This window comes from Streptomyces sp. NPDC048584, from assembly GCF_043199595.1.
GTDB classification, from domain to species: Bacteria; Actinomycetota; Actinomycetes; order Streptomycetales; family Streptomycetaceae; genus Streptomyces; species Streptomyces edwardsiae.
Window position 1 is genome coordinate 56,167 of record NZ_JBICWF010000003.1, and the last position, 361,248, is coordinate 417,414.

A 361,248-nucleotide genomic window follows, 5' to 3' on the forward strand; every position below is an offset into this window, starting at 1 on the left:
CCTCGGTCCGGACGACGTCCCCGCCCAGCTGCTGTCCGACGTACGGCGCTTCCAGTGGGACTTCGCCACCTTCAAGGTCGACTGGGCGCTGGACGGCCCGGTGCCCTGGCGGTGCGAGCAGGCCGCGGGCGCCGGAACCGTCCATCTCTCGGACGGCCTCGACGAACTCACCCGCTTCGCCGCCCAGCTCGCCACCGGCAGCGTCCCGGACCGCCCGTTCTGCCTCTTCGGCCAGATGACCACCGCCGACCCGTCCCGCTCCCCCCGCGGCACCGAGTCCGCGTGGGCCTACACCCATGTGCCCCACGACGTCACCGGCGACGCCGGCGGCGAGTCCCTCACCGGCGGCTGGGACGCCAGGGAGCGGGAACTGATGGCCGACCGTGTGGAGCGCCAGGTGGAACGCTTCGCGCCCGGCTTCCGGGCACGGGTGCGGGCCCGGCGCGTCCTCGCGCCGCCCACCCTCCAGGCCCTCGACCGCAATCTGCACGGCGGCGCCATCAACGGCGGCACGGCGGCCATGCACCAGCAACTGCTCTTCCGCCCGCTCCCCGGTACCGGGCGCCCCGAGACCCATGTCAAGGGCCTCTACCTGGCGTCCGCCGGCGCCCACCCCGGCGGTGGTGTGCACGGCGCACCGGGCGCCAACGCCGCACGGGCCGCGCTGCGCCGGCCGTTCGCGCCGGTCCTGGCGGGCACCCAGCGGCTGCTGGCCCGCCGCGACCGCACCGGCCGCAGACGACCCGGCACGTACGACGGCGGCAGCACATGACCGATGTCCGACGACCCCCTCGATCCCCGGCGGAGGCGAGACGATGACCCCACCCGACGACGGCCCCGACCTCGCCCACCGGCGCCCCGAGGGCGTCGGCGACACGACGGTCGCGGCGCTCGGCTCCCTGTCGAAGGCACTGGAGACGACCGAGCGCGCCCGCGGCCACCTCTACGGCTTCCACCAGCTCACCGGCACCGCCGACCTCGAACTCGACCGCGCCGTCGAACTGCTGACGGAGGCCGGCCATCCGGACTGGGCGGAGACGGTACGCACCCAGGTCCTGGGCCGCAACGTCATCCCCGGACGCTGGACGTTCCAGATCGTCGAGGACTACGACGCCACCTACTACGAGCCGTTCAAGGAGATCGAACGGGCCGCAGTCGAGGAACTCGCCGAAGGCCGGGAGCATCTCCACGAGGCCGAGATGAAGGAGGCCCGCCGGACCGTCGGCCACCCCGACCACACCGCCCGGCCCGGGCCCGGCGAGGGGAGCCGGGGATGAGCGGCGGCCCGCTGCGTGACCGTACCGTCGTGATCACGGGCGCCGCCCGCGGTATCGGCGCGGCCCTGGCCCGCGACCTCGCCCGGCGCGGTGCCAGGATCGCGCTGCTCGGCCACGAGGGACCCCTGCTGGCCGCGGTGGCGGACGGTCTGCCCACCCCGGCCCGGGTGTGCGAACTCGACATCACCGACGAGGCCGCGCTGGAGCGGGCAGCCGTGGAGATCGGCGCACACCTCGGTACCCCCTCCGCCGTGGTGGCCAACGCCGGCGTCGCGGAGGGCGGTCCCTTCGTCACCTCGGACCCCGCCGTGTGGCGACGCGTGATCGACGTCAACCTGACGGGCAGCGCGGCCACCGCCCGCGCCTTCCTGCCGGACCTGATGGCGACGCAGGGCTACTACCTCCAGGTCGCCTCGCTGGCCTCGATCGGCGCCGCCCCGATGATGAGCGCCTACTGCGCCTCCAAGGCGGGCGTGGAGGCCTTCGCCCACTCCTTGCGCGCCGAAGTGGCACACCACGGCGTCGCCGTCGGGATCGGCTATGTGAACTGGACCGACACCGACATGATCCGGGACGCCGACCGCCATCCGGTCCTGCGCGAGCTGCGCGGGCACATGCCACCGCCGGCCCGGCGCCTGTACCCGGCGGACCGCGTCGCAGCCCGGCTCGGCGCCGGGGTGGAGCACCGCAGCACGGCCGTCTACGTGCCCCGCTGGCTGCGTCTGGCCCAGGCGGCGCGCGCCGCGCTGCCCCCGGTCGTCCTGCGCGTGTCCCGCCGGGAGCTGGCCCGCCTGGAGGCCGAGGACCCCCTGCGGCACACCGGGCTCCTCGGCGCCGGCGGCGCCGCCGACCTGGCGGGGCGCCCCACGCGCCCCTGACACCGGCCGGTCAGCCCGGGAAACGCCCCGTGGACCGCAGCGACCAACGGCGCTCCGCATAGGCCAGGTCGTCGCGCCACAGCCGCCCCGCCACGGCCCGTACGAGCGGACGCAGCAGCGGCGCGGCCCCCCGCGCCAGGGCGAACCCCGGACGGCCGGACGCCGCCACCACCGCCTCGACGACCGCCGTACGGGGCCGTCCGCGGTCGTCGGACCCCAGCGGAGTGGCGTGCGACTCGACGACCGACCCCGCACCCTCCCCCTCGGTGATGTGCATGACGACGGTGCGCGGCTCGGGAGCGGTGAACACCGCGCGGACCGGCACCACCAGCCGGCCCGCCACCTTGAACGACACGTCCACGGTGAAGCCGTCCTCCGAGCCGTCCCCGCTGGCCACGCCGTCCGGAGTGCCCGTCACCGTGAGATCGACGAACGAGTACGGGTGCAGCCAGGCCCCGTGCCAGGGGTCCAGCCGGTTGGCCACCACGTCCTCGGGCTCGCACACCCCCACCGTCGTGTGGACGGCCGTCAGGGCACGCCCCCGGGCCGGCCGCAGCGGCACCACCGGCGCGTCCAGCGGCGGTTCGCCGCCCGCCGCGTCCAGCCGCACCCACAACAGCACGCCGTCGTCGTACGCCGGGAACGGCTCCCAGCCGGCGAAGGACCCGCCGTCCAGGGCGAGTCCGTGCCAGCGGCACACCAGGGTGCCGCAGCGCACGCGGCCGTCCCCCAGGGGCGCTCCCAGATGCGGGCAGATCCCGGGCCCGGCGACCGGGCGGCCCGCCGCGTCCCGCCACAGCACCACCTCCCGTCCCGCCACGGTCCGCGCCAGCGGACGGTCGTCGCGTACGGCGCGGGAGGCGCCGACGACGTACCAGTTCCCGGACGGACGCGCCCGGGCCCGTTCCAGTGCCCCGGCGATCAGGGCCGGCCGGGCCTCGCGCCAGGTGGGGGACTGCCGTTCCCACGGCACCGCGTGTCCGCGCACGGACAGCGGCAGGCGCCGCCGCCCGGTGCTCACACGACCACCTCGGGAACCGGCGGGCACGGGCGGGACGGCAGGACGTCCGGACGCCGGCCGCCGCCGTGGGCCCGCACCCGCGCGGCGGCCACCCGCGCGAGGCCGTCCGCGGCCACCACGGCACGGTGCCGGCGCGGCACCACCGCCCGCCGGTGGAGCACCGACCAGCCGTCGCGCGCCACCGCGTCCAGGATCGAGCCGTACAGCACGAACGCCGCGCGGATGCACGGCCGGGACACCGGGTCGAGCATCGCCAGCCCCGGTGCCGCCTCCCGGTACACACCGCGCGTGAGTGCCCCGAACTCCTTCAGCGCGGAGGTGACGCGCCGGTCGCGGCGGCCCGTGTCCCGGCACCAGCGCAGCAGTGCCCGGTGGGCGCCGTGCGCGGCGAGCAGGTCCGCGGGCAGGTACACCCGGCCCCGGTCGAGGTCCTCGCCCACGTCCCGCAGGAAGTTGGTCAGCTGGAAGGCGACCCCGAGGGCGGCGGCGTGCGGGGCGGCCGTCTGGCGCGGGACGACCGTGCCGAGGACGGGCAGCATCTGCAGTCCGATGACCGCCGCCGAGCCGTGCATGTAGCGGCGCAGACCGGCGTAGTCGGCGTAGTCGGTGACCACCAGGTCGGAGCGCATGGCCGTCATGAAGTCGGTGAAGTGCCCGTGGTCGATGCCGTACCGGTGTGCCGTGTCGGCGACCGCGCGCACCACGGGCTCGTCGCTGTCGCCGTCCCGCAGACCCCGGTCCAGTTCCCGCCGGAGCGCCGACAGTTCGGTGTCCCGGCGCGCGGTGCCCGCCCCCGTGCCGAGCGCGTCGACGATGTCGTCGGCCCAGCGGGCGAAGCCGTACAGGGCGTGCACGGCGGGCCGCCGTTCGACCGGCAGCAGCCGGGTGGCGAGGAAGTACGTCCTGCCGTGCCGGGCGTTGAGCGCGCGGCAGTGGCGGTAGGCCTCGCGCAGCGCCGGATCGGTGACGCCGGCCGCGTCGAGTTCACGGTCGGTCATACGGCGGCCTCCTGCGTGGGGGTGAGTGGGCGGCGCGGCGGTCGCGGGCCGCCGGTGATCCGTGCCGCGGCCAGCTTCCCGGACAGCAGCACGGTCGGCACGCCGACACCGGGGGTGGTGCCACAGCCGGCGAGTACGGCGTTCTCGGTGCCGCGGACCAGATTGCGGGGCCGGAACGGTCCCGTCTGGGTGAAGGTGTGGGCCGTGGCGAACGGCGTACCGGCCGCGTGCCCCTGCGCGTGCCAGTCGGCGGGGGTCACCACGCACTCCGCCTCGACGGCGGCCCCGAGCCCGGCGAGGCCGCGCCGCTCCAGCTCCCGCAGCAGCGCGTCCCGGTAGCCCGGCGCCAGGTCCGTCCAGGCGGCCGGGCCCGGACCGATGTCGGTGTTGGGGCAGGGCGCGAGGACGTAGTGCAGATGACGCCCCGGCGGGGCGAGGGAGGGGTCGGTGGCGGTGGGCCGGGTGATGAGCAGCGACGGGTCGCTCATCAGCCGTCCGGTACGGGTGAGCTCGTCGAAGGTGCCGTGCCAGGCGGCGCCGAAGGAGAGGGTGTGGTGCGCCAGCTGCGGCCAGGTCCGGTCGGTGCCCAGGTGCAGCACGACCGCGGAGGGGGAGTGCCGCAGCCGTACCGGGCGGCGGGGCCGGCGGCCGAGGAGCGCGTAGGCGACGGGCAGGTCCGGGGTGAGCACGAGCGCGTCGCAGGGGACGCGGCCCCGGTCGGTGACGACGGCGGTGATCCGGTCGCCGGAGCGTTCCAGGCGGGTCACCTCGTGGCCGAACCGGAGATCGGCGCCCGCGCCGGCGGCGGCGTCCGCCATGGCCCGGGGCAGCGCGTGCATCCCGCCGCGCGGGAAGTACACACCGGCGACCGTGTCCATGTAGGCGATGACGGCGTACGCGGCCAGCGCGCGGGCCGGCGGGACACCGGCGTACAGGGCCTGGAAGGTGAAGACCCTGCGCAGCCGCTCGTCGCGCAGGAACCGCCCCACGCGCGCGTCCAGCCGCCCGAAACCGCCGAGCGCCGCCAGCCGTACGAGGTCGGCGCCGAGCAGACCGAGGGGCGAGTCGAAGTTGGCGTCGATGAAACGGCGCGTCTGGGCGCGGTGCAGCCGTTCCAGCCAGTCGCGCAGCCGCACATAGCCCGCCGCCTCACGGGCACCGGCGAACCGCTCCACCTCCGCGGCCATCGCCTCGGCCCCGGTGTGCACGTCGAGGCTGCTGCCGTCGGCGAAGCCGGCCCGATACGCGGGGTGCAGCGGGATCAGTTCCACCCGCTCGCGGAGACTGTCGCCGACCGCGGCGAACGGCTCGTCGGCCAGGTCGGGCATGGTCAGCACGGTGGGGCCGGTGTCGATCCGGTACCCGTCGAGCAGCATGCGCCCGGCACGCCCGCCGGGCGCGGCGTCCCGCTCGACGACGGTCACCCGCCGGCCGGCGCCCAGCAGATGCAGCGCCGCCGACAGCCCGGCCAGCCCGGCCCCGACGACCACGACATGATCCGTCCGCCCCGGGACCCGGCGGCTCACCGACCGTCCCCCTCGCCGGGCACGGAACCCGCACCACGACAACCACCGGCCCCTCCCGCCGCCGCCCCGCCCGACCCGGCGACCCGGCTCCCGACCGGATTCGCCCCGGCCGACGGCCCGTCGTACAAGGCGGTCACGGAATGCCGCCCGGTCCTGGCCGGCGAGGGCGCGGGGAGGGTGACGCGACGAGGCCGTGCGCCGGTCGCCGCGGGAGTGCGGCTCCCGGCGCCGGAGGGACCTCCCCCTGCCCCCTCCGTCGTGCCCGCCCCGGCGGACGGCCCGTCGGGTGCGGGCGCCCCTCCGGCGACCCCCGGACGCGCTCCGCGCTTCACGCGGTCGGACCGCACCCGGACGGAGGGACCCGGCGGGCCCGCCGGGCGCGGCGCGCACGGTGGAACCGCCGGGTCGTGGACCTTGGCCTCGGTGGGGCGCATCGCGGTTGCTGTCCTCTCGTCGGCACGGCACATCGCTCCGGCAGGCCGGACGACCGGCGCATGCCTTCCCCTCCACGCCCGTCGTCTCACACCCGAGTGACCCGGATCCGACCGGGCACACGGACGGACACACCGGCCGGACACGCGCAGGACGAACCACAGGAGGGAGGCGCCGTCGTGCTGGAGGCGGACGTCGCCATCGTCGGAGCCGGAGCGGCCGGACTGTCCCTGGCCCACCGCCTGGCCGACGCCGCGCCCCGCGGACCGTCCGTCGTCCTGCTGGACGCGCCGCCCGGCCCGCTGCGGCCGCCCCGGCGCACCTGGTGCTTCTGGGAGCCCGGCCGCGGCCGCTTCGACGCGGCGGTCACCGCGTCGTGGCAGCACCTCAGGGTGCGCCACCCCGCCGGCGCCGCGGTCGACGGCGACATCGCGCCGCTGCGCTACAAGATGCTCCGCTCCGACGACTTCGAACACCTCGTCGCACGCCACCTGGCCGCCCGCCGGACCGTGCGACGGCTGGAGGCCACCGTCGACACCGTGGAGGACGTCCCCGGCGGAGCCCTGGTCCGGTTCCGGGACGGCGACGGAAGCCCCCGGACCGTGCGGGCCCGCTGGGTCTTCGACTCCCGCCCCCCGGGCAGCCTGCCCGCCGCCCGCACCACGCTGCTCCAGCACTTCCACGGCTGGTTCGTCCGTACCGACCGGCCCGCCTTCGACCCCCGCACCGCGGAGCTGATGGACTTCCGCACCCCGCAGCCCGGCCGCGGACTGTCCTTCGGCTACGTCCTGCCGGTCGGCCGGCACGAGGCCCTCGTGGAGTACACCGAGTTCTCCCCCCGCCCCCTCACACCGGCCGGCTACGAGACGGCCGTACGCCAGTACGCCGAGGAGGTGCTCCGGCTGGGCGAACTCCAGGTGCTGTCCACCGAGACGGGCGTCATCCCGATGACCGACGCCCCGATGCCCCGGCGGACCGGCGAGTCCGTCTTCCGCATCGGCGCGGCCGGCGGCGCCACCCGCCCCTCCACCGGGTACACCTTCGCCGGACTCCAGCGCCAGACACACGCCGTCGCCGCCGCCCTCCGCCAGGGCCGCCGGCCCGTGCCGCCCCCCGCCCACTCGGCCCGCTCCCGCGCCATGGACGCCGTACTGCTGCGCGCCCTGGACAGCGGCCGGGCCGACGGGCCCGCGCTGCTGTGCCGGCTCTTCGCCCGGGTGCCGATGCGGCGGCTGCTGCTCTTCCTCGACGGCCGCACCCGGCTGCACCAGGACCTCGCGATCGGTCTGCGCACGCCCGTCGGACCGATGCTCCGGTCGGCGCTGGAACTGCCCGGCCTGCCCCGCCGCCCCTTCGACGGCCCCTGACCCGCCCACCCGGCACCCCGCCCCGGAGGTCCCATGACCCTGCTGCGCGACGAGCGGCTCGCCGCCGCCTTCGACCAGGCCGCCCGCCGTTACGACACCCTGGTCGCCGCCAACCCCGGCTACCACGCCCACCTGCGCCGCTCCGCCCGACGTCTCGGGCTGCCCCACGGGGGCCGGGGACTGCGCGTGCTCGACCTCGGCTGCGGCACCGGCGCCTCCACCGCCGCGCTCGCCGCCGTACTGCCGGACGCGCGGATCACCGCGGTGGACGCCTCCGCCGGCATGCTGGAACGGGCCGCCGCCAAACCCTGGCCGCCCGGTGTCACCTTCACCCGCGCCCGCGCCGAAGGGCTCGCCGAGGCCGGCGTGGACGGGCCGTTCGACGCGGTCTTCGCCGCCTACCTGTTCCGCAACGTCACCGACACCGACGCCGTGCTCACCACCGTGCGCGGACTGCTCGCACCCGGCGGACGGCTCGGCGCCCACGAGTACGCCCTCGGCGGGCGCCGCGTGGACCGGGCCGTGTGGAACCTGGTGTGCCGGGGCATCGTGCAGCCCGCGGCCACCGTGCTCGGCGACGGCGAGCTGTACCGCCATCTGCGGCGCAGCGTCGTCGAGTTCGACACCGCGGACCGCTTCGCCGGCCGGCTGCGCGCGGCCGGTTTCGAGGCGGTGCGCGTCCTGCCCCTGCCGGGATGGCAGACGGGCATCGCCCACACCGTCGTCGGCCGGCGGCCCCGCACGGAGAGCGGGGCCGAGGAATGACCCGCCCCCGCCGCCCGGACGCCACCCGGCACGGCCGGGACCGCCGCGCCCGGATGCTCGCGCCCCCGCCCGGGGTCCGGAGGATCGAGGGCACCCGCCCCACGACCGCCGTCGTCGGCGGCGGCATCGCCGGACTGGCCGCGGCGACCGCGCTCGCCGAGCGCGGCGTCGCCGTGACGCTCTACGAACGCGAACCCTTCCTCGGCGGACGGGCCGGAGGCTGGCCCACCCGCCTGGCGGACGGTACGCCGGCGACCATGAGCCGGGGCTTCCACGCCTTCTTCCGTCAGTACTACAACCTGCGCGGCCTGTTGCGTCGTACCGACCCCCGCCTGGAGCGGCTCACCGGGCTGCCGGACTACCCGCTGTGGCACAGCGACGGACTGCGGGACGGCTTCCGCCACGTCCCGCGCACCCCGCCGTGGAGTGCGCTCGGCTTCGCCGCCCTCAGCCCCTCCTTCCGCCTGCGCGACCTGCGCCGTTTGCGCCTGCCGGCCGCCCTGCCGCTGTTCGACGTGCGCGTACCCGACGTGTACGCACGCCTGGACGGCGTCAGCGCCCACGACTTCCTCGACGCGGTCGGCTTCCCGCCCGGCGCCCGCCATCTGGCCTTCGAGGTGTTCTCCCGCAGCTTCTTCGCCGACCCCCGGCGGCTGTCGGCCGCCGAGATGGTCCTGATGTTCCACATCTACTTCCTCGGCTCCGCCGAGGGACTGCTGTTCGACGTGCCCGGCGCGCCCTTCCCCGCCGCCCTGTGGGATCCCCTGGCCGGCTATCTGCGCCGGCACGGCGCCCGGATCCGCACCGGCACGGCCGTCGAGCACATCGCCCCCACCGGGGACGGCGGCCACGAGGTCGCCACCACCGCGGAGGAGAGCCGTCACGACACCGTCGTCCTCGCCCTCGACGCCCCGGGACTGCGCCGCCTGGTGGCCGGCTCCGGCCGGCTGGGCGACGGCCCGTGGCGGGAACGGGTCGCGGCGCTGCGCGACGCCCCGCCGTTCCTGGTCAGCCGCCTGTGGCTGGACCGGCCCGTGGCACCCGACCGGCCCGCGTTCCTGGGCACCGGCGGCTACGCCGGCCTCGACAACATCAGCGTGCTGGAGCGCTACGAGGACGAGGCGGCGCGCTGGGCCGCCCGCACCGGCGGCTCCGTGGTCGAACTCCACGCGTACGCGCGGCATCCCCGGGACTCGCGCGAGACCGAACAGAAGGCGCTGATCGGCGAGCTGCACCGCGTGTACCCGGAGACGGCCGGTGCCGGGATCGTCGACGCCCGCCACCTGTGGCGGTCCGACTGCCCGCTGTTCCCCGTCGGGGGGTACGCCGGCCGGCCCACGGTGCGCACACCGGACCCCGCGCTGGTGGTGGCCGGCGATCTGGTGCGCACGGGACTGCCCGTGGCGCTCATGGAACGTGCCGCGACCTCCGGGTTCCTCGCCGCCAACGCGCTGCTGGAGCGCTGGGGAGTGCGCGGGCAGACCCTGTGGACGGTGCCCGGCCGGGGGCGTGGCGTCCTGCTGCGGTCCCTGGCCCGGCCGGCCGCCGGGGTCAGGCGCGGGTGAGGTGGTCGAACACGTCGGTCCGGCGCGGGCGGCGCTCTGGGAAGGGCGGCGGGCCGTCCGGGCGCAGGGCGGCGTCGGCGGCGGCGCAGCGCCGGCGGACCATGAGCGGCGCGGCGGGGCCGGACCCGGGCGCAAGATGTCCGCCGGACCGCCGGAGCCCGGCCGCACCCCGGACGGGGCGGCAGGCCCGGTCAGGTGCGCCACCACGCGGGCGCCGTCGAGTTCACCGGTCACCCGCACGGTCGGCGTCGCGGTGTCCGGGACCGGGCGCGACGCGTACACCGGCGGTGTGCGGCGCGGTCATACGGCGGTGCCGTGGACGACCGACCCGGAGGGGCGGCCGCGCAGACCGGCCGCGCCCTCGCGGACGAAACCCAGGGCCCGCGGGAAGTCGTGCAGCTGCTCGGCGAGGATGTCCAGCCCCGTCACCAGGGACCCCACCGGAACACTGCGGGCGTCCAGCACGTCGGCGGTCCATTCCAGGAATCCGGTGAACACCCCCGCGTCGTCCAGGTACAGGGCGGTGGCCAGGAAGTCGAGGATGTGCACCACGTCCTCCGCGGTCCGCTCCCGCCTCGCGGCGTCGTAGCCGCGCATGGCCGCGAACTGGCTCTCCAGCTCCGTCAGCACCTGTTTGACCAGGCGGCTGCGGGACTGGACCACCATCGTGTACTCCTGGTCCGCCAGATGCGGCAGGTCGTCGACCACCTGCCGGACCGCGGTGGGGCGCCGCAGCCCCGCCTCCAGCGCGGCGGCCGCCCCGCGGGCGTCCGCCGCCCACCCGTCGGCGCCCAGGGCGCGCGCGAACCGGCCGTCCTCGCCGAACGCCCTGCCCCCGGCGAGCACGGGCACCCCGACGGCCTGACAGGCGGTGATGGCCGCGTGCGCGGCCGGAAGGTGGGTGGGGATCGAACCGGAGAGCAGGACGGCGTCGGAGTTGGTGTGGTGCTGGTGGGCGACGAGGTGGGGTGTGGGGGTCTGGGCGCCCAGGTAGTCCACCTGCCAGCCCCGCAGCCGCAGGACCTCCGCGACGAGCCGGGCGGGGAAGGCGTGCCATTCGCCGTCGACGCAGGTGACCGTGACCCGCCCCCGGGGCGGGGGAGCGGGCCTGGCCGCCGCCGGACGGTGCACGAGGGCGGCGATCACCCGCTCGTTGATGGCCGTGGCGGCGTGTTCCTGGGCGACGGTGATGCGGTCGGCGGCCCATTCGGTGCCGATCCGCTCCTGCACCGCCGCGACGACGTCGAGCAGCAGGACCTCCTCCCCGCATCCGGCGTCGAGACCGGCCCGTACCGTGTCGACGGCGTCGTACTCACTGCCCTCGAGCACCGCCCGCCAGAGCCGGTCGCGCAGCACGGCGGCCGACGGAGGAGTCCCGCTCACGCGTCTCTCCCGGCGCGCGGCGCGCTGATGGCGAGCGTGGCCATGTCGTCGTGGCTGCCGCCGCCCAGCCACTGGGCGGCCAGCATCTGCACCCGCTCCACGATCGCCTCTCCCGGCATTCCCGCGCACTCCGCCAGTGCCTGCCGCAGCCGGTCCTCCCCGAACAGTTCGTCGCCCAGCGGTCCGCCGCGGGCCTCGGTGATGCCGTCGGTGTAGAGCAGACAGGTCTCCCCGGGCGCCAGCGTCTCCTCGGCCGTCCGCACCGTGACCGAGGGAAGCGCGCCGACGAGGGTGCCGTGCGTGGCCGCCTCCTCCACACGGCCGTCGGCGCGCACGATGAGCGGCGGCATGTGCCCGGCGCTGGTCAGCCGGAGACGCACCCGGCCGTCCTCGCGCCGGACGGAGGCCAGCACCATGGTGGCGAAGCGGGTGTGGTGCGAGCCGAGCAGGGCGCCGTTGAGCAGGGTGAGGACCTGCTGGTGGTCGGCGGCCAGGGGCAGCAGCGCCTGAAGTGTGTTGCGGATCTTCCCGGTCAGGACCGCCGCGTCCAGGCCTTTGCCGGCCACGTCGCCCAGCACGACGAACGTCTCGCGCGAGGCGTCGGCCCCGGGGTGGACGTCGTAGAAGTCACCGCCGATCCGTTCGTGGTCGCTGGCCGTGCGGTAGTGGCCCGCGTAGTCCACGCCGTGCAGGCTCTCCAGGGCCGGCGGCAGAAGTTCCCGCATGAGTGTGGTGGTGACCGCGCTCTGCTCGCTGTAGAGACGCGCGGCCGAGAGCGCGGCGCCCGCGCGTGCCGCGAAGAGCCGGGCGAACGCCTCCTCGTCGGGGGTGAAGGCCCGCTCCGTGCTGGAGCGGAGCAGGATCAGCGCACCGGCGGACACACCGTGCCCCGGAAGCGGGGTGACGATGACCGAGCCGACCGGCCCGCCGAAGCCGTCCGGGACGACCCAGCCGGGAAGGGCACCGGGGTCGATCCAGCGCGCGGGCACCGGCGGGAACCCCTGGAGGGCCTCGGCCAGCCCCGGCACGCCCCGGGGGTCGAACTGCAGCGAGCTGTGTTCCGCCGGCCGCCCGCGCAGGGCGTGGGTGACGGGATGGCGGCGGCCGACGGGCGGCAGGACGAGCAGCGCGGCGTCGGCGAGGTGCTCCGCCGCCAGTTGCGCCGCGACCTCCGCGCAGCGCGGCACGTTCAGCGACGCCAGCAGGGTGGTGGAGACCATGGCCCGGATCTCCGCCTGCTTCCTGGCGGCGCGCAGGGCCGCCTCGGCCCGGTGGTGGCCGGTGCCGTCCACCAGCCACCACGCCACACCGCCGTCCGCGACGGGGCCGGGACGTGCTTCGAAGAACCGGTCACCGATCTCCCCGGCGGCCATGGGACCCGCCGGCACGATGGCCGTTCCCCCGGTGAGGCTCCGGTGCGCCTCCGCCAGCCAGGGCGGCACCGCGCTCCGCGCGGTGCCCGTGTCCGTCAGTAACAGCCGGGCGGCCGGGTTCTGGTCCACGACCGCTCCCTGCGCGTCGAGGACCACCACCGGCCAGGGGGCTTCCTTCCACGTCGGACCGACGCGGACGTCCGTCTCGCGTGGGTGGGCGGGAGAACCGGGGGAAGGAATCACAAGCGTAGGCACGCGACGTGCGCACCCCACCACCTCTCTGCCGGGGAAACCGGATTCGGTTGCCACCGTCCCCCATCCCTGTCCGTGAAATCAACCTGCCCGGGCGCCCACGCGCCCGCCGGACGGCTGCGTACCCCGGGGAGGAGGCCCTACTCCTTCTTTCGCCCGCGACCGAACGGGCACCCGCCGGACCGCGCGGAGGGCACCGGAAGGGGTCAGCGCCGGCCGCCCCGGAGCCTGCCCAGCAGCCGCTGCGCCTGCGCCCGGCGCCGGGGATCGGCCGCCGCCCGCCGCACCTGCTCGGCCGTGCGCCGCCCCTGAGGGCTCCTGGCGAACTGTTTGATGCGCTCCATCATGCTGGGCATGGGTGCTCCCCTTCCACGGGTCCGCTGTGTCCTTGCTCTCCTGCGCCTACCCCCCGCGGGCGCCCTCAGCCCCGCCGGCGGCCCCGGACGGGCTCACGTCTCCTTCAGCGGCTCGTACACCTCCGCCCCCAGGCCGAACGTCCACGCCACACCCTCCCGGGCCGTCCGGGTCGCCGGCGGCACCCGGAGCCAGTACGTGCGGTGGGTGCCGTCCGGTTCGGGTGTGGAGTTGAGGACCTCGACCATGACGACCGGCTCGTCGTCGTCCAGTTCGATCCGCCAGAGCGTGCCCGTGTCGTCCCGGTGCAGCGGCTTCGCCCCGGAGTCGGCCAGATAGCGGTCGTAGCCGTAGTACTCGAGCATCACCCGCCGCAGTTCGGCGTTCTCCTCCTCGCGGATCCGCTCCGCGGTGAGGGTGCGCAGCTCCTCCAGGAAGGCGCGGGTCACCGGCATGCCGCGCCAGGCGCACAGCGCGAATCTGTCGGGGAACTCCAGCGCGGGCCCGTCCCCGTGGTCGAGCCGCCCCGCCTCGTCCCGGTGCAGCGCGACGGGCCGCTCGCACACCACCGCCACCTTCTCGAACGGCCACCACCAGCCGGCGCTGCGGCACACCCGCGCCGGCCCTTCGAGCGAGGCCCCCTCGGTGTGCAGGGCGGCCAGCCACGGCGCGTCGTGCTGCCCGAGCAGCGCGTCCAGCAGGACCAGCCGTATCTCCGTGCGCGCGGCCGGATCGCCGGGGGCGAGCTCGTCGAGCACTCCGGCGCGGATCCGGTCGACCAGCGCCTGCGTGGTGTCCCACAGGGCGCCGCCGGTCTCCGACCAGCGCCGGGACCAGCCCGCCGCACCCAACTCCTCGTACATCCGCCCGCGTTCGGCCGCCCACGGCGCGTTGCGCACCGCCTCGCGCACGCTCGCCCCGAAGTCCGTCCCCTGCCGGACCAGCGTCACGCCCTCGCGCGGCGACCCGGCCCAGATCACACGCTCCGGTTCGGGCAGCCCCGCGTCGCGGTAGGCAAGCCGGACGCCCTCATCCGCCGCCGCGCGGTCGGCCGGGCCGGTGTCCGCGGCCCACGCGCGCCAGCGCGCCGTCTCCTGCGAGAGGCTTCCGGTCACGGCGGCCGCCCCGCTCTCCTGCGTGATCGTCATCGTCGACGTCCCCTGTTCCATGGTCGGGTGTGAAGTTCCGTACGCTCGCCCGGGCCGGTCAGTCGGCCACCAGCCGCACCGAGCCGGGGACGTACTCCCGCTGCCGGATCACCCGGAACCAGCCCTTCGGCAGCGCGATCGCCGCATGCTCCTCGTGGACCACCCGGCCGCCCTCGGGCAGATGCAGCAGGAACGGCCCGTACGGGCCCGGCTCACGCACGAGTTCGCCCCGCCCGACCACGGCGTGCGCGTGTCCGGTGACCTCGCCCAGCGCCAGCACCAGCCGGCCCCTGACGTCCCGCGGCTCCCTGGGCGCGTCCGGAACATGGGACGGCACCGCCTCGTCCGCGACGGGCACGATCAGCACGTCTCCCTGCCGGTACATGACTCTCCCCTCCACTCCGGCGCACCCTGCTCCGGAGCCCATGCCGCAGACAGTACGAGCCGCCACTGACAACGGACCGTCACCAGCCCCGCCGCCGGGCGTTGTCAGTCGCTGTTGGTAGAACTGCTGCACGCACCGCCGGACGGCCCGCACCCCGTGCGCCGACCCGGCCCCGCCTTCCCTCACCCACCGCACGACAGGAGAGCCCGGATGACCATCGGAGGCCACCTCGAGGAGCTGTACGGGCTCCCCGTGTTCCCCTTCACCGAGGGCACGGGCCCGGCGACGCCGCCCGAGCCCGGCTCCGTGGCCTGGCGGTTGGCCGGCGGGACGTACGACGACGACACGGGATGGGCGGAGGGGTTCGCCCGCTTCTGCGCCGAGGTCGACACCACACGGGTGCGCGCCCTGGTCGTCGGCATGTGGGACGACGCCTACGACTCCGGCCCGACCGACGTCATCGAGGCGCTGCTGGCCGCGCGTGACCGGCTGCCCGCGCTGCGGTCGCTGTTCCTCGGCGACATCGTGTTCGAGGAGTGCGAGATCTCCTGGATCCACCAGACCGACGTCACCGGGCTGCTCGCCGGTTTCCCCGCGCTGGAGGAGTTCGGTGTGCGCGGCGGCCAGGGCCTGGTGTTCCCCGCCCTGCGCCACGACAGACTGCGGAAGCTGGTCGTGGAGACCGGAGGACTCCCCGTGGAGGTGGTGCGCGGGATCGCGGCCAGTGAACTGCCCGCGCTGGAACACCTCGACCTGTGGCTGGGCACCTCGTGGTACGGCGCCGACAGCGAGGTCACCGACCTGGAACCGATCCTCTCCGGCGCCCGGCTGCCCCGGCTGCGGCACCTGGCCCTGCGCAACAGCGAGATCCAGGACGAGGTCGCCGCCGCCGTCGCGTCCGCGCCGGTCGTCGCCCGCCTCGAGGTGCTCGACCTGTCCATGGGCACCCTCGGCGACGAAGGCGCCACCGCCCTCCTCGGCGGCCAGCCGCTCACCCACCTCAAGCGGCTGGACCTGCACCACAACTACCTGAGCGAGCCCCTCCGGCAGCGCATACGGGACACGCTGGAACCGGCGGGCGTCGAGGTGGACCTCGACGAGGACGACGCCGACCGCGACGAGGACGAGGACGGCACCGTCCACCGCTTCGTCTCCGTGGGGGAGTGAGCGCGTCCTCATGGGCTACTACCCCTCCCATCTGAAGCACTTCCACGGCCTGCCCGTACACGACTTCACCGGCCCCGAGGGTGATCCGGGCCCCGGTCTGCCCCCTCCCGCCTCCGTCGCCTGGCGGCTCGCCGCCGAATGGGAGGTCCCGTTCGAGGACCGGTGGCGCTCCTTCCTGGACCGGGTCCGCACCGACGAGGCCGTGGCCCTCGTCATCGGCGCCTGGTGGCAGGAGTGGGACGAGGACGGCATCGGCCCCGTCCTCGACCTGATCACCGCCGACGCACACCGGCTGCCCCGGCTGCGGGCCGTCTTCCTCGCGGACGTCGAATCCGAGGAGACGGAGATCTCCTGGATCAAACAGGGCGGCATCGGGCGCGTCCTGCACGCCTGGCCGGGCCTGTACGAACTCGGTCTGCGCGGCGGCGAGGGCCTGGTGATCGAGCCGCTGCGCCACGCCGGGCTGCGCAGACTGCGCGTCGAGTCCGGCGGCCTGCCGCCCGAGCCGGTGCGCGGCCTCGCCGCCTGCGACCTCCCCGCCCTGCACCATCTGGAACTGTGGCTGGGCACCGCCTGGTACGGCGGCGACTGCACCGCCGACGACGTCCGGGCACTCCTGGACACACTCGGCCGCGGCAGCGGACTGCGCCATCTCGGTCTGTGCAACAGCGACATCCAGGACCACATCGCCACCGCCGTGGCCGCCGCGCCCGTCGTCGCCGGTCTGGACTCCCTCGACCTGGGCATGGGCACCCTCGGCGACGACGGGGGAGCCGCCCTGCTCGCCGGGCAGCCGCTGACCCATCTGCGCGCCCTCGACCTCGGACACCACTTCATGGGCGAGGAGATGACCCGCCGGGTCCGCGACACACTGGGACCGTACATCCCGGACCTCGGCCTCACCCCCGCCCACCGTCGCACCCACCGCCCGGAGGACCGCTATGTCGCGGTCGGGGAATGAACCGGGACCGGCGGGCGCGCCCGTGCGCCTCGCCGTCGTGGGCAACCCCGAGAACCGCAGGACGACCCTGTTCACCGACGCCGTCCGCGCGGCCGGACTGCCCGCACCGCGTGTCGTGCCCTGGGAGCGGGTCCTGCGCGACGGCGGGGCCGGCTTCGCCGCCGACGAGACCGTCCGGCTCGACTCACCCGGAGAGCATCCCGGGGTCGACCGGCTGCTGAGGGACGTACCGGACCCCACCCGCGTGGAGGGCTCGGCACGCTGGTACGCGCGGTTCACCGAAGCGGTCCGCGGCCTGCGCGGCGGCGTCCGGCTCGACGACCCCGGCGAACTGGCCGTCCTGTTCGACAAACGGCGCTGCCACGCCGTCCTCGACGCGGCGGACATCCCCGTGCCCCGGTCACCCACCTCGGGCCCGGACGCCGTACCCGTCACCGGCTGGGACGACGTACGGACCGTCATGCGCGAACATCGCATGCCCAGACTCTTCGTCAAGCTCGCCCATGGCTCCTCGGCCTCCGGCGTGCTCGCCGTCGAGGCGTCCGGCAGCGGCCGGATCAGGGCCACCACCTCCGTCGAACTGACCCCGGACAAAAGCCTGTTCAACTCCCTGAAGGTGCGCCGCTACGAGCGGGAGCGGGACATCGCCGCGATCGTGGACGCCCTCGCTCCGGACGGGCTGCACCTGGAACACTGGCTGCCCAAGGCGTCCCAGCGGGGCCGCGCCGCCGATCTGCGGGTCGTGGTGGTGGCCGGCCGCGCCACCCACGCCGTCGTGCGCACCAGCACCGCGCCGATGACCAACCTCCACCTCGGCGGCGCCCGAGGCGACCTCGACGCCGTACGCGACGCCGTCGGGGCGGCCGGCGGGAGCTGGGCGGACGTCCTCGCCGTGTGCGAGCGCGCGGCGGCCTGCTTCCCGCGCACCCTCTGCGTCGGCGTCGACCTGCTCCCGGCCGTCGGCTGGCGCCGGTTCGCGGTCGGCGAGGTCAACGCCTTCGGCGACCTGCTGCCCCGCCTCACCGGACTCCCCGGCAGCGGGGCGGAGGGCCTCGACACCTACGCGGCCCAGGTCGCGGCCGTCCTGCGCCGCGCCCCGGACCGGCCACACCCGTACCACCAGCACAGAACGGGAACCACCCATGTCAGCGCCTGAACCGGCACCCGCGCCCGCCGCACCGGACCATCCGGACATGAACGAGATCGTCGGCAGCCACGACATCCTCCTCGTCACCCTCGACACCCTCCGGTACGACGTCGCCGCCGAACTCGCCGCCGAGGGACGCATTCCGAACCTGGCCCGCCGTCTGCCCGGCGGCCGCTGGGAGCGGCGGCACGCCCCCGGCAGCTTCACCTACGCCTCCCACCAGGCGATCTTCGCCGGATTCCTGCCCACGCCGGCCGCCCCCGGCCCGCACGCGCGCCTGTTCGCGGCCCGCTTCGCCGGCAGCGAGACCACGGCCGGGCGCACCTTCGTGTACGACACCCCGGACCTGGTGTCCGGCCTCGCGAAGGAGGGCTACCGCACGGTGTGCGTCGGCGGCGTCGGCTTCTTCAACCGCCAGGGCCCGCTGGGCTCGGTGCTGCCCGGACTGTTCCAGGAGTCCCACTGGACACCGGAGTTCGGCGTCACCTCCGCCACGTCGTTCGAGTCCCAGGTGACCCGCGCGGAACAGGTGGTCCGCGAACTGCCCCACGAACAGCGCCTGTTCCTCTTCGTCAACGTCGCCGCCCTGCACCAGCCCAACTGGTTCCACACGCCCGGCGCCACCCGCGAGGACGGCGACACCCGCGCCACCCACGCCGCCGCCCTCGAGTACGTGGACCGGCACATCGGCCGGCTGTTCGCCGCCGCGAGCAGCAGACGCCGCTGCCTCGCCATCGTCTGCTCCGACCACGGCACCGCCTACGGCGACGACGGCTACACCGGCCACCGCATCGGCCACGAGTCCGTGTGGACCGTGCCCTACGCCCACTTCTTCCTGGACCCCACCCCCGCCGAGGCCGCCCGATGACCAGCATGACGCGGACGACCCCGTACCAGAGCTACGTCTACGCCTACCCGCACAAGACCGCCTACCGGAAACTCGCCGACCGTCCCCGCCTCGACGCCCTGTGGGCCGGCGAACCCAAGGACGCCCTCTCCCTCTATCTGCACATCCCGTTCTGCGAGGTCCGCTGCGGCTTCTGCAACCTGTTCACCCGCATCGGCGCCCCCGACGGCCTCACCGGCGCCTACCTGGACGCCCTCGAACGGCAGGCGACCGCCGTACGGGAGGCGCTGGGGGAGCGTGAACCCGTACGGTTCGCCACCGCGGCCTTCGGCGGCGGCACCCCCACCTTCCTCACCGCCGTCGAACTCGAGCGGCTGTGCGACATCGCCGAGCACCGCATGGGCGCCGGCCTGCGTGCCGTCCCGCTGTCCGTGGAGGCCTCGCCCGCCACGGCCACCGCCGACCGGCTGGAAGTCCTGGCCGCCCGTGGCACCACCCGGCTCAGCCTGGGCGTACAGAGCTTCGACGACACCGAGGCCCGCGCCGCCGTACGCCCCCAGCGCCGCGCCGACGTCGAAGCCGCCCTCGGCCGCGTCCGCGACGCCCGCATCCCCGTCCTCAACATCGACCTCATCTACGGCATCGACGGCCAGACCGAACACACGTGGCTGCACTCCCTCGATGCCGCCCTCGCCTGGCATCCCGAGGAGCTCTACCTCTACCCCCTCTACATACGCCCCCTCACCGGACTGGGACGCCGCGCCGGCGACCCCGACCCGGCCTGGGACGCACAGCGGCTGCGCCTGTACCGCCTGGGCCGCGACCACCTCCTCGCCCGCGGCTACACCCAGCAGTCCATGCGCATGTTCCGCCGCGCCGACGCCCCGCCGCAGGGCGCGGACGACTACGCCTGCCAGACCGACGGCATGATCGGGCTCGGCTGCGGCGCCCGCTCCTACACGGCCGGGCTGCACTACTCCTTCGACTACGCCGTCGGCATGCACGAGATCCGCGGCATCATCGACGACTACGTCTCCCGCCCGGCCGCCGACTTCGCCCACGCCGAGTACGGCCGCCGCGTCGACGCCGGCGAGGCGCGCCGCCGGCATCTGCTGCAGTCCCTGCTCCAGGCGGACGGCCTCGACGTCGCCGACTACCGCACCCGGTTCGGCGGCCGTACCCCGGCGGACGACTTCCCGGCCGAACTGACCCGCTTCGCCGACCGCGGCTGGCTGACCGAGGACACCGCCGTCGGGCTGCTGCGCCTGACCCCTGAGGGGCTGGCCCACTCCGACGCCGTCGGCCCGGAGCTGTTCTCCCCGGCCGTGCGGGCCGCCATGGCCGCCTACGAGCGGAAGTGAGACCCGCCCGATGGACCTGACCCTCCTCTATCGGGGCCCGCTGGCCTCCTGCGACTACGACTGCCCCTACTGCCCGTTCGCCAAGCGCCGCGACAGCCGCGAGCAACTCCGCACCGACCGTGCCTGCCTGGCGAGGTTCGCCGACTGGGCCGAGGCGCGGACCACCGACCGGCTCTCCCTTCTGTTCACCCCCTGGGGCGAGGGCCTGGTCCGCTCCTGGTACCGCGACACCCTGACCCGGCTGTCCCACCGGCCGCACATCCGCCGCGTTGCCATCCAGACCAACCTCAGCTGCCGCACCGACTGGCTCGCGGGCGCCGACCTCGACACCCTGGCCCTGTGGTGCACGTACCACCCGGGGCAGACCCCCTACGACCGCTTCCTCGCCAAGTGCCGTGAACTGGACCGGCTCGGCGCCCGGTTCAGCGTCGGCATCGTCGGACTGCCCGACCACCTGGACGCCGCCCGGCGGCTGCGCGCCGACCTGCCCGAGCGGGTGTACCTGTGGGTCAACGCCGCCGAGGGCCACACCTACGACGACGCCGAGGCCGGCGTCTGGACCGCGCTCGACCCCCTGTTCCCGTACAGCCGCCGCCCCCACACCAGCGCGGGCCTGCCCTGCCGCACGGGGGAGTCCGTCATCTCCGTCGACGGCGAGGGCACCGTCCGCCGCTGCCACTTCGTCCGCGCCGAACTCGGCAACCTCTACGACGGCAGCTACCGGCAGGCACTGCGCCCCCGCCCGTGCCCCCTCACCACCTGCGACTGCCACATCGGCTACGTCCACCTCGAAACACTGCCGCTGTACGACGTGTTCGCCGGCGGCGTGCTGGAACGGATACCGGCCCCGGCCGGACAGCGGTCCCGCGCGGACGGACATGTTTGACGGGAGAGCCGGCGGCAAGTCGGTCTCCATGAGTGAACAGAACAGGAATACGAACCGGAAGACCACCTCCACCCGGTCCGCCGCGACCAAGGCCCGGGAGACCACGGCCAAGGCCACCGCGCCCGCCGGGAAGGCGGCCGACGAGGCAGCCGGCAAGGCGGGTGACGCCGCGTCAGCCGCCGCCTCGGGCGCCGAACGCGCGGCACAGGCGGCGAGCGGCGCCGCGCAGAGTGCCGCCAAGGGTGTCGAGGCGGGCCGCCGCGTGGTCGTCGCCACCTCGGGACAGGTAGCCGCCGGCGCCAAGACCGCCTGGACCGTCATCGCCCACCGCAGGCTCGCCGCCGCCGGTGCCGCCGCCGGCCTCACCGCGCTCACCGCCGCCTCCTACGCGGTGGGCCGGCGCGCCGGACGCCACACCCACGGCCCCCTGACCCGGATGACCGGCGGCCGGATCTGACACCGGGGCGGCAGGACGGGGCGGGGAGCAGCCGGGCCCCACTCGCGCGGTGCGGCCCCGACGAGGAAAGATGTCTCCGCAAGCGAGGAACCGACCCAGGCGGAGGAGTGGGCACATGCAGCACGAGCGAGCGGGCGGTCCGGCCGGCCCCGAGGATCTCGTCGACGTCGCTCGGCTGGTCACGGCGTACTACGCGCTGCACCCCGACCCCGAGGACCCGGCACAGCGCGTCGCCTTCGGCACCTCGGGGCACCGCGGCTCGTCCCTGGCGGCCGCGTTCAACGAGGACCACATCGCCGCGACCAGCCAGGCCATCTGCGAGTACCGCGCCGGGCAGGGCACCGACGGCCCCCTCTTCCTCGGCGCCGACACCCATGCCCTGTCCGAGCCGGCCCGCGTCACCGCCCTGGAGGTTTTCGCCGCGGGCGGGGTCACGGTGCTCGTCGACAGCGCCGACGGCTACACGCCGACCCCGGCGGTCTCGCACGCCATCCTCACCCACAACCGGGGCCGTACCACGGGCCTCGCGGACGGCGTCGTCGTCACCCCGTCGCACAACCCGCCCGCCGACGGCGGGTTCAAGTACAACCCGCCCAGCGGCGGCCCCGCGGGCTCGGACGCCACCGGCTGGATCCAGGACCGGGCCAACGACATCATCCGCGGCGGCCTGAAGGACGTCCGCCGCATCCCGTACGCCCGCGCCCTCGCCGCACCCGGGACCGGCCGGTACGACTTCCTCGGCACCTATGTCGCCGACCTGCCGAACGTGCTGGACCTGGACGCGATCCGCGCGGCGGGCGTACGGATCGGCGCCGACCCGCTGGGCGGGGCGTCCGTGGCGTACTGGGGCCGGATCGCCGAGGAGCACCGGCTCGACCTCACGGTGGTCAACCCGCTCACCGACCCCACCTGGCGGTTCATGACGCTGGACTGGGACGGGAAGATCCGGATGGACTGCTCGTCACCGCACGCGATGGCGTCCCTCATCCGGCAGCGCGACCGTTTCGACATCGCCACCGGCAACGACGCCGACGCCGACCGGCACGGCATCGTCACCCCGGACGCCGGGCTGATGAACCCCAACCACTACCTCGCCACGGCGATCGGCTACCTCTACGCGCACCGGGAGCGGTGGCCGGCCACGGCCGGTGTCGGAAAGACCCTGGTGTCCTCCGCGATGATCGACCGGGTCGCCGCCGACCTGAAGCGCGAACTCGTCGAGGTGCCCGTCGGGTTCAAGTGGTTCGTGGACGGACTCGTCGACGGCGGCCTCGGCTTCGGCGGCGAGGAGTCGGCCGGGGCCTCCTTCCTGCGCCGCGACGGCTCGGTGTGGACCACCGACAAGGACGGCATCATCCTGGCGCTGCTCGCCTCCGAGATCACGGCCGTCACCGGCAGGACGCCCTCCGCGCACTACGCCGGCCTCGCCTCCCGGTTCGGCGAGCCCGCCTACGAGCGGATCGACGCGCCGGCGACCCGTGAGGAGAAGGCCCGCCTCGCCAGACTGTCGCCCGCCCAGGTCACCGCCGACACCCTGGCAGGGGAGGCGGTCACCTCGGTGCTCACCGAGGCGCCGGGCAACGGCGCGTCCATCGGGGGCATCAAGGTCACCACGGACAGCGCCTGGTTCGCCGCCCGGCCCTCCGGCACCGAGGACGTCTACAAGATCTACGCGGAGTCGTTCCAGGGCCCGGACCATCTGCGCCGGGTGCAGGAGGAGGCCAAGGCCGTGGTCCTCGCGGCACTGGGCGACTGAACCACACCCAGCGCGGCGCGCCCCGCTCGCCGGGGCGCGTCAGCCCGCCCGGACGCCGGGCACGGACGGGGACGGGGAGGCGAGTTCGGGCGGCACCGACGTCGCCGCCGTGGGCAGCTCCACGGGCGCCTCCTCCGACTGCTGCAGCACGGTGTCGCCGCCGGGCCCCTCCGCCGGCGTCCCCGCACCGGTGGACAGCTGGGACCACGCGCCCAGTGCCAGGGCGATCGCGGCGGCGGTCCCCACCACGCGGCAGACCCGGCGCAGCCGGGCGCGCCCGTCCATCTGCCGCCAGGCCGGGCCCTCCCACGGATCGTCCGGATGCCACAGATCACCGACCGCCTCGACACCGCCGGCGTCCCCGCGCGGCGCACCGCCGCCGGCACGCGGCCGCGTCCGCTGGAGGGCGGACGGCTCCCTCGGGGCGGTGGCCCGGATCGCACGCTCGTTGTCGGTGAGGAACCGCTGCCAGACGTCCTCGGGCAGGGACGGGCCGGCGTCCCGCTCCTCCGGCGTTCCGCCGTCGTCCGGTCTCCGCGCGGTCACGTCCGTTCATTCCTTTCGACGAACCCGCCAGGATCATTGCACAGCGCAAAATCGGGAGAACAGCGGGTCGGACGACCGAACATATCGCTGACAGGCGTCCGCCGGGCGCGTGGACTCGATCGGACAAAGGCCGGTCGCGGGGACACGGCCCGGCCGACCTTTGCATGGTCTCAAGATGAGGGAGGGGCGTCTGCGGAGGAGACGGGCGGCTCTCGAGCGCCCTCGAGACCGCCGGAGCAGGCCATGACCGAGGAGAGACCGCCGTCGGGCCGCTGGACGTATCTGTCCTGGACGCCCTTCGCGGTGATCGCGGTCGCCGACGTCGTGGCCGGTCCGGGAGTCGGACCGCTGCCGCTGGTGTCGCTCGGGCCCGCCTGCGCCGGCCTGGTCGGCGGCTGACGCCGTACGCCGGTGATCGGCGTCCTGTCGTTGCTGCTCTGCGTCGGACTGGGTGGCGTTCGCCCCCGGCGAGCAGCTGCGGAGCATGAGCCGCCCAAATCCGCATGCTAGATTCGCATTTGGAAGAGGCTCCGCACATCCGGGACGGTGACACCCCATGACGACGTCAGCAGACGGCGACGACGTGCCCCTGCCGAAGGCCCTGTGCGACACGGCCGCACTCGCCGCCCTGGACGACGCGTCCGCCGGCGCCCTGTGGCGGCTCGCCGAACCGGGCCGGCAGCTCGACGCCAACGTCGTACGCGTCCCGCCGGGGCAGCGGGTCGGCACCCACCGCGAGCCCGACCTCGACGTCCTGCTCCTGGTCCTCGCCGGCCACGGCACACTCACCGCCCCCGACGGCCCGCAGACACTCCGTCAGGGCACCCTGACCTGGCTCCCGCACGGCTCCACCCGGAGCCTCGACGCAGGACCCGAGGGACTGACCTACCTCACCGTCCACCGCCGCCGCCCCGGTATGCGGATCCGGCCCATGCCCCCGGAAGTCCAACAGCAGTGATCATCGCGGCCACGAAGTGATAACAGCGGACAACTCCTGAACGTGTTTTACGGTCTGGACCGCTATGAAGATCTCTTTCCTGATCCACAACGCCTATGGGATCGGAGGCACGATCGCCACCACGTTCAACCTGGCGGCCGCCCTGGCCGAACGGCACGACGTGGAGATCGTCTCGGTGTTACGGCACCGCGAACACCCCCATCTCACCGCGCACCCCGGAGTGCGGCTGCGGGCGCTGGTGGATCTGCGGCGGGAGAAGGACCACCCGCTGCACGGCAGACCGGCCAGGGTGTTCCCCGCCGCGGAGTACCGCCACCATCAGTACAGCGAGCTGACCGACGAGCGGATCGCCGCCTGTCTGGCGGACATCGACGCCGACGTCGTCGTCGGCACCCGGCCGGGGCTCAACGTGCACCTCGCCCTCCAGGCCCCGGAGCATGTCGCACGCGTCGGCCAGGAGCACCTCACCCTGGACCATCATCCGCCCGCCCTGCGCACCGCCCTGCGCCGCGCCTACCGCGGGCTCGACGTGCTGACCACCGTCACGGAGGCCGACGCCGCCTCCTACCGGCGCAAGACGCGCCTGCCCGGCGTACGGGTCGAGGCACTGCCGAACAGCGTCCCCACCCCGGTACTCCCCGCCGCCGACGGCACCGGCAAGGTCGTGGTCGCGGCCGGCCGGCTGGTCCCGGTGAAACGCTACGACCTGATCATCGAGGCGTTCGCCCGGGTCGCCGCCGAGTTCCCCGACTGGCAGCTGCGCATCTACGGCAGGGGCGAGGAACGCGGCCGGCTGCGCGCCCTGATCGAGACGCTCGGCCTGTGGAACAACGTCTTCCTCATGGGCGCCGTGACCCCCATGGAGGCCGAGTGGGTGAAGGGCTCGATCGGCGCCGCCGCGTCCGACTACGAGCCCTTCGGCATGACCCTCGTCGAGGCGATGCGCTGCGGACTGCCCGTCGTCAGCACCGACTGCCCCTACGGACCCGGCGAGATCATCAGGGACGGCGAGGACGGCTGTCTGGTGCCGGTCGGGGACACCGCCGCCTTCGGCACCGCCCTCCTCGGCCTGGTCCGCGACGACGAGCGCCGCCGCCGCATGGGCCGGGCGGCCCTCACCAACGCCGAACGGTTCGCCCCCGGCCCGGTCGTCGCCCAGGCCGAACGCCTGCTCCAGGAGGCGGTCGACGTCCGCAACGGCGCACGGCGCGGCACACCGGAACGCACCGGAGCGCACCACACCCTCGTCAGCCGGGGCCACGCCACCCGCGACCTCGCCCATGTCGCCGCGTCGCGTGCGCTGCGCACCCTACGGAAGGCACGCCGATGAGCACGGCTGCGCGCACCCACTGCTCCGTCGACGCCGACGGCCGGATCACCTTCCGTCTGCGCCCCCCGACGGCCGCGCCGTCCCGGCTGCTGCTGGTGCTGCGCCCCAAGAAGGGCCGGCCCGAGGAGTCCACCCACACCCTCGACCTCGAACCCCACGGCGACGAGGGCGAGTTCCGCGCCGTACTGGAACCGCTGCCCCGGCTCGCGGAAGGCCGCTGGGACGCCTATCTGCTGTCCGGCCCGGACGACGCGCGCGAGCGCCTGCTCCCCGGCCTGCGGGACCTGCGGACGCTCGTCGGCGGAGGCACGCGTGAGCGGCCGTCACCGGTCACGGTCCGGGTGCCGTACGCCACCCTGGACGGCTTCCTCGCGATACGGACCTGGCTGCGCCCCGCGCTCGCGGAGGCGGGCCCCGTCGGCGTCGACGGCGCGACGATGACGGTCCGCGTCCGCCTGCACGGCGCGGAACCCGGCGCGGGGGCCGAGGCGGTGCTGCGGTTGCGAGGCGACAAGGACACCGTCCGCGGCTACCCGGCGCGGACCGCTGAGGACGGCGGCCTCTCCTTCACCGTCGCCTGCGCGGACCTCACGGCCGCCGTCGGCCGTGTCTGGAACGTCTTCGTCCGGCCCGCCGCCGGCGCCCGGCCGGTCAGGGTCGCCAGGCTCCTCGACGACCTGGCCGACCGCAAAGGCGTGTTCGTCCTACCGCGGGTCACGGTGGACGGTCGCGTGGTACGCCCCTACTACACGATCGACAACGACCTCGCCGTCGAGGTGACCGCCGCCGACTGAGCCGCCCCGGCCGCCGTGACGGGACGCACACGCGCGGGCGTCCCGCACATGTCACATTCCGGTGCCCTGCCCGGTCGTCATGGTGACGGACGAGGAACAGAGGACACCATGCGAGAGATCCTGATCGTCGGTGGCGGCTACGCGGGCTTCTACACCGCGTGGGGCCTGGAGAAGACACTGCGCAGGGGCGAGGCGCGGGTCACGGTCGTCGACCCCCGTCCCTACATGACGTACCAGCCGTTCCTGCCGGAGGTCACGGCCGGTTCCGTCGAGGCGCGGCACGCGGCGGTGTCCCTGCGCCGGCATCTGCGCCGCACCCGCCTCGTCGCCGGTTCGGTGACCGGCATCCGCCACGCCGACCGCACCGTGACCGTCCGGTCGGCGCGCGGGGACGAGTACGAACTGGGCTACGACGTCCTGGTGGTGACCGCGGGCGCGGTCACCCGGACGTTCCCCGTGCCGGGACTGGACCGGCAGGCCATCGGCCTCAAGCACGTGGAGGAGGCGGTCGCCGTACGGGACCGGCTGCTGACCGCGTTCGACCAGGCGGCCTCCCTGCCCGCCGGCGCCCCCGGCCGGCGCAAGCTGCTCACCGTCACCTTCGTCGGCGGCGGCTTCTCCGGGGTAGAGGGCTTCGGCGAACTGCTCTCCCTGGCCACCGCGATGCTCGACCGCTACCCCGAACTGGGCTTGGACGACCTCTCGTTCCACCTGGTCGAGGCACGCGAGCGGATCCTGCCCGAGGTCACGGACCGGCCCGGCGCGTGGGTCGTGCGGGAACTGGAGCGGCGCGGTGCGCGGGTGCATCTGAACACCCGGCTCCTCTCGGCGGTGGACGGGCACGTGGTGCTGTCCAGCGGAGAGGAGTACGACTCGGAGCTGATCGTGTGGACCGCCGGCAACGCCTCCAACCCCGTGGTGCACAACCACTCCGATCTGCCCGTCGACGAGCGGGGGCTGCTGGTGGTGCGGCCCGATCTGCGGGCCGGCACGGACGAGGCGCCGGTGCCGGACGTGTGGGCGGCCGGTGACGACGCGGCGGTGCCCGACCTGGCGTCGGACGTGCCGGGTGCGCGGACGGTGCCGAACGCCCAGCACGCGGTGCGGCAGGGCAAGCGGCTGGCGAAGAACCTCGTGGCCGATCTGCGGGGACACCGGCCGCGGCCGTACCGGCACGGCAGTCTCGGTGTGGTGGCCACGCTGGGACTGGGCCGGGGCGTCTTCGAGTTCCGGGGCATCGTCGTCAAGGGCTTTCCGGCGTGGCTGATGCACCGGGGCTACCACGTGCTGGCGGTCCCCACCTGGGAGCGGAAGATCCGCGTCCTCGCGGTCTGGCTGACCGCCGCCCTCTTCGGCCGCGACCTCGTCTCCCTGGCCTCCGTCCAGCACCCGCGCGACGCCTTCCTGGCGGGGGCGGCTCCGCGGGGCGGGCAGGCCGACCGCGCCGCCTGACCGCCCCCTCGGGTGCCCGTCCGAACCATGGTGCCGTCCCGGCCGATCGTTATGATGCCCCGCATCGTTCAAACGAACATCCGGGTACGGGGGAGGGCCTCATGCGGGAGCCGGTCGGCCCGAGGAGACAGCGGATCCTGGCGGCCGTCGAGTCCCGGGGTTCGGCGCGGGTGAGCGACCTCGCGGCCGAACTCCAGGTGTCGGTGGTGACGGTGCGCCGGGACGTGGAGGAACTGGCCCGCGAGGGCCGGCTGCGGCGCGGCCACGGTGTCGTGCGCTCCGCCCTCGCCGCCCAGGGCCTGCCGGCGGCCCCGGCACCGGACGGCGGGGCGGTCGCCGTCGTCGTACCGGAGCGGCACGCCTATCTGTACGAGTCGCTGCACGGCGCCCGTTCGGTGCTCGAGGCGGCCGGCAGGCGCGTCGCGCTGCACATCGCGCCCCGGGCGTCCGGCGCCGAGCGGCCACTGGTGGAACGGGCCCTCGCGGACGGCGCCGCGGGCCTGCTGCTGGCCCCGCGCTGGCGTACCCGGGCCGATGAGGAGGGCGACTACGGCCACCTCGCCGCGCTGGACGTGCCCGCGGTGCTGATGGAGCGGCGGCCCCCGCCGGGCAGCGCGCTGCACGCGATGGACTCCGTCCGCTCCGACCACGCCCACGGTGTCCACCTCGCCGTACAGCACCTGACCGGCCTCGGACACCGGCGGATCGTCTTCGCCACCCGCGACGACAGCCCCACCGCGCGCACCCTGCGGGCCGCCTGCGCCCGGATCGCCGACGCGCATCCGCTGATCGAGAAGTGGGCGTGGACGCTGTGCGCCCCGGAGGCCGGTCACGACGGGCCCTACCCGGCCGAGGAGACGGCGGAGCTGTCCGCGCTGCTGCACGGGACGGGGGCCACGGCGGCCGTACTCCACGGGGACGTGGACGCGCTGATGCTCGTACAGCGGCTGGCGGACAACGGCGTACGGGTGCCGGAGGACTGCTCGGTCGTCGCGTACGACGACGTGGTGGCCGCACTCGGCACCACTCCGCTCACGGCCGTGGCCCCGCCCAAGGCCGAGGTCGGCCGGGTCGCGGCGGAACTGCTCCTGCGACGTCTCGACGAGTCGCCGGGCGCGTGGGGGCCGGTGCGCCGGATCGAACTGCTGCCGTCCCTGAGCGTGCGCGGATCGACCAGGGCGCGGACCGCGGCCCCGATATGAGCGTGTGAACGTTTCATCCCTCCACCGAACGATCTATTGACCGTTTGCCGGTGAAGCGTCGAGGATTCCCGTGTCAGCCGTGTCGGCCGTGTCGCCCTGACGCACACGCCCCGGGAGGCGCCATGCCCGGCCCACGCCCGCGCGCCGCGCTGGCCATGTCCCCGGACGTCGCCTCCGCCGTACTCGACGAGGAGTCGCTCACCGCGCTCGCCGCGCTGTGCGACCTCGCACCGCTCCCGGTCCTGGACGACCTGGGCACGTCCCGCGCCCGCGGTGTGCTCGCCGGCGTCGACCTGCTGGTCACCGGCTGGGGCTGCCCGCCCCTGGACGCGGAGGTGCTGCGGGCGGCGCCCCGGCTGCGGGCCGTCGTGCACACCGCGGGCAGCGTACGCGGCCATGTCACCGACGCCTGCTGGGAACGCGGCATCGAGGTGTCCTCCGCCGCCGCGGCCAACGCCGTCCCGGTCGCCGAGTACACCCTCGCGATGATCCTGCTCACCGGCAAGCGGGTCCTGGAGAGCGCGCGCGACTACCGGGCCGCCCGCACCCGCCCGGACTGGCTGGGCACCTCCCGCGCGGTCGGCAACCACCGCCGCACGATCGGTATCCTGTCCGCCTCTCTCGTCGGCCGCCGCGTCATCGGGCTGCTGCGCCCGCACGACGTCGACGTGCTGCTGTACGACCCGTTCGTCGACGAGGCAGGGGCGAGGGAACTCGGCGTGGAGCGCGTGGGCTTGACGGAGCTCTTCCGGCGCGGCGACACCGTGAGCGTGCACACCCCGCTGCTGCCCGAGACCCGTGGACTGGTCAGCGGCGAACTGATCGGCCGCATGCGCCCCGACGCCGTGCTGATCAACACCGCGCGGGGCGCCGTCGTCGACCAGGACGCGATCACCGAAGCCGCCGTGGCCGGCCGGATCCGCGCCGTGCTCGATGTGACCGACCCCGAAGTCCTGCCACCGGAACACCCGTTGTGGCGGTGCGACAACGTGCTCCTCACCCCCCACCTCGCCGGCTCCCAGGGCAACGAGTGGCGCCGGCTCGCCGATCTCGCCCTCTCGGAGATCGCGCGCTGGACATCCGGAGAGGGCTTCCTCCATCCCGTACGACGCGAGAGGCTGGCCTTCCTGGCATGAGTGTCCCCTTCGAACTGCCCGCCGAGGACCGCCGGTCGAGCCCCCGTACCGGATACACCCGCGCCCACTGGGAGGCCGTGGCCGACGGACTGCTCACCTCGGCGTGGCGCTGGAGCACCCCCGGCTGCGCGCTGCTGGACCTGCCGGGACGCCCCTCCCGCTCGGGGGTGCGCTCCGACGGACTCGAGGGCTACGCCAGGACGTTCCTCGCCGCCGCCCTCCGGATCGCGGGCTCCGGCGGCGAGGATCCCCACGGGCTCCTCGAGCGGTACGCGAGCGGACTCGCCGCCGGTACCCGCACACCCGGCCGTGACGACACCGAGTCCTGGCCGCTGATCCTCGGCCACGAAGCCCAGGGCCAGCCCATGGTCGAGTCGGCGTCGGTCGCGCTCGGACTGCGGCTCACCGCCCCCTGGTTGTGGCGGCGGCTCGACCCCGGTGTGCAGGACCGCGCGGAGGAGTGGCTGCGGGGCTCGCTGCGGCACACCCCGGCGCCCAACAACTGGTACCTCTTCCCGTACACGGTCGCCGGATTCCTGGAGTCCGTCGGACGCGGCGACGCCGGGACGGCCGCCGCCCGGCAGCGGGCGTCGGAACTGCTGGAGAGCTGGTACCGGGGCCAGGGCTGGTACGCCGACGGCGACGGGCGCGCCTTCGACCACTACAACGGCTGGGCGCTGCACCTGTACCCGGTTCTCGACGCCCATCTCGCGGGCGACGCCGAGGCGCTGGCGCATCACGGCGCACGCCTGCGCACCCATCTGGCGGGCCTCGCCCTGATGTTCGGCGGGGACGGGGCGCCGCTGCACTTCGGCCGCTCACTGACGTACCGCTTCGCCGCCTCGGCGGCCGTCTCGCTCGGCGCGGTCACCGGCCACACCCCGCTGACACCGGGCGCCTCGCGCCGTATCGCCAGCGGCAGTCTGCGCCACTTCCTCGACCGGGGCGCGCTGACCGCCGACGGCCTGCTGAGCCTCGGCTGGTACGGCCCCCACGAGGCGAGCCTGCAGTGCTACTCGGGCCCGGCGTCGCCGTACTGGGCCTCGAAGGCCTTCACCGCTCTGCTCGCGCCCGCGGACCACGCCTTCTGGACGGCCACCGAGGATCCGGCGCCGGTGGAGGAGTCCGACCACGTGCTGGCCCTGCCCGCGCCGGGACTGCTCGTCCAGGCGACCCGGAGCGACGGCGTCGTACGGCTGCACAACCACGGCAGCGATCATGTGCGCCCGCACGAGGGCGAGTCGGCGGCCGACGACGACCCGCACTACGGGCGCCAGGCGTACTCCACGCGCACCGGCCCCACCGCACCCGGCAACGTGGCCGACAACCATCTGTCGGTGGAGACCGGTGGCCGGCGCAGTGTGCGCCGCCGCATCCACCCGCTGGGCGCGGGACACGGCGACGGCTGGGGCTGGGCGGCGTCCTGGCACCGGCCGGTGTTCGCCGGTGGCCCGCCCATGGTGCCGGGCCTGCGGGTGGAGAGCGTCACGGTGGTACGCGGCCGCCACGAACTGCGGGCGCACCGGGTGGTGGGGGCGCCGCAGGGCTCCCGTGTCACCCACACCGGCTGGGCCACCGGCCCGGAGGAGTCGCTGGCCTCCGTCCTGCACGGCCTCCACGGCTGGGACGGTCCCGCGGCCGACCTGGTCCGCGCCCCCCAGGGCACGGCCTGGACCCGCTGGGCACAGGTTCCGCGCCTCACCGGCGCGTGCGGGGGCACCTCCGTGCACGTCGCCCTGGCGTGCCTCACGGCGGACGCGGACACCGCGCCCCTGCCGGAGGCGGTCGACGAGATCAGGGTGGCCGGCGCGGCGGTCGAGGCCGTCTGGGCCGACGGGGCCCGTACGAGGATCACCTTCGAGCCGGTGGAGGTGCGTCACACGGAGCGGTGAGCGGACGGCATCGCGTCAGGACCGCGCCGCCTCCTCGGCCTTCGGGGCCTGCCCTGCGCTGTCGGGCGCGGTGTAGAACACCGACGAACCCTGCTTGGAACGCTGGGCCCGGTTGCGGGCGACGAGGCCCTCAAGGGTGCTGCGCACGACCGTGGTCTTCACGGTACGCCCGGGGAGTGCCTGCTCCAGCGCACCGGCGATCTCCGCCGCCGAGCGCGGCTCGGTCTGCTCACCCAGGTGCCGGCTGACGAGTTCGACGAGCTTGGGCCCGTCCGGCTTCGGCTGTTCCGTCCTGGGCCGCTGCGCCTTCGCGGCGGACGGCTTGTGCGCGGAACCGTCCGACGTGGCCGGCCTCCCGGCGGCCGCCTTGCCGGACGTGGAGCGCGCCGACACCTTCCGCGTGCGCTTCGGCCTCCGCGCAGCCGGCTCGGTCCCGCTCTTCCCGCGCGGTGCCGGCACGGTCGTACCGCCCGGCACGGTGCCGGCCGCGGGCGCCTCCACGGCCTCCGGCCGCGGATCCGGTCCGGGATCCGTCACGGCCTCCGCGGCCACCGAGGTGAGCCCCAGCGCCTGCCGCATGTTCACCAGCACGGTGTGATCGTGCTGAAGCACGGTCAACCGCTCCTGCAGCGCCGCGATCTCGGCGGTGATCCGCTCCTGCTCCTTGACGTTGCTCTCCAGGTCGCCCGCCACCTGAGCGGAGTACTGCGACGTGAGATCGGTGGCTGCGGTCGGGTTCTCGGACATGGCGGTGCCTCTTTCCGTCTGTTGGTTCCCCCGGTGGCCAGCCATGGTACGGCCGCACGCGGTTGACCGTTTCTGCTGCGAGGCCACCGGTTGACGTCCGCGCGCGTCGCGAGCCACGCCTCTGTTTCCCAGGGACGTTGTGTCCATGCCATTGACAAGCAGGACGCGAGCCGGAAACTTCAATGCAGAACGCGCAAGAAATCAACTGCACATCGCAAAAGTCGAACCAGGCCATGGCAGTTCATGGCAGAAGCATCGACTGCCCGGTTCGCCGTCCGCCCCGACCCCCGCCGTGGAACGAGGACTTGATGAGACGGAAGCGTTTCGGCCTACGGACGATCACCGGCCTGCTCCTGGCCGGTCTGATCGCCGTCGGGCTCCCATCCGGAACGGCCGGCGCCGCGGCCCCAGCGGCCCGCGGCCCCAATCTGGCGCTCGGCAAGAGCGTCACGGCCGGCGGCTCCCACGCCGGCTACCCCGCCGCCCACGTGACCGACGGCAGCCAACTGAGTTACTGGGAAGGGCCGACGGGCGCCTTCCCGCAGTGGATCCGCGTCGACCTCGGCGACACCGTCGAGGCCGAGGAGGTCGTCCTCGAACTGCCCGCCACCTGGGAGGCCCGCGTCCAGACCCTCACGGTCGAGGGCAGCACCGACGGCTCCGCCTTCACCAGCCTGTCCGGTTCCGCGGCCCACCGCTTCGATCCCGAGTCCGGCAACACGGTCACCGTCGGCTTCCCCGCCCGCGGCATACGCCACATCCGTGTCCAGGTGAGCGCCAACACCGGCTGGAACGCCGCCCAGTTGTCCGAGATCGAGGTCTACGGCGGTGACGACGGCGGTGATCCCGGGGAACCGCCGGTCGACGGCACCAACCTGTCGCTCGGCAAACCGATCGAAGCGTCCTCCACAATTCACTCGTTCGTGGCGACCAACGCCAACGACGGGCAGCTGAACACCTACTGGGAGTCCAACGGCCACCCCGCCGCGCTCACCGTCCGGCTGGGCGCCAACGCCGACCTCAGCGCCGTCGTCGTCAAGCTCAACCCCGACGCCGCCTGGGCGAAACGCACCCAGAGCATCGCAGTCCTGGGCAGGGAACAGTCCTCGGGCGACTTCACCGCACTCAAGGCCCGCACCGACTACACCTTCGACCCCGGCTCCGGCGGCAACACCGTCACCATCCCGGTCACCGGCCGCTACGCCGACGTGCGGCTGGACTTCACCCGCAACTCCGCCGGATACGGCGCCCAGGTGGCCGAGTTGCAGGTCATGGGCGCCGCCGCGCCCAACCCCGACCTGATCGTCTCCGACCTCGGCTGGACACCGGCGTCCCCGACCGAGACGGACGCCGTCACCGTGCGCGCGACCGTGCGCAACGCCGGGTCGGCCGCCTCCGCCGCCGCCACCCTCGACGTCAGCCTGGAAGGCACCGTCGCGGGCAGCGCCCCCGTCGGCGCGCTCGCCGCGGGCGCCTCCACGACCGTGTCCGTGGACGTGGGCAGGCGCGCGCAGGGCAGCTACACCGTGTCCGCCGTGGTCGACCCCACGGACACCGTCCCCGAACAGGACGACACCAACAACAGCCGCACCGCGACGGGCAAGCTCACCGTCGCGCAGAGCCCGGGCCCCGATCTGGAGGTCCGCAGCATCGGGACCGACCCGGCGAGCCCCGCCACGGGCGCGTCGGTGTCCTTCACCGTCTCCGTGCACAACCGGGGCACCTCGGCGGCCGCCGGCTCCGTGACCCGGCTCGCCGTCGGCGGCAGAACGTTCAACGGCACCACCGGGACCGTCGCCGCCGGCGCCACCGCCGAGGTCGCCATCGGCGGCACCTGGACCGCCACCGGCGGCGCGAGCATCCTCACCGCCACCGCGGACGCCACGGACACCGTCGACGAGACCAACGAGAACAACAACATCCTCACCCGCTCGATCGTCGTCGGACGCGGCGCCGCCGTGCCGTACACCGAGTACGAGGCGGAGGACGGCGGCTACCGGGGCACCCTCCTCACCGCCGACGCCGAACGCACCTTCGGCCACACCAACTTCGCCACCGAGTCCTCCGGACGCGAGTCGGTCCGCCTCGACTCCACCGGCCAGTACGTCCAGTTCAGTTCCACGAACCCGGCCAACTCCATCGTCGTACGCAACTCCGTCCCCGACGCCCCCGGAGGCGGCGGCGCCGAGACCACCCTCAGCCTCTACGCCGACGGCGCGTTCGTGCAGAAGATCGGCCTCAGCTCCAAGCACAGCTGGCTCTACGGCACCACCGACGACCCCGAGGGACTCAGCAACACCCCGGGGAGCGACGCCCGTCGGCTGTTCGACGAGTCCCACGCGCTGCTCGGCGCGACCTACCCGGCGGGCACCGTCTTCCGCCTCCAGCGCGACGCCGACGACAACGCCGCCTTCCACATCGTCGACCTGGTGGACCTGGAACAGGTCGCACCGGCCGCCGGCAAGCCGGCCGGCTGTGTCTCCATCACCGAGTACGGCGCCGTGCCCAACGACGGGATCGACGACACCGACGCCCTCCAGCGCGCCGTGACCGCCGACCAGAACGGGCAGATCGACTGTGTGTGGATCCCGCCGGGCCAGTGGCGCCAGGAGCAGAAGATCCTCACCGACGACCCCCAGAACCGCGGCCAGTACAACCAGGTCGGCATCCGTGACGTCACCGTCCGGGGCGCCGGCATGTGGCACTCCCAGCTCTACACGCTGACACCGCCGCACCAGGCGGGCGGTATCAACCACCCCCACGAGGGCAACTTCGGCTTCGACATCGACGACAACACCAGGATCTCGGACATCGCCATCTTCGGCTCGGGCACCATCCGCGGCGGCGACGGGGGAGCCGAGGGCGGGGTCGGCCTCAACGGCCGGTTCGGCAAGAACACCGCAATCAGCAACGTGTGGATCGAGCACGCCAACGTAGGCGTCTGGGTGGGCCGCGACTACAGCAACATCCCCGAGCTGTGGAACCCGGCCGACGGACTGGAGTTCACCGGTATGCGGATCCGCGACACCTACGCCGACGGCGTCAACTTCGCCAACGGTACCCGCAATTCCTCGGTGGAGAACTCGTCACTGCGCAACACCGGCGACGACGCGCTGGCGGTGTGGGCGAGCAAGTACGTCAAGAACACCTCGACCGACATCGGCCACGACAACCACTTCCGCAACAACACCGTCCAACTGCCCTGGCGTGCCAACGGAATCGCCGTCTACGGCGGCTACGGCAACACCATCGAGAACAACCTGATCCACGACACGATGAACTACCCCGGCATCATGCTGGCGACCGACCACGACCCACTGCCCTTCTCCGGACAGACCCTCATCGCCAACAACGGCCTGTACCGCACCGGCGGCGCCTTCTGGAACGAGGACCAGGAGTTCGGCGCCATCACCCTGTTCGCGCAGGGGCCGGACATCCCCGGCGTGGTCATCCGGGACACCGACATCCACGACTCCACCTACGACGGCATCCAGTTCAAGACCGGCGGGGGAGTGGTGCCGGACGTCCGGATCAGCGACGTCACCATCGAAAAGTCCAACAACGGGTCCGGCGTCCTCGCCATGAGCGGCGCCCGTGGCAGCGCCACCCTGACGGACGTCACCATCACCGGTTCGGCCCAAGGGGACGTACTGATCGAACCCGGCTCGCAGTTCGTGATCAACCGCTAGAGCGGGCTCCGTCCGGCGGGCCCGTACTCCATCCGGGGTGCGGGCCCGTCGCCCCTACGGACCCCGTCCCGCGCGTGTCGGGAGCGGCGCAGATGGGGGACTTCGGCGGACTCGCGCGGAGAGCTGACGCGTTTGCGGGAAGTCGAAGTCACGCTGAGGACATGGCTTCATCGATCGACTGCCCGCCCCGCCCGCGCCACCCCGCTCCGTACCGTGCCGTCGTCCTCGTCCTCGTCCTGCTGGCGGCGCTCAGCGGATGCGCGGCGGGCACCGGCACCACCACGACGGGGGGCGCCCCGACGGCCGGGGCGCCGGGCACCGCGCCGGGCACCGCGGGCACCGCGCCCGGCACCGGCAACACCGCGCAGGGCCGGGCCGGCACCGGAACGCCGGCATCGCCCGCCCGGATTCCCGGCCTCGGCCCCCGCACCCGCGCGTGGATTCCGGCGAACGCCCGCCAGGTGGTCGTCGTCACCGGCGTCGGCGAGGACGCCAACCGTTCCCGGGTCGTGCTGTACCGGCACACCGGGACCGGGTGGGAGAGCGGTCCAAAGTGGCCCGCGCACAACGCCCTCAGGGGCTGGACCGACGACCACTGGGCTGGCGACCTGCGTTCACCCGTCGGCGTGTTCACCCTCACCGACGCCGGGGGGCTGCTGCCCGATCCCGGCAGCCGGCTGCCGTACGACAGGTCCGACGGGTTCGCCGTCGGCGGCACCGGTTTCGAGGGCGAACCGCTGGAAGGCTCCTTCGACTACGTCGTCGCCATCGACTACAACCGTGAGCCGGGCACCTCCCCGCTGGATCTGACCCGTCCGCTCGGCGCCGACCGGGGTGGCGGCATCTGGCTGCACGTCGACCACGGAGGGCCCACCCAGGGCTGCGTCAGCCTCTCGGAGACCCATATGAGGGAGCTCCTGCGCACCCTCGACCCCGGCCGGCATCCCGTGATCGTCATGGGCGACGCCGCCTCCCTGCGCGAGTGACACGGCCTCAGGGAGCGATGCCGACCCCGTCGACACGGCTCCAGGCCTTCTCCTGCGCGGCCGTCATCGCCGGCCACGTGCTGCCGCCCGGGCGCGGTTCGACACGCGAGGCGTAGGAGGACGGCCGGAAGTCCGGTTCGTAGAAGCAGCCGGTGCCGTACGTGCGGTCGAAGGCCGCGCAGGACGCCGCGACCGACCGCGGGGTCGGCTTGTCGCCGCCGCGCACCCAACGGTCCAGCGCCGTGATCGAGTTGGCGTACTCGGACGTGCTCAGCCCGCTGTGCTCGTGCTCGTCGGTGAACGTCTGCACCAGATGCCGGTCCCGGTGCGCGCCGGCGAGGGTGTCCCGGTAGGCCGCCTCGTGCTCGACGAACGCGGTCGGGTCGTCGATGGCGTGCAGCGTGAGCACCGGGATCCTCACCTTGCCGGTGAGGTCACTGTCGTACGACAGATCGCGCTCGGCCGTCGGATCGGCGGTGAAGCGTTCCACGCCCGCGTTCAGCGCCTTGTCGTCGTGCGAACCGGAGTACCGCACACCGACGTTGGTGAACGGGTTACGGTCGTCCAGCCGCTTGTGCACGATGTCCCGGAACGTGAAGACGGAGAAGCGCAGATGCGACTCCAGCGTCCGCTCGGGCACCTTGGTGACGGCGAGGATGTCGTCCAGGTTGCGCTGCTGCAGCGCCGTGCGCTCCACGGGCGGGAGATCGTAGCCGGTGCACTCCCGCAGCCGGGCGCGCATCCCGGTCGTCGTCAGCGTCGACGTGGGACGCAGCCCCTGCCACAGCGGGTACTGCGGCTCGCTCGGGCGCGGCAGGTTCTGACAGTAGTACTGGTAGACGACGCGCAGATCGACCCGGTAGTCGTAGCCGCGGGAGCCGCCGCCGAGGACGCCGTTGGTGAGCAGCGCGCCGTCGTAGGGGCCGTGCGCGCCGCCGTACATCTCGATGGTCTTGGCGGCCACGTCGCCACCCCACGACTGGCCGTGGAGGTACGTCCGCCGCGGACTTCCGAACTCCTCGGTGAACAGACGGCGGAGGTTCTCGGTGTCGGTCGCGGCCATCCGGGTGCCGTAGCCGCCACGGCGGTACGACGAACCGGCCCAGGCGTAGCCCTGGTCCACCATGACCTGCCAGCGCTCCAGATCCCCGACGCTGCGCTCGGGGTCGGACTCGTCGCCGAGGTCGGGGCCGCCGTGGGAGTGGACGACGAGCTTGTGGTTCCAGCGGTGGGGGATCGCTATCGCGTAGTAGGCGCCGTTGTCGTCCTGGCCGGTGTAGCAGGCCGCCTTCTCGGCGAGGGGGGTGGGGCAGGTGACGGGGGCGGGCGCCGTGTCCGCGGCGTGGGCGGCGGGTGCCTGGGTGAGGGCGAGGAGGGCGGCGCCGGCGAGCCCGAGACTCACCGTGTGACGTGATCGGTTCATGACCGGCGATGCTAGAAACCCGACTCCGTCGGGGCTATGGCCTCACGTTTTACGTTCATAGTGTTCGCCCCCCCCGGGGGCCTCAAACGCCGGAGGGGCTGGCTTCCAGCCCCTCCGGCGTTTGAGGAGCGGGGTCCGGGGCGGAGCCCCGGTGTCGGGACGGGAAGGGGCGGCGGGGACGAGGAAAAGAATCAGTCACCCTCCCGCGGCGGCGGGGGAGGCGGGCGGCCCCCCGCCTCCCCCGCCGTCAAGTGCTCCAGCACCTCCACCAGCTCCTGACACGCCCGCTCCACCGACCGCCGGGTATTCCGCTGCTCCGTGATCACCGCCGACAACAGCAACGCCGTCAACGCCAACGCCCCGTTGAACACCTGCAGATTGCTCAGCACCTGCACCTCGCTGAGATCCTGGAACGGCCCCTCCCGGTCCGTCGCCGCGACCGTCGCCATGACGGACGCGAACAGCGCGCACACCATGCTCCCCGCCAGCTGGAACCGCAGCGCCGCCCAGATCAGCAGCGGGTAGATGACGAACAGCAGACTGCCCCGGCTGTGCGTCGCCAGCGGTACGAGCCCCGCCGCGATCGCCGCCAGCACCACCACCTCCGCCCACCGCGACCAGGGCACCGGCGCCCGCGCCCGGTACAGCACGAGCAGCATCGGGGTGACGAGCAGCACCCCCATCGCGTCACCCACCCACCACGCGAGCCACACCAGCCAGAAGTCCCCCGCCGGGAGGTCGCCCGTGGCGAGGAGCATCACGGCGCCCGCGGTCGAGCTGATCAGCATGGCCGCGAACCCGCCGAGGAACACCAGGGAGAGACAGTCGCGTAATCGGGTGAGATCCATGCGGAGACCCACCCTGCGCAGCAGCAGGTACCCGACCACCGGCGCGGCGGTGTTGCCGACGAGGACGCCGAGCGAGGACAGCCGCAGCGTGGTGAGGTGGAGCAGGACCAGCAGGGCACCGAGGGCGATACCGGCCCAGCAGCGCAGCCCGAGGACGAGGAGGCAGGCGACGGCCACTCCCGTCGGCGGCCAGACGGGTGAGACGACCGAGCCGCCGACCCGGAGTTCGCGCAGCAGCCCCAGCCGTCCGCCCGCGTAATAGCAGCCGGCGACGGCCAGTGTCTCCAGCACGAAGACGGCCGGTGTACGAAGATCCTCGCGGCCCACCACACTCGCCATCAGACACCGGGGCCGCCGCGTCGGCGAGGTGAGAGGCGCGGGCCTGCGGCCCTATGGCTGAAAGGCCGGTCCGTCGTGCCCGATCACCAGGACGGCCGCGTCGTCCTCGTGCCCCCCCCGCTCCGCCTGCTTGATCACGGCGGCGGCGAGCGCGTCCATGTCGAGGCGGGCGACCGCCGCGACGCCCGCGAGCCGCGCCACCTGCTCGAGTCCCTCGTCGAGATGCAGGGAGGGCCCCTCCACGACCCCGTCGGTGAGCAGCACGAACACCCCGCCCTGGTCGAGCCGGTAGCGGGTGACGGGGTAGTCGGTCCCGGGCTGGATCCCCAGCGGAGGGCCGCCCTCGTCGTCGCTCACGCCCGAGCGGCCGTCCGCCGTGGCCCAGACGCACGGCAGATGCCCGGCCCGCGCGCTCTCCAGCACCCGGGTGGCCGGATCGAGCCGCATGAAGGTGCAGGTGGCGAAGAGGTCCGAGCTCAGGGACAGCAGCAGTTCATTGGTCCGGGCGAGCAGCTCGCCCGGATCGCTGTCGACGGAGGCGAGCGCCCGCAGCCCGACCCGGACCTGCCCCATGAAGGCGGCCGCCTCGATGTTGTGCCCCTGGACGTCGCCGATCGACAGTCCGATACGGCCGTCGGCCATGGTGAACGCGTCGTACCAGTCCCCGCCGACATTGAGCCCCTGGTACGCGGGGGCGTACCGCACGGCCAGCCGCACGCCCTCGGCGACCGGCAGTCCGCGCGGCAGCATCCCGCGCTGGAGGGCGATGGCCAGTTCGACCCGGGAGCGCTGCACCTCCGCCTGTGCGCGCGCCTGCGCGGTCAGCGTCCCGAGCCTGATCAGCAGCTCGTCGCCGTCGTCCGTGGCGCCGGTGCGGGACATGGATCACTCACTCGGGACAGAGCTCGCATTTACATATGAAAAGGATGATAGTCGGAACCGGTTCGGGCGGGCCAGTCCATGTCTAGGCTGTGGTCATGGAGCAGCGGGAGATCATGCAGCGGAGCGTCGGCATCCTCACCGAGGCCCTGGAGATGCGGCGGCGACTGCGGGCGGACCCGGACGCCGACGTGGGGCGCAGCGGAGCCGTCGCGCAGCTGCTGGAGGAGATGCTGCCCAGGATCCAGCTGCCGGCCGACGCGAGCGCGCGCGAGGTGGCGGACATCGTCACCGAGAAGCTGGGCCCCGCCATCGTGCAGATCGCCTCCGCCCTCACCTTCGCCTTCGTCCAGCTCGCCGAGATCCACGACGAGGGCCGCACCGACGTCTCCTCCGCCGACGTGCTCCGCTCCATCTCGCTGCACTACGAGAAGGGCGGCGAGCGGTAGCCCCGCGGCCGGGCGAAGCGAACCGTCGGTGCGCGTGCTCTTGACTCCGTACGCGTGAGTAGCCATCCTCTGGCCATATCTTGCGCCGGTCATGACAAGCTCCGTCGACGGAGGGACGTGCGTCCATGCCCACGTATCGCGGACGGCGCCACACCGCCGTCGTCACGCTGCTCCTCCTCGTGCTGGCCGCGGCCCTCGGCCCCACGCCCAGCTCCGCCGCCGGCGGCGACTGGTGGGACCCCGTCGCCCGCCCCGCGCCGGACTCCGGGGTCGATGTCACCGGGGAGCCGTTCAAGGGCACGAACGCCGGCGGCGAGGTACGCGGGTTCGTCGACGCGCACAACCACATCATGGCCAACGAGGCGTTCGGCGGGCGGCTGATCTGCGGCAAGGCGTTCTCCACGAAGGGGATCGCCGACGCGCTCAGGGACTGCCCCGAGCACTACCCCGACGGCTCCCTCGCCCTCTTCGACTTCATCACCAACGGCGGCGACGGCAGGCACGACCCGGTCGGCTGGCCCACCTTCGAGGACTGGCCCGCGCACGACTCCCTGACCCACCAGCAGAACTACTACGCCTGGATCGAGCGCGCCTGGCGCGGCGGCCAGCGGGTGCTCGTCAACGACCTCGTGACCAACGGCGTGATCTGCTCCGTGTACTTCTTCAAGGACCGCGGCTGCGACGAGATGACGTCCATCCGGCTGCAGGCGAAACTGACGTACGACATGCAGGCGTACATCGACGGCATGTACGGCGGACCGGGAAAGGGCTGGTTCCGGATCGTCACCGACAGTGCCCAGGCCCGTGATGTCATCGCCCAGGGCAAGCTCGCGGTCGTCCTCGGCGTCGAGACCTCCGAACCCTTCGGGTGCAAGCAGGTCCTGGACATCGCCCAGTGCGACAGGGGCGACATCGACGCGGGGCTGGACGAGCTGTACGCCCTCGGCGTGCGCAGCATGTTCCTGTGTCACAAGTTCGACAACGCGCTGTGCGGCGTGCGCTTCGACGAGGGCGCCCTCGGCACCGCCATCAACGTCGGCCAGTTCCTGTCCACCGGCACCTTCTGGCAGACCGAGAAGTGCGCCGGGCCGCAGGCCGACAACCCCATCGGCCTCGCCGCCGCGCCAGGCGCCGAGAAGGAACTCCCGGCGGGCGTCGAGGTGCCCTCGTACGACGAGGACGCGCGGTGCAATGTCCGCGGGCTCACCGAGCTCGGCGAGTACGCCGTACGCGGCATGATGGAACGCAACATGATGCTCGAGATCGACCACATGAGCGTCAAGGCCACCGGCCGTGTGCTCGACATCTTCGAGTCCGCGTCGTATCCCGGAGTGCTCTCGTCGCACAGCTGGATGGACCTCGACTGGACCGAGCGGGTCTACGGCCTCGGCGGGTTCGTAGCCCAGTACATGCACGGCTCGGAGGACTTCGTCGACGAGGCCGACCGCACCGGGGCGCTGCGCGACGAGTACGGCGTGGGCTACGGCTACGGCACCGACATGAACGGCGTCGGCGGCTGGCCCGCCCCGCGCGGCGCGGACGCCCCGAACGCCGTAACGTACCCCTTCCGCAGTGTCGACGGCGGCTCCGTCCTCGACCGGCAGACCGCCGGCGAACGCGCCTGGGACCTGAACACCGACGGGGCGGCGCACTACGGACTCGTCCCCGACTGGATCGAGGACATCCGGCGCGTCGGCGGACAGCACGTGGTGGACGACCTCTTCAAGGGCGCCGAGTCCTACCTCGACACCTGGGGCGCCTCCGAACAGCACCGGGCCGGGGCGAACCTCGCCGACGGCGCGACGGCGACGGCGAGTTCGGCGGAGTGGAACCCGTTCACCAGCTACGCGCCCGGCCGGGCCGTGGACGGCGACCGGGGCACCCGCTGGGCCAGCGACTGGAGCGACGACCAGTGGCTGCGCCTCGACCTCGGCGCCACCCACCAGGTCGGACGGGTCACGCTGGACTGGGAGCGCGCGTACGGCACGGCGTACCGCGTCGAGCTCTCCACCGACGGCGTCGACTGGCGTACGGTCTGGTCCACCACCTCCGGCGACGGCGGCCTGGACACGGCCACGTTCACGCCCTCACCGGCCCGCCATCTGCGCGTGCGGTTCACGGACCGGGGCACCGAGTGGGGCTACTCGCTCCGGGAGGTGGGCGTTCAGGGCCGGTGACCGGACCCGTGGGCCTCGACCGCCGTGCGGACCGTCGCCAGGGCCGTCTCCCGGTCGGCGGGGACGAGCCCGATCCGGGTACGGCGGTCGAGGACGTCCTCCTCGTCGAGCGCGCCCTCGTGCCGCAGGGCCCACACCAGCTCGGCGGCGGTGACCGGGTATCCGGGCAGCACCGGCTCGCCCAGCCGCGGGTCCCGCACGCCGAGCGCGTGCACCGCCGGTGCCTCGGTGCCGTAACGCACGACGAGCCGGCGGGGCGCGGGCAGGTCGGCCAGGACGTGCGGCGGCGCGGCGCCCACCAGCGGCAGCGAAGCGGTGACGGACGGCCCGGCCGGCAGGCCCCGCAGGCGTACGGCGGTGTCGACCGCGTCCTCGGCCATCCGCCGGTACGTGGTGAGTTTGCCGCCGACGACCGTGACGACGCCCTCGCCGGAGGTGAGGACCGCGTGCCGTCGTGACAGGTCGGCGGTCCTCGGTGCCGTACCCGGACGCGTGGTGTCCAGCAGGGGCCGCAGTCCGGCGAACGCGCCGACGACGTCGGCGCGTCGGACCGGCGCGTGCAGAACGGAGTTGAGCACGTCGAGGAGGAAGCCGATGTCCGTCTCGGGCGCCCGGGGGACGTCGGGGACGTCCCCGTCCACGGGTTCGTCGGTGAGGCCGACGTAGACCCGGCCGTCGTCCTGGGGCAGCACCAGGACGAAACGGTTGCTCTCCCCGGGGACCGGGATGTGCAGGCCCGCGGCCGGCGGGCCGGGGCTCTCGGGGCGCAGGACGAGGTGGGTGCCGCGCGAGGGCCGTATCCGGACCCCGTCGACGAGGCCTCCCGACCACACACCGCACGCGTTGATCACCGCGCGGGCGCTGATCCCGCCCTCCTCACCGGTGAGTTCGTCGCGGACCCGGGCTCCCGTCGGGCCCAGCTCCAGGGCCCGCACCCTGGTCAGGACGCGCGCGCCGCGCCCCGCCGCCGTACGGGCGAGGGCGGTGACCAGGCGGGCGTCGTCGGTGAGCCGGCCGTCCCAGGACAGCAGTCCGCCGCGCAGTCCGTCGCGCCGCAGGGCGGGGGCGAGATGCCGGGTCTCCACCGCGGACAGCCGACGCGGCGGGGGCAGGGTGGCCCGCGCCGTACGGGCGGCCAGGCGCAGGGTGTCCCCGGCCCGGAACCCGGTCCGCGCCAGGGCGGCCCGACCGCGCGACACCAGCGGGGTGAGCGGCAGTACGAACGGCTGGGCCGCCACGAGATGGGGCGCGGTGCGCTCCATCAGCACCCCGCGCTCCACCGCGCTCTCGTGGGCGACGTCGAGCCGGCCCGAGGCGAGATAGCGCAGCCCGCCGTGGATGAGCTTGCTGCTGAACCTCGAGGTGCCGAACGCCAGGTCGTGGGCGTCGACGGCGACCACGCTCAGCCCGCGCGCGGCGGCGTCCAGCGCCACCCCCGCGCCCGTGGCGCCGAGGCCGACGACCAGCACGTCCACCGTGGGGCCGCCCACGGAATCGGCCAGTTCCCGCGCCCGGCGGGCGGCGGACAGGGACGAGGCGGAGGCCGGGCCGGCGAGGGGGTTCATGGGGTGAGGGTCCTCTCCAGGATGTGGCGCAGCTCGCCGAGGAACGCCTCGGCCGTGAGTTCGGGGTCGTCCTCGTCGGTCATGGTCCGCAGGGACAGCGTGAAGGACTGCGCGATCAACAGCACCGCCCGCGCCTGCCGTTCGGGAGGAGCGGCGCGCACCGAGCCGTCGGCGTGACCCTCGCGCAGGGAGTCGGCGAGCCGCTCCAGCAGGGCCTCCTGGCTCGCTCCGCGGCGGTCGAGCACATAGGGCAGGAGCAGTTCGGGGTCCACGTCGAGGATCTTCCGGAAGAGCGGGTGGGCGCCGAACGCGCGGACCGCCGCCACCAGCCCCTCGGTGATCACACCGCGCATCGGCATCCCGGGACCGCGCTCGGGGATGGCGCCGGTGGCCACGGCGATCCACTCGCGGGTCATCAGATCGCCGACCAGCGACCGTACATCGGGCCACCGCCGGTACAGGGTCATCCGGGAGACCCCGGCGCGCCGGGCGATGTCGGTGAGCGTGGTGCGCCGGACCCCGACGGCCAGGACACAGTCCCGTACCGCGTCGAGCACCGCGTCGTTGTCCGAACCGTTGTGACGAATGGGCGTCATGTGTCACAGTGTAACGCCCGTCGGGGTGGCCGGTCGAGACCGGCGGCCCCGTCATTCCGACCGACCGGTGAGGACGGCACGCATGGACATGCTGTGGAACGGCTGGGGCGACCCGGACCGGGCGACGCCGCTGCCCGGCACGGTGACCGGGCTGCTGCGCGATCTGCTCGGCGTCGAACCCCGCGAGACCGAACCCCTCGCCCTCGAGGACCTGAGCGTCCCGGAGAGCCCGTTGGGCCGGTCCGCGCACCGCGCCCTGGCCGCTGCCCTGGGCGGTGACGCCCATGTGCGCACCGACGCCGAGACCCGCGTCCGGCACACGCGCGGAAAGTCCACCCCCGACCTGCTGCGCATACGCGAGGGCGACCTCACCGCCGTCCCCGCCGCCGTACTCCTGCCCGGCGGCCACGACGAGGTGCTCGCCGTGCTGCGGGTCTGCGCCGGACACGGACTGCCGCTGGTGCCGTTCGGCGGCGGCACCTCCGTCGTCGGCGGTCTCGCGCCCGGACGGCGCGGCCCCTTCGTCGCCCTCGACCTGCGGCGCATGGACGGCCTGCTCGGCCTCGACCCCGTCTCCCGCACCGCCACCCTGCAACCCGGCCTGCGCGGCCCGCGGGCGGAGGCGCTGCTCGCCGAACACGGCTTCACCCTCGGCCACTTCCCCCAGTCCTACGAGTGGGCCACGGTCGGAGGCTTCGCCGCCACCCGCTCCAGCGGCCAGGCGTCCGCCGGATACGGCCGCTTCGACGAGATGGTCCTGTCCCTCACCCTCGCCACCCCGCAGGGCACCCTCGACACCGGCCGCGCCCCGCGCTCGGCCGCCGGACCCGACCTGCGCCAGCTGATCCTCGGCTCGGAGGGCGCCTTCGGTGTCATCACCTCGGTGACCGTCCGCGTCCGCCCCGTCCCGGAGACCCGCCACTACGAGGGCTGGCACTTCCCCACCTTCGAGGAGGGGGCCACCGCACTGCGCCGGCTCGCCCAGGACGGGCCCCGGCCGACCGTGCTGCGGCTGTCCGACGAGACCGAGACCCTGATAGGCCTCGCCGACCCGGACGCCATCGGCGCCGGCGCGCGGCAGTCCGCCGGCTGCACGGCCGTCGCCGGATACGAGGGCACGGCACAGGACACCGCCCACCGCAGGGAACACGCCGCCGCCGTGCTGCGCGCTTGCGGCGGAACGCCTCTCGGGGACGAGCCGGGGCGGCGCTGGGCACACGGCCGCTACTCGGCCCCCTATCTGCGCGACGCGCTCCTCGACGCCGGGGCCTTCGCCGAGACACTGGAGACGGCCACGTTCTGGTCCCGGATCCCCGCGCTGTACGCCGCCGTCCGCGACGCGCTCACCACCACCCTCACCGGGGCCGGCACCCCGCCCCTGGTCATGTGCCACATCTCGCACGTCTACGAGAACGGCGCCTCGCTCTACTTCACCGTGGTCAGCGCCCGGGGCGAGGACCCCGTGGAGCACTGGACCCGCGCCAAGCACGCCGCGGGCGAGGCGATCCTCGCCGCCGGCGGCACGATCAGCCACCACCACGGCGTCGGCACCGACCACCGGGACTGGTACGTCCGTGAGGCGGGCCCGTTGGGCATCGACGCCCTGCGCGCGGTGAAACGGCGGCTGGACCCGGCGGGGCTGCTCAGCCCCGGTGTCCTGCTGCCCGCCGACTGACCGAGACCCCCCGACCGCCCGCCCCGGAGGCACCCCGATGCGCCAGTTCACCGCCGTCGTCAACCCCACCGCGGGCGCGGCCGCCACAGCGGCCGCCGCACTGCTCGCCCTGGCCCGGCTGCTCCGCGAGGAGGGTGCGGACCTGCGCACCGAGTACAGCCGCAGCCTCGCCCACGCCCGTCAACTGGCCCGCGAGGCCGGGCAGGAGGGCCGTATCGTGCTCGCGGTCGGCGGGGACGGCATCGCGGGCGGCGTCGGCGGGGCGCTCAGCGGGACCGACGCGGTCCTCGGCCTGGTCCCCGCGGGCCGCGGCAACGACTTCGCCCGCGCCCTGGGACTGCCCCGGGACCCGGCGGCCCTGGCCCGCGTCCTGCTGCACGCCGCACCCCGGCCGGTCGACACCCTCGAGGTCAGCTCCGCCGTCCACGACCGCACCGTCGTCCTCGGCAGCGTCTACGCCGGGGTGGACGCGCTGGCCAACCGCCACGCCAACCGGTCCCGGCTGCGCGGCTCCGCCTCCTACTACGCGGGCGGCCTGCGCGCCGTCGCCACCTGGCGGGCGGCCCGCTACCGGGTCACCGTCGACGGCGACGAACTCACCCACACCGGGTACACGGTGGTCGCCGCCAACTCCGGCTACTACGGCTCCGGCCGCCTTGTCGCCCCGGACGCCCGCGTGGACGACGGCCTGCTGGACGTCGTCCTGATCCGCGAGGCGCCCCGGCGGCTGTTCTTCGCCCTGATGAACGAGCTCGGGACCGGTGCCCACGTCCACCGGCCACAGGTACGGATCCTGCGCGGCCGGGAGATCCGGATAGCGGCCGACCGGGAGGTCCCCTACGGGGCCGACGGGGAGGTCGACGCCGTCCTCCCCGTCACGGTCGGGATCCTGCCCGGAGCCCTGCGCGTCCTGTACTGACCGGCCGTCACCGGCCGTCGTCCGGAGCGGGCGTGCCGTGGTAGCGCCGGGCCAGCCTGGCGAGCGCCACCGCCGCGAGCAGCAGCCCGAAGTCGCGCAGGGCGACGTCGTAGTAGTCGGGAATCGTCAGCAGATCGACGATGATCCCCGCGAGCCAGCCGGCCACCAGCCAGCCCCCGAAGCGCGGCGCGAGGCCCACGACGACACCGGCCACGATCTCGATCACCCCCACCGCGTACATCGCGGACTGGGCACTGCCCGGGACGACGTCGTCGATCCACGGCGCGAGATAGCCGGGCCAGTCGGTGAGGAGATTCGCGAACTTGTCCAGTCCGAACAGGACCGGCGCCACGGTGAACGCCGTACGCAGGATGACGAACGCCTGATAGCCGGGGTCGGCGAGCGCGGCCCGCCGGGGCGCGACCGAGGGGCCGCCCGTGGTTGTGGAGGTCATGACCTGCACCCTTCTTCTATCGACAACTTTCATTAACGATAGAAGCCCGGTTTCTTTCTTTAGTCAATGGCTGTTGCTTTTACACTGGTGTTCGTGGACGACACGGAAGAAGTACGCGACAAGGACGTCTCCGCCATCGCCGCTCTGGACGAGCCCACCCGCCGGAGGCTGTACGACTACGTGGTGCGCCGGCGGCACCCGGTCGGCCGGGACGAGGCGGCCGAGGCCCTCGGCCTCGCGCGGCAGACCGCGGCGTTCCACCTGGACCGGCTGGCCGCCGAGCACCTCCTCGACGTGCTCCATGTACGGCGCAGCGGACGCAGCGGACCGGGCGCGGGCCGCCCGGCGAAGCTCTACCGCCGCTCCGGGGAGCAGATCAGCGTCAGCCTCCCCGACCGCCGGTACGAACTCGCCGGCCGGCTGCTCGCCCAGGCCGTGGAGGAATCCGGCGCCACCGGGGAACCCGTACGCGAGGTGCTGCACCGCAGGGCGCGCGAGACGGGCGTCCGGCTGGGGGAGGACGGCGAGGGACAGGAGGTCGTACGGGTGCTGGAACGGTACGGATTCGAGCCCCGCCGCGAGGACGCGTCCGTCGTCCTCGGCAACTGCCCCTTCCACGCCCTCGCCCGGGCCCACACGCAGACGGTCTGCGGCATGAACCTGCAACTGATGTGCGGTGTGCTCGAAGGACTAGGCGGCGACACGGGGTACGAGGCCCGCCTGGCCCCCGAACCCGGCCGGTGCTGCGTCCGCCTGGAGCCCGCCGCCTGAACCCGCCGCCCCGGAGGTGCGCCATGACCCCGCGCGAGCTGTCCACCTTCGGCCACGGCACCGCGGGCCGGGAGGCCCTCGCCCGGCTGCTGCACGACGCCGGGATCACCGCCGTCGTGGACGTCCGCATCGGCCCCGGCAGCCGCCGAGACCCGGACCTCGGGCGCGACCGGCTCGCCGTATGGCTGCCCGAGGAGGGCATCTCCTACCGCTGGGAGCGGGATCTCGGCGGCTTCCGCAAACCGCCGTCCGACTCGCCCGACACCGTCTGGCGCAACGACTCCTTCCGCGGCTACGCCGCCCACACCCGCACACCCGGATTCCTCGCCGCGATGGACACCCTGCTCGAGCAGGCCGCCCGCGAGCCCACCGCGGTCATGTGCGGCGAGTCCGTGTGGTGGCGGTGCCATCGGCGGCTCATCGCCGACTTCGCCGTCCTCGCCCGCGACATGCCGGCCCGTCACCTGATGCACGACGGACGCCACACCCCGCACACCCCCACCCCGGGCGCCCGCCTGCGCGCCGACGGCCTGCTCGTCTACGACGACACCGACGCCGCGTCACGCTAGGCGGCCGGACGCAACTCGGGAGTCACCCGCCGTTACCGGACGCGCCCCAAGACTGGACCCGTTCGTTCTCTGGAATTAATCGTGTCTGGGGTTGTAGGTTCGCCCCATGACCGCATCCCGGCCGCCGACCACCGCCGAGGAGCTCCGCGCCGCGGGCCTGCGCGCGACGGCCGCCCGCGTCGCCCTCCTGGAGACCGTCCGCCAGGGCGGCCACCTCGGCGCCGAGGACCTCGCCTCCGAGGTGCGCCGGCGTATCGGGCACGTCTCCCTGCAGGCGGTGTACGAGGCGCTCCACGCCCTCACCGGGGCAGGACTGGTGCGCCGTATCGCACCGGCCGGCGGCCCCGCCCGGTACGGCGGGCGCGTCGGGGACAACCACCACCATCTGGTGTGCCGGTCCTGCGGCGCGGTCGCCGACGTCGACTGCGCGGTCGGCGAGGCCCCCTGTCTGACCCCCTCCGACAGCCACGGCTTCGTGATCGACGAGGCCGAGGTCGTCTACTGGGGCCGGTGCCCCGGCTGTTCCACCTCCCGCAGTAGCTGAACTGCGCGAACCGTTTCGCCCGGAAGGACTCCCATGACCGAGAACCACGACGCGATCGTCACCGAACCCAAGGCGGAGGAGACAGGTGGCTGCCCGGTCGCGCACGGGCGCGCCCCGCACCCCACCCAGGGCGGCGGAAACCACCGGTGGTGGCCCGAGCGCCTCAACCTGAAGATCCTCGCCAAGAACCCGGCCGTGGCGAACCCGCTGGGTGAGGACTTCGACTACGCCGAGGCGTTCCAGGCCCTCGACCTGCCCGCGGTGAAGCGGGACATCGCCGAGGTGCTGACCACCTCGCAGGACTGGTGGCCCGCCGACTTCGGCCACTACGGACCCCTCATCGTCCGGATGGCCTGGCACAGCGCCGGCACCTACCGCATCAGCGACGGCCGCGGCGGCGCCGGCGCCGGCCAGCAGCGCTTTGCCCCGCTCAACAGCTGGCCGGACAACGCCAACCTCGACAAGGCGCGCCGGCTGCTGTGGCCCGTCAAGAAGAAGTACGGCAAGAGCCTGTCCTGGGCCGACCTGCTGATCCTCTCCGGCAATGTCGCCCTGGAGTCCATGGGCTTCACCCCCTTCGGCTTCGCCGGCGGCCGCGCCGACGTCTGGGAGCCCGAGGAGGACGTGTACTGGGGCCCCGAGTCCACCTGGCTCGGCGACGAGCGCTACACCGGCGACCGGGAGCTGGAGAACCCGCTCGGCGCCGTCCAGATGGGCCTCATCTACGTCAACCCGGAAGGCCCGGGCGGCAATCCGGACCCGATCGCCTCGGCCCGCGACATCCGCGAGACGTTCCGCCGGATGGCGATGAACGACGAGGAGACCGTCGCCCTCATCGCGGGCGGCCACACCTTCGGCAAGACCCACGGAGCCGGCCCCGCCGACCATGTGGGCGACGACCCGGAGGCCGCCGGCCTGGCGGAGCAGGGCCTGGGCTGGAAGAGCACCTTCGGCACCGGCAAGGGCGGTGACACGATCACCAGCGGTCTCGAGGTGACGTGGACCAACACGCCGACGACCTGGGACAACAGCTTCTTCGAGATCCTCTTCGGCTACGAGTGGGAGCTGTTCGAGAGCCCCGCGGGCGCCAACCAGTGGCGGCCGAAGGACGGTGCGGGCGCCGGCACCGTGCCCGACGCCCACGACGCGTCGAAGAGCCACCAGCCGACGATGCTCACGACGGACCTCGCGCTCCGCTTCGACCCGGTCTACGGCCCGATCTCCCGGCGCTTCCTGGAGAACCCGGAGGAGTTCGCGGACGCCTTCGCCCGCGCCTGGTACAAGCTGACCCACCGCGACATGGGCCCGAAGTCGCTGTACCTCGGCCCCGAGGTGCCGGCCGAGACCCTGCTGTGGCAGGACCCGCTGCCGGAGCGCACTCACGACCTGATCGACGCCGCGGACGTCGCCGCCCTCAAGGAGCGGATCCTCGCCTCCGGGCTGTCGGTGGCCGACCTGGTGTCGACGGCGTGGGCCTCGGCCTCCTCCTTCCGCGGCAGCGACAAGCGCGGCGGCGCCGACGGCGCGCGTGTCCGCCTGGAACCGCAGCGCGGCTGGGAGGCCAACGACCCCGACCGCCTGGCCGCGGTGCTGCGCACCCTGGAGGGCGTCCAGGAGTCCTTCAACACCGCGCAGACCGGAGGCAAGCAGGTCTCGCTGGCCGACCTGATCGTGCTGGCCGGCGCCGTGGGCGTCGAGAAGGCCGCCCGGGACGGAGGCGTCGAGATCGAGGTGCCGTTCACACCCGGCCGTGTGGACGCCGCGCAGGAGCAGACCGACGCGGAGTCCTTCGCCCCGCTCGAGCCGGCCGCCGACGGCTTCCGCAACTACCTGGGCAAGGGCAACCGGCTGCCGGCCGAGTTCCTGCTCCTCGACAAGGCCAATCTGCTGACCCTGAGCGCCCCCGAGATGACCGTCCTCGTCGGCGGGCTGCGGGTGCTGGGCGCGACCTATCAGCAGTCGTCGCTCGGTGTGCTCACCACGGCCCCCGGGACCCTGACCAACGACTTCTTCGTCAACCTGCTCGACCTGGGCACCACGTGGCAGTCGACGTCCGGGGACCAGACCACGTTCGAGGGCCGTGACGCGGCCACCGGCGAGGTCAGGTGGACGGGCACCCGTGCCGACCTCGTGTTCGGCTCGAACTCCGAGCTGCGCGCGCTCGCCGAGGTCTACGCGAGCGACGACGCCAAGGAGACGTTCGTGCGGGACTTCGTCAAGGCGTGGGACAAGGTCATGAACCTCGACCGGTTCGACCTCGTCTGATCCGCACATCCCGGGCCGGCCCGCGGCAACGGCCGGCCCGGGATGCGCGCGGGCCGCCCTGCCACCAGGCTTGAAGTGAGCCGACCGCCACCTTGAGGAGGTGCCCAGGATGGGCAAGGGCAAGGGCAAGGGCGACAGCGACCGCGGGAAGGACCTCCACGAGGGCGACGAGGTCGCCTGGAGCAGCCACGGCAGCGAGACCGGGGGCAAGGTCGAGAAGAAGATCACCGGGCGCACCGAGGCCGCCGGACGCACGGTCGCCGCCTCCGAGGAGGAACCGCAGTACGAGGTGCGCAGCGAGAAGTCGGGCAGGCCGGCGGTCCACAAGCCGTCCGCGCTCAGGAAGAGGAAGTGAGCGCCGTGACCGCGGACCGGGACGACGAGACCTGGGACGAGTTCCGCGAGCTGGTCACCATGAAGCCGGCCGAACTGGAGAAGTGGCTCGGCACGGAGGAGTCCCGTGACGCGGGACAGCACAAGGACGGCGGCGAGTCCACCGGCCACGCCTCCGGCCGCCGCATCGTCACCCTCCTGCGCACCGCCCGCAAGGACCTCTCCGCCGACGACTACGCCCATATGCGCAAGGTCGTCGGCTACATCCGCCGCCATCTCGCCCAACGCCCGTCCGGTGATGTACGAGACACCCGCTGGCGCCGCTCACTGATGAACTGGGGCCATGACCCGCTGGTGAACTCGCCCCGGTGACAACCGCGTTGGTACGGCGACTTACGGCCTTCCTCACCGGGAACCGGGCGCGTCGCCTGCGCGTTGTCGGTGTGAGGTAGCACAATGATCGGAAAAGGAGATCAACTCCGGCGCCGCGCTGGGTAGACGGTCTCGTGTCCCGGCTCCGGAAAGGTTCTGCAGATGCTCGCCACCGTCGACCGTCCGAACACCCTCATCGCCCTGCCGACCCAGCGGCGCCGGCCGGTGACGACCGAACTCCCGGCCGCTCCCTCCCGGAAGCACAACCTGGCCGGCACCGACCGTGCCGACGTGCTGCGCATCATCTCCGACCCCCGCACCCCCACGTACGTGACCGAGTACGCCAACGGCCGCCGCAGGTACAGCTACTGGCGCCCGGTCGACCCCACCGGCACGGGCGGCTGCTACGCGTCCCTGCCGACCGCCGAGTGCGACGCGCTGCACGTGGCCGGCCGGATCACCCTGGGCGAGCCCGTGGTGGACCCCAACCGCACCACCTACCGCGTCCGCCCCGCAGCCCGTCCGCAGCCCGCCACCCGCCCCGAACCGGCCCCCCGAACCGGACTCGAGCCGATACGCGCACCCCGCGAACGCGCCCGCGTGGCCTGACCTGGAAGGGGCGGTGGGCCGCCTCGGACGTGCCGCGTCGAGAGCGGGAATCCCGATGGCGCCGTGCCGGCTCCCGAAACCGGTACCGCCCGGCTGCCGTATGCGGCTGCCGGGCGGCCCGAAGCCCCCGTGTCAGGCGATGGACGCCGAGATGACGGCCGAGACCGCGAGGTTGCAGGAAGCCGTCACCCAGACCGCCGGGTGGGGTTCGGGCTCGACCAGCGTGGCGCCCAGGCGCCCCGGGGTGATGAGGTCCACCACCAGGAACGCCACGGCCATCATCACCAGCCCCAGCACACCGAACGTCGCCGTCGACGCCAGCCCCTTGCCGAAGTCCTCGTACGTCGTCCAGATCGACGTGAACACGATCCCGCCGATGCCGAGCAGCGCGGAGCTCAGCACCAGCGCGGCGTTGCGGTTGCGCTCCTGCCAGATCTGCCGGCCGAGCTTTCCGGGCGTCAGCACGTCGACCAGGACGATGCCGAGGACCAGCAGGACCAGTCCGAGTGCGCCGTAGGCTGTGGCCCGGCCGAGTCCGTTGACGATGTCGCTCATGGGGGTGCCGGCTCCGTAGGGTGAATGATCGCGGTCAAGGGCGTGCAAAATGTAGCGCACCCGTTCGACGCCCCGGCCCGCTGCCCCGTCATCCCCCGGCCCCGATGTCGTCGGCACGGGCGACGAAGCGCGCGGCGCCGTCGCTGATCCGGTACAGGAAGGAGCCGCCGTCCCGGTCGGCCTCGTAGAACCGGCGGGTGATTCCCTGCCAGGAGGTGCGCAGCAGTTCGGAGCGGAGGGCGGAGGGGCCGTCGGCGCCGGCGCCGACGAGGCCGTGGGCGGCGAACCATACGGCGTCGTGGGCCTCGGCCGCCCAGGCGGCGGGGGAGTGGCCGTGGCGCTCGCGGTGGGCGGCGGCGAAGGCCCGGGTGCGCGGGTCCGCCTCGGCTTCGGCGTACGCGGTGCCCACCAGCCAGCCCTCCGCCTCGGCGAGGAACCGGCCGCCGAGCACCCGCTCATCCGCGCCCCGCGGCGGCCCGCCTCCCGCAGCGCGCGGGCGATGGCGGGGGCGCGCTCCGGACGCACACCGGCGAACATCACCGCGTCCCGGGGATGTTCGGCGACGCGCCCGGCGACGGCGGCGAAGCCCTCGTCCGCCGCGACCTCGTCCTCCAGTGCCTCGGCCAACGCGGCGGCCAGCGCATGCAGTTGCCCCTCGGGCCGGACACCGTGGCGGGCGATCGCCTCGGCGAGCGAGGGCCCGGTACATCACCAGGAGCCGTGCGGGGAACGCGCGAGGAAGACGACCCCCATGCCGCCCGCGCCGAGCCGGCCCCGTCGTCCGTCCCGCCGGTGCATCCCACCAGCGGCAGCGCCGCGGCCATCACGGCCACGACCGATCTGTGCGCGAACCATGTCCCGCCCCCGCTCCCCAACGGTCGGTCCTGCCGAAGGCAGTGTGGCGCATGGTGGGGTGACGGGTGAGCAACTCAACGGCATACAAAGGGACTTGATGCAGGTCGCCGTTCAGGAGTCATGCCCGCGCACATCCGGGGCATCAGAAGTCCATGGGACGCACCGTGAAGGAGCACCAGCCATGAGCAGCGGCAGCCGCACTCTCACCGCCATGTACGCCGCCGCCGCCCTCTGGCTCTCCTTCTGCACCGTCCGCACCTGGGGCACCGTCCCCCTGTGGACCACCTTCGCGATGGCCCTCGCCTCCCTCGCCCCCGTGATCGGGGTCGTGCGGGAGAGCGTCATCGCCGACGAGCGGCGTGCCGTCGCCGTCCTGCGGGAACGGGAGGGGCGCCGGGCGGCATGGCGCGACGAGGCGGCCGCCGCGCTCGCACAGGCCGAGGTGGAGGCCGCCTGCTGCGAACGCTGGTGGACGTCGTGCGCGACCGAGCACGATCCCGCCTGCGCACACCGGACTTCGCGGGGCACCACGGCCTGACCCGCCGGCCGTCGCATCCTGGTCTGGACCAGACTCTTGACGCCGCCTTACCTCACTCCTTAAATCAAGTGGTTGTACCTCCACCCCCACAACCACGTTCGGCGTACCCGGACTTCCGGGCCGCCGTACGGAAAGGGAGGGCCATGTCCTCTCCGCGCAGACTTCGCAGATGGCTGATCGCCGCGGTGTCCGCCGCGCTGGTCGCCTCCGGTGCGGCAGGCACCGCGACGGCGGAACCGGCCGGTCCCGCCGCGGCGGCCGCCGTGACGTTCTCGGACACCTTCGACGGGCCCGCCGGCGCCGCGGTCGACTCCTCGAAGTGGCAGATCGAGACCGGCGACAACGTCAACAACCACGAGCGGCAGTACTACACCTCCGGCAACAGGAACGCCGCCCTGGACGGCCAGGGCCATCTGGTCATCACGGCCCGCAAGGAGAACCCGGCCAACTACCAGTGCTGGTACGGCACCTGCCAGTACACCTCGGCCCGGCTCAACACCTCCGGCAGGTTCACCGCCCAGTACGGGCACGTCGAGGCACGGATGAAGGTGCCGCGCGGACAGGGCATGTGGCCCGCTTTCTGGATGCTGGGCACACCGGTCAACTGGCCGGACTCGGGCGAGATCGACATCATGGAGAACGTCGGCTTCGAACCCTCCACCGTGCACGGCACGATCCACGGTCCGGGCTACTCCGGCTCCGGCGGCATCGGCGCCGGCTACACCCTGCCGGGCGGCCAGGCCTTCGCGGACGCCTTCCACACCTTCGCCGTGGACTGGGCGCCCGACTCGATCACCTGGTCCGTCGACGGCAACGTCTACCAGCGGCGCACCCCCGCCGACCTCGGCGGGAGGCAGTGGGTGTTCAACAAGCCGTACTTCCTCATCCTCAACCTCGCGGTGGGCGGCTACTGGCCGGGCGACCCGGACGGCGGCACCGTCTTCCCGCAGCAACTCGTCGTGGACCACGTGTCGGTGACGACCGGTGACTCCCCGGCCGGCGGCGCGATCCGCGGCCTGGCCGGCAAGTGCGTGGACGTGGCCGGTGCGGGCACCGCCAACGGTACGGCCGTGCAGCTCTACGACTGCAACGGGACCGCCGCGCAGAACTGGACGGTGGGCTCCGACGGTACGGTCCGCGCGCTCGGCAAGTGCCTGGACGTCGCATCCGGGGGAACGGCCGAAGGTACGCCGGTCCAGCTGTGGGACTGCAACGGCAGCGCCGCCCAGAAATGGGTGGTCACCGGGGCCCGCGACATCGTCAACCCGCAGGCCGACAAGTGCCTGGACGTGACCGGCAACAGCTCCGCCAACGCCACCCGCCTGCAGATCTGGACCTGCACCGGCGCCGCCAACCAGAAGTGGACGGTCGGCTGACCGCTGCCCTCGGTGACCGCACACACGGCGGCCCCGGACCGGACGGTCCGGGGCCGCCGCACGTTCCGGCCGTACACCGTCACGTCCTGGCGCCCGTGGCGAGGCCCCCGGAGGGACTTTGCATTTCTTTTGCCGTCCGGGAACATGCGCGTGACCGCGTCCGTTTGACCGGACGACCGAGACAGCGACAGACGAGGTGGCACCCAGTGGCGATGTTCGACCGGCTCAAGGAACAGGCCAAGGCTCTCCAGCAGTCCCAGGGCGGACGGACGGGGAGCGGCGCACACCAGCAGGGACACGGCTCCTCTTCGCGCGGCGGCTCCAAGGCCCAGCTGATGGGGCTGTTCAAGACCCAGCTCGCGTCGGCCAAGGCGGAACTCAAGAGCGGCGCCTACCGCGACGCCAGCATGGCGATGTGCGCCCTGGTCGCCGCGGCGGACGGGCGTGTCGACCCGTCCGAGCGGCAGCGCGTGGAGGAACTCATCGTCTCCAACGAGGTGCTGCAGAACTTCCCCCCGGACCAGCTCCGCAAGCGGTTCAACGAGCACGTGGACCGGCTCACGGCCAACTTCGAACTCGGCAAGGCCCGGGCGCTGGAGGACATCGCCAAGGCGGCGAAGAAGCCCGTCGAGGCCCGCGCCGTCGTCCAGACCGGCATGGTCGTCGCCGGAGCCGACGGCAGCTTCGAGGCGTCCGAGCAGTACGCCATCCGTGACGCCTGCGCCGCCCTCAACCTCTCCCCGGCGGAGTTCGGCGTCTGACGGCGGCCCGGCAGGACCCGCGCCCGCTCCCGTTGTCAGTGGCGGGGCCTACGGTTCGATCAGTGGAACCGGCGGATCGGCCGTGGGTTCCGTCCGGGGAGGGTTTTGCCATGTCTGCGGGTTCCGCGGTGTCGACGACGTATCTGGAGCTGTCGCAGGAGGACGGCGCCGCGCACAAGTTCTACGAGGTCACGGTCGACGGCACGACCGTGACGGTGCGCTACGGCCGGATCGGCGCCGCGGGTCAGACGCAGATCACGACGTTCCCCACGGAGGCCAAGGCGCAGGCCGCCGCCGCCAAGAAGGTGGGGGAGAAGGTCCGCAAGGGGTACGAGCCGGCGGTGCGGGGGCAGCGGGCCCCGCGCGCGGTGACCCGCCGTCAGGTGACCTCCGCCCCGTCCACCGCGCGTGCCGTCGCCCCCGTGCTGTGGCGGTTCGGCACCGGCTCCTCGGCGTTCGGCATCCACGTCGACGACGAGCACTGCTGGGTCGGCAATCAGTCCGGCGATGTCTTCACCCTGGACCACGAGGGCAACACACTGGCCCGGTTCAGCCTGCCCGACGGGGTGAAGTGCCTGGTCGCCGACGACTTCTGGATCTACGCGGGCTGCGACGACGGCCGGGTCTACGACCTCTCCTCGAAACTGCCGTTCGCCGCCTACGACATCTCCGCGGACGTCGACATCTTCTGGCTGGACATCCACGAGGGCGTGCTGAACGTGTCGGACCGCTCCGGCGGCCTCACCGTCATCGACCACGAGGACGAGCACCAGTGGTCCCGCCGCAGCCAGGGCGCCCACGCCTGGATGGTCCGGGCCGACGACCGGGCCGTCTACCACGGCCACTTCGAGGGCGTCACCGCCTACGCGCCCGACGGCGGCGGCGAACTGTGGCACACCCCCACCCGCGGCGGAGTGCTGTTCGGCTGGCAGGAGGACGACACCGTCTACGCCGGCACGGCCCACCGTGTGGTGCAGCGGCTGTCGAAGGCGACCGGCACCATCGAGGCCACCTACGCCTGCGACAGCGCCGTCTACTCCTGCGCCGCCTCCCCCGGCGGGCGGTACGTGTTCGCCGGGGACTCCTCGTCGTCCGTCTACTGCTTCGACCGGGACGGCACCCGGCTGTGGAAGCTCGGCACGGGAGGCGGCTCGGCCCTGTCCATGCAGTACCGCGACGAGCGGCTGTACCTGGTGACCACCGACGGTTCCCTGGTGTGCGTGGACGCGAGCGAGACCGCCGTCGCCGCGGCACAGCAGGGCACGGTGCCGGTCGCGCGGGACGTCAAGCTCGCCGCGGCCCTGCCGACCTACGCGCCGGCCACGACCGCCACCGCGGTGACGACCGTCGCCCAGGCCCCCTCCGGCTCCGTCGTCGTCGAATGCGTCCAGCAGAACGGGCGGCTGCGCGTCCACGTCCTCTCCGACGGCTACGACGACTCCTGGAACGTGCAGTTCCCGCGCGCGATACGCGTGCCCGGCGCACGCTACGTCGTGGACGCGCTGCACCCGGCGGCGGGCGGCTTCTACCGGGTGCGCGGGGAGATCCGCCGGCTCCAGTGACCGCGGGCGCGCGCACCCGGCGAAACCGTGAGCCCTGGATGCGCCCCCGCGCGGGTAGGGACAATGCAGTGCCCGTGATCATCGGCTGCGTGAAGTGCCGTGCTCCCCGCTCCTGTTCAGGAAAGCAGGTCGTCCGTCGTGCTGCTGCGTCTGCCCACCACACTGTCCGAAGCCCAGCGGTATCTGGCCGACGGAGCGGTGCCCGTCGGCGGAGCCACCCTCGTGTGGGCCCTGTGGCAACGCGACGGCTTTCCCGAGCAGGCCATGTCCCTGCGCAGGCTCCCCGAGGCCAACGTCATAGCACGCGAGGCGCTGGGCGCCGCCGTGCTGCTGCACCAGGTGGACGACCGGGTGCCGGACGTCCTGCGCCGGGCCGCCTCCACCGTGGGCACCGGCGCCGTACGCCGGACGGCGACCGTCGGCGGGAACATCGTGGGCAGCACCCTGCGCTGTCTGCTGCCCGCCGCGCTGGTCCTGGACGCACGGGCGACCGTACTGGACCCGGACGGCGCCTACGAGACCGATCTGCCCGAGGCGGTGGCCAAGCGCCCGCTGCTGCTCGGCATCCGCTGGCGCGACCCCGTGGCCAGCGGCTACTACAAGGCGGCGGGTGAGGTGGGCGGCCCGCCGCCCTTCGTCGTCGCCACCGCCGTACACACCGGCGACGACGGCGGCCACCGCCTCTTCATAGCCGTCCGGGACGGCTACGAGGTGATCAGCGAGACCGCGCCCCGCGGCACCGGAACCGACGAGGTGCTCGCGGCCCTGGAGGGCACGGACCTCGGATCGCTGCCCGCCGAGGCCCGGGAGGAGGTACGTCGCGAGGTGACGGCGATCCTGGACCGCACCGCCGCCCGCTGACACCGGCGCGGACGCCACCGGAGTCCCGGTCCGGGCATCCGCCCGGATCAGTCGACGGGCCAGGTGTGGACCGGGGCGTTGAGGTGCATGTAGTCGATGTACTGCCGTGTCATGAGCCGCAGCGCCTCGTGACGGCCGCAGCGCGCGGACGCCTCGATGTGATGGAACATCTCCTTCTGCCACACCGCCCCGTTGCGGCCGGTGACGCAGCGCTGCTCGATGACACCGAGCAGCGGCTCCCGCCAGGCGTCGTCCATACCGGACCGCTCCAGTCCCCGGTGGGCGAGCGGCAGCAGCCGCCGCAGTACCAGTTCGGACGCCGGCACCTCGCCCATTCCCGGCCAGTACAGCCGAGCGTCGATGCCGTACCGGGCCGCCGTCCGCAGATTGTCCTCGGCGGCCGAGAACGACATCCGCGACCACACCGGACGGTCCTCCTCCACCAGGGCGCGGGTGAGCCCGTAGTAGAAGGCGCCGTTGGCGAGCGTGTCGGCGACGGTCGGCCCGGCGGGCAGCACCCGGTTCTCCACCCGCACATGCGGTCTGTCCTGGGCTACGGCGTAGACCGGGCGGTTCCAGCGGTAGATCGTGCCGTTGTGCAGGGTCAGCTCCCCGAGTTCGGGGATGTCGCCGCGCTCCAGGGTTTCCGCGGGGTCCTGCTCGTCGCACAGGGGGAGCAGGGCCGGGAAGTAGCGCAGGTTCTCCTCGAAGAGGTCGAAGACGCTGGTGATCCAGCGCTCCCCGAACCACACCCGGGGTCGTACGCCCTGCACCTTGATCTCCTCCGGGCGGGTGTCGGTGGCCTGCTCGAACAGCGGGATCCGCGTCTCGTGCCACAGCTCCTTGCCGAACAGGAAGGGGGAGTTGGCGGCGAGCGCGACCTGGACCCCGGCGATCGCCTGCGCCGCGTTCCAGTAGCCGGCGAACTGCTCAGGTGACACCTGGAGGTGGAACTGCGTGCTGGTGCAGGCGGCCTCCGGGGTGATCGAGTCCGCGTAGGTCCGCAGCCGGTCGATGCCGGTGACCTCGATGCGCAGATCCTCCCCGCGGGCGGCGAAGATCTGGTCGTTGAGCAGCCGGTAGCGCGGGTTCTCCGACAGCGCCCCCGAGCCCACGTCCTCCTGCCGCAGGGTGGGCAGGATGCCCGTCATGATCAGCCGGGCGCCGATCGACCGGGCGCGTTCCTCCGCGTGGTTCAGCGCCGCGCGGATCTCGGACTCCCAGGAGTCGGGACCGCCCGCGGTGAGCCGGCGCGCCGGGATGTTGATCTCGAGGTTGAACCGGCCCAGCTCGGTGTCCCAGGCCGGGTCCGCGATCGCCTCCAGCACATCGGTGTTGCGCATCGCGGGCTCGGCCCGGTCGTCCACCAGGTTCAGTTCGATCTCCAGCCCCACCTGGGGCCGCTCGGCCTCGAACCGTGACTCGCGCAGCATCTGCGCGAACGTGTCGAGGCATTCCTGCATCTTGATCCGGTAGCGGCGGCGGTCCTCGCGGGTGAAGGTGAGCGCCGGGACGTCACGTCCCATCGGTCTCCCTCCAGGGCTCTGATCCTTGGAACCTCTCCGTCCCAGCGTCGCACCGGCGGCCGACTCCGACCACGCGAGCCCGGTCAGGCGCCGGCGCCCTCGGCGAGGAAGGCGGTCAGGCTGTCGAGGAGCATGGTGCTGCCCTGCTCGGCCATGTCCCGCTCCTCCACCGTGTCGCATGTCTGGTGGAGCGCGATGCGCGTCCGCGGGCCGTCCTCGTCGAGTTCCACGGTCATCGCCGTCTGCGCGTCCTTGCCGGGCACGTCCATGCCCACCACCAGCCGGCGGTTCTCCTCGACCTCGAGGTAGGACCCGGTCAGCGGGAACCGCCCGCCGTCCGGCGTGACCATGGTGGCCTTCCAGGCGCCGCCCGGCCGTACGTCCAGCTCGACGGAGCCGGGGGCGGCGTAGGACCAGCGGGCGTACCGGTCGGGGGTGGTCCACGCCTGCCACACGCTGCTCACGGGGGCGTCCAGCGTGCGGGTCAGGTGGTAGGAGAAGGCGGTCTCGGTGCTCATGGTGTCGTCCCTCTGTCCGGGTGGGTGAGTCCGTCGCACAGGTAGACGTGCCGCCGTGGGCGAAGTCATCGGTCATCCAGAGACAATTTTCCGTTGACAATGAAATGTTCACTCTGGGAACCTCGGTGCATGACTCCGACCACTCCCGCCCAGCCCGACGACCCCTTCACCCCGCCGAGTTCCGACGCGGCGCGCGTGCAGCGGGTGCACACCTCGCTGTTCCGCATCGCCGAGCGGCACGCGGCCACGGACGCACAGCGCCGCCGGCAGATCCACCCCGGCGTGCTCGGCCCGCACGAGGCGGTCCGGCTCGTGGCGTTCCTGCTCAGCGGTGCCGCGCTGTCCGAGGACGGCGAGCCCGAGGTGGACCGCGCGGACATCACCGCCGCGCTGACCCTCGTACCGCGTGCCCGCGCGGAGATGGACGAACTGGAGCTGGGCCTCCTGCAGATGGCGCGCGGACGCGGCATGACCTGGCCGGAGATCGCCTTCGGTCTCGGACTGCGCAGCCCGCAGGCCGCCCGTCAGCGCTACGAACGCCTGGCCGACCGCACCGACGACCAGTAGCGCCCGGTCAGCCGCCCCGGACCGGCTCGCCCGCGGCCCGGGCGGCCCGCCGCCAGGCGGCGTCCACCATGCGGTGCGCCGTCTCCGTGCCGCTCTCCGTACCGGGCGGAAGGCGCACGGGGCTGCCGATGTGCACATGGAGGCGGGGCCGGCGCAGCGGGGCGGTGAGCACACCGGCCACCTGCTTCGCGGCCGTACCGGAGGCCAGCCGCCGCGCCCCGGCCTGCCCCACGGGCACGACGGCCGCGCCGGTGGCCGCCGAGAGCCGGGCCAGCCCGGTGCGGAACGGCAGGGGCGCGGCACACCCCGCGTCCCGGCGCGACGGCAGCCCCCCTTCCGCGTAGATGAGCACATGCCGCCCCGACCGCACCGCCCGCGCCGCCGCCTCCAGCGCGTCCGAGGCACGGGCCGACCCCCGGTGCACCGGCACATGCCCGCCCCGCGCCAGGGCACGCCCCAGCACGGGTACGCGCCACAGCCCCGCCGTCGCCAGCACGGCCGGTGTCACGCCCACCCGGCGCAGTGCGGCCAGCACGAGCGCCGGATCGGCCATCGAGTCATGGTTGGCGACGAAGACACTGCCCGCGGGGAACGGCCCGTCGGTCTCACGGGTCACGGTGAGCCGCCCGAACAGCGGCAGCAGGACGGCGGCGGTACGGCTGAGCAAGGGACGTCCTTCCGGCAGACGGATCTCCTGCCGGTCAGCCTCGTACGCCCCCGCCCGGCCGCGCCTGAGTACGCGTACTCGGTACGGCCGTACCGCCTACTCGATCCGGCCGCATCACCCCGGCCCGCGCCGGGTACCCGTAGCCGCCACACCCCGCCGGCCGTGGCGAGCCCGTCTCGGTGGCGGACAGCGACGGCGCGCACGACACTCGCGTAAGGAAGCCGGCGCACACCCGAACGAGGTGCACCGGGCGGTCCTCGGCAACCCGCCCGTACCGCCGGGCACCCGAACCCACGGACGGTACCGCGATGACCGAGTACGAGCGTTCCCACACGATGCCCGCCGACCCCGAGCACGTCTTCGACCAGGCGGCGAACGTCGACCAGATGGGCGACTGGCTGCCCGAAGCCCTGCATGTGCACGCGGAGAAGCTCCCCGCCGTCACCGTGCACGAGGACCGCTCCGACGAGGACACCTCCGCCCTGCTCCGCGCCCGGCCGGACCAGATGCGGCTCGAATGGGGCACGCGTGAGCAGGGCGGCTACACCGGCTGGCTCCAGGTCGCCGGCATCGACAGCGGGGCCAGCCAGGTCACCGTGCATCTCTCCTTCTTCGACGCCGGCCACGACCCGGGCGAGAAGGCCGTCACCGACGCCCTGGACAGCAGCCTCCGGCGCCTGGAGGAACAGATCCGGCTGCGCGTCGACAACGCCGCCGGCTGACACCCCTTCAGAAAGGTGATCCCCGTGCACCGCTCGGAAACGACCCTCACGGTCAACGGCAAGCCGCACACCCTCCTCCTCGACCACCGGCGGGTCCTGCTGGACCTCCTGCGGGAGGACCTCGGCCTCACCGGCGCCAAGAAGGGCTGCGACCACGGCCAGTGCGGGGCCTGCACCGCCCTCGTCGACGGCCGCCGCGTCAACACCTGTCTGCTCCTCGCCGTCACCCTCGACGGCCGCGAGGTCATCACGGTCGAGGGCCTCACCGACGGCGGCGAGACCCCGCACCCCCTGCAGCGGGCCTTCCTCGACCGGGACGCCTTCCAGTGCGGCTACTGCACACCGGGCCAGATCTGTTCCGCCGTCGGCGTCCTCGCCGAGGCCGCGGCAGGACACCCGTCCCACGTGACCGACCCCGCCGTCCCCTCGGGACGGCCCGTCCCGCTGGACGCCGCCGAGATCCGCGAGCGGCTCAGCGGCAACCTCTGCCGCTGCGGCGCCTACCCGCACATCGTCGAGGCCGTCGAGGACGTGAGCTGAGTGCACCCCTTCGCATACGTGCGGGCCGGCACCGTCGAGGAGGCCACCGGGGCGCTCGCCGCGCATCCGGGCGCCCGCTGCCTCGGCGGCGGCACCAACCTCGTCGACCTGATGAAACTCGGCGTGGAACGCCCCGACGTCCTCGTCGACGTCACCCGGCTGCCCCTGGACACCGTGGAGGAACTGCCCGACGGCTCGCTGCGCGTCGGCGCCACCGTCCGCAACAGCGACCTCGCGGCCCACCCCCTGGTCCGCGACCGCTACCCCGCCCTGTCCCAGGCCCTCCTCGCGGGTGCCTCCGGACAGCTGCGCAACGCCGCCACCACCGGCGGCAACCTGCTCCAGCGCACCCGCTGCCCCTACTTCCAGGACCTGTCCAAACCCTGCAACAAACGGGAGCCCGGCAGCGGCTGCGGCGCCCGCGAGGGCACCCACCGCGACCACGCGGTGCTCGGCCACTCCGCACACTGCGTCGCCACCCACCCCTCGGACATGTCCGTCGCCCTCGCCGCCCTGGACGCCCGCGTGGAACTCCTCGGCGACGACGGCGCCCGGGAGATCCCGGCGGACCGCTTCCACCGGCTCCCCGGCGACCACCCGGAGCGGGACACCGAGATGCGCCCAGGTGAACTGGTCACCGGCGTGCTGCTCCCCGCCGCCACCGCGTCACTGCCCTCCGCCTACCGCAAGGCCCGCGACCGCGCCTCGTACGCGTTCGCCCTGGCCTCGGTCGCCGCGGTCCTCGGCACGGCGGACGACGGCACCGTCACCCACGTCGGCCTCGCCTTCGGCGCGCTCGCCCACAAGCCGTGGCGGGCCGAGCGCGCCGAGGCCGCCCTGCGCGGTGCCCCGGCCACCGCCGACGCCTTCGACCACGCCGTCGGCCTGGAACTCGAGACCGCCCGGCCGCTGCGGGACAACGGCTACAAGGTCCCCCTCGCCCGCAATCTCGCCGTCGACGTCCTGACCCGGCTCGCGCGGACCACCCGTACCCAGGAGGACCGATGACCGGCACCGCACTCGGCGCCGCCGCCGAACGCCGCGAAGGGCACCTGAAGGTCACCGGCCAAGCCCGCTACGCCGCCGAACACCCCCTCCCCGGCCGCGCCCACGCCTGGCCCGTACCGGCCACCGTCGCCCGCGGCCGGGTCACGGCCGTCGACACCACGGCCGCCCTGGACCTGCCCGGCGTCCTCACCGTCCTCACCCACGAGAACGCCCCCCGGCTCACCGAACCCGGCGACCCCACCCTCGCCGTGCTCCAGGACCCGAGGGTGCCGCACCGGGGCTGGTTCGTCGCCCTCGTCGTCGCCCGGACCCCGGAGGAGGCCCGCGCCGCCGCCGGGGCCGTACGGGTCGAGTACGCCGTGGAGGACCACGACGTGACCCTCACCGCCGATCACCCCGAGGCGTACGAACCGGAGACCGCCAACGCCGGTCACCCCGCCCGCCGCGAGTACGGCGACCCCGACGGGGCCATCGACTCCGCTCCCGTCCGCGTCGACGTCTCCTACCGGGTGCCGCCGCTGCACAACCACCCCATGGAGCCCCACACGAGCACGGCGCACTGGGAGGGGGACCGTCTCGTCGTGCACACCTCCAGCCAGGGCGGCAACGCCGTACGCGCCACACTCGCCGCGCTGTTCGAACTGCCCGAGGACCGGATCACCGTCGACACCCGCCATGTGGGCGGCGGCTTCGGCTCCAAGGGCACCCCGCGACCCGACGTCGTCCTCGCCGCCATGGCCGCCCGCGAGACCGGCCGCCCCGTGACCGTGGCCCTGCCCCGCCGGCAGCTGGCCGCCGTCGTCGGCCACCGGGCCCCCACCCTGCACCGGCTCCGCCTCGGCGCCGGCCCCGACGGCCGGCTGACCGCTCTGACCCACGACATCGTCACCCACAGCTCCCGCATCAAGGAGTTCGTGGAACAGGCCGCGGTCCCCGCACGTGTCATGTACGCCACCCCGAGCAGCCGTACGCTCCACCGCGTGGTCCGGCTCGACGTACCGAGCCCCTCCTGGATGCGCGCCCCCGGCGAAAGCCCCGGCATGTACGCCCTGGAGTCCGCGATGGACGAACTCGCCACCGCCCTCGGCATGGACCCCGTAGAACTGCGTCTGCGCAACGAACCCGACCGGGAACCGGACAGCGGGAAACCCTTCAGCAGCAGGCACCTCACCGCATGCCTGCGCGAGGGCGCCCGCCGCTTCGGCTGGGACCGCAGGGACCCCCGGCCCGGTGCGCGGACGGAGGGCCCGCTGCTCGTCGGCACCGGCGTCGCCGCGGCCACCTACCCCGTCCTCGTCCAGCCGTCCACCGCCGAGGCACGCGCACTGCCGGACGGCACCTTCACCGTACGGATCAACGCCACCGACATCGGCACGGGAGCCCGAACCGTCCTCGCCCAGGTGGCGGCCGACACCCTCGGCGTGCCCCTGGAGCGGGTACGGACCGACATCGGGGACAGCGACCTGCCGTCGGCGTCCCTCGCCGGAGGATCCTCCGGCACCGCCTCCTGGGGCTGGGCCGTGCACGACGCCTGCACCAGGCTCGGCGGGCTGCTCGGCGGACTCACCGGCGGGCTGCCCGCCGAAGGCGTCACCGCCCGCGCCGACACCGACGGCCGGGCGAACGCCGAGAGCCCCTACGCCCGGCACGCCTTCGGGGCGCACTTCGCCGAGGTCACCGTCGACACCGTCACCGGCGAGGTACGGGTGCGCCGGATGCTCGGGGTCTTCGCCGCCGGACGCGTCCTCAACGCCCGCACCGCGCGCTCCCAGTTCATCGGCGGCATGGTGATGGGGCTGGGCATGGCGCTGACCGAGGGCAGCACCATGGACGCCGCGTTCGGTGACTTCACCGAGTCCGACCTCGCGTCGTACCACGTGCCCGCCCACGCCGACGTACCCGCCGTGGAGGCGCACTGGATCGACGAGGACGACGCCCACCTCAACCCGATGGGCAGCAAGGGGATCGGCGAGATCGGCAACGTGGGCAGCGCGGCCGCCATCGGCAACGCCGTCCACCACGCCACGGGCGTCCGCTACCGCGAACTTCCGCTCACCCCGGACAGGGTGCTCGCCGGACTCACCAGTGCGCGGGGCGGCTGAGCCCGGCGGGCAGCACGGTGGCCGCGTCGCCCCGGGCCGCGTTCAGCTGCGCCTGGGTGAGGAACAGGGCCCCGGTCAGGTCGGCGCCCCGCACGTCCGCGTCGCGCAGGTCGGCGCCGATCAGGTCGGCCTCGCGCAGATCCGCCCCGCCGAGGTCGGCGGCCACGAGCAGGGCGCCGCGCAGGCTCGCGCCCCTGAGATCGGCGCCGGACAGCCTCGCGCCCATCAGATCGGCCCCGCGATGATTCCTGCGGCGGCCCGGGACCCGCGCCCGGGTGAGTTCGCTCGCCCGCAGCAGCAGCGGGTTGACCTCACCGCGCAGCGCGTTCACGTCCAGCCCGGTGACCGACTCGGCGCTGCCCCGGGTCAGACCGTCGATCCGGGTCCGTGCCCGCCGCAGCTCCTTGTGGACGGGCCGGGCCGCCGCGAGACCGAGCGCCTCGGTGACGTAGTACAGCAGCTCGTGCAGCTGCCGCATCACCGGGAAGACCTCGAACATGGCCCGTGCCGAGCCCGGCGCCCGGCGCCAGTCGGTGCCGCCGAAGGTCACCTGCGACACCTTCTGCCCGGCGCCGAAGCAGTCGAAGACGGTACAGCCGGAGTAGCCCTCGTCGCGCAGCCGCTCATGGATGCCGCAGCCGAAGTCCGTCCGGAGGTTGCCGCAGGCCCGCCCGGCGGCCTTGTCGGCGGCGAAGTCCGCGGAGCGGGCGAACGGCAGGGCCACACAGCACAGCCCGAAGCAGTCGGCGCAGTCGGCCCTCAGTTCCTCGCGGGACCCGGCGGGGGCGGGGGTTGCATGCTGTGGCGACACCGTGCGTGCTCCAGTCGTACGACGAGCGATCGGCCCATTCTCGCAGACGCGGCCCCGCGTGCCGCCGGTGTCTCCCGGCCGCCGGCGCGCGATCCTGGGACACCGGTCCTATGATCGACCATGAAGTTGAATTCCGAACTTTGCAGGGTGGCGGAGGGGCAGGTCATGAGCAACACGGAGACGCACCCGGTGGAGAAGGTCTGCGGCGCGGACGTCGACGGGCCGCCCCCGCCGGGCGTCGAGATCCTCACCCCCAGGGACGTACCCCTCGGCGGGCCCCGGGCCATGCGGGTACGGCGGACCCTGCCCCAGCGGGCACGGAGCCTGATCGGCGCCTGGTGCTTCGCCGACCACTACGGCCCCGACGACGTCACCGACTCCGGCGGCATGGTCGTACCACCGCATCCGCACACCGGACTGCAGACGGTGAGCTGGCTGTTCAGCGGCGAGATCGAACACCGTGACAGCCTCGGCAGCCATGCCTTCGTCCGCCCGGGCGAACTCAACCTCATGACGGGCGGACACGGCATCAGCCACTCCGAGGTCTCCACCCGGAACACCACGGTCCTGCACGGCGCGCAGCTGTGGGTGGCACTGCCCGGCGAACACCGCGACGCCCCCAGGGACTTCCAGCACCACGTCCCCGCCCCGGTCCCGCTGGACGGCGGCGAGGCACGCGTCTTCCTGGGCACCCTGGCCGGTGACACCTCACCGGTGCCCACCTTCACCCCGCTGCTCGGCGCCGAGATCACCCTGGACCCGGGCGCCGCCGTGACCCTGGCCGTGGACCCCGCCTTCGAACACGGAGTCCTGGTCGACACCGGCGACATCCTCCTCGCCGGCACACCCCTGCGACCGGCGGAACTCGGCTGCACACCCCCCGGCCGCACCACCCTCACCCTGGCCAACCGTGCGACGGACCCGTCCCGCCTGCTCCTCCTGGGCGGCCCGCCGTTCCCGGAGGAGATCGTCATGTGGTGGAACTTCATCGGCCGCACCCACGACGACATCGTCCAGGCCCGCGAGGACTGGATGAACGGAACCCGCTTCGGTGAGGTCCACGGCTACGACGGTGCCCCGCTGCCCGCGCCCGAGCTGCCGAACGTTCCACTGAAGCCGCGGAGAAGGATGCGCTGACCCGAGGAAACACGCTTCGTGAACGAAGACGCGGGGAGTAGGACCACGAGTCGGGTGCCGCTTTACCTCGCCGCCTCCGAAGGCGGCTATGGGTGATATCTGCCGTAAACTCTCTCTTGGTTCCCCGGTGCTACCCAATGCGCTGAAATGCAACCGCCAGTTGATCTCCCGCGCCATGACGAGGGACACTACCCGGCGGATGCGTGCTAACGCCGACCGGCACTCGCTTCGATATCCTCCTGTGCAGGTCATCGGAGGCCATTTACCCAAGGATTACTGGGCAGTTGACCTCATGGTTTCGTGATAGCGTCCTCGCTCGGAGGGATAGTGCAACCTGAGAGGGAAATCGTGAACAAGGAGAAGATCGCCGCTCGCCGCCTTTCGCTGGAGGAGGTGACGAAGCTCGGCGTGAAAGACAGGATATTCGTTTCCGCCGACACGGCAGAACTCAAGCTTCCCGACTGCTATGTCCCTGCTTTTCTGACCGCGTCCGGCGGGGATTTCGAAGGCGGCTCGATCACGGCGAGGACCGTATTCCAGGAAGAGGTGTCCTGCCTTCCCGACGACGAGAATGATGCAGGAATCTACTTGGCCGACGAGAACGGCTCGGTGACCATCGAGGTTCTCCAGTCCGCCGGTGTCGTGCTGGACCTGGCACTCTTCGTCCCCGGTGGGGACAAGGGGGCCCTCACGGCCCTGTACGCCGCGGCCCGGCAGGCGTTCGGCGCCGACGTCGTGCAGATCTGGCGCCAGGGCCTCAAGGAGGTTCCCGACGTGAAGGTCGACATCTTCGAGGAGCAGATTCCCCGGGGGCGCAAGGGGGGCGACAGCCCCAAGCGTGACCGGCGCGCGATCGACACCTACCCCACCCGTGCGGACTTCATCGAATTCTCCGCGGGGTGGAAGCCGGTCGTCGAGGTTCACAGGCCGGTTGTCGACGACACCCCGACCATCTGAGACGGCGTCACCTCTCGTCTCGGCCCGAGAGAACGCCGGGAATACATGCGCCGGACCCGGCCGACCCCTGAGCGGGTCAAGGAACCGTAGGGCAGTAACTCGCGAACGCCGAAGCGCCGTTCCACTCGATGACCTCCCGAGTCGGCCCGCCCGGCCGAGATGAGATCCTGAGGTTGTTCCGCGCCAGTCCTACGACGGCCGGAGGCGATGTCCTCGCGCCGTTCACGGCCGGCCGCAGGGACTCCGGTGCTGGAAGGGGCCGGGACGCATGCGGCGTCCCGGCCCACTGCCTTCTTCGGTCAGGAGCCGGACAGTTCGCCTCGGACGGCGCGCGCGGCGGCGACCAGCTTCTCCAGGGAGGCTCGGGTCTCCGGCCAGGCGCGGGTCTTCAGACCGCAGTCGGGGTTGACCCAGAGCCGCTCGGCGGGGATCGCCTCGAGGCCGGTCCGCAGGAGGCCCGCGGTCTCGTCGGCGCTGGGGACGCGTGGGGAGTGGATGTCGTACACACCCGGTCCGGCCTCACGCGGGTAGCCGTGGGCGGCGAGTTCGCGGGCGACCTGCATGTGCGAGCGGGCGGCCTCCAGGCTGATGACGTCGGCGTCGAGGTCGTCGATGGCCCGGACGATGTCGCCGAACTCGGCGTAGCACATGTGGGTGTGGATCTGTGTGTCCGGGCGGACGCCGGCGGTGGTGAGCCGGAACGCCTCGGTCGCCCACACCAGGTATCCCGCCCGGTCGGCGGCACGCAGCGGCAGGGCCTCCCGGAGGGCGGGTTCGTCCACCTGGATGACCGAAGTGCCCGCGGCCTCCAGGTCGTGCACCTCGTCACGCAGGGCGAGCGCGACCTGCCGGGCGGTGTCGCCGAGCGGTTGGTCGTCGCGTACGAAGGACCAGGCGAGCATGGTGACCGGCCCGGTGAGCATGCCCTTGACCGGGCGGCCGGTGAGGGACTGCGCGTACGTGGTCCAGCGCACGGTCATCGGCTCGGGGCGGGAGATGTCGCCGGCCAGGATCGGCGGGCGCACGTAGCGGGTGCCGTAGGACTGGACCCAGCCGTGCTGCGTGGCGAGACAACCGGTGAGCTGCTCGGCGAAGTACTGGACCATGTCGTTGCGTTCGGGCTCGCCGTGCACCAGGACGTCGATTCCGGTCTTCTCCTGGAAGGAGATGACCTCCTGGATCTCCGCCCTGATGCGCTCCTCGTAGCCGGCGGTGTCGATACGGCCGGCGCGCAGGTCGGCGCGGGCGGCGCGCAGTTCGCCGGTCTGCGGGAAGGAGCCGATGGTCGTGGTCGGCAGCAGGGGCAGCCGGAGGCGGGCCCGTTGGGCCGCGGAGCGTTCGTCGTACGGCTGGGAGCGGCGAGTGTCCGCGTCCGTCACGGCTTCGGTGCGGGCGCGTACGGCGCGGTCACGCGTGATCGGTGATCCAGCCCTGGACACCAGGTCGGCGCGGTTGGCGGCGAGTTCACCGGAGACACTGTGGGTTCCCCGGGCGAGGCCCTTGGCGAGGGTGACGATCTCGGCGGTCTTCTGCTTCGAGAAGGCCAGCCAGCGCAGGATCTGCGGGTCGATGTCCCGCTCGGCGTTCGTGTCCAGCGGGACGTGCAGGAGAGAGCAGGAGGCGGCCACGTCGACACGGTCGGCGAGCCCGAGGAGGATGCCGAGCGTCGACAGCGACTTCCGCAGGTCGTTGATCCAGATGTTGCGGCCGTTGACGACCCCGGCGACCAGGCGCTTGCCGGGCAGTCCGCCGGCGGCCGCCAGCGCGTCCAGGTTGGCCGCGGCGGTCTCGGTGAAGTCGAGCGCGAGGCCCTCGACCGGGGCCTTGGCCAGCACCGGCAGGGCGTCGCCCAGCCGGTCGAAGTAGGAGGCGATCAGGACCTTCGGCCGGTCGGTGAGGGTGCCGAGGGCACGGTAGGCGCGCTCGGCGGCGTTGAGTTCGGCCGGGGTACGGTCCTGCACCAGCGCGGGCTCGTCGAGCTGGACCCACTCGGCGCCGGCCGCGCGCAGGTCGGCGAGCACCTCGGCGTACACCGGCAGAAGCCGGTCCAGCAGAGTCAGCGGTTCGAAGTCCGCGGCCACGCCCGGGGCGGGCTTGGCGAGCAGGAGGTACGTGACGGGCCCGACCAGTACGGGCCGTGCGGTGAGCCTCTGCGCGAGGGCTTCCTTCAGCTCGGCGACCTGTTTGCCGGAGTCGGCCGTGAAGACGGTGCCGGGACCGAGCTCGGGCACGAGGTAGTGGTAGTTGGTGTCGAACCACTTGGTCATCTCCAGCGGAGCGACCTCCTGGGTACCACGGGCCATGGCGAAGTAGCCGTCGAGAGGGTCGGCGGTGACGGTGGCGCGGTGGCGCTCGGGAATCGCGCCGACCATGACGGTGGTGTCGAGGACATGGTCGTAGTACGAGAAGTCGCCGGTCGGCACCTCGTGGATGCCGGCGTCGCCGAGCTGTCGCCAGTTGCCCCGCCGCAGTTCGGCGGCGGTCGCCCGGAGGGCGTCGGCCGTGACGCGGCCCTTCCAGTAGCCCTCGATCGCCTTCTTCAGTTCCCGGTTCCGACCCTGGCGGGGGTAGCCGTACACGGTGGCCCGTGCTGCCGCGGCTGTGGACTTCGGTGTCACGGAGATCTCCTTCGCGAGATGAATCCCTGAGATCCCGGGATGGGACGAGAACGCGAAGGGCGTGACGAACCAGACGGCCACGGCCCGTGCGGCACAGGCACGGTCGTTCCGTCCGGTGTGTACGCCGACCCGCCCTCGAGGTCACCGGGATGTCCGCGCGCGGAACGGTCCGCGCGCGGGCAGTTGGCAGGTTTTCGGACTCGTGGGCACGTTCTCCTTGCCGGAGGACACCTACTGGCCGTCGCTTCCCGGGCCCGGTACGTCGGACCCAGTGCTCATGACGGCGGTCGTTCCCGCTCACCGCTGCGGGGCAGTCCCGGATTCCCACCGGGTTCCCTCTTGCGACTCCCCGCCTGGCGGACGGGGTGAACCAGCTGCTGCGGTCAGCTTACGGGGCGGCACCGCGAAAGGAAGAGCACGATCCGGCATCCGGAAGCCGGGTGAGCGTGTTGTGCGCAGTACGGCGAGCGGGGGCCGGGCGACACCGTGCTGGGACCAGCGCCTGATCAATGATCACCGCTACTGCTGCTAGCGTGCAACTGCACATCAGTTGCAATAACGTCGGAGGATGTTGGACATGGCGGTGTACACGCTCCCGGAGCTTCCGTACGACTACTCGGAGCTCGAGCCGGTCATCAACCCGCAGATCATCGAGCTGCACCACGACAAGCACCACGCGGCGTACGTCAAGGGCGCCAACGACACGCTGGAGCAGCTCGCCGAGGCACGGGACAAGGAGCAGTGGGCCTCGGTCAACGGCCTGGAGAAGAACCTGGCCTTTCACCTCTCCGGCCACATCCTGCACTCGATCTACTGGCACAACATGACCGGTGACGGCGGTGGCGAGCCCCTGGCCGCCGACGGTGTGGGCGACCTCGCCGACGCGATCGCCGAGTCGTTCGGTTCCTTCGCCGGATTCAAGGCTCAGCTGACCAAGGCCGCCGCCACCACACAGGGTTCGGGCTGGGGCGTCCTCGCCCACGAGCCGCTGAGCGGCCGGCTGATCGTCGAGCAGGTCTACGACCACCAGGGCAACGTCGGTCAGGGTTCGGTGCCGATCCTGGTCTTCGACGCCTGGGAGCACGCCTTCTACCTGCAGTACAAGAACCAGAAGGTCGACTTCATCGACGCCATGTGGGCGGTCGTCAACTGGCAGGACGTGGCGAAACGCTACGAGGCCGCAAAGGCCCGCGCCGACGTGCTGCTGCTGAACCCCTGACCGCGGGGTCCGTATGACGTCCTGCTCGTGATCGTCTTCTCAACCTTCACCGGCAGGCGGCACAAGGGAGGGCCTTCGGCCGGGACGACTCGGCCGAAGGCCCTTCCGCCGTGTCCGGGGCCCGTCACAGACGCACCTCCTGGGGAGGCAGTCGAGTGCAACTCTCCCGCAGTTCCCGGGGATTGGCGTGACATGAATCACCGGGAGCGGAGTGAGTCATGGGTCCGGGAACTTCTCGTACTCGCTCAGGACGGTGCGCCGGAAATGCAAGGATGAGCCGCAATGGGCGCTGGGTGGTGTCTCCGCACGACACGGGCCGCGGTGTTCGCGGCCGTCTGCGTGCTGCTCGCCGCCCTGGGGCACGTCATGATGTCGGACGCCTCCGTCCCCTGGTGGGCCCTCGCCGTCGCAGCGGTGGCGTGTGGCGGGACGGCATGGTGCCTGGCCGGCCGGGAACGCGGGCTCCTTCTCGTCTCCTCCGTCGTGGTGGCCGCCCAGTCGGCCCTGCACGAGTGGTTCTCCTACGCGCAGGCACTGTCGATGTCCGTGAGCGGCACGGCGCGTGGCACACCTTCCACGCATCACATGGCGTCCACGGCCCACACCGGTCATGCCATGCACTCCATGACCCATGACGGATTCGCCACGCACGCGTCGGGTGCCCTGGACCAGGCGACGGGAATCGGTCACGTCATGGGTGGCGAGATGTCCTCCCCGGGCATGCTCGCCGCCCACGTGCTGGCCGCGCTGCTGAGCGGACTGTGGCTCGCGCACGGCGAACGCGCGGCCTTCCGCATCCTGCGGGCCGTCGCCGGACGGCTGGCCGCCCCCTTGCGGCTGCTCCTCGCCCTCCCCGCACCTCCGCGCCGCCCGCGCACCGTCCTGCGCCGTGGCCGCACGGCCCGCGGTCCGCGCCGGCTGCTCCTGGTGCACGCGATCATCACTCGGGGTCCACCCGCGGGAACCGCTGTCCTCTGAGACAGCCGGATTCCCGACGCCGTCCCGGGCCTCGCAGGCCCGGGACGGCTCCGGGCACCGGGAGTGCGCCGCAGTACAGGCGTACTCCCGCCACCCCCTGCCCCCACCGGATCCGCCGTGTGCCTCGAGCCGCCCGGTCCGGTCTCCGGATGCCCGCGTGCCGGGCCTTCCGGACCCCGAGAAGGACACCAGGTGATCAGTCCCGCTCTTCCTGCCGCGTGCGACGGAACTCCGCACTCCACGAGAACACCCGAGGAACGCGACTGTGCCGACGAGTTGATAACGGCCTGGGCGCTCACCGCCCGCGGTGGTGACCCGGAAGCCGTCGAGAAGTTCGTTCGTGCCCTTGAAAGAGACGTCCGGCGCTTCGTCGGGTATCTCGGCGCCGACCCCGACACCGCCGACGACCTGGCGCAGGACACCTTCCTGCGGGCCCTGGGCAGCCTGCACCGTTTCGAGGGCCGCTCCTCCGCCCGTGTCTGGCTGCTGTCCATCGCCCGCCGTGCGGTGATCGACAGTTACCGGTACGCGTCCGCCCGGCCGCGTCTCGCCGACACCGACGACTGGCAGGCCGCCGCCGAACGGGTCCAGGAGCGCGGTCTGCCCGGCTTCGAGGACGGCATCGCTCTCGCCGAACTGCTCGACGCGCTGCCCGCCGAACGCCGCGAGGCGTTCGTCCTCACCCAACTCGTCGGCCTTCCCTACGCGGAGGCGGCCGAGCTCAGCGGCTGCCCGATCGGTACGGTCCGCTCCCGGGTCGCCCGGGCCCGTGCAGCGCTGACGCGGTCACTACGCGACGCGGAACGAGCCGACCTGGTGGGGCGCCGGACTGACCGATGACTCGGGCCGGCCGCCGGGAGCCCCGGGACCGGGCCGCGCGGGACTCGTTCCCGGCCCCGGTCCCGGCCCCGGTCCGGTGCGGGCATCCCCGGCCCCGGTCCGGTGGAGAGCCGACGGACGGCGCAGACCCTGCCCGGCTTCGCGCTGCCGCGATGAGTTCGGTGGCCTCTGACAGTCTGTGTGTCGTGGGGTCCGGTGACCTCACGACAACCCGCACCCGGTGCTTTGAGAGAGAAGCTGATGACCGACACCACCTGCCACATGTCGATCTCGCTCGACGGCTTCGTCGCCGGACCCGAGCAGAGCCGGGACGATCCGCTGGGCAAGCGCGGACAGGAGTTGCACGGCTGGCATATCGGCGACCCGCGCGCGACCGAGGCCGACAGGACGGCCGGCAGCTGGCTGATGCGCCCGCGTGGCGCCTACGTCATGGGCCGGAACATGTTCGGGCCCGTCCGAGGCGAGTGGAACGAGGTGTGGGACGGATGGTGGGGCCCCGAGCCCCCCTACCACGCCCCGGTCTTCGTACTCACTCGCTACGCCCACGAACCGATCCGGATGGAAGGGGGGACCACCTTCCACTTCGTCACCGAAGGCTTCGACGCCGCTTACGCGCAGGCTCTCGAAGCCGCCGACGGTTCAGGTGTGGACATCGCCGGTGGCGCCTCGACGGTTCGACAGGCACTCAACGCCGGCGTGATCGACGAACTCGTCCTTGACATCGCGCCCGTCCTGCTCGGCGGTGGTGAGCGCCTGTTCGAAGGCGTCGAGACCTTCGATTTCGATCCCGTCGAGGTGCTCCACTCACCGCTGACCACTCATATCCGCTACCGCAAACGCGACGCCGGCTGAGCCGCAGCCGGGTGTGCCGGTCCAGGGGGCGGCCGAGGCCTGCTTGACGAGGTGGTCGACCCGCTCCCGGTTGAGGGCCGCGTAGTCGGCGAGCGCCTTGAGTCCGTCGGTGACCAGCAGGTTCACGGCGACGGCGGGGCCGGACGGCCTGTCACCGGCTGTCGCTGCCGTCGGTGCCGGGCAGTGCCGCCCGGCCCGCCTCCAGGCGGGCCACCGGGACGCGGAACGGGGAGCAGGAGACGTAGTCCAGGCCGGCGGCGTGGAAGAAGTGCACCGAGTCGGGGTCGCCGCCGTGCTCACCGCAGACGCCGATCTTCAGTCCCGGCCGTGCGGCCCGGCCCTCGGCGACCGCGATCTCGACCAGGCGCCCCACGCCGTCCCGGTCGATCGTCTCGAACGGGGACACCTTGAAGATGCCCTTGTCGAGATAGGCGGAGAAGAACGCCGCCTCCACGTCGTCCCGCGAGAAGCCCCAGGTGGTCTGGGTCAGGTCGTTGGTGCCGAAGGAGAAGAACCGCGCCTCCCGGGCGATGCTGTCCGCGGTGAGGGCCGCCCTGGGCAGCTCGATCATCGTGCCGACCGGGCAGGTCACGGAGACGCCGGACTCCGCGGAGACGCCGGCGAGGACCTGCTCCACCTCCTCGCGCACCAGCCGCAGTTCCTCCACGGTGTCGATCAGCGGCACCATGATCTCCGCCCGCGGGTCCCCGCCTGTCCGCGTGCGCTCCACGACGGCCTCGGCGATCGCCCTTACCTGCATGGCGACCAGTCCCGGCGCCACCAGGCCCAGGCGTACTCCGCGCAGGCCCAGCATCGGGTTCTCCTCGTGCATCCGGTTGACGGCGTCGAGGAGTTCGGCGTCGTGCGGGGTCGGCGGGGTGCCCCGGGCCTCGGCTGCGGCGAGCCGTACGGCGAGTTCGGTGCGGTCGGGCAGGAACTCGTGCAGTGGCGGGTCGAGGAGGCGGATGGTGACCGGGAGGCCGTCCATCGCCTCCAGGATCCCGGCGAAGTCCCGCCGCTGCAGCGGCAGCAGCGCGTCCAGGGCGCGTTCGCGTTCGGCGTCGGTTCCGGCCAGGATCATCGCCTCGACCAGCTGCCGGCGGTCGCCGAGGAACATGTGCTCCGTACGGCACAGACCGATCCCCTCGGCCCCGAAACGGCGGGCGCGGGCGGCGTCCTCGGGCGTGTCCGCGTTCGCGCGCACCCCCAGTCGGCGTGCCCCGTCGGCGTGTTCCATGGCGCGGGCCACGGCGTCCACCAGCCCGTCCGCGTGCTCGCCGGTCTCGAAGTACCGCATCACGGCGGAGTCGACCAGGGGAGCCGCACCGGCGTGGACGGTGCCCTCGGAACCGTCCACCGAGAGGACCGTGCCCTCCTCGACGACCGTGTCCCCCACGGTGAAACGCCGTCCGCGTACGTCGACGGTGATCGTCTCGGCGCCGCACACGCACACCTTGCCCATCCCGCGGGCGACGACGGCCGCGTGGCTGGTCTTGCCGCCGCGGCCGGTGAGCACGGCCTGCGCCGCGATCATGCCGGGCAGGTCGTCGGGCGTGGTCTCCTCGCGCACCAGGACGACCTTCTCCCCGGCGGCGGCCCGCCGTACGGCCTCCGCCGAGCCGAACACCGCGGCGCCGACTGCGGCTCCGGGCGAGGCTGGGATGCCGTGCGCGAGCGGGGCGCCCATCGCGGAGGTGTCGAAGCGGGGGAACATCAGCCGGGCCAGCCCGTCCCCGCTCACCCGCGCCAGCCCCTCGTCGGCGCTGATGAGCCCCTCGCCGGCCAGTTCGGCGGCAAGGGTGAACGCGGCCTCGGCGGTGCGTTTGCCCACCCGGGTCTGCAGCATCCACAACCTGCCCCGCTCGACGGTGAACTCGATGTCGCACAGGTCCCGGTAGTGGCTCTCCAGCCTGGCCATGTGCGCGCACAGTTCGTCGAACGCCTCCGGGTGCAGCCGGCCCAGTTCCTCCAGCGGCACGGTGTCGCGGATGCCCGCGACGACGTCCTCGCCCTGCGCGTCGGGCAGATAGTCGCCGTACAGGCCGCTGCGGCCGGTGGAGGGGTCGCGGGTGAAGGCGACGCCGCTGCCGGAGCCGGGGCCGAGATTGCCGAAGACCATCGTCTGCACGTTGACCGCGGTGCCGAGGTCGTCGGGGATGTGCTCACGGCGGCGGTAGACGCGGGCCCGCTCCATGTTCCAGGACCGGAAGACGGCCAGCACCGCCCGCCGCAGCTGCTCGGCCGGGGACTGCGGGAACGACTCGCCCGTCTCCCGGCGGATCAGCTCCTTGTACGCTTCGACGAGCCCGGCCAGATCCGCCGCGCCCAGCCCCAGATCGTCGGCCGCGCCGCGGTCCCGCTTCAGGCCCGTCATGGTCTCCTCGAACAGTGCGCCGTCGACCCCCATGACCGTGCTGCCGAACATCTGCACGAGCCGGCGGTAGGAGTCCCAGGCGAAGCGCTCGTTCCCCGACGACTTCGCCAGCCCCAGTACCGAGTCGTCGTGGAGCCCGACGTCGAGGATCGTCTCCATCATGCCGGGCATGGAGAAACGGGCCCCGGAGCGGACCGACAGCAGCAGCGGGTCGTCCGGCTGCCCGAGCCGCCGCCCGGAGGCGCGCTCCAGCCGTTTCAGGTGATCGGAGATCTCGCGCGCGAGGCCGGCCGGCTCACCGCCGGTGGCCAGGAACGCGCGGCACGCCTCGGTGGTGACGGTGAACCCGGGCGGCACCGGCAGGCCCAGACGGGTCATCTCGGCGAGGTTGGCGCCCTTGCCGCCGAGGAGTCCGGCCATGTCCCGGCCGCCCTCGGTGAACGCGTACACATAACGGGTCATGACGGAACCCTTCTCCGGCTGTGTTCGGGTCGGCTGAGACGGGGCAACCTCCCGCAGACGGCGCGGGCCTCGATCCCCCCGTCCAGGATCCCGGCGACGGACCGCCCGACGCTCTCCGGCGGGCAGGTCCCGTAGACCACCCGGGTACGTCCGGCGGCGTGCGGCAGGGTCGCCCCCGCCTTCCGGGGCATCGACGGTGCCGGCACTCGCGTGACCCGGCGCGAACGGCGGGGCGGGCCGGACCCGTCGGTCGCTGTGTGCGGCGTGAATGCCGTTGTGGCACGGCCCGAACACCTGCCCGGCCCGGTCCGGGTTCCGGGTCCGGTCGGTCCCCGGTCACCAGTGGTCCGGCGGACGGCCGGACGAGCGCGGCCTTCATGGGATGCCCCCTGCCTGCCGTCGATGCCCTGCGGTACCAGCGTCCGTCCCGCGCCGGCGCGGCGGCAGGTGCCGGCCGGCCCCTCGGGGGAGGCCCAAGGGCCCATCATCATGGACGGGCCTGGCGGTCCCCCGCGCGCGAGTCCGTCGACCATCCGCTGATGACCGGTGAGCTTGCCCGCCTGCACTAGGAGCGTGCGGCCGAGGAACTTGAGACGGCGCTGCGGGACGTCCCGTCGGACCTGCGGGTGTACCGGCGCACCGCCGAGGGGTACGCCCGCCGGGTCCTCCTGGGCGCCTCGCACCGGACCGACCTGCTTGTCGTCGGGGCACGACGCCGGGACGGACACCTCTCGCTTCAGCTCGGCCACGTCGCCCACGGACAGCCGCACCACTCCGCCTGCCCCGTCGTCGTGGTGCCGCACCACGACGGCGACGCCTGACCGGCGGCACCCGCGATGAGGCCCCGGGCCCTGGTACGGGCCGGCCCGGCCGCGCGGTACGGACGCGATCGGACCACGGCCCGGATTGTGGTGTCGTACCACTGCCGCCACGATGAAGACATGGCTGTCAAGCGCTCCACCGGCCGTTTCGACGCTTTCCGCGCCCTTTCGGAGCGGCGCGGGAGAGCCGGTGAACGGCTGGTCGAGCGTTTGGCCCACGCCAGGGAGGAAACGGCGGCCGGCCCGGGGAACTGGGCTCCGGGCGTCGCCGCCGGTCTGGGTCTCCCCTCGGCCGCCGCACTCGGACCCGCCGCCTACTACGCGGACCTCGTCTCCCCCCACGGCCGCCGCCATGTGCGGATCTGCTCGGCGACGGCGTGCTTCGCCGCGCAGGCAGGACGGCACGTCACCCGGGTGGAGCGGGAACTGGGTGTCACTGCCGGCACCGCCTCATCGGACGGGGAGACCTCGCTGCAGGCCGTCCGCTGCCTGGGATACTGCTACGCCGGCCCCGCCGCGCTCGACGGGGCCACACCCTGCACGGGGCCCGCGCTCGCCGAGCAGTTGGCGGGGCGCGAGCCACCGTCCGCTCCACGGATCCCGGCGGCCGACGACACCGGCGACCCCGCCCTGCTGGCAGGTGTGGTCGCCGGTGAACCGGCGTGGCAGGTGTGGCCGGAGATCGTGACGGCGGGCGACCCCGACCGGGTCCGGCGGGAGGTGGCCGCCTCCGGGCTGCGCGGACGCGGGGGAGCGGGTTTCCGGGTGGCGGCGAAGTGGGGGGCGGCCGGCCGGGCGCCCGGCACCGTGGTGGTGGCCAACGGCGACGAGGGGGACCCTGGATCGTACGCCGACCGGCTGCTGATGGAGGCCGACCCGCGGCGGGTGCTGGAGGGCCTGGCGCTGGCCTGCTTCGCCTGCGGCGCCCGCCGGGCGGTGGTACTGGTCCGCTCGGAGTATCCGCAGGCGCTGGCACGCATGCGGGAAGCGGCCGCGGAAGCCCGTGCGGAGGGGCACTTCGGCCCCTCCGTGCACGGCACGGACACCGCCCTGCACATCGAGGTGGCCGAGGGCGCCGGATCGTACGTGGCCGGCGAGGAGACCGCGCTGATCGCCAGTCTGGAAGGGGACCGGGGCTGCGCCCGGCCGCGCCCGCCGTACCCGACCGCGCGAGGACTGTGGGACGCGCCGACCGTGGTGAACAACGTGGAGACCCTCGCGGCCGTCCCCTGGATCGTGGCCCGGGGCGGCGACGCCTACGCCCGGCGCGGAACGCCGGAGGAGACCGGCACGAAACTGGTCTGCCTCTCCGAGCGGTTCGCCCGGCCGGGAGCACACGAGGTCGAGCTGGGCACCTCGCTGCGGCGCGTCGTCACCGAACTCGGCGGTGGCCTGAAGGACGGCAGCGAGCTGACCGCCCTCCAGGTGGGCGGCCCCTTGGGCGGTTTCCTCGCCCCCGGGGCACTCGACGCGCCGCTCAGCACGGCCGGCCTGGCGGCCCGAGGTGCCGCACTCGGCCATGCCGGACTGGTCGCCTTCGACCAGTACGTGACGCCGCGGGATGTGCTCCGGCACGTGTGGGAGTTCGCCGAGGCGGAGAGCTGCGGCGCGTGCTCCCCCTGCCGGGTGGGCTGGCGCCGCGGCCTGGAACTGGCCGACGCCGGCACCGGACCCGGTGACGAGTGGAAGCGGCTCGCGCATGTCCTGGCCGAGGCGAGCCTGTGCGCCTTCGGGCGGCGCATTCCACCCGCCGTGCACAGCCTCGCCCGCGTCTACGGCGACCGACTGGCGGGATGGGAACCATGACCGGAGTCGAGATCCGCGTCGACGGCGCGGGCGTCACCGTGCCCGAGGGGGCGTCCCTGCTCGCGGCGGTGCGGGCGGCCGGGACCGATCTGCCGTCGCTGTGCTCCGACGACCGGATCTCCCCGGCAGGGTCCTGCCGTACCTGCCTCGTGAGCGCCGACGGACGGACCGTGGCGGCCTGTGTGACCCCGGTCGGCCCCGGTGTACACATCGAGACCGGCACCGATGAGCTCCGGCGGCTGCGCCGGGAGGCGGTGGAGGTCATCGTCTCGGCCCTGCCGCCCCGTGCCCTCGCCGACGGCAACCCCGGCGAACTTGCCGAACTCTGCCGGTCATCGGGCATCGGCGCCGACACGGCGCAGGGCGCCGGAGGCCGGGGCGGGGACGACTCCCACCCCTACGTCCACCTGGACCGGGACCTGTGCATCGCCTGCGGGCGGTGTGTGCGCATGTGCGCCGAGGTGCAGGGGACCTTCGCCCTGACCCTGGCCGGCCGGGGCGCCGACACCGTGGTCGCACCCGGCACCGGCGGGCCCTGGGCCGAGTCCGACTGCGTGGCGTGCGGAGGCTGCGTCGACACCTGCCCCACCGGCGCGCTCGCCCAACCCGGCCCCGCGCGCGGGCTCACCTCCGCCCACCGGCCGACCGCGACCCGCACGACCTGCGGATACTGCGGTGTCGGCTGCACCCTGGACGTCGTCACCACGGGCGGCGAGGTCACGGCCGTACTGCCGGCCCGCGACGGCCCGGTCAACCAGGGCCACGCCTGCGTCAAGGGCCGCTTCGCCCATGGCTACCTGACCTCCCCCGAACGCCTCACCCGGCCCCTGCTGAGGCGCGCCGGCCGCTTGGAGCCCGTCGGCTGGGACGAGGCCCTCGGCCACATGGCACGCGGCCTGCGCGCGGCCGTCGCCGACGGCGGTCCGGACGCCGTGGGGGTGATCTCCTCGGCCCGTGCCACCAACGAGGAGAACTATCTGATCCAGAAGTTCCTGCGGACCGTCATCGGCACCAACAACGTCGACAACTGCTCCCGCCTGTGCCACTCCCCGTCCGCGGCCGGCCTGACCGCCTCCTTCGGCCTGTCCGGCGGCACCGACGCCTTCGACGACGTCGAACGGTCCGACTGCCTGCTGGTAGTGGGGGCCAACCCCGTCGAGGCCCATCCGGTGGTCGGGGCACGGCTGCTGCGAAGCGTGCTGCGAGGGGCCCGGCTGGTGGTCGCCGATCCGCGCGCCGTGGGCCTCGCCGCGCACGCCGACGTGCACCTGCGGCCCCGCCCCGGCACCAACGTGGCCCTCTCCCACGGACTTGCCCATGTCCTGCTCGCCGAAGGGCTCACCGACGAGGCGTTCCTGCGCGAGCGGGCCACCGGACTGGACCGGCTCACCGAGCTGCTGGCCGACTACCCGCCGGACCGGGTCGCGGACATCACCGGGGTGCCCGCCACCGACCTGATCGCCGCAGCCCGGCTGTACGGCGAGGCTCACCGCCCCGCGATCGTCTACGGCCTGGGGGTCACCGAGCATCTGCACGGCACCGACGGGGTGCGGTCCCTGGCCAACCTGGCTATTCTGCGCGGCGCCGTCGGCACCGACCGCGGGTACGGGGTCAACCCCCTGCGCGGTCAGAACAACGTCCAGGGCGCCTCCGACATGGGCGCGCTCCCCGACCTCCTGCCCGGCTACGGCAGGGTGCTCGATCCGGCGGCGCGGGCCGGCGCCGAGGCGGTGTGGGGGGTCCCGGTGCCCGAGCGGCCCGGTCTGCGCATCCCGGACATGTTCGCCGCCGCGCGGGCGGGGGAGCTGCGGGCGCTGTGGGTCATCGGGGAGGACGTGTGCGCAACCGACCCGGACGCCAATCGGGTGACCGCGGCCCTGGAAGCGTGCCACCTCGTGGTGTGCAGCGAACTGTTCCTGTCCGAGACCGCCCGCCGTGCCGACGTGGTGCTGCCCGTCGCGTCCTGGCTGGAGAAGGACGGCACCTTCGTCAACTTCGACCGCCGCTTCCAGCGGGTCCGCCCCGCCGTGTCCCCGCCGGGAGAGGCGCGCAGCGACTTCGACGTCGTGCACGCCGTCGCGTCGGCCCTGGGCGCCGACCTCGGCTGCCCCACACCGGCCGCCGCCCTGGCCGAGTGCGGCCGCCTCGCCCCCGTCTTCGCCGGAATGTCCCACGACCGGCTGGACCGGGAAGGCGCCGTCCCGTGGCCCTGCCGGGATCCCGGCCGCCCCGGCGAGGCGAAGCTCTACGAGGACCGGTTCGCCACCGCCGACGGCCGCGCCCACCTCGCCGCGCCGCCCTACCTCCCGCCGGGTGAACACCCCGACGACGACTACCCGCTCGTCCTGGTCACCGGACGACGCTGGGCGCACTACAACTCCGGCAGCATGACCCGGCGCGGCGCGAACCTCGCCCTCGACCCCGTCGACTTCCTCGACCTCCACCCCGGCGACGCCCACCGGTACGCCGTACACGACGGCGAGCCGGTCACGCTGGAGAGCCGGCACGGCACGGCACGGCTCATCGCCCGTGTCGGCGGACAGACCCCGCCCGGCCAGGTCTTCTGTTCCTTCCACTTCCCGGCGAGCGGGGTCAACCGCCTCACCTCCGGCCATGCGGACACCCTCACCTCCTGCCCCGAGTACAAGGTCACGGCGGTCCGCGTGATCACCTCGTGACGGGGAAGGACGGCGGGCGTGCCGGGGCTCCCGTGGGGACACCGGTGGGTGACGACCGCGAACCGGCATCCCCCGGTAGCGGCGTCCGGGACCGGCCGAGGGAGTGCTCGTGGCGCTCGCCACCACGCCCCGGAGGCCGGCCTCCGGGGACGCGGCCGCGCTGCGGGCACGCGTGGGTCCGAACCAACTGCCGTCCGCACATCGCACACGGCCGTGGCGGCAACTGGCCGGCCAGTTCACCGACCTGTTCGTGGCCATCCTCTGCGTCGTGCTGCTGAACGCCGCCATCGGCTTCGCCCAGGAGTACTCCGCCGAACGGACGGCGGAGTCGCTGCTGGCGATGGTCAGACACACCTGTTCTCAAGTATGCCGGGGCCCATGCCTCCACCGAGCAGGAGATCCACGCGGCCTTCCAGTAGACGGGACCCGCCGGTCACGGCCCGATGTCGAGGATGTCCGGCACAGGGCGCCGCGGGGTGCTCGGACCCGCGGGTCCGTATCCGAGGCGCAGCACGATCTGCGCGTGTCCGATACCGGAGACCGGGTCCCGGAGCGGCCAGCGCAGGTCACTCCACTCGAGGGCCTGGCCGGCGAACGAGGTCGACAGGCCTTCCAGGGTCGCGAGCAGCAGCACGCGTTCCATGGCCTGGCCGGCGCGCAGCCAGTCCTCCGGGCGGTCGTGCGCGGTGCTGAGGACCGCCAGTTGCGGGGTCCGTTCGAACCGGGCGGCGGCGCGACCGGCCACCGGTCTGTTCCCGGCGAAGTCCCGCATGGGGGCCTTGCCGCCCAGTTTTCTGGGCCCGAAGGCGTACCCGGGCACTCCGTCGGGTGCGGTGCCGGGGGACGAGGTGTCGTCGAGGTGGGTCCATTCCGCCAGGTCCTGGCTGCTGCCGGGGTCCGTGAGGTTGCGTGCTTCGGCCTCCTCCAGCAGGTCGAGCACTTCCTCCAGGTGCCAGGGGGACGGGAAGGTGAGCATGGCCTCCTCGCGGTCGGCGGCGTCGGACAGGGCCGTGCGGATCCGCTCGGGGATCCGCGTGTCGTCGAAGGGGTGGCGGCTGCTGTGCCGGCGGTCGATCGCCGGATACAGCGCCGCGAGCCCGCTGCCGGCGGTGCCGAGCGCGGTCGGCCGTACGGTGGCGAGCAGGCCGGCATCGGCCGGGTCGGGCCGTAGCCTGGTCTCCGGATACCAATCCTCGTGGACCAGCGCGACGCGCAGATTCAGCAGGGCGGCGCCGCAGCCGAGATGGAGGGCGCGCTGCCGCGGGTCGGAGTGCGGCAGGACGCGGCCGGGTGCGGCGCGCATCTCGAAGACGCGGCTTCCACGCGAGTAGCGGAACCGCCACGGCTGGGTGTTGTGCATGGACGGGGCGGCGGCCGCGTCGCGCACGAGGTGCGTCACATGGCCGTCGGACAGAGTTCGCTGGTTCACAGGAGGGCCTCCCGCTCACTCTCCGGCCGGGGTGATGCGGCGTCCTGTGAGTCGTGCGGGCCGGATCGACACCCACATCTCGCGTTCGCCTCCGGCCCACGGGGTGGTGTGGGCGTGTTCGGTCAGACGTCGTACGTCGTCGGGTGCGGTGACCGCCTGCGCGGGGCCGACGGCGAGCACGCTCCACCCCTGGCCCATGGCCTCGTCCAGATGGTCGACCTCGAAGGCGACCTCCGCCCCCACGGCGGCCGCGGGCACGGAACCGGGAGCGGTCCGGAAGGCGATCGCGTCGTCCACGACCTCGTAGTTGACCGGTACGACCGCGGGGCCTTCGGGTGTCGCGACCGCGATGCGTCCGACACCGTGCGTGGAGAGCAGGGACCGGCAGTCCTCCGGCCCGAGGTCCCGGAGCTGAGGGCGCAGCAGCGCCATGCCCCGGCCGGGCGGCAGGTCGGCGCCACCACCACGCAGTGCCGTGACGCTGGTGTTCAGCGCCGCGGCCAGCCGGACCAGGGTGGCGAGGCTGGGGTCGCCGGGGCGTTCTTCGAGGTAGGCGAGATAGTCCGGCGCCATCCGGGCCCGGCGGGCCGTCTCCTCCCGGGTCAGGCCCTGCCGTTCGCGTTCGGCGGCGACCCGCCGGCCGATGTCGCCGGGGTCCGGCCGGTCGGCGGGCGGAGGCGCGCCGACATCGGTCCCGTGTCCGAGGTGGTTGATGTGGGCGTCGGGACCGGGGAAGACGAGCGTCACGTCGAGCGTGTCCGACCAGCGCACGTCGTAGGGAGGTGTGCCGTCTTCGTGGTGCAGTCCGACGATCTCGCCGTCGCGCCTCGTGCCGCCGGTCGCCGGGCTCCCGACGACGAGTTGATCGCCCAGGTGAGCTCGCATGATCGCTGCCCCTTCCTCGCGTACCGATGTGCGTGCGCCCCCCTGACATGCCCCTCAGCCGGTGATCTCGATGCGGTGCGGCTCGGCCCTTCCGGCCTTGGGGACGCGCACGGTGAGGACTCCGTCGGCCAACTCCGCGGTGATGCTCCCGGTGCCGACGTTCGGAGGCAGACTCGTGCGGTGGTCGAACTCCCCTACACGCCGGGCCTGCCCGCGGAGCACAGCCGTACGCTCCTTCTCCTTGATCTCGCCGTGGATGCCGTGCTCGCCGTCCCTGACCTCCACCGTGATCCGGTCCTTGTCGACGCCGGGAACCTCGAGCTCCATCAGGTAGGCGTCCTCGGTGTCCTCGACATCGGCCAACGGCGCCCACCCCCCGTCTCGGCCTCGAGCGCCCGGAACGGGTCCCATCCGGAGACCGAACCCCTGTTGCGGTGGACGGGAAGTGTCATCGGTCGTTCCTCCTTGTTCCTGATGCGCGGAGCCCCGGTCGCGCGGACGCCTCCGCCGCTCACCGGACCGGGTACCCGGGCGGGCCTCGGATCCGGAAGTGTCCCGGACGAGGCGCCGACCGTGGTCACATCGGCCACCCGACGCCCGGGCGGGGGCCCGGTCGTGTCGTGCCCGTACCTCGAACATCGCGTTCGGCGATGTCCAGCAACTGCCGGCCGAGATCCTGTACGGCCCTGGCCGCGGCCAGCTCGTCGCCGATCTCCGGCACGTCCGCGTCGACCGGGTTCCGGCGTGCGGTGCCGTGACCGGTGAGCACCGTGGTCCCGGTGTCGATGACCGCTCGCGCCTTCGTGGTCCCCTCCTCCTCGAAGAGGTAGACGCGGGCCTTCCACTCCAGGGTGTGCGACATCGCTGTCCTCCTCAGCTCGGGACGGACCTGTTGGACCCCGTACCGGGGCGACCGGACACCGACCGCCGCGCGGCCGATGACCCCATCCGTCCGGTGATACGGCGCCGGACCCGTTCGGTGAGTGCGCCGAGCCGCTCGGAGGTCGTCGCACGAGGGGGGACGGGGGCTCGGATCCGCCGGGCAACCGACGGCAGGGCGGCCAGGTCGCCGGCGAACCGCTCCCGGCACTCCCGAAGCGTCGGCCCGCTTCCGGTGCGCTGCCCGTTCCGCATGACCGTTTCCAGCAGCGGTTCACCGTCGCGCGGTGGCCGCTCGTCGGCGAGACCGATCACGTCGGCACCACCGGGCGGACGAAACACCTGCTTGCGCCCGGGCGCCGTCACCTTCGCCGACGAGAGTTTCATGACCGGTCGCCCTTCGTACTCCACCATTTTGTACGCGGAGTCCAGGTACGGCGCGTCGGCCGAGACGCCGACGCGGGTGCCGACCGCGTAGACGTCGACCGGCACCCCGGAGCGGACCAGGTCGTCCACGGCGTACTCGTCGAGCCCACCGCTGACGGTGATCCGCACATCGGTCAGGCCCGCTTCGTCGAGCAGGGACCGGCTCCGCACCGCCAGGGCTCCCAGATCACCGCTGTCCAGCCGTACGGCACAGCCCGGTCTCAGGTCCAGGTCCCGCAGCACCCGGGCCGCGACGCGCACGCCCTCCTCGGTGTCGTAGGTGTCCACCAGGAAGGTCACGGGGCCGGGGTGGGTCCGGGCGAACGCGCGGAACGCCTCCTCCTCGTCCTCGAACGCCTCCACGTACGAATGGGCCATCGTGCCGACGGCGGGCAGGCCGAGTGCGGTGGCCGCGGCCACGTTGCTGGTGCCCGCGAAACCGGTCAGCGCACCGAGCCGGGCGGCCTGGAAGCCGGCCTGCGGGCCGTGGGTCCGCCGCAGGGAGAAGTCCACGACCGGGTGTCCGGCCGCGGCGAGCACACAGCGCGCGGTCTTCGACGCGATCATCGTCTGGTGGCTCACCTGGTTGAGCACGTAGGTCTCGGCCAGCTGCGCCTGCGGCAGCGGAGCGGTCACCTCCAGCAGGGGCTCGCCCGCGAGGACGATCCGCCCCTCCGGCACCGCCCGCACGCTGCCGGTGAACCGCAGTCCGAGCAGGGACTCCAGATCACGTGCCGGCCGGTGGAGTGCGGCGGCGAAGGCGCTGACGTCCTCCGGGCCGACACGCAGACCGGACAGATAGTCCAGAGCCGATTCCAGCCCCGCCGCGACCAGGAAACCCCGCTCCTCAGGCAGATCGCGGACGAAAAGGCTGAACGTCGCCCGACCGGTCATCCCCTCCCGTACATAGGACAAGGCCATCGTCACTTCGTACAGATCGGTGGTCGTCGCCTCGGACATCGGTGCCACCTCCTTCCTTCCGCTCCGCCTGCCCGGTGTCACCGGCGGAACCGGCCGGCCCATGTGGGCTCCACCAGCTCCCACTCGGCGTCCCACCGCGCGTACCTCCCGCGGTCCAGCAGGAGGCGTGCTCCCGCCCGGGTCAGGAAGACACCGGCCGTCACACCGACGACCGTGAACCCTCCGGCGAACCAGCCGTTCCCCAAGGCCTGGCGCTTGGTCAGCGGGGCAGCGGTGACGGTCCCGTCCCGGTCCACCCAGACGCGCACCGTGGCGCCCTCGGTCATGCCCGGCTTCAGGAGGGCGCTGGACGTCCGTACGGCGCCGCTGTCGTCGGTCCAGCGGACCTGTGCCCGTTCCTTCGCCGCCTGGCCGACGTTCTCGGCGATCGACACCACCCGTGCGCCGACCTGCTGCCGTTCCGCCGACTGGGTCTGCGCCGTCCGTATCGACGACTCGTACGTCGTCCTGCCGACGACGAGTCCCGCCACCGGCAGGCCGACGATCAGGACGGCCATCAGCACGCGACGCAGCCAGAACTCGACCCGGTCCGACGTACGGATCAGGGGATTGTGCCTCTCGGGCGTCTCGCGTCCGCGTGGTGGCAGCGGACCGGACGCATACGGCGAACTCCGGGTACTCATCGTCGGGCCTCCAGCACATTGCGCTGGTCGCTTCCCTTACCACCATGGAACGGCGGCGGGCTCCGGTCACTGGGCCGAAGGTCCCTGATGCTGGTCCTTCAGCCTTCGCCACCGGCCCTTCGGCGCGGTTCGTCGGCAGCGCGCCGCTCACTTCTGCGGCCCGGCCACCAGCGCGAAGGCTTCGCGCTGGTGGCCGATCAAGGCCGACACCACGTCGTCGCCGGGCGGCCCGGTCCACCGCCTCCAGGCTCGGTTCCGACCCGTCGACCCCTCACCAAGGGCATCGTCGCAGCCACCTGTGATCCCTCTGCTCGGCCTCACCCTTCGGATCACGGCCGCCGTCCGGTCCGCGTGCGCCGTCGAAGGGTTTGCGGTAACTCTCGAATGAGTGGTGGCAGGCACCTGTGCTGTATCGCGCTTCCGACAGGCCTGCCCGGTCGCCACCGTTCCAGCTTCTTACGAGACGGAGGCAGGTGCCATGGAGCCAGTGATCACCGTCGGTCTCGACGGCTCACCCGAGAGTCTTTCCGCCGCCCGATGGGCCGCGGACGAGGCCGGGCGCCGCGGGTGCGTGCTGCGCCTGCTGCACGCGTGGCCCACGCTCGTGCCGGAACCGGTCGAGGTCCCCTCCGGGGCCGACCAGAACTACTGGGCGAGGCGCATGGTGGACAGCGCGCGGTCGGAGCTGCGGGGGCTGCATCCGGATCTCGCCGTCACCGGCGACCTGGTGGCGGACGACGCTCAGGAGGCGCTGCTGCGCGCGGCGTCGGAGTCCGCCATGACCGTGCTCGGCTCGCGAGGGCTGGAACTCGTCGAGAGCTACTTCCTCGGCGACATCAGCATGGCGGTCGCGGCACATGCCAAAGGGCCGGTCGTGCTGGTCCGTGCGGAGGGCCCGCGCAGCGAACTCGTGGACACCGGCGACGTGGTGGTCGCGCTGAAACTGCGCGGTCCCTGCGACGACCTGCTCGCTTTCGCCTTCGCCACGGCGGCGGCACGGGACGTGCCCCTGCGGGCCGTGCACGGACAGGGCCTACCGATGCACGCCTACGTCCCCTGGGGGGTGGACCACGAGGTCGCCGACGACATCAACCGGGACGTGCGTGAGCGACTGGACCAGGTGCTGCGCCCCTGGCGTGAGAAGTACCCCCGGGTGGAGGTGGCCGACGGCATCGGGCTGCAGAGCCCCGCCCGGGCGGTCCTGCGGTCCGCCGCCGGCGCGGGGCTGCTGGTCGTCGGGCGGCGCGGGCACCACCGCGTTCCGGCACCCCGGCTGGGACCCGTCACCCAGGCCGCCATCCATCACGCGCGCTGCCCCGTCGCGGTCGTACCGCATGACTGAGCCGGACGGCCCGAGGCGAGCGACGGCAACCTCGCACCGGACCGACGCGTCCGTGCTCCGTTCGGGCTCCGACCCCGACGGTGTCACGTACCCGCGCGCGAGGCTGCACGAGACGCACACCGCGATCGTGCTCCTCTTCGGCGATCACGCCTACAAGATCAAGAAGCCGGTCGATCTGAAGTTCCTGGACTACAGCGAGGTGGCGGCCCGCCGGGCCGCCTGCGAACAGGAGGTCGCCCTCAACCGCCGCTTCGCCGCAGACGTCTACCTGGGTCTGGGAGAGATCCGTCTGCCCCACACGGACGAGGCCGAACCGCTCGTCGTGATGCGCCGCATGCCGGCGGACCGCCGCCTGTCCCGGCTGGTACGGGAAGGGGCCGACGTCGACGACATCCTGCGGTCCGTGGCCCGGCAGCTCGCGGCACGCCACGCGGACGCCCCCCGGGGCCCGGACGTGGACGCGCAGGGAACCTGTGACGCGCTGTCGTCGAGGTGGGAAGCGAGCTTCGCGCAGGTCCGCGCCCTGGCCGACGAGATCCCGCTGCCCGACGGTGTCGAGGAGGCCGAGCGGCTGGTGCGCCGGTACCTCGGCGGCCGTGAGCGGCTGTTCGACACGCGGATCCGGGAGGGTCGGGTTGTCGACGGCCATGGTGACCTGCTGGCCGAGGACGTGTTCTGCCTCGACGACGGCCCCCGCATCCTGGACTGTCTGGAGTTCGACGACCGCCTTCGCCACGTCGACGGTCTCGACGACGCCGCCTTCCTCGCCATGGACCTGGAGCAGCTCGGCGCCCCGGAATCGGCCGCGTACTTTCTCGCCCGGTACAGCGAGTACTCCGGCGACCCCGCGCCCCCCTCGCTGTGGCACCACTACGTGGCCTACCGGGCGTTCGTCCGCGCCAAGGTCTCCCTGATCCAGTCGCGCCAGGGCGCGCCCGGTGCGGCGGCCGCGGCCCGACGGCTCGTCACGGCGACGCTGCGGCACCTGCGCGCCTGCGCTGTCGGTCTGACCCTGGTGGGCGGGCTGCCGGGCAGCGGGAAGTCCACCCTCGCCGGAGCGCTGGCCGACCGCCTGGGGGTGACCCTGCTCAGCAGTGACCGCCTCCGCAAGGAGCTGGCCGACATCCCGGCGGAGCAGTCCGCGGCGGCAGGCTACGGCGAGGGTCTGTACACCGCGGAGTGGACCGCGAGGACGTACACCGAACTGCTCGACCGCGCGGCCGCCCTGCTGTCCTCGGGGGAATCCGTCGTCCTGGACGCCACCTGGTCCGACTCGGGGCAGCGCGAGGCGGCCCTGCGCACGGCCGAGCGCACCGGTGCGGATCTGGTGGCCCTGCACTGCCAGGTACCCGGGGAGGTGGCGGAGGCCCGTCTCGACTCCCGGACCGCGCACGCATCGACGTCCGACGCGGACACCGTCGTGGCCGCCGCCATGGCGGCCAAGGAGCCCCCGTGGCCCGAGGCCGTGGCGGTCGACACCGGCGGCCCTCTGGAAGCAGCGGTCGTCCAGGCGCTGGCGGCCGTGCACCCGTGGGGAACGGGCCCGGCGCCGGTCTTCCGCCGCCCCTCCATGCCGCCGGACTGACGGACGGGGAGCAGCGCGGGCACCCCCGTGTTGCCCGGGAGACTCTGCAGGGTGACGGTGGAGAGGAGACGGCCAGCGAGGGAGAGGCCATGCGCGGACTCGTCTACCACGGCCCCGGGCGGACCTCGTGGGACACGGTTCCCGATCCCGTGATCGAGGAGGACACGGACGCCATCGTCCGCGTCGACGCGACCACGGTCTGCGGGAGCGATCTGCACATCCGGCGGGGCGACCTCCCCGAGGTGAAGCCGGGCACGGTCCTCGGCCACGAGGCCGTCGGCGAGATGGTGGAAGTCGGCCGGGGGGTGCGCACCCGGCGCCCCGGACACCAGGTGATCGTCTCCTCCGTCTCCGCCTGCGGGCACTGCCCTCCCTGCCGCGACGCCATGTACGGACAGTGCCGGGGCGGCGGCGGATGGATCCTGGGCCAGGAGGTCAACGGGACGCAGGCCGAGTTCGTCCGCGTCCCCTTCGCCGACTCCTCCACACACCGCCGGCCCCCGTACCTCCCCCTCGACGAGGCGGTTCTGCTCGCCGAACTCCTCCCGACCGCCTACGAGGTCGGGGTGCGCAACGGACATGTGGGCCCGGGTGACACCGTCGTGGTGGTGGGCGCCGGTCCTGTGGGTCTGGCCGCGGTGGTTCTCTCCCGCCTGTACTCACCCCGGCGGGTTGTCGCGGTGGACCTGTCGCCGTCCCGGCTGGCATCCGCCACCCGCATGGGGGCCCACGCCGCCGAACTGCCCGGGCGAATGGTCTCCGAGCTGTCCGAGGGGCCCGGCGCCGACGTCGTCATCGAGGCCGCGGGCGATCCGGACGGTTTCGTCCTGGCGACCCGCGTGGTGCGGGCCGGCGGGCACATCGCCAACATCGGCATGCACGGCGGACCCGCCACCCTCCATCTCGAGGGGCTGTGGCGCAAGAACGTCACGATCAGCACCGGACAGGTCGACACCTCCTCCACGCCCTGGCTGCTCGACCTGCTGTCCTACGGACGACTGACGGTTTTCCCGCTCGTCACCCATCGGTTCCCCCTCGCGCGCACGGAGGACGCCTACGAGGTCTTCGCACACGGACCGGAGACCGGCGCCCTCAAGGTCGTGCTCCACCGCGAGCTGCCGGAACCGTCCCCGTAGCCGGTCACCCGGCCCGCGGCCGGGCGACGGGATCACCTCTTATGGCACATGGCGACGAGGAAGCCGCAGTCGGGAACAGAGGGAACCGAGGGCCCTCCGCTTCTTGCGGATCCTCATCGCACGGTGCGCGGTCTCACTCCGCTTCTCCGTGCCGCTCGACCCTCGGTGCCGACAGACACTTCGGCGGAGGGCCGCCGGTGCGCGCCATGACGGATACGGCTCCGACGGCTCTTGGGGCGGACCCGACGCGTCATGGGGGCGTCGGATCGTGCACGCGTGTGCGGTGTTCCGGACCATACGGCCCCCTGCCGGGGCGCCCTTCCATATCGGCGACTCGGGAATCCGGGCCTGGAACATGCCGTCCGCTTGTCCGCCGAAGCCGCACGCGCGCGGCCGGGGTTCACTCCGGGCCGTCCCGGACGACCGCGACGGGACACTGCGCGTTGCGCAGGACGGCTTGACTCACCGACCCCAGGAGCAGACCCGTGACCCCGCCCCTGCCTCTGGCACCGACCACGAGAAGCCCCGCCTTCGCGCTCGCCCCGATGAGGGTGTGGCGTACCCGGCCGATGACGGGGCGGTGCCGCACCATGACGTCCGGGTGGTTCCGTTCCTCCCCGGCCAGTGCCGCCCCGAGCACGCGTTCCGCGTGGTCACGCAGATGGCCTCTGTCGTATGTCACGAAAGGCGGGTCCGCCGGGCCGTCGTAGACGTCCGCGCTGCTGGGCCGGCACACGTGCACCGCGGTGAGACCCACATTGCGAAGACGTGCCTCGGTGAAGGCGAAGCGGACCGCCGGCGCCGACGAGGGCGCGTCGTCGACCGCCAGCAGCACCGGACCGCCCGGGTGCCGCCGTCCCCGCACGACCAGCACCGGGCATCCGCCGTGGGCCGCGAGATGCCCGGCCGTCGAACCGAGCAGCAGGCCGGCGACGGCGCCCCGGCCGTGGCTGCCGACCACGGCCAGCGCGGCCGTGCGTGATTCGATCGTGAGTACGGTCGCGGGCTCGCCCAGGACGACGTCCCGGCCGATCTCGACTCCCGAACCCGGGTCGCGGGCCCGCCGCTCGGCTTCCGCCAGGGTGCCGTCGACCAGTTCGCGCAGCCCTGCCTCGGCCGGGCTCCACGGCGGGCCCGGGTGCGGAACGTGCGCGGACGGGCGTCCGAAGGCGTGCACCAGCCGCAGCCCCGTGCCCCGGAGCGCGGCCTCACGGGCAGCGGTCTCCACCGCGTCCAGGCTCGACGGCGCCCCGTCCACGCCCACCACCACCGGCTGATCCATGGCACCACTCCCCGCCGGACCCCGCTACCGCTCCCGCTCACGCGGCACCATGAAGACCGGGCAGCGCGCATGGTGGAGGGAACCCTGACTCACGGACCCGAGCAGCATGCCGCGGAAGCCGCCACGCCCCCGCGTACCCACCACAAGGCCGAGCGCGTGGGCGGAAGCCGTCGTCAGCTCCCGCACCGGGTGTCCCTTCGCGACCTCGTGATGCAGATCCACTCCGGGATGCGCGGCGCCCCGCCCGGCCACCGTTTCCGACAGCAGCCGACGGCACTCCTGCACCGCCGCGTCCTCGTCGAGCACCCCGAGCAACGGTGGGTGCCAGACGTACAGCGCCCGCAGGGAAGCACCCCGCAGTGAGGCCTCTTCGAACGCGAGGTCGACGGCGGCGGCCGAGTGCGGGCTGCCGTCGACACCGACGACGAAGTACGGCGGCTGCTGGGCGGTGTGCTCCGCCTCCCGTACCACGACCACCGGACAGGCCGCGTGGGCGGTCAGCGGCAGCGCGACGGCGGCGGAGCCGAACAGTTCCCGTGCGGTCCCGAGATGCCAGGAGCCGACCACGACCTGTGCGGCGTCGCGCGAGTGCTCGGCCAGAACCCACGCCGGGGGCCCTTCGGTCAGCACGGCCGAGATGTCCACGCCGGGACGGCGCGACTCGACGAACGAGACCACGCGGCGGAGTACGTCGTCGCCCCCCGTGTGCAGGTCGTCCCGCCATTTCTCCCACGAAGGAGGGCTGCCCTCCAGGCGGAAGCCGGGAACCGGCCCGCCCTGCGTGTATACGAGCGTCAGGGGGAGACGGCGCCGGTCCGCCTCGTCGGAGGCCCAGGCGACAGCCGCCAGTCTGTCCGGGTCGGGATCGACACCGACCACGATCGGTTTGCGTCCGGCTACGGGCATGGTGAACACCTCCAGCGGATCGGTACCGCTCACCCTTGTCCGCGGGTGTCTCCGCCAGAGTGGGCCATGAACGGGATTTCAAACGAGGGCCGCTCGTCTCCGTCCACTCCGACCGTTCCGCGGCGACATCGGTCACCGCATGCTCGTCCCGCCGCGTCCCCCGCGGCATGGCGGCGGCCATCACCCCGTACGAAGCTGGAAGTGACGGCAGGCGGGGAGGGGCCCGGAACAGGGCACGAGAGGAGGCGCGGGCGGTGACCATTCCGCTGGTGGTCGGGATCGACGGTTCCGAGGCGAGCCTGGAAGCGGTGGACTGGGCGGCGCAAGAGGCGACCCTGCGCACGGTGCCGCTCCATCTGCTGTATGCGGCGGGACAGGACCAGGAGGCGACCGACGTCCTCGGCGCCGCCACGGGGCGTGCCAGGGAAACCGCTCCCGGCGTGCCGCTGTCCACCGAGGTGCGGCACGAGGACGCAGCCCTCGCCCTGGTCGACATCGGGCGCAACGCCCTCGCGCTGGTGGTGGGTTCCCGAGGGCTCGGGGGTCTGTCCGGGATGCTTCTGGGCTCGGTCGGGCTGGCGGTGGCGGCACGGGCGGATTGTCCGGTGGTCGTGGTGCGCGGCACGGCGGAACACCGGGACGGCCGATTCGGGAGCGTCGTCGTCGGTGTCGAGGAGGGGGAGGAGAGCGGCACAGCGCTCCGGTTCGCGCTCCGTGAGGCCCGGGCCAGGCGTTGCCGGCTGGTGGCCGTACATGCCTGGAGCACCTCGGCCGGTGCTCCCGCCGCGCCCCGCACCCCGGGGTGGTACGCCCCGGAACTCCACCGGCGTCCGCCGGTACAGGTACTCGACGACGCCTTGCGCGGCCCTGCTGAGACGTATCGATACGCATCCGTCAGCCGGCGGGTGGTCGAGGTACCGGCACGCCAGGCACTGCTGGAGGCGGCGTCGGAGGCGGACCTCCTGGTGGTCGGCGCGCGCCGGCGAAAGGGCCACATGGGTCTGCAACTGGGGCTGACCAATCACGCGATGCTGCACCACGCGCCCTGCCCGGTCGCCGTCGTCCCCCAGATATGAACCGGCGTCGGCCCCGGCCCGGAAGGGTCTGCGGGGCCGAGCCGTGCGGAGGTCGCGGCGGGCGGCGGGCAGTGCGACGGTGGTGTGCAGAGGGTCGCGCGAGCGGCAGGACAAGAAGGCGGGTGGCGGTCATGGAACTTCCGCTGGTGGTGGGGGTCGACGGCTCGGATCCCAGCCTCGCGGCGCTGGACTGGGCGGTGGACGAGGCAGCGCGGCACGAGCTGCCCCTGCGGCTGGTCCATTCCTCGCTGTGGGAACGGTACGAAGGCAGGGCTCCGTCCTTCGCACGGGAGCGCCCCGCCGGCACTGTCCTCGCCCAGCACATCGTCGCCTCCGCGGTGGAGCGGGCCCGGCTGCGCCGGCCGCAGGCCAAGGTGACGGGCGACCTGATCCCCGAGGACCCGGTGTCGGCTCTGCTGTCGGCCGGGCAGGAAGCACGGTCGCTGGTCGTGGGTTCCCGGGGCCGGGGCGAACTGACGGCGCTGACACTGGGGTCGGTCGGGCTCGCGGTGGCCGCCCGGGCGGTCTGTCCGGTCGTGGTGGTCCGTGGCGGGGAACGGAACCGGGAGGGAGCCTACGGACGCGTGGTGGTGGGGGTCGGAGATCTGCCCCACTGCCTGGGGACCGTCCGGTTCGCCTTCCACGAGGCCGGCGTACGCGGCGCGGCCCTGCACGCCGTGCGCGCCTGGCGTCGCCCGGCTTCCGAAGACGCGGCCACCCGATCCCCGGACGACAGCACGTCCGCGCATCAGGAACGCGCGTCGGCCAACCTCGACGAGGCGCTGCTCCAGGCGGTGCGGGAACGGCCGGACGCCGACGTGATCCGCACACCGGTCGAAGGTCCTCCTCATCAGGTCCTCCTGGAGGCGTCGGCCGACGCCGACCTGGTCGTCGTAGGAGCCCTGCGGCGGCACGGCCACCCCGGCCTCCAGCTCGGCAGAGTGGCGCACACGCTGCTGCACCACGCCCCGTGCCCGGTCGCCGTCGTGCCGCAACGGGTCTGAACCCCCAGACCCTCGTACGGTTCGGTGGGGAGAAGGACAGGGGTGGCCGATGCCGGAGTGGACGTGGGAGTACGAAGGGTACGACCCCGCCGTCGAGCGGCTGCGGGAATCGCTGTGCACGCTCGGCAACGGCTGCTTCGCCACCCGCGGCGCGTTCCCCGAATGCCGGGCCGGCCTGGTGCACTGCCCGGGAACCTACCGGGCCGGCTGCTACAACCGCCTCGAGTCGACCGTCGCCGGGCGCCGGGTCGTCAACGAGGACATGGTCAACCTTCCGAACTGGCTGCCGCTGCGCTTCCGCGTACGGTCGCGGGGCGGAACATGGGGTCCGTGGCTCACCCCGGACTCCGCCGCCCTGCTCGACCACCGGCAGGTCCTGGACCTGCGCCGGGGCCTGCTCGTCCGGACCTCGCGCTACCGGGACCGCACCGCGGGAGTGCTCGGGGTCGAACAGATCCGCCTGGTGCACATGGCGGACCCGCATCTGGCGGCGCTGCGGACGGTGCTCACCGCCGAGAACTGGTCGGGGGACGTCGAGGTCGAGTCCGCCCTGGACGGCGATGTGACGAATATCAACGTGCACCGCTACCGGGCCCTCGACCGGCACCACCTGGCAGGCGTACGCACCGGTGCGCGGGAGCCGGGGACGACCTGGCTGAGCTGCCGGACCAGTACGTCCGGCATTGGGATCGCCCTGGCCGCGCGGACCGTCGTCACGGGACCCCCGCCCTCCTCGTCACAGCTGCGTCCCGGCCGTCGCCACGCGGCCCACCGCCTGGTGATCCCGGTGGTCGCCGGCCGGCCCCTTGAGGTGGAGAAGACGGTGGCGCTGCACACCTCCCGCGACGCCGCGATCGGCGACCCGCTCGGCGCGGCCGTCGACCGGGTGACCGAGGCCCCGGACTTCGCCACCCTGCTGGACTCGCACACCGCTGCCTGGCGGCGGATGTGGCGGCGCGCGGACATCAGCATCCCGGGCCGGGCGGGCCGCATCCTGCGGCTGCATCTCTTCCACGTCCTGCAGACCCTGTCCCCGCACACAGCGGACCTCGACGTGGGTGTGCCGGCCCGGGGACTGCACGGCGAGGCGTACCGGGGGCATGTGTTCTGGGACGAGCTCTTCGTCCTGCCGTATCTGAACCTGCACTTCCCCGACGTGTCACGGGCTCTGCTGACCTACCGCCACCGGCGCCTGGACCGGGCCTGCCGGTCCGCCGCCGCCATCGGACGGGCCGGGGCGATGTACCCGTGGCAGAGCGGCAGCGACGGTCGTGAGGAGACCCAGGAACTGCATCTCAATCCGCGCTCGGGTCGCTGGTTGCCGGACAACTCCCGGCTCCAGCACCATGTCGGCTCGGCGGTCGCCTACAACGTGTGGCAGTACGGCGAGGCCACCGGCGATACCGGGTTCCTGTACACCAGGGGTGCGGAGATGCTGGTGCAGATCGCCCGCTTCTGGATGGCCAGCGCGGTCTTCGACCCGGCGAGGGGCCGCTACCGGATCCGCGGGGTCGTCGGCCCCGACGAGTACCACGACGCCTACCCCGGCGCCGGCCGGCCGGGACTGGACGACAACGCGTACACCAATGTCACCGCCGCATGGGTCATCGCCCGCGCCCTGGACCTGCTGCGCCGCCTTCCCGCCCGGCACCGGCAGGAACTGTTCGAGCGCGTACGTCTGGACGGCGAGGAACTCCCGAAGTGGGAGGAGGTCTCCCGGCGGATGTACGTGCCGTTCCATCAGGGCGTCGTCAGTCAGTTCGAGGGGTACGGCGATCTGGCCGAGCTGGACTGGGACGCCTACCGGGCGCGCTACGACAGCATCCGGCGGCTGGACCGGATCCTGGAGGCCGAGGGCGACACGGTCAACCGGTACAAGGCGTCCAAGCAGGCGGATGTCCTGATGCTCGGCTACCTGTTCCCGCCGACGGAGCTGCGGAGTCTTTTCCGCCGCCTCGGACACCATCTGGACGACGAGATGTGGAACAGGACCGTCGACTACTACCTGCGCCGCACCAGCCACGGCTCCACCCTCAGCGGAGTGGTGCACGGCTGGGTCCTAGCCCGGGTGAGGCGGGCCGAGGCTTGGCAGTACGTTCATGAAGCCCTGGAGGCGGACATCGCCGACATCCAGGGCGGTACGACAGGCGAGGGCATCCATCTCGGGGCCATGGCCGGCACGCTCGATCTGGTCCAGCGAGGCCTGACGGGGCTGGCACCCCGTGGGGACGCCCTGTCGCTGGATCCGGTGCCGCTTCCCGCCCTGTCGGAGTACGGGTTCACCCTGAGCCACCGCGGCCACTGGGGGATCGGTCTGCGCCTCCACACCGGGCGACTGGAACTCGCGGTACCGGATTCGGAGGAGTCACCGCTCCGCGTGGTCCTGGCCGACCGGGCGGTCACCGTCACTCCCGGAGAGACCTGCGTGCTCCAGCTCCCTGCGAACTGACGGCACGCCGCGACAAGGGCGGGACTCGCGCGGCTTCGGCCGGATCGAGGCATGGGCCGCGGGGACCGCCCGTGGGTCGGCGGACAAGTGACGGCGCGATCAGGGAGCGAGGGAGAAGTAGTTCTCCTCCTCCTGAGTGAAATGCAGCCGCAGCACGGTGTGCAAACCATAAAGGCAGGCCCGCAGGTCCTCGAGCTGCCCGGGTTCGAGTGCGCCCCGCGGCTCGGCGAGCGCCAGATGGGTGGCCACCCGCCCGGCGAGCCGTTCGATCTCGGCGTGGGCGCGGCTCATGGTCGCCGTCGCCTCGGGTCCGCCGAGAGTCGGCTCGAGCGCCGGATAGAGCTCGTGTTCCTCCGCGTACTCGTGCGGCAGCAGCCGCTCGGTGAGCAGCCGGTCGACCTCGCGCACCGAGTCCAGGGCCTGCCCGTCCGGGCCCGGAGCCGAGAGCCGGGCCGCGGCGTCCCGCACGGCCTGCAGTACGTCCTGCAGGTCCTCGTGCTCGGCCGCGAAGCGGTGGATCAGGGCCTCGGTGGCGGGTTCGAGGGCGGGCCGGGCACCCTGGTCCATCCGCAGGGCGCGCAGCGCGTTGAGGATGACCACCACGTCAATGCCCTCCTGCAGCAGCGCGCCGACGGCCGGGGGCAGCAGCCCCACGGCGGCCGCGCCCATGGCCACCAGCGACAGGAGCATGCCCCCGAGGGCGCTCTGTACGGCGATACGGCGCGCCCGTACGGCGATCGAGGTGGCGTCGGCCAGCCGGTCCACGCGGTCCGTGGTGAGGACGATGCCGGCCGCCTCGGAAGAGGCGGTGGACCCACGTGCCCCCATCGCCACGCCGACGTCCGCGGCGGCGAGCGCGGGCGCGTCGTTCACGCCGTCGCCGACCATGACGGTGACGGCGCGCTCGCGCTCCGTGCGGACCGCGGCCACCTTGTCGGCCGGAGTCAGTTCGGCCCGTACGCCGTCGAGCCCGAGGACGGAGGCGATCTCGCGGGCGGGTTCGGGCCGGTCGCCGGTCAGCATCACGATCCGGTCGATTCCGGCCGTACGCAGCCGCCGCACGGCGCGGGGCGCGTCCTGACGCAGCGGATCACGCAGCATGACCGCCCCTACGGGAACACCGTCGACGGTGAGCCAGGCGACGGCGGAGCCGTCCAGCAGCGCCCGGTTCTCCGCGGCCCGCGCCCAGTCCGGGAGCACCGTCGAGGGTTCCAGTCGGCCCACGGTCGTCCTGCGGCCCTCGACCACGCCGTACGCGCCCCGGCCGGCCTCCTCCGACACCTCCGTCGCCATCGACGGCTCGAGACCGCGCTCACGGGCCGCGTCGACGATCGCGTGGGCCAGGACGTGCGGCGAGTACTGATCCACCGTGGCCGCCAGCCGTAGCACCTCGGCGGGCTGCCGGCCGGGGGCGGCGGTCACGTCGACCACGCGCGGGCGGCCGCCGGTGAGGGTGCCGGTCTTGTCGAGCAGCAGCGTGCGGGCCCGCCCCAGGCGCTCCAGCGCGCCGCCGTCCCGGACCACCACACCCAGCCGGGAGGCCCGGGACAGGCCGGAGACGACCGCCACCGGGGCGGCGAGCAGCAGCGGGCAGGGGGTGGCGACCACCAGCACCGCCACGGCCCGCACCGAGGAGCCGCTCAGCAGCCAGGCCAGCCCCGCGACCGCCACCGACAGGGGCAGGAACCAGGCCGCGTAGCGGTCGGCCAGGCGGACGACGGGGGCCGCCTCCGCGCCCGCCTGCCGGGCCAGCCGGACGATCCCGGCGTAGGTGCTGTCCTGCTCGGTCGCCGTGGCCCGCAGGTCGAAGGCCCCGCCCGCGTTCACGACTCCGCTGCGCACCGTCTGCCCGGGCTCCCGTTCCACCGGCGCCGACTCGCCCGTGAGCGCCGACTCGTCGAGGACGGCCGCCTGGCCCGCGACCTGCCCGTCGACGGGGACGACCTCGCCCGCGCCGACGACGAGAAGGTCCCCCACGGCGACCTCGGGGACGGGAATCCGGCGGACCTCGGTGCCGGTGCGCCGACGGGCGGTCCGGGGCGCGTGCGCGAGCAGCGCACGCAGGTCGTGGGAGGCGCGCCGCTGCGCGGCGGTCTCGAGCGCGCGCCCGGTGGCCAGCATCAGACCGATCAGAGCCCCGGCAAGATACTCGCCGACGGCCAGGGTGCCGCCGAGGGCCAGGACCGCGATGAGGTCCACACCGGCGCGACCGCGCCGCAGCGCGGCAACCACCCAGCCGATCGCGGGCACGACAGCGAAGGCCGTGCCCAGCGCCCAGCACAGGTCGGCGCCGTCGCCCCGGCCCAGCAGCCACAGGACACCTCCTGCCGTGAGCGACGAGCCCGTGACGGCCAGGAGGACGGGTTCGAGCCGGGACGGACCCGCCGGTGCCGCGGCAGCGCCCGGCACCGGCTTGCGTGAGCGGGCCCGGCGGGTGTCGCCGGGCCGCTTGATGTGGGTCATGGAACTCCTCACCGGTCAGCGGTTAGCGACGGGGCAGCCAGGGGGCACCCGGCCGGCATCGGGGCCCGACAAGTCGTCGACGGATCCGTCCGGGGTGGCCGCCTTCACTGTCGCGCGCCCGCTCCGCGCACCACGGCGACCGGGCAGTGCGCGTGATGCAGCAGGGCCTGGCTGACCGACCCCAGCAGCAGGCCGGTGAAGCCGCCGCGTCCCCGTGCCCCGACCACCATCAGCCCGGCGGACCGGCTCGCCTCGATCAGAATTTCGCGGGTGGGGCCGCGTACCACCTGGTGCTCCACGTCCACATCCGGATGCCGCTCCAGATGCCCGGCCAGCGCTGCCGACAGCAGACGTTCCTCCTCCTCGCCGAGCGCTTCGGCCGGGTTCGCGTAGGGCTCCGACGGATCCTGGGGGGCGGGCAGCGGTGCGTTCCACGTGGTCCAGGCGTGCAACGCGACAAGGGTGGTCCCGTGCAGCTCGGCGTGCCGGAAGGCGAATTCCACCGCCTTGTCCCCGGCGGGGGAGCCGTCGACGCCCACCACGACCGGACCGTCGCGGTGGGCGTCCTCGCGCACGACCAGCACAGGGCAGCGCGCGTGCGCCGCCAGATGCACCGCCGTCGAGCCCACCATCAGCCCGACGAACCCTCCCATGCCACGGGATCCGACAACCACCAGTTCGGCCGCACGTGACTGCGCCTCCAGCACCGTCAACGGCTCCCCCGTCACCACCGCGTGCGACACCTCCACCTCCGGCGCCGCGGCCCTGGCGTGCTCGACCGCTTCCGCCACCAGACGCTCGACCATGTTCTGCATCCCGCCATCGGGCGGCCCCATGGGCGACGGGCCCAGGGGAGCGTGCAGGGCGGGCCAGAGGAAGGCGTGCACCACTCTCAGCGCGGCCGTCCGCAGCCGGGCCTCCCGTGCGGCCGCCTCCACGGCGGCGAGACCCGACGTCGACCCGTCCACGCCGACGATCACCAGACCACCCACTGTCCCTCCTGAGTCCGGAGCGTTCCGGTTCTTCTCAGACTCGCCCCGTCGAGGTCCTGGCGCCATGCGACTTACGTCCCGCCCAAAGGGCCGACCAGGGCCCTTGGGCGTTCCGCCGCACGCCATTCGGCGCCCGCGCCCCGTCCGCGGGGAGAGGACGGCCCTCGAGCGTGACGCCGGTGTCGCGGACGCCCGGTCGGGCGGTCGACGTGGCTGCGGGACGGCGTACTACGCCCTCGAGCGGGTCCGCCCGCAGGCCGCGCGGATGTCTGCGGGGATGCCGGTGCGGACTCGGACCAGAGGGGTGGGCGACGCTCCCGGCCGTCGTAGCCGATCGCGACCGTGGCATCCGGGTCCCCGGAAAGCGGACGGACTTCCTCCGGCATGCTCTCGGCCGTGCCGGCGAGTGCGTCGGTGACCGGACGAGGCCGTGACACCACGGATCACGCGTCCCCGCCCCCCGGGTACGCAGGTTGGGGAAGAGTGTGTCGGACGGGGTCCGGGCCGCCGCGCACGCGCGGCTGAAGCGACCGCGGGGAGTCGTCACCGGGTGGGGGGGGCGGAAGAGCCGAACTCCGTCGGGCCCGCCCTCGCGGGCGAGAAGCCGCCGTCACCCTGCGGGCGAGCTCCTGGGCAGGGTTCACCGACCGACGGGACGGCGGGACCTGCTGGGCCCGGACCACACCGACATCCAGAGCAGGAATACCCCCTGGGGTATCGCTGTTAGGGTAGGTACCGAATACCCCCCGGGGTACGTCGTTCCAGTGGAGGAGTCGCAGTCGTGTTCTTCGTCGACACCCTTGAGTTCGAGGGTCTGGGCAACCGCAGCTACCTGGCCGGCGGGGCCGCTGCCGCGGTGGTCATCGATCCGCCGCGCGACATCGACCAGGTGATCGCCGCCGCCGCCGGGCGCGGGGTGCGCATCGCGTACGTGGCGGAGACCCACGTGCACAACGACTACGTCACCGGTGGCCTGGAACTGGCCCGCGTCACCGGCGCTTCCTATCTGGTGCCGGCCGCGGCGCATGTGTCCTTCGCCCGCACCCCGGTCGCCGACGGCGACACCGTGCACGTGGACGCGGGTCTGGTCCTGCGTGCGATCGCCACTCCCGGGCACACCCCGCACCACACCTCCTACGTCCTGGAGCGGGACGGGCGCGGCGTGGCGGCGTTCACCGGCGGATCGCTGCTGATCGGCACGGTGGGCCGCCCCGACCTGGTGGAGCCTCGGCTGACCGAGCAACTGGCCCGGGCCCAGCACGCTTCCGCCCACCGCCTGGCCGACGAGCTGGACGACGAGGTGCCGGTGCTGCCCACCCACGGGTTCGGCAGCTTCTGTTCCTCTGCCCAGGCCGAGGGGGACGCGACCACGATCGGCAGGGAACGCACCAGCAACGACGCGCTCACCCTGGACGTGGACACCTTCGTCCAGCGGATGCTCGCCGGGCTGGAGGACGTGCCCGCCTACTACGCGCAGATGGGCCCGGCCAACGCCGCCGGCCCCGCCCCCGTCGACCTCACCCCGCCGAGGCGTGCGGACGCGGACGAGATCTCCTCCCGGCTGGCCGCGGGCGAGTGGGTGGTGGACCTGCGCAGCCGCAGGGCCTTCGCCGAGGGGCACGTGTCCGGCTCGTTCAACTTCGAGGGCGAGGGCAAGCTCGCCACCTACCTGGCCTGGCTGATCCCGTGGGGCAAGCCCGTCACCCTGCTCGCCGACACCCCGGAGCAGATCGGCGCCGCGCAGCGGGAGCTGGCGCGGGTGGGCATCGACCGCCCGGCCGCCGCCGCCACCGGCGAACCGACCGGCTGGGTCCGTGAGGGCGAGCCGCTTGCTTCCTTCCCGCGTGCCCGCTTCGCCGACCTCGCCCAGGTGCGCGAGCGCGGAGACGAGGTGCTCGTCCTGGACGTGCGCCGGGACTCGGAGCGCGTAGGCGGCTACATCGACGGCTCGCTCCACATCCCGATCCACGAGCTGCACGGCCGTATCGGCGAGGTACCGGACGGGACGGTGTGGGTGCACTGCGCGGGCGGGATGCGCGCCGCGATCGCCGCCTCCCTGCTCGACGCCGCCGGCCGCGACGTGGTCGCCGTCGACGACGGCTTCGACGCCGCGACGGATGCCGGGCTGCCCCTGGCCTCCGGCTGATCCCGGCCGTTGTCCCCGCAAGGAAGGAAGCGTGTGATGTTCCTCTTTCGCCGAAACGGGCCCCGTGTCACGGTCGACGAGGCACGCAGCCGTACCAGCGGCGAGTGGCCTGACGCGGTCCTGCTGGACGTCCGGGAGAAGCTCGAGTGGAATACGGGCCACGCCCCGGGCGCCGTCCACGTACCGCTGAGCAAACTGATCGCCGGCGCCATCCTGCCCGCCGAGGCGCAGGGCCGTCCGCTGGTGGTGATCTGCCGCAGTGGACACCGCTCCCAGCAGGCGGCGAAACTCCTCGCCGAGCGCGGAGCGCAGGCGGTGGACGTCGAGGGCGGCATGAACGCGTGGGCCGCCGCCGGGCATCCGATCGTCGACGAACGCGGGAACAGCGGCCGGACAACGTGACCGTACTTGTTCTCGCCCTCCTCGCCGGGGCCCTCGTCGGTCTCGCCCTCGGCGCCCTCGGCGGCGGTGGCAGCGTCCTTGCCGTACCGGCACTGATCTACCTGCTCGGCTTCACTCCGGCAGCCGCCACCACCGCCAGCCTGATCATCGTCACTGCCACCTCCGCGACCGCCCTGTACGCTCACACCCGCGACGGGAACGTGGCATGGAAGACAGGGGCGCTGTTCGCAGCGGCGGGCATCGTCCCCGCCTTCCTCGCCGGCGCTGTCGCCGGGCGCCTGCCCGAAGCGGTACTGACGGCGGCGTTCGCGGTCATCGCCGCGCTGGCGGCCCTGCGCATGCTGCGTCCGTCCGCGTCCGAGCCGCCGGACCGGATCCGTCCCGCCAAGGCGGCCGGGGCCGGTGCCGGACTCGGCGCCGTAACCGGCTTTCTGGGGGTCGGCGGGGGATTCCTCGCCGTGCCCGCCCAGGTGAGCGTCCTGGGACTGGCCATGCGCCGGGCGGTCGGCACCAGCCTGCTCGTCATCACAGTGAACTCACTCGCCGCGCTCGCCGCTCGCACCGGCAGCACCGAACGGCTCCACTGGGAGATCATCGGCCCCTTCACCGGAGCCGCGATCCTCGGCGCCTGGGACGGCAAACGCCTCGCGACGAAGATCTCCGGCACCACCCTTCAGAAGATCTTCGCCGGTGTCCTGCTGGCAGTGGCTGCCGTCATGCTCGTCGACGTCTTCGTCTGAACACGAGGGCCGCCACCGGCTCGGACGAGGGACCGGGAGGGTCCCTCCAGCCGGCGCGCATCTCAGGACCGCCTTCAGCCTGGCTTCCCGTCAGATCAAGCTCCACCACACTCCGACACACAAGGACGGCATCTGCCATGACCACACCCACGGCCCTCGCCACCGACGAGGCGCTCACCCGCCTGCACGAACTGACCATCATCGACGTGCGTACCCCGGGCGAATACGCCGGCGGTCACCTCCCCGGCGCGCTCAACATCCCCCTCGACCGGATCCAGCGCGCGCTGCCCGACATCCGGCACGCCGCCGAACGCGGCGACCTCCTGTTCGTCTGCGCCTCGGGCGCCCGCTCCGAGAACGCCGGCAGGATCCTCGCGGAGAACGGCGTCACCGCCGCCACCCTGTCAGGAGGAACCGGCGCCTGGGCGGCCGACGGCCACGAGCTCCACCGCCCCCAGGGCGCCTCCCGTGCCACCTGGGGAATGGAGCGTCAGGTGAGGCTCACCGCGGGAGTGATCGTGCTGCTCGGCCTGCTGCTCGGGTACGTCGTCCACCCCGCCTTCCAGCTCCTCTCCGCCGGCATCGCGGGCGGTCTGGTCTTCTCCGCCCTGACCAACACCTGCGGCATGGCCGCCGTGCTCGCCAAGCTGCCCCACAACCGTCCCCGTGCCGCCGACCTCGACAACACGCTCGCAGCACTGCGCAACCGCTGAGCCAAAGCGGAAATGGGGGGATGCGTCCCCGCCACGTCCTCTCCCGGCTCTTCGCCCGGTTCGTGATGGCGATGGGCACCTTCGTCCTGATCCAGCAGGCCCCCGCCCAGGTGGCGGTCCCGATCCCGGCGGTCATCGAACCCCCGCTGCCCCGGCGCGCCGAAGCGTGCGCCGGGGCAGCGGGGGTTCGTGCGGTCCGGGGAATGGACCGCCCCGTTCCGATGTTGTTTACCCCTGGGGGTATCAGAGTCACTGATCCGCAGAAATGGAAGGACCGCCCATGAGCACCGTGGCACTCACCGCCGCCGACTTCGAGACCACCGTCACCGGCAACGACATCGTCCTTGTCGACTTCTGGGCCTCCTGGTGCGGACCGTGCCGGATGTTCGCCCCCGTCTACGAGAAGGCCTCCGAGACCCACTCCGACATCGTCTTCGGCAAGGTCGACACCGAGGCCGAGCAGGCCCTGGCCGCCGCAGCGGACATCACGTCGATCCCCACCCTGATGGTTTTCCGCGAAGGCATCCTGGTCTTCTCCCGGCCCGGCGCACTGCCGCCGCAGGCGCTGGACCAGTTGATCACCACTGTCCGCGGGCTCGACATGGCGGAGGTCCGCTCCTCCCTCGCAGCCCAGAGCCCCGGCCGGTGACCGCGCCCGGTCCCGGCCCGGCCCCCGTGAAAGGAAGTACCCATGGTCCAGCTCCCCGCCGACCGGGTGCGGTCGGCCGCCAACCGGCTCAAGCGCGCACAGGGCCAGCTCGCCGGCGTCGTACGCATGCTGGAGGAAGGGCGTGACTGCGAGGAGGTCGTGACCCAGCTCGCCGCGGTCAACCGCGCGCTGGACCGGGCCGGCTTCGCCATCGTCGCCAGCGGTCTCAAGGAGTGTCTGAGCCAGGAGGGAGGCGCCGACAGCCTCGACACCCGGAAGATGGAGAAACTCTTCCTCTCCCTCTCCTGAGCCTGCGGTCGCGGTGGGTCAGGCGGTGGACAGGGCGGCGAGGGCGGCGTCGAGGCGGGCGGTGGCCTCCTCGGCGACGGGCCCGAGGGTGTCGAGGTCCGTGAGGGTGAGCATGGTGCCCGGGTCCAGGGCCTGGACCAGTGTGTGGTCACCGTCGCGGCGCACGACGACGTTGCACGGCAGGAGCAGGCCGATGGAGCGGTCGGCCTCCAGGGCCCGGCGGGCGAGGGGCGGATTGCAGGCGCCGAGGATCAGGTAGTCCTCCATGTCGTGGTCGAGCTTGGCCTTCAGAGTGGCCGTTACGTCGATTTCGGTGAGGACGCCGAATCCCTGGTCGGCCAGGGCCCGGCGGACGGCGGTGACGGCGGCGTCGAAGTCGGTGGTGGCCAGGCGGACGGTGCGGTCGTAGGACACGGTGTGCTGCTCCTTCGGTGCGAATGCCTGGTGCCTTGATACCCCGGCGGGCACCCGTCGGGGCGGACGCGATGCCGGACGGGTCTTCTGGGACGGGACGGGCGCGGGGTCGCCGCGTTCGCCGGTCCTGCCGGCCGTGGCCGCCATCATGCTCGTCGGCGCGTCGAGGTGAGCCGGTGCTCAGGCCAGCGACAGGAACAGCTTCTCCAGACGGGCGCGCATCCGGTCCCGGTCACCGGCCATCTGTCCCTCCTCGGCCATGCAGTGCTGCAGCCCCGTCGCGATGATCGCGAAGCCGGCCCGGTCCAGCGCCCGGGAGACCGCCGCGAGCTGGGTGATCACGTCCTCGCAGTCCCGCCCCTCCTCGATCATCCTGATGATCCCCGCGATCTGGCCCTGCGCCCGTCGCAGCCGGTTGAGCACGCTCTTCAGCTCGTCGGCCGCCATGTCCAGTTCCACGCTTCCTCCTTCATTGATACCCCTTGGGGTATTCTAATCCGTTCGGTGTTCCTCCCGGACGAGATCCCGCCCGGGCCGGCGACTGCTCGAGAACCCACGCCGCGAGCGCGCGATGACCGCCGCGTGCCGCCCGTGCCCCGGCGCTCCCTCGCCGTGGTCCGGCCTGAACAGCGTGCCGGCGCCGACGTGAGCCCGAACGGCTCTGCGGAGAGGGGACGTTCGGACCGCGGAACGGGCCCGCCGGCCCCTCCGGACGGCGCCCCCGGACGCGGGACATTGACAGCGCAACGACAACCGCGAAGACCCCAGGAGCAGCACCCTCGAAGGGGATGACCATCATGGCAGTGCACGACCACCCGCACCGTTACCCGGGACTCCGCTCGCCCTTCCGGCACAGGTCCGGGGCGGCGGCGCCGGCGGCCGGCACCGAGGCCGCGACCGCGACGAGCGCGTACGTCTTCGCCGGGCTGCGGCTGCTCACCGGGTTCGTCTTCCTGTGGGCGTTCCTGGACAAGACCTTCGGTCTCGGCTACGCCACCGGGTCGGGCAAGGGCTGGATCGACGGCGGCTCGCCCACCGAGGGGTTCCTCGGCGGCGTGGCGGTCGGGCCGATGGAGTCGGCGTTCCACGCGTGGGCCGGGGCGGCCTGGGCGGACTGGCTGTTCATGCTGGGGCTGCTCGGCATCGGCGTCGCGCTGATCGCGGGTGTGGCACTGCGGCTCGCCGCGGTCGCCGGCACGGTGATGATGGCGCTCATGTGGATCGCGGAATGGCCGCCCGCCCAACATCTGTCCGACGGCTCGCCCAGCATGTCGACGAACCCGTTCGCCGACTACCACCTCGTCTACGCCGTCGTGCTCATCGCCCTCGCGGCCGCCGGCGCCGGAGCCACCTGGGGACTCGGGAAGGTGTGGGCTCGCCTGCCCTTCGTCGGCCGCAACCCCTGGCTCCGCTGACCCCGCGACACCGCCACCGCCCCGGGTGCCACCGTGACGACACGGTGGCACCCGGGGCGCTGTCGGCCAGGATCAGGACCAGGACGAGGTCGAGGTCGAGCCGCGGCCGGACTCCTCGTCCTCGCCGGCCCACCGGGGCTCCGGCGACCAGGACGGGGAGGTGACCGGCGGAGCACGGCGTCACCTCCGCCTCGTCCGCGGCGACGACGTGGGACCCGGCGAGATCGGCCTGGTCGGCGATCCGGAGCGGGCCGAGGAGCGGCTGCGGTTCCTCGCCGCCGTGCTCCAGATGTGGCGCACCCAGTACTCGGACGTCGATGTCCTCGAGACGGTGGTGGAGGGAAGGCCCTCCGGCGCCCCGCTGAAAGCGGCGTCCGGCGCGGAACTGCTGGTCGTCGGACACCGGCTGACCGCCCCAGGATCGTGCGTGCCGGCCCGGTGACCCATGCCGTGCTCCGGCGCGGCGTGCCCCGTGGCCGTCGTACCCCACTGCTGACAGGGCAGCGGGACGGCCGGCTAACGGCGGGCGCGCCGGTGGGCGACGAGCAGGCCGAGGGCCAGGCCGACGAGGAGCGTGACCGTGAGGACGCTCCACAGAGGAAGCGTGACGTCCGACACCCACAGCCTGATGGTGACCGACTTCGTGTTCGCGGCAATGAACCAGATGGCCAGGCCGGCGAGCAGCAGGAAGCCGAGGGTGCGCACTCTGACGTTCCGCCCCTTGACGGTCACGGTCGCCGGACCGTACGCGTCGTGTGCGGTGTTCCGGCTCATACAGCCCATTGTCGGGCCGCCGGCCCGAGTCGGCGACCCGGGAATCCGCGCCCCTGCGCCCGGCGCCCGTCCGCCCGCGGAGCACCGACCCGCGGACGGAAGCGCCGGATCCCGCGCGGGTCGTGGCACCGGCCCCGAAGAGCCCCGGAGCCGAGCGGCGTGCCGCACGGTCCGGTACGGCTCCGGCAACACCACGGGGCACCGCGCCGGCTACCCCGCGGTTCTCGGTTCCGCCCAGACCGTCCGCCCCGTCCGCCCCGGTGTGCGGGTCACCGCCCAGTCGTCGCCGAGGGTGTCGACCAGGAGGAGGCCGCGGCCGCTCTGGTCGTCGGGGCCGGGGCGGCGGAGCATGGGGAGGCCCGGGCCTCGGGCCTCGTCCTCGACCTCGATGCGGACGCGGTCGGCCGACAGCCGCAGCCGGCAGACGATCCGGTCGCCCGCCGCGTGGGTGAGGGCGTTGGTGACGAGTTCCGACGTCACGATGACAGCGTTGTCACACACGTCGTCGGCGACGCCCCGCGCGATGAGCAGCTCACGCACAGCGGCACGGGCGGCACGGACCGAGGCGGGGGTCGCCGGGAGGTCGAACGTACGGAGCCCGGAGGCGAGACGGCCGGGGGCCGCCGGCTCACCTCCGGGCGGTCTGGGGGAGGAGGGCCCGGGTCCGGCATGACGCAACGGCCTGGGTAAGGGTGGCCTCGCCATCTCCGTGGGCCTTTCGTCACGCTGTACACCGGGGGGTCCGTCACGCACCGGCCGGGGGTCGACCGGCCGCTCCCGCGCGGCCCATCGGCGGGCCGGGGACGGTGCGCACACTCTGGCACCCGCCAACGGCCGCTCGCAACAGGCGAGTTGAAAATTTCAGCTCGCTCCGTGCATGCTGCTGCCGTCCACCGGGACAGTGCGCCTCGAACATCCGATGTGAGGAGGCGGGGCATGACCGCGGAGAACGACTGGGGCGGTGCCCCCTCCGTCCTGCGCATGATCCTCGGCCGGCAGCTCGAGGAGTTACGGACCCGGGCCGGCCTCACCTACGAGGAGGCCGGAACGGCCATCGGGGTCAGCCACTCCACGATCCGCCGGATGGAGGCCGCCAAGGTCGCCCGGCTCCGGCTCGCCGACACCGAGAAGCTGCTCCACGTCTACGGCGTGACGGACCGTCAGGAGATCGACACCTTCCTGAAGTCGGCCCGCGAGGCCAACAAGCGCGGCTGGTGGCACACATACCGGGATGTGATGCCGGACTGGTTCGCCGCCTATCTGAGCCTGGAACAGGCGGCCTGGCAGATCCGCGCCTACGAGAGCCAGTTCGTGCACGGACTGCTGCAGACCGAGGCCTACGCCCGCGCCCTGCTGGCCGCCGGCAACCCGCACGCCGGCCCCGAGGCCACCGAGCGACGGATCGCCCTGCGGTCGCGCAGACAGGAACTGCTCGGGCGGGAGACTCCGCCGACGGTGTGGGTGGTGATGGACGAGACCGTGCTGCGCCGACCGGTCGGCGGCCCGGACGTGATGCGCGCCCAGATCGGCCACCTCATCGAACTCCAGCGCCTGCCACAGGTGACGCTGCAGATCATGCCGTTCGCGAGCGGCCCCCACCCGGCCCTGCGCGCCGGTTCGTTCCAGCTCTTCCGCTTCCGGGCGCGTGAACTGCCCGATGTCGTCCACCTCGACGCACTGCTGGGCGCCGTCTATCTCGACAAGGCCGGCGACGTCGTCGTATACCGCGAGGCCCTGGACCGGGCCGGTGCCCAGGCGCCGCCCACGACCGCGACCGAGGCCGTTCTCGAACGGATTCGGGGGGACCTCTGACCGCCCCGTCCCCACCCACCGCCCACGACCTGTGAAGGAGACCCGAGGTGCCCGAGAACGGATGGCCGGCCGACCGGATCGACACCGAGAACGCGCACTCCGCGCGGATCTACGACTACATCCTCGGCGGCAAGGACTACTACCCGGCGGACCGGGAGGCCGGCGACGCCATGGCCCGGGAGTGGCCCGCCCTGCCCGTCCATATGCGCGCCAACCGGGACTGGATGAACCGGGCGGTGCGGTGGCTCGTCGAGGAGGCCGGGATGCGCCAGTTCCTCGACGTCGGCACCGGCATACCCACCTCCCCGAACCTGCACGAGATCGCCCAGTCGGTGGCGCCCGAGTCACGCGTGGTCTACGTCGACAACGACCCCATCGTCCTCACCCTCTCCCAGGGGCTGCTGGCCAGCACACCGGAGGGCAGGACGGCGTACATCGAGGCGGACTTCCGCGACCCGGCGACCATCCTGGCCGCCCCCGAACTGCGGGAGACCCTCGATCCTGACCGGCCGGTGGCGCTGACGGTCATCGCCATCGTCCACTTCGTCCTCGACGAGGACGACGCCGTCGGCATCGTCCGGCGCCTGCTGGAGCCCCTGCCCTCCGGCAGCCACCTCGCCATGACCATCGGCACCGCGGAGTTCGCGCCCGAGGAGGTGGGGCGGGTGGCCCGCGAGTACGCGGCCCGCGACATGCCGATGCGGCTGCGCACCATCGACGAGGCGCACGAGTTCTTCGAGGGCCTCGAACTCACCGCTCCGGGCATCGTCCAGGTCCACAAGTGGCATCCGGACGGCACCGGCGAACAGGGCATCCGCGACGAGGACATCGCGATGTACGGAGCGATCGCCCGCAAACCGTAGCGGCCCGCGTCCGCACCGGGCGTCGTAGGGCGAACACGGCCGTACGACGTCCGGTCCGCCGAGGCCGGCGGGAATCTCGCGCGCATACGTCATCATGCTGCTCATGAGCGACCCCGAACACCCCGCGCCCGCCGACGCCGCCGGCGGCAGGCTGGCGCACAGCAGAACGCCGATGGCCGGCCGCGACCCGGAGGAACCGGGCAGGACCGCCACCCCCCTCGAGCTGCTGTTCGACCTGACGTTCGTGGTGGCGGTGGGCACCGCGGCCTCCCACTTCGCCGAGATGTTCGCCGAGGACCACGCGCTCGAAGCCGTCGGCGCCTTCGTCCTGGCGATGTTCGCCATCAGCGTCGCCTGGATCAGCTTCAGCTGGTTCTCCTCCGCGTTCGCCACCGACGACTGGCACTACCGGGCCCTGACCATGGTGCAGATGGTCGGCGTGGTCGTCTTCTCCCTCGGCCTGCCCGCCATGTTCCACTCCATCGAGGAGGGCGAGCACCTGGAACTGCGCGCCATGGTGCTCGGGTACGTCGTGATCCGGATCGCCCTGGTGCTGCAGTGGTGGCGCGCGGCCCGTGAGTCGCCGCCCTTCCACGACGTGGGGATGCGGAACATCCGCTGGGTCGTCCTGGTCCAGCTCGGCTGGATCGCGATCGCGTTCACCCCTCTCACACTCGCGGTGGCGTTCGTCGCCTTCGCCGTACTGGGGGCCGTGGAGCTGCTGCTGCCGCTGCTCGCACAGGGCCGCTCCGGCGGCACGCCCTGGCATCCGCACCATGTCGCGGAACGGTACAGCCTGTTCGCGATCATCACGCTCGGCGAGGGAGTGGTCGGCACCGTGGCCTCGTCCGGTGACCTGCTCGGCGGTGAGACCGGAACGGACTGGAGCGCGAACGCGATCGCCGTCGTCGTCGCCGGCGTGGGGCTGACGTTCGGCATGTGGTGGGTGTACTTCACCACGCCGTTCGGCCCGATCCTGGCCCGCCGGCGCGGCCGGGGCTATCTCTTCGGCTACGGCCACATCCCGCTGTTCATGGGCATCGCGGGCGCCGGCGCGGGACTGCATGTGGCCGGCCTGTATCTGGAGCACCACGCGAGGATCGGCGGTGTGGCCGTGGTGCTGTCACTGGCCGTCCCGGTCGGGGTGTTCCTGCTGATGGTCTATCTGCTGCACACCCTGCTGCTGTCGGCGGGGGACCGGTTCCATCTGCTGCTGATCTCCCTCACCCTCGCGGTGCTGGTCGCGGCGGCGCTCCTCGCGGCAGCCGGGGTGGCGACGGCGGTGTGTCTGCTGGTGGTGATGCTCGCCCCGTTCGTCACCGTGGTCGGCTACGAGACGGTCGGCCACCGTCACCAGCGGAGGATGCTGCGCGACCTCGGTGCCGGGTGAGGCGGCGGTTCACAGCCAGCCGCGCCGGGCCGCCTGCCAGGCGAGCTGCATCCGGGTCGTCGCTCCGGCCAGTTCCATCATGCGCTGGATGCGCCGCTGCACGGTGCGCCGGCTGAGCCCCATCTGACTGGCGACCGCCTTGTCCGTCACCCCTGCCACCAGCAGGGCCAGCAGACGCCGGTCGGTGGCGGTGAGGGAGTCGGCCGGGCCGGCGCCGTCGGTGCCCGCCACCGAGCCGGTGTCGTCCACGACCAGCGGCACGGCGTCCTCCCAGTACCGCTCGAAGAGCGCGATCAGGGCCGCCAGCAGATTGCTGTCGCGCACCAGCGCGGACGTGGGCTCGTCCGGGCTGCCGTGCGGACCGCCCGGCACCAGCGGGCAGACGGCGATCGCCCGGTCCGCCACCGCGAGCCGCAGCGGCAGATGCGGCACGGCTCGCGCCAGCTCCCCGGCCCGCACGCCCTCGACAACGTTATCGACGGCGCCCTCGTCGTCGAAGAAGGCCTTCTCGTACAGCACCCGGTAGCGCACGCCCCGTTCCAGTGCCTCGTACTCGGCCCGGTTGCTGCCGGACGGCATCGCCACGTACTGCGCCTTGCAGAACCACAGCATCTCGTCGCGCGCGCCGTCCTGGATCTGCCGCAGATGCTGGCGCAGCGCCTCGGCGCCCGTGATGACCTCGATGAGCTGGCCCGCGTCGCCCCGGCGCATCGTCTCGCGGTAGCTCTCCACCAGTCCGGCCGCTTCCGCCCTCGCCAGGTCGAGGGCGTCGGCACGGCGCTTGAGCCGGGGCAGCAGCGCCACGTCGGGAGGGGTGGCGCGGTAGTGGCGGGGCAGCCCGTCGTTCTGGCTGATCATGCCCTTCGCGGCCAGGGCGTCCAGCAGTCGCTGCGCATGGCCGCCCGGCAGCCCGGCCCGGTCGGCCACCTCCCGTACCGTCGCCCGGCCCATGGTCACCAGCAGCCGGTAGACGGTCTCCTCGGGCCCGGTGACCCCGGCGGCCTCCAGCGTCATGGCGCCCTCCCGGTATACAACGACATGCAGCGCTTCAACCGTCGAATACCGTATAGCACCGTGTGAACGGCGGTGGGAACGGACGTCGCCGCCCGCTCCCACCGCCGTCCTGCCCGGCTCGTCAGCCGCGGTGCAGATACGCCCGCGTCACGGTCTGCCGGACCGAGTTGCCGGCCGAGTCCGCGGCGGTGACCCGGAGGGTCACGGGAGTGTCACCCCGCACGGCCGCCGGCCTTCTGACCTCGGCCGAGAAGGTGTTCGGGCCCTTGGCCCGGACCGGGACCCGGGTGAAGTGCCGGCCGTCGTCGTAGGACACCTCCACCACCGTGCGCACCCCGCGCGGCGCGCCGAGCCCGTCCTGATTGCGGACCTTCAGCCCCAGCGTGTACGCGCGGCCGGGCCCGACGGCGTTGTGCGCGTCGGCCGGCACGTCGTAGTCGACCTGGAGCAGTGGCAGCCGGGCCTCCTCCCCGGACGGGCCCGAGCGGAACGTCCAGGAGGTGTCGGTGGCCGTGGCGTAGTCCCACTCGGCGGACTCGCGGGAGGTCGTCAGGCGCAGCCGGTAGTCCGCCGCACCGGACGGCACCTCGACGTCCCGCCAGGCGTCCGCCAGGCCGTTGATCTTCTCGCCGTCACGGAAGAGTTCGGCGTTCGCCGTGTCCGCCGACGGCGCCCGTACGCCGATGCCTGTGCCGTCGCCGAGCAGCCGGGACCAGTGGCCGGCCGTGGAGTCGGTGAACTCCGGTATACGCAGCCGCAGTACGTCCCCGTCCCGCGTCGTGGCCGGCACCCCCGCGCGCGGAATGGAGGGCCGGACCAGCGCGCCCTGCCAGGTCTCGCGCACCCGCTCGCCGGCCCGGTAGGTGCGGGGCGTGTCCGCCAGTCCGCTGTTCAGCGGGCTGTCCACATCGCCGACGGTCTGGTGGAGCACCACGTGATCCCACTCGGTGGTACCCGAGCTGACGTACTCGGTGCGTGTGAACGCGGTCGGCACATGGCGGGTGTACTGCAGCCAGGCGAAGTCCTGGTACGGCCGGCGGGCGAACCGCTGCTCCGCCGCCCACTCCACCCCGCCGTTGTCCGCGTACACGGACCGTACGACGGCGCTGTTGCGCTCGGACACCGTGTGGACCACACGGTCCGGGATGCGCTGCTCGGACACCTGCATGACGTCGTACAGATAAGGGCTGCGGGCGGTGCCGCCGAAGGCGACGGTGGTGGCCCGCCGCTCGATCCGCTTCAGCAGGTCGGCGCCGGTGCGGGCACCGACCCGGACGACGGGCACCTGCCAGCGTTCGCCGTCGGGCGTCCAGCGGGTCCAGCCGTTGTCGTTGAAGTGGACGACCAGCACCGCGCGGGCGCCGGCCGCGGCGGCCCGCTCGGCCAGGTCCGGCCCGGCCACGCCCGCCTCGTCGGTCACCACGGCGAGCCTGCCGCGGGCGCGGCGGAAGTCCGGTGCGTCCGTGGTGCCGGCGGCTACGGCGCGCAGCCGTTCGCCCCGCTGGTCCAACAGCGGTGAGCGGGGCATGTAGTAGGCGCCGAGGTCCTCGGTGCCGTCGACCACGCCCGCTTCGAGCAGGGGCGCGACGAGCTGCCAGCGCGAGGCGAACTCGAAGGTCCCGTCCGTGACCTCGGCGGTGGGACTGATGTACAGGGCCTCGGCGAGGTCGAAGTACATCGTGCCGTCGATCCAGCCGTGGCCGTCGATCTGCCGGTACGTCTGATAGCTGAGAATGCCGCTCTGTTCGGCGGGCCGGGGCGTACGGATCTCGACCTTGACCGTCTTGCGCGGGTCGACGACGACGGTGGTGTCCTTGGTGACCTTGATCTCGGGCAGGACGACCTGGCGCAGCACCTCCTTGCCGTCGACGCGCTCGACGCCTCCTGAGGTCAGCTGGTAGGTGCCCTCCTCGACCTCGGCGACGGCGTTGTCGCGGTCCGTGTACTCCACGAAGCCGTTCGCGCCCCACACCATCGGCAGGGCGTGGATCCGCCGGCCGTCGTTGTCGTACGAGACGACCTTGAGCTGGTGCACGGGGCCGTTGACGATCAGGCTCAGCGTGGTGTGGACGGTGACCGAGCCGTCGGCGGAGGCGGCCGTCAGATGACCGTAGTAGTCACCGCGCTGCGCTCGGGCGGGATTCACGGTGAGCGGCACCTCGGCCGTGCCGCCGGCCGGGACGGTGACGTCCGTCCGGTCCGGGGCCGCCGCGCCGTCGGCGATCTGCCGTCCGCCGCTGGTGGCCAGCGCAGCCCGCAGCTCCAGGGTCACGTCCTCGGCGGAGGTGTTGGTGTAGCGCACGGTCCGCGTGACGGTGCCGGTGTCGTCGGCGCCGTACGTGCCGAGGGCGAGCGTGGCGGTGGCGACGACCGGCGTCCGGACGGCCGCCGCCACGTCCACGCGGCCGCCGCCCTGCTCGGTCACGAGCTGTCCGCCGACGGTGCGGGCGGTGCTGGTCAGCGCGTCCTTGAGGCGGCCCGCGGTCCAGTCCGGGTGCCGCTGGGCGAGCAGCGCCGCGGCACCCGCCACATGCGGTGTCGCCATCGACGTACCGGAGGCGGCGACATAGTGGGCGTCGACCACCTCGCCCATGGTGGTGCCCGCGGCGCGTGCGGCCACGATGCCCACACCGGGCGCCGTCACATCGGGCTTGACGGCCGCGTCACCGGGCCGGGGGCCACGGCTCGAGAAGTCGGCGAGGGAGTCGTCCCGGTCCACCGCGCCGACCGTGAGGGCGGCGTCCGCGGCGGCGGGGGAACCGATCGTGCCCCGGCCCGGGCCCGCGTTCCCGGAGGCGACCACGAACAGCGCGCCGGATTTTGCGGAGAGTTCGTTCAGGCTGACGCTCATCGGGTCGGTGCCGTCGCTCGGCGCGTCGGAGCCCAGCGACATGTTGACGACCTCGGCGCCCCGGGCGACGGCCCATTCCATGCCGTCGATCACCTGCGAGGCGGTGCCGAAGCCGTCGTCGCCGAGGACCTTGCCGATCAGCAGGTCCGCGCCGGGGGCCACGCCCTTGCGGCTGCCGCCGGAGGCCGCGCCCGAGCCGCCCACGATGGACGCGACGTGGGTGCCGTGCCCGAATACGTCGCCGGTGCCGGAGCTGCCGGAGAAGTCCTCCGCCTCGCTGACACGTCCGGCCAGATCGGGGTGGCCCGGGTCGGCGCCGGTGTCCAGGACGGCGACCTTCACGTCGTCGCCCTCGAAGCCGGCCTTCCAGACCTCGGGGGCACCGATCTGCGCGGTGCTGCGGTCCAGGGAGGCGCGCACCCGGCCGTCCAGCCACACCCGGGGGACGGTGGCCGCGCGGGAGGTGTCCCCGGCGGCCGGTGCGAGGCGCTTCCAGAACGCGCCGAGGTCCTTCGCCGGGACGCGTACTGCGTCGGCGTCGATCGTCTCCAGCCGGCGGGCCGCTGTGCCGTCGGCGGCGAGCGCGGTGAGCCGGCGGAGCGTGGCGTCGGGGACGGACGGACCGTCCCCGACGATCAGCGGCAGCGCGTCCGTGTGGGCCTCGTCGTACCGCTGCTCGAGCAGCCCGGTCACGTCGAACAGGCCCCGGTCCAGGCGCCCGGCGGTGACGAGTCCGGCGGCGTCGGACGGGAGGACCGTCAGCCGCCCGTCCTCCTCGATGGTGCGGAAGAGGATGTGCCTGCGGCCCTCTCCCGGCACCACCGAGGCGGTGCGGCGGCCGTCCGCGCCGGTGTGGACCGTGACCCGGTCGCCGGTGATCAGGCGCACGGTGGCGCCGGCCGGAGCGGGGGCCGGGCTCGTGGCGGGTCCGGGGGTCCCGCCCGGGTCCGCCGCGACAGGCGGCACGGCGCCGGCGGACAGGGCGAGCCCCGCCGCCACGGCCGCCGCGATGCGCATCCGTCTCATCAGTTTCTGTGCCTTCCGTCGTTCCCCGGCGCGCCGGTCCGTGTTCACGTGCCGTCCACGCGGCCGCGAAGTGCCGTTGGTGCAGCACAGATTCCGCCGCCGGAGCGGGCGCTGTCACCGGTTTCGCCGTGGCAGAGATGGGACATGTCGCAACGGCGACACCGGCTCTCCGGTACGGGGTGTGTGGGTCTCGTGAGGGTCCCCAAGTGACTACCGGGGCAGGCGGGTTAAAGCCACCGAACTGATAAGATCATCGAACTTTCAGTAGGCTGGCGGCGCGTCATGAACGCGTACGGGGGACAGTCTCTAAGGCCCCATCGCTGAGGAGTTGAGGCTTGGTCGGCCGTAGGCCCGTGCCGTTCGACGGCACGGACCCGTCCCATGTGTGCGCGGCCCGGTCCGGCTCCCGGCGCGATGCGACTTGAAGAGAGTCTCATGACGTCATTGATCAGGGATCCACTGCTGTGGATCCTGCTTGTGGTGCTCGTTGCTGCGGTGTTCGCCGTGCAGCGGGCACGGAGAACCAACCTGGCGCTCCGAAGAGCGAAGAACGACCTGGAGACCGGACTGGGCCACGCCCAGAGCCGGATCGACCAGCTCCAGGGACACATCTCCTCCCTGGACACCCAGCACCGCGGTGACCTCGCGAACGTGAGGGCGGACGCGGAGTCCTCGACCAAAGCCGTACTGAAGTCGGCGATGGGTACGCTCCAGTCGCTCTCCGAGGAGCAGCAACTGCTCCTCGACGGGCTGCTGAAGAAGTACGGCGACGACACCGAGGTGCTCGCCGACCTGATGTCGGTGGACCACACCGGAAGCCAGTTCGGCCGCCGGGCCAAGGGCATCTCGGTGCTGTGCGGCGGCTGGCTGGGCCGGCGCGAGGGAGTGGCGACCGTCTACGACGTGGCCCGCAGTGCGCAGGGCCGCATCAAGGACTTCAACCGGGTCAGTATCCACGCCCAGGCCAGTGTCGCCGTCACCAGCAAGGCCGTGGAACCGGTCGCGGTGGTGCTGGCGGAACTGCTGGACAACGCGACCACGTACAGCGCCCCGGGCACTCCGGTCGAGGTCAACATCCAGGCGGTGCCGACGGGTGTGTGCTTCATCGTCGACGACGCCGGTCTGGGCATGGACCAGGAGACCAAGGACCGGGCGGCGGCCCTGCTGTCCGCCGAGGGCGCGGTCGACATCACCGGCCTCGGTGACCCGCCCCGGTTCGGATTCGCGGTCTGCGGCATGCTCGCCACTCGGTACGGCTTCGCCGTCTCCGTGGGTTCCGTGTCCCCCTACGGCGGAGTGCGCGCAGTGATCCGAGTACCGGAAAGCCTCCTGGCGGCCGAGGCCGTCACTCCCGCCGAACCCGTCCAGGAGGAGCAGGGCCCGCAGAGCGCCCCGCAGCGGCTGGCGCCGGTCCCGGTCGGCCCCTCCCACGTGGTGGGCACGACGAACGGCGGGCTGCCCAAGCGCCGCAGGCGCCAGGGACCCATCTCGGTGGTGCCGGCCCCGGAGCCCGCCATGGACGAGCAGATGTCCGAGTCGGCCGGCGAGGTGACCGCGTCGCGCCTCGGGGCGTTCGCGCGCGGCACCCAGCTCGGACGGAACACGAACACCACGGAAGGACCTGACCACCAGTGAACACCGACCTGTCGTGGGTGCTGAACGACGTGCTCGAGGTGCGTGGAGCCCGCCACGCGGTCCTCGTCTCGGGTGACGGCCTGCTGCTGCAGCGTTCGGACGACATCTCACGCGACGACGCCGAGACCAACGCGGCCGCGATGAGCTCGATGCAGTCCCTCAGCCGGGCGGTCGCCGGCTTCGTGGGGGCCGGGCACGGCATCTGGAAGCAGACCCTGCTGGAGTACGACGGCGGCTGGATCTTCCTCATCGCCGCGGGGCAGGGCGCCTACCTCGCGGTGTCGGCGGCGCTGGACGTCGACATGGAGGCCGTGTCGTTCCGTATGCAGAAGACGGTGACGGCGCTGAGCAAGGCGATGAGCGTGGCGCCGCGCGACCACGGCGGCGGCGCATGACGACCCCCGGCGAGGAAGCACCCGTCACCAGTGACTTCGTCCGCTCCTACGTCATCACCGGCGGACGCAGCCTGCCGTCCTCGGAGGAACTGGCGCTGCACACCCTGGTCACCCTGGCTCCCGAGCGGACACCTCCGCTGGGGGCCGGCCCCGAGGTCCGGGCGATCTGGGAACTGTGCGCGGGCGGCTACCTTTCGGTCGCCGAGGTGGCGGGCCACCTCGGCCTGCCCGTCGGAGTGGCCCGGCTGCTGCTCACGGATTTAGCAGAGCAGGGGCACCTGCTGCGCAGGGCCGAACCGCCCCGGGCCCAGAACGTTGACAGAGCGACCCTCGAGAAGGTTCTGAATGGACTCCAATCCCTCATCGGCTGAGACGGCGCAGAAGTCCATCTACGTCTCCAGCGAGGTCACCAACGCCGCCAAGATCCTCGTCGTCGGGCATTTCGCCGTGGGCAAGACGACCTTCATCGGCTCGCTGTCGGAGATCACTCCGCTGCGCACCGAGGAGAAGATGACCCAGGCGTCCGTCCACATCGACGATCTGCGGGGGGTGGCCGACAAGACCACCACCACGGTCGCCCTGGACTTCGGCCGGCTCACCCTCAGCGACGACCTGGTGCTGTACCTGTTCGGCACCCCGGGCCAGCAGCGCTTCATGCAGCTGTGGGAGGACATGGCGCGCGGCGCCCTCGGGGCGCTGCTCCTGGTCGACCCGGCGCGGCTCGAGGAGACCTTCCCGGTCATCGACCTCATCGAGCGGTACGGCCTGGAGTACGCCATCGCCGTCAACTCCTTCGGCTCCTCCTCCACCTACGGCGAGGCGGAGGTGCGCGAGGCACTCGACCTGCTCCCGGACACCCCTGTCGTCTACTGCGACGCCCGCGACCAGCAGTCGTCGGCCAAGGCGCTGATCGCGCTGGTGAGACACCTGCTGGAGCGCGCGGCCTGACCGCCCCGCGCCCGCCCGGACCGGGAACCGCGGTTCCCGGATCACTAAGGAAGACTTCATGGATCCCCAGACCCCGTCCGCCGCCCCCGTCGGCAGATGCCCCATGCACGACGAAGCGTTCGCCGCCGACCCCCAGCAGGTCTACGACCGGCTGCGTGCCCACGCGCCGGCCGGTCCCGTCGAACTCGCCCCCGGTACCGACGCGACCCTGGTCGTCGGGCACGAGCTGGCGCTGCGCGTGCTGCAGAACACCGAACTGTTCGTCCGTGACGCCCGCCGCTGGAAGGCGCTGGGCGAGGGACAGATCGGCATGGACAACCCGGTGCTGCCGATGATGGCGTACCGGCCCAACTGCCTGTTCACCGACGGCGCGGTGCATCTGCGGCTGCGCAAGGCCGTGGTGGACAGCCTGTCCCGGCTCAGCACCGCGCGCATCCGGCGCGACGTCGAGCCGATCGCGGACTATCTCATCGACCAGTTCAGCGAGCGCGGCCGCGCGGATCTGCTGGGCGACTACGCCAAGCTGCTGCCGCTGCTGCTGTTCAACCGGCTGTTCGGCTGCCCCGCGGACATCGGCGACACCATCACCACCGCGCTGTCGGCGATCTTCGACGGCAAGGACGCGCTGCGCGCCAACGAGGAACTCACCGGCGCCCTCATGGAGTTGATCGCCCGCAAGCGGCGACAGCCGGGCGACGACGTCACCTCCTGGCTGATCCAGCACCCGGCGGGGCTGACCGACGAGGAACTCAAGGACCAGCTCGCGCTGTTGATGGGCGCCGGCATCGAACCCGAACGCAGCCTCATCGGCAGCGCCCTGGTGCTGCTGCTGTCCGGGGCGGGCGGCCGGCAGAGTGGCATGCGGATCGAGGAGGCCCTCGACGACGTGCTGTGGAACCAGACGCCGATCGCCAACTACGCCGCCCACTACCCGGTCCAGGACGTCGACCTGGGCGGCCATGTGGCGGAGGCCAACACCCCGGTCGTGATCTCCTTCGCGGGCGCCAACAGCGACCCCGCGCTCGCCGAGGCCCGCCGCGCCCACAGCAGGGGTGCCCACCTCGCCTGGGGGGCCGGGCCGCACGCCTGCCCCGCCAAGGATCCGGCCCAGGTCATCGCCACCACGGCGATCGAGCGGCTCCTCAACGCGCTGCCCGATCTCGCCCTGGCCGTGCCGGAGAAGGACCTCCAGTGGCGGCCCGGTCCCTTCCACCGGGCCCTGGTCTCCCTGCCGGCGACGTTCAGCCCCACACCGGCCACCCGGATGGCGGCCGCGCTCCAGGAGCGGGCCACGGCGCCGGGCGCGCAGCAGCAGCCGCTGCCGTCGTCAGCGTCCGCCCCCGCGCGGCAGGAATCGGCGCGGCGGAAGGGATTCTGGAGCAATTTCCTGGACATCTTCCGTGTCTGATGCACCGCATGTGACAGGAGCAACACACAGAGGCGCATGACGCGGGTAGGTGGAAGGGTAGGTTCCGGCGGTAGTGATCACAGTGCCCAGTAAAAGGAGCCCTGCGTGACCGCCGTTGGCGACATACGCGGTACCACCAACCACCGCCGAGCCGTCATCTCCCTTCTGCGTCAACTGCGTTCGCCCGAGGGGCAGGTCAACCCCCTGCCCGTGTGGGAGAAGTTGCGCGCCCTGGGGGACGTGGTGCCCTCCCCCTGGGGCGGCTACTTCGTCACGAGTTTCGAGGCATGCAGCCAGGTCCTGCGCAGCAGGGACTGGCTCGTGCCGGACTTCGCGTGGCAGGAGCGGCAGCCCGACCCGAGCCGCTGGCAGGAGCTCGCCACCCAGGAGTTGACCGGGACCCTGTCGCGGATCAACCCCCCGTCGCACACCTGTCAGAGACGGGCCCTGGGCAATCCCTTCGACCGTGCCACCCTGGAGGGCCTGCGGCCCCGGATCGCCACGCTGGCCTCGAGCCTGCTGGACGACCTGGAGGACCGGCTGCGCGCCGACGGGGAGGCCGACTTCGTCCGTACCGTCGCCGAACTGCTCCCGGTCCGCACGGTCTGTGAGTGGCTCTCCATCCCCGAGGAGCACTTCCCGCGCATCCTGCACTTCACCCACCGGCAGGCGTACGCCCAGGAGTTGTTCCCCAGCAAGGACGAGCTGGCGGAGGCGGGCCGGGCCACCCTGGAGATGCGGGAGTACTTCACCGAGCTGATCCGCGACCGGCGGGCCCGTCCTGGCAACGATGTCCTCACCGGCTGGATCCACCACTGGGACGCCCAGTACCCGGACGACCGGGCCGCCGCGGACCGGGTGATCTACCACCTCACGATGTTCATCACCATCGCCTCCCTGGAGACCAGCGCGGTCCTGCTGACCAACGCCGTACGGTTCGCCACGGAGGACCCCGCCCGGGCGCAATGGCTGCGCGCGAACCCGGAGCACATCGAGGACCTGGTCGAGGAAGCCATACGGTACGACCCCCCGGTATGGCTCAACTCCCATGTCGCCGCCGACGACATCGTCCTCGCCGGCACCCCCATGCCCAAGGACACCACCGTCCACATCCTCTACGGTTCAGCGGCCCACGACCCCCGGCGCAACCCCGATCCGCACGTCTTCGACGTCCTGCGCGGCGGCGGCCACATCACGTTCGGCAGCGGCGCCCACTACTGCCTCGGCGCGGCCCTCGCACGGACCGAGGCCCGGGAGCTCATCGCCCAGGTACTGGAACGCTTCCCCACCCTGCGGCCCACCGGACCCCCCTCCTACGACGTCTCCCGGCTCGTCTTCCGCCGCATCACCTCTCTGAAAGTAGCGACATGAGTGCCCCGTCCCTCGTCGGTCTCCCCGCCGACCGGATACTGAAGACCCTGCGCACCTACCGGCAGGGTCCTCTCCTCACCGTCGAGCTGAACGTCCCCGAAGAGGGGAACGCCGTCACCGACGCCATGCTGGACGACCTCCTCACCGTCCTCGACGACCACGACCCCGCGGTACGGGTCCTGGTGCTGGCCGCCGCCGGGGACGCGTTCTGCCTCGGCGGCGACCGCAGCGAGTTCCCCCGGCACCTCGCCGACGACCCGGCCGGCGGCGGCATCCGTGCCAACGGCACCAAGGCCCTGCGCGTGTGCGAGGCCCTCACCGCCCATCCCGCCGTCACCATCGCCCGGGTCCAGGGCCGGGCCGTCGGCGCCGGTGTCGGCCTCGCGCTCGCCTGCGATCTGCGCGTGGGCGCCGACACCGCCACCTTCCGGCTGCCGGAGCTCGCCCTCGGCGTGCCCCCCGCCTGGGGCGGGCTGCTCCCCCGGCTGATCAGCGAGGTGGGGGTCGCCCGGGTACGCGAACTGATCCTCACCGCACGGGTCTTCGACGCCCAGGAGGCCCACGGACTCGCGGTCCTCCAGCGGGTCGTGCCGCAGGAGGAACTCGACGACGCCGTCATGGCCTGGGCCAAGCCCGTTCTGCGCCGGTCTGCCGCCGCCCTGCGGGTCACCAAGGCCATGCTCAACTCGCTCACCGCCGCCACCCGGCTCGCCGACACCTCGGTGTTCGACCCCGAACTTTTGGCGGCGATCCTCACCCAGCAGCGGGCCGGCTGACCGCGGCAACCCGTTCGACGGGCGGACGGCTCAGGTCGACGTCCGCCCGCCGGGCGTCTCACGCGGGATGCCGGCGCGCTCCGTGTGCTGTGCGGTCTCCCGTGTGAGTGGCCGAGCCGTACGTCTGGCAGGGCGAGACGCTCGGCAAAGCCACGCTTCCCCGATGGTGTCATCTGACACCGTGCTCGAGACAGTGTGATGCTTGTCATCGAATGTTCAACAAGAAGTTTTGATACGCTGATCACAACGTTCCTGGCACCGTGTTGCACGATCCCCCGTGCACGGTGCCCGGAACGGGGCCGGCTCCGGGCCCGCCCTGATCCCCGTTCAGGCGGGCCCGGAGCCGCGGGAAGAGGATCAGGAACGCTTGGCGCGGTACAGGCCACGCCCGCTGCGCCGGATACGGGACGTTCCGACGAGCCGGTCGAGGGTGCTGCGGACCGCGTTGATGGTTCCGCTGTCGGTGTCCCGGCCGAGGGCCGCGGCCACGTCTCGGGCCCGTACGTCCGTGTCCCCCACGGTGGCGAAGTAGTCGAGGATCTGCTCGGTGAGCCGGCCGTACTTCTTCTGCCCTTCGGCGTCCGCGTCCGCGGCGGTGGAGGTGCGGCGGACCTGGGCCGGAGTCCTCGCCGTGACCTCCGGGGGCGCGTCCGCCCGGGGCGCAGGCGTCTGCCGCGGCTCCGGTGCCGGAGCGGCGTCCGCCGGACCGGCCGACGGGTCGCGCATCAGGACCTGGAGGGCGCTGAGCGCCCGCTGGACGGAGCCCAAGTGGGCCACGACGGCGGCGAGTTCCCTCTCCAGGGCCTGCTTCTGCGCCTCCAGGCGGTCGAGGTCCTCCTGAAGGCTTTCAGCGGTGACCTCGATGTTGTGCACCGCGCGGGTTCCGGAAACCATGTGTTCCTCTCATCCTCAACCTTCCCACCACATCATATCGCCCACGGCATCGGCACTGTTCCGAGCGCCGGGGACCGCGTCAGCTCCGGCCCTGACGGGCGGCCATCCAGTCGGCGTAACGGGTGGGGGCGAGGCGGGCGCCCTCCCCGGCGACGAGGACGTCGCCGGGGACGACACCGAACATTCCCGCGTCGTCGTCCCTGACGACCGTGTGACCCCCGCCGCGGGCCGCCACAGTGATCCGGCCCAGTTCGTCGAGCGGGAGGACCTCGGGTCCGGCGATGTCGCGGATGCCCCCCAGCGGGGCACCCGCGGCGACCTCGGCGACCGCGTCCGCCACGTCCTCGGCGGCGATGACCTGCACCGGCGTACCGGGCAGGCGAACGGTGTCACCTTCGGTGGTCCAGGACAGGATGGCGTCCACGAACTCCATGAACTGCGTGGCACGCACGATGGAGTACGGCACCGGTCCGGCGGCCAGGAGTTCCTCCTGGAGGGCCTTCGCCCGGTAGTAGTCCAGCGGCACCCGGTCCACCCCGACGATGGAGAGGATGACGAAGTGCCCCGCTCCGGCCTTCTCGGCGGCGGCCAGCAGCTTCTCCATGGACGTACGGAAGAAGGCGGGCGAGGCCTCGTCGAAGGTGGGGGAGTTCGTCAGGTTGACGATCACGTCGGCCCCGGCGGCGGCCTCCTCCAGCCCTTCACCGGTCAGCACGTTCACCCCGGTGGACTGCGAGTGCGGCACCGCCTCGTGCCCGGCGGCGTTGAGCTTCCCGACGACCTTCGACCCGATCAGGCCGGTACCGCCGAAGACTGCGATCTTCATGACGTGCCCTTCCGCGAAGGTGCGGCATAGTGTGCACAGCTCTCAGGGCAACATGTTAGTACCACTGTTCCGGACGGCAAGACGGCAAGACGGCAAGACGGCAAGACGGCAGGACGGACGGTGAACGCGAACGCGACGACAGGCGGCCCGCCTGTCGTCGCGTTCGCGTTCACCGTGTTACTTGCTGAGCCAGAGGTCGGGGCCGAACACCTCGTAGTGGATGTCCTTCGGGCCGACCCCCTGGGCGAGCAGATCACCGCGGACGCCCTGCATGAAGGGCAGCGGGCCGCACAGGAACGCGCTGACGCCCTCGTGCAGCGTCAGCCGGGTCACGTCGGCCCAGCCCTCGTACACATGGGGCATCACGGGCTCCTCGGGCGTCTCGTACCACACGTGCAGCGCGGCGTTCGGCAGGCGGCCGACGAGTTCCTCCATCTCCAGGCGGTGGGCGTGGTGTGCGGGGGAGCGGTCGGCGTGCAGGACGGTGACGTGCCGCCCGGCCTCGGTCTCGACCAGGTGGTCGAGCATCGACAGCATGGGGGTGACGCCGATACCCGCGGAGGCGAGCAGCAGCGGGCTGTCGCCCTCGGGGAGCACCAGGTCACCGAAGGGCAGGGAGACCTTGACGAGGTCGCCCGGGCGGGCGTTCGCGTGCAGCCAGGTCGACACCTCGCCCTCGGGTGCCCGGCCGTCGGCGGAGCGCTCCCGCTTCACGGTGATGCGCCAGGTCTTGCGGCCGGGAGCGGAGGAGAGGCTGTACTGGCGTATCTGCTTCGCCCCGTCGGGCAACTCGACCCGGACACTGACGTACTGGCCGGGCGTGAACGGCTCGGTGGGGTCGCCGTCGGGCCGGCGCAGTTCGAAGGAGGCCGCGTCGACCGACTCCTCGATCCGGTCGGCTATCTCCATGTCCCGCCAGACGGCCCCGTTCTCGACCCCCGCCCCGGCGTACAGCCGGGCCTCCATGGCGATCAGCGCGTTGGCCATGAGCCAGTACACCTCGTCCCAGGCGGCTGCCACCCGGGGCGTCACCGCGTCCCCGAGCACCTCGCCGACGGCGCCCAGCAGATGCCGGCCGACGAGCGTGTACTGGTCGGAGGTGATGCCCAGCGAGGCGTGCTTGTGGGCGATGCGCCCGAGGACGGCGTCGGGCCGCTCCCCGGGCCGCTCCACCAGCGTGGTGGCGAAGGCCGCGACCGCCCCGGCGAGGGCCTCGCGCTGGGCGCCGCTGGCCTGGTTCGCGCGGTTGAAGAGGGTACGCAGCAGGTCCGGGCGCTCCTCGAACATCCGGCGGTAGAACAGCTCGGTGATGCTGCCGAGGGAGGCCCCCACGGCGGGCAGCGTGGCTTCGACGACCGGGACCGACTGGGCGGAGAGCATCTTCTGGCTCCTTCATGGGCACTGGTGTGCTTCGTGGATCTGCGCGCAACAGCATGCTAGTTAATTGGCATTCCAGATACCTATTTAAGAGGGTGTGATCTACGCGACTCTGCCGCGGGACCGTCATGAGGCGCCGGGCGGCCGCGTCACAGATCCGTGCCGTGGTCGGTCATCACGGAGAGACAGTCAGGGGGCCGCGACAGTGTGACCGCCTCCTGGAACGGCAGACCTACGGAAGGTGCGACACAGTGTCGGACAACCACGCAGGACATGTGCACGGAGCCGACGGGCACGGCGAGCAGGCGAGCTGGATGAAGGCGGCCCGGATGATCCAGGACGCCTCGCCGATCACCGTCCCCGAGGGCGCCTCGGCGATGACCATCGAGGTCGAGTGGGAGCCCGGCGACCCCGGCACCCCCGCGCACCGCCACTCGGGCCCGGCCTTCGGCTACGTCGTCGAGGGCGCCGTCCGCTTCGAACTCGAGGGTGAGCCCGAGCGCGTCGTCGAAGCCGGCGGCACCTTCTGGGAGCCCGGCGGCGACGTCATCCACTACCAGGACGGCAACGCGCTCACCGACGCGCGCACCCGGTTCGTGGTCACGATGATGTGCGCGCCGGGCAAGCCCATGCTCGAACTCGTCGACGAGGACGAACTGGCACAGCGGGCCCATCTGCGCGCCCCGCGCCCCACCGCCTGAACCCGGGCCCGCTCAAAAACCGTCCGGCCCCGTCCCCTCCCCCCGCCAGGGGGAGGGGACGGGGCCGGACGGCCCGAGGCAGGACGGCCCGAGGCAGGACCGGGCGTGTGCCGTGGACCGGCCCGGCGTCAACCAGGACCGGACGGGCCCTTCGCCCGTGACACCCCCCCTCGCCCCGCGCTCACTCCACGAAGTACGAGTCGTGCCTGTCGAAGAACCGGGCGCGTTCCTCCTCGGAGGCGTCCGCCAGCTGTGACACCTGCTCGAAGTACTCCTCGCGCGGCGCGCCCGGAGTGAACAGCAGCAGCATGTCGGCCGGTGCGTCCGAGTCGTTGCGGAACGCGTGCAGCCCGCCCTGCGGAACGTGCAGGAAGTCGCCCTTCTCCGCGTCGACCCAGCGCTCGCCGTCGAACAGCCGGACCGTGCCCTCGAGGATGTAGAAGGACTCCGAGATCGTCTTGTGGAAGTGGGTTCTGGGACCGCCCGCCTTCGGGCGCATCTCGACCCGGTACAGGCCGAACTCGCCCCGTGTGGTGGCCGTGGTCGCCAGATAGTGCAGGGCGTCCTTGCCGGTACCGCTCTCACCGATGTCGGGCGGCGTGCCGACCGGGCGGTATACAGCGCTGACCTCGCCGCTGTCTCCCCAGTACACCTGCTCCGGGTAGTACGACATGTGCGTCCTTCCTCTCGTGTGCCAGGGGGCGTGTGCTCTTCGATGGTCGCGCGAGGGCACGGCCACGGCGCACGGATGCCGGCGTTCCGCCCCCGCGGCGGAACGCCGGCATCCGTGTGTCACGCCCGGGGCGGCGGGTACGTGGACGCCGCCCCGGCCGTGGTCTGCGGGGTGCCTCAGCCGAACTGGCCGGGCTGGTAGTCGCCGGCGGGCTGCTGGTTGATGACGTTGACGCGGTTGTAGGCGTTGATGATCGCGATCAGCGAGATCAGTGCGGCGAGCTGGTCCTCGTCGTAGTGCTTCGCGGCGTTCGCCCAGGCCTCGTCCGTGACACCACCGGCGGCGTCCGCGATGCGCGTGCCCTGCTCGGCCAGCTCCAGGGCGGCGCGCTCGGCGTCGGTGAAGACCTTGGCCTCGCGCCAGACGGCCACCAGGTTGAGGCGCTGCTGGGTCTCGCCCTCGGCAGTGGCGTCCTTGGTGTGCATGTCGGTGCAGAAGCCGCAGCCGTTGATCTGGCTGGCACGGATCTTCACCAGTTCCTGGGTCGCGACCGGCAGCGTCGAGTCGTGCACCGCCTTGTTCGCGGAGTTGATGTGCTTGAGCACCTTGCCGGCGAGCGCGTTGCCGAAGAAGTTGATGCGAGCGTCCATGGTGGGATCCGTCCTCCGTAGTGCGGTTACACCCTGATGACCGGGAGGGGCCTCTCATCCGTGACAGACGCGTGATGTGACCTGCGTCACGTTACACGTGGGGTGCGGATCGGTCGACACGGTGGCAAAGAGTGTGTGGCCCGGGGAGGCCGCGCCGCGACGGCCGTGAGCCGCCGGTCCCTTTCGGGCCTTGACGCCCCGGAGGTGCTGAAAATATCTTTCAGCATCGAACAGCACATCGGAAAGAAAATTTCGACGACGGGAGGGCATGAACCCCGTGCCTGCCGCAGGACGCCCGCGGACACCTGCGCAGAGCCCTCGAAGCCGCAGCTGCCTGACGCACCAGACGCACTCTCACAGCAAGGCATGACCGCACCATGAGCGAAGAGAACAAGCACCACGCCACCGCAGCCGCCATCCTGCCCCTGGTCGGGGGCGCGCAGAACGTGACGTCGGTGGCCCACTGCATGACCCGGCTCCGGCTGGGACTGCGCGACCGGTCCCTCGTACAGGACGAGCCGCTCAAGGCACTTCCCGCGGTCATGGGGGTCGTCGAGGACGACACCTACCAGATCGTGCTGGGCCCGGGGACGGTCGCCCGGGTGACTCCCGAGTTCGAGGCCCTGGTCGAGGCGGGGCGGGCCGGGGCCGCCCCCGACCGCGGGGACGACCCCGTGACGGCCGAGGCGCTCGCCGCGCAGGGAGCGGCGCTGAGGGCCGAACGCAAGGCGAGGAACGCCACCCCGTTCAAGCTGTTCCTGCGCCGGATCGCGAACATCTTCGTGCCGCTGATCCCCGCGCTCATCGGCTGCGGCATCATCGCCGGACTGAACGGCCTGCTGATCAACCTGCACTGGCTGCCGGGCATCACCCCCGCCCTGGCCGCCGTGGCCTCCGGGTTCATGGCGCTGATCGCCGTCTTCGTCGGCTACAACACCGCCAAGGAGTTCGGCGGTACGCCCATCCTGGGCGGCGCCGTCGCGTCGATCGTCGTCTACGCCGGGGTGGCCAAGGTGGAGGCGTTCGGGCAGCAGCTCTCCCCGGGCCAGGGCGGTGTACTCGGCGCCCTGGCCGCCGCCTGGCTCGCCGTGTACGTGGAGAAGTGGTGCCGGCGCCGGGTGCCCGAGGCCCTCGACGTCCTGGTGACCCCCACCGTGACCGTGCTCGTGGCCGGACTGGCGACCCTGTTCGGGCTGATGTTCCTCGCCGGTGAGGTGTCGGCCTGGATCGGTGACGCCGCCGACTGGCTGCTGTCCCACGGCGGCGCGGGCGCGGGCTTCCTCCTCGGCGGCCTCTTCCTGCCGCTGGTCATGCTGGGTCTGCACCAGGCCCTGATCCCCATCCACACCACGCTCATCGAAGGCGCCGGCTTCACCGTCCTGCTGCCCATCCTCGCGATGGCGGGCGCGGGCCAGGTCGGCGCGGCGATCGCGATCTACCTCCGGCTGCCGCGCAACACCTCGATCCGGACCACCATCAAGTCCGCTCTCTGGCCCGGATTCCTCGGCGTCGGCGAGCCCCTCATCTACGGTGTGTCCCTGCCCCTGGGACGTCCGTTCATCACCGCCTGCGCGGGCGGTGCCTTCGGCGGCGCGTTCGTCGGACTCTTCAACCAGCTGGGCACGGACGTCGGTTCGACCGCGATCGGCCCCTCCGGCTGGGCGCTCTTCCCGCTCCTCGACGGCAACCACGGTCCGGGGCGGACGATCGCCGTCTACGCCGCCGGACTGCTCGTCGGCTACGCGGCGGGCTTCCTCGCCACCTACTGGTTCGGCTTCACCAAGGCCATGCTCACGGAACTCGACGCGGCGCCCGAGGCACCGGCCGAGGACCGGCCGGCTCCCGAGGAGCGGGTCGCCGAGAAGGTCTGATCCGGCCACGTACGACGGCTCTGCCCGCCCCTCGCACGGCGAGCGGCGGGCAGACTCACGCGGCCGCGAGGCGGGGGCGCGAACCGAGGAACGACGCGATCTTGCCCGGGGCGAACAGCCACAGCACCCGGTGAACGCCCTCGCGTGAAGCCGCGATCGTCATGAACGTCGACGGCAGCCCGTCCCGGTACAGCAACACCCCGCCGCGCCCGTTCGCCTCGACGAACCGGACCTCCGTCCCGGGCCAGAACCGCCGGGCCGCGGTCGACAGGTTCGCCACCCGCGCCCGGCCCAGCACGGGGACGCGGGCCGCGCCCCGGATGCCGTTGCCGTCCGACAGGCTCACCACGTCCGGGGCGAGCAAGGACTCCAGCGAGGTGATGTTTCCGGTCTGCGCGGCCGAGACGAAGGCTTCCAGCAGCCGCCGGTGCTCCACCGCGTCGACCGTCCCGTGCTGCTCCGCCGTCAGATGCCTGCGTGCCCGGCTCACGATCTTGCGGACGTTGACGACCGTGAGTCCCAGCATCTCCGCGATGCCGGCGTAGGTGTAGTCGAACGCCTCCCGGAGCACATACGCGGCCCGCTCCGTCGGGTTGAGCCTCTGCAGCACCAGCAGCAGGGCCAGTTCCAGGGCCTCGGCGCGCTGGGCGCCCAGCGCCGGGTCGGCGCTCGTGTCGACGGGCTCGGGCAGCCACGGGCCGATGTACGTCTCCCGGCGCACCCGGGCGGACTGGGCGACGTTGATGGCCAGCCGGGTGGTGGTGCTCGACAGGAAGGCGACGGGGCTGATCACCACCGAGCGGTCGGTCCGCTGCCACCGCAGCCAGACCTCCTGCACCACGTCCTCGGCCTCGACCGCGCTGCCCAGCACGCGGTACGCGATGCCGAAGAGGCGTGGACGGAGCTCCACGAAGACGGAAACGGCCTCGTCCAGGGTGCTGTCCGTGGGGGGCGTCTCGGGATGCATGATCCAGCTCTCTCCGTTCTCCGGTCGGCTGTTCGCCTCCTTGACCGGGACGGACCCCGTTCTGTGACAGGGTTTGCACCGCGAATACGCACAGTGTGTCAGTGACGTCCGGGATTCCAGGACCGCAGCTTGTCGGGGTTGAGGATGACCCAGACCCGCACGACGTGGTGATCGGCGATGTCGAGGCTGATCACCGCGGCCACCTGTCGGTCGTAGCGGACCACGAGGCCCGTCCGTCCGTTGACCGAGTGGGTGTCCAGCGTGGTGTGCGGGCGCCCGGCCAGCAGCCGCATCATGCTGCGGGCCACCCGCACATGCCCGTGCACCGGTTCGACCAGGGCCCGCACCTTGCCGCCCCCGTCGAAGAAGGCCGTGACATCGGGTGCCAGCAGCGACGCGAGGTGCTCCGTGTCCTCCGCCGTACAGGCCTGGCGCACCGCGTGGGCCACCGCGTCGTGCTGCCGCACGGTCGCCGGCCGCGCACGGCGGGCGCGCAGATCGTCGCGGACCTGGTCGGCCGGGCCGACGCACTCGGGCCCGGTCTGCCCGACGATGTCGGCGACCGCTCCCGGTGCCGTCCCGAAGACGTCGTCGAGCACGAACGCGGCGCGCTCGGCGGGGGACAGGGAGTCCAGCGCGTCCAGCAGTACGCCGCTGAGCTCCTCCTCCAGCATGCCGTGCGGTCCCGGGCGGGCCGGGCGGCGCTCCGGCGGCGCCAGCCGGGCCAGGCAGATGCCGCCGACGACCCGTGCCAGCCAGGCCCGCGGCTCACCGATCCCGTCCCGCTCGTCCCCGGACAGCCCGTACCAGCGCCGGTACGCCTCGTCCACGACGCCGTCGGCGTCGCGTGCGCCGCCCAGCATCCAGGACGCGACGTCCAGCAGATGCCTCCGCTCGTCGAGCAGCTCCGCGATCGGCACGCCGTCCTCGGCACGGTCCATACGGACAACCTCCCTCTCCCCACGACATCACACCACCCGGCCACCGGAAGTCCACACCGGTCCAGGGACCGAGCCGGCGGGCGTCGCTTGAGGAGTGAGACCGGACGGACGTAGATCTTGTGACAGGACCGCCACCGGGAACGGTGGGCAGTGTCACAGTGTCACACCTTTCCGGGCGTCCCGGTCATATGGGAGAAGACGGTTGCTCTGCCAGGAATGAGTTGAGACATGGGAAACGCGAGCCCGTCGGCCGGACCACCGGGGGACGGCCGAGGAGAGAGGGTCACCGGCTGGTTCCGCGGCCGGCTCGGGAACGGACGCGGCAGCCCCGGCCGCGGCCTGATGCGCAGGGCCTTCCCCGACCACTGGTCCTTCCTGCTGGGGGAGATCTGCCTCTACAGCTTCGTCGTCATCGTCGTCACGGGCGTCTATCTGAGCTTCTGGTTCCATCCCTCGTCGGCACCGGTCGAGTACACCGGCGGCTACGGCCCCCTCAAGGGCCAGCTGGTGTCGGAGGCGTTCGACTCGACCATGCGCATCTCCTTCGACGTGCGCGGCGGCCTGCTGATCAGACAGGCCCACCACTGGGCGGCCCTGATCTTCGTCGCCTCCCTGCTCGTCCATATGATGCGGGTCTTCTTCACCGGCGCGTTCCGCAAGCCGCGCGAACTCAACTGGGTGGTCGGCTTCCTGCTGCTGGTCCTCGCGATGTTCGGCGGACTGACCGGATACGACCTGCCGGACGACCTGCTGTCCGGCACCGGACTGATGGTCGTGAACGGGACCCTGCTCTCCGTGCCGATCGTCGGCACCTATCTGTCGATGTTCCTCTTCGGGGGCGAGTTCCCCGGGGACGATCTCATAGCGCGCTTCAACACCCTTCACGTGCTGGTGATCCCGGCCGTGATGATCGTCCTGATCGCCGTCCACGTGGCCCTGAACATACGGCACCGGCACACGCAGTATCCCGGCCCCGGACGGACCGAGAAGAACGTCGTCGGTGTGCCGCTGCGGGTGTACGCCGTGAAGTCGGCGGGCTTCTTCGTGCTGGTGGCCGGGTTCATCTTCGTCCTCGGGGCGCTCGCGCAGATCAACCCGATCTGGCAGTACGGCCCCTACCGCGCCGACCAGGTCTCGGCGGGTTCCCAGCCCGACTGGTACATGGGTGTGGCCGACGGTCTGCTGCGGGTCATGCCCGGCTGGGAGATCAGCGCCTGGGGTCACACGCTCGCCCTCGGCAGTCTCGTACCGCTGCTCGTGGGCGCCGGGCTCTTCCTGGCCCTCGCCGCCTACCCCTTCCTCGAGGCGTGGGTGACCGGGGACGACCGGGACCACCACCTCCTCGACCGGCCGCGCAACCGGCCGGTGCGCACGGGACTCGGTGCCGCGTGGCTGAGCTTCTACCTCGTGGCGCTGATCGGAGCGGCCAACGACCTGATCGCCATCCGGCTGCATGTGTCGGTGAACTCGGTGACCTGGGCGGTCCGTATCGGTCTGTTCGTCGTCCCGGTGGCCGTCTTCCTCGTGACCAAGCGTGTGGCTCTCGGTCTGCAGCGGCGCGACCGTGACAAGGTGCTGCACGGACGGGAGACGGGAATGATCAAACGCCTGCCCCACGGCGAGTACGTCGAGGTGCACGCACCGCTCACCCCGGAGCAGCGGCACCGGCTCACCGCGCACGAGCAGTACGAACCCCTCACCGCGAACGGCGACGGGACCGACCGGGTCCGGCGGCTGCGGGCCAGGCTCAGCCGAGGCTTCTACGGGGAGGGCAGCCAGGTTCCGAAGCCCACGGTGGAGGACCGCGAGGAGGTCACCGGCGGGCACCGGCACTGAACGACCGGAGAAGGGGCGGGGCGGCGCGAGTGCCGCCCCGCCCCTTCTCCATGGAATCCTCCGTGCCGGCGCGACGAGGACCGCCCCGCCGGCAGAGGGCCGGCGGGGCGGTCGGGCAAGCGGGGCGGTGCGGGGTTCGCGGCGTCAGGCGGCGGCAACCGCGGACAGCCGTACGGCCGAGATGTCGAGGAGCAGCTTCACCTTGTCGCTGACGAGGACGCCCCCCGTTTCCAGCGCCGTGTTCCAGGTGAGCCCCCAGTCGGAGCGCCGCAGGGTCGCCGAGCCCTCGAAGCCGACCCGGTGCTGCCCGTAGGTGTCCACGCTCGCCCCACCGAACTCGAGGTCGATGGTGAGGGGCAGTTCGATGTCCTTGATGCGCAGATTCCCGGCCAGCCGGAACGCGTCGTCGCCGGCGTCGGCGATTCCGGTGGAGTGGAACGTCATCAGGGGGAATGTCGAGGAATCGAAGAAATCGGGTCCCCTCAGATGGACGTCCCGCTCCCGGATTCCCGTGTACACGCTCCGCGTCTGGACGCTCATATAGGCCTCGGACCGGGTGGGACGGGAACCGTCGAGTTTGAGCAGACCCTCGAAGGAATCGAATCTCCCCCGCACGTTCGAGATCATGGCGTGGCGGACGGAGAAACCGATGGTGCTGTGGACAGGGTCGATGGTGTAGGCGCCGGTCAGTTCCTGACGACGGCCGGCGTTCGCGACAGGGGTCGTACGGTTTGCGAGCATGACAGAACGCTTTCCTTCGTGCATGGGAGGGGAAACGGTGGGCCGACATGCCGGAAGGCGGCCCCTGACCGTCAGAGGCCGCCTTCCGGGACGCTCACTTCTGCTGTGCGACCCAGTCGGAGAAGGTGGTTTCGGCGAGTTGCGCGCCGGGGCCGGGGAGGAGCGTGGTCTCCTCCACCGGGGCGCCCGAGTACGGGGCCTCGGGGTCCGTGACGACGGTACGCGGGTCGTTCTTGGCGGCGAGGGCGTCGCGGATGAACTCGTCCAGCCGGAACGCCTCGGGGCCGGCCACCTCCACCACACCGTTGACGGGCGCGCCCACGGCCGTACGGCCCACGGCGGCGGCCACGTCGTCGGAGTACATGGGCTGGAACCTCACCGGGGCGAGACGGACGGTGTCACCCTCGGTCGACAGGTCCGCGATGCCCTTCATGAACTCGAAGAACTGCGTGGCGTGCACGATCGAGTACGGAATCCCGGACTCCTTGATCAGTTCCTCCTGCACCTGCTTGGCACGGAAGTAGCCGCTCTTCTGCAGCCGATCGGTGCCGACCACGGAGAGGGCGACGTGGTGCGTCACACCGGCCTCCGACTCCGCCTTGAGGAGATTGCCGGTCGAGGTGCGGAAGAACTCCATGACGGCGTCGTCCGCGAACGACGGCGAGTTCGACACGTCGACCACGACGACGGCGCCCTGCAGCACCTCCGCGAGGCCCTCGCCGGTCAGCGTGTTGACGCCTGTATTGGGTGCGGCCGGTACCGCCTCGTGACCATGGGCCTTGAGCTTTTCGACCAGCTTCGAGCCGATGAGCCCGGTACCGCCGATGACTACGACCTTCATGATGGAGATCCTCTCGGAATAGATCACTCATGCCTTCACCCGGAAAGACCGGGCGGGTGCTCTTTCTGTGACGGGAATTCCGGGGGAACGAAGAAATTTCCCCTTCCCGTGTCACTCGGCGAGTTTGCCGTCGGTCGATACCTCCTCCATCAGGGCGGCGATCTCCTGCGGGACGGGGGCAATGTTCTCGCGGGTGATCCCCGTCGTCGGCGACCACACGAGGTTGACCTGGAGCGCCGGGTCCATGTCCGGATGGTCGCTGCGGTTGTGGCAGCCCCGGGTCTCCCGGCGCTCGAGCGCCGCCTCGAGGGTGGCCCGCGCGGAGAGTGCGGCGGACTTGAGGTCGAACGCGTGTGCCAGGTCCTGGAAGCCGGCGATGTCGGGGTGGACGCCGACGCTCTCCATCCGCTTCTCGATCGCCGTCAGCTCCGCGAGACCGGCCCGCAGGCCCTCCTCGTCACGCACCACGCCCGCGTGCTCGGTCATGGTGTTGCGGATGGCGCGCTGCAACGCCCGGACGTTCTCCGGACCGTCGGCGGCGAGCAGACCGTCGATCTCCCCGCGGGCCTCGGCCACCGCCGCCGCGGAGCGCGGCTGCGACGTCAGCGACTCGGAGTAGGCCGCGGCCGCCTGCCCGGTGATACGGCCGTACACCAGCAGCTCGATAAGACTGTTGCCGCCGAGCCGGTTGGCGCCGTGCAGTCCGCTCGACGCCTCGCCGATGGCGAAAAGACCCCGTACGTCGGTGCTGTGGTCCTCCGGCCGGACCCACACCCCGCCCATCGAGTAGTGCGCCGTCGGCGCGACCTCGATCGGGTCACGGGTGATGTCCAGCATCTGCAGGTCCAGGAGCGTCTGGTAGACCCGCGGCAGCCGGCTCATGATCGTCTGCCGGGGCAGATGGGAGACGTCGAGCCACACGCCGCCCTTCTCCGTGCCGCGGCCCTCCTTGATCTCCGTGTAGGAGGCCAGGGCGACCCGGTCGCGGGTGGACAGTTCCATGCGCGCGGGGTCGTAGCGGTTCATGTACCGCTCGCCGAGCGCGTTGCGCAGGATGCCGCCCTCACCGCGCGCGGCCTCGCTGACGAGCGTGCCGGCCGCGTTCTCCGGCTCGATGATCCCGGAGGGGTGGAACTGGACCAGTTCCGGGTCGCGCAGCCGGGCCCCGGCCTCCACGGCGAGCCGGAACGAGTCGCCGGTGTTCTCGTCGCGCCGCGACGACGTACGCCGCCAGATCCGGGTGTGCCCGCCCGCGGCGAGGATCACGGCGTCGGCGTGGATGAGGTAGCGGGTGCCGTCCGTGAGATCGAAGCCGTACGCCCCGAACACGGTGCCCTCGTGGGTCAGGATCCGGGTGATGTACACGCCGTCGAGCACCGGGATGTCCAGCTGCTCCGCCCGCCTGATGAGCGTGCGCTGGATCTCGAGGCCGGTGTAGTCGCCGGCGAAGGCGGTGCGCCGGAACTTGTGCGCGCCGAAGAAGCGCTGGGAGATACGGCCGTCCTCCTCCCGGGCGAAGGCCATGCCGTAGCGCTCCAGGTCGTCGATGCCCAGGGCCGCGCCCTGCGTGACGATCTCGGCGGTGCGGGGATCGCCCAGCAGATAGCTCTCCTTGAGCGTGTCCGCCGCGTGCTGTTGCCAGCTGTCCTCGGGGTCCATCGTGGCCAGGGCCGCGTTGATCCCGCCGGCGGCGAGCGAGGTGTGGGCGTCCTCCTTCGGGCGCTTGCCGACCGCGAGGACGTCGACGCCGGCCTCCGCCAGCTCGATCGACGCCCGCAGGCCGGCTCCGCCGGTACCGATCACCAGCACCATGGTGGAGAGACGTTGTTCGGTGGCAGCCACGATTGCTCCGATCGTTGGGGTGTTCACCGACTACGACCGGATGACCGAGGTGGTTGTGACACCCGGCGCCACGGAGCTCCGCCTCCCAGGATGCGCCCGGCGGAACCCGCCTGCGACCCGGGGTCAGGGCAACAGGCTCCCGAGCGGTACGTCGGGGTCGGCGAGGGCGGCGTCGTCGAACTCGGCCCCGGACTCCACGAGCGCGCGGACGCTGTCGACGACGTCCCACACATTGACGTTCATGCCCGCCAGGACGCGGCCGCCGGACATCCAGAACGCGAGGAACCGCCGTCCCTCGACATCGCCGCGGAAGACGACACGGTCGTAGGCTCCCGGCTCCACGTACCCCGTGTACTCCATTCCCAGGTCGTACTGGTCGGTGTAGAAGTACGGCAGCCGGTCGTAGACGGCCTCCTTGCCGAGCATGCCCAGCGCCGCCGTATGCGGCTGGTGCAGGGCGTTCGCCCAGTGCTCCACGCGCAGATGCCGGCCGAACCGCGGATGGAGGGCGTTCGCGACATCGCCCGCGGCGAAGACGCCGGGCGCCGAGGTACGCAGCCCCTCGTCGGTGACGATGCCGTTGCGCACCTCCAGCCCCGCCTCCCGCGCGAGCCGGACGTTGGGCGTGATGCCGACGCCCACCACGACGGCGTCCGCGGCCAGCCGGGTGCCGTCCGCGAGCAGCACCCCGTCCGCCCGGCCGCCGCTGCCGGTGATGCGCTCGACCTCGGCACGGGGGCGCAGCCTCACACCGTGCTCCTCGTGCAGCCGGGCGAAGACGCGGGCCGCCTCCCGCCCGAGGACCTTCTGCAGCGGCAGCTCCGCGTGCTCCAGCACCGTCACGTCCGCCCCGGCCGTGCGGGCGGCCGCCGCCGTCTCCAGACCGATCCATCCGCCGCCGATCACGACGACCCTGGCGCCCTCGGTGAACGCGGCCCTGAGCCGCTCGCTGTCTCCCACCCGCCGCAGATACAGGACGTTGTCGAGGTCCGCGCCGGGCACGGCGAGCGGGCGCGGGGACGAGCCGGTGGCCAGGAGCAGCCTGGCGTAGGGAACGCGCCATCCGCTGTCGAGCTCGATCTCCCCGGTATGCGGGTCGACCGACCGCACATGCTTGCCCAGGAGCAGCTCGACGTCGTGTTCGGCGTACCACTGCGCGGGGTGCACGAAGACCGACTCGCGGTTCTCCTTGCCCAGCAGATAGCCCTTGGACAGCGGCGGCCGGACGTACGGCCGCTCCCGCTCGTCGCCGATGACGAGGAGCGGGCCGTCGTGGCCGTTCTCCCGCAATGCCTCGGCGGCCCTGGCCGCGGCCAGACCACCTCCGACGATGACGAAGTTGTTCCCAGGAGACACGATGTTCCTCATCTCGCTTGTCGCATGCTGTGCGTGCCATGGTGTGATTTATCCATCAGACCGTGTGTCCGTGCCTCCTGTGACAGGGCGTCTGTCACAAGGCCGCCGGTTGCCCGGTCTTTACGACTGGCCGACGGCGAAGGAGAAGAGGATGACGTACGTCATTGCGCAGCCCTGCGTCGACGTCAAGGACAGGGCCTGCGTCGACGAATGCCCGGTGGACTGCATCCACGAGGGGGAGCGGACGCTGTACATCGACCCCGACGCGTGTGTCGACTGCCACGCGTGCGAGCCCGTGTGCCCGGTGGAGGCGGTCTTCCATGAGGACGACCTCCCGCGGCAGTGGGCGCACTACCGGTCGGTGAACGCCGAGTTCTTCGAGCTCGCGTCGCCCGGGGACGGGCGCGGTGACCATCGCGTCGTCGCCGCGCTGCCCCCGCAGAGTTCACAGAAGCGGGACATCGCCGTGTTCCCCATCGGCCGGGAGGACACCGACGACGTCGACGTGTGGTTCCCGACCTCGACGTCCTGACGCGGTCAGTTCGGCAGCGGGGTCCCTGTCCGCGGCGTGACGACCGTGGGCACGGTGACCACCGAGACGTCCCCGGTGATCAGACGCTGCACAGGGCAGCGGCCGGCCACCGCCAGCAGCCGCCGGATCTGGTCGGGTTCCAGATCGCCGGTGAGCCGGATGTTCTTGACGATCTCGCCCCGCGGACCGAACCGCAGGTCCACGACGACGTGGTCCAGCTGCCAGCCGTGCCGGCCCGCGTACGCGCGGACGGCCATGGAGGTGCACGAGCCGAGCGCGGCCAGCAGCAGCTCGCCCGGTGTGGGGCCCGTGTCCGAGCTCAGCGGCTCGGGCTCGTCAGCGGTCAGGAGGTGCGGCCCGACCGTGAGGGGACGGGCAAGACGCCGGCCCTCACGGACCGACACGGTACGTCCAGTCATGATGCTGCCTTTCGGAGTGCCTCACTGGTTCACCTACTAGACAGTGGGGCCCGCGTCCGTGTGACAGCGCGCTACGACGCCAGGGTGATGGTGGTGGGGGTGCCCCGGGCGGTCATCCTGGCGTAGGGGCAGAGCGAGTCCGCCCGTTCCAGCAGGGGTTCGGCGATCTCCGGGTCGATGCCCGGCCAGCCGACCACCAGGTCGACCCGGAGCAGATAGCCGCCGTCCGCCGGATCCCGCCCGAACGCCACGGTCGCCGCCACGGAGATGCCGGACGGATCGAGTTCCTCCTGCCGCGCCACCAGGCTCAGCGCCCCGTGGAAGCAGGCCGCGAACCCGGCGGCGAACAACTGCTCGGGATTGGTTCCGTGACCGTCTCCGCCGAGTTCCGCGGGCATACGGAGACTCAGGTCCAGCACTCCGTCGTCCGACCGTGCCCGGCCCGAGGCCCTCCCGTGCGCGGACGCCCCGCCGCCGACGGTCACGGTCGTCGTGTAGAGGGCGGAGAAGGACGCCCCGGCGTAGTCCTTGTCGGTGGACAGTGGGGGCGACGGGAACTGCTCGGTCACAGTATGACTCCGGCGTGGGAAACAGTGGGACGTGCCTGTCCGGGCCTTTTCCCCGGGCCGGTGGGGCGAAACGCGGTCGTCATGTGTCCGCCCTTCGGGATCGCGGGTGCCCGGGGGTGTCCGGACACCCGTCCGGACACTCCTGTGGTCGGCACCGGGTCTCAGCCGCTCAGCGACGCCACGTACGGAGACAGCTTGGCCGGGTTCATCACCCACATGATCCGGTCGATGCCGTCCGCCGACACATCGATGGACAGCAGGGCCATGGGGTCCCCGTCGACCGAGACGAGGACCGCCGGCCTGCCGTTGGCCTCGACCCACCGGGTCCGTGCCTGCGGCCAGAACCGGGGGGCGAAGGCGGCGAGGTACTTGGAGACGTGGTCGATTCCCACGACGGGGATCCGCGAGGCGCCCCGGATGCCTCCGCCGTCCGCGTAGCTGACGACGTCGGCCGCGAGCACGTTCTCCAGCACCGCCATGTCGCCCCGCTGCGCGGCGGCGAGGAACACCTCCAGCAGGCGCTTGTGCTCGGCGGGGCTGACCGGCTCCTTGCGCTCGGCGGCGAGGTGCTTGCGCGCCCGGCTCACCAGCTGACGGGTGTTGGCCTCACTCGTCTCCAGGATCTCCGCGACCTGCTTGTACGGGTAGTCGAAGGCTTCCCGCAGCACATAGGCGCCCCGCTCCAGCGGGTTCAGCTTCTCGAGCAGGAGGAGGACCGCCATCTCCAGCGCCTCGGCCCGTTCGGCGCCCATCTGCGGGTCCTGGCTGGTGTCGACGGGTTCGGGGAGCCACGGACCGACGTAGGCCTCCCGCCGCACCCGCGCGGACTGGGCGACGTTGATGGCCAGCCGCGTGGTGATCGTGGTCAGGAACGCCGTGGGCTCGTGGACGCCGCCGCGGTCGGTGTTCTGCCAGCGCAGCCACGCCTCCTGGAGGACGTCCTCGGCCTCCGCGGAACTGCCGAGCACCCGGTACGCGATACCGAACAGCTGTGGACGGGCCGCGATGAAATCCCGCGTCGCCCGGTCGAGGGAATCGGTGTCATCCCCAGTGTGCATGGTTGTCCCTTCCGACTCCTGCCCAACCATGCTACAAGCCGGTCCGACGGTATGCGCCCGGGGGACGCGGGAGCCCGCACAACGTCGGCGACCGGTCATGGCACACCGTGTCACTGCCAGGAGATCAGCCCTGCCACCTGTAGTGCTCCCGGGCCCGTGCCACCGTCTTCGGGGAGACGGCGCCGGTCCGGGCCAGCCGGTCCAGCGCCGCCACGGTGATCGACTCGGCGTCCACGCGGAAGTAGCGGCGCACCGCGTCCCGGGTGTCGGACAGACCGAAACCGTCCGTGCCCAGTGACGCGTAGTCCTGCTCCACCCACTGGCTGATCTGGTCCGGCACCTGCCGCATCCAGTCGCTCACGGCCAGCACCGGTCCCGGTGCGCCCGCCAGCGCCCGCGTCACGTACGGCACACGCTCCTCACCGCGCAGCCGCGCCCGGTCGGCGCACAGCCCGTCACGGCGCAGTTCCGTCCAGGACGTCACCGACCACACGTCGGCCGACACACCCCAGTCCGCGGCGAGCAGCTCCTGCGCCTTCAGGGCCCAGTGGATCGCCGTACCGGACGACAGCAGCTGGATGGCCGGACCGGCGCCGGGGGAGGGCGCCTGCCGGTACCGGTAGATGCCCCGCAGGATCCCCTCCTCCACCGACGGACCGGCCGGCATGGGGGGCTGCCGCTTCGGCTCGTTGTAGACCGTCAGGTAGTAGAAGACGTCCTCGGGCCGTTCGCCGTACATACGGCGCAGCCCCTCCCGGACGATCACCGCGATCTCGTAGGCGTAGGCCGGGTCGTAGCTCACCGCCGCCGGATTGGTGGAGGCCAGCAGATGCGAGTGTCCGTCGGCGTGCTGCAGCCCTTCCCCGGTCATCGTCGTACGGCCCGCCGTCGCGCCGACGACGAAGCCGCGCCCCAACTGGTCGGCGAGCGCCCAGAACTGGTCGCCGGTGCGCTGGAAGCCGAACATGGCGTAGAAGATGTAGAACGGGATCATCGGCTCGCCGTGCGTGGCGTACGAGGTCGCCGCGGCGGTGAACTCGGCGAGGGAACCGGCCTCGGTGATGCCCTCGTCGATGAGCTGCCCGTCGCGTGCCTCCCGGTAGTACAGCAACTGGTCGGCGTCGACGGGTTCGTAGGTCTGGCCCTCGGGCGAGTAGATGCCGGCCGTCGGGAACAGGGCCTCCATGCCGAACGTACGGGCCTCGTCCGGGATGATCGGTACCCACCGCGGGCCCGTCTCCTTCCCGCGCATCAGGTCCTTGACCAGGCGGACGAGCGCCGTGGTGGTGGCCACCTCCTGCTTGCCGAACCCCTTCCGCAGGGACTCGAACGGCCGGGCGGGCGGCTGCTCCAGCGGTTTGGCGACGACCCGGCGCACCGGTGCCGGGCCGCCGAGTGCGGCGCGACGCTCGCGCAGATAGCGCACCTCGGGCGCGTTCTCGCCGGGATGCCAGTAAGGCACCAGGTCACCGCTCAACGCGCTGTCCGGGATGGGGAGTTCCAGGAGATCGCGCATCTCGCGGAACTGCGCCATGGTCAGCTTCTTCATCTGGTGGTTCGCGTTGCGCGACTCGAAGTCCGGGCCCAGGGTGTGTCCTTTCACCGTCTGGGCGAGGATGACGGTCGGCTCGCCCCGGTGCTCGACGGCGGCCCGGTAGGCGGCGTACACCTTGAGCGGTTCGTGCCCGCCGCGCGAGTCGCCGAACAGGTCCGTGAGCTGTGCGTCGCTCAGTCCCGCCGCGATGCCGGAGAGCGCGTCACCGGTGAAGAAGTGCTTGCGGATGTAGGCGGCGTCGCGGGCGGCGTACGTCTGCATCTGCGCGTCGGGCGCCTCGGCGAGACGGCGGACCAGGCTGCCGTCGGTGTCCTGCCGGAGGACGGGGTCCCAGGCCTCGCCCCACAGCGACTTCACCACGTTCCAGCCCGCCCCGCGGAACCTCGCCTCCAACTCCTGCACGATCTTCGAGTTCGACCGTACGGGCCCGTCGAGCTTCTGCAGATTGCAGTTGACGACGAAGGTGAGGTTGTCCAGCCCTTCCCGGGCGGCGAGGGTCAGCGCGGCGGTCGCCTCGGGCTCGTCCATCTCCCCGTCGCCGAGGAACGCCCACACCCGGGAGCCCGAGGTGTCCTTGATGCCCCGGTCGTGCAGATAACGGTTGAACCTGGCCTGGTAGATGGCGGCGAGCGGCCCGAGCCCCATGGAGACCGTGGGGAACTCCCACAGCCACGGCAGCCGCCTGGGGTGCGGGTACGACGGCAGCCCCTGCCCGTCGGCCTCGCGCCGGAAACCGTCCAACTGCCGTTCGCTCAACCGCCCTTCGAGGAACACACGCGCATAGACGCCCGGCGACGCGTGCCCCTGCACATACAGCTGATCCCCGCTGCCGTCCCCGTCCTTGCCGTGGAAGAAGTGGTTGAACCCGATCTCGTACAGCCAGGCCGCCGAGGCGTAGGTGGAGATGTGACCGCCGAGTCCCAGGCGGGAGCCGCGGGTCACCATCGCCGCCGCGTTCCACCGGTTCAGCGCGGTGATCCGGGACTCCATGCCGATGTCACCGGGGAAGGCGGGCTGCGCCGCCGCCGGGACGGTGTTGACGTAGTCGGTGGAGAGGAGCCGGGGGAGGGCCACACCGGACCCGGCCGCGTACTCGTGCACCCGCCGCAGCAGATACGCGGCCCGCTCCGGCCCCGCGTGCTTCATGACGGCGTCGAGGGACGCCTGCCACTCGGCGGTCTCCTCGGCGTCACGGTCGGGCAGCTGGTCGAGTTCACTCATGGCGGCACATCTCTCTGTTCGGGCGTGGTGCGGGGAAGGGGCGGGGCCGGTTCACCGCCGGGCCAGCCACCGTGTGAACGTCTCGTGGCCCACACGGGCGGGGGACCGCGGCAGCAGCGTGCGCTCCTCGATCCGCGCGCCGAAGAGCCGGGCGCCGGGGTCGGTGACCACGTCGCGTACATCGCCCCGCGCGGCCAGCAGCTTCGCGGTGAGCTCGTCGAGCCGGAACTCCTCGGGGCCGGCGACCTCGAGCGTCCCGAACAGCGGCAGCCCGACCGCGACATGGGCGACCGCGGCGGCGACGTCGTCCGTGGACACGGGCCGCACCAGCACGGGAGCGGCGTGCACCCCGTCCCCGTACGTGCTCATCAGCGCCAGGGACTCGACGGATTCGAAGAACGGCGCGGCCCGCACGATCGAGTGCGGCAGGGGCGAGCGCCGTACACGCTCCTCCTGCAGCCGCTTCGCACGGAAGTAGCCGGACTCCAGGTGCTCGGCCCCCACGACCGACAGGACCACGTAGTGCTCGACGCCCGCGGCCGCCGCGGCCCGCAGCAGGTTGGTGGTCGCCGTGTCGAAGAACCGCACGCTGGTCTCCTCCGCACGCGAGGGGGCGTCGGTGACGTCCACGAGCACGTCCGCGCCCCGCAGTGCCCCGGCGAGCCCCTCCCCGGTGACGACGTCGACCCCCGTCCCACGGGAGACGGACACGACCTCGACCCCGTGATCCCGGAGCCCGGCGACCGTCCTGGATCCGATCAGTCCGGTGGCACCTGCGACTACGACTCTCATCTGGAGACCTTCCCGTCCGGGGCCGGCGGCCCCTGTGGTGTCTGGGTGACGGCGGAGCCGGCCACTCATCACCTACGACAGGACTGCCGCCGCCGGTGTGACACCGTGCCCCGTCCCCCATGTCACATCCGCGCCGGGCGCCCGGTCCCTGTCTGGCAAACGGTCCCGGAATCCGGAGTGGTGGTCGTGCGTCCTGCTGATGTCCTGTCCGGCCTGCTGACAGCCCTGTTCGCGGCCGCGGCCGTCCGGGGGCTGTGGCACGGCGTGCTGTCCCCGGAGCAACGAGGGCACGACCGGGTCGGCCACCTCCTGCACACGGCGATGGCACTGGCCATGGCCGTGATGCCGTGGAGCCTGGGCATCGAGGTTCCGGGCCCGCCCCAGGCCGCCTTCTTCGCCACGGCGGCACTGTGGTTCCCGGCGAGCGCCCTGGTACGAACGCACGGCCGGCGGCCGGCCGCGGTCCTGCGGAGTCTGCCGTACGCGGCCGGCATGGCGGCGATGGCCCTGATGGCGCACCGTATGACCGGCCACTCGCACGGGGCCGCACCGGTGGCCGCAGCGCTGGCGGTCTTCCTCCTGCTGTGCGCGCTCCGGTCACTGACCCGCTGTATGCCGAGCCTGCGCGCGGCGGCCGGGCGCCGGACGGCCGGGGAGCCGTACGCCTGCTTCTGGGACGGCTCGATGGCCCTCGGCACGGCCGTCATGCTGCTCATGCACCCATGAGGCGCTCCACACGATGTGACATAGTGTGCCCATCGACCTCTCCGAGGTCGACGCAGCCCTCGACTCCCATGGAGCGGACGCGCGGACGGCTGACGACCGAGCGGACCCACCACCGCGGCGACGGCCGGCATGCCTGTGACGTACGACGGAACCGCACCGCCGTACGTCACAGGCATGCCGTGTCACAGACGGCGGGCCCGTCCGGTCCATAGGGCGACAACGCGAACGACGCGGCATCATGGCGAGAGAGGGTGAACCATGAGTGGCTCGGGCCTGCAGAACCTTCCCCGGCCGGTGGCGGCGGTGGTCGGCGGCGGAGGAGTGCTGGGCGCCACGCACGTCGGCGTCGGATACGCCCTGGAACAGCGGGGATTCCGCCCCGACATGATCATCGGCACCTCGGTCGGCGCGCTCAACGGAGCCATCGCCGCCGCCCACCCGGGGGAGGCCGCGCCCTGGCTCGACCATGTGTGGACCCAGCTGCGCCGCCGCGAGGTGTTCCCCTTCGGCTTCCTGCCCTCCATGGCCAGCGTCTTCGGTGACCGCGGCCTGCGCCGGCTGATCGCCAGGGCCGGGCTCCCGCCTCGCATCGAGCGGCTGCCGATCCCGTTCACCGCGGTGGCCACCGACCTGGCCACCGGCGAGCCCGTGCTGCTCGACCACGGTGACCTCGAGTCCGCGCTGCTGGCCAGCGCGGCCGTCCCGGGAGCCCTGCCCCCGGTGGACCGCGAGGGCCGGACCCTCATCGACGGCGGGGTGATCGCCTACGTCCCCGTCCGTGCCGCGCTGCGGGCCGGCGCGGCGAGTGTGGTGGTGCTGTCGACCGGCCCGGAGGGCGGACCGCTGAGCCCCGTCGTCCCCCGGCGGGCCGGCGCGGTCGCCTCCCGGGCCGGGCTCGTCCTCCTGCGCCACCAGATCGAGAGCGGCCTGCGGGAGGTGGCCGGACAGATCCCGACCGTCGTGGTGCCGACCGGCATCGAGACCTGGCCGGCGCCATGGGACTTCGGCCACTCCCAGCGGCTCATCGGCACCGCCGCCCGCACCGCGGGACGCTTCCTCGACCGGCTGGACGTCGCCGGGCCCGGCCTCTACCGGGACGAGAACCTTGTGCCCGGCACCTCACCCCGCACCTTCTCGCTCGGGGGGACCCACTGATGAGCACCATCGCGTTCCTCAACATCCCCCTGCACGGACACATCAACCCGACACTGCCGGTCGTGGCCGAACTCGTCCGCCGCGGTCACACCGTCACGTACCACACCACTCCCGCGTTCGCCGACGAGATCGCCGCCACCGGCGCGACCGTGCGTCTCTACCCCGGCGAGGGCCTGCTGCTCTCCGGACCGCCCACGCCCATCGGCATGCTGCACGGGCTCGCCCGCACCGCCCTCGCCGTGCTGCCCGCCGTGCTGGCCGATCTGCGCCGCGCCCGGCCCGACCTGATCGTCCACGGCTCGGCATGTCCCTGGGGGCCGGTCGCGGCCGCCGAACTCGGGGTGCCCGCGGCCGCCGCGTTCACCACCATGGCGTTCGACCGCCGGGTGCCCAGCCCCACCCGCGCCTCATGGGAACTGCTGGCCGCCGGGGCGGCCCGGCCCCGCACCGCGTTCGGCTGTCTGCGCACCCGGTGGCGGCTGTCCCGGCGCTACGACACCCGGAACCTGCCCCTGCTCGACCTCGCGAACGCGAGCCAGCCGCTCAACCTGGTGTTCACCTCCCGCGCCTTCCAGCCCGGCGCCGCTTCCTTCGGCCCGGCGTACCGGTTCGTCGGCCCCAGCGTCGGCGCCCGCCCGCGCGACCCGTCGTTCCCCGCGGACAAGCTGGAGGCACCGGTGCTGTACGCCTCGCTCGGCACGGTGTTCGACGCCGGCCCGCGGGTACTGCGCACCTTCGCCACCGCGCTCGCCCCGCTGGGCGGCACCGTGGTTCTCGCCACCGGGCGCACGGACCCCGCCGTGCTCGGTCCGCTGCCGGACAACGTGTCCGCCCGCGCCTTCGTCCCGCAGCCGGAGGTACTGGACCGTGCCGCACTGTTCGTCACGCACGGCGGCATGAACAGTGTCAACGAGGCCATGTACGCCGGTGTGCCCATGCTGGTCGTCCCCCAGGGCGCCGACCAGCCCATGGTGGCCCGACGGGTCGTCGGGCTCGGCGCCGGACTGTCCCTGCGTACCGAGGACGTCACCGAGGACGCGGTGCGTTCCCTCGCCCGGCGGCTGCTCATCGAGCCCCGCTTCCGGGACGCGGCGGCGGTCCTGCGGGTGGCCCAGCGCGAGGCGGGCGGCCATCTGCGCGCCGCCGACGAACTCGAGGACCGTCTGCCCCGGGCAGTCGGGCCGGCCCCGGCGGACCTGCCCCAGGAGAGCTGAACCATGTCACCCGCACTTGTCGTCCTGGTGGTGTTCGCCGGACTGTCCGAGGCCGTCGGACGGCTTCTGCCCCTGGTCGCCCGCCGCTCCCGTGTGTCCCGGCCCATCATGGCCGGGCTGCTGCTGACCGGCACCGTGGTCGAGAGCGCCGTCATCCTGCTCTGGCCGGTGACCGCCTGGACCCTCGCCGAGCTGTTCCTCTCCGCCCCCGTCTCCGGAGGCGAGGCGCTGACCTGGACACCCGGCGAGGTCGCCCCACTGCTGCTGTGCGCCGTCATCGCGTTCCCGCTGCTCGGACCCCTGCTGCACACGCTGCTCCTGACCGGCGTCGGCGCCGGGCTCGTCACCCCGCTCGCCGAGCTGACCGGACTGGGCCGGTGGGGCGCGGCCGGCTGTGTGGCCCTGGCCGGCGTAGGACTCGCCGCCGCCGTCGAGGCCGTACGCCGTCTGGTCGCGCGGATCAGCGTCGCGGGAGTCAGGGAGCTGCCGGTATGACGTGGTTCGCTCTCCTCGCCCTGCTGCTCGGCCCGGTGCTGCTCGCCGAGGCCCTGCTCGCCCGCTACGAGGTACTGGTCTACACCACCGGCTGGCGCGCGCCCGCCACCGGCCTCCCGCCGGGCATGCCGTACGCCCGGGGTGCCGACCCCGACCGTCCCCCGGCCGCCTACCTCGTCTACCTGGACGGCATCGGCAAACGCCGCTTCACCGACACCCGCGACGGCGGCCAGCTCGTCAAGGCCCTGATCGCGGCGGCACCGGAACTGCGGGTCCTCGGACAGGTGCAGCCGTACTCACCGCTGGCCGCCCCGCTCGCCAACCGGCCCGTGTGGGTGTGGATCCGCCGGCACGTCGGACTGCTGCTGTTCCTCCACAACGTCATGCAGATCTTCGTCGCCGCCGACCACCGCTACCGTCCCCTCTACAACCGCGCCGTCGGCGGCCAGATCGCCAACCAGCTGAGGCTGGCCGGCTACCCACCGCACAGCGGAGTCCCCGTGGTGCTGCTCAGCTACAGCGGGGGCGCCCAGGTCGCCACCGGCGCAGTGGACGAACTGCGCACCGGGCTCGGTGCGTCACCGCTGCTGATCACCCTCGGCGGTTTCCACAACGGTGCCAACGACCTCACCGGGGCCGCGCGGCTGCACCAGCTCACCAGCTCCCGGGACCGGATCGAACGCATCGGTACCTGGCTGTTCCCCCAGCGCTGGGCGGTGTTCCGCGGCAGCGGCTGGAACCGTGCGCGGCGTGCCGGAAAGGTCACCGTGCATCGGCTGGACCCGGCCACCCATCTCGGCCGGAACAGCTACATCAGCCCGGACGCGCACCGCCCCGACGGACGCAGCCATCTCGACCACACCACCGACACCGTGCTCGCGCTCATCCGTGAGCGGAGTGCGGCCGGTCCCCGCTGAGGCGGTGGGGCGGGGGCCTGGATTTCGCCCCCGCCGCCCCTTCCCTTCCCGTCCCTGGGGTGGGCTCTGCCCCCGGGCTCCCATCCGCGCCCACGCGGCGGACCCCCATGTCGACACAGCTCCGCGCCCTTCAGTGAGGTGTGCCACGTGTGCTTCCATTCGGTTCCGGCCCTCCCCCTACCCGACCTGGAGAAGGCATGAAGCCCAGACCTCGCCGCGCCGCCGCCGTACTCGTCGCCGGTCTGCTGGTCACGGCGTTACCCGCGACGGCCGCCCGCGCCACCCACGCGCATGCGGTGCCACTGCGGGTGGCGACGTACAACATCCACGCCGGGGCCGGCCAGGACCAGGTGTTCGACCTCGACCGCACCGCCGAAGCCCTGCGCGATCTGCGCGCCGATGTGATCGGCCTTCAGGAGGTCGACGTCCACTGGGGCGCCCGCAGCGCGTTCGCCGACGAGGCCCGCGCGCTCGCCGGGAAGCTGCGCATGCGGGTGTTCTTCGCCCCCGTCTACGACCTGGACCCGGCCGCCGGAACCACCGAGCGCCGGCGGTACGGCGTCGCCGTACTGAGCCGCCACCGGATGCTCACCGCCGAGAACCACGAGATCACCCGGCTCTCCACCCAGACACCCGACCCGGTCTCGGCCCCCGCGCCCGGCTTCGCCGAAGTGGTGCTCGATGTGCGGGGCGCGCGCGTGCACCTCTACACCACACATCTGGACTACCGGGCCGACCCGTCCGTCCGCGAGGCCCAGGTGGCGGACATGCTCGGCGTCCTGGCCGCCGACCGCGGGCCCAAGGTCCTGGTCGGCGACTTCAACGCCGAGGCGACGGCCCCCGAGCTGGCGCCCCTGTGGCAGCGGCTGCGGGACGCCGCCCCCGGCGCGGGCGCCACCTACCCGGCGAGCGAACCGGTGAAGCGCATCGACCTGGTCACCGTCTCACCCGACGTCCGGATCACCGGCGCCCGCACCGTGGCCACGGAGGCCTCCGACCACCGGCCCGTGGTCGCGGATCTGCTGATCCGCGGGCGCTGACCCGTTCACCCGCCCTGAAGGCGCTGCAGGTCGGAGGGGCGGACCTGGATGGCGAGGACGGCGATCAGCGCGGCGATCACGGCGAAGACAGCCGCCGTGATGAAGGCCGCCGACACCCCGGAGGTGAGGACCTGGTCGCCCCAGGGCGACGGCAGTTCCCCGGTCCGCCGGAAGCGCAGCCGTTCGGCGGGGGTCGCCTGCTGGAGGAAGCGCGGTATCTGTTTCTCCGCCTCGTTGCGGCTCGCCGTACCGAACATCGTGACCAGGATGGACAGTCCGAGCGAGCCGCCCACCTGCTGGGTGGCGTTCAGGAGCCCGGAGGCCGCCCCGGTCTCCGGGACGGGTACGTCGGACAGCGCCATCAGCGTCAGCGACACGAACTCCATGCCCATACCGAGGCTGAAGACCAGCATCGGACCGAGGACACTGCCCGCGTAGGTGGAGTGGATGTCGGTGAGCGTCAGCCAGGCCAGGCCGGCCGCCGCCAGCACACCGCCCCCCACCATGAAGGGTTTGGGCCCGTACACGGGCAGGAACCGTGAGGCCAGCCCGGCACCGACCGCGATGACCGCGCTGACCGGCAGAAAGGCGAGCCCGGCCCGGAGCGGACTGAAGCCCAGCACGTTCTGCACGAACAGCGTCAGGAAGAAGAACATCCCGAACATCGCCGCGGCGAGGCACAGCATGATGCCGTACGTGCCCGCCCGGTTCCGGTCGGCGAACATGTGCAGCGGGGTGATCGGCTGCCGGGACCTCCGCTCCACCAGGACGAACACCGCGAGGATCACGACGGCCGCGGCGAACGAGACGAGCGTGAGCGTGTCCCGCCAGCCGTCCTGCGCGGCCCTGATGAACCCGTAGACGAGCAGCACCATGCCGGCCGTGGAGGTGAGCGCGCCGGTGATGTCGAAGCGGCCCGGGTGGCGTTCGGACTCCTTGATGAAGCGCGGCGTGGCGAGGGCGATGAGCAGCCCGATCGGCACGTTGACGAAGAGCACCCAGCGCCAGTTCAGCCACTCGACGAGGACGCCCCCGGCCAGCAGCCCGATCGCGCCGCCGCCCGCCGACACCGCGGCGAACACCCCGAACGCCCGGTTGCGTTCCGGCCCTTCACGGAACGTCGTACTGATCAGGGCCAGGGACGTCGGTGAGGCGATGGCTCCGCCCATGCCCTGGAGGGCGCGGGCGGCGAGGAGTTGGCCGGAGTTCTGGGCGAGCCCGCCGAGCAGCGAGGCCAGCACGAACAGCAGCACCCCGACGATGAAGACGCGCCGTCTGCCGAGGATGTCGCCGGCCCGGCCGCCGAGCAGCAGCAGACCTCCGAAGGTGAGCGTGTAGGCGTTGACCACCCAGGACAGGCTCGTGGTGGAGAAGTCCAGGGAGCGCTGGATGTGCGGCAGCGCGATGTTCACGATGGTGATGTCCAGCACCACCATCAGCTGGCACGAGGCGATGACCAGCAGGGCCATCGCCTTCCCGGCGCCGCCGGTGTCCCGGTCGGTGCGCCGTGCGGAAGCCGGACGCGGAGTGCTTCTGGTCATGCGGGGTCGCCCTTTCGGGAGTCCACCGTTCGACCGTACGCGCACGCTCCGGGGCCCACCACTCGGGGACGGGCGGTGCGGGAGCCGGGCGGCTCCCGCACACCCGAGGCCCCTTAAGGGCGATTCCCCTTCTCCTTCGGGCGGCGCTCCACGTACAGGCGGCCGTCCTTCGGGCCGGTCCACTCCAGCCGTACGACACCGGGGACGGCGGCGTCGTCGACGCGGGCCGGGTCCTTCCAGTAACCCTGGGCGGGGTTACGGAAGAACGTCGCCCACAGGCCGCCCTCGTGGTCCTCGAAGAAGTTGTTGTGCCCGGCGCCGACGCCCGCGGTGTACCGCTGCGCGTACGGGCCCTCGAAGTGGTCGGAGACGGCGACGATCGCGTCGTACTGGTACTGCACGCGCCCCGTCCCGGGCGGGTCGTAGGCGTTGCGGGTGCTGCCGTAGGCGTCGACCGACGTACGGTCCCAGGCGGCGTGGACCAGGTAGTACCGGCCGCGGTACTTGAAGACGTAGGCGCCCTCGAGATACGGCTCGGGGGAGTAGGGCGTCTGCCGGAACTTCGGGAGGTCCGTCGTCGTGACGATGTCCTCCATGTCGTCGCGGAACCTGGCGTACAGATCGTTGTGCAGCACCAGCCAGGCGTCGTCGCCCTCGGTGTACAGGCCGCCGTCGATGTGGAAGTAGGCGCCGGGCTCGATGAACGCCGGCCCGCCGGTGAACGACTCGCCGAACGGCTTCTCCAGGTTCCCCTCGACCAGCCGGTACGGGCCCTCGACACCGCCCTCGCTCACCAGCATGAACGAGCCGACCTTGCGGGAGTGGTCGCCCATGCACGCGACGATGTACCAGCGGCCCTTGAAGTGGTGCACCTCCGGCGCCCACGCGTTGCCGCGCTTGCCGAACCGCTCGTCGTGCCAGTACTCCTGCCAGGGCGCGACGACCGTGCGTCCGGGCCGGTTCTCCCCGACGAACTCGGGCGACCACACCTTGCCCTTCTCGGCGTCCGGCCGTATCCGGGTCGTGTCCGCGAGTCTCCACGGGCCCTGGAGCGAGGGCGCCGTCCACACGAAGATCCCGTCGTTCCAGGGGCCGGCCGCCTCCAGGCCCGGCACCCGGCCGGTGCCCGTGGCGACATAGAGCGGGCGGCCGTCGACGGTGAAGCAGTTGACGTAGGTGTCCCGCATCCACACCCGGCCGTGCTCCTTGTCGCGGGGACGCAGCTCCAGCGGCAGCACGAAGGAGTTGTCCTCCCGCGGCCACAGGTCCAGCCGGGTGTCGGCGACGCCGTAGGGCTCGGGGTCGGGCCAGTTCGACGGGCGGGGGCCCGCGGCGGCGGCCGGGGACGGCTTGGACGGGGCCGCCTGCGCGGCGGTCGCGGGCAGGGCCGCCGCGGCCCCCACGCCGGCGGCGCCGGCCAGCAAGGAGCGACGGCGCAAACGGTTCTCGGCACCGGTCATCAGTCGCGTTCTCCTTCGTCGTCCCCGCCCCGGACGCATGCGGCAGCCCGAGGAGGGCTGCGAGGCGGGGGTGTGCCGCACAGCATGCGAACACCGACACATTTACGTCAACACCCCGGACGAATAATCGTGGTGAAACCGGTGGTTCAGGCACTTGCCCATCAGGCCTTATGAACGATTCGTTTCCTCTTTCTGTCGGAGTGTTGACGGAATAATCCGGCCTCTCTACGTTGACCGGCATGCAGATGCCCAGCGGAGTGCACGCACTGGTCAGGCGCACCCATGAGGAGCGCGTCCTGCGTGCACTGCAAGAGAACGGCGCCATGAGCCGCGGCGAGATCGCCCGCCTCGTGGGCCTGTCCCGCACCACCCTCTCCGAGATCACCGGCAGCCTCCTGCAACGGGGCGCCATCGTCGTCGTGGACACCGACGCGTCCCGGCGCGAGGGCAGTGGCCGGCCGGCCGAGCGGCTGGCGCTGGACCCGTCGTCGGCGCAGTTCATGGGCGTCGACTTCGGCCACCGTCGGGTCCATGTCGCGGTGGCCGACGCCTCGCACGAGATCATGGCCTCGGGCGCGGTCCGCTACGACGACACGACGCCCTGGCAGCGGCGGACCGAGCTCGCCCTCGCCCTGGTCGAACGGCTGATGGCCGAGGCCGGTGTCCACTTCGGGGCGCTCCAGGGCATCGGCATCGGTGTGCCGGGTCCCTACCCGGCGCCGGAGGCGGCGGCCTGGCCCCGCGCCACCCCGCCGGGGACGGTGCTCCGGCCCGCCCCCGAGGGTGTCGACCTCGCCTTCGCCGAGCGTTTCGACGCTCCGGTGATCGTCGACAACAACACCAGGCTGGCCGCCCTCGCCGAGGCGATCAGCGGCGCCCACAGCGTCGCCGACCTGGTGTACGTACGGCTGTCGGACGGTGTCGGCGGCGGGCTCGTCGTCGGCGGGCACCTGGTGACCGGCTCGTCCGGGCTGGCCGGCGAACTCGGGCATGTGACCGTGGACCCGGCGGGGCGGCCGTGCCGGTGCGGCAAACGCGGCTGTCTGGAGACGGTCGCCTCGGTGCCCGCGATCCTCGCGGCCTGCTGGGAGTTCGGTCTCCCGCTGGAGAACCTGGGCGATCTGGCGGACGCCGTCGCCCGTGCGCACCCCGTCGTCGACCGGGTGCTGCGCGAGGCGGCCGGGGCACTGGGACGCGTCGTCGGAGCGGCGACGATGACCCTCAACCCGGCGAAGGTCGTCATCGGCGGCGAGATCACCCAGCTGGCTCCGGTGATCGTCGAGCAGGTCGCCGCCACGCTCGCCGCAGACCTCTTCCCGACCGCGTCGGCCGGACCGGCCGTCGAGGCCGCCCGCCTCTCGGACGACGACGGCGCCATCGGCGCCCTCGCCGCGGTCTTCCACAACTCCCCACTACTGGCGCGGTATCCGGAAACCGCCGATGTGAAGGCAGGTACCGATGCCCGTGACTCGACCATCGAAGGAGTCGCCCATGTCCGTCCTTGACAAGCGGGGCGCCGAACCACGACACCCCACCACGGACAGAGCGGCCCCGGACGAACCCGGCACCCCGGACGCGAAGAAGACCGCGGCGGAGCGCTCACCGTCGGGCAGGCGCGGGCTCCCCCTGTTCCTGAACGCCGTGTCCATCGCACTGGGGATCGCGCTGTGGTGGATCCTGGCGTCCGCCGGCTTCAAACTGCCGACCCCGCCCGAGGTCGTCTCCCGGGCCTGGACCCTGCTCGGGGACGGCACCCTCGCCGACGACGTCCTCGCCAGCCTGACCCGCGTCCTCATCGGCTTCGCGCTCGGTACGGCCGCGGCCGTACCGGTCGGCTTCCTCATGGGCTGGTACGGGACCGCGCGGGGCCTGATGGAACCCTGGATCCAGTTCTTCCGCACCGTACCGCCGCTGGCGATCATCCCGCTGGCCGTGGTCGTCATGGGCATCGACGAGACCCCGAAGATCTTCGTCATCTTCCTCGCCGCGTTCCTGGCCTGCGTGATCTCCACCTTCCAGGGCGTCGTCAACGTCGACCGCACCCTCATCGACGCGGCCCGGGTCCTGGGCGCCAAGGACGCGACCATCTTCGCCCGCGTCGTGGTGCCCGCCTCCACGCCGTTCATCCTCGTCGGCATGCGGGTCGGCCTCGGCTCGGCGTGGGCCACCCTCGTCGCAGCGGAGCTCATCGCCGCCCAGGAGGGCCTCGGCTACCGCATGCAGAACGCGCAGCTCTACTACGACCTGCCGACCATCTTCGTCGGACTGATCTCGATCGGGATCCTCGGTCTGCTCATGGACCGCATCCTGCTCCTCGCGGAACGCAAGCTCACCGGATGGCAGGAACGCCGATGACCAGCAAGCCGGCCAAGATATCCGTCCAGGGCGTCACCAAGACGTTCGCCCTCGGCCGGGAGACCTTCACCGCCCTCGACGACGTCTGTCTCGACATAGCGGAACACGAGTTCGTCACCGTCGTCGGCCCCTCCGGCTGCGGCAAGAGCACCCTGATGAACATCCTCGCCGGACTGGAGACACCCAGCCGGGGCCGGGCCCTGGTGGACGGCGCCACCGTCTCCGGACCGGGACCCGAACGCGGCGTGATCTTCCAGCAGTACGCCCTCTTCCCCTGGCTCACCGTGCGCCAGAACGTCGAGTTCGGGCTGCGCACCACCGGCGTCCCCAAGGCCGAACGACGCGGCCGCGCCGAGCACTTCATCGAACTGGTCGGACTCGAACGCTTCGCCGACGCCCTCCCCAAGACCCTGTCCGGAGGCATGCGCCAGCGCTGCGCCATCGCCCGCGCCTACGCCGTCGACCCCTCGATCCTCCTCATGGACGAACCCTTCGGAGCCCTCGACGCGCTCACCCGGGTCAAACTCCAGGAACAGCTGCTGCGCACCTGGAGCCAGGACAAGCGCACGGTGCTGTTCATCACCCACGACGTCGACGAGGCCGTGTTCCTCGCCAACCGGGTGATCGTCATGGCGGCCCGCCCCGGCCGCGTCTACGACGTCATCGAGGTCGACCCCGCCATCGTGCGCGACGAGGCGTTCCGCCTCAGCCCCGAGTTCGCCGCACTGCGCAACCGCGTGTGGCACTCCGTCTACCACCAGGAAGGCCGCACCGCCTCCGCGGCCGCGGCCGCCACAGCGAACTGATCCGGAAGGTACCCACAGCCATGCCACGCTCCCTCACCCGCAGACACCTCACCGCCGCCCTGGCCGGCGCGGCCGCGCTGGCCCTGCTGACCGCCTGCGGCAGCGACTCCTCCGGAGGGTCCGGGGACACGGTGCGCTTCGGCTACATCGGTGACTTCAACGGTGCCAGCCTCATCGCCATCGCCGACGCCAAGGGCCTGTGGAAGAAGCACGGACTCGAGGCGGACGCCAAGGTCTTCACCAACGGCCCTCTGCAGATCCAGGCCCTCGGCACCGACAACCTCGACTTCGGCTACATAGGCCCCGGCGCGATGTGGCTCCCCGCCTCCGGCCAGGCCAAGGTCGTCGCGATCAACACCCTCGGCAACTCCGACCGGGTCCTCGCCCAGCCCGGCATCACCTCGATGCGACAGCTCAAGGGCAAGACCGTGGCCGTACCCGAGGGCACCTCCGGCGACATGATCCTCTCGCTCGCCCTGAAGAAGGCCGGCATGACCAAGGACGACCTGAAGCTCGTCCCCATGGACCCGTCGACCATCGTCTCCGCCGTCTCCTCCCAGCAGGTCGACGGTGCCGGCTTCTGGTACCCGGCTGCGGCCACCATCAAGAAGCAGGTCCCCGACCTGGTCGAACTCGCCAAGAACACCGACTTCGAGGACGAGGTCTCCTTCCCCACCGCCTTCGTGGCCGGCAACAAGCTCGTCGCCGACAACCCGGAGAAGGTCGGCAAGGTCCTCGCCGTCCTGCGCGAGGCCATGGAGTTCCGGTCGAAGCACATGGCCGAGGCGATCTCCCTCACCGCGGAGAAGCTGAAGATCCCCGCCGATCAGGTGAAGGCCGACGCCGCCAACAACAAGGTGCTCGGTGTCGACGAGCTCGACAGGCTCACCGAGGACGGCACCGTCGACAAGTGGCTCAAGGGCATGAACGACTACTTCGTCGAGGCGGGCAAGCTGAAGCAGCCCGTCGACCCCGCGCAGTACTACACCGGCGATCTCTTCATCGGAGCAGGTAAGTGACCCAGTCCGGCACGCCCGGGAAGAACATCCTCTTCCTGATGACCGACCAGCACCGCGCCGACACCCTCGGCGCGTACGGAAACCCGCTGGCGCACACCCCCGTCCTCGACGAACTCGCCGCCACGGGAACCCGGTTCGACCGCTGGTACACCCCCACCGCGATCTGCACGCCGGCCCGGGCCAGTCTGCTGACCGGCCAGGCACCCTTCCGGCACAAGCTGCTCGCCAACCACGAGCGCAACGTCGGCTATCTGGAGGACCTGGCGGAGGACCAGTTCACCTTCTCCCACGCCCTGCGGGAGAAGGGCTACAACTGCGGCCTCATCGGCAAGTGGCACGTCGGCACCCGGCGCACGGCCGCCGACTACGGCTTCGACGGCCCCGAACTCCCCGGCTGGCACAACCCGGTGGACCACCCCGACTACCTCACCCACCTCGACGAGCACGGTCTGCCGCCGTACCGGATCAGCGACCGCATCCGTGGCACCCTGCCCAACGGCGGCCCCGGCAATCTGCTCGCCGCCCGGCTGCACCAGCCCGTCGAGGCCACCTTCGAGCACTACCTCGCGACCCGCGCCATCGAGAAACTGGAGCAGTACGCGGCGGACTCCCGCGAACGCGAGCAGCCGTTCTTCCTCGCCCTGCACTTCTTCGGCCCGCATCTGCCGTACATCCTCCCGGACGAGTACTTCGACCTGGTCGACCCGGCCGATGTGGAACTGCCGCGGTCCATCGCCGAGACCTTCCACGGCAAACCGCCGGTCCAGCGCAACTACAGCGCCCACTGGACCTTCGACACCATGCCGATCGAGACCACCCGCAAACTCATCGCCGTCTACTGGGGTTATGTGGCGCTGATCGACCGGCAGATCGGCCGGGTCATGGAGGCCATGGAGCGACTCGGACTCACCGACGACACCGCCGTGTTCTTCACCTGCGACCACGGGGAGTTCACCGGCTCGCACCGGCTGCACGACAAGGGCCCGGCGATGTACGAGGACATCTACCGCACCCCGGGCCTGCTCCGCGTGCCCGGCACACCCGGCGGTGTCGTACGGAACGAGTTCGTCAGTCTGCTCGACTGCACCGCGACCATCCTCGAACTGGCCGGCGTCGACCCCGAGCCCGCGGTCGACTCACGCAGCCTGCTGCCGCTCGTGCGGGGTGAGGAGACGGACTGGGCCGAGGACATCGTCTGCGAGTTCCACGGCCACCACTTCCCCTACCCGCAGCGCATGCTGCGCGAGGACCGCTACAAACTCGTCGTCAACCCGGACTCGGTCAACGAGCTCTACGACCTGCTCCGTGACCCGGACGAACTGCAGAACGTCCACGACCACCCCGAGATGGCCGGGGTCCGCTCCCGGATGACCCGCCGCCTGTACGACCTGCTGCGGGAGCGCGGCGACAACTTCTACCACTGGATGACCTCGATGTACGACGTCGGCGAGGTGGGCCACGACCCCACCCTGAGCGGACTCGACGAATCCACCTACCGGCCCTGACCGGACCCTGGACTTCCCATGACGAGTGAACACGCCTCCTGCTGCACCCCGGCCGCCGCCCCGGTCACCCTCACCCCGCCGTCCACCACGACGGCCCCGCCCGCCGCGAGAAAGCGCTCGACCCGCGGGCAGGTCCGCCTGCCCGGGGGCGGGTTCGCCATGGGAGACGCCTTCGACGAGGGTTACCGCGCCGACGGTGAGACCCCCGTTCACGCGGTACGCCTGAAGCCGTTCCACATCGACGAGACCGCCGTCACCAACGCGCAGTTCGCCACCTTCGTGAAGGCCACCGGCCATGTCACCGACGCCGAACGGTACGGCTCCTCGGCGGTCTTCCACCTCGTGGTGGACGCCGACCCGTCCGACATCCTCGGCGACGCGGCCGGAACGCCCTGGTGGATCAATGTCCGCGGCGCCCACTGGCGGCGCCCCGAGGGCGGCCGGTCCGGCATCGCCGGCCGGCAGAACCACCCGGTCGTCCACGTCTCGTGGCACGACGCGAGCGCCTACGCACGGTGGGCGGGCAAGCGTCTGCCCACCGAGGCGGAGTGGGAGTACGCGGCACGCGGCGGCCTGGACGGACGCCGCTACGCCTGGGGCGACGACCTCACCCCGGGCGGCCGCTGGCGCTGCAACATCTGGCAGGGCCGCTTCCCCCACACCAACACGGCCGAGGACGGCCACCTCACCACGGCGCCGGTGAAGTCCTACCGCCCCAACGGCCTCGGCCTGTGGAACGTGGCCGGCAACGTGTGGGAATGGTGCGCCGACTGGTTCTCGCCCACCTACTACACCCACTCCGCGGCAGAGGACCCGAAAGGCCCGGAAACCGGCACCTCACGGGTCCTGCGCGGCGGCTCCTACCTCTGCCACGACTCCTACTGCAACCGCTACCGGGTGGCGGCCCGTTCCTCCAACACCCCGGACTCCTCCACGGCCAACCTCGGCTTCCGCTGCGCCAACGACGCCTGAGGGGGCCGGCTCAGACGTCGCCGACGAAGACGACCGTCTCGTCCAGTGGCGCCCGGCCGATCCGGGCGTCGCCGGCCGAGACGTCCTCGTACCCGATCGACATCCCGCAGAAGAGCAGGAGTTCACGGGGCGGCGAGACGATCTCGGCGACGGTCCGGTGGAACTTCGCCCACGCCATCTGGGTGCAGCTGTGCAGCCCCTCGGCGCGGAGCAGCAGCATGACCGTCTGCAGGAACATGCCGACGTCGGACCACTGGGCCGGACCCATGTCCCGGTCGATGTAGCAGAACAGGGCGGCGGGCGCGCCGAAGCACGCCCAGTTCGCCGCCGAAGCCCTGTGCCGTGCCTCCAGATCCTCGCGCGGGATGCCGAGCGCCCCGTACCGGTGCTCGCCGAACTCGGTCCGGCGCTCGCGGTACGGGGTCCCCAGCGCGGGCGGGTACATCGTGTACTCCGGCTCGTCCCAGGAGTCTCCCGCGGCTAACCGCTCACCGGCCCGCTTCTTGAGTCCGGCCAGCGGGCCGCCGGTCACCACATAGGCGTGCCACGGCTGGAGGTTCGACGCGGACGGAGCCCAGGCCGCCGTGGTGAGCACCCGCTCCAGCACCTCCTCGGGTATCGGTCTGTCGGTGAACCCGCGCACTGCCCGTCGGCTCGTGACCGCCTCGTAGACGTCCAACGTCGCCTTCCCTTCCGGCTGATCGACATGTCCCCCGGATGACCGGGGGACGCCGGAGTCCGTGACAGCGCGCGGGCGTCCGTCACGGGAAGTTCACAAGATCGGCGACGTTCGTCGACGAGTTGGAGGGGCCGCCGCGGTCGTTGATGACATGGCGGATGGTGCCGGTGCCGCCGAGGGAGACCGTCACCATGTTCTGGAAACGGACGTTCGGCCTGTTGGGGACCTCGAAGGCGTGCTCGGCGGTGACGGACGGGTCTACGCTGAAGAAGCAGTAGCTGCCGAGGCCGTACGCCTGGTGGCTGGTGACACCGTCCGCGACCTTGTAGGCGGCGTAGCCCTGGGTGGAGCCGTTCATCCAGGCGGCCTGGCTGGGCGGGTCGTACGGCATCTCGTTCTGGTAGAAGTATGTGCGCCCGCCGTTGCCGTTCCAGACGGTCTGGTGCTTCTGGTAGTGCTCGACGAACAGGCCGTACATGGTGACGTCGTCGCCGTTCACGACGAGGCCGGTGTCGGCGGTGTTGGTGTTCCAGCCGATGCCGTTGCCGTGGTCGCCGCGCCAGATCCACATGTGGTCGCCGATGACGTCGTCGCTGTTGACGACGAGGCTCGTGGTGGCCTTGCCGGCGTGCGCGCCGCCCACCCGGAAGTACACGTCGTGCAGGGAGGTGGGGTTCGCGGAGTGGTCGGCGGCCGCGCCGGTCGGGCCGACCTCCACGAGCGTACGGGAGTTGGTGGTGCCGGCGTCGAAGAGGACACCCGCGAGCTTCACCCCGTCGACGTCGGCGACCGTCATGGCCGTCACGCCGTTGTCCGGGACGAAGGTGGCGAGACCGAGCCCGAGGACCACGGTGTCGGGACGGGTCACGCGCAGGGTCTCACTCAGATGGTAGACACCCGGCGTCACCAGCAGGTTCTTGCCCTCGGCCAGCGCCGCGTTGAGCTGCGCGGCGGTCGCCCCCGGCTTGACGACATGGAACCGGTCCATGCCGAGCGAGGTGCCCGCCGCGTTCCCGTTGGCCCAGGTGGTCGCCGTCGAGTCCGTCCGCAGCGAGGGGACGAACACCCTGTAGGCGCCCGCCCCGTCGACGTACCGGCCACGTCCACGCACTTGCCGCCGAGCCCGGTGATGCGTCCGGTGGCGGCAGCGGCGGCACTCGCCGGGACGGAGTGGAGACCTGCCAGGAGGGCGGCGACGGCCGCCGTGCCGAGCGCGCCGCGCAGCGCGGGTCCGCTCAGAAGCGTCGTGGTCATGAGTCACTGTCCTTCTTGCCGCCGACGCCCGGCACGCGGCCGCAGTACCGCTTCCGGAATGTCTAGGACATGCCAAAACGGCTGCGGACTCCATGACGGCTGTGCGGCGGCAGGTGGGGGAGAGGATAGGAAACCTTACTTACTCCAGTCCGTGATTCAAGAAGTGACCGAAGCGCCTGTCAAGAGTTTGGTCCAGTCCAACTCGCGCCCGTGGTGCAGGAGTTCCCGAGGCCGCTCCCCGCTTCCGGTGAGCGGTCATCGCACCCGCTTTCGCGCCAGGTGCTCCGCGCTTGCCTGACCTATCGAATTTCGATAGCTTCCCATCGTAAGTCGATCGAAGTGTCCGTCTTCGACGTCCCGAAGGAGCACTCCCATGCCCACAGCAGCCCGTCGCGCGGGGACCATCGACACGGATGTCCTGGTGGTCGGCGCCGGCCTCGCCGGCCTGCACGTCGCCACCCTGCTCGCCCGGCAGGGCCACGACGTGCTCCTGGCCGAACGGCGCACCGCCCTCGGCGGCGCGATCCGCACCACCGGCATCTTCGTACGCAAGACACTCGACGACTTTCCGCTGCCCGACGAGCATCTCGGTCCGCCGATCCGGCGCGTGGTGCTCTATCCGCCCGGTCTGCGCCGCCCCGTCGGTCTGCTCAGCGACCGTGACGAGTTCCGGGTGGGCGACATGGGGCCGCTGTACGAGACGGCGGCCACGGCGGCGGTCGACGCCGGTGTGCGACTGGCGCTGGGCACGCGCTACGCCGGCCGGGACGGCGACACCTTCCGGCTGGTCGGCCGTGACGGACCGGCCGCGGTCCGGGCGCGCTTCGTCGTCGGCGCCGACGGGGCCCGTTCGAGCGTCGCCCGCGACCTCGGCCTCGACCGCAACCGCCACATGCTGGTCGGCGCCGAGGAGGTCTTCGCCGTACTTCCGAACGGCGAACCGCCGACCTTCCACTGCGTCCTCGACCCCTCCCTCGCCCCCGGCTACCTCGCCTGGGTGATCCACGACGGGGAGCACGCCCATGTCGGTGTCGCCGGCTATGCCGAACGCTTCCCCCAGGGGCTGCGCCGCACCATGGAACGGTTCAGCGCGTCGGCCCCCGGACTGGACGGCGTACGGCGGCCCGAGTCGGTGGAACGGCGCGGCGGACCGATACCCGTCGGCGGAGTACTGCGACGCATCGCCTGCGGCGACGGACTGCTGGTGGGGGACGCGGCGGGCGCGGTCTCCCCGCTCACCGCCGGCGGTCTGGACCCGTGTCTGCGCCTGTCGGAACTGGCCGCTTCAGTGCTCGACGACGCACTGCGGTCGGGCGGCGCGGACCCTCTCGCCCACTACGACGGGGCCGCTCTGCGCGCCCGGTTCCGGGGCCGGCTCGGTATGCGCAGGGGCCTGGCGTTCCTCCGGACACCGGCCGCGGTCACGGCGGCGTTCGCCCTGCTGCGGACACCGCCCGGCCGGGCCGCCGCCGCCCGGGTCCTCTTCGGCGACCGCTCCTTCCCCGACCCGGCGCCGACCGGTCAGACGCCGGTGAGCAGGGCGTCGAGGGGGGCGGGCACACGCCCGGGCTGAAGGGCCTCGACGAGGACCCGGCCGTAGCGGATCTTGCGGCCCTTCTTGGTGCCGAGGAAACGCCGCAGCCGTTCCTGTGCGGTACGGTCCCGTTGAGCGGGCTGGTTGAGGAAGGTCCGCAGGGGCCGCAGTTCGCCCTCCGCCCGGACCAGTTCCTCCACCCGGTCCACCCCCAGCGCGCGGATGAACTCGTCCTCCAGATCCGCGGCACAGACGAAGAACTCCGCCTGCCCGGCACCGGCCCGCTCGAGTCCCCGGGCGTAGTAGCCGCGCTCGCCCTCGTCGCACAGCCCCGTCAGCCGCAGGCCCAGACCGGGCGGCCCCAGCAGCCGGGCGAAGCGCCCGATGTTCATCGCACCGCCCATCGGCAGGACGCAGACCCCCTCGGCCGCCAGGTCCCGGCCGCGGCGCGCGGCCAGCGCCTCGACCGCGGCGGCGTCGCTCAGCCCTTCGAGCAGGACCGCCGTCCGGACGCCGAGCCGCTCTGCCAGCTCGTGCGCCGGGTCGCCGGTACCGCCGGCGGCCCACGCGGTGACCGCGTCCCGGAACACCTTCATGTCAGCCATGAGAGGATTCTGTGCCCTCCGAGGCCGTCGGCGACAGGTGATTTCAGCGGCCGGAGGGCGACACCGGCACCCGTGGCACCGGTGTCGCCGTCAAGGTCCGGCTATTGCACGCAGCCGATCGTGCCCACAGGGAAGTCGTTGCCCGACGACGTGGCCGTGAAGCCGAACGTCACACTGCCGTCCGGAGCGATCACCCGGTTGTGATCGACGTTCCGTACCGTCACCGTGCCGTCGGAGCCCTTCGTCAGCGAGCCGTTCCAGGCACTGCCGATCGTGGTCCCCGTGCCGGGCTTCCACTGCACGGCCCAGCCGTTGAGCGGTGACGTCCCGTGGTTCATCACCTCGACGGAGCCCTGGAAACCGCCGCTCCAGGAGTTCACCACGGAGTAGACGGCCATGCATTCACCGGTGTGCGGGGGATCCGTCGGGTCCGGGTCCGTGGGGTCCGGGTCCGGGGTGCCGCCGTCGTCGCCGATGCCGGTGACCTCGCCGTTGCCGCCGTCGAAGACGACGTCGGAGCAGGAGAAGAAGTTCTCCTGGCTGTCCGAACGCACCCACTGCATGAAGATCAGCGCGTCGCCGGAACGCCCGGAGGGCAGCTTCAGATCCCAGTAGTAGTGGCCGCCGTTGGCGCCCGGCGAACCCTGCTGGGGCGGGTTGGTGACGGTCTGGATGAGCTCCAGGTCGTTCCAGCCCAGCTGGGACGTGGGCGACCAGCCGGGCTTGGTGATGTAGACCCGGAAGTCACCGGGGTGGGCGGCCCAGTTGCTGTACTGCACGTCGATCGTCGCACCGGACGTCAGATGTGTGCGGGGCCAGTCGGAACGGGCCGCGTTGTAGGCGGAGAAGTTGTACGGGGACCGGTCGCCCGCGCTGCAGAGCGTGCCGTCCGGGACATAACCGGCGCCACGGCCACCCGCGTTGGAGTCGAGCACGGCGAACCAGTTGTACAGCGCCGTCGCGCCGCTCTGGTTCAGCGCGGCCTGGCACGCCGGATTGTCCGGGTCCAGTGCGCCGGTGCCGGTGATGGCGTCCAGCTGACAGAGGTAGGTGCGGGATCCGGGCATCATCGCCACGCCGTGCGCCTGCGCGTCGTTCTGCCAGAGGAAACTCAGGCCGAGCCCTCCGAGGAGGGTGGCCAGTACCGCTGCCAGGGAGACGAATCTGCGTCGTAGGACCATGAAATCTCCTGTACCGGTGGTGGATGGGCGGGGATAGGTGGAAACCCCGCCCGTCCGGGGTGGGTGCCGACCGGACGGGCGGGGGGCTCGGGTGGGCGCGGGGCCCGGGGGCCCGCCCCGTCGGCGCGGGGGGAAGGGCGGGGCCCCGGGCCTGGGGGACGCGGCGGGGAAGCGGCCCGCCGGTCGTGTCAGGTGGTCGCGCAGACGGTGCCGTTCAGGCTGAACCCGTTCGGCGGGGTGAAGGAGCCGCTGTAGGTGCCCTGGAAGCCGAAGTTCGCGCTCGTGCCGGGCGCGATCCGCCCGTTGGTGTCGAGCCCGCTCGCCGTGACCGCCCCGGAGGCGGGGGTGACGGAGGCGTTCCAGGCGTTGGTGACGCGCTGCCCGGAGGGGAGGGCGAAGGCGAGCTTCCAGCCGTCGACGGCGGACGAACCGGTGTTCCGCACGGTCACATCGGCCGTGAACCCGCCCGGCCAGACGTTCGTGGCGTACGACACCGAGCACGCGGCCGGACCACCCGGCTCCCCGGGCTCCTGCGGGCCGCCGCCACCGGTGTTCACCGTGGACGAGAAGGAGTTGACCGACAGCCCCGCACCGTTCTGCCACGGCTCGAAGCCCGCCTGGACGCTCGTCAGATACCAGTCGTTCTGAGCCATCCCGCGCGCCACGGTCGCCCGGACGAAGTCCATGACGTCGAAGCTCCAGCCGCTCATCGCCGACGGCGCCACGAACGACAGCACGTCGTTGGTGCCGTTGCCGCCCGCCCACACCTCCCAGGTGCGCCCGCCGACACTCGCCGTGCCGGCCCGGGAACCGATCGGCTGGATCTGGCCCACCTTGTTCAGCCAGATCATGATCTCGGTCCGGTTCACCCCGTCGGTCCGGGGCGTCGGGTCCAGCCAGATGTCGTACGAGGCGTTGTACACGGCGTTGTCGACGAAGCCGTACGAGATGCTGCTGGGCGCGCTGGAGATGCCGCTGACCCGTGCCGGGAGGGCGGTGCCCGGCGAACAGTTGGTGTAGTGGCAGCCGTTGAAGACCGACGGATACGACTTCGGGGCCCCGTTGGTCGGCACCGATCCGTCGGCCTGGGTGACGCGGAAGCCGCTGTCCGTGGCGGTGACGCACTGGGTGGCGCTGGTGCCCCAGCGGTTGTTCTGGACGACGTAGCGCCCCTGGATCACGGCCGATCCGAACTGTTCGCAGACCGTGGTGTCGGCCTGGGCCGGCGCCGCCGCGGTCACCAGCGCCGCGAGCATGGCGAGAGCGGTGAGGAGCGTCGCCAACAGGCCGCGCGGGACCCGGGGTTGGTTCGGTAACCGTCGCATGAGGGGGACCTCTCCAGGAGGATGCGGGGGACCGGGCGGGAGCGCTCCCCTCTCCCCATTGATGGGAGCGCTCCCAGTTGTGTTTCGGAACGGGACTGTAGAAGCTACCCATGTCCCTGACAAGGCCGTGCGCGGGAAACCGTCGAATTCTTTTCGAAGCCGCAGGTCGGTGAGTTGATCCTTAACGGGCTACGCCCTCGGGAGCGCTCCCGAAACATTCGGTGTGACGCACACGGGTCAGGCGGAGTCGCGCAGCACCAGTTCGGTGCGGAGGATGACGTGCCGCCAGGCCACCTCCGGCTGCTCCATCTCCTCCAGGAGCAGCCGGACCATCGTCCGGCCGATCTCCTCCAGCGGCTGCCGTACCGTCGTCAGCTTCGGCGCCGTGTGCTGGGCGAGCGGGAAGTCGTCGAAGCCGATCACCGCCACGTCCTCCGGCACCCGGCGCCCCGCCGCCCGCAGGGCGTCGAGCGCGCCCGCGGCCATGGTGTCCGACGCGGCGAACACACCGTCGATCTCCGGTGCGCACTCGATGAGTTCGGCCATCGCCCGGCGCCCGCTGTCCGCCGAGAAGTCCCCCTCGACGGTCCAGGAGTCCCGGTGCCCGACGCCCGCCCGCTCCAGCGCCTCGCGGTAGCCGCGCAGCCGGCACTGGGCCACGTACATGTCGAGCGGCCCGGTGATGGTGCCGATCGAGCGACGGCCGAGGCCCAGCAGATGCGCCACCGCGCCGCGGGCGCCGCCGGTGTTGTCCGCGTCGACGTAGGTCACGCTCTCCTCGCTCGAACGCCGCCCCAACAGCACCGTGGGCAGGCCGACTTCGGCCAGCATGTCGGGCAGCGCGTCCTCCGCGTGCACGGACATCAGCATCACGCCGTCGACCCGGCCGCCGCGCGCGTACTCCACGAGCCGCTGCCGTTCGGCGTCCGTGCGGACCAGGGTGAGCAGCAGCTGCACCTTGGTGTCGGTGAGCGCGTCGCCGACGGACCGGACGATCTCCGAGAAGAACGGCTCACCGAACTGCCGCCAGTCCGGTTCCGTCATGACCAGCGCGACGGCGTCGGCCCGCCGGCCCGCCAGTGAACGGGCCGCCAGATTGGGGACGTAGCCCAGTTCGGCGACGGCGCGCTGCACGGCACGGCGCGTCGAATCCTTCACGCCCGCCGCGTTGTTGATGACACGCGAGACGGTGCCCCGCCCCACACCCGCGAGCGCGGCCACCTCCTCCAGCGTCGGTGTGCCGGGACGCTGCCTGCTCATGACCACCCCCACGAGATCACTAGATCCTACGGCCACCGACGCTCCGAACGGCCCGTTCGTCGGCACACTTTGTGGCCGGCCGATGACGGACTCTGGACAGCGGACCCGGCGCTGTGCTGTCATCCCGACTGGTTCTTACAACGTTATAAGAGCCAGCTCTGCGCACCTCCCGGCCGGATCCAGGACGTCGAACAGGAGCCCCCACATGCCCCTCGACAGACGCACCCTCCTCAGTGCGGGCGCCCTCGGCGTCGCCGCGCTCGGCGGCGCCCTCGCCCCGTCCGCGTCCGCCGCGCCGCGGCGGACGGCGGCGGCGCCCGTGCCCGACGCCTTCCGCAAGCTGCCGTCCGGCAGCGTCACCGCGCGCGGCTGGCTCGCCGGCCAGCTGCAACTCCAACTCGACGGCCTGTGCGGCCGGTACGAGAGCTTCTCCCACTTCCTCGACTTCACGGCGACCGGCTGGGTGCATCCGGAGCGCGGCGGCTGGGAGGAGGTGCCGTACTGGCTGCGCGGCTATGTGCCGCTGGCCGTCGCCACGGGGGACACGGCCGCCCTGGCCCGTTCCCGCGAGTGGATCGACGCGATCCTCGCCACCCAGCAGAGCGACGGCTTCTTCGGACCGCGCTCCCTGCGCACCTCGCTCAACGGCGGGCCCGACTTCTGGCCGTTCCTGCCGCTCCTCCAAGCCCTGCGCACGCACGAGGAGTTCACGCACGACGAGCGTGTCGTGCCGTTCCTCGTCCGGTTCCTGCGGTTCATGAACGCCCAGGGCCCCGGCGCCTTCGACACCAGCTGGATCTCCTATCGCTGGGGCGACGGGCTCGACATCGCCGTATGGCTGTACCGGCGTACCGGGGAGCCCTTCCTGCTCGATCTGGCCGCCAAGATGCACACCTACGGTGCCGACTGGACGGGCCCCACCCCCACCCGGCACAACGTCAACATCGCCCAGGGCTTCCGCGAACCCGCCCAGTACGGACAGATCGCGGGCTCCGACGAACTGACCCGGGCGACCTACCGCGCCTACGACGACGTCATGAACGCCTACGGGCGATTCCCGGGCGGCGGCATGGCGGGCGACGAGAACTACCGGCCCGGATTCGGCGACCCCCGGCAGGGCTTCGAGACCTGCGGGATCGTCGAGTTCATGGCCAGCCACGAACTCCTCACCAGGATCACCGGCGACCCCGTCTGGGCGGACCGCTGCGAGGACCTGGCCTTCAACATGCTGCCCGCCTCCCTCGACCCGCGGGGGCGTTCCATCCACTACATCACCAGCGCCAACAGCGTCGACCTCGACAACAGGACCAAGACACAGGGGCAGTTCCAGAACGGCTTCGCCATGCAGGCCTTCCACCCCGGTGTCGACCAGTACCGCTGCTGTCCGCACAACTACGGCATGGGATGGCCGTACTTCACCGAGGAGCTGTGGCTGAGCAGCCCCGACGGCGGTCTCGCCGCCGCGATGTACGCGCCGAGCCGGGTGCGCGCACAGGTCGCGGGCGGTACCACCGTGACCGTCACCGAGGACACCGGCTACCCCTTCACCGAGACCGTCACCCTCACCGTGTCCACCCCGCGCCCGGTACGCTTCCCGCTGCGGCTGCGCGTGCCCGGATGGTGCCGTGGACCCGAACTGCGCGTCGACGGCCGCCTCCTGAGTGCCCCCGACGGTCCTGCCTGGGCCTCGGTGGACCGCACCTGGCACGACGGCGACGTGGTGACCCTGCGGCTGCCCCAGCGGACCGGACTGCGCCACTGGCCCGAGCAGCACGACGCCGTCAGCGTCCAGCACGGCCCGCTCACCTACTCCCTGAAGATCGGCGAACGGTACGACCGCTACGCGGGCGACGACACCTTCCCCGAGTACGAGGTGCACGCCACCTCCGCGTGGAACTTCGGCCTCACCCCCTCGCCCCGCCTCACCCTCGACCGCGTGGGCGGGCCCGTCCCCGACAACCCCTTCACCCACGACACCACTCCGGTCCGTATCACCGCCGACGCCCGGCGTATCGACGCGTGGATCGCGGACGACGAGCATGTCGTCGCACCGCTGCAGGACGGACCCGCGCGCAGCGACGCACCCGTGGAGACCGTCACCCTGATCCCCATGGGCGCGGCGCGACTGCGCGTCACCGCCTTCCCCACCGCGTCGCCCGACGGACGGGCCTGGACGCCCGAACCGCCGTTCAACCGGCTGCAGAACCGGAACAGCGGGAAGGTCCTCGCCGTCGACGGCATGTCCACCGAGAACAGCGCCCGCGTCGTCCAGTTCGACAACACCGGCACGGGCGACCACGCCTGGCAGCTCGTGGACCGGGGCGAGGGCTGGTACCTGATCCGCAACGGGCACAGCGGCAAGGTTCTCGGCGTCGACAACATGTCCACCGCGAACAGCGCACGCGTCGTGCAGTACGAGGACAACGGCACCGCCGACCACCTCTGGACGTTCGTCGACGACGGCGACGGCTGGTACCGCGTCCGCAACCGCAACAGCGGCAAGGTCCTCGGCGTCGACAACATGTCCACCGGCAACAGCGCACAGGTCGTCCAGTACGACGACAACGGCACCGCGGACCATCTGTGGCGCTTCCTGTGAGCCGGTGACGCCACGGTCCGCCCGGCACCTCCCCGCTGGGCGGACCACGGCCGGTCAGCCGCCGTGCGTGCCGGCGCTGCGATAGCCGGTGTACGTGTACGGGTTGTCCAGCACCTTCGTCTCGGGGATGTCCGGGTTCATCCCGCGTTCCCACGCCTCGCCGCCCAGCCGGCCCCGGAGGTGCTCGACCGTCGCCTCGACCGTCCGGCGGGCCTTCACCAGGTCGACGCCGACCAGCCGGTGGTCGTACTTGACGACCCGGCCGTCCACGACGACGGTGTGCACATCCGCCCGCTGTGCCTGGAAGGCCACATGGCCGTACGGGTTGAGCAGCGGGAACATCACGGGCGAGTGGTCGTTCCTGATCAGGACGACGTCCGCCTTCCGGCCGGCCTCGAGCGAGCCCACCTTGCCGTCCAGGCCCAGCGCCCGCGCCCCGCCGCGCGTCGCCCACTCCACGACCTGCTCGGCCCGCAGATAGGCGTGGGTCACCGTCTCGCCGACGGCGTGCGCCTCCAGATGCTCGCGCGCCCGGTCGGCGCCGAGGGTGGCCCGCATCGCCGAGAACAGGTCACCGCTCCACCACACACTCGTGTCCATGGACAGCGAGACGGGGATGCCGTGGGCGCGCAGGGCCCAGGTGGGCGGATAACCCTGCCCGCAGCTCTGCTCGCTCTCCGTCGACACCGACACGGAGCCGCCCGTGGCCGCGATGCGGTGATAGGAGTCGGCGTCGAGGGTGGCGCCGTGCACATAGACGGTGCCGGGGGTCATGAAACCGTGGTCGTGCATCAGACGGATGCCGTTGTCGTCGGTGGCGCCCCACACGCCCGCGTGCGTGGTCACTGTGGCACCCAGCTCACGGGCCACCTCGAACGCGGCCTTCTCCGGGAAGGCGGGATCGCCGGTGACGTCGAAGGCCATCTGAAAGCCCAGCATGTCGTCACCGTGGAAGCGGCGGGCGACGAAGTCGCGGAACTCCGGTGCCGCCGACCACTCCCAGGGCGCCGCCTGGATGTTGCCGTAGGCGAGGACGAACCTGCCGGGCACCTCCTCCAGGGCGTCGACGGCGGCGTCCGCGTGCTGCACCGTCTGCAGACCGTGCGACCAGTCCACGGTCGTGGTGACACCCGCGTCCAGTGCCTCGATCGCCGACAGCAGATTGCCCGCGTACACGTCCTCGGGCCGGAAGTGCCTGCCGTGCTCGAGGTAGTACCAGACGAAGTACTGGGTGAGGGTCCAGTCGGCGCCGTAGCCGCGCATCGCGGTCTGCCACATGTGCCGATGGGTGTCGATCATGCCCGGCATCACGATGCCGCCGGTCGCGTCGATCTCGGCGGTGCCCTCCGGGACCACCAGGGACGGGCCGACCGCCTCGACGCGCTTGCCCACGACCAGGACGTCCGCCCCGGTGAGGACGGTCCTTTGGTCGTCCATGGTGAGGACGGTCCCGCCCCGGAACACCACGGGTGAGCCCGGTGCGGGGGCGCTCCCGCTTCCGCTCGGACCACTGGCCACGTTCATACGAATCCTCCGGGTCGGTGCCGCCGGGCCGCAGGTGGTGCGCCGCGCCGCCCGCCGGTGCGGACGGTTGTCCGTGTGGCGGACAGCGGAGCGATGGCGTAACGATGGGTCGGTTCCATGGAGCCTGTCAATACTCCGCGCGGACCCGCACCGCCGACACCGGCCGGGAGACGGGTACCCGGTCCGCCCTGCGGACGGCGCGGCCCCGGGGGAGCTACGCTCGGGGGTCCGGGCGCCCGGCGGCGCCCGGACCCCCGAGCACCAGGAGCCCCATGTGCCGCGTCGCGACGACGATCCGAACTTCATCGAGGCGATCGCCCGCGGATTCGACGTCATCAAGGCGTTCGATCCGCACACGCCCGTCATGAGCCTCACCGAGGTGGCCACCGCCACCGGCCTGGCCCGCCCCACCGCACGCCGCATCCTGCTGACCCTGGAGTCCCTGGGCTATGTGCGCACGCTCCCGGCCGGCGGCTTCACCCTCACCGCCCGTGTGCTCGAACTCGGGCTCACCTATGTACAGGCCATGGGGTTGTGGGGGGTGGCCCGTCCGCACATGGAGCGACTGGTCGCCCGTACCCATGAGTCGACGTCCGTCGCCCAGCTCGACGGCTCCGACGTCGTCTACGTCGCCCGGGTCGCCGTACCCAAGATCATCGCGCTGGCCGTGAGCATCGGTACCCGGTTCCCCGCCGCCCAGACCTCCCTGGGCAAGGTGCTGCTCGCCGGACTGGAGCCGGAGGAACTGGACAAGGCGCTGGCCGAGCCGAGCCGGTCCGCGGCCCTGCCCCGCCACCGGTTCGACCGCGCCGGACTGGACGCGACCCTGCAGGAGGTACGGGCCAGGGGCTGGTCCCTGACCGACCAGGAACTCGCCGCCGGGATCCGCTCGGTGGCGGCCCCCCTGCGCGACGGCGACGGCCGGGTGATCGCCGCGATGAACGTCACCGTCCACGCCGCGGAGACCCCGGTGGAGAAACTCCGGGACGAGTACCTCCCCCTGCTCCTGCGGGCCGCGGGCGAGGTGAGCGCCGACTTCGCCCGCTACGGCGCGATCCCACGCACCCCGGTGACCTGAATCTTTCGCCCCGCCCTTGACGGACCGCCCGGACCGCTCCGACACTGCCGGTCAGCGGACAGCCGTCCGCACAGCGACCAGGGGAGTGCTCAAGGATGGCGGACGAAGCGTCTCGGTCCGGCGGCGGCGCCCGCGGGCCCCTGGACGGACTGCTGGTGGCCGACTTCTCACGTATCCTCGCGGGCCCCTACGCCACCATGCTGCTGGCCGACCTGGGCGCCGACGTGATCAAGGTGGAGGGCCCGAAGGGCGACGACACCCGCACCTGGCTCCCCCCGGTGCGCGGTGACGTGTCCACCTACTACCTGGCCGTCAACCGCAACAAACGGTCCCTGGTCCTGGACCTGAAGGACGACACCGACGCGGCGCTGGCCCGGGAACTGGCCGCCCGCGCCGATGTGGTGATCGAGAACTTCAAACCCGGCGGACTCGACCGCTACGGCCTGGGCCACGACGCGGTCCGCTCCGCCAACCCGCGCGTCATCTACGCGTCGATCAGCGCCTTCGGCTCCCAGGCGGACCCCTTGCTGCCGGGCTACGACCTGATGGTGCAGGCGATCTCCGGTCTGATGAGCCTGACCGGCGCCCCGGACGGGCCGCCCTACCGGGCCGGCATCTCGGTCTTCGACGTCATGACCGGTATGCACGCCTCCATCGGCATCCTCGCCGCACTGCACCACCGCGACCGCACCGGCGAGGGCCAGCACGTGGAGGTCGACCTCCTCTCCTCGGCACTGTCCGGCCTGGTCAACCACTCCAGTGCCCACGTAGCCGGCGGCGAGGTCCCGCACCGGATGGGCAACGCCCACCCGAGCCTGTTCCCGTACGAGCCGCTGCCCGTCGCCGACGGCGAACTCGTCGTCATCGCCGGGAACGACGGCCAGTTCGCGAAGCTGTGCGACGTACTCGGCCTCCCGGACCTCCCGGCCGACCCGCGCTTCGCCCGCAACCAGGACCGCACCGCCCACCGCGACCAGCTCCGGCCACTGCTGGTGGAGGCCCTCGCCGGGCACACCAGGAACGACCTCTTCCGCAAACTGCTGGCCGCCGGTGTGCCCTGCGCGCCCATCAACTCCATCGCCGAGGGGGTCGCGTTCGCCGAGGAGATCGGCCTGCACCCGGTGGTCCAGGCGGGCGAGGGCCCGGCCGCCGTGCCCACCGTGCGCCACCCCATCACCTTCTCGGCCACCCCGCCGCGCTACCGGCTGCCCCCGCCCGGCCTGAACGCCGACGGAGCGGAACTGCGCGCCTGGCTCACGGACCCGCGCCCGCCGGGCTGAACCGTCCCTGAACCTGTCCGGCCGTCCCGCTCGGTCCGCCCCGACCTCGCACCCGTCGGTCCGCCGGGCAGACCCGCCTCGCACCCGTCGGTCCGCCGCACAGACCCGCCTCGCACCCGTCGGTCCGCCGCACAGACCCGCCCCCCAACCTGTCGACCCGCCCTGCGGACCCGCCCCCGAACCCGTCGGTCCGTCCCGAAGGAGCAGCCCCCGTGCAGCATCCGGCCAACGGCCAGTCGCCGCAGTACCCCACGTCGCTGGGCACCTCCGACGCCGACACCATCACCCTGCTCGGCCACGACCTGGCCGGTGAGCTGATGGGACGGGTCGGCTTCGGGGAACTGGCGCTGTGGCTGGTCACCCAGCGCCGCCCCGAACCCGGCGAGGTCCGGGTCTTCGAGGCCGTCCTCGTCGCCCTGGCCGACCACGGATTCACCCCCACCGCCCTCGCCACCCGGCTCACCTATCTGTCCGCCCCCGACTCCGTCCAGGGAGCGCTCGCGGCGGGGCTCCTCGGGGGCGGCTCACGCTTCCTCGGCGTGACCGAGGACTGCGGGGCCTTCCTGCACGAGGCCCTGACCGTGCACGAGGGACGGCTGCCCGGCGACACCGACGACGCGGGCTGGGACCGGCTCGCGCTGGAGACGGTACGGGCCGCGCGCGCCGAACGGCGGCTCGTCCCCGGACTCGGACACCCCGTGCACAAGATCCGGGACCCGCGCACCCCGGTCCTGCTGGCCATCGCCGAGGAGAACGGGCACAAGGGTCCCCATCTGCGCCTCTTCGAGGCCGTCGGCCGTGTCCACCCGCAGGTGCTCGGCCGCACCCTCCCGCTCAACGGCGCCGGGGTGTGCGGCGCGGCCCTCGCCGACCTGGGCCTCCCCATCGGTCTGCTACGCGGATTCGCCCTGCTGGCCCGTACGGCCGGACTCCTCGGGCACCTCGCCGAGGAACAGCGCTCACCGCTCGGCATGGACGTCTACCTCTCCGTCGACCGCAACGCCCGGTACGTCGCCCCGCCGGGCGACTGACCCACGTACGGCCGCGACGCGGCACCCGCAGGCACCACTCCCGACCCGTGCATCCCACGAAGGACACACCATGGCAGAGCTGGTCGCGGTCATCGCCTCCACTCATCACCCCTTCTACTACCGGGCCAGCACCGCGACCGGCGACGACCGGCCCCCGTTCGCCGACACCTGGGTGGCCAAGATCGAGAAATTCCGCGAGACCCTGACCCGGGCCCGCCCCGACGTCCTGGTCATGGTCGGCTCCGACCACTTCCACCAGCTGTGGCTGGACAACATGCCGCAGTTCCTGGTCGGCAAGGCGCCGTTCTACGACGCCAACTTCTACAACGAGGAACGCGAGTTCGGACTGCCCCGGATGGTGCTGCGCGGGCACGAGGAACTCTCCGCCCATGTACTGCGCGAGGGCCTCGACGCGGGCTTCGACCTCGCCTTCAGCAACGAGCTGCGGATCGACCACTCGATCACGTGCCCGATCATCACCCTGCGGCCCCAGGCCGACCTGCCGATCGTGCCGGTCTACACCAACATCTTCGCGCCGCCGCTGCCCCGGCCGGAACGGTTCGTCCAGCTGGGCCGCGCGCTGCGCGAGATCATCGAGAGCTGGCCGGCCGACCAGCGTGTCGCCGTCATCGGCACCGGACATCTCTCCCTCGAACTCGGCGGTCCCCGCCAGTTCGGAGAGCACGGCCCCGACCCCGAGTTCGACCGCAGGGCCGTCGAATGGATCGCGAGCGGCGACATCGAGGGCTGTCTCCTGGAGGTCACCCTCGACAGCCTGCACCGCCCGGGCAACGCCACCCACGGCTTCATGGACTTCATGCTGATGATGGGCGTCGCCGGTGAGGGCGTCCGGGCCGACCACGTCGACACCCTCGATCTGTTCCACACCATGGAGGCCTACTTCACCTGGTACCCGAAGGGGGTTCCGGCATGAGCAAGTACCTGATGAACAAGTTCCTCTTCACCGTCGACCGCGACCCCGAGCTGGTCGAGCGCTACCGGGACGACCCGCGCGCCACCGTCACCTGGTGGGAGGCCACCCAGGCCAACACCCTGCTGAACTGCGTCGGCGCGGAGGCGTCGACCTGGCTGCGGTTCGAGGACGCGGAACGCGAGGCCCTCGCGACCCACGACCACCCGGCGCTCTTCGCGCTCGGCGCCCACCCCTTCCTCACCCTCACCCTCTTCATCGCCCTGTTCGAACGCGATCACGAGGGGCTGGAGTACCAGAAGTGGTACGGCGAACGCCTGAGCCACTTCTCCCTCCCGTACCCGGACATCGCGACATGAACGCCGGTCTGCTGCTTCTGCGGCTGCTGCTGGCGGGGCTGCTGGCCGGCCACGCGGCCCAGAAACTGCTGGGCCGGTTCCGTGGCTCGGGACCCGACGGCACCGCGCCCCTCTTCGAGAGCTGGGGCTTTCGCCCGGGCCGGCCTCTCGTCCTGCTCGCCGGCACCTGCGAACTCACCGGCGCCGCCCTGATCGCCTCGGGCACGGCCACACCGCTCGCCGCGTCGGTCGTCATGGGCACCATGATCGTCGCCGCCGCCCCCAGCCGCCCGAACGGCCTCTGGGCCCACCTCGGCGGCTACGAGGTCCCGTTCGTCTACGGCGCGTTGGCGTTCGTCCTGGCGACGACCGGCCCCGGCGCCTGGTCGGTCGACCACGCCGCCGGTATGGACGGCGCCTCGGGCCCCCTCTGGGCCCTCGCGGCCACGGCCGTCGCCGTGACGGCGGCGCTCCCCGCCCTGACCCTGCGCCGCCGCAACCTGCGCACCACGGCACCCGCCCCGGGAACGGCGGAGCGGGACGCATAGGAACCCGCTTCTCTCCTACGGCCCGGCGAGTTGCTCGCGCACCCACGCGGGATCGGGGTTGACATGCGTACGGCCCCCGACGACGACCGTCGGTACGGTCTCGTCGCCGTCGTTGGCCGCCCGTACCTCCGCCGCTCCCTCCGGGTCGCGCCAGATGTCGACCCAGTGCAGCCGCCGGGCGTCATGGCCCAGACGGGCGCGCAGGCGCAGGCAGTAAGCGCAGCCGGGGCGCCAGTAGACGACCGGGCGGCCGTCGGCCGCGCTGCGGCGCCGGGCCTCCCGCGCGCCGACCGAACGCGGGAAGACCAGCGGCGAGTTCATGCCCGCGAACAGCAGCATCACCAGCAGGAGTGCCGCGCCCGCACCGGCACGGCCCGTGCGGAACAGCCCGGCCGCGACGGCCGAGCCGCACAGCACCATCAGCATCGGCAGAATCCACGCGCGTATCATGAACACGCAGGCTACCGCCGGTCCCTCAGGCCGGCCCCACCCGGAACGCGGTCGTGTACAGCCGTTCCTCGCCCGGTTCCAGGAACGTCATCGTGCCGTCCTCGCGGGCCGCGGTCTCGCCTTGCACATGGTGTGTGGAAGGTTCGAAGCCGACCGCGTAGGCGCCCTCGCGCAGATGCATCCACTGGAAGAAGGACGGGAACTGCGTCGTGTCGTACTCCAACTCGAAGTAGACGCCGAGGCGTTCGTTGACCAGCCGGGGCCGCACCAGGCCGGCCGCGTCCGGTTCCAGTGCGTGCTCGTACACCTGCTCCACGAAACCCGGCAGCGGCCCCGGCAGATCCGTGTTCGAGACACCCTGCTCGGCGACGCTGTCGCTCCGCCACAGCGTCCGGTGCGGCGGCAGGTCGTAGCGCGCGCCCTCGTCCAGGAAGGGCCAGCCGACGTTGACGTGGTACAGGTACATGTGCGGCGTCGGATCGAAGCCCGCGTTGCGCACCCGGTCGGTCAGCCGGATCTCGGTACCGCCGAGGTCGGCCTCGATACGGCGGGTGAGCCGCAGATGCTCGCCGAAGACCGCAGCCTGCCGCACCTCGCCCTCGGCCCACAGCACACAGCGGCCGTCGTCCTCCCACCGCTCGCCGTACCCGGTCAGCCGGGCCGGCAGATTGCCGACCCGCCCGTGCAGGGCGTGCACGGCCGTGCGCCGGGGCGGATAGCGGTACTGCGATGCGTCCACCTCGGTGCCGAAGAGGGTGTGGTCGAGGCCCGCGGTGAGCAGCAGCCCCGAGAAGCTTCGCATCATCGACAGGCCGTCGTCGTCGCGGTACTCGTGCAGACCGGGGTGGCGGAAACCGGTCGCGGACCGCCAGCCGAAGCCCCGGCCCTCGAACTCCGCGCCGCCCAGGTCCATCGCCCGGTCCACCAGCACGTCGAAGGAGAGCCCCGCACCCGTACGGAACTCCAGTGTGCGGATGCCGCGTTCGGTGCCGTCGTCCAGGACGACGGACCGTACGCCCCCGGCCGCGCTCAGATCGCCCGCGAGCCGCGCCAGCGACCGACGGTCGTAGGAACGTCCGTTCAGCTTCACGACATCACCCACCCTCCGTTGACCTCGACGCACTGACCGGTGACGAACGAGGCGTCCGGTCCGGCGAGGAACGACACCACCGACGCCAGCTCCTCCGGGCGCCCGCGCCGCTTCAGCGCCTGGTGGTCCAGCACATGCGCCCGGTACGCCTCCGGGTCCTCGTGGATCTCCTCGGCCGCCGTAGGGAACGCGCCGGGGGAGACGCAGTTGACGCGGATCTCCTCGGGCCCCAGCTCACGGGCGAGGGCGCGGGTGAACGCGACGGCCGCGCCTTTGGTCGACACGTACGCGGCCAGCGAGTCCCAGCCGCCGTGCATCGTGATCGACGCGATGTTCACGATCGCCCCGCCGCCCGTGCCGGCCATGCGCCGTGCGGCGGCCTGTGCGGCCACCCAGTAGGCGCGCTGGTTGACCGCCACCACCTCCTCGTACTCGGAGAGCGGCACCTCGAGGAACGGCCGGGCCGGATACACGGCGGCGTTGTTCACCACGACACGCGGCGTGCCCAGCCCGGCCGCGGTCCGCTCGACGGCGTCCTCGATCGCCGCCGCGTCCCGCAGATCGGTGGTCAGGGCCAGTGCCCGCGCACCGGCCTTCTCCACCAGCGCGGCGGTCCGCTCCAGTGCCTCGGCGTCACGGTCGAGTACGGCGACGTCATGGCCGTCGGCGGCCAGGCGGGCGGCGATCGCCCGGCCCAGGGCGCCGCCGGCGCCGGTGACGAGCGCTGCTCGGGGTTGTCTCATCGGTGGATCCCATCTTCCCGGTGCCGGCCGGGCGCCGAGGGGCGGATGCATGGCGTTGACACTGCGAGCGGTGCCCGCTTAGCGTGAATGTTAGCGCTACCGATAGCGCTAACAACAGGGTGCGGGACAAGGAACGCGACCATCACGGGCCGCCGGTCCCGCCCACGCCGGTGCCGTCCCGCCCGCCCCCCAAGGAGCCTCATGACCTCGCGCGACAGACCCGGCATCCTCGCCGGGTACCGGGTTCTCGACTGTTCCATCGCCATGGCCGGCCCCTTCGCCGCCCAGCGGCTCGGCGATCTCGGCGCCGACGTCGTGAAGGTCGAGCCCGTCACGGGGGAGTGGCAGCGCCACGCCGCCGCGGGCGGAGCCGGCGGCAACCGGATCAACGTCTCCTTCCTCTCCCTGAACCGCAACAAGCGCTCCCTCGCCGTCGACCTCAAGGACCCGGCCGGCAAGGAGGTGCTGCGCCGGCTCGTCGCGGGCGCCGACGTGTTCCTGCAGAACTACCGCCCCGGCGTCGCCGACCGGCTCGGCGTCGACTACGCGTCCCTCGCCGCGATCAACCCGTCGCTCGTGTACGTCTCCATCTCCGGCTACGGCGAGGACGGCCCGTACGCCCGGCGCCCGGGCCAGGATCTCCTCCTCCAGGCGATGTCCGGGGCGATGCTCTCCGCCGGCCGGGCCGGCGAGGCACCGCGCGCCGCGGGCCAGTACCTGGTGGACGCCGTCACCGCGTCCACGGCCTTCGAGGGGGTGCTCGCCGCGCTGCTGCACCGCGAACGCACCGGCGAGGGCCAGCTCGTGACGGTGAACATGCTCGACGCCATCACCACCCTGCAGATGCAGGAACTGTCGGTGCACACCGTCGGCAAACTGCCGCAGACCCGCTCCGCGCAGCCGCACGCCCATGTCTACATCCGCTCGCCCTACGGCGCCTTCGAGACCGCCGACGACTACATCGTCCTCGCGTTCCCGCCGCTGAGGACGCTCGGCGAGATCATCGGCGAGGACACCTTCCTGTCGATGGAGGACGAGGAGCACGGCTGGACGGGCCGGGACGAGATCTTCGCCCGCACCGCGGCCCGGCTGCTGACCCGCCCCGCGCGCCACTGGCTCGACGCCTTCGCGGCCGCCGGCATCTGGGCCGGACCGGTCTACGGCTACGCCGACCTCGTCCAGGACCCCCAGATCCGCCACAACGGCACCTTCGTCACCTACGACCACCCCACCGAGGGCCGCGTCACGATGCCCGGCTTCCCCTACAGGTTCTCCGCCACCCCGCCGCGTGTCGACCGGGGCGCCCCGCTCACCGGCGAACACACCCGCGAGGTCCTCGCCGAGGCGGGCCTCGGCGAGCGGGAGATCGAGGAACTGCTCGCCTCCGGCACCGTGGCGGAGACCACGTGACCTACGCCGGACTCACCTGGGACCATCCCCGCGGCCACGACGCCCTGGCCGCCTCGGCGGGCGACCTGATCCGCTGGGCCGTACAGCCCCTGGAGGGCTTCGAGTCCCACCCCGTCGACGAACTGTGCGCCCGCTACGACCTCGTCGTACTCGACCACCCGCACCTCGGCGAGGCCCTCGCGGCCGGCTGTCTGCGCCCCCTGGACGACCTGTTCACCCCTGCGGAACTGGCCCGCTGGGGCGCGGACTCCATCGGCCCCACCATGTGCTCGTACGCCATGGACGGCCGCCAGTGGGCGCTGCCCCTGGACGCGGCCACCCAGGTCGCCGCCACCCGCACCGACCTCGCCGGTGATGCCCCCGCCACCTGGGACGAGGTGTACCGCCTCGCCCGCCGGGCCCCGGTCGCGCTCTCCCTCGCCGGACCGCACGCCTTCCTCACCTTCACCTCCCTCGCCGTCGCCCTGGGCGAGGAGCCGGCCACCGACCCGGACGAACTGATCGGCCACCGCACCGGCCTCGCCGTCCTCGGCCTCATGGCCGCGATCGACGCGCTCGCCCCGCCCGAGACCCGCGCCCTCAACCCGATCGGGCTGCTGGAACTCATGACCGGCACCGACCGCCTCGCCCACTGCCCACTGGTGTACGGCTATGTCACCTACGCCGACCGGATCGCGTTCACCGACGCCCCCGTCAGCGGGCCCGGCGGACGCCCTGGCTCCACCCTCGGCGGCACCGGACTCGCCCTCAGCACCCGCAGCACCCCCTCCACCGAACTCCTGGACCACATGCGCTGGTTGATGTCCCCCACCACGCAACGGGACTTCCTGCCCCGGCACAGCGGTCAGCCCAGCGCACGAGCCGCCTGGGCCGATCCCGGCATCGTCGCCGCCGACTTCTACCGCCGCACCACCACCACCTGCGAACAGGCCTGGGTCCGGCCCCGGCACGCCGGCTACATCCGCTTCCAGGGCGAGGCCTCGGCCGTCGTCCGGGACGCCCTCGCCGGCCGCGCGGACCACCGCGACGCACTCGACCGGCTGCGCGCCCTGTACCGGGCGAGCCGCACCCCGAAAGGACGACCCGCATGACCGGCACCCGACCCGCCCCGCCCGACCTGGGCACCGAACACGTACGCCTCGACATCGCGGACCGGGTGGCCACGCTCACCCTCGACCGGCCCGCCAAACTCAACGCGGTCACCCCCGAGATGTCCGCGGCCCTGGTCCGTGCGGTCGAATGGTGCGACACCACCGACGACGTCCGTGCCGTCGTCGTCACGGGCGCCGGCGAACGCGCCTTCAGCGTCGGCTCGGACATCCGCGCACTCGACCGCTACGCCACCCCCTGGGACTTCCGCAACCGCGTCGACTACTGCGACGCCATCCGCACCGCCCGTACCCCCACCATCGCGGCCGTCGGCGGTTACGCCCTGGGCGGCGGCCTGGAGACGGCCCTGTCCTGCGACATCCGGCTCGCCTCCGACAACGCCTCCTTCGGAGCCCCGGAGATCACGCTCGGCTGGATCGGCGGCGGCGGAATGGCCGCCTTCCTCAGCCGCGCGGCGGGCCCGAGCAATGCGGCCATGATGCTCCTGACCGGTGAACGCATCGACTGCGCACGGGCGTTGGAGTGGCATCTGGTCAGCGAGGTCGTACCCCGCGCCCAACTGCTCGACCGGGCCCGCACCCTGGCGGCCGTGATCGCCTCACGGGCCCCCGTGGCCGCCGAGACCGCGAAGATCAACCTGCGGGCCGCCGCCAACCTGCCCGAGGACCAGGCCCTCGCCTATGAACGTGACCTGCAGACCATCTGTTTCGCCACCGAGGACGCCGCCGAGGGCCGCCGCGCGTTCGCCGAGAAGCGCACCCCCGTCTTCCGCAAGCGCTGAGAGGAACCCCGTGAACCAGTGGCCCGACGCCGCGACCACCCTGCCCGACGACGGCACCGGGGGAGCGCTCGTCGGCCGGGTCCATCGGCCCGGCCTCGGCCCTTCCGTCGTCGCCGTCCGCGAGGACGGCGTGTACGACGTGACCGCCGCCTTCGCGACCGTCCGCGACCTGTGCGAACTCGACGACCCGGCAGGTCGGTTGCGCGCGGCGCGCGGAGAACGCGTCGCGGGGCTCGACGAGTTGCTCGCCAACACCCCGGACGACACCCGCGACCCCGGACGGCCCCGGCTGTTGGCCCCGGTGGACCTCCAGGCCGTCAAGGCCGCCGGGGTCACCTTCGTGGTGTCGATGCTGGAGCGGGTGATCGAGGAACGCGTCCGCGGTGACGCCTCGGAGGCCGCCGCGACCCGCGAGCGGATCCGTGCCCTCATCGGCGACGACATCGCTTCCCTGCGGCCCGGCTCGAAGGAGGCCGCCGCACTGAAGGAGATCCTGGTCGCCCAGGGGGTGTGGAGCCAGTACCTGGAGGTCGGCATCGGGCCCGACGCCGAGATCTTCACCAAGGCGCCCGTGCTGGCCGCCGTGGGCACCGCCGCCGACGCGGGCGTTCATCCCGCCTCACGGTGGAACAACCCCGAGCCCGAGATGGTCCTGGCCGTCTCCTCCACCGGCGACGTCGTGGGCGCGACCCTCGGCAACGACGTCAATCTCCGTGACGTGGAGGGCCGTTCGGCGCTGCTGCTGCCGCAGGCGAAGGACAACAACGCCTCGGCCGCCCTCGGACCCTTCCTGCGGCTCTTCGACGAGGGCTTCGGCATCGACGACGTACGCCGCGCGACGGTCACCCTCACCGTCGAGGGCACCGACGGCCACCGGCTCGAAGCGGAGTCCTCGATGGCCGCCATCAGCCGCGATCCCCTGGACCTCGTCGGCCAGTTGATCGGACCGCACCACCAGTACCCCGACGGCGCGGTCCTCTACCTCGGCACGATGTTCGCCCCCGTGGAGGACCGCGACGCGCCGGGCCAGGGTTTCACCCACCACGACGGCGACCTCGTCTCCATCGCGACCCCCCGCCTCGGCACCCTCGTCAACCGGATCAGGCCGGGCGACGCCTGCACACCCTGGACCTTCGGACTCGCCGACCTGATGCGGTCGCTGGCCGCACGGGGAGCACTGTGAGTCCCGATAGTGTTTCCGGCGTGACCCAGCCGCCGCCCCGCCGTCCGCGCAAACGCTCCGCGACCCGTTCGGTGACCCTCTCGGACGTGGCAGCGTCCGCGGGGGTGTCGGCGCAGACGGTCTCCCGCGTGGTGCGCGACCCCCGGTCGGTGCCGGACGGGACACGCGCCAGGGTCGAGGAGGCCATCGCGGCGACCGGCTATGTGCCCAACCTCGCCGCCAGCAATCTGGCGTCGAACCGCAGCCGTACGGTCGCCGCCCTGGTGCCGCAGATCAGCTCCTCCGTGTTCGCGGACACCGTCCACTCCTTCTCCACGGCCCTGGCGGCCCACGGCTACCAGATCTTCGTCGGTACGACCGACTACCGGCCGGAGCACGAGGAGGACGTGCTGCGCAGCTTCCTGGGCCGCCGGCCGGACGGACTGCTCATGGTGGGGACGAGCCACACTTCAGGCACCCTGGCCCTGCTCGCGGCGGCCGGGGTGCCGGTGGTGGAGACCTGGGGCTGGTCGGACGATCCGGTGGACCTGCTGGTCGGCTTCTCCAACGCGGCGGCCGCCGCCGCGATGGTCGCCCACCTCGTCGGGCGCGGCCGGCGGAGGATCACCTTCGCCGGCCGGCACACCTCGGGCGACCCGCGGGCGGCGGAACGCCTCGACGGCTATACGACGGCGGTCCGCGATCTGCTGGGCGGTGCCCCGCGCACGGTGGACGCCGGTCCCGAACCGGTCACCATGGACACCGGTGTCACCCTGCTGGACCTGGCGCTGGAGCGGTATCCGGACTCGGACGCGGTGATGTTCTCCAGTGACGTCTTCGCAGCCGGTGCCCTCCAGGCGTGCGTGCGGCGCGGGATCGACGTGCCGGGCACCCTCGCCCTGGCCGGATTCGGGGACTTCGAGCTGGCGCGTCATCTCGTGCCGGGGCTGACGACCGTGGCGGTGCCGAGCGCCCGTATCGGCGAGCTGGCCGCCGAACTGCTGCTGACCCGAATGCGCGGCGCCCCCGTGGAGCGGCCGCACCGGGACGTGGGCTACGAGGTCGTCGCCCGCGAGAGCTCCTGATCGTGTCCCTCCCCTCCCCCGCACCGCGCTCCCCCTCTCACCGCCCCTGCGGCGCGAGCCGCAGACCGGCGTCGTCCGGGCGGACATGGGGGCCGGCGGCGATGGACCACTGTCCGGAGGCGGTGCCGGCGGCGATCGTCTCCTCGTCGACCTCGATGCCCAGCCCCGGTGTGTCGCCGAGGACGATCCCGCCGTCGGCGATCTCCTGGTCCACACGCAGTCCCACCGGGGCGGACAGATCCTGCACCTCGGTGACCAGGTGGTTCGGCACGGCAGCCGCCGCGTGCGCGACCGGGTTGGCGTTGTAGCCGACGGGACTCACCGGCAGACCGTGGCCGAACGCCAGCGTGGAGACGCGCAGGAAGTGGGTGATGCCCCAGACACTGCCGGTCTGTACGACCCCGACCGCGTCCGCGTCGAGCAGCGGCCGGAAGTGCTCCAGGCCCGTGAGGTTCTCTCCCGTCGCGACGGCGGCACGGACACCGGAGACGACGTCACGGTGCCCGGCGACGTCCCAGCGCCGCACCGGTTCCTCGATCCAGGTGAGGTCCACCCGCGCCTCGACCTGCCGGGCGAGGCGCACCGCCTGGTGCCGGCCCCAGGACTCGTTGACGTCGTACATCAGCGCCGGACGCGGGGAGTTGACGCGGAGCACGTCCCGGACGGCGATGAGGCGGCGTACGTCACGGTCGGTGTCGAGCCCGCCCTTGACCTTCGCGCCGGTGAAACCGCGCTGCGCCCAGGGAGCGTAGAACGCGACGAGTTCCTCGTCGGTGAGCGCGTACTCCAGCCCGGAGGCGTAGCCGGGCACGAAGCGGTCCGCGGCGCCGAGGGTCCGCCACAGCGGCTCGCCGGCCATCTTCGCCTTGAGGTCCCACAGCGCCATGTCGAGCGCGCCGATGGTGGCGAACACCTGCCCGCCGTGACCGGACTTGAAGACATGGGCGAGCATCCGGTCGTAGAGCGACGTGACGGCCCGGGGGTCCTGGCCGTCGAGCGCGGGGAAGACACGGTGGATGTCGGCGTGACCGCCGAGGCCGACGCCGTTGAGACCCCCGTCGGTTTCCAGGAGCACGACCGGTACCTCGGTGACCCCGCCGGCGACGACACCGTTCACATCACCCACCGGGCGCCCCCACTCGTGCACCGTGGCAAGCAACCGGTATCCGGTGATCCGCATCGTGCTTCTCCGAGTCAGTCGTCACAGCCGGGATATCACTCATAACTTGTGATACGAGTGATGACCTTAGCATGTTCCGCTAACCTGGGGCGTTGAACAGCGTGGACGGGCCATCTGCAGGAACAAGGGGAGTCTTCGACCACATGAGTAAGCCATCCGCGGACACCACCGCCGTGTCCCGACCGCAACGGCGCCGGCCGCCACTGGCAGTGGCCGTGGTCCAGAGCCTCACGACGGCCATCGTGCTGGGGGAGTACCCGCCGGGCTCGGCGCTTCCGTCGGCGGGTGAGCTGTGCGACCGGTACGAAGTGAGCCGTACGGTGATCCGCGAGGCGACGACGACGCTCGCCGAGAAGGGGCTCGTGGCGACCCGTCAGGGCTGGGGGACGGTCGTCCTCGACCAGGAGCAGTGGAGTCTGCTCGATCCGCTGGTCCTCGACGCGCTGTTCCAGCGCAAGGACCGGCTGGTCTTCCTGGACAACCTGATCGAGATCCGTACGACCCTGGAGTGCGCCATGGCCGCCCGCGCGGCCAAGCGCATCGACGACGGCCAGGCGGCGGCGCTCGCCGCCAAGCTCGAGGAGCTCGCGGAGCTGCGAGACGACGCGACGGCCTACTCGCGCGCCGACATCGAGTTCCACGAGATCATCCACCGCGCCTCGCAGGACGCGTTCGGGCGGGCCATCGTCGCCGGCATCCAGGGCAAGGCAGTGCGCTCTCCGCAGTACAGCGGCGATCCGAGCCGTGAGCACATCGACGCCACGCATCAGGCGCACGAGCGCATCGCGGCGGCCGTCCTCGGCGGGGACGCCGACGCGGCCGCCGACGCGATGCGCGAGCACATCACGTCGGCATGGGCCCGCCGCCGCCCGGTCGACCCGCCGGAGGCGTAGCGGCGGGGGGCGTCCGCCGCACGACGGACGCCCCCCCGCAAGGCCGTTGCTACGGCCGTCCGATGCCCTTCGTGGAGACGGTACGGTTCCACTCGTCGACCCACGTGGTTCCGTACGCCTCGGCCACCTGCCCGGAGCGCGAGAACTTCAGCGTGTCGGGATCCAACCCCGTCTCCGCCACCGAAGTGGCCATCACCGCATGGGTGTTGACCTTGTCGCTCCACCGGGACAGGTTGTACACCGACGTCGGACCGGTGAAGGCCGCGGTCGTCTCGACGAACCCGGTGTCACCGACGACCACCGCGTGGTCGACCTCCACCCGGGACGGCGCCCAGACGGAGTTCACGTCGTCCCACACCGTGGCCCGGCTGCAGCCGTTGGTGCCGGTGGTGGAGTAGTCCGCCGCCCTGCAGTCCTCGCCCGTCGCCGTCACCCGCGGCACATACCAGCGGGTGATCTCCGGGTAGGTGATCGGCTTCCCGTCCGCGTACGTGCCCTTCCCGTCGGTGTAGTGCCGGTGCCACGCGGCCACATGCTCGGGGGTCGCGCTGTACTTCTCGCCCTCACGCACGTCGAGGAACGAGTCGAAGCGGCTCAGCAGCACCCAACTGTTGTCCAGCGGCAGCGACTTCTCGCCCTTGCGGTGGTAGATGCCACCGTGGCCGGCGTGCTTCACCCCGATGAAGACGTTGTCGTTCGCCGTGTTGCTGTGCCCCGAGTTGAAATTGACCCCGGAATGCGCGCCGTCGACCACGTTGTGATGGAACCGCACGCCGGACGCGCCGTCGTCCAGGTACAGGGCGTCGTTGGTCCCGCCGATCTTCTCGAAGTGGTTGTACGCGACCTCGTTGCCGAGGTACGTGAAGTCCCGTCCGGCGTAGACGACTCCCTGGTCACCGGCGTTCTTCACCACGTCGTAGAAGTGGTTGTGACTGACCCGCATGTCGTTGCCCATGATCTGCACGGCCATGTGCGGGGCGTCGTGCACGTAGTTGTACTCGAACGAGTTCCCCACCCCGTACAGATAGCCGGCCGGGGTGTACGTCGCGAGCTTCGAGAAGCGGGTGATCTCGTTGTGGTGGGCGATGTTGTCGCCCCGCTCCAGGGTGGCCCGGTCCCCGCCGCCGAGCAGCACCCCGCCCCCGCCGAGGTCGTGAAGGTAGGAGTTGCGTACGACGTTGTCGTGCCCGCCCTGCACGGTCTCGTAGTCCGGCATGGTCGTGATGGTGTCCGTCGTCCGCCCGATACGGATCGCGTCCATGCTCACGTTGGAGATGTCGACGCCGTCGATGAGGGTGCCCACGGCGTCCAGGAGCTGCACTCCGCTGATGAGGGACCCCGTCATCGCGAGGCCCCGGAGCGTCACGCCCTCGGTGCCGTCGAGCAGGAAGAAGTTCTTGTCGAAGGTCTGCAGCGTGGTGACCTCGCCCTCGACGGTGCCGCCCTCGGGCTTGTAGTAGAGGACGTCGTTGTCGTCGTAGCGGTCGATGTAGTACTCACCGGCCGTGTCCAGCTCCGACAGGACGTTGAGCACCTTGACCTTGGTCCACGCGTCCTGCGGGATGTACATGGACGGGTACTTCGTGTACAGCCGGTCGCCGCTCCACGACAGGATCCGCACCATGTCGTTGGCGTAGTTGTTGCCGAAGTACCCGGACAGCCAGCCCTCGGTCTCGGCCTGGGTGTTGTCGATGTCCTCGGTCCAGCGCGGGTCGAGCTGGACCGGAACGTCCGTGTAGTCGCCGAGTCCGCGGGTCCCCAGGTCGTCCACCACGGGCTCGGCCTCGGGCGCCCACCGCCGGTAGCGGTCGCCGTCGAGCGCGCGGCCGCCGACCGTGAACACCGACGGCGTCATGCGCCGCATCTCCTGTGGTGACCAGGTGTCACGCTGCCCCGGGTCCTCCAGGAGCTGCTTCTTGTCCTCGAACTGCGCCCTCGGCGTCGTACCGGAGAGGTTCCAGTCGCGCTCCGGGCCGAAGCGGCCCTCCAGGTCCACGTTCATCAGGTCCCGGGGCGTATCGGCGTCCCACTTGTCACCCGTTCCCCACAGATGACAGTCCGTCCCGGTGGTGGAACACGCGTTGCCGTTGGGGTACTCGGCCAGGGTCTGGGCCGCACCGCCGACGACCAGCTCGGGCGCGAACGGCTGCTGCACCCAGTTGAAGCCGTTCTTGTACAGCGTCCCCGGGTCGATGCCCGCCGCCCCCAGGTCGTAGACCCACACCCCCTCCCGCGACTCGGGGGTGGCGAGCCGGGTGTGGGACGAGTACCGGGGCTCGGCGAGCGTCCCGGCGGACAGATCGGTGAGCTTCTTCCAGCCCTCGGCGGGGAGTTCGTGGGACCCGGTGACGGTCACCTTCTCGTCGCGGTACGCGGCATAGGTGACCCACGAGTTCTCCGGCCCCGTGAGCCGGACCGTGTCGTCGAGGACGTAACCGCCGCCGCGGATGTAGACCGTGCCGCGCGCCTCGGCCGAGGTGCGGCCCGCCAGCGCGTCACGGGCGGCGGTGATGGTGCGGAAGGGGTCCTTCTTTCCACCGCTGTTGTCGTCGTCGCCGTCGGTCGCCGAGACGTAGACCGTCAGTTTTCCGGCCGCCGCCCGGCCCGGCGCGGCTGCGGCCGGTCCCGCGAGGGTCGTCATCAGAGTCAGTGCGACGCCTGCTGCGGCGAGCCGCGCCGCCCTCGGACCAGTTCTCACCATGGAGAAGCCTTTCGAACCTTGCCCAGACACAGAACATGTATGACATGTGCACAGTAGAGTCCGGGGAGGCCGGGGACAAGCGCCAGGACGGAAGAAGACAGAAGAAAGAAGGGGCGGGGACCATAAGTCCCCGCCCCGCCCCACGCCCGCACCGCCCGTTCAGTTCTCCCCGGCACGCAGCCGGAGTCCCTGCATCCCGCCGTCGACGGCGAGCGCGGTACCGGTGACGGACGCGGCCGCCGGGGAAGCCAGATACGCGATCGCCGCCGCGACCTCCGCTGCCGACACCAGCCGGCCCGTCGGCTGCCGTGCGTTGAGCGCGGTGCGCTCCGCCTCCGGGTCGTCGGCGCGCGACAGCAGCCGGTCTATCCAAGGGGTGTCCGCCGTACCGGGGTTGACGCAGTTGACGCGTATGCCCTCACGCAGGTGGTCCGCGGCCATGGCCAGCGTCAGGGACAGCACCGCCCCCTTGCTCGCGCTGTACAGCGCCCGCTGCGGCAGCCCCGCGGTCGCCGCTACCGAGCAGGTGTTGACCACTGCCGCGTGCCGGGAGGCGCGCAGATGCGGGAGCGCGGCACGCGTCGTCCGCACCATGCCGAGGACGTTGACGTCAAGCACCCGGGCCCACTCGGCGTCGGCGTTGTCCGCGACCGTCCCCTGCGCGCCGATGCCGGCGTTGTTCACCAGGATGTCGAGGCCGCCCAGCCGGTCCACGACGTCCGCGACGGCGGCTCGTACCGAGGCGTCGTCGGTGACATCGCACCGCACGGGCAGCAGTGTCTCCACGTCGTCGGCCGGCAGGGCGTCCGGATCGCGGTCGAGTACTGCGACCCGGGCGCCGTGCGCGGCCAGACGGCGGGCGGTGGCGAGCCCAATCCCCGACGCCCCTCCCGTCACCACGGCCCTCAGACCGTCGAACTCGGGGGGCGGGGGAGCGGGGGTGTGCGTCATGTGCGTGTTCCTTCGGTGTGAGGACGACGGTCGGCCCCGCCGGTCAGTCCAGGTGGAAGAGTTCCTCGCCGTCCACCCATCGCTCCCCGGACCCGGCCGAGTCGAGGGGCTGCTGGCAGGGATCGGTGAGGGTCCACCAGTGCCGGGTGCCGGGATCGGCCGCGACGGCCGCCATGTCGGCGTCGTAGTCGTCGCCGGTGTACTCGTAGTAGGCGAACAGGGTGTTGTCCCGCAGGAAGATGGAGTAGTTGGTGATGTGGGCGCGCGACAGCGTGTCCAGTACGGGCTGCGGCACGGCCCGGTGCAACTCCCGGTAACGTTCGGCGTGTTCCGGCCGCAGCCGGATCACGGACGCGACACGGCGGGGAGTACGGCGTTCGGGCATCGGCTATCCCTTGACGGCTCCGGCGGCGAGGCCGCTCATGATGTGCCGCTGCATCACGATGAAGATCACCAGGATCGGGATCACCGCGAGCAGCAGGGTCGGGAACACCTTCGTGTAGTCGGTGGAGTACTGGCCGACGGCCGCGTACACACCCGTGGTGACGGTGTAGACGCCGCTGCCGGGGCCGAGGATCATCTGCGGGCTGGCGAAGTCGTTCCAGACGCTCAGCGAGTTCAGGATGAACACCGTGGCGATGATCGGCCGCATCAGCGGCACGATGATCCGCCACAGCGTGTAGTACGTGCCGGCCCCGTCGATGGCCGCCGCCTCGTCCAGCGACCGGGGCAGCACCCGGATGTACCCGAAGAACACGAACAGCGTGAACGGGATCGTCGTGGCCGCCATGAACAGGATGAGGCCGGGCAGCGTGCCCATCAGCCCGACCGCCCGCAGCACGAAGATCACCGGCACCAGGATCACCTGCGTCGGGATGAACATGCCGGCGATGAAGAAGAACAGCAGCAGCCGGGAGACCGGCCTCGGCGTACGGGCCAGCGCGTACGCCGCCGGGGCGCACACCGCCATGGCGAGGGCGTTCACGCTCAGCACCAGCGCGAACGTGATGCCGTAACCCTTCAGAATGCTGAAGTCCGGGTTGTTCCAGGCGTCCACGAGGTACTGGAACGTCGCCGTGCCGAAGGCCGGCGAGAGCGGGTTGGCGAGGATCTCATGCTGGCTCTTGAAGGTGTTGATCACCAGGATGTACATCGGCACGAGCATGACGAGGGACGTCAGGGAGATGAACGCAACCCGGACGATGGCGGACGGGGAGTGTGTCTTTTTCATCCGATGGACTCCGCGTCGTCCTCGGCACGCCTGCGCAGCACGAGAACGGTGAGGGCGAGGACCGCGGCCGCCAGGATCAGCAGCACGGCCTGCGCCGAGGCGACGCCGATGTTCCGCTGGGGGAAGGAGACCGCGAGGATCGAGTAGGCGAGGGTCTTGGTGGACCCGGCGGGGCCACCTCCGGTCAGTGACACGACCACGTCGTACGTCTTCAGCAGCGAGATGCCCGAGGTGATGATCGCGACCGTCACCGTGGACGCCAGGGACGGCCAGGTCACGGCACGGAACGTGCGCCACCTGCCCGCACCGTCGATCCGCGCCGCCTCCAGCAGATCCGCCGGGACGGCCTGCAGCCCCGCCAGATAGAGGATCAGCTGGACACCGAACAGCGACCAGACGATGACGAGGATCATCGACCACAGCGCCCAGTCCGGATCGCTGAGGAACGGCAGAGCGTCCGTGCCGACCTTTTCCAGCATGGTGTTGACGACACCCTGGGGGCCGAGGATGGCCTGCCACAGGAAGCCGACCACCAGCGCGCTCAGCACATGCGGGTAGAACATGACCACCCGGCCGAAGGTGTTGAACCGGTTGGTGCGCTGCAGCAGCAACGCCAGGCCCAGCGCGGCCAGATTGACCACGACGGCACCCGCCACCGCCACCACGGCGGTGATCACCATGGTGTCGGTCATGTCGGCCGAGCCGAACACGGTCCGGTAGTTCTCCAGACCGATGAACTCCGGGACCCGGGTGGGGAATCCGTTGTACTCGGTGAAGCTGTAGTAGAACGCGTAGATCACCGGTACGACCAGCAGAGCGACGTAGATGAGCACCGCGGGGAGGACCATGCTCACGCCGGCACCGGCGTTGCGCCATCCCCGCGGCCTCGCGGGCGTTTTATCCATCGGTCAGCGGTTCTCGTCGACCCACTGGTCGATCGCCTCGGCCGCGTCGGCCGGGCTCGCCCCCGTGTACAGGCTCTGCGCGACCTCGGTGAACTTCGGGTTGAACCCGGTCACCGGCAGCCGGACGTTGCCCTGCCCCTCACCGACGGCCACCAGGGCCGGCGCCTCGTCGAGGACGCCCTGGATCTGCGCGTCGATCTCGGTCTGCTCCAGCCCGGAGTCCTTGCGGAACACCCCGTCGGAGCCGAGCTGCGCCTCGATGGCCTTCGGGTCGGTGACCAGGTACTCCACCAGCCGCTTGGCACCGTCCTCGTCGGCGACGCCCTTGCGGATCATGTACGGGTTGGCCATGGTGGCGCCCTGCGGGCCCGGGTGGGCCTGGCCGTCCGCCGCCGGCGGGGAGAACACGCCCACCTCGAAGGGCAGGTCCTTGGACTTGTTCAGCGTGGCGGCGAACCAGCTGCCGTTGGTGTAGAGCCCGACCTTGCCGGCGATGAAGTTGCCGTCCGCCTGCGAGGGGCTGAGCCCGACGTCGCTCTTGGCGATGTAGCCGGCCTTGATCCAGTCGGCGTACAGCTGGAACGCGGGCTTGTACGCGTCACCGGCCGAGAGCTTCTCCTGGTCCACCGCGGTCTGCCACTTCGGGTGCAGCTGGTTCAGCGTCGGGTGGTAGATCTGCTGCAGCTGCAGGCCGGTCTGGTAGTCGCCGGCGGTCTGCATCGGCGTGTAACCGGCCTTCTTCAGATCGGCCAGATCCTCGGCCAGCTCGTCCCAGGTGGTGGGCGGCTGACTGATCCCGGCCTTCTCGAAGGCGCTCTTGTTGTAGAAGACGAGCGACTGCGTCTGGGTGCCGACGCCGACCGCGTAGTGCTCCTCACCCATCGCGTACTCGTCGAACATGGGCGTGTCCGTCGCCCACGCCTCACCGCTGAGGTCGATCAGTTCGGGCGCCGTGTCGTCGTCCGGGAAGACCGACTGGATGACGTCGGGCGCGGTGCCGGCGGCCAGCTGCTGAGGGAAGGACTCGGCGACGGACTTGCCGGTCGGGCCCTCGATCTTCACCTTCAGCCCGGTCTTCTCCTCGAACGGCTCGACCAGCTTCTCCCAGTAGGCCTGGTCGAGGTTGTCGGTGAGGTTGACCAGCATCCGTATCTCGCCGTCCTCGCTCCCGGAGGAGCCGCTGCCCGACGAGCAGGCCGCCACGAGGAGCAGCGGAACCACGGCCGCGAGCGTGGCACCGCGCACGGTGCGCCCTCTGTTGACTGACGTCATTGTCATCTCTCTTTTCCTCGAAGGGGGAAAGCCGGCGGTACGGTCACTCGTCACAGCCGCCCCCGGTAGGGCAGGGGGCCGACGCTGGTGATGTCGGTGGGCGCCTCGCCGCCGTCGACGCGGTGGATGCCTTCGTCGGAGACGAAGAACTCGGGAACGTCCGGGTAGCGCAGCTCCTCGGGCAGCGGTTCCCGGTCGGTCCAGGCGAAGAACTCGCGCGCGAAGACGGGCCGGTCCTTACGGCCGTAGAGGTGCAGGTCACCGGCGGTCAGCGGGCTGCGGACACACCAGTGGACGCCTGACTCGGCCCAGAACGCGCGGTCGCTGACCAGCACCGACTGCCGCTCTCGAGGGGCGAGCACCCGGTCCCAGAAGCCGTCGCCGGGGCCCAGTCTGGCCATCAGGAACAGCAGGTCGTGCGCGTGCCAGGCGGTACTGGGCGCGATGTCGGCCTCGTTGTGCCAGCCGCTCGCGGAGGCGAAGTAGCCGGCCGGGGTCTGGTAGCCGGCGTAGGTGGCGAGGCAGGCCCCGGTGAACGCCTCCAGCTCGGCGTCGGGGCCCTCGGCCAGCACCTCGTGGATGCCGTACAGGGTCAGGCCCATGCCGGCGATCAGCATCGGGGTGTCCGTCTTCAGCGCGCGCCCGCCCTGGACGTACCAGTAGCGGTGGTAGCGGACCGCGCCGGTCTCGTCGGTCCAGGCCGAGCGGACCACATGCCGGCACAGTCGCCGCGCCTCGGCGAGGAGCTCCGGGTCGCCCTGGGCGCGGTAGCCGAGCACCAGGGGGACGATCATCAGGCCGTAGTACTCGGCCGGTTCGAGGATGCCGCCCTCGGCCCGGTCCCGCACGGTGCGGAAGGCGCCGGCGCTGTCCGCGTCCGGCACGCCCCGGTGGTGGAAGAGACGGACCAGTTCGGCGAGGTCCTCGGGGATCTCGCCGGCGTACGTCCTGTCGTCGCTCAGCTCGGTGTAGAGCTGCTTGACCCAGACCCGGGCGTACTCCTGGTTGCAGGTGCCGTCCTCGCCGGGCCGGCCGCCGCCGTAGATCTCGCAGGCGTCCAGATTGCGCCGTACGGCCGCGAGAACGGCGGCCACCTCGTCGGCGGGCAGCAGATGGCCGGCGTGCCGCAGGGCGAGCAGCATGCCGAGGCTGCCGACCGCGTTGTGGATGAGACCGGTGGTCGCGGACTCGCCGACCTGGAAGCCGATGTGCCGGTACTGGCCGTCGGGCTGTGTGGTGGCGGCCTGGTACCGCAGCAGCCTGCGCAGCAGGCCGACGCCCCGTTCGTCCGGCTGCCGGGCGAGGGCCTGGGCATAGGCGCCGACGGCCGGGCCCGCGAAGGTGGTGTGCCCGCTGGTGAAGTCCACGAAGCTCGCCGGGTTGGTGCCCCACACGCTGTGGTTGTGGAAGCCGTTGATCGCGCCCTCCTCCGTCACCCAGCTGTGCAGCCAGCCGGCCAGCGCGGCCGTGTCCGGCGTGGTGGTGCGGTGTTCCATGACGTTCCTTCCGGAGCGGTTCACACGCCCGCTTCACGTGCGGTGTCGAGCAGGGTGGCGTCGATGCGGTAGAAACGGGCGGCCGTCCCGCCGAGTACGTCGGCCCGGTCGACGGGCGCCAGCGGCGCGAGGAGTTCCCGGACGGCCTCCCAGGCGCGGGTGTAGCCCCCGGCCAGCACGGAGATCGGCCAGTCGCCGCCGTACATCAGCCGGTGCGGCCCGAACAGCTCCAGCGCGTCCTCGACGTACGGGCGCACCCCGTCGGTGGTCCAGGAGCCGAGGGGGCCGCGGGCGGAGTAGAGCCCGGAGAGCTTGGCGTGCACCTGGGGGTGGCGTGCGGCGGCGGCGAGGAGCCCGCGCCAGCGGGTACGGTCCCCGGGGCCGCCGCCGACCGGCGGCTTGCCGAGATGGTCGACGACCAGCCGCAGTCCGGGATGCCGCGCCGCCAGCTCCGGTAGGTGCGCCAGGGCCTCGGGTGACGAGGTGACGTAGTCGAAGGTGAGACCGTGCTCGGCCAGCAGGGCGAGCCCCCGGCCGACGTCGGGGCGGACGATCCAGTCCGGGTCGAACTTCTCGTGGATCAGGGCGCGTACACCCACCATGTGCGGGTCGCGGCGCAGTGCCGCGAGCCGGGTCGCGGCCCGGCCGGGATCGTCCAGCGGCAGCCAGGCGACCACGCCGACGATCTCCGGGTGCGCGGCGGCGGTCGCCAGCATGTGGTCGGTGTCCGCGTCGTGGTCGGCGGCCTGTACGAGGACGCTCGCGGTGACCCCGGCCGCGCGCAGCTCCGGCCGGGCGTCGGTGAACCGCATCGCGCGGTCGATCGGCGACAGCGCGGGCCCCAGCCAGTCGTAGGGGGCGCGGGTCGGGTCCCAGACGTGCAGGTGGGCGTCGATGACGGTCATCCGAGTCTCCTGTCGGCACGGGCCCCAGAGCCGTCGGGCACCAGGTCCAGGTCCGCCAGCTCGTCCCAGAGCGCGTCCGGTACGGCGGCCGCCAGGCGCCGCGCGTTGGTGCGGGACTGGCCGGCGTCGCGGGCGCCGAGTACCACGGACACGACCGAGGAGTGGCGCAGCGGATGGGCGATGGCGGCCTCCGGCAGGGTGACTCCGTGACGTTCGCAGACGTCCGCGATGGCGGCGGCGCGGTCGGTCAGCTCCCGGGAGGCGGGCAGATAGTCGTAGGTGGCGTCGGCCGGCGGACGGGGCGCGGCCAGCAGTCCGGAGTTGTAGACGGCGGCGGCGACGACCCCCACACCGCGCTCCTCGGCGAGCGGCAGCAACTCCTCCTGCGCCGAGTGGTCCAGGAGGGTGTGCCGGCCGGCCACCATGACGAGGTCGACGTCGCAGCGGCGGACGAACTCGGCGAGCATCGGTGCCTGGTTCATGCCCACCCCCACCGCCTTCACGAGCCCCTGCTCGCGCAGTTCGACGAGGGTGTCGACGCCGGTGGTGGAGGCCTCCCTCCAGTGGTCGTCGGGGTCGTGGAGGTAGACGACGTCGACGTGGCCGAGACCGAGACGCTCGAGGCTGCCCTCGAAGGAGCGCAGGACGCCGTCCCTGCCGAAGTCCCAGGCCCGGCGGAACGCGGCCGGTACGGCGAATCCTCCGTCGTCCTGCCGGTGGGCTGTCTCCGGGCTGGGCTCCAGCAGCCGGCCCACCTTGGTGGAGACGGTGAACTCGCCGCGCGGCCGGTGCGCGAGCGCGGCACCGAGTCGCCGTTCCGACAGCCCCAGTCCGTAGTGCGGGGCCGTGTCGAAGTAGCGGACGCCGCTGTCCCAGGCCGCGTCGACGGCACCTTGGGCGTCCTCGTCGCTGGTCGTCCGGGCGAGGTTGCCCAACTGGGCCGCGCCGAGGCCGAGTTCCGTCAGCGCGGGGCCGCGTGAAGACGTACGGGAACGCATCGGCCTCACCGCACCCTCGTACGCGCGGAGGCCGCGAGGTCCTCCGGGTGGGCGAACGGGCGGCCCGACACGAACCGTTCCACCTCGTCGGTGACGGCGTCGCCGACGCGGCGCAGTTCACCGCCCAGGGAGCCGGCCAGGTGCGGGGTGAGCACGACGTTGTCCAGCGTCCACAACTCACTTCCGGGGTCGGGTGGTTCGGGGTCCGTGACGTCGAGTACGGCGTCGATGCGTCCCGTACGCAGTTCCGCGATCAGGGCGTCCTGGTCGACGACGCCGCCCCGCGCGGTGTTGATGAGAGTGGCGCCGTCCCGCATCGACGCGAGCCTGCCCGCGTCGATCTGGTGGTGCGTCTGCGGGGTGAGCGGCTGGTGCAGGGAGACCACCCGGCTGACGGCCATGAGTTCGTCCAGCGGGACCGGACGGGCACCGAGCTCCCCGGCCTGTTCCGGAGTGAGCGTGGGGTCGTACAGGAGGACGTCGAGGTCGAAGGGGCGCAGCAGGCCGAGGACGGCGCGGCCCACGGTGGAGGCGCCGACGATGCCCACGGTCTGCCGGTAGTTGCCGTGGTCCGGCTGCGGGGCGAAGTGGTCCGGTGCCGTCCGGGAGGCACGGTAGGCGCGTTCGGTGAGGATGACCCGCTTGGTGGCGAGCAGGATCATCGCCAGGGTGTACTCGGCGACGGGACCGGAGTTCGCGGCACGGGCGTTGGCCGCGACCACACCGCGGGCGGCGAGGTCCGCCGGATCCTCCAGGCAGGTGGCGGCGACCCCGCCCGCGTAGATCACGGCCCGCAGCCGCGAGAGTTGGCCGGCGCGGACGACGGGTGCCTCCCAGCCTGCGATGAGGATCTCCGCCTCGGCCAGCGCCTCGCGTGACCGCCGCGAGTCCGGTTCGGCGACGACCAGTCCGGTGTCGATGTCGGTGGCACGCCGGAGCCGGTCCAGGGCGTCGGCGTCGAAGAGGGCGCCGGTCAGCCGCGGGTTCATGGCGAGGACGGCACGGGGTCGCGTCACGGCGTGCTCTCCCTTTCTGTGCGCCCGACGGGCGTAGGGCGGTCGGTGGCGCCGGTTTCCGGTGTGAGGCGCAGGCCGGCGCTCCGGGGCCGTACGTGCGGGCCGTCGGGCCGGGTCCAGCCGGCGCCGGCGCCGGCGCCGAGTCCGGCGAAGGCCGGCTCGTCGACGGAGATGCCCAGACCGGGGGTGTCGCCGAGGACGATGCCGCCGTCCGCGAGCACCTGGTCCACGGTGACACCCACCGGCATCCCGGTGTCCTGCACCTCGGTGGCGAGATGGTTGGGTACGGCGGCGGCCGCGTGGGCCAGCGGGTTGGCGTGGTAGCCGACGGGGCTGACCGGCAGGTCGTGGCCGTGGGCCAGTGTGGCGACCCGCAGGAAGTGGGTGATGCCCCAGACGCCCGCCGTCTGCACCACCTGCAGCGCGTCGGCGGCCAGCAGGGGACGGAACTGTTCGAGCCCGGTGAGGTTCTCGCCGGTGGCCACGGGGGTGCGGCCGGCGCGGGCCACGGCCCGGTTGCCCCGTACGTCCCAGCGCCGTACCGGCTCCTCGATCCAGGCGAGTTCGACCCGGTTCTCGATCCGGGCGAGCAGCCGGACCGCCTGGTGCCTGCCCCAGGTCTCGTTGACGTCGAGCATCAGGGCGGGGGAGCGGGTGTTGCCGCGCAGTACGTCGGCGACAGCCTCCAGGCGCCCGATGTCGCGGTCCGTGTCGAGCCCGCCCTTGATCTTGGCGCCGGTGAAGCCGCGTCCGGCCCAGCCGGAGTAGAGCGCGACCAGCTCCTCGTCGCCGAGCGCGATGTCGAGGCCCGACGCGTAGCCGGGCACGAAGCGGTCGGCGGCGCCGAGGGTGCGCCACAGCGGTTCGCCCGCCATCTTCGCCTTGAGGTCCCACAGCGCCATGTCGAAGGCGCCGATGGTGCCGAAGACCGAGCCGGAGTGACCGCTCTTGAAGGTGTGGGCCAGCATCCGGTCGTAGAGCGCGGTGACCGCCCGCGGATCCTGGCCCTCGACGGCGGGAAAGATCCGCGCGGCGTCGGTGTGGGCGCCCAGCCCCACCCCGGTGAGACCGCCGTCGGTCTCGACCAGCAGCACCGGAACCTCGGTGACACCGCCGGTGACCACACCGTTGGCGTCTCCCACGGGGCGGCCCCACTGGTGCACCGTCCCAAGGCTCCGGTAACCGGTGATCTTCATCTGCTCCCCCTCTGTGTCCTCGTTCGTGTCCCGTGCATGCGGCAGTGGCGGGGAGCGTGCCGGTGCATGCGTGGTGACGGGGAACCGCGTGGTGCGGCGGCTGTCGGGGCGGGACTTGTCACGCCCCCTCAACGCAGTCGTAACGTATCATACAAGTGATGACTTGAGGGGGCGCGATCCGGGATTCGCGAGGCCTCTCAGGCCTCGCCGCCTCAGTCCGCGGCGAGTGTCTGGCGCTGGCGTCCCAGGCCCTCGATGTCGATCTCCATGACGTCGCCGGCCTTCAGGTACGGGAAGCGTCCGGAGAGCGCCACGCCCTCGGGGGTGCCCGTGTTGACGACGTCGCCGGGGTCCAGGACGAGGTACTGGCTCAGGTCGTACACGAGCTGCGCCACCGAGAAGATCATGTCCGCGGTGCCGGAGTCCTGGCGCGGCTCGCCGTTGACGAACGACCGCAGCCGGAGGTTCTGCACGTCGGGCACCTCGTCGGCCGGGACCAGGTGAGGGCCGAGCGGGTTGAAGGTCGCGGCGGACTTACCCTTCGACCACTGGCCGCCGGAATGCTCGAGCTGGAAGTCGCGCTCGGACACGTCGTTCGAGACGGTGTAGCCGGCGACATGCTCGAGGGCCTGATCGGGGGAGTCCAGGTACTGGGCCCGCTTGCCGATGACGACGGCGAGCTCGACCTCCCAGTCGGTCTTCACCGAGCCGCGCGGGATCCGCACCTCGTCGTACGCGCCGACCACCGTGTTCGGCGGCTTGAAGAAGATCACCGGACGGGTGGGCGGCTCACTGCCGGACTCGGCGGCGTGGGCGGCGTAGTTCTGGCCGACGCAGACGACCACACCGGGCTTCGCCACCGGCGGCCCGACGCGCAGCCCTTCGGCGTCCAGTACGGGGAGGCCGCCCTCCGTCAGTGCCCGCCGGGTCCGCGCGATGCCGTCCGCCGCGAGGAACGCGCCGTCGATGTCGTGCGTGAGCGGGGTCAGGTCGCGGGTGACGCCCTGGTCGTCGATGACGGCGGGGCGTTCCCGGCCGGGCTCTCCGAGTCGTACGAGTCGCATGATGCGCCTTCCTGTGCGGGAGACCGAAATATCGAACGAATGTGCGTGCAAGGTGATATCCGCGGACAGTATCGGTGTACAGTCCGGCCAGTTGTCAATATGCTGCCGATCTGTCAACTGGTTGACGACGAAGGGGAGGGCATGAGTACTCGGGACGGATCGGTATGGGCCAGCGCCGCACCGGCGCCCGCCGTTCTCAGAGCGGGGGCGATACTCGAGGCCTTGGCACAGGCCCGCGGCCGGACGATGACGCCCGCTCGGCTCGCCGCCGCCGCAGGGGGTATCCCGCGCGCCTCCGTCGTCAACATCTGTGCCGCCCTCCACGACCTCGAGCTGGTCAGAGCCGTGGACGGCGGATTCGTGCTCGGCCCCGGACTGCTGCGGCTGTCCCAGGCCTACCTCGACGCACTGGACCCGGTGCGGGCCTTCAGGGAGCAGGTGGGCCGCCTCGGCGACCGGGAGGAGACCCTCCAACTGGCCACCACGGAGGGCACGGACGTGGTCTATCTCGCCGTGCACGAGGGCACGGTGCTGATGCGGCCGACCAGCAGGACGGGCGCGAGACTGCCGGTGACCTGTACGGCGCTGGGCAAGGTGATGCTGGCCGGCCGCACCGACGACGAGGTGCGAGAACTGCTCGCGGACCGCGTGCCGTTCGAGTCCCGTACGCCCTGGTCGATCACCACCCTCGACACGCTGCTCACCGAACTGCGCACGGCACGCGCGAACGGCTACGCGGTCGACGACCAGGAGACAGCCGAGGGCATCGTGTGCGTCGCGGTCGCCGTTCCCGAAACGGCGACGGACGGCCGCCCCTTCGCCGTGAGCTCGTCCCTGCTCAAGTCCCAGGCGACCCCCGGCCGGGTGGCCGCGGTCGTCGAACTGATCGGCACCGTCGTCCGGCGCATGGACGGCGGGCGCGAACAGCTTCCCGGCGACGCGTGACCGCGGATGCGGGACTCCGGGTCCGGCCGTCGGGCCGGTTCGGCGCCGACGTACGGACCGTGCGCGGTCGGGTCGGAGTCCGGCCCGTGCGCCGGGCCGCCGTCCGGCGGCAGGGGCGGCGGGTGTGAAGGGTGCCTCGGTGACGCGTGACCGCGTCCGCCGGCGCAGGGTCCGGCCGCCGGGCCGGGCCGCCGTCGGGCGGCGGGGCGGAGGGCTTCCTCGGTGACGTCCGGCCGTGCGCCCGTCTCAGGGGCCGGCCGGTGTACCGGGCTCCGGCAGGTACCGGAGCACCTCGCCCGCCGCGTGGTCGGCGAACATCGGGCCCGCTGCCTCGGGGTCGCCCGAGCGCAGGACGTCCAGTAGTTCGGCGTGGTGTTCGGCCATCGCGGTCCAGCCGCCCACATAGCGCGGATCGCCCAGCACGTGCAGCTCCCACAGACTGGACTCGATCATGCGCCACAGCCTGATCAGCGCCGCGTTGCCGGTGGCCTCGCAGACATGGCGGTGGAAGGACATGTCGGCGTCCCGGAACGCCCCGATGTCACCCTGGGCCGCCGCCCCGCGCAGCCGCTCGACGTCGTCGGCCAGCAGCCGGTCGTGCTCGGCGTCCAAGGCGCCCGTCACCCGGCGGGCCGCGTACTCCTCGAACATGACCCGGATGTCCCGCACGTCCTGCGCCTGCCGCTCGGAGATCCGCGCGACGTAGGTGCCCCGGTGCGGCTGGGAGACGACCAGCCCCTCGTGCGCCAGCCGCTTGATGGCCTCGCGCGGCGGCGCCTGACTGGTGCCGAAGCGGCGGGCGATGTCCGACTCCACGAGCCGCTGCCCCGGTTCGAGCCGGCCGCTCACGATCCAGCCGCGCAACTGGGCGTAGACATGGTCGGAGAGCAGCTGACGCGGGACACGCGCCAGGGGAGGTTCGCCCTTCTCCCGCTGGGCCTCCGGACGGTTCCGGGGCGGGCGCGGGGCCTGCGGCCCGGGCAGCCTCGCCTGCTGCTCCCGCCAGATCCGGGCGACCGTGGACTGCGACAGGTCCAGCGTCTCCGCCAGGGCGCGGGTGGACGGCACCGGCGATCCGCCCCCGGCCTGTTCGAGTACGCCCGCGATGTGCGCCTCAGCCTGGCGCCGGTCGGTGCTCCGCGGCCGTCCGGAACGCGGGGCGTCCCGCAGCCCCGCCACGCCCCCGCTCAGGAACCGCTCCCGCCATTTGGCGACCGTGGCGGGACTGAGCCGCAGCTGCAGGGCGATCTCCGCGTTGTCCAGCCCCTCGGCACACGCCAGTACGACACGGCTGCGCGTCCGGAGCGCCCCCAAAGGCCGCTGGGAGAGGGCGACCAGGGCCGCCCGGTCCTCCTCGCCGAGCCGGGGAAACACCGGCGGATCGGGAACGGTCATACCGCCGCCCTTCCATGGATGGAGAGACTTCTGACTCGGACGGCCCGGGAACCCCGCCCCGCCGACAGTAATTTATCGTTCACGTCCGCGTATTGACGGCCCATCGGGGCGAACATATTAACTATCGTTGCTCGATCAGTGACCCACTAGTCTGCGTGCGACGGCGTCGGGATCGAGCGTGAGCTCTCCGGGCGCGTGGGCCGGTGCGCCGGTCGTCGCGAACGACGACCGGCCGGTTTCGGAATTCCGGCCACGTGAAGACGCCCGACCCGACATCACACCCGTCCGCGGCAAGGAGGCCCCATGCCCTTCATCCCCGTACGAAGAAGAACAAGACTTCCGCTGCTCCTCGCGGCCGGCGCCCTGCTGGTCGGCGGGACGGCGCTGGACGTCCCGGACGCGAAGGCGGACGCGGCCCAGTGCAAGGCGACCGAACTCTTCGTGGCACCCGACGGCAGCGACAGGGCCAAGGGCACCAGGAGCCGCCCCTTCAAGACCGTCGAGAAGGCCCGGGACCACATCCGTGACAAGGGCCTCAACCGCCCCGGCCGGATGCGCTGCGACATCCACGTCAACCTGCGTGCCGGCGACTACCCCCTGAGCCGCACCGTGGACCTCGACGACCGCGACTCCGGCAGCGGCGGGCACCGGGTCGTCTACCGCTCCTACGACGGCCCCGGCAAGGCCCGCGTGACCGGCGCCGAACCCGTCACCGGCTGGACCGAGTACAAGGACGGCGTCTACCGCGCCGACGTCGGCACCGACCAGCCCTTCTACACCCTCTTCGAGGACGGGAAGCGCGCCACCACCGCCCGCTACCCCAACCGAGGCTCCGACGACACCTGGTCCCCGTACCTGACCTCCGTACTCTCCGAACCGGAGAAGGAGGCCGTCCACCAATGGCTCTACTCCAACCCCGGTGAGTGGGACGCAGACTGGAACCTCGACAACGCCCAGGTGGTGATCTGGTCCGGCGGAAGCTGGAGCTGGTTCACCGACACCGTCCCGATCCGGGACTGGAACGCGGCGAAGAACCAGATGACGCTCAAGCACTGGACCCGCTACGCGCTCATCAACTCCCGCGGCGGCTCACGCTACTTCCTGCAGAACTCCTTGGACTTCCTGGACCAGGCCGGCGAGTACTACATGGACTTCAAGAAGGGGCAGCTGTACTACAAGCCGAAGGGTGACATCGACGACGTCACCGTGCTGCGTCCCACGGTGAAGACGCTGTTCAACCTGGCCGGCGCCGGCCCCGACCGGCGCGTCGAGGACATCACCCTCGACGGACTCGCCCTGCAGTACAGCGACTTCGTCGACTGGTACCGCTCGGGCTGGATCAGCGACGGCGACTCGGGCGACCGGCACAAGTACCCGGAGTACGACCGCCAGATCGAGATGCCCCGCAACCGCTTCGGCGCCGTCACGGTCACCAACAGCGAGGACGTCACCCTCTCCCGGCTGCACATGTCGGACACCGGCTACCACGCCGTCTACGCCCTGTTCGCCAACGATGGACTGACCGTCCGCGACAGCCTGCTGGAGAACATCGGCGGCGACGGCATCAAGGTCGAGGGTCCCTACCCGGGCGAGGGCAACACCTCCAACGGCCATCTGCTGACCAACAACTACATCACCCACTACGGAGAATTGGTCCCCGGTGACGCCTCCGGCATCGAGCTGATGAACACCGGCCACAACACGGTCAGTCACAGCCACATCAAGCACAGTGCCCGGTACGGCGTCAGCCTCGAGGTCCGCCCCGAGGTCGCCCCCGACGACAACTACGCCCGTGACAACACCTTCGAGTATCTGCGCATCGACGAAGCCGGCCTGGACAGCGGCGACATGGGCGCCTTCTACACCTACGGAGTCAGCAACGTCGAACCCCACACGGTCGACAACCATGTGCGCCAGGTCGTCATCGGCGACGTCATTCCCGACGCGTCGATGCCGGACAGCGGCACCCGCGGCATCCACATGGACGCCGGCGGCTGCGGCTTCGCCTTCGAGGACATCGAGGTCGGGAAGACCACCGACCAGTCGTATCAGAGCTACCAGTGCAACACCGTGGAGAACGCCAACTGGGAGGACGGCTACGACAAGTCCCGTATGGAGTACGACAGGATCGGCGTCACCGCCGGCTTCCCGTACCCCTTGCCGGAGGGCGACACCCAGTGACGGGTGACTGATCCGGCCGGTCGTCGCGGCGCCGAACGGCCCCGCCACGACCGGCTGTTCGCGCCGCCGTCAGCGGACGGATCGAACCCTCCGCGACCGGATACCTCGTGCCATGCCGTGCATGCCGACAGCGGCGGCACCCGCGTGTCCTCCGGATTTCCGCTGCGGGATCATGACGCCATGGCTCTCTCCTCGGCACCCCGCCCCCGCTCGGACACCACTGCGGCACGGACCCGTGCCACGGCGGCCGTGGCCGCGCTCGTGACCGTGTGCGCGGGACTGGGCCTGCGGGCCGTGACGACGGGGGAGGTGGCGAAATACGGCGGTGACGCCCTCTACACCCTGCTGATCCTCAGCCTGGTCGTCCTGGCGGCACCGAGGGCGACGCCCCTCAAGGCCGCCGGTGTCGCGCTGGCCGTCAGCTGGGGCGTCGAGTTCCTGCAACTCAGCGGCCTCCCGGCGGACCTCTCCCGGCACAGCACCGCGGCCCGCCTGATCCTCGGTTCCACCTTCAACGCACCCGACCTCTTCTGGTACGTGATCGGCGCGATCGCCGGCGGGCTCGTCATGGCCGCTTCCGCTCGGCATGCGGGCGGACGCCCCGCATAGCACGCTGGTGACATGGCGAACGACCGGTCGATCGTGATCTACCCGCCCGGCGAGGACGGCGGCCGGCGCGTCCGCGCGGGCGAGCGGTTCCTGGGCATGGCGTACGGACCACTGGACGTCGTGGAGTTCCTGCGCCTCGCGGGCCTGGACAACGCCGACGACGACTGGCTGCGCCGCTCCGAGCAGGTGGAATGGCGAGGCGGCGGCCCGGACACATGGAAGACCCGCACCTGAGCGAAGGGGACCCGGCCGGCCCTGGCGAGGCGCTACGGCCCCGCCAGGGGACGGGATCAGCGGGTGAAGGTGACCCGGTGCTCCTTCAAGGACCCGCAGTTGGAGCCGTACACCTGGACGTACACGTTGTTGATGCTGCCGCCCCAGTCCACGCAGTGGCCCTTGCCGTAGACGTAGACCGGTCCCGCGTACGACGTGAAACGGCCCGCGTCCTGGGCGTTCTCGTCGGTGTCGGTGACATAGATCCACGCGGACATGTCAAGCCTGGTGCCGGGGTTGGTGCGGATGGTCGCGACGCAGTTCTCCCCGTTGGCGGCGTTGTACGTCAGGTAGACGGTGCCGAGGGAGCCGACGGCCGCCGAGTTCACGGTCTTGTAGGCGCTCCCGCAGACCTTCTGCGGTGTGGTGTTGGGTGCGGCCGAGGCCGGCGACGCCAGGGCGGTGGTGGCCCCCAACGACAGGGCGGCCAGGGCGGAGGCGGCCAGGACAGAACGGCTGAGTCTCATATTTCCCCCTTGCGACTCTTGGAGCGGTTGCTCCTGACTGGTGTGACCCGCGGCACGCGCGAATGGTTGTGCCGTGTTCGACGGCGAATGCCGGGTCCACGTCACGTGGGGGTTTTCGCCGGGTGTGTCACAGCCGGGGCCCCGGCCCGGTCTCAGTGAGTGCACAGCCTTTCGGAACCACCGTGCTGAAGGAGTCCACATTGAGTGACAGCATTCTGGAACCCGCCGCCCGCGCGTTCGCCGTCGCCGCCGCCGAGCCGCCGCCGCTGTACGAGCTCGGCGTCGAAGGCGCCCGCAAGCTGCTCGACGACGTGCAGGCGCAACCCGTCGAGAAGCCCGACGTGGACGAGAAATGGCTCACCGTCCCCGCCGGGGCGGGCGACGTACGGGTGCGCGTCGTCAGGCCCGCCGGGAGCACCGGTGTCCTGCCCGTGATCCTCTACGTGCACGGCGGCGGCTGGATCCTCGGCGGCGCCGGCACCCACGACCGGCTGGTGCGCGAACTGGCCGTCGGTGCGAAGGCCGCCCTCGTCTTCGTCGAGTACGACCGCTCCCCGGAGGCGAAGTACCCCGTCGCGCTCGAGCAGGCCTACGCCACCGCGCGGTGGATCACCGCCCACGGCGCCGAAGAGGACCTCGACGCCTCCCGGCTCGTCGTCGCGGGTGACTCCGTCGGCGGCAACATGGCCGCCGCCCTCACCCACCTGGCCAAGCAGCGCGGCGACGTGACCTTCCTGCACCAGTCGCTGTACTACCCCGTCACCGACGCGGCCCAGGACACCGAGAGCTACCGCACCTTCGCCGACGGCCCCCACCTGACGGCGAAGGCCATGGAGTGGTTCTGGGACGCCTACACCACCGACCCCGCCGAGCGCGCCCGGATCACCGTGTCCCCGCTGCGCGCGACGCCGGACGACCTGAGGGGTCTGCCGCCGGCGTTCGTCGTCGTCGACGAGAACGACGTACTGCGCGACGAGGGCGAGGCCTACGCCCGCAAGCTCCTCGAGGCCGGAGTGCCGACCACGAGCATCCGCTACAACGCCACCCTGCACGACTTCATGATGCTGAACCCGGTCCGCGGCACCCAGGCCTCGACCACGGCGATCGAGCAGGCCGTCCACGTCCTGCGCAAAGCCCTGCGAAACGGCTGACCGACCCGTCACCACCGGTCAATACCCGTCACCACCCGACAACACCAGGAAAGGCCACTCCCATGAGTGCACAGCAGCCCACCATCGTCCTCGTCCACGGCGCCTTCGCGGACTCCTCCAGCTGGAACGGCGTCGTCGACGCCCTTCAGTCGCACGGCCACCGGGTCGTGGCCGCGAGCAACCCGCTGCGCGGACTGGCCACCGACGCCGAGTACGTCAGGCAGCTCGTCGCCTCCGTCGACGGACCGGTCGTCCTCGCCGGACACTCCTACGGCGGCGCCGTCATCAGCAACGCGGCGAAGGGACTCGCCAACGTCAAGGCCCTCGTCTACGTCGCCGCCTTCATCCCCGACGAGGGCGAGAGCGCCCTCACTCTGGCGGCCAAGTTCCCCGGCAGCACCCTCGGGGAGGCGCTGCGCCCGGTGCCGGTCACGCTGTCGGACGGCAGCCAGGTCACGGACCTCTACATCGAACAGGGCACGTTCCACCAGCAGTTCGCCGCCGACGTCCCCGAGAGGACCGCGCTGGTCATGGCCGCGACGCAGCGGCCCGTGACCGATGCCGCGCTGGCCGAGAGCGCCACCGCCCCGGCGTGGCGGGACATCCCGTCGTGGGTCCTCGTGGCCACCGAGGACCGGAACATCCCGCCGCAGACGCAGACCTTCATGGCCGAACGCGCGCGGGCCAAGATCGTGAGCGTCACCGCCTCCCACGCGGTGAGTGTCTCGCACCCCGGCGACGTGGCGCGCCTGATCGACGAGGCCGCGCGGGCCGCCGCCTGAGGACCGGTACGCCGTCACCCCGGAGGACTTCATGGACCCGGACAAGCAAGCAGCTCGCGGTCTGGCCGACCTCGAGGCCTATCTCTACCGGGAGGCGCATCTCGGCGCCGCCCGGCGGCGGGTCGCCGCGTTCACCTCACGTGCGGACGGGCTGACCCATGAGCAGTGCGGCGACATAGAGCGCTGGTATCTCGACGAACAGCGTCATGTGGCCCGCATGGTGACCCAGCACATCGCCGACAGCATCAGCACGGCCGAGGAACACCACCGCGTCCGGTTCGGACGCTGGCTGCGCGGCACGCTCACGGCCATGACGCTGATCACCGTGGCCATGGCCGTGTGCGCGGTCGTGGCGGTGGGCATCGTGGCCTGAACCGCCCCCCACCGCCACCACTGATCCCGGCCGACGGCTGCGCCGGATCGCGCACGGTCTTGGAACGGTCCGCATACGTGAGATCAGCCCGGATTCCGCACACCCGTGCCGGCCGCCCGACGACGCGAAGCCGAAGACCGCCGCACCGCTTCCGGGCGGCCGGCGGTCACCGTGCGTACCGGCGGATCCGGTAACCCGGCCCGGACGCGGAGACCCGCAAGCCCCCGTCCTCGACGACCTGCCACCCGGCGTCCAGCGCGGGGGCGTAGGTGTCGCCGTCCACCGTCACGTCGACCTCGGTCACCGAGAGCGTCGTGGCGTACGGCAGGGCGGCACGGTAGATCTCGCCGCCGCCGATCACCCACACCGTCGTCGCGGACGCCTCCGCCGCGAGCCCGATCGCCCGGGCGACGGAACCGGCGCGCTCCGCGCCCTCCGCGGACCAGCCCGGATCACGCGTCAGCACGATGTTGCGCCTGCCGGGCAGCGGGCGGAAGCGCGCGGGCAGCGAATCCCAGGTCCTGCGCCCCATCACCACCGGATGTCCGAGCGTGGCCGCCTTGAAGTGCGCCATGTCCTCGGGAAGCCGCCATGGGATGCCGTCGTCCGCGCCGATCACACCGTCCTGGGTCTGCGCCCAGATCAGCCCGACGTTCACACCGCCACCGGCGCCTTGATGGCCGGGTGGTGCCGGTAGCCGGCGATCCGCACGTCGCAGTACGCGTAGTCGAAGAGCGACGACGCCCGGCGCAGCTCCAGCGCGGGGAACTCGTACGGGGTGCGCGACAGCTGCTCGGTGACCTGCTCGACGTGGTTGTCGTAGATGTGGCAGTCGCCGCCCGTCCAGATGAAGTCGCCCGGCTCGAGACCGGTCTGCTGCGCGACCATGTGGGTGAGCAGGGCGTAGCTGGCGATGTTGAACGGGACACCGAGGAAGAGGTCGGCGCTGCGCTGGTACAGCTGGCAGGAGAGCCTGCCGTCGGCGACGTAGAACTGGAAGAAGGCGTGACAGGGCGCGAGCGCCATCCTGGACAGCTCGGAGACGTTCCACGCGGACACGATCATCCGGCGGGAGTCCGGGTCGCGGCGCAGCGTGTCGAGCACGTCGCCGATCTGGTCGATGTGCCGGCCGTCCGGGGTGGGCCAGGACCGCCACTGGGCGCCGTAGACCGGGCCGAGGTCACCCTTGGCGTCCGCCCACTCGTCCCAGATGGTCACGCCGTGCTCCTGGAGCCAGCCGACGTTCGAGTCGCCGCGCAGGAACCACAGCAGCTCGTAGACGATCGACTTGAGGTGCACCTTCTTGGTCGTGACCAGCGGAAACCCCTGGGAGAGGTCGTAGCGCAGCTGGTGCCCGAAAATGCTTCGGGTGCCGGTGCCCGTCCGGTCGGCCTTGGGCGTTCCGGAGGTGAGCACCAGCCTCAAGAGGTCTTCGTACTGTGTATCGGCCACGGAAGGCGAGTCTACCGGCCGGCCGGCGAAGCCTGGTCGGACGTGGCCCCGACGGTGGCCGGCGTGGTCCCGCCGCGGGAGAACAGGCCCGACAGGGACAGGGAGCCGGGGCCGAAGAAGACGAGGAGCAGGAACCCCCAGCAGAACAGCACCGGTGACAGACCGCCGTTCTGCAGCGGGAACAGGCCGTCCTTCTGGTGCTCGGTGAAGTAGGCGAAGGCCATGATCCCCGAGCTCAGGAACGCCGCGCCGCGGGTTGTGACGCCGAGGAGGACGAGGGCACCGCAGACGAGCTCGATCACGCCCGCGTACCAGAACGGCCAGTCACCCGCGGGACTGGCGTCCCGGTCCAGCACACCGAAGACCGTGGCGGCGCCCTCGCTGGTGAACAGCAGGCCCAGGACGATGCGGAACAGCCCCAGAACGAGCGGTTGGCCGCCGGTCAGCCGGTCGTTCAGGCGAGTGGTGCTCATCGTCGCGTACTCCTCGGTTCGTCCGGTGCGATACGGCGGCCCGGGCCCCGCGCGAGCGGGGGACCGTCCGTTCCCTTCTTACGCGCGTACAGCCCCGCCGGTTCAACGAACCGAGGGAGGACTGTACTTGCCCCTTCCACCGAGGCTCCCGGACGGCGAAGATGGCGTGACCGAGCCACGGGGGGCGAAGGCTGATGCTGGCCGACGAGTACGGGTATCAGGTGTCGCGGCGACCGGCCGCGGCCTGGGTGGGGGCGAGACTGCGCCGCTCGCGGAAGACCTGTCTGCGGATGGCGCTGTTCGGCACGGGGCTGTTGGCCCTGCTGGTCACGATGGTGTGTCTGGTCGCGGCCTCCGCCTGGCCCTTCGGCACGAACGCGGCCATCGTGGTCGCCGCCGCCGGGCTCGTGTTCGGGAGCTTCTTCGGGCTCGGCGGCTGGCTGATGTACGCCAATGACGCGGCTCAACTGCGCATCGCCGCCGCGCATCCCTTCCAGGCGTGGCCGTGTCAGCTGGAGCGGACGGCCGACGGAAAGCGCCTGATCCTGCTGCTGGCGCCGGACGGCAGAGTGGTCCGGGAGCTGGAGTCCACCGTGCCCGAGCAGATCTGGCTGAGCATGCGCGACGGCCGGGGCATGCTGTGGATCGCCGGGGACCTCCGCATGGAATGCCTGGTGGCGACGCCCGGAGCCCAGCTGACGTGGCGTGCCGAGGGACGGCCGTACGGGATGTCCTCGGGGGCCCGGGGGTCCGGCGGCCTGCGCGCGGTCGAGGACGAACTGCTGCGTACCGTCGCCGGCGAGACCTTCGGCAGGCTCCTGGGAGGTTGACCCGGCACGCCCATGCGGCACTGCCTTTCACCAACGTTGTTATGGAGAGTGTGTGCAGAAGGTGCCCCGCCGGATGTCCGGCGGGTGTCACGGCGCATGCGCCCGCAGGACCTCTGCTAGGTTCGTCGGGCATCTACTACAGGGGCGGCACACACAGGTGTTGACCGGATCTCAGGGCGGCCCGGCACGGTCACGCGTGCCGCGAGGTCCCGCGTCCCGACGATCCCCTCGCTCTCGTGTCGTCCACACCGCCGGCGAACAGTGTGTTCCGCCTGCCCGGAATCGGAAACCTCATGAGAAAAGACACGACATCCCGCCGGAAGCACGCCCTCCGGCGACGGCCCCTCGTACTCGGCGCGGTGGCCATAGCGGTGGCGGGCGCCGTCACCGTCCCGGTGGTCGCGCAGGCGTCGGGGGAGGCCCCCGCCGCCGACGCCGCGCTCCAGCAGGACTTCGCGGCCGCCGCCGAGGAGTACAAGGTGCCCCGGCAGGTGCTGCTGGCGGTGGCCTACCAGCAGTCCGCATGGGACACCCACCGAGGCGGGCACAGTGCGTCCGGCGGATTCGGACCCATGCATCTCACCGACGTCACACCGGAGATGATCGCGGGCGGCGCCGCCGGCATGGCGGGCCGCCCGGAGGCCGGCAAGCTGGCCGGGGGCGAGGCCCGGCACACACTGCGGACCGCGGCCGAACTCACCGGTCTGCCGGCCGGTGAACTCCGTGAAGACCCCGGCGCGAACATCCGCGGCGGCGCGGCCCTGCTGGCGTCGTACCAGAAGGAGCTGCACGGGACGACGTCCGACGATCCGGACGACTGGTACGGGGCGGTCGCCCGCTACAGCCATTCCACGGTGCGCCAGGGCGCGACCGCGTTCGCCGACCGCGTCTTCGCCACCATGAGGAAGGGCGCCGCCCGCACGACGTCCGACGGCCAGCACGTGAAGCTCGCCGCCGACAGCGGGATCGCCCCGGCCACCACGCAGGTGAACAAGCTCGGCCTGCCCTCCGCGCCCGACACGGACACCGAGTGCCCGCCCACGCTGGACTGCGCGTTCGTCCCGGCCGCCGCGAGCAACGGCCAGGCCTCGGACCGGCCGGCCAACGGCATCCGGATCGACCAGATCATCATCCACGACACCGAGTCGCCCTACGAGTCCGCCATCGCCACGTTCCAGGACCCGGCGAGCAGCACCGCCGCCCACTATGTGGTGCGCTCCTCGGACGGCGCGGTGACCCAGATGGTGCCCACGAAGAACCTGGGCTTCCACGCGGGCAACTACTCCACCAACCTGCACTCGGTCGGCATCGAGAACGAGGGCTACGCCGCGCACGGCGCGACCTGGTACACCGAGTCGCAGTACCACGCCACCGCGGAACTGGTGAAGTACCTGGCCGAGCGGTTCGACATCCCGCTCGACCGGCAGCACATCATCGGACACGACAACGTCCTGGCCCCGGCCGACCGGTTCATCCACGACCAGCACTGGGACCCGGGCCCGTCGTGGAACTGGGAGCGCTTCATGGCCATGGTGGGCGCGCCGTTGAAGGGACGGCACGGCGTCGGCCCGGTCGGCTCCGCCGTGACCATCGCTCCGGGCTTCGACCGCAACAGGCAGACCGTGGAGGTGTGTCCGCAGGACGACGGCAGCGGCGCCACCGAGGAGTGCGCGGACGTGCGTCAGGCGGCGAACTTCGTCCGGCTGCGGACCGAGCCGCGTGCCGACGCGCCGCTCTTCGGTGAGCAGACGATCCACCCCGACGGCCCCGGCACCGACCGGATCAGCGACTGGGGCGCCGCGGCCCAGGCCGGCCAGCAGTTCGTCGTCGCGGGCAAGCGGGGCGCCTGGACCGCGATCTGGTACAGCGGCAGCAAGGTGTGGTTCCACAACCCGCACGGCCGCAACACCGTTCCGGCGCGCGACGTCACGATCGTCGAGCCGGCCGGCACCGGGGCGCTGAAGGTATACGGCACCGACTACCCGGACGCCGCCGAGTATCCCGACGGCCTGTCACCGTCGACGCAGGCACCGCTGAGTATGTACACCGTGCCCGCCGGGCAGGCCTATGTGTCCACGGCGGCTCCGGCCCCGACGGACGACTTCTTCCCCTCCAGCGGCAAGGTCGTCTTCGGCGCCAAGAGGATGTACACCATCCAGTACGGCCACAAGACCGCGCTGATCTACGCCGACGGCGTGACGGCAGAGCAGCACTGACCCGTACTCCACGGGGGACTTGGGGGGTCCGGCGGCCGTGGCCGCCGGACCCCCCAAGTCACGTCGCTTCGCGTTCGGTGACGTGCTCGCCCACATGGTCGGCCACGGCCGCGGACAGCAGCGCCGGCAGCAGGCCGGGGAACCGCGCGTCGAGCACCTCACGCCGCAACGTCACATAACACCGTGTGCCCTCCTGGCGGGTCCGGGTGACACCCGCCTCGCGCAGCGTCTTCAGATGATGGCTGAGCGTGGACTTGGCCACCGGGGCGCAGAGCTGACCCCACCCGCGCTCGGCACCGTCGGACAGTACGCGCACGATGCCCAGTCGTGTCGGATCGCTGAGGGCTCCCAGCAGACGCGGCAGGGTGATCTCGGTGTCGGCGGGGGACGTGTGGTCGGGCATGCCCGTCATGTTACTCGCCCGTTCGGTAAGAGCGGAGACGCCGTCACCGCTGCCCACTGTCTGACAATGTTGTGCCCAGTTTGACGATGTTGGCAACGGTTCCCTAATGTTCTATGTGCAACGAACATCGAACGAAAGGGATCCCATGACCACCGACTCAGCCGACCGCACCTTCTCCGGGCAGGTCGTGATCGTCACCGGTGCCGGGACCGGCATCGGCCGGGCCACCGCCATCGCGTTCGCCGAAGCCGGCGCGCGGGTGCTCGGGGTGGGCCGCCGGGAGGAGCCCCTGAAGGAGACGGCGGCGGCACACGAGCACATCGACGTCCTGCCCCTCGACATCCGCGCCGGCGGAGCTCCCGCCCTGGTCGTCGCCGAGGCCGTACGGCGAGGGGGCCGCCTCGACCACCTGGTCAACAACGCCGGTGCCACGGCGGTGATGCCGCTGGCGGAGACGGACGAACAAACGATCCTCGACCTGCTGGCGCTCAACGTCGTCGCACCGAGCCTGCTCGCCCACGAGGCCCTGCCGCACCTGCGCAGGACCTCCGGGACCATCGTCAACGTCTCCAGCACCTACGGCCACCGCCCCATGGCAGGCGGCGCCCACTACGCGGCGACCAAGGCGGCCGTCGAGCAGCTGACCCGCAGCTGGGCCCTGGAACTCGCGGGCGAGGGCGTCCGGGTCAACGCCGTAGCCCCCGGCCCCACCCGCACCGACGTCATGCTGCACGCCGGCCTCAGTCCCGAGGCCGCCGACGACATGTACGCCTACGAGCGCGACCGCATCCCCACGCACCGCATCGCGGGCGCCGACGAGATGGCCCACTGGATCCTCCGGATGGCCGAACCGGCCGGGCGCCACGCGACCGGTCAGGTGATCACGGTCGACGGCGGCCTGGAACTCGTCTGAGGCCGTGGGGTTACTGTCGACGCATGAGCGAAGACTCCCAGCGTTCCGTGGTCGTCGAGCGCACCGCCACCGGCCATTACGTCGCCACCAACGTCCGCGGCGGCACGATCGGGTTCGGTACCGCCTCCGACGACGGCCGCGACACCGAATTCACCCCGGTGGAACTGCTGCTGGCCGCCATCGGCGGCTGCACGGCCGCGGACGTCGACGTCGCCACCAGCCGCCACGCCGAACCCGACGCGTTCTCGGTCTCGGTGAGCGGCGACAAGATCAGCGACGAACTCGGCAACCGCATGACCGGCCTCGAGGTCACCTTCCGCGTCACCTTCCCCGACGGAGAGGGCGCGGACCGCGCTCGCGCGATCCTGCCCCGCGCGGTGACGACGTCCCACGACCGCCTCTGCACGGTCAGCCGCACCATCGAGACCGGCACCCCCGTCACCGTGGTCGTCGAGAACATCTGAGCCGGCCGGCCGGCGGACGCCGCCGACTTTGCCCGCTCTTTACAACCCGGCTCCGCGCTGTCTCGTCTCTTCGCACGATCCATGACCAACCCGCCCGGTCACCGGGCGGGCGGACCGACGAAAGAGAGCGATCCATGCGCCGAACTGTCCTTGGTGCCGCGGCACTCGCCTGCACCGCCGTGCTGGCGAGCGCCGTGCCCGCCTTCGCCGACGGGCCGTCGCCCGTCACCGAGGCCACCGTGGTCCCCAGCGAGGCGGCACCGGCCCCGGTCGACGCCACCGAACCGAGCCCGGTTCCGGCCGCGACCGACTCGTCGGACCGGTCGGAGGCCCCCGGCGAGGTCACCGTCGTACCGAGTGGCGCCCCCGACACCGGCGTCGCGGCCCCGGAGTCCACAGCCCACGGCACGCTGATCGGCGGGGGTGCCGCCGCGGTGCTCGCCGCCGGCGGCGCCGTGTTCGTCGTACGGCGCCGGCGGGCGACCACGGCATGACGCCGCTCTCCAGGCGTGCCTTCGCCGCCGCGGCCACGGCCGCGCTGCTCACCGGCTGCGGCGGCGGTCGGGGGACCCCCCGGTCCACGGCCGGACACCCCACCGGCACGACGCCGTCCGCGCGGTCCTCCGCGAAGCCGGCGCGTGCGCTGGGGCGTTCGGTCCCGGTCGGACTGGCGATACCGGCCATCGGGGTCGACACCCCGGTGATACGGCTGGGTCTGGCCCCGGACCGTACGGTCGAGGTGCCGCCGATCGCGGCGGACGACCGGGCGGGCTGGTACCGCCACTCGCCGACGCCCGGCCAGACCGGTCCGTCGGTGATCCTCGGTCATGTCACCGTCGGCGCCCACGGGGACGGTGTCTTCCGTCGTCTCGCCCGTCTGCGCCGGGGGGACACGATCACGGCACGCCTGGAGAACGGCACGGCGGCGGTGTTCGCCGTCGAGGAGGTCCGGACGGTCGCCAAGGCGGACTTCCCGACCGACGCGGTCTACGGTGCCGTGGACCGTCCGGAGCTGCGGCTCATCACCTGCGGTGGCCCCCGCAGCGGCGACGAGTACCGCGACAACGTGATCGTGTTCGCGGCGCTGACCTCCGCGAGCCCTTGATCCGCGGCCGGATCCCGGGCGGGCGGGCCGTGTGTCCTCCCGGCCCGGGATCCGGTCCGTGAGCGGTTCCACGACATGACCCCTGGAGAACGTTGAAACGGTCCCGCGAGCAGGCAGCGTCCGAACTCTTCGCCGCCCTCTACCCGCGCCTCGCCGGCTGGTGCCGCCGGCTCGTCGACGACGACGAGACAGCCCACGAGATCGCCTCGGAGGCGTTCACCCGGCTGTGGGCCCGCTGGACGTCCGTGGCCGAGCCGCGCGGCTTCCTCTATGTCACCGCGGCCAACATCGTCCGGGATCACTGGCGCAGACTCGAACGCGAACGCAAGGCCGTCCACCGTGTCACCACCGAGACGGCGGTCCGCCCGCACACCGAACAGTCCGACCCGTCCGTACGCCTGCTCGTGCAGTCGCTGCCGGAACGGCTGCGCGTCCCGATCCTGCTGCACTATTACGCCGACATGCCGGTCAGGGAAGTGGCGGCGGTGACCGGACGCAAGGAGGGAACCGTCAAGGCCGATCTCCACGCGGCCCGGGAACTGCTCCGCGCCCATCTGAGGAGGAGCCTTGATCACACACGCTGACGAGGGACCGGAGTTCGAGCCCGACGACCCGCTCGCCGTCATCCTCCGCCCCGGCTCCGACTACCTCGGCCCGCCCCCCGGCCGGTACGAGGAGATCCGCCGCGGAGCGCTGCGCCGACGGCTGCTCCGCGCCGCTGCCGGGGCCGGACTGACCTGTGCCGTCGCCCTCCTGGTCGGACTGCCCCTGCTGTCGTCGGCCCCCGACGAGCCGGTGTCCCCGACGGTCCCGCTCGCCCCGCCGGTGCCCGCGACCAGCGCGACCCCCACGCCCACGCCCACGCGGCCCGTGTCACCGGAGCCCGCAGAGGACCTCACCACCCCGCGGGTCCCGACCGACGCCCCCGGCGTCACGGCGAGCGACGTCGCGCCCGTACCCCAGCCGCGGTGAACCCTCGCGACCGAGGTTGATGCATGTTACACGTATATGCATAATGTGCTTATGGACAAGCGGGATCCCGACACTCCGGACGTCTCCACCGAGGAGTTGACGCTCGCGGTGGAGCAGATGGTCCGCTACGTGCGTCGCGGTACGACGGCCGGTGGGCTGAGCACCGCCGCCTCGTCGCTGCTCAGCCGGCTGGGCCGCGAAGGCCCTCAGCGCCTCACCGGACTGGCCCGTGCGGAGAAGGTCTCGCAGCCGGGCATGACCCAGCTCGTCACCCGCCTGGAACGGTCCGGACTGGTGCGGCGCGTGGCCGACGGCTCCGACGGCCGGGCCGTACTGGTCGAAGCCACGGATGCCGGCCTGGAGGTGTTCCGGCAGCGCCGGGCCGAACGCGCCCAAGCCCTGCAGCACCTCATCGACGAACTGCCGGAAACCGAGCGGGACGCGGTGCGGGTAGCGCTCCCCGCGCTGGCGCGCGCGATCCATCGGCGCATGACGCGGTCCTGAGCCCGCCCCCCCCACCGAGCCCGGTCCCCCGGGTACGACATGGAAGGAGCGGTGATGACAGCACCGCACGACAAGGCGGCCGGCCCGTTCCGGCAGCCGAGGGCCGTCTGGGCCGTGGCGTTCGCCTGTGTGATCTCGTTCATGGGCATCGGGCTGGTCGACCCGATCCTGCCCGCCCTGGCCGAGAACCTCGATGCGACACCCAGTCAGGTGTCCCTGCTGTTCAGCAGCTACCTCATCGTGACCGCCGTCGCCATGATCTTCGTCGGCTGGATATCCAGCCGCATCGGCGCCAAGCGCACCCTCGTCATCGGCCTGGCCGTCATCGTCGTCTTCGCCGCCCTGGCCGGCGCCACCGGCTCCATCAACGGCATCGTCGGCTTCCGGGCCGGCTGGGGACTGGGCAACGCGATGTTCATCGCGACCTCCCTCGCCGTCATCGTCGCCTCCGCCAGCGGCGGATTCGCCGGCGCCATCATCCTGTACGAGACCGCGCTGGGCCTGGGTATCGCCGTGGGCCCCCTGCTCGGCGGCTTCCTCGGCGACCTCAGCTGGCGCGGCCCCTTCTTCGGCGTCGCCGTGCTCATGGCCGTCGCGCTGACCGCGACCGTCCTCCTGGTCCCCGCCACACCGAAACCCGAGCACCGCACCTCGCCCATCGCCCCGCTCAAGGCACTGCGCCACCGTTCCCTGCTGACCATGGGCATCGTGGCACTGATGTACAACTGGGGCTTCTTCACCATGCTGGGCTACGCGCCCTACCCAATGGAACTGGACGCCACCGCGCTCGGCCTGGTCTTCACCGGCTGGGGCCTCCTCGTGGCCCTCTTCAGCGTCTTCGGCGCACCGCGGCTGCAGGCCCGCTTCGGCACCGCTCCGACGCTGTACGCCAACCTCGCCGCCCTGGCCGTGATCATGACCGTGATCGCCATGGGCGTGGACACGCCCACCGTGGTGATCGTCGCCGTCATCGTCAGCGGCGCCTGCATCGGCATCAACAACACGCTCACCACCCAGGCCGTCATGCTCGTCGCCCCGGTCGAACGCCCCGTGGCCTCCTCCGCCTACGGCTTCCTGCGCTTCATCGGCGGCGGCATCGCCCCGTACGCCGCCGGCAAGCTCGCCGACGCCGCCGGTCTGTCGCTGCCCTTCTACGTCGGCGCGGCCTCCTTCCTCCTCGCCATCCCGGTCCTCGCCACCGGTCACCGGATGCTGCGCGAGGCCGAGACACGGCCCGCCGACCCGGAGCCCCTCGCCCCCGCCCTCACCGCCGTCGGTGCCCCCGCCGCCTCCGGCACACCCCGGGTGATCGTCGCCGTCGGGTCGCACGAGAGGGCCGCAGGCATCGTCGACGCGGCGGCTCGACTCGCCCGCGACACCGACAGCCCCCTGGAGATCGTCCACGTCCAGCGGACGGCCGTGGTGGAGGAGCAGGCCGTCGACACCGAGAGCGACGAGCAGGCCCGCGCCGCCGTCACCGCCCACCTCGGCCGGGTCACCGCCGCGGGAGTCACCGCCACCGGCCAGATCCTCACCAGCGTCGGCGACCACGCCGCCGCGGGCCGCGCCCTCGCCCGGCACGCGGCCTTCGCCGGCGCCCGGACCGTCGCCATCGGGCGCTCCCCGCGCGGCCCCCTCGCCCAGTTCGCCGACGGCGGCTTCACCAGCGCCCTCACCCACGCGGCACAGTGCACCGTCGTCCTGGTGGACCCCGACGAGGAACCCCGGCCGCTGACGGCGGCGGGCCTGGCCCAACTGCGCGACGGGACCGACTGATCCGTCCACCCGCCGCGCACCGGTGAGGAGCGCGGCGCACGGACGGCCATCGGTGAAGCACCGGTGAAAAAACCCTGTGGAAGCGGTGTCAGGGGGGTCCCTTATGCTGCACGCGGTGATCACGCGGGCCCAGGGGAGGGTGCGGCATGCTCGGCAGACTGTTCGGCAGGGACACGGAGAGAACGACGGAGGATCCGCACGTCCTTCCCGCGCCACGCAAGAAGAACGGGATGTACCGGCTGCGCGCACTCGGCGACACCCGGGTGCTCGCGCTGGTGGAGGCCGCCGACGCGGCCGACTGGCCGGCGGTCGAGAAGGCGCTGGCCCCCTTCGACCTCGGCCACGACCACCAGGTCCTCGGCGAACTCGCCGGCCTGGACGGCGTACAGGACCGGATCGGCCGGGCCGTCGAGGAGGACGGGGAACACCGGGCGGCGGCCCTGCTGATATCCGGGGCCCGTCACATCCGCTGGGGCTGGGAGGCCCGCACCAGCGCACGCGCCGCACAGGTCACCCAGGAACAGTGGCGCGTGTTCCACGAACGGCTCGAGACCGCCGAGGAACAGCTCTTCCAGGCCGCCGAACTGCGGCCGGAATGGGTCACGCCGTGGAGCGAACTCCTCACCTCCGGCCGCGGCATGTCGCTCGGCGGTGACGTCAACCGGACCCGGCGCGACGCCGCGCTGCGCCGCGACCCGTTGAACCTGGACGCCCACCTCGCCTGGATGACGCAGCTGCAGCCCCGCTGGGGCGGCGAGCCGGGACAGGCCCTGGCCTTCGCACAGGACGCCTTCTCCCGCGCCCCGCAGGGCCACCGCCTCGGCTGCGTGCTCCCGATGGCGTACATCGAGGAATGGGTCGAGTCCGACCGCGGAGACCACCTCGAGACCGACGAGATCCGGGCGCGACTGCGGGAAGCGGCGGACCACAGCATCCTCCATCCCGCCTACCTCTGGCGTCCGGGCTGGCAGCAGGACTTCAACATGTTCGCCATGGCACTGTCCCTGGCCGGTGAGAGCCACACGGTCCGGCGCGTCTTCCGCACCCTCGACGGCGCCTTCACCGAGTGGCCCTGGACCTTCTTCGCCGAACCCGAGAAGCAGTTCGCCCGTCACCAGCGCCGCGCCTGACCGCACCCTGCCCGCCCCGCCCGTCGCCCCTCCCACCCCGGACTGTCCGATGAATCTGCCCGAAACGCCCCCGACCCCGGCCCGCACCGACCGCACCTTCCAGGTGGACCTGCGCGGTCTCGTCGACCTCCTGTCCCACCACCTCTACTCCAGCCCCCGCGTGTATCTGCGCGAGCTCCTGCAGAACGCCGTGGACGCGCTGACCGCCCGGCACACCCTCGAACCGGACGCCCCCGCCGGCTCGTTCGGCATCCGCCTGTACGCCGACGGCGCGCAGGTACGTGTCGAGGACGACGGCGTCGGACTCACCGAGGCCGACGTCCACACCTTCCTCGCCACGATCGGCCGCAGCAGCAAGCGCGCAGAGAAGATCGCCGAGCAACGTGCCGACTTCATCGGCCAGTTCGGTATCGGACTGCTGTCCTGCTTCCTGGTCGCCGACGAGATCCACGTCCTCAGCCGCTCCGCCCGCACCCCCGACGCGCCCGCCGTGGAGTGGCGGGGACGCGGCGACGGCAGCTACACCGTCCGCGTCCTGCCCGCCACCGCCCGGCCCCGCCCGGGCACCACCGTCACCCTCACCCCCCGCAGCGACGCGGGCGAGTGGACCCGCCCGGGCCAAGTGCATTCACTGGCCCGGCACTTCGGCTCCCTGCTGCGCCACCCGGTGACCTTCGACGACGGCACGGGCGCCGCCTCCGTCAACCCCGAACCCGCCCCCTGGGCCCGCACACATCCGACGCCCGGAGCCCGCTCCCGCGCGCTGGCCGCGTACGGCAAGGAGGTCTTCGGCTTCGAACCGCTCGACACCATCGAGCTGGACCTGCCGGCCGTCGGCCTGAAGGGCATCGCCTGCGTGCTGCCCGAGACGGTGCCCGCCGGACGCCGTCACGGCCACCGCGTGCACGTCAAGGGCATGCTGCTGTCCGAGCAGGCCGAGGAGATCCTTCCCGAATGGGCGTTCTTCGTCCGCTGTGTCGTCGACGCCGAGAGCCTGCGCCCGACCGCGTCCCGAGAGGCCCTGTACGAGGACGACACCCTCGCCGCCGTGCGGGACGCCCTCGCCGAGCGGCTGCGCGCCTGGATCGCCCGTGCCGCCGCCAGCGACCCCGGCCTCCTGCACCGCTTCCTCCAGGCCCACCACCTGGCCGTCAAGTCCCTCGCCGTGCACGACGACGAGATCCTGCGCATGCTGCTGCCCTGGCTGCCGTTCGAGACCACCGACGGGCACACCACCCTCGACGAGTTCGCGCGCACCCACCGCACCGTGCTCGTCACCTCGAGCGTCGAGGAGTTCCGGCAGGTCGCGGCGATCGCCTCGGCCGCCGGACTGGGCGTCGTCAACGGCGGCTACACCTACGACCGTGAACTGGTCCACCGGCTACCCGAGATCAGGCCCGAGGCAAGCGTCGCCGACCTCGACCCGGCCACCCTCACCGCCCACCTCGACCCCGTCGACCGGGAGACGGAACTGGCCGCCGCGGCCTATCTCGCCCAGGCCCGCGACGCCCTCGCCGTCTTCGACTGCGACGTCGCGCTGCGCACCTTCCAGCCCGCCTCCGCCCCCGCCCTCCTCGTCGACAGCCGCGAGGCCCGGCACGAGCGCACCCGCTCCCGGCTCGCCCGCGAGCAGGAGGGCGGCCTGTGGGGCGACATCCTCGGCGCCCTGCACCAGGAGGCCCCGCGGGCCCAGCTCATCCTCAACCAGCTCAACCCGCTGGTCCGCACCGCCGTCGCCATCGACGAGCCCGAACTCGCCCGTACCAGCGCCGAGGCCCTCTACGGGCAGGCCGCGCTGCTGTCCCGGCGACCGCTCAGACCCGCCGAGTCGAGCCTCATCAACCGCTCCTTCCTCGACCTCCTCGCCCACGCCCTCCGCAAGGACAGCTGACGATGCCGACCACACCCCTTCCCCGGAGCACCCACGAGCTGTACCAGGCGCTCCAGGAGAACCACGAGCGCCCCTACGGCCGTGCGCGCACCGTCACTGCGGAGGAACTCGCCGAGGCCGCCGAACAGTTCGAGGAGCCCGTCCCACTGATCCGCGCGCTCCTCGAACTCCAGGAGGCGTACACCTACGGCTCCGAACCCCGTAAGTCGCCCGTCGTCTTCGCCCGGCTGCTCACCCTCTTCGACGAGCAGCCCGACCTCTTCGACGAGCGCCTGCGCCACACGCTCTTCTGGCGCTTCAAGTGGGTGGCCAACGCGCTGCGCGCGCTGCCCGAGATACCGCTCGCCAGCCTGCGCCAGTGGCAGACGGAGATGCGCGACCGCTACGAGAAGGCCGGCTACGGCCTCCAGCCGTACTACGGACAGGCGTACCAGCTCGCCTCCCACATCGGCGAGGACACCGCCCTCGCCTACGAGCTGTGGGCCGGCCGCACCCGCACCCGGCTCAGTGACTGCGAGGCCTGCGAGATCTGCGAGCGCGCCCTGTACCACCTGACGGCCGGCGACGACGAGGGGGCGCTGCGCGCCTGGGATCCCGTCCTGCAGGGCAAGGAGAGCTGCCAGGAGGAACCGGCCCGCTCCATTTCCCACGCCCTGCTGCCCCTGCTGCGGACCGGACGCATCGACCGGGCACGCGAACTGCACCTCGCCGGCTACCGAGGCTGCCGCCGCAACCCCTCGATGGCCGGGGAGATCGGCCGGCACCTGGAGTTCTGCGCGCTGACCGGCAACGAGGCACGCGGACTCGAACTCCTCGCCGAGAACCGGAGTCTGTTCGACGAGGTGGACTCGCCGCGCGAGCAGCTCGACTTCCTCACCGGCGCGGAGGTCCTCCTCCAGCGCGTCGAACTCCTCGGCCACGGCGAACTGCCCGCCGCCGGGTTCGCCGGCCGCACCTGGACGGTCACCGGCCTGCGCGCCGAGGTACGCGAGCGCGCCGACGACCTCGCCGCCCGCTTCGACACCCGCAACGGCACCACCGCCCACGCCGGCCGCCGCGGCGCCCGCCTCGACCGTGAACCGCTCACCGACGCACTCGAACTGACCCTGCGCACCCGCGGCCTCGACGACGTCACCCCGGCCGCCGCCCCCGCCGTCACGCCCGCCACCGACGAGCCGCTGCCCGAACTCATCGTGCGGGCACGCACCCTGGACGAACAGGGGGACCCGGACTCACGGGCCTGCTGGGCACGACTGCGCACCCTTGTCGCCGCCCGCGACTACACCCACCCCGACGACCCCGCCGTGGGCCCGCTCGTCCGGTTGCGCGCCGACCTGCTGGACGACGAGGCGGCCCAGGCCGGCGAGAAGAACGACCACGCCGAAGCCGCCGCCCTCTACGAGGAGGCTGCGGGCCTGTACGACGACGCCGGGCAGCCGGCGTACGCGGCGGTCGCCCGCGGCTGCGCCCTGCTCGCCACCGGGCAGATCCCCGATCCGGACGACGACGGCGAGGAGGCGAAGGCCGCCGCGCTGACCGCCGCCCACGCCGCCGTGACCGCGCTGCACGAGCGGACGCCCGGCCTCCCCCCGTACCTGGAGGCCCGCCTGCTGAGGCTGCGGGCCACCGCCCTCGGCCTGCGCCTGCAGACCTCGGGGGACGAGGAGCACATCGCGCCGGTCCTCGCCGAGACGGACCTGCTGCACACCTTCGCCACCCGGCACGACATCGCCACGCAGATCTCCGGGGCCCTGCTGCTGCGCGCCACCACCTTCGCCCTGTCCGGCGATCTGCCCGCCGCGCTCGCCGGGACCGACGACGTCCTCGACCGGCTCAGGACGCACGGCCCCGCCTGGCACCTGCCCCGCACCCTCGGCCTGCGCGGCAGGCTCCACCTCGGACTCCAGGACCCGCAGGCCGCGTACGCGGATCTCACCGAGGGCCTGCGGCTGGCCGCCGGCCGGCCCGCCGACACCAGCGGAGCCGCCCGCCTCCACAACGACATGGCCGGGGCCTGCCTGCACCTGGGCCGCCCCGACGAGGCACTGCGCCATCTGACCCGCTCGGCGGAGCTGGACCTGCGCCACGGCGTACGGTTCGACGCCTTCTGCACGTACAGCAGCGCGGCCCGGCTCAGTCTCGACCTCGGCCGGGTCGAGGACTGCATCGCCCTGCTGGACTCCCTGCTCGCCGAACCGGACGTCACCACCGGCGAACTGGACGACCGGCTCACCGCCCAACTGCGGCTCACCCGTGCCCGCGCGCTGCACACGGGGGAGGACCTCAAGGCCGCCACGGCGGAGTTCGTCGCCCTCGCCGCCGAGTCGGCCGGCTGGGACGACGACCCGGGAAGCCACGCCATGATCGCCGCGGAGACGGCCGTACTCCTCGGCGAGTCCGGTGAGTTCGCCCGTGCCCGCGAGGCCGCGGACCAGGCGCTCGCCGCCCACGCCAAGGATCCGCGCTACGAGCAGCTCAGCAACTGTCTGCGCGAACTCGCCCGTCTCCAGGCGGAACGCCAGGGCCCGGACGGCCTGGCCGGCGCCCGTGCCTTCCTCACCGACGCGGCCCGGGTCGCCCACGAGGCGGGCGCCGCCGGGTACGAGGCGCAGGGCCGCCCCCTGGACGTCGCCCTCGCCTACGAATACGGGCGGGTCCACGCGTACGCCGGTGAGTACGCGGACTCCCTGACGTCCCTGGAGGAGGCGCTCGCCCTGATCGGCGAACCGGGGCAGGCGCAGGACCAGGAGCAGGCCGGCTCGTGGGCGGAATGCGTCCGCCTCGCGGGTGTCGTGGAGGGCGTCTACCTCGAACGCCCCGCCCCGGCCCTCACCCGCCTGGACGCGGCGATCGCCCGGTTGACCGCACTGGGCCACACCGAGGATGCCGAGTCGCTGACCTCACTGGCCGCCAGGCTGCGCGACGAGGACTGAGCTGTCGACGGGGGTGCCCAGACGGTCGGCCAGGGTGGTGAGGGCCTGCCCGAGGGGCAGCGCGACCCGGGTGACCGCGTGCCGGTCGCCCCGGGTCGGGTCCCGGTTGACGATCAGTACGGGCTTGCCGGCGTCGGCGGCCTGACGCACGAACCGCAACCCCGACATCACCGTCAGCGAGGAGCCCAGAACGAGAAGCGAGGAGGCCTCCCGGACCAGTGCGCGGCAGTGCTCGACCCGCGCCGGCGGCACGTTCTCACCGAAGAACACCACGTCCGGCTTGAGGACACCGCCGCAGAGCGTGCAGGGCACCACCTGGAAGTCCCCGACCTGCTCGTCGGTGAGATCGGCGTCACCGTCGGGATTGATGCCCGCGGCCACCGGCTCGAACCCCGCGTTGGCCTCCTCCAGCCGTCGCGCGAGTTCGTGGCGCGGACCGAGAGCACCGCAGCCGAGGCAGACGACCCGGTCCAGGCCGCCGTGGAGCTCCACCACGTCCGCACTCCCGGCGGCCTGGTGCAGACCGTCGACGTTCTGCGTGATCACCCCCGAGAGTAGACCCTGTCGCCCGAACCCGGCCACGGCCCGGTGCCCCGTGTTGGGCAGGGCACGGCGGAAGGTGCGCCAGCCGAGGTGGCTGCGCGCCCAGTACCGGCGCCGGGCCTGCGCGCTGCCGGTGAAGTCCTGATACGTCATCGGCGTATGACGGCTGAGGCTCCCGCCCTCACCCCGGTAGTCGGGGATGCCCGACTCCGTGGAGATCCCCGCCCCGCTGAGCACCAGCACACCGCCGCTGCCCAGCGCGTCGGCGACCGGCGCGAGATCCGTGGTGCCCGGCGGCAGGTCCGCTTCGGGGGTCCATCTCAAAGTGGGGCGCATCCGCATGCCGCAAGGGTACGGAACGAGGTCAGCGTCCGGTCGACCCGTCGATCAGCTCACGCAGGATGTCCGCGTGCCCCGCGTGGCGGCCGGTCTCCTCGATCATGTGGGCGAGCGCCCGGCGGACGCCGGGGGCGGGGCTCCTGTCGAGCACCTCGTTCGCCCGGGCGACCGTCTGCCGGTAACGGGTGACGACGTCGGCCACGCTGTCGCCGGGAGCGGCCCGGAAGGTGGCCGGCCAGTCGGTGACCCGTTCCCCGAGGAAGGTCGCGCGCTCGACGAAGGTGAGGTGGTGGAGCAGCCCGAGCAGATTCGTGCCCGACGGCACCGCGGCGGTCCGGACCTGCGGTTCGGGCGCGTCCTCGACCTTCGCGGCGACCGAGGTCCGCAGATAGTCGAGGAAGCCGCGCAGGACCTCGCTCTCGCTGTTACCGGTGCGGGGCGGCGGGGTGTCGTGGCGCATGGTGTCTCCCTGCCGGACCGCGCGGCGGACGAGCAGCAGATGGTCGGTGACCTCGGCGGTCCGCCCGTCCGGTCCGGTCGCGATCCGGCGGGGCGAGTCGGCCCGCTCGACCGTCCACTCGGCCGGGTCCAGGGCGAGGTCCGCGGCGACCTCGCCCGGGGCCGGGTGGCGGACGTCGGGGCCCTGGTCCCATGACCACGGGGCGGTCGATCCGTGGTCGACGACCAGCAGCCGCCCGCCCGGCCGCAGGGCGTGCGCGGCCTGGCGCAGCACGGCCGCCCGGTCCAGCTCGAGGGGCGTGTGCAGATAGTGGGCGCAGACGAGATCGAACCCGCCGTCCGGGAACGACTCGCGCAGGTCGTGCCGCCGGGCGGTGATCCGGTCGTCCAGACCGTGGGCGACGGCGAGCGAGGCAAGGCGCCCGACGGCCACGCCCGAGACGTCGACGGCGGTGACGCGCCACCCCTGCCGGGCCAGCCACAGCGCGTCGCCCCCGGCCCCGCACCCCAGATCCAGCACATCGCCGCCCGGCAGACCGGCGACCGCCTCGGTGAGCCGCACGTTGGGCCGTGGCTCGGCGGCCGCGGGCCGCGCCCCGTGGACGTCGTCCCAGAACCCGACCGCGTCGGTGGAGACGGCCCGCGAAATCGACCCGATCGCCGACTCCATCGGCCACTCCCGCCGCAGGGGTCCACCCCCTGCGGGTCAGGGCTGGTTCGTCAGATAGCCGCCCATCGACGTGAAGTACCGTGTCGCGGGCAGTTCCCGGCCGTCCTCCGTCCGTACGCGCGTGATGGCCAGGCCGCGATTGCGGCCGGTACGGGCGTCGGCTCCGGCGACGATCACCACGCCGTCGCCCTCGCGGTAGAAGATCCGGCCCGGAGTGCCGCCGTAGTGTCCCGTCGAGACGACGGCGGCCAGCACCTCGAGGCGCGCGCCCTTGTGGAAGGTGAAGGCGCTCGGATACGGCTCCGACTGGGCACGCACCAGACGCTCCAGGTCCTCCGCCGGCCAGGACCAGTCGATACGGCTGTCCTCGATGGACCGCTTGTGGAAGAAACTCGCCCCGGAGCGGTCCTGCCGGGTGAACTCCGTCCGGCCGGACGCGATCAGGTCCAGCGCGCCGATGGTGACGGGGGCGATGAGGGCGACCGTCTTGTGGAAGAGGTCGGTCGCCGTGTCCGCCGGCCCCACCGGCACCGCCTCCTGCCGGACGATGTCGCCGGCGTCGAGCTCGTCGTTCATCATGTGCGCGGTGACGCCCACTTCGGGCTCACCGTTGACGAGGGCCCAGATCAGCGGAGAGAAGCCCGCGTACTTCGGCAGCAGCGAATCGTGCACGTTCAGGGTGCCGTGCCGCGGAAGGCCGAAGATGCGCGGAGGGATCCACGTACGCCAGTTGTTCGCCACGATGATGTCCGGGTCGGCCTCCTTGAGCCGCTCGAACAGTTCCTCGTCGTCGGGCCGGTTGCGGATCACGACCGGTACGCCGTTCTCCTCGGCGAGGTCGGCGACCGAGTCGCTCCAGATCTTCTCGTACGCGTGCTCGCTCCTCGGGTGTGTCACCACCAGGACCACGTCGTGCTCGGAGTCCAGCAGGGCTTGCAGGGTGCGATGCCCCCAGGTCTGGTAACCGAACATGACGACCCGCATGTGGTTCCTCCTCGTGCCAGGAATGGGCCAGGACAGTAAAGCAAGGCTTACCTAAGCGGTCAACGGGGCTCATGGGGGCGTGCGTTGACGGTCCGCCAGCCGCCAGGTGTCCGTTTTGCGCTATGGACAGCCTTCCGAGCTGAGCTTAGCCTTACCTAAGTTTGGGGCGCGGTTCTTCGGCGTGCCCATCCTCCGTACTTCCCGATGCTCGACCAAAGGCGGCCTGCCCCGCACGGCCGCCGTCCGCACGATGGGAGTGACATGGCAGAGGCTCGTCCTGACGACGCCCCACTGGTCCACGACATCATTGGTATCGGCTTCGGTCCGTCCAACGTGGCCATGGCGATCGCACTCAGCGAGCACAACGCACGCGCCGGCGGTGAGGGGGCGGTCAGCGCCCACTTCTTCGAGCAGCAGCCGCGCTTCGGCTGGCACCGAGGCATGCTGATCGACGACGCGACCATGCAGGTGTCCTTCCTCAAGGACCTGGTGACGCTCCGGAACCCGGCCAGCGAGTACAGCTTCCTGTGCTACCTCAAGAGCAGGGAACGGCTGATCGACTTCATCAACCACAAGAACCTCTTCCCGCTGCGTGTGGAGTTCCACGACTACTTCGAGTGGGCCGCGGGCAAGGTCGACGACATGGTCTCCTACGGCCACGAGGTCGTCGGCGTCATGCCCGTCGCCGGTGACGACGGCGTCGAGTACCTGGACGTGACGGTCCGGTCGGGGGAGGGGCTCGCCGTCCACCGCGCCCGCAACCTCGTCATCGGCACCGGCCTGCGTCCCCTCATGCCGGAGAACACCGAGCGCACCGACCGCGTCTGGCACAACTCCGAACTGCTCGCCAGGGTCGGCGAACTGGAGGGCACCGCCCCGACCCGGTTCGTCGTCGTGGGCGCCGGACAGAGCGCCGCCGAGAACGTCGCCTACCTTCACCGCCGCTTCCCCGAGGCCGAGGTCTGCGCCGTCTTCGCCCGCTACGGCTACAGCCCGGCCGACGACAGCGGATTCGCCAACCGCATCTTCGACCCCGCCGCCGTCGACGACTACTTCACCGCCCCGGACAGCGTCAAACGCCGGCTGATGGACTACCACGGCAACACCAACTACTCCGTGGTGGACATCGATCTGATCGACGACCTCTACCGGCAGATGTACCAGGAGAAGGTGCTCGGCACCGAACGTCTGCGCTTCCTCAACGTCTCCCGGCTCACCGACGTCACCGAGACCCCCGACCGCGTCGAGGCCACCGTCACCTCCCTGGTCACCGGGGAACAGACCCGGCTGGACGCCGACGTCGTGGTCTTCGCCACCGGTTACACACCCGCCGACCCCGTCGGTCTGCTCGGTGAGGTCGCGGACCGCTGCCTGCGCGACGAGGAGGGCCGCGTCCGCGTCGAACGGGACTACCGCATCGCCACGGACCCCGGTCTGCGCTGCGGCATCTATCTGCAGGGCGGCACCGAGCACACCCACGGCATCACCTCCTCGCTGCTGTCCAACACCGCTGTCAGGGTCGGCGAGATCCTCGACTCGCTCCTCGACCGGGGCCTCAAGTCCGCCTCGGACGAAGCACGTTCGGTCGCCGATGGCACCGCCCGGTAACGTACGTCCGCATGAGCACGACTGCGGTGGGTCCCGCCGCTCCCGGGACCATCACCGGTCCCCGACGGCGGCGGGTCACGGGACTGGGCGCGCTGGCGGTGCTTCTCGTGATCGCGGGGGTCGTGTCGCTGGCCGTCGGCGCCCGGGCGCTGACCCCCTCGGAGGTGTGGCACGGGCTGTTCGCGGCGCCGGAGCCGGACCAGCGGCTCACCGAGATCAGACTCATCGTGCGCACCGTGCGGGTGCCCCGTACGGTCCTCGCGATCGTGGCGGGCGTCGCCCTGGGGGTCGGTGGCGCACTGATCCAGGGGTACACGCGCAACCCCATCGCGGACACCGGCCTGCTGGGCGTGAACTCCGGCGGGTCGTTCGCCGTGGTGACGGCGATCGCCGTGTTCGGGCTCTCCGACCCGTTCCAGTACCTCTGGTTCGCCTTCCTCGGGGCGGCGGTCGCCGGCGTGGTGGTGTTCGGACTGGCGAGCATCGGCCGGGGGGCCGGCAATCCGCTGACGCTGGCCCTGGCCGGGCAGGGGGTCACCGTGTTCCTGGCGGCGATGACGACCGCGGTCGCGCTCTCGGACCAGAATTCCCTGAACGCGCTGCGGTTCTGGAACGCCGGCTCCGTCGCCGGAGTCGGCTTCGACGTCATCTGGCCGGTGACCGCGTTCATCGCCGCCGGGCTGGTGCTGGCACTGACCACGCTGCCCGCCGTCAACCTGCTCAACCTGGGCGACGACGTCGCGCGCGGCCTCGGCGTCAACATCGCGCTGACCCGCACCGTCGGCATCGCCGCCATCACCCTGCTGGCGGGCGCGGCGACGGCGGCCTGCGGCCCCATCGCCTTCGTCGGGCTGATGGTGGCCCATGTGGCCCGCTACCTCACCGGCCCGGACTACCGCTGGCTGGTGCCGTACGCCGGTCTGCTCGGCGCGGTCGTCCTGCTGGTCTGCGACATCGTGGGGCGTCTGGTCGTGCGGCCGGGCGAACTCGACGCCGGCATCCTCGTCGCCCTGCTCGGCGCCCCGTTCTTCGCGGTACTGGTGTGGCGCGGAAAGTTCAGGAACGCGTGAGCGGGGCCGGGGTGAAGGTGAACGGGGCGGACGGGAAGGCGTCGTCGACGCCGGGCGTGCGGTTCGGCGGGGTGTCGTTCGTGTGGCGGCCCTGGCTCGTGCTCGTCACGCTGCTGCTGGCGGCCGTGACGTTCCTGTTGTTCTGTGTGTCCATCGCCGTGGGGGACTTCCCCATCGCCCTGCCCCAGGTGATGGCCACGCTGGCCGGCCGGGGCGAGCAGGTCGACGAGTTCGTGATCATGGACCTGCGGATGCCGCGCGCGCTGGCCGGGCTCGTCGTGGGCATCGCGCTCGGCGTGTCCGGCGCCATCACCCAGTCCATCGCCCGCAATCCGCTGGCCAGTCCGGACGTGCTCGGGATCACCGGCGGCGCGAGCGCGACCGCCGTCTTCCTGGTCACCGTGTCGGGCGGGACCTCGGCGGCGATCATGAACTCCGTGGGTCTGTCCGCGGCCGCGCTCCTCGGCGGACTCGGCACCGGGCTGCTGGTGTACTTCCTCGCGTGGCGGCGCGGCATCGACGGCTTCCGGCTCATCCTCATCGGCGTCTCGGTGAGCGCCGTGACGGAGGCGATCACCTCCTGGCTGCTGGTCACTGCCGACATCAGGGACGTCGCCCAGGCCCAGGCCTGGCTCGTCGGCTCGCTGGACGACCGGTCGTGGGACGAGGTCCGGGTGGCCCTGTGGGGCACGCTCGTCCTGCTGATCGTGGTCACGGGCGTGGCGTTCCAGTTCAAGCCGATGCATCTCGGCGACGACGTCGCCGCGGGCCTGGGCGTCCGCTACTCGGCGGTGCGCGCCGTGCTGCTGCTGTGCGCGGTCCTGCTGGCCGGCGTGGCGGTGGGCGCGGCCGGTCCCGTCCCCTTCGTGGCGCTGGTCGCGCCGCAGGTGGCGATGCGACTGGCACGGTGCCCCACCCCGCCGATGGTGGCCTCCGGGGCGTTCGGCGCCCTGCTGCTGATCGGCGCGGACCTGATCGCGCGCACGGCACTGCCCTTCACCCTTCCGGTCGGTGTGGTCACCGCGGCGATAGGCGGCCCCTTCCTCGTCCATCTGCTGGTGCGTGCCAACAGGCGCGGATAACGGGTAAAGAAGCAATGCACGAATCGACGAGGAGGGCCCTGTGGCCACTCGGTCCATGACCAAGATCGCGACGAAGGTGGACGCAGCCTCGCGGCTGACGGCCGACGGTGTCACGGTCGGCTACGGCGCGCGCACCGTCATCGACGGTCTCGACGTGTCCATCCCGTCCGGCGTGGTCACCACCATCATCGGCCCCAACGGCTGCGGGAAATCGACCCTGTTGCGGACCCTCGCGCGGCTGCTGAAGCCGACGGGCGGAACGGTGGTGCTGGACGGCGAGGACATCGCCGGACTCAGGACCAGGGACGTGGCGAAGAAGCTCGGTCTGCTGCCGCAGGCGCCGGTCGCCCCCGAGGGGCTGACGGTGGCCGACCTGGTCGCGCGGGGCCGCCATCCGCACCAGAGCTGGCTGCGGCAGTGGTCGTCGGACGACGCCGGGGTGGTGGAGCGCGCCCTGGCCATGACCGGCGTGTCCGACCTGGCCGACCGCGCGGTCGACACCCTGTCCGGCGGGCAGCGGCAGCGCGTCTGGATCTCCATGACCCTGGCCCAGGGCACCGACCTGCTGCTCCTGGACGAACCGACGACCTATCTGGACCTGGCGCACGCGGTCGACGTACTCGACCTGGTCGACGACCTGCGCGGGTCAGGGTGCACGGTGGTGATGGTGCTGCACGACCTCAATCTGGCCACGCGCTACAGCGACAACCTCGTGGTGATGCGCGAGGGCTCCGTCCTCGCCCAGGGCCACCCGCGCGACGTCATCACGGCCGAGCTGCTGCGGGAGGCGTTCGGACTGCGGGCCAAGGTGATCGACGATCCGGTGGGCGACCGGCCCCTGATCGTGCCGATCGGCCGTACGCACGTTCAACTCGCCTAGTCCGCAATAACGTTATACCGGTTAGGCTAGGCTTGCCTTATCTCCATGGGGTACGGTTTGCCTGCCCTCGGTCAGGGGCGCAGCGGACAGCGCACGAGCAAGGGGACACCGGATGCTCCACCACAGAACGACGCGTACGAGACCATGGCGACGAGTGGCGGCGGTCCTGTCCGCGGCGACGCTCGGGGTCGGGCTCCTCGCGGGATGCGGCTCCGACTCGGGCGCCTCGGACAAGGCGGCCGACACCGGTTCGACCGCCGCGGGCGGCGCCTTCCCGGTCACCGTGGAGCACGCGTTCGGGTCCACGACCGTCGACAAGGCCCCCGAGCGCGTCGTCACCGTCGGCTACACCGACGACCAGACCGCCCTGGCGTTCGGCGTCAAGCCGGTCGGCATGACCGACCAGTACCCGAACCCCACGGGGCAGAGCCCCGACATCAACACCCAGTGGCCCTGGGTGAAGGACAAGTGGGGCGACACCAGGCCCGAGGTCATCATGAAGAACGGTGACGCCGGCCCCAACTACGAGAAGATCGCCGCACTGCGCCCCGATCTGATCATCGCGGTCTACTCCGAGATCGACCAGGCCGGCTACGACAAGCTCTCCAGGATCGCTCCGACGGTGGGCCGAACCAAGGCCGAGAAGGAACTCTTCAGCGCACCCTGGCAGGACAACGCCCTGCACATCGCCAAGGCCCTCGGCAAGGCCGAGGAGGGCGCGAAGATGGTCGAGGACATCGAGGGCAAGCTCGACACGGCCAAGAAGGACCACCCCGAGTTCGCCGGGCAGTCGGCCGTCGCACTGTCCTGGTACGAGAACTCGGTGGCGCCCTTCACCTCCACCGACGTACGCGGACGCCTGGTGTCGGGCATCGGCTTCACCTACCAGACCAAGATCGACGACATCGCCGGCGGCAGCTTCTACACCAAGCTCTCCCCCGAGCGCGTGGACCTCGTCGACGTCGACCACATCTTCGTCATCAACGACAAGGCGGACACCGAGGCGCTGAAGAAGTTCAAGCTCTTCGCCAACCTCGACGCCGTGAAGAAGGGCAACGTGTCGTATCTGCTGGACAGCGAGGGCCCCGCGGTCGGCGCGGCCATCTCGCAGGGCACCCTGCTGTCGATGCCGTACGCCGTCGACGAGCTCGTCAAGTCGGCGGCCGAATGAAGACGGCCGGCCGCGCTCCCTGGTCGCGAGCCCCGTGGGCAGCGGTGTGACCACGACCGCACCACGCGTCGCCCCGGCCGCGCTGCGCACGGCGACCGGTCGCGAGGCGACCCGATGGGTCGCGGCCCACTGCCGCGACGTGCCCTGGCTGACGGCCGCCACCGTGTTCACCACGGTGGCCGGGGCGGCCCTCCAGGTACTCCCGGTCCTCCTGCTCGGCCGGGTCGTCGACGGCGTGGCCGACGGCGCGTCACGCTCGGTCCTCGTCACCATCGGCGTACTGATCGGGGCCGCCGCGCTGCTCGGCGCGGCGGCCACCGCGGTGTCGACCTTTCTGATCGGACGGCTGGGCGCCGATCTCCTCGCACGGCTGCGCGAGGGCGCCGTCCGTGCCGTCCTCGGCATGCCCAGCGCACGCATCGAGCAGGTCGGCAGGGGAGACGTCCTGTCCAGGGTCGGCGACGACGTCGCCGTCATCTCCAAGGGCATCCGTACGGCCGTCCCCACGGTGTTCTCGGCGGGGGTGCTGGTCGCCATCGCCACGCTCGGCATGTTCGGCCTGGACTGGCGGCTCGGGCTGGCGGGCGCCGGCGCGCTGCCCGCGTACGCGCTCGCCCTGCGCTGGTACCTGCCCCGGTCGGCGCCGCTCTACCGGGAGCAGCGCATCGCCCAGGCCGACCGCGCACAGGCCCTGATCAGCGGCCTGAACGGGATCGACACCGTCCGGGCCTACCGTCTGGAGGAGGCGTTCCGGGAGCAGGTGACCCGGGAGTCCTGGCGGGTGCGCGATCTCGGGATCGACGTCTTCCGGTTCTTCGGCCGCTTCGTGGGCAGGGAGAACCGTGCCGAGTTCATCGGCCTGGTCCTCATCATCGTCGTGGGGTACGCCCTGCTGGAGGCCGACGCCGCCACGCTGGGCGAGGTGTCCGCGGCGCCGCTGCTGTTCCACCGGCTGTTCGGCCCGCTGGGCCTGATCATGTTCACCTTCGACGAGGCGCAGAAGTCGGGCGCGAGCCTGACCCGGCTGGTCGGCGTCCTGGGCGAGCCCGCCGAGGAGCGCCTGGTGGGTGACGCGACCTCCCTGCCGGCCGGCACGGCGCCACTGCCGGTGACCGTACGGGGACTGACGTTCACCTATCCGGGTGGCGAGGAACCCGTGCTCAGGGACGTCGACCTGACCATCCCGGCGGGCGGTTCGCTCGCGCTGGTCGGGGCGACGGGCGCCGGCAAGACCACCCTCGCCGCGCTGGTCGCCGGCATCGGGACACCGCAGGCCGGGTCGGTACGCATCGGCCCGACCGACCTTGCCGGACTGGACGAGGCCGGGGCACGGGCACTGGTGAGCATCCTCACCCAGGAGACCCATGTGTTCTCCGGTCCGCTCGCCGCCGACCTGCGGCTGGCGGCACCGGAGGCGACGGACGCCGAGCTGACGGCAGCCCTGCGCACGGCCGGCGCGGGCGAGTGGGCCGAGTCCCTGCCCGAAGGGCTGAACACCCCGGTCGGCGAGGGCGGCGCACGTATGGACGTCACCAAGGTCGCCCAGATCGCCCTGGCCCGGCTGGTGCTGACCAGGGCGCCGGTGGTGGTGCTCGACGAGTCGACCGCCGAGGCCGGCAGTGAGGGGGCCGCCGAGCTGGAACGCGCCGTGCTGGCCGCCTGCGAGGGCCGGACCACCCTGTTCGTGGCACACCGGCTGACCCAGGCGATGGCGGCCGACCGGATCGCCGTGCTGGACGCCGGACGCGTCGTCGAACAGGGGCGGCACGAGGAGCTGGTGGCCGCGGACGGCCGGTACGCGCGCCTCTGGCAGGCATGGCGCGAGGGTAGTTAGGTAAGCCTAAGTCAGGTTGCTTGCTCTCATTTCCTTGGAAAGGGTGCTGAGTCTTCGATGGAACCGAGCGCTCGTCTCGTACGGCTTTCCCCCACCCGCCTGACCGATGTGCGCCGGCGGACCGGCGACTACTCCGACAGGACGATCACCCGGGCGTGCGCCCTCGCACTGTCGTACTGGGCGACCGGCCAAGGACCCGACGGCATCGATCTCACCCCCGCCACCCTGTTCGCCGACGTCCTCGGCTGGGTCGACAACGGCGGTGCCCCGCCGACCGGTTGGGCGGCCGGCGCCGACGGCCGCAGCATCGCCGTCCCCGACGGTGTCGTCACGGCCGACGCGCAGCTCGCCCTGGACGACCTGGCCGACTTCCCGGACCGGCCCCTCGGCACCATCGCCCCGGCCGGCGCGGACGCACGGCTCGGCCTCCTGGCCGAGTGGAACGACACCCACGCCGACCGGGTGCGCCCGACCATCGTGGAGCTGTTCCTCGACCAGGCGGAGTCCAGGCCGGACGCCGTGGCCGTCGTCGACGAGCGGCGCTCCCTGACGTACAGTCAAGTCGCCGCGTACTCGGCCCAGTTGGCCCACCACCTCAAGGAACGGGGGCTCACCGCCGAACAGGTCGTCGGCATCTCGCTGGGACGCTCGGCCGACCTGGTGATCGGGCTGCTGGGCGTCCTGCGCGCCGGCTGCGCCTTCGTGCCGCTCGATCCACAGTGGCCCGCCGCACGCCGGGCCGTCGTCATAGCTGACGCCCAGGTCGTGCTGCAGCTCAACGACTCGGGCGAGCACGACCCGGCCGAACCGGACGCCGTGCCCGTCGACCTCGGCGACTGGCGCCACGGCTCCCACCCCACGGACGGACCCGCGATCACCGTCCCCGGCGACGCCCTGGCCTACGTGATCTTCACCTCCGGTTCCACCGGGCGGCCCAAGGGCGCGATGATCCGGCACGAGGCGATCAGTGAGCGCCTGCTGTGGCAGTCCGCCGAGATCCTCGGCTTCGGCCACGACGACGCCTCGCTGTTCAAGGCACCCCTGTCCTTCGACATCTCCATCAACGAGATCTTCCTGCCGCTGGTGACGGGCGGCCGGCTCGTGGTGCTGCGGCCCGGCGGCGAACGCGACCCGCACCATCTGCTGAGCGTGATCGCCGAACAGCGCGTCACCTTCACCTACCTGGTCTCGTCCATGCTGGACGTACTGCTGGAGATCGCGGGCGACTCGGACCGGCTGGACAGCCTGCGGCACGTGTGGTGCGGCGGCGAGGTACTGACCCCGGAACTGTACGAGCGGTTCCGCACCAGGCTCGACATCCCCCTGTACCACGGCTACGGCCCCGCCGAGACCACCATCGGCGTCTCCCACGTCATCTACCGGGGTACGGCCGAACGCCTGTCCACGTCCATCGGCAGGGCCAACCCCAACACCCAGCTGTACGTCCTGGACGACGAACTGCGCCCGGTCCCGGTCGGCGTCGGCGGCGAGCTGTACGTGGGCGGCTTCCTCCTGGGCCGCGGCTACGTCGGCGCGCCCGGCCTGACGGCGTCACGGTTCGTGGCGAACCCCTTCGCGGACGACGGGTCCCGGCTGTACCGGACGGGTGACCTCGCGCGGTACACCCCGGACGGGACGCTGGACTTCCTGGGCCGCGCCGACAACCAGGTCAAGATCCGCGGTATGCGGCTGGAGATCGAGGACGTCGAGGCCGGCCTGGCGGAGCACCCGGACGTCCGGCACACCTGTGTCGTCGCGAGGAAGAACACCGCGGGCGGCACCTATCTGGTGGGCTACGTCATCCCGGCCGGCGGCCGCGAGGATCTGCGGGCGGACGAGGTCAAGGCGTGGGCCGCCGAGCACATGGTCGCGTACATGGTGCCCGCCCACATCGTCGTCCTGGAGGAGTTCCCGCTCACCGCGAACGGCAAGCTCGACCGGGGCGCGCTGCCCGAGCCCACCGTGGTGACCGGCGTGATCGTACGGCCCACCACCGACGACGAGCGCGCGGTGTGCGCCGCGGTCGCGGCCGTGCTGCGGCTCGAGGAGGTCGGCGTCGACCAGGACTTCTTCCAGCTCGGCGGCGACAGCATCCTCGCCATCTCACTCCTCGGCGCCCTGCGTGAGGCGGGGCTCCACGTCACGGCGCGGCAGATCTTCACCCACCCCACCGTGGGCGCGCTGGCCGCGGTGGCGGGCCGTGAGGACCCCACCGTCGTGGACCACCGCGACATCGCGACCGGGCCGGTGGTGGGCGCGCCCATCGTGCAGTGGCTCGGCGAGACCACGGACGCGATCGACGGGTTCGTCCAGTCGGTCGTGCTCAACACCCCGCCGGAGCTGACCGCCGACGCCCTCGACGCGATCCTCACCGCCGTGATCCGGCAGCACGCCATGCTGCGGGCCCGGCTGGTGCGCGGCGACCGCTGGAGCTTCGACATCCCGGAAGCGGACGCGGCCGTCGCGCCATGGCAGGAGAGCGACCGCCCCCTCGACGAGTGCGTCACCCTCGCCACCGAGGGGCTGGACCCGGACGGCGGTGTGATGCTGCGTGCCGTCTGGCGTCGCGCGGCTCGACAACTGGTCCTGGTCGCCCACCACGTGGTGATCGACGGCGTGTCCTGGCGGGTCCTGATGGACGATCTGGCCACCGCCTGGCGGCAGTCGACCTCCGCCGCGCAGATCGAACTGCCCCCGGTGGGTACGTCGTTCCGCCGCTGGACCCAACTTCTCGAGCGCGCCGCCTTCGACGCGGACAGCGCCTACTACCGGCGTCCGCTGCCCGCGGAGGACCAGCCGGTGGGCAGGCGGCCGCTGTCCGCCGCCGACACCGTCGCGACGGAACGCCTGCGGACCGTGTCGGTCGGCCCCGAGGTCACGGCCGAGCTGCTGGGCGGGACGCCCGCGAAGTTCCACGCCGGCGTCAACGACGTCCTGCTCACCGCACTCGCCGTCGCTCTCGCCCGCCTGCGCCGCGACCTCGGACAGGACCAGACCTTCGCGCACATCGAGCTCGAAGGCCACGGCCGCGAGCCACGGTTCGTCGCCGGTTCGGCCGGCTTCGAGCCCGAACTGTCCCGCACCGTCGGCTGGTTCACCACCCTTGCCCCGGTGGTCGTGGACCCCGGCGCGGCAACCGACTTCACCGCGCCCGCGTATCTGACCGCCGCACTCAAGAGGGTCAAGGAAGACCTCGCCCGGGTGCCGGACAACGGCGTCTCCTACGGAGCCCTGCGCCAGCTGACCGGTACCGCCTTCGACGCGCCCGCGCCGCAGGTGCTCTTCAACTACCTGGGCCGCTTCGACGCCGGTTCCTCCGAGGACTGGCAACTCGCGCACACGACCGGCGGGCTGGGGGAGCGGCGCGACCCGAGGATGCGGCTGCCGCGTCCCCTGGAGTTCAACGCGATCGCCGAACCCGCCGCCGGCGGCGGGTACGAACTGGTCACCACCATCTCCTGGCCCGACGGCATGTTCACCGACGAGGACATCGCGGCCCTCGCCGACCACTTCCGGGCGGCCCTGACCGGACTGGCCGCACTCGAGCGGGGCGGCCACTCGCCCAGCGACTTCGCCATGGTGCCGCTGACCCAGGCCGACGTCGACGCCCTGGACGGGCCGGAGCTGGGGGACATCCTGCCGCTGACCCCGCTCCAGGAGGGCCTCTACTTCCACTCGGTCTTCGACGAGGACTCGGCGGGCGCCTATGTCGAGCAGCAACTGCTCACGCTGCACGGCGAGGTGGACGCCGGCCGGCTCGCGGCGGCCGCCACCCGGCTGCTCACGCTCTACCCGAACCTGGCGGCACGGTTCGTGGCCCTCGCCGACGGCCGCGTGGTCTCCGTCCTGGAGAGCGGCGCCGAGGCCCCGTTCACCGTCCTGGACCGCCCCGGCATCACCGACGACGAGATCCACGACTATGCCGAGCGGGACCGCCGCACCGGGTTCGACCTGGCCACGGGTCCTCTGATGCGCTACACGCTCGTCCGCGGCGGTCCCGGCCGCGACGTCCTGGTGCAGACGGTCCACCACATCATCGCCGACGGCTGGTCCGTGCCGCCGATGCTGCGCGCGCTGCTCGCCGAGTACCACGCGCCGGGCACCCGGTACCCGCTCGGCGGCTTCCCGGACCATGTACGCGGACTCGCCGGACGCGACGCCGACGAGAGCGACCGCGTCTGGAGCGACCAGCTCGGCGGCCTGCCGGGCCCGTCGCTGATCGCCCGGGGACACACCCCCTCCGACCGGTTCGCCGACATCGCCGTACACCCCGAGACCGACATCGACGCGGCGGCCCGGTCGGCCGGCGTGCCGCTCAGTGTGGCGGTGCACAGCGCCTGGGCGGTGACCCTGGGCGGCCTTCTGCACGGCGGCGACGTGGTGTTCGGCTCCACCGTCTCCGGACGGGACGCGGACGTGCCCGGCATCCAGGACATGGTGGGCCTGTTCATCAACACCATCCCGGTACGGGCCCGTTGGACCGGCACCACCACGGCGCGCGAACTGCTGGCCTCGGTACGGGAACACCAGAGCGCGGTGCTGCCGCACCAGCACGTCTCCCTGGCGCGGATCGGCCGACTGGCGGGAGCCGGCTCCCTGTTCGACACCCTGGTGGTGTTCGACGTGGGGACCGACGTGGCGGCACTGCGGCGCCCCGACGACACGCTCGTCATCGGCGGCATCCTCAACGAGGGTGCCCCGCACTATCCGTTGACCCTGGTCGTCGAACGTACCCCCGACGGCCGTCCCCGCTTCAACCTCATCCACGACGGCGAGGTGCTGGGCGAGACCCGCGCCCGGAAGATCCTGCGGGCGTTCACCTCGACACTGACCGGCCTGCTCACCCGCCCGGACGCCCTGATCGACGACCTCACGGCGGCGGACGCCCGGCTTCCCGAGCCGATCACCCCCACCTCCCTGGGCGAGCTGTTCGACACCGCCGCGCGTCGCGACCCGACCGCCACCGCCGTCACCCAGTGCGGCCTCGACGGCGGAACCCGGTCCCTGACTTACGGCGAACTGGCATCGGCCAAGGACGAGTTGGCGGACACGCTGCGGGTGGCCGGGGTCGGGCCGGGCAGGCGGGTCGCCGTCGCCGTCCCGCGTTCCGTCGAGCAGGTCGTCGCCCTCGTCGCGATCGTCAGCGCCGGCGGCGCGTATGTGCCGCTGGACCCGGCCCACCCGGACGAGCGGCTGGAGTACATCCTCGCCGACGCCGCCCCGCAGGCGGTCCTGGTGGAGCGCGAGCAGCGGGACCGCTTCGCGCGGCTGCTGGACAAGGCGGGCGTACCGGCCCGGATACTCGTGCGAGGGGAAGAGGCACCGCCGGTATCCGTCGCTGCCGTGACGACGCCGAGCTGGCACGATCCCGCCTACGTCATCTACACCTCCGGATCGACCGGCCGGCCCAAGGGCGTCGTCGTCCCGCACTCCAGTGTGGTGACGCTGCTCGCCCGCACCCGGCCCGCCATGGGATTCGGCCCGGACGACGTATGGGTCCAGTTCCACTCCTTCTCCTTCGACTTCGCCGTCTGGGAGCTGTGGGGCGCGCTGGCCCACGGCGGAGAGCTGCTCCTCCCGGAGTACGGGCTGACCCGCTCCCCGGTCGACTTCCACCGGCTGGTACGCGAGCGCGGAGTGACCGTGCTCAACCAGACCCCCTCGGCGTTCTACCAGTTCATCGAGGCGGACCGGCACGCCGGCACACCCCTGCCCGCACTGCGCCGCGTCATCTTCGGCGGCGAGGCACTGGACCTCGGACGGCTGCGCGGCTGGGTCGAACGGCACGGCACCACATCGCCCGAACTGGTCAACATGTACGGCATCACCGAAACCACCGTCCACGTCACCCACCGGGTGCTGACCGACGGCGACTTCGGCTCCGGCGACGACGTCAGCCCGATCGGCGGCCCGATCCCCGGCTTGGTCACCCATCTGCTCGACGACCGCCTCCACCCGGTGCCGCCGGGCCGGGTGGGCGCCATCTACGTCGCCGGCGACCAGGTGGCGCTCGGCTATCTGGGCAGGCCGGGGCTGACGGCCGGCCGTTTCGTGGCGAACCCGTTCACCGGGGACGGCTCCCGCATGTACCACACGGGCGACCTCGCCCGCCGCACCCTCGACGGCGAGCTGGAGTTCATCGGCCGCGCCGACGACCAGGTGCAGCTCAAGGGTTTCCGTATCGAGTTGGGTGAGGTGGAGGCCGCGATCAGGGAACTCGACGGGGTCGTCGACGTGGCCGTCACCGTGGCGGACGGCGGCGACCACCTGGTCGCACACCTCGTGGGCCGGGTGCCCGGCGACCTCACCGAGCGGCTCTCCGCGAAACTTCCCGTGCACATGGTGCCCGGCAGGGTGCTCCCGGTCGACGCGCTGCCGCTCACGGTCAACGGCAAACTGGACCGCAGGGCGCTGGCCGAACGCGCCACGCGGGACGACACCCCGCTGCCCGGCACCGCCGGCCCGGCACTCGGCGCACTGGTCGACATCTTCGCCGGTACCCTGCCCGGCTCCGAGGTCGACGGTGACACCGACTTCTTCAGGGCCGGGGGCGACAGCATCGTCGCCATCACGGTGGTCAACCGGGCCAGGGCACTGGGCCTGACGATCGCACCCCGGGACGTGTTCCTGCACCGGACCCCGCGAGCACTCGCCGGTCACCTGGCGACGACCGCGCCCCGGCCCGCCGCGACGTCCTCTCCCGCCCACCCGGCCGACGGTCCGGTCGTCCCCACGCCGATCATCCTGCGCCGTCGTGAACTGGGCGGATCACTGGCGGGGTTCGCCCAGGCCAGGGCGCTGACGGCCCCGGAGGGCACCGGGTTCGCCGACGCCGTACGCGCCGCGAACGCCGTAGTGGCCACGCACCCCGCGCTGCGGCTGAGGCTGCGCACCGAGCACGGGGTGTGGGCCCTGAGCACCGAACCGGCCCGTGAGGTCACCGTCGTGGCGACGGACACGACCGACGCGACCACGGCGGCGAACGAGGCCGCCGGACGGCTCGACCCGGAGTCCGGGAACGTGGTCGCGTTCACCTGGCTGGAGGCCTCCCGGACGCTGGTCGTCACCGTCCACCACCTCGCCGTCGACGCGGTGTCCTGGCTGATCCTCCTGGACGACCTCACCACCGCGATGCGCGGCGCACCCCTGCCCCCGCCGACCACCTCCTACGCCGAATACGCCGAGGCGCTGATTCTCCACACCGCCCGCGCCGTCGACGACCTCGGCCACTGGCTCACCACACTCCAGGCGCCCACACTCCTGCCCGCCGTCGAACGGCCGAGGGAGATCGAGACCGTCCTCCCGCCCGAAGCGACCGGACACCTGACCCGCACCGCGCCCACCGCACTGGGCGTCGGGCTCACCGAGCTGCTGTGCGGCGCCCTGCGCACCGCGCTCACCCGCGTCCAGGCGACGCCCACGGATCTCGCGATCGAACTGGAGCGGCACGGCAGGGTCCCCGCCCTCGACCACCACGACTACACCCGCACCGTCGGCTGGTTCACCGCCATCGCCCCCGTGCGGCTCACCGCCCACACCGACCCCGTCGCGGCGGCGCGTGAAGTCGCGGAACGCCAGCCCGACGAGCGTACCCACGTCGCCTACGGCGTGCTGCGGTACCTCGACCCGCAGACGGCCCCGCTCCTCACCACCCGCCCGCAGGTCCTGTTCAACTACCTCGGCAGGGGCAGCGAGTCCCAGGCACTGCACCTCACCGGCGGCGAGCAGAACACGCCGTACGCCGTCGAGGTCAACGCCTGGCTCGACGACGCCACCGGCAGCCTGCGTGCCGTCTTCACTCTCGCCGAGGGCATCCCCGACGAGATCACCGCACACTGGCTGAGCGCGCTGCAAGCCGTCGCGCACACCTCCGCGACGGCCGAGCGCACCGCACCGGTGACCCCGCTCCAGCGCGGCCTGTACTTCCAGGCCCAGCTGGCGGGCACCGCCGGACACTATGTGGCACAGAACTGGTTCACCTTCGACCGACGGCTGGACACCGGCGCGCTCGCCGAGGCCATGACGCATGTGATGTCCCGGCACCCGGCCGTGGGCGCCGGCTTCACCACCGACGACGACGGCAACCCGGTCCAGGTCCTCGCCGCCGGCCGGCGCGTCGACGTCCACACCGTCGAACTGGCCACCGACGCGGACATCGACGCGCTGCGTGCCCGGGACCGCGACACCGGATTCGACACCGGCGCACCGCCCCTCGTCCGGCTCACCGTCGTACGCCTGCCCGACGGCCGTGACGGACTGCTGCTCAGCTACCACCTGCTGCTCTGGGACGGCTGGTCACGCGAGACCGTCCTGCGCGACCTGTTCGACGCCTACCGGTCCCTCCTCGCCGGCGAACCGCTCGACCCTGCCCCGGCCACACCCGGCTTCGAGGAGTACGCCCGTGCCCTCGACGCCAGGGACACCGCCGCAGCGGAACGCTTCTGGGCGGAACACCTGGCCGGACTCACCGGCCCGACCCTGCTCGCCGGACCGGCACCCTCCCTCACGGACGAACTGCCGCGCGCGCTCGTCCACACCCTGTCCGCCGAACGGTCCGACCTGCTCCGGGACGCCGCACGTGTGCACGGCGTCACCCTGAACACCGTCCTGACCGGTGCGTTCGGCCTCCTCCTGGGCTCCCGCACCGGCCGCAGCGACGCCGTCTTCGGTGTGACCGTCTCCGGCCGCGAGGGCGAAGGGCTCTCCGGCATCGTGGGCGTGCTCCTCAACACCGTGCCCCAGTGGACACGGCCCCGCCCCGGCCACACCGTCCGCGAGTACCTCACCGCCGTGCAGGAGGCCCGCGTCGCCGCGATGGAACACGAGCACCTCGGCCTCGGCGAGATCCAGCGGGCCGGCGGCCACGGCACCCTGTTCGACAACCTCTTCGTCCTCCAGAACTTCCTGGACATGGAGGCGTTCGCCGAGATGAACGCCCGCCACGGCATCACCTCGGTGGAGGCCGACGACTCCACCCACTACCCCTTCACCTGGGTCGTCACCCCCGGCGACCGGCTCACCGTCAAACTCGAGTACCGCGACGACGACACCGGGAACGCCCGACGGCTGCTCGACGACTACCTGCGCGTCCTCGACGACCTGGCCCGCTGCACCGGACCGGTGGGCGCCCTGCCGGGCCCGGCACCCCGGCCCGAGCCCGCGCAGCGCACGGACGTCGGCACGGACACCGTCGTCGACCGCTTCGATGCCGCCGCCGACCGTGACCCGGAACGCGTCGCGCTCGTCGCCCACGGCTCCACCATGACCTTCGCGCGGCTGCGGGACCGCAGCCGCGCGGTGGCCGGGGTGCTCGCCGCACGGGGCATCGGCCCCGAGACGACGGTGGGCCTGGCGATACCCCGGTCCCTCGACTCCATCGTGGCGCTGTTCGCCGTACTGCGCACCGGCGCCGCGTACGTGCCGCTGGAGCTGGACCATCCCGACGAGCGCATCGCCGCGATCGTCGCGGACGCCCGCCCCGACGCCGTCCTCACCGTGAGCACCGTGTCGCCCCGGCTGGCCGGACTCACCGGCGAGCTGATCGAACTGGACCGCCCGCTGCCCGGGGCGGAGCCGTACCGCACCTTCGCGCCCGACGACCCGCACCGGCTGCGGCACCCCGCCTACACGATCTACACCTCCGGCTCCACCGGGAAGCCCAAGGGTGTGGTGACCGAGTACGCCGGGCTCACCAATATGCTGATCAACCACCGACGCCGCATCTTCGAACCCGTGCTGGCGGACCACGGCCACCGCGTCTTCCGGATCGCGCACACCGTCTCCTTCGCGTTCGACATGTCGTGGGAGGAACTCCTCTGGCTCGCCGACGGGCACGAAGTGCACGTCTGCGACGAGGAGTTGCGCCGTGACGCACCCCGGCTGGCCGAGTACTGCCGGGAGCACGCCATCGACGTCGTCAACGTGACCCCCACCTACGCCCAGCAGTTGGTCGCCGAGGGTCTGCTCGACAACCCGGAACGGCGCCCGGCACTGGTGCTGCTGGGCGGCGAGGCCGTCACCCCCGCCCTGTGGCAGCGGCTGACCTCGACCGGGGGGACAGCCGGCTACAACCTGTACGGGCCCACCGAATACACCATCAACACCCTCGGTGTCGGCACCTTCGAATGCCAGGACCCGGTGGTGGGCGTCGCCATCGACAACACCGACGTGTACGTACTGGACCCGTGGCTGCGGCCCCTGCCGGACGGAGTCCCCGGCGAGCTCTACGTGTCCGGCATCGGCATCGCCCGCGGCTATCTCGGGCAGCCCGCCCAGACCGCGCACCGGTTCGTCGCCTGCCCGTTCGGCGCGCCCGGCGAGCGCATGTACCGCACCGGCGACCTCGTCCTCCGGCGGCCCGACGGCAATCTGATGTACCTGGGCCGCACCGATCAACAGGTCAAGATCCGTGGCCACCGGGTCGAACTGGGCGAGGTCGAGGCCGTGTTCGCGGCTCACCCGGCGGTGCGGTTCGCCGCCGCGGTCGCCCAGCCCGACCCGCGGGTCGACGGCGCCCACCGGCTCGCCGCCTACCTCGTGCTGGACGGCTCCGACCTCGCGTCGGTCGCCGCCGAGGTGGGCGCCGCCCTGCCCGACTTCATGCGCCCCACCCACTACGCCCAGGTCGACGTCATCCCGCTCACGGTGAACGGGAAGGCCGACACGAAGGCCCTGCCCGAGGCCAGACCCCTCGGCGCCCTGACCACGGCCGGCGAACGCGGCCCCGAGACCGACACCGAGATCACGGTGTGCGAGTTCTTCGCCGAGGCGCTGGACCTGGACGACGACGAGGTCAGCGCGGTCAGCGACTTCGTGTCCCTCGGCGGGCACTCCATGCTCGCGGTCCGGCTGATCGGACTGCTCCGCCGGGAGTACGGTCCTGTCGTCACCATCCGTGATCTGCTCACCCTGCGCACACCGGAAGCGATTGCCCGCCATCTCGATGACCACAACTGACCAGCAGCGGCCCTTCACCGGGTCCCATGTCCTGCGCACCGCACTCCGCCGCAACACCGGCGCGATGGCCGGCGGCACCGTCCTCATGGGCCTGTACCAGGCCGGTGAGACGGCGTTCCCCATCGCGCTCGGCCTGATCGTCGAACACGCGCTGCGGGACCGCAGTCCCGCCGCGCTCGGCTGGTCCGTGCTCGCCCTCGCGGTGATCATCACGACCGTGTCGCTGTCCTGGCGGTTCGGGATGCGCGTCCTGCAGAAGGCCAACACGACGGAGGCGCACCGCTGGCGGGTGAAGGTCGCCGCCCGCGGACTCCAGCCGGTGGCGCGGGACGTCGGCCTCAAGTCCGGGGAGGTCCTGACCATCGCCACCGAGGACGCCGACCAGACCGCCGACATCATCGAGGTGGTGCCCCTGCTGATCAGCTCACTGGTCGCGCTCGTGGTCGCGGCCGTCGCCCTGGGGCTGGCCGATCTCCGGCTCGGCCTGCTGGTGATCGTGGGCACCGCCGCGATCCTGTCGGTCCTCAGTGTGCTGTCCCGGCGGATCGGCAGCAGCACCAAGGAACAGCAGGCCCGGGTGGCCCGCGCGGGTGCCAAGGTCGCCGACCTGATCGTCGGCCTGCGCCCGCTGCACGGATTCGGCGGCAACCACGAGGCGTTCCGCGCCTACCGAAAGGTCAGCACGGAGGCGCGGCTCCAGGCGATCACCGTCGCCAGGGTGAACGGCGCGTACGCCGGCACCGCACTGGCCCTCAACGCGGTCCTCGCCGGCGCGGTCACCCTGCTGGCCGGCTGGCTGGCCTTCGACGGCCGGATCAGCATCGGCGAACTCGTGATGGCCGTTGGGCTGGCGCAGTTCATCATGGAACCGCTGAAACTGTTCTCGGAGATGCCCAAGTACGTGATGATCGCGCGCGCGTCGGCGGAGCGGATGGCCCTGGTGCTCGCCGCGCCGCCGGTGACCACCCCGGGCACGGAACTCCCGCCCCCGGGCGGGGACATCGAGGTCGACGGTGTGCAGTACGGCTCCCTGCGCAGGCTGAAGTTCCGGGTGCACGCGGGTGAGTTCGTGGCGATCGCCTCCTACCGGCCCCGGGCGGCCGCCGACCTCGCGTCGGTCCTCGCGTTGAATGTCCCGCCGGACGCGTACGAGGGTGCGGTACGGCTCGGCGGGCGCGAACTCGGGGAGCTGTCGGTCGAGGCCGTCCGCGCACAGCTGCTGGTGAACCCGTACGACGGCGAGATCTTCGCCGGCACCCTCCGTACCAATATCGACCCCTCGGGCACCGGCAAGCGGATTGCCGAGGCCGTGGAGGCGTCCATGCTGACCGACGTCGTCGCCCTCCACCGCGAAGGGCTCGACCACGGTGTCCGAGACCGCGGCGCGAACCTCTCCGGGGGGCAGCGCCAACGGCTGTCCCTGGCCAGGGCGTTGGCAGCCGACACCGATGTCCTCGTGCTCCAGGATCCGACGACGGCCGTCGACGCGGTCACCGAACAGCTCATCGCACGCAACATCGCCCGACTGCGCAGGGGCCGCACCACCGTCGTGATCACCAGCAGCCCGGCCCTGCTGGACGCCGCCGACCGGGTCCTGGTCCTGGACGACGGCGTCGTCACGGCCGAGGACACCCACCGCAACCTCCTCGCCACCGACGAGGACTACCGCAGGGCGGTGGCCCGGTGACAGGACCTAGGCGAGCGCCCAGGCGACATCCCTGAGCAGGGCGTGCCGCCAGCCCGCCCGGTCGTGGTGCGACGCGGACCGTGAGACCCGCACGGTCGCGCCGGCCCGTTCGGCGAGGGTCTCGGTCAGCGCGCAGTGCGGCAGCATACGGGTCTCGTGTTCTCCCACGTCGAACGCGACCCGCAGACCGGTCAGTCCGGGGCGTTTCCGCAGTCGCGCGGCGAGGCTGCCGCCGACCGGGCCGCCCAACGGGTCGGCCCGGTCCGGGGCATCCGGTGTCCACCAGAACGCCCCCGACTGGCAGGCCACGCGCGACACCAGCTCCGGGAACTCCAGGGCCGCGTACAGCGCGCTCAGCCCGCCGAGGCTCTGTCCGGCGACCACGAGCCGGCCGGGGTCGGCGGGCACGCCGGACTCCGCCACCAGCGGCAGCAGTTCGTCCCGGATCCCCTCCCACAGCTCGGAGCGGCACGCGAACTCGGCCTCCCGGTCCCTGGCGGGCAGGAAGACGAGGGTGACCGGGGGCATCTCGCCATGGGCGACGGCCGAGTCGAACGCGGACATCGCCGGGTGCAGATACAGCCAGTCGTCCCCGTCGAGCAGCAGCACCACCGGCCCACCGCCACCGGCCGGATGGACGCGTACGGTGCGCCGCCCGCCGAGCCGTTCACTCGCCCAGCGGATCCGGGTGCTGGGGAGGGGCAGGACACCGTCGGCACCGACGGCCGGCCAGCGCGGCTGCTCCGGGGCGTCCGGCGTCGCCGCGATGGACCGGTCACCGCCCGCGCCGACCGGGTTGAGCGGATCGGCGTACGCCACGTCGTCCACGAGGAACTGATACGTCACCCGCAGCCGCGCCGGCATCCGCACCTCGGCGTACCAGCAGTCCGTGTCGCCCCACCGGCGCAGCGGCACGGGATCCGACCAGCTCTCGAAGCCGATGCTCGCGGCGGATCCCCGCCACAGGAACAGGGTCGACCACCCGCCCCCGTCCGCCGGCACCGACACGGGTGCCCTCACCCCCTCCCAGAACGCGTCTTCACCGGGGCTGCCGGACACCCCGAACTCCGCGAGGGGGCGCATGGACGTCTCCTTGTGAGGGGGAACGGGAAAAGCTAGGCTCGTTGCAATTAGGCGAGCCTAACCTAATGTTGACGTTCCTGGGAGGCACTCAGCATGAGCACGAACCCCTTCGACGACACCGACGGCCGCTTCCTGGTCCTGGTGAACGACGAGGGCCAGCACTCGCTCTGGCCGTCCTTCGCGGAGGTACCGGGAGGGTGGACCGTCGCCTTCGCCGAGAACACCCGGGACGCCTGCCTGGACTACGTCGAGTCCCATTGGACCGACCTGCGCCCCCGGTCCCTCACGGCGGTCACGGAGCGGCCCGCGTAACGTCGGACCGTATGGAATCACAGTCGCCGGGCACCGGGCGCCGGGCCCGTGACCTCGGTCTCGTCATCGGACACATCGCCCCCGGACCGTTCAACGCGATCACCGACGTGCCGGGCGTCCGCGTCGGCCACGCGACCGTCCGCCGGCCGCCCGCCGTGCACAGCGGAGTCACCGCCGTGGTGCCGGATGCCGTGAGCCCCCGCACCCCGCTTCCCGCGGGGGTCTTCACCGGCAACGGCTACGGCAAACTCATCGGGACGACCCAGCTCGCCGAACTCGGCACCCTGGAGACGCCGGTGCTGCTCACCTCCACGCTCTCGGCGTTCCGGGTCGCCGACGCCCTCGTCGGCTGGATGCTGGAACAGCCGGGGTGCGAGGAGGTGCGCAGCCTCAACCCGGTCGTGGGGGAGTGCAACGACGGCTTCCTGTCCGACATCCGTGCCCGGCCCGTCCGCGCGGAGCATGTCCGGGCCGCCCTCGACGGAGCGTCCGACGGGCCCGTCGCCGAGGGCTGCGTCGGCGCGGGCACCGGCACGGTCGCGCTGGGCTTCAAGGCCGGAGTCGGGACGGCCTCACGCACGCCGGACCTCTCCGGACGGCGCTTCACCGTGGGCGTCCTGGTCCAGGCGAACTTCGGCGGCACACTACGGATGTCGGGCCGTACCGTCCCACCGGAGGCCTTCGATCCCGCGGCCGACGGGGAGACGGGCTCCTGCATGATCGTGGTGGCCACGGACGCCCCGCTCGACGCCCGGCAGCTCACCCGCGTCGCCCGGCGCGCGGTCTTCGCCCTGGCCCGCACGGGCGCGGCCTACAGCCACGGCAGCGGAGACTACGCCCTCGCCTTCGGTACCCGGCCCGGCGGTGCGCCGGTGGCCGACACCGAACTCGGGCCGCTGTTCGAAGCGGTCCTCGACGGGGTCGAGGAGGCGGTGCTCAACTCCCTGCTCGCCGCGGAGACGACCACCGGCTTCGGCGGGCGGACGGTGGCCGCCGTCCGGGCGGACCGGCTGCGGTGAGGAGTGGCTTCGACGCCGGTCGCCCGGTCGGCGGCGGCCATGTGCCGGCACGGTGCCCTCAGGCGGCGTCCGAGGGCCGGCCCCGCCGCCCGCGCCGGGAGGCCGTCCGGCGACCCGTCCGTACGGGAGGTCGCGTTCACCGGGGCCGTGGAAGGTGGCGGACGGGACGACGAGGTGACGGAGCGTCTGCTCGACGCCGCCAAGTGAACTGTTCTGCCGTACGGGCGTCAAACGCTCGACCATGGCGGACGTGGCGGGGCGGGCCGGCGTCTCCCGGATCACCGTCTACCGCCGGTTCACCACCAAGGACCGGCTCGTCGAGCAGGTCGTACGGCGGGAGTTCCGGTGCCACCTCAACCGGTTCAAGGTGGACGTCCAGGACGCCGAGACCGTGCCCGACCGGGTCGTCCTCGGATTCGTGAGCTCCTTGCGGGCCATCCGCGGCAACCGGATCATCGGCGGTCTCATGGCCGCCGAGCCGGAGGCGGTCGTACCGTCCATGACCGCCGACGCGGGCCACACCCTGGCCGTGGTGCGGCGGTTCGTCGCCTCCCGAGCAAGGTGACCGACCTCGACGACGAGCGACCGCGCGCGGTGGCCCGGCGGTTTCTGGTGCCGATGCTCGAGCCGCCGATGAGAGCTCATGTTGGCGATGCGTCAATACCGTCCGGCTGCTCAGTCACCAAGGCTTGTCGGCCGAACAGCGAGCAGGACACAGGCTATTGACGCCAAGCCAATAGCCGTTCACTGTGAAGACCTTCAGGAGTCCGCTCACGCTTCGCGAGGGAGGAAGCCCGCCGTGGCCACAGCAGAACCGAGCCTGCGGCGCCGCGCGATCGACGAACTCCACGCCGCCGCCATCGAGTCGATGTACCCCCCGATTACGGAAGGACACCGCCACATGGGCGTTCAGCACCAGGACCGGCGACGCCGTATGGAGCCGGATGCCCGGCGGGCCGAGATCCTCGGCGTCGCGCGCCGCCGGTTCGGGGCCAGGAGCTACAGCACGGTGTCCCTCTCGGACATCGCGGCCGAAGCCGGTGTGGCCCGCGCCCTGGTCAGCCACTACTTCGGCAGCAAACGGCAGCTCTACCTGGAGGTGGTCCGGCAGATGATGGTGGTCCCGGCCTCCGTCTCCGAACGGCTGCCGCCCACCACCGCCGAGGAACGCGTGTCGATCTGCGTCGACCGGTGGCTCGAAGTCGTCGAACGCAACCGGGAGATGTGGCTCTCCGCCATCGGCCTGGAAGCCCTCGGCAACGACCCGGAGATCGACCAGATCATGCTCGAGGCCGACGAGATCGCCACCGACCGGGTCCTCGAGGCGGCCATGATGGCCGACATCACCGAGGGCCGGGAGAAACTCCGGGCGATGATCCGCGCCCACAGCAGCATGCTGAAGGCCGCCTCCCGCGAATGGCTGGTCCGCGGCACCCTCGGCCGGAGCGATCTGCACGTGATGCTGACCCGCACGGTGCTCCACCTCGTGCACACCGTGTTCCCCGCCCTGCGGGACGACTGAGAACACCCTGACAACCCGGCCAAGGAGACAAGAGCGTCATGCCCCGAGTCCTTTCAGACGAACGCCGCGACCTGGTCAAGACGATCGCGGACTTCTGCCGCCGCGAGTGCGGAACCAAGGAGCAGCGCGACAAACTCACCGACGACGGCCAGGAGCAGCACAACCAGAAGCTCTACGAGAGGATGGCGGCACTCGGCTGGCTCGGCATCGCGGTCCCCGAGGAGTACGGCGGCGCCGGCCAGGGCATGACCGACCTCTGCCTCTTCCTTCGGGAGACCTCCTACGGACTGGCGCCCATCAGCGGCTTCGGCACCACCGTCATCGCGGCGGCGGCGTACGAGAAGTTCGGCACCGAGGAACAGAAGCGCACCGTGCTCGAAGGCGTGGTCAACGGCCGTGTCGAAGCCATCTCGATGTCGGAACCCGGCGCCGGCTCCGACGTGGGCGCCCTCGCCTGCCGCGCGGAACGCGCCGACGGCGGCTATGTGATCAACGGCCAGAAGACCTGGTGCTCCAACGCGCACTTCGCCGACCACATCCTCCTCATCGCCCGCACGGGCCAGGGCGGCGGGAAGCACGACGGACTCACCCAGTTCATGGTGCCGACCGGTATCGACGGCCTGCAGATCAGGGGCATCGACACCATGGGCGGCAAGGACGTCAACGACCTCTACCTCACCGACTGCTTCCTGCCCGACTCCGCCGTCGTGGGCACTCCCGGCGAGGGCTGGGCCCAGCTCATGGCCGGACTGAACCTGGAGCGGATGATCCTCGCCGCCCTGATGCTCGGCGTCGCCCGGCGCGCCTTCGACGACACCCTCACCTATGTGCGCCAGCGCGAGCAGTTCGGCCGTCCCATCGGCTCCTTCCAGGTGCTCAGGCACCGGATCGCCGACATGGCGACCGAGCTCGCATGCGCACAGCTGCTCCTGGACGACGTCTGTGCCGCGATCGACGCCGAACCCGGCCGGGTGTTCGCCCGCGAGGCGTCCATGGCCAAACTCAAGTGCACCGAACTCGCCAAGCACATCACCCTGGAGGGCATGCAGATGATGGGCGGCTACGGCTACGCCACCGAGTACGGCATGGAAGCCCTGCTCCGCTCCACCGTCGTCTCCACGGTGTACGGCGGAACGAGCGAGATCCAGCGGGAGATCATCGGCAGGACCTACGGACTCTAGACACCCCAGGCGTCAAGGTGCGCCGGACCCCGCCCGGACCGCGCGAAAAGCCGGAGGCGGCCGGGCCGCTCACCGGCCACAATGACCGGCGTGACGTCACTCCACACCAACCCTCTCCTCACCCGGCTCGCCGGCTCCACGCGGATCCTCGTCGCGGGCGCGGGCGGCGGTTTCGACATCTACTCCGGCCTGCCCCTGGCGCTCTCCCTCCTGCACCAGGACAAGGAGGTCCACCTCGCGAACCTCTCCTTCAGCGCACTCGCCGGCCTGCCGCCGGACGACTGGGCCGCCGAGGACCTGGCCGTCGTCACGCCCGAAACCGCCCCGCACCAGAGCTACTTCCCCGAGCGGACACTCGCCCGGTGGCTGCGCGTCCACGGCTATCCGGACACCGTGTACGCCTTCCCGCAGACCGGGGTCCGCCCGCTGCGCGCCGCCTACCGGGCACTGATCGAACGGCACGACATCGACGCCGTGGTGCTGGTCGACGGGGGCACGGACATCCTGCTGCGCGGTGACGAGGCAGGCCTCGGCACACCGGAGGAGGATCTGGCCAGCGTGGCGGCGCTGGCCGCGCTGGACGGCGTACCGGACCGGTTCGTGGTGGCCGTCGGTTTCGGCGTGGACGCCTACCACGGGGTGAACCACGTCCAGGTGCTGGAGAACATCGCCGCCCTGGAACGCGACGGTGCCTACCTGGGCGCGTTCTCGATACCCCGCGCCACCCGGGAGGGCGCCCTGTACCTGGACGCGGTGGCACATGCCCAGGAGCACACCCCCGATCACCCCAGCATCGTGAACGGGTCCATCGCGGCGGCGGTGCGCGGCGCGTTCGGGGACGTCCGGTTCACCGACCGCACACGCGGCAGCGAGTTGTTCGTCAACCCGCTGATGTCCCTGTACTTCGCCTTCGACCTGCCAGGCCTGGCAGCCAGGTGCCTCTACCTCGACCGCATCGAGGACACCCACCTCATACGTCAAGTCCACTCCCGTATAGCCGAGTTCCGCGACTCCGTCGTGCCCCGCCCGCCCCGCACCTTCCCCCACTGAACCGGCGGCCGGAGCGCGAGTCGCGGGCTGTGCCGCCCTGCGGAACAATGGCGGGGCGGGCCGGCGCGGTGTGCCGGTCCGGGACCTTCGGGTGAGACCAGGTCTCACGGCCGTACGATACGAGGGAGACGCACATGTCCTCGAAGAGGCGCCGCAAGAAGAAGGCACGCCGCAACCATCCGGCCAACCACGGCAAGCGGCCGCAGTCCTGAACGTGCCCGTCCCGGGGGCGGCGACATCCGGCCCCGGGACGGTTCAGGCGGGCGGTCCGAGGGGGACGCGGAGAGCGAGCACCGCCATGTCGTCGCGGCCGTCACCGGGATGACGGTCCGCCAGCGCCCGCACGAACTCCGGCAGCGGCCGTGAGGCGTGGGCGACGGCGAGCCCGGCGAGCGCGGCCAGACCCTCGTCGATGGGATGCGCGGGGTGTTCGACGAGCCCGTCGGTGAAGAACAGCAGCACGGAACCCGGAGGCAGTTCCCGCGTGTGATCGGGCCGGGGCTCGCCGGTGCTCACCCCGAGCGGCAGGCCGGGTTCGGCGTACAGGTACTCCGTCTCCAGCTCCGGGCCGATCAGCAGGGGCGGGAGATGCCCGGCACTGCTCCAGCGCAGCACCCACCCGGATTCCCCGGGCTCCACGCGTGCCAGACACGCCGTGGTGACGGGGATGTCCGCGGTGGCGTGCAGCGTGCGGTCCAGCTGGGTGAGAACCCCGCTGGGCGGGGTGCGGCGGTCGTAGAACAGCGCCCGCAGCATGCTGCGGGCCTGCGCCATCGCGGCGGCGGCACGCAGGTCGTGACCGCCGACGTCACCCATCATGACCCCCACCGAGTCGTCGGGCAGCACCAGGGCGTCGTACCAGTCCCCGCCGAGCCGGTTCGGCTCGGCCGCGGGCCGGTATACGGCGGCCGCTGCGAAGGCGCCCAGGTCGGACAGGGTGGGCAGCAGCAGCCGCTGGAAGGTCTCGGCGCTGTCGCGGACCTGCGCGAACAGTCGGGCGTTCTCGATCGCGATACCGGCGGCGCCGGCGAGGGCGACCACGATGTCCTCGTCGCCCCGGTCGAAGGGCCGCCCGTCCTCGCGTTCCGACAGGTAGAGGTCGCCGTAGATCTCGCCGCGGACACTGATGGCGACCCCCAGCAGGGTGCGCATGCGCGGGTGGCCGGGCGGGAACCCGGCCGAGGCCGGGTGTGCGGGGATGTCGACGAGACGCAGCGGCTCGGGATGGTGGATCAGATGACCCAGCACGCCCCGGCCGTGCGGGAACTCCACCCCGGACAGCGCGGCGCGCTCGTCCTCCGTGAGCCCCGCCGTGATGAACTCCTTGAGATGCTCACCGGACTCGTGCAGCACCCCCAGGGCGCCGTAGCGGGCGCCGACCAGTTCCATCGCCGTGGTGACGATACGGCGCAGCACCACCGACAGATCCAGCTCCCTGCTGATGGCCAGCACCGCCTCGAGCAGGCCCTGCAGCCGCTCCTTGGCATCGGTCGCGGCCCGCAACCGCGCACCGACCTGCTCCAGCCCCGAACCGGGCCGCAGGCCGGGGACCTCCGGCTGCCCTCCGCCGCTCACAGCGGATGCCTGCCCGGTGTGCTGAACTGGGCGTCACACGAGCGGTACACCCGGCCTCCCGACTCGACCGTGAGCGGACAAGGACCCAGCGTGACATGGTCGGGGAGCGCCGCCCGTCCATTACTCCGAACGCGGCACGCCCCGTCCGCCCGTGGTTGTCACAGCCCGGTCCGCTGCCCGGTCAATGCGATGACGGCGGCCCGCGGCGACGCCCCGGGCCGCGGCGAAGGGAGCGCGTATGTCCAGAGCAGGCGACCACCGATGCCCCGGCGGGCCTGTGCCGGGGGAGGGGCGCATGACGCCCCGGGAGCCCGAGCTCGCCGCCGCCGGTGTGTCCCTCGCGACGGAGGCCGCCCTGCTCGAGGCACGTGCGCGGATGCTGCAGGAGGCGCTCGACACCGTCGACGACCGCATCGGGGAACTGTCCGAGACGCTGCGGCGGCTGCACGATCCTACGGGTTCGGCTTCCAGTCCCGGGCGAGAAGCCCGAGCAGCACCTCGTCCATGAACTCGCCCATCACCCAGGCCGAGGCACGCAGCACACCCTCGCGGACGAACCCGTTGTGCTCGGCGGAGCGCAGCATCGCGAGGTTGTCCGACAGCGTCTCGATCTGCAGACGCTGCAGACCGCGCACGACGAAGCCGTAGTGGCACAACACCGCGACCACGTCCGTGCCGTAGCCCTTGCCTCGGGCGGACGGCAGCAGTCCCAGGCCGATGTGGGCGTTCCGGTTGTGGGTGTCGATGCCCCACAGGTTCGCGGTGCCTATCAGTGAGCCGCCGTCCAACTCCACGACGGAGAAGGGGACATGGCGCTGCTCCTTGTCGTCCACGAAGAGCCGGGGGTCCTTCGAACCGGGCGAGACCGGCCGCCAGGGTCCGGCCTCGGCCCGTGACGCGTTGGCCACGTCGTCGTAGAGCTCGGTGCGCAGGACCGGGATGTCGTCGTCGTGCCGGGCCCTGAGCCCGACCTTGCTGCCGCTCAACATGCGTGCTTCCTATCCGAACGGATCGGCCGGTGGCAAACGAATAAGTCCCGGTCGCCGAAGCGTTCGCGGCCGGCGCGTACGGCGTCGATCACCGCCGAGGCCACCGTGGAACCGCACCGGTCCGCCGAGCCGTTCGGCGGCGAGTGCCGCCTCACGGTCCCGACGGCCCGCCCGGGGCCGACACGGCTCCGCGGCGCGGCGGCGCGGCGGCGCACCTCGTCGTCGTAGTGCCCGATGTCCTTGCCCCGACGGGGGTCCGGGCCGCAGGATGCTGCCGGGCGGTGACCGACGCCGGGGAGGGACGGTGGACGTGGAGGATCCGCACATCCATGCCGAGCGGAAGGTGGTCCGCGGCGAAGCCGCCGTCCGTGACGTGATGGCGTCCGCGTTCGGCCTCGTCGGTGAGCTGCCGGGCTCCGTCACGGCCGGCTGCGGGCTGCGGGTGCCGTACGCGATGACCTCGGGGCGTCCGGACCGGGTCACCTGCCTCGCCTGCCGCGAGCACGCCGGGCGCGAACACCTGCGCTTCGCGCGGGAGGTCGAGCGTCTCAGCGGTATGCCCGGCTCGGTCATCGGCGCCGACCAGGGGAAACTGGCCGCGGACAGACATCGCGAGCTCGCGCGGCGCTTTGGGGAGAGCCCTCAGGGCCTTTCCGGCAATGCCCGTCTGCCGCGCGAACGCCGTGCACGTACTCTCGCCGCACCTGACGCCGCGCGTCCCGCCCTTCGGGCGGGCCCCGGGAATGTGACGACAGGACCTAGGGACGCATGACGATCTTGCCCACATGGCTCCTGCGGGCGAGCTCCTCCTGCGCCGCCGCGGCCCGCGCCAGCGGGAAGACCGCGGCGATGACGGGTAGTACCCGGCCCTGACGAGCCAGGTCCATGAGCAGACCGAAGTGCGCCGGCGTGTGCATCGCGGAGCCGATCACCTGCGCGTTGTGCAGATAGAGACGGCGTACGTCGAAGGCGACGTCGTACCCGCCGAGGGCGCCCGCGACGACCCACCGGCCCCCTTCGCGCAGCAGCGGCAGTCCCTCACCCACCAGCTCTCCGGCCACGACGTCGAGTGCGACGTCGACGCCCTTCGGGGCGGCCGCGCGGATCTGCCCGGTGACGTCCCCGGCGCGGTCGACGACCTCGTGCGCGCCCGCCTCGCGCACCGCGTCGATCTTGGTCCCGCTGCTCATCGCGACGACCCTCGCGCCACGCGCCCGCGCGAGCTGTACGGCGGCCAGCCCGACACCGCCGGACGCCCCCGAGACCAGGACGGTCTCGCCCTCCCGCAGCCGGCCCCGCTCGATCATCCCCAGCGCCGTGCCGTACGCCGTCGGCAGCGCCGCGAGCTGGTCGTCCGTGAGCGGCGACTCCGTCGCGTCGTGCACACGCTCCGCCGGCGCCGTCACATACTCGGCGTAACCGCCGTCGCGTTCGCTCCCCATCAGCCCCACCGGGTTGGCGTCCGGCCCGTCACCGTCGTAGATCGCCGGATCGACGACCACACGCAGCCCCACGAGGCTCCCGTCCACGCCCGCGCCGACCGCCGCGACCCGGCCCGCGACGTCCGCGCCCTGGATGCGCGGGAAGTCGAGAGGGCCCCGCCAGCCGGACCGGGCCGTCGGGGCTCCCGGACGGCCGTAGGCCCCCTCCCGGGTCCACAGATCGGTGTTGTTCAGCGCCACCGCACCGACCCTGACCAGCACCTCGCCCGGCCGAGGGGCCGGCACGGCCACCTCCGCGAGCTCCAGTACCTCCGGCCCTCCGTGCGCGGTGGCGCGCACCGCACGCATGATCCCGGGCGTAGTCATCGCCTCGACCCTCCATAGGTATACTGATCTGTGAACTACTGCCACCGTACACCGACCAGTGAAGGGCGTCCGATGCTCGAAGCGCGGCCCATGACGCCGGCCGGCCGCCGTATCGTGGCGGCCGCCGAGGAGCTCTTCTACCACCGCGGCATCACCGCGGTCGGCGTGGACCTGATCGCCGAGTACTCGGGCGTGACCAAGCGGACGCTGTACAACCGGTTCGGTTCGAAGGACCGTCTCGTGGCGGTGTATCTGGCGGAACGCGACCAGCGCTGGCGAGCGCTCGTCCTCGCCGCCGTCGACGCCTGCGACAGCCCCGTCGAGGCCGTCACCGCCCCCTTCGCGGCCCTGCGGACCTGGAGCGAGACCAACACCCGCGGATGCGCGTTCATCAACGCCCTGGCCGAGATCCCGGACCCCGCGCATCCCGCGTATCCCGTCGCCGCCGCCCAGAAGCGCTGGCTGCGGGACCTGTTCGAGGAACTCGCCACCGCGGCGCACCGCCCGGACCCCGCGACTCTCGCGGCCCGGCTCCTCGTGCTCCACGAGGGCGCCCTCGCCACACAGCCGCTCCTGCCCGACACCCTGTCGGCGAGTACCGACCTGGCACGCGCCCTCGTACGAGCCGACTAGGCATCGCACGGACCCCGGCATCATCTCTGGAGGCACTCCCGTGGGAACCGCAACAGCACGTCGTGTGGCACTCGTCGGAGGAGGCTTCTCGACCGATGAGGACGGGCTGCTGGACGACTGGCTGCTCACCCACGCGAGAAGACCCCGGCCGAAGGTGTGCTTCGTCCCGACCGCCAGCGGTGACGCGCCCGCGTACATCGACCGGTTCCTGCACGCCTTCACCTCACGCGACTGCGAACCGTCCGTACTGCCGCTGTTCCGGCGCGAGTTGGACGACGAGAGCCTGCGGACGTTCCTGCTCGCCCAGGACGTCGTGTACGTCGGCGGCGGCAACACGGCGAACCTGCTGGCGGTCTGGCGCGCCCACGGAGTCGACCGGCTGCTGCGCGAGGCCCACGCACACGGCACGCTGCTGTGCGGCATCAGCGCCGGCGCCAACTGCTGGGCCGACGGCTCGCACACGGACTCCTTCGGCCCACTGACGTACCTCCAGGACGGACTGGGCCTCCTGCCCGGCTCGGTGTGCCCGCACTACGACAGCGAACCCGGGCGCCGCACCTCCTACCGGCACGCCGTGGCCACCGGCACGCTGCCCGCCGGCTGGGCGGTCGAGGACGGCGTGGGAGCCCTCTTCACGGACGGACATCTCGAGGAAGCGGTCACCCGGAGCCGCGAGGCCCGGCTGTACCGGGTACGAGCCGACGCACACGACCAGGTCCACGAGGAGGCCCTGCCCTGCCGGCTGCTCGCGAACTGAGCGGCCCGGTTATTCGGTTGGCGCCCGCCCGCGCATGTGGTGGGATCAGGGGCAACGGGGGCGGCTCCCCGACGCGCATCCTTCTCACTCTCTCGAAAAGACCCGGCGCGTCCACTCTCCGCCCCCGTTCTCCCGTCCCTGGGCCAGAGTGAGGAGTCCCTGTTGTCCGCCGCCGAGTCCGTACTGCTGCGCCGCGTCCAGACCGTGTACGTCGACGTGACATCGCCGGTGTCCGGTGCGGGAACGGGACCGGCACTGCGCCGGATCGAGGCCGAACTCCTCGGTCGTGGTCACCTCCTCACTCCCGGCCTGCTCACGGCACTCGGCTCGTTGGCTCCCAAGCAGCTCGCGGCGGCGCACGCACGCGTGGTCGGCCTCGTCGACGACCTGCTCGGCTCCGACCGCAGCCACGTCCCGCTCTTCCGCCGCTTCCCGTACACCGTGCCGCGCGACACCGAAGCACTGTACGTCGACCGGATCTTCGCATTCCTGCTGCAACAGCCGGAGCAGCCCTGCGTGCTGTGCGGCGAGGCGCGCACGGTGTTCCCCGTCTCGCCCTGCGCCCACCTGGTGTGCCGGCTGTGCTGGGACGGATCCGATCACAGTGGCTGTCCCGTCTGCCACCGGCGGATCGACGCGGACGACCCCTTCCTGCGGCCCGTCCGTGCCGTCGGCGCCGCCAAGCCGCCGGTCCCCGGCCCGCTGCGCCTGCTGCGTCTGGGCACCGACCGGTCCGCCGACGCCACCGCCGTGGTCGACGCCCTGCTGGCCCGCCGCACCCCGCTCTCCCCGCAGGACCGCGACGACCTGCTGACACTGCTGCCCCTCGCCCCGGCCGGCCGGGGCCTGCTGCCGCGCGACATCCCCGTCCGGGAGACCAAGGCGATGGTGCTGGGCGCCCTGGTGAGCGAGGCACCGCAGGGCCTGTCACGGCGGAAACTGCTCGCCGAGCGGCTCACCACGGCCACCGACGTCCTGCGGCTGCTCACCGTGCTCTCCGGCGGCGACGCCGGACTGGTGACACCGCCGCGCCTCACCAGCCCGCCCCGCGCCCTGCGCGGCGAACTCCTCGCCGTCCTGGACGGGTTGCCGACGCCGTACCTCGTGGAGGACGTACTCCGGCACCCCACGGCATGGAAGCGGGCCGCCGAGATCCTGCACCCCTTCGAGCGGCATGCCCGGCACCCGCGTGCCGCCCTCGCCTTCGCGGTGCTGCGCGGCACCGCGGTGGACCCCGGCACCACCTTCGGCGCCGCCCTGCTCGAGACGGCCGCCGAGCACCCGGACGCCGTCCGTGTGGACGGCACCCGGATCCGCCCGGCCACCTGGGCCGGACGACTGGAGGAGAAGCTGGCCGGGGCGGACGCGCGAGGGGCCGCCGCCCTCGCCGGCGAACGGCCCGGCGAACTCGTGCGGCGCCTCGACCAGTTGCTCCGCCTGCACACCGACGACTCCCTCGATCCCGAGCTGGAGAAGGCCCTGGTGCGCGGGCTGCCGAAGGTGGGCCCCGGCCCGCTGCTGTCGGCGCTCGGAGCGCTGCGGGTACGGGCCGAGGACCGTACCGGCCGCCGCCGCGTGTTCTTCCCGCGCGGGGAGGTCACCCGGGCCCTGACCGTCCCGGAGCGACGGGCCCCGCTGCCCGCGGAGCTGGTGGCGGCGGCGGTCGCCCTGCTGAGGGCCGAGGTGCTGCGCCGGTTCGCCGCCGGGGAGCGGTACGAGCTGTCGGTACTGGATGCCGCTCTGAGCGACCTCACCGTGCCGTTCACCGAGCGGTCCACGGCGAGGGCCCTGGTCGCGGTCCCCAGGGGCAGTTGGCAGACCCTGCCCGAGGGAGAGGTGCTGCGACTGTTCCTGCACTGGACCGAACCGCGCGGCAACCGTACGGACCTCGATCTCTCCGTCGCGTTCTTCGACGCCGAGTGGACGTTCACCGGCCTGTGTGACTACACGAACCTGGTGCATGGCACGGACGCCGCCGTCCACTCCGGCGATCTCACCTCCGCACCGGCCCCGCACGGTGCCACCGAGTACGTGGACCTGGACCTGGAGCGGCTGGCGGAGCGCGGGGACGTGTACGCCGTACCGCTGGTGTTCAGCTTCAACAACGTGCCGTTCGAGGAACTGCGGGACGCGTTCGCGGGTTTCATGGCGCTGCCCGCGCAGGGCGTGCGGGGCTCCTCCTACGATCCGCGTACGGTCCGCCAGCGCTTCGACCTGGCCGGTGACTCGCGGGTGTGCCTGCCGGCGATCGTCGAGCTGGGCCGTCGCCGGATGCTGTGGACGGACACCCATCTGCCGTCCATGGGCGGCTTCCAGAGCGTCGGGTCGCACGGCGGCGGCGCGCTGGCCGCGGTGGCCCGGGACCTGTGGGACCAGTTCGGCTCCGGCAGCCGCACCACGCTCTGGGACCTCGCGGTGTGGCGGGCGACGGCGCGCTCCGCCGAGGTGGCCGTGACGTCCCGGGAGCCGGAGCCCGTACTGCTGAGGTACCGGCGGCGGCCGGACGAGGACGCGGCGGCGTTCGCGGCTCGGGTGTCCTCCATGGAGGACAGCGAGGAGTACCTGTCGCACCCCGACCCTGACGCGGCGGCGGCCGAACTCGCCGCCGGCAGACGGGTGTTCCTGGCGACGGTGCACGGAACCATCGGCCCGGCGCACGCCTCGGGCACCCTCTACCGGCTGTTCCCCGGCCCCGGCGACGCCACGGAGACCTTCGACCGGGTCACGGCCGGGGACCTGGTCGCCGAACTCGGCTGAGCCGGCACCGCCGGCAGTTGTGATGCCGTTTCTCCCGCTGCCCGCCGTCGTGTCCGGCACGACGAGCGGGCGCGTTCCGGTCCCTCGGCCGACCCGGCGGTCGACGCGTACAGCCACGCCCTCACGTACGGGTCGGCCCCGAGGGCCCCCTCGACCGCCGCTCCGGTCAGCGCGAGGCGAGGAGTTCCAGCGTGTCGATGACGCGGTTCGAGAAGCCCCACTCGTTGTCGTACCAGGCGACGACCTTGATGTGACGGCCGTCGACGCGGGTGAGGGCCGAGTCGAAGATGGACGACGCCGGGTTGCCCGTGATGTCGGACGACACCAGCGGATCCTCCGAGTACTCGAGGACACCGGCCAGCGGGCCGTCGGCCGCAGTGCGGTACGCCGCCAGGACGTCGTCGCGCGTCACGTCGCGGGCCACGGTCGCGTTGAGCTCGACGATCGAACCCACCGGAACGGGCACCCGGATCGAGTCACCCGACAGCTTCCCGTCGAGGTTCGGCAGCACGAGACCGATCGCCTTCGCGGCGCCCGTCGTGGTCGGCACGATGTTGACGCCGGCCGCACGGGCCCGGCGTGCGTCGCGGTGCGGACCGTCCTGGAGGTTCTGTTCCTGCGTGTACGCGTGCACAGTCGTCATGAACGCGTGCTCGATGCCCGCGAGTTCGTCCAGCACCGCGGCCAGCGGCGCGAGCGCGTTGGTCGTGCACGAGGCGTTCGAGACGATGGTGTGCACGGCGGGGTCGTACGTGTCGCTGTTGACCCCGTACGCGAGCGTGACGTCGGCACCGTCCGACGGCGCGCCGACGAGCACCCTTTTCGCGCCGGCGTCGAGGTGGGCACGGGCCGCCTTGGCCGATGTGAACCGGCCGGTCGCCTCGAGCACGATGTCCACGCCGAGCTCCGCCCAGGGCAACTGCGCCGGCTCGCGCTCGGCCAGCACCTTGATACGACGGCCGTCCACGACGAGGACGTCCCCGTCGACGGTCACCGGGCGGCCGAGGCGGCCGGCCGTGGTGTCGTAGGCGAGCAGCCGGGCGAGGGTGGCGGGCTCCGTCAGGTCGTTGACGGCGACGATCTCGAGGTCACTGTCGCGTTCCAGCAGTGCGCGCAGCACATTGCGTCCGATGCGGCCGAATCCGTTGATCGCGATGCGGGTCATGAGTGGTGTCCTTTCGGTTCCCCACCAGAGTCGCGTGCGGCGGCCACCCGGCACAGCGGCGCGATCGCCACGGTTCGAAAGGATCGCGCCACGGGCCTCGCGACGTATGTGTCAGGGCTCCTCACCCCGGGCGAAGGTGCGTCGGTACTCGCTCGGTGTGGTGCCGAGGATGCGCTGGAAGTGCAGCCGCAGATTGGCTCCGGTGCCGAGGCCGACGTCGGCGGCGATCTGCTCGACGCTCAGCCGTGACCGTTCCAGCAGTTCGCGGGCGCTGTCGAGGCGGGCCCGCATCACCCACTGCATCGGCGTGTACCCCGTGTCGTCAAGGAAGCGCCGCGAGAAGGTGCGCGGTGAGACCGCCGCGTGCCGGGCGAGTGTCTCCAGGGTGAGCGGCTCGCCGAGGCGGCGCAGCGCCCACTCGCGGGTGGCGGCGAACCGCTCACCGAGCGGCTCGGGCACACTGCGCGGCACGTACTGCGCCTGGCCGCCGCTGCGGTAGGGGGCGGCGACGAGGCGCCGGGCCGCGTGGTTGGACGCGGCCACCCCGAGATCGCCGCGCAGCATGTGCAGACACAGGTCGATGCCGGACGCGGCACCGGCCGACGTGAGCACGCTGCCCTCGTCCACGAACAGGACGTTCTCGTCGACCCGCACGAGGGGGTGCTTCGCCGCCAGCGCCCGCGTGTAGTGCCAGTGCGTTGTGGCCCGCCTGCCGTCGAGCAGTCCCGTGGCGGCGAGCGCGAAGGCGCCTGTCGAGATGGCGGCGAGCCGCGTGCCCCGCGCATGCGCGTCGATCAGCGCGTCCACGACGGCTCCCGGCGGATCCTCACGGTCGGGGAAGCGGTAACCGGGGATGAAGACGGTGTCGGCCCATTCGAGCGCGTCCAGGCCGTGCGCGACGGCGTACGACAGTCCGTCGCCCCCGGTCACGAGACCGGGCGCCGCCCCGCACACCCGCACCTCGTACGGCATGCTCGCCCGGGTCGTGAACACCTGCGCGGGAATACCGACATCGAGCGGCTTCGCGCCCTCGAGCACCAGGACGGCGACACGGCGACGACGGGAGGCTGACACGGGAGAAGGTTACGTGAGAGCGCACTCAGCGCCGGCGACCGTCGCTCCGGCCGGACGAGATCCTCCGTGAGATCCACCGCACCGTGCTACGCGGCAGATGACGGGTGAACCAGATGAGCACCCGGTACCGCAGGCTGGGCATAGAGATGACCCGCCCCCGGCGCACATCGCGCAGGCCCGTCTCCACCAGCCGGTCGGCGTCGAGCCAGAGGAAGCCCGGAATGCTCGACGAGCGGATCCCGGCCCGCTCGTGGAACTCGGTGCGGACCCAGCCCGGACAGAGCGCCGTCACGGTGACACCCGTTCCGTGCAACTCGTTCGCCAGGCCCTCCGTGAGCGTGGTCACGAAGGCCTTGACCGCCGAGTAGCTGCCCATCGTCACATGACCGGCCGTGCTCGACACATTGACGATGGCGCCCGCTCCCCGGTCCCGCATGGCCCGCGCCGCGGCACCGGAGAGGACGAGCACCGTGCGCCCCATCACCTCCAGCGCCCGGTCGTGCACCGTGGTATCCGGCGATGCCAACGGTGCGTGCACACCGAAACCAGCGTTGTTCACGAGCATGTCGACCGGACGGCCGGAATCCTCCAGCCGGGCGGCGACACGTTCGACGTCCGTACGGTCGGACAGATCCGCGGGGAGGACCTCCACGGTACGGCCACGCGCCCCGAGTTCGACCGCCATACGGTCGAGCCGGTCCCTGTCGCGCGCGACCAGGACGAGATCCCAGCCCCGGTCCGCCAGCGCGCGCGCGAACGCGGCCCCGATGCCCGACGTACCACCTGTCACAAGTGCGACTCCCATGCTGTCTACGATAGTGCCAACCTTCCCCACTGTTGGGCCGAGCCTTCCGCCCGTCCCCCGGAGGCGCACACATGTACCCACAGGACGGCCCGGCGAGCTTCGACATACGTGAGTTCGCCCGTACGGCACAGGGCAGCCGCCGCTCCGCGATCGACCTCGCGTCCCTGGTGGAGGAGCCGATGGGCGCCGACTCGGCACGTCTCCTGCGCGCGCTGCGGGACAGCGAACGGGCCACGCTGCACCGGATGCGCGACCTCCTTGTCACCGCCACGCACAAGGACGCCCGCATCACAGCGTTTCTCACCACATGGATGTTCGAGAGGTACTGGATCGCCGATGCCCTTGACACGGTGCTGGACGCCTCACCCGCCGCCCGGAACCTTCCCGCCACCGTGGGACCGGCCCGACGGGTCCGGGCGGAGCGCCGTGAGCGCCGCGGCCCGATCAGACGTTCCGTCGTCGCCGGCATCACCGGTACGCGGATCGTCGCCGAACACATGACGACCGGTCTGGTGGACGAGTGGATCGGCCAGGCCGCCTATCGGCGTCTCGCGGGGGCGTCCCCGGCCATGGAGTCGATCGTCGACCCCCTGATCGAGACCAAGAAGCGCCACATCCGCTTCCTCGCCGAGGAGGCGGAGCGCCTGCTCACCCACTCCGTACGCGCCCAGCGCGTCACCCGTCGCGCTCTCCGGCGTACGGCCTGGCCACTCGGTGCGGTCGACCGGTCCCACCACGAGCGCGCCTTCTTCGAACGCCAGGTCTTCGGCGACGGGGACGGACGGGCACAGGCACGCCGCATACGCGACCGGATCGCCGCCCTCCCCGGCATCGGCGCCGGGGTGGCGGCCACCGTGGAGTCGAGGCTGCTTCCGGCGCCGCACGGCGGGAAGTCCGGAGCGGACTGAGGCGTATCCACGGGACCGGTCAGGGAGTTGTCACAGATACGCGCGGTGTCTTGTCACCAGGGTCGAGTGAAGTGAACTGGCGGAAGATTCCCGGCGTACCGTGAGAAATCGGATGCAAGCGATCATGGTGCCCGTGTTCGGGTGCCCAGGCGAGGAGGGAACGTGCCGGATCCCGACGGTTCGGACGGAACACCATGTGCCACTGTCTGACCTCGCGCTTCTGTACCACGGGCCGGCCCGCCGCGGTCCCGTCCCGGACCGTGCCGGGCTCCGCCCCCGCGCTCTTCGGCATCACACCCGGTGCCGTGTCCACCATGGAATCGAGGCCCCTTTCGTGATACTGCAGAGCGCGAAGTCCGAACTCGGCGAGGCGCACGTCCTGCTGACCGGCGCGACCGGATTCGTCGGCCAGGCCGTCCTGGAGCGACTGCTCCGCGACCACCCCGCCACGCACATCCGGCTTCTCGTACGCGGAAAGGGCAGTCAGAGCGGACAGGACCGTCTCCGGCACCTGCTGCGCAAGCCGGTGTTCGACCGCTGGCGCGACGAGGTGGGCGCCGAGGAGGCGGGCCGTATCGTCCGCGAACGGGTCACCGTGCTGGACGGCAGCCTCACCGACCTGCCCGAACTGCCCTCCCGCCTCGATGTCGTCATCCACTCGGCGTCCACGGTCTCCTTCGACCCGCCCATCCACGAGGCCTTCGACACCAACGTCAACGGCGCCGTGAACCTCTACGAGGCCCTGCGCGCCGCCGGATCGGACCCGCACGTCGTCCACGTGTCGACCTGCTACGTCGGAGGGCTGCGGCGCGGCGTCGTGTCCGAGGCCAGGCTCGACCACGACGCCGACTGGCGCGCCGAATGGAGCGCCGCGACGAAGGCCCACGAGGGCGTCGAACTCGCTTCGCGAGAACCCGAGATGCTGGAGCGGTTCATCTCCCGCGCACGCGGCAGCCACGGCAAGGAGGGCCCGATCGCGGCGGCCCGCGCCAGTGAGAGCGCCCGGCGCGAGTGGGTCCGCTCCCGGCTCGTCGACGCCGGCCGGCGCCGCGCCCAGAGCCTGGGCTGGACCGACGTCTACACCCTGACGAAGGCGCTTGCCGAACGGGCCGCCGAACAGCTGTGGGGCGAGGCCGGACACCGGCTGTCCGTGGTCCGCCCGGCGGTCATCGAGAGCGCCCTGGAGCACCCCTTCCCGGGCTGGATCGACGGTTTCAAGGTCGCCGACCCGCTGATCTTCGCCTACGGCCGTGGGGAGTTGCCGGAGTTCCCCGGACTGCCCGACTCGATCCTCGACGTCATCCCCGTCGACTTCGTCGTCAACGCCATCCTCGCCGCGGCGGCCAACCCGGGGCCCGCCGACGAGCCCCGGTACTTCCACATCGCCTCGGGCGCGTCGAACCCGCTGCCGTTCCACCGCATGTACGAGAACGTACGCGACTACTACACCCAGAACCCGCTGCCCAAGGGCGACGGTTTCGTCAAGGTGCCGACCTGGAAGTTCGCGGGCGAGGGCAGATTCAACCGGGGTCTCGCACTGGCGGAGAGACGGGCCGACCTCCAGGAGGCCGCCCTGCGGCTGCTGCCGAACAACGAGCGCAGACACGCCCTGGCGGCACAGACCGCCAAACTGCGCGCCGGCGTGGCCACCCTGCGCAACTTCACCGACCTCTACCGGGCGTACGCGCGCACCGAGATCGTCTTCGACGACCGCAACTGCCGGGCGCTCAACGACGCCCTCCCCGCCGGGGTGCGCGAGGACCGGGGCTTCGACGTGGAGCGCATCGACTGGGAGGAGTACCTGCAGAAGGTGCACCTCCCCGCGCTCGACGAACTGACCGCCGCCCACCGCCGGCGCAAGGCCGCGGCCGCGGCCTCCCGCGTCCGGCCGAAGCGCGAACTGCCCCGGCGCACGGACGTGCTCGCCGTCTTCGACCTCGAACGGACCGTCGTCGACTCCAACATCGTCGAGCAGTACCTGTGGGTGCGCTCCTGCGGCGTCCGCGGGACCGCCTGGCCCAGAGAGGCCGTGGACCTGCTCACCTCGGTGCCCGGCTATCTGCGCGCCGAGAAGCGCGACCGCGGCGAGTTCATCCGGGCCTTCCTGCGCCGCTACCGCGGTATGCCCCTGACTCGTCTGGAGAGCGCGGCGGGGCGGGGCTACGCCGACACGATGCTGCGGCACACCAGCGCGGAGGCCGTGGCACGAGTCCTCGAGCACCGCGCGGCCGGTCATCGCACCGTTCTGGTGACCGGCTCCATCGCCCTGCTCGCCGCACCGCTCGCCGGACTGTTCGACGAGGTCGTCGGCAGCTCCATGCACACGCGGGACGGGACGCTCACCGGCTACCTCGCCAAGCCGCCGCTGGTCGACGAGGCGAGGGCCGCCTGGCTCCAGCGGTACGCCGAGCGGGGCGGCTACGACCTCACGGCGTCCTACGGCTACGGCGACAGTCACTCCGACCTGTCCTGGCTGGCACTGCTGGGCCGGCCCTCGGCGGTCAACCCCGACGCCGGACTGGCCCGCGAGGCCCACAGCAGGAGCTGGGACGTCCACCGCTGGAGGAGAGGCGGTGCGGCGGCCCGCCGCGAGGTCATCGCGGCGCGGGCGGCACTTCCGGCACCCACCGACGAGACGAGCGGCTGATGGCCTTCGACATCGACAAATACACGAAGAACTCCACCGGCGTGCAGTGGGCCGACCTCGACTTCGACGCGTTCGAGCGCGACCCGCTGCCCGAGTCGACCCTGCGCACCCTGCGCTACATGTGCGACATCGAATATCACACGGTCTGCTATCTGCGGGATCTGCTGACGACCCCGTCCCACAACGAACCCGCGGTGGGCGCCTTCATGACGATGTGGAACCGTGAGGAGTTCTGGCACGGGGAGGCGCTCGCCGCCGTACTCGAACGGCACGGTGTCCGCGTCGACTTCGACGAGCTGAAGGCGACCCGCCTCAAGCTCGGCTGGAAGGACCGGCTCGGCACGGTGAAGCAGACGGTGACGAGCCGGCTCGTCGGCCACGACTTCGTCGCCGTGCACATGGCGTGGGGCGCGGCCAACGAGTGGTCGGCGACCGCCGCCTACCACAGGCTCGCGGCGCTGGAGAGGCATCCGGTGCTCGCACCGCTGCTGAAGCGCATCGCGCAGCAGGAGACCAAGCACGTCGCGTTCTACGCGTCCCAGGCCCGGGAACGGCTCGAGGCGAGCAGGAAGGCCCGGATCGTGGCCCGGCTGGCGCTCGAGAAGGCCTGGGGGCCGGTGGGTTCGGGTGTCATGCCGGAGAGCGAGGTCACCCATGTGATGACGCATCTCTTCGCCGGGGCCGAGGGCCGCAAACTCGTCCGCGACATCGACGCGCACATAGCGAAGCTTCCGGGCATGGAAGGGCTGCGCATAGTCGAGACGTCCATGGACCGGCGCGGAATCTCCTCCGGAGACACCGTGTGACAACGGAGGGTACGACGCCGTACGGCCCACCCGACCGTGACTCACCCCGAAGGACGAGGAAGAACCGCAGCTCCGGGCCCCTCTGCGCGCCCCGCGGCCCTCGGCGGAACGAACGGAACACCATGCGCGACCGGTACACCTCACGCTCACACGCCGCGGCACGTTTCGTCGCGCAGCGGGGGCTGCTGAAAGCTGTCGTCTGGAACGTGACCAGGGTCACCGTATCCGGACGCGAGTGTCTGAAGGACGTCAGGGGCGGCGCCTTCGTGGTGGTCGCCAATCACAGCTCGCACCTCGACACACCGCTCATCATGGGCGCGTTGCCCCGCCCGCTGGCACGCCATCTCGCCGTGGGCGCCGCCGCCGACTACTTCTTCGACGTGTGGTGGCGACGCGGCCTCACCGCGCTGTTCTGCAACGCCTTCCCGGTCGACCGCACCGGAACCAACCCGCGCCGCGTGAGCGCCAAGTCACTGCTCCACCGGCGGGTGCCGATCCTGATCTTCCCCGAGGGGACACGCTCACGCGACGGATCGCTCGGCGCGTTCAAGCCGGGGGCCGCGGCGCTCGCCTCGTCGGCCGGGCTGCCGGTGCTCCCCGTGGCGGTGATCGGCGCCTACGCGGCCCACCCACGTGGAGCGAACTGGCCCAGGAAGGGCCGGCCGCCGGTCGGTGTCGCCTTCGGTCACCCCCTCATCGCCCATCCGGGGGAGTCGACACACGAGTTCACCGCACGCATCCGCGCGGCCGTGGTCAAGCTCCTGGAGGAGAACACCGAGCGCGTTCTCGGCCCGGCCCCCGCCCCGTCCCACGTACCGACAACCGAAGGAGAACGTCCGTGACCGCTCCCGCCAGCGCAGCCGGCACCGTCGATGTGAAGCACATGAAGTGGTGGGGCTGGGGCGTCGAGGGCGTCGGCTTCCACCACGAGGACAAGCCGGCGTTCGCACCGTTCGTGGAGAAGGCCATCGGCCTGGATCTGCGGCAGGCCGCGAGCACCGCGCGTCCCGACTTCGCGGACCTGAAGGTCCCGGATTCGCGGGCGCCGGAGAAGTTCGTCGACGCCCTCGGCGAGATCGTCGGCGACGGGAACGTGGCCGTCGACGACATGGCGCGCATCGTCCACACCTACGGCAAGAGCCTGCGCGACCTGGTCCGTGTCCGGGCCGGTGAGATCGCCCGCACGCCGGACGTGGTCGTCTATCCGGCCGACGAGGCGGAGGTCCGGGCAGTCGTCGACACGGCCGTCGACCTGGACGCCGTGATCATCCCGTTCGGCGGTGGCAGCAACATCGCGGGCAGTCTCGAACCGCACGCCGACGAGGACCGGGTGGTCGTCTCGCTCGACCTCGGGCGGCTCCGCCGGGTGCTGGACATCGACACGGACTCCGGTACGGCACGCATCCAGGCGGGAGCGCTCGGGCCCGACCTGGAGGCCCAGCTGAACGAGGCAGGGTGGACCCTGGGCCACTTCCCCGACTCGTTCACCCACTCGACGCTGGGCGGATGGGTGGCCACACGCTCGTCCGGCATGCAGTCGGACAAGTACGGCGACATCGCGGACATCGTCAGGGGGCTGCGTGTCGTACGGCCCGGCGGCGTCCTGGTGATCCGGCCCGTGCCGAGCGCGTCGACCGGACCGAGCGTACGGGAGATGGTCGTCGGCTCGGAGGGCCGTCTCGGTGTCATCACCGAGGTCACCGCGCAGGTCCACCGGCTCCCCGAGAAGCGGGACATCTACGCCTACTTCTTCAAGAACCTCGACCACGGCCTCGCCGCGATGCGGGAGATCGCCGAGAGCGACGCCGCGCCCTCGGTCACCCGTATCTCCGACGCCAACGAGACGGGCTTCTCCCTGGCGACCGGCAAGGAGGCCAAGGGCATCGCCAAGACGGCCCAGGCCGGCCTCATGGCCTTCCTGAGGAAGCGCGGCTGGAACCTGGACGAGATGTGCCTGTCCTTCATCGGGTTCGAGGGCGGCGCGGCGCACGCGAAGCGGCAGAAGGCGATCGTCGACCGGATCGTACGCGGACACCACGGTCTCGGCGTCGGCAAGGGTCCCGGCGCGCTGTACGACCAGAAGAAGTTCGACACGCCCTACATCCGGGACTTCCTGCTCGACCGCGGTGCCGCGGGCGATGTCAGCGAGACCGCCGCTCCCTGGTCGAAGCTGCGGCAGGTGCACGCGGAGGCGTACCGGGCGGCCCATGACGCTTTCGGGAGGATCGGCCGCCGAGGCTGGATCATGTCCCACCTCTCCCACTCGTACCACTCCGGCGCCTGCCTCTACTTCACCTTCGCGTTCGTCTTCGGCGACGATCCGCTCGGTGAGTACGACACCGTCAAGCGCGCGATCCAGCAGGCGTTCATCGACGCGGGCGGCACACTCTCGCACCACCACGGCGTGGGCCTGGAACACGCGCCCTGGCTGGAGCAGGACATCTCCCCGCAGGGCGTCACGGTCCTCTCCGGCCTCCTCGCCGCCGCGGACCCGGGCGGCAACTTCAACCCCCGCAAGATCGTCGTCTGAACGGGGACCGCGGGAATCGGGCAGCGCCTCCCGGGCGCTGCCCGCGCCGGGCCCTCGAGTCAGCTCGGGCGGCGCCAAGCGACGCCCAGCGCGCCGCACACGCCCTCAGGGTCCGGAAACGGCGCCTCCTCTCCCACCGCTTTGTCGAACCACGTCAACGGGTTGAAGATGTATCCGGTGAAGAGAACCCAGAATCCGCCCGAACCGTCGCCGTCGTTGTCGACGTCCAGTTTCACGCTTTCCCGCCAGGCGTGGTCCATGCACGAGGACACCTGGCCATGCTCGTCCAGGGCCGCGTAGCAGGTCGCGAGCAAGTACGTGAGCTCCCAGAGCCGGTGCATCTCCCACTCGTACTTGTGGGGCCGTATATAGCCCTTGTAGCGCTGTGCGCTCATCTGCGCGACCTGACTGCTGATGGCCCCTTCCAGGTGCGTGGCCGCGGAGTGGATGAACGAGTCCGGCGAGTTCGCGCTCCTGGCGCGTTCGAGTGCCAGGTTCGCGGCGTCCATGCCGGCCGCCGAGAGGGCCCGTGACATCGCGGTGTGGGTGATCACCCTGCGCACGGTGTTGCCCTGGGCCAGAAGGCTCATTACCTCAGCGAAAGGCATGATTCCCCCCGATTCGTGATTCGTCGGTCGATAACCCTAGAGGCCGAAAGAGCTCGGCTGTAAGGGACTTCATCATGATTTTTCCGGGGGAAAGGCGCGTCGCTCCGCGCGCGCTCCCCCTGCCGAGGCCGCTGGGACCGCTGAGCAAGACGTGCGGTCCGGGACGGCCCTCGGCCCCCTCGCGGGCGATCAGTCGAAGGTCTCGTCGGCCGGTGAAGGCGCGGTGTACGGGCGGAGGACCATGAGGGAGTCCGCCTCGGTCGCCACCATGGCGAAGGGGAAGCGGTCGAGTTCGAGGCAGAGGGCGACGTCGTCGGGGTGGGCTCCCCGGCGTACGCCCTGGGCCAGTTCGGCGGCGGCGCGTGAGGCGGCCGCGCGGTCGAGGAAGCCGGCGGGGTCCGTCTCGGCCCCGGCGGCCCTCCGCGCGATGTACTGGGCGCACGCCAGGTCCTCGTCGGCGCGCCCGTCCTCCCCGGTGACCACGAACGTGACGCTGTCGCACCCGCGTGCCCGCAGGAGCCGGGCCGTCGCCTCCGCCACCACGAAACCGGCGCACAGCACCAGCGACGCCTCCCTGACCGCGAGGGCGCCGACCGTCCCCGCCGTCGTCTTCTGCACCACGGTCCGTCCGCCGAGGTCGTAAGTCCGCAGCAGTGCCGGCGAGTTGACCGTGTCGAAACCGGGCGCGGGCGCACCGTCCTTGAGCGCCACCCAGTCGGGGTGGCGGGCCTTGAGCGCCAGAGCCTCGTCCGACGACCCGGCGAGCACGATCTCTTCCGCTCCCCGGGCAAAGGCCCAGGCCGCCACCGTGTACGCACGCATGACGTCGATCACGACCGCCACGGACGGGGGTTCGGCCAGCTCGGGAATGCCGAGGAAAAGGGACCGCATCCGGACATGATCGCGCACACCCCCGGGACGGTCACCGTCTTTTCTCCCTCACGGAGTCCGAACGGAATCCGTGACGCGCTATAGCGTAGGTCTTCCCCTCGCGCGAAACCCCTCGCGCGGCCGGGCTCGACCGGACCAGGACGGAAGCATGCCCGAAGAGATCTCGCCCACGGAACCGCCTTCCGGCACGGGCTCGTCGCCCGGGCTGCGGGCCTCCCACGCGGACCGGGACCGGGTGGTGGACGTACTCCGTGTCGCGGCGGGGGACGGCCTCCTGACCGCGGACGAATTGGACGAGCGCCTGGAATCGGCCCTGTCGGCGCGGACGCTGAGCGAACTGGCCCTGCTCACCACCGACTTGCCGGCCGCAGTGGAGGGTACGGCGGCGGAGGCCAAGGACTTCGTGCGGATCGAGCAGGTGTTCAGCGGCTCGGTGGAGCGGACGGGCCGATGGGTGCTGCCGCGACGGATGGAACTCGCCGTGACATGGTGCGACGTGACGCTCGACTTCACCGAGGCCGTGATCACTCAGGACACCGTGCGGATCGAGGTGGCCATGACGGGGAGGACCCTGACCCTTGTCACGGCGCCGGGCGTCGAGGTCGATGTCGACGGCTTGGCCCTGGTCCACTGCAAGCTCAAGGACCGCCGGGAGCGTACGTCCCCGGCCGCCCCGTCCAGGCTGCGCGTGGAACTGGTCGGCCAGAAGGCCCACGGCACGGTCGTGGTGCGACCCCCGCGCCGGACGTTCGGGCAGTGGCTGCTGCGCGGGTCCGGACCCGCGGACTGAGCGACGCAGACGGCGGACACCCGTTGCCCGCCCCGGCGAGCCGGGAGGCACCGGGCGTCAGCCCGACCAGTATGGTCACGCTGCCACCCGGCGAACTCCCGGAGCCCCGACGGACGTACGAAACCCCTACCGGAGCGTGATCGCGTAGATCTGCACCCGGGGATCGTTCTGCAGGCCGACGGACCGAACCGTCTTCGACGCGTCGAGGTCCGCCGAGGAGCCGAACAGGCGTACCGGCGGCCCGTCCACGCCCTGTCCGCTCTTGATGCGGTGCGGCATCTCCAGCGCCACGGAGCCGCCCTGCGGTGTCGAGCCGGCCCAGTCGCCCACGGTGACCGGCAGTTCGGCGGTGGTGCCGTCGGTGTAGCGGACGGTGAGCGTCGTCGTCACCGGGCCGTGGTGGGACGCGCCGACCAGGCGCAGCGTGCCGTAGGAGCCGGCCGGGAGCAGCATGGCCTGACCACGGGCCTCGACGAAGTTCGGGGCCGTGCCGGACGGAACGGGGGCGTCGTAGGTCACGCCGTCCCAGACGACCGGACCCGCCGCGGGCAGCAGATCACCGTCGTAGCTCCAGCCCCCGCCGTCGAAGTCGCCCTCGCCGGACGCCGCGACGGTCGCGGTGCCGTCGTGGTTCAGCTCCTTGCCGAGGTCGACGGCGCACTGCCCGTCGGTGTCCGCCGCACAGTGGGCCGCGTCGCGCACCTCGATGGTGGCGACCCGCTCCACGCCCTTCACGCCCTTCGCGTCCGCCGCGATCCGCACGGTGTACGAACCCGGCGCGGTGCCGGCCGGCACGGTCACGTCGACCGTCGCGGTCCGCTGGACCGGGAGCCGATGGGACGCGAGCGAGAACGGCTTCGAGGCCTTCACCTTCCAGCCGCCGGGCGCCTTCGCCTCCACGCCGACCCGCAGCGTGCCGGGGGACTGGCCCAGCACGTCCAGCTTCAGCCGGACGCTCTGCGCGCGGTCCGCCGTCGGCAGGACGTCGGAAGCGGTACGCAGCGACGCGTCGAGGTGCCGCCGGGAGTCGGCCGTCGCACGGTTCACCGACGGCGGCTCCGCCGCTTCGCCCGTACCCCATGCCGACGGCTTGCCGCTCATCTCGAAGGCGAGGGTTCCGCCCTTGGCGACCGCGTCCCAGTCCAGCCAGGTCCTGCGCAGGTTCTTCCCGTCGAACTCCGCCCGCTTCACATAGCGTTCGGTGTCGCTCGTGCCCGGCGCCCGCACGGTCAGAGTGCCGCCCTGCCGCTTCCCGTAGTCACCGATGCGGATGACCGCCGAGGGGAACTGCGGGCTGGAGACGGCGAGGAAGTCGCCGCCGTTCGTCGTCGGGTACAGACCGAGGGAGGAGAAGACGTACCAGGCCGACATGGTCCCCAGGTCGTCATTGCCGGTCATGCCGTCGGACCCATCGGTGAAGAGCGTCATCGCGGCCCGGACCACGGTGGCGGTCTTGGCGGGTGCGCCGGCCCACAAGTACATGTAGGGGGAGTGCAGATCGGGCTCGTTGTTCGGGTTGTAGGTCGGTTTCCCGTAGTAGTCGTACGGTGCCGAGATCCACTCCTCGCGAGCGGTACCGGCGGGGTCCCCGAGCAGCTTGTCGTACGCGAAGAAGGCGTCGAGCCGCTTCTCCGTCGCCTGCCTGCCTCCCATCAGGGACACCAGACCGGCCGGGTCCTGGGGGACCAGCCACTGGTACTGGTAGGCGCCGCCCTCATGGAACTGGTGGCCCGCCTCGACGGGATCGTAGGGCGTCAGCCAGGTGCCCTCGACCGTACGCGGCCGGAACTGCTGGAGGGACGAGTCCCACAGATTCCGGTACCACTGGCCGCGTGCCGCGAACAGCCGGGCGTCCGCGGAGTGCCCCAGCCCCTTGGCCATCAGCGCCAGCGACGCGTCCGCCGCCGCGTACTCCAGGGTCGCCGAGGCGGGATGACGGCAGTCGTTGTCACCACCCTTGTCCGGGCAGTCCTTCCCCGGCTCCAGCCCGCTCGGTATGTAGCCGCGCTCCTGATAAGCGGCCACTCCCGCACGGCCGTTGTAGGGCGAGTCGTCCGGCGGCGTTTCGAGCGCGTTCTTCCTCAGGAGGGCGTACGCCTCCTTCTCGTATCCCGCGAGCAGGCCCTTGGACCACGCCTCGACCAGGAACGGGGTCACCGGATCGCCGGTCATGATGTTGGTCTCGCTGTTGGCGAGCGACCAGCGCGGCAGCCAGCCGCCGTCCCGGCCGATCGCGACGACCGACAGTGCGACATCGCGGGCGACCTTCGGCTGCAGCATCTGCAGCAGCTGGTTCTGCGGCCGGTGGGTGTCCCACAGCGACAGGTTCTGGTACGGCGTGAACCCGGACGCGGTATGGGTCTTCCCGTCGAAGCCCGCGTACCGGCCGTCGACGTCCCCGGCGATGTTCGGATGCAGCTGCGCGTGGTAGAGGGCCGTGTAGAACGCGCGCTGCCGCTCGGCGGACCCTCCGTCGATCCTGACGGCGGCCAACTGCCGCTCCCAGGTGGCGTGCAGGGCCGCGCGGGTGGCGTCGAAGTCGTACGAGTCGTCCGTTTCCGCCGTCAGGTTCTTCCGGGCGCCCTCGATACCCGTGTAGGAGAGCCCCACCTTGACGACCACGTCGCGGTCGGTGCCGGCGTCGAAGGTCACCCAGGCACCGTTGCCGCCCTCACCGGCCGCGTCCCGCTCACCGGGTGCGGGGGTGGAGCCCCGCCAGGTGCCGTGCGTGGTGAACGGCCGGTCGAAGGTGGCCGTGAAGTAGACGGTGTGCCGGTCCCTGCCGGCGCAGAAGTTGCCCGCCTCGACCCGGCCCTCGACGGTCCGGTCGCCGACGACATGCACCTCCGAGTCGTACACCCGCTGGTTGGCCCTGCCCGTGTTGAACAGGACGTTGGCACGGTCGGTCGAGGGGAAGGTGTAGCGCTGCCAGCCCGTGCGGGGCGTGGCGGTCAGCTCGGCGTCGATGCCGTACGTCTTCAGTCCGACGCGGTAGTAGCCGGGTTCGGCGTCCTCGTCGTCGTGCGAGTACGTGGAGCGGTAGCCGTCGGGGTCGACACTGTCGACCGCCCCCGTCGTCGGCATCAGCGGCAGCTCGCCCATCACGGAGCAGCCGACGCCGGAGAGATGGGTCTGGCTGAAACCGTGGATCCTGTCCTGCTGGTAGTCGTAGCCGCCCTGGCCGCCGGTGTCCGGGCTGACCTGCACCATGCCGAAGGGGGCACTCGCGCCGGGGAAGGTGTTGCCGAAGTTCTGTGTGCCGATGAACGGGTTGACCCGCGAGGTGAGCTGGTCGTCGGCCGCCGCGAGGGCCGGCGCCGGGACCAGGGCGCCGCCCGCGACGAGCAGTGCGGCGAGGGCGGTCGAGGCGCGGGCGCGCCATCGGCGCAGAGGTCTGTGCATGGAAACGGTCTCCTGTTCCTCGCCGCTCATGTGCTGCGCGACACGAGCGGTGATCACCGAGCGACGGACGGAGGGGCACCTTGGATCGGTCGCACGAGCAGCGGTTCCCGGACGGAAGCGGACTAGATCACGGTCCTGACATCGTTGTCAAGAGTTTGCGCAACAAGGGGTGGCACGGCCGCGAGCCGGGCGGCCGGAGCGTGCGCGGCGCGAGGGGGCGCGAGCCCTCGGCCGCCCCCATTGCCGACGGCGACACACCTCGCTATGTTAATCGAAAATCACATCCGTGCGGCAGGGATCACCACAGTCCGGTCGTGCAACCAGCAAGTCTGCGAAGGAATCTGGCACCAACCGGCCCATCAGGGAAGCAGGTAAGTCAATGGAGAACCTCAGCAGGCGAAAGGCGCTGTCACTGGGCGTCGCGCTCGGTCTCGTGAGCGTGGCCAGTCCTGTCCCCGCGTGGGCGTCGACGGGATCGGCGAACGGGGCCGCCCCGGGGACCGGCCCGGAGTGGATCTGGGACGACGCCGCGGACCCCCTGATGGCGTCGATGATCGACGGGGGACACGTGCCGGCGATCAACACCGCGTGGGCGTCGTGGGTGGACAACAACGACCCGCTGCCCAGCGGCCTGCCCGCCGAGTTCGCCGCCTATCTGCGGCAGGTCAACCGGATGCCCTCCTGGGCCGACCCCGCCAAGCTGGCCCGCGCCGCCGACTTCAACCGGCGCAAGGACACGTACCTGTTCATGCTGTACGGCCTCGGCAGCGGCATCATGAGCACCGTCATCCCCCGCGAGGCCAAGAGCGTCTACTGGTCCGCGGGCGGCGCCGACATGCAGGACCGCGCGGCCAAGACGTTCACGTTCGGCTACGACCTGTCCCAGCGGGGTGCCTTCGAGCCGACGGGACAGTTCGTCGTCACCGCCAACAAGACGCGTGTGGTGCACGCCGCCGTACGTCATCTGCTGCCGCAGTCGCCGCACTGGAAGGCGGTCGCCGACGAGACCATCCCGATCAGCGCCGCCGACATCCTCGTCACCTTCCACAGCCTCGGCACCTTCGTGCACCGGAAGCTGCTCGACTGGAGGATCCCGTACCCGGCGGCGGACCAGGAGGCGTTCCTGCACTCGTGGCAGGTCGCCGTCAACCTGCTCGGGGTGCCGTACGAACACATCCCCCGGACCTGGGCGGAGGCGGAGGCACAGTCGGCGCGGGTGCTCACCCCGATCCTCACCCCGTCGACCGAGGGCATCGCCCTGGCCGAGGAACTGCTGGGCCTCACCGCGCAGATCGACCTCGGCGTCACACGCGGGTTCCTCAACGAGTTCGTCCGCTACGTCCTGAGCGACGAGGTCGGCGACTGGCTGGGCCTGAGGCGCGACTACGCGGCGGCGGCCCTCGTCCGCACCGTGTGGCCCGCGTTCATCCTGTTCCGCGAGGGGCTGTCGCCCGTCATGCCGGGCACCTTCTACATGTTCGACCAGTTCATACGCGCCCTGGCCATGCTGTTCCTCAACAAGGGTTCCTCCGGGGCCACCACCCCGATCACCATCCCCACCGGCAACAGGCCGGGCTGAGCACCGGGGCCCCGCACTGCCCGGCGCGCGACACGACGCGAAGCAGAGCCCCGAAGGGGCGCCGCAGGTGCCCCCGCTCGCCGCGCCGGTGCCCTGAGTCACGTACAGCCGGTACGAGGCTCAGGGCCCGCGATCAGGGGGACCCCGGAGCACGGCCGAGACGCGGGACTCCGCCCAGCGGGGCTCGGCCCCGGGGGTGTCTGACACCCCCTACAGCCCCAACGCCCCCACGACCAGCGCCGTCACGGCCTCGCGATGCCCGGCGCCGTCCCGCCAGCGCAGCCGGCGCCCCGCCTCGACCACCACACCGAACCCGGCGTGCACCAGTACCCGGGCCTGGCGCGGGTCGAGTTCGGGACGGGCCAGCCGCAACTGCTGTTCCCAGACGGCGATGTGCTCGCGCTGGGCGAGGACCACGGGCCGCCGCAGCTCGGCCGGCAGACCGGCCAGCTCTGCCTCGGCGACACTGTTGAGCTCGGTGTACTCGAAGCTGTAGGCCACATACGTCGCCGCCAGCGCGACGACCGCGTCGTGCGGATCGGCGGCCACCTCGCGCAGACTCTGCTCCGCGCCCTGCGCCAGCAGTCCCGCCGCCTGGAGGCAGGCCGCCGCCAGAATGTCGATCTTGCCGGGGTAGTGGCGGTAGAGCGCGGAAGGGGTCAGTCCCACCGCTTCGGCGATCTGGCCGTTCGTGACATTGGCGAATCCGTCCCGGGCGAACAGCGGGACGGAGGCCGCGAGGATCTCCGCGCGTCGCGTCCGCGGTACCGGCCGCGCCGGCAGCTCGACGGGGTGCGCGGCCGTCCTGCCCGCCGCCGGATCGGTCGCGGCCACCCGCAGCGCGGACGCCACCAGGAGTTCCTCGGCCCGGCGCTGGGCGATGGAGGTGTGGTGCATCGTGATGGAACCGATCGCGCCGAGGGCCGCCATGGCCCGCAACCGCTCGTCGGGCAGGGAGCGTTCGCGCTGCACGGCCTCGTCGACCCGTTCGACGAGGCGGCGGAACTTCGTCCCGAGCCGCCGGCGGTCCTCACGCTCGAGGTACCGCGCCTCCCACCGGTACACGCCGCCCGACGCGCGATGGGCGATGGTGACGCGGGTGATGGCGGTGAGGACCTCCGCCAAGGGTGCCTCGGACGGCACCTCGTCGAGCGCGGCCACCAGCCCGTCCACCATGAGGTGGGCGCACGCGGCGAACAGGGCGTACTTGTTCGGGAAGTGCCGGTACAGCGCCGTCGCGGTGATGCCCACACCGCCGGCTACCTCCTCCATGGACGCCTTGTGGTAGCCGCGCTCGCTGAAGACCCGCCCGGCCGCGTCGACGATGAGCTGCTTGCGGTTGCGGGGCCGGGTGGCCGCGGGGGGACGGGCGGCACCGGCCGAACGGGCGGGCGGGGAGGCGGGAGCCATGCGGTCAGTCAATCACACGCTGTCAGCGCTCCCGCCCTCCTCCGATGCCGACCGCGCCGGGCGGGAGAGCGGGGGCGTCAGACGAAGGTGAGGACCGGTTTGACCGCGCTGCCGTCCGCCATGGCGGCCACGGCCGCGCCGATGTCCTCGAACGGGAACGTGGTGACCAGCCGCCCGATCGGGAAGAGCCCGCGCCGGTGCAGGCCGATCAGCTCGGGAAGGAAGCGGCCGGGGTCGGAGTCGCCCTCGATCACCCCGTGGATGTGAACGCCCTTGGAGAGCAGGCCCATCACGTCGAACGTCACCTCACCGCCGAGGCCGAGCAGGACGATCTCACCGCGCGGACGCAGCGCGGAGACGGCCCGGCGGGCCGTCTCCGGACGGCCGGTGGTCTCGACGACATGATGGGCGCCACCGCCGGTGAGGTCGCGCAGCGCCGCCACCAGTCCCTCCGCGGGAGCCAGGGCCGTTCTGGCGCCGAGTTCCACGGCCAGGGCACGGCGTGAGGCGACCGGGTCGACGGCCACCACAGGATCGCAGCCCACGGCCACCGCGGCCATCAGCGCGCTGAGCCCGACCCCGCCCGCGCCCAGGACCACCAGCGAGGAGCCCGGTGCCGGTCGCAGCCGGTTGAGCACGGCGCCCGCGCCCGTCTGGCCGCTGCAGCCCAGCGGCGCCACGACCGCCGACGGCAGATCGGAGGGAACCCTGACCACACCGCGTTCATGGACGACGGCGTACGTGGCGAAGCTGGACTGGCCGAAGAAGCCGGCGTGCAGCGGCGCCCCGTCCAGGGAGAGCGGCGTGGTGCCGTCGTGCCGCCCACCGGAGAGGTTCCGGGCCCGCGCGGCCCTGCAGTAGGCCGGATGGTCCGCGACGCACTGGTCGCAGGCGCCGCAGCTGGCGAAGGTGAGACAGACACGGTCGCCGGCCGTCACAGAGGTCACCTCCGCGCCCACCGCCTCGACCCGTCCGGCGCCCTCGTGGCCGAAAACCATCGGGGTGAGCTTTCGGGGCCAGGTGTCCCGCATCGCCAGGTCGGTGTGGCAGAGACCCGCCGCCTCCATCCTCACCAGCACCTCGGACGGCCGTGGCTCCTCGAGGTCCGCGCCCCGGAGGGCGAACGGGGCGCCCGGCGCCTCGGCGACCGCGGCACGGATCCGTCTCACGCGGGTTCCTGGGCGTGCGCGGCCGGGGTTTCGGGGACGCGCTCGAGGAAGAAGTAGTAGAAAGGGCCCTCCGGCGGGACCCCCTTGGCGTTCATGATCCCCATCAGGGTGGCGTCGTCCACCCGCTTGAAGTGGTCGAAGACCGGCTGGCCGTCATAGACCATGGTCGCCGTCGTCTCGCCCCGGAACTCCACGGTCCACAGGCTGGCCTCACCCTTGCCGAGCTCCTGGTCGGAGTACAGCCCGCCCTGCTCGTCCCGGCACATCAGCGGCTTGACGTCGTGCACGGAGACGAATGTCTTGCCGTACCAACGGGCCTTCGCCAGCATGCCGTTGAGCGGATGACCGGTCTCGAACTCGCCGCCCTTCCACTCACCGAGGATGTCCTCGGGGCGGACGGCGGCCAACGCCGCCCAGATCTTGTCGAGTTCGCTGAAATCGACGGGACCGTCGGTCTCCCGGAGCTCCTGGAACCGGGCGCGGGCCTCGAGCACGTCCATACGGGTGTCCTCTCGTGGAAACGTGACGTCGGAATGCGGCGGGACGGTTCACCGGGCGCCCCGCGGAGCCGGACCCCGGGATGCCGGGATCCTGGAGAACCCGAGCGGGAGGTCACCGGTGACCGCGCCGGGGTGACCCACGGTTCCGAGGCTCAGCAGCACATGGCGCCCGGCGACCTCCTCCGCGGTGAGCGGGCCCTCGTCGCGGAACCAGTTGGCCACCCCCTGGCACATCACGAGCACCGAGCGCACCGCGTCGGCCGGGATCGGGGTGGTGAACACCCCCTCGGCGCGCCCTGCCTCGACCGTGTCCAGCAGCATGTGCTCGAGATAGTCCCGCAACGCGACGTAGCGCGCCCGGTTCTCGGGCTCCAGACTGCGGATCTCGGAGTCCAGGAAAGCCAGTTGGCGACGGTGGGTCATGTACAGCACGATCGACTCGACCATGCCGCAGAACCGCGCCAGCGGATCGTCCCCGGCCTCCCGCGCCGCGGCCCGGCAGCGGTCCAGGACGTCCTTGATGGACGTCTCCAGCAAAGTGGCCAGCAGAGCCTGCTTGTTCGCGTAGTGGTAGTACAGCGCGGGCACGGTGACGCCCACCCGGCCGGCGATGTCCCGGACCGAAGTGCCGTGATAGCCCTGCTCGTTGAACGCCTCCATGGCACGCATCAGGATCGGGTGCAGATCGAGTGGTCCATAGGCGCGCCAGTGCTCCGCTGCGGGTGTGCTGTCCTGGCTCGGCACGGCGTTCAACGACTCTCCTCGGGACGGGTGGCGATCGGCGCCATCGTACGGCCGCGACCCCGCCGCACCTCCACCCAGCGGCTTAGCGTTCGTTCAGTAGGGATTGATGCCTGGCGGTCGATCTCGCGTCACTCTCCCCGTACGGGCCCGTAATAACAAGTGGTGCGCGAAGAGTTGACCGTTCGTCCGCTCGCTTCTACGTTTTAGCGAACGCTCAGTAGGTCCCCGGTCGGCGGCAGCGAGTCCGCCGTGCACCGAGAGAGGAATTCATGAGCCGGCGCCCCACCGAACCTCCTCACCACGGCGTGGCGGGCCCGCTGGACGGCGTGCGCGTGGTCGAACTGGCGGGGATCGGTCCCGGACCCTTCGCCGCGATGCTGCTCGCCGATCTGGGCGCGGACGTGGTGCGCGTGGACCGCCCCGGCCCGTCCCCGCTGCGCGGCGATCCCGTCCACGACATGACCAACCGCAACAAGCGCTCCGTCATGATCGACCTCAAGTCACCCGAAGGGCCGGAAACCGTAAGGGCGCTGGCGGCGCGCGCGGAAATCCTGGTGGAGGGCTACCGGCCCGGTGTCGCGGAGCGGCTCGGTGTCGGTCCCGACGCGTGCATGTCCGCCAACCCCGCGCTGGTGTACGGCCGGATGACCGGCTGGGGCCAGAGCGGCCCCCTCGCCGCCCTGGCGGGACACGACATCGGCTACATCGCCACCGCCGGCGCCCTGTCCATGATCGGCGCCCCGGACGGACCACCCGCCGTCCCGGTCAATCTGCTCGGTGACTACGCGGGCGGCTCCCTCTATCTGACCACCGGTGTCCTCGCCGCGCTGCTCACCGCCCGTGTCACCGGGCGCGGCCAGGTGGTGGACGCCGCGATCGTGGACGGCACCGCACACCTCACCGGCATGTTCTGGGGCATGCTCGCCGAAGGCACCTGGCAGGACGCCCGGGGCCGTAATCTGCTCGACGGCGGTTGCCCCCACTACGGCGTCTACGAGACGGCCGACGGTGGCTGGATGGCGGTCGGCGCCCTGGAACCACAGTTCTACGCGGTGTTCGTCGCCCTGCTCGGCCTGGACGGCGAGACCCTGCCCGACCGCACCGATCCGCGCAACTGGCCGGAACTGCGGTCCCTGTTCACCCGCCGGTTCAAGACCGCCACCCGGACGCGATGGACGTCGGTCTTCGAAGGCACCGACGCCTGTGTCGCCCCCGTCCTCTCCCTGCGCGAGGCGGCGGACCACCCCCACCTCACCGGACGGGGCACCTACACCGAGGCGTACGGCGTCACCCAGCCCGCCCCCGCCCCCCGTTTCTCCGACACCCCCGGCACCCTCCGGCTCCCCCCGGCCGTCCCCGGTGCGCACACCCCCGACGTCGCCCACGACTGGGACGTGCCCGAACTGCTGAAGGACCACCGCTGATGGAACTGTCCACACCCCTGACGTACGCCGCCGACCCGCGCACCGCCGCGGACCGGGCCGCCGCCCTGGAGTCCGCGGGACTCGACGCCGTATGGGTGGCCGAGGCCTACGGCTTCGACTCCCCGACGATCATGGGCTACCTCGCGGCGAAGACCGAGCGGATGCGGATCGGCTCGGCCATCCTCAACGTCTACTCGCGCACCCCCGCACTGATCGCCCAGACCGCCGCCGGACTCGACGCCCTCACCGGCGGCCGGGCCATCCTCGGCGTCGGCGCCTCCGGACCCCAGGTCGTCGAGGGCTGGCACGGCCGCCGCTACGACAGGCCGCTCGGCCGTACCCGCGAGGTGATCGAGCTGTCCCGGCGGATCTGGCGGCGCGAGGTGATCGAACACCACGGCATCACCGAGCTGCCCCTGCCGGCCGACAAGGGCGGCACCCTCGGCAAACCGCTGAAGCTGCTCAACCACCCGGTCCGCGACACCATCCCCGTACACGTCGCCGCGCTCGGTCCGGCCAACGTCCGGATGACCGCCGAACTCGCCGACGGCTGGCTGCCGTTCCTCTACGTCCCCGAGCACGCGGCCAAGGTCTGGGGCGAACCGCTCGCCGAGGGCACCGCCCGGCGCGACCCCGCGCTCGGACCCCTGTCCGTCGTCGCGGGCGGCCTGCTCGCCGTCGGCGACGACGCCGAGGCCGTCCACGACCTGATGCGCCCCACCGTCGCCCTGTACGTCGGCGGCATGGGCGCCCCCGGCCGCAACTTCTACCACGACCTGGTCTGCGCCTACGGCTACGAGTCGGCCGCCGCCACGATCCAGGAGCACTACCTGGCGGGCCGCAAGAAGGACGCGGAGGCCGCAGTACCCGCCGAACTGCTGCAACTCCTGTGCCTGGCCGGCCCCGAGGGTCATGTCCGCGACCGTGTCGAGGTCTTCCGCGAGGCGGGCGTGACCATGCTCAACGTCACCCCCGTCGGCCCCGACCCCGCCCGCCTGATCGAACGCGTGAGGAGCTGGCTGTGACCCTGGAACGAGACCTGTACGGCCCCGACCACGAGGCGTTCCGCGACACGGTGCGCACCTTCCTCGCCAAAGAGGTGGCCCCGCACCACGAACGCTGGGAGAAGGCCGGAGTCGTCGACCGCGAGGTGTGGCGCTCCGCCGGCCGCCAGGGCCTGCTCGGCATGGCCGTCGGCGAGGAGTACGGCGGAGGCGGCACCGGCGACTTCCGCTACAGCGCCGTCCTGATCGAGGAGTTCGCCCGCGCCGGCGCCTCGGGACTCGCCCTGAGCCTGCACAACGACATCGTCGGCCCGTATCTGACCCGGCTGGCCACCGAGGAGCAGAAGCGGCGCTGGCTGCCCGGCTTCGTCTCCGGCGACCTCGTCACCGCCATCGCCATGACGGAACCCGGCGCCGGCTCCGACCTCCAGGGCATCCGCACCACCGCCACCGACCGGGGCGACCACTATCTGCTCAACGGCGCCAAGACCTTCATCTCCAACGGCATCCTCGCCGACCTCGTCGTCGTGGTCGCCCGCACCACCCCCGAGGGTGGCAGCGGCGGGCAGAGCCTCCTCGTCGTCGAGCGCGGCACGGAAGGCTTCGAACGCGGCCGCAACCTGGACAAGATCGGCCAGAAGGCCCAGGACACCGCAGAGCTGTTCTTCCACGACGCACGCGTTCCCAAGGAGAACCTGCTCGGCGCCGAGAACCAGGCGTTCGCCCACCTCATGGGCAACCTCGCCCAGGAGCGGCTGGCCATCGCCGTCGGCGCCGCCGCGGCGGCCGAGGACATCCTGGACGTCACCACACGGTATGTGAAGGAGCGCGAGGCCTTCGGACGGCCACTGGCCCGGCTGCAGCACATCCGGTTCGAGATCGCCGAGATGGCCACCGAGACCGCGGTCACCCGCACCTTCGTCGACCGCTGCGTCACCGACCACAGCGAGGGCCGGCTCGACGCCGTGCACGCCTCGATGGCCAAGTGGTGGGCCACCGAACTGCAGAAGCGCGTCGTCGACCGCTGCCTTCAACTACACGGCGGATACGGCTACATGACCGAGTACCGGGTCGCCAGGGCATTCCTCGACAGCCGTGTCCAGACCGTCTACGGCGGCACCACCGAGATCATGAAGGAGATCATCGGCCGCTCGCTGCTGCGCTGAGCACCGCCCGGCATCCCTCCACCGCACGCGTGTCGCGTTCGCGCGGCCTCCCCCAGACCGATACGGAAGGCATCCAAGGTGAGCACCGAAGCGTACGTGTACGACGCGATCCGCACCCCGCGCGGTCGCGGCAAGGCCAACGGGGCCCTGCACGCGACGAAGCCGGTCGATCTGGTCGTCGGCCTGATCCACGAGACCCTCCACCGCTTCCCGGACCTCGACCCGGCGGCCGTCGACGACATCGTCCTCGGTGTGGTCAGTCCCCTCGGCGACCAGGGTGCCGACATCGCCCGCACCGCCGCCGTTCTCGCGGGTCTGCCCGACACGGTGGCGGGCGTACAGGAGAACCGCTTCTGTGCCTCCGGCCTGGAAGCCGTCAACATGGCCGCGATGAAAGTCCGTTCGGGCTGGGAGGACCTGATCCTGGCGGGCGGCGTGGAGTCCATGTCGCGGGTCCCGATGGGCAGCGACGGCGGCGCCTGGGCGCTGGACCCGCGCACCAATCACGCCACCGGATTCGTCCCGCAGGGTATCGGAGCCGACCTGATCGCCACCCTGGAGGGCTTCTCCCGGCACGACGTCGACTCCTATGCCGCGCTCTCCCAGGAACGGGCCGCCGCCGCGTGGAAGGACGGCCGCTTCGACCGCTCCGTCGTCCCCGTGCGGGACCGTAACGGGCTGCTCGTCCTCGACCGGGACGAGCACATGCGGCCCGGGACGACGACGGAGAGCCTGGCCGGGCTGAAGCCCTCCTTCGCCCAGGCCGGCCAGTCGGCGGGATTCGACGCCGTGGCGCTGCAGAAGTACCACTGGGTGGAGCGGATCGACCACGTCCACCACGCGGGCAACTCCTCCGGCATCGTCGACGGCGCCGCCCTGGTCGCCATCGGCAGCGAGGAGGCCGGCGAGCGCCACGGCCTGGCCCCGCGGGCCCGGATCGTCTCCGCCGCGGTCTCCGGAGCCGACCCCACCATCATGCTGACCGGGCCCGCCCCCGCCACCCGCAAGACGCTTGCCAAGGCCGGACTCACCATCGACGACATCGACCTCGTCGAGATCAACGAGGCCTTCGCCGCCGTCGTCCTGCGCTATGTCGAGGACATGGCGCTGACGCTCGACCGGGTCAACGTCAACGGCGGCGCCATCGCGCTCGGCCACCCCCTCGGCGCCACCGGCGCGATGATCCTCGGCACCCTCGTGGACGAACTGGAGCGCCGTGACCAGCGGTACGGGCTGGCGACCCTGTGTGTCGGCGGTGGCATGGGCATCGCCACCGTCGTCGAACGCCTCTGAGCCGCCGGCGAGCCGCCACCTCACTCACGGAGACCTCGCCATGACCGAGAGCGCCACCATCCGCTGGGAAGAGTCCGACGACCACGTCGTCACCCTCGTCCTCGACGCCCCCGGCCAGTCCACCAACACCATGAACGCCGCGTTCATCGACTCGCTGGACGCCGTCGCGGCACATCCACCGATCCGCGGGCAGTCGCTGCGGCTTCCCCGCCCTCCTCACACTCCGCGGGCAGTCGTGCCGCTGGGGCGGCGCGGGTGGGCGCGACGGCACCCCGCAAACGCCGGGCCGCGCACCCCACCCCCGCCCAGCCACACCACTGGGCGACTGCCCGACCTCATCGCACGGGCGGGCGCAGCGGCACCCCGCAAACGCCGGGCCGCTCCCCCCGGTCTCCCCGATGTACCCCTACGACACCCGCAAGGAGGCCCCGATGACATCAGCACCAGGCGCCACCGGCGACCTGCCCGACACCCCCACCCTGCCGCAGCTCCTCGCCCGCAACGCACGCGAGTTCCCCCGACTCCCCGCCCTCTCCTGGCAGTCGAAGGACCCCGACGGCACCTGGACCACGCTCACCTGGACAGAGGTCCACGAACGCACCGCCAACCTCGCCGCCGGCCTCCGGGCCCTCGGCGTCGAACGCGGCGACCACGTCCTGCTGATGATGTCCAACCGGCCCGAACACTGGCTGTCGGACCTGGCACTGGTCCGGCTCGGCGCGATCCCCGTCAGCGTCTACGGCACCGCGGCCCCCGAACAGATCACCCACATCGCCCGCAACTGCCGCGCCCGCCTCGCCGTCGTGGAAGGCGCCGCGCAGGTCGCCGTGTGGGAGCCGCTGCTCGCCGACCCGGACACCCCGCTGGAGCGGCTGGTGGTGGCCGAGGACGGCGCCGAGGGCGGCCACCTCCCGTACGCCGCCCTGCTCCACGAGCCGCTGCCGGAACACGTCGGCAAGGAACTGGATGCCGCCCGCCCCGACGACCCGCTGACCGTCGTCTACACCTCCGGCACCACCGGTGAGCCCAAGGGCGTCGTCCTGACCCACCGCCAGGTGATGTCCAACGCCCTCGCGCTCGACGCCGTCGTGGAGCTGCCCCCGCACGTCGAGCACATCTGCTACCTGCCCTTCGCCCATATCGCCGAGCGGATGCTGGGCATCTATCTGCCCTGCCACCGTGCCTCGCACGTGTACCTCTGCGCCGATCCGACACGCGTCGGCGAGGTGGTGCGCAAGGTGCGGCCCGCGCAGTTCTTCGGTGTGCCGAGGGTCTGGGAGAAGCTGTCCGCCGCCGTACGGGCCGTGCTGTCGCTGTTGCCGGCCGAGGAACGCGTGGTCATCGACCGGGCGTTCACGGTGGCCCGCGAGCACGTCGAGTTCCGCGAACGGGGGGATGCGCCGCCCGCCGAACTCGAGGAGCGCTACGCCCGCGCCCGCGAGGACGTCCTGCTGCCCCTGCTGGCCGCGGGCGGACTGGACAGGGTGACCTGGTCGGCCAGCGCGTCGGCGCCCATGCCGATCGACGTGGTGCGGTTCTGGGCCGGTTTCGGCATCGTCATCATGGACGCCTGGGGACTGACCGAGACCACCGGAGTCGCCACCGGCAACAGCCCGAAAGCCGGATTCCGGCTCGGTTCGGTGGGACGCCCCGTGGAGTCCGTGGACATTCGGATCGCCGAGGACGGCGAGATCCTGGTGCGGGGCTCCTCCGTCTTCTCCGGCTACCTGCGGCCGGACGGCTCGGTGCGGTCCGCCCTGGACGGCGACGGCTGGCTGGCCACCGGCGACATCGGCCGGGTCGATGGGGACGGCTACCTCTGGCTCACCGACCGCAAGAAGGAGATGATCATCACCTCCACCGGCAAGAACGTCTCGCCGGCCCTGGTGGAGAACGCGCTCAAGGAACACCCGCTGATCGGCCAGGCGCTGGTGCACGGCGACAACCACTCCTACCTGGTCGCCCTGCTGGTCCTCGACCCGGAAGCCGCCCCGGCCTGGGCCGCCGCCAACGGCGTCGCGGCGCAGGGGAGTCCGGCCGCGCTGGCCGAACACCCCGACGTCCGGGCGGAGATCGACCGCGCGGTGGCCGCCGCCAACTCCCGGCTCAACCGCACCGAGCAGGTCAAGCGGTACGAAGTGCTCACCGAGGAGTGGGGCCCGCTGACCGGTGAACTGACGCCGTCGCTGAAGATGCGCCGCCGGGTCATCCGGGACAAGTACGCCGACACACTGTCCGGGCTCTACGGCGACTGACCCGGCCCCAGGCCACGAGAACCTGCCGCCCGTCCCCGTCCCCAGGGGGTGGGCGGCTCGCACGGTTTACAGACGTACGTCCAACGTCTCATGGTATCCGGGAGGGCGCCGGCCGGTATCGTGAGGAGCACCATGAGAACTGACACGAACGACTCGTGGCTCGAACGGGCGCTCGCCCAGCCGGAGCCCGGGGACGAGACGGCGCGGCGGATCCTCGACGCGGCACTGGAGCAGTTCACGCTCCTCGGCCTGCGCCGCTCCTCCGTGGACGACGTCGCCAAGCGGGCCGGCGTCTCCCGCGTCACCGTCTACCGGCGCTTCCAGACCAAGGACAAGCTCGTCGAGGAGACCCTGCTGCGTGAGCTCAGCCGCTTCTTCCAGCGGCTGGACGTCGCGGTGGCCGGACTGCCCACCATGAAGGAACGGGTCGTCGAGGGCTTCGTGGTCGCCCTGCGCCACACCCGGGCCCACCCACTCTTCGGCGGCCTGCTGCGCCTCGAACCCGAGGTGGTGCTGCCCTATCTGACCGTGCAGGGCACGTCCTCGCTCTCCGCCACGGTCGAGTATCTGACGGGCCATCTGCGCCGGGCCCAGCAGGCCGAGGGCCGTCCCGACGAGGACCCGCGTCCGCTCGCCGAACTGATGGTGCGGGTCGCCGTCTCCTTCCTGCTCAACCCCTCCAGCTGTATCGAGATGGAGGACGAGGACCAGGCCCGGGCCTTCGCCCGCCGCTACCTGGCCCCGCTCCTCGACGCCTGACCGGCCGGCCGTTCAACGGCGCCGGTGCAGCAACCGCGCCAGCCGCACCGCGCGCTCCCGCGTCGCGGCCGGCACCGCGAACGAGGTCAGCACGACCGGCGGGGTGAACCGCTGCACCGTCGTCGACTGCACGGCGGTGAAGGCACGCAGCCCCTCCGCACCGTGGATCCGCCCGAAGCCGGAGTCCTGGGAGCCGCCGAACGGCAGCGCCGGTACGGCCGCGAAGCCAAGCACCGAGTTCACCGACACCGCCCCGGCGCGCAGCCGTGCCGCGATCGCCGCACCGGTGCGCCCGCTGCGGCAGAACACCGCCGCCCCAAGGGCGTACCGCGAGGCGTTGGCCCGCTCCACCGCCTCGTCCGTGTCGGCGACCGCGTTGACGGCCACGACGGGCCCGAAGGTCTCCTCCGTCATCGCCGCCGCGTCCTCCGGGACACCGGTCAGCACCACCGGCGCGACATACGGGGCGCGCACCGACTCCGGCCCGCCCAGCAGGGCCCGCGCACCCGCCGACACCGCGCCGGACACATGCCGTTCGACGATCGCGGCCTGGCTCGGAAACGTCATCGGTCCGTAGGAGGCGTCCGCCTCGCCGCCCGGATGCAGCGCCGCGGCCCGCTTCACCACCCGTTCGCACAGCTCCGCGTGGATCTCGCGGGCCGCGTAGACACGCTCCACGCCCGCGCAGGTCTGCCCCGCGTTGCTCAGCGCGCCCCATACGATCGCGTCGGCCGCGGCGTCCAGGTCGGCGTCCGCGGTGACGATCACCGCGTCCTTCCCGCCGCACTCGGCGAGCAACGGCGTCAGCGTCTCGGCGCACACCGCCATCACCTTGCGGGCCGTCCCCGGCGAGCCGGTGAAGGCCAGCTTGTCGACCCCGGACCGGGCCAGCGCGTCACCGGTGGACGCGGCGCCGGTGACGGTGGTGAGCAGCCCGGCATGCCCGGGTACGGCGCCGTCGAACAGCCCGGCCAGCAGGGTCCCGGTGCCCGGGGTCAGCTCCGACGGCTTGAAGACCACGGCGTTCCCCGCGGCCAGGGCGTACCCGATGGAGCCCATCGGGGTGTAGAGGGGGTAGTTCCAGGGGCCGATCACGCCGACCACGCCCAGTGGCCGGTGCACCAGCGAGGCCCGCTGATGGACGGTGAAGAGTCCGGTGCCCACCTTCCGCCTGCGCAGCACGCGTTCGGCGTTGCGGGCGGCCCAGCCCAGGTGCTCCAGGGTCAGCACGACCTCCAGCGCGGCGTCACCGGCCGGCTTGCCGGTCTCCTCGGAGATGGTGCGGGCCACGGCGTCCAGATCGGTGGCGAGCGCCTTCTTCCAGCGCAGCAGATGGTCACGGCGCCGGGATGCGGGCAGCGCCGCCCAGCCTGCCTGGGCGGAGCGGGCACGGGACACCGCGCGGGAGACCTCTTCCGGCCCGTCCACCGGGTGTTCGGCGATCGGTTCACCGGTCGCGGGGGAGTACGTGGTGAAGGTCGCGGCGCGCGGTGCCGTGGCCGGGGTGGTGTCGCTCATCGGGTCTCCTGACGGGGGACATGAGGGGCGGACGGCTGCGCCGTGCCGATCGCCTGTTCCGACGGTGTCTCGTCCGGGAGCGGCGCCGGCGGACGGGAGTGCGCCCAGTGCGGACCCAGGTCGTCCAGAGTCCAGCCGAAGGGATAGGTGCGCGCCTTCGGCTTGCGCGGGAACCGCTCCGGACGCGCCGGCAGCAGCCGGATCAGCGCGGCACGGGCGCGCAGCACACGGGGGACGACGACGCGCAGCGGACGCGGCTGCGGGCGGAAACCGAGCGCCTTCAGCAGCGGTTCGTCCAGGACGGCGAGCGACAACCGGGCCGCCGCCCCGCGTAAGGGGGCCGGATACCAGGAGGTCAGCACCCGAAGCGTGGCCGAGGCGACCCTGCGGTTCGCGGGGTCGTACGCGAACATCTCCCGCTCGTAGTCGTCGTGGAGCCGCTCGAACCCGGCATAGGTGTCGGGCACGCCCTCGATGTCCATCATCTCGCCCATCCGCCGGCCCACCAGCGCCAGGCTCTCGGTCTCCTGTTCGCACAGACGCCGCCAGCCGAACCGGTCGATCCACCGCTTGGGACCCACCACCGTGGTGGCCAGGACGTAGAGGAAGTCCTCGTTGGGGATGCGGTACCGCCCGTGTATGCGGTTCAGATGACGGGCGGCCGCCCGGCCGTGCTCCGAGTCCATTCCCTCGCGGACCATCTCGTAGCTGATCAGCACCGTGTCGTCGTACCGCTTCTGGCCGGCCCGCTCGAACTCCTGGGTGCGGTCCAGGAGCCGGGAGATGCGCGGGACGCCGTAGTCGCGCAGAAACGCGACCGACGTCCCCTGGAGATAGTCGCGAGGGAACTCGTAGTGGGTGATCCACCGGAAGATCTGCTCGAAGTCCTGCTGCGGATCCATCCGCCGGATCCGGCGGAGCCGGCTGTAGCGCCCCATGGGTGATCCCTCCTGTCGGCACCGCGGCCGCGGGCTCGCGGTACGAGTGGTCGTGCCGGGACGGTGCACGGCCTCACCATGGGCACCTCCGGCTTCGGGAATCTGCCTGGCGACCGGGAGCCCGGGGACGGGCCGGAACACCCGTGAGTCGAAGATACTGAAACTATTGAGTTGTAACATCAGGCGTCAATACCCCGCCCGCGGCGGAGACTTGAAAGCGCCGACGGCGGATCAGGCGTTGAGGGCGGCCACTTCCGCGTCGGCGCGCTCGGTGACCAGCGCGAGGACGCGGCCGGCGGCGGCCAGGTCCTCGGCGGGGACACCGCCCCAGCTGCGGGCGCCGATCGGGGCGGTCCGCATGCCGACGGCGGTGAGCGGTTCGCGTCGGGACGGCGGGCGGACGTCTCAGACGGTCTCCAGCGTGGTGCCGCCGCTCTCGAGCGCGGCGATCTCGTCGCTCGGCGCGCCGCTGTCGGTCACGAGGACGTCCACGAGACTCGACGGGCCTACGTACGCGTGGGCGGTACGGCCGAGCTTCGTGCCGTCGGCCGCGACGATGACGCGGCGCGCGGAGGCGATCACCGCCTTCTTCACGCTCGCCTCGTCGAGGTCGTAGGCGGTCATGCCGTCGGCCGCGGTCAGGCCGCAGCAGCCCAGGACGGCGGTGTCGAAGCGCAGAGCCGACAGCGAGGCGAGGGTGAGAGGACCGATGAGCGCGCCCTCGCCGGCTCGGGGCCGGCCGCCCGGGACCAGGAGCGACGTCGGTTCCGGAGCGTCGCCGAGCACGGCGATCGCCTGCAGCGACAAGGGCATCACGGTGACCGGCCGGCCGTGCAGCAGTCGGGCGACCTCCAGGCAGGTGGTGCCGCTGTCCAGCAGGACGGTCTCGCCGTCGGCGACCAGCGAGGCGACCCTGGCCGCGATCCTGCGCTTGACGTCGACGCCCTCGTGGGCGCGCAGCGCGAAGGGAGGCTCGTCACCTCGCAGAAGCAGGGTGCGGGCGCCTCCGCGGAACCTTTCGAGGACACCCTGAGCGGCCAGATGGTCGAGGTCCCGGCGGATGGTCATCTCCGAGGCCCCCGTGAGGCCGGTGAGTTCGGTGACGGTGGCCGTTCCCGTCTCCTGGACGGCCTGGGCGATCAGACGGTGGCGCTCCGCGGTGTTCATGCCGCGATTCAACACCACACCGAACGAACAGTGAAGACGAGCGAACAATGAGGGCGATCGAAAACCCGTCTACTGAACTTCAATTTTGTTCGTTAGGGTGTGCGGCATGGAAAGAGCGCTGCGAGCGGCCCGTGCTGCGACATTTGTCTACTTCGTCCTCAACGGCACCCTGCTCGGCATGTGGGTCGTGCAGATCCCGGCCATCGAGGAGCAGGTCGGCATCAGCCACGCGGCGCTGGGCGGCTTCCTCGTGCTGCTGGGCGCCGGGGCCTTCCTCGGCATGCAGGTAGGCGGCCGGCTGTCCGACCGGCTCGGCACCCGCACCGTCGTGCCCCTGGCCGGCGTTCTGTGCAGCGTCACCCTGATCCTGCCCGGCCTCGCCCAGCAGCCGTGGGTCCTCGGCACGGCACTGCTGATCTTCGGCTTCGGCAACGGCACCCTCGACGTCAGCATGAACGCCCACGCCGTACAGGTGGAGAAGGCCTACGAGCGGCCGGTCATGTCGGCCTTCCACGCCACCTTCTCCATCGGCGGCGTGCTGGCCGCGCTCGTCGGCGCCGCGGCCCTCGGCATCGGCTGGGGCCCGGCCACGACACTCGCCGCCGTGGCGGCCGTGGGCGTCGTTGTCGCGCTCGTGACAGCCCGCGGCCTCCTGCCGTCCACCCCGGCGGAGCCCGCGGCCGACACCGCGGGCGGGACCGAGAAGCGCGCAGTCCCCGCCAGGATCTGGCTCCTCGCCGTCCTCGCCCTGCTGATCATGCTGTGCGAGGGAGCCGCCAACGACTGGAGCGTCCTGCACCTCAAGACCGTCCTCGGCGCGCCCGAGAGCACCGCCGCCTTCGCCTTCGGCACCTTCGCCGCGACGATGACCATCGGCAGGTTCCTGGCCGACCCGGTGTCCGCGCGCTTCGGCCCGGTCGCCGTCCTGCGGTACGGATCCGCCCTGGCCGCAGTCGGCATCACGCTCGTGGCGCTCTCGCCCTGGATCTGGGCCGCGCTGGCCGGCTGGGCCCTCTTCGGTCTCGGCCTGTCCGGCTGCGTCCCGCAGCTCTTCAGCGCCGCCGGACACGCCGACCCGGCGGCCGCCGGCACCAACGTCTCCCGGGTCGCCGGACTCGGCTACATCGGCATGCTCGCGGGCCCCGCCGTCATCGGCTGGATGACCCACGTCATGGCCCTCAACCACACCTTCCTGCTCCCCGCCCTGTTCTGCGCCATCGCCGCCGTGGCGGCCGGAGTGCTCCGCACCGCCCCCGCGGACGGTCCGCGTACGGTCGAACTGACCTCCTGACCACCTGTGCGGCACGGCCTGACCCCGTGCCGCACAGGCGCTTTCGTTCCGGGACCGAAGACCGCTGCCGGACGGACTCCGGCGTTCCCCTGGACGCCCCGCCGGCATACGCCGGGACTCGGCCGACTCGGAAGAGCGGCGCCCCGCTTGCGGCCTCGGCGAGGGGCCGGACTTCCCGGCCGTGGAGCGGCCGCGGCGGACCGGGCGGCGGCGCGGACCCCCGGTCGGAGCGCGCACAGCCCGACGGGGCGCCCTGCTGGACGAGGGCGACCGGCGTGGCGCGCGCCCACCGGCCGGCGGTGTCGCGCTCGGGGCGCTTGCCGGGGCTGTCCGGCAGTCGGCGTCGAGCACCCGCGGGGGCGATCAGCCCTGCGGCTCCTGCGGTTTGGCGTCCACCTCGCGCAGTGCCTCGTCCTTGAGCTCGGTCCGCGCCTCCGTACGGTGACCGCGGGCGATGTAGTCCCGCACGACCACCTCGATGGCGTCCTGCGGTGATCCGACTCCCGCCAGCACCATCACCTCCACCACGAGTTCGGCGTCCAGACTGATGTTCACCTTGGCCACGGTGCCCCCTCCTCGCATCCCGCCCGCACTGTATCCGTACGACACCCGTGGCCGGAGCCTGCCCCTCGTTGCCGCGGCCCCATTCTCTGACTAAGGTCAGAGAATGGGGCGGCAGACGGACCAGGTGAGGCGTTTCAACCGGACGGTCGCGGAGCGCGTAGGAGTGCTGCACGACCACTACCTGGGCGGCGCCCGCCCCTACGGACAGGCGCGACTGCTCTGGGAGATCGGCGACGGCGGCACGCACGACGTCCGGGGCGTACGGGACCGGCTCGGCCTCGACTCCGGTTATGCGAGCCGGCTGCTGCGGGCGCTCGAACGGGACGGCCTGATCGCGGTCGAGCCGCACCCCCACGACCGGCGGGTCCGCACCGTACGCCTGACCGGGGCCGGCCGGAGCGAGCGCGCCCTTCTCGACGACCGCAGCGACGCGCTCGCGGCAGCCCTGCTCGCTCCGCTCGGCGCGCGGCAGCGCGACCGGCTGACCGCCGCCATGGCCGAGGTGGAGCGGCTGCTGACGGCCTCGGTGGTCTCCCTGTCCGCGCTCGACCCCGACCATCCGGACGCCGCGCACTGTCTGCGCTCCTACGCGGCCGAACTGCGGGAGGTCTTCGAGGGCGGGTTCGACCCCGCGAACAGTCTGCTGCCCGACCCGGCTGCACTGCGCGCGCCCCGCGGACTCCTCCTCGTGGCCCGGCTGCACGGCGAGCCGGTGGGATGCGGCGGGATCAAACTGCCGGCCGGGGCGCCCGCGGAGATCAAACGGCTGTGGGTCTCTCCCCGAGTCCGGGGCCTCGGCCTGGCCCGGCGCCTGCTGGCCGAACTCGAGGACCGTGCCGCCCGGCACGGCAGCGATCGGGTGCGGCTCGACACCAATGAAGCCCTGGAAGCGGCCACCCGGCTCTACCGCGACAGCGGCTACGCCGAAGTCCCCGCCTTCAACGACGAGCCCTACGCCCACCACTGGTTCGAGAAACGGCTGACCCCGGCGGAGCGGTAGGCGAAGGGTCAGGGCGTTCCCGCGCGCGGGGCGCTGCTCCCGCGGACGACCAGCCGGTACGGGACCGTCAGATCGGACGCGGGCACCTCGTTGCGCGGGCTGTAGATACGGTCGGCCAGACACTGCAGGGCGCGGGCAGCGATCTGGCGTTTGTCGGGGGAGACCGTGGTGAGGCCGGGATGGCTGAAGCGACCGTCCTCGATGTCGTCGAACCCCGCGATCGCCAGGTCCTCCGGCACCCGGAGCCCCCGGACACGCGCGGTGTGAAGGGCGCCCAGGGCGAGTTCGTCACTGAACGCGAACACCGCGTCGGGCACGTCGTCCCCGTCCAGCAGCTCCGTCATCGCCCGGGCGCCGTCGCTCCGGTGCAGTGCGTCCACGGGGCGCTCCCAGCCGGGCCGGGGGGTGACGCCCGCACGCCGCAGCGCCCTGCGGTAGCCCTCGGCGCGCTGTTCCGCCGTACCGTTCCCCAGCTGCGGCTGCAGACCGATCGCCGCGACGCGGCGGCGTCCCGAGGACAGCAGATGAGTGGTGGCCTCGTCCGCGGCGGCCACATTGTCCACGGCGACCCGGTCCGCCAGGCCCTGGGGACTGCGCTCACCGAGCAGCACCACGGGCAGCGGGCGGGGGGTCGCGGTCAGATCCCGCGCCTCCAGGGCCCACGGGCTGATGATCAGACCGTCCATGACCCTGCCCCCGTCGCCGGTCAGCAGCCGCCGTTCCGCCTCGGCGTCGCCCCGTGTCTGATCGATGATCACCGTCCATGACCGGCGGCCGGCCTCCTCCACGAGCAGACCCGCGAGCTCGGCGAAATAGGGGGAGTGCAACTCCGGGATCGCGAGGCCGATGATGCCGGTACGGCCGGCCCGAAGACTCCGGGCGGCGAGATTGGGACGGTACCCCAGCTCGTCGATCGCCTCCTGCACCCGCCGGCGGGTCTCCGCCGCCACCCGGGCGGAACCGTTGACCACGTTCGACACCGTGCGCGCGGAGACCCCCGCGCGGGCGGCCACGTCCTTCAGGCTGCTGCTCACCCGCACATCGTGGCACGGCCACCGGGCGCCGCCCAAGATCTCTCCGCACGCTATTGCCACGTTGAAATCAACGATGCACCATGGCTCGCACGGTACTGCTGCAAGGAGGCACCATGAGCCCGTACGCCTACCCCGGCATCACGCCGGCCGGTCTCGACGTCGATGTGACGGCCGATGTGGAGGCCCTGTACTCGGACGGCATCACCGCGCGCAAGGGCGCGTTCACCACCCGGTGGACCGACCGGCTCCGGGAGGACATCGAGGCCGCCTTCGAGGAGGCGCGGACGCGGCCGGGAGGAGCGGTCGGCCGTGGACCGCACCGCTACTACGTGGAGATCCACCCCGAACAGCTGCGTGGCTTCGTCGACCTAGTCGACCACCCCTGGGTGCGCTCCGTCTGCACGGCGGTCCTCGGACCCGACTACCGCATCGTCGAGGTGGGCTTCGACGTGCCCCTCGAGGGCGCCGTCAACCAGCCGTGGCACCGGGACTTCCCCATGCCGGAGGAGACCAGGGCCGGGCGCCGGCTGACCTCACTGGCGTTCAACGTGACCGCCGTCGACACCGAGGAGGACATGGGCCCCTTCGAGATCGCGCCGGGCACCCAGTGGGACGACAGCCCGGAGTTCGGCCACGGCATGTTCCCGCCCCGGCCGCACTACCCGCGCTACGAAGAGCGGGCCGTGCGCAAGTACCCGCAGCGCGGCGACATCTCGGCGCGCACCGCCCTCACCATCCACCGAGGCACCCGCAACCACTCGCCGAAGCCCCGCCCGGTGCTGGTCCTCGGGGTCGACGGCCCCGGAGCCACGAACGGGGAACGGCACGACACCGCCGTGACCCGCGCCTACTGGGAGAGCCTGCCCGACCGGGTCCGGCGCCACCTGGACTGTCCGGTCGTCGACGCACTGGAGCCGGTGACGCAGAAGCACACCATCGAGGGCCTGGTCATGGGCGACGCCTGAGGGCGCCGTACCGCGCCCCGGCCGCCCCGGCGAAGGACCGCGGGGCGGCCGGCCGCGCGTCAGGCGAAGGCGGGACTGCCGGTCACCGCGCGGGCGTGGTCCAGGAGCCGGGCCTCGATCTCCGCCGCCGTCGCGGTGCCGATCAGCAGGTCCATGGCGTAGCCGTCCTCCAGGGCGACGAAGGACCGGGCCAGCGCGCGGGGGGAGGCGCCGAGCGTGAAGAGCCCCAGGTCCTCGCCGTCCGCGAGGACCTGGCGGTACAGGTCCGTCTGCTCGTCGACGAAGACCCGGTGCGCCCGCCCGACCGCCTCGTTGCGCAGGGCGACGGGGAAGAGCTCGAACAGCAGCCGGGTGCTCTGCTCGCCCGCTCCCGGCCAGGGCACCCCGCTGCGGATGCATGCCCGCAAGCGGTCCACCGGCCCCTCCGCCGCGGCGATGGCCTCCTCGCGGGTGCCGAAGTAGGTCGCGGCGGCGTGCTCGAACACAGCCGAGAAGAGTTCCTGCAGGTCGGCGTAGTAGTAGAGCACGGAGGCCGGGGTGACCTCCGCTTCCGCCGCCACGTCCCTCAGCTTGAGCGCGGTCGCCCCGGTGCTGATGACGGCCCGCGCGGCCGCGTCGATCAGCTGGGCACGCCGCTCCGCCTGGTTCCTCGGTCGGGGCATGGTCCACATGCTCGCACACGCGGTCCTCCTTTCCGGCGTCCACCCATTGACCCCCGACGGATTCGTTAACTAAATTTCGTTTAACTAATCCCTCGCACACACTTGGTGCTCCATGTCGCGTCCCCTTCCTCTCGTCATGGCCCAGGCCGCCCGCCGCTGCGCGGACGACCTGGGCGGTTTCGCCGCCGATGTGGCCCGGCGCACGCGGGGCCTGCCCGCGCAGCCGCTGGTCGTCTATCCCGAGCTGCACCTGTGCGGCGCGCCGGCCGGCTCCCGGACGGCTCCCGAGGATCTGCCCGAAGCCACCGCCGAACCGCTCGACGGCCCCCGTGACACCGCGCTCGCGCGGATCGCCGCCGACCTCGGGGTGTGGCTGGCCCCGGGCAGCTTCTACGAACGCGGCCCGGACGGCCGTATCCACAACACCGCCGCGGTCTACTCCCCACGCGGCGAGCGGGTCGCCACCTACCGCAAGATCTTCCCCTGGCGGCCCTACGAGATCACGGTCCCCGGCACCGACTTCACCGTCTTCGACATGCCGGGCGTCGGCCGAATCGGCCTGTCGATCTGCTACGACGCCTGGTTCCCCGAGGTGACACGCCACCTCGCCTGGATGGGGGCGGAGCTGGTGCTCAACTTCGTCGAGACCGGAACCAGCGACCGCGCCCAGGAGATCGTCCTGGCACGCGCGAACTCCATCGTCAACCAGGTGTTCACCGCCGGCGTGAACTGCGCCGCGCCGGTGGGCGCCGGGCGCAGCCTGCTGGTCGACCCCTCCGGCACCGTCCGCACGCAGGCTCCGGGCGACGGTGACACATCCCTCACCGACGTCATCGACCTCGACGAGGTGACTAACATCCGGAAGTTCGGCACCGCGGCCCTGAACCGGCCCTGGGAGCAGTTCCGGCCCGACGACAGCCCACTCGCCCTGCCCCTCTACCAGGGGCGTATCGACCCCGCCACCTGGAGTGGCCGTACCGGCGCCGCCACCGTCCCCGCGGAGAGCACACCATGACCGATCGTCCCGTCCGGATGAGAGGCGACCTCGGTCTCCTGTCCATCGTCCTGTTCGGCCTCGCCTACATGGCCCCGGCCGTCGTCACCTCCACCTTCGGCGTCATCGCCGCGACCAGCGACGGTGCCGCCCCGACCGCCTACCTGGTCGCGACCGGTGCGATGCTGCTGACCGGCCTCAGCTACGCCAGGATGGCCCGGATCATGCCGTCCTCGGGGTCCGTGTACACCTACGCGCGGCGGATGCTCGACTCACGCTTCGGCTTCCTGGCCGGCTGGGCCATGCTCCTGGACTACCTGTTCCTCCCCATGGTGGCCTTCCTGGTGCAGTCGATCTATCTGCACGCGCAGTACCCCTCCCTGCCGCAGTGGCTCTGGCTGGTGATCAACATCGCGCTGGCCACCGCCGTCAACGTCATCGGCCTCGCCGTGGCCGACAAGGTCAACAAGGTGCTGCTGATCGCCGTGACCGGCTGCCTGCTGGTCCTCGCCGTGCTCTGCGTCCGCCACGGTCTCGGCCACGGCGGAACCGCCGCGGCCGGCGAGGCGTTGTGGAACGGCGCCACCGGCATCTCCGCGGTCACCGCGGCCGCGGCCGTCGCCGCCTACGCCTTCCTCGGCTTCGACGCGGTCAGCACCCTCAGCGAGGAGGCCCGCGATCCCCGGCGGACCATTCCGCGCGGCATCGTCCTCACCGTGCTGGCGGGTGGCGTGACCTTCGTGGCACTCTCCTTCGTGATGCAGTGGGCCCACCCCGGCGGCACTTTCGCCGACGAGTCCTCGGCCGGCTACGCCGTCGCCACCCTCGTCGGCGGCCAGGACTTCGCCGACGTCGCGAACACCATCACCATGCTCGGCGGCTTCGCCTCCTGTGTGGCCATCCAGGCCAGCACCAGCCGCCTGATGTTCGTCATGGGCCGCGACAACGTCCTGCCCCGCCCCGTCTTCGGCCGCCTGCACCCGAAACTGCTCACGCCGGTCGCGAACGTCTGCATCGTGGCCGCGGTCGCGCTGCTGGCGATGAACCTGACACTGGCCGACGCCACCTCGTTCATCAACTTCGGCGCGTTCCTCGGCTTCACCCTGGTCAACATCTGCGTCATCGCCCACGCCGTACGACAGTGGCGCTCCGGGAGCCGCCCCGCACTGCTCGGCTTCGTGATCCTCCCGCTGGCCGGTGCGGCCGTCGACGTCTACCTGCTCACCCAGCTCGGCTCCACCGCGACCAAGCTGGGACTCGGCTGGCTCGCCATCGGCCTCGTCTACCTCACCGTCATCACCAAGGGCTTCCGCCGTCCCACGCCCGAGCTCCGGCCGGACACCCAGGACCCCGTCATGACCTCGCACTGACCGGACGTGCCCTGCGCGGACTCCGGTCGCGCAGGGCACGCGCGGCCCGAACGGGAGCGGATACGGAGGCGCACGGGCGGGACCCGCACCCGCTCCCCGGACGTGGGGGAGCGGCCCGGCCCTCTGAAGGGCCGACGCGGTGTCGCTCACGGCCGAGTCGGCATACCGTCGGGGTGAGACGACGCGGAACGGGAGACCGCACATGACCACACCGCGGATCGACTATCAGGCCCTGTTCGCGGTCACGCCCAGCCCGTACCTGGTACTCGATCCCGACTTCGTGGTGGTGGAGGTCAACGAGGCGTATCTGCGGGTGACGGGCCGGGCCCGGGACGAGCTGATCGGCCACGAACTGTTCGAGGTGCACCCCGACAACCCGGGCGACCCCGAAGCCGACGGGGTGCGCAATCTCGGCGCGTCCCTGCGGCGGGTGCTGCGGTCGAAGGAACCGGAGTCGATGGCGGTGCAGAAGTACGACCTCCCGGTCTCCGGCCGTCCGGGCGTGTTCCAGGAGAGGTGGTGGTCGCCGATCAACACGCCCGTCCTCGGACCCGACGGGGAGGTCGCGTGGATCATCCACCGGGTCGAGGACATGACCGAGTTCCTGCAGACCCGCGCTCCGGCCGCCGGACCGCAGGGCGATCCCGGCGGGAAGTGGACGCTGGAGGCCGAGCTGTACGCCCGGGCGCAGGAACTCCAGCTCCTCAACGAAAAGCTCCGCGAAGCCCATGAGTGGGAACGACGGACCGCACTGGCCCTCCAGCGGGCCATGCTGCACACCCCGGACCTGGAGGCCCACCACGGCATCGCCGTGCGCTACATGCCGGCCGCCCGGTCGCTCAACGTCTGCGGCGACTGGTACGACGTGGTCGACCTGTCCGAGAACACCTTCACGGTCGCGGTCGGCGACGTCGTCGGCCACGGCCTGGAGGCCGCCGCCGTCATGGGGATGCTCCGCAGCGCCCTGTCCGCCGCCGTCCGCGCGCTCCACGAACCCGGCAAGGCGATGGACGTCCTCAGCCGTTACGCCCGCAGCGCCGAAGGCGCGCTGGCGACCACCGCCGCCAAAGCGGTCATCGACACCCGCCGGCACAGCATCACCTACACCTGCGCCGGCCACCCACCGCCGGTGCTCTGCCGGGGGGACGGCACCGTGATCCTGCTCGACCGGGCCACCGACCCGCCGCTCGGCGTTCTCGCCGAGGAGACACCCCGCCCCGAGGCCTTGGTCCCGTACACGCCGGGCGACACACTCGTCCTGTACACCGACGGTCTCGTCGAGCGCCGGGGTGAGGACATCGACGCCGGCCTGCACCGCCTCATGGACACGCTCGCCCGTCACGCCGGCCTCGGCCCGGACCATCTGGCCGACACGCTCCTCAGCCGCCTCGGCGTGGCCGACGGCGGACGCGACGACATCGCCTTGATCGTCGTCCGCCTCTGACGACGGCCCGGTCCGCCCTTCGTCCCCCGTCCGGGGCAAGGAGACGGTGCTCGGCAGGTCACCGCGCGCTGACGTGATGTAGCAATTTCCTATGATCTCTTCCAGAAGTACCCATATACGCGGCCCGCGGAGCGCGCGCCGAAACGGGATCCGGGCCGCCGCGCTCGTCCTGATCGCCGCGACCGCCCTGGGCGCCACCGAGGCGACGGCGTCCCCGTCGAGTCCCCGTGGAACCGACTGGGACGCCATCGCCGCGTGCGAATCCGGTGGCGACTGGCAGGCGAACACCGGCAACGGCCACTACGGCGGCCTGCAGTTCGCCCAGTCGAGCTGGGTCGCGGCCGGCGGACTCGAATACGCCCCACGGGCGGATCTCGCCACCCGCGAAGAACAGATCATCGTGGCCGAGCGGCTCGCCCGGCTCCAGGGAATGTCCGCCTGGACCTGCGCCTGACCCGGCCGGTCCGATGTCCGGCGGCCCAGCCCACGGCGTGGCCCGCCGGACATCGAAGGGACGTGCCGGGCGCGCGCCAGGGACGTGTACGGACCGTGGCCGCGCTCATGCCCCGTTCGGCTCCCGCGCGCTGAACCGGGCCAGGGTCCAGATGGCGAGGAGGTCGAGCACCATCAGAGTGATCGACCACAGTGGGTAGTACGGGACGAACATGAACTGCGTGATCAGGCTCGCCGCGCCCAGCGCCAGCCCGACCCCCCTGCCCCAGCTCCTGCCGAGCAGCACGCCGAGGCCCGCGGCCACCAGCGCGATCCCGAGAGCGAGGTGGAGCCAGCCCCAGGCCGTCAGGTCGAACCGGTAGACGTACCGGGGTGCGCTGAAGATGGTGTCCTGGGCGATGCCGGTGATGCCCATGAGAATGCTCAGCGAACCACTCAGCTCCAGCGCCAGGCCGGCGAAGAGATACGGGCCCATCGCCCAATCGGTGGTTCCGGATCCTGCGGGAGCTCTGGGCACCGCGCCGGGTGTGTCTGCCATGGTCGACGCCTTTCCTCGGCCCTCAGACTCGGTCGGCGGCACGCGCACCGCGACCGCAGTGAGCCGTCCGGGTGAGGCGGCGCGTCTAGGCGGTGTCGGACGCCCCCTGAACCCCCACGGAGCCGGTGTCGTGCTCTCGTTCCCGTACCGCGATGCGGGCCAGTTTCGTCAGCATCATGCCGTTGCGGATCGAGACGACGTAGTCCACCGGAAGCCCGTGCATCCGGATGCCCGGACCCCGCAGGGGGTGCCACTCGAGAAGGAAAAGGGTGTGCTCGCCCCAGGGAACGAGGTTCATGGCGATGCGGGCCGCGCCGAAGGGTTCCGCCCGCGCTTCCAGTTCCAGCCGACGGTGTGGTTCACAGACGCGTGCGACACAGATGTCCTCGAGGGCCAACGGCCCCACACCCACGCGGACTTGGAGGCGGGCCCCGACCTCGGGCCAGTGCGGGTCCGCGGCGGTCACCCGTTGTGTTCCCGAGACCCATTCGCCGTAGCGACGGCCGTCGGACAGCAGGTTCCAGACCCCGGACGGCGAGCTGAGGATCAGCCGGCGATTCCGGGCCACAGCGACCACACTCCTTCGTCTCCGGCGGGGTCCGCGCCCACGGCCAGCCCGACACTAACCGCGCTCCGCCCGCCCGGCATCCGCAGCGACGGCACCCCGTCCGGGCCCGCCGGGCTGGGCATCCGCCGTGGTCGGGCCCAGGGTGGAGGCCAAGTGACGGGGAAAGCCGCGAAGGGACTCACCCGAATGAAGGCCTATGAGCGTCTGCACGCCGGAGAGGTGAACGGCCGCGCCGTCATCGTTCCCCACGGGTGAGGCCGGGCCGGGCTGACCGCGCGGTGATCCTCGTGGCGCCGCAAGATGGAACGGAAGGAGCGGCGAACCGGGGAGGTGCGGTGATGGACGACAACGCCGAGCAGGGCGGGACACCCGTCGAGGACGATGTGTACGACGAGGAGAATCCCGATGTCTTCCTGGACGTTCCCCTGCTGAAGGTCGACGAGATCGACCTGGACGTCGAGAACCTGCGCGCACATGTCTCCCTGCAGACCGAGGTGCTGGATCTGCTGAGGCTGAGTGTGGGCGCCGACGTCACCCTCGGCCGCGTGCACCTGGGCATTTCGGGAGTGGAGGCACAGGCCCAGCTCAGGGTGCGGCTCGACAACGTCGCCGCGATCGTCAACCGGGTGCTCACCACGCTCGACCGCAATCCGGAGATCCTGCGCGACCTGGCGCGAGGGGTCGGCTCCGCCGTACAGGACGTGGGCGGGGGAGCCCGCCAGGCCGTCGGCGAGCTGGGCACGGGCGCCGGCCGCGCCGTTCAGGACGTGGGCCAGGGAGCCGGAGCCGCCGTTCAGGACGTGGGCCAGGGAGCCGGGACCGCTGTGCGGGACGTGGGCCAGGGAGCCGGAGCCGCCGTTCAGGACGTGGGTCAGGGTGCCGGGACCGCCGTTCAGGACGTGGGCCAGGGAGCCGGGACCGCTGTGCGGGACGTGGGTCAGGGTGCCGGGACCGCCGTTCAGGACGTGGGTCAAGGAGCGGGCAGGGCCGTTCACGACGTCGGTCAGACCACCGAGGCCGCGGTCGGGGATGTGGGCCGCGGTGTCGGCTCTGTGGCCGAGGGCGCCGGCGGTGAGGCCGGGCGTGTGGTCGGGGATGCCGGCGGTGAGGCCGGGCGTGTGGTCGGGGATGCCGGCGGTGAGGCCGGGCGCGCGGTCGAGGACGCCGGGGGCGATGCGAGCCGCGCGGCGGCCGCGGACGTGACGGGCGACGCCGTGGCCCCGGCGGAGCCGGCCGCACGGAGCCCGCGCGGGCCGGCGGAAGGCGAGGACGGGAACCGGACCGCCCGGCGCGAGAGCGCGACCCGCAGGCGTCGCGTCCGCTCCGAGGACGGGAAGCTGCCGCCGAAGCCGGCACGCCGCCGTGTCTCCGGCGAACGGGACGAGCCGCCCTGAACAGCCGGTGCCCCGACGCCGGACGGCGCCGGCGGGGAAGGCACGAGCCCGGAGAGCACCCCGCAGGACATCTCGTTCCGGTCGACGCTCCGCATGGACCGCCTGCGCTTCGCCGAGCGACCCCGGACCGCCGTTCGCTTCCCGGGTAGCGGAGAGCGGGAGTCGACGAGCCGCAGTGACCGCGACCGTCTCCCCGAGAGCGTCGTACCGGGCGAGGACTACCGTGAGGTGACCGTCGACTACCGCCTGGAAACCCGGCTCACCGGGGACGACCCCCTACTTGATCAGGGCGTTCGCCGAGATGATCACCAGGCCGATCAGCATGTCGGCGGCCCCGGCCCGCAGTGACGCCGCCCACCCACGCCCCGCCCTGCGCGCCGTCCACGCGCCCCAGCCGGCCAGCAGCAGGGTGTTGAGCAGCAGGGCGGTTTCCACCGCCTGGCTCTCCGTCCACCAGGACGGCACCGCGGTCAGCAGCAGCGCGACGGTGGGGAGGGCCGCCACGACGACCGGCCACTCGGCGAGCATGGCGCGCAGCCCGACCCGGGCGCCGCCGCGCTCCGCCGACATCCGATGCGCGACGACATGGGCGTAGCCGTGGGCGGCCGCGGAGGCGACGGCGGTGAGCAGGATCCACAGCGCGTCGGAGCCGGGCTCGTCCGCCTCACCGGGGGAGTCGAGCGCGGCGGCCAGCGCACTGGCCAGGATCAGCCCGTAGACGCCGCTGAACAGGGCCGTCTCCGACGGCGGTCGAGGGGCGGACGGCCGGCGGAAGCGATGGGAGGCGTGGTGTGACATCGCTACCACCTTCACCGCGGACCCGGCACACGGCAACACGACGACACGGCGCAGCACGTGGTGCCGGCGCTGTCGGCCAAGGAGCCGTCGCACGGCTACGACCTGCGCGCAAGGTCGGTGACGGCACTCGGACCGCTGGGCGGGACGCGGAACGCGGGTCAGATCCATCGGACGCTCACCCGGGCCTCGGCGTGACGCGTCCGTCAGACCGGGCCGGCCGCCTCGGCCAGGATCCGGGCCAGTTCCGCGGGCCGGGTGACCATGGGCCAGTGGCCCGAGTCGATGTCGACGAAGTCGAGGTGGGCGGCACGGGCGAGTTCCGGGACGTCGCCGGCGCCGACCCACTCCCGTGCCTGCGCGGGAGTGAACTCCGGACAGACGAGCACGGCCGGGACGTCGAACCGCCGCTGGTCCGTCAGCCGCACCAGCCCCTTGGCCACACCGGACGGTACGGGGACGGCGTCGGCCTCGAACGCCCGCCTGGCCTCGTCGTCCAGATCGGCCGCGTCCGGCCCCTCGAACGGACCCCAGCCGGGAAAGGGCACGACGCCGTCCCGCACCTCGAAGAAGTCGGCGTACGGCTGACCGTCGACGGTTGGGACACCGCCGATGAGGACGACCTTGGTGAGCCGCTCCGGCCGTCGGTCGGCGGCCAGCCAGGCCAGCGTGCACGCGGCGGAATGCCCGACCACCATCACCTTGCCCGGCGCCGCGTCCACCGCGGCGAGCACCGCCGCCTCCTGGTCTTCGAGCGTCGCGGACGCGGAGCCGGTGCCCTGGCCCGGCAGGGTGACCGGTACGGGACGATGCCCGAGCCCCTCCAGTTCGGACGCCACGCGGTCCCACGCGGATCCGTTCAGCCACAGGCCACCGATCAGCAGGATGTCCATCATCACTTCTCCTTCGGTCGTTCCGGCACGGATCACCGTAGAAGGAGATCCGGACGATCCGCTGCCGGATCATCCGGCGACTAACCTGCTTCCGTGCCCCACGACCTCAGCCCGACCGCGCGAGCACTGCGCACTCTGGAGATACTCCAGGCCCGCCCTGGTACGACGGCTGGTGAACTCGCCGTCCGGCTCGGCGTCACGGAGCGGGCCGCGCGCCGGTACGTCGGCATCCTGCGCGAGGCCGGCATCCCCGTGGAGTCCGCCAGAGGTCCGCACGGCGGATACCGGCTCGGACGCGGGACAAGGCTGCCACCCGTCCACTTCACGCAGTCCGAGGCCGTCGGCCTGGTGATGGCCGTACTCGGCGGACAGCCGGCCGCCGCCGACGACGACGACCTGGTCGGCACCGCCCTGGGCAAGGTCGTCAAGGCGCTGCCGGAGCGCGTCGGGCAGCAGGCGGCGAGACTGCGGGAGTACGCGTCGGCCGCCCCGGACCCGTACTCGGCCCGCCCCGACCCCGCCGTCACCAGCGAACTCGTCGACGCCGTCGCCGCCCGCCGCCGTGTGTCGGTCACCTACCGCGGCGAGGCCGGCCGCGAGTGGGAGACGGACGTGGACCCCTGGTCCCTCGTGGTCCGTTACGGGCGCTGGTACCTGCTGTGCCACTCCCATCGCGCGGACGCGATCCGTACGTACCGGGTCGACCGGGTCCGCGCGGTCCGGCCGACCGGGCACGGGTTCGAGCCGCCCGAGGATCTCGACGCGGTGGCGGTGCTGGAGGAGAATCTCGGCCTCGGGTGGCAGTTCCCCACCCGCGTGGTGTTCGACGCCCCGCTCACCGAGGTCAACCCGTGGATCAGGCCGCCCATGGGGCGGCTCGAACCCTGGGGCGAGGGATGCGTCCTGGTCGGCAGCACACGCAACCCGGCGATGTACGCGCAGGAATGGCTGGCGACGGTGCCGTACGCCTTCCGCGTCGAAGGCGGGCAGGAACTGCGCGCCGCGGTCACGGAACTCGCGGCACGCCTCACCGCCGCCGTCACGGACGATCCGTGACCTGCGCACGCTGCTGCACGCGCGTACGGCGATCGCCGTACGCGCGCATGGCGAGGGCACCGGCCAGGGGCCCCGGGGCGAGCAGCAGGAAGGCGTAGCGCCAGTCGACGGCCTCGGCCAGCAGCGGCGTGAGCTGGATGGTGACGACGGTGAGCGCGAACCCGATCGCGGTCTGGGCGGTGAGCGCCGTACCGATGTACCGGTGGTCGGCGACCTCGCTCAGCGATGTCGAGAACACCCCGGAGTCCGCGATCACGGCGGCTCCCCACAGGGCGCAGAACGCGAACAGCAGCGCCGGCGGAGCGTGGAAGAGGACAGGGGAGAGCAGACAGCACAGACCGCTGAGAAGAAGCGCCGTCACGGCGGCGGGGGAGCGGCCGAAACGGTCCGCGCCCCAGCCGCCGAGCAGGCAGCCGGCCGCGCCGCCGATGCCCATGGAGAGGAACACCGTGATCTCCACCGAGCCCGGGAGCCCGCGTGCGGCGGGCGCCGTCGACAGGAAGGCCGGGATCCAGGTCCACAGGGCGTAGAGCTCCCACATGTGCCCGAAGTAGCCGAGATTCGCCAGCCGCGGCCCGCGTTCGGTGAACATGGTCAGCGCGTACCGGGCGTTGCGAACGGGAACGGTGGGGGTCGCGTGGGGTCCGGGCCGGACGAGGAGCAGGGCGACGGCGGCGCCCGCGAACCCGGCCGCCGCCGCGGTGAGCAGGACCCCGCGCCAGGGCAGCGAGCCCAGCCCGGCGATGAGGTGGGGAAGCGTGGAGCCGAGGGTGAGGGCGGCGATGAGGACGCCCATGGTCCTGCCCCGTCCGGCACGGCCGGCCCAGGACGCCATGAGCTTCATGCCGGTGGGGTAGACCCCGGCCAGGAACATCCCGGTCAGGAAGCGCAGCGGGGCGGCGGTGCCCGGCCGGTCCGCGAACACGGCCAGCGCCACGGTACAGACGGCGGCCGCCGCGGCGCCGGCGGCGAGCAGACGGTGCGCCGGCACCCGGTCGGCGAGGTTCAGCACGGTCGAGGTCACCGCCCCGGCGACGAAGCCGAGCTGAACCGAGGCCGTCAGCCATACCGCGCCGGACGCCGTGAGCCCCCAGTCGCCGCGCAGGCTCGGCACCACCGCCGACATGGAGAACCACACGGCGAGCCCGAGCACCTGCACGACGGCGATCGCCCCGCGCTGCACACCGACGTTCACACACGCTCCCCTGACCGAGTTCCTGCCGCCCCGACCCCGCACGTCGTGGCCGAGGACCGACCCTAATCCCCCCGGAACCCGCATCCGGTGTGCCCCCTGCCCGTCCCCGTCGCCGGCCGGGCCATGTGACCTGTTCCCACGGCTGTCACATATCCGGCCACGGTCCTGTCGTAGTGGACGACAGAGCGGATCGAACCGTTGCTGGAGCGAATTCGAGGCGCCGTGCCGCCCGGGCCTTCGCGCGCTGAACCGAACAACCACCCCTCACGAGAGCAGGTACCCCATGACCGAGCAGAAGCCGACCGAGGTTCTCAGGACGAGCAAGCCGTCCCGTCGCCGTACCGCGGTCACCCTCGTGGCGAGCGGTGGCCTCGCGGCCGCCCTCCTCGCCACCACGATGGGCACGTCGAACGCCACCGAGGGGCCGTCCGCGTCCCAGCACCGCAAGCCGACCGTGGTTCTCGTGCACGGCGCCTTCGCCGACTCCACCAGTTGGAACGGCGTCATCGAGAAGCTGAGGAAGGACGGTTACCCGGTCGTGGCCGCGGCCAATCCGCTGCGCGGGCTGAGCGGCGACGCCGCGTATGTGAGGAACATCGTGGCGAGCATCGACGGCCCGGTGGTCCTCGCGAGCCATTCGTACGGTGGTGCGGTCATCACCAACGCCGCCACCGGCAATCCCCAGGTCAAGGGTCTCGTGTATCTCGCGGCCTTCGTCCCGGACCAGGGCGAGAGCGCCAACGAGCTGGCGGCACGGTTCGAGGGCAGCACGCTTCCCCAGGCCGTGCGGACCGTTCCTGTGGACAACGCCGACGGTACAAAGGGCCAGGACGTCTACATCCAGGAACAGAAGTTCCCCCGACAGTTCGCCCACGATGTCCCGCGGCGGGTCGCCGAGGGCATGGCGGTGACCCAGCGTCCCGTGACGCTGGCCGCCCTGGACGAGAAGTCCGGAGCACCGGCCTGGAAGAGCGTCCCGTCCTGGGTCCTCGTGGCCGACGAGGACCGCAACATCCCGCCGCAGGCCCAGCTGTTCATGGCGAAGCGAGCCCATGCCCACGTGAAGAAGGTGGACGCCTCCCACGCCGTGACGGTGTCGGAGCCGAAGGTGGTCGCCGACTTCATCGAGGACGCGGCGCGGACGGTTCGCTGATCCGGGGCTCACGGTGACCGGCGGGGCCCGGTCACCGTGAGCCCCCGGCCGTCGTCATTCCGGGAGCGTGGCGACGGCCTCCTCGTAGCCGCCCGTCGGCGGTGCGGTGTCGGGGCCGTACACGAGGTGCAGCACGCCCGTCGTGAACGTCCGCGACGTCAGCAGCTTCAGCGGGATCGACGGCTCGCCCTCGTCGAACAGCCGCATGCCCTTGCGTACGGCGATGGGGTGGACGAGCAGGTGCAGTTCGTCGAGGAGGCCCGCGGCCAGCAGTTGCCGTACGACGGAGACCGAGCCGCTCAGCGAGATGTCACCTCCCGGCTCGCTCCTCAGCGCGGCGGCGACCTCGGCGACGTCACCGTGCGCCTGTTCGGAGTTCCGCCAGTCGAGGTCGAGCCGCCCGCGGGAGAACACGATCTTCCGCATGTCGCCGAGCTGCTTGGCGAAGCCCGCGTCGTCGCCGCCCGCCGCCTCCCGCCCAGGCCAGGCGCCCGCGAAGCTGTCGTACGTCACGCGGCCGAAGAGCATGACCTCCGTGGTGTTCAGGCTCGCGCCGACGGCGGCTCCCATCTCCTCGTCGAAGTACGGGAAGTGCCACTGGTCGGGCGCCTCGACGACGCCGTCGAGCGAGATGAACAGACTGGCGTTGATCTTCCTGGGCATTGGTGTCCTCCCCATCCGGGTGCGTGTACCGGACAAGACCGTGCCACCCACCGGAACTCATCGGTGGGCGGCACGCGGAAGCCACGGGGTCAGATCAGTTCGGGCTGGGGTTCCGGACGCGGCGCCGGTTCGGTCTTCGGCTCCCACGCCGCGGTGGTCCGTACGTAGCCGTAGATCACCGAGATCATGGCCAGCAGGAGCAGCGGACCTGACACCCAGGGGTGTTCGGCCATCGCCAGCGGCAGGAACCGGTAGGACAGCAGGAGCGCGGCGAAGACCGTGGCGCCGTAGGCGACCAGACGCAGTCCCGACCGGTCCCAGCCACGGTCGTACGCGCGCAGGCCCGCCTCGATCGTGATCACGAACACCACACCGGCGATGAGGTCGGCGCCGTAGTGGTAGCCGAATCCGAGCGTCGCGGCGAGCGTGGCGACCAGCCAGAACGTTCCCGCGAACCGCAGCGGGCGGGGGCCCTTGCGGGAGTGGATGAAGATCGCGGTGGCCCATGCCGTGTGCAGGCTGGGCATGCAGTTGCGCGGGGTGATCCCGTCGAAGGACATGGAGTGCGGGGTGTCGACCGGAGGCAGTGTCCGCGGCCAGATGTCGGCCACGGCCCAGGCCTCGCTGGGCGGCATGTCCGGTGCCCAGAGGCTGACATCCGCCCAGTGCTCGGTGCCGGTGCCGTAGGCGAAGAGCGGTCCGACCACCGGGTAGATCATGTAGAAGGCCGGCCCGACGAGGCCGATCACCAGGAACGTGCGCACCAGGTGATGGCGGGGGAAGCGGCGTTCGACGGCGACATGGCGCAGCTGGTACAGCGCGGCGATGACCGCGGCCACCGCGAGGTTGCCGTAGACGAAGTCGAGGAAGTTGAAGCCGACGGGGCCGGTGGCCGTCACGATGCGGCCCGCCAGCCATGACGGGTTGCCCAGCGCGTGGTCGGCGGTGGCCACGTACTGGTCGAGCACCGCCGGGCGGGTCTTGGAGGTGATGAGGAGCCAGGTGTCGCCGGTCTTGCGGCCGGCCATCAGCAGCAGGGCCAGCGCGACGCCCTTCAGGAACAGGACCCGTTCCCGGCCGGTGCGGCGGGTGACGGCGATGACCGCGACGCCCAGGATCACCCAGAGGGCACCGTTGCCGAAGGGGTGGCCGCCCGCCGTGTCGGCGCCGGCCGCCCACCGGACCACGAAGAAGGCGATGTCGACACCGATCGCCGTACTCACCGCGATCAGCCGTTCCCGCCAGGTGAGCACCACCATCATCAGCGCCATGGCCGCGTACAGCAGGCCACCCGACTTGGGGGCGTACACCACCTCGCGGACCTGGTTGGTGACCGGCCCCGCGAAGCCGTAGTGCCGGGCGGCGAACTCCAGCGTGACGAGGAAGCCGAGGGTGACGACGCCCGCCACGGTCCACAGGATGGTCCGGGGCCGACGCCAGACGGGTATCTCGGCGTCACGGTTCGTTCCCGAAAAGTTCTGCGATGATATGTTTTTCAATTCTCGACTGCTTTGCTAGGAATGGGTGGTGTCGGCACGGGGCGGTCTGCCGGAGAAAGACGGAAGGACCGCAGCCCGGGTTCCGGCGCATCCGCCGCCGGCCGCGCGGGAGGTCAGCCGGTGGCTGTCGTCCGCTCGCACGGCGGAGGGTCGGACGCCGTGGAGGACGACGGCCGACGCTGCCGGGGCAGACCCCACCGGGGTGCGCGCGGGAGTGACGCGGTCATCGGTCCGACGGCGCCACCGCGTCCCCTGAGACCCCTCACGCCCTCCCCCTCACCACCCCATGCCCCCGGGCTGAGCGAAGCACGCCGCATCAGAGCAGGTCAATAGCGCCGCGAGCATGTGAGCACCGTCGCGTCCGGCGGCATTCTCAGCGCCAGTCGCCGATGCCCCAGGCGACAAGACGCGGACGGCCCGTCCACGGCTCGCACGGCACCATCGCCTCGGTGGAGACGAAATCGGCGGTGGCGACCTGCGAGAGCTGCCCCAGGGGCCGGTACAGGTCGTCGGAGAGGTCGCCGGGCTCCCCGATCACGTACGCCTCGCGGACGGGAGCGGGGCCGGGGGTGGAACAGCCGACGTAGGGGAGGGGCTGACCGAGATACCAGCCGGCGGCGAAGACGGCGTACAGCACGGCGGCAGCGCCCAGACGGCGCGGAGTGATCCAGGTGGGCACGCCCGGCAGTGTTCCATAAGCGGTACGTTGGGGCGCCATGCGGATCACGAAGTACACCCACGCCTGTGTACGCCTGGAGCGGGAAGGCAGGGTCCTGGTCGTCGATCCCGGGGTGTGGAGCGAGCCGGCCGCCCTGACCGGTGCGGACGCCGTCCTGGTCACGCACGAACACGCGGACCACATCGACGTCCTCCGCCTGGCGGGGCTCGGCGTCCCGGTCTACGCGCCCGCCGACGCGCACATCCCGGGGCTGGAGTTCAACGGGGTGTCCGCCGACGGGGAGTTGACCGTCGCCGGCTTCCGCGTGCGTCCGGTCGGCGGCCGCCACGCGGTCATCTACGGCGGTCTGCCCGACTGCGCCAACCTCGGCTACATCGTCGACGGGACGGTCTACCATCCCGGTGACTCCCTGCATGTGCCCGATCAGCCCGTCGACACCCTCCTGGTCCCGGCCCAGGGGTCATGGATGAAGACGGCGGAGGCGATCGACTTCGTCAAGGCGATCGGACCACGGCGGACATTCCCGATCCACGACGCCCAGATCAACGGACGCGGCCTCGACAGCGTCAACGGCTGGCTCACCGAGACGACCGCCCATGGCTACCGCTGTCTGAGCCCCGGCGAATCGCTCTGACGGGGCTCTGCCGTACGCGGGCCACGGAATACTCGGCTGCGATCTGAACCCTGCGGCCCCTAGGATCCTCGACCGCGGTGCTGACACGGCGACCTGCCGGCAGTGGACACTCAATGGACCGAGGACGGGTGGCGCAATGAGCAGCCGACTCTTCGCAATCTCCTTCGACGCGCATCAGCCCGAGCGACTGGCCCGGTTCTGGTCCGGAGTGCTGGGCCTGGAACGAGCCGGTGACGACGGCGTTTCCCTGCTGTCCGGGAACGACGCCGGATACCGCCTCGGCTTCCGTCCCGCGCGCGCGGGGAAGAGCGCCCAGAACCGGTTGCACTTCGACCTGACCACCACCAGCCCGGAGGAGCAGCGGGACATCGTCGCCCGGGCGTTCGAACTCGGCGCGGAGCACGCCGATGTCGGTCAGGGGCCGGACGCCTCCCATGTGGTGCTCGCCGATCCCGAGGGCAACGAGTTCTGTGTCCTCGAACCGGGCAACGCCTTCCTCGCGGGCTGCGGCACCATCGGAGCGCTCGCCTGCGACGGTTCGCAGGCCGTGGGTTACTTCTGGAGCCGGGCGCTGGGCTGGCCGCTGGTCTGGGACCAGGACGAGGAGACCGCCGTCCAGTCGCCGGACGGCGGCACGAAGATCACCTGGGGCGGTCCGCCCCTGATGCCGGACGCCGGCAAGGACCTGCACCTCGACCTCGCGCCGGACGGCGATCCGCAGGCGGAGGCCGAGCGGCTGCTCTCCCTCGGGGCGAGGCGCCTCGACTCCGCCGACGGCGCGGTGCTGCTGGCCGACCCCGACGGCAACGAGTTCCGCCTGCTCACCCGCCGTTGAGGCCGTCGCGGCCGGTGCCGCCGGAATTCGGAGGCCGCACGCTGCCCGGCATGACAAGCTGTGCTTTCACTGCCCGACCTCAGGAGGTCACCATGACTGCAGAAGTGCCATCGCAAGAAGGTCCGGAGACCGCTGACACCGAGAGTCGTGCGGTGGTGCCCGACGAGGACGGCCAGTACGACCTGAAGGGCAAGTTCCGGGAGGCCCTGGAGCGCAAGCGGGCCAAACAGGCGCAGGCCGCGGCCCTCGCCGCGAACACCGACGCGTCGAAGATCCGGGGCGCCCACGGCCCGGCCGCGAGCCAGCGGTCGTTCCGGAGGAAGAGCGGGGGCTGAGTCCGGCCCCCGTCAGGGATCGCGGTCTACGGATGGACCGACAGGTCGCGCTGGAACCAGGTGCCCGGCTCACCACTGAGGTGGGCCGGGTCAGCCGGGCCGACGGGTACGAACCCGGCCTTGAGCAGCACCCGTTGGGACGCGGCGTTCGCATGGGTGGTGGCCGCCCGCAGCGTACGCAGCCCGTACCGGGCCGCCGCCAGCCGGCACAGGTCCCGGACGGCCGCGGTCGCCACACCACGGCCGGAGACATCCTGTGCGACCCGGTACCCGAGCTCCGCGGTGCCGTTCTCGATGTCGACCAGGTTGAACCTGCCGAGCACCGATCCGTCCTCCGCGACCAGGACGTGGAACGCGCAGACGCCGGCGTCCTGTTCGGCGAGCAGGGCGCCGTACCGGTCGTCGAAGCGGTCGAAGTAGGAGTCACCGCGGTCGGGTACCGAGCCGGCGAAGTACGCGCGGTTCGCCAGCTCGAAGACGAGGACCGCCGGCGCATGGCCGGCACCCAGCGGCTGCAGATCGAACACGCCCCGACTCTACCCGGACGAACTGCCCGCGGCGCAGATGTTTTTCGCCGGGCCCGAGCCCCGCTGCCGGGGGTGACAACCACACCATGGCGGCCGCGGCCCGCGCCCGGGACGGCCGCGTCGTCACCGCGGTGCGGCCCCGTCCGCGGGCCGTCTACGAACGGCCGGCGTCCGGTACCAGGCCGTCCGCGACCAGCCCGGCGAGCACGGCCTCGCTGAGGGCGTGTACGGCGGACTGGGGGCGGACCATGACGGTGAACTCCTTGATGCGGCCGTCGTCGTCGAAGTGCAGCAGGTCGATGCCGTGGATCTCCTTGCCGCCCGCGCGGGCGCGGAAGAGCAGCACCGAGGAAGGGGCGGTGCCGGCATCCGTGCTGGTCTGCGCGGTGCCGCTGTGGTCGCCGATGTAGCGGAAGTCCTCGAAGGTCCGCAGCAGCACCCCGAAGAGCCCCCTCACCATCGCCTTGCCCTCGAAGGGCGTGAACTTGACGGGGCTGAAGAAGCGGATGTCGTCGGTGAACAGGTCGTCCAGGGCCCCGAGGTCCTGGTCGGCGACAGCTGCGCGGAAACGGTCCGAGGTGTTCACGGGCGGGCCTTCCTGGTCAGGAAATTGAGTAGTCATTTTTATGACTATCATGGGTGCCTGGTACGACGACAGAGGCATTCGAGGAGGGGGACCCATCCATGGCGCTACGGCACGCCGTGCTGGCGGCTCTGCTCGACGGCGAACTCAGCGGCTATCAGCTCGCCAAGGCGTTCGACGTCGGTGTGGCCAACTTCTGGTACGCCCAGCCACAGCAGCTCTACGCCGAGCTGACCCGGCTGGAGAAGGAGGGCCTGGTCGCGGGCCGGGAGGTGGTGCAGGAGAGCAGGCCCAACAAGCGGCTGTTCCACGTGACCGACGCCGGCCTGGCGGAGCTGGAGACCTTCACCGCCGCCTCCGCCAAGCCGGCCGTCGTCCGCGACGACCTGCTCGTCAAGGTCCAGGCGGCCGAGCGCGTCGACACCGACGCCCTCGTCGCACAGCTCACCGAACGCGCCCAGGTGGCCCGGGCCAAGATCGACCTCTTCGGAACGCTGCTGCGCCGCCTGCGGGGCGAACGTACGGAAGAGGACTTCCTCCGCCACGGCGACCGCATCGGCCCGTACCTGACCTGTCTGCGCGGCGTGGCCTTCGAGCAGGAGAACCACGACTGGTGCGTACGCACCGTCGCCATCCTCGAGGAGAGGCGGCAGGCCCATGTCCGGCACTGACGCGCCGTACCTGCGCTATGTCGCCCTGGGCGACAGTCAGACCGAGGGCGTCGGCGACGGCGACGACATCACCGGCCTGCGCGGCTTCGCCGACCGGCTCGCCGAACACCTCGCCCGGCACGAGCCCGCGCTCCAGTACGCCAACCTCGCCGTACGGGGCCGTCTCGCGGCGCAGATCCACGCCGAGCAGCTCGCCCCCGCCCTCGCCCTGCGACCCGACCTGGCCACCGTCCTCGCCGGCGTCAACGATCTGCTGCGGCCCCGCTTCGACGCCGACGAGGTCGCCGGCCATCTGGAGGCCATGTTCGCCGCCCTCACCGGCCAGGGCGTCCACGTGGCCACGATCACCGTCCCGGACCTGGCCCGTATCAGCCCGCTCGCGCGGCCCCTGATCCCACGCGTCACGGCACTGAACCAGCGCATCCGCGAGGCGGCCGGCCGCCACGGGGTCACCGTCGCCGACACCGCGCTGCACCCCGTGGCCGGCGATCCCCGCCTGTGGAGCACCGACCGGCTCCACGCCAGCTCCCTGGGCCACGAACGTATCGCCGCCGCCCTCGCCTACGCCCTCCGCGTCCCCGGCAGCGACGACACCTGGAGCCTCCCCCTGCCTCCGGTCCCCGTGGCCACCGGCCGGCAGGTCGCCACCACCGAACTGCGCTGGGTCGCGGGCTTCCTGGGCCCCTGGCTGGTCCGACGCCTGAAGGGCCGGTCCTCAGGAGACGGCCGCACCGCCAAACGCCCCCTCCTCCTCCCCGTACGGACGGAGAACGCCTCGCCGGCGTAGGCGGTCGGGACCGCGGTTCAGCCGGTGGGCGCGAGCCTCACCGTGGTCCCTCCCGGCGCCGCCGGGAACCGGTCCGTGAACGGTGATGTCCCGCACCGGGGGCCTCGCGGAGCGGGACGAACGGGGGGAAGATGCCGGTGATCGGCGACCCGTGCGACCATGCCGTGCCATGACCCCACGCGACCCGCGGACCGAGGTCCGGCGACTCCTGTACGAACTCTGTGTCGAGCTCGGCTTCTGTCTTCCCGACCACGAGCGGCAACGTCTGGAGGACGCCCCGCCCCCGGACGCCGATTGCTTCACCGACGCCGTGTTCGCGGCGGAGGGAATGGACCCCGGCCTGCACACGAGGCTCCGGCAACAGGTGCGTGACACGGTCTCCCGGCACATGAGCGGGTGGGCCGGACCGTCCGGTGAGGCCCCCTAGCCGGGCGAGCGGTCGCCTCGTCCTCGCCCTGGAAGACGGCGGCGACGGTATTGTCGCGGGCCCGCAGCTCACCGGGGGCTCCCCGCCCGCAGCGGGGCGAAGATGATCTGACAGGCTGGTCACGCGGTCCCCGCGCTCGGACGACGACGACCGGAGCCGAACCGCCCGTACCGACAGAGCACCGCGCCACCGGCCCACGACCGGTACCGCGGTGTCCCACCGGTGCGCCCGAAACCTCGGCTCCTCCTGGGAAGGCTTTCCCCCGTCATGCCATTGGCTCTCCTGGCCCTGGCCGTCGTCGCGTTCGGCATCGGCACGACCGAGTTCGTCACCATGGGGCTTCTGCCCCAGATCGCCGACGGCCTCGGGGTGTCCGTGCCGCACGCGGGCAACCTCGTCTCCGCGTACGCCCTCGGCGTCGTCGTCGGCGCCCCGCTGCTGACCGGGATGGGCGCCCGCATACCGCACAAACGGCTGCTGCTGATCCTCTCCACCGTGTTCGTCGTCGGGAACGCCGCCTCGGCGCTCGCCCCGAACTACGCCCTGCTGTTCGCGGCACGGGTCTTCGCGGGCCTTCCGCACGGCGCGCTGTTCGGTGTCGGTGCCGTGGTCGCCTCCCGGCTGGTCGCGTCCGACCGGGCGGCCCGCGCGGTCTCGACCATGTTCCTCGGTCTCACCGTCGCCAACATCGTCGGCGTCCCGGCCGGAACCGCCCTCGGCCAGCAACTCGGTTGGCGCTACGCGTTCGCGGCCGTCGCCGTCATCGGCCTCCTGGCCCTCGCCGCTTTGTCCCTGCTGGTCCCGCACCAGCCCCGCGGCGCACACTCCGGCGTCATGCACGAACTGCGCGCCATGAAGAACCGGCAGGTGGTGCTGGGCCTGGTCACGGCGGTCGTCGGATTCGGCGGCTACTTCGCCTGCTACAGCTATCTCGTCCCCATGCTGACCCATCTCACGGGCCTCTCGGACGCCTCCACCACCCTGGTCCTCGCACTGTTCGGCGTCGGGATGACGCTCGGCACCCTCGTCGCGGGCCCCCTCACCGACCGGGCGCTGCGCCCGACGCTCTACGGAGGATTCGCCCTGCTCGCGACGGCGCTGGTGGCGCTGCACTTCACGATCGAGCATCTGGTGCCCGCGCTCGTCGTCATCACGATCGTCGGCGGACTGAGCGCGCTGATCACCACCCCGGTGCAGATGCTGCTGATGGCCAAGGCGCACGAGGCGCCGACGATGGCGGCGGCCTCGAACCACTCGGCGTTCAATCTCGCCAACGCCGGCGGTGCCTGGTTGGGCGGCCTGGTCATCGCGGCCGGCTGGGGCTGGTCCTCGCCGACCCTGGTGGGCGCCGCCCTGGCCCTGGCCGGCCTCGCCCTCGCCCTGGCCGGCGGCTACCTGGACCGGGACGGGCGGGGTTCCAAGGTCGTCACCAGTTCCGCACCGGGGCGCGACCCCGGCGCCGCGGCGGACCGGCGGCCCGCCGCGGCCTGCGCGCAGGACCCGGACCGCTGAGGGCGGGCGGGGCCCGTCAGCCGCGGGCGGCGAGCTGAGGGTAGAGGGCCTCGACGCCGGCGGACAGGCCTGCCCGTACGTTCCTGCTGACGTCGTCGGCGATCACTTCGGGCAGTCCCTTCTCCAGCCCCTCGAGCGCGATCCTGGCGATCTCCGCCGGGTCGGACTTCGGCACGTCCAGCGAGGCGACCATGTCGGTGTTCATGTAGCCCACGTGCAGCGCGGTCACCCGCGTACCCTGCTCCGCCAGCCGGACGCGCAGCGCGTTGGTGACCGACCAGGCGGCGGCCTTGGCCGCGCTGTAGGCCGCCGACTGGGGCAGGGACAGCCAGGACAGGACGGACAGCACGTTGAGGACCGCTCCGCCGCCGTTGCGGGCGAGGACGGGAGCGAAGGAGCGGGTGACGTCGAGGGTGCCCAGGACATGGGTGTCGTACTCGAGACGGAAGGCCGCGAGGTCGCCGTCGAGGACCTGGGCCCCCGTGGACGTTCCGGCGTTGTTGATGAGCAGGTCCACGTCCCGCGCCTGCTCGGCGGCGGCGAGCACGGAGGCGTGATCGGTGACGTCCAGGGCGATCGGGACCACGCCTTCGGTGGTGATCGTCCGGGGGTCACGTGCCGCCGCGTAGACCTTGCGCGCGCCGGCTTCGAGCAGAGCCCGGACGAACTTCTCGCCGAGGCCGCGATTGCCGCCGGTGACGAGGGCGACGGAGCCGTTGAGAGTCATGAGGGGACCTTCTTCCCGGGATGCGGCCATGACCGGGCACGACCGCACGACAGACATGGAAACCGATCGGTTTCCATCGGATACGTCTCCGAATGTAAACCGTTCGGTTTCCTCTGTCGAGTCCGGGAGGTAGCCTCTCGGGTATGACCACGAAGAAGGCCGCGGCGCCAGGCGGGGCGACCCCGCGCGACCGTCTGCTCGACGCCGCGGGGGAGCTGTTCTACCGGGAGGGCGTCGGTATCCCCACCGACGCGCTCTGCAAGGCGGCGGGCGTGTCGAAGCGTTCGATGTACCAGCTCTTCGACAGCAAGGACGCCGTGTTCGCGGCCGCCCTGGAGCGGGGCGAACCCGCGCTCACCGCCTGGCTGCTGCCCCCGCCCGACGACGAGCGCGGCCCACGCGAGCGGCTGCTGTACGTCTTCGAGCGGCTGGAGGAGGCGGCGCGGGAGCCGGACTACCTGGGCTGCCCCTATGTCGCCGCCCAGGTCGAGCTCAAGGAGCCGTCGCACGTGGCGAGCGTCGTCGCCGCCCGCGCCAAGCGGCGGCTGGTGGACTTCTTCCGGACCGAGGCCGGACGGGCGGGGGCCGCCGACCCGGGTCTGCTGGCCCGGCAGCTGGCCGTGGTCTACGACGGTGCCGGTACCCGTGCCGGTATCGGCGCCGACGATCTGCGCGGACTGGCCGTCACCATGGCAGCGACCCTTCTGGACGCCGCCGGCGTACCCGGTGACCGCCCGCCGCGCTGAGTCACCGCCGCCCCGGCACGCCGGTCACCAGCCGCAGCCGCTGCTCGCACCTGCCCACCCGCACCGTCTGCCCCCACGTCAGCTGCAGAGCGTCGCCCTCCACTCCGTCCCCGAAGGCGACGAGGCGTTCCGACTCGACGGTCAGACACAGCCGGCCGGCGGCGGCGAGTTCACCGGCCACCAGGGACGTCCCGGTGGCCGGCGACGGCCAGGCCTCGCGCACGAACCAGAGCAGCCGGTCCTCCTCGGGGCGTGGCAGACGCAGGGCGCTGCCCCGCTCCTGCCACACCGACCGGAGCCAGCCGGTCGCGCCGGTGCCGGTGCCCACCAGCACTCCGGAGGAGGCCTGGGCCTCGACGACACCCCCGTCGCCCTCCAGGCCCAGGCGGTATCTGGCCGTCTGGTGTCCGACGGCACCGAGGTAGATCTCGTTGAGCGCGACGAGCCGCTGGGTGTCGTCGGCGACCGCCTCCACCATGGTGAGTTCGTCCGCCCCGGCCGTGGACACGCCGCGCAGCAGCGCCGCCGCGTCGGCCGCCCGGTGCCGCACCAGTACGCCCGGATTGCGGCCCGGGTCGCTGTCGACCCCGATCACCGGCTGTCCGGCGAGGTATTTCGCCACGTTGGCCACCAGTCCGTCCTGGCCCACCACGACCACGACGTCCTCCGGGGCGAACAGGAAACGGTCCAGGTCGCTCCGCTCCACTCGGGCGTGGCGCCAGGTCGGCGGGACAGCGGCCGCGACCTCGGCCAGCGCCCGGTGGGCGCGGTGGTGGCGTTCGGCGACCTCCGCGAGGTCCCGGCCCCGGGAGGAGAGGAAGAAGGCGGCCTGACCGTGGGTGCCGTGCCGGGCCACCAGTTCCTCGTACTCCGTGGTGCGGTGGACCAGCACGGCGCGCGGGGCGAGACTCATTCCCGTCCCTCGACGCCGAGCCGGGCCAGCAGCCCGGTCAGCACGTCCGGCGAGACGGTCACGCTGTCGATGCGCGGCAGGTTCTCCGCGAGCCGTGTGCCGGTGAGCGCGTGCAGCGTCGCCACGTCGACATCGCCGTGGACGCGCAGCCAGGCCGCCTGGGCCTCGGCCCGTGCCTCTCCGATCTCGCGCGCCGCCTGGGCCTCCGCGTGGGCGAGCGCCACCGAGCGGGCGGCCTCCGCCTCGGCGACCTTGACCGTGCGGGCCGCCTCGGCCTGGGCCCGTATCCGGTCGGCCGCCGCGGCCTCCTCCGCCTCGCGGCGCGCGTTCGCCCCGCGCTGCTCCACCAGTCGCTCCTCGCGGCGGGCGAGTTCGATCTGGCTGGCCAGTTCGTTCTCGGCGATGGCGCGCTCGCGCTCGACGGCGACGGCCCGCCGCTCGTACGTCGCCCGGTCGGCCTCCTGCTGGATCAGCTCCCGGGCGGGCGTGCGCAGTGCGCGCTCCACCTCCGCCTCGGGCCGCACCGCCATGACGCGTACGGTCACCACCTCGATCCCGGTGGCCGGCAGCCGCGGCTCGGCACCGAGGCCCTCCGCGATCCGCTCGCGCACCGCGGCCACTCCGTCGACCAGCGCCTGTGCCAGCGGGGTGCGGGCCAGCACGTCCAGCGCGTGCTGCTGGGCCGTCTCGGTGAGCAGGGTGCCCAACTGCTCCAGCGGTGCCCCGCGCCAGGCCCCGGTGTCGGGGTCGACGGAGAAGTCCAGCCGGGCGGCGGCGAGTGCCGGGTCGCCGATCCGGTAGGTGACGGTGGCCTGGACGGACACGTCCTGGAAGTCGGCCGTACGGGCGCGGAAGGTCATGGCCAGTTCCCGGTCCTCGACCGGCACCTCGGACAGCGCGGCGGTCAACGGGCGGAACCAGAAACCGAGCCCTGTCCCGTCGTGCACCAGCCTGCCGCCGCGGTGGTGCCGGATGTGGGCGGTGGGCGTGGCACGCAGATGGCGCCAGCCCAGGCGCCGGGTGATGTCGGCCATGGGACGCTCCTTCTTTCTCGTCGTGATGACGATAATAGAAAGCCTGTTTATCGTCAAGAGGACGAGAAATGGAGGTGGCGGCATTCGGGCTGCCCGTCCGGGCGGGCGGGTTGCAGAATGGCAGGAACATGTCATAGGAGGCCGTCATGAGTCCCGTACCTTCCGAAGGAAGATCCCTCCGGACCGCCCTGCGCGCCGTCGTCGCGGTGGCCCTGCTCCTGGGCTGGACCGCCGTCGCCGGATCCGCCGCGCACGCCGGACGCCAGGCCGCCGTCGAGGTCCGCGGGGGCGACACCCTCTACAGCACCGGCACCCGCTGCACCGTCGGCTTCAACGCCCGCTCCGGCTCCACGACGTACGCGCTGGTCTCGGGCCGGTGCGCCCAGGACGCCCGCACCTGGTACGCCGACCCCGCGCTGACCATCCCCGTCGGCGTCACCGCGGGCGTGAGTTTCCCCGGCAACGACTATGCGAGCATCCGCTACACCAATACGGCGGTGGCCCACCCCGGCGAGGTCTCGCTGGGGACGGGCACGCGCGACATCACCGGAGCGGCGAATCCCGTCGTCGGCCAGCCGATCTGCCACGTGGGGCGGACCACCGGCTACCGCTGCGGAACCGTCCAGGCCGTGAACGTCACCGTCAACCACGGCGACGGCGTCGTCCACGGCCTCTTCCGGTCCACGATCTGCTCCGAGCCGGGAGACGCCGGCGGCCCGGCCTTCTCGGGCGGCACCGCCCTCGGCATCATCGTGGGCAGCACCGGCACCTGCGCCTCGGGCGGCTCCACCTACTACCAGCCGGTGACGGAGTGGCTGTCGGCCTACGGCCTGACCATCTACTGAACAGGCACCGTCCTCCGCCCCGGTCGCCGGTGGAGTGTGCCGGTGCGGACGATCCCGACCCCGGGTTCCGCCACATCTTCGCCGTCCGCCGCGCCCTGGCGCCGACGTCCTCCTCTCCACGCCGGAGGACCGGGGCCGGGTGCGCGGTTGGCACACCGACCGGCTTTCCGGTCGCCCCTTGGGGCTCCGGCCGGCCTGGACGTACCTGGATGCCGCGGCGGTGCATCGGGCGTAATGTCCGGATATGGGGCAGTCGGGAGTCGGTGAGGTTCGGGTGGGCCGCTGATGGAGAGCGCGATGGCTGCCGTGGTGCGGGAGAGCGGTGCGTACGGCGGGCTGCTGTACGTGCTGCCGCCGGGCGAGGACGCCCTGTGGCTGGCCGTGGTGGCGGGGACCCCGCACGAGTTCGCGACCCCGTGGCGGCGGGTGGCGCTGACCGATCCGATGCCGGTCGCCGACGCCGTGCGCGAGCGGCGCCTGGTGTGGGTCTGCGGGCAGGAGGAGATGGCACGCCGGTACCCGCGGCCGGCCCTCGTGCTGCCGTACGACTTCGCCCTGGGGGCCGCCCCGATCACCTCGGGCGACGGGCCGCGGGGCGGGCTGGTGCTGCTGTGGTCGGGGTCCCACCCGCCGCAGCTGAGCCGCGCCGAGCGCGACGCCGTCGAGGCCGGCTGCCACCGCCTGGCCGGCGTCCTCCAGCAGGCCGCGGACCGCGGGGACCCGCTCCTGCCCACCGGCCGCCCGCGGACCGTGCTGCAGCCGGCCGGGCGCGCGGTCCCGCCCGGCGAGGCGGCCGCGCACACCGCCTTCATCGACCGCCTGCCCGGAGGCTCCTGCGCGCTGGACACGAACGGCCGCCTGACCTTCGTCACCCCCGCCGCCGGTGACCTCCTCGGCCGCGATCCGGACGACCTCGTGGGCGCCCTGCCCTGGGAAGCCCTCCCGTGGATGGACGTCCCCCAGGTCGAGGACCGCTACCGGGCCGCGCTGGTCAGCCGGCGGCCGCAGACGTTCACCGTCCTGCGCCCACCGGATGTGGGGCTGTTCTTCGAGCTGTACCCGGACCCCACCGGCATCAGCGTCCGTATCACCGGCATCGACCCGTCCGGCGACTCGCCCGCCTCGCCCGCCGTGCCGGCCGCCGGTCCCAGCCGCGCCATCCTGCTGTACAACCTGATGCACCTGGCCGCCACCCTGACCGAGGCCGTCGGCGTGCGGGACGTGTCCGACCTGGCCGCCGACCAGCTGCTGCCCGCCCTCGGCGCCCACGGCATGGTGCTGATGACCTCCGAGGAAGGCCGACTGAAGATCGTCGGCCACCGCGGCTACCGAACCGAGGTCATGGACCGCATCGACGCCGTCCCCCTGAGCCTGGACATCCCCGGCACCAGGGTCCTGACCTCGGGCGCCCCGGCCTTCTTCGCCTCCTTCGACGAGCTGCGCCGCGCCTACCCGGGGACGGCGCACGGGGACGGGATGGCGGCATGGGCCTTCCTGCCGATGATCGCCTCCGGCCATCCCATCGGCTGCATGCTCGTCGCCTACCGCAGGCCCCGTCCCTTCCCGCCCGGCGAACGCGCCGTCCTCACCTCCCTGGCCGGCCTGGTCGGCCAGGCCCTCGACCGGGCCCGCCTCTACGACACCAAACACGACCTCGCCCACCGTCTGCAGTCGGCCCTGCTCCCGCGCACCCTGCCCCGCCTCCCCGGCCTGAAGGTCGCCGCCCGCTACCTCCCGGCCGCCCGGGGCCTGGACATCGGCGGCGACTTCTACGACCTCATCCGTCTCGACGAGCACAGCGCCGGCGCCACCATCGGCGACGTCCAGGGCCACGACGTGGAATCGGCGGCGCTCATGGGACAGGTCCGCACCGCCGTCCACGCCCACGCCACCGTGGGCTCGGCCCCCGCTCAGGTCCTGACCCACGCCAACCGCCTGCTCACCGACCTCGAACCGGGACTGTTCACCAGCTGCCTCTACGTCCACCTCGACCTCGCCGCCCGTCGCGCCTGCGTGGCCAGCGCCGGTCATCCGCCGCCCCTGCTGAGGCACGCCGACGGACGCGTCGAAGTCCTCCCGGTCCCGCCGGGCCTCCTCCTCGGCATCGAGCCGGACACCCGGTACCCGGCCCTCGACTTCCCTCTGCCGGACGGCTGCGTGCTCGCCCTCTACACCGACGGGCTCGTCGAGGCTCCCGGAGTGGACATCGGCGACGCCACCGCGGCTCTCGGCGGGCTACTCGAGGCCGAGGACCCGGCCGACCTCGACGCCATGGCCGACACTCTCATCCGCCACGCCGCCGCTCCCGGCGACGACGTCGCGCTGCTCCTCATCAGCCCTCACGGCTGACACGGCGACTCCACGGGCCAGTCCTACCAAAGCGGTCTCAATCGCGAAAAAGAATGTCATCCACAGACTTGACCCATTCAAGAAAGTGCGTACGGTCGTAGGGAGCATCGCAATCGTCCATCGCAACCGTCCTCGAAAGCGCCCTGCACCATGGATCGCACAGCAGCCCGGGACCTCCTCCCGGGCGGAACGATCACCGACTCGGCCGGCGCCGGCCCTCAGCTCCCGGCTCCCGCCCTGCCGCCCGGTGCGGTGGCCGGGAGCCCCGTGGAGTCGTTCGTCGGCGGGCCCTGGTCCCTGCCATGGTCGCCGACCGCGTGCTCCTCGGCGAGGAGCGTCATACGTGACGTGCTGCGGCAATGGCATCTGGACGACCTCGTACCGACCGCCGAACTGCTGGCCAGCGAACTGGTGAGCAACGCGCTGCGTCATGCCTCCGGACCGCTGCGCCTCACCCTCGAGCGGGTGTCCGGCCTTCGCTGCCTGGTCAGCGACGGCACCGCGGACCTTCCCCGCCCGGCCGACGCGGGCCCCGACGACGAGAGCGGTCGCGGCCTCCTCCTGGTGGACATGCTGGCCGCCCGGTGGGGCTGCGAGGTCGGCCCCGAGGGCAAGAACGTGTGGTTCGAGCTCTCCGGAGACGCCGGTGACCCCTGCGCGCGGGGCGGGGTGGTATGACGACGTCCGGCTCGACAGGCGAGACGATGGCGTGGGCGGCCGAACGGCTGCGTTCGGCGGGTATGCGGGTCACCGTCCCGCGCATGGCCGTGCTGATGGCCGTCTCCGACTCGGAGGGTCACCTCGACGCGGACAGCCTGCGCGGGCTCGCCCAGCGGATCACCGGCCGGCTGTCCCTGCAGGCCACCTACAACGTGCTGCGGGCCCTCACGGACGCGGGACTGGTGAGGACCACCCAGATCGCGGGCCACCCCGCTCGCTACGAGACCGAGCGGCACGACAACCACCACCACTTCGTCTGCCGCGCCTGCGGCTCCATCCGCGATGTGGAGTGCGTGGTGGGCGCGGCCCCCTGCATGGAGCCGAGACTGCCGGCGGACTACGACACCCAGGAGGCCGCGGTCACCTTCTGGGGCCTGTGCCCCGGTTGCCGGGCCGCGGAACCGCTCCCCGGCTGATCACCGCAACACGAGCACCTGCCCCGTCACGGATCAATGCCCGGAACATCCCGATAAAGTGCACTATGTGATCAGTTCAGCAGGGCACCGGCTCCGCCATCATCCGTACGGAGGCCAGCGACTGTCCGTGCTTCTGTCGCCGGTGATCGTCACCGTCGTCATCGGCGGCCTGGCGTTCTCCACCCCGAGGGAGATCTCCTTCAGCCGTCTGCTGCCCGCGGCCCCGGCCCTGGCCGCCGCGCTGTGGCCCGTACTCCCGACGGTCCTGCTGGGGACGTTCTGCCTGCTGATCATGACCGGCGTCAGCTTCTTCTACTCCGACCTGGGGACGCCGTACACGCTCGCCGCGATCGCCGCCGTCACCCTGGCGGCCGCGTACGCCAGCCATCTGCGCCTCCAGCGGGAGGAGACCCTCTTCCAGGTCCGGCTCGTGGCCGACGCCGCTCAGCAGGTGCTGCTGCGGCCGCTGCCCGAACGCGTCCGCGACGTCGAGATCGAGTCGCTGTACCTGGCGGCCCAGGAGCAGGCCCGGATCGGCGGCGACTTCTACGACGCGGCCGACACTCCGTACGGAGTCCGGCTGCTCATCGGCGATGTGCGCGGCAAGGGCCTGTCCGCGGTGGGGGCCGCCTCCGCGGTGATCAACTGTTTCCGGGAGAACGCGTACGACCAGCCCGACCTGAGGGGCGTCGTCCGCCGGATGCAGATCGCCGTGTCCCGCTACGGCGCCATGGTGCCCTCCGAGGACCAGACGGAGCACTTCGCCACCGCCCTGATCGCCGAGATCCCGCACGGCGGCGGGAACGTCAGGATCCTCAACTGCGGGCATCCGGCACCGGTGTTCGTACGCGGTGGGGAGATCCACGTCCACGAGCCCGCCCTCGCCTCGACCCCTCTCAACCTCTCCGCGCTCCTCGGAGACCACTACTACGTGGACACGGTCGCCTTCGCCCCGGGCGACCAGCTCCTGCTCTACACCGACGGCGTGTCCGAGACCCGCGACCGGGCCGGCGAGTTCTTCCCGCTGGCCGACTGGGCGCGGCGGCACCATGACACACCGCCGCGTGAACTGCTGGACCGGCTGCACACGGACCTGCTCCACTACGCGGGCGGCAGGCTCGACGACGACATCGCGGCCATCGCCGTACGCTGTCGGCCCGCCGGGGCGCGGGAGCGCTGACCCGGCCATGGAGGCGGCGACGGTCCAGGGGCCGAGAGGCCGCTACGGGGTCGCCGAGGTGTCCGTACGGGCGTCGTAGGCGGCGCGGGCGTCGTCGATCCGGGCGAGGTGCGCCACGCTCCACTCGAGCAGGGGCGCGGTGGCCGCACGCAGGGTACGGCCCATCTCGGTGAGCTCGTAGCTGACGTGCGGCGGCATCACGTTGTGGACGGTGCGGGTCAGAATCCCGTCCCGCTCCAGACCGCGCAGCGTGACGGTGAGCATGCGCCGGCTGATTCCGTCGATGGCCCTGCTGAGCTCGGTGAAGCGGCGCGGCCCGTCCCTGAGGTTGCGCACGACCAGCAGCGACCACTTGTCCCCGACGATGTCGAGCACCACCCGGGTCCGGCAGGCGTCACCGGAGATCCCGGCCGCCCGCGAACCGCCACGTCCGGCGTTCATTGGTTACCTCCGGAGAACCGAGGCACCGAAAAGTGCCTTATTGCCCTGAGCGCGCCGATCGCACCAGAGTGGTCCCGGTAAACAAACGGTACCGAGGCACAGATAGTAACCGCCAGGGTCGTGATGCGGCGGTACGCCCGGGACCGTGCCCCCTGCCTCTGTGAAGGAAGGCTGATTTCCCCATGGCCACGTTTCTGCTCGTACACGGCGCCTGGCACAGCGGACGGAGCTGGGAGCGGGTGGTGCCGCTGCTGGAGACGGCCGGGCACCGGGTGTTCGCGCCGTCCCTGACGGGCCACGGCGACAAGGTCCACCTCGCGGGCCCCGAGGTGGGGCTCGACACGCACGTCGACGACGTGGTGCGTCTGATCACCGAGGAGAACCTGGACGACGTCGTACTCGTCGGCCACAGCTACGCGGGGCTGGTGATCTCCTCGGCGGCCAACCGGGTTCCGGAACGCGTCGCACACCTGGTCTACCTCGACGCGATGGTTCCGGAGGACGGCGAGTCCGCCATCGACGTCCAGCCGATCACCCGGCGGCTGGTCGAGTTCGCCGAGCGGTCCGAGAGCGGCTGGCGCGTGCCGCCGCTGCCCGAGCAGCCCGCGCCCTTCGGCCTGTTCGGCGTGACGGACCCGGCCGACGTCGCCTGGCTGCGCGGGACGCTCTCGGACCAGCCGGTGCGCTGCCTGCGGCAGCCGGTGCGGCTGGACAACCCGGCCGTGGACGCGATCCCGCGCACGCACATCCACAACGTCGGCGCCACGCCGGCCGGCATCACCCGCCGTCCCGTCCCGCCGGTGCAGCCCAATGGCACCGCCGCGCAGGTCTGGGAGCTGCCGACCGGCCACGACTGCATGATCACCATGCCGGCCGAACTCACCGGACTGCTGCTCAAGCTCGCCTGAGCGCCGGGAGCCGCCGGGTGGGTCGCCCGGATCCGGTGCCACCCATCCGGCGCGCCTCCCGCCCGACGGGGCGTCAGCCCGCCCAGACCTCCGCCTCGTCGGCCGGGACGGTGGTGGCCAGGCCCAGCTCCTTGCGCGCGGCGACCGACCCGTTCGGGTCGATGCCGGTGAACGCCGGGTCGTAGGCGATGTAGAAGGCGTCGGTGTCGGCGGCGTTCGCGGCCTTCTTCCAGTTCCCGGCCGCCTTCGTCAGCGTGGTGCGGAGCTCGCCGACCTCGGCGCCCTGGATACCGGCCAGGCCCTCGAGGTGCGTGTCGAGGGCGGCCGCGACGGCCTTCGCCTGTGCCTTGTAACCGGCCAGGTCGTCCTCGACGGTGTCCGTCTCGGGCTGGTGCGCCCACAGGGCCTCGTAGAGGCCGTTCGAACCCTTCAGATACGTGGTCTGCTCGGGCTTCAGCGAGCTCGCGCCGGCCAGCGAGCCCTTCAGCGTCCCCGTGTCCGCGACGTAGGTGCAGCTCACCGCACGGTCGCCCGTCGTCCAGCTCTCACCCGTCGGGGTGTAGTAGAAGAGCGCGGCCTCCTTGGGCAGCCCCCAGGTGTCCGGCGCGTACTTCTGCGCCTCGGCGGGGCACCGTTCGTCGGCGATCGCCGAGATCGCGTCGTCGCCGGGGAACGTCCCGTCCTCGTCGATCGCGAACTCACCGACGACCTGGCCCTCGTGCGCCTCCTCGCAGGGCACGATCTCCACGGAGTACGCCGTGCCCTCGGCCTTGCCGTTCGGGGTGTAGCAGTCGCCGATGTCCAGCGAGTGCACCGAGCGCTGGCGAGCCACCTTCTTCGCGCCGTCCTTGGCGCTGTCGACGGCCTCGGAGACATCCGAGCATCCCACCGTGCCGACCGCGAGCAGAACGGCGACGGCGGATACACCGCGAAGCGAACGATATCGAGCGCGGATTTTCATGACGTATACATCCTCTTATGTGACCTACAGGAGGGTTTCGCGCGGCATATGCCCGTTCCGGGGCGGGCCGCGCGAAAGCCCTTACCTCATCGCGGCGTCTGTGACTCGCGACGGGCCGCAAGGGTTGTACCCGCTCGCGGCGGCGGTGGTCACGGTTTGATGCCGACCCCCGTCCACAGGCTGACCTCGGCGTCCGTAGGGGTCTCGGGGCCGGCGGGCCCGGTGGGCCGCCAGCGGTGTCCGACGGCGACGCCGGGGTCGAGGAGGTCGAGCCCCTCGAAGAAGCGGGCGACGTCCTTCTGCGCACGGAACTGCACCGGCGTGCCCGCACCGGTGTAGATGGCCGTCACCTTCTCCCAGGTGGAAGGGTCGAAGTCGGGCGTGCAGTGACTCAGCGCGAGGGCGCTGCCCGAGGGGAGGGCCGCCATCAGCCGGCCGACGATGCCGTACGGGTCGGCGCTGTCGGTGATGAAGTGCATCAGCGCGTTGAGGGACAGGGCGACGGGCCGGGACAGATCGAGTACGCCGGACAGCTCCGGCGCGTTCAGCAGCGAATCCGGGTCGTTGACGTCGGCCTCTATATAGGTGGTGCGGCCCTGCGGCGTGCTCCGCATCAGACGTTCGGCGTACTTGAGCACCAGCGGATCGTTGTCGGCGTAGACCACACGCGCCTCGGGAACCACGGACTGGGCGACCTGGTGCACGTTCGGTTCGGTGGGAATGCCGGTACCGATGTCGAGCCACTGCCGGATACCGTGCTCCTGCGCCAGGACGCGCGTGGCGCGGTGCATGAACGCGCGGTTCTCCCGGGCACAGGTGAAGATGCCGGGGTAGGCCTCGGCCACCGCCTCGGCCGCCCGCTTGTCGACCGGGAAGTGGTCCTTGCCGCCCAGGTAGTAGTCGTACATGCGGGCAGAGTGGGGCCTGCTGGTGTCGAGGTCCCGCGAGGTGTTGCTCATCCTGTTCCCTTCAGAAGGCGCGCTGCGGTGCGCCGGGTGCCGTCAGATGGTCGGCCATGCCTTGCTTGACGCCGCGGACGAACGCGCCGATCTCCTCGGGCGTGTAGATGAGCGCCGGGCCGGCGGGGTCCGTCGACTGCCGCACGGCGACGCGTCCGTCGTCGAGCCGCTTCGTCTCGACGCACTGCCCCCCGTTGGGCCCGCTCCACGGGCGCTCCCAGCCCTGCTCGCCGAGGTCGGCGGCGGGCATGCCGTTGTAGATGTGGACGGTGCCGTCGGTGTTCGTCGTCATGAGTACTCCTTGCGCATACGGTTCAGGAGTGCCTTGCCGGTCCGGGACGAGGTCATCAGGGACATCCTGTTGTGAGCCTCGAGGTGCGCGACGACGTCCTCGCGTTCGTCCAGGTACATCGAGGCCGAGAGGATCTCGCTGTAGACGATGTCGGGCAGTTCCGGTTCTTCGAACCTGAAGTAGGTGAAGGGGGCGCAGGCGCCGACGTGGGCACCGACCTCGAAGGGCAGGATGTCGATGCTGACATGGTCCAGCTCAGAGACCTCGAGCAGACGCTCTATCTGCTCCCGCATCACGTCGGGTCCCGCGACGACACGGTGCAGGACGGCCTCCTCCATGACCACCCAGAGGGTGGGGGCGTTCTCCCGCTCGAGAAGGCTCTGCCGGCGCAGCCGCAGATGGACCCGCCGCTCCACCTCGTCGTCGGTGCCGTTCGGTAATCCGCCGCTCAGTACGGCGCGGGCGTAGGCGGGAGTCTGCAGGAGGCCGGTGACGTAGTGGGGTTCGTAGGTGCGCAGGGTGCTCGCGCCGGTCTCCAGGCTGACGTAGGCGGTGAACCAGCCGGGCAGTACGTCGCGGTAGGCGTGCCACCAGCCGGGCTTGTTGGCCTGTTCGGCGAGTTCGATGAACTCGTCCGTCTCCTGCCGGCCGGCGCCGTAAGTCTCCAACAGCTTCTCGACGTACAGGGGTTTGAGGGCGACCTCGGCCTTCTCCAGACGGCGGATGGTCAGGGGAGTCACACGCAGCGCCTTGGCGGCGTCGGCCAGCGAGGCGCCCGCGTTCTGCCGCATCTCCTGCAGCCGCCTGCCGAGGATCATGCGCAGTACCGTCGGGGCGCTCGTACCGGCGCCGGATCGAGCCTCGCTCACGCCCTGCCTCCTCCGGGAACACCAACTGCCCTGATACTGACAGGCACTTGCTGACGGCACCAGCCTGATGACGTCTCGCTGAAATTATCAGGGAAGCGGTTGCAGTCTGAAGTGGGCTGCGAGCATAGTTGAGTCGTGAGGCAGCCCTCCCGACCGGATGGCGCACCGTCAACTCCTGCATGAGCGCGAGGAGTTACATTCCTCCGCACTCAGAAGAGCAGCCCGTCCCGTCCCGCTCAGGTCCGCTCTCTGCGCCGCCGCTCGTACGCACTGGAAGGCGATCAACGTGACCCCCCACACGGCCTCCTCGCTCGAACTCTTATCCGCCATGCCTCCGCACCGGGAGCGCTGGTTCGACCTTCCGACGATCCGGTCGAGTGTGCGCACGGCCCGCGACACGGCCCGCCGCCAGCTCCGCACCTGGGGACTTCCCGGCGATGTGTGCATGGACGCCGTCCTGCTCGTCTCCGAGCTGACCACCAACGCCGTCGTCCACTCCACGGGGACCGGCATGCTGTGCGGGCTGTCGGTGACCTCCGGCGAGCGGCTGCGGATCGAGGTGCACGACGGCGGCCGTACGGCGGCGTCACCGGCCGGCGCCCGGCCGGGCCCCGACGACGAGAGCGGCCGGGGCCTGCTGATCGTGCAGCAGTTGGCGACCTCCTGGGGCACCGACTGCTCCACCCGTACGGGCGGGAACGCGGTGTGGGCCGTGCTGCGGATCGACCCCTGACCCGCGCCTTCGGACCCGGTGCGGCCGGGAGCCGGCGGTGAACTCGTCGACCGGGCAGCGCGCCGGCTGCCCGGTCAGGACCCGGACGGCCTCCTCGGAGCAGTGGGCGGCGTGCGGTGTGACGATCACGTTCTCCAGCTGGAGAAGGGGTTGTCCGGGCGCCGTCCGCGCTGCTTCACGGACTCCTCCTCGGGGTGGTCCGGCGCCACGGGCCGGCGATCCGGCCTCGGTGAGCGCCTGGTGGATCGCCGCGTCCTCCACGACGGGCCCGTGCGCGGTGCTGACGAGGAGGGCGCCCGGCCTCATCCGGCGCGGCGTCGCACGGTCGAAGGTGTGTGCCTCTGCGAGGCGAGCGGGGTCATCAGGGGTGACCCCGCGCTGTCCGTTCGCGGCGACGAGGCGGAGGGATCCTGGCGCGTCCTCGCCCCGGTCCGCTCCGCCCGGCGACGAAGCCCGATCCCCCTGGAGGGGTGCCCGGCAGGCCCCCCGGGCCCGGTCACGGGGTCTTCGGGGAAGAGCCCGGAATTCTCCGGTCACCCGCTCTTCGCGCGTCGCGATGAGTTCCGCCCGCTCCGGCGGTCGTACTGTCGGGACCACGCCCGAGGAGGACTTCTGATGCGTGATGTGACCTATTCGATGAGCGTCTCACTCGACGGCTACGTCGTCGGTCCGGACGGCGGCTTCGACTGGACCGCGCCCGAGCCCGACGTCTTCCGCTTCTGGATCGACGAGATCCGGCAGGTCGACGTCCATCTGCTGGGACGACGGCTGTACGAGACGATGCTGTACTGGGAGACCGCCGACCAGGACCGGTCGCTCGACGACGCCGAACGCGAGTGGACCGCGCTCTGGAACCCGCTGCCGAAGGTGGTGTTCTCCACCACGCTGTCGACGGTGCGGGGAGGAAACGCCCGTCTGGCCTCCGGCGGTCTGGCGGAGGAGATCGAGCGGCTGCGGGCCGAGCCGGGGGAGGGCGAGATCGCGATCGGCGGTGCGACCCTCGCCGCCGAGGCCGGCGCGCTGGGCCTGATCGACGAGTACCGGGTCATGGTCTACCCGGTGCTGGTCGGCGGCGGCGTCCCGTTCTTCCCCCGGGACGAGCGCCGGGTGGATCTCGAGCTCCTGGAGACGCGCACCTTCGCCTCGAAGTTCGTCTACCTCCGATACCGCGCGAGCCGGACCGCGGACACGGCCTGACCGACGCCGTCGGTGTCGAGCCCCGGCAGGCGGGCGCCGGACAGCGGCTCAGTCCGTGTAGCGCGCGGCCAGGGTTCGTACGGTGGCGGCGATACGGTCGCGGAGTTCGGCCGGTGCCACGACGTCGATGTCGCCGCCCAGCCGCAGGAACTCCCCGTGGGCGTGGTCGATCGACTCGATCGGTATCCGTGCCTCGGTCCACCCGTCGCTCGTGGGGGTCACCCCGAGACGGCGCGCACCTTCCGGGGTGAGCCGGACGAGAGCCTCCGCGGTGTGCAGCCGGGCCCGGAAGCCGGCCAGATGGCTCGTCCAGTACGCGGCCAGGTCGAAGCCGCCCGGAGCGGCGAACTCCGCCAGCCGCCGCAGGCCGAGGATCTGGTCGACCCGGTAGGTGCGTACCCCGGACGGACCGGCCGCGACGAGGTACCAGCGGCCCGCCTTGAGCACCAGCCCGTACGGTTCCACCCGCCGCTCGATCTCTTCCGGCGCCCGCCAGCGCCGGTACCGCAGGAGCAGCGCCCGCCGCTCCCATACGGCGGCGGCGACCGCGCTCAGGTGGGGCACAGGGTCGGTGTCGGCGCCGTACCAGCCGGGAGCGTCGAGCAGGAAGCGTTCCTGAAACCGCCCGGCGTGCTCGCGCAACGGTGCGGGTAGGGCGGCCCGCAGCTTCAGCTGGGCGGCGGCGAGCGCCTCACCGAGGCCGAGTTCGGCGGCGGCACCGGGAACCGCGGCGAGGAAGGCGGCCCGCGCCTCACCCTCGGTCAGCCCGGTCAGCCGAGTCCGGTAACCGTCGACGAGTCGGTAGCCGCCCGCATGACCGGCATCGCCGTACAGCGGAACGCCGGCGGTGCTGAGCGCCTCGACGTCCCGGTAGACCGTACGGACGGAGACCTCCAGCTCCTCGGCCAGCTGTTGCGCGGTCATGCGCCCCCGGTCCTGGAGCAGCAGCAACAGGGTGACCAGCCGACTCGCGCGCATGCCGTTCAGTATTCACTGACAGGGGATGTCAGGGGAGCGTCCCTAACCTACGGGGCATGAGCATCGTCGAACTCCGGCAGTACACCCTCCGCCCCGGAGCCCGGGAAACACTGATCGAGCTGTTCGAGCGCGAGTTCGTCACCGGGCAGCAGTCGGTGGGCATCTCCGTCGGCGGCCGGTTCCGGGACCTGGACGACCCGAACCGCTTCGTCTGGCTGCGGATGTTCCCCGACATGGCGTCCCGCCGGCGCTCGTTGGAGGCCTTCTACACCGGCCCGGTCTGGTGGAAACACCGTGACGCGGCCAACGCCACGATGACCGACAGCGACGACGTCCTGCTTCTGCGCGGCCCGGGTTTCACACCTCCGCCCGGCACTCGTGAAGTTCTCGCGACCATCTGCCACGGCCCGGAGGAGGCCGCCTTCGCCGCATACGCCGCCCGCCACCTGAACCCGGCCCACGCCCTGCACCGCACCGAACACGCCGAGAACGACTACCCGCGCCTGCCGGTCCGCACGGGGGAGGATGTCCGGCTCTGGTTCGGCCCGACGCAACCGCCCACTTGGCCGACCCGACGGCTGCGACTCGAACCGGTGACGGCTTAGGCGTGTCCTGCGACAGACACGGACGAAGTCGTCCTCGCGCACCTAGTTTGTCTAGACCTCTTGCCCCACCTGCCTCCCCGGGCTACCTTTCCCGCGTTCGGAGTACCGCGCGTTCCCTTCAACTCCCGTACTGGGCAAGGCTGGAAGGAGCATGTCCGCATGCAGGACCGGAGTCTGTCCAGGCGTACCGTCCTCGCCTCCGCCACCGTGGTCGCCGCGAGCGCGACCGGCGCCGTGGGCGTGACGGCGACTCCCGCGGTCGCGCACCGGCGCGACAGCCGCCTCGAGAAGATCATCTCCAGGATGAGCATCGAGGCGAAGATCGGCCAGCTGTTCGTGCCGTACTTCTACGGAACGTCGGCGACTGCCCCCAGCCGGCTCGACCAGGACCGCAACCTCGCGGCCCTCGGCGTCCGCACCGTGGCCGAGCTCATCGCCAGGTACCACATCGGCGGTGTCATCTACTTCCACGGCTGGACGAACAACATCCAGGACCCGCGCCAGATCGCGGAGTTGAGCAACGGCGTGCAGCGGGCCTCGCTCGCCCTGCCCACGCCCATCCCGTCCCTGATCTCCATCGACCAGGAGCACGGCGTCAACGTCCGCATCGGCAGCGGCGCCACTCAGCTCCCCGGCGCGATGGCGCTCGGCGCGGGCCGTTCGCTCGCCGACGCGCGCACCGCCGGATGGATCTCGGGCACCGAACTCGCCGCCCTCGGCATCCATCAGAACTTCGCCCCGGTCGCCGACGTCAACGTCAACCCGGCCAACCCCATCATCAACATCCGCTCCTTCGGCGCCGACGCCGGTGACGTCGGCCGAATGGTGGCAGCCCAGGTGACGGGATATCAGCAGGCGGGCGTCATAGCGTGCGCCAAGCACTTCCCGGGCCACGGAGACACCGGCGAGGACAGCCACACCGGTCTGCCCGTGATCACCCACACGCGTGAGGAGTGGGACCGTATCGACGCCCCGCCCTTCAGGGCCGCGATCGCCGCCGGTGTCGACTCGATCATGACGGCGCATCTCCAGGTCCCCGCGCTCGACCCCAGCAACGACCCGGCCACCCTGTCGCCCGCGATCCTTCAGGGCGTGCTGCGCGGCGAACTCGGTTTCGACGGTGTGATCGTCACCGACGCCCTCAACATGCAGGGTGTGCGCACCAAGTACGGCGACGACCGCGTCCCCGTCCTCGCCCTGAAGGCCGGCGCCGACCAACTCCTCTTTCCGCCGGACATCGCCGTCGCCTACAACGGCGTCCTGGCCGCTGTCCGCAGCGGGGAGATCACCGAAGCCAGGCTCGACGAGTCGGTCCTGCGCATCCTGCGGATCAAGGAGAAGGCCGGCCTGTTCAGCGGCAACCCCTATGTCTCGCGCAAGGAGGTCGACCGGATCGTCGGCGCCCGCCGACACCGGCACGCCGCCGCCCGTATCGCCGAGCGCACCACCACCCTGCTCGTCAACGAGGACAGGACGCTCCCGCTGCGCCGTAGCCAGAGGAAGCTGCTCGTGGTCGGCGCCAGTCCCGCCTTCCCGACCGACGACACCCGCACGACCGTGCCCGAACTGGCCGAAGCCTTCGACGACCTGGGCTACCGCACCACCCACCTCGCCACCGGCCGGACCCCCGACACGGCGAAGATCGACGAGGCCGTGGCCGCCGCACAGGGCCGCGACGCCGTGATCGTCACCACCGACAACATCAACGCGACCAGCCCTCAACGCACCCTCGTCTCCCGCCTGCTCGCGACGGGCGTCCCCGTCATCCACCTAGCGGTGCGCAACCCCTACGACATCGCCCACCTCGCCGAGGTCCGGGCGTCCTTGGCCTCCTACTGCTGGACCGAGGTCGAACTGCGCGCCGCCGCACGGGTGATCGCCGGCCGGGTCGAACCGCGTGGCAAGCTCCCCGTGCCCGTCCAGCGGGCCGACGACCCGACCCGGTACCTCTTCCGCTCCGGGCACGGCCTCTCGTACGACGGCGTCGACTGAAGCCGGACAGACGCCCGGCCGGGGGAGCCCCGGCCGAGCGTCACACGCACTGATCAGCAAGTGGCGTCGAGACCCGCCCAATTGGCCCGGTCGTTGTAGCCGCCGTCGCCGCCGTCCCCGACCACCAGGTCGAGCACCCGGACACCACTCAGGTCGACCTCGGCCTCGCGGACGTTGTCGCGGCCCAGCACGCCGCTGTCGTACAGCACCCGTCCGTCACCGATCACCTGGAACGTCGAAGTGCCGCCGTCCGGGCCGACGTCGCGCACCGCGTCGTCGATGCCGACGGTCGTCGTCAGCCGGGTGCACCGGTCGCCGAGGTAGTAGCGGACGGTGGAGGGGGAGGCGACGCCGAGGCCGGTCGCATACTCCTGGCCGAGCATGCTGATCGGCGTCCAACCACCGACGCTCCGGTCGACCGTCGGGCTCATCCACCCGCTGGTGGCGCTGATCCAGTCGTGGTGCGACAGCACGACGTCACCGTCCGGCGCCACCGGCGCCACCACCAGAGCCGCGGCCGTCTCCTGCTCCAGCCGCCCCTTGCCCGTCACCGCGTACGACGTCGTGGCGGTCAACGCGGTGCTGCCCGGAGCGGCGTCGGCCGGCAGAGCCACGTCGAAGGCCAGAGCCACGGAGCGCCTGGGCGTCAGCAGTTTCGGCGCCCTGCCGACCGGCCGGACCGTCCAGCCGTCCGGCACCGACAGTTCGACCCGCGGTGCGAACACCGGCCGCGCACCGTCGTTCCGCACGGTGACCTCGACCTGGGCGCTGTCGCCGCCTGCGGCCACCGGGGCGACCCCGGCCGGCACCGCGTCGCCCCCGACGTCCGTCACCTGCGGCAGACCCGCCACGACATGCGGAACACCGGGCTTGCCCGTCGCCCGGCCGACCCGGAACAGGGCCGCGCCATGGGCGGGGACGGCGGCACTGATGGTGCCGGCGCTCTCGGTGACCCGGTCGGTCCAGACGTCCTCGAGGGCGAACCGCTTCCCGGACAGCCCGACCGACCGGGCACTCGTGGTGAGCGTCGCCGGACTGTCACCGCGGTTCAGCAGCAGCACCGCACGGTCACCGTTCGCCAGCCGCTTCACCCACGTCTCCGTCGTACCGGCAGGGCCGACACGTACGGCCTGGACGCCGGCGGTGTCCTGGTTGATCGCGAGGACATCGCGGTCCTGGAGGATGCCGAGCGAGGTCTCGCTGAGCTCACGGATGTCGCTGCCGATCACCAGCGGTGCGGCCGCCACCGACCACAGGCTCATCTGCGTACGGAACTCCTCGTCGTTCATCCCGAGTTCGGGACCGAGGTAGTCGGGGTCGTTGAAGTGCCCCGGCCCGGCGACCTCCGGGTGCCGCGCGTTCGCGTCGTAGTTGCGCAGCACGTCCTTGAACTTGATCTCGCCGACGAAACCGACGTCCGTGTACGTCCGCCAGGACTGCGCGATCCCGGGCGCGTACGACCAGGAGTGCGTCGACTGCTGCTCCTCCGGGTAGTCGCCCCAGTCCGGAGAGGTCACCGGGTTGCAGAGGTTGAAGAGCATGGGGCGCCGACTGGAGTTGTTGCGCAGCGCCTTCGCGAACTCGGTGTACACCGTCTTCGGGTCGAGGTCCGCGGCGATCCCGCAGAGGTAGTCCACCTTGACCGCGTCGAACTCCCAGGCGGCGAACCGATCCGCGTCACGCTGGTAGTGACCGTGGCTGCCCAGACCGCACTTGCCAGGAATGTAGGGACCGGCGTCGGTGTAGATGCCCGCCTTCAGCCCTTTGGCGTGGATGTAATCGACCAGCGGCTTCAGCCCGTTGGGGAACTGCTCGGGGTTGGGCACCAGGTCGCCGGCCGAGCTGCGCGGAGTCGGGGCCGCCCAGTTGCCGTCGATCCAGACGTACTTGTAGCCGGCGTCGCGCAGACCACTGCTGACCAGGAAATCGGCCGTCGACCTGATCTCCGCCTCGGTCGGATCGCCGCCCAGGGCGTAGTACGTGTTCCAGCCCATGTACGGCGTCGGGCTCAGCATCTGCCGGGCTCCCGCCGGTGCCGCGGCGGCCTCGTCACCGGCCGGGGGAGCGGCTTGGACGGGAGCCTGTGCGACCAGCAAGCCGGTCAGCAGAGCCAGCAGGACGGTGAGATGTCGTTTCACATCGGATCCTTCGCTGTCCGATCAGGCGTGCGACCCGTCCCTGCCGCGAGCGGTGATCGCGCCGCGGGCCCGGTCAACAGCCGCACGCCTGCGGTTGTTTGCCAGGATCCTGCAGGGGGCACCGCCGCGCGTCAATAATATTTCCTAAATTAAGATTTAGCGGCCAGGGGTCGACCCGGCGCCGAAGCGGCGGGAGAACCTAGCCGATCCGTTCGGCCAGAGCGAGGATGATCCCCGACGGCCCACGAAGGTCGCAGAGGCGGTAGAGGTCCTCGTACTGCGCCACCTCACCGAGCAGCTCGGCGCCATGACCGCGCAGGCGGGCGATGGTGTCGTCGATGTCGTCGACGGCGAACATGACACGGTGCAGGCCCAGCGTGTGCGGGGGCGGGTCGAGCGGCCCTGCGGTGACCGCCTCGGGTGAGTGGAACCTCGTCAGCTCCAGCCTGCCGTGCCCGTCCGGGGTGCGCATCATCGCGACGGCACTGCGAACCCCGTCGAGGCCGAGCATCCGGTCCGGCGTGGCTCCCTCGATCAACGCCTCGCCCTCCAGCTCCATGCCGAGCTCGGTGAAGAAGGCGACAGCGGCCTCCAGATCGCCGACGACGATGGCCACGTTGTCCATCCGCTGAATCGCCATGGGTACTCACTCCTGCTTCCTCGCGGGGCCGGTTCCGGCCCCCGACTATGCCGTACCACCCACCGAAGCCACGTCACGTTCCGGCCGCCGGCCGGAACGAGCGGACGCGACCGCACATGGCAACGACCGCGGAGATCGTCAATAGCGGCGGATGACACCACATGGAGGGCATGATGGGCCGGCAGGGCACACGATGGAGAGGGGCGTGACACCATGCCGGGCAGTGAACCGGACGTCATGTTGGGGTCGTTCTCGGCCCCCGGCGCGCAGGCGACACCGTGGGCGTCGGCGCTGGCGGCCCTCCGTCAGGCCGAGGTGTTCTGGCTGTCCACGGTCCGGCCCGACGGCCGCCCGCACGTGACGCCGTTGCTGGCGGCCTGGAGCCTCGACGGCCTGTGCTTCACCACGGGCGGCCACGAGCGCAAGGCACACAACCTCGACCGCAACCCCCACTGCGCGCTGACGACCGGCACGAACACCCTGAGCGGCATGGACATCGTCATCGAGGGCAGCGCATCCGTGGTGGAGGACGGCTCCGAACGCGGACGGGCCGTCACCGACTTCGAACGGAAGTACGGTGCTCATCTCACCAGCCCCGAGGGCACCTGGCACCGACTGGGGGAGTCCGTCATCACCGGCGACGTCAGACTGTACCGAGTGACGCCCACCGTCGGATTCGCCTTCGGCAAGCTGCTGAAGTCCAGCCAGACCCGCTACACCTGGCCGAGCCGGTGACGCGGATGCCCACAACGCAGCAGAGGGTCCAGAGTGTCCTCGACGAACTCGTCGACACCGGTGCCGAAACCGGCTTGCAGGTCGCCGTGCACCACCACGGCGTTCTCGTCGTCGACGCCGTAGCCGGAGTCGCCGACGGCCGGACCGGGCGCGAGGTGACCCCGCGGACCCCGTTCTTCAGCTTCTCCGCCGGCAAGGTCATGACGTCACTGATCGCCCACCTGCTCGTCGAGAACGGGGAGATCGGATACGACACACCGGTGGCCGACCTCTGGCCGCAGTTCGCCGCCCACGGCAAGGCGGCCACGACTCTTCGCCATGTACTCACCCACTCGGCCGGAGTACCGGCCATGCCACGCGGCATCGGCCCCGCCGACCTGACCGACTGGCCGCGGGTCTGCGCCGCGATCGCCGACGCCGAACCGCTGTGGCAGCCCGGAACACGGACGGGCTACCACTCCTACACCTACGGCTTCCTCGTAGGCGAGATCGCACGCCGGGCCACGGACAAGCCGATGCGTCAGCTCCTGCGCGAGCGCGTCACCGAGCCCCTGGGCCTCGACGGCGGCCAGTACTTCGGTGTGCCCCCGACCGAACTGCCCCGGCTGGCCCACCTGGAGGACGCCGCGGCCCCACCCGACGGCGAATCCATCCTCGCGCCCTGGGAGAGGCGACCGACCGCGGCCATGGCCAACGACCACGACATCCTGCAAGCGGACATCCCCTCGGTCGGCACCTTCACCGCCCGGGACATCTCCGCCATGAACGCCGCGCTGCTCGACGGCCGGCTCATCGACGCACGCAGGCTCGAAGAGCTGACGACGGTGGCCTTCGAAGGCACCGACCAGATCTTCGGCAACCCCGCCCGGCTGGCCCTGGGCTATCCCCTCGGCCGCCTCGGCACCCGGCCGGACGAGACGCCCACCGCCTTCGGCTGGATCGGCGGCGGTGGCAGCTACGTGTACGCCGACACCGCCACCGGCACCTCCTTCGCCCTGACCAAGACCCGCCTCACGCCCCACTTCACCACCGCACAACGACTCGCCGACCTGACAGCGGCGGAGACCGGCCAGGACGCGTGAGGCGCCGCTGTCTCCGGGCACCTTCGGCGCGACCGTGCACGGGAGCCAGGGTCTCGAGCCGCTCGTCCGGGGCATCCCGACCATCCGGTCCCGCAGAGGGCCTCCGCGGCGGCGCCCGGAGAAGCCGCGCGGTGTCCTGCGACCTTGATCGGCCACCGCCGGCCTCGCTCATGGCCTGAGTCACTCCTGTCGCAAGCCTGCTCCGCCGCCTCACATTCTTCCGGCCTGCGTCGTCATATCGGTGAGGGTGGCGACTGGCGCCCCGGAACGGAGTGAGGAAATGAAGGTTTTCATCGCTGGTGGGCGCGGCCGTGTGGGGTCCCGCCTCGCAGACAACCTGGAAGCCAAGGGCATCGAGGTGGTCCCGGGAGGACTCGAGGACGGGATCGACGTGATCTCGGGCAAGGGGCTCGCCCAGGCTCTCGTCGGAGTCGACACCATCGTGAACGTCCTCAACACCCCCCGCTTCGACGCGGAGGGGGCGATCTCGTTCTTCGAGGGAGCGATCGACAACCTGACCGCGGAGGGCAGGCGGGCAGGTGTGCGTCATCACATCGTGCTCTCCATCGTCGGCGTCGGCGAAGGAGACGCATCCGAGATCGGGTACTACCTCGGCAAGGTGGCGCAGGAGAAGGCCGTACGATCCGGTCCGATCCCCGCCACCATCATCCGGGCCACCCAGTTCCAGGGCTATATTCCTGTCCTCGCCGACCAGCACACCGTGGACGGGAAGGTTCTCGCTCCGAGGTCGTTCATCCAGCCCGTGGAGTTGGACGAGGTCGTCGAACTCCTCGCCGAGGCTGTCACGACGCTGGAGCCGGGAAGTGCGGTCGAGATCGCCGGACCCGACCGCTTCTACCTCGACGATCTCTTCCGCGCCACTCTGGCGGACCGCGGAGACGGCCGTGAGGTCGTGACCGTGGACGGACAGGAGGCCCGCGGGGCCATGGTTCCGCGCGGCGCGTACCGGAAAGGCCTTGTGAGGTACCCGATCGCCGGGATCCCCACCGCCTGAATGCGAAAGTAGAAGGATGCGGCGACGTTCCACTATGTGCCGATAGTTCACGCGTGCTGCGCTCCCATGGGAAAGGGTGCCCCATGTCGGAAGGTCTTCCTGCCGAATCCGCCGAATCCGCCGAATCCGCCGAATCCGGTCGAGCCGGGCGTGAAGAATCACCGGCTCTCGATTCGGTCATGGCGGAGCGGCATCGTCTGCTGTCGCTGGCCTTTCGCATGATGGGCACCCTGGCCGATGCCGAGGACGTCGTGCAGGAGACATATGTGAGGTGGTACCGCCTTGAGCCCGAGAAGCGCGAAGCCATTGCCGCGCCCGCGGCATGGCTGACGCGGGTCGCGAGCCGCATCTCGCTCGACCTGCTCGGTTCCGCGCGGGCACGACGGGAGACGTACGTCGGACAATGGCTGCCGGAGCCGGTTCCGGCGGACCTCTTCGCGGACACGGCGAAGGCACCGCTGAACGCCGGTCCTCTCGCCGCTGACCCGCTCGAACGGGTCACCCTCGATGATGCCGTCAGCATGGCATTGCTGACGGTCCTCGAGTCCATGACGCCGGCAGAGCGAGTGACGTTCGTGCTGCATGATGTGTTCGGTGTCCCGTTCGACGAGATCGCTGATGTCGTAGGCCGTTCAGCGGCGGCGACGAGGCAGTTGGCGACGTCCGCGCGCCGCCACGTTCGACGGGGAAGACGCGCTCAGGTTTCTCCCCACCAGCATGATGAGGTTGTCCGGGCGTTCCGTGGCGCGACTGTCGGAGGGAACATCGAGGAGTTGCTCCGCGTGTTGGCTCCGGACGTCGAACTACGCGTGGACGGCGGCGGCTTCGTCAATGCGGCACCTCAGGTCATCCGCGGCTCCGATCATGTGGCCCGGTGGCTCATGGGAGTGATGCGCAAGCAGCCGGCCCTGCGTTTCGAGCGACGCGACACCGCAGACGGTCTCGGATACATTCTCCGGGACGAGGGGCGTCGGTACGGGTTGGCCACCTTCGACGTCAGTGATGAACGCGTCACGAGCGTGTGGTTGATGCTGAACCCCATGAAGCTGACGAATTGGCCACTCGACTGATCAGCCATTGCTCAACGCCAGGTCATGCGGCTGATCGCCGCCGGACGCACCGGCGACCTGGCGTACGAGTAGGGCTCGGTGCCCCCCGGCCACCTCGGCCCCTGACATCCGTCCAGGACCCGCAGGGAACCTAGCGGCGGCTGTTGCGCAGCCGCGTGACGGCGACTTGAAGGCTCTCGAAGGCGTGCTGCTCATGGCGCGGGGTGCTGCGCGCCGCCGGCAGGAGGCTGTCACGCGCCGCCCGCGCCCGGGCGTAGGCGTCGAAACGGGTGATGACCTCGTCGACGAGGTCGGAAGGCGGGGGAGAGGACGGGCGGGGGTCGTCTGGGGACGGCATGGCGGTTCATTTCGGGGAGAGGGGGAGGAGAGTCGCGGCGGCGGACCGGCCGTGGGACGCACGGCTGCGCACGTCGCCGGGAACCATACGGAGCCACGTCACCGACCGGCAGGCACCCGGGTCGGCAACCTGGCGCACCGCCACATTGCCGGAACCGGGCAGCGGCGCCCGTCCGGTGGGACGGGCGACGAGCAGGGTCTCACCCACCCGATGTGCCACTACACTCGCCGTGGCGCGACGGCACACACAGTGACCGGCCGAAAGCGAACGGGGGAGCGGCATGGCTACGGGGGGATGGGGCCCGGGGAACGGCCCAGGTCAGCAGGGCGGCAGCGGCCCGGGAGGCCAAGGGGGCTGGGGCGCGCCCTACGGACCACCCCAGGGCGGCCCGTACGGACCTCCGGCACCACCGATGCCGGCCGGCCCGTACCCGAACCAGCCGCCGTACCCCTACGGGCCCCAGCCCACCAGGCCCGCCGTCAGGCGCCGCCGCGGCTGTCTGTCGCTGGTCTCCCCCTTCGGGCTCGTCGGTGCGATCCTCCGCTCCGCGCACCGCGCCGCCACCAGGCTCTTCGCACAGGACGGCGCCGGCCGGATCGAAGACCGCACCGTGGACCGTGTCCAGCTGGCCCGCACGATACTCGGCGCCGCCGCCACCATCGCCCTGATCCTCGCCTACAATGTGGACCCGGACCGCTGGGAGGACGCGGCGTACGGCGGTGCCGCCCAGCTGCTCGTCGCCCCGTTCGTGCTGATCATCGCCGCGCCCCTGGTGATCGTAGGATTCATCTACTACGCACCCCCGCACCTGCGGCCGCATCTCCGCTCCCGGCTGCGTACCCCGCTCAAGGCGGTCGGCTGGTACGTGCTGGCGCTGATCGTGATCGCTGGAGTCCTCGCCCTCACGGCCATGACGGTCAACGCCGACGACGGGAAGGACTGGTGGGAGTACGTCCTCGCCGTCGCCTCCCTGGTCGTGATCGTGTGGGGCTTCCCCTTCTTCTTCATGGCGTCGCTGTACTCGGCCCGCAGTGCCTTCAACAGCGCCCAGGTCCACCCGATGCTGCCGCCCGTCCTCACCCTCACACTGGTCTGGGTGTTCGCGGCCTTCAGCCTGATCGGCGACGGCATGCCACCCGGCCCACCGCTCGTCCAGCTCTGCTCCACCCTGGGCGGCCCGCTGACGGTGACCGCCGTCTCCCTGTGGGAACTACGCCGGATGAGAACCCGCTTCGGCGTCACCCTGCGCACCTGATCCGGCCCGCCGGACCACCTTCCTGAGGGCGATAACTCCCGTGCTCAGGAGAGGACTTCGAGTAGCCGGCCCGCGAGGACATCGGCCGAGTGCGGGTTCTGCCCCGTGATCAGATTGCGGTCCTCCACCATGTACGGCTCCCACATGGGGCCACGGCTGAACTCGACGCCGACCTTGTCCTTGAGCTCGTCCTCCAGCAACCACGGTGCCTTGGCCGCCAGCCCTACGGCTTCCTCCTCGTCGTTGGTGAAACCCGTGACCCGGTAGCCCTTGAACGGCGACTCCCCGTGGATCCTCGTGGCCAGCAGGGCCGAGGGGGCGTGGCACACGATCGCCAACGGCTTGCCCGAGGCGAGCTGCGCAGTGAGAATCCGCCCGGCGTCCGCGTCCAGCCACAGATCCGACATCGGGCCATGACCACCGGGCAGATAGACCGCGTCGTAGTCCTCCAAGCGGACGTCCGACAACTTCAGCGGGCGGCGCATGACTTCGGCGGAACGGATGATCGACTCCAGTTCAAGAGCCCCCTCCTCACCTCCGGCCATGGAGGGACGCAGGCTCATCATGTCGACATTGGGCGTCACACCGTTCGGTGTGGCGACCACGACCTCGTGCCCCGCCTCGGTGAACTTCTTGTACGGGAGCGCGAATTCCTCGGCCCAGTAACCCGTCGCGTACCGCGTACCGTCCTTGAGCACCCAGTACGTCGCACCGGACACCACGAAAAGTATCCTCGCCATCTGCATGCACCTTCTCTCCACAAAGGAATGCGCATCGGGTCGGAGGATCAAGACACAAGAACCCAGCGTAATCCCTACGCCGAACAGGTGCATCCCGGAGCCCGGGCCCACCGCGACACCCACGTGAGCGAGACCGAGACCCGCAGATCTTCGGCAGCCGTCCCCGGGCCACACCGTGTCCGGGGAAGCCCGGACTGCCGGACCCATCGCGACTACGCGTGATGTCCCGTGGTGGTCCGGCCGTACCTGACCGTCTTCGGGTAGTGCTTGCGCAGGTCGGACATCGTCATCCGGTCGAACACCCGGTCGGGAAGGAGGCTGGAGGCGCGGATGAGGAAGGCGGTCACCGCGCCGATGGTGTAGCGAGTGCGGGGCCTGCGGGCGGTCGCGGCTTTGGCGATCGTCCGAGCCGCGGTGTCGGAGGTCGCGCCGGCTTTGGTGAACGCGGCGACGTGGGAGGGAATCGCCTGCGTCAGAGCGCCGTAGCGCTCCTTCTGCTCCGGGGTCATCCGAGCCGTGAGGTCACTCAGGCCCGCGAGTCCGACGCGGGCCATCTCGGTCTTGACGCCGCCCGGCTCCACGATCACCACCTGCACCCCGTACGGTGCCAGTTCGCTGCGCAGGGCGTCGCTCAGCGCCTCCACCGCGTGCTTGCTGCTGGCGTACACGCCGTAGCCGGCCATGGACACCTTGCCGTTCATCGAGCTGATGTTGACGACACGGCCCTTGCCGCGCACCAGCGCGGGAAGCAGCGCCTGGGTGAGCGCGACGGTCCCGAAGACGTTCACGTCGAACACGCGCCGCCATTCGTCGAGCGGCACCACTTCGACCGGTCCGGCGCAAGGCAGACCGGCGTTGTTGATCAGCACCCGCACGGCGCGGTTGTGCGGGTCGCCGTCGATGCGTGCCACCAGCGCCGCGATGTGCTCCGGGTTCGTGATGTCGAGGATCACCGGCTCGATGCCGGCGGCGCGGAGCGCCTTGCCGTCGCTGTCGCGGCGCACGCCGGCAAGGACATGGAATCCGCGGCGGGCCATTTCCCGCGCGGTGGCCGCCCCCATCCCGGTCGACGCCCCGGTCACGATGACGATTTCCTGAGGTTGCGGGGATTCATTGGACACGATGTGCTCCTGAGAGAATCGATACGAACAGTGACTCACACGGCCTGCCACGACCACTGTCGGCCGGTGCGAGGGCCGGAACCAGTGCCATGGACAACGGTAGGAACGGCAGTACCACCCTCACCTCGCGCGGGGCGGTGATACTGGAACGGTGACCGAGGAACAGAACCATCTGGGCACCGCACTGCGTCGTTGGCGCGACCGGCTCGCACCTGCCGACGTGGGCTTGCCGGCCACGGGCAGACGCCGAGCCTCGGGCCTGCGCCGCGAGGAGCTCGCGGCACTCGCCGGTCTCTCCGTGGACTACCTCGTCCGCCTGGAACAGGGACGCGCCAGCCGCCCCTCCGAGCAGGTCGCCGCGGCACTGGCCCGCGCACTTCACCTGGAAGCGTCCGAACGAGATCACCTCTACCGCCTCGCACACCTTCCCCTGCCGGGATCCGGCCGCATCTCCGTCCACGTCCCGCCCAGCGTGCAACGCCTGCTCGCCGCCCTCGCCCGCGAGGCGCTGGCCGTCTTCGCCGCGGACTGGACACTCATCACGTGCACCGGGCTGTGGGCCGCACTGTTCGGAGAGCCCGCGCAGCCCCCCGCGAAACAGCGCAACCTGGTGCTCGAGACGTTCCTGCCCGAGCCCACCGGCCGGCTGCCTCAGTCCGAACGTGGTCAGGAAGCCATGGAGGCTGCCCTCGTCGCCGATCTGCGTACCGCACAGGGCACCTTCCCGGACGACCCCCGCCTGCGCGGACTCATCCAGGAGTGCACCACCCGCAGTCCTCGTTTCGCGCGGCTCTGGTCGCAGGGCGGCGCGGGCGCACTCGGCCATGACCGCAAGACCATCACCCATCCCTCCGTGGGGGAGATCTCCCTCGACTGCGACATCCTCACCGTGCCCGGATCAGACCTCAGGATCGTCGCCTATACCGCGGCCGCCGGAACACGCTCCGCGGAACAACTCGACTTCCTCAGGGTCACCGCCACACGTGCCCCGCTGCTCTCCCGCGCCGAAGACTCCTGACGGCGTCCCGTAAACACTCCGGGGCATGCCGGTCGACCCGCTTGTTCGCCTGTCGTCCGGCGAGGACGAGACCGTACCGGCGGGCCATGCCGGGCATGGCGTGGTGCCCGCCGTGCGGATCGCGATCGGAGCGCCCGACTCACCCGGGCGCACCCGCGGACGCCGGCGCACCCGGCCGGACGCCGCGCATGTGGCAACCCGGATGCACCAGAGGCTCACCCGCGAAACGATGGTGGATGCGGTGGCGAGTGAACCCGGCGCCGGAGAGGAGAAGGTTCATGCCCTCGTTGCTGTCGGTGAACGTCGGAATGCCGCAGGACGTGTCCTGGCAGGGCAGGACGGTGCACACCGGCGTATGGAAGGAACCGGTCTCGGGCCCGGTGATGGTCCGCCGCCTCAATATCGACGGTGACGGACAGGGCGACCGGGCGGGACACGGCGGTGAACAGCGCGCCGTCCTCGTCTACCAGGTGCAGTCCTACCGGTACTGGCAGGAGTATTTCCGCCGAAACGACTTCGTCCACGGTGACTTCGGTGAAAATCTGACCGTCGACGGCCTCGGCGACGCCGAAGTGTGCATCGGCGACCGTTACGCCATCGGAGAGGCGGAGTTCGAGGTCACCCAGCCCAGAGTCACCTGCTACCGCGTCGGGATGCGTGTGGGGGAGCCCGAACTGCCCGCCCTACTGGTGAGTCACCACCGGCCCGGCTTCTACATGCGGGTGATTCGAGAGGGCCACATCCAGGCCGGTGACCCGATCACGAAGACACGCACGGGACCGGGTCCACTGAGTGTGGCCGACGCCGACGCCCTGCTCTACCTGCCCCGGCGAGACCCCGACGAGCTCCGCCTCGCCCTGTCCATACCCGCCCTGAGCCCCGGGTGGCGAAACTCCTTCCACGACCTGCTGGCCGACGCCGACCGCGGCACGGCGGCCGCCGACCCGACCTGGACGGGCTTCCGCCCCCTGCAGGTGGACGAGGTGGTCGCCGAGAACTCCTTCGTCACCTCCCTGTATCTCAGCTCGCCCGACGGAACCCCCCTGCCGGAAGTCCGGGCCGGCCAGTACCTCACACTGCGGCTTCCCTCGGTCGCACAGCCGGCGCCCGTACGCAGCTACTCCCTGTCCTCGACGCCGGTCGACGGACGGTACAGGATCAGTGTCAAACACGAACCCCATGGCACGGTGAGCGGCTACCTGACCACGCGGGCGCATCCGGGGGAGTTGCTCGACGCCGCGGCGCCCCGCGGCGAGTTCGTGCTGACGGACGGCAGTGAGCCGGTGGTTCTCGTCTCGGCCGGTATCGGTCTGACGCCGGTGCTGGCCATGCTCCACGATCTTGCCGCCCACCACCCCGAACGCGAGGTCTGGTGGATACACGGCGCCCGCCGCCCCGAGGAGCACCCGCTTGCCGCGGAAGCCCACGACCTGCTCACCGCACTCCCGCAGGGGCACGAGCACATCTACTACAGCTCGGCCGTACGCAGAGAACAACACGGCGGTGACTTCTCGCACGGACGGCTGACCGCGGACATTCTGACGGCCCTGTCCCTGCCCGCCGACGCCAGCGCCTACCTCTGCGGACCCGCCGCCTTCATGGCGGACATGCGGCAGGCCCTCGAGTCCGCGGGTATCGAGGCAGGCCGTATCCACGTCGAAGCCTTCTCCCCCCTGCCTTCCACGAACCCGGGCGTCACCCCGCAGTCCGCCGTATCGCCCCATCGGCCTGCGGGCGCGCCGGGTACGGGACCCCAGGTGTCGTTCGCCCGCAGCGGCATCTCCACCCCGTTCCCCGACGACCGACGCAGCCTGCTCGAACTCGCCGAAGCCTGCGACGTCCCCACCCGCTGGAGCTGCCGTACCGGCTTATGCCACACCTGCACCACACCGCTGCTGTCCGGCACGGTCGCCTACGAGCCCGAACCGCTCGAATCTCCGCCCCCCGGCGAGGCGTTGATCTGCTGCGCCCGACCGGACGACGACATCGTCCTCGACATGTGAACAGTGTGAACAGGGGGAGACGCCCCAACACATCGGCAATCCGACGACGGTGAACGGGTACCGGTCCCGCCAGGGGCGAGAAGGCGGGTTGTCCGGCACCGGGGGCGGGGGGGGGCCCGGGGGCGCCCCCCCCCCCCCCCCCCGCGCCCCCCCCCCCCACCCCCCCCGCGGGCCCCCCCCCCCCCGGGGCACAACCCGCCGGATAGAGCCACAAACCACCCGGGCCCCAGT

The 361,248-nt window shown here is 72.0% G+C and carries 327 protein-coding genes, 8 pseudogenes and 1 riboswitch (1 of these 336 only partly in view); of the genes and pseudogenes, 198 read left to right on the forward strand and 137 right to left on the reverse strand.

Annotated elements, in window-relative coordinates; all coding sequences use genetic code 11:
- The 3 genes in view from ACGFR9_RS08185 to ACGFR9_RS08195 are tightly spaced (at most 43 nt apart) and all read left to right on the forward strand, a layout consistent with a single transcriptional unit that may run on beyond the window.
- Positions 1–772, forward strand: partial view of a phytoene desaturase family protein gene (locus tag ACGFR9_RS08185; protein ID WP_393204118.1) — the end only. It extends 875 nt beyond the left edge of the window; only the last 772 of its 1,647 coding nucleotides appear in the window; its start codon lies beyond the left edge, outside the window; its stop codon occupies positions 770–772.
- A 43-nt stretch (positions 773–815) separates the two neighbouring features.
- Positions 816–1,277, forward strand: coding sequence for a hypothetical protein (locus tag ACGFR9_RS08190; protein WP_393204120.1), 462 nt, complete (start codon positions 816–818; stop codon positions 1,275–1,277).
- On the forward strand, positions 1,274–2,155 hold the full coding sequence (locus ACGFR9_RS08195) for an SDR family oxidoreductase (RefSeq protein ID WP_393204122.1): 882 nt from the start codon (positions 1,274–1,276) through the stop codon (positions 2,153–2,155). Before ACGFR9_RS08190 ends, ACGFR9_RS08195 begins: the two co-directional genes overlap by 4 nt.
- Before the next feature lie 10 nt (positions 2,156–2,165).
- Here the strand turns inward: ACGFR9_RS08195 and ACGFR9_RS08200 are convergent, their stop codons facing one another.
- Genes ACGFR9_RS08200 through crtI form a run of 3 tightly spaced genes read right to left on the reverse strand, consistent with a single transcriptional unit; the run spans position 2,166 to position 5,700 of the window.
- Positions 2,166–3,176, reverse strand: a complete 1,011-nt coding sequence (locus tag ACGFR9_RS08200; RefSeq protein WP_393204124.1) for a DUF5914 domain-containing protein — start codon at positions 3,174–3,176, stop codon at positions 2,166–2,168.
- A complete protein-coding gene (locus tag ACGFR9_RS08205; protein ID WP_393204126.1) occupies positions 3,173–4,174 on the reverse strand; it encodes a phytoene/squalene synthase family protein in 1,002 nt (333 codons plus the stop codon). The genes ACGFR9_RS08200 and ACGFR9_RS08205 overlap by 4 nt, the downstream gene beginning before the upstream one ends.
- Complete coding sequence (gene crtI, locus ACGFR9_RS08210) at positions 4,171–5,700, reverse strand: phytoene desaturase family protein (RefSeq protein ID WP_393204128.1); 1,530 nt, start codon at positions 5,698–5,700, stop codon at positions 4,171–4,173. The genes ACGFR9_RS08205 and crtI overlap by 4 nt, the downstream gene beginning before the upstream one ends.
- A 611-nt stretch (positions 5,701–6,311) precedes the next feature.
- Here crtI and ACGFR9_RS08215 point away from each other — a divergent pair.
- Genes ACGFR9_RS08215 through ACGFR9_RS08225 form a run of 3 tightly spaced genes read left to right on the forward strand, consistent with a single transcriptional unit; the run spans position 6,312 to position 9,829 of the window.
- Positions 6,312–7,499, forward strand: coding sequence for a lycopene cyclase family protein (locus ACGFR9_RS08215; protein ID WP_393204130.1), 1,188 nt, complete (start codon positions 6,312–6,314; stop codon positions 7,497–7,499).
- 33 nt (positions 7,500–7,532) lie between these two features.
- Complete coding sequence (locus ACGFR9_RS08220) at positions 7,533–8,264, forward strand: class I SAM-dependent methyltransferase (protein WP_393204132.1); 732 nt, start codon at positions 7,533–7,535, stop codon at positions 8,262–8,264.
- Positions 8,261–9,829 (forward strand): FAD-dependent oxidoreductase, encoded by a 1,569-nt coding sequence (locus tag ACGFR9_RS08225; RefSeq protein ID WP_393204134.1) that lies wholly within the window; start codon positions 8,261–8,263, stop codon positions 9,827–9,829. The genes ACGFR9_RS08220 and ACGFR9_RS08225 overlap by 4 nt, the downstream gene beginning before the upstream one ends.
- A gap of 300 nt (positions 9,830–10,129) precedes the next feature.
- Here ACGFR9_RS08225 and ACGFR9_RS08230 read toward each other — a convergent pair whose 3' ends face one another.
- The 5 genes from ACGFR9_RS08230 to ACGFR9_RS08250 form a co-directional block, all read right to left on the reverse strand.
- Positions 10,130–11,212, reverse strand: coding sequence for a B12-binding domain-containing protein (locus ACGFR9_RS08230; RefSeq protein ID WP_393204136.1), 1,083 nt, complete (start codon positions 11,210–11,212; stop codon positions 10,130–10,132).
- Entirely contained in the window at positions 11,209–12,840 is a 1,632-nt protein-coding gene (locus tag ACGFR9_RS08235) for a PP2C family protein-serine/threonine phosphatase (RefSeq protein WP_393204138.1), read from the reverse strand. The genes ACGFR9_RS08230 and ACGFR9_RS08235 overlap by 4 nt, the downstream gene beginning before the upstream one ends.
- Positions 12,841–13,043: 203 nt before the next feature.
- The gene (locus tag ACGFR9_RS08240; RefSeq protein WP_393204140.1) at positions 13,044–13,193 is read right to left on the reverse strand and encodes a hypothetical protein; all 150 of its coding nucleotides are present in this window, start codon (positions 13,191–13,193) and stop codon (positions 13,044–13,046) included.
- A gap of 93 nt (positions 13,194–13,286) precedes the next feature.
- Complete coding sequence (locus ACGFR9_RS08245) at positions 13,287–14,339, reverse strand: DUF6745 domain-containing protein (protein WP_393204142.1); 1,053 nt, start codon at positions 14,337–14,339, stop codon at positions 13,287–13,289.
- A gap of 58 nt (positions 14,340–14,397) precedes the next feature.
- The gene (locus tag ACGFR9_RS08250) at positions 14,398–14,724 is read right to left on the reverse strand and encodes a hypothetical protein (RefSeq protein ID WP_393204144.1); all 327 of its coding nucleotides are present in this window, start codon (positions 14,722–14,724) and stop codon (positions 14,398–14,400) included.
- 210 nt (positions 14,725–14,934) lie between these two features.
- On the opposite strand from ACGFR9_RS08250, the gene ACGFR9_RS08255 reads away from it, so the two are divergent.
- The 8 genes from ACGFR9_RS08255 (at position 14,935) to pgm (ending at position 23,306) form a co-directional block, all read left to right on the forward strand.
- On the forward strand, positions 14,935–15,891 hold the full coding sequence (locus ACGFR9_RS08255; protein WP_393204146.1) for an STM4015 family protein: 957 nt from the start codon (positions 14,935–14,937) through the stop codon (positions 15,889–15,891).
- Between the two features lie 10 nt (positions 15,892–15,901).
- Positions 15,902–16,852, forward strand: a complete 951-nt coding sequence (locus tag ACGFR9_RS08260; RefSeq protein WP_393204148.1) for an STM4015 family protein — start codon at positions 15,902–15,904, stop codon at positions 16,850–16,852.
- Positions 16,833–18,008 (forward strand): STM4014 family protein, encoded by a 1,176-nt coding sequence (locus ACGFR9_RS08265; RefSeq protein WP_393204150.1) that lies wholly within the window; start codon positions 16,833–16,835, stop codon positions 18,006–18,008. Before ACGFR9_RS08260 ends, ACGFR9_RS08265 begins: the two co-directional genes overlap by 20 nt.
- A gap of 37 nt (positions 18,009–18,045) precedes the next feature.
- Positions 18,046–18,867, forward strand: coding sequence for an STM4013/SEN3800 family hydrolase (locus tag ACGFR9_RS08270; protein ID WP_393204152.1), 822 nt, complete (start codon positions 18,046–18,048; stop codon positions 18,865–18,867).
- A complete protein-coding gene (locus ACGFR9_RS08275; protein WP_393204154.1) occupies positions 18,864–20,207 on the forward strand; it encodes an STM4012 family radical SAM protein in 1,344 nt (447 codons plus the stop codon). Before ACGFR9_RS08270 ends, ACGFR9_RS08275 begins: the two co-directional genes overlap by 4 nt.
- 10 nt (positions 20,208–20,217) lie before the next feature.
- Positions 20,218–21,093, forward strand: coding sequence for an STM4011 family radical SAM protein (locus tag ACGFR9_RS08280; RefSeq protein WP_393204156.1), 876 nt, complete (start codon positions 20,218–20,220; stop codon positions 21,091–21,093).
- Positions 21,094–21,121: 28 nt separating this feature from the next.
- Positions 21,122–21,550 (forward strand): hypothetical protein, encoded by a 429-nt coding sequence (locus ACGFR9_RS08285; RefSeq protein ID WP_393204157.1) that lies wholly within the window; start codon positions 21,122–21,124, stop codon positions 21,548–21,550.
- Positions 21,551–21,665: 115 nt separating this feature from the next.
- Positions 21,666–23,306 carry a phosphoglucomutase (alpha-D-glucose-1,6-bisphosphate-dependent) gene (gene pgm / locus ACGFR9_RS08290; protein ID WP_393204159.1) on the forward strand — a complete coding sequence of 547 codons (1,641 nt, stop codon included), beginning with the start codon at positions 21,666–21,668 and terminating at the stop codon, positions 23,304–23,306.
- Between the two features lie 39 nt (positions 23,307–23,345).
- Here the strand turns inward: pgm and ACGFR9_RS08295 are convergent, their stop codons facing one another.
- Entirely contained in the window at positions 23,346–23,852 is a 507-nt protein-coding gene (locus ACGFR9_RS08295; protein ID WP_393204161.1) for a hypothetical protein, read from the reverse strand.
- Between the two features lie 243 nt (positions 23,853–24,095).
- Here ACGFR9_RS08295 and ACGFR9_RS08300 point away from each other — a divergent pair, with 243 nt between their 5' ends.
- From ACGFR9_RS08300 to ACGFR9_RS08335, 8 genes are all read left to right on the forward strand, one after another.
- On the forward strand, positions 24,096–24,251 hold the full coding sequence (locus ACGFR9_RS08300; RefSeq protein WP_393205220.1) for a hypothetical protein: 156 nt from the start codon (positions 24,096–24,098) through the stop codon (positions 24,249–24,251).
- A 157-nt stretch (positions 24,252–24,408) separates the two neighbouring features.
- Complete coding sequence (locus tag ACGFR9_RS08305) at positions 24,409–24,810, forward strand: hypothetical protein (protein ID WP_393204163.1); 402 nt, start codon at positions 24,409–24,411, stop codon at positions 24,808–24,810.
- A gap of 64 nt (positions 24,811–24,874) precedes the next feature.
- Positions 24,875–26,140 carry a glycosyltransferase family 4 protein gene (locus tag ACGFR9_RS08310; protein ID WP_393204165.1) on the forward strand — a complete coding sequence of 422 codons (1,266 nt, stop codon included), beginning with the start codon at positions 24,875–24,877 and terminating at the stop codon, positions 26,138–26,140.
- A complete protein-coding gene (locus ACGFR9_RS08315) occupies positions 26,137–26,934 on the forward strand; it encodes a transferase (RefSeq protein WP_393204167.1) in 798 nt (265 codons plus the stop codon). Before ACGFR9_RS08310 ends, ACGFR9_RS08315 begins: the two co-directional genes overlap by 4 nt.
- Before the next feature lie 108 nt (positions 26,935–27,042).
- On the forward strand, positions 27,043–28,386 hold the full coding sequence (locus tag ACGFR9_RS08320; RefSeq protein ID WP_393204169.1) for an NAD(P)/FAD-dependent oxidoreductase: 1,344 nt from the start codon (positions 27,043–27,045) through the stop codon (positions 28,384–28,386).
- A 101-nt stretch (positions 28,387–28,487) separates the two neighbouring features.
- Entirely contained in the window at positions 28,488–29,588 is a 1,101-nt protein-coding gene (locus ACGFR9_RS08325; RefSeq protein ID WP_393204171.1) for a substrate-binding domain-containing protein, read from the forward strand.
- Positions 29,589–29,710: 122 nt separating this feature from the next.
- The gene (locus ACGFR9_RS08330) at positions 29,711–30,724 is read left to right on the forward strand and encodes a hydroxyacid dehydrogenase (RefSeq protein WP_393204173.1); all 1,014 of its coding nucleotides are present in this window, start codon (positions 29,711–29,713) and stop codon (positions 30,722–30,724) included.
- Positions 30,721–32,616 (forward strand): DUF2264 domain-containing protein, encoded by a 1,896-nt coding sequence (locus ACGFR9_RS08335; protein ID WP_393204175.1) that lies wholly within the window; start codon positions 30,721–30,723, stop codon positions 32,614–32,616. The genes ACGFR9_RS08330 and ACGFR9_RS08335 overlap by 4 nt, the downstream gene beginning before the upstream one ends.
- A 15-nt stretch (positions 32,617–32,631) precedes the next feature.
- Here the strand turns inward: ACGFR9_RS08335 and ACGFR9_RS08340 are convergent, their stop codons facing one another.
- Positions 32,632–33,363, reverse strand: coding sequence for a hypothetical protein (locus ACGFR9_RS08340; RefSeq protein WP_393204177.1), 732 nt, complete (start codon positions 33,361–33,363; stop codon positions 32,632–32,634).
- 308 nt (positions 33,364–33,671) lie between these two features.
- Here ACGFR9_RS08340 and ACGFR9_RS08345 point away from each other — a divergent pair, with 308 nt between their 5' ends.
- Together ACGFR9_RS08345 and ACGFR9_RS08350 are read left to right on the forward strand one after the other, a co-directional pair.
- Positions 33,672–37,052 (forward strand): CARDB domain-containing protein, encoded by a 3,381-nt coding sequence (locus tag ACGFR9_RS08345; RefSeq protein ID WP_393204179.1) that lies wholly within the window; start codon positions 33,672–33,674, stop codon positions 37,050–37,052.
- A gap of 161 nt (positions 37,053–37,213) precedes the next feature.
- A complete protein-coding gene (locus ACGFR9_RS08350; protein WP_393204181.1) occupies positions 37,214–38,038 on the forward strand; it encodes a L,D-transpeptidase family protein in 825 nt (274 codons plus the stop codon).
- A 7-nt stretch (positions 38,039–38,045) separates the two neighbouring features.
- Here ACGFR9_RS08350 and ACGFR9_RS08355 read toward each other — a convergent pair whose 3' ends face one another.
- The 3 genes from ACGFR9_RS08355 to ACGFR9_RS08365 form a co-directional block, all read right to left on the reverse strand.
- Complete coding sequence (locus ACGFR9_RS08355; RefSeq protein ID WP_393204183.1) at positions 38,046–39,461, reverse strand: hypothetical protein; 1,416 nt, start codon at positions 39,459–39,461, stop codon at positions 38,046–38,048.
- Between the two features lie 191 nt (positions 39,462–39,652).
- On the reverse strand, positions 39,653–40,648 hold the full coding sequence (locus tag ACGFR9_RS08360; protein WP_393204185.1) for an MASE1 domain-containing protein: 996 nt from the start codon (positions 40,646–40,648) through the stop codon (positions 39,653–39,655).
- Between the two features lie 51 nt (positions 40,649–40,699).
- Positions 40,700–41,530, reverse strand: a complete 831-nt coding sequence (locus ACGFR9_RS08365) for a PP2C family protein-serine/threonine phosphatase (RefSeq protein WP_393204187.1) — start codon at positions 41,528–41,530, stop codon at positions 40,700–40,702.
- 95 nt (positions 41,531–41,625) lie between these two features.
- On the opposite strand from ACGFR9_RS08365, the gene ACGFR9_RS08370 reads away from it, so the two are divergent.
- Positions 41,626–41,976, forward strand: coding sequence for a hypothetical protein (locus ACGFR9_RS08370; RefSeq protein WP_311642639.1), 351 nt, complete (start codon positions 41,626–41,628; stop codon positions 41,974–41,976).
- Between the two features lie 125 nt (positions 41,977–42,101).
- Positions 42,102–44,153 (forward strand): discoidin domain-containing protein, encoded by a 2,052-nt coding sequence (locus ACGFR9_RS08375; RefSeq protein WP_393204189.1) that lies wholly within the window; start codon positions 42,102–42,104, stop codon positions 44,151–44,153.
- On the opposite strand, the gene ACGFR9_RS08380 is transcribed toward ACGFR9_RS08375, so the two are convergent.
- Both ACGFR9_RS08380 and ACGFR9_RS08385 read right to left on the reverse strand, forming a co-directional pair.
- The gene (locus ACGFR9_RS08380; protein ID WP_393204191.1) at positions 44,141–45,718 is read right to left on the reverse strand and encodes an FAD-dependent oxidoreductase; all 1,578 of its coding nucleotides are present in this window, start codon (positions 45,716–45,718) and stop codon (positions 44,141–44,143) included. The genes ACGFR9_RS08375 and ACGFR9_RS08380 overlap by 13 nt on opposite strands.
- Positions 45,715–46,314, reverse strand: coding sequence for a TetR/AcrR family transcriptional regulator (locus tag ACGFR9_RS08385; RefSeq protein ID WP_393204193.1), 600 nt, complete (start codon positions 46,312–46,314; stop codon positions 45,715–45,717). Before ACGFR9_RS08385 ends, ACGFR9_RS08380 begins: the two co-directional genes overlap by 4 nt.
- An 82-nt stretch (positions 46,315–46,396) precedes the next feature.
- Here ACGFR9_RS08385 and ACGFR9_RS08390 point away from each other — a divergent pair, with 82 nt between their 5' ends.
- Both ACGFR9_RS08390 and ACGFR9_RS08395 read left to right on the forward strand, forming a co-directional pair.
- Positions 46,397–47,989, forward strand: coding sequence for an FAD-binding oxidoreductase (locus ACGFR9_RS08390; protein WP_393204194.1), 1,593 nt, complete (start codon positions 46,397–46,399; stop codon positions 47,987–47,989).
- Positions 47,990–48,026: 37 nt separating this feature from the next.
- Positions 48,027–48,908: a YegS/Rv2252/BmrU family lipid kinase gene (locus ACGFR9_RS08395; protein ID WP_393204195.1), complete on the forward strand. Its 882-nt coding sequence runs from the start codon at positions 48,027–48,029 to the stop codon at positions 48,906–48,908.
- 7 nt (positions 48,909–48,915) lie between these two features.
- Here ACGFR9_RS08395 and ACGFR9_RS08400 read toward each other — a convergent pair whose 3' ends face one another.
- A complete protein-coding gene (locus tag ACGFR9_RS08400) occupies positions 48,916–49,362 on the reverse strand; it encodes a hypothetical protein (protein ID WP_393204196.1) in 447 nt (148 codons plus the stop codon).
- Positions 49,363–49,449: 87 nt separating this feature from the next.
- Here ACGFR9_RS08400 and ACGFR9_RS08405 point away from each other — a divergent pair, with 87 nt between their 5' ends.
- From ACGFR9_RS08405 to ACGFR9_RS08435, 7 genes are all read left to right on the forward strand, one after another.
- A complete protein-coding gene (locus tag ACGFR9_RS08405; protein WP_393205179.1) occupies positions 49,450–50,133 on the forward strand; it encodes a helix-turn-helix transcriptional regulator in 684 nt (227 codons plus the stop codon).
- Between the two features lie 23 nt (positions 50,134–50,156).
- The gene (locus ACGFR9_RS08410; protein ID WP_393204197.1) at positions 50,157–50,702 is read left to right on the forward strand and encodes a DUF488 family protein; all 546 of its coding nucleotides are present in this window, start codon (positions 50,157–50,159) and stop codon (positions 50,700–50,702) included.
- Positions 50,703–50,808: 106 nt separating this feature from the next.
- Entirely contained in the window at positions 50,809–51,246 is a 438-nt protein-coding gene (locus ACGFR9_RS08415) for a Fur family transcriptional regulator (protein ID WP_393204199.1), read from the forward strand.
- A gap of 33 nt (positions 51,247–51,279) precedes the next feature.
- Positions 51,280–53,511 (forward strand): catalase/peroxidase HPI, encoded by a 2,232-nt coding sequence (gene katG, locus ACGFR9_RS08420; RefSeq protein ID WP_393204201.1) that lies wholly within the window; start codon positions 51,280–51,282, stop codon positions 53,509–53,511.
- 109 nt (positions 53,512–53,620) lie between these two features.
- Positions 53,621–53,866 carry a DUF2945 domain-containing protein gene (locus ACGFR9_RS08425; RefSeq protein ID WP_393204203.1) on the forward strand — a complete coding sequence of 82 codons (246 nt, stop codon included), beginning with the start codon at positions 53,621–53,623 and terminating at the stop codon, positions 53,864–53,866.
- Positions 53,863–54,216, forward strand: coding sequence for a DUF3140 domain-containing protein (locus ACGFR9_RS08430; protein WP_393204205.1), 354 nt, complete (start codon positions 53,863–53,865; stop codon positions 54,214–54,216). Before ACGFR9_RS08425 ends, ACGFR9_RS08430 begins: the two co-directional genes overlap by 4 nt.
- Before the next feature lie 162 nt (positions 54,217–54,378).
- Positions 54,379–54,825, forward strand: a complete 447-nt coding sequence (locus ACGFR9_RS08435; protein WP_393204207.1) for a hypothetical protein — start codon at positions 54,379–54,381, stop codon at positions 54,823–54,825.
- Between the two features lie 132 nt (positions 54,826–54,957).
- Here the strand turns inward: ACGFR9_RS08435 and ACGFR9_RS08440 are convergent, their stop codons facing one another.
- A complete protein-coding gene (locus ACGFR9_RS08440; protein WP_311642658.1) occupies positions 54,958–55,380 on the reverse strand; it encodes a DUF350 domain-containing protein in 423 nt (140 codons plus the stop codon).
- A gap of 88 nt (positions 55,381–55,468) precedes the next feature.
- A complete protein-coding gene (locus ACGFR9_RS08445) occupies positions 55,469–55,831 on the reverse strand; it encodes a hypothetical protein (RefSeq protein ID WP_393204209.1) in 363 nt (120 codons plus the stop codon).
- 585 nt (positions 55,832–56,416) lie between these two features.
- Here ACGFR9_RS08445 and ACGFR9_RS08450 point away from each other — a divergent pair.
- The 5 genes from ACGFR9_RS08450 to ACGFR9_RS08470 all read left to right on the forward strand — a co-directional run bounded on the left by ACGFR9_RS08450 (position 56,417) and on the right by ACGFR9_RS08470 (position 61,333).
- A complete protein-coding gene (locus tag ACGFR9_RS08450) occupies positions 56,417–56,773 on the forward strand; it encodes a hypothetical protein (RefSeq protein WP_393204211.1) in 357 nt (118 codons plus the stop codon).
- A 143-nt stretch (positions 56,774–56,916) separates the two neighbouring features.
- Positions 56,917–58,149, forward strand: a complete 1,233-nt coding sequence (locus ACGFR9_RS08455; RefSeq protein WP_393204213.1) for an RICIN domain-containing protein — start codon at positions 56,917–56,919, stop codon at positions 58,147–58,149.
- Between the two features lie 206 nt (positions 58,150–58,355).
- Positions 58,356–58,910, forward strand: coding sequence for a tellurite resistance TerB family protein (locus ACGFR9_RS08460; RefSeq protein WP_030227312.1), 555 nt, complete (start codon positions 58,356–58,358; stop codon positions 58,908–58,910).
- A 110-nt stretch (positions 58,911–59,020) separates the two neighbouring features.
- The gene (locus ACGFR9_RS08465; protein WP_393204215.1) at positions 59,021–60,472 is read left to right on the forward strand and encodes a WGR domain-containing protein; all 1,452 of its coding nucleotides are present in this window, start codon (positions 59,021–59,023) and stop codon (positions 60,470–60,472) included.
- Between the two features lie 138 nt (positions 60,473–60,610).
- Positions 60,611–61,333 carry an FAD binding domain-containing protein gene (locus tag ACGFR9_RS08470; protein ID WP_393204217.1) on the forward strand — a complete coding sequence of 241 codons (723 nt, stop codon included), beginning with the start codon at positions 60,611–60,613 and terminating at the stop codon, positions 61,331–61,333.
- A gap of 47 nt (positions 61,334–61,380) precedes the next feature.
- Here ACGFR9_RS08470 and ACGFR9_RS08475 read toward each other — a convergent pair whose 3' ends face one another.
- Complete coding sequence (locus ACGFR9_RS08475) at positions 61,381–62,859, reverse strand: glutamate--cysteine ligase (protein ID WP_393204219.1); 1,479 nt, start codon at positions 62,857–62,859, stop codon at positions 61,381–61,383.
- Positions 62,860–62,942: 83 nt separating this feature from the next.
- On the reverse strand, positions 62,943–63,377 hold the full coding sequence (locus ACGFR9_RS08480; RefSeq protein WP_393204221.1) for an SRPBCC domain-containing protein: 435 nt from the start codon (positions 63,375–63,377) through the stop codon (positions 62,943–62,945).
- A 129-nt stretch (positions 63,378–63,506) separates the two neighbouring features.
- Here ACGFR9_RS08480 and ACGFR9_RS08485 point away from each other — a divergent pair, with 129 nt between their 5' ends.
- A complete protein-coding gene (locus tag ACGFR9_RS08485) occupies positions 63,507–63,944 on the forward strand; it encodes a DNA-binding protein (protein ID WP_393204222.1) in 438 nt (145 codons plus the stop codon).
- A 7-nt stretch (positions 63,945–63,951) separates the two neighbouring features.
- Here ACGFR9_RS08485 and ACGFR9_RS08490 read toward each other — a convergent pair whose 3' ends face one another.
- Positions 63,952–64,611, reverse strand: coding sequence for a lysophospholipid acyltransferase family protein (locus ACGFR9_RS08490; protein ID WP_393204224.1), 660 nt, complete (start codon positions 64,609–64,611; stop codon positions 63,952–63,954).
- Positions 64,612–64,919: 308 nt separating this feature from the next.
- Here ACGFR9_RS08490 and ACGFR9_RS08495 point away from each other — a divergent pair, with 308 nt between their 5' ends.
- Genes ACGFR9_RS08495 through ACGFR9_RS08510 form a run of 4 tightly spaced genes read left to right on the forward strand, consistent with a single transcriptional unit; the run spans position 64,920 to position 68,983 of the window.
- Complete coding sequence (locus ACGFR9_RS08495) at positions 64,920–65,333, forward strand: SRPBCC family protein (RefSeq protein WP_393204226.1); 414 nt, start codon at positions 64,920–64,922, stop codon at positions 65,331–65,333.
- Positions 65,334–65,357: 24 nt separating this feature from the next.
- A complete protein-coding gene (locus tag ACGFR9_RS08500) occupies positions 65,358–65,873 on the forward strand; it encodes a (2Fe-2S)-binding protein (protein WP_393204228.1) in 516 nt (171 codons plus the stop codon).
- Positions 65,874–66,881 (forward strand): FAD binding domain-containing protein, encoded by a 1,008-nt coding sequence (locus ACGFR9_RS08505; protein WP_393204230.1) that lies wholly within the window; start codon positions 65,874–65,876, stop codon positions 66,879–66,881. It begins immediately after the preceding gene.
- The gene (locus tag ACGFR9_RS08510) at positions 66,878–68,983 is read left to right on the forward strand and encodes a xanthine dehydrogenase family protein molybdopterin-binding subunit (RefSeq protein ID WP_393204232.1); all 2,106 of its coding nucleotides are present in this window, start codon (positions 66,878–66,880) and stop codon (positions 68,981–68,983) included. Before ACGFR9_RS08505 ends, ACGFR9_RS08510 begins: the two co-directional genes overlap by 4 nt.
- Here the strand turns inward: ACGFR9_RS08510 and ACGFR9_RS08515 are convergent.
- Positions 68,961–69,794, reverse strand: coding sequence for a pentapeptide repeat-containing protein (locus tag ACGFR9_RS08515; protein ID WP_393204234.1), 834 nt, complete (start codon positions 69,792–69,794; stop codon positions 68,961–68,963). The genes ACGFR9_RS08510 and ACGFR9_RS08515 overlap by 23 nt on opposite strands.
- A gap of 165 nt (positions 69,795–69,959) precedes the next feature.
- Between ACGFR9_RS08515 and ACGFR9_RS08520 the strand changes: the two genes are divergently transcribed.
- Together ACGFR9_RS08520 and ACGFR9_RS08525 are read left to right on the forward strand one after the other, a co-directional pair.
- Positions 69,960–70,931, forward strand: a complete 972-nt coding sequence (locus tag ACGFR9_RS08520) for a pirin family protein (protein WP_393204236.1) — start codon at positions 69,960–69,962, stop codon at positions 70,929–70,931.
- A gap of 348 nt (positions 70,932–71,279) precedes the next feature.
- On the forward strand, positions 71,280–71,888 hold the full coding sequence (locus ACGFR9_RS08525) for a hypothetical protein (RefSeq protein WP_393204238.1): 609 nt from the start codon (positions 71,280–71,282) through the stop codon (positions 71,886–71,888).
- A 299-nt stretch (positions 71,889–72,187) separates the two neighbouring features.
- Here ACGFR9_RS08525 and metE read toward each other — a convergent pair whose 3' ends face one another.
- Entirely contained in the window at positions 72,188–74,506 is a 2,319-nt protein-coding gene (metE, locus tag ACGFR9_RS08530) for a 5-methyltetrahydropteroyltriglutamate--homocysteine S-methyltransferase (protein WP_393204240.1), read from the reverse strand.
- Between the two features lie 167 nt (positions 74,507–74,673).
- Positions 74,674–74,896, reverse strand: a riboswitch (cobalamin riboswitch).
- A 187-nt stretch (positions 74,897–75,083) separates the two neighbouring features.
- On the opposite strand from metE, the gene ACGFR9_RS08535 reads away from it, so the two are divergent.
- The 4 genes from ACGFR9_RS08535 to ACGFR9_RS08550 all read left to right on the forward strand — a co-directional run bounded on the left by ACGFR9_RS08535 (position 75,084) and on the right by ACGFR9_RS08550 (position 78,395).
- Positions 75,084–75,725 (forward strand): superoxide dismutase, encoded by a 642-nt coding sequence (locus tag ACGFR9_RS08535; RefSeq protein WP_393204242.1) that lies wholly within the window; start codon positions 75,084–75,086, stop codon positions 75,723–75,725.
- A 282-nt stretch (positions 75,726–76,007) separates the two neighbouring features.
- Positions 76,008–76,703: a hypothetical protein gene (locus ACGFR9_RS08540; RefSeq protein WP_393204244.1), complete on the forward strand. Its 696-nt coding sequence runs from the start codon at positions 76,008–76,010 to the stop codon at positions 76,701–76,703.
- Between the two features lie 192 nt (positions 76,704–76,895).
- Positions 76,896–77,543, forward strand: a complete 648-nt coding sequence (locus ACGFR9_RS08545; RefSeq protein ID WP_393204246.1) for a sigma-70 family RNA polymerase sigma factor — start codon at positions 76,896–76,898, stop codon at positions 77,541–77,543.
- 240 nt (positions 77,544–77,783) lie between these two features.
- The gene (locus ACGFR9_RS08550; RefSeq protein WP_393204248.1) at positions 77,784–78,395 is read left to right on the forward strand and encodes a dihydrofolate reductase family protein; all 612 of its coding nucleotides are present in this window, start codon (positions 77,784–77,786) and stop codon (positions 78,393–78,395) included.
- Between the two features lie 151 nt (positions 78,396–78,546).
- On the opposite strand, the gene ppdK is transcribed toward ACGFR9_RS08550, so the two are convergent.
- Positions 78,547–81,231 (reverse strand): pyruvate, phosphate dikinase, encoded by a 2,685-nt coding sequence (gene ppdK / locus ACGFR9_RS08555; RefSeq protein WP_393204250.1) that lies wholly within the window; start codon positions 81,229–81,231, stop codon positions 78,547–78,549.
- 494 nt (positions 81,232–81,725) lie between these two features.
- Between ppdK and ACGFR9_RS08560 the strand changes: the two are divergent.
- The 4 genes and pseudogenes from ACGFR9_RS08560 to ACGFR9_RS08575 form a co-directional block, all read left to right on the forward strand.
- Positions 81,726–82,052 (forward strand): annotated as a pseudogene (locus ACGFR9_RS08560) (universal stress protein); the annotation flags it as partial.
- Positions 82,053–82,172: 120 nt separating this feature from the next.
- Positions 82,173–83,858 (forward strand): NAD(P)H-dependent oxidoreductase subunit E, encoded by a 1,686-nt coding sequence (locus ACGFR9_RS08565; RefSeq protein WP_393204252.1) that lies wholly within the window; start codon positions 82,173–82,175, stop codon positions 83,856–83,858.
- Positions 83,855–86,536 (forward strand): formate dehydrogenase subunit alpha, encoded by a 2,682-nt coding sequence (fdhF, locus tag ACGFR9_RS08570; RefSeq protein ID WP_393204254.1) that lies wholly within the window; start codon positions 83,855–83,857, stop codon positions 86,534–86,536. Before ACGFR9_RS08565 ends, fdhF begins: the two co-directional genes overlap by 4 nt.
- 109 nt (positions 86,537–86,645) lie before the next feature.
- Positions 86,646–86,795 (forward strand): annotated as a pseudogene (locus ACGFR9_RS08575) (cation-transporting P-type ATPase); the annotation flags it as partial.
- 174 nt (positions 86,796–86,969) lie between these two features.
- Here ACGFR9_RS08575 and ACGFR9_RS08580 read toward each other — a convergent pair.
- The 6 genes from ACGFR9_RS08580 to ACGFR9_RS08605 all read right to left on the reverse strand — a co-directional run bounded on the left by ACGFR9_RS08580 (position 86,970) and on the right by ACGFR9_RS08605 (position 91,759).
- Positions 86,970–87,965 carry an Acg family FMN-binding oxidoreductase gene (locus ACGFR9_RS08580; protein ID WP_393204256.1) on the reverse strand — a complete coding sequence of 332 codons (996 nt, stop codon included), beginning with the start codon at positions 87,963–87,965 and terminating at the stop codon, positions 86,970–86,972.
- A gap of 15 nt (positions 87,966–87,980) precedes the next feature.
- Entirely contained in the window at positions 87,981–88,850 is an 870-nt protein-coding gene (locus tag ACGFR9_RS08585; protein ID WP_393204258.1) for a pyridoxamine 5'-phosphate oxidase family protein, read from the reverse strand.
- A 54-nt stretch (positions 88,851–88,904) separates the two neighbouring features.
- Positions 88,905–89,213 carry an Hsp20/alpha crystallin family protein gene (locus tag ACGFR9_RS08590; RefSeq protein ID WP_393204260.1) on the reverse strand — a complete coding sequence of 103 codons (309 nt, stop codon included), beginning with the start codon at positions 89,211–89,213 and terminating at the stop codon, positions 88,905–88,907.
- A 214-nt stretch (positions 89,214–89,427) separates the two neighbouring features.
- Positions 89,428–89,712: a DUF1876 domain-containing protein gene (locus ACGFR9_RS08595; RefSeq protein ID WP_393204262.1), complete on the reverse strand. Its 285-nt coding sequence runs from the start codon at positions 89,710–89,712 to the stop codon at positions 89,428–89,430.
- 11 nt (positions 89,713–89,723) lie between these two features.
- Entirely contained in the window at positions 89,724–91,115 is a 1,392-nt protein-coding gene (locus ACGFR9_RS08600; protein WP_393204264.1) for a nicotinate phosphoribosyltransferase, read from the reverse strand.
- A 38-nt stretch (positions 91,116–91,153) separates the two neighbouring features.
- Positions 91,154–91,759: a hypothetical protein gene (locus ACGFR9_RS08605; protein WP_393204266.1), complete on the reverse strand. Its 606-nt coding sequence runs from the start codon at positions 91,757–91,759 to the stop codon at positions 91,154–91,156.
- Between the two features lie 478 nt (positions 91,760–92,237).
- On the opposite strand from ACGFR9_RS08605, the gene ACGFR9_RS08610 reads away from it, so the two are divergent.
- From ACGFR9_RS08610 to ACGFR9_RS08620, 3 genes are all read left to right on the forward strand, one after another.
- A complete protein-coding gene (locus tag ACGFR9_RS08610; RefSeq protein WP_393204268.1) occupies positions 92,238–93,101 on the forward strand; it encodes a universal stress protein in 864 nt (287 codons plus the stop codon).
- 103 nt (positions 93,102–93,204) lie between these two features.
- Complete coding sequence (locus ACGFR9_RS08615) at positions 93,205–94,686, forward strand: AAA family ATPase (RefSeq protein WP_393205182.1); 1,482 nt, start codon at positions 93,205–93,207, stop codon at positions 94,684–94,686.
- Positions 94,687–94,775: 89 nt separating this feature from the next.
- Positions 94,776–95,822: an alcohol dehydrogenase catalytic domain-containing protein gene (locus tag ACGFR9_RS08620; protein WP_393204270.1), complete on the forward strand. Its 1,047-nt coding sequence runs from the start codon at positions 94,776–94,778 to the stop codon at positions 95,820–95,822.
- Positions 95,823–96,222: 400 nt separating this feature from the next.
- Here the strand turns inward: ACGFR9_RS08620 and ACGFR9_RS08625 are convergent, their stop codons facing one another.
- Positions 96,223–97,104 carry a universal stress protein gene (locus ACGFR9_RS08625; protein WP_393204272.1) on the reverse strand — a complete coding sequence of 294 codons (882 nt, stop codon included), beginning with the start codon at positions 97,102–97,104 and terminating at the stop codon, positions 96,223–96,225.
- 24 nt (positions 97,105–97,128) lie between these two features.
- Positions 97,129–98,010, reverse strand: coding sequence for a universal stress protein (locus ACGFR9_RS08630; RefSeq protein ID WP_393204274.1), 882 nt, complete (start codon positions 98,008–98,010; stop codon positions 97,129–97,131).
- Positions 98,011–98,264: 254 nt separating this feature from the next.
- On the opposite strand from ACGFR9_RS08630, the gene ACGFR9_RS08635 reads away from it, so the two are divergent.
- The 3 genes from ACGFR9_RS08635 to ACGFR9_RS08645 all read left to right on the forward strand — a co-directional run bounded on the left by ACGFR9_RS08635 (position 98,265) and on the right by ACGFR9_RS08645 (position 102,539).
- On the forward strand, positions 98,265–99,086 hold the full coding sequence (locus ACGFR9_RS08635; RefSeq protein WP_393204277.1) for a universal stress protein: 822 nt from the start codon (positions 98,265–98,267) through the stop codon (positions 99,084–99,086).
- 131 nt (positions 99,087–99,217) lie between these two features.
- Positions 99,218–100,090, forward strand: coding sequence for a universal stress protein (locus ACGFR9_RS08640; RefSeq protein WP_393204279.1), 873 nt, complete (start codon positions 99,218–99,220; stop codon positions 100,088–100,090).
- Positions 100,091–100,139: 49 nt separating this feature from the next.
- Complete coding sequence (locus tag ACGFR9_RS08645; RefSeq protein ID WP_393204282.1) at positions 100,140–102,539, forward strand: glycoside hydrolase family 65 protein; 2,400 nt, start codon at positions 100,140–100,142, stop codon at positions 102,537–102,539.
- 99 nt (positions 102,540–102,638) lie between these two features.
- Here the strand turns inward: ACGFR9_RS08645 and ACGFR9_RS08650 are convergent, their stop codons facing one another.
- Together ACGFR9_RS08650 and ACGFR9_RS08655 are read right to left on the reverse strand one after the other, a co-directional pair.
- Complete coding sequence (locus tag ACGFR9_RS08650) at positions 102,639–105,002, reverse strand: heavy metal translocating P-type ATPase (RefSeq protein WP_393204285.1); 2,364 nt, start codon at positions 105,000–105,002, stop codon at positions 102,639–102,641.
- Positions 105,003–105,106: 104 nt separating this feature from the next.
- Positions 105,107–105,994: a universal stress protein gene (locus tag ACGFR9_RS08655; protein WP_393204288.1), complete on the reverse strand. Its 888-nt coding sequence runs from the start codon at positions 105,992–105,994 to the stop codon at positions 105,107–105,109.
- Between the two features lie 781 nt (positions 105,995–106,775).
- On the opposite strand from ACGFR9_RS08655, the gene ACGFR9_RS08660 reads away from it, so the two are divergent.
- The 6 genes from ACGFR9_RS08660 to ACGFR9_RS08685 all read left to right on the forward strand — a co-directional run bounded on the left by ACGFR9_RS08660 (position 106,776) and on the right by ACGFR9_RS08685 (position 110,953).
- Positions 106,776–108,140: a rhodanese-like domain-containing protein gene (locus ACGFR9_RS08660; RefSeq protein ID WP_393204291.1), complete on the forward strand. Its 1,365-nt coding sequence runs from the start codon at positions 106,776–106,778 to the stop codon at positions 108,138–108,140.
- Between the two features lie 36 nt (positions 108,141–108,176).
- Positions 108,177–108,542 (forward strand): rhodanese-like domain-containing protein, encoded by a 366-nt coding sequence (locus ACGFR9_RS08665; protein ID WP_393204294.1) that lies wholly within the window; start codon positions 108,177–108,179, stop codon positions 108,540–108,542.
- Complete coding sequence (locus tag ACGFR9_RS08670; protein ID WP_393204297.1) at positions 108,539–109,282, forward strand: sulfite exporter TauE/SafE family protein; 744 nt, start codon at positions 108,539–108,541, stop codon at positions 109,280–109,282. Before ACGFR9_RS08665 ends, ACGFR9_RS08670 begins: the two co-directional genes overlap by 4 nt.
- Before the next feature lie 137 nt (positions 109,283–109,419).
- Positions 109,420–109,995, forward strand: coding sequence for a rhodanese-like domain-containing protein (locus ACGFR9_RS08675; protein WP_393204300.1), 576 nt, complete (start codon positions 109,420–109,422; stop codon positions 109,993–109,995).
- Positions 109,996–110,275: 280 nt separating this feature from the next.
- A complete protein-coding gene (trxA, locus tag ACGFR9_RS08680) occupies positions 110,276–110,644 on the forward strand; it encodes a thioredoxin (protein ID WP_393204303.1) in 369 nt (122 codons plus the stop codon).
- 42 nt (positions 110,645–110,686) lie between these two features.
- Entirely contained in the window at positions 110,687–110,953 is a 267-nt protein-coding gene (locus ACGFR9_RS08685) for a metal-sensitive transcriptional regulator (RefSeq protein WP_393204306.1), read from the forward strand.
- A gap of 18 nt (positions 110,954–110,971) precedes the next feature.
- Here the strand turns inward: ACGFR9_RS08685 and ACGFR9_RS08690 are convergent, their stop codons facing one another.
- Both ACGFR9_RS08690 and ACGFR9_RS08695 read right to left on the reverse strand, forming a co-directional pair.
- Positions 110,972–111,367, reverse strand: coding sequence for a DUF302 domain-containing protein (locus ACGFR9_RS08690; protein ID WP_393204309.1), 396 nt, complete (start codon positions 111,365–111,367; stop codon positions 110,972–110,974).
- Positions 111,368–111,547: 180 nt separating this feature from the next.
- Positions 111,548–111,826, reverse strand: coding sequence for a metal-sensitive transcriptional regulator (locus ACGFR9_RS08695; protein WP_393204312.1), 279 nt, complete (start codon positions 111,824–111,826; stop codon positions 111,548–111,550).
- 338 nt (positions 111,827–112,164) lie between these two features.
- On the opposite strand from ACGFR9_RS08695, the gene ACGFR9_RS08700 reads away from it, so the two are divergent.
- The gene (locus ACGFR9_RS08700; protein ID WP_393205184.1) at positions 112,165–112,782 is read left to right on the forward strand and encodes a hypothetical protein; all 618 of its coding nucleotides are present in this window, start codon (positions 112,165–112,167) and stop codon (positions 112,780–112,782) included.
- 160 nt (positions 112,783–112,942) lie between these two features.
- A complete protein-coding gene (locus ACGFR9_RS08705; RefSeq protein WP_393204315.1) occupies positions 112,943–113,224 on the forward strand; it encodes a hypothetical protein in 282 nt (93 codons plus the stop codon).
- A 74-nt stretch (positions 113,225–113,298) separates the two neighbouring features.
- Here ACGFR9_RS08705 and ACGFR9_RS08710 read toward each other — a convergent pair whose 3' ends face one another.
- Together ACGFR9_RS08710 and ACGFR9_RS08715 are read right to left on the reverse strand one after the other, a co-directional pair.
- Complete coding sequence (locus tag ACGFR9_RS08710; protein WP_393204318.1) at positions 113,299–113,556, reverse strand: lipopolysaccharide assembly protein LapA domain-containing protein; 258 nt, start codon at positions 113,554–113,556, stop codon at positions 113,299–113,301.
- Positions 113,557–113,766: 210 nt separating this feature from the next.
- Positions 113,767–114,261 carry an ATP-binding protein gene (locus ACGFR9_RS08715; protein WP_393204321.1) on the reverse strand — a complete coding sequence of 165 codons (495 nt, stop codon included), beginning with the start codon at positions 114,259–114,261 and terminating at the stop codon, positions 113,767–113,769.
- A gap of 231 nt (positions 114,262–114,492) precedes the next feature.
- Here ACGFR9_RS08715 and ACGFR9_RS08720 point away from each other — a divergent pair, with 231 nt between their 5' ends.
- The 3 genes from ACGFR9_RS08720 to ACGFR9_RS08730 all read left to right on the forward strand — a co-directional run bounded on the left by ACGFR9_RS08720 (position 114,493) and on the right by ACGFR9_RS08730 (position 117,621).
- The gene (locus tag ACGFR9_RS08720) at positions 114,493–115,368 is read left to right on the forward strand and encodes a helix-turn-helix domain-containing protein (RefSeq protein ID WP_393204324.1); all 876 of its coding nucleotides are present in this window, start codon (positions 114,493–114,495) and stop codon (positions 115,366–115,368) included.
- Positions 115,369–115,415: 47 nt separating this feature from the next.
- On the forward strand, positions 115,416–116,231 hold the full coding sequence (locus tag ACGFR9_RS08725) for an SAM-dependent methyltransferase (protein ID WP_393204326.1): 816 nt from the start codon (positions 115,416–115,418) through the stop codon (positions 116,229–116,231).
- A 172-nt stretch (positions 116,232–116,403) separates the two neighbouring features.
- On the forward strand, positions 116,404–117,621 hold the full coding sequence (locus ACGFR9_RS08730) for a low temperature requirement protein A (protein WP_393205187.1): 1,218 nt from the start codon (positions 116,404–116,406) through the stop codon (positions 117,619–117,621).
- Between the two features lie 9 nt (positions 117,622–117,630).
- Here the strand turns inward: ACGFR9_RS08730 and ACGFR9_RS08735 are convergent, their stop codons facing one another.
- Entirely contained in the window at positions 117,631–118,635 is a 1,005-nt protein-coding gene (locus tag ACGFR9_RS08735; RefSeq protein ID WP_393204329.1) for a helix-turn-helix domain-containing protein, read from the reverse strand.
- A gap of 121 nt (positions 118,636–118,756) precedes the next feature.
- Positions 118,757–122,512: a S8 family serine peptidase gene (locus tag ACGFR9_RS08740; RefSeq protein WP_393204332.1), complete on the reverse strand. Its 3,756-nt coding sequence runs from the start codon at positions 122,510–122,512 to the stop codon at positions 118,757–118,759.
- Positions 122,513–122,947: 435 nt separating this feature from the next.
- Here ACGFR9_RS08740 and ACGFR9_RS08745 point away from each other — a divergent pair, with 435 nt between their 5' ends.
- The 7 genes from ACGFR9_RS08745 (at position 122,948) to ACGFR9_RS08775 (ending at position 129,045) form a co-directional block, all read left to right on the forward strand.
- A complete protein-coding gene (locus tag ACGFR9_RS08745; RefSeq protein WP_393204335.1) occupies positions 122,948–124,147 on the forward strand; it encodes an ATP-binding protein in 1,200 nt (399 codons plus the stop codon).
- Complete coding sequence (locus ACGFR9_RS08750; RefSeq protein WP_030227184.1) at positions 124,144–124,542, forward strand: roadblock/LC7 domain-containing protein; 399 nt, start codon at positions 124,144–124,146, stop codon at positions 124,540–124,542. Before ACGFR9_RS08745 ends, ACGFR9_RS08750 begins: the two co-directional genes overlap by 4 nt.
- Positions 124,539–124,913 carry a DUF742 domain-containing protein gene (locus ACGFR9_RS08755; protein ID WP_393204338.1) on the forward strand — a complete coding sequence of 125 codons (375 nt, stop codon included), beginning with the start codon at positions 124,539–124,541 and terminating at the stop codon, positions 124,911–124,913. The genes ACGFR9_RS08750 and ACGFR9_RS08755 overlap by 4 nt, the downstream gene beginning before the upstream one ends.
- Positions 124,888–125,490 carry an ATP/GTP-binding protein gene (locus ACGFR9_RS08760; protein ID WP_393204341.1) on the forward strand — a complete coding sequence of 201 codons (603 nt, stop codon included), beginning with the start codon at positions 124,888–124,890 and terminating at the stop codon, positions 125,488–125,490. The genes ACGFR9_RS08755 and ACGFR9_RS08760 overlap by 26 nt, the downstream gene beginning before the upstream one ends.
- Positions 125,491–125,593: 103 nt before the next feature.
- Complete coding sequence (locus ACGFR9_RS08765) at positions 125,594–126,898, forward strand: cytochrome P450 (protein ID WP_393205189.1); 1,305 nt, start codon at positions 125,594–125,596, stop codon at positions 126,896–126,898.
- A 105-nt stretch (positions 126,899–127,003) separates the two neighbouring features.
- The gene (locus tag ACGFR9_RS08770) at positions 127,004–128,269 is read left to right on the forward strand and encodes a cytochrome P450 (RefSeq protein ID WP_393204344.1); all 1,266 of its coding nucleotides are present in this window, start codon (positions 127,004–127,006) and stop codon (positions 128,267–128,269) included.
- A complete protein-coding gene (locus ACGFR9_RS08775) occupies positions 128,266–129,045 on the forward strand; it encodes an enoyl-CoA hydratase/isomerase family protein (protein ID WP_393204347.1) in 780 nt (259 codons plus the stop codon). Before ACGFR9_RS08770 ends, ACGFR9_RS08775 begins: the two co-directional genes overlap by 4 nt.
- Before the next feature lie 357 nt (positions 129,046–129,402).
- Here ACGFR9_RS08775 and ACGFR9_RS08780 read toward each other — a convergent pair whose 3' ends face one another.
- The 3 genes from ACGFR9_RS08780 to ACGFR9_RS08790 form a co-directional block, all read right to left on the reverse strand.
- Positions 129,403–129,939 carry a hypothetical protein gene (locus ACGFR9_RS08780; RefSeq protein WP_393204350.1) on the reverse strand — a complete coding sequence of 179 codons (537 nt, stop codon included), beginning with the start codon at positions 129,937–129,939 and terminating at the stop codon, positions 129,403–129,405.
- Positions 129,940–130,018: 79 nt separating this feature from the next.
- Complete coding sequence (locus tag ACGFR9_RS08785; RefSeq protein ID WP_393204353.1) at positions 130,019–130,765, reverse strand: SDR family oxidoreductase; 747 nt, start codon at positions 130,763–130,765, stop codon at positions 130,019–130,021.
- Between the two features lie 177 nt (positions 130,766–130,942).
- Complete coding sequence (locus ACGFR9_RS08790) at positions 130,943–132,145, reverse strand: globin domain-containing protein (protein WP_393204356.1); 1,203 nt, start codon at positions 132,143–132,145, stop codon at positions 130,943–130,945.
- A 311-nt stretch (positions 132,146–132,456) separates the two neighbouring features.
- Between ACGFR9_RS08790 and ACGFR9_RS08795 the strand changes: the two genes are divergently transcribed.
- On the forward strand, positions 132,457–132,843 hold the full coding sequence (locus tag ACGFR9_RS08795) for a cupin domain-containing protein (RefSeq protein ID WP_199809061.1): 387 nt from the start codon (positions 132,457–132,459) through the stop codon (positions 132,841–132,843).
- A gap of 181 nt (positions 132,844–133,024) precedes the next feature.
- On the opposite strand, the gene ACGFR9_RS08800 is transcribed toward ACGFR9_RS08795, so the two are convergent.
- Positions 133,025–133,516 carry a cupin domain-containing protein gene (locus ACGFR9_RS08800; RefSeq protein ID WP_393204359.1) on the reverse strand — a complete coding sequence of 164 codons (492 nt, stop codon included), beginning with the start codon at positions 133,514–133,516 and terminating at the stop codon, positions 133,025–133,027.
- A 176-nt stretch (positions 133,517–133,692) separates the two neighbouring features.
- On the reverse strand, positions 133,693–134,166 hold the full coding sequence (locus tag ACGFR9_RS08805; RefSeq protein WP_393204362.1) for a carboxymuconolactone decarboxylase family protein: 474 nt from the start codon (positions 134,164–134,166) through the stop codon (positions 133,693–133,695).
- 377 nt (positions 134,167–134,543) lie between these two features.
- Here ACGFR9_RS08805 and ACGFR9_RS08810 point away from each other — a divergent pair, with 377 nt between their 5' ends.
- Positions 134,544–136,037 carry a PTS transporter subunit EIIC gene (locus ACGFR9_RS08810; protein ID WP_393204365.1) on the forward strand — a complete coding sequence of 498 codons (1,494 nt, stop codon included), beginning with the start codon at positions 134,544–134,546 and terminating at the stop codon, positions 136,035–136,037.
- A gap of 55 nt (positions 136,038–136,092) precedes the next feature.
- On the opposite strand, the gene ACGFR9_RS08815 is transcribed toward ACGFR9_RS08810, so the two are convergent.
- A complete protein-coding gene (locus tag ACGFR9_RS08815; RefSeq protein ID WP_393204368.1) occupies positions 136,093–137,004 on the reverse strand; it encodes a sigma-70 family RNA polymerase sigma factor in 912 nt (303 codons plus the stop codon).
- 98 nt (positions 137,005–137,102) lie between these two features.
- Positions 137,103–137,945 (reverse strand): RNA polymerase subunit sigma, encoded by an 843-nt coding sequence (locus ACGFR9_RS08820; protein WP_393204371.1) that lies wholly within the window; start codon positions 137,943–137,945, stop codon positions 137,103–137,105.
- 228 nt (positions 137,946–138,173) lie between these two features.
- Between ACGFR9_RS08820 and ACGFR9_RS08825 the strand changes: the two genes are divergently transcribed.
- Positions 138,174–139,781 carry a cytochrome bc complex cytochrome b subunit gene (locus tag ACGFR9_RS08825; RefSeq protein ID WP_393204374.1) on the forward strand — a complete coding sequence of 536 codons (1,608 nt, stop codon included), beginning with the start codon at positions 138,174–138,176 and terminating at the stop codon, positions 139,779–139,781.
- A gap of 144 nt (positions 139,782–139,925) precedes the next feature.
- Here the strand turns inward: ACGFR9_RS08825 and ACGFR9_RS08830 are convergent, their stop codons facing one another.
- From ACGFR9_RS08830 to ACGFR9_RS08845, 4 genes are all read right to left on the reverse strand, one after another.
- Positions 139,926–140,522, reverse strand: a complete 597-nt coding sequence (locus tag ACGFR9_RS08830; protein ID WP_393204377.1) for a YceI family protein — start codon at positions 140,520–140,522, stop codon at positions 139,926–139,928.
- Positions 140,523–140,616: 94 nt separating this feature from the next.
- Positions 140,617–141,363: an SDR family oxidoreductase gene (locus ACGFR9_RS08835; RefSeq protein ID WP_393204380.1), complete on the reverse strand. Its 747-nt coding sequence runs from the start codon at positions 141,361–141,363 to the stop codon at positions 140,617–140,619.
- A 111-nt stretch (positions 141,364–141,474) separates the two neighbouring features.
- Positions 141,475–143,175 (reverse strand): L-aspartate oxidase, encoded by a 1,701-nt coding sequence (locus ACGFR9_RS08840; RefSeq protein ID WP_393205192.1) that lies wholly within the window; start codon positions 143,173–143,175, stop codon positions 141,475–141,477.
- Between the two features lie 153 nt (positions 143,176–143,328).
- Positions 143,329–144,561, reverse strand: a complete 1,233-nt coding sequence (locus ACGFR9_RS08845) for an NAD(P)/FAD-dependent oxidoreductase (protein WP_393204383.1) — start codon at positions 144,559–144,561, stop codon at positions 143,329–143,331.
- 151 nt (positions 144,562–144,712) lie between these two features.
- On the opposite strand from ACGFR9_RS08845, the pseudogene fdxA reads away from it, so the two are divergent.
- A pseudogene (gene fdxA, locus ACGFR9_RS08850) lies at positions 144,713–145,009 on the forward strand (ferredoxin); the annotation flags it as partial.
- Positions 145,010–145,098: 89 nt separating this feature from the next.
- Here the strand turns inward: fdxA and ACGFR9_RS08855 are convergent.
- The 5 genes from ACGFR9_RS08855 to ACGFR9_RS08875 all read right to left on the reverse strand — a co-directional run bounded on the left by ACGFR9_RS08855 (position 145,099) and on the right by ACGFR9_RS08875 (position 150,707).
- Positions 145,099–145,512 carry an OsmC family protein gene (locus ACGFR9_RS08855; RefSeq protein ID WP_393204386.1) on the reverse strand — a complete coding sequence of 138 codons (414 nt, stop codon included), beginning with the start codon at positions 145,510–145,512 and terminating at the stop codon, positions 145,099–145,101.
- Positions 145,513–145,583: 71 nt separating this feature from the next.
- Positions 145,584–146,081 (reverse strand): Ohr family peroxiredoxin, encoded by a 498-nt coding sequence (locus ACGFR9_RS08860; protein ID WP_393204389.1) that lies wholly within the window; start codon positions 146,079–146,081, stop codon positions 145,584–145,586.
- Positions 146,082–146,242: 161 nt separating this feature from the next.
- Complete coding sequence (locus ACGFR9_RS08865) at positions 146,243–147,139, reverse strand: RNA polymerase sigma-70 factor (protein ID WP_393204392.1); 897 nt, start codon at positions 147,137–147,139, stop codon at positions 146,243–146,245.
- Positions 147,140–147,263: 124 nt separating this feature from the next.
- Positions 147,264–149,915, reverse strand: coding sequence for a pyruvate dehydrogenase (acetyl-transferring), homodimeric type (gene aceE, locus ACGFR9_RS08870; RefSeq protein ID WP_393204395.1), 2,652 nt, complete (start codon positions 149,913–149,915; stop codon positions 147,264–147,266).
- A gap of 51 nt (positions 149,916–149,966) precedes the next feature.
- Positions 149,967–150,707 (reverse strand): SDR family oxidoreductase, encoded by a 741-nt coding sequence (locus ACGFR9_RS08875; RefSeq protein WP_393204397.1) that lies wholly within the window; start codon positions 150,705–150,707, stop codon positions 149,967–149,969.
- 186 nt (positions 150,708–150,893) lie between these two features.
- Here ACGFR9_RS08875 and ACGFR9_RS08880 point away from each other — a divergent pair, with 186 nt between their 5' ends.
- The 6 genes from ACGFR9_RS08880 to ACGFR9_RS08905 all read left to right on the forward strand — a co-directional run bounded on the left by ACGFR9_RS08880 (position 150,894) and on the right by ACGFR9_RS08905 (position 156,254).
- On the forward strand, positions 150,894–151,433 hold the full coding sequence (locus tag ACGFR9_RS08880; protein WP_393204404.1) for a DUF5134 domain-containing protein: 540 nt from the start codon (positions 150,894–150,896) through the stop codon (positions 151,431–151,433).
- A gap of 258 nt (positions 151,434–151,691) precedes the next feature.
- Positions 151,692–152,588 (forward strand): patatin-like phospholipase family protein, encoded by an 897-nt coding sequence (locus ACGFR9_RS08885; protein ID WP_393204407.1) that lies wholly within the window; start codon positions 151,692–151,694, stop codon positions 152,586–152,588.
- Positions 152,588–153,802 (forward strand): macrolide family glycosyltransferase, encoded by a 1,215-nt coding sequence (locus ACGFR9_RS08890; protein WP_393204410.1) that lies wholly within the window; start codon positions 152,588–152,590, stop codon positions 153,800–153,802. Before ACGFR9_RS08885 ends, ACGFR9_RS08890 begins: the two co-directional genes overlap by 1 nt.
- 3 nt (positions 153,803–153,805) lie before the next feature.
- Entirely contained in the window at positions 153,806–154,297 is a 492-nt protein-coding gene (locus tag ACGFR9_RS08895; protein WP_393204413.1) for a hypothetical protein, read from the forward strand.
- Positions 154,294–155,214, forward strand: a complete 921-nt coding sequence (locus tag ACGFR9_RS08900) for a hypothetical protein (RefSeq protein WP_393204416.1) — start codon at positions 154,294–154,296, stop codon at positions 155,212–155,214. The genes ACGFR9_RS08895 and ACGFR9_RS08900 overlap by 4 nt, the downstream gene beginning before the upstream one ends.
- Positions 155,215–155,411: 197 nt before the next feature.
- Positions 155,412–156,254, forward strand: a complete 843-nt coding sequence (locus ACGFR9_RS08905; protein WP_393204419.1) for an endonuclease/exonuclease/phosphatase family protein — start codon at positions 155,412–155,414, stop codon at positions 156,252–156,254.
- A gap of 5 nt (positions 156,255–156,259) precedes the next feature.
- On the opposite strand, the gene ACGFR9_RS08910 is transcribed toward ACGFR9_RS08905, so the two are convergent.
- Entirely contained in the window at positions 156,260–157,795 is a 1,536-nt protein-coding gene (locus ACGFR9_RS08910; RefSeq protein WP_393204422.1) for an MFS transporter, read from the reverse strand.
- Between the two features lie 113 nt (positions 157,796–157,908).
- Complete coding sequence (locus ACGFR9_RS08915; RefSeq protein WP_393204425.1) at positions 157,909–159,255, reverse strand: family 43 glycosylhydrolase; 1,347 nt, start codon at positions 159,253–159,255, stop codon at positions 157,909–157,911.
- A gap of 239 nt (positions 159,256–159,494) precedes the next feature.
- Between ACGFR9_RS08915 and ACGFR9_RS08920 the strand changes: the two genes are divergently transcribed.
- The 6 genes from ACGFR9_RS08920 to ACGFR9_RS08945 are packed head-to-tail and all read left to right on the forward strand — an operon-like array spanning position 159,495 to position 165,912.
- Positions 159,495–160,760 (forward strand): ROK family transcriptional regulator, encoded by a 1,266-nt coding sequence (locus tag ACGFR9_RS08920; protein ID WP_311642775.1) that lies wholly within the window; start codon positions 159,495–159,497, stop codon positions 160,758–160,760.
- Positions 160,747–161,610 (forward strand): ABC transporter permease, encoded by an 864-nt coding sequence (locus ACGFR9_RS08925; protein WP_393204429.1) that lies wholly within the window; start codon positions 160,747–160,749, stop codon positions 161,608–161,610. The genes ACGFR9_RS08920 and ACGFR9_RS08925 overlap by 14 nt, the downstream gene beginning before the upstream one ends.
- The gene (locus ACGFR9_RS08930) at positions 161,607–162,416 is read left to right on the forward strand and encodes an ABC transporter ATP-binding protein (protein ID WP_393204431.1); all 810 of its coding nucleotides are present in this window, start codon (positions 161,607–161,609) and stop codon (positions 162,414–162,416) included. The genes ACGFR9_RS08925 and ACGFR9_RS08930 overlap by 4 nt, the downstream gene beginning before the upstream one ends.
- A gap of 20 nt (positions 162,417–162,436) precedes the next feature.
- The gene (locus ACGFR9_RS08935; RefSeq protein ID WP_393204434.1) at positions 162,437–163,435 is read left to right on the forward strand and encodes an aliphatic sulfonate ABC transporter substrate-binding protein; all 999 of its coding nucleotides are present in this window, start codon (positions 162,437–162,439) and stop codon (positions 163,433–163,435) included.
- Complete coding sequence (locus tag ACGFR9_RS08940) at positions 163,432–164,940, forward strand: sulfatase-like hydrolase/transferase (RefSeq protein ID WP_393204436.1); 1,509 nt, start codon at positions 163,432–163,434, stop codon at positions 164,938–164,940. The genes ACGFR9_RS08935 and ACGFR9_RS08940 overlap by 4 nt, the downstream gene beginning before the upstream one ends.
- Before the next feature lie 18 nt (positions 164,941–164,958).
- A complete protein-coding gene (locus tag ACGFR9_RS08945) occupies positions 164,959–165,912 on the forward strand; it encodes a formylglycine-generating enzyme family protein (protein WP_393204439.1) in 954 nt (317 codons plus the stop codon).
- A 10-nt stretch (positions 165,913–165,922) separates the two neighbouring features.
- Here the strand turns inward: ACGFR9_RS08945 and ACGFR9_RS08950 are convergent, their stop codons facing one another.
- Complete coding sequence (locus ACGFR9_RS08950; RefSeq protein ID WP_393204442.1) at positions 165,923–166,591, reverse strand: nitroreductase; 669 nt, start codon at positions 166,589–166,591, stop codon at positions 165,923–165,925.
- An 82-nt stretch (positions 166,592–166,673) separates the two neighbouring features.
- A pseudogene (locus ACGFR9_RS08955) lies at positions 166,674–167,684 on the reverse strand (coagulation factor 5/8 type domain-containing protein); the annotation flags it as partial.
- Between the two features lie 534 nt (positions 167,685–168,218).
- Here ACGFR9_RS08955 and ACGFR9_RS08960 point away from each other — a divergent pair.
- Complete coding sequence (locus tag ACGFR9_RS08960; protein WP_393204444.1) at positions 168,219–169,418, forward strand: FAD-dependent oxidoreductase; 1,200 nt, start codon at positions 168,219–168,221, stop codon at positions 169,416–169,418.
- Here ACGFR9_RS08960 and ACGFR9_RS08965 read toward each other — a convergent pair.
- From ACGFR9_RS08965 to ACGFR9_RS08980, 4 genes are all read right to left on the reverse strand, one after another.
- Entirely contained in the window at positions 169,367–169,984 is a 618-nt protein-coding gene (locus ACGFR9_RS08965; protein WP_393204447.1) for a TOPRIM nucleotidyl transferase/hydrolase domain-containing protein, read from the reverse strand. The genes ACGFR9_RS08960 and ACGFR9_RS08965 overlap by 52 nt on opposite strands.
- Positions 169,985–170,085: 101 nt before the next feature.
- Positions 170,086–171,165 (reverse strand): lytic polysaccharide monooxygenase, encoded by a 1,080-nt coding sequence (locus ACGFR9_RS08970; RefSeq protein ID WP_393204450.1) that lies wholly within the window; start codon positions 171,163–171,165, stop codon positions 170,086–170,088.
- Between the two features lie 188 nt (positions 171,166–171,353).
- A complete protein-coding gene (locus ACGFR9_RS08975) occupies positions 171,354–172,490 on the reverse strand; it encodes a cellulose binding domain-containing protein (RefSeq protein ID WP_393204453.1) in 1,137 nt (378 codons plus the stop codon).
- A 237-nt stretch (positions 172,491–172,727) separates the two neighbouring features.
- The gene (locus tag ACGFR9_RS08980; RefSeq protein WP_393204455.1) at positions 172,728–173,750 is read right to left on the reverse strand and encodes a LacI family DNA-binding transcriptional regulator; all 1,023 of its coding nucleotides are present in this window, start codon (positions 173,748–173,750) and stop codon (positions 172,728–172,730) included.
- Positions 173,751–173,955: 205 nt separating this feature from the next.
- On the opposite strand from ACGFR9_RS08980, the gene ACGFR9_RS08985 reads away from it, so the two are divergent.
- Positions 173,956–176,349 carry an RICIN domain-containing protein gene (locus ACGFR9_RS08985; protein WP_393204458.1) on the forward strand — a complete coding sequence of 798 codons (2,394 nt, stop codon included), beginning with the start codon at positions 173,956–173,958 and terminating at the stop codon, positions 176,347–176,349.
- 54 nt (positions 176,350–176,403) lie between these two features.
- Here the strand turns inward: ACGFR9_RS08985 and ACGFR9_RS08990 are convergent, their stop codons facing one another.
- Entirely contained in the window at positions 176,404–177,786 is a 1,383-nt protein-coding gene (locus ACGFR9_RS08990; RefSeq protein ID WP_393204460.1) for an amidohydrolase family protein, read from the reverse strand.
- A gap of 361 nt (positions 177,787–178,147) precedes the next feature.
- Between ACGFR9_RS08990 and ACGFR9_RS08995 the strand changes: the two genes are divergently transcribed.
- The 6 genes from ACGFR9_RS08995 to ACGFR9_RS09020 all read left to right on the forward strand — a co-directional run bounded on the left by ACGFR9_RS08995 (position 178,148) and on the right by ACGFR9_RS09020 (position 183,079).
- On the forward strand, positions 178,148–178,951 hold the full coding sequence (locus ACGFR9_RS08995) for an IclR family transcriptional regulator C-terminal domain-containing protein (RefSeq protein WP_393204463.1): 804 nt from the start codon (positions 178,148–178,150) through the stop codon (positions 178,949–178,951).
- 95 nt (positions 178,952–179,046) lie between these two features.
- Entirely contained in the window at positions 179,047–180,231 is a 1,185-nt protein-coding gene (locus ACGFR9_RS09000) for a CaiB/BaiF CoA transferase family protein (RefSeq protein WP_393204466.1), read from the forward strand.
- 212 nt (positions 180,232–180,443) lie between these two features.
- Positions 180,444–181,262: a citryl-CoA lyase gene (locus ACGFR9_RS09005; RefSeq protein WP_393204469.1), complete on the forward strand. Its 819-nt coding sequence runs from the start codon at positions 180,444–180,446 to the stop codon at positions 181,260–181,262.
- 70 nt (positions 181,263–181,332) lie between these two features.
- Positions 181,333–182,196 (forward strand): extradiol ring-cleavage dioxygenase, encoded by an 864-nt coding sequence (locus tag ACGFR9_RS09010; protein ID WP_393204472.1) that lies wholly within the window; start codon positions 181,333–181,335, stop codon positions 182,194–182,196.
- On the forward strand, positions 182,193–182,552 hold the full coding sequence (locus ACGFR9_RS09015; protein ID WP_393204474.1) for a hypothetical protein: 360 nt from the start codon (positions 182,193–182,195) through the stop codon (positions 182,550–182,552). Before ACGFR9_RS09010 ends, ACGFR9_RS09015 begins: the two co-directional genes overlap by 4 nt.
- Complete coding sequence (locus ACGFR9_RS09020; protein WP_393204477.1) at positions 182,549–183,079, forward strand: DoxX family protein; 531 nt, start codon at positions 182,549–182,551, stop codon at positions 183,077–183,079. The genes ACGFR9_RS09015 and ACGFR9_RS09020 overlap by 4 nt, the downstream gene beginning before the upstream one ends.
- Positions 183,080–183,094: 15 nt before the next feature.
- Here the strand turns inward: ACGFR9_RS09020 and ACGFR9_RS09025 are convergent, their stop codons facing one another.
- Genes ACGFR9_RS09025 through ACGFR9_RS09035 form a run of 3 tightly spaced genes read right to left on the reverse strand, consistent with a single transcriptional unit; the run spans position 183,095 to position 185,362 of the window.
- A complete protein-coding gene (locus ACGFR9_RS09025; protein ID WP_393204480.1) occupies positions 183,095–183,529 on the reverse strand; it encodes a glutaredoxin domain-containing protein in 435 nt (144 codons plus the stop codon).
- Positions 183,530–183,554: 25 nt separating this feature from the next.
- Positions 183,555–184,619 carry an aldose 1-epimerase family protein gene (locus ACGFR9_RS09030; RefSeq protein ID WP_393204483.1) on the reverse strand — a complete coding sequence of 355 codons (1,065 nt, stop codon included), beginning with the start codon at positions 184,617–184,619 and terminating at the stop codon, positions 183,555–183,557.
- Positions 184,616–185,362, reverse strand: a complete 747-nt coding sequence (locus ACGFR9_RS09035; protein ID WP_393204486.1) for an SDR family NAD(P)-dependent oxidoreductase — start codon at positions 185,360–185,362, stop codon at positions 184,616–184,618. Before ACGFR9_RS09035 ends, ACGFR9_RS09030 begins: the two co-directional genes overlap by 4 nt.
- 201 nt (positions 185,363–185,563) lie before the next feature.
- Between ACGFR9_RS09035 and ACGFR9_RS09040 the strand changes: the two genes are divergently transcribed.
- From ACGFR9_RS09040 to ACGFR9_RS09060, 5 genes are all read left to right on the forward strand, one after another.
- Positions 185,564–186,772, forward strand: a complete 1,209-nt coding sequence (locus ACGFR9_RS09040; RefSeq protein ID WP_393204489.1) for a CaiB/BaiF CoA transferase family protein — start codon at positions 185,564–185,566, stop codon at positions 186,770–186,772.
- Positions 186,769–187,863, forward strand: coding sequence for an extracellular solute-binding protein (locus ACGFR9_RS09045; protein WP_393204492.1), 1,095 nt, complete (start codon positions 186,769–186,771; stop codon positions 187,861–187,863). Before ACGFR9_RS09040 ends, ACGFR9_RS09045 begins: the two co-directional genes overlap by 4 nt.
- Positions 187,860–188,663, forward strand: coding sequence for an enoyl-CoA hydratase/isomerase family protein (locus ACGFR9_RS09050; RefSeq protein WP_393204495.1), 804 nt, complete (start codon positions 187,860–187,862; stop codon positions 188,661–188,663). The genes ACGFR9_RS09045 and ACGFR9_RS09050 overlap by 4 nt, the downstream gene beginning before the upstream one ends.
- A gap of 10 nt (positions 188,664–188,673) precedes the next feature.
- Positions 188,674–189,846, forward strand: coding sequence for a fumarylacetoacetate hydrolase family protein (locus ACGFR9_RS09055; RefSeq protein WP_393204498.1), 1,173 nt, complete (start codon positions 188,674–188,676; stop codon positions 189,844–189,846).
- An 86-nt stretch (positions 189,847–189,932) separates the two neighbouring features.
- Positions 189,933–190,910 (forward strand): LacI family DNA-binding transcriptional regulator, encoded by a 978-nt coding sequence (locus tag ACGFR9_RS09060; RefSeq protein WP_393204501.1) that lies wholly within the window; start codon positions 189,933–189,935, stop codon positions 190,908–190,910.
- Positions 190,911–190,947: 37 nt separating this feature from the next.
- Here ACGFR9_RS09060 and ACGFR9_RS09065 read toward each other — a convergent pair whose 3' ends face one another.
- The gene (locus ACGFR9_RS09065; RefSeq protein WP_393204504.1) at positions 190,948–192,090 is read right to left on the reverse strand and encodes a mandelate racemase/muconate lactonizing enzyme family protein; all 1,143 of its coding nucleotides are present in this window, start codon (positions 192,088–192,090) and stop codon (positions 190,948–190,950) included.
- Positions 192,091–192,233: 143 nt separating this feature from the next.
- On the opposite strand from ACGFR9_RS09065, the gene ACGFR9_RS09070 reads away from it, so the two are divergent.
- Entirely contained in the window at positions 192,234–192,983 is a 750-nt protein-coding gene (locus tag ACGFR9_RS09070) for a FadR/GntR family transcriptional regulator (protein ID WP_393204507.1), read from the forward strand.
- Positions 192,984–193,032: 49 nt separating this feature from the next.
- Here the strand turns inward: ACGFR9_RS09070 and ACGFR9_RS09075 are convergent, their stop codons facing one another.
- The 12 genes from ACGFR9_RS09075 to ACGFR9_RS09130 form a co-directional block, all read right to left on the reverse strand.
- A complete protein-coding gene (locus tag ACGFR9_RS09075; RefSeq protein WP_393204510.1) occupies positions 193,033–195,624 on the reverse strand; it encodes a right-handed parallel beta-helix repeat-containing protein in 2,592 nt (863 codons plus the stop codon).
- Between the two features lie 219 nt (positions 195,625–195,843).
- Complete coding sequence (locus ACGFR9_RS09080) at positions 195,844–196,635, reverse strand: SDR family NAD(P)-dependent oxidoreductase (RefSeq protein ID WP_393204513.1); 792 nt, start codon at positions 196,633–196,635, stop codon at positions 195,844–195,846.
- 43 nt (positions 196,636–196,678) lie between these two features.
- Entirely contained in the window at positions 196,679–197,020 is a 342-nt protein-coding gene (locus ACGFR9_RS09085) for an L-rhamnose mutarotase (RefSeq protein WP_393204516.1), read from the reverse strand.
- 3 nt (positions 197,021–197,023) lie between these two features.
- Positions 197,024–197,866 carry a carbohydrate ABC transporter permease gene (locus ACGFR9_RS09090; protein ID WP_393204519.1) on the reverse strand — a complete coding sequence of 281 codons (843 nt, stop codon included), beginning with the start codon at positions 197,864–197,866 and terminating at the stop codon, positions 197,024–197,026.
- Positions 197,863–198,714: a carbohydrate ABC transporter permease gene (locus ACGFR9_RS09095; protein ID WP_234325336.1), complete on the reverse strand. Its 852-nt coding sequence runs from the start codon at positions 198,712–198,714 to the stop codon at positions 197,863–197,865. The genes ACGFR9_RS09090 and ACGFR9_RS09095 overlap by 4 nt, the downstream gene beginning before the upstream one ends.
- A 60-nt stretch (positions 198,715–198,774) precedes the next feature.
- A complete protein-coding gene (locus ACGFR9_RS09100) occupies positions 198,775–200,049 on the reverse strand; it encodes an ABC transporter substrate-binding protein (protein ID WP_393204522.1) in 1,275 nt (424 codons plus the stop codon).
- A gap of 44 nt (positions 200,050–200,093) precedes the next feature.
- Positions 200,094–201,539, reverse strand: coding sequence for a hypothetical protein (locus ACGFR9_RS09105; RefSeq protein ID WP_393204525.1), 1,446 nt, complete (start codon positions 201,537–201,539; stop codon positions 200,094–200,096).
- Positions 201,540–201,559: 20 nt separating this feature from the next.
- On the reverse strand, positions 201,560–202,444 hold the full coding sequence (locus ACGFR9_RS09110; RefSeq protein ID WP_393204528.1) for an amidohydrolase family protein: 885 nt from the start codon (positions 202,442–202,444) through the stop codon (positions 201,560–201,562).
- Positions 202,441–203,442, reverse strand: a complete 1,002-nt coding sequence (locus tag ACGFR9_RS09115) for an aldo/keto reductase (RefSeq protein WP_393204531.1) — start codon at positions 203,440–203,442, stop codon at positions 202,441–202,443. Before ACGFR9_RS09115 ends, ACGFR9_RS09110 begins: the two co-directional genes overlap by 4 nt.
- Positions 203,443–203,447: 5 nt before the next feature.
- Positions 203,448–204,458: a hydroxyacid dehydrogenase gene (locus tag ACGFR9_RS09120; protein ID WP_393204534.1), complete on the reverse strand. Its 1,011-nt coding sequence runs from the start codon at positions 204,456–204,458 to the stop codon at positions 203,448–203,450.
- Positions 204,455–205,654 carry a mandelate racemase/muconate lactonizing enzyme family protein gene (locus tag ACGFR9_RS09125; RefSeq protein ID WP_393204537.1) on the reverse strand — a complete coding sequence of 400 codons (1,200 nt, stop codon included), beginning with the start codon at positions 205,652–205,654 and terminating at the stop codon, positions 204,455–204,457. The genes ACGFR9_RS09120 and ACGFR9_RS09125 overlap by 4 nt, the downstream gene beginning before the upstream one ends.
- 212 nt (positions 205,655–205,866) lie before the next feature.
- Positions 205,867–206,718 (reverse strand): fumarylacetoacetate hydrolase family protein, encoded by an 852-nt coding sequence (locus tag ACGFR9_RS09130; protein ID WP_393204540.1) that lies wholly within the window; start codon positions 206,716–206,718, stop codon positions 205,867–205,869.
- Positions 206,719–206,859: 141 nt separating this feature from the next.
- Between ACGFR9_RS09130 and ACGFR9_RS09135 the strand changes: the two genes are divergently transcribed.
- A complete protein-coding gene (locus tag ACGFR9_RS09135; protein ID WP_393204543.1) occupies positions 206,860–207,663 on the forward strand; it encodes an IclR family transcriptional regulator in 804 nt (267 codons plus the stop codon).
- 246 nt (positions 207,664–207,909) lie between these two features.
- On the opposite strand, the gene ACGFR9_RS09140 is transcribed toward ACGFR9_RS09135, so the two are convergent.
- Positions 207,910–209,058: a GntR family transcriptional regulator gene (locus ACGFR9_RS09140; protein ID WP_393204546.1), complete on the reverse strand. Its 1,149-nt coding sequence runs from the start codon at positions 209,056–209,058 to the stop codon at positions 207,910–207,912.
- Positions 209,059–209,361: 303 nt separating this feature from the next.
- On the opposite strand from ACGFR9_RS09140, the gene ACGFR9_RS09145 reads away from it, so the two are divergent.
- The 3 genes from ACGFR9_RS09145 to ACGFR9_RS09155 all read left to right on the forward strand — a co-directional run bounded on the left by ACGFR9_RS09145 (position 209,362) and on the right by ACGFR9_RS09155 (position 212,082).
- Positions 209,362–211,239: a right-handed parallel beta-helix repeat-containing protein gene (locus ACGFR9_RS09145; protein WP_393204549.1), complete on the forward strand. Its 1,878-nt coding sequence runs from the start codon at positions 209,362–209,364 to the stop codon at positions 211,237–211,239.
- A 180-nt stretch (positions 211,240–211,419) separates the two neighbouring features.
- Positions 211,420–211,848: a DUF2809 domain-containing protein gene (locus ACGFR9_RS09150; RefSeq protein WP_393204552.1), complete on the forward strand. Its 429-nt coding sequence runs from the start codon at positions 211,420–211,422 to the stop codon at positions 211,846–211,848.
- 12 nt (positions 211,849–211,860) lie between these two features.
- A complete protein-coding gene (locus ACGFR9_RS09155) occupies positions 211,861–212,082 on the forward strand; it encodes a hypothetical protein (RefSeq protein WP_393204555.1) in 222 nt (73 codons plus the stop codon).
- 56 nt (positions 212,083–212,138) lie between these two features.
- Here ACGFR9_RS09155 and ACGFR9_RS09160 read toward each other — a convergent pair whose 3' ends face one another.
- A complete protein-coding gene (locus tag ACGFR9_RS09160; protein ID WP_393204558.1) occupies positions 212,139–212,588 on the reverse strand; it encodes a spore-associated protein in 450 nt (149 codons plus the stop codon).
- 200 nt (positions 212,589–212,788) lie between these two features.
- Between ACGFR9_RS09160 and ACGFR9_RS09165 the strand changes: the two genes are divergently transcribed.
- From ACGFR9_RS09165 to ACGFR9_RS09175, 3 genes are all read left to right on the forward strand, one after another.
- Positions 212,789–213,739 carry an alpha/beta hydrolase gene (locus ACGFR9_RS09165; RefSeq protein WP_393204560.1) on the forward strand — a complete coding sequence of 317 codons (951 nt, stop codon included), beginning with the start codon at positions 212,789–212,791 and terminating at the stop codon, positions 213,737–213,739.
- A 62-nt stretch (positions 213,740–213,801) separates the two neighbouring features.
- Positions 213,802–214,521: an alpha/beta fold hydrolase gene (locus ACGFR9_RS09170; RefSeq protein ID WP_393204563.1), complete on the forward strand. Its 720-nt coding sequence runs from the start codon at positions 213,802–213,804 to the stop codon at positions 214,519–214,521.
- Between the two features lie 31 nt (positions 214,522–214,552).
- Complete coding sequence (locus tag ACGFR9_RS09175; protein ID WP_393204566.1) at positions 214,553–214,894, forward strand: hypothetical protein; 342 nt, start codon at positions 214,553–214,555, stop codon at positions 214,892–214,894.
- A gap of 166 nt (positions 214,895–215,060) precedes the next feature.
- On the opposite strand, the gene ACGFR9_RS09180 is transcribed toward ACGFR9_RS09175, so the two are convergent.
- The 3 genes from ACGFR9_RS09180 to ACGFR9_RS09190 are packed head-to-tail and all read right to left on the reverse strand — an operon-like array spanning position 215,061 to position 216,819.
- Positions 215,061–215,552, reverse strand: a complete 492-nt coding sequence (locus ACGFR9_RS09180; RefSeq protein WP_393204569.1) for a dihydrofolate reductase — start codon at positions 215,550–215,552, stop codon at positions 215,061–215,063.
- Positions 215,549–216,346 carry a thymidylate synthase gene (locus tag ACGFR9_RS09185; RefSeq protein ID WP_393204572.1) on the reverse strand — a complete coding sequence of 266 codons (798 nt, stop codon included), beginning with the start codon at positions 216,344–216,346 and terminating at the stop codon, positions 215,549–215,551. The genes ACGFR9_RS09180 and ACGFR9_RS09185 overlap by 4 nt, the downstream gene beginning before the upstream one ends.
- An 11-nt stretch (positions 216,347–216,357) precedes the next feature.
- Positions 216,358–216,819: a DoxX family protein gene (locus tag ACGFR9_RS09190; protein WP_393204575.1), complete on the reverse strand. Its 462-nt coding sequence runs from the start codon at positions 216,817–216,819 to the stop codon at positions 216,358–216,360.
- Between the two features lie 194 nt (positions 216,820–217,013).
- Between ACGFR9_RS09190 and ACGFR9_RS09195 the strand changes: the two genes are divergently transcribed.
- Together ACGFR9_RS09195 and ACGFR9_RS09200 are read left to right on the forward strand one after the other, a co-directional pair.
- Positions 217,014–217,649 (forward strand): hypothetical protein, encoded by a 636-nt coding sequence (locus tag ACGFR9_RS09195; RefSeq protein ID WP_393204578.1) that lies wholly within the window; start codon positions 217,014–217,016, stop codon positions 217,647–217,649.
- 293 nt (positions 217,650–217,942) lie between these two features.
- Complete coding sequence (locus tag ACGFR9_RS09200; protein WP_393204580.1) at positions 217,943–219,865, forward strand: N-acetylmuramoyl-L-alanine amidase; 1,923 nt, start codon at positions 217,943–217,945, stop codon at positions 219,863–219,865.
- Positions 219,866–219,923: 58 nt separating this feature from the next.
- Here ACGFR9_RS09200 and ACGFR9_RS09205 read toward each other — a convergent pair whose 3' ends face one another.
- The gene (locus tag ACGFR9_RS09205) at positions 219,924–220,268 is read right to left on the reverse strand and encodes an ArsR/SmtB family transcription factor (protein ID WP_393204583.1); all 345 of its coding nucleotides are present in this window, start codon (positions 220,266–220,268) and stop codon (positions 219,924–219,926) included.
- Between the two features lie 145 nt (positions 220,269–220,413).
- Here ACGFR9_RS09205 and ACGFR9_RS09210 point away from each other — a divergent pair, with 145 nt between their 5' ends.
- From ACGFR9_RS09210 to ACGFR9_RS09260, 11 genes are all read left to right on the forward strand, one after another.
- Positions 220,414–221,181, forward strand: a complete 768-nt coding sequence (locus tag ACGFR9_RS09210; RefSeq protein WP_393204586.1) for an SDR family NAD(P)-dependent oxidoreductase — start codon at positions 220,414–220,416, stop codon at positions 221,179–221,181.
- 23 nt (positions 221,182–221,204) lie between these two features.
- Positions 221,205–221,645: an OsmC family protein gene (locus ACGFR9_RS09215; protein ID WP_393204589.1), complete on the forward strand. Its 441-nt coding sequence runs from the start codon at positions 221,205–221,207 to the stop codon at positions 221,643–221,645.
- A gap of 134 nt (positions 221,646–221,779) precedes the next feature.
- Complete coding sequence (locus ACGFR9_RS09220; RefSeq protein WP_393204592.1) at positions 221,780–222,139, forward strand: sortase-dependent protein; 360 nt, start codon at positions 221,780–221,782, stop codon at positions 222,137–222,139.
- Complete coding sequence (locus ACGFR9_RS09225) at positions 222,136–222,750, forward strand: class F sortase (RefSeq protein ID WP_393204595.1); 615 nt, start codon at positions 222,136–222,138, stop codon at positions 222,748–222,750. The genes ACGFR9_RS09220 and ACGFR9_RS09225 overlap by 4 nt, the downstream gene beginning before the upstream one ends.
- Before the next feature lie 92 nt (positions 222,751–222,842).
- Complete coding sequence (locus tag ACGFR9_RS09230) at positions 222,843–223,334, forward strand: RNA polymerase sigma factor (protein ID WP_393204598.1); 492 nt, start codon at positions 222,843–222,845, stop codon at positions 223,332–223,334.
- Positions 223,318–223,722 (forward strand): hypothetical protein, encoded by a 405-nt coding sequence (locus ACGFR9_RS09235; RefSeq protein WP_393204600.1) that lies wholly within the window; start codon positions 223,318–223,320, stop codon positions 223,720–223,722. The genes ACGFR9_RS09230 and ACGFR9_RS09235 overlap by 17 nt, the downstream gene beginning before the upstream one ends.
- A 51-nt stretch (positions 223,723–223,773) precedes the next feature.
- Positions 223,774–224,226, forward strand: a complete 453-nt coding sequence (locus tag ACGFR9_RS09240) for a MarR family winged helix-turn-helix transcriptional regulator (RefSeq protein ID WP_393204603.1) — start codon at positions 223,774–223,776, stop codon at positions 224,224–224,226.
- A 54-nt stretch (positions 224,227–224,280) separates the two neighbouring features.
- On the forward strand, positions 224,281–226,002 hold the full coding sequence (locus ACGFR9_RS09245; protein ID WP_393204605.1) for an MFS transporter: 1,722 nt from the start codon (positions 224,281–224,283) through the stop codon (positions 226,000–226,002).
- Between the two features lie 146 nt (positions 226,003–226,148).
- Positions 226,149–227,132 carry a hypothetical protein gene (locus ACGFR9_RS09250; protein ID WP_393204608.1) on the forward strand — a complete coding sequence of 328 codons (984 nt, stop codon included), beginning with the start codon at positions 226,149–226,151 and terminating at the stop codon, positions 227,130–227,132.
- Between the two features lie 49 nt (positions 227,133–227,181).
- Entirely contained in the window at positions 227,182–229,023 is a 1,842-nt protein-coding gene (locus ACGFR9_RS09255; RefSeq protein ID WP_393204611.1) for an HSP90 family protein, read from the forward strand.
- Positions 229,024–229,025: 2 nt separating this feature from the next.
- The gene (locus tag ACGFR9_RS09260; protein WP_393204614.1) at positions 229,026–231,956 is read left to right on the forward strand and encodes a hypothetical protein; all 2,931 of its coding nucleotides are present in this window, start codon (positions 229,026–229,028) and stop codon (positions 231,954–231,956) included.
- Here ACGFR9_RS09260 and ACGFR9_RS09265 read toward each other — a convergent pair.
- From ACGFR9_RS09265 to ACGFR9_RS09280, 4 genes and pseudogenes are all read right to left on the reverse strand, one after another.
- Positions 231,924–232,841 (reverse strand): NAD-dependent protein deacetylase, encoded by a 918-nt coding sequence (locus tag ACGFR9_RS09265; protein WP_393204617.1) that lies wholly within the window; start codon positions 232,839–232,841, stop codon positions 231,924–231,926. The genes ACGFR9_RS09260 and ACGFR9_RS09265 overlap by 33 nt on opposite strands.
- Before the next feature lie 22 nt (positions 232,842–232,863).
- Positions 232,864–233,298 carry a DinB family protein gene (locus tag ACGFR9_RS09270; RefSeq protein WP_393205196.1) on the reverse strand — a complete coding sequence of 145 codons (435 nt, stop codon included), beginning with the start codon at positions 233,296–233,298 and terminating at the stop codon, positions 232,864–232,866.
- A gap of 18 nt (positions 233,299–233,316) precedes the next feature.
- Positions 233,317–233,967 (reverse strand): annotated as a pseudogene (locus ACGFR9_RS09275) (SAM-dependent methyltransferase); the annotation flags it as partial.
- Positions 233,968–234,003: 36 nt separating this feature from the next.
- Entirely contained in the window at positions 234,004–234,951 is a 948-nt protein-coding gene (locus tag ACGFR9_RS09280) for a methionyl-tRNA formyltransferase (RefSeq protein ID WP_393204620.1), read from the reverse strand.
- 261 nt (positions 234,952–235,212) lie between these two features.
- On the opposite strand from ACGFR9_RS09280, the gene ACGFR9_RS09285 reads away from it, so the two are divergent.
- The 8 genes from ACGFR9_RS09285 (at position 235,213) to ACGFR9_RS09320 (ending at position 255,239) form a co-directional block, all read left to right on the forward strand.
- Positions 235,213–236,559 carry a lysine N(6)-hydroxylase/L-ornithine N(5)-oxygenase family protein gene (locus ACGFR9_RS09285; RefSeq protein WP_393204623.1) on the forward strand — a complete coding sequence of 449 codons (1,347 nt, stop codon included), beginning with the start codon at positions 235,213–235,215 and terminating at the stop codon, positions 236,557–236,559.
- An 11-nt stretch (positions 236,560–236,570) separates the two neighbouring features.
- Positions 236,571–237,629 (forward strand): FecCD family ABC transporter permease, encoded by a 1,059-nt coding sequence (locus ACGFR9_RS09290; RefSeq protein ID WP_393204626.1) that lies wholly within the window; start codon positions 236,571–236,573, stop codon positions 237,627–237,629.
- Positions 237,626–238,711 (forward strand): FecCD family ABC transporter permease, encoded by a 1,086-nt coding sequence (locus ACGFR9_RS09295; protein WP_393204629.1) that lies wholly within the window; start codon positions 237,626–237,628, stop codon positions 238,709–238,711. Before ACGFR9_RS09290 ends, ACGFR9_RS09295 begins: the two co-directional genes overlap by 4 nt.
- Before the next feature lie 55 nt (positions 238,712–238,766).
- Positions 238,767–239,591, forward strand: coding sequence for an ABC transporter ATP-binding protein (locus tag ACGFR9_RS09300; RefSeq protein WP_393205199.1), 825 nt, complete (start codon positions 238,767–238,769; stop codon positions 239,589–239,591).
- 112 nt (positions 239,592–239,703) lie between these two features.
- Positions 239,704–240,762: an iron-siderophore ABC transporter substrate-binding protein gene (locus tag ACGFR9_RS09305; protein ID WP_393204632.1), complete on the forward strand. Its 1,059-nt coding sequence runs from the start codon at positions 239,704–239,706 to the stop codon at positions 240,760–240,762.
- A 46-nt stretch (positions 240,763–240,808) separates the two neighbouring features.
- Complete coding sequence (locus ACGFR9_RS09310) at positions 240,809–242,596, forward strand: ABC transporter ATP-binding protein (RefSeq protein WP_393204634.1); 1,788 nt, start codon at positions 240,809–240,811, stop codon at positions 242,594–242,596.
- Between the two features lie 57 nt (positions 242,597–242,653).
- Complete coding sequence (locus ACGFR9_RS09315) at positions 242,654–253,552, forward strand: amino acid adenylation domain-containing protein (RefSeq protein ID WP_393204637.1); 10,899 nt, start codon at positions 242,654–242,656, stop codon at positions 253,550–253,552.
- Positions 253,539–255,239: an ABC transporter ATP-binding protein gene (locus ACGFR9_RS09320; protein WP_393204641.1), complete on the forward strand. Its 1,701-nt coding sequence runs from the start codon at positions 253,539–253,541 to the stop codon at positions 255,237–255,239. Before ACGFR9_RS09315 ends, ACGFR9_RS09320 begins: the two co-directional genes overlap by 14 nt.
- A gap of 6 nt (positions 255,240–255,245) precedes the next feature.
- On the opposite strand, the gene ACGFR9_RS09325 is transcribed toward ACGFR9_RS09320, so the two are convergent.
- Positions 255,246–256,322: an alpha/beta hydrolase-fold protein gene (locus tag ACGFR9_RS09325; protein WP_393204644.1), complete on the reverse strand. Its 1,077-nt coding sequence runs from the start codon at positions 256,320–256,322 to the stop codon at positions 255,246–255,248.
- Positions 256,323–256,415: 93 nt separating this feature from the next.
- On the opposite strand from ACGFR9_RS09325, the gene ACGFR9_RS09330 reads away from it, so the two are divergent.
- The 7 genes from ACGFR9_RS09330 to ACGFR9_RS09360 all read left to right on the forward strand — a co-directional run bounded on the left by ACGFR9_RS09330 (position 256,416) and on the right by ACGFR9_RS09360 (position 261,406).
- On the forward strand, positions 256,416–256,634 hold the full coding sequence (locus ACGFR9_RS09330; RefSeq protein WP_393204647.1) for an MbtH family protein: 219 nt from the start codon (positions 256,416–256,418) through the stop codon (positions 256,632–256,634).
- An 11-nt stretch (positions 256,635–256,645) separates the two neighbouring features.
- Complete coding sequence (locus ACGFR9_RS09335) at positions 256,646–257,653, forward strand: P1 family peptidase (RefSeq protein ID WP_393204650.1); 1,008 nt, start codon at positions 256,646–256,648, stop codon at positions 257,651–257,653.
- 3 nt (positions 257,654–257,656) lie between these two features.
- A complete protein-coding gene (locus ACGFR9_RS09340) occupies positions 257,657–257,860 on the forward strand; it encodes a hypothetical protein (protein WP_393204653.1) in 204 nt (67 codons plus the stop codon).
- 34 nt (positions 257,861–257,894) lie between these two features.
- Positions 257,895–258,218 carry a TetR/AcrR family transcriptional regulator gene (locus ACGFR9_RS09345; protein WP_393204656.1) on the forward strand — a complete coding sequence of 108 codons (324 nt, stop codon included), beginning with the start codon at positions 257,895–257,897 and terminating at the stop codon, positions 258,216–258,218.
- A 234-nt stretch (positions 258,219–258,452) separates the two neighbouring features.
- Positions 258,453–259,175, forward strand: a complete 723-nt coding sequence (locus tag ACGFR9_RS09350; protein ID WP_393204659.1) for a TetR/AcrR family transcriptional regulator — start codon at positions 258,453–258,455, stop codon at positions 259,173–259,175.
- Between the two features lie 38 nt (positions 259,176–259,213).
- Positions 259,214–260,356: an acyl-CoA dehydrogenase family protein gene (locus tag ACGFR9_RS09355; RefSeq protein WP_393204662.1), complete on the forward strand. Its 1,143-nt coding sequence runs from the start codon at positions 259,214–259,216 to the stop codon at positions 260,354–260,356.
- Positions 260,357–260,446: 90 nt separating this feature from the next.
- A complete protein-coding gene (locus ACGFR9_RS09360) occupies positions 260,447–261,406 on the forward strand; it encodes a DUF1152 domain-containing protein (protein ID WP_393204665.1) in 960 nt (319 codons plus the stop codon).
- Positions 261,407–261,661: 255 nt separating this feature from the next.
- Here ACGFR9_RS09360 and ACGFR9_RS09365 read toward each other — a convergent pair whose 3' ends face one another.
- Entirely contained in the window at positions 261,662–262,981 is a 1,320-nt protein-coding gene (locus ACGFR9_RS09365; protein ID WP_393204668.1) for a PP2C family protein-serine/threonine phosphatase, read from the reverse strand.
- Between the two features lie 452 nt (positions 262,982–263,433).
- Positions 263,434–263,970 (reverse strand): GNAT family N-acetyltransferase, encoded by a 537-nt coding sequence (locus ACGFR9_RS09370; protein ID WP_393204671.1) that lies wholly within the window; start codon positions 263,968–263,970, stop codon positions 263,434–263,436.
- A 304-nt stretch (positions 263,971–264,274) separates the two neighbouring features.
- Here ACGFR9_RS09370 and ACGFR9_RS09375 point away from each other — a divergent pair, with 304 nt between their 5' ends.
- Positions 264,275–264,742 (forward strand): hypothetical protein, encoded by a 468-nt coding sequence (locus ACGFR9_RS09375; RefSeq protein ID WP_393204674.1) that lies wholly within the window; start codon positions 264,275–264,277, stop codon positions 264,740–264,742.
- Here ACGFR9_RS09375 and ACGFR9_RS09380 read toward each other — a convergent pair.
- Positions 264,729–265,778: a zinc-binding dehydrogenase gene (locus tag ACGFR9_RS09380; protein ID WP_393204677.1), complete on the reverse strand. Its 1,050-nt coding sequence runs from the start codon at positions 265,776–265,778 to the stop codon at positions 264,729–264,731. The two genes, ACGFR9_RS09375 and ACGFR9_RS09380, sit on opposite strands and share 14 nt — an antisense overlap.
- Positions 265,779–265,850: 72 nt before the next feature.
- Between ACGFR9_RS09380 and ACGFR9_RS09385 the strand changes: the two genes are divergently transcribed.
- The 3 genes from ACGFR9_RS09385 (at position 265,851) to ACGFR9_RS09395 (ending at position 269,925) form a co-directional block, all read left to right on the forward strand.
- Positions 265,851–266,411 carry a TetR/AcrR family transcriptional regulator gene (locus ACGFR9_RS09385; protein ID WP_393204680.1) on the forward strand — a complete coding sequence of 187 codons (561 nt, stop codon included), beginning with the start codon at positions 265,851–265,853 and terminating at the stop codon, positions 266,409–266,411.
- 40 nt (positions 266,412–266,451) lie between these two features.
- On the forward strand, positions 266,452–267,168 hold the full coding sequence (locus ACGFR9_RS09390) for a Type 1 glutamine amidotransferase-like domain-containing protein (protein WP_393204683.1): 717 nt from the start codon (positions 266,452–266,454) through the stop codon (positions 267,166–267,168).
- Positions 267,169–267,330: 162 nt separating this feature from the next.
- Complete coding sequence (locus ACGFR9_RS09395; RefSeq protein ID WP_393204686.1) at positions 267,331–269,925, forward strand: MXAN_6230/SCO0854 family RING domain-containing protein; 2,595 nt, start codon at positions 267,331–267,333, stop codon at positions 269,923–269,925.
- A gap of 166 nt (positions 269,926–270,091) precedes the next feature.
- Here the strand turns inward: ACGFR9_RS09395 and gap are convergent, their stop codons facing one another.
- The 3 genes from gap to ACGFR9_RS09410 all read right to left on the reverse strand — a co-directional run bounded on the left by gap (position 270,092) and on the right by ACGFR9_RS09410 (position 272,969).
- Positions 270,092–271,090, reverse strand: coding sequence for a type I glyceraldehyde-3-phosphate dehydrogenase (gap, locus tag ACGFR9_RS09400; protein ID WP_393204689.1), 999 nt, complete (start codon positions 271,088–271,090; stop codon positions 270,092–270,094).
- A gap of 111 nt (positions 271,091–271,201) precedes the next feature.
- Complete coding sequence (locus ACGFR9_RS09405; protein ID WP_393204692.1) at positions 271,202–272,164, reverse strand: GlxA family transcriptional regulator; 963 nt, start codon at positions 272,162–272,164, stop codon at positions 271,202–271,204.
- Positions 272,165–272,189: 25 nt separating this feature from the next.
- The gene (locus ACGFR9_RS09410) at positions 272,190–272,969 is read right to left on the reverse strand and encodes an SDR family NAD(P)-dependent oxidoreductase (protein WP_393204695.1); all 780 of its coding nucleotides are present in this window, start codon (positions 272,967–272,969) and stop codon (positions 272,190–272,192) included.
- Positions 272,970–273,040: 71 nt separating this feature from the next.
- Here ACGFR9_RS09410 and ACGFR9_RS09415 point away from each other — a divergent pair, with 71 nt between their 5' ends.
- The 5 genes from ACGFR9_RS09415 to ACGFR9_RS09435 all read left to right on the forward strand — a co-directional run bounded on the left by ACGFR9_RS09415 (position 273,041) and on the right by ACGFR9_RS09435 (position 279,860).
- Positions 273,041–273,877, forward strand: a complete 837-nt coding sequence (locus ACGFR9_RS09415; protein WP_393204698.1) for a hypothetical protein — start codon at positions 273,041–273,043, stop codon at positions 273,875–273,877.
- Between the two features lie 334 nt (positions 273,878–274,211).
- The gene (locus ACGFR9_RS09420; protein WP_393204701.1) at positions 274,212–276,524 is read left to right on the forward strand and encodes an SDR family oxidoreductase; all 2,313 of its coding nucleotides are present in this window, start codon (positions 274,212–274,214) and stop codon (positions 276,522–276,524) included.
- A complete protein-coding gene (locus tag ACGFR9_RS09425) occupies positions 276,524–277,330 on the forward strand; it encodes a ferritin-like domain-containing protein (protein ID WP_393204704.1) in 807 nt (268 codons plus the stop codon). Before ACGFR9_RS09420 ends, ACGFR9_RS09425 begins: the two co-directional genes overlap by 1 nt.
- 122 nt (positions 277,331–277,452) lie before the next feature.
- Positions 277,453–278,172 (forward strand): lysophospholipid acyltransferase family protein, encoded by a 720-nt coding sequence (locus tag ACGFR9_RS09430; RefSeq protein WP_393204707.1) that lies wholly within the window; start codon positions 277,453–277,455, stop codon positions 278,170–278,172.
- Positions 278,169–279,860, forward strand: a complete 1,692-nt coding sequence (locus ACGFR9_RS09435; protein ID WP_393204710.1) for an FAD-binding oxidoreductase — start codon at positions 278,169–278,171, stop codon at positions 279,858–279,860. The genes ACGFR9_RS09430 and ACGFR9_RS09435 overlap by 4 nt, the downstream gene beginning before the upstream one ends.
- A 59-nt stretch (positions 279,861–279,919) precedes the next feature.
- On the opposite strand, the gene ACGFR9_RS09440 is transcribed toward ACGFR9_RS09435, so the two are convergent.
- Positions 279,920–280,450, reverse strand: coding sequence for a hypothetical protein (locus ACGFR9_RS09440; RefSeq protein WP_393204713.1), 531 nt, complete (start codon positions 280,448–280,450; stop codon positions 279,920–279,922).
- Between the two features lie 207 nt (positions 280,451–280,657).
- Positions 280,658–281,359 carry a 2-phosphosulfolactate phosphatase gene (locus ACGFR9_RS09445; protein WP_393204716.1) on the reverse strand — a complete coding sequence of 234 codons (702 nt, stop codon included), beginning with the start codon at positions 281,357–281,359 and terminating at the stop codon, positions 280,658–280,660.
- Between the two features lie 148 nt (positions 281,360–281,507).
- Between ACGFR9_RS09445 and ACGFR9_RS09450 the strand changes: the two genes are divergently transcribed.
- Positions 281,508–282,149, forward strand: coding sequence for a DUF1707 domain-containing protein (locus ACGFR9_RS09450; protein ID WP_393204719.1), 642 nt, complete (start codon positions 281,508–281,510; stop codon positions 282,147–282,149).
- Positions 282,150–282,275: 126 nt separating this feature from the next.
- Here the strand turns inward: ACGFR9_RS09450 and ACGFR9_RS09455 are convergent, their stop codons facing one another.
- Positions 282,276–285,551: a GH92 family glycosyl hydrolase gene (locus tag ACGFR9_RS09455; RefSeq protein WP_393204722.1), complete on the reverse strand. Its 3,276-nt coding sequence runs from the start codon at positions 285,549–285,551 to the stop codon at positions 282,276–282,278.
- 379 nt (positions 285,552–285,930) lie between these two features.
- Between ACGFR9_RS09455 and ACGFR9_RS09460 the strand changes: the two genes are divergently transcribed.
- Entirely contained in the window at positions 285,931–287,130 is a 1,200-nt protein-coding gene (locus ACGFR9_RS09460) for an oxygenase MpaB family protein (protein ID WP_393204725.1), read from the forward strand.
- A gap of 210 nt (positions 287,131–287,340) precedes the next feature.
- Here ACGFR9_RS09460 and ACGFR9_RS09465 read toward each other — a convergent pair whose 3' ends face one another.
- The 4 genes from ACGFR9_RS09465 to ACGFR9_RS09480 form a co-directional block, all read right to left on the reverse strand.
- The gene (locus ACGFR9_RS09465) at positions 287,341–288,540 is read right to left on the reverse strand and encodes a TetR/AcrR family transcriptional regulator (protein ID WP_393204728.1); all 1,200 of its coding nucleotides are present in this window, start codon (positions 288,538–288,540) and stop codon (positions 287,341–287,343) included.
- Positions 288,541–288,617: 77 nt separating this feature from the next.
- On the reverse strand, positions 288,618–289,709 hold the full coding sequence (locus tag ACGFR9_RS09470) for an NAD(P)-dependent alcohol dehydrogenase (RefSeq protein WP_393204731.1): 1,092 nt from the start codon (positions 289,707–289,709) through the stop codon (positions 288,618–288,620).
- Positions 289,706–290,209: a DUF4334 domain-containing protein gene (locus ACGFR9_RS09475; RefSeq protein ID WP_393204734.1), complete on the reverse strand. Its 504-nt coding sequence runs from the start codon at positions 290,207–290,209 to the stop codon at positions 289,706–289,708. The genes ACGFR9_RS09470 and ACGFR9_RS09475 overlap by 4 nt, the downstream gene beginning before the upstream one ends.
- A 48-nt stretch (positions 290,210–290,257) precedes the next feature.
- Positions 290,258–290,962 (reverse strand): TetR/AcrR family transcriptional regulator, encoded by a 705-nt coding sequence (locus ACGFR9_RS09480; RefSeq protein ID WP_393204736.1) that lies wholly within the window; start codon positions 290,960–290,962, stop codon positions 290,258–290,260.
- 260 nt (positions 290,963–291,222) lie between these two features.
- Between ACGFR9_RS09480 and ACGFR9_RS09485 the strand changes: the two genes are divergently transcribed.
- From ACGFR9_RS09485 to ACGFR9_RS09510, 6 genes are all read left to right on the forward strand, one after another.
- Entirely contained in the window at positions 291,223–292,377 is a 1,155-nt protein-coding gene (locus tag ACGFR9_RS09485; protein ID WP_393204739.1) for a CaiB/BaiF CoA transferase family protein, read from the forward strand.
- Positions 292,377–293,402, forward strand: coding sequence for an LLM class F420-dependent oxidoreductase (locus ACGFR9_RS09490; RefSeq protein WP_393204742.1), 1,026 nt, complete (start codon positions 292,377–292,379; stop codon positions 293,400–293,402). Before ACGFR9_RS09485 ends, ACGFR9_RS09490 begins: the two co-directional genes overlap by 1 nt.
- A complete protein-coding gene (locus tag ACGFR9_RS09495; RefSeq protein WP_393204745.1) occupies positions 293,399–294,547 on the forward strand; it encodes an acyl-CoA dehydrogenase family protein in 1,149 nt (382 codons plus the stop codon). Before ACGFR9_RS09490 ends, ACGFR9_RS09495 begins: the two co-directional genes overlap by 4 nt.
- A gap of 78 nt (positions 294,548–294,625) precedes the next feature.
- A complete protein-coding gene (locus tag ACGFR9_RS09500; protein WP_393204748.1) occupies positions 294,626–295,840 on the forward strand; it encodes an acetyl-CoA C-acetyltransferase in 1,215 nt (404 codons plus the stop codon).
- A gap of 431 nt (positions 295,841–296,271) precedes the next feature.
- The gene (locus tag ACGFR9_RS09505) at positions 296,272–298,095 is read left to right on the forward strand and encodes an AMP-dependent synthetase/ligase (RefSeq protein WP_393204751.1); all 1,824 of its coding nucleotides are present in this window, start codon (positions 296,272–296,274) and stop codon (positions 298,093–298,095) included.
- A 132-nt stretch (positions 298,096–298,227) separates the two neighbouring features.
- Positions 298,228–298,854, forward strand: coding sequence for a TetR/AcrR family transcriptional regulator (locus ACGFR9_RS09510; protein WP_393204754.1), 627 nt, complete (start codon positions 298,228–298,230; stop codon positions 298,852–298,854).
- A gap of 12 nt (positions 298,855–298,866) precedes the next feature.
- Here ACGFR9_RS09510 and ACGFR9_RS09515 read toward each other — a convergent pair whose 3' ends face one another.
- From ACGFR9_RS09515 to ACGFR9_RS09530, 4 genes are all read right to left on the reverse strand, one after another.
- Complete coding sequence (locus tag ACGFR9_RS09515; protein ID WP_393204757.1) at positions 298,867–300,372, reverse strand: aldehyde dehydrogenase family protein; 1,506 nt, start codon at positions 300,370–300,372, stop codon at positions 298,867–298,869.
- A complete protein-coding gene (locus tag ACGFR9_RS09520) occupies positions 300,369–301,310 on the reverse strand; it encodes an oxygenase MpaB family protein (RefSeq protein WP_393204760.1) in 942 nt (313 codons plus the stop codon). The genes ACGFR9_RS09515 and ACGFR9_RS09520 overlap by 4 nt, the downstream gene beginning before the upstream one ends.
- Before the next feature lie 231 nt (positions 301,311–301,541).
- Positions 301,542–301,670, reverse strand: a complete 129-nt coding sequence (locus ACGFR9_RS09525) for a hypothetical protein (protein WP_393204763.1) — start codon at positions 301,668–301,670, stop codon at positions 301,542–301,544.
- Positions 301,671–301,715: 45 nt separating this feature from the next.
- Entirely contained in the window at positions 301,716–302,477 is a 762-nt protein-coding gene (locus tag ACGFR9_RS09530) for a DeoR/GlpR family DNA-binding transcription regulator (RefSeq protein WP_393204766.1), read from the reverse strand.
- Positions 302,478–302,583: 106 nt separating this feature from the next.
- Between ACGFR9_RS09530 and ACGFR9_RS09535 the strand changes: the two genes are divergently transcribed.
- Positions 302,584–303,768, forward strand: coding sequence for an MFS transporter (locus ACGFR9_RS09535; RefSeq protein ID WP_393204769.1), 1,185 nt, complete (start codon positions 302,584–302,586; stop codon positions 303,766–303,768).
- 363 nt (positions 303,769–304,131) lie between these two features.
- Here ACGFR9_RS09535 and ACGFR9_RS09540 read toward each other — a convergent pair whose 3' ends face one another.
- The gene (locus ACGFR9_RS09540; RefSeq protein ID WP_030224196.1) at positions 304,132–304,332 is read right to left on the reverse strand and encodes a type II toxin-antitoxin system VapB family antitoxin; all 201 of its coding nucleotides are present in this window, start codon (positions 304,330–304,332) and stop codon (positions 304,132–304,134) included.
- 103 nt (positions 304,333–304,435) lie between these two features.
- On the opposite strand from ACGFR9_RS09540, the gene ACGFR9_RS09545 reads away from it, so the two are divergent.
- Positions 304,436–305,332 (forward strand): GNAT family N-acetyltransferase, encoded by an 897-nt coding sequence (locus ACGFR9_RS09545; protein ID WP_393204773.1) that lies wholly within the window; start codon positions 304,436–304,438, stop codon positions 305,330–305,332.
- A gap of 8 nt (positions 305,333–305,340) precedes the next feature.
- Here ACGFR9_RS09545 and ACGFR9_RS09550 read toward each other — a convergent pair whose 3' ends face one another.
- Positions 305,341–306,366 (reverse strand): LacI family DNA-binding transcriptional regulator, encoded by a 1,026-nt coding sequence (locus ACGFR9_RS09550; RefSeq protein WP_393204776.1) that lies wholly within the window; start codon positions 306,364–306,366, stop codon positions 305,341–305,343.
- 113 nt (positions 306,367–306,479) lie between these two features.
- Here ACGFR9_RS09550 and ACGFR9_RS09555 point away from each other — a divergent pair, with 113 nt between their 5' ends.
- On the forward strand, positions 306,480–307,331 hold the full coding sequence (locus ACGFR9_RS09555) for a phytanoyl-CoA dioxygenase family protein (protein WP_393204779.1): 852 nt from the start codon (positions 306,480–306,482) through the stop codon (positions 307,329–307,331).
- Positions 307,332–307,390: 59 nt separating this feature from the next.
- Here the strand turns inward: ACGFR9_RS09555 and ACGFR9_RS09560 are convergent, their stop codons facing one another.
- Positions 307,391–307,993, reverse strand: coding sequence for a TetR/AcrR family transcriptional regulator (locus ACGFR9_RS09560; RefSeq protein ID WP_393204782.1), 603 nt, complete (start codon positions 307,991–307,993; stop codon positions 307,391–307,393).
- Between the two features lie 112 nt (positions 307,994–308,105).
- On the opposite strand from ACGFR9_RS09560, the gene ACGFR9_RS09565 reads away from it, so the two are divergent.
- The 4 genes from ACGFR9_RS09565 to ACGFR9_RS09580 all read left to right on the forward strand — a co-directional run bounded on the left by ACGFR9_RS09565 (position 308,106) and on the right by ACGFR9_RS09580 (position 312,255).
- Entirely contained in the window at positions 308,106–309,008 is a 903-nt protein-coding gene (locus ACGFR9_RS09565) for a carbon-nitrogen hydrolase family protein (RefSeq protein ID WP_393204785.1), read from the forward strand.
- Entirely contained in the window at positions 309,005–310,357 is a 1,353-nt protein-coding gene (locus tag ACGFR9_RS09570; RefSeq protein ID WP_393204788.1) for an APC family permease, read from the forward strand. The genes ACGFR9_RS09565 and ACGFR9_RS09570 overlap by 4 nt, the downstream gene beginning before the upstream one ends.
- Before the next feature lie 202 nt (positions 310,358–310,559).
- Positions 310,560–311,801 carry a SpoIIE family protein phosphatase gene (locus tag ACGFR9_RS09575; RefSeq protein WP_393204791.1) on the forward strand — a complete coding sequence of 414 codons (1,242 nt, stop codon included), beginning with the start codon at positions 310,560–310,562 and terminating at the stop codon, positions 311,799–311,801.
- Between the two features lie 91 nt (positions 311,802–311,892).
- Positions 311,893–312,255 (forward strand): transglycosylase family protein, encoded by a 363-nt coding sequence (locus ACGFR9_RS09580; RefSeq protein WP_393204794.1) that lies wholly within the window; start codon positions 311,893–311,895, stop codon positions 312,253–312,255.
- A 105-nt stretch (positions 312,256–312,360) separates the two neighbouring features.
- Here the strand turns inward: ACGFR9_RS09580 and ACGFR9_RS09585 are convergent, their stop codons facing one another.
- Positions 312,361–312,792, reverse strand: a complete 432-nt coding sequence (locus ACGFR9_RS09585) for a hypothetical protein (RefSeq protein WP_393204797.1) — start codon at positions 312,790–312,792, stop codon at positions 312,361–312,363.
- Positions 312,793–312,877: 85 nt separating this feature from the next.
- Complete coding sequence (locus ACGFR9_RS09590) at positions 312,878–313,360, reverse strand: SRPBCC family protein (RefSeq protein WP_393204800.1); 483 nt, start codon at positions 313,358–313,360, stop codon at positions 312,878–312,880.
- Between the two features lie 338 nt (positions 313,361–313,698).
- Here ACGFR9_RS09590 and ACGFR9_RS09595 point away from each other — a divergent pair, with 338 nt between their 5' ends.
- Complete coding sequence (locus ACGFR9_RS09595) at positions 313,699–314,754, forward strand: hypothetical protein (RefSeq protein WP_393204803.1); 1,056 nt, start codon at positions 313,699–313,701, stop codon at positions 314,752–314,754.
- A 276-nt stretch (positions 314,755–315,030) separates the two neighbouring features.
- Here the strand turns inward: ACGFR9_RS09595 and ACGFR9_RS09600 are convergent, their stop codons facing one another.
- Complete coding sequence (locus tag ACGFR9_RS09600) at positions 315,031–315,552, reverse strand: hypothetical protein (RefSeq protein ID WP_393204806.1); 522 nt, start codon at positions 315,550–315,552, stop codon at positions 315,031–315,033.
- A 203-nt stretch (positions 315,553–315,755) separates the two neighbouring features.
- Entirely contained in the window at positions 315,756–316,442 is a 687-nt protein-coding gene (locus ACGFR9_RS09605; protein WP_393205202.1) for an alpha/beta fold hydrolase, read from the reverse strand.
- A gap of 93 nt (positions 316,443–316,535) precedes the next feature.
- On the opposite strand from ACGFR9_RS09605, the gene ACGFR9_RS09610 reads away from it, so the two are divergent.
- Positions 316,536–317,498, forward strand: a complete 963-nt coding sequence (locus ACGFR9_RS09610; protein WP_393204808.1) for a helix-turn-helix transcriptional regulator — start codon at positions 316,536–316,538, stop codon at positions 317,496–317,498.
- Here ACGFR9_RS09610 and ACGFR9_RS09615 read toward each other — a convergent pair.
- Positions 317,482–318,693 carry an MFS transporter gene (locus ACGFR9_RS09615; RefSeq protein WP_393204811.1) on the reverse strand — a complete coding sequence of 404 codons (1,212 nt, stop codon included), beginning with the start codon at positions 318,691–318,693 and terminating at the stop codon, positions 317,482–317,484. The two genes, ACGFR9_RS09610 and ACGFR9_RS09615, sit on opposite strands and share 17 nt — an antisense overlap.
- Positions 318,694–318,976: 283 nt before the next feature.
- Here ACGFR9_RS09615 and ACGFR9_RS09620 point away from each other — a divergent pair, with 283 nt between their 5' ends.
- On the forward strand, positions 318,977–319,846 hold the full coding sequence (locus tag ACGFR9_RS09620) for an alpha/beta fold hydrolase (RefSeq protein ID WP_393204814.1): 870 nt from the start codon (positions 318,977–318,979) through the stop codon (positions 319,844–319,846).
- A 54-nt stretch (positions 319,847–319,900) separates the two neighbouring features.
- On the opposite strand, the gene ACGFR9_RS09625 is transcribed toward ACGFR9_RS09620, so the two are convergent.
- The 3 genes from ACGFR9_RS09625 to ACGFR9_RS09635 form a co-directional block, all read right to left on the reverse strand.
- Positions 319,901–320,509 (reverse strand): dihydrofolate reductase family protein, encoded by a 609-nt coding sequence (locus ACGFR9_RS09625; protein ID WP_393204817.1) that lies wholly within the window; start codon positions 320,507–320,509, stop codon positions 319,901–319,903.
- An 89-nt stretch (positions 320,510–320,598) separates the two neighbouring features.
- Positions 320,599–321,918, reverse strand: a complete 1,320-nt coding sequence (locus ACGFR9_RS09630; protein ID WP_393204820.1) for a DUF5933 domain-containing protein — start codon at positions 321,916–321,918, stop codon at positions 320,599–320,601.
- A 463-nt stretch (positions 321,919–322,381) separates the two neighbouring features.
- Positions 322,382–322,687, reverse strand: a complete 306-nt coding sequence (locus ACGFR9_RS09635; RefSeq protein ID WP_393204823.1) for a hypothetical protein — start codon at positions 322,685–322,687, stop codon at positions 322,382–322,384.
- 37 nt (positions 322,688–322,724) lie between these two features.
- Between ACGFR9_RS09635 and ACGFR9_RS09640 the strand changes: the two genes are divergently transcribed.
- The 3 genes from ACGFR9_RS09640 (at position 322,725) to ACGFR9_RS09650 (ending at position 324,491) form a co-directional block, all read left to right on the forward strand.
- Complete coding sequence (locus ACGFR9_RS09640; protein WP_393204826.1) at positions 322,725–323,321, forward strand: MBL fold metallo-hydrolase; 597 nt, start codon at positions 322,725–322,727, stop codon at positions 323,319–323,321.
- A gap of 136 nt (positions 323,322–323,457) precedes the next feature.
- Positions 323,458–324,156 carry a VOC family protein gene (locus ACGFR9_RS09645; RefSeq protein ID WP_393204829.1) on the forward strand — a complete coding sequence of 233 codons (699 nt, stop codon included), beginning with the start codon at positions 323,458–323,460 and terminating at the stop codon, positions 324,154–324,156.
- Between the two features lie 92 nt (positions 324,157–324,248).
- Positions 324,249–324,491 (forward strand): DUF5302 domain-containing protein, encoded by a 243-nt coding sequence (locus ACGFR9_RS09650; protein ID WP_393204832.1) that lies wholly within the window; start codon positions 324,249–324,251, stop codon positions 324,489–324,491.
- 26 nt (positions 324,492–324,517) lie between these two features.
- Here ACGFR9_RS09650 and ACGFR9_RS09655 read toward each other — a convergent pair whose 3' ends face one another.
- A complete protein-coding gene (locus tag ACGFR9_RS09655) occupies positions 324,518–325,018 on the reverse strand; it encodes a GNAT family N-acetyltransferase (RefSeq protein ID WP_393204835.1) in 501 nt (166 codons plus the stop codon).
- Between the two features lie 71 nt (positions 325,019–325,089).
- On the opposite strand from ACGFR9_RS09655, the pseudogene ACGFR9_RS09660 reads away from it, so the two are divergent.
- Positions 325,090–325,152, forward strand: a pseudogene (locus tag ACGFR9_RS09660) (cytidine deaminase); the annotation flags it as partial.
- Positions 325,153–325,172: 20 nt separating this feature from the next.
- Here ACGFR9_RS09660 and ACGFR9_RS09665 read toward each other — a convergent pair.
- Positions 325,173–325,604, reverse strand: a complete 432-nt coding sequence (locus tag ACGFR9_RS09665; protein WP_393204838.1) for a nuclear transport factor 2 family protein — start codon at positions 325,602–325,604, stop codon at positions 325,173–325,175.
- Positions 325,605–325,702: 98 nt separating this feature from the next.
- On the opposite strand from ACGFR9_RS09665, the gene ACGFR9_RS09670 reads away from it, so the two are divergent.
- The 4 genes from ACGFR9_RS09670 (at position 325,703) to ACGFR9_RS09685 (ending at position 328,998) form a co-directional block, all read left to right on the forward strand.
- Entirely contained in the window at positions 325,703–326,272 is a 570-nt protein-coding gene (locus tag ACGFR9_RS09670; protein WP_393204841.1) for a PadR family transcriptional regulator, read from the forward strand.
- A complete protein-coding gene (locus ACGFR9_RS09675; protein ID WP_393204844.1) occupies positions 326,259–327,059 on the forward strand; it encodes an SGNH/GDSL hydrolase family protein in 801 nt (266 codons plus the stop codon). The genes ACGFR9_RS09670 and ACGFR9_RS09675 overlap by 14 nt, the downstream gene beginning before the upstream one ends.
- A gap of 169 nt (positions 327,060–327,228) precedes the next feature.
- Complete coding sequence (locus ACGFR9_RS09680; RefSeq protein WP_393204847.1) at positions 327,229–327,486, forward strand: hypothetical protein; 258 nt, start codon at positions 327,229–327,231, stop codon at positions 327,484–327,486.
- A gap of 267 nt (positions 327,487–327,753) precedes the next feature.
- Positions 327,754–328,998: an MFS transporter gene (locus ACGFR9_RS09685; RefSeq protein WP_393204850.1), complete on the forward strand. Its 1,245-nt coding sequence runs from the start codon at positions 327,754–327,756 to the stop codon at positions 328,996–328,998.
- A 16-nt stretch (positions 328,999–329,014) separates the two neighbouring features.
- Here the strand turns inward: ACGFR9_RS09685 and ACGFR9_RS09690 are convergent, their stop codons facing one another.
- Positions 329,015–329,725, reverse strand: coding sequence for an SDR family oxidoreductase (locus tag ACGFR9_RS09690; RefSeq protein WP_393204853.1), 711 nt, complete (start codon positions 329,723–329,725; stop codon positions 329,015–329,017).
- A 143-nt stretch (positions 329,726–329,868) separates the two neighbouring features.
- Here ACGFR9_RS09690 and ACGFR9_RS09695 point away from each other — a divergent pair, with 143 nt between their 5' ends.
- Positions 329,869–330,471 (forward strand): TetR/AcrR family transcriptional regulator, encoded by a 603-nt coding sequence (locus ACGFR9_RS09695; RefSeq protein WP_393204856.1) that lies wholly within the window; start codon positions 329,869–329,871, stop codon positions 330,469–330,471.
- 1 nt (position 330,472) lies between these two features.
- Here the strand turns inward: ACGFR9_RS09695 and ACGFR9_RS09700 are convergent, their stop codons facing one another.
- Together ACGFR9_RS09700 and ACGFR9_RS09705 are read right to left on the reverse strand one after the other, a co-directional pair.
- The gene (locus tag ACGFR9_RS09700) at positions 330,473–331,384 is read right to left on the reverse strand and encodes a hypothetical protein (RefSeq protein WP_393204858.1); all 912 of its coding nucleotides are present in this window, start codon (positions 331,382–331,384) and stop codon (positions 330,473–330,475) included.
- Positions 331,381–332,418, reverse strand: a complete 1,038-nt coding sequence (locus ACGFR9_RS09705; RefSeq protein ID WP_393204861.1) for an SPFH domain-containing protein — start codon at positions 332,416–332,418, stop codon at positions 331,381–331,383. Before ACGFR9_RS09705 ends, ACGFR9_RS09700 begins: the two co-directional genes overlap by 4 nt.
- A 146-nt stretch (positions 332,419–332,564) precedes the next feature.
- Between ACGFR9_RS09705 and ACGFR9_RS09710 the strand changes: the two genes are divergently transcribed.
- The 5 genes from ACGFR9_RS09710 to ACGFR9_RS09730 all read left to right on the forward strand — a co-directional run bounded on the left by ACGFR9_RS09710 (position 332,565) and on the right by ACGFR9_RS09730 (position 337,928).
- Positions 332,565–333,263, forward strand: coding sequence for a S1 family peptidase (locus tag ACGFR9_RS09710; RefSeq protein WP_393204864.1), 699 nt, complete (start codon positions 332,565–332,567; stop codon positions 333,261–333,263).
- 285 nt (positions 333,264–333,548) lie between these two features.
- On the forward strand, positions 333,549–335,612 hold the full coding sequence (locus ACGFR9_RS09715; protein WP_393204867.1) for a SpoIIE family protein phosphatase: 2,064 nt from the start codon (positions 333,549–333,551) through the stop codon (positions 335,610–335,612).
- Positions 335,613–335,762: 150 nt separating this feature from the next.
- Positions 335,763–336,290: an ATP-binding protein gene (locus ACGFR9_RS09720; protein WP_393204870.1), complete on the forward strand. Its 528-nt coding sequence runs from the start codon at positions 335,763–335,765 to the stop codon at positions 336,288–336,290.
- Positions 336,287–336,748, forward strand: a complete 462-nt coding sequence (locus ACGFR9_RS09725; RefSeq protein WP_393204873.1) for a Fur family transcriptional regulator — start codon at positions 336,287–336,289, stop codon at positions 336,746–336,748. The genes ACGFR9_RS09720 and ACGFR9_RS09725 overlap by 4 nt, the downstream gene beginning before the upstream one ends.
- Positions 336,749–336,815: 67 nt before the next feature.
- Positions 336,816–337,928 carry a PP2C family protein-serine/threonine phosphatase gene (locus tag ACGFR9_RS09730; protein ID WP_393204876.1) on the forward strand — a complete coding sequence of 371 codons (1,113 nt, stop codon included), beginning with the start codon at positions 336,816–336,818 and terminating at the stop codon, positions 337,926–337,928.
- Between the two features lie 42 nt (positions 337,929–337,970).
- On the opposite strand, the gene ACGFR9_RS09735 is transcribed toward ACGFR9_RS09730, so the two are convergent.
- Positions 337,971–338,369, reverse strand: a complete 399-nt coding sequence (locus ACGFR9_RS09735) for a winged helix-turn-helix transcriptional regulator (protein WP_393204879.1) — start codon at positions 338,367–338,369, stop codon at positions 337,971–337,973.
- A 182-nt stretch (positions 338,370–338,551) separates the two neighbouring features.
- Here ACGFR9_RS09735 and ACGFR9_RS09740 point away from each other — a divergent pair, with 182 nt between their 5' ends.
- Complete coding sequence (locus tag ACGFR9_RS09740) at positions 338,552–339,277, forward strand: alpha/beta hydrolase (RefSeq protein ID WP_393204882.1); 726 nt, start codon at positions 338,552–338,554, stop codon at positions 339,275–339,277.
- A 73-nt stretch (positions 339,278–339,350) separates the two neighbouring features.
- Here ACGFR9_RS09740 and ACGFR9_RS09745 read toward each other — a convergent pair whose 3' ends face one another.
- The 4 genes from ACGFR9_RS09745 to ACGFR9_RS09760 all read right to left on the reverse strand — a co-directional run bounded on the left by ACGFR9_RS09745 (position 339,351) and on the right by ACGFR9_RS09760 (position 342,358).
- Entirely contained in the window at positions 339,351–340,238 is an 888-nt protein-coding gene (locus ACGFR9_RS09745) for a septum formation family protein (RefSeq protein ID WP_393204885.1), read from the reverse strand.
- A gap of 149 nt (positions 340,239–340,387) precedes the next feature.
- The gene (locus ACGFR9_RS09750; protein ID WP_393204888.1) at positions 340,388–341,197 is read right to left on the reverse strand and encodes an SAM-dependent methyltransferase; all 810 of its coding nucleotides are present in this window, start codon (positions 341,195–341,197) and stop codon (positions 340,388–340,390) included.
- A gap of 10 nt (positions 341,198–341,207) precedes the next feature.
- A complete protein-coding gene (locus tag ACGFR9_RS09755; RefSeq protein ID WP_393204890.1) occupies positions 341,208–341,489 on the reverse strand; it encodes a DUF397 domain-containing protein in 282 nt (93 codons plus the stop codon).
- Positions 341,486–342,358, reverse strand: a complete 873-nt coding sequence (locus ACGFR9_RS09760) for a helix-turn-helix domain-containing protein (RefSeq protein ID WP_393204893.1) — start codon at positions 342,356–342,358, stop codon at positions 341,486–341,488. The genes ACGFR9_RS09755 and ACGFR9_RS09760 overlap by 4 nt, the downstream gene beginning before the upstream one ends.
- 328 nt (positions 342,359–342,686) lie before the next feature.
- Here ACGFR9_RS09760 and ACGFR9_RS09765 point away from each other — a divergent pair, with 328 nt between their 5' ends.
- Positions 342,687–343,091 carry an ATP-binding protein gene (locus tag ACGFR9_RS09765; RefSeq protein ID WP_393204896.1) on the forward strand — a complete coding sequence of 135 codons (405 nt, stop codon included), beginning with the start codon at positions 342,687–342,689 and terminating at the stop codon, positions 343,089–343,091.
- A 117-nt stretch (positions 343,092–343,208) separates the two neighbouring features.
- Here the strand turns inward: ACGFR9_RS09765 and ACGFR9_RS09770 are convergent.
- A pseudogene (locus tag ACGFR9_RS09770) lies at positions 343,209–343,688 on the reverse strand (hypothetical protein); the annotation flags it as partial.
- A gap of 18 nt (positions 343,689–343,706) precedes the next feature.
- Here ACGFR9_RS09770 and ACGFR9_RS09775 point away from each other — a divergent pair.
- Positions 343,707–344,288, forward strand: coding sequence for a dihydrofolate reductase family protein (locus ACGFR9_RS09775; protein WP_393204899.1), 582 nt, complete (start codon positions 343,707–343,709; stop codon positions 344,286–344,288).
- Between the two features lie 48 nt (positions 344,289–344,336).
- On the opposite strand, the gene ACGFR9_RS09780 is transcribed toward ACGFR9_RS09775, so the two are convergent.
- Positions 344,337–345,266 (reverse strand): helix-turn-helix transcriptional regulator, encoded by a 930-nt coding sequence (locus ACGFR9_RS09780; protein WP_393204902.1) that lies wholly within the window; start codon positions 345,264–345,266, stop codon positions 344,337–344,339.
- Between the two features lie 56 nt (positions 345,267–345,322).
- Here ACGFR9_RS09780 and ACGFR9_RS09785 point away from each other — a divergent pair, with 56 nt between their 5' ends.
- Complete coding sequence (locus ACGFR9_RS09785; protein ID WP_393204905.1) at positions 345,323–345,871, forward strand: NIPSNAP family protein; 549 nt, start codon at positions 345,323–345,325, stop codon at positions 345,869–345,871.
- Between the two features lie 159 nt (positions 345,872–346,030).
- Positions 346,031–347,863: a glycoside hydrolase family 3 protein gene (locus ACGFR9_RS09790; RefSeq protein WP_393204908.1), complete on the forward strand. Its 1,833-nt coding sequence runs from the start codon at positions 346,031–346,033 to the stop codon at positions 347,861–347,863.
- Positions 347,864–347,916: 53 nt separating this feature from the next.
- On the opposite strand, the gene ACGFR9_RS09795 is transcribed toward ACGFR9_RS09790, so the two are convergent.
- A complete protein-coding gene (locus ACGFR9_RS09795; RefSeq protein ID WP_393204911.1) occupies positions 347,917–350,001 on the reverse strand; it encodes an NPCBM/NEW2 domain-containing protein in 2,085 nt (694 codons plus the stop codon).
- A gap of 199 nt (positions 350,002–350,200) precedes the next feature.
- Complete coding sequence (locus ACGFR9_RS09800) at positions 350,201–350,641, reverse strand: VOC family protein (protein ID WP_393204914.1); 441 nt, start codon at positions 350,639–350,641, stop codon at positions 350,201–350,203.
- Between the two features lie 213 nt (positions 350,642–350,854).
- Here ACGFR9_RS09800 and ACGFR9_RS09805 point away from each other — a divergent pair, with 213 nt between their 5' ends.
- The 5 genes and pseudogenes from ACGFR9_RS09805 to sigJ all read left to right on the forward strand — a co-directional run bounded on the left by ACGFR9_RS09805 (position 350,855) and on the right by sigJ (position 354,543).
- The gene (locus ACGFR9_RS09805) at positions 350,855–351,376 is read left to right on the forward strand and encodes a pyridoxamine 5'-phosphate oxidase family protein (RefSeq protein WP_393204917.1); all 522 of its coding nucleotides are present in this window, start codon (positions 350,855–350,857) and stop codon (positions 351,374–351,376) included.
- Between the two features lie 5 nt (positions 351,377–351,381).
- Positions 351,382–352,458 carry a serine hydrolase domain-containing protein gene (locus ACGFR9_RS09810; RefSeq protein ID WP_393204919.1) on the forward strand — a complete coding sequence of 359 codons (1,077 nt, stop codon included), beginning with the start codon at positions 351,382–351,384 and terminating at the stop codon, positions 352,456–352,458.
- A pseudogene (locus ACGFR9_RS09815) lies at positions 352,454–352,591 on the forward strand (IS5/IS1182 family transposase); the annotation flags it as partial. The gene ACGFR9_RS09810 and the pseudogene ACGFR9_RS09815, both read left to right, overlap by 5 nt.
- Before the next feature lie 147 nt (positions 352,592–352,738).
- Positions 352,739–353,473, forward strand: coding sequence for an SDR family oxidoreductase (locus ACGFR9_RS09820; protein ID WP_393204922.1), 735 nt, complete (start codon positions 352,739–352,741; stop codon positions 353,471–353,473).
- Between the two features lie 83 nt (positions 353,474–353,556).
- Positions 353,557–354,543, forward strand: coding sequence for an RNA polymerase sigma factor SigJ (gene sigJ / locus ACGFR9_RS09825; protein ID WP_393204925.1), 987 nt, complete (start codon positions 353,557–353,559; stop codon positions 354,541–354,543).
- Between the two features lie 130 nt (positions 354,544–354,673).
- Here the strand turns inward: sigJ and ACGFR9_RS09830 are convergent, their stop codons facing one another.
- A complete protein-coding gene (locus ACGFR9_RS09830) occupies positions 354,674–354,880 on the reverse strand; it encodes a hypothetical protein (RefSeq protein ID WP_393204928.1) in 207 nt (68 codons plus the stop codon).
- 412 nt (positions 354,881–355,292) lie between these two features.
- Here ACGFR9_RS09830 and ACGFR9_RS09835 point away from each other — a divergent pair, with 412 nt between their 5' ends.
- Positions 355,293–356,135, forward strand: coding sequence for a hypothetical protein (locus tag ACGFR9_RS09835; RefSeq protein WP_393204931.1), 843 nt, complete (start codon positions 355,293–355,295; stop codon positions 356,133–356,135).
- Between the two features lie 44 nt (positions 356,136–356,179).
- On the opposite strand, the gene ACGFR9_RS09840 is transcribed toward ACGFR9_RS09835, so the two are convergent.
- Positions 356,180–356,875 (reverse strand): type 1 glutamine amidotransferase domain-containing protein, encoded by a 696-nt coding sequence (locus tag ACGFR9_RS09840; RefSeq protein ID WP_393204934.1) that lies wholly within the window; start codon positions 356,873–356,875, stop codon positions 356,180–356,182.
- A gap of 212 nt (positions 356,876–357,087) precedes the next feature.
- A complete protein-coding gene (locus ACGFR9_RS09845; protein ID WP_393204936.1) occupies positions 357,088–357,996 on the reverse strand; it encodes an SDR family NAD(P)-dependent oxidoreductase in 909 nt (302 codons plus the stop codon).
- A 151-nt stretch (positions 357,997–358,147) separates the two neighbouring features.
- On the opposite strand from ACGFR9_RS09845, the gene ACGFR9_RS09850 reads away from it, so the two are divergent.
- Positions 358,148–359,014, forward strand: a complete 867-nt coding sequence (locus ACGFR9_RS09850) for a helix-turn-helix domain-containing protein (RefSeq protein WP_393204939.1) — start codon at positions 358,148–358,150, stop codon at positions 359,012–359,014.
- 278 nt (positions 359,015–359,292) lie between these two features.
- A complete protein-coding gene (locus ACGFR9_RS09855) occupies positions 359,293–361,017 on the forward strand; it encodes an MOSC domain-containing protein (RefSeq protein WP_393204942.1) in 1,725 nt (574 codons plus the stop codon).
- Positions 361,018–361,248: the final 231 nt, after the last annotated feature.

Coding starts and splice junctions, on each gene's coding strand:
- ACGFR9_RS09190 (WP_393204575.1), bottom strand. CDS start 216,819: ATGAGCACCACTCGCCTGAACGACCGGCTGACCGGCGGCCAACCGCTC.
- ACGFR9_RS08900 (WP_393204416.1), top strand. CDS start 154,294: ATGACGTGGTTCGCTCTCCTCGCCCTGCTGCTCGGCCCGGTGCTGCTC.
- ACGFR9_RS09700 (WP_393204858.1), bottom strand. CDS start 331,384: ATGAGTCTCGCCCCGCGCGCCGTGCTGGTCCACCGCACCACGGAGTAC.
- ACGFR9_RS08565 (WP_393204252.1), top strand. CDS start 82,173: ATGGCTGTCAAGCGCTCCACCGGCCGTTTCGACGCTTTCCGCGCCCTT.
- ACGFR9_RS08550 (WP_393204248.1), top strand. CDS start 77,784: ATGACCGACACCACCTGCCACATGTCGATCTCGCTCGACGGCTTCGTC.
- ACGFR9_RS09710 (WP_393204864.1), top strand. CDS start 332,565: ATGAGTCCCGTACCTTCCGAAGGAAGATCCCTCCGGACCGCCCTGCGC.
- ACGFR9_RS09195 (WP_393204578.1), top strand. CDS start 217,014: ATGCTGGCCGACGAGTACGGGTATCAGGTGTCGCGGCGACCGGCCGCG.
- ACGFR9_RS09820 (WP_393204922.1), top strand. CDS start 352,739: ATGAAGGTTTTCATCGCTGGTGGGCGCGGCCGTGTGGGGTCCCGCCTC.
- ACGFR9_RS09640 (WP_393204826.1), top strand. CDS start 322,725: ATGCGGATCACGAAGTACACCCACGCCTGTGTACGCCTGGAGCGGGAA.
- ACGFR9_RS09220 (WP_393204592.1), top strand. CDS start 221,780: ATGCGCCGAACTGTCCTTGGTGCCGCGGCACTCGCCTGCACCGCCGTG.
- ACGFR9_RS08930 (WP_393204431.1), top strand. CDS start 161,607: ATGACCAGCAAGCCGGCCAAGATATCCGTCCAGGGCGTCACCAAGACG.
- ACGFR9_RS09130 (WP_393204540.1), bottom strand. CDS start 206,718: ATGCGACTCGTACGACTCGGAGAGCCCGGCCGGGAACGCCCCGCCGTC.
- ACGFR9_RS08310 (WP_393204165.1), top strand. CDS start 24,875: ATGAAGATCTCTTTCCTGATCCACAACGCCTATGGGATCGGAGGCACG.
- ACGFR9_RS08330 (WP_393204173.1), top strand. CDS start 29,711: ATGCCCGGCCCACGCCCGCGCGCCGCGCTGGCCATGTCCCCGGACGTC.
- ACGFR9_RS09725 (WP_393204873.1), top strand. CDS start 336,287: ATGACGACGTCCGGCTCGACAGGCGAGACGATGGCGTGGGCGGCCGAA.
- ACGFR9_RS08300 (WP_393205220.1), top strand. CDS start 24,096: ATGACCGAGGAGAGACCGCCGTCGGGCCGCTGGACGTATCTGTCCTGG.
- ACGFR9_RS08785 (WP_393204353.1), bottom strand. CDS start 130,765: ATGAAGATCGCAGTCTTCGGCGGTACCGGCCTGATCGGGTCGAAGGTC.
- ACGFR9_RS09805 (WP_393204917.1), top strand. CDS start 350,855: ATGCCGGGCAGTGAACCGGACGTCATGTTGGGGTCGTTCTCGGCCCCC.
- ACGFR9_RS08985 (WP_393204458.1), top strand. CDS start 173,956: ATGCCCCTCGACAGACGCACCCTCCTCAGTGCGGGCGCCCTCGGCGTC.
- ACGFR9_RS08640 (WP_393204279.1), top strand. CDS start 99,218: ATGGAACTTCCGCTGGTGGTGGGGGTCGACGGCTCGGATCCCAGCCTC.
- ACGFR9_RS08710 (WP_393204318.1), bottom strand. CDS start 113,556: ATGAGCCGGAACACCGCACACGACGCGTACGGTCCGGCGACCGTGACC.
- ACGFR9_RS09270 (WP_393205196.1), bottom strand. CDS start 233,298: ATGCGCCACGACACCCCGCCGCCCCGCACCGGTAACAGCGAGAGCGAG.
- ACGFR9_RS08440 (WP_311642658.1), bottom strand. CDS start 55,380: ATGAGCGACATCGTCAACGGACTCGGCCGGGCCACAGCCTACGGCGCA.
- ACGFR9_RS09160 (WP_393204558.1), bottom strand. CDS start 212,588: ATGAGACTCAGCCGTTCTGTCCTGGCCGCCTCCGCCCTGGCCGCCCTG.
- ACGFR9_RS08270 (WP_393204152.1), top strand. CDS start 18,046: ATGAACGAGATCGTCGGCAGCCACGACATCCTCCTCGTCACCCTCGAC.
- ACGFR9_RS08535 (WP_393204242.1), top strand. CDS start 75,084: ATGGCGGTGTACACGCTCCCGGAGCTTCCGTACGACTACTCGGAGCTC.
- ACGFR9_RS08960 (WP_393204444.1), top strand. CDS start 168,219: ATGCCCACAGCAGCCCGTCGCGCGGGGACCATCGACACGGATGTCCTG.
- ACGFR9_RS09255 (WP_393204611.1), top strand. CDS start 227,182: ATGAATCTGCCCGAAACGCCCCCGACCCCGGCCCGCACCGACCGCACC.
- ACGFR9_RS08675 (WP_393204300.1), top strand. CDS start 109,420: ATGACCACACCCACGGCCCTCGCCACCGACGAGGCGCTCACCCGCCTG.
- ACGFR9_RS08685 (WP_393204306.1), top strand. CDS start 110,687: ATGGTCCAGCTCCCCGCCGACCGGGTGCGGTCGGCCGCCAACCGGCTC.
- ACGFR9_RS09505 (WP_393204751.1), top strand. CDS start 296,272: ATGACATCAGCACCAGGCGCCACCGGCGACCTGCCCGACACCCCCACC.
- ACGFR9_RS09790 (WP_393204908.1), top strand. CDS start 346,031: ATGCAGGACCGGAGTCTGTCCAGGCGTACCGTCCTCGCCTCCGCCACC.
- ACGFR9_RS09720 (WP_393204870.1), top strand. CDS start 335,763: ATGGATCGCACAGCAGCCCGGGACCTCCTCCCGGGCGGAACGATCACC.
- ACGFR9_RS08925 (WP_393204429.1), top strand. CDS start 160,747: ATGTCCGTCCTTGACAAGCGGGGCGCCGAACCACGACACCCCACCACG.
- ACGFR9_RS09460 (WP_393204725.1), top strand. CDS start 285,931: ATGGAGAACCTCAGCAGGCGAAAGGCGCTGTCACTGGGCGTCGCGCTC.
- ACGFR9_RS09585 (WP_393204797.1), bottom strand. CDS start 312,792: ATGGCAGACACACCCGGCGCGGTGCCCAGAGCTCCCGCAGGATCCGGA.
- ACGFR9_RS09320 (WP_393204641.1), top strand. CDS start 253,539: ATGACCACAACTGACCAGCAGCGGCCCTTCACCGGGTCCCATGTCCTG.
- ACGFR9_RS09440 (WP_393204713.1), bottom strand. CDS start 280,450: ATGAGCCTTCTGGCCCAGGGCAACACCGTGCGCAGGGTGATCACCCAC.
- ACGFR9_RS09250 (WP_393204608.1), top strand. CDS start 226,149: ATGCTCGGCAGACTGTTCGGCAGGGACACGGAGAGAACGACGGAGGAT.
- ACGFR9_RS08920 (WP_311642775.1), top strand. CDS start 159,495: ATGCAGATGCCCAGCGGAGTGCACGCACTGGTCAGGCGCACCCATGAG.
- ACGFR9_RS08510 (WP_393204232.1), top strand. CDS start 66,878: ATGACCGGCACCGCACTCGGCGCCGCCGCCGAACGCCGCGAAGGGCAC.
- ACGFR9_RS09545 (WP_393204773.1), top strand. CDS start 304,436: ATGGGGCGGCAGACGGACCAGGTGAGGCGTTTCAACCGGACGGTCGCG.
- ACGFR9_RS08260 (WP_393204148.1), top strand. CDS start 15,902: ATGGGCTACTACCCCTCCCATCTGAAGCACTTCCACGGCCTGCCCGTA.
- ACGFR9_RS09175 (WP_393204566.1), top strand. CDS start 214,553: ATGGACCCGGACAAGCAAGCAGCTCGCGGTCTGGCCGACCTCGAGGCC.
- ACGFR9_RS08740 (WP_393204332.1), bottom strand. CDS start 122,512: ATGAGACGGATGCGCATCGCGGCGGCCGTGGCGGCGGGGCTCGCCCTG.
- ACGFR9_RS09010 (WP_393204472.1), top strand. CDS start 181,333: ATGGCAGAGCTGGTCGCGGTCATCGCCTCCACTCATCACCCCTTCTAC.
- ACGFR9_RS09780 (WP_393204902.1), bottom strand. CDS start 345,266: ATGCGCGCGAGTCGGCTGGTCACCCTGTTGCTGCTGCTCCAGGACCGG.
- ACGFR9_RS08410 (WP_393204197.1), top strand. CDS start 50,157: ATGACCCCGCGCGAGCTGTCCACCTTCGGCCACGGCACCGCGGGCCGG.
- ACGFR9_RS09745 (WP_393204885.1), bottom strand. CDS start 340,238: ATGAAAATCCGCGCTCGATATCGTTCGCTTCGCGGTGTATCCGCCGTC.
- ACGFR9_RS09450 (WP_393204719.1), top strand. CDS start 281,508: ATGCCCGAAGAGATCTCGCCCACGGAACCGCCTTCCGGCACGGGCTCG.
- ACGFR9_RS08820 (WP_393204371.1), bottom strand. CDS start 137,945: ATGGACCGTGCCGAGGACGGCGTGCCGATCGCGGAGCTGCTCGACGAG.
- ACGFR9_RS09740 (WP_393204882.1), top strand. CDS start 338,552: ATGGCCACGTTTCTGCTCGTACACGGCGCCTGGCACAGCGGACGGAGC.
- ACGFR9_RS09240 (WP_393204603.1), top strand. CDS start 223,774: ATGGACAAGCGGGATCCCGACACTCCGGACGTCTCCACCGAGGAGTTG.
- ACGFR9_RS09715 (WP_393204867.1), top strand. CDS start 333,549: ATGGAGAGCGCGATGGCTGCCGTGGTGCGGGAGAGCGGTGCGTACGGC.
- ACGFR9_RS08715 (WP_393204321.1), bottom strand. CDS start 114,261: ATGGCGAGGCCACCCTTACCCAGGCCGTTGCGTCATGCCGGACCCGGG.
- ACGFR9_RS09410 (WP_393204695.1), bottom strand. CDS start 272,969: ATGGGAGTCGCACTTGTGACAGGTGGTACGTCGGGCATCGGGGCCGCG.
- ACGFR9_RS09265 (WP_393204617.1), bottom strand. CDS start 232,841: ATGCGGATGCGCCCCACTTTGAGATGGACCCCCGAAGCGGACCTGCCG.
- ACGFR9_RS09755 (WP_393204890.1), bottom strand. CDS start 341,489: ATGACGACGAACACCGACGGCACCGTCCACATCTACAACGGCATGCCC.
- ACGFR9_RS08745 (WP_393204335.1), top strand. CDS start 122,948: ATGACGTCATTGATCAGGGATCCACTGCTGTGGATCCTGCTTGTGGTG.
- ACGFR9_RS08800 (WP_393204359.1), bottom strand. CDS start 133,516: ATGTCGTACTACCCGGAGCAGGTGTACTGGGGAGACAGCGGCGAGGTC.
- ACGFR9_RS08630 (WP_393204274.1), bottom strand. CDS start 98,010: ATGCCCGTAGCCGGACGCAAACCGATCGTGGTCGGTGTCGATCCCGAC.
- ACGFR9_RS09285 (WP_393204623.1), top strand. CDS start 235,213: ATGGCAGAGGCTCGTCCTGACGACGCCCCACTGGTCCACGACATCATT.
- ACGFR9_RS08595 (WP_393204262.1), bottom strand. CDS start 89,712: ATGTCGCACACCCTGGAGTGGAAGGCCCGCGTCTACCTCTTCGAGGAG.
- ACGFR9_RS09555 (WP_393204779.1), top strand. CDS start 306,480: ATGAGCCCGTACGCCTACCCCGGCATCACGCCGGCCGGTCTCGACGTC.
- ACGFR9_RS09035 (WP_393204486.1), bottom strand. CDS start 185,362: ATGAGACAACCCCGAGCAGCGCTCGTCACCGGCGCCGGCGGCGCCCTG.
- ACGFR9_RS08910 (WP_393204422.1), bottom strand. CDS start 157,795: ATGACCAGAAGCACTCCGCGTCCGGCTTCCGCACGGCGCACCGACCGG.
- ACGFR9_RS09000 (WP_393204466.1), top strand. CDS start 179,047: ATGGCGGACGAAGCGTCTCGGTCCGGCGGCGGCGCCCGCGGGCCCCTG.
- ACGFR9_RS08335 (WP_393204175.1), top strand. CDS start 30,721: ATGAGTGTCCCCTTCGAACTGCCCGCCGAGGACCGCCGGTCGAGCCCC.
- ACGFR9_RS08790 (WP_393204356.1), bottom strand. CDS start 132,145: ATGCTCTCCGCCCAGTCGGTCCCGGTCGTCGAAGCCACGCTGCCCGCC.
- ACGFR9_RS09085 (WP_393204516.1), bottom strand. CDS start 197,020: ATGCCCGAACGCCGTACTCCCCGCCGTGTCGCGTCCGTGATCCGGCTG.
- ACGFR9_RS09330 (WP_393204647.1), top strand. CDS start 256,416: ATGAGCACGAACCCCTTCGACGACACCGACGGCCGCTTCCTGGTCCTG.
- ACGFR9_RS08975 (WP_393204453.1), bottom strand. CDS start 172,490: ATGCGACGGTTACCGAACCAACCCCGGGTCCCGCGCGGCCTGTTGGCG.
- ACGFR9_RS08645 (WP_393204282.1), top strand. CDS start 100,140: ATGCCGGAGTGGACGTGGGAGTACGAAGGGTACGACCCCGCCGTCGAG.
- ACGFR9_RS08735 (WP_393204329.1), bottom strand. CDS start 118,635: ATGACGCTGGAGGCCGCCGGGGTCACCGGGCCCGAGGAGACCGTCTAC.
- ACGFR9_RS09090 (WP_393204519.1), bottom strand. CDS start 197,866: ATGAAAAAGACACACTCCCCGTCCGCCATCGTCCGGGTTGCGTTCATC.
- ACGFR9_RS09335 (WP_393204650.1), top strand. CDS start 256,646: ATGGAATCACAGTCGCCGGGCACCGGGCGCCGGGCCCGTGACCTCGGT.
- ACGFR9_RS08355 (WP_393204183.1), bottom strand. CDS start 39,461: ATGAACCGATCACGTCACACGGTGAGTCTCGGGCTCGCCGGCGCCGCC.
- ACGFR9_RS08830 (WP_393204377.1), bottom strand. CDS start 140,522: ATGCTCGCAAACCGTACGACCCCTGTCGCGAACGCCGGCCGTCGTCAG.
- ACGFR9_RS09455 (WP_393204722.1), bottom strand. CDS start 285,551: ATGCACAGACCTCTGCGCCGATGGCGCGCCCGCGCCTCGACCGCCCTC.
- ACGFR9_RS09105 (WP_393204525.1), bottom strand. CDS start 201,539: ATGGAACACCGCACCACCACGCCGGACACGGCCGCGCTGGCCGGCTGG.
- ACGFR9_RS08450 (WP_393204211.1), top strand. CDS start 56,417: ATGAGCAGCGGCAGCCGCACTCTCACCGCCATGTACGCCGCCGCCGCC.
- ACGFR9_RS08875 (WP_393204397.1), bottom strand. CDS start 150,707: ATGAGAGTCGTAGTCGCAGGTGCCACCGGACTGATCGGATCCAGGACG.
- ACGFR9_RS08205 (WP_393204126.1), bottom strand. CDS start 4,174: ATGACCGACCGTGAACTCGACGCGGCCGGCGTCACCGATCCGGCGCTG.
- ACGFR9_RS08455 (WP_393204213.1), top strand. CDS start 56,917: ATGTCCTCTCCGCGCAGACTTCGCAGATGGCTGATCGCCGCGGTGTCC.
- ACGFR9_RS09490 (WP_393204742.1), top strand. CDS start 292,377: ATGGAACTGTCCACACCCCTGACGTACGCCGCCGACCCGCGCACCGCC.
- ACGFR9_RS08350 (WP_393204181.1), top strand. CDS start 37,214: ATGGCTTCATCGATCGACTGCCCGCCCCGCCCGCGCCACCCCGCTCCG.
- ACGFR9_RS08465 (WP_393204215.1), top strand. CDS start 59,021: ATGTCTGCGGGTTCCGCGGTGTCGACGACGTATCTGGAGCTGTCGCAG.
- ACGFR9_RS08400 (WP_393204196.1), bottom strand. CDS start 49,362: ATGACCTCCACAACCACGGGCGGCCCCTCGGTCGCGCCCCGGCGGGCC.
- ACGFR9_RS08320 (WP_393204169.1), top strand. CDS start 27,043: ATGCGAGAGATCCTGATCGTCGGTGGCGGCTACGCGGGCTTCTACACC.
- ACGFR9_RS09170 (WP_393204563.1), top strand. CDS start 213,802: ATGAGTGCACAGCAGCCCACCATCGTCCTCGTCCACGGCGCCTTCGCG.
- ACGFR9_RS08365 (WP_393204187.1), bottom strand. CDS start 41,530: ATGTCCCGCACCGGCGCCACGGACGACGGCGACGAGCTGCTGATCAGG.
- ACGFR9_RS08225 (WP_393204134.1), top strand. CDS start 8,261: ATGACCCGCCCCCGCCGCCCGGACGCCACCCGGCACGGCCGGGACCGC.
- ACGFR9_RS08220 (WP_393204132.1), top strand. CDS start 7,533: ATGACCCTGCTGCGCGACGAGCGGCTCGCCGCCGCCTTCGACCAGGCC.
- ACGFR9_RS08485 (WP_393204222.1), top strand. CDS start 63,507: ATGACTCCGACCACTCCCGCCCAGCCCGACGACCCCTTCACCCCGCCG.
- ACGFR9_RS09145 (WP_393204549.1), top strand. CDS start 209,362: ATGCCCTTCATCCCCGTACGAAGAAGAACAAGACTTCCGCTGCTCCTC.
- ACGFR9_RS08945 (WP_393204439.1), top strand. CDS start 164,959: ATGACGAGTGAACACGCCTCCTGCTGCACCCCGGCCGCCGCCCCGGTC.
- ACGFR9_RS09675 (WP_393204844.1), top strand. CDS start 326,259: ATGTCCGGCACTGACGCGCCGTACCTGCGCTATGTCGCCCTGGGCGAC.
- ACGFR9_RS08495 (WP_393204226.1), top strand. CDS start 64,920: ATGACCGAGTACGAGCGTTCCCACACGATGCCCGCCGACCCCGAGCAC.
- ACGFR9_RS08825 (WP_393204374.1), top strand. CDS start 138,174: ATGGGAAACGCGAGCCCGTCGGCCGGACCACCGGGGGACGGCCGAGGA.
- ACGFR9_RS09690 (WP_393204853.1), bottom strand. CDS start 329,725: ATGACTCTCAACGGCTCCGTCGCCCTCGTCACCGGCGGCAATCGCGGC.
- ACGFR9_RS09020 (WP_393204477.1), top strand. CDS start 182,549: ATGAACGCCGGTCTGCTGCTTCTGCGGCTGCTGCTGGCGGGGCTGCTG.
- gap (WP_393204689.1), bottom strand. CDS start 271,090: ATGACCCGCATCGCGATCAACGGATTCGGCCGCATCGGACGCAATGTG.
- ACGFR9_RS09575 (WP_393204791.1), top strand. CDS start 310,560: ATGACCACACCGCGGATCGACTATCAGGCCCTGTTCGCGGTCACGCCC.
- ACGFR9_RS09605 (WP_393205202.1), bottom strand. CDS start 316,442: ATGGACATCCTGCTGATCGGTGGCCTGTGGCTGAACGGATCCGCGTGG.
- ACGFR9_RS09485 (WP_393204739.1), top strand. CDS start 291,223: ATGAGCCGGCGCCCCACCGAACCTCCTCACCACGGCGTGGCGGGCCCG.
- ACGFR9_RS08700 (WP_393205184.1), top strand. CDS start 112,165: ATGGCAGTGCACGACCACCCGCACCGTTACCCGGGACTCCGCTCGCCC.
- ACGFR9_RS09325 (WP_393204644.1), bottom strand. CDS start 256,322: ATGCGCCCCCTCGCGGAGTTCGGGGTGTCCGGCAGCCCCGGTGAAGAC.
- ACGFR9_RS08385 (WP_393204193.1), bottom strand. CDS start 46,314: ATGACGCCCATTCGTCACAACGGTTCGGACAACGACGCGGTGCTCGAC.
- ACGFR9_RS08990 (WP_393204460.1), bottom strand. CDS start 177,786: ATGGACGACCAAAGGACCGTCCTCACCGGGGCGGACGTCCTGGTCGTG.
- ACGFR9_RS08395 (WP_393204195.1), top strand. CDS start 48,027: ATGCGCCAGTTCACCGCCGTCGTCAACCCCACCGCGGGCGCGGCCGCC.
- ACGFR9_RS08890 (WP_393204410.1), top strand. CDS start 152,588: ATGAGCACCATCGCGTTCCTCAACATCCCCCTGCACGGACACATCAAC.
- ACGFR9_RS09680 (WP_393204847.1), top strand. CDS start 327,229: ATGACCCCACGCGACCCGCGGACCGAGGTCCGGCGACTCCTGTACGAA.
- ACGFR9_RS08665 (WP_393204294.1), top strand. CDS start 108,177: ATGTTCCTCTTTCGCCGAAACGGGCCCCGTGTCACGGTCGACGAGGCA.
- ACGFR9_RS08250 (WP_393204144.1), bottom strand. CDS start 14,724: ATGTACCGGCAGGGAGACGTGCTGATCGTGCCCGTCGCGGACGAGGCG.
- ACGFR9_RS08605 (WP_393204266.1), bottom strand. CDS start 91,759: ATGAGTACCCGGAGTTCGCCGTATGCGTCCGGTCCGCTGCCACCACGC.
- pgm (WP_393204159.1), top strand. CDS start 21,666: ATGCAGCACGAGCGAGCGGGCGGTCCGGCCGGCCCCGAGGATCTCGTC.
- ACGFR9_RS08795 (WP_199809061.1), top strand. CDS start 132,457: ATGAAGGCGGCCCGGATGATCCAGGACGCCTCGCCGATCACCGTCCCC.
- ACGFR9_RS09650 (WP_393204832.1), top strand. CDS start 324,249: ATGACTGCAGAAGTGCCATCGCAAGAAGGTCCGGAGACCGCTGACACC.
- ACGFR9_RS09095 (WP_234325336.1), bottom strand. CDS start 198,714: ATGGTCCTCCCCGCGGTGCTCATCTACGTCGCTCTGCTGGTCGTACCG.
- ACGFR9_RS08895 (WP_393204413.1), top strand. CDS start 153,806: ATGTCACCCGCACTTGTCGTCCTGGTGGTGTTCGCCGGACTGTCCGAG.
- ACGFR9_RS09445 (WP_393204716.1), bottom strand. CDS start 281,359: ATGCGGTCCCTTTTCCTCGGCATTCCCGAGCTGGCCGAACCCCCGTCC.
- ACGFR9_RS08275 (WP_393204154.1), top strand. CDS start 18,864: ATGACCAGCATGACGCGGACGACCCCGTACCAGAGCTACGTCTACGCC.
- ACGFR9_RS09565 (WP_393204785.1), top strand. CDS start 308,106: ATGTCGCGTCCCCTTCCTCTCGTCATGGCCCAGGCCGCCCGCCGCTGC.
- ACGFR9_RS09830 (WP_393204928.1), bottom strand. CDS start 354,880: ATGCCGTCCCCAGACGACCCCCGCCCGTCCTCTCCCCCGCCTTCCGAC.
- ACGFR9_RS09015 (WP_393204474.1), top strand. CDS start 182,193: ATGAGCAAGTACCTGATGAACAAGTTCCTCTTCACCGTCGACCGCGAC.
- ACGFR9_RS08285 (WP_393204157.1), top strand. CDS start 21,122: ATGAGTGAACAGAACAGGAATACGAACCGGAAGACCACCTCCACCCGG.
- ACGFR9_RS08255 (WP_393204146.1), top strand. CDS start 14,935: ATGACCATCGGAGGCCACCTCGAGGAGCTGTACGGGCTCCCCGTGTTC.
- ACGFR9_RS08865 (WP_393204392.1), bottom strand. CDS start 147,139: ATGCACACTGGGGATGACACCGATTCCCTCGACCGGGCGACGCGGGAT.
- ACGFR9_RS09215 (WP_393204589.1), top strand. CDS start 221,205: ATGAGCGAAGACTCCCAGCGTTCCGTGGTCGTCGAGCGCACCGCCACC.
- ACGFR9_RS09305 (WP_393204632.1), top strand. CDS start 239,704: ATGCTCCACCACAGAACGACGCGTACGAGACCATGGCGACGAGTGGCG.
- ACGFR9_RS08600 (WP_393204264.1), bottom strand. CDS start 91,115: ATGTCCGAGGCGACGACCACCGATCTGTACGAAGTGACGATGGCCTTG.
- ACGFR9_RS09155 (WP_393204555.1), top strand. CDS start 211,861: ATGGCGAACGACCGGTCGATCGTGATCTACCCGCCCGGCGAGGACGGC.
- ACGFR9_RS08265 (WP_393204150.1), top strand. CDS start 16,833: ATGTCGCGGTCGGGGAATGAACCGGGACCGGCGGGCGCGCCCGTGCGC.
- ACGFR9_RS09245 (WP_393204605.1), top strand. CDS start 224,281: ATGACAGCACCGCACGACAAGGCGGCCGGCCCGTTCCGGCAGCCGAGG.
- ACGFR9_RS09150 (WP_393204552.1), top strand. CDS start 211,420: ATGGCTCTCTCCTCGGCACCCCGCCCCCGCTCGGACACCACTGCGGCA.
- ACGFR9_RS09280 (WP_393204620.1), bottom strand. CDS start 234,951: ATGCGGGTCGTCATGTTCGGTTACCAGACCTGGGGGCATCGCACCCTG.
- ACGFR9_RS09205 (WP_393204583.1), bottom strand. CDS start 220,268: ATGCCCGACCACACGTCCCCCGCCGACACCGAGATCACCCTGCCGCGT.
- ACGFR9_RS09135 (WP_393204543.1), top strand. CDS start 206,860: ATGAGTACTCGGGACGGATCGGTATGGGCCAGCGCCGCACCGGCGCCC.
- ACGFR9_RS08425 (WP_393204203.1), top strand. CDS start 53,621: ATGGGCAAGGGCAAGGGCAAGGGCGACAGCGACCGCGGGAAGGACCTC.
- sigJ (WP_393204925.1), top strand. CDS start 353,557: ATGTCGGAAGGTCTTCCTGCCGAATCCGCCGAATCCGCCGAATCCGCC.
- ACGFR9_RS09620 (WP_393204814.1), top strand. CDS start 318,977: ATGACCGAGCAGAAGCCGACCGAGGTTCTCAGGACGAGCAAGCCGTCC.
- ACGFR9_RS08965 (WP_393204447.1), bottom strand. CDS start 169,984: ATGGCTGACATGAAGGTGTTCCGGGACGCGGTCACCGCGTGGGCCGCC.
- ACGFR9_RS08190 (WP_393204120.1), top strand. CDS start 816: ATGACCCCACCCGACGACGGCCCCGACCTCGCCCACCGGCGCCCCGAG.
- ACGFR9_RS09355 (WP_393204662.1), top strand. CDS start 259,214: ATGCCCCGAGTCCTTTCAGACGAACGCCGCGACCTGGTCAAGACGATC.
- ACGFR9_RS09600 (WP_393204806.1), bottom strand. CDS start 315,552: ATGTCACACCACGCCTCCCATCGCTTCCGCCGGCCGTCCGCCCCTCGA.
- ACGFR9_RS08360 (WP_393204185.1), bottom strand. CDS start 40,648: ATGGCGAGTGTGGTGGGCCGCGAGGATCTTCGTACACCGGCCGTCTTC.
- ACGFR9_RS09225 (WP_393204595.1), top strand. CDS start 222,136: ATGACGCCGCTCTCCAGGCGTGCCTTCGCCGCCGCGGCCACGGCCGCG.
- ACGFR9_RS08720 (WP_393204324.1), top strand. CDS start 114,493: ATGACCGCGGAGAACGACTGGGGCGGTGCCCCCTCCGTCCTGCGCATG.
- ACGFR9_RS09075 (WP_393204510.1), bottom strand. CDS start 195,624: ATGACGACCCTCGCGGGACCGGCCGCAGCCGCGCCGGGCCGGGCGGCG.
- ACGFR9_RS09515 (WP_393204757.1), bottom strand. CDS start 300,372: ATGAGCGACACCACCCCGGCCACGGCACCGCGCGCCGCGACCTTCACC.
- ACGFR9_RS08245 (WP_393204142.1), bottom strand. CDS start 14,339: ATGACGATCACGCAGGAGAGCGGGGCGGCCGCCGTGACCGGAAGCCTC.
- ACGFR9_RS08755 (WP_393204338.1), top strand. CDS start 124,539: ATGACGACCCCCGGCGAGGAAGCACCCGTCACCAGTGACTTCGTCCGC.
- ACGFR9_RS08585 (WP_393204258.1), bottom strand. CDS start 88,850: ATGCGAGCTCACCTGGGCGATCAACTCGTCGTCGGGAGCCCGGCGACC.
- ACGFR9_RS08980 (WP_393204455.1), bottom strand. CDS start 173,750: ATGAGCAGGCAGCGTCCCGGCACACCGACGCTGGAGGAGGTGGCCGCG.
- ACGFR9_RS09775 (WP_393204899.1), top strand. CDS start 343,707: ATGCGTGATGTGACCTATTCGATGAGCGTCTCACTCGACGGCTACGTC.
- ACGFR9_RS08325 (WP_393204171.1), top strand. CDS start 28,488: ATGCGGGAGCCGGTCGGCCCGAGGAGACAGCGGATCCTGGCGGCCGTC.
- ACGFR9_RS09840 (WP_393204934.1), bottom strand. CDS start 356,875: ATGGCGAGGATACTTTTCGTGGTGTCCGGTGCGACGTACTGGGTGCTC.
- ACGFR9_RS08625 (WP_393204272.1), bottom strand. CDS start 97,104: ATGGATCAGCCGGTGGTGGTGGGCGTGGACGGGGCGCCGTCGAGCCTG.
- ACGFR9_RS08480 (WP_393204221.1), bottom strand. CDS start 63,377: ATGAGCACCGAGACCGCCTTCTCCTACCACCTGACCCGCACGCTGGAC.
- ACGFR9_RS09560 (WP_393204782.1), bottom strand. CDS start 307,993: ATGCCCCGACCGAGGAACCAGGCGGAGCGGCGTGCCCAGCTGATCGAC.
- ACGFR9_RS08730 (WP_393205187.1), top strand. CDS start 116,404: ATGGCCGGCCGCGACCCGGAGGAACCGGGCAGGACCGCCACCCCCCTC.
- ACGFR9_RS08370 (WP_311642639.1), top strand. CDS start 41,626: ATGGAGCAGCGGGAGATCATGCAGCGGAGCGTCGGCATCCTCACCGAG.
- ACGFR9_RS08775 (WP_393204347.1), top strand. CDS start 128,266: ATGAGTGCCCCGTCCCTCGTCGGTCTCCCCGCCGACCGGATACTGAAG.
- aceE (WP_393204395.1), bottom strand. CDS start 149,915: ATGAGTGAACTCGACCAGCTGCCCGACCGTGACGCCGAGGAGACCGCC.
- ACGFR9_RS08650 (WP_393204285.1), bottom strand. CDS start 105,002: ATGACCCACATCAAGCGGCCCGGCGACACCCGCCGGGCCCGCTCACGC.
- ACGFR9_RS08805 (WP_393204362.1), bottom strand. CDS start 134,166: ATGGACGCTCGCATCAACTTCTTCGGCAACGCGCTCGCCGGCAAGGTG.
- ACGFR9_RS08885 (WP_393204407.1), top strand. CDS start 151,692: ATGAGTGGCTCGGGCCTGCAGAACCTTCCCCGGCCGGTGGCGGCGGTG.
- ACGFR9_RS09290 (WP_393204626.1), top strand. CDS start 236,571: ATGAGCACGACTGCGGTGGGTCCCGCCGCTCCCGGGACCATCACCGGT.
- fdhF (WP_393204254.1), top strand. CDS start 83,855: ATGACCGGAGTCGAGATCCGCGTCGACGGCGCGGGCGTCACCGTGCCC.
- ACGFR9_RS09855 (WP_393204942.1), top strand. CDS start 359,293: ATGCCCTCGTTGCTGTCGGTGAACGTCGGAATGCCGCAGGACGTGTCC.
- trxA (WP_393204303.1), top strand. CDS start 110,276: ATGAGCACCGTGGCACTCACCGCCGCCGACTTCGAGACCACCGTCACC.
- ACGFR9_RS09570 (WP_393204788.1), top strand. CDS start 309,005: ATGACCGATCGTCCCGTCCGGATGAGAGGCGACCTCGGTCTCCTGTCC.
- ACGFR9_RS08810 (WP_393204365.1), top strand. CDS start 134,544: ATGAGCGAAGAGAACAAGCACCACGCCACCGCAGCCGCCATCCTGCCC.
- ACGFR9_RS09800 (WP_393204914.1), bottom strand. CDS start 350,641: ATGGCGATTCAGCGGATGGACAACGTGGCCATCGTCGTCGGCGATCTG.
- ppdK (WP_393204250.1), bottom strand. CDS start 81,231: ATGACCCGTTATGTGTACGCGTTCACCGAGGGCGGCCGGGACATGGCC.
- ACGFR9_RS08915 (WP_393204425.1), bottom strand. CDS start 159,255: ATGACCGGTGCCGAGAACCGTTTGCGCCGTCGCTCCTTGCTGGCCGGC.
- ACGFR9_RS09430 (WP_393204707.1), top strand. CDS start 277,453: ATGCGCGACCGGTACACCTCACGCTCACACGCCGCGGCACGTTTCGTC.
- ACGFR9_RS09080 (WP_393204513.1), bottom strand. CDS start 196,635: ATGACGCACACCCCCGCTCCCCCGCCCCCCGAGTTCGACGGTCTGAGG.
- ACGFR9_RS08435 (WP_393204207.1), top strand. CDS start 54,379: ATGCTCGCCACCGTCGACCGTCCGAACACCCTCATCGCCCTGCCGACC.
- ACGFR9_RS09025 (WP_393204480.1), bottom strand. CDS start 183,529: ATGATACGCGCGTGGATTCTGCCGATGCTGATGGTGCTGTGCGGCTCG.
- ACGFR9_RS08390 (WP_393204194.1), top strand. CDS start 46,397: ATGGACATGCTGTGGAACGGCTGGGGCGACCCGGACCGGGCGACGCCG.
- ACGFR9_RS09835 (WP_393204931.1), top strand. CDS start 355,293: ATGCCGGCCGGCCCGTACCCGAACCAGCCGCCGTACCCCTACGGGCCC.
- ACGFR9_RS09765 (WP_393204896.1), top strand. CDS start 342,687: ATGCCTCCGCACCGGGAGCGCTGGTTCGACCTTCCGACGATCCGGTCG.
- ACGFR9_RS09050 (WP_393204495.1), top strand. CDS start 187,860: ATGACCGGCACCCGACCCGCCCCGCCCGACCTGGGCACCGAACACGTA.
- ACGFR9_RS08970 (WP_393204450.1), bottom strand. CDS start 171,165: ATGGTCCTACGACGCAGATTCGTCTCCCTGGCAGCGGTACTGGCCACC.
- ACGFR9_RS09705 (WP_393204861.1), bottom strand. CDS start 332,418: ATGGCCGACATCACCCGGCGCCTGGGCTGGCGCCATCTGCGTGCCACG.
- ACGFR9_RS09510 (WP_393204754.1), top strand. CDS start 298,228: ATGAGAACTGACACGAACGACTCGTGGCTCGAACGGGCGCTCGCCCAG.
- katG (WP_393204201.1), top strand. CDS start 51,280: ATGACCGAGAACCACGACGCGATCGTCACCGAACCCAAGGCGGAGGAG.
- ACGFR9_RS08780 (WP_393204350.1), bottom strand. CDS start 129,939: ATGGTTTCCGGAACCCGCGCGGTGCACAACATCGAGGTCACCGCTGAA.
- ACGFR9_RS08305 (WP_393204163.1), top strand. CDS start 24,409: ATGACGACGTCAGCAGACGGCGACGACGTGCCCCTGCCGAAGGCCCTG.
- ACGFR9_RS09525 (WP_393204763.1), bottom strand. CDS start 301,670: ATGCGGACCGCCCCGATCGGCGCCCGCAGCTGGGGCGGTGTCCCCGCC.
- ACGFR9_RS08935 (WP_393204434.1), top strand. CDS start 162,437: ATGCCACGCTCCCTCACCCGCAGACACCTCACCGCCGCCCTGGCCGGC.
- ACGFR9_RS09040 (WP_393204489.1), top strand. CDS start 185,564: ATGACCTCGCGCGACAGACCCGGCATCCTCGCCGGGTACCGGGTTCTC.
- ACGFR9_RS08380 (WP_393204191.1), bottom strand. CDS start 45,718: ATGAACCCCCTCGCCGGCCCGGCCTCCGCCTCGTCCCTGTCCGCCGCC.
- ACGFR9_RS08475 (WP_393204219.1), bottom strand. CDS start 62,859: ATGGGACGTGACGTCCCGGCGCTCACCTTCACCCGCGAGGACCGCCGC.
- ACGFR9_RS09260 (WP_393204614.1), top strand. CDS start 229,026: ATGCCGACCACACCCCTTCCCCGGAGCACCCACGAGCTGTACCAGGCG.
- ACGFR9_RS08345 (WP_393204179.1), top strand. CDS start 33,672: ATGAGACGGAAGCGTTTCGGCCTACGGACGATCACCGGCCTGCTCCTG.
- ACGFR9_RS08415 (WP_393204199.1), top strand. CDS start 50,809: ATGACCGCATCCCGGCCGCCGACCACCGCCGAGGAGCTCCGCGCCGCG.
- ACGFR9_RS08240 (WP_393204140.1), bottom strand. CDS start 13,193: ATGCCCAGCATGATGGAGCGCATCAAACAGTTCGCCAGGAGCCCTCAG.
- ACGFR9_RS08855 (WP_393204386.1), bottom strand. CDS start 145,512: ATGACTGGACGTACCGTGTCGGTCCGTGAGGGCCGGCGTCTTGCCCGT.
- ACGFR9_RS08765 (WP_393205189.1), top strand. CDS start 125,594: ATGCACGACGAAGCGTTCGCCGCCGACCCCCAGCAGGTCTACGACCGG.
- ACGFR9_RS09750 (WP_393204888.1), bottom strand. CDS start 341,197: ATGAGCAACACCTCGCGGGACCTCGACACCAGCAGGCCCCACTCTGCC.
- ACGFR9_RS08620 (WP_393204270.1), top strand. CDS start 94,776: ATGCGCGGACTCGTCTACCACGGCCCCGGGCGGACCTCGTGGGACACG.
- ACGFR9_RS09695 (WP_393204856.1), top strand. CDS start 329,869: ATGACCACGAAGAAGGCCGCGGCGCCAGGCGGGGCGACCCCGCGCGAC.
- ACGFR9_RS09385 (WP_393204680.1), top strand. CDS start 265,851: ATGCTCGAAGCGCGGCCCATGACGCCGGCCGGCCGCCGTATCGTGGCG.
- ACGFR9_RS09645 (WP_393204829.1), top strand. CDS start 323,458: ATGAGCAGCCGACTCTTCGCAATCTCCTTCGACGCGCATCAGCCCGAG.
- ACGFR9_RS09465 (WP_393204728.1), bottom strand. CDS start 288,540: ATGGCTCCCGCCTCCCCGCCCGCCCGTTCGGCCGGTGCCGCCCGTCCC.
- ACGFR9_RS08760 (WP_393204341.1), top strand. CDS start 124,888: ATGGACTCCAATCCCTCATCGGCTGAGACGGCGCAGAAGTCCATCTAC.
- ACGFR9_RS08905 (WP_393204419.1), top strand. CDS start 155,412: ATGAAGCCCAGACCTCGCCGCGCCGCCGCCGTACTCGTCGCCGGTCTG.
- ACGFR9_RS09370 (WP_393204671.1), bottom strand. CDS start 263,970: ATGTTGAGCGGCAGCAAGGTCGGGCTCAGGGCCCGGCACGACGACGAC.
- ACGFR9_RS09685 (WP_393204850.1), top strand. CDS start 327,754: ATGCCATTGGCTCTCCTGGCCCTGGCCGTCGTCGCGTTCGGCATCGGC.
- ACGFR9_RS09580 (WP_393204794.1), top strand. CDS start 311,893: ATGATCTCTTCCAGAAGTACCCATATACGCGGCCCGCGGAGCGCGCGC.
- ACGFR9_RS09345 (WP_393204656.1), top strand. CDS start 257,895: ATGGCGGACGTGGCGGGGCGGGCCGGCGTCTCCCGGATCACCGTCTAC.
- ACGFR9_RS09520 (WP_393204760.1), bottom strand. CDS start 301,310: ATGGGGCGCTACAGCCGGCTCCGCCGGATCCGGCGGATGGATCCGCAG.
- ACGFR9_RS08340 (WP_393204177.1), bottom strand. CDS start 33,363: ATGTCCGAGAACCCGACCGCAGCCACCGATCTCACGTCGCAGTACTCC.
- ACGFR9_RS09415 (WP_393204698.1), top strand. CDS start 273,041: ATGTACCCACAGGACGGCCCGGCGAGCTTCGACATACGTGAGTTCGCC.
- ACGFR9_RS09625 (WP_393204817.1), bottom strand. CDS start 320,509: ATGCCCAGGAAGATCAACGCCAGTCTGTTCATCTCGCTCGACGGCGTC.
- ACGFR9_RS09785 (WP_393204905.1), top strand. CDS start 345,323: ATGAGCATCGTCGAACTCCGGCAGTACACCCTCCGCCCCGGAGCCCGG.
- ACGFR9_RS09810 (WP_393204919.1), top strand. CDS start 351,382: ATGCCCACAACGCAGCAGAGGGTCCAGAGTGTCCTCGACGAACTCGTC.
- ACGFR9_RS09125 (WP_393204537.1), bottom strand. CDS start 205,654: ATGAAGATCACCGGTTACCGGAGCCTTGGGACGGTGCACCAGTGGGGC.
- ACGFR9_RS09670 (WP_393204841.1), top strand. CDS start 325,703: ATGGCGCTACGGCACGCCGTGCTGGCGGCTCTGCTCGACGGCGAACTC.
- ACGFR9_RS08195 (WP_393204122.1), top strand. CDS start 1,274: ATGAGCGGCGGCCCGCTGCGTGACCGTACCGTCGTGATCACGGGCGCC.
- ACGFR9_RS09595 (WP_393204803.1), top strand. CDS start 313,699: ATGGACGACAACGCCGAGCAGGGCGGGACACCCGTCGAGGACGATGTG.
- ACGFR9_RS09110 (WP_393204528.1), bottom strand. CDS start 202,444: ATGACCGTCATCGACGCCCACCTGCACGTCTGGGACCCGACCCGCGCC.
- ACGFR9_RS09200 (WP_393204580.1), top strand. CDS start 217,943: ATGAGAAAAGACACGACATCCCGCCGGAAGCACGCCCTCCGGCGACGG.
- ACGFR9_RS08315 (WP_393204167.1), top strand. CDS start 26,137: ATGAGCACGGCTGCGCGCACCCACTGCTCCGTCGACGCCGACGGCCGG.
- ACGFR9_RS09070 (WP_393204507.1), top strand. CDS start 192,234: ATGAGTAAGCCATCCGCGGACACCACCGCCGTGTCCCGACCGCAACGG.
- ACGFR9_RS09735 (WP_393204879.1), bottom strand. CDS start 338,369: ATGAACGCCGGACGTGGCGGTTCGCGGGCGGCCGGGATCTCCGGTGAC.
- ACGFR9_RS09475 (WP_393204734.1), bottom strand. CDS start 290,209: ATGGACGTGCTCGAGGCCCGCGCCCGGTTCCAGGAGCTCCGGGAGACC.
- ACGFR9_RS09065 (WP_393204504.1), bottom strand. CDS start 192,090: ATGCGGATCACCGGATACCGGTTGCTTGCCACGGTGCACGAGTGGGGG.
- ACGFR9_RS08280 (WP_393204156.1), top strand. CDS start 20,218: ATGGACCTGACCCTCCTCTATCGGGGCCCGCTGGCCTCCTGCGACTAC.
- ACGFR9_RS09210 (WP_393204586.1), top strand. CDS start 220,414: ATGACCACCGACTCAGCCGACCGCACCTTCTCCGGGCAGGTCGTGATC.
- ACGFR9_RS09300 (WP_393205199.1), top strand. CDS start 238,767: ATGACCAAGATCGCGACGAAGGTGGACGCAGCCTCGCGGCTGACGGCC.
- ACGFR9_RS09140 (WP_393204546.1), bottom strand. CDS start 209,058: ATGACCGTTCCCGATCCGCCGGTGTTTCCCCGGCTCGGCGAGGAGGAC.
- ACGFR9_RS08840 (WP_393205192.1), bottom strand. CDS start 143,175: ATGGTGCTGGTGATCGGTACCGGCGGAGCCGGCCTGCGGGCGTCGATC.
- ACGFR9_RS09315 (WP_393204637.1), top strand. CDS start 242,654: ATGGAACCGAGCGCTCGTCTCGTACGGCTTTCCCCCACCCGCCTGACC.
- ACGFR9_RS08815 (WP_393204368.1), bottom strand. CDS start 137,004: ATGCATCCCGAGACGCCCCCCACGGACAGCACCCTGGACGAGGCCGTT.
- ACGFR9_RS09115 (WP_393204531.1), bottom strand. CDS start 203,442: ATGCGTTCCCGTACGTCTTCACGCGGCCCCGCGCTGACGGAACTCGGC.
- ACGFR9_RS09530 (WP_393204766.1), bottom strand. CDS start 302,477: ATGAACACCGCGGAGCGCCACCGTCTGATCGCCCAGGCCGTCCAGGAG.
- ACGFR9_RS08835 (WP_393204380.1), bottom strand. CDS start 141,363: ATGAAGGTCGTAGTCATCGGCGGTACCGGGCTCATCGGCTCGAAGCTG.
- ACGFR9_RS08375 (WP_393204189.1), top strand. CDS start 42,102: ATGCCCACGTATCGCGGACGGCGCCACACCGCCGTCGTCACGCTGCTC.
- ACGFR9_RS09100 (WP_393204522.1), bottom strand. CDS start 200,049: ATGACAATGACGTCAGTCAACAGAGGGCGCACCGTGCGCGGTGCCACG.
- ACGFR9_RS08610 (WP_393204268.1), top strand. CDS start 92,238: ATGGAGCCAGTGATCACCGTCGGTCTCGACGGCTCACCCGAGAGTCTT.
- ACGFR9_RS09380 (WP_393204677.1), bottom strand. CDS start 265,778: ATGACTACGCCCGGGATCATGCGTGCGGTGCGCGCCACCGCGCACGGA.
- ACGFR9_RS09535 (WP_393204769.1), top strand. CDS start 302,584: ATGGAAAGAGCGCTGCGAGCGGCCCGTGCTGCGACATTTGTCTACTTC.
- ACGFR9_RS08520 (WP_393204236.1), top strand. CDS start 69,960: ATGAGCAACACGGAGACGCACCCGGTGGAGAAGGTCTGCGGCGCGGAC.
- ACGFR9_RS09425 (WP_393204704.1), top strand. CDS start 276,524: ATGGCCTTCGACATCGACAAATACACGAAGAACTCCACCGGCGTGCAG.
- ACGFR9_RS08540 (WP_393204244.1), top strand. CDS start 76,008: ATGGGCGCTGGGTGGTGTCTCCGCACGACACGGGCCGCGGTGTTCGCG.